This window comes from Mesorhizobium delmotii (genome assembly GCF_900149755.1).
GTDB classification, from domain to species: domain Bacteria; phylum Pseudomonadota; class Alphaproteobacteria; order Rhizobiales; family Rhizobiaceae; genus Mesorhizobium; species Mesorhizobium delmotii.
In genome coordinates, this window is record NZ_FUIG01000013.1 from 1,178,945 (window position 1) to 1,553,389 (window position 374,445).

The 374,445-nt window shown below is 62.7% G+C and carries 350 protein-coding genes, 7 pseudogenes and 1 riboswitch; of the genes and pseudogenes, 184 read left to right on the forward strand and 173 right to left on the reverse strand.

Going from position 1 to position 374,445, the window contains the following annotated elements:
- Nucleotides 1–200 precede the first annotated feature (200 nt).
- The 5 genes from ehuB to BQ8482_RS07115 are packed head-to-tail and all read left to right on the forward strand — an operon-like array spanning nt 201 to nt 4,012.
- A complete protein-coding gene (gene ehuB / locus BQ8482_RS07095) occupies nt 201–1,070 on the forward strand; it encodes an ectoine/hydroxyectoine ABC transporter substrate-binding protein EhuB (protein ID WP_123146814.1) in 870 nt (289 codons plus the stop codon).
- 53 nt (nt 1,071–1,123) lie between these two features.
- Nucleotides 1,124–1,852 carry an ectoine/hydroxyectoine ABC transporter permease subunit EhuC gene (ehuC, locus tag BQ8482_RS07100; RefSeq protein WP_123146815.1) on the forward strand — a complete coding sequence of 243 codons (729 nt, stop codon included), beginning with the start codon at nt 1,124–1,126 and terminating at the stop codon, nt 1,850–1,852.
- Nucleotides 1,849–2,508 carry an ectoine/hydroxyectoine ABC transporter permease subunit EhuD gene (gene ehuD, locus BQ8482_RS07105; protein ID WP_095495147.1) on the forward strand — a complete coding sequence of 220 codons (660 nt, stop codon included), beginning with the start codon at nt 1,849–1,851 and terminating at the stop codon, nt 2,506–2,508. Before ehuC ends, ehuD begins: the two co-directional genes overlap by 4 nt.
- The gene (ehuA, locus tag BQ8482_RS07110) at nt 2,505–3,284 is read left to right on the forward strand and encodes an ectoine/hydroxyectoine ABC transporter ATP-binding protein EhuA (RefSeq protein WP_123146816.1); all 780 of its coding nucleotides are present in this window, start codon (nt 2,505–2,507) and stop codon (nt 3,282–3,284) included. The genes ehuD and ehuA overlap by 4 nt, the downstream gene beginning before the upstream one ends.
- The gene (locus BQ8482_RS07115) at nt 3,281–4,012 is read left to right on the forward strand and encodes a GntR family transcriptional regulator (protein ID WP_123146817.1); all 732 of its coding nucleotides are present in this window, start codon (nt 3,281–3,283) and stop codon (nt 4,010–4,012) included. Before ehuA ends, BQ8482_RS07115 begins: the two co-directional genes overlap by 4 nt.
- Before the next feature lie 120 nt (nt 4,013–4,132).
- On the opposite strand, the gene BQ8482_RS07120 is transcribed toward BQ8482_RS07115, so the two are convergent.
- Nucleotides 4,133–4,438 (reverse strand): hypothetical protein, encoded by a 306-nt coding sequence (locus BQ8482_RS07120; RefSeq protein WP_123146818.1) that lies wholly within the window; start codon nt 4,436–4,438, stop codon nt 4,133–4,135.
- A gap of 6 nt (nt 4,439–4,444) precedes the next feature.
- Nucleotides 4,445–5,214, reverse strand: a pseudogene (locus tag BQ8482_RS07125) (DUF899 domain-containing protein).
- A gap of 136 nt (nt 5,215–5,350) precedes the next feature.
- Between BQ8482_RS07125 and BQ8482_RS07130 the strand changes: the two are divergent.
- Together BQ8482_RS07130 and BQ8482_RS07135 are read left to right on the forward strand one after the other, a co-directional pair.
- Nucleotides 5,351–6,571, forward strand: coding sequence for a helix-turn-helix domain-containing protein (locus tag BQ8482_RS07130; RefSeq protein ID WP_123146819.1), 1,221 nt, complete (start codon nt 5,351–5,353; stop codon nt 6,569–6,571).
- A gap of 9 nt (nt 6,572–6,580) precedes the next feature.
- On the forward strand, nt 6,581–7,231 hold the full coding sequence (locus BQ8482_RS07135) for a Vgb family protein (protein ID WP_123146820.1): 651 nt from the start codon (nt 6,581–6,583) through the stop codon (nt 7,229–7,231).
- A 258-nt stretch (nt 7,232–7,489) separates the two neighbouring features.
- Here BQ8482_RS07135 and BQ8482_RS07140 read toward each other — a convergent pair whose 3' ends face one another.
- Genes BQ8482_RS07140 through BQ8482_RS07150 form a run of 3 tightly spaced genes read right to left on the reverse strand, consistent with a single transcriptional unit; the run spans nt 7,490 to nt 9,360 of the window.
- On the reverse strand, nt 7,490–7,960 hold the full coding sequence (locus BQ8482_RS07140; RefSeq protein WP_123146821.1) for a MaoC/PaaZ C-terminal domain-containing protein: 471 nt from the start codon (nt 7,958–7,960) through the stop codon (nt 7,490–7,492).
- Nucleotide 7,961: 1 nt separating this feature from the next.
- Nucleotides 7,962–9,038: a Gfo/Idh/MocA family protein gene (locus tag BQ8482_RS07145; protein ID WP_123146822.1), complete on the reverse strand. Its 1,077-nt coding sequence runs from the start codon at nt 9,036–9,038 to the stop codon at nt 7,962–7,964.
- Nucleotides 9,031–9,360: an L-rhamnose mutarotase gene (locus BQ8482_RS07150; RefSeq protein WP_123146823.1), complete on the reverse strand. Its 330-nt coding sequence runs from the start codon at nt 9,358–9,360 to the stop codon at nt 9,031–9,033. The genes BQ8482_RS07145 and BQ8482_RS07150 overlap by 8 nt, the downstream gene beginning before the upstream one ends.
- A gap of 152 nt (nt 9,361–9,512) precedes the next feature.
- Between BQ8482_RS07150 and BQ8482_RS07155 the strand changes: the two genes are divergently transcribed.
- Together BQ8482_RS07155 and BQ8482_RS07160 are read left to right on the forward strand one after the other, a co-directional pair.
- Nucleotides 9,513–10,301, forward strand: coding sequence for an IclR family transcriptional regulator (locus BQ8482_RS07155; RefSeq protein ID WP_123146824.1), 789 nt, complete (start codon nt 9,513–9,515; stop codon nt 10,299–10,301).
- 68 nt (nt 10,302–10,369) lie between these two features.
- Entirely contained in the window at nt 10,370–11,206 is an 837-nt protein-coding gene (locus tag BQ8482_RS07160; protein WP_123147444.1) for an amidohydrolase family protein, read from the forward strand.
- A gap of 170 nt (nt 11,207–11,376) precedes the next feature.
- Here BQ8482_RS07160 and BQ8482_RS07165 read toward each other — a convergent pair whose 3' ends face one another.
- The 3 genes and pseudogenes from BQ8482_RS07165 to BQ8482_RS07175 all read right to left on the reverse strand — a co-directional run.
- Entirely contained in the window at nt 11,377–12,537 is a 1,161-nt protein-coding gene (locus tag BQ8482_RS07165) for an extracellular solute-binding protein (RefSeq protein WP_123146825.1), read from the reverse strand.
- Nucleotides 12,534–13,694, reverse strand: coding sequence for a CaiB/BaiF CoA transferase family protein (locus tag BQ8482_RS07170; RefSeq protein WP_123146826.1), 1,161 nt, complete (start codon nt 13,692–13,694; stop codon nt 12,534–12,536). The genes BQ8482_RS07165 and BQ8482_RS07170 overlap by 4 nt, the downstream gene beginning before the upstream one ends.
- Nucleotides 13,695–13,697: 3 nt before the next feature.
- Nucleotides 13,698–13,784: pseudogene (locus tag BQ8482_RS07175) on the reverse strand (amine oxidase); the annotation flags it as partial.
- A 170-nt stretch (nt 13,785–13,954) separates the two neighbouring features.
- Between BQ8482_RS07175 and BQ8482_RS07180 the strand changes: the two are divergent.
- The 3 genes from BQ8482_RS07180 (at nt 13,955) to BQ8482_RS07190 (ending at nt 17,354) form a co-directional block, all read left to right on the forward strand.
- Entirely contained in the window at nt 13,955–15,052 is a 1,098-nt protein-coding gene (locus tag BQ8482_RS07180) for a lactonase family protein (protein WP_123146827.1), read from the forward strand.
- Between the two features lie 102 nt (nt 15,053–15,154).
- Nucleotides 15,155–16,672: a S10 family peptidase gene (locus BQ8482_RS07185; RefSeq protein ID WP_123146828.1), complete on the forward strand. Its 1,518-nt coding sequence runs from the start codon at nt 15,155–15,157 to the stop codon at nt 16,670–16,672.
- A 100-nt stretch (nt 16,673–16,772) separates the two neighbouring features.
- The gene (locus BQ8482_RS07190) at nt 16,773–17,354 is read left to right on the forward strand and encodes a DUF1349 domain-containing protein (RefSeq protein WP_123146829.1); all 582 of its coding nucleotides are present in this window, start codon (nt 16,773–16,775) and stop codon (nt 17,352–17,354) included.
- Between the two features lie 43 nt (nt 17,355–17,397).
- Here BQ8482_RS07190 and BQ8482_RS07195 read toward each other — a convergent pair whose 3' ends face one another.
- The 4 genes from BQ8482_RS07195 to BQ8482_RS07210 form a co-directional block, all read right to left on the reverse strand.
- Nucleotides 17,398–17,805 carry a PIN domain-containing protein gene (locus tag BQ8482_RS07195; protein WP_123146830.1) on the reverse strand — a complete coding sequence of 136 codons (408 nt, stop codon included), beginning with the start codon at nt 17,803–17,805 and terminating at the stop codon, nt 17,398–17,400.
- A complete protein-coding gene (locus tag BQ8482_RS07200; protein ID WP_123146831.1) occupies nt 17,795–18,025 on the reverse strand; it encodes an AbrB/MazE/SpoVT family DNA-binding domain-containing protein in 231 nt (76 codons plus the stop codon). The genes BQ8482_RS07195 and BQ8482_RS07200 overlap by 11 nt, the downstream gene beginning before the upstream one ends.
- A 156-nt stretch (nt 18,026–18,181) precedes the next feature.
- Nucleotides 18,182–18,622 (reverse strand): hypothetical protein, encoded by a 441-nt coding sequence (locus BQ8482_RS38595; RefSeq protein ID WP_208867598.1) that lies wholly within the window; start codon nt 18,620–18,622, stop codon nt 18,182–18,184.
- A 510-nt stretch (nt 18,623–19,132) separates the two neighbouring features.
- On the reverse strand, nt 19,133–19,429 hold the full coding sequence (locus tag BQ8482_RS07210; RefSeq protein WP_133254704.1) for a helix-turn-helix domain-containing protein: 297 nt from the start codon (nt 19,427–19,429) through the stop codon (nt 19,133–19,135).
- Nucleotides 19,430–19,784: 355 nt separating this feature from the next.
- On the opposite strand from BQ8482_RS07210, the pseudogene BQ8482_RS38600 reads away from it, so the two are divergent.
- The 10 genes and pseudogenes from BQ8482_RS38600 to BQ8482_RS07255 all read left to right on the forward strand — a co-directional run.
- Nucleotides 19,785–19,940: pseudogene (locus tag BQ8482_RS38600) on the forward strand (SDR family NAD(P)-dependent oxidoreductase); the annotation flags it as partial.
- Nucleotides 19,941–20,045 (forward strand): annotated as a pseudogene (locus tag BQ8482_RS38605) (DUF1349 domain-containing protein); the annotation flags it as partial.
- Nucleotides 20,038–20,334, forward strand: coding sequence for a TOBE domain-containing protein (locus tag BQ8482_RS07225; RefSeq protein WP_244602647.1), 297 nt, complete (start codon nt 20,038–20,040; stop codon nt 20,332–20,334). The pseudogene BQ8482_RS38605 and the gene BQ8482_RS07225, both read left to right, overlap by 8 nt.
- A 58-nt stretch (nt 20,335–20,392) precedes the next feature.
- Nucleotides 20,393–23,071: an ATP-binding protein gene (locus BQ8482_RS07230; protein ID WP_123146834.1), complete on the forward strand. Its 2,679-nt coding sequence runs from the start codon at nt 20,393–20,395 to the stop codon at nt 23,069–23,071.
- A gap of 147 nt (nt 23,072–23,218) precedes the next feature.
- The gene (locus tag BQ8482_RS07235) at nt 23,219–23,599 is read left to right on the forward strand and encodes a hypothetical protein (RefSeq protein WP_123146835.1); all 381 of its coding nucleotides are present in this window, start codon (nt 23,219–23,221) and stop codon (nt 23,597–23,599) included.
- A 168-nt stretch (nt 23,600–23,767) separates the two neighbouring features.
- The gene (locus BQ8482_RS37615) at nt 23,768–24,178 is read left to right on the forward strand and encodes a hypothetical protein (RefSeq protein ID WP_133254705.1); all 411 of its coding nucleotides are present in this window, start codon (nt 23,768–23,770) and stop codon (nt 24,176–24,178) included.
- Between the two features lie 223 nt (nt 24,179–24,401).
- Nucleotides 24,402–24,563 (forward strand): hypothetical protein, encoded by a 162-nt coding sequence (locus BQ8482_RS38030; protein ID WP_165848448.1) that lies wholly within the window; start codon nt 24,402–24,404, stop codon nt 24,561–24,563.
- Nucleotides 24,564–25,048: 485 nt separating this feature from the next.
- Complete coding sequence (locus tag BQ8482_RS07245) at nt 25,049–25,744, forward strand: SDR family NAD(P)-dependent oxidoreductase (RefSeq protein ID WP_123146836.1); 696 nt, start codon at nt 25,049–25,051, stop codon at nt 25,742–25,744.
- A gap of 212 nt (nt 25,745–25,956) precedes the next feature.
- A complete protein-coding gene (locus BQ8482_RS07250; protein ID WP_123146837.1) occupies nt 25,957–26,976 on the forward strand; it encodes an isopenicillin N synthase family dioxygenase in 1,020 nt (339 codons plus the stop codon).
- Nucleotides 26,977–27,328: 352 nt separating this feature from the next.
- Nucleotides 27,329–27,961 (forward strand): LysE/ArgO family amino acid transporter, encoded by a 633-nt coding sequence (locus tag BQ8482_RS07255; RefSeq protein WP_123146838.1) that lies wholly within the window; start codon nt 27,329–27,331, stop codon nt 27,959–27,961.
- A gap of 60 nt (nt 27,962–28,021) precedes the next feature.
- Here BQ8482_RS07255 and BQ8482_RS07260 read toward each other — a convergent pair whose 3' ends face one another.
- The 16 genes from BQ8482_RS07260 to BQ8482_RS07335 form a co-directional block, all read right to left on the reverse strand.
- Nucleotides 28,022–31,255 carry an AfsR/SARP family transcriptional regulator gene (locus BQ8482_RS07260; RefSeq protein WP_123146839.1) on the reverse strand — a complete coding sequence of 1,078 codons (3,234 nt, stop codon included), beginning with the start codon at nt 31,253–31,255 and terminating at the stop codon, nt 28,022–28,024.
- 570 nt (nt 31,256–31,825) lie between these two features.
- Nucleotides 31,826–32,206: a cupin domain-containing protein gene (locus BQ8482_RS07265; protein WP_123146840.1), complete on the reverse strand. Its 381-nt coding sequence runs from the start codon at nt 32,204–32,206 to the stop codon at nt 31,826–31,828.
- Nucleotides 32,207–32,214: 8 nt separating this feature from the next.
- On the reverse strand, nt 32,215–33,702 hold the full coding sequence (locus tag BQ8482_RS07270) for a 4-hydroxyphenylacetate 3-hydroxylase family protein (protein ID WP_123146841.1): 1,488 nt from the start codon (nt 33,700–33,702) through the stop codon (nt 32,215–32,217).
- Nucleotides 33,703–33,716: 14 nt separating this feature from the next.
- Nucleotides 33,717–34,253 (reverse strand): flavin reductase family protein, encoded by a 537-nt coding sequence (locus BQ8482_RS07275; protein ID WP_123147445.1) that lies wholly within the window; start codon nt 34,251–34,253, stop codon nt 33,717–33,719.
- A 92-nt stretch (nt 34,254–34,345) separates the two neighbouring features.
- Nucleotides 34,346–35,068, reverse strand: coding sequence for a GntR family transcriptional regulator (locus BQ8482_RS07280; protein WP_123146842.1), 723 nt, complete (start codon nt 35,066–35,068; stop codon nt 34,346–34,348).
- Between the two features lie 309 nt (nt 35,069–35,377).
- Nucleotides 35,378–36,085: a phosphoadenylyl-sulfate reductase gene (locus BQ8482_RS07285; protein ID WP_123146843.1), complete on the reverse strand. Its 708-nt coding sequence runs from the start codon at nt 36,083–36,085 to the stop codon at nt 35,378–35,380.
- A 45-nt stretch (nt 36,086–36,130) separates the two neighbouring features.
- Nucleotides 36,131–37,561 (reverse strand): putative sulfate exporter family transporter, encoded by a 1,431-nt coding sequence (locus BQ8482_RS07290; RefSeq protein WP_123146844.1) that lies wholly within the window; start codon nt 37,559–37,561, stop codon nt 36,131–36,133.
- A complete protein-coding gene (locus BQ8482_RS07295) occupies nt 37,558–39,696 on the reverse strand; it encodes a di-heme oxidoredictase family protein (RefSeq protein WP_244602649.1) in 2,139 nt (712 codons plus the stop codon). Before BQ8482_RS07295 ends, BQ8482_RS07290 begins: the two co-directional genes overlap by 4 nt.
- 171 nt (nt 39,697–39,867) lie before the next feature.
- Nucleotides 39,868–41,697 carry an allophanate hydrolase gene (gene atzF, locus BQ8482_RS07300; protein WP_123146845.1) on the reverse strand — a complete coding sequence of 610 codons (1,830 nt, stop codon included), beginning with the start codon at nt 41,695–41,697 and terminating at the stop codon, nt 39,868–39,870.
- Entirely contained in the window at nt 41,694–42,044 is a 351-nt protein-coding gene (locus tag BQ8482_RS07305) for a cupin domain-containing protein (RefSeq protein ID WP_123146846.1), read from the reverse strand. Before BQ8482_RS07305 ends, atzF begins: the two co-directional genes overlap by 4 nt.
- Nucleotides 42,037–42,705: a cysteine hydrolase family protein gene (locus tag BQ8482_RS07310; RefSeq protein WP_123146847.1), complete on the reverse strand. Its 669-nt coding sequence runs from the start codon at nt 42,703–42,705 to the stop codon at nt 42,037–42,039. Before BQ8482_RS07310 ends, BQ8482_RS07305 begins: the two co-directional genes overlap by 8 nt.
- Complete coding sequence (locus tag BQ8482_RS07315; protein ID WP_123146848.1) at nt 42,705–44,234, reverse strand: ABC transporter ATP-binding protein; 1,530 nt, start codon at nt 44,232–44,234, stop codon at nt 42,705–42,707. The genes BQ8482_RS07310 and BQ8482_RS07315 overlap by 1 nt, the downstream gene beginning before the upstream one ends.
- A gap of 10 nt (nt 44,235–44,244) precedes the next feature.
- Nucleotides 44,245–44,946, reverse strand: a complete 702-nt coding sequence (biuH, locus tag BQ8482_RS07320) for a biuret amidohydrolase (RefSeq protein ID WP_123146849.1) — start codon at nt 44,944–44,946, stop codon at nt 44,245–44,247.
- A 25-nt stretch (nt 44,947–44,971) separates the two neighbouring features.
- Nucleotides 44,972–45,898: an ABC transporter permease gene (locus BQ8482_RS07325; protein ID WP_077381542.1), complete on the reverse strand. Its 927-nt coding sequence runs from the start codon at nt 45,896–45,898 to the stop codon at nt 44,972–44,974.
- A complete protein-coding gene (locus tag BQ8482_RS07330) occupies nt 45,898–47,004 on the reverse strand; it encodes an ABC transporter permease (protein WP_244602703.1) in 1,107 nt (368 codons plus the stop codon). Before BQ8482_RS07330 ends, BQ8482_RS07325 begins: the two co-directional genes overlap by 1 nt.
- A 58-nt stretch (nt 47,005–47,062) precedes the next feature.
- Nucleotides 47,063–48,190, reverse strand: coding sequence for a BMP family ABC transporter substrate-binding protein (locus BQ8482_RS07335; protein ID WP_123146851.1), 1,128 nt, complete (start codon nt 48,188–48,190; stop codon nt 47,063–47,065).
- 299 nt (nt 48,191–48,489) lie between these two features.
- Here BQ8482_RS07335 and BQ8482_RS07340 point away from each other — a divergent pair, with 299 nt between their 5' ends.
- Nucleotides 48,490–49,176 (forward strand): GntR family transcriptional regulator, encoded by a 687-nt coding sequence (locus BQ8482_RS07340; RefSeq protein WP_123146852.1) that lies wholly within the window; start codon nt 48,490–48,492, stop codon nt 49,174–49,176.
- Nucleotides 49,177–49,422: 246 nt separating this feature from the next.
- Here BQ8482_RS07340 and BQ8482_RS07345 read toward each other — a convergent pair whose 3' ends face one another.
- The 9 genes from BQ8482_RS07345 to BQ8482_RS07385 form a co-directional block, all read right to left on the reverse strand.
- Entirely contained in the window at nt 49,423–49,740 is a 318-nt protein-coding gene (locus tag BQ8482_RS07345; protein WP_123146853.1) for a 2Fe-2S iron-sulfur cluster-binding protein, read from the reverse strand.
- A 13-nt stretch (nt 49,741–49,753) separates the two neighbouring features.
- Nucleotides 49,754–51,010 carry an NAD(P)/FAD-dependent oxidoreductase gene (locus BQ8482_RS07350; protein ID WP_123146854.1) on the reverse strand — a complete coding sequence of 419 codons (1,257 nt, stop codon included), beginning with the start codon at nt 51,008–51,010 and terminating at the stop codon, nt 49,754–49,756.
- A gap of 71 nt (nt 51,011–51,081) precedes the next feature.
- Nucleotides 51,082–51,639 (reverse strand): cupin domain-containing protein, encoded by a 558-nt coding sequence (locus BQ8482_RS07355; protein WP_123146855.1) that lies wholly within the window; start codon nt 51,637–51,639, stop codon nt 51,082–51,084.
- Nucleotides 51,629–52,303, reverse strand: a complete 675-nt coding sequence (locus BQ8482_RS07360) for a 4-carboxy-4-hydroxy-2-oxoadipate aldolase/oxaloacetate decarboxylase (RefSeq protein WP_123146856.1) — start codon at nt 52,301–52,303, stop codon at nt 51,629–51,631. Before BQ8482_RS07360 ends, BQ8482_RS07355 begins: the two co-directional genes overlap by 11 nt.
- Before the next feature lie 198 nt (nt 52,304–52,501).
- Nucleotides 52,502–53,740: an ABC transporter substrate-binding protein gene (locus BQ8482_RS07365; RefSeq protein ID WP_123146857.1), complete on the reverse strand. Its 1,239-nt coding sequence runs from the start codon at nt 53,738–53,740 to the stop codon at nt 52,502–52,504.
- A 13-nt stretch (nt 53,741–53,753) separates the two neighbouring features.
- Nucleotides 53,754–54,755, reverse strand: coding sequence for a branched-chain amino acid ABC transporter permease (locus BQ8482_RS07370; protein WP_123146858.1), 1,002 nt, complete (start codon nt 54,753–54,755; stop codon nt 53,754–53,756).
- Nucleotides 54,752–55,633: a branched-chain amino acid ABC transporter permease gene (locus BQ8482_RS07375; protein WP_123146859.1), complete on the reverse strand. Its 882-nt coding sequence runs from the start codon at nt 55,631–55,633 to the stop codon at nt 54,752–54,754. Before BQ8482_RS07375 ends, BQ8482_RS07370 begins: the two co-directional genes overlap by 4 nt.
- 2 nt (nt 55,634–55,635) lie before the next feature.
- Nucleotides 55,636–56,346 (reverse strand): ABC transporter ATP-binding protein, encoded by a 711-nt coding sequence (locus BQ8482_RS07380; protein ID WP_123146860.1) that lies wholly within the window; start codon nt 56,344–56,346, stop codon nt 55,636–55,638.
- Nucleotides 56,343–57,134: an ABC transporter ATP-binding protein gene (locus BQ8482_RS07385; RefSeq protein ID WP_123146861.1), complete on the reverse strand. Its 792-nt coding sequence runs from the start codon at nt 57,132–57,134 to the stop codon at nt 56,343–56,345. The genes BQ8482_RS07380 and BQ8482_RS07385 overlap by 4 nt, the downstream gene beginning before the upstream one ends.
- 396 nt (nt 57,135–57,530) lie before the next feature.
- Here BQ8482_RS07385 and BQ8482_RS07390 point away from each other — a divergent pair, with 396 nt between their 5' ends.
- The 3 genes from BQ8482_RS07390 (at nt 57,531) to BQ8482_RS07400 (ending at nt 60,212) form a co-directional block, all read left to right on the forward strand.
- Nucleotides 57,531–58,601: a cytochrome P450 gene (locus tag BQ8482_RS07390; protein WP_244602650.1), complete on the forward strand. Its 1,071-nt coding sequence runs from the start codon at nt 57,531–57,533 to the stop codon at nt 58,599–58,601.
- Nucleotides 58,602–58,659: 58 nt separating this feature from the next.
- On the forward strand, nt 58,660–59,076 hold the full coding sequence (locus BQ8482_RS07395; RefSeq protein ID WP_123146863.1) for a DoxX family protein: 417 nt from the start codon (nt 58,660–58,662) through the stop codon (nt 59,074–59,076).
- A 113-nt stretch (nt 59,077–59,189) separates the two neighbouring features.
- Nucleotides 59,190–60,212 (forward strand): amidohydrolase family protein, encoded by a 1,023-nt coding sequence (locus BQ8482_RS07400; RefSeq protein WP_123146864.1) that lies wholly within the window; start codon nt 59,190–59,192, stop codon nt 60,210–60,212.
- A gap of 174 nt (nt 60,213–60,386) precedes the next feature.
- Here the strand turns inward: BQ8482_RS07400 and BQ8482_RS07405 are convergent, their stop codons facing one another.
- The 3 genes from BQ8482_RS07405 to BQ8482_RS07415 form a co-directional block, all read right to left on the reverse strand.
- A complete protein-coding gene (locus BQ8482_RS07405; protein ID WP_123146865.1) occupies nt 60,387–61,004 on the reverse strand; it encodes a TetR/AcrR family transcriptional regulator in 618 nt (205 codons plus the stop codon).
- A gap of 64 nt (nt 61,005–61,068) precedes the next feature.
- Nucleotides 61,069–61,425 (reverse strand): DoxX family protein, encoded by a 357-nt coding sequence (locus tag BQ8482_RS07410; protein ID WP_123146866.1) that lies wholly within the window; start codon nt 61,423–61,425, stop codon nt 61,069–61,071.
- Between the two features lie 15 nt (nt 61,426–61,440).
- On the reverse strand, nt 61,441–62,370 hold the full coding sequence (locus tag BQ8482_RS07415) for an ABC transporter substrate-binding protein (RefSeq protein WP_123146867.1): 930 nt from the start codon (nt 62,368–62,370) through the stop codon (nt 61,441–61,443).
- A 221-nt stretch (nt 62,371–62,591) separates the two neighbouring features.
- Here BQ8482_RS07415 and BQ8482_RS07420 point away from each other — a divergent pair, with 221 nt between their 5' ends.
- Both BQ8482_RS07420 and BQ8482_RS07425 read left to right on the forward strand, forming a co-directional pair.
- The gene (locus tag BQ8482_RS07420; RefSeq protein ID WP_123146868.1) at nt 62,592–63,701 is read left to right on the forward strand and encodes an alcohol dehydrogenase catalytic domain-containing protein; all 1,110 of its coding nucleotides are present in this window, start codon (nt 62,592–62,594) and stop codon (nt 63,699–63,701) included.
- A 324-nt stretch (nt 63,702–64,025) separates the two neighbouring features.
- Entirely contained in the window at nt 64,026–65,714 is a 1,689-nt protein-coding gene (locus BQ8482_RS07425) for an adenylate/guanylate cyclase domain-containing protein (RefSeq protein WP_123146869.1), read from the forward strand.
- Between the two features lie 6 nt (nt 65,715–65,720).
- Here BQ8482_RS07425 and BQ8482_RS07430 read toward each other — a convergent pair whose 3' ends face one another.
- Nucleotides 65,721–66,029: a DUF3861 domain-containing protein gene (locus BQ8482_RS07430; protein WP_123146870.1), complete on the reverse strand. Its 309-nt coding sequence runs from the start codon at nt 66,027–66,029 to the stop codon at nt 65,721–65,723.
- Between the two features lie 3 nt (nt 66,030–66,032).
- The gene (locus tag BQ8482_RS07435) at nt 66,033–66,716 is read right to left on the reverse strand and encodes a TetR/AcrR family transcriptional regulator (RefSeq protein ID WP_123146871.1); all 684 of its coding nucleotides are present in this window, start codon (nt 66,714–66,716) and stop codon (nt 66,033–66,035) included.
- Nucleotides 66,717–67,330: 614 nt separating this feature from the next.
- Nucleotides 67,331–67,445, forward strand: a riboswitch (guanidine-I (ykkC/yxkD leader).
- Nucleotides 67,446–67,545: 100 nt separating this feature from the next.
- Here BQ8482_RS07435 and BQ8482_RS07440 point away from each other — a divergent pair.
- From BQ8482_RS07440 to BQ8482_RS07455, 4 genes are all read left to right on the forward strand, one after another.
- Nucleotides 67,546–68,610 carry a putative urea ABC transporter substrate-binding protein gene (locus BQ8482_RS07440; protein ID WP_123146872.1) on the forward strand — a complete coding sequence of 355 codons (1,065 nt, stop codon included), beginning with the start codon at nt 67,546–67,548 and terminating at the stop codon, nt 68,608–68,610.
- A gap of 93 nt (nt 68,611–68,703) precedes the next feature.
- Entirely contained in the window at nt 68,704–69,528 is an 825-nt protein-coding gene (locus BQ8482_RS07445) for an ABC transporter permease (protein ID WP_123147447.1), read from the forward strand.
- Nucleotides 69,525–70,334: an ABC transporter ATP-binding protein gene (locus tag BQ8482_RS07450; RefSeq protein WP_123146873.1), complete on the forward strand. Its 810-nt coding sequence runs from the start codon at nt 69,525–69,527 to the stop codon at nt 70,332–70,334. Before BQ8482_RS07445 ends, BQ8482_RS07450 begins: the two co-directional genes overlap by 4 nt.
- Before the next feature lie 12 nt (nt 70,335–70,346).
- Complete coding sequence (locus BQ8482_RS07455) at nt 70,347–71,555, forward strand: agmatinase family protein (protein ID WP_123146874.1); 1,209 nt, start codon at nt 70,347–70,349, stop codon at nt 71,553–71,555.
- Here BQ8482_RS07455 and BQ8482_RS38035 read toward each other — a convergent pair.
- Complete coding sequence (locus tag BQ8482_RS38035; protein WP_165848449.1) at nt 71,552–72,088, reverse strand: hypothetical protein; 537 nt, start codon at nt 72,086–72,088, stop codon at nt 71,552–71,554. The two genes, BQ8482_RS07455 and BQ8482_RS38035, sit on opposite strands and share 4 nt — an antisense overlap.
- A 40-nt stretch (nt 72,089–72,128) precedes the next feature.
- On the opposite strand from BQ8482_RS38035, the gene BQ8482_RS07465 reads away from it, so the two are divergent.
- Complete coding sequence (locus BQ8482_RS07465) at nt 72,129–72,713, forward strand: HupE/UreJ family protein (protein ID WP_165848450.1); 585 nt, start codon at nt 72,129–72,131, stop codon at nt 72,711–72,713.
- Between the two features lie 169 nt (nt 72,714–72,882).
- Here BQ8482_RS07465 and BQ8482_RS07470 read toward each other — a convergent pair whose 3' ends face one another.
- The gene (locus tag BQ8482_RS07470) at nt 72,883–73,596 is read right to left on the reverse strand and encodes a GntR family transcriptional regulator (protein ID WP_123146877.1); all 714 of its coding nucleotides are present in this window, start codon (nt 73,594–73,596) and stop codon (nt 72,883–72,885) included.
- 262 nt (nt 73,597–73,858) lie between these two features.
- Between BQ8482_RS07470 and BQ8482_RS07475 the strand changes: the two genes are divergently transcribed.
- The 6 genes from BQ8482_RS07475 to BQ8482_RS07505 all read left to right on the forward strand — a co-directional run bounded on the left by BQ8482_RS07475 (nt 73,859) and on the right by BQ8482_RS07505 (nt 79,851).
- Nucleotides 73,859–74,947 (forward strand): ABC transporter ATP-binding protein, encoded by a 1,089-nt coding sequence (locus tag BQ8482_RS07475; RefSeq protein ID WP_123146878.1) that lies wholly within the window; start codon nt 73,859–73,861, stop codon nt 74,945–74,947.
- A 34-nt stretch (nt 74,948–74,981) separates the two neighbouring features.
- A complete protein-coding gene (locus tag BQ8482_RS07480) occupies nt 74,982–76,271 on the forward strand; it encodes an ABC transporter substrate-binding protein (protein ID WP_123146879.1) in 1,290 nt (429 codons plus the stop codon).
- Nucleotides 76,272–76,525: 254 nt separating this feature from the next.
- Nucleotides 76,526–77,431, forward strand: a complete 906-nt coding sequence (locus BQ8482_RS07490; protein ID WP_123146881.1) for an ABC transporter permease — start codon at nt 76,526–76,528, stop codon at nt 77,429–77,431.
- Nucleotides 77,432–77,435: 4 nt separating this feature from the next.
- The gene (locus BQ8482_RS07495; protein ID WP_123146882.1) at nt 77,436–78,254 is read left to right on the forward strand and encodes an ABC transporter permease; all 819 of its coding nucleotides are present in this window, start codon (nt 77,436–77,438) and stop codon (nt 78,252–78,254) included.
- Nucleotides 78,255–78,262: 8 nt separating this feature from the next.
- A complete protein-coding gene (locus tag BQ8482_RS07500; RefSeq protein WP_123146883.1) occupies nt 78,263–79,009 on the forward strand; it encodes an aspartate/glutamate racemase family protein in 747 nt (248 codons plus the stop codon).
- A 5-nt stretch (nt 79,010–79,014) separates the two neighbouring features.
- Complete coding sequence (locus BQ8482_RS07505) at nt 79,015–79,851, forward strand: GNAT family N-acetyltransferase (RefSeq protein ID WP_123147448.1); 837 nt, start codon at nt 79,015–79,017, stop codon at nt 79,849–79,851.
- A gap of 17 nt (nt 79,852–79,868) precedes the next feature.
- On the opposite strand, the gene BQ8482_RS07510 is transcribed toward BQ8482_RS07505, so the two are convergent.
- Nucleotides 79,869–80,408 (reverse strand): Lrp/AsnC family transcriptional regulator, encoded by a 540-nt coding sequence (locus BQ8482_RS07510; RefSeq protein ID WP_123146884.1) that lies wholly within the window; start codon nt 80,406–80,408, stop codon nt 79,869–79,871.
- 48 nt (nt 80,409–80,456) lie between these two features.
- Between BQ8482_RS07510 and BQ8482_RS07515 the strand changes: the two genes are divergently transcribed.
- Both BQ8482_RS07515 and BQ8482_RS07520 read left to right on the forward strand, forming a co-directional pair.
- Nucleotides 80,457–81,635, forward strand: coding sequence for an MFS transporter (locus tag BQ8482_RS07515; RefSeq protein ID WP_123146885.1), 1,179 nt, complete (start codon nt 80,457–80,459; stop codon nt 81,633–81,635).
- A 133-nt stretch (nt 81,636–81,768) separates the two neighbouring features.
- Entirely contained in the window at nt 81,769–82,194 is a 426-nt protein-coding gene (locus BQ8482_RS07520) for a GNAT family N-acetyltransferase (protein ID WP_123146886.1), read from the forward strand.
- Here the strand turns inward: BQ8482_RS07520 and BQ8482_RS07525 are convergent, their stop codons facing one another.
- Complete coding sequence (locus BQ8482_RS07525; protein WP_123146887.1) at nt 82,195–83,325, reverse strand: anhydro-N-acetylmuramic acid kinase; 1,131 nt, start codon at nt 83,323–83,325, stop codon at nt 82,195–82,197. It lies immediately after the preceding gene.
- Between the two features lie 161 nt (nt 83,326–83,486).
- A complete protein-coding gene (gene murQ, locus BQ8482_RS07535; RefSeq protein ID WP_123147449.1) occupies nt 83,487–84,410 on the reverse strand; it encodes an N-acetylmuramic acid 6-phosphate etherase in 924 nt (307 codons plus the stop codon).
- Between the two features lie 172 nt (nt 84,411–84,582).
- Here murQ and BQ8482_RS07540 point away from each other — a divergent pair, with 172 nt between their 5' ends.
- Together BQ8482_RS07540 and BQ8482_RS07545 are read left to right on the forward strand one after the other, a co-directional pair.
- Nucleotides 84,583–85,692 (forward strand): carbohydrate kinase, encoded by a 1,110-nt coding sequence (locus BQ8482_RS07540; RefSeq protein ID WP_123146888.1) that lies wholly within the window; start codon nt 84,583–84,585, stop codon nt 85,690–85,692.
- A 31-nt stretch (nt 85,693–85,723) separates the two neighbouring features.
- Nucleotides 85,724–86,653, forward strand: a complete 930-nt coding sequence (locus BQ8482_RS07545) for a pseudouridine-5'-phosphate glycosidase (protein WP_244602651.1) — start codon at nt 85,724–85,726, stop codon at nt 86,651–86,653.
- 35 nt (nt 86,654–86,688) lie between these two features.
- Here the strand turns inward: BQ8482_RS07545 and BQ8482_RS07550 are convergent, their stop codons facing one another.
- Genes BQ8482_RS07550 through BQ8482_RS07575 form a run of 6 tightly spaced genes read right to left on the reverse strand, consistent with a single transcriptional unit; the run spans nt 86,689 to nt 95,512 of the window.
- Nucleotides 86,689–88,080: an FAD-binding oxidoreductase gene (locus BQ8482_RS07550; RefSeq protein WP_123146890.1), complete on the reverse strand. Its 1,392-nt coding sequence runs from the start codon at nt 88,078–88,080 to the stop codon at nt 86,689–86,691.
- Between the two features lie 5 nt (nt 88,081–88,085).
- Entirely contained in the window at nt 88,086–89,327 is a 1,242-nt protein-coding gene (locus tag BQ8482_RS07555; RefSeq protein ID WP_123146891.1) for a VWA domain-containing protein, read from the reverse strand.
- Complete coding sequence (locus BQ8482_RS07560; RefSeq protein ID WP_123146892.1) at nt 89,320–91,578, reverse strand: DUF5682 family protein; 2,259 nt, start codon at nt 91,576–91,578, stop codon at nt 89,320–89,322. Before BQ8482_RS07560 ends, BQ8482_RS07555 begins: the two co-directional genes overlap by 8 nt.
- Nucleotides 91,579–91,584: 6 nt before the next feature.
- Nucleotides 91,585–92,664: an ATP-binding protein gene (locus tag BQ8482_RS07565; protein WP_123146893.1), complete on the reverse strand. Its 1,080-nt coding sequence runs from the start codon at nt 92,662–92,664 to the stop codon at nt 91,585–91,587.
- The gene (locus BQ8482_RS07570) at nt 92,661–94,127 is read right to left on the reverse strand and encodes a DUF5691 domain-containing protein (protein WP_123146894.1); all 1,467 of its coding nucleotides are present in this window, start codon (nt 94,125–94,127) and stop codon (nt 92,661–92,663) included. The genes BQ8482_RS07565 and BQ8482_RS07570 overlap by 4 nt, the downstream gene beginning before the upstream one ends.
- The gene (locus tag BQ8482_RS07575; protein WP_244602652.1) at nt 94,124–95,512 is read right to left on the reverse strand and encodes an SWIM zinc finger family protein; all 1,389 of its coding nucleotides are present in this window, start codon (nt 95,510–95,512) and stop codon (nt 94,124–94,126) included. Before BQ8482_RS07575 ends, BQ8482_RS07570 begins: the two co-directional genes overlap by 4 nt.
- 411 nt (nt 95,513–95,923) lie before the next feature.
- On the opposite strand from BQ8482_RS07575, the gene BQ8482_RS07580 reads away from it, so the two are divergent.
- The 10 genes from BQ8482_RS07580 to BQ8482_RS07625 all read left to right on the forward strand — a co-directional run bounded on the left by BQ8482_RS07580 (nt 95,924) and on the right by BQ8482_RS07625 (nt 107,743).
- Nucleotides 95,924–96,898, forward strand: coding sequence for a sugar-binding transcriptional regulator (locus tag BQ8482_RS07580; protein WP_095495079.1), 975 nt, complete (start codon nt 95,924–95,926; stop codon nt 96,896–96,898).
- Between the two features lie 44 nt (nt 96,899–96,942).
- Complete coding sequence (locus BQ8482_RS07585; RefSeq protein WP_123146896.1) at nt 96,943–98,388, forward strand: ABC transporter substrate-binding protein; 1,446 nt, start codon at nt 96,943–96,945, stop codon at nt 98,386–98,388.
- Nucleotides 98,389–98,595: 207 nt separating this feature from the next.
- Nucleotides 98,596–99,519 (forward strand): carbohydrate ABC transporter permease, encoded by a 924-nt coding sequence (locus BQ8482_RS07590; protein ID WP_123146897.1) that lies wholly within the window; start codon nt 98,596–98,598, stop codon nt 99,517–99,519.
- A gap of 9 nt (nt 99,520–99,528) precedes the next feature.
- On the forward strand, nt 99,529–100,386 hold the full coding sequence (locus tag BQ8482_RS07595; RefSeq protein WP_123146898.1) for a carbohydrate ABC transporter permease: 858 nt from the start codon (nt 99,529–99,531) through the stop codon (nt 100,384–100,386).
- Nucleotides 100,387–100,391: 5 nt separating this feature from the next.
- A complete protein-coding gene (locus BQ8482_RS07600) occupies nt 100,392–101,510 on the forward strand; it encodes an ABC transporter ATP-binding protein (protein ID WP_123146899.1) in 1,119 nt (372 codons plus the stop codon).
- On the forward strand, nt 101,507–102,631 hold the full coding sequence (locus BQ8482_RS07605) for an ABC transporter ATP-binding protein (protein WP_123146900.1): 1,125 nt from the start codon (nt 101,507–101,509) through the stop codon (nt 102,629–102,631). Before BQ8482_RS07600 ends, BQ8482_RS07605 begins: the two co-directional genes overlap by 4 nt.
- Nucleotides 102,631–104,184, forward strand: a complete 1,554-nt coding sequence (locus BQ8482_RS07610; protein WP_123146901.1) for an FGGY-family carbohydrate kinase — start codon at nt 102,631–102,633, stop codon at nt 104,182–104,184. Before BQ8482_RS07605 ends, BQ8482_RS07610 begins: the two co-directional genes overlap by 1 nt.
- A gap of 10 nt (nt 104,185–104,194) precedes the next feature.
- Nucleotides 104,195–105,235: a 2-hydroxyacid dehydrogenase gene (locus tag BQ8482_RS07615; RefSeq protein ID WP_123146902.1), complete on the forward strand. Its 1,041-nt coding sequence runs from the start codon at nt 104,195–104,197 to the stop codon at nt 105,233–105,235.
- A 49-nt stretch (nt 105,236–105,284) separates the two neighbouring features.
- Nucleotides 105,285–106,802 carry a glycerol-3-phosphate dehydrogenase gene (locus BQ8482_RS07620; RefSeq protein ID WP_123146903.1) on the forward strand — a complete coding sequence of 506 codons (1,518 nt, stop codon included), beginning with the start codon at nt 105,285–105,287 and terminating at the stop codon, nt 106,800–106,802.
- Nucleotides 106,802–107,743, forward strand: a complete 942-nt coding sequence (locus BQ8482_RS07625) for a sugar phosphate isomerase/epimerase family protein (protein ID WP_123147450.1) — start codon at nt 106,802–106,804, stop codon at nt 107,741–107,743. Before BQ8482_RS07620 ends, BQ8482_RS07625 begins: the two co-directional genes overlap by 1 nt.
- 210 nt (nt 107,744–107,953) lie before the next feature.
- Here BQ8482_RS07625 and fba read toward each other — a convergent pair whose 3' ends face one another.
- Complete coding sequence (gene fba / locus BQ8482_RS07630) at nt 107,954–109,018, reverse strand: class II fructose-bisphosphate aldolase (RefSeq protein WP_123146904.1); 1,065 nt, start codon at nt 109,016–109,018, stop codon at nt 107,954–107,956.
- Between the two features lie 292 nt (nt 109,019–109,310).
- On the opposite strand from fba, the gene BQ8482_RS07635 reads away from it, so the two are divergent.
- The 3 genes and pseudogenes from BQ8482_RS07635 to derI form a co-directional block, all read left to right on the forward strand.
- Complete coding sequence (locus BQ8482_RS07635; RefSeq protein ID WP_123146905.1) at nt 109,311–110,078, forward strand: DeoR/GlpR family DNA-binding transcription regulator; 768 nt, start codon at nt 109,311–109,313, stop codon at nt 110,076–110,078.
- A gap of 9 nt (nt 110,079–110,087) precedes the next feature.
- The gene (locus BQ8482_RS07640) at nt 110,088–110,846 is read left to right on the forward strand and encodes a triose-phosphate isomerase (RefSeq protein ID WP_123146906.1); all 759 of its coding nucleotides are present in this window, start codon (nt 110,088–110,090) and stop codon (nt 110,844–110,846) included.
- A gap of 28 nt (nt 110,847–110,874) precedes the next feature.
- Nucleotides 110,875–111,303, forward strand: a pseudogene (gene derI / locus BQ8482_RS07645) (D-erythrulose-4-phosphate isomerase); the annotation flags it as partial.
- A gap of 6 nt (nt 111,304–111,309) precedes the next feature.
- Here derI and dhaL read toward each other — a convergent pair.
- From dhaL to oiaX, 8 genes are all read right to left on the reverse strand, one after another.
- Nucleotides 111,310–111,948 carry a dihydroxyacetone kinase subunit DhaL gene (gene dhaL / locus BQ8482_RS07650; RefSeq protein WP_123146907.1) on the reverse strand — a complete coding sequence of 213 codons (639 nt, stop codon included), beginning with the start codon at nt 111,946–111,948 and terminating at the stop codon, nt 111,310–111,312.
- Between the two features lie 11 nt (nt 111,949–111,959).
- Nucleotides 111,960–112,973, reverse strand: coding sequence for a dihydroxyacetone kinase subunit DhaK (locus BQ8482_RS07655; protein ID WP_208867599.1), 1,014 nt, complete (start codon nt 112,971–112,973; stop codon nt 111,960–111,962).
- 180 nt (nt 112,974–113,153) lie between these two features.
- Nucleotides 113,154–115,442 carry a xanthine dehydrogenase family protein molybdopterin-binding subunit gene (locus tag BQ8482_RS07660; RefSeq protein ID WP_123146908.1) on the reverse strand — a complete coding sequence of 763 codons (2,289 nt, stop codon included), beginning with the start codon at nt 115,440–115,442 and terminating at the stop codon, nt 113,154–113,156.
- A 9-nt stretch (nt 115,443–115,451) separates the two neighbouring features.
- Complete coding sequence (locus BQ8482_RS07665) at nt 115,452–116,438, reverse strand: FAD binding domain-containing protein (protein WP_123146909.1); 987 nt, start codon at nt 116,436–116,438, stop codon at nt 115,452–115,454.
- A 3-nt stretch (nt 116,439–116,441) separates the two neighbouring features.
- Entirely contained in the window at nt 116,442–117,101 is a 660-nt protein-coding gene (locus tag BQ8482_RS07670; protein ID WP_123146910.1) for a 2Fe-2S iron-sulfur cluster-binding protein, read from the reverse strand.
- A gap of 90 nt (nt 117,102–117,191) precedes the next feature.
- A complete protein-coding gene (locus BQ8482_RS07675; protein WP_123147452.1) occupies nt 117,192–118,076 on the reverse strand; it encodes a helix-turn-helix domain-containing protein in 885 nt (294 codons plus the stop codon).
- 168 nt (nt 118,077–118,244) lie between these two features.
- On the reverse strand, nt 118,245–119,579 hold the full coding sequence (locus BQ8482_RS07680) for a four-carbon acid sugar kinase family protein (protein ID WP_123146911.1): 1,335 nt from the start codon (nt 119,577–119,579) through the stop codon (nt 118,245–118,247).
- A 13-nt stretch (nt 119,580–119,592) separates the two neighbouring features.
- A complete protein-coding gene (oiaX, locus tag BQ8482_RS07685; protein ID WP_123146912.1) occupies nt 119,593–120,843 on the reverse strand; it encodes a 3-oxo-isoapionate-4-phosphate decarboxylase OiaX in 1,251 nt (416 codons plus the stop codon).
- Nucleotides 120,844–120,983: 140 nt separating this feature from the next.
- On the opposite strand from oiaX, the gene BQ8482_RS07690 reads away from it, so the two are divergent.
- Nucleotides 120,984–121,697, forward strand: coding sequence for a transcriptional regulator NanR (locus tag BQ8482_RS07690; RefSeq protein ID WP_123146913.1), 714 nt, complete (start codon nt 120,984–120,986; stop codon nt 121,695–121,697).
- A 1-nt stretch (nt 121,698) separates the two neighbouring features.
- Here the strand turns inward: BQ8482_RS07690 and apnL are convergent, their stop codons facing one another.
- The 6 genes from apnL to BQ8482_RS07720 all read right to left on the reverse strand — a co-directional run bounded on the left by apnL (nt 121,699) and on the right by BQ8482_RS07720 (nt 128,891).
- On the reverse strand, nt 121,699–123,537 hold the full coding sequence (apnL, locus tag BQ8482_RS07695) for a D-apionate lactonase (RefSeq protein ID WP_123146914.1): 1,839 nt from the start codon (nt 123,535–123,537) through the stop codon (nt 121,699–121,701).
- Nucleotides 123,534–124,571, reverse strand: coding sequence for a Gfo/Idh/MocA family protein (locus BQ8482_RS07700; RefSeq protein ID WP_123146915.1), 1,038 nt, complete (start codon nt 124,569–124,571; stop codon nt 123,534–123,536). Before BQ8482_RS07700 ends, apnL begins: the two co-directional genes overlap by 4 nt.
- Nucleotides 124,571–125,635 carry an ABC transporter permease gene (locus BQ8482_RS07705; RefSeq protein ID WP_123146916.1) on the reverse strand — a complete coding sequence of 355 codons (1,065 nt, stop codon included), beginning with the start codon at nt 125,633–125,635 and terminating at the stop codon, nt 124,571–124,573. The genes BQ8482_RS07700 and BQ8482_RS07705 overlap by 1 nt, the downstream gene beginning before the upstream one ends.
- Nucleotides 125,628–127,184 (reverse strand): sugar ABC transporter ATP-binding protein, encoded by a 1,557-nt coding sequence (locus BQ8482_RS07710; RefSeq protein ID WP_123146917.1) that lies wholly within the window; start codon nt 127,182–127,184, stop codon nt 125,628–125,630. The genes BQ8482_RS07705 and BQ8482_RS07710 overlap by 8 nt, the downstream gene beginning before the upstream one ends.
- Nucleotides 127,181–127,855, reverse strand: a complete 675-nt coding sequence (locus BQ8482_RS07715) for a DUF2291 family protein (protein WP_123146918.1) — start codon at nt 127,853–127,855, stop codon at nt 127,181–127,183. The genes BQ8482_RS07710 and BQ8482_RS07715 overlap by 4 nt, the downstream gene beginning before the upstream one ends.
- Nucleotides 127,856–127,949: 94 nt before the next feature.
- Nucleotides 127,950–128,891, reverse strand: coding sequence for a D-ribose ABC transporter substrate-binding protein (locus BQ8482_RS07720; protein ID WP_123147453.1), 942 nt, complete (start codon nt 128,889–128,891; stop codon nt 127,950–127,952).
- Nucleotides 128,892–129,583: 692 nt separating this feature from the next.
- On the opposite strand from BQ8482_RS07720, the gene BQ8482_RS07725 reads away from it, so the two are divergent.
- Together BQ8482_RS07725 and BQ8482_RS07730 are read left to right on the forward strand one after the other, a co-directional pair.
- Nucleotides 129,584–131,275 carry a polysaccharide biosynthesis/export family protein gene (locus tag BQ8482_RS07725; protein ID WP_165848451.1) on the forward strand — a complete coding sequence of 564 codons (1,692 nt, stop codon included), beginning with the start codon at nt 129,584–129,586 and terminating at the stop codon, nt 131,273–131,275.
- Between the two features lie 63 nt (nt 131,276–131,338).
- Nucleotides 131,339–132,097 carry a hypothetical protein gene (locus BQ8482_RS07730; protein ID WP_123147454.1) on the forward strand — a complete coding sequence of 253 codons (759 nt, stop codon included), beginning with the start codon at nt 131,339–131,341 and terminating at the stop codon, nt 132,095–132,097.
- A gap of 180 nt (nt 132,098–132,277) precedes the next feature.
- Here BQ8482_RS07730 and BQ8482_RS07735 read toward each other — a convergent pair whose 3' ends face one another.
- The 3 genes from BQ8482_RS07735 to mtnK all read right to left on the reverse strand — a co-directional run bounded on the left by BQ8482_RS07735 (nt 132,278) and on the right by mtnK (nt 135,804).
- Nucleotides 132,278–133,105, reverse strand: a complete 828-nt coding sequence (locus BQ8482_RS07735) for a phosphogluconate dehydrogenase C-terminal domain-containing protein (RefSeq protein WP_123146920.1) — start codon at nt 133,103–133,105, stop codon at nt 132,278–132,280.
- Between the two features lie 339 nt (nt 133,106–133,444).
- On the reverse strand, nt 133,445–134,536 hold the full coding sequence (gene mtnA / locus BQ8482_RS07740) for an S-methyl-5-thioribose-1-phosphate isomerase (protein WP_123146921.1): 1,092 nt from the start codon (nt 134,534–134,536) through the stop codon (nt 133,445–133,447).
- Complete coding sequence (gene mtnK, locus BQ8482_RS07745) at nt 134,533–135,804, reverse strand: S-methyl-5-thioribose kinase (RefSeq protein WP_123146922.1); 1,272 nt, start codon at nt 135,802–135,804, stop codon at nt 134,533–134,535. The genes mtnA and mtnK overlap by 4 nt, the downstream gene beginning before the upstream one ends.
- A gap of 136 nt (nt 135,805–135,940) precedes the next feature.
- Between mtnK and BQ8482_RS07750 the strand changes: the two genes are divergently transcribed.
- From BQ8482_RS07750 to BQ8482_RS07760, 3 genes are all read left to right on the forward strand, one after another.
- Nucleotides 135,941–137,482, forward strand: a complete 1,542-nt coding sequence (locus tag BQ8482_RS07750) for a sugar ABC transporter ATP-binding protein (RefSeq protein ID WP_123147455.1) — start codon at nt 135,941–135,943, stop codon at nt 137,480–137,482.
- A 35-nt stretch (nt 137,483–137,517) separates the two neighbouring features.
- Nucleotides 137,518–138,537: an ABC transporter permease gene (locus tag BQ8482_RS07755; protein WP_244602654.1), complete on the forward strand. Its 1,020-nt coding sequence runs from the start codon at nt 137,518–137,520 to the stop codon at nt 138,535–138,537.
- 61 nt (nt 138,538–138,598) lie between these two features.
- Nucleotides 138,599–139,654: a substrate-binding domain-containing protein gene (locus BQ8482_RS07760; protein WP_123146924.1), complete on the forward strand. Its 1,056-nt coding sequence runs from the start codon at nt 138,599–138,601 to the stop codon at nt 139,652–139,654.
- A 70-nt stretch (nt 139,655–139,724) separates the two neighbouring features.
- Here BQ8482_RS07760 and BQ8482_RS07765 read toward each other — a convergent pair whose 3' ends face one another.
- Together BQ8482_RS07765 and BQ8482_RS07770 are read right to left on the reverse strand one after the other, a co-directional pair.
- Nucleotides 139,725–141,779 carry a bifunctional aldolase/short-chain dehydrogenase gene (locus BQ8482_RS07765; protein ID WP_123146925.1) on the reverse strand — a complete coding sequence of 685 codons (2,055 nt, stop codon included), beginning with the start codon at nt 141,777–141,779 and terminating at the stop codon, nt 139,725–139,727.
- A gap of 86 nt (nt 141,780–141,865) precedes the next feature.
- Nucleotides 141,866–142,831 (reverse strand): sugar-binding transcriptional regulator, encoded by a 966-nt coding sequence (locus BQ8482_RS07770; protein WP_123146926.1) that lies wholly within the window; start codon nt 142,829–142,831, stop codon nt 141,866–141,868.
- A 287-nt stretch (nt 142,832–143,118) separates the two neighbouring features.
- Between BQ8482_RS07770 and BQ8482_RS07775 the strand changes: the two genes are divergently transcribed.
- Both BQ8482_RS07775 and BQ8482_RS37620 read left to right on the forward strand, forming a co-directional pair.
- Nucleotides 143,119–144,771, forward strand: a complete 1,653-nt coding sequence (locus tag BQ8482_RS07775; RefSeq protein WP_123147456.1) for an acyl-CoA synthetase — start codon at nt 143,119–143,121, stop codon at nt 144,769–144,771.
- Nucleotides 144,772–144,885: 114 nt separating this feature from the next.
- Complete coding sequence (locus BQ8482_RS37620) at nt 144,886–145,179, forward strand: hypothetical protein (RefSeq protein ID WP_133254706.1); 294 nt, start codon at nt 144,886–144,888, stop codon at nt 145,177–145,179.
- A 240-nt stretch (nt 145,180–145,419) separates the two neighbouring features.
- On the opposite strand, the pseudogene BQ8482_RS39035 reads toward BQ8482_RS37620, so the two are convergent.
- A pseudogene (locus BQ8482_RS39035) lies at nt 145,420–145,530 on the reverse strand (IS110 family transposase); the annotation flags it as partial.
- A gap of 243 nt (nt 145,531–145,773) precedes the next feature.
- Here BQ8482_RS39035 and BQ8482_RS07790 point away from each other — a divergent pair.
- Together BQ8482_RS07790 and BQ8482_RS07795 are read left to right on the forward strand one after the other, a co-directional pair.
- Nucleotides 145,774–146,184: a YybH family protein gene (locus BQ8482_RS07790; RefSeq protein WP_123146928.1), complete on the forward strand. Its 411-nt coding sequence runs from the start codon at nt 145,774–145,776 to the stop codon at nt 146,182–146,184.
- A 64-nt stretch (nt 146,185–146,248) separates the two neighbouring features.
- Nucleotides 146,249–146,767, forward strand: a complete 519-nt coding sequence (locus BQ8482_RS07795) for a DUF417 family protein (RefSeq protein WP_123146929.1) — start codon at nt 146,249–146,251, stop codon at nt 146,765–146,767.
- A gap of 132 nt (nt 146,768–146,899) precedes the next feature.
- On the opposite strand, the gene BQ8482_RS07800 is transcribed toward BQ8482_RS07795, so the two are convergent.
- Both BQ8482_RS07800 and BQ8482_RS07805 read right to left on the reverse strand, forming a co-directional pair.
- Entirely contained in the window at nt 146,900–147,880 is a 981-nt protein-coding gene (locus BQ8482_RS07800) for a PhzF family phenazine biosynthesis protein (protein WP_208867600.1), read from the reverse strand.
- Nucleotides 147,881–147,883: 3 nt separating this feature from the next.
- Nucleotides 147,884–148,237: a VOC family protein gene (locus BQ8482_RS07805; RefSeq protein WP_123146931.1), complete on the reverse strand. Its 354-nt coding sequence runs from the start codon at nt 148,235–148,237 to the stop codon at nt 147,884–147,886.
- Nucleotides 148,238–148,511: 274 nt separating this feature from the next.
- Here BQ8482_RS07805 and BQ8482_RS07810 point away from each other — a divergent pair, with 274 nt between their 5' ends.
- The 4 genes from BQ8482_RS07810 (at nt 148,512) to BQ8482_RS07830 (ending at nt 155,596) form a co-directional block, all read left to right on the forward strand.
- The gene (locus tag BQ8482_RS07810; RefSeq protein WP_123146932.1) at nt 148,512–149,129 is read left to right on the forward strand and encodes a TetR/AcrR family transcriptional regulator; all 618 of its coding nucleotides are present in this window, start codon (nt 148,512–148,514) and stop codon (nt 149,127–149,129) included.
- A gap of 71 nt (nt 149,130–149,200) precedes the next feature.
- A complete protein-coding gene (locus tag BQ8482_RS07815) occupies nt 149,201–150,340 on the forward strand; it encodes an efflux RND transporter periplasmic adaptor subunit (protein ID WP_425294084.1) in 1,140 nt (379 codons plus the stop codon).
- A gap of 249 nt (nt 150,341–150,589) precedes the next feature.
- Nucleotides 150,590–153,730, forward strand: a complete 3,141-nt coding sequence (locus tag BQ8482_RS07820; protein WP_123146934.1) for an efflux RND transporter permease subunit — start codon at nt 150,590–150,592, stop codon at nt 153,728–153,730.
- Nucleotides 153,731–154,102: 372 nt separating this feature from the next.
- The gene (locus BQ8482_RS07830; protein ID WP_123146935.1) at nt 154,103–155,596 is read left to right on the forward strand and encodes an aldehyde dehydrogenase family protein; all 1,494 of its coding nucleotides are present in this window, start codon (nt 154,103–154,105) and stop codon (nt 155,594–155,596) included.
- A gap of 268 nt (nt 155,597–155,864) precedes the next feature.
- Here BQ8482_RS07830 and BQ8482_RS07835 read toward each other — a convergent pair whose 3' ends face one another.
- The 12 genes from BQ8482_RS07835 to BQ8482_RS07900 form a co-directional block, all read right to left on the reverse strand.
- Nucleotides 155,865–157,574: a trimethylamine N-oxide permease gene (locus BQ8482_RS07835; protein ID WP_123146936.1), complete on the reverse strand. Its 1,710-nt coding sequence runs from the start codon at nt 157,572–157,574 to the stop codon at nt 155,865–155,867.
- A 398-nt stretch (nt 157,575–157,972) separates the two neighbouring features.
- Nucleotides 157,973–160,342: a trimethylamine N-oxide demethylase gene (locus tag BQ8482_RS07845; protein ID WP_123146938.1), complete on the reverse strand. Its 2,370-nt coding sequence runs from the start codon at nt 160,340–160,342 to the stop codon at nt 157,973–157,975.
- A 232-nt stretch (nt 160,343–160,574) separates the two neighbouring features.
- On the reverse strand, nt 160,575–161,204 hold the full coding sequence (locus tag BQ8482_RS07850) for a sarcosine oxidase subunit gamma (RefSeq protein WP_123147458.1): 630 nt from the start codon (nt 161,202–161,204) through the stop codon (nt 160,575–160,577).
- A complete protein-coding gene (locus BQ8482_RS07855) occupies nt 161,197–164,175 on the reverse strand; it encodes a sarcosine oxidase subunit alpha (RefSeq protein WP_165848494.1) in 2,979 nt (992 codons plus the stop codon). The genes BQ8482_RS07850 and BQ8482_RS07855 overlap by 8 nt, the downstream gene beginning before the upstream one ends.
- Nucleotides 164,176–164,404: 229 nt before the next feature.
- A complete protein-coding gene (locus BQ8482_RS07865) occupies nt 164,405–164,680 on the reverse strand; it encodes a sarcosine oxidase subunit delta (RefSeq protein ID WP_123146941.1) in 276 nt (91 codons plus the stop codon).
- A 16-nt stretch (nt 164,681–164,696) separates the two neighbouring features.
- Nucleotides 164,697–165,950 carry a sarcosine oxidase subunit beta family protein gene (locus tag BQ8482_RS07870; RefSeq protein WP_123146942.1) on the reverse strand — a complete coding sequence of 418 codons (1,254 nt, stop codon included), beginning with the start codon at nt 165,948–165,950 and terminating at the stop codon, nt 164,697–164,699.
- 92 nt (nt 165,951–166,042) lie between these two features.
- Nucleotides 166,043–167,350 carry a type III glutamate--ammonia ligase gene (glnT, locus tag BQ8482_RS07875; protein ID WP_123146943.1) on the reverse strand — a complete coding sequence of 436 codons (1,308 nt, stop codon included), beginning with the start codon at nt 167,348–167,350 and terminating at the stop codon, nt 166,043–166,045.
- A gap of 37 nt (nt 167,351–167,387) precedes the next feature.
- Nucleotides 167,388–168,716 (reverse strand): FMN-binding glutamate synthase family protein, encoded by a 1,329-nt coding sequence (locus tag BQ8482_RS07880; RefSeq protein WP_123146944.1) that lies wholly within the window; start codon nt 168,714–168,716, stop codon nt 167,388–167,390.
- 6 nt (nt 168,717–168,722) lie between these two features.
- The gene (locus BQ8482_RS07885; protein WP_123146945.1) at nt 168,723–169,454 is read right to left on the reverse strand and encodes a GltB/FmdC/FwdC-like GXGXG domain-containing protein; all 732 of its coding nucleotides are present in this window, start codon (nt 169,452–169,454) and stop codon (nt 168,723–168,725) included.
- 4 nt (nt 169,455–169,458) lie between these two features.
- A complete protein-coding gene (locus tag BQ8482_RS07890; protein WP_029355349.1) occupies nt 169,459–170,355 on the reverse strand; it encodes a class II glutamine amidotransferase in 897 nt (298 codons plus the stop codon).
- A 132-nt stretch (nt 170,356–170,487) separates the two neighbouring features.
- On the reverse strand, nt 170,488–170,676 hold the full coding sequence (locus BQ8482_RS07895) for a hypothetical protein (protein WP_244602655.1): 189 nt from the start codon (nt 170,674–170,676) through the stop codon (nt 170,488–170,490).
- A gap of 53 nt (nt 170,677–170,729) precedes the next feature.
- Nucleotides 170,730–172,127 carry an ammonium transporter gene (locus BQ8482_RS07900; protein WP_123146947.1) on the reverse strand — a complete coding sequence of 466 codons (1,398 nt, stop codon included), beginning with the start codon at nt 172,125–172,127 and terminating at the stop codon, nt 170,730–170,732.
- A gap of 167 nt (nt 172,128–172,294) precedes the next feature.
- Here BQ8482_RS07900 and BQ8482_RS07905 point away from each other — a divergent pair, with 167 nt between their 5' ends.
- The 4 genes from BQ8482_RS07905 to BQ8482_RS07920 are packed head-to-tail and all read left to right on the forward strand — an operon-like array spanning nt 172,295 to nt 176,052.
- A complete protein-coding gene (locus BQ8482_RS07905) occupies nt 172,295–173,428 on the forward strand; it encodes an aminomethyl transferase family protein (protein WP_123146948.1) in 1,134 nt (377 codons plus the stop codon).
- Between the two features lie 14 nt (nt 173,429–173,442).
- Entirely contained in the window at nt 173,443–174,039 is a 597-nt protein-coding gene (locus BQ8482_RS07910) for a dimethylamine monooxygenase subunit DmmA family protein (protein WP_123146949.1), read from the forward strand.
- Nucleotides 174,036–175,001 (forward strand): PDR/VanB family oxidoreductase, encoded by a 966-nt coding sequence (locus tag BQ8482_RS07915; RefSeq protein WP_123146950.1) that lies wholly within the window; start codon nt 174,036–174,038, stop codon nt 174,999–175,001. The genes BQ8482_RS07910 and BQ8482_RS07915 overlap by 4 nt, the downstream gene beginning before the upstream one ends.
- Nucleotides 175,002–175,011: 10 nt before the next feature.
- Nucleotides 175,012–176,052, forward strand: coding sequence for a heme-dependent oxidative N-demethylase family protein (locus BQ8482_RS07920; protein WP_123146951.1), 1,041 nt, complete (start codon nt 175,012–175,014; stop codon nt 176,050–176,052).
- Between the two features lie 174 nt (nt 176,053–176,226).
- Here the strand turns inward: BQ8482_RS07920 and BQ8482_RS07925 are convergent, their stop codons facing one another.
- Entirely contained in the window at nt 176,227–176,934 is a 708-nt protein-coding gene (locus BQ8482_RS07925) for a helix-turn-helix domain-containing protein (protein WP_123146952.1), read from the reverse strand.
- Between the two features lie 257 nt (nt 176,935–177,191).
- On the opposite strand from BQ8482_RS07925, the gene BQ8482_RS07930 reads away from it, so the two are divergent.
- Nucleotides 177,192–178,550, forward strand: a complete 1,359-nt coding sequence (locus BQ8482_RS07930) for an NAD(P)-binding domain-containing protein (protein ID WP_123146953.1) — start codon at nt 177,192–177,194, stop codon at nt 178,548–178,550.
- Between the two features lie 35 nt (nt 178,551–178,585).
- Here BQ8482_RS07930 and BQ8482_RS07935 read toward each other — a convergent pair whose 3' ends face one another.
- The 9 genes from BQ8482_RS07935 to BQ8482_RS07980 form a co-directional block, all read right to left on the reverse strand.
- Complete coding sequence (locus tag BQ8482_RS07935) at nt 178,586–179,611, reverse strand: serine hydrolase domain-containing protein (protein ID WP_123146954.1); 1,026 nt, start codon at nt 179,609–179,611, stop codon at nt 178,586–178,588.
- A gap of 61 nt (nt 179,612–179,672) precedes the next feature.
- Entirely contained in the window at nt 179,673–181,655 is a 1,983-nt protein-coding gene (locus BQ8482_RS07940) for an ABC transporter permease (RefSeq protein WP_123146955.1), read from the reverse strand.
- Nucleotides 181,652–182,725: a quaternary amine ABC transporter ATP-binding protein gene (locus BQ8482_RS07945; RefSeq protein ID WP_123146956.1), complete on the reverse strand. Its 1,074-nt coding sequence runs from the start codon at nt 182,723–182,725 to the stop codon at nt 181,652–181,654. The genes BQ8482_RS07940 and BQ8482_RS07945 overlap by 4 nt, the downstream gene beginning before the upstream one ends.
- 76 nt (nt 182,726–182,801) lie before the next feature.
- The gene (locus tag BQ8482_RS07950; RefSeq protein WP_123146957.1) at nt 182,802–183,776 is read right to left on the reverse strand and encodes an ABC transporter substrate-binding protein; all 975 of its coding nucleotides are present in this window, start codon (nt 183,774–183,776) and stop codon (nt 182,802–182,804) included.
- 439 nt (nt 183,777–184,215) lie between these two features.
- The gene (locus tag BQ8482_RS07960) at nt 184,216–185,001 is read right to left on the reverse strand and encodes an SDR family oxidoreductase (RefSeq protein ID WP_123146959.1); all 786 of its coding nucleotides are present in this window, start codon (nt 184,999–185,001) and stop codon (nt 184,216–184,218) included.
- A gap of 12 nt (nt 185,002–185,013) precedes the next feature.
- Nucleotides 185,014–185,778: an SDR family oxidoreductase gene (locus tag BQ8482_RS07965; protein ID WP_123146960.1), complete on the reverse strand. Its 765-nt coding sequence runs from the start codon at nt 185,776–185,778 to the stop codon at nt 185,014–185,016.
- Between the two features lie 140 nt (nt 185,779–185,918).
- A complete protein-coding gene (locus tag BQ8482_RS07970) occupies nt 185,919–187,427 on the reverse strand; it encodes a sugar ABC transporter ATP-binding protein (RefSeq protein WP_123147459.1) in 1,509 nt (502 codons plus the stop codon).
- A 33-nt stretch (nt 187,428–187,460) separates the two neighbouring features.
- Nucleotides 187,461–188,399, reverse strand: a complete 939-nt coding sequence (locus tag BQ8482_RS07975; protein ID WP_123146961.1) for a sugar ABC transporter substrate-binding protein — start codon at nt 188,397–188,399, stop codon at nt 187,461–187,463.
- Between the two features lie 149 nt (nt 188,400–188,548).
- Nucleotides 188,549–189,559, reverse strand: coding sequence for an ABC transporter permease (locus BQ8482_RS07980; protein WP_123146962.1), 1,011 nt, complete (start codon nt 189,557–189,559; stop codon nt 188,549–188,551).
- A 433-nt stretch (nt 189,560–189,992) separates the two neighbouring features.
- On the opposite strand from BQ8482_RS07980, the gene BQ8482_RS07985 reads away from it, so the two are divergent.
- Complete coding sequence (locus BQ8482_RS07985) at nt 189,993–190,955, forward strand: sugar-binding transcriptional regulator (protein ID WP_123146963.1); 963 nt, start codon at nt 189,993–189,995, stop codon at nt 190,953–190,955.
- A gap of 28 nt (nt 190,956–190,983) precedes the next feature.
- Here the strand turns inward: BQ8482_RS07985 and BQ8482_RS07990 are convergent, their stop codons facing one another.
- The 6 genes from BQ8482_RS07990 to BQ8482_RS08015 all read right to left on the reverse strand — a co-directional run bounded on the left by BQ8482_RS07990 (nt 190,984) and on the right by BQ8482_RS08015 (nt 197,681).
- Nucleotides 190,984–191,529, reverse strand: coding sequence for a hypothetical protein (locus tag BQ8482_RS07990; protein WP_133254707.1), 546 nt, complete (start codon nt 191,527–191,529; stop codon nt 190,984–190,986).
- Between the two features lie 153 nt (nt 191,530–191,682).
- On the reverse strand, nt 191,683–193,176 hold the full coding sequence (locus BQ8482_RS07995; RefSeq protein WP_123146965.1) for a xylulokinase: 1,494 nt from the start codon (nt 193,174–193,176) through the stop codon (nt 191,683–191,685).
- 19 nt (nt 193,177–193,195) lie between these two features.
- Complete coding sequence (locus tag BQ8482_RS08000; RefSeq protein WP_123146966.1) at nt 193,196–194,518, reverse strand: NAD(P)H-dependent oxidoreductase; 1,323 nt, start codon at nt 194,516–194,518, stop codon at nt 193,196–193,198.
- Between the two features lie 362 nt (nt 194,519–194,880).
- Entirely contained in the window at nt 194,881–195,987 is a 1,107-nt protein-coding gene (locus BQ8482_RS08005; protein WP_123146967.1) for a mandelate racemase/muconate lactonizing enzyme family protein, read from the reverse strand.
- A 60-nt stretch (nt 195,988–196,047) separates the two neighbouring features.
- Nucleotides 196,048–196,785: a GntR family transcriptional regulator gene (locus tag BQ8482_RS08010; RefSeq protein ID WP_123146968.1), complete on the reverse strand. Its 738-nt coding sequence runs from the start codon at nt 196,783–196,785 to the stop codon at nt 196,048–196,050.
- A 107-nt stretch (nt 196,786–196,892) separates the two neighbouring features.
- On the reverse strand, nt 196,893–197,681 hold the full coding sequence (locus BQ8482_RS08015) for a HalD/BesD family halogenase (RefSeq protein ID WP_123147460.1): 789 nt from the start codon (nt 197,679–197,681) through the stop codon (nt 196,893–196,895).
- A 102-nt stretch (nt 197,682–197,783) separates the two neighbouring features.
- Between BQ8482_RS08015 and BQ8482_RS08020 the strand changes: the two genes are divergently transcribed.
- On the forward strand, nt 197,784–198,719 hold the full coding sequence (locus tag BQ8482_RS08020) for a LysR substrate-binding domain-containing protein (RefSeq protein ID WP_123147461.1): 936 nt from the start codon (nt 197,784–197,786) through the stop codon (nt 198,717–198,719).
- 10 nt (nt 198,720–198,729) lie between these two features.
- Here BQ8482_RS08020 and BQ8482_RS08025 read toward each other — a convergent pair whose 3' ends face one another.
- The 3 genes from BQ8482_RS08025 to BQ8482_RS08035 are packed head-to-tail and all read right to left on the reverse strand — an operon-like array spanning nt 198,730 to nt 203,331.
- The gene (locus BQ8482_RS08025; RefSeq protein ID WP_123146969.1) at nt 198,730–199,887 is read right to left on the reverse strand and encodes an efflux RND transporter periplasmic adaptor subunit; all 1,158 of its coding nucleotides are present in this window, start codon (nt 199,885–199,887) and stop codon (nt 198,730–198,732) included.
- 16 nt (nt 199,888–199,903) lie between these two features.
- A complete protein-coding gene (locus tag BQ8482_RS08030; protein ID WP_123146970.1) occupies nt 199,904–203,080 on the reverse strand; it encodes an efflux RND transporter permease subunit in 3,177 nt (1,058 codons plus the stop codon).
- Complete coding sequence (locus tag BQ8482_RS08035; RefSeq protein ID WP_123146971.1) at nt 203,074–203,331, reverse strand: hypothetical protein; 258 nt, start codon at nt 203,329–203,331, stop codon at nt 203,074–203,076. Before BQ8482_RS08035 ends, BQ8482_RS08030 begins: the two co-directional genes overlap by 7 nt.
- 260 nt (nt 203,332–203,591) lie before the next feature.
- On the opposite strand from BQ8482_RS08035, the gene BQ8482_RS08040 reads away from it, so the two are divergent.
- On the forward strand, nt 203,592–204,173 hold the full coding sequence (locus BQ8482_RS08040; protein WP_123146972.1) for a TetR/AcrR family transcriptional regulator: 582 nt from the start codon (nt 203,592–203,594) through the stop codon (nt 204,171–204,173).
- A gap of 539 nt (nt 204,174–204,712) precedes the next feature.
- On the opposite strand, the gene BQ8482_RS08050 is transcribed toward BQ8482_RS08040, so the two are convergent.
- From BQ8482_RS08050 to BQ8482_RS08070, 5 genes are all read right to left on the reverse strand, one after another.
- On the reverse strand, nt 204,713–205,735 hold the full coding sequence (locus tag BQ8482_RS08050; protein WP_123147462.1) for a LacI family DNA-binding transcriptional regulator: 1,023 nt from the start codon (nt 205,733–205,735) through the stop codon (nt 204,713–204,715).
- A gap of 69 nt (nt 205,736–205,804) precedes the next feature.
- Nucleotides 205,805–206,599 carry an ATP-binding cassette domain-containing protein gene (locus tag BQ8482_RS08055; RefSeq protein ID WP_123146973.1) on the reverse strand — a complete coding sequence of 265 codons (795 nt, stop codon included), beginning with the start codon at nt 206,597–206,599 and terminating at the stop codon, nt 205,805–205,807.
- A gap of 3 nt (nt 206,600–206,602) precedes the next feature.
- A complete protein-coding gene (locus BQ8482_RS08060) occupies nt 206,603–207,589 on the reverse strand; it encodes an ABC transporter permease (RefSeq protein ID WP_123146974.1) in 987 nt (328 codons plus the stop codon).
- A 118-nt stretch (nt 207,590–207,707) separates the two neighbouring features.
- Entirely contained in the window at nt 207,708–208,640 is a 933-nt protein-coding gene (locus tag BQ8482_RS08065; RefSeq protein WP_095491966.1) for a substrate-binding domain-containing protein, read from the reverse strand.
- 273 nt (nt 208,641–208,913) lie between these two features.
- Nucleotides 208,914–210,071 carry a fumarylacetoacetate hydrolase family protein gene (locus BQ8482_RS08070; RefSeq protein ID WP_123147463.1) on the reverse strand — a complete coding sequence of 386 codons (1,158 nt, stop codon included), beginning with the start codon at nt 210,069–210,071 and terminating at the stop codon, nt 208,914–208,916.
- 264 nt (nt 210,072–210,335) lie between these two features.
- Between BQ8482_RS08070 and BQ8482_RS08075 the strand changes: the two genes are divergently transcribed.
- From BQ8482_RS08075 to BQ8482_RS08105, 7 genes are all read left to right on the forward strand, one after another.
- A complete protein-coding gene (locus BQ8482_RS08075) occupies nt 210,336–211,619 on the forward strand; it encodes an NAD(P)/FAD-dependent oxidoreductase (RefSeq protein WP_123146975.1) in 1,284 nt (427 codons plus the stop codon).
- An 85-nt stretch (nt 211,620–211,704) separates the two neighbouring features.
- Nucleotides 211,705–212,592, forward strand: coding sequence for an ABC transporter permease (locus BQ8482_RS08080; protein ID WP_123146976.1), 888 nt, complete (start codon nt 211,705–211,707; stop codon nt 212,590–212,592).
- Nucleotides 212,589–213,467 (forward strand): ABC transporter permease, encoded by an 879-nt coding sequence (locus BQ8482_RS08085; protein ID WP_123146977.1) that lies wholly within the window; start codon nt 212,589–212,591, stop codon nt 213,465–213,467. Before BQ8482_RS08080 ends, BQ8482_RS08085 begins: the two co-directional genes overlap by 4 nt.
- On the forward strand, nt 213,452–214,522 hold the full coding sequence (locus BQ8482_RS08090) for an ABC transporter substrate-binding protein (RefSeq protein WP_123146978.1): 1,071 nt from the start codon (nt 213,452–213,454) through the stop codon (nt 214,520–214,522). Before BQ8482_RS08085 ends, BQ8482_RS08090 begins: the two co-directional genes overlap by 16 nt.
- Before the next feature lie 205 nt (nt 214,523–214,727).
- Nucleotides 214,728–215,336, forward strand: a complete 609-nt coding sequence (locus BQ8482_RS08095) for a cupin domain-containing protein (RefSeq protein ID WP_123146979.1) — start codon at nt 214,728–214,730, stop codon at nt 215,334–215,336.
- Nucleotides 215,326–216,411, forward strand: a complete 1,086-nt coding sequence (locus BQ8482_RS08100; protein ID WP_123146980.1) for an ABC transporter ATP-binding protein — start codon at nt 215,326–215,328, stop codon at nt 216,409–216,411. The genes BQ8482_RS08095 and BQ8482_RS08100 overlap by 11 nt, the downstream gene beginning before the upstream one ends.
- Before the next feature lie 39 nt (nt 216,412–216,450).
- Nucleotides 216,451–217,878, forward strand: coding sequence for an aldehyde dehydrogenase family protein (locus BQ8482_RS08105; protein WP_123146981.1), 1,428 nt, complete (start codon nt 216,451–216,453; stop codon nt 217,876–217,878).
- A gap of 65 nt (nt 217,879–217,943) precedes the next feature.
- Here the strand turns inward: BQ8482_RS08105 and BQ8482_RS08110 are convergent, their stop codons facing one another.
- The gene (locus BQ8482_RS08110) at nt 217,944–218,636 is read right to left on the reverse strand and encodes a FadR/GntR family transcriptional regulator (protein ID WP_123146982.1); all 693 of its coding nucleotides are present in this window, start codon (nt 218,634–218,636) and stop codon (nt 217,944–217,946) included.
- A gap of 177 nt (nt 218,637–218,813) precedes the next feature.
- On the opposite strand from BQ8482_RS08110, the gene BQ8482_RS08115 reads away from it, so the two are divergent.
- The 7 genes from BQ8482_RS08115 to BQ8482_RS08145 are packed head-to-tail and all read left to right on the forward strand — an operon-like array spanning nt 218,814 to nt 225,431.
- On the forward strand, nt 218,814–219,809 hold the full coding sequence (locus BQ8482_RS08115) for an ABC transporter substrate-binding protein (protein ID WP_123146983.1): 996 nt from the start codon (nt 218,814–218,816) through the stop codon (nt 219,807–219,809).
- A 12-nt stretch (nt 219,810–219,821) separates the two neighbouring features.
- Nucleotides 219,822–220,649 (forward strand): ABC transporter permease, encoded by an 828-nt coding sequence (locus BQ8482_RS08120; protein WP_123146984.1) that lies wholly within the window; start codon nt 219,822–219,824, stop codon nt 220,647–220,649.
- Nucleotide 220,650: 1 nt separating this feature from the next.
- The gene (locus BQ8482_RS08125; RefSeq protein WP_123146985.1) at nt 220,651–221,454 is read left to right on the forward strand and encodes an ABC transporter ATP-binding protein; all 804 of its coding nucleotides are present in this window, start codon (nt 220,651–220,653) and stop codon (nt 221,452–221,454) included.
- A gap of 6 nt (nt 221,455–221,460) precedes the next feature.
- A complete protein-coding gene (locus BQ8482_RS08130) occupies nt 221,461–222,216 on the forward strand; it encodes an ABC transporter permease (protein WP_123146986.1) in 756 nt (251 codons plus the stop codon).
- Between the two features lie 2 nt (nt 222,217–222,218).
- On the forward strand, nt 222,219–222,917 hold the full coding sequence (locus BQ8482_RS08135) for a fumarylacetoacetate hydrolase family protein (protein WP_123146987.1): 699 nt from the start codon (nt 222,219–222,221) through the stop codon (nt 222,915–222,917).
- On the forward strand, nt 222,910–224,445 hold the full coding sequence (locus tag BQ8482_RS08140) for an acyl--CoA ligase (protein WP_123146988.1): 1,536 nt from the start codon (nt 222,910–222,912) through the stop codon (nt 224,443–224,445). The genes BQ8482_RS08135 and BQ8482_RS08140 overlap by 8 nt, the downstream gene beginning before the upstream one ends.
- A 2-nt stretch (nt 224,446–224,447) precedes the next feature.
- Entirely contained in the window at nt 224,448–225,431 is a 984-nt protein-coding gene (locus tag BQ8482_RS08145; RefSeq protein WP_123147464.1) for a 2-dehydropantoate 2-reductase, read from the forward strand.
- A gap of 16 nt (nt 225,432–225,447) precedes the next feature.
- On the opposite strand, the gene BQ8482_RS08150 is transcribed toward BQ8482_RS08145, so the two are convergent.
- The 4 genes from BQ8482_RS08150 to BQ8482_RS08165 form a co-directional block, all read right to left on the reverse strand.
- The gene (locus BQ8482_RS08150) at nt 225,448–225,855 is read right to left on the reverse strand and encodes a type II toxin-antitoxin system VapC family toxin (protein ID WP_123146989.1); all 408 of its coding nucleotides are present in this window, start codon (nt 225,853–225,855) and stop codon (nt 225,448–225,450) included.
- Nucleotides 225,852–226,118 carry an AbrB/MazE/SpoVT family DNA-binding domain-containing protein gene (locus tag BQ8482_RS08155; RefSeq protein ID WP_123146990.1) on the reverse strand — a complete coding sequence of 89 codons (267 nt, stop codon included), beginning with the start codon at nt 226,116–226,118 and terminating at the stop codon, nt 225,852–225,854. Before BQ8482_RS08155 ends, BQ8482_RS08150 begins: the two co-directional genes overlap by 4 nt.
- 209 nt (nt 226,119–226,327) lie before the next feature.
- Entirely contained in the window at nt 226,328–226,813 is a 486-nt protein-coding gene (locus tag BQ8482_RS08160) for an SRPBCC family protein (RefSeq protein WP_123146991.1), read from the reverse strand.
- Nucleotides 226,810–227,175 carry an ArsR/SmtB family transcription factor gene (locus BQ8482_RS08165; RefSeq protein WP_123146992.1) on the reverse strand — a complete coding sequence of 122 codons (366 nt, stop codon included), beginning with the start codon at nt 227,173–227,175 and terminating at the stop codon, nt 226,810–226,812. The genes BQ8482_RS08160 and BQ8482_RS08165 overlap by 4 nt, the downstream gene beginning before the upstream one ends.
- A 166-nt stretch (nt 227,176–227,341) precedes the next feature.
- Here BQ8482_RS08165 and BQ8482_RS08170 point away from each other — a divergent pair, with 166 nt between their 5' ends.
- Nucleotides 227,342–227,698 (forward strand): ArsC family reductase, encoded by a 357-nt coding sequence (locus tag BQ8482_RS08170; protein ID WP_123146993.1) that lies wholly within the window; start codon nt 227,342–227,344, stop codon nt 227,696–227,698.
- A gap of 14 nt (nt 227,699–227,712) precedes the next feature.
- Here BQ8482_RS08170 and BQ8482_RS08175 read toward each other — a convergent pair whose 3' ends face one another.
- Together BQ8482_RS08175 and BQ8482_RS08180 are read right to left on the reverse strand one after the other, a co-directional pair.
- Nucleotides 227,713–229,215, reverse strand: coding sequence for a xylulokinase (locus BQ8482_RS08175; protein ID WP_123146994.1), 1,503 nt, complete (start codon nt 229,213–229,215; stop codon nt 227,713–227,715).
- 39 nt (nt 229,216–229,254) lie between these two features.
- Nucleotides 229,255–230,238, reverse strand: a complete 984-nt coding sequence (locus BQ8482_RS08180) for a sugar-binding transcriptional regulator (protein WP_123146995.1) — start codon at nt 230,236–230,238, stop codon at nt 229,255–229,257.
- A gap of 141 nt (nt 230,239–230,379) precedes the next feature.
- Between BQ8482_RS08180 and BQ8482_RS08185 the strand changes: the two genes are divergently transcribed.
- Together BQ8482_RS08185 and BQ8482_RS08190 are read left to right on the forward strand one after the other, a co-directional pair.
- Nucleotides 230,380–231,708 (forward strand): sn-glycerol-1-phosphate dehydrogenase, encoded by a 1,329-nt coding sequence (locus tag BQ8482_RS08185; RefSeq protein WP_123146996.1) that lies wholly within the window; start codon nt 230,380–230,382, stop codon nt 231,706–231,708.
- Between the two features lie 4 nt (nt 231,709–231,712).
- Nucleotides 231,713–232,522 carry an HAD-IIB family hydrolase gene (locus BQ8482_RS08190; RefSeq protein WP_123146997.1) on the forward strand — a complete coding sequence of 270 codons (810 nt, stop codon included), beginning with the start codon at nt 231,713–231,715 and terminating at the stop codon, nt 232,520–232,522.
- Nucleotides 232,523–232,695: 173 nt separating this feature from the next.
- Here BQ8482_RS08190 and BQ8482_RS08195 read toward each other — a convergent pair whose 3' ends face one another.
- Nucleotides 232,696–233,616, reverse strand: coding sequence for a sugar-binding transcriptional regulator (locus BQ8482_RS08195; RefSeq protein ID WP_165848453.1), 921 nt, complete (start codon nt 233,614–233,616; stop codon nt 232,696–232,698).
- Between the two features lie 155 nt (nt 233,617–233,771).
- Between BQ8482_RS08195 and BQ8482_RS08200 the strand changes: the two genes are divergently transcribed.
- From BQ8482_RS08200 to BQ8482_RS08255, 12 genes are all read left to right on the forward strand, one after another.
- Nucleotides 233,772–234,659 carry a carbohydrate ABC transporter permease gene (locus BQ8482_RS08200; RefSeq protein WP_123146999.1) on the forward strand — a complete coding sequence of 296 codons (888 nt, stop codon included), beginning with the start codon at nt 233,772–233,774 and terminating at the stop codon, nt 234,657–234,659.
- A 1-nt stretch (nt 234,660) separates the two neighbouring features.
- On the forward strand, nt 234,661–235,533 hold the full coding sequence (locus BQ8482_RS08205; protein ID WP_123147000.1) for a carbohydrate ABC transporter permease: 873 nt from the start codon (nt 234,661–234,663) through the stop codon (nt 235,531–235,533).
- Nucleotides 235,534–235,592: 59 nt separating this feature from the next.
- Nucleotides 235,593–237,098: an ABC transporter substrate-binding protein gene (locus BQ8482_RS08210; RefSeq protein WP_123147001.1), complete on the forward strand. Its 1,506-nt coding sequence runs from the start codon at nt 235,593–235,595 to the stop codon at nt 237,096–237,098.
- A gap of 64 nt (nt 237,099–237,162) precedes the next feature.
- Nucleotides 237,163–237,888: an SDR family oxidoreductase gene (locus BQ8482_RS08215; RefSeq protein ID WP_123147002.1), complete on the forward strand. Its 726-nt coding sequence runs from the start codon at nt 237,163–237,165 to the stop codon at nt 237,886–237,888.
- 33 nt (nt 237,889–237,921) lie between these two features.
- The gene (locus BQ8482_RS08220; protein ID WP_123147003.1) at nt 237,922–238,989 is read left to right on the forward strand and encodes an ABC transporter ATP-binding protein; all 1,068 of its coding nucleotides are present in this window, start codon (nt 237,922–237,924) and stop codon (nt 238,987–238,989) included.
- Between the two features lie 211 nt (nt 238,990–239,200).
- Nucleotides 239,201–239,512: a helix-turn-helix domain-containing protein gene (locus BQ8482_RS08225; protein WP_123147004.1), complete on the forward strand. Its 312-nt coding sequence runs from the start codon at nt 239,201–239,203 to the stop codon at nt 239,510–239,512.
- A complete protein-coding gene (hyfB, locus tag BQ8482_RS08230; protein ID WP_165848454.1) occupies nt 239,509–241,527 on the forward strand; it encodes a hydrogenase 4 subunit B in 2,019 nt (672 codons plus the stop codon). The genes BQ8482_RS08225 and hyfB overlap by 4 nt, the downstream gene beginning before the upstream one ends.
- Nucleotides 241,518–242,474, forward strand: a complete 957-nt coding sequence (locus tag BQ8482_RS08235) for a respiratory chain complex I subunit 1 family protein (protein ID WP_123147005.1) — start codon at nt 241,518–241,520, stop codon at nt 242,472–242,474. The genes hyfB and BQ8482_RS08235 overlap by 10 nt, the downstream gene beginning before the upstream one ends.
- Complete coding sequence (locus BQ8482_RS08240; protein ID WP_123147006.1) at nt 242,474–243,136, forward strand: hydrogenase-4 component E; 663 nt, start codon at nt 242,474–242,476, stop codon at nt 243,134–243,136. Before BQ8482_RS08235 ends, BQ8482_RS08240 begins: the two co-directional genes overlap by 1 nt.
- On the forward strand, nt 243,133–244,581 hold the full coding sequence (locus BQ8482_RS08245; protein ID WP_123147007.1) for a hydrogenase 4 subunit F: 1,449 nt from the start codon (nt 243,133–243,135) through the stop codon (nt 244,579–244,581). The genes BQ8482_RS08240 and BQ8482_RS08245 overlap by 4 nt, the downstream gene beginning before the upstream one ends.
- Nucleotides 244,582–244,601: 20 nt before the next feature.
- Entirely contained in the window at nt 244,602–246,170 is a 1,569-nt protein-coding gene (locus tag BQ8482_RS08250) for a hydrogenase large subunit (protein ID WP_123147466.1), read from the forward strand.
- Between the two features lie 11 nt (nt 246,171–246,181).
- Nucleotides 246,182–246,721, forward strand: coding sequence for an NADH-quinone oxidoreductase subunit B family protein (locus BQ8482_RS08255; RefSeq protein WP_123147008.1), 540 nt, complete (start codon nt 246,182–246,184; stop codon nt 246,719–246,721).
- A gap of 52 nt (nt 246,722–246,773) precedes the next feature.
- Here the strand turns inward: BQ8482_RS08255 and BQ8482_RS08260 are convergent, their stop codons facing one another.
- The 3 genes from BQ8482_RS08260 to BQ8482_RS08270 all read right to left on the reverse strand — a co-directional run bounded on the left by BQ8482_RS08260 (nt 246,774) and on the right by BQ8482_RS08270 (nt 249,430).
- Nucleotides 246,774–247,130, reverse strand: a complete 357-nt coding sequence (locus tag BQ8482_RS08260; protein WP_123147009.1) for a DUF488 domain-containing protein — start codon at nt 247,128–247,130, stop codon at nt 246,774–246,776.
- Between the two features lie 45 nt (nt 247,131–247,175).
- Nucleotides 247,176–248,432, reverse strand: a complete 1,257-nt coding sequence (locus BQ8482_RS08265) for an aminopeptidase (protein WP_123147010.1) — start codon at nt 248,430–248,432, stop codon at nt 247,176–247,178.
- Nucleotides 248,433–248,515: 83 nt separating this feature from the next.
- Nucleotides 248,516–249,430 (reverse strand): LysR substrate-binding domain-containing protein, encoded by a 915-nt coding sequence (locus tag BQ8482_RS08270; RefSeq protein ID WP_123147011.1) that lies wholly within the window; start codon nt 249,428–249,430, stop codon nt 248,516–248,518.
- Between the two features lie 98 nt (nt 249,431–249,528).
- Here BQ8482_RS08270 and BQ8482_RS08275 point away from each other — a divergent pair, with 98 nt between their 5' ends.
- The 3 genes from BQ8482_RS08275 (at nt 249,529) to sbmA (ending at nt 252,422) form a co-directional block, all read left to right on the forward strand.
- On the forward strand, nt 249,529–249,741 hold the full coding sequence (locus tag BQ8482_RS08275; protein WP_123147012.1) for a hypothetical protein: 213 nt from the start codon (nt 249,529–249,531) through the stop codon (nt 249,739–249,741).
- 120 nt (nt 249,742–249,861) lie between these two features.
- Nucleotides 249,862–251,022: a YbfB/YjiJ family MFS transporter gene (locus BQ8482_RS08280; RefSeq protein ID WP_123147013.1), complete on the forward strand. Its 1,161-nt coding sequence runs from the start codon at nt 249,862–249,864 to the stop codon at nt 251,020–251,022.
- Nucleotides 251,023–251,144: 122 nt separating this feature from the next.
- Nucleotides 251,145–252,422 (forward strand): peptide antibiotic transporter SbmA, encoded by a 1,278-nt coding sequence (gene sbmA / locus BQ8482_RS08285; RefSeq protein ID WP_123147014.1) that lies wholly within the window; start codon nt 251,145–251,147, stop codon nt 252,420–252,422.
- Between the two features lie 27 nt (nt 252,423–252,449).
- On the opposite strand, the gene BQ8482_RS08290 is transcribed toward sbmA, so the two are convergent.
- Nucleotides 252,450–253,454, reverse strand: coding sequence for a polysaccharide deacetylase family protein (locus BQ8482_RS08290; RefSeq protein WP_123147467.1), 1,005 nt, complete (start codon nt 253,452–253,454; stop codon nt 252,450–252,452).
- Nucleotides 253,455–253,736: 282 nt separating this feature from the next.
- Between BQ8482_RS08290 and BQ8482_RS08295 the strand changes: the two genes are divergently transcribed.
- Together BQ8482_RS08295 and der are read left to right on the forward strand one after the other, a co-directional pair.
- A complete protein-coding gene (locus BQ8482_RS08295; protein WP_123147015.1) occupies nt 253,737–254,402 on the forward strand; it encodes a tetratricopeptide repeat protein in 666 nt (221 codons plus the stop codon).
- A gap of 115 nt (nt 254,403–254,517) precedes the next feature.
- Nucleotides 254,518–255,951 (forward strand): ribosome biogenesis GTPase Der, encoded by a 1,434-nt coding sequence (gene der, locus BQ8482_RS08300; RefSeq protein ID WP_123147016.1) that lies wholly within the window; start codon nt 254,518–254,520, stop codon nt 255,949–255,951.
- A 256-nt stretch (nt 255,952–256,207) separates the two neighbouring features.
- On the opposite strand, the gene BQ8482_RS08305 is transcribed toward der, so the two are convergent.
- Complete coding sequence (locus BQ8482_RS08305; RefSeq protein ID WP_123147017.1) at nt 256,208–256,963, reverse strand: SDR family NAD(P)-dependent oxidoreductase; 756 nt, start codon at nt 256,961–256,963, stop codon at nt 256,208–256,210.
- 188 nt (nt 256,964–257,151) lie between these two features.
- Here BQ8482_RS08305 and BQ8482_RS08310 point away from each other — a divergent pair, with 188 nt between their 5' ends.
- From BQ8482_RS08310 to BQ8482_RS08365, 12 genes are all read left to right on the forward strand, one after another.
- Nucleotides 257,152–257,748 carry a L,D-transpeptidase gene (locus BQ8482_RS08310; RefSeq protein ID WP_123147018.1) on the forward strand — a complete coding sequence of 199 codons (597 nt, stop codon included), beginning with the start codon at nt 257,152–257,154 and terminating at the stop codon, nt 257,746–257,748.
- A gap of 199 nt (nt 257,749–257,947) precedes the next feature.
- Entirely contained in the window at nt 257,948–258,088 is a 141-nt protein-coding gene (locus BQ8482_RS39040) for an ABC transporter (protein WP_082982116.1), read from the forward strand.
- A gap of 142 nt (nt 258,089–258,230) precedes the next feature.
- Nucleotides 258,231–258,830 carry a hypothetical protein gene (locus tag BQ8482_RS08320; protein WP_123147019.1) on the forward strand — a complete coding sequence of 200 codons (600 nt, stop codon included), beginning with the start codon at nt 258,231–258,233 and terminating at the stop codon, nt 258,828–258,830.
- Between the two features lie 159 nt (nt 258,831–258,989).
- Nucleotides 258,990–259,577, forward strand: a complete 588-nt coding sequence (locus BQ8482_RS08325) for a protein-S-isoprenylcysteine O-methyltransferase (RefSeq protein WP_123147468.1) — start codon at nt 258,990–258,992, stop codon at nt 259,575–259,577.
- A gap of 10 nt (nt 259,578–259,587) precedes the next feature.
- Entirely contained in the window at nt 259,588–260,367 is a 780-nt protein-coding gene (locus BQ8482_RS08330) for a hypothetical protein (protein WP_123147020.1), read from the forward strand.
- On the forward strand, nt 260,367–261,254 hold the full coding sequence (locus BQ8482_RS08335) for an SDR family NAD(P)-dependent oxidoreductase (RefSeq protein WP_425294085.1): 888 nt from the start codon (nt 260,367–260,369) through the stop codon (nt 261,252–261,254). The genes BQ8482_RS08330 and BQ8482_RS08335 overlap by 1 nt, the downstream gene beginning before the upstream one ends.
- Before the next feature lie 260 nt (nt 261,255–261,514).
- Complete coding sequence (locus BQ8482_RS08340; RefSeq protein ID WP_123147022.1) at nt 261,515–262,699, forward strand: cell wall hydrolase; 1,185 nt, start codon at nt 261,515–261,517, stop codon at nt 262,697–262,699.
- A gap of 241 nt (nt 262,700–262,940) precedes the next feature.
- The gene (locus BQ8482_RS08345; RefSeq protein ID WP_023799399.1) at nt 262,941–263,339 is read left to right on the forward strand and encodes an AtpZ/AtpI family protein; all 399 of its coding nucleotides are present in this window, start codon (nt 262,941–262,943) and stop codon (nt 263,337–263,339) included.
- A 70-nt stretch (nt 263,340–263,409) separates the two neighbouring features.
- The gene (locus BQ8482_RS08350; RefSeq protein ID WP_123147023.1) at nt 263,410–264,168 is read left to right on the forward strand and encodes a F0F1 ATP synthase subunit A; all 759 of its coding nucleotides are present in this window, start codon (nt 263,410–263,412) and stop codon (nt 264,166–264,168) included.
- Nucleotides 264,169–264,247: 79 nt separating this feature from the next.
- Entirely contained in the window at nt 264,248–264,472 is a 225-nt protein-coding gene (locus BQ8482_RS08355) for a F0F1 ATP synthase subunit C (RefSeq protein WP_023799397.1), read from the forward strand.
- A gap of 60 nt (nt 264,473–264,532) precedes the next feature.
- Nucleotides 264,533–265,132 carry a F0F1 ATP synthase subunit B gene (locus tag BQ8482_RS08360; protein ID WP_123147024.1) on the forward strand — a complete coding sequence of 200 codons (600 nt, stop codon included), beginning with the start codon at nt 264,533–264,535 and terminating at the stop codon, nt 265,130–265,132.
- Between the two features lie 10 nt (nt 265,133–265,142).
- Nucleotides 265,143–265,634, forward strand: coding sequence for a F0F1 ATP synthase subunit B (locus BQ8482_RS08365; protein WP_123147025.1), 492 nt, complete (start codon nt 265,143–265,145; stop codon nt 265,632–265,634).
- A 252-nt stretch (nt 265,635–265,886) separates the two neighbouring features.
- Here BQ8482_RS08365 and BQ8482_RS08370 read toward each other — a convergent pair whose 3' ends face one another.
- Both BQ8482_RS08370 and BQ8482_RS08375 read right to left on the reverse strand, forming a co-directional pair.
- Nucleotides 265,887–266,582: a ribonuclease HII gene (locus BQ8482_RS08370; RefSeq protein WP_123147026.1), complete on the reverse strand. Its 696-nt coding sequence runs from the start codon at nt 266,580–266,582 to the stop codon at nt 265,887–265,889.
- Nucleotides 266,583–266,737: 155 nt separating this feature from the next.
- Nucleotides 266,738–267,892: a PA0069 family radical SAM protein gene (locus BQ8482_RS08375; protein WP_123147027.1), complete on the reverse strand. Its 1,155-nt coding sequence runs from the start codon at nt 267,890–267,892 to the stop codon at nt 266,738–266,740.
- A 150-nt stretch (nt 267,893–268,042) separates the two neighbouring features.
- Here BQ8482_RS08375 and BQ8482_RS08380 point away from each other — a divergent pair, with 150 nt between their 5' ends.
- From BQ8482_RS08380 to BQ8482_RS08395, 4 genes are all read left to right on the forward strand, one after another.
- A complete protein-coding gene (locus BQ8482_RS08380) occupies nt 268,043–268,549 on the forward strand; it encodes a glycosyltransferase (protein WP_095491071.1) in 507 nt (168 codons plus the stop codon).
- Between the two features lie 187 nt (nt 268,550–268,736).
- Nucleotides 268,737–269,672, forward strand: a complete 936-nt coding sequence (locus tag BQ8482_RS08385) for a cyclase family protein (RefSeq protein ID WP_123147028.1) — start codon at nt 268,737–268,739, stop codon at nt 269,670–269,672.
- A 139-nt stretch (nt 269,673–269,811) separates the two neighbouring features.
- Nucleotides 269,812–270,639 (forward strand): MBL fold metallo-hydrolase, encoded by an 828-nt coding sequence (locus BQ8482_RS08390; RefSeq protein ID WP_123147029.1) that lies wholly within the window; start codon nt 269,812–269,814, stop codon nt 270,637–270,639.
- Between the two features lie 259 nt (nt 270,640–270,898).
- A complete protein-coding gene (locus BQ8482_RS08395) occupies nt 270,899–271,873 on the forward strand; it encodes a phytanoyl-CoA dioxygenase family protein (RefSeq protein WP_123147030.1) in 975 nt (324 codons plus the stop codon).
- A gap of 47 nt (nt 271,874–271,920) precedes the next feature.
- Here BQ8482_RS08395 and moaB read toward each other — a convergent pair whose 3' ends face one another.
- From moaB to BQ8482_RS08425, 6 genes are all read right to left on the reverse strand, one after another.
- Nucleotides 271,921–272,478 (reverse strand): molybdenum cofactor biosynthesis protein B, encoded by a 558-nt coding sequence (moaB, locus tag BQ8482_RS08400; RefSeq protein WP_123147031.1) that lies wholly within the window; start codon nt 272,476–272,478, stop codon nt 271,921–271,923.
- Nucleotides 272,465–273,355: a 4-(cytidine 5'-diphospho)-2-C-methyl-D-erythritol kinase gene (locus BQ8482_RS08405; RefSeq protein ID WP_165848498.1), complete on the reverse strand. Its 891-nt coding sequence runs from the start codon at nt 273,353–273,355 to the stop codon at nt 272,465–272,467. Before BQ8482_RS08405 ends, moaB begins: the two co-directional genes overlap by 14 nt.
- A 37-nt stretch (nt 273,356–273,392) precedes the next feature.
- Nucleotides 273,393–273,578, reverse strand: coding sequence for a hypothetical protein (locus BQ8482_RS08410; protein ID WP_095491078.1), 186 nt, complete (start codon nt 273,576–273,578; stop codon nt 273,393–273,395).
- 82 nt (nt 273,579–273,660) lie between these two features.
- Nucleotides 273,661–274,527: a S49 family peptidase gene (locus BQ8482_RS08415; RefSeq protein ID WP_123147469.1), complete on the reverse strand. Its 867-nt coding sequence runs from the start codon at nt 274,525–274,527 to the stop codon at nt 273,661–273,663.
- 84 nt (nt 274,528–274,611) lie between these two features.
- Nucleotides 274,612–275,412: a tRNA1(Val) (adenine(37)-N6)-methyltransferase gene (locus tag BQ8482_RS08420; protein ID WP_123147033.1), complete on the reverse strand. Its 801-nt coding sequence runs from the start codon at nt 275,410–275,412 to the stop codon at nt 274,612–274,614.
- The gene (locus BQ8482_RS08425; RefSeq protein WP_095491081.1) at nt 275,412–275,636 is read right to left on the reverse strand and encodes a putative signal transducing protein; all 225 of its coding nucleotides are present in this window, start codon (nt 275,634–275,636) and stop codon (nt 275,412–275,414) included. The genes BQ8482_RS08420 and BQ8482_RS08425 overlap by 1 nt, the downstream gene beginning before the upstream one ends.
- A gap of 163 nt (nt 275,637–275,799) precedes the next feature.
- On the opposite strand from BQ8482_RS08425, the gene BQ8482_RS08430 reads away from it, so the two are divergent.
- Nucleotides 275,800–276,816 (forward strand): polyprenyl synthetase family protein, encoded by a 1,017-nt coding sequence (locus BQ8482_RS08430; protein WP_123147034.1) that lies wholly within the window; start codon nt 275,800–275,802, stop codon nt 276,814–276,816.
- Nucleotides 276,817–276,857: 41 nt separating this feature from the next.
- Here the strand turns inward: BQ8482_RS08430 and BQ8482_RS08435 are convergent, their stop codons facing one another.
- A complete protein-coding gene (locus BQ8482_RS08435; RefSeq protein ID WP_244602657.1) occupies nt 276,858–278,285 on the reverse strand; it encodes an MFS transporter in 1,428 nt (475 codons plus the stop codon).
- Nucleotides 278,286–278,388: 103 nt separating this feature from the next.
- Here BQ8482_RS08435 and BQ8482_RS08440 point away from each other — a divergent pair, with 103 nt between their 5' ends.
- The gene (locus tag BQ8482_RS08440) at nt 278,389–278,994 is read left to right on the forward strand and encodes a TetR/AcrR family transcriptional regulator (RefSeq protein ID WP_123147470.1); all 606 of its coding nucleotides are present in this window, start codon (nt 278,389–278,391) and stop codon (nt 278,992–278,994) included.
- A 73-nt stretch (nt 278,995–279,067) separates the two neighbouring features.
- Here the strand turns inward: BQ8482_RS08440 and BQ8482_RS08445 are convergent, their stop codons facing one another.
- Nucleotides 279,068–280,216, reverse strand: a complete 1,149-nt coding sequence (locus tag BQ8482_RS08445; RefSeq protein ID WP_244602658.1) for a helix-turn-helix transcriptional regulator — start codon at nt 280,214–280,216, stop codon at nt 279,068–279,070.
- 298 nt (nt 280,217–280,514) lie between these two features.
- Between BQ8482_RS08445 and BQ8482_RS08450 the strand changes: the two genes are divergently transcribed.
- On the forward strand, nt 280,515–282,290 hold the full coding sequence (locus tag BQ8482_RS08450) for a tetratricopeptide repeat protein (RefSeq protein WP_123147036.1): 1,776 nt from the start codon (nt 280,515–280,517) through the stop codon (nt 282,288–282,290).
- 66 nt (nt 282,291–282,356) lie between these two features.
- Here the strand turns inward: BQ8482_RS08450 and BQ8482_RS08455 are convergent, their stop codons facing one another.
- The gene (locus BQ8482_RS08455; RefSeq protein ID WP_165848455.1) at nt 282,357–284,192 is read right to left on the reverse strand and encodes a patatin-like phospholipase family protein; all 1,836 of its coding nucleotides are present in this window, start codon (nt 284,190–284,192) and stop codon (nt 282,357–282,359) included.
- Nucleotides 284,193–284,343: 151 nt separating this feature from the next.
- Nucleotides 284,344–285,267 carry an NmrA/HSCARG family protein gene (locus BQ8482_RS08460; RefSeq protein ID WP_123147472.1) on the reverse strand — a complete coding sequence of 308 codons (924 nt, stop codon included), beginning with the start codon at nt 285,265–285,267 and terminating at the stop codon, nt 284,344–284,346.
- Between BQ8482_RS08460 and BQ8482_RS08465 the strand changes: the two genes are divergently transcribed.
- The 3 genes from BQ8482_RS08465 (at nt 285,244) to BQ8482_RS40020 (ending at nt 289,477) form a co-directional block, all read left to right on the forward strand.
- On the forward strand, nt 285,244–286,311 hold the full coding sequence (locus BQ8482_RS08465) for a glycine--tRNA ligase subunit alpha (RefSeq protein WP_244602659.1): 1,068 nt from the start codon (nt 285,244–285,246) through the stop codon (nt 286,309–286,311). The two genes, BQ8482_RS08460 and BQ8482_RS08465, sit on opposite strands and share 24 nt — an antisense overlap.
- 404 nt (nt 286,312–286,715) lie before the next feature.
- On the forward strand, nt 286,716–289,244 hold the full coding sequence (gene glyS, locus BQ8482_RS08475; protein WP_123147038.1) for a glycine--tRNA ligase subunit beta: 2,529 nt from the start codon (nt 286,716–286,718) through the stop codon (nt 289,242–289,244).
- A gap of 110 nt (nt 289,245–289,354) precedes the next feature.
- A complete protein-coding gene (locus BQ8482_RS40020; RefSeq protein WP_280178801.1) occupies nt 289,355–289,477 on the forward strand; it encodes a hypothetical protein in 123 nt (40 codons plus the stop codon).
- 70 nt (nt 289,478–289,547) lie between these two features.
- Here the strand turns inward: BQ8482_RS40020 and BQ8482_RS08485 are convergent, their stop codons facing one another.
- Nucleotides 289,548–290,000: a hypothetical protein gene (locus BQ8482_RS08485; RefSeq protein WP_123147039.1), complete on the reverse strand. Its 453-nt coding sequence runs from the start codon at nt 289,998–290,000 to the stop codon at nt 289,548–289,550.
- Between the two features lie 176 nt (nt 290,001–290,176).
- Between BQ8482_RS08485 and BQ8482_RS08490 the strand changes: the two genes are divergently transcribed.
- From BQ8482_RS08490 to BQ8482_RS08500, 3 genes are all read left to right on the forward strand, one after another.
- Nucleotides 290,177–291,148: an L-threonylcarbamoyladenylate synthase gene (locus tag BQ8482_RS08490; protein WP_165848456.1), complete on the forward strand. Its 972-nt coding sequence runs from the start codon at nt 290,177–290,179 to the stop codon at nt 291,146–291,148.
- A gap of 9 nt (nt 291,149–291,157) precedes the next feature.
- Nucleotides 291,158–292,588: an FAD-binding oxidoreductase gene (locus BQ8482_RS08495; RefSeq protein ID WP_123147041.1), complete on the forward strand. Its 1,431-nt coding sequence runs from the start codon at nt 291,158–291,160 to the stop codon at nt 292,586–292,588.
- Nucleotides 292,589–292,772: 184 nt separating this feature from the next.
- On the forward strand, nt 292,773–293,339 hold the full coding sequence (locus BQ8482_RS08500; RefSeq protein WP_123147042.1) for a DUF6101 family protein: 567 nt from the start codon (nt 292,773–292,775) through the stop codon (nt 293,337–293,339).
- Here the strand turns inward: BQ8482_RS08500 and ubiA are convergent, their stop codons facing one another.
- Entirely contained in the window at nt 293,340–294,323 is a 984-nt protein-coding gene (gene ubiA, locus BQ8482_RS08505) for a 4-hydroxybenzoate octaprenyltransferase (protein ID WP_123147474.1), read from the reverse strand. It lies immediately after the preceding gene.
- A gap of 206 nt (nt 294,324–294,529) precedes the next feature.
- Here ubiA and purD point away from each other — a divergent pair, with 206 nt between their 5' ends.
- Nucleotides 294,530–295,807, forward strand: a complete 1,278-nt coding sequence (gene purD / locus BQ8482_RS08510; protein WP_123147475.1) for a phosphoribosylamine--glycine ligase — start codon at nt 294,530–294,532, stop codon at nt 295,805–295,807.
- Nucleotides 295,808–295,827: 20 nt separating this feature from the next.
- Here the strand turns inward: purD and BQ8482_RS08515 are convergent, their stop codons facing one another.
- Nucleotides 295,828–296,934: a glycoside hydrolase family 25 protein gene (locus BQ8482_RS08515; protein WP_123147476.1), complete on the reverse strand. Its 1,107-nt coding sequence runs from the start codon at nt 296,932–296,934 to the stop codon at nt 295,828–295,830.
- Between the two features lie 169 nt (nt 296,935–297,103).
- A complete protein-coding gene (locus BQ8482_RS08520) occupies nt 297,104–297,334 on the reverse strand; it encodes a hypothetical protein (RefSeq protein WP_123147043.1) in 231 nt (76 codons plus the stop codon).
- A gap of 211 nt (nt 297,335–297,545) precedes the next feature.
- On the opposite strand from BQ8482_RS08520, the gene BQ8482_RS08525 reads away from it, so the two are divergent.
- Nucleotides 297,546–299,315, forward strand: coding sequence for an acyl-CoA dehydrogenase family protein (locus tag BQ8482_RS08525; RefSeq protein WP_123147044.1), 1,770 nt, complete (start codon nt 297,546–297,548; stop codon nt 299,313–299,315).
- A gap of 56 nt (nt 299,316–299,371) precedes the next feature.
- A complete protein-coding gene (locus BQ8482_RS08530) occupies nt 299,372–300,130 on the forward strand; it encodes a crotonase/enoyl-CoA hydratase family protein (RefSeq protein WP_123147045.1) in 759 nt (252 codons plus the stop codon).
- A gap of 152 nt (nt 300,131–300,282) precedes the next feature.
- On the opposite strand, the gene pdxH is transcribed toward BQ8482_RS08530, so the two are convergent.
- A complete protein-coding gene (gene pdxH / locus BQ8482_RS08535) occupies nt 300,283–300,900 on the reverse strand; it encodes a pyridoxamine 5'-phosphate oxidase (protein ID WP_123147046.1) in 618 nt (205 codons plus the stop codon).
- 40 nt (nt 300,901–300,940) lie between these two features.
- Between pdxH and BQ8482_RS08540 the strand changes: the two genes are divergently transcribed.
- From BQ8482_RS08540 to BQ8482_RS08555, 4 genes are all read left to right on the forward strand, one after another.
- Nucleotides 300,941–301,417, forward strand: a complete 477-nt coding sequence (locus BQ8482_RS08540; protein ID WP_123147047.1) for an RT0821/Lpp0805 family surface protein — start codon at nt 300,941–300,943, stop codon at nt 301,415–301,417.
- A 99-nt stretch (nt 301,418–301,516) separates the two neighbouring features.
- Nucleotides 301,517–302,437 carry a DnaJ C-terminal domain-containing protein gene (locus BQ8482_RS08545; protein WP_123147048.1) on the forward strand — a complete coding sequence of 307 codons (921 nt, stop codon included), beginning with the start codon at nt 301,517–301,519 and terminating at the stop codon, nt 302,435–302,437.
- Nucleotides 302,438–302,577: 140 nt separating this feature from the next.
- Nucleotides 302,578–303,396, forward strand: a complete 819-nt coding sequence (gene fabI, locus BQ8482_RS08550) for an enoyl-ACP reductase FabI (RefSeq protein ID WP_123147049.1) — start codon at nt 302,578–302,580, stop codon at nt 303,394–303,396.
- Between the two features lie 54 nt (nt 303,397–303,450).
- On the forward strand, nt 303,451–304,038 hold the full coding sequence (locus BQ8482_RS08555; RefSeq protein WP_123147050.1) for a histidine phosphatase family protein: 588 nt from the start codon (nt 303,451–303,453) through the stop codon (nt 304,036–304,038).
- A gap of 145 nt (nt 304,039–304,183) precedes the next feature.
- Here BQ8482_RS08555 and BQ8482_RS08560 read toward each other — a convergent pair whose 3' ends face one another.
- Entirely contained in the window at nt 304,184–304,972 is a 789-nt protein-coding gene (locus BQ8482_RS08560; RefSeq protein ID WP_133254708.1) for a DUF1194 domain-containing protein, read from the reverse strand.
- Between the two features lie 472 nt (nt 304,973–305,444).
- Between BQ8482_RS08560 and BQ8482_RS39045 the strand changes: the two genes are divergently transcribed.
- Nucleotides 305,445–305,855 (forward strand): hypothetical protein, encoded by a 411-nt coding sequence (locus BQ8482_RS39045; RefSeq protein ID WP_244602660.1) that lies wholly within the window; start codon nt 305,445–305,447, stop codon nt 305,853–305,855.
- A gap of 597 nt (nt 305,856–306,452) precedes the next feature.
- Here BQ8482_RS39045 and BQ8482_RS08570 read toward each other — a convergent pair.
- Nucleotides 306,453–306,716 (reverse strand): DUF1344 domain-containing protein, encoded by a 264-nt coding sequence (locus BQ8482_RS08570; RefSeq protein WP_095491131.1) that lies wholly within the window; start codon nt 306,714–306,716, stop codon nt 306,453–306,455.
- A 277-nt stretch (nt 306,717–306,993) separates the two neighbouring features.
- On the opposite strand from BQ8482_RS08570, the gene aroC reads away from it, so the two are divergent.
- From aroC to BQ8482_RS08585, 3 genes are all read left to right on the forward strand, one after another.
- Nucleotides 306,994–308,103, forward strand: a complete 1,110-nt coding sequence (gene aroC, locus BQ8482_RS08575; RefSeq protein ID WP_123147052.1) for a chorismate synthase — start codon at nt 306,994–306,996, stop codon at nt 308,101–308,103.
- A gap of 102 nt (nt 308,104–308,205) precedes the next feature.
- The gene (ribB, locus tag BQ8482_RS08580; protein WP_123147053.1) at nt 308,206–309,306 is read left to right on the forward strand and encodes a 3,4-dihydroxy-2-butanone-4-phosphate synthase; all 1,101 of its coding nucleotides are present in this window, start codon (nt 308,206–308,208) and stop codon (nt 309,304–309,306) included.
- 19 nt (nt 309,307–309,325) lie between these two features.
- Nucleotides 309,326–309,760: a hypothetical protein gene (locus BQ8482_RS08585; protein ID WP_133254709.1), complete on the forward strand. Its 435-nt coding sequence runs from the start codon at nt 309,326–309,328 to the stop codon at nt 309,758–309,760.
- A 383-nt stretch (nt 309,761–310,143) separates the two neighbouring features.
- Here the strand turns inward: BQ8482_RS08585 and BQ8482_RS08590 are convergent, their stop codons facing one another.
- Nucleotides 310,144–311,367: an MFS transporter gene (locus BQ8482_RS08590; RefSeq protein ID WP_123147055.1), complete on the reverse strand. Its 1,224-nt coding sequence runs from the start codon at nt 311,365–311,367 to the stop codon at nt 310,144–310,146.
- Between the two features lie 119 nt (nt 311,368–311,486).
- On the opposite strand from BQ8482_RS08590, the gene BQ8482_RS08595 reads away from it, so the two are divergent.
- The 7 genes from BQ8482_RS08595 (at nt 311,487) to BQ8482_RS08630 (ending at nt 319,105) form a co-directional block, all read left to right on the forward strand.
- Complete coding sequence (locus BQ8482_RS08595; protein ID WP_123147056.1) at nt 311,487–312,131, forward strand: TetR/AcrR family transcriptional regulator; 645 nt, start codon at nt 311,487–311,489, stop codon at nt 312,129–312,131.
- Between the two features lie 202 nt (nt 312,132–312,333).
- A complete protein-coding gene (locus BQ8482_RS08600; RefSeq protein WP_123147477.1) occupies nt 312,334–313,260 on the forward strand; it encodes a histone deacetylase family protein in 927 nt (308 codons plus the stop codon).
- A gap of 3 nt (nt 313,261–313,263) precedes the next feature.
- Nucleotides 313,264–313,515 carry an exodeoxyribonuclease VII small subunit gene (locus BQ8482_RS08605; protein ID WP_029355594.1) on the forward strand — a complete coding sequence of 84 codons (252 nt, stop codon included), beginning with the start codon at nt 313,264–313,266 and terminating at the stop codon, nt 313,513–313,515.
- A 109-nt stretch (nt 313,516–313,624) separates the two neighbouring features.
- Nucleotides 313,625–313,891, forward strand: coding sequence for a DUF2277 domain-containing protein (locus tag BQ8482_RS08610; RefSeq protein ID WP_123147057.1), 267 nt, complete (start codon nt 313,625–313,627; stop codon nt 313,889–313,891).
- A gap of 35 nt (nt 313,892–313,926) precedes the next feature.
- Nucleotides 313,927–314,847: a pirin family protein gene (locus BQ8482_RS08615; RefSeq protein WP_123147058.1), complete on the forward strand. Its 921-nt coding sequence runs from the start codon at nt 313,927–313,929 to the stop codon at nt 314,845–314,847.
- Between the two features lie 133 nt (nt 314,848–314,980).
- On the forward strand, nt 314,981–316,894 hold the full coding sequence (dxs, locus tag BQ8482_RS08620; protein ID WP_123147059.1) for a 1-deoxy-D-xylulose-5-phosphate synthase: 1,914 nt from the start codon (nt 314,981–314,983) through the stop codon (nt 316,892–316,894).
- A gap of 615 nt (nt 316,895–317,509) precedes the next feature.
- Nucleotides 317,510–319,105, forward strand: a complete 1,596-nt coding sequence (locus BQ8482_RS08630; protein ID WP_165848457.1) for an ABC transporter substrate-binding protein — start codon at nt 317,510–317,512, stop codon at nt 319,103–319,105.
- Between the two features lie 138 nt (nt 319,106–319,243).
- On the opposite strand, the gene BQ8482_RS08635 is transcribed toward BQ8482_RS08630, so the two are convergent.
- Both BQ8482_RS08635 and BQ8482_RS08640 read right to left on the reverse strand, forming a co-directional pair.
- Nucleotides 319,244–321,433: an adenylate/guanylate cyclase domain-containing protein gene (locus BQ8482_RS08635; protein WP_165848458.1), complete on the reverse strand. Its 2,190-nt coding sequence runs from the start codon at nt 321,431–321,433 to the stop codon at nt 319,244–319,246.
- Between the two features lie 246 nt (nt 321,434–321,679).
- Nucleotides 321,680–322,081 carry a GFA family protein gene (locus BQ8482_RS08640; RefSeq protein ID WP_123147062.1) on the reverse strand — a complete coding sequence of 134 codons (402 nt, stop codon included), beginning with the start codon at nt 322,079–322,081 and terminating at the stop codon, nt 321,680–321,682.
- Between the two features lie 176 nt (nt 322,082–322,257).
- Here BQ8482_RS08640 and BQ8482_RS08645 point away from each other — a divergent pair, with 176 nt between their 5' ends.
- The 4 genes from BQ8482_RS08645 (at nt 322,258) to BQ8482_RS08660 (ending at nt 325,246) form a co-directional block, all read left to right on the forward strand.
- Complete coding sequence (locus BQ8482_RS08645; protein ID WP_123147063.1) at nt 322,258–323,052, forward strand: TlyA family RNA methyltransferase; 795 nt, start codon at nt 322,258–322,260, stop codon at nt 323,050–323,052.
- On the forward strand, nt 323,049–324,290 hold the full coding sequence (locus tag BQ8482_RS08650; RefSeq protein WP_123147064.1) for a class I SAM-dependent RNA methyltransferase: 1,242 nt from the start codon (nt 323,049–323,051) through the stop codon (nt 324,288–324,290). The genes BQ8482_RS08645 and BQ8482_RS08650 overlap by 4 nt, the downstream gene beginning before the upstream one ends.
- Nucleotides 324,291–324,375: 85 nt before the next feature.
- A complete protein-coding gene (locus tag BQ8482_RS08655; protein ID WP_095492412.1) occupies nt 324,376–324,747 on the forward strand; it encodes an antitoxin Xre/MbcA/ParS toxin-binding domain-containing protein in 372 nt (123 codons plus the stop codon).
- The gene (locus BQ8482_RS08660) at nt 324,713–325,246 is read left to right on the forward strand and encodes an RES family NAD+ phosphorylase (protein WP_425294086.1); all 534 of its coding nucleotides are present in this window, start codon (nt 324,713–324,715) and stop codon (nt 325,244–325,246) included. Before BQ8482_RS08655 ends, BQ8482_RS08660 begins: the two co-directional genes overlap by 35 nt.
- 124 nt (nt 325,247–325,370) lie before the next feature.
- Here the strand turns inward: BQ8482_RS08660 and BQ8482_RS08665 are convergent, their stop codons facing one another.
- The 4 genes from BQ8482_RS08665 to BQ8482_RS08680 form a co-directional block, all read right to left on the reverse strand.
- Nucleotides 325,371–325,760: a type II toxin-antitoxin system VapC family toxin gene (locus tag BQ8482_RS08665; RefSeq protein ID WP_123147066.1), complete on the reverse strand. Its 390-nt coding sequence runs from the start codon at nt 325,758–325,760 to the stop codon at nt 325,371–325,373.
- Nucleotides 325,747–326,022, reverse strand: a complete 276-nt coding sequence (locus tag BQ8482_RS08670; protein ID WP_123147067.1) for an AbrB/MazE/SpoVT family DNA-binding domain-containing protein — start codon at nt 326,020–326,022, stop codon at nt 325,747–325,749. The genes BQ8482_RS08665 and BQ8482_RS08670 overlap by 14 nt, the downstream gene beginning before the upstream one ends.
- A 146-nt stretch (nt 326,023–326,168) precedes the next feature.
- A complete protein-coding gene (gene tldD, locus BQ8482_RS08675; RefSeq protein ID WP_123147068.1) occupies nt 326,169–327,581 on the reverse strand; it encodes a metalloprotease TldD in 1,413 nt (470 codons plus the stop codon).
- A gap of 138 nt (nt 327,582–327,719) precedes the next feature.
- Complete coding sequence (locus BQ8482_RS08680; protein WP_123147069.1) at nt 327,720–328,310, reverse strand: invasion associated locus B family protein; 591 nt, start codon at nt 328,308–328,310, stop codon at nt 327,720–327,722.
- A gap of 363 nt (nt 328,311–328,673) precedes the next feature.
- Between BQ8482_RS08680 and coxB the strand changes: the two genes are divergently transcribed.
- From coxB to BQ8482_RS08740, 12 genes are all read left to right on the forward strand, one after another.
- The gene (gene coxB / locus BQ8482_RS08685; RefSeq protein WP_123147070.1) at nt 328,674–329,576 is read left to right on the forward strand and encodes a cytochrome c oxidase subunit II; all 903 of its coding nucleotides are present in this window, start codon (nt 328,674–328,676) and stop codon (nt 329,574–329,576) included.
- A 37-nt stretch (nt 329,577–329,613) separates the two neighbouring features.
- Nucleotides 329,614–331,263: a cytochrome c oxidase subunit I gene (gene ctaD, locus BQ8482_RS08690; protein WP_123147071.1), complete on the forward strand. Its 1,650-nt coding sequence runs from the start codon at nt 329,614–329,616 to the stop codon at nt 331,261–331,263.
- 80 nt (nt 331,264–331,343) lie between these two features.
- Nucleotides 331,344–332,288, forward strand: coding sequence for a heme o synthase (locus tag BQ8482_RS08695; RefSeq protein WP_123147072.1), 945 nt, complete (start codon nt 331,344–331,346; stop codon nt 332,286–332,288).
- Between the two features lie 2 nt (nt 332,289–332,290).
- A complete protein-coding gene (locus tag BQ8482_RS08700; protein ID WP_077381685.1) occupies nt 332,291–332,452 on the forward strand; it encodes a hypothetical protein in 162 nt (53 codons plus the stop codon).
- A gap of 8 nt (nt 332,453–332,460) precedes the next feature.
- Complete coding sequence (locus BQ8482_RS08705; protein ID WP_123147478.1) at nt 332,461–333,102, forward strand: cytochrome c oxidase assembly protein; 642 nt, start codon at nt 332,461–332,463, stop codon at nt 333,100–333,102.
- A 1-nt stretch (nt 333,103) separates the two neighbouring features.
- Nucleotides 333,104–333,985: a cytochrome c oxidase subunit 3 gene (locus tag BQ8482_RS08710; protein WP_123147073.1), complete on the forward strand. Its 882-nt coding sequence runs from the start codon at nt 333,104–333,106 to the stop codon at nt 333,983–333,985.
- A gap of 81 nt (nt 333,986–334,066) precedes the next feature.
- Nucleotides 334,067–334,453 carry a DUF983 domain-containing protein gene (locus tag BQ8482_RS08715; RefSeq protein WP_095492400.1) on the forward strand — a complete coding sequence of 129 codons (387 nt, stop codon included), beginning with the start codon at nt 334,067–334,069 and terminating at the stop codon, nt 334,451–334,453.
- On the forward strand, nt 334,450–335,205 hold the full coding sequence (locus tag BQ8482_RS08720; RefSeq protein ID WP_165848459.1) for an SURF1 family protein: 756 nt from the start codon (nt 334,450–334,452) through the stop codon (nt 335,203–335,205). The genes BQ8482_RS08715 and BQ8482_RS08720 overlap by 4 nt, the downstream gene beginning before the upstream one ends.
- 97 nt (nt 335,206–335,302) lie before the next feature.
- On the forward strand, nt 335,303–336,313 hold the full coding sequence (gene ispH / locus BQ8482_RS08725) for a 4-hydroxy-3-methylbut-2-enyl diphosphate reductase (protein WP_123147074.1): 1,011 nt from the start codon (nt 335,303–335,305) through the stop codon (nt 336,311–336,313).
- Nucleotides 336,314–336,320: 7 nt separating this feature from the next.
- Nucleotides 336,321–337,283 (forward strand): homoserine kinase, encoded by a 963-nt coding sequence (locus tag BQ8482_RS08730; protein ID WP_123147075.1) that lies wholly within the window; start codon nt 336,321–336,323, stop codon nt 337,281–337,283.
- The gene (gene rnhA, locus BQ8482_RS08735; RefSeq protein WP_123147076.1) at nt 337,280–337,807 is read left to right on the forward strand and encodes a ribonuclease HI; all 528 of its coding nucleotides are present in this window, start codon (nt 337,280–337,282) and stop codon (nt 337,805–337,807) included. The genes BQ8482_RS08730 and rnhA overlap by 4 nt, the downstream gene beginning before the upstream one ends.
- A 42-nt stretch (nt 337,808–337,849) precedes the next feature.
- Entirely contained in the window at nt 337,850–338,443 is a 594-nt protein-coding gene (locus tag BQ8482_RS08740) for a histidine phosphatase family protein (protein ID WP_123147077.1), read from the forward strand.
- Between the two features lie 5 nt (nt 338,444–338,448).
- Here the strand turns inward: BQ8482_RS08740 and BQ8482_RS08745 are convergent, their stop codons facing one another.
- The 3 genes from BQ8482_RS08745 to BQ8482_RS08755 form a co-directional block, all read right to left on the reverse strand.
- Entirely contained in the window at nt 338,449–338,928 is a 480-nt protein-coding gene (locus tag BQ8482_RS08745; protein WP_123147480.1) for a DUF2938 domain-containing protein, read from the reverse strand.
- Nucleotides 338,929–339,086: 158 nt separating this feature from the next.
- Entirely contained in the window at nt 339,087–339,569 is a 483-nt protein-coding gene (locus BQ8482_RS08750; protein ID WP_123147481.1) for a peroxiredoxin, read from the reverse strand.
- A 114-nt stretch (nt 339,570–339,683) separates the two neighbouring features.
- Nucleotides 339,684–340,490 carry a protein-disulfide reductase DsbD domain-containing protein gene (locus BQ8482_RS08755; RefSeq protein WP_123147078.1) on the reverse strand — a complete coding sequence of 269 codons (807 nt, stop codon included), beginning with the start codon at nt 340,488–340,490 and terminating at the stop codon, nt 339,684–339,686.
- Nucleotides 340,491–340,728: 238 nt separating this feature from the next.
- On the opposite strand from BQ8482_RS08755, the gene BQ8482_RS08760 reads away from it, so the two are divergent.
- On the forward strand, nt 340,729–341,337 hold the full coding sequence (locus BQ8482_RS08760; protein ID WP_123147079.1) for a YqgE/AlgH family protein: 609 nt from the start codon (nt 340,729–340,731) through the stop codon (nt 341,335–341,337).
- Between the two features lie 129 nt (nt 341,338–341,466).
- On the opposite strand, the gene BQ8482_RS08765 is transcribed toward BQ8482_RS08760, so the two are convergent.
- Both BQ8482_RS08765 and BQ8482_RS08770 read right to left on the reverse strand, forming a co-directional pair.
- Nucleotides 341,467–342,492, reverse strand: a complete 1,026-nt coding sequence (locus BQ8482_RS08765) for a transglycosylase SLT domain-containing protein (protein WP_123147080.1) — start codon at nt 342,490–342,492, stop codon at nt 341,467–341,469.
- 440 nt (nt 342,493–342,932) lie between these two features.
- Entirely contained in the window at nt 342,933–343,742 is an 810-nt protein-coding gene (locus BQ8482_RS08770) for a class I SAM-dependent methyltransferase (protein ID WP_123147081.1), read from the reverse strand.
- Between the two features lie 205 nt (nt 343,743–343,947).
- On the opposite strand from BQ8482_RS08770, the pseudogene BQ8482_RS40510 reads away from it, so the two are divergent.
- Nucleotides 343,948–343,995 (forward strand): annotated as a pseudogene (locus BQ8482_RS40510) (hypothetical protein); the annotation flags it as partial.
- 198 nt (nt 343,996–344,193) lie between these two features.
- Here the strand turns inward: BQ8482_RS40510 and BQ8482_RS08780 are convergent.
- Complete coding sequence (locus BQ8482_RS08780; protein ID WP_165848460.1) at nt 344,194–345,072, reverse strand: LysR family transcriptional regulator; 879 nt, start codon at nt 345,070–345,072, stop codon at nt 344,194–344,196.
- A gap of 151 nt (nt 345,073–345,223) precedes the next feature.
- Here BQ8482_RS08780 and BQ8482_RS08785 point away from each other — a divergent pair, with 151 nt between their 5' ends.
- The gene (locus tag BQ8482_RS08785; RefSeq protein WP_095492388.1) at nt 345,224–345,487 is read left to right on the forward strand and encodes a DUF4242 domain-containing protein; all 264 of its coding nucleotides are present in this window, start codon (nt 345,224–345,226) and stop codon (nt 345,485–345,487) included.
- A 143-nt stretch (nt 345,488–345,630) separates the two neighbouring features.
- Nucleotides 345,631–346,557: an oxygenase MpaB family protein gene (locus tag BQ8482_RS08790; protein WP_123147083.1), complete on the forward strand. Its 927-nt coding sequence runs from the start codon at nt 345,631–345,633 to the stop codon at nt 346,555–346,557.
- 163 nt (nt 346,558–346,720) lie between these two features.
- Here the strand turns inward: BQ8482_RS08790 and BQ8482_RS08795 are convergent, their stop codons facing one another.
- From BQ8482_RS08795 to thrC, 4 genes are read right to left on the reverse strand one after another with little or no spacing between them, the layout of a single operon-like run.
- Complete coding sequence (locus BQ8482_RS08795) at nt 346,721–349,609, reverse strand: EAL domain-containing protein (protein WP_123147084.1); 2,889 nt, start codon at nt 349,607–349,609, stop codon at nt 346,721–346,723.
- Nucleotides 349,610–349,612: 3 nt separating this feature from the next.
- Complete coding sequence (locus BQ8482_RS08800) at nt 349,613–350,209, reverse strand: GNAT family N-acetyltransferase (protein WP_123147085.1); 597 nt, start codon at nt 350,207–350,209, stop codon at nt 349,613–349,615.
- Between the two features lie 15 nt (nt 350,210–350,224).
- Entirely contained in the window at nt 350,225–351,517 is a 1,293-nt protein-coding gene (locus tag BQ8482_RS08805) for a M16 family metallopeptidase (protein WP_123147086.1), read from the reverse strand.
- Between the two features lie 14 nt (nt 351,518–351,531).
- On the reverse strand, nt 351,532–352,929 hold the full coding sequence (thrC, locus tag BQ8482_RS08810; RefSeq protein WP_123147482.1) for a threonine synthase: 1,398 nt from the start codon (nt 352,927–352,929) through the stop codon (nt 351,532–351,534).
- A 126-nt stretch (nt 352,930–353,055) separates the two neighbouring features.
- Between thrC and BQ8482_RS08815 the strand changes: the two genes are divergently transcribed.
- The gene (locus BQ8482_RS08815) at nt 353,056–353,730 is read left to right on the forward strand and encodes a hypothetical protein (protein ID WP_123147087.1); all 675 of its coding nucleotides are present in this window, start codon (nt 353,056–353,058) and stop codon (nt 353,728–353,730) included.
- 39 nt (nt 353,731–353,769) lie between these two features.
- On the opposite strand, the gene BQ8482_RS08820 is transcribed toward BQ8482_RS08815, so the two are convergent.
- Nucleotides 353,770–354,459, reverse strand: coding sequence for an HAD family hydrolase (locus BQ8482_RS08820; RefSeq protein WP_123147088.1), 690 nt, complete (start codon nt 354,457–354,459; stop codon nt 353,770–353,772).
- Between the two features lie 175 nt (nt 354,460–354,634).
- Here BQ8482_RS08820 and BQ8482_RS08825 point away from each other — a divergent pair, with 175 nt between their 5' ends.
- Nucleotides 354,635–355,768, forward strand: coding sequence for a site-specific DNA-methyltransferase (locus BQ8482_RS08825; RefSeq protein ID WP_123147089.1), 1,134 nt, complete (start codon nt 354,635–354,637; stop codon nt 355,766–355,768).
- 6 nt (nt 355,769–355,774) lie between these two features.
- On the opposite strand, the gene BQ8482_RS08830 is transcribed toward BQ8482_RS08825, so the two are convergent.
- From BQ8482_RS08830 to mutY, 3 genes are read right to left on the reverse strand one after another with little or no spacing between them, the layout of a single operon-like run.
- Nucleotides 355,775–356,155 (reverse strand): hypothetical protein, encoded by a 381-nt coding sequence (locus BQ8482_RS08830; protein WP_133254710.1) that lies wholly within the window; start codon nt 356,153–356,155, stop codon nt 355,775–355,777.
- Between the two features lie 11 nt (nt 356,156–356,166).
- The gene (locus BQ8482_RS08835; protein WP_123147091.1) at nt 356,167–356,778 is read right to left on the reverse strand and encodes an HAD family hydrolase; all 612 of its coding nucleotides are present in this window, start codon (nt 356,776–356,778) and stop codon (nt 356,167–356,169) included.
- Nucleotides 356,779–356,824: 46 nt separating this feature from the next.
- Entirely contained in the window at nt 356,825–357,985 is a 1,161-nt protein-coding gene (mutY, locus tag BQ8482_RS08840) for an A/G-specific adenine glycosylase (RefSeq protein ID WP_123147092.1), read from the reverse strand.
- A 55-nt stretch (nt 357,986–358,040) separates the two neighbouring features.
- Between mutY and BQ8482_RS08845 the strand changes: the two genes are divergently transcribed.
- The 4 genes from BQ8482_RS08845 (at nt 358,041) to BQ8482_RS08860 (ending at nt 364,136) form a co-directional block, all read left to right on the forward strand.
- Nucleotides 358,041–358,541 carry a DUF721 domain-containing protein gene (locus BQ8482_RS08845; RefSeq protein ID WP_123147093.1) on the forward strand — a complete coding sequence of 167 codons (501 nt, stop codon included), beginning with the start codon at nt 358,041–358,043 and terminating at the stop codon, nt 358,539–358,541.
- 130 nt (nt 358,542–358,671) lie between these two features.
- Nucleotides 358,672–359,400, forward strand: a complete 729-nt coding sequence (locus BQ8482_RS08850) for a DsbA family protein (protein WP_123147094.1) — start codon at nt 358,672–358,674, stop codon at nt 359,398–359,400.
- 117 nt (nt 359,401–359,517) lie between these two features.
- A complete protein-coding gene (smc, locus tag BQ8482_RS08855; protein WP_123147095.1) occupies nt 359,518–362,976 on the forward strand; it encodes a chromosome segregation protein SMC in 3,459 nt (1,152 codons plus the stop codon).
- A 173-nt stretch (nt 362,977–363,149) separates the two neighbouring features.
- Nucleotides 363,150–364,136 (forward strand): NAD-dependent epimerase/dehydratase family protein, encoded by a 987-nt coding sequence (locus BQ8482_RS08860; RefSeq protein ID WP_208867602.1) that lies wholly within the window; start codon nt 363,150–363,152, stop codon nt 364,134–364,136.
- Between the two features lie 64 nt (nt 364,137–364,200).
- On the opposite strand, the gene BQ8482_RS08865 is transcribed toward BQ8482_RS08860, so the two are convergent.
- The 8 genes from BQ8482_RS08865 to BQ8482_RS08900 all read right to left on the reverse strand — a co-directional run bounded on the left by BQ8482_RS08865 (nt 364,201) and on the right by BQ8482_RS08900 (nt 371,398).
- The gene (locus BQ8482_RS08865; protein WP_123147097.1) at nt 364,201–365,031 is read right to left on the reverse strand and encodes a BtpA/SgcQ family protein; all 831 of its coding nucleotides are present in this window, start codon (nt 365,029–365,031) and stop codon (nt 364,201–364,203) included.
- Nucleotides 365,028–365,936 carry a ribokinase gene (locus tag BQ8482_RS08870; protein ID WP_123147098.1) on the reverse strand — a complete coding sequence of 303 codons (909 nt, stop codon included), beginning with the start codon at nt 365,934–365,936 and terminating at the stop codon, nt 365,028–365,030. Before BQ8482_RS08870 ends, BQ8482_RS08865 begins: the two co-directional genes overlap by 4 nt.
- 3 nt (nt 365,937–365,939) lie before the next feature.
- On the reverse strand, nt 365,940–366,710 hold the full coding sequence (locus BQ8482_RS08875) for a glutamine amidotransferase (RefSeq protein WP_123147099.1): 771 nt from the start codon (nt 366,708–366,710) through the stop codon (nt 365,940–365,942).
- Between the two features lie 40 nt (nt 366,711–366,750).
- The gene (locus BQ8482_RS08880; RefSeq protein WP_123147100.1) at nt 366,751–367,845 is read right to left on the reverse strand and encodes a phosphotriesterase family protein; all 1,095 of its coding nucleotides are present in this window, start codon (nt 367,843–367,845) and stop codon (nt 366,751–366,753) included.
- A 4-nt stretch (nt 367,846–367,849) separates the two neighbouring features.
- On the reverse strand, nt 367,850–368,860 hold the full coding sequence (locus BQ8482_RS08885) for an ABC transporter permease (RefSeq protein WP_123147101.1): 1,011 nt from the start codon (nt 368,858–368,860) through the stop codon (nt 367,850–367,852).
- Entirely contained in the window at nt 368,857–369,654 is a 798-nt protein-coding gene (locus tag BQ8482_RS08890; RefSeq protein ID WP_123147102.1) for an ATP-binding cassette domain-containing protein, read from the reverse strand. Before BQ8482_RS08890 ends, BQ8482_RS08885 begins: the two co-directional genes overlap by 4 nt.
- Before the next feature lie 73 nt (nt 369,655–369,727).
- Nucleotides 369,728–370,666 carry an ABC transporter substrate-binding protein gene (locus tag BQ8482_RS08895; protein WP_123147103.1) on the reverse strand — a complete coding sequence of 313 codons (939 nt, stop codon included), beginning with the start codon at nt 370,664–370,666 and terminating at the stop codon, nt 369,728–369,730.
- Between the two features lie 120 nt (nt 370,667–370,786).
- Complete coding sequence (locus BQ8482_RS08900; RefSeq protein ID WP_123147483.1) at nt 370,787–371,398, reverse strand: cupin domain-containing protein; 612 nt, start codon at nt 371,396–371,398, stop codon at nt 370,787–370,789.
- A gap of 332 nt (nt 371,399–371,730) precedes the next feature.
- Here BQ8482_RS08900 and BQ8482_RS08905 point away from each other — a divergent pair, with 332 nt between their 5' ends.
- The 3 genes from BQ8482_RS08905 to BQ8482_RS08915 form a co-directional block, all read left to right on the forward strand.
- The gene (locus tag BQ8482_RS08905; protein WP_244602661.1) at nt 371,731–372,663 is read left to right on the forward strand and encodes a complex I NDUFA9 subunit family protein; all 933 of its coding nucleotides are present in this window, start codon (nt 371,731–371,733) and stop codon (nt 372,661–372,663) included.
- 112 nt (nt 372,664–372,775) lie between these two features.
- Nucleotides 372,776–373,012: a hypothetical protein gene (locus tag BQ8482_RS08910; protein ID WP_077381301.1), complete on the forward strand. Its 237-nt coding sequence runs from the start codon at nt 372,776–372,778 to the stop codon at nt 373,010–373,012.
- Nucleotides 373,013–373,175: 163 nt separating this feature from the next.
- Nucleotides 373,176–374,445 (forward strand): SLC13 family permease (locus BQ8482_RS08915; RefSeq protein WP_133254735.1); only part of this gene is annotated, 1,270 nt, incomplete at its 3' end.

Sequence of the window (374,445 nt, forward strand, 5' to 3'; positions counted from 1 at the left end):
ACGCTGTTTTTTCTTAAATTGTGCACAACTAGGGCAATAATTCGTGGTTTGACTACGAATTATTACCGACTTTCCGTGGTTTTTATATCTTCGCTTGCACAATGTCTAGGGCAGTTGTATACGTCTTGACAAGCAGGTGTCGACCTCGAAGAAGGCCGCGCCCTGGGAATCATCAGTCAGTTGTTCAATGGGAGAAAAGCATGTTCAAATCATCGATATCGCGCCGGATGATCGTGAAAGCCGCCGCCTGCCTCGCGCTTGCCGCGACATCACTCACGGCGCTGCCCGCTTATGCGGAAACCACCCTCGAACGGGCCAAGAAGGACGGCTACATCCGCGTCGGCTTTGCCAACGAGGCGCCGTTCGGTTACGCCACGCCTGACGGCAAGCTGACCGGCGAAGCGCCGGAAGTTGCCAAGGCGGTGCTCGCCAAGATGGGCATCGCGCAGGTTGACGGCGTGCTGACCGAATTCGGCTCGCTTATTCCGGGTCTCAAGGCCGGCCGCTTCGATATCATCGCCGCCGGCATGTTCATCAATCCGAAGCGCTGCGCCGAGATCAATTTCTCCGAGCCGTCCTACGGCATCGGTCAGGCCATGCTGGTGGCAAAAGGCAATCCGAAAGGCGTGAAGGACTTTTCCAGCTTCAAGGAAAATCCGGATCTCAAGCTCGCCGTGATGGCCGGCGCCGTCGAGGGCGGCTATGCCAAGGACGCTGGCGTCGCCCAAGGGCAGATCGTTGCCTTGCCCGACCAGTCCAGCCTGGTCGCAGCCGTCCAGTCGGGCCGTGCCGACGCTGCTGCGCTGACCGCTCTTTCGATCGCCGACATGGCCAAGAAGGCCGACGGCGTCGAATCGACCAAGCCGTTCGGCGAGGTTGCCGGCAAGTCGGTAAAAGGCCATGGCGGCTTCGGCTTCCGCAAGGAAGACACCGATCTGCTGGAGGCGTTCAACGCCGAGCTGAAGACGTTCCTCGGTTCGCCGGAGCATATCGCGCTGGTCGAGCCGCTCGGCTTCGGCAAGGACTACCTCCCCAACAAGACCACCGCGCAGCTTTGCGCGGGCGAGTAGGTTCCCAACTGCTGGCGGCGCGAAAGCGCCGCCCTTTTTTCTAGGGGAATCGCATGGGAATCCGTACGCTTGTTGCCATGCTGGTCGTCGCGCTTGTCGTGATCGGTGCCTTGGCAACACAGGAATCTTACAAAGTGTTTATGCCGGGGCTGCTGCAAGGCGCGGTCCTGACGATCGAGATCGCTATCCTCGGCAGCCTGCTGGCAATTGTCATGGGCGTGCTGGCGGCGCTGGCAAGGATGTATGGCCCGGCGCCGCTCAGATGGCTGGCCACGGTCTATGTCGAGATCTTCCGCGGCACGTCGGCGCTGGTGCAATTGTTTTGGCTGTTTTTCGTGCTGCCGCAATTCGGTGTCACGCTCAACGCATTTCTGGTTGCTGTCCTGGCGCTCGGCCTGAACGTTGGAGCTTACGGATCGGAAGTCGTGCGCGGCGCGATCCAGTCCGTCGCCCGCGGCCAATGGGAGGCGTGTACCGCATTGAACATGAGCCGCCCCCAGATGTTGCGCCGGATCATCCTGCCGCAGGCTTTCGTCGCCATGATCCCGCCTTGGGGCAATCTGTTCATCGAGCTTTTGAAATCGACAGCGCTGGTCTCGCTGATCACGCTCTCGGACCTCGCCTTCAAGGCGCAGCAAATGAACCAGAACACGTTCAAGACCATTCCGATCTTCACCCTCGTCCTGCTGATGTACCTGGCAATGTCGCTGGTTGTGACCATCGGCATGCGGTTTCTCGAAAGGCGGGCTTCGCTCGGACTGGCGCGGGGGAAGGCAGCATGATCTGGGACTGGGCATTTGCTTTTGAAATCCTGCCGGTGCTCGCCCGCGCTGCCATCGTTTCCATCGAGGCGACGCTGATCGGCTTTGCGCTTGCCGCCTCGCTTGGCCTGGTGCTGGCGGTCGTCCGCATCGCCGTGCCGTGGACCGGCTGGACGATTTCGGTGCTGGTCGAACTGATCCGGTCGACCCCGCTGCTGATCCAGATATTCTTTCTTTATTTCGTCTTTCCGAAATTCGGCGTTGTGCTCGACGCCTTTACCGCCGGGGTGCTCGCCATCGGCATCCACTACGCAGCCTATTGTTCCGAGGTCTATCGCGCCGGTTTCGACAACATCCATCGCGGCCAGTGGGAAGCCTCGGTCGCACTCAATCTGTCAGCCTGGACGACGTTCCGCGACATCATCATTCCGCAGGCGATTCCGCCGATCGTTCCGGCGCTCGGCAACTATCTGGTTGCCTTGTTCAAGGAGACGCCATTGCTTTCCGCAATCGCCGTGCTGGAGCTGATGCAGACCGCCAAGATCATCGGCTCCGAAACCTTCCGCTACACTGAGCCGATGACGCTGGTCGGCCTGTTCTTCCTTGCCATGAGCCTGGTTTCTGCCGCGCTCATCCGCTCCCTCGAAGGCCTGCTCAACCGGAGGACCATGCGATGACGGAACAACCGATGGTCCGCTTCGACAATGTTTCGAAACGCTACGGCTCGCTGACCGTTCTCGACGGGCTCAATCTGGAAATAGCACGCGGCGAGAAGGTCTCCATCATCGGCCCTTCAGGTTCCGGCAAGACCACGGTGCTGCGTATGCTAATGACGCTGGAGACGATCAATGACGGCGTCATCTGGGTCGAAGGCGAGCCGCTCACCCACATGGAGAGGAACGGCAAGCTTGTTCCCGCCGATCTCGCACACATCCGCAAGATCCGCGCCAAGATCGGCATGGTGTTCCAGTCGTTCAACCTGTTCCCGCACATGACGGCGATGCAGAACTGCATCGAGGCCCCGATAACCGTGCTCGGCATGAAGCGCGCCGATGCCGAGGCGCGTGCGGCCGAGCTGCTCGACATGGTCGGCCTGTCGGAGAAGAAGGACCACTATCCCTCGCAGCTTTCCGGCGGCCAGCAGCAGCGTGTCGCCATCGCCCGCGCTTGCGCCATGCGGCCCAAGATCATGCTGTTCGACGAGGTGACCTCGGCACTCGACCCCGAACTCGTCGGCGAAGTGCTTGAAGTCATCCGAAAACTCGGTAGGGAACATGACCTCACCATGCTGATGGTCACCCATCAGATGGGATTTGCCAAGGAATTCTCCGATCGCGTCTGCTTTTTCCATGCCGGCAAGATCTGCGAGCAGGGGCCGCCAAGCGAGTTGTTCGGCGCCCCCAAGAACGAGCGGACGCGGCAGTTCCTGCACGCTGTCCTGGAGGCTGGATGACGCTTGAGACGGATGCCACGCACCTGGCCGCGACCGCCGCGCCGCCGCGCCCGCTCTCGGCGCGGGAGCGGTTCGAGCGTATCTACCGGATACTGCGCGACCGCATCTGCCTGCTCGACTACGCGCCGGGTAGCCATCTCTCCGAGGAAGAGCTTGCCCAGGAATTCCAGATCAGCCGCACGCCGGTTCGCCGTGTCCTGGCACGCCTCGAATCCGAGGGTCTGGTTCAATCCGTCCATGGTGTCGGCACGATCGTCACCGATGTCGACATCGAGGAATTGCAGCAGGTCTATCACTTGCGCCTGGAGCTGGCGCTTCTCGTCGGCAAGCTTTCGCCGATCCCGCGCACGGCGGACGACCTCGACCGGATAAGGGCACTCATCGCGCGCTGCGATTCCGATGTGCTCAATCCCGACCAGCGCGCTTTCCTGCGCCTCAACATGGATTTTTTCTACGAGCTCACCGCGATGACCGGCAACCAGCCGCTGCGCGAGATCAGCGAGCGCCTGTATTTTCAGGTCGCGCGCGTCGTCCTGAAGATGATGCCGCAGTTGGGCCTTGTGGAGGAGTTCACTGCGTTCCGCCGCGAAATGGAAGAGGTGCTTGCCGCCGCCGAGATCGGCGACTGGGAGTCCATCGGGCATATAAGGCGAGCTCATATCTCGATGAGTTTTCGCCGCATGATGCGTCATGCAGGCGAGGCCAGCATGTCGGGCGGAACTCTGTAATTTACGCTCTGAATTTCCTCTTCAGCCGGGAATGATATTTGCACAAAATCGACTGCCATCGCCATGTCGGGGCTACGCCAGGTCGCGCGCCGGTTGCCGTTTGATCCGGTGAGCGCCGGATCACGACCGGCGGACAGCGCTTCGTCGGCTGCCAACCAGCCTCAGCCAAGGCGCCGAATGGAAGGCGCTCATCAGCAAGTACATTACGACCATTCCGCTCAGCGGCGACGCATCTTGCGCCGCCGAGCAGATCATGTCCGCATCACCGGTGCCGACCGTCAGCAGCGCCATCAGTGCGAAGGTTGGCGCGGCTGCCAGGGATAGCCAGTCGGCCGCGCCGCGGGCGGCGACATTGTCGCTTGGGAAATCGGCAGATCCGCTGCCTGCGGGCGGCATCTTTTGCGTGTGGTTGGAGTGCAGTGTCATCGAACGTCAGTTCTGGCCGTACTCGTCGTGGCGGCGCCACCAGACGCCCGTCTCGTTACGCCCTCGGGGCGCGCGGTCGAGCCACTGATACATGCCCCAGAGGCCGTCCAGTCCGCGCGCATAGGTGGAATAGGCGTGGTAGACGACGCCGTCCTCGAGCACGAACGCGCTCATGCCTGGCCTCTCGCGCGTGTACGTGGCCATGTCTGTTCCGCTCATTGCAGCGAACGTCTCGGAGCCGTCGGCAGTCGTGCGCGAGGGTATCTTGGCGAGAGGCGCCTCGCGTACATAGTTGTATTCGATGCCTTCCTCGCGCTGCTGCTCCTCGGTGAACGAAACGTCGAAGTCGAAATTGAAGTCGCTGCCGTGTGAGGAGGCCCAGGGGAACGTCCATCCCATCCGCCCTTGTACGCCTGCAGCTTCGCGAGCGGTGCCCGCGATACCGCCGAAAGCATGACGTCGTGGTTGGCCAGGTGGACGACGAAGCCGTCGAATCCATCCGCGATCGCTGAGCAGGCCGGACAGCCCGCCGTATAATCGGGCCCGAACATGAAGTGGTAGACGAGGAGTTGCGAGCGTCCCCTGAAAAGGTCTGCCAGTGAAGCGCTGCCTTCGTCGGTCTCGAATCGGTAATCCTTGTCGATCCGAACCCAAGGCAATTCCTGCCGCCGCCGCGCCACCTCGTCGCTTTGTCGCGTGAGCTCCTTCTCCGCCTTGAGCAGATCAAGCCGCGCTGCCAGCCACTCCTCACGTGTCCCGGTCCTGTGTGTCGGCATCGTTCTTCTCCTCTATGTTCTGTCCTCTATGTCCTGCCTCGTTGCACCGTTTTCTTACGGCGCGCTGGTTGTTGGTCCTGAGATAGATTAGGACCTGATTTCGAATGGTGAGAGTTACAAGTGTGACGGGATTCCGATGGACTCGCTGATCACCGCTGCGGCGCGCGCCCTCGCAACGGGTGATCCCCTCGGCGCATTGAAACGGGTCGCTCTGCGGGACGATGCGCCTGCGCTTGCGCTGCGCGGCATCGCGATGGCGCAGCTCGGCGATCTCGTTCGAGCAAAGGCTCTCCTCAAAAGTGCTGCGCGCGCCTTCGGTCCGAAAGAGGCCGTGGCCCGCGCGAGGTGCGTCGTCGCCGAAGCCGAGATCGCACTCGTCTCGCGCGACCTGGGCTGGCCGGCGAAGGCACTCGACGCCGCGCGGTCGACGCTTGAAAAGCACGGCGACCACGTCAATGCCGCGCATGCGCGCAATCTCGAGGCTCGGCGCCTGCTCCTGATCGGACGCCTCGATGAGGCCGAGAGCAGGCTCGCCGGGTTCGACCCGACAACGCTCCCACCCGCGTCGAAGGCCGCCCACGAGTTGGTGATTGCGGGGCTCGCGATTCGCCGCCTCCGGACCAAGGCGGCGCGCGTTGCGCTCGCGCGGGCCGAGCACGCCGCGCGCCAGGCGGACATTCCCGCGCTGACGGCCGAGGTTGAAGGCGCATCGCTCGTGATGAACACGCCCGCGGCGCGCCTGATCGCCCGTGGTGAGGAGCGCCCGCTCCTGCTTGAGGAGGTCGAAGCGCTGCTGGCGTCGGGGGCGCTCGTCGTCGATGCCTGCCGCAATGTCGTGCGTGACGCCGGCATGATCGTCTCGCTCGCGACGCGCCCGGTCTTGTTCGCGCTTGCGCGCACGCTGGGCGAAGCCTGGCCCGCAGACGTGCCGAGGAGCACACTCGTCGCCCGCGCCTTCGGCGGCAAGCACGCTGATGAATCGCATCGCGCCCGTTTGCGGGTCGAAGTCGGCCGGCTTCGCGTAGAGCTGCGGCCACTGGCGGATGTGAGCGCGACCAAGCGAGGCTTTGCGCTTAGGCCGCGCCGCCCACGCGATGTCGTGGTGCTGGCGCCGCCCGTCGACGAGCAGCATGCAGCGGTGCTCGCCTTCCTCGCCGACGGCGAGTCGTGGTCGAGCTCGGCGCTCGCAATTGCGCTCGGAGCCAGCTCGCGCACCGTGCAGCGATCGCTCGAGCAGCTTGCGGCAGCAGGCAAGGTGCAGTCGTTCGGTCGCGGGCGAGCGCGTCGTTGGATGACCCCGCCCGTGCCAGGATTCCCGACAATCTTGTTACTCCCCGGCTCGCTGTCGGGCTACTAGGATAGAAGCATGAAGCGATCTGCAGCCGAAGTCCTCCGCGAATATGGACCCTTTCCGGGTGTCGACCAGGTGGCTGGGGTTACGTTCGACGGTCAGCACGTCTGGTTTGCGTCCGGAGACAGGCTGAACGCCTTGGATCCTGCGAGCGGGAAGGTGGTGCGCGCGATCGATGTCGCCGCGCACGCAGGAACGGCCTTCGACGGTCAGCACCTGTTCCAGATCGCCGAAGATCGCATCCAGAAGATTGATCCCGACACCGGCCGCGTGCTCGCCACGATCCCGGCGCCAGGTGGCGGCGGCGACTCCGGGCTCGCCTGGGCCGAAGGGTCACTTTGGGTTGGGCAGAATCGCGGTCGCAAAATCCATCAGATCGATCCCCAGACAGGGGCAGTTCTTCGCACAATCGATTCCAACCGTATCGTCACAGGGGTCACCTGGATCGACGGCGAACTCTGGCACGGCACCTGGGAAGGTGACGAGAGCGACGTCAGGCGGATAGATCCTGAAACGGGAAAGGTCCTGGAGAAGCTCGATATGCCGCCTGGAACAGGCGTGTCGGGGCTCGAGTCCGATGGTAGCGATCGGTTCTTCTGCGGCGGTGGAAACAGCGGCAAGGTGAGAGCCATCCGCCGGCCGAGGCGAGGCTCCACGAGCAAGTAACCGAAGCGGCGCTCGCGGGCGCGCTTTCCCCTGTGACGAACCGATTGGACCGCACGGCAATGAGAAGCAGCGCAAACCTGAAGCGATGGAATTGCAACTTTAGGTAGTTTCAACTTGGACAGGTGAAGCCCGCCGCCAAGGCGGTTTTTTGTCTCGGGGTTTCGGCGCCATCTTTCACAGGCCCGCGAGATCGAGGCTGGCGGCACGAGTTGACCTAACCGTCAGCCACTTGAGGCGTGGCTAAAAAAGCGCGTTTTGTCAAACTGAGTTCGAATCGCTGTTGGGCTTGTCGCGGCGCTCGACGATGTAGATGTGGTCGGCGACCAGGACCACATCGCCATGCTGGTTGATCACCTCGCAGCGTTCGATGACCCGGCCTGAATCCGGCCGCTTGGGGTCGTCTTCCCTGGCCGAGATGGTGGTGCGGGTCTTGATCGTATCGCCGATGAACACCGGCTTGATGAAGCGCAACCTGTCATAGCCGTAGGAAAAGGCGACCGGGTTGATGACGCTTGCCGTCAGCCCGACGCCGATCGAGAAGACTAGCGTGCCATGGGCGATGCGCTGTCCGAACGGCGTCGTCTTCATGAACTCGGCGTCCATGTGGTGAGGAAAAAAATCGCCGGTATGGCCGGCGTGAACGACGAAGTCGGTCTCGGTGATGGTGCGCCCACTGGTCATGCGCGACGAGCCGATCTGGTAGTCTTCGAAATAGACAGTCTGCTCCATGTCAGGGCCTCGCCGCGATCGGTGTTGCCGGCGCCGCGCTCGATTGGTAGGCGGCCTCGACCAGCGCCATGGTGTTCCAGCCGTCCTCGACGGAACTGACAAGCTCGGTGTCCTCGCCTGAGGCATAGCGCTGGACGTTGGCCATGCGGCCGACAAAGGCATCCGGAAACCATTCGCCGACGAGCGGCACCGTAATCCAGTCGGAGCCGCCCTTCGGATAGATTTCAAGGATATCAGGCTCGCCGCGCGGATAGTCGAGATTGAGTCCGAGTTTGAGATAGGCGGCGCCCTCGGTGCCGCAGATGCGGAACTCGCAAGCCTGGTGTTTTCGGCCAAATTTATGATCGTGATTGATCGACAGCGCACAGCGTACCGTGTCGCCATAGTCAAGGATCGCGCTGGTGCGCGTTTGCGCAACCTTGTGGCCGGGATGACCGAGCGTCTTGGCGTGAACGCCTCCGGGATCGCCGAGCAATTGCCGGATCAGGTCGAGATAGTGGATCGAATGCATGGCGATCTCGACGCGCGGCGCCTTCAACAGGAACTCCCAGAGCTGCCAAGGCGTCGCCAGCGCCAGCCATGCGTCGAAATCGACCACGTCGCCGAGCCAGCCCCTGGCGATCGCATCCTTCAGCGCCAGCATCATCGGCGCGAAGCGGAGTTGGAAATTCACCGCCGCCTTCAGGTTTTTGGAGCGGCAGATTTCGAGGATCTCGGTCGCCTCGGTGAGATCGCTGCCCATCGGCTTCTGGATCAGCGCCACCGCACCGTCGGGCAACGCCCTGAGCACGCCGGCATGACGAGCCGGCGGCGTCGCCAGATCGAAGACGGCGTTCTCGATCGCCGCGGCCTCCTCGACCGACCGGTAAGCGGTGACACCCCATTTCTGCGCCAGTCTTTCCGCCTTTGCATGGTCGGGATCGAAAACCCCGGCGACCGGGAAGCCGGCTTTCCCATAGGCCGGGAAATGCGCATCGCCGACGATCGACCCGGCGCCGAAAATCACAATCGGCCTGGGCTTCGACGGCTTCGCCCAGGACTGGCAGAGCGACGCAGGATCGAAAACGCCGTCAGTCATGATGGAAGACTTCGTCCATCGATGCCCACCACTCGCCTTCCCCGCGCGTCGACAGCGGCTCCTGGCAAGGCATGCACAGCGCCCACCATTCCTGCGTCTTGGGATCGGCGGCCATCTTCGCCATGTCGGCGGCATAGTCGGTGCCGTGGTATTCGAAGGTGCTGAACAAAAGGTGCTCCGGCTCCTTGAGGTAGATCGAATAATTTTTGATGTTGCAGGCCGAAATCATCGCAAGGACTTCAGGCCAGACGGCGGCGTGAAGCCGCACATACTCGGCGACCTTTTCCGGCTTGAGGCCGAGCACCATTCCCATCCGCTGCATGTCCGGCTCCCGTTTCGCTGTGGCCGTTGTGCATTCCGCGATGCTTCGCGTTGCACCGGCGGTGATCTTTGCCCACTATTTACATACAAACAAATAATTTACACAATCGCCAAGCCGGTGGTCCTTTCGGATGCTGACCACGAGGAGTGACTATGGCGGAGGACGAGGACGAGGACCGTTATCGCGCCCCGGCGCTCGACAAGGGGCTCGACATCCTCGAGCTTCTGGCCGGCGTCGACGGCGGCCTGACGCAGGCGGAAATCGCCAAGAAGCTCGACCGCAGCCCCAATGAGTTCTACCGTATGCTGGACCGGCTGGTGCGACGCGGCTACGTCACGCGGCCCGACGGTGATCGTTATTCGCTGACCCTCAAGCTGTTTGGCCTGGCGCAGTTGCACGCGCCGGTGCGGCGGCTGGTTTCCTATGCGACGCCGCTGATGCGTGAACTTGCCGAAACCTCGCAGCAGGCAAACCAGCTTGTCGTCTTCGACCGTGGCTCTGCCGTGGTGATCGCCCAGCAGGAAGCTCCGCACTATTGGGGCATTTCGATTCGCGTTGGCGCGCATGTCAGCCTGTTCGACACCGGCTCCGGTCATGTGCTGCTGGCGTTCCGCTCGCTGGAAGAGCGGCAGATGATGATCTCCGAACATCTGCGCAGCACCCACAAGCCGCCTCAATCGCCGGAATTCTTTGCCCGTCTCGAGCAAATCCGGCAACGCGGCTATGAAATGATGGCATCGATGCAGACCGCTGGTGTATTCAACCTGTCGGCGCCTGTGCTTGGCTCGGACGGCAGGGCGATCGCCGCGCTGTCGATCCCCTACATAACTCTGATCAACCCACCCAAGGCGCCCGACATTACGAGGACGATAGAATTGCTGCTGGCAGCAACCGAAAAGCTATCGCAACTGGCGGGAGCCGCGGCCAAACAGGCGAAATAGATTCTTGTCTGAATGACCAATTTCTACGTGAGATGATTTTGAAAACGCCGAAGGAGGAGCGCGTCGTCATGATCTTCGATACCCATCTGCACCTGATCGACCAGTCGACACTGCGCTACCCCTGGCTTTCCGGCGTGCCGGCGCTCAACCGCGATTTTTCCTACGACGAATATGCGATCCAGGCCCAGCGTGCCGGCATAGAGGGCGCATTGCATATGGAAGTCGATGTCGATCCAGCCGACATCGAAACCGAGACCAGCCATGTGAAAGCGCTGTCGCAACAGAAGGACAGTCTGCTGCGCGGGGCGATCGCCTCCTGCCGTCCGGAGGAGCCGGACTTTGCCGCCTATATCGAGCGCCAGCGCGCCGATCCTTTCGTCAAGGGTTTTCGCCGTGTGCTTCACGTCATGCCGGACGAGCTTTCGGAAGGCGCGCTGTTTCGCGAAAACATCAAACGGCTTGCCGGCACGCAATTGACCTTCGATCTTGTCGTCCTGCCGCACCAAATCCCCAAGGCGATTGCACTCGCCGATCTCGCGGCGGACGTGCAGTTCGTGCTAGACCATTGCGGCGTGCCCGACATCAAGGGCAGCAGTGAGCATCCCTGGCGCGAGCATATGGCGGAGATTGCGCGCTGCCCGAACGTCGTCGGCAAAATTTCCGGTGTGGTCGCCTATGCGGACACTGGATCGTGGACTGTCGAAACGCTGCGTTCCTATGTGGAGCACACCATCGAATGCTTCGGCTGGGACCGCGTCGTGTGGGGCAGCGACTGGCCGGTCTGCACGCTTGGCGGCGGGCTTGCGACCTGGGTGGCGGCGACGCACGCGCTGCTTGCCGGTGCAAGCCTCGATGAGCGGCAAAAGCTGCTCTCCGGCAATGCGAAGCGGCTTTGGAGTTTGTAAGCGGCTTCAGATCGTCGCCGACGTGCCTCTCGCGACCATAGAACGACACAAGCAGCACGATCACCAGGCCAAGTGCAGCCTGCACGGTCGACGGCCGGAAGCCGAGGCCGATCAGCAGCGTGGGTTGCCGCGGATCAGACTGTTCATGTTCTCCTTCGTTTAGTTTGGTTTCAGGATTCTCCACCGGCAGCGCCGGGTGCCGGGAAACTCTCCACAAACAGGCGATTGAGATCGGCAACGACGCGGCCGGCATCGTGCTTCTCGGTCAGGCCGAGATTGATGCGATCGGAGGCCGCCTGCTGGAATGTCATGTAGCCATCATGGCGTGGCCTGACCCAGGCACCCTCGAGCGTGGCGCGGGTATCCATGTAGAAATTACCGGTGGCTGCGTTGACGGCTGCATCGTCCCAAGCTGCGGCATGGCCTGGCTGGCCGCCGGCCGACGCATAGGGGCCGCGCTGCACCTCGCCGCTGGCGATCCAGTAGGCAAAGTCGATGGCCGCCTGCTTCGCCTTCGAAAAGGCCGACACGGCAATGCCGGTTCCGCCGAGCGCCGAGCCGACCGGACCGGCATTGCCCTCAGCCGGAATGTCCGCGAAGGCAAGGCGGTTGCTCCGAAAGCCGGCGATGGCATAGGAGACATAGCCATAGATCAGCGGCGCGCAGGCGATCCGTGAGCCGGACCTGGCCATTTGCTCCAGGATGTCGATCGGGTCCATGCCGAGGCAGGCCGGATCGACGAGAGCCGCGACCTCGCGCATCATCTCGAAAACGCGGCTGCCCATGTCAGGATTTACGTGGGCGCCAGGCTCTTCGACGGCGGGCCGGCCGAAATTGCCGGAAAGCGTGTAGAACACCATCAGCGAATGCGGCGGCCTCATCGGCAACAGCACGCGACCTTGCCGCGCCAGGTCGAGCACGTCGGACCAGTTCGCCGGGGCGGCGGAAAGCATGTCCGGCCGCCAGGCCTGCACCTGGCTCGCCGTGTCGATCGGAAACGCCCACTGCCGGCCCTGCCAGTTGTAGCTCGGATAGGACCGGCCGACGCTGCCCGCCGCCAGCGCCGCGCGCTCCGCTTCGCGGCCAACGACATCGAGCGGCGCCAAACAATTCTCGGCGGTGATCTGGCCGACATGCGGGTGATCGATGACGATCAAATCGTAGGCAGGGGCCAGTTCTTCGACCGAAAAGGATTCGAAATCCTGCAGCGAGCGCTTGTCCCATTCTATGGTGACGCCGGTGCGGTGCTTCCACAGCGCCGAACAGGCGACCATCGGATCGTAGCCGCGTGGATGGCTCCAGGTCATGCCTTTGAGCGTCACGTCGCTCACAGTCCGAATTCCTTGCGGATCTTTGCGCTGTGCTCGCCGATGCGCGGCGCGGCCCGCTCGACCTTGGCGCGGACGCCATCGACCCTGAGCGGCGAGCGCGTGGTGAGGATCGAGACGTCATCCTCGCGCGTCACCGTCTGCAGCATGTCGAGCACCTGAAAACCTTCGCTGGCCATCATTTCCGGCCAGGTCAGCACCTTGGCGCACCAGGTGTCGGCGGGCTCGAGGATGGCAAGCCATTCGTCGACGGTTTTCGTCGCGATTTTTTGCCCAATGATCGCCTTGATCTCGTCGCGGGCGGTGAACCAGCTCGACGGCTGACCGCGATAGGGCGCAAGCTGTTCGAGTTCCAAAAGGTCGGCCAGCTTCGCGACCGGCGTCATCGCGATCGCCAGATAGCCGTCCTTCGCCGGATAGACGCCGTAAGGCGCCGACAGATAGGCATGGGCGCTGCGGAACCCCGATCGCCGCGGCAGCCGGCGTCCGTCATTGAGATGCGTGGTCAGCACCTCGAACTGGAAGTCGACCAGCGCTTCGAGCAGGCTGGTCTCGACATGGCTGCCAGTGCCGGTCACGCCGCGCCGCACCAGTGCGGCAAGGATGCCTTGCGCTGCGGCGGAGCCCGCCAGCATGTCGGCAATCGCCAGGCCGAACGGCACTGGCCCCTGGTCCTCGTCGCCGTTCAGCCACATCACGCCGGAGCGGGCTTGCGCCAGCAGATCCTGCCCAGGCCGCTTGACCCAGGGGCCTTCCTCGCCATAGCCGCTGATCGAGGCATAGACCAGGCGCGGATTGATCTTGCGCACCGCCTCAAAGTCGAGGCCCAGGCGCTCGATGACGCCGGGGCGGAAATTCTGGATCAGCACGTCGGCCTTGGCCAGCAGGCCGCGCAGCGCCGCAAGATCGGCCTCGTCCTTGAGGTCGATGGCAAAGCTTTCCTTGGCGCGGTTGATGGCGTGGAAGATTGTAGAGTCGCCGCCGATCTCGGTGTCGCTGAGATAAAGCCGGCGCGACAGGTCACCGCCATCCGGCCGCTCGATCTTGATGACGCGGGCGCCAAGGTCGAGCAACCTCAGCGAGCAGTAGGGCCCGGACAGGAACTGGCTCATGTCGACGACGACGAGCCCGGTCAGCGGCAATTCGGCAATGGCGGCCATTGCCTATTTCTCCGTCTTGCCGGCGAAATCGGCCGGCTTGCGGTACTTCACCGGCTGCAGGTGCTCGCAATAAAGCACGAGCTCTCCTTCGCGATCGCCAGTGCCGACGAACCGTGGAACAGCGAATTGCACGATCTAGCCTCCCGTCAATCTTCTTTTGTGAATGGACTTTTCACATATGGGATTGCGTGGCAAGCGTGAACAGGCGAAATTTCGCGCGAATCCGCAGCAGCCAACGCCGGCGGAACAAGGGAGGATTTATGCGGAATGCCTGTCTGGTCTTTGTCGGCAGTCTCAACCGCGAGGCGCCTTATTTTCAGGGCGCGCGCGGCGTCGGGCTCGGCGTCTACAGCTTCGACGAAGAGACGCTGGAGACGAGGAAACTGACTGAGACGGGTGACATCGACAATCCGACCTTCCTGTCGGTGACGCCGGACGGCTCCCACGTCTATGCCAATTCCGAGGTGCTCACCTGGCGCGAAGGCGTGGTCTCGGCCTACCGCTTTGACAGGCAAACCGCCGCGCTCTCCTACATCAACAAGCAGCCGACGCTCGGCAGCATCACGGCGCACAACACCATCACGCGCGACGGAACGAAGCTGCTGGTCGCCAATTACGGCATCGGCGAAGGCGGTCCCGATCGCTCGGTCGTCGTCTATGGGCTGCGCGAGGACGGTGGTCTGACCGCGCCGTTGTCGAGCGTTACCCATACAGGGACTGGTCCCGACGCAGCTCGTCAGGAACGCCCCCATGCTCACAGCGTCACCGAGACGATTGCCGGCGGCGTGGCGATCGTCGCCGATCTCGGCATCGATCGGCTTGTCTCGTACCGCATCGGGCGTGACGGCAGCCTTACCAGACTGGCGGAGTCGGTGCTTGCGCCCGGCGCCGGCCCACGTCACGTGGCGCTGCACCCAGGCGGGCGCTTCGTATTCGTGATGAACGAACTGGATTCAACGGTGGCGTCGCTTGCGCTCGACGATACGTCAGGAAGGCTCTCGGTCATCGACACGAAGCCGGCGGTCCCGGAGCAGGCGCGCGACGGCAATCATTGCGCCGATATCCAGATCTCGCCCGATGGCCGCTTCCTCTACGGTTCCAACCGCGGCCATGACAGCGTTGCGGTGTTTTCTGTCGACCAGCAGACTGGCACGCTCGCGCTCGTCGACTATGCGCCGTGCGGGGGCGCCACGCCGCGCAATCTGGCACTGACGCCCTCGGGCGGCCATCTCTTCTCGGCCAACCAGAACGCCGACCGCATCTCGATTTTCGCGCGCGACGCGGCCACGGGGCGGCTGGCCGACACCGGGCGATCCATCGATGTCGGAACGCCGATGTGCGTGAGGATCGTGCGTTGAAAGTCACGCTGTCTCCTTCCAGCAGCGAGGGCGTGCACGGTCCTGTGATTTCGGCTGAGCCATCAGCGTGGTAGCTTCCAGTCGTTCCGCTGCGGAGTCGTCATGCGTACCAAGCTGCTAGAAATCACCCTTGCTATGCTGCTGCTGGTTGGCGGTCTTCCAGCCGGCCATGCGGAAGTGGCCGAGCGGCCGTCGCCTTCGGGCGGCGTTCTGTCGCTCCTTCCGCCGCCCCAGGTCTCTGATCAGTCGATCGTCATCGCGGGACGTACGCTCAACTATCAGGCAAGGGCCGGCACGCTGTCGTTGCTAGCGGGCAAGGGCGACGTCACCGCGGAAATCTTTCATGTCGCCTATACGCTGCGTCCCGAGCCAAGCCGGGAACCTGATCCCCAGCGCCCGATCACGTTCGTATTCAACGGTGGTCCCGGAGCAGCTTCCGCCTATCTGCATCTCGGCGCGTTCGGTCCGCGCGTCATGGCGACGGCGGCTAATGGAAGTTTTCTCCCATCGCCGCAGAGGCTTTTGGACAACCCGAACACATGGCTCGACATGACCGACCTGGTCTTTGTCGACCCGGTCGGAACGGGTTACAGCCGCGAAGCACCCGGAACCGAGGCGCGCAGCTTCTGGGGCGTCAACCAGGACGCCGCCGCGATGGGCGCCTTCATCCGGCTCTATCTGGCGCAGGCGGGCCGCACGGCGTCGCCAGTGTTTCTGGCCGGCGAAAGCTATGGTGGGTTTCGGGCGGCACTGCTTGCCAAGACGCTTCAGGATGATATCGGCATCAGTCCTCGCGGCATCGTGCTCATCTCGCCGGCGCTCGAATTCACACTCGTGCGGCCCGACGGGTTCCAGCCGCTCCACTGGGCGCTTGAGCTGCCGTCGCTGGCGGCGGTGCGCCTGCGCAGCGAAGGCGTCACCGGTTCCGAACTGCAGGAGCGGTTGGCCGATGTCGAACGCTATGCACTTGGCGACTATCTCGTCGCGCTTGCCAGCGGGCTCGAACAGGGTGGGCGCCTGGCGAGCCCGCGCGTTGCCGAAATCACCGGCCTGCCGCTCGAACTCGTCAAACGAAACTTTGCACGCATTCCCACCGCCCTCTTCGCCAAGGAGTTTGCGCGGGCAAGGGGCAATGTCCTCAGCGCCTATGACGGCACGATCGAAACCGCAGACATCGCTCCGGAAAGCCCAAGGCCTCGCGGCCCTGATCCGGTGCTCGACCGAAGTGTGCCGGCGCTCACATCCGCCTTTGTCAGCTATGTGCGTGAGGAACTGAAATTCCGCACCGATCTAAGCTACCGGCTTCTCAACCGTGAAGTCAGCGGCAATTGGGATTACGGGACGAGCCCGACGCGACAGGGCTATGTCGGGGTGATGGATGACCTTCAGCAGGCTCGCGTGCTAAATCCCGGCCTCGGCATTTTGATCGTCAACGGCTACACCGACCTGGTGACACCCTATCTGGTGTCACGCTACCTGGTCGGCCAGGTTCCTTCGCTTCCCGGCGCAAAGCCCATCCGCGTCGACCTGCTGGAAGGCGGCCACATGATGTATTTCAGGCCAGACAGCCGGCGCGCGCTGAGAGAGGCCGCGTCCGAGCTTTACCAAGCGCCGAAATGAAACGGTTGAAGCCGGGTACAAATGATCTGGATGAGATCGTAGCCGCCTCTTCGCATGAGCGACGGACAAGGCAAGGCGAACTGGAGAGACGAGCAAGTCGATGACATCTCAGAATGCAGAACTGACCTGGCTCAACCCGCCACCGCATCATGCTTTCGGCGACAGCTCCGTGCATGTGCGGACCGGCAAGGAGACCGATTTCTGGCGCGAGACGTTTTATGGCTTCTGGCGCGACAATGGCCACTTCCTCTACCGGCAGGTCGAGGGCGACTTCAGCGCCGAGGTCACCGTCAAGGGGGACTACAAGGTGCTCTATGATCAGGCCGGTTTGATGGTCCGGCTGAGCGAGACGCACTGGGTCAAGGCCGGCATCGAGTTCACCGACGGGCTGGCATATTTTTCCGTCGTCGTCACCAATGATGCTTCCGACTGGTCGTTGGTCAGCATCCCGGCTGGTCCGGACGGCGTCAGGATCCGGCTGACCCGCCATGCCGGGACCATCCGTGTTCAGTATCTTGATGCCTCCGACCATCACTGGAAGCCGGTGCGGCTCGCCTACTTCCCGCCCTCGAAAACAGTCGATATCGGCATGATGTGCTGTTCGCCGCAACGTGAAGGTTTCGAAGTCACATTCAGCGATTTTTCGGTCGGCCCGGCGATCTCGAGGGAACTCCATGACTGATGCGTCGTGTGCCTATACAGCCAGGGAGGAAATCCGCGAAGGATCAGACATTTGGCCGAAACGGATTGGCGATACGCAGCCCTTCGTCGAGCGCCATCCCATGTTGCATGTCCTCCGACCACAGTGTGTCGCAGTCAGCGTGAAGCGCTGCGGCGGCGATCATGGCATCGTAAATGGAAAAATTGTAACGCTCGGCCAGCGCCAGCCCGGTCTCGTGCGTCTCGATGGTGACGGGATGGACGGTCAGCAGGCCGCGTAGCGTCGCCAGAAACGTGTGGGTCTCCATCCACGACAGCCGCATCTTGCGGCGGGCGACATTGGAGAGCTCGTTGAGAACTTGCACGCTGATCGCGCCGCCAGCGGCGATGGCCATCTCCGCCTGGTCGGCTTTTACGGAATCGCCCGACGCGATATAGACAAGGACATTGGTGTCGAAGAAGCTACCGGGCATTCGCCTCATCCCGATCGAACTTGAAATCGGCGGGAAGGCGACCGCGGAAGGCGCGAAGCCGCTTCAGCAATTCCTCGCGCGCAGGTTTGCGCGCGACGCCGAGTCGTCGGGCTTCAGCGACATGGATCTCAATCTCATCGCCTTCTTTGAGTTCGAGGGCCTCGACCACAACGGCAGGAAGACGGATGGCGAGGCTGTTGCCCCATTTGGCGACTTGCATCACACTCTCCTATGGATATACGTTAAGCGATATGTATATCCATAGGAAGCTGGGATCAAGAGATCGCTCGATGCCGAAGCTATTGCTGCTGGATGCAAAGACCGTTTCATTCCAACAGAGTTCATCGGGCTGAAAGTCCAGATCCAGAAGCATCCGTCAGCGCGAATGCTTGAAGGTTTCGCCAAACCAGTTCCGCCACTTGGGTTCGCCCTCTGCGGCGCGCTGCTCGGCGTCGTCGCCATAAAGATACAGGGCCATGCTGGCATTTGCGCTGCCGTCGGTACCATAGGTTCCGATCAGGGCGATGCCGGGAGCAGGCGCATTCAGGCGCAGCACGACGAATCGCTGCTTGTCGTCCTGCCGCACGCGTTCGACCATGCCGGATAATCTCTCCGGCTGTTGCGGGCCGCTCCGCTCCTCACCGACGTTTGCGCCGGCCAGACCGAGCGTCTCGGTGAGCCGCCTCCAAGTCGAGAGCTGGCCGGCCTGCGTGTTGGCCATGACGCTGAAGCTGGCGGCCTTTTCGCCGGCGAAGTGCGACAGGTAAACGCGCAGCACCTCGAAAAAGCCGGGCCAGCCGCTCTCGAATCCTTCCAACTGATCGTCCCAGTCGTCAGTCGAGGCAAATACGAATGGACCATGCGAACAACGCAACGATCACCCGACCGGCTGGTCACGGTGATCTCCGTTGCGACAGGCGGCGCGCCTTCGCTCCACTCGCGTTCGACATAGCCGAAACGGAACGGCGGCTCCCAGATCGTCACTTCGCCGGTGGAGGCTCCATTGGGACCGAAGTCGAAATGAAGCCTGCCGCCGACATGCTCGTCGATCGTGGTTTTTGTGAACCAGGCGGTGTTGCCGGGACCTGTTGCCATTGCCCGCCACACCTGCTCTGGCGTCCCGGGCGTGATGAACTCCATCTCGACCCAACGCTTTCCGGTTTCGTCTTTCTTGATTGGCATGGGAACTCCTTTCAAGGTTTGGCATCGCCAGGGGCGGGGTACGACGCCACTACTGGCCGACAGGCGGTCGTTGGCGCGTCCCGATCGACCGCTATAGGACCCAGCGCCACCGGTAAGATGACATACGACGATGCAGTTGCGACCATCAGGCGTTCGGATAGACCGACCCATTGGCGTTTCTCCGCCGGCTGGACCAGCTTGCAGTCTTCCAGCGCCGCAAATGATACTTCACTCTTTGCCGCGTGAGGCCGAGCCGACTAGCAAGCGAAGCGGCCGATGCAGGTTCCGCAAGCTCCTGGATCAAGCGGGTTTTCATGGGGTCTAAGGCCAGCGCCGCCGCTGCCGGTATCTTAATGACGTCAAACTCAAGCACATTCTTTTTCTCATTGACAAAATATTTTGTCAAGGCAGGGCTATGGCGCATCGTTGCCTTGTCAAGCAATCTGCGCGCCCGTAATCAAGCCGCGCCTGTCACTGCTCCTAATGTGCGCGCACCAGCGGCAACTTTGCCGTCATGGGGCTGCAAGTCGGCGGAACTCAGGCTTTTGGCCTCTGACACCATCGCGGTGGCAATTTGTTCTGGAAGGCCGCGCCGGGCGTGGAAACATACGTCACGGTCGGGACCCTCGACCGGCCGACAGGCCTTCGTCTCGGCGAACATATTTATGTCGGCTCGAAATCCGACTTTTACGATCTGACCGACGGTCCTGCCTTAGGAATACGAGTGGTAGGACCTGAATCGCCAATCCGCCGCACTAGAATCCGTACCACACCAGAATCCGTAAAGGAGAAGCTCCATGACATCGGACGTGGCAATTATCGCTGGAGCAGGACCGGGGCTGAGCGCCTCGCTTGCACGTCTTCTCGCCAAGGAGGGATTTCGCGTGGTCCTGGCTGCCCGCAACGTCGGCAAGCTGAGTACGCTGGTCGACGAGACCGGAGCGTTGGCGGTCGTCGATATCGGCATGATGTGCTGTTCGCCGCAACGTGAAGGTTTCGAAATCACATTCAGTGATTTTTCGGTCGGCCCGGCGATCTCGAGGGAACTCCATGTCTGATGCGTCGTGGCACCGGATCGGGGCGCCGCTTTCACAGCAGCATCGTTCCGACAGGCGAATAGGCGGCAAGGTGATCGTCTCAATCCGACCGGAATCCTTCCGCTTCAACCGGGACAACGACACCACGCAATCGGCGGTGGGACGGGTCGAGGACGTCATCTTCATCGGCAGCAGGTCTTTCTACACTATCTGCCTGGCCGACGGCGTTCGCGCCGTCGGCAGCCATCCACGATGCGATCGAAGACGAAATAGACGAAAGCCGTCATTCCAATCAATCCGCGTGAAATGACGTTGTTGCACTCGAGGCTTACTGCTGTACCTTCAAGGTTAAGGAGGCGTGAGCTTTTATGCTGCTTGAGCGAGAGGGGCCACTTGGAACTTTGTTGGCCAGCGCCGAGAGAGCTGCGGCCGGACACGGCGGGACCGTGCTGGTGGACGGCGAAGCGGGCGTCGGCAAGACTTCCCTCCTGCGCGAATTCGCGGAAAACGCGGACAGGAATTACCGGATGCTGTGGGGCTGGTGCGAGGCGCTCTTCACACCGCGCCCGCTCGGTCCTCTTCAGGACATGGCGCACCTGCTAGACCCCCGCGTGGCGGAGCTGCTCGAGGAGACCGCGGCGCCGGAGCGGCTTTTTCCGGCGTTGTTGAATGCGCTTCAGCACACCAAGGGCACGACCGTGCTCGTCTTCGAGGACATGCAATGGGCCGACAATGCGACACTTGACCTGGTAAGATACCTCGGTCGCCGCGTCTCCCTGCTTCGCACGATGCTGGTGCTCAGCATGCGCAGAGACGAGATAAGTGCCGATCATCCTCTGACCCATGTGCTCGGCGACCTTCCGTCCGCCTCGGTGAGCCGCGTGACCCTGGAACCGCTGTCTTCCCAGGCGGTGACGGTGCTGGCCGAGCAGGCCGGCCGCTCCGCCGACGGGCTTTATCGCATTACCGAGGGCAATCCCTTCTTCGTCACCGAACTCCTGTCTAGCAGTGAGGTCGAATCGGGGCGCGTGCCCGATTCCATACGCGATGCGGTCTGGTCGCGCTTGTCGCGCCTGACCCCAGGAGAGCGCGAGGTGCTGGAGGTCATGAGCATCATGCCGGGCAGCGTTGAGCCGTGGCTGATCCGGGCACTTCTCGGGGACGAGACCGAAGTTCTCGTGGATCAGTGCGTGGGACGGGGATTGCTGCGGCGGGATGTTCAAGGCGCGCTGACGTTTCGCCACGAGCTTGCCAGGGAAGCGACGCTCGACCGCCTCGCTCCGTCTCTCCAACGGTCGCTGCATGCTAAAGTCGAAGCGGCACTCTCCGAACTTCCGGCGGCGCAGGCAAGCGCTCTACTTTCGCGACGGGTGCACCATGCCGGCGGCGCCGACAACGGCGAACGCGTCCTGGAACTCGCGCCGCAGGCCGCCGAGCAGGCCGCGCGTCTGGGCGCGCATGGAGAGGCGGCTTCACATCTGGCGACCGCACTCCGATACGTTTCAGAGGCTCCGTCGGCGCTGGCTGCCCAGCTTTGTGAAGACTGGGCCTACGAGGCGGGCCTGTCACTGTTCGTCTACGATGAAATCATCGAGGCGCGGCATCGCGCCATTGCGATCTGGCGGGAGCTTGGGCGCATCGACAAGGTCGGGGCCAATCTGCGCTGGCTGTCGCGTCTCCACTGGCGCCGCGGAGAGGGGCAGGAGGCGGAAGACTACGCGGATCAGGCAGTGCGTGAAGTGGAGAACCTGCCGCCTGGGCCGGAACTGGCGATGGCCTACAGCACGCGCTCGCAGCTACACATGCTGCATTATCGCTTCAACGAGGCGATCGAATGGGGCGAGCGCGCGATCAGCCTGGCGGACCGGTTGGGTGAGGTCGAGACACGCGTCCACGCCCTGAACAATGTCGGCACAGCGCTGATGTTCGCCGACCGCCCGGGCGGGCGCGAGCGGTTGGAGGAAAGCCTTACCCTGGCGCTCGATCACGGGTTTCACGACCATGCGTCGCGAGCCTATACGAACTTCGCCGAATGCGCGGTAGTGGCCAAAGACTTCGCCTTGGCCGAACGGCTGCTCGCGGAAGGGATTGCGTATTGCGCCAGGCACGACCTCGATTCGGCGGCGCAATACCTGCTCGGCCGGCAGGCACAGCTTCGTACCGAGCAGGGCCGCTTTCGCGAGGCCGAGACGATTGCCCAAGGCGTCATGAATCTGGAACGCCTGCCGATGGTGATGCACCTGCCGGCTCTGACGGAACTCGGCAGGGCGCGGATCCGGCTGGGTGAGCCCAGTGGCGCGGCCCTGCTGGAGCAGGCGCTCCAGGAGGGTCTGACGACCGGCGAGGCTCAACGCGTCATACCGGTTCGCTTGGCGCTGGCCGAGGCCGCCTGGCTTGCCGAGGAGCCCGGCGCCGGCCACGAGCAGCTGACGGCCCTCACCGAAATGGACCTCGACAATTTCCGTCCCTGGGATATCGGTGAACTGGCAGTCTGGTGGCAGCGCTGCGGAATGGCGGGATCGCTGCCGGTGCCGGCCGGCCGCATTCCTTTGCCGCAAGCATTGGAACTCCGCGGCGACCCGATGGCGGCCTCGGCAGAATGGTCCCGCCTGGGTCTTCCCTATGAGTCAGCGCTCGCCCTCATGCAGGTCCGCGGAACCGATGCCGGCGCGGCGCTGGCTCGCGCCGTGGCTACATTCGAGGGCGTCGAAGCGCGCCCCGCGGCAGCGCTGGCGCGAAAGCTGGCGCAGCGCATCGGAGCTGCCAATCAGCTGCCGAAGCAGCGCCGGGGGCCATACACCGTGGCTAGGCAGCATCCACTGGGCCTGACGAGGCAAGAACAACAGGTACTCACAATGATCGCTCAAGGTTTGGGCAACAAGGAGGCGGCACGGCGTCTGTCGCGCTCGCCGCGGACAATCGAGCACCAGGTTTCCGCCGTGCTCGGCAAATTCAACGCAGCAAACCGGATGGAAATTCTGCTCCGCCTTCGCGGCGAGCCCTGGCTTTTGCCGTCGGCAGACGCGCTGCAAGTCCGTGAAAACTAGGCAAGCCCGTGAAAACTAGGAGATCAGCTGCCGGGAAACTAGGTGACAGTACCGATGTGCGCGAATGCCCCCGCGCATAGGTTGCGCTTGTGAGTTTGGAATAGACTGCGAAGCAGTCCATGAGCTCGCCAATCGGAGAGAATAGCAATGATCAGATATTCTACCGCATTTGCGACGGTCTTGCTCGCCACCACGAGCGTGGCCGCGGCCTCGGAACTTGCGCCGGGGAACGGCCACAGCATCCATTTCGGCCACGTCAAAGGCGTCGTCTACTACACGGTCGAGCAGGACGGCTACCGGGTCGTTGCGACCCTGGCTTCAGGGGCCGATGCGCAGCCGATGCGGTTCGTCTCCACGCTCGGACCGGGGCAACACATGGTGATCTCCTTGCCTCAAGCCGTCGGTCAGCCATCTCTCGATTTCGAGATCATGCGGGACGGCACCACGGTTCTCGTGAGCGAGCCCGCTGCCACTCCGATGGCCGATCCGATGGAACAAGCAGCGATCCAGGACGCTCTCGACCGGTGAGCCGGTAATGGGCCGCCGCTCAGCGCGGTCTCGACGGGTGAAACGATGCAGGCCCGCACCGAGGGCCCGGTTGCGAACGGCCCGGCAGATCAAAGCCTTGGACGCCGAGCCGCCGTACATCGAGTGCTTCCTCGAAGTCCACGAGGTTTCCTATGACCAGGGATCGAAATGGCGCTCCTTGCCTTCACTTCATTCAATGCGGTTACCCGTTCTCAGATGGCAGCAATTGTCCGGGATACGAACGGTGCGACTGCGGTCTCTTATTGGACCTGGAGCCTTTTCGCCGCATCGCATCTTTCCACTGTTGTCGCCTACACCGCTCGTAGCGGTGCGGGACTGGCAGATGGTGACGGCGCTCGCGATCAACGCTGTTTGCTGCATTTCCATCATCCTGCTCGGTTTCATAAGCGCCGTGAGCATCGGAGCCACCGCCGACTGAATGGCGAGACCGCTGCGTACAAAAACGCGTCGTTCCCGACGGGCGCCTATCCGCTGGAACCGCACGAAAATTGGGTAATTCCCGCAAAAGCAAGAACACGCCCGCGAAAACTGGGAAACCGGCCGCCCAAAAATGGGTGATGGCACCGATTTGCGTACCCGCCGGCACGCATAGAGTTGGGCTCGCAGCGTGAAAGACTTTCCCAAGATCATTCACGCCTTCCTGATCCGAAGGAAGAGGGCAGTGGGGTGAGGCACAGGAAGCCGCCGACGGCGTCGAAATCGCGCGCCGTCGGTGGGTGCGCCCACCGATCCTTCAAGTCGGTAGCGCCGCCCCTCTGCGATCCACGCAAAGATCAGGAGGGTGCCGTTCGAATTCGCCCTAATCCCGCAGCAGATCGAACATCAGTTTGAAGAAGCCGTCCGCATCGACCTCGTGCGCGATGCGGACATTGTCCTTTTCGCTACGCAGGGGCCATTCACCACACCTGCGGCTGTGCTGGCGCCGAAACCCTCAATGCCATAACAATCCGACGGGACCACTCGATGGGGCGGATCACGGAGGACCGGATGGCGACTGGACGTTGTCTCTGCGGCGGCGTGCGCTACAAGATTGCAGGCGAGCTTACTCAGCCGATCGCCCTGTCACTGCTCAATGTGCGCGCACCAGCGGCAACTTTGCCGTCATGGCGGGCTGCAAGTCGGCGGACCTCAGGCTTCCGCCCTCTGACACCTTGAATTGGTACCAGTCATCGGAAAGTGTCCAACGCGGCTTCTGCTCACATCGCGGTGGCAATTTGTTCTGGAAGGCCGCGCCGGGCGTGGAAACATACGTCACGGTCGGGACCCTCGACCGGCCGACCGGCCTTCGTCTCGGCGGACATAATTATGACGGCTCGAAATCCGATTTTTACGATCTGACCGACGGTCTACCTCGGAAACACGAGTGGTAGGACCTGAATCGCCGCACTAGAATCCGTACCATACCAGAATCCGTAAGGGAGAAGCTTCATGACATCGGACGTGGCAGTTATCGCGGGAGCAGGGCCGGGGCTGAGCGCTTCGCTTGCACGTCTTCTCGCCAAGGAGGGCTTTCGCGTGGTCCTGGCTGCCCGCGACGTCGGCAAGCTGAGCGCGCTGGTTGACGAGACGGGCGCGCGGTCGGTCGAGACGGACGTTGCCGATGTCGCGTCGGTCGAAAACCTGTTCGACGTCGCCGACAAGGCCGGTCCTCTGTCGCTTGTGGTTTTCAACGCCAGCGGCCGCGCCCGCGGACCGATCGCCGACCTCGAACCCGAAGCGGTCAGACAGGCATTGCTGGTCGGCGCCTATGGCGGGTTCCTGGTCGGCCAGCAGGCCGCGCGCCGGTTGCTTTCCCGCGGCTCCGGCTCGATCCTGTTAACCGGCGCCACCGCCAGCGTCAAAGGGTTTCCGGGTTCGGCCGGCTTTGCCATGCCAAAGTTCGGCCTGCGCGGACTGGCCCAATCCATGGCCCGCGAACTTGCGCCGAAAAACATCCATGTCGCGCATTTCATCATCGACGGTGTGATCGCGCCGAACGAGCCCGGACAGGCCGGCGAACCCGACCGGCAGGATCGCCGGCTGTCTCCGGACGCGATCGCCGAAACCTATCTCGCAATCCACCGGCAGCATCGCAGCGCCTGGACTTGGGAGCTCGAACTCAGGCCGTGGGTCGAAAATTTCTGAGTCTCGGCCGGACTGCAATTTGTACATATGGTTGCCATGATGCCTTCGTGCCATGGAGCAGCCGTTCGGACGTTATTTGCCTGCCGGCCGCCAAACGCAGCGCTGACTTTCTTCCATTGGCGTCGAGATTGGATCGAACGTTGCTTTGATCGCAACGACCTGCGTGTCACCGTAGAGGCCTGATCCAAGCCTGAGGCAGGAGGAGGTTGACCATGGCCAGGATTGTACCCGTGCTCGATCTCAGCCGTCTCGAACAGGGCGCGTCGGAGCGTCGGACCTTTCTGTTCGACCTGCGCACGGCGGCCCGCGATGTCGGCTTCTTCTATCTCAGCGGCCACGGAATTTCGGCTGTGGAGATCAACGAGGTGCTCGACGCCTCGGGCCGGTTCTTTGCCTTGCCGGAAGCCGACAAGCTGGCCATCGAAATGGTCGAGTCCCCGCAATTCCGCGGCTACACGCGCACCGGTGGCGAACTGACCAGGGGCAAGGCCGATTGGCGCGAACAGCTCGACATCGGCGTCGAGCGTCGACCCACACCACAGGGGCCGGGCATTCCTGCCTGGACGCGGCTGCAAGGGCCGAACCAGTGGCCTTCGGCCCTGCCGGAACTCAGGCCGGCGCTGCTGGCATGGCAGACCAAGGCGACGGCGGTGGCGATCCGCCTGCTGAAGGCTTTCGCGCTGTCGCTCGACCAGGTCGAGGACGCTTTCGATCCGATCTATAGCGGTGAGCCCAACCACCGCATGAAGATCGTGCGCTATCCCGGACGCGACGCAACCGGCGGCGACCAGGGCGTCGGCGCGCACAAGGACGGCGGTTTCCTGACGCTCCTGCTTCAGGACGAGAATAAGGGACTGCAGGTCGAATATGACGGAAGCTGGGTGAATGTGGATCCCATCCCCGGAACGCTGGTGGTCAACATCGGCGAGCTCCTCGAACTGGCATCGAACGGTTATCTCAGGGCGACGGTCCACCGTGTCGTCACGCCGCCGGCCGGTGTCGAGCGGATTTCCGTTCCGTTCTTCTTCAGCGCCCGGCTCGATGCGACGATCCCGTTGCTCACCCTGCCTGAAGAACTGGCTGCCGAGGCGCGCGGACCGGCGAGCGATCCGGACAACCCGCTGTTTCGCGACGTCGGAACCAACGTGCTGAAAAGTCGCCTGCGCTCGCATCCTGACGTGGCGCGCCGGCACTATGCAGATCTCCTTGAGACGGGGGCGTCGCCCGTCTGAAGACGTCAGAGCAATAGAACAGGAATTTTCGTTATCCCGCCGGCTTTTGGAATTTGGTTCGTCGCCAACGCGCCCAAACAAGCTCAAACAGGTAAGACCGTTCGACGGTTTCCTCCCATTCCGTTGAACGGCGTTCCCCTCTGAAGGTTGTAACCTTCTTTTGGCCGGGCCGTATTCGAGCCCGGCCATTTTTTTCGTGCGATTTCGGCAAATCAGCTGTGGTCGTCGAACCATGAACTGGGACTGCCGGCTTTGCCGTAAGCGATCCATATGCGCCTGCCTTCCACACTGCGTCGCGTGGGAGGCGGCAGATGCAGAAGGGTGCGGGACCGAAAAAGCCAGGTGGCGTCACATGACAGCCGACGCCCTGTTGTCGCCGGCAGCGTCCGGCTTCGTGTTCGGCGTCGGGCTTATCTTTTCCCTCGGCCCCCAGAACCTCATGCTGATCCAGGCGGGACTGACGCGCAGCCACCCCTTTGCGGTCGCTTCCACCGGTTACGTCTCGGAAATCGCTTTGGTGACCATGGGAATCGGCGGGCTTGGAACGCTGCTGACGCACCATCCCGCAATCTCCGGTGTCCTGCAGGCGGTATGCGCCGTATTCCTCGCCTGGTGGGGCGCGCGCACCTTGCTCAACATCAGCCGCAAACGCAGGACGGCAGCTGCCACAACAGGCGGCAAGTCCCGATCTCGGGCGATCGGGTCGATGCTTGCCGTCACCTGGCTCAATCCTCTGGTTTGGCTCGAGGCGATGTTTCTCGTCGGCGTTCTCTCGTTCAGCTACGGCAGCGAGGAACAGGCGGGGTTCGCAGCCGGGTTCCTAACGGCTTCCGCAATCAAGTTCTATGGCTGGAGCCTGGCCGGGGTGAGCCTGTCGCGCCGCTTCGACCGCCCGATCTACCGCAGGCGGATGGACGCGATCGCCGGTCTCGTTCTGATCCTGGCAGCCCTTCTCTTGGCTGCAAACATCCTGAACGGAGCTTGAGTGATGACCGCCAGACCGACGATAGCCCAGGATTTCGTGAGACAGCGCGGCATATCGACTTCAGCGCGTGTGCCGCACAAGATAGGGATCGACCAAGGCGCGTATTTCCACAGCGGGCGCCGCTTCCCCGGCAGCACGCAGCGCCCGTTCGTAGCGCGCATAATCGTCGACCGCACCTTCGAAATCATGGCGCGACAGCCGCTCCTTGATCAGCGCCTTGCAGACGGGCCCGGCATCCGGATAGAGGTCCAACGTCCTCAGATAAATCGAGCGCGCTTCATGGGCGTTGCCGGTCGTCTCCAGCCGCTGGCCGATCCGCAATGCGAGATCGATCAGATCGCGACGCACTTTTTCAGCGGCGGCGAGCGACCAGAAGCTGGCTCGCTCGTGCAGAAACAGCGGACCGGGGAATGCGAGGAAGAGCGCTTCCGCTTCCGGGCGCAGTCCCGCCGCCCCGCCATTGACGGTCGTGACGGACCTGAGCCGTGCATCCCAGTCGGTGAGGTCGACCCATACCTTGTCCGATGCGAGGCGAAGCTTGCCTTCGCGCTGGACGATGAGGTCGATCCGCCCGAGCAGCTTGCGCAGCCGGTGCAGCGCCTGCTCGCAGGCCGCCCGCGCCTGATCGCCGTCGAGGTCGGGCCACAGCCAGTCCTGAAGGATCTCCAGCGAGCAGGTGTTGTCTTTCGAGATCGCCAGCACCCGCAGTATGTCGAGAGCCTTCGTCGGTGGCTTGGCGCCGAGATTAAGAGGGTTTCTGTCGAGTTCGAGCCGAAAGCCTCCGAGAACGTGTACCTTGAGCGGCCATGGCCAGGCCGCGGGCTGCCGCTGCGGCACGTCCAGCCGGCGTTCCCCGATCAGCGACCGGCAAAGCTTGGGCTCGATGCCGCGCTCAAGCGCGTCCCCAAGCAGTTCGGCGAGCAAGTCCGGAACGTTGAGGAGCACCATTGGCCAGCTGAAGTCGCGCAGCGCCTCCAGGAAGAGCTTCAGCCGGTCGCCATAGTGTGAATCCCCGTCCCACAGGCTCTCCAGCGCTGCCGCTGCCAGAATACATATCTCCGTACGCTTGCGGGCGCCGCCGTCCAGCCGCGGCAGCAGGTCGCTGAGCAGCGCGGCGGCTTCGCGCGGCTTCCTGTCGGCGAGAAGCACCTGGAACTTCGTGATATAGTGCGGCCAGCGCTCGACCATGGGCTCGTTGGCGGCTTCGATCGCCGCCATGAAGCGCTCGCAATCCTCATAGGCGGCCACGAAATCGCCTTGCCTGGCATGAAGCGCGGCATTGCAATCGGCGACTACGGCCACCTGCGTGGTGAAGCGGCTGTCGGCGATCTCTGCCAGGCGAGCGACCACCTGGTGGAATTCGGCAAAATCATTGCGGAACTTCATTTGCATCTGAAGATGATAGAGGCCACCGAACTCCACGCCCTTGAGCGACTCGCGCTCACCGATGGCGATCGCCTCCCGCAAAGCCGCTTCGGCCGAAGGATAGGGAAAGCCCTTTCTCTTGTAAGGGAAATAACGGCCGCTCTTGGCGCCGAAGGCGACCAGCCACATGCCGAGAACCCAAGGCAGCACATCCTTGGCGCCCAAATCCTCAACAACGCTGTCTACGGCCTTCGTGAACAGATCTGCCCGCATGGTCGATACCGAATGCTCGATCAGCGTTTCGCTGGCGAGCAGACGCAATCCGCTTGGGTCGTGCTCGGGGTTCCTGGTCAGCCGCTCCAGCAGTTCCGTTTCCAGCGCTTGCCCGGCCGGACTGTTGCCATAGTAGTCGTCAGCGAAATTCAGCGCCCGCATCATGCCAATGCGCACCAGCATCGCTTCCTCGGGAGGCAGTTCCGGGAGGCCGCGTTCGATCAGCTCGAACGCCCGGCGGGTCCACATGGAAAGACCTTCATAGGTCCGCCAACTGGCCGTCTTGACCAAGATGGCGCGCGACACGGTGAGACACAGACCGCGCAGATCGTCGGCTTGGCCAAAGGCTTGCCATGCTCTCGACAGCCAGCGCTCCGCCGCAGCGTCGTCCGGCATGTTGGCCACGCCCAGCCAATAGAAATGCCAGCCGTTCATGAACGCTTCCGGCAACGGGCCGCACCATTCGATGAAGGTCGCCCGGCCTCCCTGAGCCAGCACGGGCTCCGCCCGGCTCAGCATGAGTCCGCTCGCCCGGTCCCAGTCCTCTGCCTGCAAGGCGAGGTGTATGGCTTCGTCAGGACGACCGGCCTCCGCAAGAACCTTCGCCGCCTTTCGCCTAAGCGATCGCTGCTCTTCCATGACCACGTGCTGTGCGAAGCGCCGGTCAAGAAAGTCCCGCAAGAGGTCGTGCAGGTAAAAGGTGTCGCGGCTGTTTTCCAAGCGCGTGACCAGCAACTGCCGCCTGTAGAGCCTGTCGAGCAGCTTGCCCGCTTCGTCCGACCCGATCATCACGTTCGCCAGTTCGGCACTGATCTCGGGCAGCAGGTTCAGCTTCAGGAGCATTTCCTGGTCGGCGGCAGGGAGGGAAAGGAAAAAATGGCGGCCGAGAACATCCGACAGTGCATTCGGTCCGCCGAAAACCGTGTCGTCAGGTCCGACCGCCGAGCCGTGGTCCGCGAGAAGAACCAGTCCAATCGCCCAGCCGCGCGCTGCTGCGACATCGAATGAGACGGCGGCGTTCCTCGAACGCAGTTGCACGAGATCGCGCGCTTCCTCGGCCGAGAATTCGAGCGCCGATCGGTTGACGACGGCCATCTGGCCCTTGAGAACGAGGTCGCCCAATTCCTCCTGAGGTAGTGTTCTCGAAGCGCAGATGCACCGAACCGTGTCGGGAAGCTCCCGGAACATCACCGAGAGCATCGCCCGGAATTCGGGCGTGTCGGCATCGTGCAAATCGTCGAGGACCAGAATGGTGCCGGGTTTCAGCCGCGCGAAATAGGCTCTGAAGAAGCGCCTGGCAAACTCCTTCGGCTGCTCGGCATATTCCACGCCGAACACCGGCATGTCCGCGGCCGAGGCGAGTGACTGCGCCAGATATTGAAAGAAGCGCGCAATATCCTGGTCGCCCTCGTCGATGCGGAACCACACATGCGGTGCATCGATGCTTTCGAGATAGTCGATGACCGCCGTCGTCTTGCCGTAGCCGGCCGGCGCGGCCACCCAGCATACGCTCGATCGCGATTTCAGGTCGATCGCTTCGAGAACGCGGTTCCGCCTCAATATCCTGGCGCTGCGCGGCGCCGCCAGCTTGGCGAGCCGGCCTGTGCCCGAGTGCGGGCGCTTCGCATCGGCTTCAACGGCGTCTAGGGGGGTCATGGGGGCTCCCGCTCGACCAATCCTCAGACGCCGGTCGTGCCGCCATGACCGTCCCGCCGCCCAGATTGACCTTAGGGTAGCGCAATCATGCGACAATTCGTAGTGGCTTCGCAGATGAAGCGGCAATGGCCGATTGCAAGCGTCGACTGGATGCCTTCGCGAACGCGAAATCAGGCAGCGGACGGGGCCGAATTGCGAGAGGGATTGGGCGACCGGTCGATCCCGCGCTCCGTCTTCGACCAAATGCGGTAGAATATCAGATCATTCCAATTCCCTCCGATTGGCGAGTTCAGGGGCTGCTTGGCAGTCCTTTCCAACTCACGAGCTCATCGTGTGTGCGGCAGCATCCTCGCACATCGGTACGGTCACCTAGTTTCCTGGCAGCTGATCTCCTAGTTTTCGCGAGCTTGCCTAGTTTTCAATCATGCGACCTTCTACGCCTCCCTTCTGGACAGCCATACGACAACCGTGACCCGCAACAGACATTAGGAACGTCAGAGACGCGCTATTACCTACCAGACATTGTACGGCTCGGCGGCGCACGCTTGGGCGGACATCGTTCGAGCAAAGTTAAGTCTCGTAGTAGTGAAGCTCGAGCAACAGGCACCCGGTATGCGACCGGAACGGACCGTGATAGACGCCAGGCGGCCGGCAAGCGTAGGTGTTCGGGGCAAAACTCAGCGACGGCTCTTCGCCTGAAGATCCGCCGACGATGAGATCTCCCGATACGAGATAGACCTCTTCCCAGTATTCATGCACGAACGGCACCGTCGTATAGGCGCCCGGCGCAAACCTTAGCAGCCGCGTGCGGTGCCCGGTCTTGCCCGCGTCGTCAAGCCGGCCGGCAAGAATCTTCTGCTCGATGCCGGGCGGGTAACCAGGCGGCGAATGCCAGCCCTCCCCGGTCATGTCGATCGTGTGAAATTCCTTGTGTTCCTTTCGGATCGGCATGGCAAACCTCAAGCGGCAACCGGAGCGGCACGGTCGACCTCGTCGTCCAGCGAATAGCTGTCAAGCATGTGGTCGACGAGCTGCGTGCAGCGGTCCCAGTCAAAGGTGCGAAAGCTGTGCCCCTTAGTCACGAAGGTGGCGCCGGCATAGAACATCTCGTATTGCGTGTGGCGCGAGGCGAACTCTGAGCTGATCGCATCCCAGGCCAGCTTGAAGAATTTTACCCGGCCCTTCGACGAAGTGACCGGCGATTGCTGTGTCTTTTCAATCAGACTGCACAGCTCCGGATCGGCGAAATCCTGGACGGAAGACGGCAGCATGATCAGTCCGCCGCCCGCCAGGTCGCGCAAGGCGAGGATCACCCCGGCATAGAGTTGCTGTGTCAGCACCTGAGCCGAATAGAGCGTATGCGCGTCGGGTACGAAATAGGCGCCAAGCATGCGGCCCTTCACCTCCATGGCGTGTACTAACGCGTCGACCATGGTGTTCTGCGCTGCAAGCACTCCCAGCGTCTCGCGCACCTGCGGAAAGTTGATGACGCCGTTGGTCTCGGCGATGCGCCGGGCGATGCCAACAAGGAAGCGCATCTTCACCATCAGGCGGATCTGCGCCTGGTAGTTCTGGAAGACATGCGCCGGCGTGGCATGGAACTGCCGTTGGCACATGGCGATGTCCCTGTTGATAAAGACGCGCTCCCAGGGAACTTTCACATTGTCGAAGTAGAGCACGGCATCGTTCTCGTCGAAGCGGCTGGCGAGTGGATTATCGAAGACACTGGCGGCGCTCTCCTCGTAGGATTTGCGCGACAGGATCTTTAGCCCGCCGGCATTCATCGGCACGGCGAAGGACACAGCATAGGGCTCGTCGCCTTCGCGCAGCGGCTGGATGCAGGTGACGAACACCTCGTTTGCCATGATGCCGCCGGTCGCCAGCATCTTGGCGCCGCGGATTGTCAGGCCTGCTGCATCCTGGTCGACAACGCCGGCGGTGAGGAAGCGGTCCTGCTGCTCACCCGCGGACTTCGAGCGGTCGGCCTGTGGATTGATGATGACGTAGGTGAGATAGAGTTCGTTGTCCCGGGCGTAGCGGTAATAATCGGCAAGTGCTGCGGCTCGCGCCTTGTCATAGGCCTCGAAGACCTCGATCCCCATGAACATGCCGGAAATGCAGGAGGCGACATGGTCTGGGGCGCGGCCAAGAAAGCCGTAATGAAGCTCCGTCCAGGTTTCCAGCGCCTTGCGCCGTTCGACGAGCTCGGCATGGCTGCGCGGCAACTGCCAGATGCGATTGGCCCGCTGGCCGCCGCTTTCGGGAACTTCAAAGGTCATCAACGCCCGGTTATCCGGCCGCGCCTGGAAGTCGTAGAGCGTGCCGACCGACCGGATCGTCTGGCGGAAGGCTGGATGCGCGGTGACGTCGCCGGCCATCTGCCCATCGATATAGACTTGCCTGCCATCTCTCAGCATCTCGATATGCTGCGCCCCAGTCTTGATCATCTTACCCTCCGCGATCAGTAGTGGATGTCGAGCGGCCAAAGCGGCGCCGCGAACTCCGTTGGCTGCAGTGATGCGTAGCGCCCCTTGCCGAAAACGAGCGGTTGCCGGTCGGCGAAGGACCGAAAATGCTTCACCCTGGCGATGAACAGCTCGTGGTCGCCGGCTTCGTGCCTAGCCCACGGCTCGCAGTCGAACAGCGCCGCCGCGCCGGGCAGCACCGGGGCGCCAGAGCGGCCTTGCTCGAACCGCATCCCCTCCCACTTGTTGGAAAGCGGCTTGGCGAAGCGGTTGGAAATGTCCTTCTGATTTTCCGAGAGGACGTTGATCGTGTAACTGGCGGCCTTCTGCCAGAGCGGTAAGCCGGCTGAACGACGGTCGATGCTGAACAGGACGAGGGGTGGATCGAGAGAGAGCGAGTTGAACGAACTCATCGTCATGCCGAGCTGCTCGCCATCGGCCACACAGGTGACGACGCAGACGCCGGTCGGAAACTGTCCCAGTGCCTGGCGGAACGCGCGCACGTCGAAAGCCGTTTCCCTGTCGATGATCATGCCCGGCCCTTTCGGCACCGATCTGTTAGATCACGATAATCAATTCACCAATTCCGTTGACCAACTGCCTGGCGAACCCCGCCGCCTTCCTCTTACTGCGCCGCAACCGCCGGACTGCGCTCGGCTGCAACCGAACCCCAGCCTGCCGCGATCGGCAGCCGCAACGCGACCAGCGTCCGCGCCAGATGCTGGGCGACGGCTGCGGCCGCCTGTTCGGGCTGTCCGCGGCGTATGCCCTCGACGATCGCTGCGTGCTCGGCAAGCACGCTGTCGCCGCGTCCGCCGGAGATTGTGATAGCGCGCACGCCCATCCGCAATTGGCGGTCGCGCAGGCTCTCATAGAAGTCGGCGAGCACCGGATTGCCGGCGGCGCGCACGATCGTACGATGAAAGTCCCGGTCACATTCGATGAACGCAACGGTGTCGTGTTGCACCTCCACCTGCCGGGCCATTAGCCTGTCGAGTTCCGCGGCAAGCATGTCGCCGAAGCCGGCCGCCTGCCGTGCGCACCACTCTTCCACCAAGCCGCGTGCCTGCATCACCGCTTCGATCTCCGTCTCGGTGATCGGCGGTACATAGGCGCCCTTTTTCGGCACAATCTGCAGGAGGCCGTCTGCTTCGAGCCTCAACAGCGCCTCGCGCACTGGCGTCCGCGACGTTCCCGTCTCGCGGCAAACCTCAGCCTCGGTAAGGAACGTGCCCTCGCGGCTAGGCAAGGTCAGCACATATTGCTTCAGCCAGCGGTAGACGATGTCCTGCGCAGCATCGGCGCGTTGGCCTATGGCAGGGCGTTGTGATTGATAGGGGTTAGTCATAGACAGAATGTATACATGTTGTCGACTATAAGGTCAAACTAATTTTCGACCTGGCTGCGGCGAGCGGAAATGGCGCTAGCTTCACATTCCGGTGTCAGCTCAGACCGCAAGATTCCATCCGGGGCGCCTGTTGCATCGGGGTAACCAAGTGTCGGCTTTTCACCACTAGTTTCCGGCAGCTGATCTCCTGGTTTTCGCGAGCTTTGCCTAGTTTTCAATCATTACGACAATTCGTAGTGGCTTCGCAGATGAAGCGGCAATGGCCGATTCCCTGGGGGGTGCGGACCTCGATGTCTGCGTAACCGGAAATCAGGAAGCAGACGGGGCCGAATTGCGAGAGGCAATGGGCGACCGGTGAATCCCGCACTCCATCTTCGACAGTCCGCTCCAGCGGCCCGCGCGCGGATTGTCCGCGCTGCCGCACTGGACCGTGCAGGGCGCGCAGCCGATCGAGTGGTAGCCTTTTTCGAGGAGCGGATGCCGCGGAAGATCATAGTAATCGAGATAGGCCTCGATCTGCCGGCGGGTGAAGCGGGCAAGCGGGTCGATCTTCAGACGCCCGTCAGTTTCCTCGAGCGTCGGAACATCCGCGCGAAGCCCGCCATGATATCGCTTGCGGCCGGAAATCCAGGCTTTGAAACCAGTCAGCGCATTTTCGAGCGGCAGAACCTTGCGGATGTGGCAGCATCGGTCCGGATCGCGGCGGTGCAGCGATCCAGCGCCGTCGAGCACCCGCAAGACATCCGCCTGAGGCGTGACGACACGCAGATCGGTGAGGCCGAGCAGAGCCGTCAGCTGCGCGCGATAGGCGATCGTTTCCGAAAACAGCTTTCCGGTATCGAGCGTGATGACAGGAAGCGAACGGTCGATCGAGGCCGCCATATGCAGCAGCACCGCGGATTCCGCGCCGAACGAGGACACCAGCGCTATGTTTCCACAAAACAGGTCGGTGACAAGCGGCGCCAGCGACTCGGGTCCGTCGAGATGGTTCAGCTCTGCGATGACGGCTTCATACATGGCGGTTCGGCCGATCAAAAACGGTGGTGGCGTGATAAAGCCGCATCATAGCTTCGCCACGAAATCGAGGATCGCCTGGCGGTCGGTGTCCTCCAGGTCGAAGAAGCGGTCACGCACGATCTGCGCCGTGCCGCCATGGGCGAAGACGGCATCGCGCAGCGTGGTCGCGCGGCCGTCGTGCAGGTAACGTTGGCGCAGGCGGATGCCGACGAGCGGCGTGGTCCGCCATTCGGCGCCGACGGCATCGCCCTGGACGATCTTGTCGTCGAGCGCCGGCCCCATGTCGTGCAGCAAAAGGTCGGAGTAGAGCCGGACCTCGCCGTTGATGCCCTCCAGCGCCGGCACATGGCATTTGGCGCAACCGACCGAGGCGAAAAGCCGTCCGCCATGGTTGCCGAGCATCGCGCTTTGGCTCGATGAAGGTGATGCGGCCCGGAAGGTCGCCGAGAACGGGATCAATGCGCCATAGGCCAGGGCTGCCGACAGAGCCACCCCGACGAAACCAACGCCGATCAGGCGCCAGGCGCCGCCGGCCTCTCCGAGCCGGCCGACCCGGGTGGTGATGCCGAGCGCGATCATCACCATCAGGAACAGGAACTGGTCGACATCGAGGATGACGCGGCGCAGTTGCGGATTGAGGGTGACCTCCGAATTGAGCATCACCACGCCGATGAACGCGACGATGAACCACGGGAACGGGATCGGCGCTGCCTCTTGCGCCTTGTTGCGGCTGCGAATGACCAGGCTGGCGGCGAGCAGCAGCGGGACGAGCATCAGCACTTTGCTGAGCTTGACCAGTGTGGCGGTGTTCAGCGCGTCGTCGGAAATGGCGAAGGAGGCGCCGTAGACCTGCGCCAGCTCGAAAATACTCGCCCCGACGAACACGCCATAGAGGCGGTCGTCGAGATGCGGCAGCCATCCGCTCAGGAACATGACCGGATAGGCGAGCAACGCCACCGTGCCGCTCAGCGTGATCAGGGCGATGGCGATGCCGGCGCTCTGGTCGCGTGCACGCACGAGCGCGGCCATGGAGAGGATCGCGGCGGCGCCGCAGACGGCGCTGCCGACCGCGACAAGCAGCGCGATCTCGGCGTCGAGCCTGAACAGCTTGCGCGCGATGGCGTAGAGCAACGTCAGCACCAGGACCAGTTCGATGGCCGCCACCGCGAGCGGCATGAACCCCAGATCCAGGAACAGCCGCGTCGTGATGCGGAAGCCGACCAGCACCACGGCGAGCCGAAACAGATAGCGCTTGGTGAAGTCGAGCCCCGGGCGCAAGGCGTCCGGACAGGCGAAGCTGCTGCCGATCAGCAGTCCGAAGAGCATGGCGACCAGGACCGGGTTGCGTGACAGCGGCTCGCCCAGTCCGCCGGCGATCCAGCCGGCGGCAAGGGCGAGTGCCGCAGCAACGATGACGCCAGGCAAGACCGGGCGCATTTTTTCCGGCGCATGGGAGAGCGTCAAGGCGAGGCTCATGGCTTTGCCCCATCAGGCAGGCGGAGCGCTCGCAGATAGGAGGCGACCGCGTCGACCTGCGCGGAATCGTCTTCGATCGGCTGCATACCCGTCTCGTGCCCGGTCGCGCTGGTGACGCCGAGTTCGTTTGCGAAAGCGTTCGCCACCATGTCTTCGAGGGTGGCGATGTCAGCCTTCCAGCCGTATCGGCCGACCCGCGATGCGCCGTGGGCGTCGACGACATGATGCGCGCGGCCTTTGATGCCGTCGCCCTTGCTGACCGCCTGCGCTTCGATGACGCTGTCGGGTATCTCGTCAATCCCAGCGATCCCGTAGAGAGCGAGCGGCATGCGCAGCGAAATCACATTGGCCTGGCTTGGCGTCGCCGCCGGCACGATCCCCATGCCATCGCGCAAGGCATGGCGTCTGGCGACCGGACTGTTGGGATGATCGATCGGACCCGCGCGCCCAGACACCGGATCCATGTGGGCTATCCTGCGCGCAAAGTGGCTTTCATCAATGCTCGCGCCGCCGGGGCCGGGATGGCAGGCCACGCAGGACGCCGCATTGAACAGTGGGCCGAGGCCCGTCTGCGGCGTGTAGTCTGTCTGAAACACCTGTTTTCCGCGCGCCACAAGATTGGTGTCGGCTTGTGTGCCTTGCGTCTTCCGTATCGTCGTCGACGCGCCGTGCTCGCCGAAGGTGGGGATCTCGATGAGCGCACCTTCGCGGCCCGGAAATTCCGGAATGTCGCCGCCTATCGTTATCCAGATCCGCTGCGCGTCCGCCGAGGTCGCGATCGCGCGAAGGCGATCGGGGCCGAGCGGCCCAAGACCGGGAACGTCGATCGTCGCCCGGGCGAGAAGCCGGCCGTTCTGGCTCAAGCGCAGCAGCGAGCCGTCGCCGCGATTGGCGACGAACAGATCGGACCCGCCGGCGAGCGTCGTATGGCTCGAGAACTGCGGATTAGCGATTTCGGGAATGGCGGCGGCGACATCGACCGGGCGGTCGAATTCCGGCAGCGAGATCGTGCGGGTCCTGGCGACCGTGAAATGCCGCCGGTCGTCCTCCAGTTCAAGCAGCACCAGCCGGTCACGGCCCGGATCGGCGATGTAGAGAGCGCGGTCCGGGTTCCACTTGAAGGCGATGCCGATGACGCCGGGATCGTCGCCGATGCCATGGCCGGTGCTTACCGTGCCAGGCCCGGCCAAGCCGTCGACGCCGTCCTGGACATGGATTTGAACCACGCCGCCATCCGCCGTGACGGCGGCGAACACGGCAAAGCCGCTGCCGTCCGGCGACGGACCGAGAAACGCCGTTCCGAGCGCGCCCGTCTGCATTCCGCCCGCTGTAAGCTGGCCGCTTGCCTGATAATTCAGCAGCTTGCCAAGCCAGCCGCTCGGCTGTGCTTTCGGCGTCTGCTCGCGATCGGTATGTCGGCCGGCGAACACGCCGCCGGCCACGCGGCTTGGCGCGTTGGCGAGTGGCGCACCGTTGGGGTCGACGACGGTGACGCTGCCCTCGCCATTGATCCCGCTAGGCGCGTTAGCGATCCAGGGCCTTCCGAAGGCGTTGTTGATCGAAATATATCGCGGTCCGGATGCGGCTGCGAGGCGCGCGGTTCGAGCCCCGGCATTGTAGCGCCGGTTGAGAAACCGTTCGCTCTGCGCCGTGTAGAGCTGAACCCGGTTCTCCCAATTGTCGCTGGCGAGATCTTCCGGAACGACGATGGGGTCGCCCGACTCGGTTCCCTGCGGATCGATGGACAGGATCGCCCCGGCCTCAAGCGCCGGATCGCCCGGTGGTGCGCCGAAATTGCTGCCCACGGCCACCAGAACCCTGAGCGGATCGAGCACCCGCCCTTCGCGCGTCGCCATAAGGAATTCCGGATTTCCCGGTATCGGCCCGCCGACATGAAAGCGGCCCACCTCGCGCACGCCGGCCACGTTGGGCAGCCCGACGGCGACGATTCGAGCGTTCAGGCGCCAATCGGGGGTCTGATCTCCAGCGATCCCCGAAGCCGGCAGCAGGCTGAGAATTATCACCGCTGCCGTCGACAGCGTCCGGCGAGAAGAAAAACCCGACGGCACGGACCATCGCCGGGTCTGATGTGTCCCGACGAAACCTGTTGCGGCCACTGCACTGCCTGTTCGCATCGCGAGGTCTCCGGCGGTGGCAAGCGCTTGGTGACGCCTGCCACTCACGGTGCAACGTTTCGAACACGCCCGCTTACGGATCGCTTACGGCATTCGGCGTGACCGGCTCGCCGAGCATCGCTGCTATGATTTGAGGTCGCGCTGAGGTTGCCGGCGCGAACGGCCGGTCGTTCAATCGGCCGGAACGCTTTCCAGTCGCTCTCCGCCGGCCTTTGCGATGAAGCTACGCCAACCGCCATAGGCCGAAATGTCGATAGCTCGTGACAACCCGGCGGTTTCGACCAGGAAGCCTTTGGCCGATGTCCCCTCGTCGAGCTCGATCGTGCCTATGCCGAGCGGCGGCGGGATCGCGGCCACGAAGCGTCCGAACGCGTCTGGCGAAAGCCGCCAAACCTCGACATCGATCGCCGCCCCTTCGCCATCGGCAACACGCACGAGCCCCGGCTTCGGCACAGATTGGCCGGCGAGCGCGTAAAGCTGGTAGGAGGCGACCGTCTTGGCGGCCCTGCTCATTCGGCCTCCCAGCGCGCAGAGCTGGCCGTTGAGCGGCATTCCCGACAAGTGCGCGCCGACGACCACGATCTCGATCATGTCGTCATCGAAGTCGGAGATTTTGGCGGGGGAAGCAGGCATCGCCCAGCCAGTCGCGCCAAGGCCGAGACCGCTGGCTGCATGGAGCTCGCTGGCCAGCGACGCCGTCAGGGCGTCCCTGCCGGCGGCGGCAAGCAGGGTGACGCTCATCGGCAAGCCATCGTCGCGCTTGCCCGTCGGTATGGCGATGCCGCACATGTCGAGCAGATTGACGAAATTGGTGTAGGTGCCGAGCCGGCTGTTGGTGACGATCGGATCGGCCAAGACGGCGCCGATAGTGTAATGCGTCGGCGCGGTCGGTACGCAGAAAAGGTCGACCGAGGCAATGACAGGCGCCAGCCTGACCTTGTAGGCCTGCAGCGCATAGAGGCCGTTGAACGCGTCTGCCGCGGAGAGCTTTCGCGCCCCGCCGATGATTGTGCGCGTCACCGGATGCATGGCCGCTTCGTTCGCGTCCATGAAATCCGCGATCGCCGCATAGCGCTCGGCCACCCAGGCGCCTTCGTAAAGCAGGTTGGCGGTAGCGTAGAAATCGCCGAAGGGGATTTCGACCAATCGGCAGCCAAGTTTTTCCAGCGTCCGCAGCGCCGCTTCAAATCCCGCCTGCATGGCCGCGTCGCCAAAAAATTCCCGGTCCGTCTTTGCCGGAACGCCGACAGACAGCACCGGTGGACGCGGACCGAGCGGCGGCGCTGCGGTGAAGCGCGAATAGGGATCGGCATCATCCTTTGCCGCCGCGGCCCTGAAGACGCTGTAGGCGTCATCGACGGTGAGCGCAAAGACGGAGACGCAGTCGAGCGTGCGGCAGGCCGGCACCACGCCGACGGCCGACAGCGCGCCGACGGTCGGCTTCAGCCCGACGATATTGTTGAGGCCGGCGGGAATGCGGCCGGAGCCGGCGGTATCGGTGCCGAGTGCGAAAGAAACGATGCCGCGCGCCGTCGCCACAGCCGAGCCGGACGAGGAGCCGCCCGGCACCAGTTTCGGATCGACCGCGTTTCTCGGGATTGGATAAGGTGTGCGCACGCCGACGAGGCCGGTGGCGAATTGGTCGAGATTGGTTTTTCCGACGACCAGCGCGCCGGCCGCCCTCAGACGCGCGACAACGGTGGCGTCTTTTGCCGGCAAGTAGGCATATTCGGCGCAGGCGGCCGTGGTCGGCATGCCGGCAACATCGATGTTGTCCTTGACCGCGAACGGCACGCCCCAGAGCGGCTTTGCCACGGGATCGAATCCGCCGAGTGCCTCGGCTTCGGCGAGCATCTCCGCCTTGCTCGTCAGATGGATGAAGATGCCGGGATCGTCCGCTTCCGCTACGCGCTGGAGCACGGTTTCGATGACGGCCGCAACCGACATGCCGGAGGCATACGCCGCGTGCAGGCTCCCGATATCAAAACGGATGTCGCTCATTTCGCCTCGTCCAGAATGGCCACCGGCAGATTCCACTGGATCAGCACGACGCAACCGTCTTTCGTCCACACCAAATGCTCGGTCCCGACCGGGTTCAGGATCACGCTTCCGGCAGGATAGTCACCGTTCTCGTCGCTCTGCGTGCCTTCCAGTACGACGATGGTTTCGAGCCCGACATGGCGATGGCGCGGCACGCCGGCGCCGGGCCGATAGTTCAGGATGGCGACGGACGGCTCGGCCGGTCCGCCCTTGAGCAGCCAATGCACCGTGATGCCTTCGCGAAAATGCTCGAATGCCAGATCACGCCAGCCCCCATCGATGAGAGCCGGGTATGCAATGTTAGGCATCGGCAATTCCCTTGAGCACCTGGTCCGTCGTCGCCGTCCAGCCGACGATCGCGCCCTGCGCCCTGATCATGGCCAGCGCGGCCGCCTTGAATTCCGGAAAATAGCTCTCCGTCGCATCCTCGGCCAGCAGGCATTCATAGCCGCGGTCGTTGGCCTCGCGCATCGTCGTCTGCACGCAGACTTCCGTCGTGACGCCAGCGAAGACGAGCTGCTGCACGCCGAGCCGCTTCAGGTCCTCGCCGAAGCTGGTAGCGTAGAACGCGCCCTTGCCGGGTTTTTCGATGACGATTTCGCCAGGCAGCGGGGCCACCTCGTCGAGGATCGCCGTTCCCGGCTCGCCGACGATCAGCACGCGGCCCATCGGACCGACATCGCCGATCCGGATCGACGGATTGCCGCGATTGCGCTTGGCCGGCGGCAGGTCCGAAAGGTCGGGTCTGTGGCACTCCTTCGTGTGGATCACCGGCAGGCCGGCGGCGCGGAACCCTTCGATTAGCCTTTTCACCGTCGGCACGATCGCCACCACCCGGCTGACGTCGTTGCCGAGGCTGGCGCCGAAGCCGCCCGGCTCGGCGAAATCGCGCTGCATGTCGATGACGACCAGCGCCATCGCCTCAGGCTTGAAGGGAAACGGAAACGGCAGCGCGTCGATTGCCGCCATCAGTGATGTCCGGCCATATGCTCGCCGATCGTCTGGACGCTCGCCTGCGCGATCGGCGTCTCATAGACCAGCGCGCCGTCGGACATGACGAAGATGCGGTCGGAAAGCTCCAGCAATTCGTCGAGGTCCTCGGACATCAGGAGCACGGCGGCGCCGGCGTTGCGCGCCTTCATGATGCGGGCGCGGATTTCGGCGACGGCGGAGAAGTCGAGGCCGAAGCACGGATTCGAAACAATCAGCAGATCGACCTCGCCGGTCAGTTCGCGGGCGAGCACAGCGCGCTGGACGTTGCCGCCGGAGAGCGACGAAATCGGCGAGGCGAGCGAGGCCGTCTTGACCTTGAACTGCTCGACCAGGCGCGTCGCATAGTCCCTGATGGCGCTCATCCGGATCCAGCTTATCGGCTTGCCGGCCTCGTTCAGGTCGAAGGTCCGGAAAGCCATGTTTTCGGCAACCGTCATCCTCGGCGCGCAGGCATTGCGCAACGGTTCCTCCGGGATGAAGCGCACATTGAGCGTGCGTGCCTCGGCGCGGCTGGCGCCGTAGGGCGATCCCTTCACCAGAACGTCGCCGGCATCACGCGTACGCTGCCCGGCAAGGACTTCGAGAAATTCCTTCTGGCCGTTGCCGGAAATGCCGGCGACACCGACGATCTCTCCAGACTTCACATCGAGCGCGCCGATATTGATGGTCTTCAGGCCGGTGCGGTCGGGCGCCTTCAGCGCCTTCACCGTCAGAACCTGCCTGGCTTCGGCCGGCACTGGAGCGCGCGAGTCAAGCGCGGCAATCGGCTGATCGCCGATCATCATCGCCGCCATCTGCTTATGAGACAGCTCCGAGACTTTCCCCGTTCCCGTCAGTCTGCCCTTGCGCAGCACCGTAATATCATCGGCGAACGCCGTCACCTCGTGGAATTTGTGCGAGATCATCAGCACGGTGAGATCGCCCGCCTTGGTCATGCTGCGCACGAGGCCGAGCACTTCCTGCGCCTCACCGGGGGTCAGCACCGACGTCGGCTCATCCAGCACCAGGAAACTGCGGCCAAGATAAAGCTGCTTGATGATTTCGAGCTTCTGTTTCTCGCCGGCGGCGAGTTCCGCCACCTTGACGTCGAGCGGCAGCTTGAACGGCATCCGCTCCATGAATTGGGCAAGTGCGGCGCGCTCCTTGCGCCAGTCGATAATCCCCGGCACCTTCTCGCGCGAAATGACCAGGTTCTCCGCACCTGTCAGCGACGGGACCAGGGTAAAATGCTGGTAGACCATGCCGAGGCCGAGCGCCGAGGCGTCCTTCGGACTGGCGATCCTGACCTCGCGGCCGTCGACCAGAATGTCGCCGGCGGTCGGGTGATAAAAGCCCATGATGCATTTGACCAGCGTCGACTTGCCCGCGCCGTTTTCGCCAAGCAACGCATGAAACGATCCCGCCGGCACCTTGATTGAGACGTCGTCCAGCGCGATGAAGGCACCGAAGCGCATGCTCATGCCGATCGTCTCGACGCCGACGGCCTTCATGCCACTTTCACGCATCACGACACCCTCATGGCAACTGGGCGACGAAGGACGCCGAATTGGACACCGCGCCGAACACGCCGCCTTGCATCTTGATCATCTTGATCGCGGCGAGATGGTTGCCGTAGTCGGTCGCCCCGCAGCAATCCTCCAGCATCACGCATTCGAAGCCGCGGTCATTGGCTTCGCGCATCGTCGTGTGCACGCAGACGTCGGTGGTGATGCCGGTCAGCACGATGTTTTCGATGCCGCGCTGGTTGAGGATCAGCTCCAGGTCGGTGGCGCAGAACGAGCCCTTTCCCGGCTTGTCGATGATCGGCTCGCCTTCGGCCGGATAAAGGTCGGGGATGATGTCCCAGCCCGGCTCGCCGCGCACCAGGATGCGCCCGCAGGGTCCGGGATCGCCGATGCCGGCATTGATGCGGCGCGAGCGCCAGCGTTTGTTGGCCGGCAGGTCGGCGAGATCGGGCCGGTGGCCCTCTCGCGTATGAATGATGGTGTAGCCCTTCGCCCGCATGGCAGACAGCACCGATCTGATCGGTTCGATCGGCGCCCGCACCAGCGAGAGATCGTAGCCCATATGATCGACATAGCCGCCCGGCCCACAGAAATCGGTCTGCATGTCGATGATGATCAGCGCCGTGTTGTCGGGCCGAAGCTCGCCATTGTAGGGCCACGGATAGGGATCGGCATCGATGTAGCGCTGCGTGACCTCGGCTCTGGCGTTCATTGAGAAAAACTCCAGTCTGGAAACGTCATTTGGTGATCGACAGTTCGCCCGGCGCGCCGGCCAGCGAACGGCTCGGCGACGAGGTGGCGATCATGATGACGAGGGTGAGGATGTAGGGTGCGGCGTAGAACAGATAGTAGCCTTGCGTGACGCCGACCGATTGCAGCGCCGGCCCCAGCGCGCCGGCGCCGCCGAACAGCAGCGCGGCGGCAAAGCAGCCGAGCGGGTTCCAGCGCGCGAAGATGACCAGCGCCACCGCCATCAGCCCCTGTCCCGACGAAATGCCTTCGGTCCAGCTGCCGGGATAGTAGAGCGACAGATAAGCGCCGCCGATGCCGGCCAGCGCGCCGCCGATACCGGTGGCGATGAGGCGCACCGTATTCGGGTTTAGGCCCATGGCGCGCGCGGCGTCGGAACTGTCGCCGACCACGCGCAGGATCAGGCCGGCGCGGGTGTTGCGGAAAGCCCACCACAGGAACACGGCAAGTGCTGCGCCGATCAGGAACAGCACATTGACGTTGAGCGCCGCCTGCACCTGCGGAACGTCGGACCAGCCGCCAAACGGGATGGCCGGCAGGTCGGGCGCCGAGGGCTGGATGAACGGTTTGCCGAAGAAGAAGGCGAGACCCGAGCCGAACAGCATCAGCGCAATGCCGATGGCAATGTCGTTAACCCCACGGAATTTGCAGATCCAGCCGTGGAACAGGCCGAAACAAAGACCGGCGGCGGCGGCGGCCAGCAGACCGAGCCATGGCGAGCCGGTCATCACCGCGACGGCATAGGCGGTCATTGCGCCGAACACCAGCGTGCCTTCGAGACCGAGATTGATGCGCCCCGAACGCTCGGTGATGGCTTCGCCCAGAGACACGAAGATGAAGGGCGTCGACACGCGGATGGCGCCGCCGAGCATGGCGAGCGGAACGCCCCAGAGGCCGATCTCAGTCGCGTCCATCAGGCAGTTCCCTTCAACAGATCGGGCCTCTGCCAGAGGTCGGGATTAAAGGCCTTGAAGCGGCCGTAGAAGGTTTCGCTGAACAGGATGACGACGAAGAGCATGCCTTGCAGCACCAGCACGGTGGCGTCGGGCAGGTCCATGCGGCGCTGGATCAGCCCGCCGGAGGCGTCGATGCCGCCAAGCAGGAAGGCGACCGGGATGATGGCGAGCGGATTGTGGCGGGCAAGGAAGGCGACCAGGATACCGGTATACCCATAGCCGGCGGCGAGCGAGGCGTTGGCGCTGCCTTGCACGGCGGCGACCTCCAGCATGCCGGCAAGGCCGGCGAAGCCGCCGGCCAGCGCGGTGAAACCGACGATCAGCGGTCCGACGGCAAGTCCCTGCACCTGGGCTGCCCTGACATTGCCGCCAGCGATGCGGGCGGCGAACCCCCAGCGGGTCTTTTCGATCAGCAGCCAGGACAGAATGCAGGCGATGACGCCAACGACCAGGCCCCAATGCACGTCCATGCCCGGAATATTGCCGATGCGGTAGGCCTCAGCCAACGGCTCGGTCGACGGTTTGTTGAGCGAGGCGGGATCGCGCAGCGGTCCTTCCACCAGATGGTTCATCAGGGCGATGGCGATATAGGCCATCAAAAGGCTCGATATGGTTTCGTTGACGGCACGGTAGTGGCGTAGCGCGCCGACGGCACCGATCCAGATGCCGCCGGCGGCCAGGCCCGCCACGCCCATGGCAAGAATAACGAAAAAGGCGGGGGCGCCGCTGGCGGCCACGCCCATGGCAGCCGCGGCAACACCGCCAAGCACGATCGCGCCTTCGCCGCCGATGACGACGAGGCCGAGCCGGGCCGGCAGTGCCACGCAGAGCGCCGCAAGCAGCAAGGGTGCGGCCCGCGACAGCGAGTTCTGGATCGAGAACCATGAGCCGAAGCCGCCGCGCCACATCATTTCATAGAGCTGCCCGGGCGACTTGCCGACCAGCGCGATGAACAGGCTGAACAGGGCCATGCCGACGATCAGCGCCACGAGCGGGATGACGAAGGCTTCCGCCCGCCGGGCGATCCATTCGAGCGCCGTCGGATAGCCTCGGGCGCCGAGCATCACTGGCACGCTCGCACTGCTCACGGTGTCTGCCATGGCCCCCGTCTCCGATCCATGCTCAAGCGGTCGAGCCGACGACACCCTCGACGAGATAGTCCATGCTTTCCAGCTCGATCGCGGCTTCGACGAAGGTCTGGCCCTCGGTTGCGACGACGTCGCCCTTGTTGTTCTTCAACGGCCCCTTGATCACCGAAAAGCCGCCCTTCATCATTTCGGCGAGCGTGCCGTCGAACTGCGCGCGCGCCGCCTCGCTGACGGCGGGGCCGAGCGGGCTCATCTTGACGAAGCCGTCGGCCAGTCCGCCGCGCGTGAAATTGGGCAGCGGCTTGCCGGCCACGAGGTCGTCGACGAACATCCTGTAGACCTTCGCCCAGTTCCATTCCGCGCCGGTCAGGTATTTTTCGGGTGCCAGCGGGCTCTGATTGGCATGGTAGCCGCAGGTGAAGGCGCCGCGCCCCGCCGCCGTTTCGACCACCACTTTCGGGCTGTCGACATGGCAGGTGATGACGTCGGCACCCTGATCGACCAGTGCATTGGTGGCTTCCGCCTCCTTGACCGCCAGCGACCATTCGCCGGTGAAGATCACCTGGCAGGTGATGGTCGGGTCGACCGAGCGTGCGCCGAGCAGGAAGGAATTGATGTTGAGCAGGACCTGCGGAATGGGTTTTGCGGCGACGAAGCCGATCTTCTTGGTCTTGGTGGCGTGGCCGGCGGCGACGCCGTTGAGATACTGGCCCATGCCGATATAGCCGAAATAGGAACCGGCATTCATCGGATGCTTGTCCTTGTTCCACATGCCGCCGCAATGGCGGAACTGCACGTCGGGGAATTTCGCGCACATGGCCAGCATGTGCGGATCGAAATAGCCGAAGGAGGTCGGGAAGATCAGCGAGGCGCCGTCGAGGTTGATCATCGATTCCATCGTCTTCTGGACATCGACCGTCTCGGGGACGTTCTCCTCCTCGACCACGGAGATGCCCTCGATGGCCTTCAATGTGGCGGCACCCTCGGCATGCGCCTGGTTGTAGCCGTAGTCGTCCCTCGGTCCGACATAGATGAAGCCGACGGTGACGGCAGCGGCGAACGCCCTGCTGATCGGGAATGACGCCGAGGCCAGACCGAGCGCCGCTCCGGCGGCGGAGGTCTTGAGCAGCTCGCGGCGGCTAACCATGAATCTCTCGGTCATGTGAATGCTCCCTGTTGGACCCTTTCCGGGTCGATTAATTCCCCTTCTCGTAAAAGTGCATGCAATCGCTGTGCCAGTTCAAAAGCCGGAATTTATCCAGTTAAATCAGTTGACGTGCCGATTTGCCGTGCTCAAGCGAAAGGCAATTGCATACACTTTTTGCCTTTCATTTAGCCAGTTTGACATCTAGATTAAAATAAAGGCATAGAGGGCGCGCCCGAGTCGAAACTTCCGGCGAGCCACTTGCCGCACGGCCGCGAAAAAGACTGGACGGAGGAGAATTGTCGGGGAAGCGCAGCTTGATCAGGTCGGGCACGACCGTCGATCAGATGGTGAGGGCGATCGGTGACCGGATCGTCACCGGCTTCCTGCGCCCCGGCGAAAAGCTCGACGAGGCCTCGCTGGCTGCCCGTTTCGATGTGTCGCGCACCCCAGTCAGGGAGGCGCTTGGCCGGCTGAGCGCCATGGGGTTGGTCGAAAGGCGGCCCAACCGCGGCGCCACCGTCGCCGTGGTGACGCAGGAGCATCTTGCCTCGATGTTCGAGAGCATGGCCGAGCTTGAAGCGATCTGCGCGCGGTTCTCGGCCGAGCGCATGACCGCCGGCGAACGCCGCGCGCTCGAAATCGAGCACCAGGCATCGGCGCGCCTTGTGCAGTTGGGTGCGGAGGAGGACTACGAGTATTTCAACACCGAGTTCCACACCCGGCTCTATCGCGGCGCGCACAGCAAGCACATCTATGAACTGACCGTCATGACACGCAGCCGGCTCGCGCCGTTCCGGCGCGCGCAATTCATGCTGCCGGGCCGCCTGGCCAAATCCTGGCAGGAGCATGACGTCATCGTTACCGCGATCATGCGCGGCGACAGCGCTGCCGCAGGGCATGCAGCCAAGGATCACGTTTCCATCGTCAGCGAGGCGAGCGCAGTCTTTGCCGCGGTTGACCCGATGAAACCGGCGGCGGATTCGATCGGAGTGTCTTCCTAGTGGACAAAACCTGACGCGTGGTACCCGAAACGGAATACCGTTTTGACCCAACTGCGACGTTACGTGCGGCGATGCAGTGGTCCGGAATCATCAGATTGCGGACCATCGGCATGCCGACGCTGGTTCGGATGACGGCGTCGGAGCCACTATGCGCGAAATGGGAAACGAGTACGCAGCCATGCTCGTGGAACGCCGCAGGCCGAGGTGCCGCGATGACGGATCTTGCCGTGCTTGGCTCGACAGCAATCAGTCCTCCGGCGCCAAAGTCACGATCATTCCCACGAGTTCCGGCTTGAAGCGAACCTGGCAGGAAAGGCGCGATTGGGCCCTACGGTGATCAGAGCTGTCGAGCAGTTCGTCTTCATCGACCGACAATGGCGGCAGACGGTCATTCACCTCTCCATCGACGTAGATATGACATGTGGCGCAGGAACAGCAGCCGCCGCATAGTGCGAGCAGTTCGTCCAAACCGGCGTCCCGGATATGTTCCATGACCGAGACACCGTCCCGACCCTCGATAGGCATGATCTGGCCCGTCCGGGTAACCACGGTAAACGTAGACATTTTGACCTCCCAGTCACACCTTGCCGCGCACTGCCGAAGCGGCCGCGTCAACGCATCCGTTCATCATCGATTTCAAAGTGATGCTGCTGTCAGCCAGCATGTCCGCGCCAATGCGCGCGCGCCGCTCCACCAGAACGCGTCCTTCGACGTAGTCCTTCGTGGAATTCACGCAGTCGAGCGCGATCACCGCTCCGTCACGAAGATAGACGACGGTGAACTTTCTCTCGGCCGGATTTCCCCGGATGATGGCCTCGTCGTAACCGCTCGACAGACCGACAGTCTGCAGGCGGAGATCGTATTGGTTCGACCAGAACCAGGGCACGGCGCCAAAGGGCGTCGGCTGGCCGCAAAGGGTCTTCGCCACAGCGGTGGCCTGGTCGGTTGCATTCTGAACCGACTCGATCCTGAGCCCATGGCCGACGGTTACGCGTGCGCAGTCCCCGATCGCGAAGACTTCCGGCAGGCTGGTCCGGCAATGATCGTCGACATCCACGCCGTTGCTTCCCGTGGCGCCGGCCGCGATCAGGGGTTCGACGCAGGGCAGGATGCCGATACCCACGATGGCCATGTCCGCGGGCAGGGTCTCGCCATTGGTCAACCGTACCCCGGCGAGGCGACCATCACGCCCAACGAAGCTCTCGACGTTGGTTTCCAGCCGGATGTCGATGCCGTGATCGCCATGCTCTTTTTCATAGAAGCGCGAGAGAGGTTCGGCAGCCACGCGGGCGAGTACCCTGTTCATGGCTTCCAGGACGACGACTGCCTTTCCGAGCTTGCTCAGAACGGCGGCCGCCTCGAGCCCGATATAGCCGCCGCCAATGACGACCACGCGCCGAATGCCGGCAAGTTCGTCCATGATCCCGTCGACATTCTTCCGGCTGCGCACGGAATGGATGCCGCGAAGGTTGTGACCGGCACAGGTCATCTTCCGGGGCCGTCCACCGGCGGACCAGATGAGGTGGCCGTAACCGAACGCCGTTTCGTCCGCGCAAGAGACGCGCTTGTTCCGCACATCGAGCCTGGTCACCTCGTTTCCGAGCAAGAGGTCGATATTGCGGGCGGCCCAGAAGTCAGGCGGCCGGATCATAATCCGCTCAAAAGCTTTGGCGCCGGAGAGATAGTCCTTGGACAGCGGTGGGCGCTCATAAGGTAGATCCGGGTCGTCGCTTACAAGGCCAATCGACCCGGAAAAGCGATGCTGCCGCAGGGCGACGGCTGCCTGTACGCCGCCATGTCCGCTGCCTACGATAAGACAATCGTAATTTCTCATCGCGCTTCTCCCACTCGGCGCAATCTCATGAACATCAGGTCGTCGTTCGGAGTTCGCCGGCGACTCAAGCCTCAGGACCGCGTCGCGCCGACGAGGACAAAGGCCATTGTCACCGGGGTAGTGCTCTTGTTACGCCATGCGTGGCGGGTACCGCACTGGATGGCGACATCGCCCTGCCGAAGATAGATCTCCGCACCGTCGTCGAGTTCCAGCCAGATCTCGCCGTCGAGCACGATGTCGTAGTCGACGGTATCCGTCGTGTGCATGCCCGGAGCGTGCGGCTCGAACAGTTCGGCGAGCCCGGGAAGGTGCTGGCGCTGCTCCGCATCGGCGGCAACCGGATCGAAGGACGCGCTGGCCATGACGGTATCGGGAGGAAAGCGCACGATCATCAGACGCGTTTCGCCCCGGGCGGGGGGAATCATGATCGGCGGCAAGGTGGGGTCCGAGCCATCGAGCGGCAGGCTCAACTGCATCGTCGTTGCCCAACATACGGAGGTCATGAAGCCCGGCACCGACTGGTGCAGATGCGCGTTCGGAACCTCGCCATCGCTCACGAAAACGGACTTGCCGTCCCGGATGCCGGTCACCACGCGGCGTGGCAATCTGGCGCTCAAATCAGTCGACATAGACCAGCCCCTCCTCGAGCAGCTTGTGGCGCATCGCGTTCACGTCGAGGCTGAGTTCCCCGGCCGCATAGCGCTGGCGCTTCTCTTCCTCCATCCGTTCCCGGTGGCGCGCCTTCTCCAACACTTCCGCGGCGGTCTCTGCAGACACCACACAGACACCATCGTCATCGGCGACGATGACATCTCCCGGCCTAACGAGGCATCCGGCGCAAACGATCGGCACCTGCACGTCCGCCAATGTCTCCTTCACGGTTCCTTGCGCGGAAACCGACTTCGACCAGACTGGAAATCCCATCTCGGTAAGTGTGGCGATGTCGCGGACCCCCGCGTCGATGACGAGACCGCGGATGCCGCGGGCGGCCGCCGAGGTCGCCAGCAGATCGCCGAAATAACCGTCGTCGCACGGCGAGGTCGGGGTAACGACGAGAATGTCGCCCAGCCGGGCCTCTGCGAGTGCAACGTGGATCATCCAGTTGTCGCCTGGAGCCACTTCGCAGGTCAGCGCATTGCCGGCAATTTTCGCGGGGCGAAAGATCGGACGCAGATGGGAGCCGAGAAGCCCCTTTCTTCCCTGCGCCTCATGCACGGTGGCGACGCCGATCTCGCCGAGGCCTCGGACGATGTCGTCATCGGTCCGCCTCACGTTTCTCACCACTTTCGCCATGGAAACTCCTCCCTCGTCACCATTCTGTGGCGGCCGCTGCCGACCCTCTCGACGACTCCTCGGACACCATCTTAGATACCAGATAGTATCCAAATTCTATTCGGAATGTCAACAGTGAAATGGCATCTTTGGACTAAGGCGGAACGGAACGGGGCGCATCGCTGCGCCCCGATCACACGTCTTCGATTTCTTGTTCGATCAATGCTTCGGGGTCTTGCCTTCAAAGGAAATGGCTTCGCCGAGCGGCTGATAGGCTGTGCCATCGAACTGGAAGAGTTGGAGCGATTCGATCGGATAAACGTCTTCGCCGCTCTTTGTAGTCAGGGCGATACCTGGCAGCAGCAGATCCAGTTGGACGTGATCGAGGTTGCGAGCGGCCTCCATCACTGCTTCGCGAGTGGGCGCCTTCATGGATTCGAGCACTTTGACCAGCGCGTCGCCGATGGCGTAGCCGGACTGACCGAGCGCATCATCGGTCGAGAACTTTGATTGGGCGGCGGCATGGTCGGCGAGGTAGCGCTGTACGCCCTCATCGTCGCCGGGCGCTGTGGCATTCACCTGTTTCAGAAATTGGCTGGTGATGACGCCCTTGGCGTTTTCAAGGCCCGCCGGCTTCAGCGAAGCGATCGAGGCCGCGATGTTGGAGACGAGCGTCGTCGGTTTCCAGCCGCTTTCGGTTGCGAAGCGCACGGCTTCGGCGCCCTGCTTGGGGCCGGTGATGACGACGAGCGTATCGGCGCCGGACGCCTTCAGGGTGGAGAGCTGCGTCTCGACCGTAGGATCGGCCGAGGTCACCGGTTGGGCCGCCACGATGGAGACATTCGAACCGCTGATCGCGCCTTCCAAGGCCGACTGGAAAGTCTGCCCCGTTTCGGTATTGAGGAAAAGGAGCGCGATCTTCGCTTGCGGCATGTTGTCGAGCAGATACTTCGCAAAAATCGCGGCTTCGGTCGTAAAGGACGGAACGAAGCCCATCTCCCATTCCGGTCCGGCAAGTTCATGAACGCCGGAATACATGAAGAGGTTCGGGACGCCCCGCTGGGTTGTATAGCGGCCGATGGCCTGGTTGTTCGGCGTGCCCGCCGTCGCCACCAGGGCAAAGACTTCTTCTTTCTCGACGAGCTTGCGAGCGTTCGTCAAAGTGCGCTGCGGATCGAGACCATCGTCTTCGACGAGGAGTTCGATCTTGCGCGTCTTGCCGTCGGCCATCTTGATGCCGCCGGCAGAGTTGATCGGATCGATCCGCGTACGTATGCCATCGGCGATCGCGCCAAGAGCGGCCACCGGGCCGGTCAACGGCCCAGATATGCCGATTTTCACCGTATCGTTCGCGATCCCCGGCGACGTATCCTGGGCAAGTGCTGGCGCTGCGGCGAAGGCCGTGACGACGAGCGCCTGCATCGCGAGCGCGATTTTGGGTCGTGTAAGCGATTGCATATCATTCTCCTCCCTATTGTCCGGGCAAGATGCCGGGAACTCGTGATTGACGTCTTTTATTGATCCGGCGACGCAACGCCTTCAGGCCGTCTCCGATCGGAACCCCGGCGATGCCCTTCCGGGCCACTATCATCATGCCGATGAGACAGAGTCCGTAGATCAGGCCGCCAAGGGCGGGGTTGATGTCGGTCGTCCAACCAGGCACGAAGACGATGAAGACCGCGCCGATGAATGCCCCTGCCATGCTGGTGATGCCGCCGACGACGCCCCCGATCAGGATGTCGATCGATTTCATCGGCAGGAAAGACTGCGGGCTGATGAATCCATTCAGGATGCAGAACAAGCCGCCGCCAAGCCCTGCCAGCGCCGAGCTTGCGGCGAAGGCCGCGAGCCGCGCCTTGGTCAGACTGACGCCCAGCGCCTCGGCGATCAGTGGGTTGTCGCGCAGGGCCCGCATAAGGCGGCCCGTATCGCCGCGCAGCAGCCGGCTGAACAGCAAGACCGACACCGCGGCGCAGACAAGCGAGAGACCATACAGCCAGAGTTCCAGGCTGCCGGGGAACCACTGGGGCGCCATCGGCTGATCGGTGGCAAGTCCGGTGACGCCGCCAGTGATCCCGTCTGCCTTCAGGAGCAGTTGCGGAAAGGCGCTCGCCACGCCAAATGTGACGATCGCAAGCTGCAATCCCTGCAGGCGAAGCGCGGGAAGACCGATCAAGACACCGGTCAAGCTGGTGACGATCGCCGCGAAAGGCAGAGTCAGGAGCGGGTCCATTCCGAAGCTCACATTGAGGATGGCGGTCGTATAGGCGCCGATCCCGAACAGCGCTCCCTGGGCGAGGCAGATTTGGCCGCTGAAACCGAGCAGCAGGTTGAGACCGAGGACCGCGATGCCATACGAGACGGCGATACTGAACTCGAACAGCATGAAGTCTGGTGCGAAAATCGGGATTAAAAGGGCCGCGGCAACGACCAACGCCGCAGGCGCAGACCATGATTTCGGGATGTAGCTCATACTTTCACCACCGTGGCCGTGCCGAAGAGACCGGCAGGTCGAACGAGAAGGATCGCCAGCGTGACGGCGATCGGAATGACAACGCGCAGATCCGCGCCGATGAAGGGAAGGAATGTAGCGCCCAGGCTTTCCGCGACCCCGACGAGCAACCCACCGAGCACGGCCCCTAGCGGGCTGTCCCAGCCCCCAAGGGTCGCGGAGGCCAGCGCGTAGAGCAGGATCGACATCATCATTGTCGGGCTCAAGAAAAGTCGTGGGCCAACGAGTACAGCGGCTATGAACCCGATTGTGGCCGCGAAGCCCCAGCCAAGCATGAGCATCTTTTCGACCGGAATGCCGACCAGAAGGCTCTTTTCGCTGCTGTAGGCCGACGCACGCATGGCGAGCCCAAGACGTGTGAGGCGGAAGATCCCGCCGATAGCCGCCGCGAGGCAGCCCAGGACCAGCAGTATCCCGAGAACGCTCGCCGTCACGCGGACCCCAAGGATGTCCCAGCCGTCGCTAGGGAACATTGATGGAAAGGCCCGCTGATCGGCCCCCCACACCCATAGACACAGCGCCTGAAACGATACGAAGAGCCCGAGGGTCACCACGACGATTGCTTCGACCGGAGCTTTCGAGATCGGCCTGACCACCGCGCGGAAGACGAATATTCCGAGCAAGAACGAAGCGGCCCCGACTACCACGAAGGAGAGCGGTATCGGAACGCCCCATTCGCAGAGCTGCCATGCGCAATAGGCGGAGAACGTCGCCATCTCGCCCTGGCCGAAATTCACGATGTGGGTGGCGCGGAATATCAGTACGAGGGCAAGCGCAAGAGACGCATAGATGGCGCCGGAAGCAAGGCCGTCGATGATCAGTTGGAAAAAGAGTTCCACTCTCAAACCCCCAGGTAGGATTGTTGCACGGCCTCGTCGCTCAGGAGATCGCTTGCCTTGCCGTTGAGCGTTATCTCACCGGCTTCCATCACATAGGCGGTGTCCGCAAACTGGAGCGTGAGGTCCGCATTCTGCTCGACGATCAGCAGCGTCATGCCGTGCTCCTGATTGAGCTGCCGGAATATCTCGAAGATTTCCTGGGTTATGGCTGGTGCGAGACCAAGGGATGGCTCGTCGCACAGCAGAAGCTTCGGTCGCGACATGAGCGCGCGCGCCAACGCCAGCATCTGTTGTTCGCCGCCGCTGAGGCTGCCGGCAAGCTGCCGGCGGCGCTCCGCCAGGCGAGGAAAGGCCTCGTACCAGCGCTCCATGTCCTGGGCGATCTGCCGCTTGCTACCCGCGGTATACGCTCCTGCGGCCAGGTTCTCTTCGACGGTGAACTCGGCAAAGGTGCCACGCCCCTGGGGAACATGCGCAAGTCCGAGCTCCACGCGCCGGGCTGCGCTGCACTGACGCAAATCCGTGCCGGCGAATTTAATGACGCCCCGCGACGGGATCAGCCCGGACAAGGCACGCAGCGTCGTTGTCTTGCCGGCTCCATTGGCGCCGAGCAGTGCCACGATCGTTCCCCGCTCGACAGCGAAATCGATGTTGCGCAGAACATCCGCTACGCCATACCCGGCATGAAGCCCCTGGACGGTAAGAATGGTCATCGGGATTTTCCCAGATAGGCGTTGATGACGGCCGGGTTGGCCCTCACTTCCTCTGGTTTCCCGCTCGCGAGATTTTGGCCCAGATGGAAGACCTCGACGCGGTCGCACAATCCCATGACAAGGCCCATATGGTGTTCGATCAGGAGGACAGTCACGCCGTAAGTTTCCCGGACGCGGGCAACCATGTCGCCGAACTCCGCCACCTCACCGTGCGTGAGCCCGCCGGCCGGCTCGTCGAGCAGGAGCAGAGCGGGTCGGGATGCCAGGGCGCGGGCTATCTCTATGCGTTTCTGGGTCGCATAGGGCAGGGACCCGGCGAGCACGTTTGCAACGTCGCCGAGACCTAGATCGGCGAGAACGTCTGCGCACCGCGCCTTAAGCTCCTGCTCGATCCGCCGCGAGCGCCCAGGACGCAACAAAGCGTCAATGAAGCGCCCGCCACTGAAGTGGTGAGCGCCCAGCATGACGTTTTCGAGCACTGTCATGCCTGCGTAGATCCCGAGATTCTGAAACGTCCGGGCGATCCCCATCCGGATGATCTGACGGGGAGGCAGCGGCTCGAGCGCCTGGCCGTTGAGGCGGATGGCGCCCGCCGTCACGGTGTTCAGCCGGGTGATGCAGTTGAAAAGCGTGGTCTTGCCGGCGCCATTGGGGCCGATCAGCCCGCAGATTTCGCCCTCGCGCACATTGAGCGAGACGCCTCGCAGCGCATGAATACCGCCAAACCGGACGTCGACTTTGTCGACGGCAAGCACGGGGCTGTTTTCCTCTGCGGCCTGCACAGCCATCCTCTCCTCCCTCGGCCTGTCGAAGGCCTGCTTCCCGCTACTGTCGCGCTCTCCTCAAACCGCATGTTGACAGCATCGTCTCATCAAGATACCGTATAGTATCTGAAATCCAGATGGTATGTCAACTCCGGCTTTAGCGAATCGGAAAATTGGCAGGCTTCGGAGCCGGGTATTCGGCGGATGCACGGGGCGAGGACTCCCGCCGTGACATCTGAATGGGAGCAGGGCTGGACGGGTGTCGCTTGGCATCCGCGGCCGCGAGGAGGAGGAAAAGAGATGAATGCAGGCCAAAGCGATTTGACGGGTGGGAACCTCTATCGAGATCCTTACCCGGTCTATGCCCGTTTGCGGCGCGAGGCTCCCATATGCCTTTTCGACAGCACGCAGGAGTGGCTGGTGACGCGCTGGGAGGATTGCCAGACGGTTGGAGCCAAGGAGGCCCTTTTCGGCCCTTCCGGCAGCCACGATAGGCCAGAAGCCCGCGTCATGGGCATGCCGAACGTTTTGACCATGTCGGGTGAAGATCATGCCTGCCTGCGGCAGGGGATCGACGCCAACCTCACGATGGAATCGGTGGCCGGCTATGTGGACGGCCTCGCCCGCCCGATCGTGCTGCGTTACATCGATGTCATTCTTTCAAAGGGTTCGGCGAACCTGACGAGCGAACTCTTCGAGCCGATCAGCGTCCGCACGATCGCGACTGTCATCGGCCTGGAAGAAGTCGACGACGACACACTCACCAGGTGGTTCCACTCGCTGAACGGTGGTTTGCAGAACGTTACGAACGATCCCGCCATCTGGGCCGCGTGTGACAATGCGCGTATGGAAATCGACGCGGTCCTGCGGCCGATCGTCGAGCGTGTCACGAGCAACCCTGACAGGACGCTGATCTCCCACGTGGTTCATAGCGGCATGCCGAAAGGCAAAGCCCGCACTTTTGAGGAGATCATGCCGACGATGCGCGTGATCCTGCTCGGAGGATTGCAGGAGCCCGGACACGGCGCGGCGAACGCGGCCTACGGCCTTCTTCTTGACGAGAACCAGGCGCGGGCGGTGGCAGCCGACCCGCATGGTCTCGCACAGCGCGCCTTTGACGAAGGATTGCGGTGGATCGCGCCGATCGGAGTAACGCCGCGGCTGGCCGCCCAGGAATTCGAGCTGGCGGGAACGACCCTACCGAAGGGGGCTTCCGTCGCCATCATTCTCGCTTCAGCCAACCGAGACGAAAAGCGCTACATCGATCCTGAGCTTTTTCAGCTTGATCGCCCTCGAAAGCAGCACGTCGCATTTGGATATCGGCCGCATTTCTGCTCGGGCATCTTCCTGACCAGGGCGATCGGAAAGATCGCCCTGGAGGAAGCCTTCAAGTCTCTTAAAAATTTGCGGCTGAGTACTGAACGAGAAGTCCAGATCAAGGGCTGGCGTTTCCGCGGCGTCATGGATCTTCCCGCGCTGTGGGACGCGTAAACGTAACCATGAGGTCAAGCCAAGACTGGCGACCACAACCTAAGACATTGGAGATGACATGATCGACCTTCGCACGGCGCCTTACGCCATCCTTGCATTGCGCGTGACAGTTGGGCTGCTGTTCCTCGCGCACGGGGCTTTGAAGCTGTTTGTCTTCACGCCCGCGGGCACGGCGCAGTTTTTCGCGAGCCTCGGGCTGCCGCCGGCGCTCGCATATCTGACCATTGCAGTCGAATTGGCTGGAGGCATCGCGCTGGTATTGGGATTCTTCGCGCGCGCCGCCGCCTTGGCGCTTGTTCCGATCCTGCTTGGGGCAATTGCCACGGTCCACGGATCGGCCGGCTTCTTTTTCACCAACCCCAACGGCGGGTGGGAGTTTCTCGCTTTGTGGATCGCAGCACTGTTTACGATTGCGCTGGCCGGCGACGGGGCCTTGGCGCTTCGTCCTACCCTCGCGAACCCCGTCCGCGAATAGCTTCCTGGGATTGGTTGGCTGCGTGCGCACCAGGCGCGCGGGACCCACAATATTCTCGCGGCAGCGAGCTGGCCGGCGGCAGCCACTGTCGCCGCGTCGAAAGGAGATAAGCTATGATCATTGATTGTCACGGCCACTACACGACGGAACCGGAAGCTCACCATACCTTCCGGAAAGCACAGATAGAATATGCGGACAACCGCGCGCGCGGCAAACCGGCCTATTCGAGCATCAGCGATGACGAAATCAAGGAAACGATCATCGGCAACCAGCTTCGGCTGCAGCGAGAACGCGGGGCGGATCTCACCATCTTCTCCCCACGCGCCGCGGGCATGGGGCATCACATCGGGGATGAAGCGATCAGCCTGGAATGGGCGCAGCTTTCCAACGATCTGATCGCGCGCATCACGACCCTCTTCCCCCAAAATTTCGTGGGGGTCTGCCAGTTGCCGCAGTCGCCCGGCGTTTCGATCGCCAACGCCATTGATGAACTCGAGCGTTGCGTCACCGGGCTCGGCTTTGTCGGTTGCAATCTCAATCCCGACCCTTCGGGTGGGCATTGGACAGCCCCGCCGCTGACCGATCGGTCGTGGTATCCGTTCTACGAGAAGCTCGTGGAACTCGACGTGCCCGCCATGATCCATGTCTCCGGGTCATGCAACGCCTGTTTCCACACAACCGGCGCGCACTACATCAATGCCGATACGACAGCGTTCATGCAGCTTCTGCAGGGCGATCTGTTCCGCGATTTTCCTACCCTGCGGCTCGTGATTCCCCATGGCGGCGGTGCGGTGCCTTATCATTGGGGGCGTTATCGCGGACTTGCCGCGATGCTGCAGAAGCCGGAATTGCGCCAACATCTGATGAGCAATGTCTTTTTCGATACCTGCGTTTACCACCAAGCCGGCATCGACCTGCTCTTCAGGGTTACCGACATCGACAATATTCTGTTTGGATCGGAAATGTTCGGGGCCGTGCGCGGCATAGACCCGGAGACGCAGTATTCGTTCGACGACACGAAGCGCTATATCGACACGCTCCCGCTGTCCGACGAGGCGAGGTTTAAGGTCTTCGAGGGCAATGCGCGCCGCGTTTATCCGCGACTGAACACCCTGCTCGGTACAGGTGGTTCTTGATCCTCCGGGTTTGGCCCCGAGCTGGTGCGACTGGCCGAAAACAACTCCTGTAAGTGGTGGCTACCGGCGACTTGACCCTACCAGTCAAGACGCTGCTGATGGCGGTAAAGGGCAGCGGTCGAAGTTTTCCGTGGTCGGCATCCAACTACCCGCAACGCTCACGACGCGCGCGTGCTACAGGTTCTTCGATACCTTTTCTTTCCGATCGACGCCGTAGGCCTCATACATCGAGGTGAGCGCCACATTGACCAGTTCGCCAACCGAAGGGCCGTTCGTGAAACTCGACGCTGCCCCATAAGTCAGCTCGAACACTATTCCGCCAAGCGTCACGGGCTCAGCCGGCGCCTTTCCTTCCGGGAAAAGCCGCAGCAGTATCTTTCCGAGCCCTTCCCACTGCGCGCGGAACAGATTGGAGTGGCGCTCCCCGAAAGTCGCGTCGCGCCGGGCACGCCGGAACAGCTCGAGGGCAAGCATGCCCAGGCTCGGATCCGAAGCCCGTTCGTTTGACCATTCGCTGAGTTCCCTGATCAGCGCGCGTCCGTCGCTGATGCCCCCCAAGAGCTTCTGAAGCTCTACGACGTCCTCCCCAGAATGGGTCTCCAGCAGATACAGGAAGATGTCTTCCTTACCCACAAAGTTGGAATAGAAAGCGCCCTTGCTATAGCCTGCTTCCTCGGCGATGCGCTCGACGGTCGCTCCTTCATATCCATCGCGGGCCACAACCTCGCGCGCGGACGCAAGCAGTCGTGCCCGCGTCTGCGCCTGACTCTGTTCGCGTGTCAGCCGAGCCATTCTTCCTTCTCCCCGCTTGACAACGAATTTGGATACCGAGGCGTATCTTGTAACTTGACCGTCGTTAATCAAGTGTTGAAAGGACGCAGACCGCGGCCCAGAACACCATGAATTCGGGGCCCTGTTTCTGCCACCGCCAATTCCAGCCGTTTATCTTGACGACCGCGTAGCTCGCCCCCAGCAGCACCCAAACCGCCAGCGCCGCGGCCAGCCTGGGGTAAATGTTCAAGACCAGGCCAGCGCCCGCGATCAGCTCGACGATGATCGTGGCTATCACGAACAAGCGAGCAGGATGAAAACCGGCCTTGGCAAAAGTCGCCGAAGCCGGTCCGATATTTCTCATCTTCCCCAAGCAATGCGGGAGAAACCAAACGCCGCAGAGTATTTGAAGGGCAGCCATCGGCTCCAGTAGAAGCTCCATTTGAAGTCGCTCCAGCTAGGCGTTGATGAAGCTGTCGTCGAAGGTGGCCGCCGCCAGATCCCGTTGACTGGCCTTGAGAAGACCAGCCTTGATCATCAAATCCAATGTGGTAGCAAAGGCGCCCTGTGGAATTTCGAGAGACCGGGCGAAGACGGCTTTTCCACGCATATAGTCGAGAGAGCGTTGCGCATAAATTTCGTCCGTCTGCACGACCTCCATGACGATGGGGCGCGCGATGGTCGCATCATTCGAGGCGTCGTACAGCAATTCCGTCGCTTCACGCAGACTTGCGAGCAGCGCCAACACCTCGCTCCTATGGCTCCGGGCCCAGTCGCGATCGCCAATGAGTGCGGTGAAGGCGATGTGCGGAATGTAATCGCTGACTTCGCCAAGGTCGGTATAACCGGCGTCCACGCCGATGAAATTCAGCGGCGCGAGCTGCACGGCGGCATCGATTGTCCCTTCCTGCAGTGCCTTCCACCGGGCCGGGTGTACTCCCACGACCGAGAACTCGTAGTCGCCGGGATAGTTGAGGCCATGGCGCGAAAGCATTTCTCGAGTGTAGATGGCGGTGCCTTCGGTCATGGAGGATGTTCCAAGGCGTTTCCCCCTTAATTCCTCGATGGTCTTGAAGCGCGGATTGGCGATCAGCGTCAGCGGCAGGCGGTTTACATTGCCGGCGAGAATGAAAAGAGAGCCGCCCGCGACCGTGTCGGAAATGGCACCTTCGGGCGGCGTGATGGCCAGGTCTGCCCCGCCTGCTTTCACAGCCGAGGTTGCCTTCTCAACGCTGCCGGTTCTCTTCAGGGAAACCTTTAGGCCGTGCCTGGCAAAGATGCCCTGCCTTTCCGCGACATAGACCGGAAGCCAGTTGAAGCCGAGGGCTCCGCCCGCCAGCACAATTTCCTTCAATGCGGTGTCCTGCCTGGTCTGCTCTTTGATCATTTCAATCCTCCCAATTCCAAGGCGCGCAAGCACCCTGACGCCGCGACGCCGCGGCCTTTAGCGCTGATGTCCTGATCCAGCCTTGCCAGAAACGTGGCCGGTCGAAACTTCCTGGAAATCGCATATTGCAATTTCAGATACCAGTTAGTATCTACAGACCGACACGAACGTCAAGAGGAAACGCAACTCGGCGTGCCGAGTGGAGGAAAGGGAGAGAGAACGTGACCGAATGGATGCGCGCGGCGCGAATGCATGCCGTTGGACAGCCGATGACGATAGACAGGGTGGAGTTGCCGACAGCCCGCGGCACAGACGTCGTCGTCGAGATCAAGGCCTGTGGAATGGTTCCGAACCTCGGCAACGTGCTCGCAAACTGGCCCAGCTGGTGTCCGCACCTGCCGCTCCCCCAGTTGCCCGCAATTTTTGGGCTGGACCCGGCAGGCGTCATTTCGGAGGTAGGCGATCAGGTGATCGGCCTGTCGCCAGGGGACAGGGTCTATGTGAGCCCGGTCCGTTCCTGCGGCGCATGCCCCGCCTGCCATTCAGGCCAAAGAACCAAGTGCGGACACTTCACGTTCAATGGTTATTTCGGATTTCAGGAAAACTCCCAGACTCTCTACGACATGTACCCGCATGGCGGCTTCTGTGAGTATATGCGAGCGCCGCAATATGCGATCGTGAAGATCCCCGACAACATGACCTTCCATCAGGCCACGCGCCTCGGCTACATGGGAACCGCCTATTCCGCGTTAAAAAAATGCGGCGTGGTTTCCGGCAAGTCCATGCTGATCAACGGCTGCTCCGGAACCCTCGGTCTCGGCGCGCTGCTTTTTGCCCTTGCAATGGGAGTGACGCGCATATTCGGCATCGGCCGAAACATGGCTCTGCTCGAGCGCGTCAAGGCGCTGGCGCCCCACCGGATCGAAGTCTTTTCGACCGATAACGGTTCGATCTCCGAGTGGGTCCGGTCCCGGACGAACGGCGAGGGTTGTAATCTGATGCTCGACACGCTGGGCGCGGTCGCTTCGCTGGAAGTCCTGGACGATGCGATGCATGCCGTAAAGCGGGGAGGGCGCATCGTGAACATCGGCGGCACCGTGGGCAAGCTGCCGATTGACGTCAAGTGGCTCATGGACGAGCAGATGGAATTTATCGGTTCCGTCTGGTTCACCACCGCCGAAGGCTACGAGATAGCCGAAATGGTTCGCAGCGGAACCATCGATCTTTCCATACTCGAATACGAGGTCTCGCCTTTGGAAAGGATCAATGAGGCCATTTCCGGCATCTCGAGCGGGCGCGGCGGCTTCACCAGTTATCTGATCGAACCCTGAGGGAACGTGCTTGTCAAAGGCCGCCATATTTCGGCGGCCTTTGACCCTCCGGTAGCATGGACGCCCGGAACGCTCGCCGTGCATGCGCAAGCGGCCGTCCTGCCATTCCACATTTGTTGCGCTGTCGTGGATCCGCTCGGAAACCCAAGCCTGAGCCACGAATGGGCTGTAGATCTGCCGTTTCTCTCCGCCGTCGGGCCATAGATCCTGTCGGCCAAGCGGTCAAGCTGCCGCGCTGAATTGTCGTGCCACTCATTGACAGCAGGCGCGCGACTGGAGTGATGAAAGAATCTGCCGTGCGCGAACAGCCAAGGCACTCCAGAGATGATCGAAAACGCCAGTCCGCATTTGCAAACCTCCAGTGGAAGTTTCGATCTCCTTCTGCGCAGGGCCCGGCTCGCGTCGGGTCTCGTTCTGATGGTTTTCCTGACGATGCACCTGGGCAACCACGCACTCAACCTCATCTCCCTCAAAGCTGCCGAGGAAGCCCGGCCCTTATTTCTGGCCGTCTGGCGCAACCCGCTCGGCACGGCTCTCCTCTACGGCTCGGTCCTGGTTCACGTGGCTCTGACGCTTGCCGCGCTTTACAGGCGGCGTACGCTTGCAATGCCGGCGCGCGAACTGGCGCAAATCCTGTTGGGCCTGACGATTCCGCTACTGATCGTCGAGCATGTCGTCGGCACCCGTGTTCTCGATGAGCTGTTTGAAATCGATCACACCTATGAAGCGGTGGTGCGCGCGCTATGGATCTCGCATCCATTGGCCGGCGCTCGCCAAACAATAGCGCTGTTGGTGATCTGGACGCATGGCTGCCTCGGTCTATTTTTCTGGCTTCGCTACCGCCGTTGGTATCCGCGGGCGGCGCCTTGGCTGCTGATCGCGGCGGTGCTGGTTCCGACGCTCGCTCTGCTCGGCTTCGCCCATGCCGGTCAGGAAGTTTCAGCGATGGAGCGGCCTTCATCCTTCATGGACCCAAACATTGCCGCGGCGACCGCCAACACTCAGGGCCGCATCGACCGCGCCATTTATCTCGGCTTTACGGCGCTCGTCGCGACGGTTCTGGCGGCGCGCGTCGTGCGTGACCGGCTCGAACGACGTAGCCTCATCGAAATCCGCTACGCTGACGGCCACCGCGTGCGGGTGCCGAAAGGTTACAGCGTGCTCGAGGCAAGCCGGCTTGGCGGGATACCCCATTACGCCGTGTGCGGCGGCCGCGGCCGCTGCTCGACCTGCCGGGTCTGCGTGATCGAAGGCCTGTCCGGGCAGACCGCCCCCGGGCCAATCGAAACCGAGACCTTGCGCAGGATCGGCGCGGGCGAGGATGTGCGGCTCGCTTGTCAGTTGCGGCCCGTCCGCGGCCTTGTCGTCTCTCCATTGCTTGCGCCCTCGCGACGGAGCGAAAGACCTCTTTCGATGCCATCCGCCGATCCTGGGCACGAGCAGGTGCTCGCGGTGATGTTCTGCGACATGCGCGGCTTTACCGCCCTTTCCGACCGCCGCCTGCCTTACGACGTCGTATTCCTGCTCAACCGCTATTTCGCGATTATAGGCGAGGCCGTCGAAACCGCCGGCGGGCGGGTCGATAAGTTCATCGGCGACGGGGCGCTCGCCATCTTTGGGCTCGAGAACTCGCCCGACATGGCCTGCAGGCAGGCTCTCGCCGCCGCGCGCGCGATCCTTGCCAATGTGCATCAGCTCGGCGAGGAGCTGTCGGGCGAGTTGCAGGGGCAGCTCAAGGTAGCGATCGGCATCCATGTCGGCCCTGCGATTGTAGGCTCCATGGGCTACGGCGCGGCAATCGGCCTGACTGCCGTCGGCGACACCGTCAACATCGGAAGTCGCCTTGAGAGCGCGGCCAAGGATCTCGATGCCGAGATCGTGATTTCGGAAGCAGCGGCGCGACGCTCAAGGCTCGATTTCTCCGGATTCGAGCTGCGCGAACTGGAGATCCGCGGGCGCGCCAAGCCGTTGCGCGTTCGCGTCCTGCCACCAGGCGCGGTCGTGCCCGCCTGATGTTTCTTACGCGCCCGGCGCGGGCAAATTCTTCAGCTGGACGATGAACTCGCGCATGGCGCCCCGAAGCGGGTCGAATAGCGCATTGGTCTTTTCCCGGAGCATCACTTCGCTGAGCAGCTTCAACCCCACCGCTACCGCCGCTGCGGCGTCGGGTCCAAGGCCGGAACTGGCCCCGATGCGTTCGACGATGGCGATAATGTCGTCATGGTTCACATGCTGGAAACTGAGTTCCGCGGGCTCGCGCGGCGGTAGTCCGTCCCGGCCGCGCAGGAGGTTGAGAGACACTTCATAGGTATAGCCGACTGACGCCATTTATCACGTTCCTCTGACTGGTTTCTGCTTCACGGGGCGGCGATATGCCTTGTCCGCATCGAGCCCCTTCAACACCGCGTCGACATGCGGCTCGATCGCCTCTCGTTCGCCCAGTCGCCTGGTCAAAAGATGGAACCAACTCATGGCCACCAATTGAGCGACGGCGATATCCACGCCAGGACCGTCGCGAAGCTCGCCCCGGGCGACCGCGCGGTCGAACACGAGCCGCACAAACGCGCTCCGGCGGGGTATGAACCTGTTTCGCAACTCATCCAGAGTGGCTGCGTCCAGTTGGGCCTCCGCGATGACACTGCGCAGCGCCTCGCCGGCCCAGCTGTCGTCCCACCACGTCCAGAGCCCGCGAAGCCTCGAGATCAGATCGCCGCGTAGCGAGCCGGTGTCGGTTCCCGCCAGCGCCGCTTCGTTGGCATCTTCATAGACCTCCATGATCAGCGCCGCCTTGTTGCGCCACCAGCGATAGATCGTGGGCTTGCTCGAATTCGCCCGCCTGGCAAGTGCCTCCATGCTGAAGCCGGTATATCCCACCTCATCGAGGATATCGGCTGCGGCGGCGAGAATCGCCCGATGCGTTTCAGGGCTCCGCACCGCGCCGATGGACTTTCGCGCGCGTGGCGGATGCCTGCCTGCGGCTGCGGTGCGGGCTGGCTTTTGAGCGGCATCTTGCATGGATTCACAATCCGGCTGGCGGGCAGACGCGTTCAACGCAGGTGAGCAGAGATGCGTAAGGGAACGCAACAAGAATGCCCGGGGGCGGCAGGCGCCTGACCAACCTCAGCAATCGGATAACCCGCGTTGTAGACAGATAGCGCCATTCCGACTCCATAGACACCAGCAGTGTCGTTTATAAACACCAACGGTTTCGATAGCAATCGTGTTAGCAGCGAGATGAGCCAGATTGTGTGCGTTTTTTTCCCACAAAAAGCGGCGCCACGCTAATGGTGGTTCCCACTTAACGTCAGTTCACGGCTGGGCGAGAGAGGTCCGCAGTAAAGGCGGCAGCGCGACATTCACGGCATCCCAGCTAAATGTCGGCTCATGGCGCACACGCGCCGTCGGAGAGCTGGTGAGTTAGGTCTCCTTCCCACCCTGAGGGGGCTAACGGCCCCGGAAGCAAGCGTCAGATTTTGACCACTAGCAGCAATCAGGCAAAAACTGCCCAATCCGTCGGCGATGCGATGATTTTCGCGTCACTCGTGCGAACGCTCGAAGCCGCGCAGCTCCACAAATGCCGGGCATTTGGCGCAACTCGGCTTTGGCATGCTCCTTGCTTCGTTGATGGCGTGCAGAGCGTCTAGGGTTCCGGCCGCAACACTGCGGTGCTGGTCCAAGAGATGCGACCGCCAGGGATGCACTGAGGCATCCGGCGGAACACGGCGGGCCAAAATCCCGGGAGAACCCTGCACGGGTTTGCTGGCGCGAACCTCTCCCGGATGCGCGCTCCGTAAGCCCCAACATAAAGTCCGGTCGCAATCCGGATCGCGAACAGGGGTACGCAATGCTTCGCAAGCTGGCCGCAATCATCCTAGCCGCATCACTCAGCCTTCCCATCGTTTCCGCCGCCGACGCGGCGCCCAAGAAAGACTTCAAGATATGCTGGTCGATCTATGTCGGCTGGATGCCGTGGGGCTATCTCTCCGACAGCGGCATCATGAAGAAATGGGCTGAAAAAAACGGCATCAATGTCGAGATCACCCGCATCAACGACTATGTCGAAAGCATCAACCAGTATACGGCCGGCGGTTTCGACGGCTGTTCGATGACCAACATGGACGCGCTGTCGATCCCCGCAGGCGGCGGCGTCGACACCACCGCCTTGATCATCGGCGACTTCTCCAACGGCAACGATGCGGTGATCCTCAAGGACAAGGCCGCGCTCGCCGACATTGCCGGCCAGAAGGTCAATCTCGTCGAGCTCTCCGTCTCCCATTACCTGCTGGCGCGGGCACTGGACACGGTCAAGCTCGCCGAGAAGGACATCACCGTCGTCAACACGTCCGACGCCGACATGGTCGCCGCCTACGGCACCAGCGACGTCACCTCGGTCGTTACCTGGAACCCGCTGGTTTCCGAGATCGTCGCCATGCCGGGTGCGCAGAAGGTTTTCGATTCCTCGCAGATTCCCGGTGAGATCATCGACTTGATGGTCGTCAACACCGAGACGCTGAGGGACAATCCGGCGCTGGGTAAGGCGCTTGTCGGCGCGTGGTACGAAGCGATGGACCTGATGACCTCCGACACGCCGGAAGGCAAGGCAGCCAAGGAGGAGATGGCCAAGGCGTCCGGCACCGACCTCGCCGGCTTCGACGCGCAGCTCGCTTCGACGGCAATGTTCTTCGACCCCGCCAAGGCGGTCGAGTTCACCAACGGCACCGAATTGCCGAAGACGATGGATCTGGTCCGCAACTTCCTGTTCAGCCACGGCATTCTCGGCACCAACGCGACGAGTGTCGACATGGTCGGCATGAGCTTTCCCGACGGATCCACGCTGGGCGACGCCAAGAACGTCAAGCTGCGTTTCGATCCAGCCTTCATGGCCGAGGCCGCAACCGCAACGCCCTGACGCGACATGCTGGTCAAGGGAGTGAGTGCCAGGGATGAAGCCTCCGAGACGGCCGGGGAGGGCACCACGCGCCCTTCCCGGCCACGGCCGAAGGTGCGCCTTCGCAGGATCAATGCGAAGGTCTCGCGCGGCGGCGCCTTGTTCCTCGGCGGCTTGCCGTTCCTGTTCGTGGCGATCGCCTATCTCATCGCCTCGGCGCAACGACTGGCCATCAATCCCAGCGACAAACTGCTGCCTTCGCCGGCACAGATGTGGTCTGCCTTTCTTGACCTTGCGACGGTTCCGGACAAGCGCTCGGGCGACCTTATCCTGTGGATCGACACCTATGCCAGTCTCCTCAGGCTGTTCGCGGGCGTGGGTGTGGCCACGTTCGCCGCGCTTTCACTCGGCATCGCCATCGGCTTCATCCCGCGGGTGCGGGCCTTCCTGCTGCCGTTCGTCACCGTCGTTTGCGTTATCCCACCGCTGGCGCTGCTGCCGATCCTGTTCATCGCGCTCGGCCTCGGCGAAACGGCCAAGATCACACTGATCGCCGTCGGCGTCGCGCCGGTGATGGTGCGCGACATCGCCAACCGGGTGATGGAGTTGCCACCAGAGTTGGTGGCCAAGGCGCAAACACTTGGCGGCAACAGCTGGACCATGGTCTTGCGGCTGGTGCTGCCGCAAGTCATGCCGCGCCTCATCACTTGCGTGCGGCTGGCACTCGGGCCGGCCTGGCTTTTCCTGATCGCCGCCGAAGCCATCGCCTCGACCGAAGGGCTGGGTTACCGCATCTTCCTCGTCCGCCGCTATCTCTCGATGGACGTCATCCTGCCCTATGTCGCCTGGATCACGCTGCTTGCCGTCATCACCGACTGGCTGCTGGTGCGGCTTTCCCAAGCGATGTCCCCTTGGGCGCACCCGGTGGAGGCCAGATGAGCCGCATCGTCGTTCACGGGCTGGAGAAGAGTTATGGCGATGCCCGGGTGCTCGAGCGGGTCAACGTCACCGCCGAGGCCGGCGAATTCCTGTCGCTGGTCGGCGCCAGCGGCTGCGGAAAATCGACGTTCCTGCGCATTCTGCTCGGCCAGGAGCAGCAGAGCAGCGGTGTCGTCATCGTCGGCGATGGCCCGATCGTGCCCGAGCCGACGCCGCAGCGCGGCATCGTCTTTCAGCGCTATTCGGTGTTTCCGCATCTGACCGCCATGCAGAACCTGCTGCTGGTCGAAGACTTTCGCTCGGGCGGGCCGTTTGGCCGCGTCTTCGGCGCCAGGCGCAGAAAGGCCAGGCAAGAGGCCGAAGCCATGCTGGCGCGGGTCGGGCTTGCTCATGCGCGCGACCTCTATCCCGCATCGCTCTCCGGCGGCATGCAGCAGCGGCTGGCGATTGCGCAGACCTTGCTCGGCCGTCCGCAGATCCTGCTTCTCGACGAACCGTTCGGGGCGCTCGATCCCGGCATCCGCGTCGAGATGCACGACCTGCTGACCGAGCTCTGGACCGAGCACGGCATGACGGTGGTGATGGTCACCCACGATATCGGCGAGGCCTTCAAGCTCGGCACCCGCGTGCTGGTCTTCGACAAGGTGCGCCACGATCCGCAGTTCCCGTCCGCTTACGGCGCGACGATCACCTACGATCTGAAGCTCGATCGCAAGACCCGGGCTTCCTCTCATCACTTGGCCAAGGTGGCCGCGATGGTCGGGGCGACCCGGCCGGATTCAGCAATGGCGACGACGGCGTCGTAACGGAGAGTTTGAATGTCCAGAAATATCCCCGAACGCAGCCACCGCCGTGCAGGGCTCGTCGCCCGGGCGGCCAGGGAACGCTTTCACCACCCGGATTTCGACGCACGCGGCACGCAGGGCTGGAAATCGATCGAGGCCGAGGGCAAGCTGCCGGAAAGCGGCTGGCGCAAGGAGCAGCAATGGGCGCTCGACATGGGCCTGCCGGGATCGGAGTCGATCGTCGACAAGTCGATCCCGACATTCGCACGCGGCGAGCTGCCGCACTTCGCCGGCATCAACACCTTTCTCAAGGCGCCCTATGTCGAGAATGTCCGCGATGTCGGCAAGTATGATGCTGCCGTCATCGGCATCCCTTTCGACAGCGGCACCACCTACCGGCCCGGAACCCGCTTCGGGCCGCAAGGCATTCGTCGCATCTCGGCGCTCTACACGCCGTACAATTACGAGCTCGGCGTCGATTTGCGCGAGCAGATGACGCTGTGCGACGCCGGCGACGTCTTCACCATTCCCGCCAACCTCGAAAAGAGCTTCGACCAGATCACCAAGGGCGTCAGCCATGTCGCCTCGTCCGGCGCGTTGCCGATCATGCTGGGCGGCGACCATTCGATAGGCTTCCCTTGCGTGCGCGGCATCGCCGACGTGACCTCGAAACGCATCGGCATCATCCATTTCGACCGCCATATCGACATCCAGGAAAAGGATCTCGACGAGCGCATGCACACCACGCCCTGGTACTGGGCGACCAACCTGCCGAACGTCTCGGCGACCAATCTCGTGCAGCTCGGCATCGGCGGCTGGCAGGTTCCCCGCTACGGCGTCGCCGAGGCGAGGAAACGCGGCACCAACGTGCTGACCATTGCCGACATCGAGCAGATGGGCCTCGAGAAGGCGGCGGAAATCGCGCTCGAACTCGCATGGAAAGACACCGACGCCGTCTACATCTCCTTCGACGTCGACAGCCTCGATTGCGGCTTCGTGCCCGGCACGGGCTGGCCTGAGCCAGGCGGCTTCCTGCCGCGCGAGGCGCTCAAGCTTCTGGGATTGGTGACGGCACCCGGCATTTGCGGACTGGAAGTGGTCGAGGTTTCGCCGCCTTACGACACGTCGGACATTACGGCGCTGTTCGGTGTGCGGGTCGTCGTCGAGGCGCTCGGCTCGATGGTCGCCCACGGTAATCTCGGCAAGCACAAATCCATCATCGACAAACCGGCGAGTTTTTAACCATGCACGATGATCACCACCACAGTCACGATCATGGCGATGGCCATCATCATCACGGGCCGAACGGCCATCATGACCATCCGCACGTCCTCGGCCACAACGGGCCCGCGGGCAAGCCGCTGCAATGGCAGACGCCGCATCTGCCGGACCAGGCTCACGAGCCGCCGGCCGATCCAGCGACGGTCGACCTCGACCTTGTTGAAACCGCCTTCCTCGAAGGCTTTGCACGGGCGCCGGACCCATCCAGCTTTCTGCGCCTGGCCGGCATACCCTTTGTCGGCGAGACGGCGGACGGCGTGCGGCTTCATCTCTTGCGCGTCGAAACCGAGGATCTGGTCGACGTCGGCGCGGTCATGCCGCTCGTCGGCGGCACCGGCGTCGCCTATCACCCGCTGCCGGCGCGCCTGACATCGCACCGCCGCCGCCTCGCTTTCATCTATCACGATGGCAATGAGCAAAAGCCGCTCGGCTTCGCCGCGGCGCGCGCCCTTGCAGACCGTTCCGCCGCTTCGCAATTCGCCGTTCCCGGCCACTGAAACCAGAACCCGTCACTCTCATCGAACAGGTACAACCATGAAAACATTTGCAAGACTTGGCATCCTTTCAGCCCTCGCCGCCGTCACACCGTCGCTGGCGTTTGCCCATAGCGGCGGCGCTCACATCCATGGCTTTTTCGCCGGCCTCGAACATCCGCTCCTCGGCATGGACCATCTGCTTGCCATGATCGCGGTCGGCATCATTGGCGCTCGCGCCGGCGGGCGCAGTATTGTCCTTGTCCCCCTGGCCTTTGTCTCGGCCATGGTCGCCGGAGCCTTGCTCGGCATGACCGGCATCGGCCTGCCTTCCCTTGAAGCGGCCATCGCGCTGTCGCTTGTGGTCTTCGGCGCCATGGTCGGTCTTGCCAGGCCGCTGCCGCTGGCCGCCGCGGCGGCATTGACGGCCCTGTTCGGCCTCTTTCACGGCAACGCCCACGGCCTTGAGGTTCCCGAGAGCGCCGGCGGCATCGCCTACGCCGCTGGTTTCATGCTCGGCTCGTCGATGCTGCATGCGATCGGCATTCTGTCCGCTGTCAAGCTGGCTGGTTGGCCGATGACGGTCCGCACCGCGGGGGTCGCCACCTCGCTGGTTGGAATGGCCATGGCGGCCCAAACTTTCTGAGTGTGGCGATCAAGCGCAGGCAGTCGGCAAACAGAACTGGAATGCAGATGAGCCAGAAATTGTCGATGAGGCTGCGGCGCATTCGCGATTTGCTGTACCAGATCCTGAAGATCCGTGCCGAGCGGCTTTGAAGGGCGCGGTTATCGCGTCCCTCCGGTCGAAATGAGCGTCAGAACTCGAGCGCCTGCCTGAGCGCCGGACCGCTCCTGATGCGCAGATCGAGGTCGGCCTCGATATGGTCGATGTGGTGCAGCATCAGTGCGCTGGCGCGTTCGGAATTGCCATTTTCCAGCGCCTCCAGGATATTCATGTGCTCGCTATGGCCGCAGCTCGAGACGCCCGAGCGGCCATAGAGCGCGATCACCAGCGATGAACGCGCGACCAGTTCTTCCATGAAGCGCTGGAGGATGATGTTTCCGGCGACCGACGCCAGCAGCAGGTGAAAATCGCCCGAAGCCTTGATCTCCGATCGTCTTGCGCTCGGTCCGCGTTCGGCAATGAAGCGGCCTTCTTCCTCGAGCTGCGCCTTGAAGGCAACGACATGCGCCGACGTCATCCGCCCGGCCGCGGCGATTGCGATGCCGGGTTCGATGAGCCTGCGCGAAGCAAAGACCTGGCGCGCTTCCTCCGGCGACGGATTGGCGACGAAGGCGCCGCGGTTGCGCTCGGTCCGCACCAATCCCTCAAAGGAAAGCATCTGTAGCGCCGCGCGCGCCACGGTGCGGCTGACATCGAACAAAGTGCCGACCTCGCCTTCCGACAGCTTGGTTCCGGGCGCCAGCCGACGATCGACGATCGCGTCGCGCAATTGGTCGCGGATCGTCTGGGCGCGATCCTCGTTGGCACTGTCGACAGCAGGGAAAGTCTGGTCGGCTATATTCATGATGGTAGTCCCTGCACCCCTTCTACCCTGAATCGGGTCGCGTGCACGAGGGCCAAAGTGAATACGATGTCAGAAAAGATTGCATACGATTTTTGCGAGAATCGCCCGCTATCGCCTATAATTTGTGCATTGCATAAGCATGCTGTTTCGGCAGGCAGCCGGATGCAATCCCGATTTCCCCAAGGTTTCAATCGCTTGCGGCCGATCCAGGGCAATTGGCATGCATGATGCTTTGCTTAAGTTGATTTAGAGAGGAAGCCGGATGTCCAAAGCCGCCGAAATCGACATCGTGTCCGTTTCGAAAATCTATGGCGCAACGACTGCCGTCGAAGACATCAGCTTGAAAATCCCCGCGGGAACCTATTGCTGCCTGCTCGGGCCGTCCGGCTGCGGCAAGACCTCGACGCTGCGCATGATTGCCGGGCACGAGAGCATATCGAGCGGCGACGTGCGTCTCGGCAACACAGTGGTCACCGACCTGCCGCCGGCCAGGCGCGGCACCGCCATGATGTTCCAGTCCTACGCGCTGTTTCCGCATCTCGACCTGGTCGACAATGTTGCGTTCAGCCTCAAGATGAAGGGTGTCGGCAAGGAGGAGCGCCGCGCCAAAGCGCTCGATATGCTGAAGCTGATGCAGATGGAGGGCTATGCCAGCCGCCGCCCGGCGCAGCTTTCGGGCGGACAGCAGCAACGCGTCGCTCTGGCCCGCGCGCTGATCACCGACCCCGAAGCGCTGCTGCTCGACGAGCCGCTATCGGCACTCGATCCATTCCTGAAGATCCGCATGCGGGCGGAACTGAAGAAGCTGCAGACCTCGCTCGGCATCACTTTCGTCCACGTCACCCACAGCCAGGAGGAGGCCATGGCGCTCGCCGACCTGATCGTGGTCATGAATGACGGCCGCATCGAGCAGGCGGCGCATCCGCGCGTCGTCTTCGAGCGGCCGGCCACCGCGTTCGTCGCCCGTTTCATGGGCGATCACAACGTCGTCTCCGGCCGCGTCAGCGGCAGCCGCGACGGCATGGTTGTCTTCGATGTGCCGGGTGGCGCCTCGCTAGCGGCCAGCGGGCAGGGCAGGGCGATCGGCGAGCCGATCGATATCGCCATTCGTACCGACCATGTGCGGATCGGTGATCCGCCGGCCACCGGGCTGGGCTTCACCGGCATCGCCTCCAACGTCGAATACCGCGGCTCGACCGTGAAGCTCTCGGTCAATGGCGCCGGCATCGAGGATTTTACGGTGATCGTCGACGACACCAGCTTCTTCGCCAAGCCGGTCGCCGTCGGCGACGCGGTGCCGATCGCCTGGGACGCCGAGGACGCGATCGTCCTTGGCCGTCTCGATTCCTGAACCAGAACAACCAATCAAAAACAGGGGAACTGACATGACCAACACCACCGACAAGAAGACAGGAATTTCCCGCCGCTCGCTGCTCAAGACCGGTGCTGCCGCCGTCGGTCTTGCCGCCGGTTCGGGTGCCATATCAGGGTTCCCGACGATCTGGGCGCAGAACCCGATCACGCTGCGCCAGTTCGGCACCGGGGTGTCGAACCTCAACGCCATTGCCGACAAGTGCAAGGCTGATCTCGGCATCACGCTGGAGATGACGGCGACCGATTCCGACGCCGCCGCCCAGCGTGCTGTAACCCAGCCGGACAGTTATGACATCGCCGACATCGAATACTGGATCGCCAAGAAAGTGTATCCGTCCGGCGTTATGCAGCCGATGGATGTCAAGAAGCTGAAATATTACGACAAGATCGTACCGCTGTTCATCACCGGCAAGCTGACGCCCGACAGCGTCATCGCCCAGGGCACCGCGCCGCATACGGTCGGCTTCGTCGAGGCGCAGGACGCCAAGACCTTCGCCAAGGAGCCGACGCAGTGGATGACGATGGTTCCGACCATCTACAATGCCGACACGCTCGGCATCCGCCCCGACCTTGTCGGGCGCGAGATCACCACCTGGGCTGACATCATGGATCCGGCCTTCAAGGGCAAGGCCGCCATTCTCAACATCCCGTCGATCGGCATCATGGATGCGGCGATGATCATGGAAGCCATGGGCAACATCAAATATGCCGACAAGGGCAACATGACCAAGGAGGAGATCGACAAGACGATCGACTTCCTGATCAAGGCCAAGCAGGACGGCCAGTTCCGGGCGTTCTGGAAATCGTTCGACGAGAGCGTCAACCTGATGGCTTCAGGCGAAGTGGTCATCCAGTCGATGTGGTCTCCGGCGGTCGCGGCGGTGCGCTCCAAGGGCATCGCCTGCAAGTACCAGCCGCTCAAGGAAGGCTATCGCTCGTGGGGCGGCGGCCTTGGCCTGGCGGCGCATCTCAAGGGCGCCGAGCTCGACGCCGCCTACGAGTATATCAACTGGTACTTGTCCGGCTGGGTCGGCGCCTACCTCAATCGCCAGGGCTACTACTCGGCCGCCATGGATACGGCCAAGCAGTTCATGTCCGAGGACGAATGGGGCTACTGGGTCGACGGCAAGCCGGCCAAGGGCGATATCATGGCGCCGGACGGCAAGGTCATGGAGAAGGCAGGCGCCGTGCGCGACGGCGGCTCCTTCGTCGAGCGCATGGGCAAGGTCGCCTGCTGGAACTCGGTCATGGACGAGGACCGCTACATGGTGAGGCGCTGGAACGAGTTCATCGCTGCGTAGCGCAAGGCAGCAATAGCTGAGATGTTGCATTCCTTCGCGCCCCCCTCTGTCCTGCCGGACATCTCCCCCACTTGGGGGGAGATTGGCAGCTTCGTTGTTGGCTCCTCTTCTTGCAATGTTGGAGATTGGCGAAAGCAGCGGCGACGGCCGATCTCCCCCCAAGTGGGGGAGATGTCCGGCAGGACAGAGGGGGGCGCGAAGGATCACAGCTTGCCAGATTATCGGCCCTCCGCGTCACTCCAGGGCTGTTCCGGATGACCGTGGCTCTCGACCAGCCTGTAGCCGCTACCAAACCCGCCAGACGACGCCTGTCTCTTGCCCACCTCGTCCCCTACCTCCAGGCGACACCGCTGGCGCTGATCCTCGGCGCATTCCTTCTGCTGCCGATCCTGATGATCGCCGTGGTCTCCTTCTGGGACTACGATTTCGCGGCGATGTACCCGGATTTCCTGACCACCAACTACGCCGACACGCTCGGCTCCTGGGTCACCTGGAAAACCTATCTGAACACGCTGAAATACGCCGCCATCGTCTGGGCGCTGACGCTGTTCATCGGCTTCTGGGTCGCCTATTTCCTCGCCTTCCATATCAGGACCACAGCCATGCAGATGGTGCTGTTCCTGGTCTGCACCGTGCCGTTCCTGACCTCCAACATCATCCGCATGATTTCGTGGATTCCGGTGCTTGGCCGCAACGGGCTGGTCAACTCGACGCTGGTTGAGATCGGGCTGATCCCGAAGCCGATCGAATGGCTGCTGTATTCCGAATTCGCGGTGGTGCTCGCCATGGTGCATCTCTACACGCTGTTCATGGTGACGCCGATCTTCAATACGCTGATGCGCATCGACAAGTCGCTGATCGAGGCCGCGCGTGATGCCGGCGCGTCCGGCTGGCAGGTCCTGTGGAACGTCATCATTCCGCTTGCCAAGCCCGGGATGGCGATCGGCACCATCTTTGTCGTCACGCTGGTGATGGCCGACTTTTCGACAGTGCAGGTGATGTCCGGCGGGCAGAGCGCCTCCGTCGCGCTGATGATGAAGAACCAGATGTCGCTGCTGCAATATCCGGCAGCGGCCGCCAACGCGGTCGTGCTTCTGGTGCTGGTGCTGCTGATGGTCGCCGGCATCCTACGCATCGTCGACATTCGCAAGGAGCTGTGAGGCGATGAGCCACGACAAGCGCACCTTCGAATTCTACGTGCTGGCGGCCTTCTTCGCACTTTTCGTGCTGTTTCTCTACGGCCCGCTCTCGGCGATCCTGATCCTCTCCTTCCAGGGCGAGAATGGCGGGCTGACATTCCCATTGAACGGCGTTTCGCTGCACTGGTTTGCCAATCTGTTCGAGCGCCAGGCAGTCGGCGATTTCGGCGGCAGTTTCAAACGCTCCTTCATCCTTGGCCTGATGGTCATGATCGTGACCGTTGTCGTGTCGCTTCTCGCCGGTCTTGCCTTCCGCCAAAAATTTCGCGGCGCCACCGCATTGTTCTATCTGGCCGTCGCAAGCCTGGTCGTGCCGTCGATCATCATCTCGCTCGGCATCGGCGTCGTCTTCCAGCAGATCGGCTTCCGCCCCGCCTGGTACACGTCTGCCTTCGGCGCGCATCTGACATGGACCTTGCCTTTCGGCGTGCTGATCATGTTCGCCGTCTTCAACCGGTTCTCGCCGGCCTATGAGGAGGCCGCGCGGGACTTGGGCGCGACCTCCTGGCAGACCTTCGCGCATGTCGTCCTGCCGATGATCGCGCCCAGCCTGATCGGTGTCGGCCTGTTCGGCTTCACCCTGTCCTATGACGAGTTCGCCCGCACGCTGATGACCTCGGGCACGTTCAACACGCTGCCGCTCGAGATCTACGGCATGACGACGAATGTCACGACGCCGGTGCTCTATGCGCTGGGCACCGTGACATCAGTGTTTTCCTTCCTGGTGATCCTGCTGACGCTCGGCGCAATCGTCTATGTCGGCCGTCGCCGGGCGCGTATTTGAGAACCGCAGTGCAGATCCTCGTTGTCAATCCGAACACCACCGCCAGCATGACCGAAACCATTGCAGCGGCGGCGCGGTTGGTCGCCGGCGCCGGCACGGACATCGTGGCGGTGACCTCGACGATGGGTCCGGTTTCGATCGAAGGCTACTATGACGAGGCGCTTGCCGTGCCGGGCCTGCTGGTCGAGATCGCCGCCGGCGAGCGCTCGGGCGCGCAGGCCGCGATCATCGCTTGTTTCGACGATACCGGCCTCGATGCCGCGCGCGCCATGGCCAACATTCCGGTCATCGGCATCTGCGAGGCAGCGCTCAGCACGGCCTCGTTCATCGCCCAGCGCTTCACCGTCGTCACCACGACCGAGCGCTCGCGCGTGCCGGTCGAAGGGCTGGTGCAGCGCTATGGCATGGCGGGGCGGGCACGCGTGCGCGCCGCCGATATTCCGGTTCTTGCGCTCGAAGACCCAACCTCCGATGCGATCCTGAAGCTGCGCGGCGAGATCGCGTGCGCGCTCGAGCAGGATCGCGCCGAGGCCATCGTGCTTGGCTGTGCCGGCATGGCCGATCTCGTCGCCGAGCTGCAGCGGGAGTTCGGCGTTCCGGTCATCGACGGCGTCGGCGCCGCGGTCAAGCAGGCCGAGGCCTTGATCGCGCTTGGCCTGTCGACCTCCAAGCGTGGCGCCTATGCAAGCCCACTGGCAAAGCCTTATCGTGGCGCATTGAAATTCTTCGCCCCCGGATCTGTTGCCGCCGAGTGACCGCAATGCGCCGAACGATCAGAACGCTCGCACTTGACGAAGTGGAAACCCTTGTCGACTGGGCGGCAGCGGAAGGCTGGAATCCCGGTGTTGGCGATGCCGTGGCGTTCCGGGCAGCGGATCCCGAGGGCTTCATCGGCGCCTTTGTCGATGGCGAGATGGTGGCCGGTATTTCTGCTGTGGCCTATGGCGACGATTTCGGTTTCATCGGCCTCTACATCTGTCGGCCGGACCGGCGCGGTGAGGGCCATGGCAAGGCAGTCTGGGACGCCGGCATGGCGCGGCTCGGCAACCGCACGATCGGCCTCGATGGTGTCGTCGAACAGCAGGCCAACTATCGCAGCATGGGTTTTGCGCCGGTCTACCGAACGATCCGGTTCGTCGGATCGCCGGATGTTCCGGCAACCGCCGACAGTGGTATTCGCGCCATAGACCCGGAACTCATACCCAATGTGCTGGACTACGACAGCCGCTTCTTTCCCGCTCCGAGGCGATCCTTCCTGGAGCACTGGCTGCGCCCGCCGCACATGGCGCTGGCGATCGTTAGGGATGGCGCGATCGAGGGATATGGCGTCGCGCGCCGTTGCCGGGACGGTTGCAAGATCGGGCCGCTTTTTTCCAACAGCCTGGACGCGGCAAGTCGCCTTTTCGCCGCGCTCGCCGGCATCTCCGGACCCGGAAATGTCCATCTCGACGTGCCCGAGACCAGCGGGCAATTTGCAGCTCGGCTGACGTCCGCCGGCCTCGAGCCGGGCTTCGAAACGGCTCGAATGTACAGGGGAAAAGCGCCGCAGTTAGCGCAATCCGGGGTCTTTGCAATAACGACCCTGGAGCTTGGTTGATTGGACGCAGGGTGGCCCTAATATAGCGGCTTGGCCATGTGCCGGGGCGCCGGCCATTCCGTCGTGATCCCGGGCTGCACCGGCCGCTCCAGATAGGTCGACAGAACCACATAGCTTCGCGTCGAGGTGACGCCGGGCGTTTCGTAGAGACGCGACAGCAGGCCTTCGAGCGCCCGAGTATCCTCGGTGCGGACCTTGATCAGCATGCATGTATCGCCGGCCACCGAATGAATCTCCTCGACTTCGGGGTGCTCGGAAATCGCCATCAGTTCGGGGGTCTTTCCCCAGCCCTTGGTGTCGATGTGCACGAAGGCGAGCAACGGCTTGCGCACCGCCTTGGGATCGATGATTGCCGCGGTGTTGCGGATGGCGCCGCTGCGCCGAAGCCGCTTCACCCGTTCGTGCGCTGCCGGCGGCGACAGGCCGACGCGATCACCGAGCTCGGCATAGCTGACGGTGGCGTCGTCGACCAGAACGCCTAATATCTTTCGGTCGGTTGCGTCGACATCGCGGGCAGCAGGCCTGTTCTGCAGAATGCCATCTGTTTCTTCATCCATGGTGAAATTCCTTATTGATACAGAATTTAATACGGCGATTATCGTCATATGACGAACAGTGATCAAGTCGCAACATTGACGGCAAGGCCGCCTATCCCGGCGCTCGCCTATCTGCTCACCGGATGCATCGCCGTGATCGGCTCCAACTCGCTGGTCCTCGGTCCGATAGCACCGGCGGTGGCGGCGTCGTTTGCGACAAGCGTGCCGGCTGTCATGATCGCGTCCGCCGCGTTCGGCCTCGGCACATCGGCAAGCGCCTTGTTCCTGGCCCGCTATATCGATCGGCTTGGCGCTCGCCGCATGCTGCAAGGGGCGTTGCTGCTGCTGGCGATAGCGCTCCTCGCCAGCGCCGCCGCGCCGACGGTAACGACGCTGGTTGCAGCCCAGCTTGTCGCCGGTTTAGCTGCCGGCGTCGCCATGCCGGCAATCTATGCCAGCGCCGCTGCGATCGCGCCGCCTGGCCGCGAAAGCGGGACCATCGGCGTCGTGCTGACCGGATGGACCCTGAGCATGGTCGCCGGCGTCTCACTGTCGGCGGTGCTTGCCGATCTGCTGCACTGGCGCGCTGTTTTCGCGGCGGTCGCAGCGCTTGCGGCGCTTGCATTGACCGGTCTTACGCTGACGTCGCTGAGCGATGTCAGGAAAAGTGGCCCGGCGCCGACGCCGCTCGGCGCCTTGGCCGTTCCCGGCATAGTGCCGCTTCTGGTCGCCTGCGGCGCCTTCATGACCGCCTTTTACGGCGTCTATGGCTATCTTGGCGATCACCTTCACAATGGCTTGGGACGGCCGGTCAGCGCCAACGGCTTGGCCGCGCTCGCCTATGGCGCCGGCTTCGGGATGGCGGCACTTCTTGACGGCGTGATCGATCGGCTTGGCGCGCGACGCGTCATGCCGTTCGCTTATCTCCTCGTCGCGATCGTCTATGTCGCGCTTGCCGCGGCAGGCGGTAGTTTCCATCTGACCATCGCGATGGTCGCGCTCTGGGGCCTTGCCAATCATTTCGGGCTGAACGTCCTGGTGATGCGCCTCTCGGCGCTCGATCCGGCGCGGCGCGGCACGATCATGGGCCTGAACAGCGCAGTGACCTATCTCGCGGTGTTTGTCGGTACCACCGCCTTCGGTCCGCTTTATTCGAGCTTTGGTTTTGCGGCATCTGCAATGGTCGCAGCGCTGCTCATGCTGGTTGCCGCTTCGGCGGCGGCGTGGCGTTCGCCGCGGCCCGTGTAGTCGCGGAGCCACGCGGCGGCAGAGCTTGCGCTCCCCTCCTGTCCTTCGACAAATGCAAATGAAAGTGCGATAGCATCCGGAATGACGCGGCGCTGTATACCGGTATCCGGCTGTGAGCCTGTCTGGACACGCGATGAACATGACGCTTGAAACGACCGCCGACCCTTCGCCGAAAGAGCTCGCTTTTCTCGGGGAGCGACTCAGCGCGTTCAACGACAGCGATGTCGGTACGGCCAACAGGCAGGCGCTCGCCGTGTTCGTGCGCGATGAGCGCCGTGCGGTTGTCGGCGGCATCTCGGGATATACCGCCTGGGGCTGGCTCTATGTGCAATGGCTCTGGGTTGATGAGCGGCTGCGCGGCCGGCACATGGCCGGCAGGATGCTGGACGCAGCCGAACAGGAAGCCGTTGCACGCGGCTGTCATGGCGCCTTGATCGACACGTTCAATCACCAGGCGGCCAAGGTCTATGAGCGTCAGGGATATCGGCCGTTCGGCGTGCTTCCCGATTTTCCCGTCGGCCGCGCCCGCGTCTTCCTGCAGAAGAAATTGCTGGCTTGACTAGCCGGCAAGGCGCCCGCCGCGCATCGGCTGTGGCACCCCGGTGGTGGTCGGGAAGCTGATCGGCAGACCCCTGAGCACGCGAACCGCAAGGAAAGCAAAGCACTCCGCCTCGACCGCGTCACCCTTCCAGCCGAGCGCCTCCGCCGGCACGGCTTCGACGGCGGCGCGGCTGGCAAGCATGGCCATGATCGTCGGGTTATGGCGGCCTCCGCCGCTGACCACCAGCCGCTTCGGCCGGTGCGGCAGGAGGTCGAGCGCCTTGCCGACGGCCGCGGCGGTGAAGGCCGTCAGCAGTGCGGCGCCGTCCTCAGCATTCATCCCATCCGCCATGGCTGCGCCGAAATCGAACCGGTCCAGTGACTTTGGATAGGGCTTGGCCAGGTAGGGATGCTGCAAGAGCTTGGCCAGCCGGGCTTCGTCCACAGTGCCGGCGCGGGCCAGCGCACCGTCGCGATCCATTTCGCCAAGCCCTTTCGACTTGATGAAATCGTTCAACGGCGCATTGGCCGGTCCGGTGTCGAAAGCGACGACATTGTCCTTGCCGTCCCACCAGGTGATGTTGGCGACGCCGCCGAGATTGAGAACCGCCGTGTCGCCGCTGATATCGGCATCGCGCAGCAGCGCGGCGTGATAGGCAGCCGACAGCGGCGCGCCTTGCCCGCCGGCGCGCATGTCGGCCGAGCGGAAATCATAGGCGACCTTGGTGCCCAGTATGGCATGCATCAACGCTCCATCGCCGAGCTGGCGGGTCTGGCCGAGCCGGCCGGGTTGCGGGGCGCGATGCAGCACGGTCTGGCCATGGAAGCCGACGACGCCGATATCGGCCATCGTCAGCCCGTAGCTTTCGACCAGGTCCTTGACGGCCGCCGACTGGGCGCGCGTCAGCGCTTCTTCGGCTTCGCGAAAGATTGCCGGCTCCGGCCCGGTGAAACTCCAGGTCCTGGCCTGGCGCAGCGTCTCCTCCAGCAGGGTCCGGATCGACCTGGGGTAGGGCGCCAGCGTGTAGGTGCCGAAATCCGCGATCCGCTCGCCGTCGGTCTTGATCAGCGCGACATCGATATTGCCGTCCAGCACGGTGCCGGTCATCAGCCCGACGGCCCAGATTGGTTCCCCACTTTTCGCAATCATCACTTGTTAGGCTCCGTTGACGAGATCGCCGACCGATTGGCGAATCTCGATAATCCCGCTGTTGACGTGTCGGATGGATCCGGTTGGTGAGCAAGGTCGATGCCTTGCCTTTGTCGAAGTCGATCCGTCCTGTATACCAGTATCCCGGTATCCAGGCGGCTTCACAGCGTCTTTTCGCCTATCGCCTTTCGCAGAAACCCGCCCGCATTGTCGAGCGCCTTGCGCGCCTCTTCGATGCCCATCCCGGTGATTGTCACCAGTATCGCCAGCTTGACGTCCTTGCCGGTCTGGTCGAGCGCCCGTCGTGCCTGCTGCGCTGTGCAGCCGGTGGTCTGCATCACGATCCCAACCGCCCTCGCGACGAGCTTTTTGTTGCTGGGATTAAGGTCGACCATCAGGTTCTGATAGCTCTTGCCGATCCGGATCATGCTGGCTGTCGTCAGCATGTTGAGAACCAGCTTTTGCGCGGTTCCCGACTTCAGCCGGGTCGAGCCGGCGAGAACCTCGGGGCCGACAAGCGGAGAGATGGCAATGTCGGCAATGCCGGCAATGACTGACCTGGGATTGCAGGAAAGCGCCACGGTCGTTGCTCCCACCTGCCTTGCATAGGTCAAGCCGCCGATGACGTAGGGTGTGCGGCCGCTGACCGCGATGCCGACCACCACATCGTCGGCGGTCAACTTGATGCCCTGCAGTGCCTTCATGCCTTGTTGCGGATCATCCTCGGCGCCTTCCACGGCCCGCACCAGCGCTTTGGGGCCGCCCGCGATCAGGCCGAGCACCATGTCCTCGGGCACGCCAAATGTTGGCGGACACTCCGAGGCGTCGAGAACTCCCAACCGGCCGCTCGTGCCGGCGCCCATATAGACAAGCCGCGCCCCTTTTTGAAACGCACTAACGATCCGGTCTACCGCGGCAGCAATTTCCGGAATGACCTTCTCGACGGCGGCCGGAACGCCGCTGTCCTCGTCATTGATCATGCGCAGGATCTCGATGGTCGGCAGCAGGTCGATATCCATCGTCCTCGGGTTCCGATCCTCGGAAACCAACCGCTCCAGCTCCGACATCAACTCCTGTTCATTCATCCGCTTACTTTCAAACTTCTCGCCATCGGCAACAAGTAATGTGATGCGGCGCCAAGCGTTGACCAGTACCAGCGGCTGGCATTGGCGGACCCTGTTAGTCCAAACAAATGTTGACAACATCATCTGTTGTTGATCAAAGTCCAGCCATGAATTGCGCGGGCCGGGTGAGGCGATGGACGACCTTGGAGCACAGGAACAGGCAGTGCTGGATCTCATCGCGGCGAACCCTTTCGCCGGCCAGCAGGATATAGCGACCGCGCTCGGCATTGCCCGCTCGACCGTCGCGGCCCACATCGTGCAGCTCGTCAACAAGGGCTATGTTCTCGGCCGTGGCTATGTGTTGCCGGCCTCCAAGCGCATGATCTGCATCGGCGGCGCGGTTCTGGACCGCAAGTACCACGCCAAGAAGGATCTGATCTTCGGGACGTCGAACCCGGTCGACGGCTATCGCAGCTTCGGCGGCGTCGCCCGCAACGTCGCCGAGAACCTTGTCCGCCTCGGCGTCGACGTAAGCTTCGTCTCGATCGTCGGCGACGACGAGACCGGCCGCTCGCTGGTGCGGCATCTGCGCGACCTCGGCGCCGACGTCAGCCAGGTCATCACCACAACGGAGCGGCCGACGGCGGAATATGCAGCGATCCTCGACCTCAATAACGATCTCGTGCTCGGCATCGCCGACATGGAGATCTTCGATCTGTTTTCGCCCTCCTATCTCGACCGCTTCTGGCCGCATCTGGCTTCGGCGACTTGGGTGTTCATCGACTGCAACCTGCCGGCCGCGACGATCGCAGCGCTGATGTCACGCAAGCAGGGCGCGCGCTTCAAGCTCGCCGTCGACACGGTCTCGTCGCCGAAATCGGCACGCCTGCCGAAGGACCTGTCCGGCATCGACCTTTTGTTCACCAATCGCGACGAGGCCAACACGATGCTTGGCATCACCGATGTCGACAAGCGGCTGAAGCCGAAGGAGGCTGCTGCGGCGCTGCGCGCGGCCGGCGCCAGCGAGGTGATCGTGACCATGGGCGCTCATGGATTTGCGGTCGCGACCGAGGGCGGCGTGGCGACGATGCGTTCCGTCCCGGCCCGCGCCGTCGACATCACCGGTGCCGGCGACGCGATGATTGCCGGCACCATGTACAAGGTGCTTTCGGGAGATCCCGTTCCTCACGCTGCGCGCACCGGCGCGCTGCTCGCCACGCTGACCACCGAGAGCGAATCCAGCGTTCATCCCGATCTGTCGCCGCGCTTCCTCACCGCCGGCATGTACCGCATTCCCGCCTGAACGCGAGCCGAACCCTGAAAGCGAAATGACGATGAAACCTTCCCTTCTCCACCTGAACGACGAAGTCGCGGCAGCACTTCGTGAAGGCCGCGCGGTGGTGGCGCTGGAATCGACGATCATCACCCATGGCATGCCCTATCCGGCCAATCTGGAGACTGCGCGCGGCGTCGAAACCGTAGTGTGCGAGAACGGTGCGGTGCCCGCCACGATCGCGGTGGTCGCCGGCAAGATCAAAGTCGGGCTCGGTGACCGGGAGCTGGAGCAGCTGGCAGCGGCAAAAGACATGGTCAAGGCCTCCGGGCGTGACCTCGCCGCCATCATGGTGGGCGGCGGATCGGCCGGAACCACGGTTTCGGCGACGATGCGGATCGCCGCACTCGCCGGCATCGGCATTTTCGCGACCGGCGGCGTCGGCGGCGTGCATCGTGGCGCCGAGGCTACTTTCGATATCTCGGCCGACCTGACCGAACTCGGCCAGACCGGCACGACCGTCGTCTGCGCCGGCGTGAAATCGATCCTTGATATTGCAAAAACGCTGGAATATCTGGAGACCCAGCGCGTGCCGGTGATTGCCTATCAGAGCGACGATTTTCCGGCCTTCTATACACGCTCCAGCGGACTGAAAGCCGATCACCGCCTCGATACGGCCGAGGACATTGCGCAGGCCATGCTGCTGCACGAGCAGATCGGCTCGGGCACCGGCATCCTCGTCGCCAATCCAATTCCGGAAGTGGATGCGCTCGATCCGGCCTTCATCGACGGCACGATCACGGCAGCGGTGGCAGAGGCCGAGAAACGCGGCATCGGGCGCAAGGAACTGACGCCGTTCCTGCTCGCCCGCATCAACGAGCTTTCGCAGGGTCGCAGCCTGAAGGCCAACATCGCGCTGGTCCGCAACAACGCCGCGCTCGCCGCTCGCATCGCAGTGGCGCATGCGCGGTTGAAGCGCATGGCCAAATAGGCTCAGCACCCGGCCGGCGCTACCGGCCTTCGATTTCAGGCGGGCCCGAGATCGAAAACCCGCCCGGCATTGAGGATATTGTTCGGATCGAAAGCCGCTTTCAAGCGCCGCATGGCCGCGATCTCGGCATCGCTGCGCACCAGGTGCAACCATTCCTTCTTGTCGAGGCCGATGCCATGCTCGGCCGAGACGCAGCCGCCGGCCGCAGCGACGCCCCGATAGACGATGTCGTATGCGGCCGCCGGATCCACCGTGCGGACCTGATAGTGGAGATTGCCATCGCCGAGATGGCCGAAGACGTAGATGTCGGCGTTGCGGTCAACGGCCTGGACCGCAGCTTCCGTTTCCCGCAGGAAAGTGCCCATCCTCGCCAGCGGGATGCTGACATCGACGCCGACCAGGCCTTTTATCGAAAACAGGAAGCGATTGGCGTCCTCTCGCACCGCCCACAGCGCGCGGAATTCGCGCGGCGACTGCGAGACCACCACGTCGTCGATCACGCCGTCCTCGACCGCCTGCATCAGCACAGCGGCAAAACGTTCGCCGTCGCGGTCGGGCTCGCTGCCCTGTATCTCGGCGAGCACATAGAGGGGCGAGCCGACGGGCAGCGGCGCCGGCGCATCCATGCCGGCGACCATGGCGCCATAGAGCGGCGCGAAATTCACTTCATAGGCCGAGAGCAGGGGTCCAAGTCTCTGTCTGAGCAGACCGAGCAGCGTGATCGCCGCGTCGAGCGACGCAAGCGCGCAGAAGGCGTTGACCTCGGTGGCCGGCTTCGGGTGCAGCCGCAGGCAGGCGCGCGTGACGACGCCCAGCGTTCCTTCGCTGCCAATGAATAGCTGGTTGAGATCATAGCCGGAATTGTCCTTGGACAAGCCCTTGAGCGACGTCAGGATGCTGCCGTCGGCAAGTACTGCTTCCAGGCCGAGCACTTGCGCCCGGTACATGCCGTAGCGCAGCACGCGGATACCGCCGGCATTGGTGGCGACATTGCCGCCGACCGTGGCCGTGCCGCGCGCGCCGATGTCGACGCCGAACAGCAAGCCGGCCGTATCGGCCGCGTCCTGCACCATCTGCAGTGGTGCGCCGGCCTCGGCGACGATCGTTGCCGCCTCGCGGTCGGGGGTCTCGATCGCCGTCATGCGCTCCAGCGACAGCACCGCTTCGCCGGGCTGGATGCGAGCCGCACCGGCAAGCCCGGTTCGGCCACCCTGGACAACAAGCCTTTGCCCCGCCTCGTTGCACAGGCGCAGTATGTCCGACACCTCGCCGGCCGTGCGCGGACGCAAGACGAACTCCGGCAGTGCGCCGGTCTTGCCGTCGGGATCTTCCCTGTAACGCGGTCCGGCCTCGTCGGCCGAAACGATCACTGATCTGTCCAGCCGTTTTTCCAGCCGCGACAGGAGCTCGGCAACCTTCTGTGACATGGGGCTCACTCGTTCGCCCTAGGCGCCTCGGCCTCGGCGCGAACCAACTTGATGTCGGCGCCCGCCGCCCAGGCGCCAATATCTTCCCGGCGCAATGCCGCCGCCATCATGTCCGGAAACAAATCCGGCGTGCAGGCGAAGACCGGAATGCCAAGTGCGGCGACCGAACCTGCCATTGCCGGATCGTAGCCGGGCCGGCCTTGGTCGGTCAGTGCCAGAAGCACGACGACATTGACGCCGGATCGAACCAGCGCCGCCAGCCGCCGCAGCAACTCCTGTCCATTGCCGCCTTCGTAGAGGTCGGTGATCAGCACCAGATGCGACTTGGTTGGCCGCTCGATACGGTCGGCGCAATAGGCGACGGCCTGGTTGATATCGGTGCCGCCGCCAAGCTGCACGCCGAACAGCACTTCGACGGGATCGCTGAGTTCTTCGGTAAGGTCGACGATGGCCGTGTCGAAACAGACGAGCTTGGTGCGCACGACCGGCAGCGAGGCCATCACCGCCGCGAAGATCGAGGCGTAGACGACCGAGCTTGCCATCGAGCCGGACTGGTCGACGCAGAGAACGACTTCGTCAAGATCGACCAGCCGGCGCTGCTTGCGCATGAAACCAACCAGCTTCTCCGGCACGATAGTTTTGTGCTCGGGCTGGTAGTGGCGAAGGTTCGCCGAGATGGTGCGCTGCCAGTCGATATCGCGGGCACGCGGACGGTTGGTGCGCTTCGATCGGTCGAGCGCGCCGCGTATCGCCTCGGCGGTCTTCTGCTCCAGCTTCTGCATCAGCTTGGCGACGATGTCGGCGATGATCGTGCGGGCGATGTCCTTGGTCTTGGCCGGCATGACCGAGCGGAGCGAAATCAGGTCGGCGACCAGGTTGACGTCCGCCTCGATCGCCTTGAGGAACTCCGGCTCCATCAGCATCTGCTTCAGGTCCAGCCGTTCGAAAGCGTCCTTCTGGACAATCTGAACGACCTGCGCGGGAAAGAAGGAGCGAATGTCGCCCATCCATTGCGCAACGCGCGGTGCCGAGCGGCCAAGCCCGCCACGCCGCTTGCGCGGGTCACTGGCCGCCGCGCTGGCACCATCGCCGTAGAGAGCATCGAGTGCCGCCGAAAGTCGTTTGTCGTCGCTGGAAAGTGCCGCCGACGCCTCGTCATCGGCGCCGATCGCCAGGCGCCAGCGGCGCTCCCCTCCGGCATCTGCAGTGAGTGGGCCGGGCTCGTTCATTTCGCCTTCGTCATCCATTGCCGTTTCCTCCCATGAGCAATGGTCCAAGCTGTTCCAGGTGTCGGCGCCATGCCTCGCCGCCATCCGGCGTCGGCGTCAGGCCAGCCGGCAAGCGCGCGGCGCGGCCGAGAACCGCTTCGATCAGCCGCCGGCGCTCCATGCTGTCCAGATTGGAAAAGACGCGGCGCAGCAACGGCAGGTGCGCGATGAAAGCATCTTCGTCGAGAGATTTGAGCCAGGAATCGACCGCGCCGCGCAGACCTTCGTCATAGATCAGCCGTTGACCGGCTGTGCTGAAGAAGCCCTCGAAGAACCCTGCCGCCTCGGCGACCGGCGTGCCCGGCGACAGGCGTCGCCCGAGCAGTCCGGCTGCGGCTTCGGCGGACAGGCGGCCGGCCTCGTAGAGCAGGTGCGCGGCGCATCCGGCCAGCAGCGCCGTCGCCCGCGACCCCTCCAGCACGGCAGCCAGCCCGTTGCGCCATCCGTTCAGCACGTCTTCCCCGGGCTCGACCAGCCTGATCGCCTCATCGGCCTTGCGCATCGCGCTAGCCAATGTCGCGGCGGCCTGCTCATCCAGGTCGCGTGCAGCGTAGGGAAGCGCGATCGCACCTTCGACGATCAGCCGCTCCATGAGGCCGGAAAGCCGGTTCGTCTCCGTTTTCCGGGCCTCGCCATAGCGGATGATGTCGGCGAGCGGCGGCACCGAGGCCAGAATCTCCAGGCATTCGCTGCTGCGCGCCGCGCGCGCCTCCAGGGCCGCGAGACCGGCCGTCGATGCTTCCGACAGGCCTGCCGTGATGGCCCCCTGGACCAGTGCCGCAAGAGTATCGAGGGTTGCTGCGGCTTCGATCATCTGGATCAGGCGGCCGTTGGCAGCCTTTTCGATGGTCGGCCCGTAGATCAGGTTCTCCACCAGGCGAACGGCATATTCCGGCTCCCAGGCCAGGGTCCACCGCTCGCGGAAGGTGCCACGGCTGCGACCGGCATCCGTCAACTTGCCCCAATGCACACCAAGCACGTTCAGCCGATGCAGCAATGTCGAACGAAACAGCCCGCTGTCGCTTCGCAGGTCGACGGATAGTTCCCGCTCCAGCGCTTCAGGTTTCAGCCGCGCCGCCTTCTGGTTGCGCTGCAGATCCTCGATCAACGGCGCCAATGGCGTGTCGGGTGGAATTTCGCCGACGTCCGCACCCAGAAGCAGCTCGGCCTCGACCAGGGCCCACAGCAACGCTTCGCCATTGAACAGAGCCGCAATTGCGGCGTCGCGCAATTCCTCAAAGCCGGGTTTCGGCCGCTCGCGAATTACGGCGAGCGTGCGGGCGAGCCGCTCCGCTTCGATCAGCGAAGCGGTCGAGACCAGGTGACCCTTCACCCGCAGCACCGCTGCAATCATTGCAAGCCACAACGTTGCTGCATCGCGCCGGCCGCGGGTGCGCCAGAGATGCTTGCACCAGCCGGGTGCGACGACGCCCGCGCCATAGCCGTATCCCAGCGCCAGACGCGGCCCGGTCCATGGCGCCCATGTCATCGTGCTCTTGCGCCGGGCAATTCCCTTGATCAGCGCCTGATCGTTTTTCTGCTTGTGTGTCGCCTGCAGTGCCGGCACATGCCACGCCCCGCAGACGACGGCGATAGGTCCGTCGAATTCCTTGCGCGCCGCAGCGATTTCGAGCCGCATATGCGCTTCGCGCTGGGCCTCGAACTGCGCGATCGAGCCTTCACCATCCCTCAGCGTCATCATCGCGTCGGAGATGGCGGCGAATATGGGGCCTGGTTCCGGATTCTGCTCGATGATGTCCGACCACCAGCTTTCGCCATCCTCATAGCCGGCGGCGCGGGCCAGCGTGCCTATCGGATCACGCCGATGCGGAGCCACATCATCACGCTCGATTGATTGCTTCGCTTCGTCAGAATCGACTTTTTCCGCGCCGTCGACCGCTGCTTCCGAGAAGCGCGCCGACGACGGCAGGTCGATGAAGCGCAACGCCGCCTTGTTGTCCACGGCCCAAAGGACCGCCTGATATTCCGGCGAGAACTCGGCGAATGGCCAGAAGCTTGTCGAAGCCGGATCCTCCTCCGGATAGCAAAGCAGTGCTACCGGCGGCTGCATTTCCGGGCGGGCCAGCAAGGGCAGCAGCGCGGAGGCATCGATCGGCCCCTCGATCAGCACGGCGACCGGCTGCAAATCCTGCAATGCCTGCACAAGGCTGTCCGCGGAACCCGGCCCGTGATGGCGTATGCCGAAATAGGCGACGTCGCTGTGCCCCATGGCGCGTCAGATCGCTGCGTTCAAGGCCGCATAGTAGCCGGCATAGTCGGGCCGCTTCTTGAGCACTGTTTCCAGATATTCCTCAAGCACTGCCTTGTCCTGTACCGGGTCTTTCACGATCGCGCCGACAAGGCTGGCGGCGAGACCTTCGGCGCCGAGCTTGCCGCTGTCGAACCACGCCGCCTGGCTCAGCCCGCCAACCATCGTGGCGATCGCCTCGGCGGTCGACAGCGAGCCCGAGGGCGTCTTCAGCGTCACCTTGCCGTCGGCGGTCGCACCGGCACGCAATTCACGGAAGATGGTCAATACCCGGGCTATCTCATCGCCGACATTTTTCGGCACCGGCAGGTCGAGCCCGCCGGCCATCTCATCGACCCGCTTGGAGACGATCGCCACCTCTTCAGCCATGTCTTCCGGCAATGGCAGCACCACGACATTGAAGCGACGCTTGAGTGCCGAGGAGAGTTCATTCACACCCTTGTCCCGGCTGTTTGCCGTGGCGATGATGTTGAAGCCGCGCTGGGCGTAGATCGATGTGTTCAATTCCGGGATCGGCATCATCTTTTCGGAAAGTACGGTGATCAGCGTGTCCTGCACATCCGAGCCCATGCGCGTCAGTTCCTCGAGCCGGCAGAGCTTGCCGGTCTGCATGGCGCGGTAGAGCGGCGTCGGCACCAATGCTTCCTGGCTCGGGCCCTTTGCCAGAAGTTGTGCATAGTTCCAGCCGTAGCGGATCTGGTTCTCGTCGGTGCCGGCCGTGCACTGCACGATCAGCGTCGAGTCGCCCATGATGGCGGCGGCCAGATGTTCCGATACCCAGGACTTGGCCGTTCCGGGAACGCCGAGCAGCAACAGTGCGCGGTCGGTGGCGAGCGTTGCCACCGCAGTCTCCATCAACCGGCGGCGACCGACATATTTTGGCGTTACCGGCGTGCCGTCACCGGCCTTCCCGCCCAGCAGATAAGTCAGCACAGCCTGTGGCGAGAGGCTCCAGCCGGCAGGCTTTTGCCTGTCGTCACCGCTCGCCAGCGCCTGCAATTCAGAGGCATAGGCCTGCTCGACCGGGAGACGGATGGCAGCGTTCATATGAATTCTCCGGATTGATCATGTGTCGGTTTAGACTGATGTTCGGCCAGCGCTGCATTGAGACGCAGGACACCGAGTGATGAGGCTGCGGGCGGCATGCCGGCTGCGACGACCTCGTCGATCAATTTTGCTGCTGTGGTCGCCGTGGCAAGGAAGCCGATCGTTTCCAGTATATCGTCGGCGCCCCGGCGCATGGCGTCGTCGTTTCCCGCAACGGCGGAACGCAGCGCCGCAAGAGCCGACCCATTCGAAAGATCGTCCCATTCCAGCCAGCCAGCATCAATGCCTTCCGCCAGATTGATCGCGTTGAGGTAATTCGCTTGCTTGAGGATCAGCCGGACGAGGGCTCGTTTCCTGCGACTGTCCAGGCGCGGCGTGAGGTGCAGCACGAACAGCGCTGGTTTGCCGCCATCGGCGACAAGTGCGTCCGCCATATGCGTCACCGCGGCGTCGCTCCCCGAAGCGGCGACCATTCGTGCGATCAGGATGTCGGCGTTGTTGTCGGCGCCGAATTGCCAGGCTCCTATGAACTCAGGTTCGGTAGCACTGAACCGCGCGGCCAGGTCGACCAAATTGCAGGTCTCGAACAATTCGGCGCGACGCTTTTCCTGCGCCGGCGATTTCAACTTCGCGGGCGTGTAGATGCTGCGGCGGCGGATGAAGCCGGATTTGCCTTCGCTGATGAAAGCGGCGAGTTCAGCTGCGGGATCATCCGGTCCGCCATCGTTTGAACGGCCGTGCTCCCCCAGCCTTGCCAGCAGCCGGCCAGCCAGTTCACGCACCTTGCCGGACCTGTCGGCGGAGAGGCTTTTAAGGAACGGCGCGTCCTCAGGATTCAGGCCGAAGCGCATGAGCTCAATGAGCGCAAGCCTGACCTCGGCGGGCTCGCCCGATGCCTTGGCCTCGACCAGCAGTCGAGCCGAAGCCGGTTCACTGCGGCGCATGTCTGCCAGCGCGATGCGTCGCGCGGCGGGATAGAACTCATCCCAATTTTCCGCCGTCAGTTTCTCTTGCGGGGCATGTCTCTCCCCGTCCACGCTTGCTTGCCAGTCGATCCAGGGAGCGTAGACGTCCGGACTGTTCTGATCCGACGCGACGGGCATCCAGTCCATCGGATGAAGCACAAAGCCGCGGCTGGCGACAAGCGTCACCACGCGCGTCTTGCGTCTCGCGTCGACGGCGTGTTTCAGAGCGGCTCGCAACAGCGGCCGCAACCGCTCCGGCAGCATAGGGAGCGCAAGCCTGGGCAGCGGCGGCCGACGCTTGAGCGTCTTCGGCGCCGCCGGCCGCAGGGCGACGTCAAGCGCCTGTGCTGCGATTGCCAGGAGCCGGCGCTCCTGCTCGTCGGGACTTGCACCGCCGGCGATTGTCTTCCAGGCGGTCGGAGCCAGATCGAAGGTGGCTCCGCCGGTGATCCAGCAATCGCGCATTGTCGCCAGGCCTGTTTGCTCGCTCTCGTTCACGACAGGTCAAGCCTCCCGAACCCGCTTTGCGCCGCCAGGAGGTCAAGCCTGGCGCCATCCCAGAGCGCTGCCGTGGCCGCAAGGTCGAGGCCGAGCAATGTTTGATTGACAGCGCCGGCGATCGGCAAGGCTATCCCTCGCGGATCGTCCGTGGCCTGCCACCAGCCTGTGCCGCGGTCGTCGACCAGGATCGCACCAGGCGGCAGCATGAGAGGACAATCGGTAATCCAAGGCGCAGCATCCTGATAGGAAGCATGTGTGGCGAGTGGGTCCTTTGCAGCGCCAAAGCTGAAATCAGGCCACGCGCCGGACATCACTTCACCCATGCGTTCCGCCACCAGTGCGCGAAGCGGCCTGCGTGATGGATAGAAGACCAGCCGGGCATCGAAACGATCGCCCGGTGCAAAAGCGTTGGACCGGCGTCCGGCGGAAGCCGGAAAATAATCGAGCAGCACGGCAAATTGCGGGGTAGCGCTCTTCAGATCAAGCAGCCAGGTCGAATGGCTGACGAGACCGTCACGGCGGCTCTCGATCTTCTCGCCCAGAACCTCCCAGAAGCTTTCGACCTGTCTTGCATCCGGATTGGCCAGGACCTGTTCGCGGGTTTCAGAGGTCGATACGAGGCGCTTCAGCTCTGGGTCGTCGGGCGCCGACCGCCACGCCTTGGCCAGCAGCACAAGCTTGCCGAGCTCGCGGATCGCCGCATCCGGTTTTTCCTCGCCGCGCAGCGCCATCAGCCGTGATGGGATCTCGTCGATGCGACCGGCAAGCGCGGTTGCCTTCATGTCGACCAGCCGCGCGGCAATCCGGCGGCAACGGTCGCTGCTGCCGTCGACAAACCCGGAAAGACCAAGCCGCAACTGATCGGCGATCCATTGATCGAGTTCGTCGAGCGCCGCCGACACTGCTTGCCGTGTGTCTTCAGCCCGCTTGCGCTGCGCTGCCTCACGACGCTCCACCGCCGCAACGTCTTCGACGGCGGCGCTCTCGTCCGTCCGTGCAGCCTCATCAATGCTTTTGGCTGCCGCACCGGCTATCGGTTGCGCTGGCGGTGGCGTCGTCTTCCTGCGCCTGCCAAGCCAGTCATTCACCCATTCCGGCGAGGATTCGGCTGCAGCAAAACTGGCTGGCGCGGTGGCGGCAATCCACATCAGGGCCAGCGTGTGCTTGCACGGGAATTTTCGCGACGGGCAGGTGCATTTGTAGCCGTGATCGCCCGTGTCGACCACCACCCGATATGGATTGGAGCCGGAGCCCTGGCATTCACCCCAGATGAGCGCCTGCTGCTCATTCTTTTCGAGCCGCGGCCAGTTCGATCGTTTGGTCAGCTTGGAGGCGGCGCTCAGCGACGCTTGATCAGGAGCAAGCGCCTCAATGGTCTTCAAATCGAATTCCAAGCCGCGCCCCTCGTGACTCGAACCAAACGCCTGTCGCCAGGATAGATAGCCGTTTGTGAAGAATTATTGTAGCTCTCGCAATGTGAAGATTCTCGCTCTGTCCTTATGTGCCCGAAACCGCCTGATCCGCAAACGAGGACCACCGCCATTCGGCGGGCAGAGCATTTTCAGCAAAACGGCGCTTGGCGGCCCATGCAACTGGTTCGCCTGCAGCGAGCCGTTCAGCCTTTGCCCTTCAGGTCGACAGGCATGGCATTTCAAACTGGCACCGCCCTGTATGATGGCTCTCCAGCGGGCTAGTTTTTGGCCCTTAGCGTGATTTGAACCACGCGGCGCTTGACTCCGGCGGCGGCTTGTGAAAAATTTTGCATCAATTGATAAAAATATCTTAGGGCGGAAATGGTTGGTTTTGGAAACGGCCTGCTGCGCGACGATGAAACCAGTATGGCGACGCGTGCCGCCTGGCTTCATTATGCTGGCGGGCTGACCCAGTCGGAGGTCGCCAAGCGGCTTGGCCTGACCAGCCTCAAGGCGCATCGTCTCATCACCAAGGCCAATCAGGAAGGGTTGGTCAAAGTCTATATCGACGGCGAAGTGTCGGAATGCGTCGCGCTTGAAGACGATTTGTCCAGCCGCTACGGCCTCGACTATTGCGAGGTCGTTCCCGACTTTGACGGGGAAGACCTGCCGCTCAAGGCGCTCGGCATCGCCGGCGCGCAGTTCCTCAAGCGTGAGATCGAGCGCGGCGAGGATACGCTGATCGGCGTCGGTCATGGCCGCACGCTCGCCGCCTGCGTGGAGTATCTGCCGCGCATATCGGCCGAAAAGATCCGCTTCGTTTCCCTGCTTGGCGGCCTGACGCGCAAGTTCTCGGCCAATCCGCACGACGTCATTCACCGTCTGGCCGAACGGACCGGCGCGGAAGCCTATGTGATGCCGGTGCCGATGTTCGCCAACACGGTCGAGGATCGAACTGTGCTGCTTGGGCAGAAGGGCATCAGCGAGGTCTTCGATCTTGGCAAAGCCGCCGACCTGCTCATCGCCGGTATCGGCACCGCCGAGCGCGAGGCGTCGCTGGTCGCCACCGGCATGATCGAGAAGGGCGAAATGGAGGAGATCCGTCGCAAGGGGGGCGTCGGCGAACTGCTCGGCCATTTCTTCGACGATGCTGGAAAGGCGGTCGAGACGACCCTTTCCAACCGGGCGCTGGCGCTGGCGCGAGAAGATATCAGCAATCGCAGGATCGTCGCCGTTGCCGGCGGCAAGGTGAAGGTTCGTGCCATCAAATCGGTGTTGGAGGGTCGCTATCTCAAGGGCTTGGTCACCGATGAGCGGACGGCGCGATCACTCGTGGAGCAGACGCCGGTCGGGTAGCCGGCAACCATTCGATTGAAACTACCCTGTGGAGGAGAAGACAAATGCATGAGAAAGAGAAAGACCTGATCGATGCGTTCCTGCGCGGACAAGTCGATCGTCGTGGGCTGATCAAAGGCCTTGGCGCGATGGGCCTTGCCGCCGGCACGGCCGGCACGCTGCTCAATCTGGGGCAGACCCGCGCGCTGGCGGCGGACTTCGACTGGCAGGCGCACAAGGGCAAGACCATCAAGCTCTTGCTCAACAAGCATCCTTACGCCGATGCGATGATCGCCAACCTTGAAAACTTCAAAAAGTTGACCGGCATGGAAGTCGTCTATGACGTGTTTCCGGAAGACGTCTATTTCGACAAGGTCACCGCTGCGCTGTCGGCCAGCTCGCCTGAATACGATGCCTTCATGACCGGCGCCTACATGACCTGGACCTATGGCCCGGCCGGCTGGATCACCGACCTTAACGAGTGGATCAAGGATCCGACCAAGACCAACGTGAACTATGCCTGGGACGACTTCCTGCCCGGCGTCAGGAAGTCCTGCGCCTGGAACGGTCAGCCTGGCGGCGTGCTCGGTTCCGACGACGCCAAGCAGTGGTGCATTCCGTGGGGCTTCGAACAGAACAACATCACCTACAACAAGGGTATGTTCGACAAGGTCGGCGTCAGCGTTCCCGGCAATATGGACGAGATGGTCGCTACGGCGGCCAAGCTCACCAAGGATGTTGGTGGTGGCGTCTACGGCATCGGCGTGCGCGGTTCACGCTCCTGGGCGACGATCCATCCCGGCTTCCTGTCGGCCTACGCCAACTTTGACCAGAAGGACCTGAACGTCTCGGCTGACGGCAAATTGTCAGCCGCGATGAACACCGCCGAATCCAAGGCCTTCCACAAGCAATGGGTCCAGATGATCCAGGAGAGCGGCCCCAAGGACTGGTCGACCTACACTTGGTATCAGGTCGGCACCGATCTCGGCGCCGGCGCCTCGGCAATGATTTTCGACGCCGACATCCTCGGCTACTTCATGAATGGCGGCGACAACAAGATGGCCGGCAAGCTCGCCTTCTCCGCCTTCAAGGCCAATCCCGCCGCCAAGGCTCCGACGCCCAACATCTGGATCTGGTCGCTGTCGATGTCCAATTTCTCGAAGGACAAGGACGCCACCTGGTACTTCATGCAATGGGCATCCGGGCCCGAGCATGCACTGTTCGGTGCGACCGAGATGGACTTCGTCAATCCGGTCCGTCAGTCGGTCTGGAACGACCAGATGTTCCGCGAGAAGCTGAACAAGAGCTATCCGGGCTATGTCGAGATGTTCGACGTTTCAGCGCCCGGCGCCAGCATCAAGTTCACCCCGCAGCCGCTGTTCTTCGATCTCACCACCGAATGGGCGGCGACGCTGCAGAAGATGGTGGCCAAGGAAGTGCCGATCGACGAAGGCCTCGACATGCTGGCCACCAGCGTCGACGGCCAGCTCAAGGAAGCCGGGCTCGGCTAAAGTCCTGGCGAACGGCTGGCCCGCTTCTGCGGGCCAGCCGGCCATTCCACTGCGAAGCGGCGCCTGGAGCATCGAACCCAAAAGTGGAAACCGGTTTTGGGGAAATCCGATGCTCAAACACTGGCGGTGCCGCCACTCGCCCAACCGGCCGCCTAGCTCCCTGGGCGGCCGGCAGGGCGAAGCAACAGAGATGACGGGTGAGCCACGATGACTGCGGCGACAATGCAAAGAAACAGGCCTTCCGGCTTCAGGATCAGCAAGAAGGTGCTGCCCTATGTACTCAGCCTGCCGGCCTTGCTCGTCTGCATCGGCATCCTGATCCCGTTCTTCACATCGGTGGTCTATTCATTGCAGCGCTACCGGCTGAGCCAGCCCTGGGCGCGGCAGTTCAACTGGGGCGACAATTACATCTCCTTTTTCACTGACCCGAGGTTCTGGAACACGCTGGAGATATCGCTGCTCTATGCCGGCATCACCGTCCTGCTCGAACTGCTTCTCGGTCTCGGCATCGCCATGCTGCTGCAGAAGCGCTCGACGCTGAACAATTTCATCTCGATCATGCTGTTGATGCCGCTGATGACGGCGCCGGCGCTTGCCGCGCTGATGTGGAAGCTGATGACCAATCCCGGCTTTGGCGTGCTGAGCTATCTCGCCAGCCTGATCGGACTGCAGGATTTCCGCTGGGCCTCGTCGCCGTCGACCGCACTTTTCACCGTGGTTCTTGTCGACATCTGGGTCTACACGCCCTTCATCATGATCCTGCTGCTTGCCGGCCTGCGCAGCTTGCCGACGCAGCCCTTCGAGGCGGCTGCACTTGACGGCGTGCCGAGGAGTTTCGTGTTCTTCCGCATCACCTTGCCGATGCTGACACCCTACATCCTGACGGCGACGCTGTTCCGCCTGCTTGATTCCATCCAGCAGTTCGACATCATCTATGCCATGACCCAGGGCGGTCCGGGCGATACGCTGACCGTCTTCCAGGTCGAGGCCTACCTCAACTTCTTCCAGTCGACCAATGTCGGCCGCTCGGCGGCGCTAATGATCATCCTGTGGGCGATCACCTACTTCCTCTCGAACATCTTCATCAAGAACTGGCTGCGCCTGCGCGAACGCGCCCGCGGCCAGGCATAGGAGGCTGAGATGGAACACACCTCGCTTCTCGAACGCATCCTGCGCGGCGCAGCACTGACGCTGGTCGTGATCTTCTTCATGTTCCCGATCGTCTGGATCTTCATGATGTCGTTCCAGACCAACGAGACCATCCTGCGGATTCCGCCGCAACTCGTCTTCAAGCCGACGCTGGCCAACTACACCGCGCTGATCACCGGAAAGCTGACGACGGCGGCCGGCACGCTCGACATCGCCTTCATGCGCAACCTCTGGAATTCGGTGTTCCTGTCGGTCACCTCGGTCGCCGTCGCGCTGCTGCTCGGTGTTCCGGCAGCCTACGCCTTTGCACGGCATAAGTTTCGCGGCTCGGAGGACATCGCCTTCACGCTGCTGTCGTTCCGGTTTGCGCCGGCGCTGCTGGTGCTCCTGCCGCTGACCCTCTATTTCCAGAAGCTTGGATTGGCCAACACCTATATCGGGCTGATCTGGGTCTATCAGCTGATCTGCCTGCCTCTGATCCTGTGGATCGTGCGCGGCTATTTCGAGGACATCCCGGCCGACATCGAATACGCCTATCGCATCGCCGGTCATTCCTGGTTCGCCACCTTCCGCAAGATCGCGCTGCCGCTCGCCGGCCCGGGCATTGCGGCTGCCGGCCTGCTCGCTTTCATCTTCGCCTGGAACAATTTCGTCTTCGCCCTCGTGCTCGCCTCGGCCGACAAGCAGCCGGTGACGGTCGGCGCGCTCGCCTTCATCACCTCCTCCGGCATCCAGTACGGCCAGATCTCGGCGGCGATCGTGCTTTCGATCACGCCGACGCTGGCACTTGCCCTCTATGCGCAGCGCTATCTCGTCGAAGGCCTGTCGCTCGGCGCGGTAAAGGGATAGTTCTCATGGCCAGCCTCGAACTGCGAAATGTCGTCAAGCGCTACAAGAGCCAGACTGTTCTCGACAATCTGTCGCTGACCGTCGCCGACGGCGAAACCCTGGTCCTGTTCGGACCGTCCGGCGCCGGCAAGACGGTGCTGCTGCGGCTCGTCGCCGGCGTCATCGATCCCGATGAAGGAAAGATATTTATCGGCGGCGAGGACATGACCGACCTCGACGCCGAGTTCCGCGGCGTCGGCATGGCGTTCCAGAACTTTGCGCTGTTTCCGCATATGACCGCCTTCGACAACATTGCGACACCGCTTCAGGCAAACCGCTCGTCGCAAAGTGCGATCAAGGTAGGCGTCCAGAGCGTCGCCAAGCTGCTCAAGATCGGCCATGTGCTCAGCCACAAACCACGGGCGCTGTCCAACGGCCAAAAGCAGCGCACCGCGCTTGCCCGCGCTCTGGTCGGCTCACCGCCGGTGCTCCTGCTTGACGACCCGCTGCGCAACGTCGATGCCAAACTGCGCTTCGAAATGCGGCTCGAACTGCCGAGGCTGCTGGCCGACCGTGGCGCGACCGTCGTTTACGTCACCCAGGATTATAAGGAGGCCATGGCGCTCGGCGATCGCATTGCGGTGATGTCGCAAGGTGTCATCAAGCAGCTCGGCACACCCGAGCAGATCTATCGTGAGCCGGCGAACATCGAGATCGCGCGGCTGTTCGGCGACCCGACAATCAACCTGCTCGACGTCAAGCCGTCGCGCGATGCCAAGGGCATTTATGTCGGCCTGTCGAATGTCCAGGTCCATCTGGCAGGCGCTTACGAGACGGCGGTCGGCCGCGACTGCGTGATCGGCCTACGGCCTGAAGCGCTGAGCTTCGTCGACGAAGGCACGCCGGCCGCCATTCCGGTGACGATCGAGGCGGAGACGCCGCTCAACGAAAAGATCGTCACGCTGGTGCGCACCGTGCGCGGCCGCGAAATCCTGGTCTCCCGTCCGGCCGGGACACCGGGTCAAACCGAGGGCAGGGCCCATATCGGCGTCGACAGCAAAAGCGCCCTTCTGTTCGATCGTGCCAGCGGCGACCGCATCGGCTCGAGGAACGTCGTCAATTTGCGCAGCGGAGAAGCGGCATGAGCCAGAGCGCACTCGCCATTTCAGGCGTCGACAAGTTCTATGGTCCGATCGATAGGGGCGTGCATGCTGTCCAGAATCTGACGATCGAAATCGACAAGGGCGACATCGTCGCACTGCTCGGCTCGTCCGGTTGCGGCAAGACCTCGACATTGCGCATGATCGCCGGCTTCGAAGAGGTCTCGCGCGGCACCATCTCGGTTGCCGGCCGCAGGGTGCACACGCTGCCGCCGGTCAAGCGCAATGTGGCGATGGCGTTCGAGGGCTACTCGCTCTATCCGCCGCTGACCGTGCGCGAGAACATGGCGTTTGCGCTGAAGGCGGCCAAGCTGCCGAAAAGCGAGGTTGACGCGAAGGTTGCCAGCATCGCCAAGCTGCTCGAGATCGAGGACATTCTGGAGCGTTATCCGAGCTCCATCTCCGGCGGCCAACAGCAGCGCGCCAGCCTCGGCCGGGCGCTGATCCGCCAGGCCGATCTTCATCTGCTGGACGAACCGATGGGCCAGCTCGAGCCGCAGCTTCGCGCCGTCCTGCGCGGCCGCATCAAACACTTCATCAAGGAGCGCGGCCTGACCGCGATCCTGGTCACCCACGACCAGACCGAAGCCAATGCGCTTGCCGACCGGATCGCGGTGATGGAAGGCGGCGTCCTGCAGCAGTTCGACACGCCCGACATGCTCAAGCAGCGGCCGGCCAACCTGTTCACCGGCACCTTCGTCGGCGAGCCGCCGATGAATGTCTTCGAGGCCTATGTCGGCACGGCTGCCGACAAGATCAATCTGCGGCTGCCCGACGGACTTTCGCTCGATTATGACAAGGACGCGTTCAGCGGCTCGGTTCGCGACGAATTGCTCAAACGGGAGCGGGTCGTCATCGGCATCAGGCCCTATGCGGTTCGCCGCTCGAAGGACGGCGTGCCGGCCACAGTTTCGGCCAACCAGTGGCTCGGCGACCAGACGCATATCGCGGCGGATTTCGCCGGCGGTTCGCTGGTCCTGGTCGAACACGACCGGACCCGGCTGGAGCTTGGCGCGCCGATCAATATCAGCATCGATCCGAAGAACCTGCACATCTTCGATCAGTCCAGCGGCATGGCCATTTCGCACGGCATGGAGCTTGCCTGATGCGGGATGTGCTGATCGGCATCGACGCCGGCACGTCTGTCATCAAATCCGTCGCCTTCGATACGGCGGGCCGGCAGCTCGCGGCTGCGGCGATGCCGAACCGGTATGAGACCTTGCCGGGCGGCGGTGCCGAGCAGGATCTGGCGCGCACCTGGGCCGATACCGCGACCACCCTGCGCGAACTTGCCGACAAGGTTCCGAACCTCGCCAGCCGCACCATCGCGATCGCCGTGACCGGACAGGGCGATGGCACCTGGCTGATCGACAAGGACGGTGAACCGGTCGCCAAAGGCTGGCTGTGGCTCGACGCGCGCGCCGCAGGGGTCGTCGAGGAGATACGGGCGCGACCGGAGGATCGGCTGCGCTTCGAAAAGACCGGCAGCGGTCTGGCCGCCTGCCAGCAGGGATCGCAGTTCGCCTTCATGAAGCGCCACATGCCCGAAATGCTTGGCAAGGCGGCGACGGCGTTCCACTGCAAGGACTGGCTCTATTTCAGGCTGACCGGGGAACGCGCCACCGATCCGTCGGAGGGGACCTTCACCTTCGGCGACTTCCGCACCCGTGGCTATTGCGACGATGTGCTTGAGGTGCTCGGCGTTACCGATCTCAGGCATCTGCTGCCGCCAATCGTCGACGGCACCAGACATAGCGCCGGCCTGTCGGCGGCTGCTGCCGAAGCGACCGGGCTGCTTTCCGGTACGCCGGTCGTGCTGGCCTATGTCGACGTGGCCTGCACCGCGCTCGGCGCCGGCCTGCTCGACCGCGAGCGCAAGCCAGGCTGCTCCATCATCGGTTCCACCGGCATGCATATGCGGCTTGCGCAGACGCCGGACGAGGTGCTGCTCAACGAGGCGGCGACCGGCTACACCATGACGATGCCGGTGCCCGGCGTCTTTGCGCAGATGCAGTCGAACATGGCGGCGACGCTCAACATCGATTGGGTCCTTAGCCTCGCCTCCGGCATTCTCGCTTCGCAAGGCATTACGCGCACCAATGGCGAGATGATCGCGCTGGTCGATGAATGGATATCGTCATCGGAGCCGGCCTCGCTGCTCTATCAGCCCTATGTGTCGGAGGCCGGCGAGCGCGGGCCGTTCGTCGATGCCAATGCCAGGGCCGGCTTCGTCGGCATTTCGTCGCGGCACGGTTATGCCGACATGGTCCGCGCCGTTTTCGAGGGACTGGCCTTCGCGTCGCGCGATTGCTATGCCGCCATGGGGCCGCTGCCGAGCGAAATCCGGCTGACCGGCGGTGCGGCCAGAAGTCCGGCTCTGCGCAAGATCCTGGGTGCTGTCGTCGGCGCCGCCATTCGCACCAGCGAACGCGAGGAAGCCGGTGCGGCGGGCGCCGCGATGATCGCTGCGGTCTGCGTCGGCCAATACAAGTCGATGGACGAATGCGTCGGCGAATGGGTCACGCCGCTGCTTGGTGCGGCGGAACCGAGCGACCGAAAACTTGCCGCGATCTACGAGCGGACGGTTCCGTCCTACACACTGGCGCATGAGGCGCTGCGGCCGGTCTGGCGGTCGATGGCCGCATCCAGGGCAAACTGAGAAGTCGAGGATGCGTAAGAAGATTGCAATCATTGGCGACCGCTTCATGCTTCCCGAGGTGTTTCGCGAGAAAATCGAGAAGGCCTGCGGCGGCAATCTCGACATCCGTACGCTTGAGGCTGCCTGGCCCGACAAGCCGATGGAATTCGGCAATGCGGCGCTCGGCCTCGACAAGGTGAAGGAGTATTTTGGCGATCCGGACGAGGTGGTCAATTTCATTGGCGACGCCGAGATTTTCGTCACCCAGCTTGCGCCGCTCTCCGAGACCATGATGCAGCGCTTGCCCACACTCAAACTGGTTGCGGTCTCGCGCGGCGGCCCGATCAACATCGATATGGCTGCCGCCAAGGCCCATGGCATCACCGTCGTCAATGTGCCCGGCCGCAATGCAAGTGCTGTGGCCGAGTTCACCATCGGTGCCATCCTTGCCGAGACGCGGCTGATCCGGGTCGGGCACGAAGCCTTGCGCAAGGGGGAATGGCGCGGCGATCTCTACCGGGCCGACCGTACCGGCCGCGAGCTCAACGAAATGACTGTCGGCGTCATCGGCTACGGCAACATCGGCACCAAGGTCGTCCGCCTGTTGCGCGCTTTCGGCTGCCGCATCCTGGTCACCGATCCCTATGTGCAGCTGAGCGCCGAAGACCGCAATGCCGGCGTCGAACTGGTCGCGCTGGACGAGCTTCTGTCCCGCTCCGACGTGATCACGCTTCATCCTCGCGTGACCGAGGAGACCCGCGGCCTGATCAACAAGGACACCATCGCCCGGATGAAGCCGGGGGTGATTTTCATCAACACCGCGCGCGGGCCGCTGGTCGACTACGACGCGCTCTACAATGCGCTCGTCTCGGGCCATATCGGCAGCGCCATGCTGGAGACGTTCGCGGTCGAGCCGGTGCCTGCGGACTGGCCGCTGCTGCAGCTTCCGAACGTCACGCTGACGCCGCATATCGCCGGCGCTTCTGTGCGCACGGTGACTTTTGCCGCCGAGCAGGCGGCCGAAGAGGTGCGCCGCTTCATCGCCGGGCTCCCACCGGTCAACCCATGCTGAAGGTCGCGGCAGCCATGAAGCACAATCGAGGCACTGAGGACCCGGCGAGATGAATGGCGCCACTGAAATCGTCGACCTCTTCGTCATCGGCGGTGGCGTCAACGGCGCCGGCATCGCGCGCGACGCGGCTGGCCGCGGGCTTTCCGTCATTCTGTGCGAGAAGGACGATCTGGCCGAAGGCACCAGTTCGCGATCGGGAAAGCTCGTCCATGGCGGCCTGCGCTATCTCGAATATTACGAGTTCCGGCTGGTGCGCGAGGCACTGATCGAGCGCGAAGTGCTGCTTGAATCGGCTCCGCACATCATCTGGCCGATGCGCTTCGTGCTGCCGCACAGCCCGGACGACCGGCCTGCCTGGCTGGTCCGGCTCGGCCTGTTCCTCTACGACCATCTCGGCGGCCGCAAGCGGCTGCCGGCCACCCGCACGCTTAACCTGCGCACCGCGCCCGAAGGCGCCCCGATCAAGGATGCGTTCAAGCGCGGTTTCGAATATTCCGATTGCTGGGTCGACGACGCCCGTCTCGTCATCATCAATGCGCTCGACGCTGCGGAACGGGGAGCCAAGGTCTTTACCCGGACCGCCTGCACCGCCGCCCGCCGTGAAAACGACCTGTGGTCGGTCGAAATGCGCGACAGCCGAACCGGCGTCAGGACGACGGTTCGGGCACGGGCACTGATCAACGCCGCCGGCCCCTGGGTCAATGACATCATCAACCGCGTGGCCGGCCAGAACTCCAAACGAAACGTCCGCCTGGTCAAGGGCAGCCACATCGTCGTGCCGAAATTCTGGGAAGGGCGGCAGGCCTATCTCGTCCAGAACAGCGACAAGCGCGTGATCTTCATCAATCCCTACCAGAACGATCTGGCCCTGATCGGAACTACCGACATTCCCTATGACGGGCGGCCGGAAGATGTGAAGGCTGATACCAGCGAGGTCGACTATCTGATCAGGATCGTCAATCGGTACTTCAAGCGCGAACTTGCCCATAGCGATGTCATCTACTCGTTTTCCGGCGTCCGGCCGCTCTATGACGACAACGCCGACAATCCGAGCGCGGTGACGCGCGACTATATTTTCGAGCTCGACGCCTCCGTCGGGCAGGCGCCGCTGCTCTCCGTCTTCGGCGGCAAGATCACCACCTTCCGCAAATTGGCCGAGCACGCGCTGGACCGGATCGCCCCGTTCTTTCCGAAAATGGGCAAGCCGTGGACGTCGAAAGGCTACCTGCCGGGTGGCGATATCGCCAATGCGGATTTCGAGCAGTTTCTCGGCGATCTCGGCCGCGAATATCCCTGGATGCCGGCATCGCTGGTCAAGCACTATGGCCGGCTCTACGGCACCAGGACGCGCGTTCTGGTCGGGGCGGCCAGGTCGCCCACCGATCTGGGGCGGGGCTTCGGCAAGGATTTTTTCGAACGCGAAGCCAATTATTTGTTCGAGCACGAATGGGCGCTGACCGCTGCCGATATTCTCGAACGGCGCACCAAGCACGGCCTGCATCTGTCCGCCGCAGAAAGAGCCGCCTTCGAGGACTGGTGTGCGAGCCGGCTGATGAAAGCAAGCTGATGGCCTTTACGCTTTCCCTCAACACCAATCCGCTGGTCAACCGTTTCGCCGAACCGGACGATCTGATCGATGCGATCGCCTACGACATCGGCATCCGGGACGTGCAGCTCACGCATGAATTCGTCAATCCCGGCTGGCCGGCGACGACGATCTCGAAATTCATCCGCCTATTCCGCACCGCGCTCGACCGCACCGGTGTGCGCGTGACATCCGGCATGACCGGCCCCTACGGGCGGCTCAACCATTTTGGCCATCCCGACGCCGACGTGCGCCGCTACTACGTCGATTGGTTCAAGACCTTTGCCGACATTTCGGCCGAGCTCGGCGCCAGCGGCATGGGCACCCAGTTCGCGATCTTCACGCACAGGGATTTCGACGATCCCGAGCGTCGTGAGCCGCTTTTCGACATCGCGCTGGAATGCTGGCGCGAGGTCGCCGAGCACGCCAAGACAGCCGGATTAACCTATCTGTTTTGGGAGCCGATGTCGGTCGGCCGCGAATTCGGCCATACGATCGAGAGTTGCTGGGCACTGCACAACCAGATCGAAGCAGCCGGCATGGCCATTCCGTTGAAGATGATGGTCGATATTGACCATGGCGACGTGACCTCGAACAACCCGGTCGACATCGATCCCTATGCCTGGGCCGAAGCCTTTCCCAGGGTATCGCCGATCATCCACATCAAACAGTCGTCGATGAACAAAGGCGGCCATTGGCCGTTCATCGCCGCCTACAACAAGGACGGCCGCATCACGCCGGAAAAGCTTCTGGAGACGGTTCGCCGCGGCGGCGGCGTCGACAACGAGATCTGCCTCGAACTGTCGTTTCGCGAACGCGAGCCGGTCGACCACCAAGTCGTCGCCATGATCCGCGAGTCGGTCGACTACTGGGCGCCGTTTATCGAGACCGGCAGGGCGGCGATTTTACCGCGAACCGAGTAGAACCGGCGGGGCATTTGGACGAATCCCCCTCACCCGGATTGCCAACCGAATTGCGAAGGGCAATTCGGGGCAATCCGACCTCTCCCCGAGGGGAGAGGAGATCGCCAGCGTTGGCGCTAAGCCTCTTCTCCCCAGCGGGGAGAAGGTGGCCGCGAAGCGGCCGGATGAGGGGGAGCCTCACATGCGAAAGCGGGAGTGCTTGGTCAGAACTCAGCCGAATTTCGGGTCGAGACTGCCCGACTTGTAGCGCTTGGCCATTTCCGAGACCGGCAGCGGCTTGATCTTCGACGCATTGCCGGCGGTGCCGAACTGCTCGAAGCGCTCCTTGCACAGCTTCCTCATGGCGGCCATTGCCGGCGTCAGATATTTGCGCGGGTCGAATTCGCTCGGGTTCTCGGTCAGCACCTTGCGGATCGCACCGGTCAGCGCCATGCGGTTGTCGGTATCGATGTTGATCTTGCGCACGCCGTGCTTGATGCCGCGCTGGATCTCCTCGACCGGCACACCCCATGTCGGCTTCATCTGGCCGCCATATTTGTTGATGATCTCCTGCAGCTCTTCCGGCACCGAGGACGAGCCGTGCATGACGAGGTGCATGTTCGGCAGGCGGCGATGGATCTCCTCGATCACATTCATGGCCAGAACCGCGCCGTCCGGCTTGCGCGAAAACTTGTAGGCGCCGTGGCTGGTGCCCATGGCGACGGCCAGCGCGTCGACATGCGTGTCCTTGACGAATTGCACCGCCTGCTCCGGATCGGTCAGCAACTGGTCGTGGCTGACGGCGCCTTCGACGCCGTGGCCGTCTTCCTGTTCGCCGCCGCCCATCTCCAGGGAGCCGAGAACGCCGATCTCGCCTTCCACCGACACGCCGCCCCAATGCGCCATATCGACGACGCGCCGCGTGATACCGGAATTATAATCGTAGTCGGCCGGCGTCTTGCCGTCTTCCTTCAGCGATCCGTCCATCATCACCGAGGTGAAGCCATACTGGATCGCGGTCACGCATGTGGCTTCGTTGTTGCCGTGGTCGAGATGCATGCAGACCGGGATATCGGGGTGGATTTCCACCAGTGCGTCGATCAGCTTGGCCAGCACGACGTCGTTGGCATAGGCGCGGGCGCCGCGGCTCGCCTGCAGGATAACAGGCGATTTGGTCTCCTCGGCGGCCTCCATGATGGCGAGGCCCTGTTCCATATTGTTCATGTTGAACGCAGGCACGCCATAGCCGTGTTCGGCGGCATGGTCGAGCAATTGTCTCAATGTGATGCGAGCCACCCAATGGTCTCCCGTATTTGGTTTCAAGCCTATGGTTGCGAGCCGTTCGTTCGTCGTTCAGCCCACTGATGCTTCTGGCCGGATTTCCGGAGAACCGCAACCTTTGGCCAAGGCGCCGGGAGCAATTCTTGTTACAAGACAGCAATCAAAAGCGAATAATATACCAAAGAAATGTAACATGATCACAAAAATTTAGATACCTATGCGATTTCCTCTGTTATAATGGCTTTGGCTCGCCGTTTCCGCCACCGCGGATTCGCAGCGGACCGGAATTCAGGAAACAGGCTGGGCAATGAAGAGCGACGGCCGGCGGCAAGGCATCATGGATTTTCTGATGGACACTGGCACGGCCAGTGTCGATGAGCTTGCCACGCGCTTCGGCGTGTCGAAGATGACCGTGCATCGCGATCTCGACGAGCTTGAGGAAAGCGGCTTCCTGCGCAAGGTGCGCGGCGGTGCTTCGATCCAGCCGAGCGGCCTTTTCGAGAGCGATTTCCGCTACCGTCAGAAGCAGGCCGGTGAGGAGAAGCAGCGTTTGGCCGCTGCTGCCGTGGCGATGATCGAACCGGGCCAGACGGTGATCATCGACGACGGCTCGACGGCCGGCGGCATTGCGCGCCACCTTGCGGATCTCCGCCCGCTTACCGTGATCTCCAACAATCTGGCCGTCATCCAGGATCTGGCCGGCGTTGGAGGGATCACCCTGATCGCGCTCGGTGGCCAGTACAGCAAGAAGTTCCACGGTTTCTTCGGCCTGCTTGCCGAGGACACGTTGAGATCGTTGCGCGCCGATGTGGCCTTCCTGTCGTCGTCGGCCATCCACGGCGCTTCCGCCTTCCACCAGGACCAGGAAGTGGTCCACACCAAGCGGCTGATGATGGCCGCCGCCGCCCGCAAATATCTGCTGGTCGATCACGGCAAGTTCGGCCGCACGGCCCTGCATTTCCTGACCGATCTCAAGGCGTTCGACGCCGTCTTCACCGGTCGCGAACTGGGACCGCAGATGCGCGAGGCGTTGGATGCCGCCGGTGTTTCGCTAACGGTCGTCGAGAAGGATTGAGGAGGACGCGTGGTTTACTGGGTCGGCACAAGCTGGAAAATGAACAAGACGCTTGCAGAGGCGACTGACTTCGCCAAGGCGCTGGCGGGATTCGTTCCCGGTCTCGACGACCGCATCCAGCCCTTCGTTATCCCGCCCTTCACGGCGGTCCGCGAGGTCAAGAAAGCGTTAGCGACGACGCGGGTCAAGGTTGGCGCCCAGAACATGCACTGGGCCGACGCCGGAGCCTGGACCGGCGAGATCTCGCCGGTGATGTTGAAAGACTGCGGGCTCGACCTCGTCGAGCTCGGCCATAGCGAACGGCGCGAGCATTTCGGCGAGACCGACCATGCGGTCGGCCTCAAGACCGCCGCGGCGGTGAAGCACGGGCTTGTGCCGCTCATCTGCGTCGGCGAGACATTGGCGCAACGCAACAGCGGCCAGGCCGACGCGGTGTTGGCCATGCAGGTGCATGGCGCGCTGCAATACCTCGAAGGCCAGGCAAAGGCGGCGACGATCGTGTTTGCTTACGAACCGGTCTGGGCGATTGGCGACAAGGGCATTCCGGCAAGTGCGGACTATGCCGATAGGCAGCAGGGGCTGATCAAGAAGATCGCCGGCGATCTTCTGCCGGCCATACCGCCGGTGCTTTATGGCGGCAGCGTCAATCCGCAAAATGCCGCCGAGTTGATCGGCCAGCCTCATATCGACGGGCTGTTCATTGGCCGCTCCGCCTGGCAGGCGGATGGTTACATCGACATCCTTCAACGCGCCTCGGCGGCGATCTGAATCAATCGAATAGGAAAGGACAGAAAAAATGAAAATAGCCATTGGAGCCGACAGTGCCGGCAGACCGCTGCTCGACGTCATTGCCGCGCATCTCGCCACCAAACCCGGCCTCGCCGTCAGCGACCTCAGCCAGGCGGGCTACTATGCCGACCTGTCGCAGAAGCTCGCCCAGACCATCCTCGACGGCGAGAACGATCGCGGCATTCTGTTTTGCGGCACCGGCATCGGCGTTTCCATCTCGGCCAACAAGGTGCCCGGCATTCGCGCAGCACTCACCCATGACACCTATTCGGCGGAGCGCGCGGCCAAATCCAACAATGCCCAGATCATCACCATGGGCGCCCGCGTCATCGGCCCGGAACTGGCCAAGTCGATCGTCGACGCCTGGCTCGCATCGGAGTTCGACGAAAAGGGACCGTCGGCCGGCAATGTCCAGGCGATCGACAGGCTCGATGCAGCTGGGCTAAGCCAAGCTTTTCCGCATTGCGCCGATGACGGTGACTGCCGACGCGGCGCCAGGGTCCACGTGCCCGAGTGACCGCTCGCCGAGCCGCGACGAGCGGCCCTTCGCGGCGATCATATCCTTGGTCGCCTCGGCGCCCCGTTCGGCTGCTTCGAGGGCTGCTGCCAGGCTTTCGGACAGGGTCTTGCCGGCGGCATGCGCGGCGGTGGCGGCTTGCGCCGCCGGCAGCCAGGCGTCGACCATCGTCTTTTCGCCGATCTCCGCCTTGCCGCGATCCTGGATGCCTTGCGCCATCGCCTGGAACAGGGCGATGAAATCGGCACCCGCCAAGGTCGCCCTGCCCTTGACGGCGGCCGCGCCGCGCATGAAGGCGGTCGCATAGAGCGGGCCTGACGAAGCGCCGACGGCGTTGAGGAACGATTTCGCCGCGGTGTTGAGGAGAGCTGTCGGCTCGGTCGCCGAAAGGTCCAGCGGCGCCAGCGCATCGCGCACCGCACCGAAGCCGAGCGCCATGGCGATGCCGTGATCGGCGTCGCCGATGACGCCGTCGAGCTGGCAGAGCCGGTCCTTGTCGACTTCGATCGCCACAGCGATCGCATCGAACATTGTTTTCAAGCCGGCCGTATCGATGGATGTCATGGATGCTACTTTCATCCGGCGCGGAACATGGCGCAGTCGCAAGGATGGTCGAGCATCGTCTGCAATTCGCCGTCGACATGCATCAGCGTCACCGAGGCGCCGGCCATTTCGAGCGAGGTGCAATAATTCCCGACCCAGGTTGCATGAACTGACACACCGATGTCATCGAGCCTCTGCTTGGCGCGCCGATTCATGATGTAGAGCTCCATCAGCGGCGTCGAGCCGAGCGAATTGACGAGCACGGCGACCTTGTCGCTACGCGCCGGCGCCATCTCGTCGAGGATCTTGTCCAGCATCTCATCGGTGATCTCGTCGGCCGTTTTCAGCTTTCCGCGCGCGATGCCCGGCTCGCCATGGATGCCCATGCCGATCTCCATCTCGTCGGGCCCGATTTCGAAATTCGGCCGGCGGGTCTGCGGCAGCGAACAGGGCGACAGCGCCACGCCCATGGTGAAGGTGTGATCGTTGGCCTTCCTGGCGATACGCTGGCATTCGTCGAATGACAGCATCCGGTCGCAGGCGGCACCCGCAGCCTTGAAGATGAAGAAATTGCCGGCAACACCACGGCGCTTTTGCCTCTGGTCACGCGGCGCCGATGCGACGTCGTCAGTGGTCAGCACCGTGCGCACCTCGATGTCGTCCATCGCCGCCATCTCTGCGGCCATATCGAAATTCATCACGTCGCCGGCATAGTTGCCGTACATGAACAGCACGCCGGCGCCGCCGCTGGCCGCCTTGGCGCATTCGAGGATCGGGTCCGGCGGCGGCGACGCAAAGACGTTGCCTATTGCCGCCGCGTCGGCCAGCCCCTTGCCGACGAAGCCGAGGAATGTCGGCTCGTGGCCGGAGCCGCCGCCGATGACGAGGCCGACCTTGCCCTGGCGAGGTCCATCGCGGGCGATGATCGAGCGTGGGCTGCCCTCCGCGCTTTTGAGATGGCGGGGATGCGCGGCCAGGATGCCTTCCAGCATCTCGTCGACAGTGCGGTTGCCGTCGTTGACGATCTTCTTGGTCTGCACCTGCATCCTCCCGATTTCGATATTTTCGCAGATAGTACAGAGTGTTACCGGGATTTCCACCCGGGCATGGACATTTCACGCGGCAATGCGTCCCGCGCGCCAGGATCTGCACGCAGGCATTGCTGCCTCTTTTGCCCCTGAAGTGCCCGAAGAAGAAGCGGTGGGAAGAGCTGATAACTTGCCCCGTCAAATGGCGATCACCGGCAAGGCAGGCAGCAGCTTGTCCAAGGTGATGGGAAATTCACGCACTCGCACGCCGGTTGCGTTGTAAATGGCGTTGGCGACTGCAGCCCCTGCACCGCAGACGCCGAGCTCGCCGAGTCCCTTCGCGCCAAGTGGATTGGCCTTGTCGTCATGCTCCTCGAGGAAGACGACCTCCATCTCAGGGACGTCGCCGTTGATCGGGACGTGATACTCGGCAAGATCGTGATTGACGAAGTGGCCATAGCGCCGGTCGAGCACCGTCTGTTCCATCAGCGCCGCACCGATCCCCCAGGTCATGCCGCCGATGATTTGCGAGCGCGCAGTCTTGGCGTTGAGGATACGGCCCGTGCCCATCACCGCCAGCATCCGGCGCATGCGGATCTCACCGGTATCGCAATCGACTGCGACCTCGGCGAAATGCGCGCCATAGGAATGCTGCGAGTAAGCCTTGTATGACTGGGTGGTAGCGCCTGCGGCTATCGAGCCTTCGGCCTCGAACCCGTCGGGAGCGACCCGCCGGATGAGATCGGCCAGACTTGCCGACCTCTGGCCGACCCTCACCTCGCTGTTAGCAAAGCTTGCCTCGGTGGCGTTCGCACCACGCAACGGTGAGGCCTCGCTCGACTGCGCCGCCTTCAGGATCCGTTCCTTGAGGGCGGTGCAGGCGTTGTGCAGCGCCGACCCCGCGCTCGCGGCGCCCCAGGACCCGCCGGAGCCGGCGGTCCGCGGGAAGCGGCTGTCGCCAAGCTCCACTTTGATGGACGAGATCGGCAGGCCGAGGCTGTCCGCAGCGATCTGGGTCAGGATCGTATAAGTGCCGGTCCCGATATCGGTCATGTCGAGCCGCGCCGTCACCCGGCCGTCCCGGTCGATCGCAACCCGCGCCGTCGCCGCGCCGATGTAGTTCGGACGGATCGCCGCCGCCATGCCGTAGCCGATGAGCTTGCGGCCCTCTCGGGTGCTGCCCGGCGTCGGGTTTCTCCGCTGCCAACCGAAACGGCGGGCGCCTTCCTCCATGCAGGCGACGAGGTTGCGGGTGGAGAACGGCACGCCGCGCTCGGGATCCTGTGCCGGTTCGTTACGGATCCTGAGTTCGATCGGGTCCAGGCCGAGCCGCTCGGCGAGCTCATCCATGGCGCATTCGAAAGCCAGCATGCCGGGCGCTTCGCCGGGCGAACGCATCCATTCGCCGCGGTTGATATCCAGCGGAACCAGGCGATGGCGGGTGACCCGGTTCGGCGCCGCATAGAGCGAGCGGGCAAAAACTGCCGTTTGCTCGCAGTACTCCTCGAAGCTGGACGTTGCCGACCAGACGTCGTGCGCGATCCCGGTGAGCCGGCCGTCGGTGTCCGTGCTGAGACGCACCTGTTGGATCATCTCTGCGCGATGACCGGCATTGGCGAACATCTGTTGTCGCGTCAGCGCGATCTTGACGGGACGCTGCAGGACCTGCGCTGCAAGCGCGGCCAGGATCGTATCGGCATGGGCAATCAGCTTGGAGCCGAAGCCGCCGCCGATGAACGGGCTCACGATGCGCACGCGCTCGGGCGGGATGCGAAGCGTGCTGGCGACCCCCGCCCGGAAATTCGCCAGGGTCTGCGCCGATGTATGGATCGTCAGCTCGTTGCCTGACCAGGCGGCGAGCGTCGCATGGGGCTCCATCGGATTGTGATGTTCGAAGGGCGTCCGGTAAGTAACATCGACCTTGACCGGAGCCGCGGCAAAGGCGCTCTCGAAGTCGCCGACCACGCTGTCGGTCTCGAAGCCGGCATTGGTCCGTTTTGGTGCGTAGGCGTCGGCCACATGCGCCGGCAAATCGTAGAGGCCCGGCTCCTCGTCGTAGCGCACTTTGATGAGGCCGGCGGCAGCACGTGCCGCCTCGAACGTCTCCGCAACGACCAGCGCGACGGGCTCGTCGTAATAGCGCACCCGCTCGCTGTTGAGCGCGGGCCGGGCGCGCGTGAAGACCTCCGGCACCGTCGGCGTGACCGCCGGGCCGAAATCCGGCTGGGCCGGCGCATTCCGGTGCGTCATGACCAGCAGAACTGCCGGCGCCCGTTCGGCTTCGGCCGTGTCGATCTCGGCGATGCGCCCCTTGGCGACGGCGGCGCCGAGAATATAGCCATAGGCTGTGCCATCCAGTGCATTCTCGTAGGCGTAGGTGGCACCGCCTGTCACTTTGAGCGGACCGTCGATGCGGTCGATCGGGCGCCCGATGACGCCGCTGCGTGTTTCGGAAGGACGGTTCTCGCTGGTCCTCGTCTCTGTCATCGTGTTACCTCACGCACTTTCGACGGCAGCAGCGAGCGTGTGCCGCATCGTCCGTTTCGCCAGCGGGATCTTGAAATCATTGCCGCCATGCCCGACGGCTCCGGCGAGCGCGGCTTCGGCCGCATCGGTAAAGGCGCCGTCGGACGCCGCGGCTCCTGCGAGCATGCGCTCCGCCTCCGTTGCGCGCCATGGCTTCGCTGCCACGCCGCCCATGGCGATCCGAGCGCTTCGGATACGATCGCCGCTTTTCTCGACGATTGCCGCCACCGACAGCAGCGCGAAGGCGTAGGAAGCACGGTCGCGCACCTTGCGGTAAACCTGCCGGCCGGGCGGCGGCGGCGGCAGGGTGACCGCGGCGATCATCTCGCCGTGGCCGAGCGCGGTCTCCACATGCGGCGTCGCCTCGGGCAATCGATGGAGATCGCCGATCGGGATCGTGCGGGTCTCGCCGCCGGGCGATATGGTCTCAATCCTGGCGTCGAGCCCGGCCATGGCGACGGCCATGTCGGAGGGATGGACCGCGATGCAGGCTTCGCTCGCGCCGAGTACGGCGTGCATGCGATTGAAGCCCTGCAGCGCCGCGCAGCCCGAACCTTGCTCGCGCTTGTTGCAAGGCATGTTGCGGTCGTAGAAATAGGGGCAGCGCGTGCGCTGCAGGAGATTGCCGCTGGTCGAGGCCTTGTTGCGTATCTGGCCGGATGCTCCCGCCAGCAGCGCTTGAGTGAGCATCGGATAGCGCGATCTCACCCGCGGATCGGCGGCAAGATCACTGTTGCGGACCTGGGCGCCGACCCGAAGCCCGCCTGCCGCCGTTTCCTCGATTCGATCGAGCGGCAGCCGGCTGATGTCGACGAGATGCGCTGGGCGCTCGATCTCGAGCTTCATCAGGTCGAGCAGATTGGTGCCGCCGCTGATGAACTTGGCGTCCGGCCGGGCCGCGACCGCGGCAGCTGCCTGCTCAGCACTTGCCGCACGTTCATAAGTGAAGGACTGCATTGCTCACGCCCCCTCTGCCGCGTCGCGGATTGCAGCGACAATGTTCGGATAAGCGGCACAACGGCAGATGTTGCCGCTCATCCGCTCGCGGATCTCGGCATCGGTGAGGGCGACGGAAGTCGCCGCCACGTCGGCGCTCGCATGGCTCGGCCAGCCGGCCCTGGCCTCGCCCAGCATACCGACGGCGGAGCAGATCTGGCCCGGCGTGCAGTAGCCGCACTGGAAACCATCGCGGGTGACGAAGGCGGCCTGCACCGGATGCAGCCGGTCGCCCTCGGCAAGGCCCTCGACCGTGGTGATCTCGTCGCCTTCATGCATTGCGGCAAGCGTCAGGCAGGAATTGATCCGGCGGCCATCGACGAGCACCGTGCATGCGCCGCACTGGCCGTGGTCGCAGCCTTTTTTCGAGCCGGTGAGGCTGAGATGATTGCGCAGCGCGTCGAGCAGCGTCGTCCGCGGGTCGAGCTCGACGGCAATATCCTTCGCGTTGATCCGCAGGGACATCGGCATCGTCGGTGCCGGCGTGGGCGATGCTGCCGCCGTGATGGTGTCGACCGGCTCGGCGTCAACCGGTATACCGGTTGCCAGGAGCACGCCGGTCGCCACCCCGCCCTCCAGCACCGTTCGACGCGTCGGCCCGCTCCTTCTGTCTGTTTTGGCCATGCATGATCTCCCAGTCGCAGTTCTGTCACTCATCGACACTGGAGGTGGGGACCCGCGCGGCGGCTTTCTTTCAAGAAACCGGCGGCAATATCAGGATTCCGGAGAAGAATTCACCCGATAGGCCCGAGGCGTCATGCCCCTGAGACGCCGGAAGGTCGTGGTGAAGTGGCTCTGGCTTGAAAAGCCGAGCCGAAAGGCAATGCTGCCGATCGACAAACCCGTTTCGCGCAGCAGCATCTCCGCTCGTCGCACCCGTTCCTCGATCACATAGGCATAGGGTGCAAGGCCGGTCGTCGCCTTGAATCGGCGTGCAAAACTGTCGACGGCCATGTCCGCGACAGCCGCCAACTCGCTTAGCGAAACGTCGGAATTCATATGGGCATCGATGTAAGCCCGAACTCGACCAAGCGCGCGACGGCTGAGACAGCCGTTACGGATAGACGGGGGTTGCTCCCGGTTCAGGTTGGCCACGCGGAGACTGACGAGGGCGACCAGATGCTCGACATAGGCGGTGTCCGGCTTGTGACCGAGTGCCATCTCGTCGCGAAGCGAACTCAGCAGCGTGGCGATCACCACGTCTTTCCTGTTCACTAGGATGGGCAGGTCTCTCAGGCGTTCGCAGCCAGGAAGCTTGATATCGGGATCGATCCACAAGGCTGAATAGGAGAGGTTTACATCGCGATAGAAGCCCTGCCGCTCCGCGCCTGCGGGGACGAAGGTGAGGGCTCCGGGCCGGTCCATGCCGTCGTACAGGGATCTAGCTTCGTGCCGGATAGACGTGTGGGAGGTTCCGCCTTCTTCGGTCAGCACGATCAGATGATGAGGGGCTGTCCAGCGGAGCTCCGCCTCCCGGCACGCCCATCGCCGATTGTCGAAAACGATCGAGGAACTGCCCCATGACGCGGTTTGCAGGGGCTCCGACTTCTCCTCCTGGCTCCGAACCCGTCCGTCACCAAGCAACGGTCTGAATGACATCGCGGTATCCCGCTGGTTCACTCGCGGAGCCGTGGCCAGCCCCGGCTTGAGCGTTGTGCGCCGCCCCGCCGCTACGCATACGGCGCCTTATGTGGGGCAGGCATCGTGCGTTGGTAACCGCGCCGTGTTCAAGAAGTCGTGAGATCAGGCAGATCCGGGTGCCTTCTGTCAGCCGCCGAGCCCATCGCGGATGGCGCAGAAATAGCGATCGGTTCCGACCTGGCCACCCTTGAGGGCAACCTCCAATCCGTCGATCGCCTTGACGCGCGAGTGGGCGACGCAGAGCGGCGAGCCCGGCGACGCGGGCAGCGGCATTCGCACCGTCAGCGCATCGACACCCATCTGGCCGAGTGCATGGCTCGACGTGTCGCCGCCGGCGATGACCACGCGCTGCAATTTCTGCTCGATCGTCAGCTCGCGAAGAAGTTCGCCGAGGCCGCGGCCAAGCTTGTGGCGGGCGCCTTCCTGCCGGTCGATTTCGGCGCTCCGGTCGGCTGCTGGTCCAAGCGCCGTGTAGAGGACGACACTGCGCCCGGCTTCCAGGCTGGCGCGGCCGGCGGAAACCGCGCGCGTAATCGCCTTGTCGGAACCTTCCGAGACCAGTTCGACAGGATCCACCTCGATCCCGTCGAATCCGTCCGTCAGCGCGTGCCGGATCTGTCGTTCCGTTGTCGGCGAGCAGCTACCCGAGACCACCGCGATCCGGTCGGCTGCACCCGGCGGCGAAAAGCTGGGCTCGGCACGGACGGTCCGGTTGGCGGCCCATTCGGCCAGCAGCGCATATTCGATGCCCGAAGAGCCGACGACGAAAGTGCCGCCCGGCCCGCGAACGCGCCATATCTCCTTGCCGGCAAGCGCCTGAGTTTCCAGGCTGGCGATATCCAAAAGCACGATGTTGGTGCCATCGGCGAGCAAGCGATCGAACGCTTCCGAGCGGGACGCCGACTGCAGCGTCGCGAGATCGATCAGCCCTGAGGCGAGATCCGTCTGCCGCGACAGATGGATCAGCAAATCGGATTCATCCATCGGCGTGGTCGGGTGGCGGCTCATCACGGGATGGCGATCAATGCGGTAATATCTTTCGCGGTAAGCCGCAAACAGATGGCCGAAGGCGGTATAGCGCTTGAGCTGCGGCGCGCCGACCACCAGCGGCACGCTGTCCTGGCTGAACACCGAGCGGCCGATCTCGATGGCCCGGCCGATGCTGCCGATCGCCGGGCCGGAATCGAAGGTCGAGCAGACCTTGTAGTGGCAGATCTCGGCGTTCAGGGTCTTCAGCCAGGCGAAGGCGCCGCGCAGATGCGTGTCCATCCATTGCGGCGTCTCGCTTCGGCTGGTGCCGGCCAGGCCGATGGCACGGCAATGCCTGAACTGCGAAAGCAGAGCCTCGTCCGGCTGACGCATGAACAGCACGGTCGGCACGCCGCCGAGCTCGAGCGCCTCCATGACGTCGGTCGAGCCGGTGAGATCATCGCCATAATAGCTCAGGAGCAGGTTTCGCATTGCGTCGCTTTGCTCAGGACGCTTTGCCGTCGCCGAATTTCTCGATCGACCGCGCCAGTTCGGGTTGGCTCAGGGCGAAGTCCGCCAACGGTATGCCGTCGACGGCCGCCTGCCAGGCTTGCTGCACGGCGCGCACGCCGGCGCCCGGTCCGTCAGGGTGGCTGACGATGCCGCCGCCGCAGAGATAGAGAAGATCGATCGTTCGGCCGGTTCGCCGGTAGGTTTCGGGGGCTTGTCCACCCCACTGGCCGGAGCCGGCGACCGGCAGCGCGCAATCATCAGGCGAAAAGATCGGCGTGGTCACCGCCTCGAAGGAACTGATGAAGGACCAGTCCGGCTCCCAGTATTTCGAAGCGATGCCGTTGATCTGGAACTGATCGACGCCGAGCAGCCGCCAGAACTGCTGCCAGACCTTGAAATCCATGCCGAGGCCGGGGTGACGGGTGAGAATGTCCCAGCCGTTGCGGTGGGCGTGCAGCACCAGGCTGGAGCGCTTTCTGAGGAAGGCCATGCCGCCGAAGCCGATGGAATTGATGTTGACCACGGCGCAATTGCCGCCGGCCTTCGCCACCAGATCATGGTTTCGCATCATCTCGTCAGGGTCGGCATGCGAGATGCCGAAGGCATACATGACCTTTTTACCGGTCTTCTGCTCATGGTCGAGGACGAGCGGCATGATCGCTTTCACCCGTTTCGACAGAGGCGAATAGGCCGGGCTCATCAGCTTCTCGTCATCCTTGATGAAATCGACGCCGGCGGCGATCAGCTCACCGACCATCTCCGCCGTCTCGGGCGGGCGCAGCCCCAGCGCCGGCTTGACGATCGTCCCGATAATCGGGCGGCCCTCGACGCCGGTCAGCCGGCGGCTGCCGGCGACGCCGAATTGCGGGCCCGGATGCGCTTCCCGGTATTCGTCCGGCAACTTCAAGTCGACGACGCGGATGCCGGACAGGCCCTTGATCGAAAAGGCGCCACCGATGGCGATGGTCATCAGCGCCGAAAGGTCGGTGCCGATGGCATCGAGCGGAAACGCGATATCGACATCCGCGCGCTTGAAAGGCCCGTCGCCGGCTTCGGGAAGGGACGGGCGATCGGCGTCCGGCAGATGCCTAATCGCAAGAACACGCGCCGCTACCCGCGCCTTGAGCTCCTCGGTCTCGCCGGCCAGCGCGACGAAGGTTCCCGTCGACTGGTCGCTGGCGATCTTGGCCGCCAGCGCCTCGATGCTGCCTGAGGTTTCGATGCGGTAGGTGAGGGTGATCATAGTTCGAAAAAAATTCCCTGATCCTGGAAATCTGGTATAATGAGTACATAAGTATTGCAAGCGATATCCTGCTCGGCAGGCATTCCGGGATTCGTGATGGCAATGCTAAACGAGACCGGTCAAGGGAGTGATTCGCGACGATGAACCGTTCGGAGCCGATCGTCCGGCGCAAACTTTCCGACGAAGTATTTTTGAGACTGAAGCGCTTGATCACCAGCGGCGAATTGCAGCCGGGCGATGACATGCCGTCGGAGCGCGAGCTGATGGAACGCTTCGAGGTCGGCAGGCCGGCGATCCGCGAAGCGATGCAGGCGTTGAGCAATATGGGTCTCGTCGCGATCTCGCATGGCGAGCGGGCGAAAGTGCTCCAGCTGACCGCCAAGTCGATCATCAAACAGGTCGACGGCGCGGCCAAGATCATCCTGTCGTCGTCGAAGGACACGCTGGAGCACCTCAAGAATGCCCGTATCTTCTTCGAGCGCGGCATGGTCAGGGAAGCCGCCGAAAAGGCCACAGCAGAGGACGTTCAGCGGCTGCGGGCAACCGTTGCCGAACAGCGGAGCTTCCGCGGCGATTCCGAGGCCTTCATATCCGCTGACATGAAGTTTCATACCCAGATCGCGGCAATATCCGGCAACCCGATTTATGTCGCGGTCAGCGAAGCGATGCTTGGCTGGCTGAAGGAATATCACACCGAGATGCTGATCTGGACCGGCAAGGAAAAGTTCACGCTGACCGAGCATGAAGAGATCATCGGGCGCATCGAGCAGAAGGATGCGGACGGCGCCGAAAAGGCGATGATCAAGCACCTCGAGCGCTCACGCGCGCTCTATGTGATGAATTCCGGCAGCTGATTCACCCGATCCGGGTGATCGCGTAAGGCGTCATCACAAGGTGGCGTCGTTCGAACCCGGAAATATCAACCGTCACTTCGCTCGCCGTCAGATTCGCTAGCCACATGACGGTCTTGCCCGCGGGAGAACGGGCGGCCAGCGTGAGCACCCGCGTCTCATCGCTCGTCCTCGCCGCCACGTGCCTGAAGCCGGCCAGTTCGCAAAGCCCCTGCACGGCCCGGAAGATCGGCCTGGCGTCACCTTCGCCGACGGGTTCCCCGGATGCCGCCAGCACGCCGAAGGATCCGGTAAAACTGGACAGCGTGAGCATCTCCAGTCCGGCCGGCGCGACGCGCGCGGCGTAGCCGATCGTCCATGCTGCCGCGAACAGGCCGGCGTGGCGGGGATCCCGGTCGGCCATGGCGATGCGCTGACTATGCGGATTAGCCTTGGTCGCGCCGCCATAGGGGTTCTGCCGCATGGCGATGGTCGACGGGCCGATCCGGTAGGGTTTTGCCCCGAAGATCGCCCGCACCGAGGCGACGATAAAAGGCAGCGCCTCCAGCGATTGCATGACGCTGAGATCGTCGGCGGCGTGCACGATCGGACAGGTGCAGTGGGTGACGAAATCGAGCAGGTCGGCGGGAACACGCTTGCGGTTGAGTTCGGTGAAATAGCTGAACATGCCGCCGCCGAGGCGGATGTCGGGGAAGGCCCGCCGCGCCGCGGCATAGACGTCTTCGAGCGGCGGGCATTCAGGCCATGCGCTGCCCGGCGGCGTCGACTGCCGGTCGACCGAGGGCGAAACGGCGATGGCCGAGAGCTTCAGCCCGGCCTGTCGCACCGCGTCGGCGACGCCTGAAAGCTCGGCATCGAGGTCACCCTCACAGGAAACGACGCATTCGAGCGTCGTATTGGCCGGGCAGGCTGCGGCGAGCCGGGCATAGGACTGCAAGGCGTCGAGGCCGTGTCCGCGCGTCGGATCATAGTGGAACATCAGCTGTTGCGGGCCAAGCGCGGACAGTGCCGGCAGGTTCGCAAGCGCGGCATCGACGTCGCCCGGGTAGATGATGACGCCGACGTCCGGCAGTAGCGGTCCGGCTTCGCCGAGCACGACGCGGACAGGTTCGTCGGTTGCTGCGGCAGCCGGCACTTTCCCGTCGCCGGTCACACGCAGACTGATCGTCTGGCGCACGGTCTCGCCAGCACGCAGTACATGGGGCCATGGCAGCGCGAGCGGCCGGACATAGGTCTTGTAGGAGGCATCCGACCAGTTGCGCTGGTCCTCCATCTCGAACGAGTCGCCTTCCATTCGGCATTCGGCGGTAACGCCGGGCCGAACCTCATGGGTGATGGCGCGCAGATCCTTGAAAGGCTGCCAGGGGTCGATCAGCAGCGGAAGCTTTGTTTCCGCTACGCTGCCGTCGGTGTGCTCGACCGTGACCGGGCTGCCGGCCAGGCCGGCGATCGGATGCAGGATGCAGAAACCGCAGCGATTGGTTTCGAAATCGCTTTCGGGAAGCGCGCTAACGTCGAAGACCAGACGGCCGTCGGCAGAACCATTAATTGTCGCGCGAAAGTCGAGTCGGCTTCGCCGCGGTCCGACACAACTTGCCGAATAGCAGACGGAGAAATTGTCGGCACCCTGGTCGATGGTCAGGTCCGTGAGCGCTGGCTCGTAGGTGCCCCAGTCGCGATCCCTGACGATGTAGGCGATGGCGCGCAGCACTTCGATGCCGCCATGGCGGATGGTGCGCAGATTGCCGTTGACGAAGTCGGCGCTGAGCGCGCCGGCGCGGAGCCTGACCGGCTCGGCTTTGACCGCGGGCGTGCCATAGAGGAGGAAGGCGTCGGCGATCATCTCAGCAAAGCGTCGAGCTGCACCGGTTTCCGGCTCGCAGCACCCGCATAGGCGGCCTCGACCAGCGCCAAAGTCCTAAGATTGTCCGCTCCCGAGGTTGCCGGCTCGGTCCCGTTCGCCAGGCAGTCGACCCAGTGCTTTTGAATGGCGACGACGCTTTCCTGGATGTTATGCCATGGGCGCGATGCCCAGGGCAGCAGCGGCGGCGAGACGTCGCTGACCGCCGTTCCGTTCCTGCCAGTGACGGTGAGCCGGTAATTCTGCTCGAGCCGGATCGTGCCGTCGCTGCCATCGATCTCGACCAGCGTCTGCGGAAACGGCTCGGTCGCGAGCTTCGTCGCATAGCTGCAATCGACCACGGACATTGCGCCGCTCTTGTGGTCCATCAGCATGGTAGCGACGTCCTCGCCGGCAATGTTGGGATTAATGCGAGCGGTTCGTGTCGTGATCGTCGAAACGTCGCCCAACAGAAAGCGGGCGATGTCGAGACTATGAATGCCGAGGTCCTCGATAATGAAGCGCTTTCCCGTCGCCAGATAGGGCTGGCCGGAAAACACGTCATAGGCCGAGCGGAACGAGATCCGTCCGAAGAAGGGCGTGCCAATGTCGCCGCTGTCGAGCATGGCACGCACCGCCTGGATCGGCGACTGCCAGCGAAAATTTTCATGCACCATCAACGGCACGCCGGCATCGGTGCATGCCTTCACCATGGCCTTGGCGTCGGCAAGCGATGGCGCGAATGGCTTTTGGCAGATCGCCGGAACGCCGTGCCGTGCCGCCATCTCGACGAGCGAGCGATGGCTCGGCGCGGTGGTTGCGATATCGACGAAATCCAGGCTTTCGCCGACAAAAAGTGCTGCCGCGTCGGTGTAGCGTCGCGCAATACCGAACTGGTTGCCGACAACCGTGAGCCGTTCCGGGTCACGGTCGCAGACGGCGACGATCGAGACATCGGCGATGTCGCGCCAGGCGTGCATCTGGTTGACGGCAAAGAAGCCGCAGCCGATCAGCGCTCCACGCAGTTCCGCCGCCATCAGCCCGCCTTTGCCATCTGCATCAGTGTCACGCGGCTCTGCAGCCGGCGCTGCGCCTGGTCGACGACGACGGCGACGATGATGACCAGGCCCTTGATCACCATCTGCCAGAACGAGCTCACCCCCATCATCACCAGCCCGTCGGAAAGGATGCCGATGACGAAGGCGCCGACGATGGTGCCGCCGATCGTGCCGCGGCCGCCCGACATCGAGGTGCCGCCGAGCACCGCCGCGGCGATGGCGTTGAGTTCGAAGCTTTCGCCGGTCGCCGGATGCGAGGCCATCAGTTCGGACGAGATGATCAGGCCGACGATTGCCGCGCAGAAGCCGGAGAACATGTAGACGAACATCTTCACCATATTGACCCTGACGCCCGAAATCCGCGCCGCCCGTTCGTTGCCGCCGACGGCGAAGATGTGGCGGCCGAGCGGGGTGTATTTGGCGAGATAGGCCGCCCCAACTGCTACGACGACAAGAATCCATATCGAGACCGGCAGGCCGAGCAGCCGGCCGGCGCCGAGGAAGCCGAACCCAGTCGTACCCAGATCGGGCTTGCCGACAAGGTTCGGGAAGGTGCGGCCATCGGATGACAGCAGCGCCAGGCCGCGCGCGACATAGAGCACGCCGAGCGTGGCGATGAACGGCGCGACATTCAGCCTGGTGATCAGCAATCCATTGACGGCGCCGATCAGTATGCCGACCGCAAGTGTGATCAGTGCGATCTCGAAGACGTTGAAATAGATCGTGTAGCCGACCTGCAGGTCGATGCCGTTGAGCACGAGATAGCCGGCCACCATGCCGCACAGGCCGACGATCGAACCAACCGACAGGTCAATGCCTCCGGTGATGATGACGAAGGTCATGCCCATGGCCAGGAATGCGTTCAGCGCCACATGCTTCGACATCAGGATCAGGTTGGCGGCCGACAGGAAATTGGGTGCTGCGATCGAGAAGAAGATCAGGACGGCGATCAGTGCGATGAACGTCCTCGCCTTCATCAGCGTCAGCAGCACGGAGCCGCTCGAGGCGGAGGCAACTGAAGCCTTGGCCGGGATGTCAGTCATGGGCGTGGCTCTCCGTGTGCGGGACCGGCCCGTGGCCAAGCGCCGATGCGGCGACAAGTGCCGCCTCCGTCGCCTCGGCGCGATCGAACATGCCGGTCAGTTTTCCATTGCTCATCACCGCGATCCGGTCGGACAGCGCCATCACCTCGTCGAGATCGGAGGTGGCGAACAGAATGCCCAGCCCGTCGCGAGACAGTTTGCGCATGGTGCGGAAGACGTCGGCCTTGGCGCCGACATCGATGCCGCGGCTCGGTTCGTCCATCAACAGCACCTTCGGTCCGGTGAGCAGCGCCTTGCCGATGACCACCTTCTGCTGGTTGCCGCCCGACAGCGACGAGACCTCCTGTGCCGGGTCGGCGACCTTGATCGCCAGTTCCCGCACCATCTGCGCCACGGCCTGGTTTTCCTTGGCACCGCTGATATGGAACAGGCGGACAAACCGCGACAGGCTGGCCAGCGTCAGATTGCTGGCGACCGAGAGGATCGACACCAGCCCTTCGCGCTGGCGGTCCTCGGGGATCAGCGCCAGCCCGCGCCGGATCCGCCGCGTCGTGTCGCGCTCTCTGACCTTCTTGCCGGCGATGAAGATCGCTCCAGTCGCATGGCCGTGGCGTCCCATGATGCAGTCGAACAGCTCGCTGCGTCCGGCACCCATCAGGCCGTAGATGCCGAGGATCTCGCCGGCACGCAGCGACAGCGAGACATGATCGACCGCCAGCCCGCCGGTCACGCGCGGCAGGCAGATGTCCTCGGCGCGGAAGATCTCTTCGCCCGGAACATGGCCGTCGGCCTTGGCGAAGTCCTTGGCGTCAGAGCCGATCATCTGCCGCACGATCCATTGCGTGTCGACGTTTTTCATCTTCTCCTGGCCGGTGATGCGGCCGTCGCGCAGCACGGTGATGTAGTCGCCGATGCGGATCAGCTCCTCGAGCCGGTGCGAGATGTAGACGATCGCCACGCCGCGGGCCTTGAGGTCGGCGATCACCTTGAACAGGATCTCGACTTCCGCCGCACTCAGCGCCGAGGTCGGTTCGTCCATGATCAGGATCCGCGCATCGAGCGAAACCGCCTTGGCGATCTCGACCAGCTGCTGCTGGCCGATGCGCAGATCCTCGACCAGCATATCGGGCCGGATGCCGGCTTCCAGGCGCTCGAGAAATTCCGCCGCGCGGCGCTCCTGTTCGCGGCTGTCGATCTTGCGGAACCGGTTGGTGATCTCGCGCGTGGCGAAAATATTCTCGGCGACCGTGAGATTGCCGAACAGGTTCAGCTCCTGGAACACCATGCCGATGCCGCGGCTCACCGCGTCCCCCGACGATGAGAAGGAAACCTCCTCGCCCTCCAGGAGAATGCGGCCGAGCGTCGGCTGTTCGACGCCGGCGATGATCTTCATCAGCGTCGATTTGCCGGCACCGTTCTCGCCGACCAGCACGTTGACCGCGCTCTTGCGCACCTCGAAATTCGCGCGCTTGACCGCGACGGTGCCCGAGTAAACCTTCGAGACGTCTTCCAGTTTCAGGATGACATCGTGATCGATGGCGGCATTCATGGCTTCGGCCCGATCTCTGCCTCCGCCGGCGTCACCAGCGGCAGGTCCTGGCCGCTGCCCATGGCATAGGCGCCGACAACCCTAACGCTCCGGCCCTCCAGCGCTTCGCGCGGCAGCTTGGAAAGCACTGTCCTGTCGGCATAGATGTTGAACGCCTTGCCGAACTGGGCGAAGTCGATCTGGTTGGTGAAATCGTTGAACTGGATGAAGTCGAGACTGTCGCGCAGCGCGGTGCCACGCATCGCCGGTCCGATCTGCACCCGCGCATCCGCCTTGCCGTCGCCGTCGGCATCGACGTCCATGGTCGCCGCGCGTGACTGTGTATTCGCCGTGACCACCTTGCCTTCGAGGTGAACCGCAAAGGTCCATGGCGAGTTCGCCTGCTTCTTCGGATTGCCATACTTGGCGCCGGCAGCCGCTGGATCGGCTTTCGCCAGGGCATGAACCTCGGGAAACAGTCCGGCCTTCTGCTGGAGATAGGGCACCACCTTGGCAGCCCAGATATCCCCGACCATCTTGTCCGCATTGAAGGCCGGCGCTTTGCCGTCGTTCTCTCCGGATGGTGTCGGCAGGATCTTGCAGGCGGTCAGGCTGATGCCGACGGTAACGGCAAGCATCGGCGCGGCGAGGATCGGCCAGGCAACGGTCGGCCAAGTCTGCTTGTTCAACATGTCGGCTTGTTCGGCATGGCGGTCAGGGCACCCAGGAAAATGGAAGCAAGGGACGAGCCGGAAGCTCGTCCCTTGCGATTGATGTTACGCCGGCTCAGTTGGTCAGCGCGAAGGTTTCCAGCTTGGCGGCATTGTCGCCATTGATCAGGACGCAGTCCATCAGCTGCTTTTCCTCGGCCGGAGACTTCTTGTTCTTGATGAAGTCGTTGGCCTGCTCGACTGCCATCTGCGCCTGCGCATAGGCCGGTTGCAGGACTGTGGCCTTGATGCCGCCAGAGGCGATCGAGTCGCGCACGTCGTTCGATCCGTCGAAGCCGACGACAATGACGTCCTTGCGGCCAGCGGCGGCAAGCGCTGCATAGGCGCCCATCGCCATCGTATCGTTGCCGGAAATCACGCCCTTGATGTCCGGGTTGGCCTGGAGGATCGATTCCATCTTGGAATAGGCCTCGGTCTGGCTCCAGTTGGCCGACTGTTGCGCCACCATCTTCAGGTCCGGATAGTCGTCGATGACATCGTGGTAACCCTTCGAGCGGATGCCGGCATTGGTGTCGGATTCCTTGCCGACCAGCTCGACGAAATTGCCCTTCTCGCCCATCAGCTTGACGAACTCCTGCGCGCCGAGCTGGGCGCCCTGGTAGTTGTTGGAGACGATTTGCGCGACGGCGACGCCGGTGGCGTTGATCTCGCGATCGATCAGGAACGAGGGAACACCCGCATCCTTGGCTTTCTGCACGGCGGCGACGGTGGCGTCGGCGCCGGCATTGTCGAGGATGATCGCCTTTGCGCCGCGGCCGATCGCGGTGTCGATCAGCTCGGACTGCTCGTTGGCGTCGTCGTCATGGACAAGCACCAGTGCTTCGTAGCCGAGTTCCTTGGCCTTGGCTTCCGCGCCGACGGCTTCGGCCTTGAAGAATGGATTGTCGTGCGAAGGCGTGATGATGGCAATGAGATCCGCCGCGTAGGCGGGTGCGGCGGTGCCAAGCGCCAGCATGCCGGCGAAAGCCGCAAGTGTCATTCTGCGAGTGAGTTTCATGATTTCCTCCCGTTTGAAAAAGCCTGTGCCTCCGCGGCCCAGGCTAAAATGCATCCAGTTCGCCAGGCGGATCGCGTCCGTGTCGCGGATCGGTCATTTGCCGGCTCACCTGGGCGGATCATCCTGTTCGATTCCGTCCCCAGGCTGCCCTCCATCTGCCATCTACCCAATTTTCAGCCCGGCCTCGGCTTGCCAAAGCCATTCCAACAGCTAAGCCAACTGGTATAATGAGTCAACCACAAATTCAGATGATATGTATCTGATGAGCAGCGAGCGGCTCCTGCATCAGCCACCGGCCATCGGAGAGTCATCCACCAAGAGCGATACTTCGTTCCCTACGATGCGCCGGCAGCTGGCCAAGCCGGATAACCACCACCGTAAGGGGTATGATACGCGGGGTGAGAGCGTAATAAGTAAGTAAAGAGGAGACACTCCTAAGCCTTATTCGGTGCTCAGCGGTACGCGCGGGCTTTGCTAGTATCGCGCTTTGGTTGTGGAATTTCTCCGCGGCCCCAGCCTGCGCGCGGGTTTCCGTATGAATCCGTTCGCGGCAAGGATCGCGTTGCCGGTGAGGTTCAGCTATGAATTTTGTGCAGAGTTCCAGGCCGTCATCCTGCAGTCCCGCGCTAAGCTTTGCTGACCGACGGCATTTGGCTTCATTTCGTGGCATCTGCGGCAGGAGCTGCAGCGCCATGTTGTGCCTCATTTCGTTCTGTATCATCCTGCTGCTGGAATCCACTGCACACGGTCGGCCGAAGGCTGACGACAGACTTGCCCCGCGAGACACGATCGAACTGCACGTTTGGCGATGGACTGCCTTGCGCGATGGCGTTTTGGAGGCGTTGCAGCTCAACCATACTTTCACCATCGACTCGGCTGGCACGCTTGACCTTCCAGTGATCGGGAACATTGCCGCCGCAGGTCTGCGTGAGGAGGAGCTGGCAGAGCTGATTTCCGATCGCTTGCAAGTCAGAAGCGGCCGTCAAGAACGGGCGGATACAACCGTCAAACTGATACAAAATCCGCCCTCGGACATCACAGGTTCGGTGGAACACCCGGGCAAACAAAAAGCGCCCGAACCGCCGGCAGACGCAGCCGACGACAGCTCTTCGGCCGTGGCTTCGGAACGCGCCAGTGTCGAGAAGGGCCAGGCCGGGGCGCAACCGAGCGTGCGCGGTTCCCACACACGTTGGGAGCCTGCAGCGGAGCAGCAGCAAGCTCTGGAAGGGGAACGGTTGAAAATGAATGAATTGCTGAATGAGCTGTCGGCCGCTCGTATGGAAGTCGCGGCAGCTCGCGGGGAAGCACTTGCGGCTCGCCAGACTGCTCGCAACGATGCCGTCCGAGACAATCAGAACCTTGCGACGGCGCGTCAACGGGCTGCCGCCTTGGTGCAGGAACTCGATGCGGTGCGGACTGACCGCGGCGCACTGGAACAGAAGCTCCTTGCGGCGCTGAGGGAAGTCGACGCGCTCAGGAAGAGCGTGCAGCCGGCCCGCGGTGATCATGAGGGCCGCGAATTGGCGGCGGCGCGAGCGGAACTGGGCGCGATGCAGCGCGGCGCACGCGACGCCAGCGCGCAGGCACGTGCGGTAGCCGACATGATGGCTGAACAAGGACAAGCCCTAAAACAGCAGCGGCGAAGAGCCGAAGAGCTCGCGCTCGATCTGGAAGTGGCGCAACGCGAAGTCAACGGCTTAAAGGCCAAAGCCATTCTCGCGGATCACGAGAAGGCCGCCATGCTTGAAGCGCGTCACTCTATGGAGGCCTCTCTGGCTGAGGCGCAGCGAGCGCTTGATGAGGAGAGGCACAAGGCTGAGCGCTTCGAACGCGAACTCACCGCGGCGCGCCAAACTATCGACGCTCTTAAGACAAGCGCAAATCTGGCTGTGGTCGCGCAGACCAACGCCATCAAGGACCGACAGGTGGCCGAGGCGGCTTTAAAGCGAGCTGGCGACGCACTCGAACTGGAACGCGAACGGGCAGATTCAGCCGCACGTGATCTCGACAGGGCTCGCCGGGAACGCGACGCGGCAAAGCAGGAAGCGAGCCGAGTCTCGATGGAGCTGAGCGTCGCGTTGGAGCAGGAGCGCAACAAGGCCATCGGTCTAGCCCGCGACCTCAGCGCCGTGCGAAAGGCGATTGACATTGAAAAGGCCCAGGGTGAGCGTCGCACTGAGCGTATGAACCGCGCTCCGAAAGCACGTGCCACCGCAACTTCACGTGCAGATGTGTCTGCGCGCTCGCGACCAGCCCGTCAACCGGGGTTGCGGGAAAACCGCAAAGTGAAGGTCAAAAGGCCATCGCGACCTGTTCTAGTGGCGACCATCGCGCTTCCCGACGCATTGCTCCCGACGCGACCGCCGAAGCTCGGCTCTCGCTAGCGAGGGCTGATGGCGGAGGGCATCTCCGTGGGCCGAAATACATGCCGCAGGAGGAATATGGTAATGAATAAATACGTCGCAGCCGCATTGACAATCGCGATCGCAATTGGCCCTGCCTCGGCTCTTGACGCGGGGCTTGGCGGTAAACTTGGCGGTGTCGGGGTCAGTGCTGGTGTGAGCGTCGGCTCGAAAGGCGCCTCTGTGGCGGGCGGCGCGAGCGTCGACGGAGTAGGGGGAGCAAGCCTTGGCGGATCGGTCAGCGCGGGCAACGGATCACTCGGCGCTGGGCTTGGCATTGGCGGCAATCTCGGCGGCGCAAGCGGCGGCCTATCTACAGGTGTGGGCGCCCATTCGTCCGGATCGGGCACCGCTCCAGGAGGTACGCCAGGCGACCCGGCCGCGGGCTCTGGGCCAGTCGCGAGCGGCAGTGCCGGCATCACGCCTGCCACCGCCAAGGCCAAGGCCGCGAGACAATTCGCCGTACTGCCGCGCGCGCTCAGGCCTTCCGGAACTGGTCGCGACGCGTTGGCGCCGATCACCAATGGCTATCCGTTGGGATTTGTGGCGCCACTGAAAGCGAAACCCGGTATCCCACAAGCTGTGGTGCGCGCCTGCCGCACGGCGATCGCGTCGGCTGCGGCGCCCCTTGGTGCCGTGCGTGTTCACGCGGTAAGCGCAGGTCCGTTGCAGCAACGTCGGGGCGCACTCACGGCGCGGATCGAGGTGCGCATACACTACGCAAGACAAGGCGGCATCGAGGTTCGGCAGGCGCGAGTCGGCTGTCGCCTCGATGCGGCGGGCAGGGTCACCGCGGTGACATAGGACGCGCCTCTCACGCAAAGGGTAGCACGAGAAATACAGTCAGGATTGGCCAGCGTTGCATGAGATTGCCCCTCCTCGATGCCGGGCCACAACCGCATTGTTGAGGGAGCAAATCAATCAATGAAAAGCCGCCCGGGCGGACGGCTCAAAATGCTTCCATGATTTTCAGGTACTTCCGCCTCAGGTGATGCGCTGGATGCTGGCCGCGATCTCCTCAGGCTCGAAGACCCGCTTCCAGTCGTCGCGCATCAGCACTGGCTTGCCGAACTCGATGGCCTTGTTGCAGGCGTCGGAGAACACGCCCTTGGTCTCGCCGAAGATGACGGCGCCGAGCACGTTCATGTGGCCAAGCAGGAAGTCGAGCGCGGCCTGCTGGTCGACGCCGCGGGCGACGACCTCGTCGACCGCTTCCTTCATGACGACGAGCAGGGAGGCGCAGACGGTCTCCGAAAGGCCCGGCTCGAGCAGCGCCATCTGGTCGACGGTGACGCGATGCGACCGCATCACTGGAGCCCATATGATCTTGGCGATCGCTTCGCCCTTGGCGAAATCTTGCTCCGGTCCCTGCATCAGCGCGCTGACCATATGCTGCTTGGCCTTGACGCCGCCGAAATAGTCCTTCTTGGCCGCCATGTCGGTCTCGTCGTTGAAGATCGGCGGATGACAGGGATGGGTGACGAAATAGGTCAGGTCCGGCCGCTTCGGCAAATGGCCGGCGAAAGGTGCTGCGGCGTCGAGCACGACGACCATGGTGCCGGAAGCAAGCTTGCCTTCGATGCTGGCCGCAACCTTGCCGATATGGGTGTCGGGAACCGCGAGGATCACCACCTCGGCGCCATTGAGGGCCTCGTCGGCGCTGACCGCGTCGATGCCCAGCCCCGTCTTCAGCCGCTCGCGGCCGGCGTCGCTGACCTCGACATGGCGTATGGTGTAGGGAGAGCCGCGAAAATTGGTCGACAGGCGGTAACCCATTTTGCCGCCGGCACCAAACAGCGCGATCGTTGTCATCTAGCCGTACTCCTGATCTCGAACGATGGCCCTGCCGATCGTCACCTTAGTAACTGGTATAATCACACTACCATGGATTGGCAATCCGATTTGGGACGAACGAGTTCAAGAGAGCCAATTCCATTGGCGCAGTCCCGCGCCGTGGCTGCGCCACTTGGTGGCGGCCTTCTCGGGATCATGAGGTGGATCGACATCGGAATGCCCGAGTCTTGTAGACGCAGATCTTTTGCATTGCCCGCGAGGGCGGGTCTTTTCAGGGTCCGGCGAGACCGGCAGTCTTGACGTTTAGGCGGTGGTCCGCTGCCAACCGTTTCAGCAGTATTCGTGGGTGCAGGATCATCAGCGTCCGGGAAACATCGCCTTCAAACCTTCGCGCGAGGCCTTGGCGACGCCGCGTTCCGTGATCAACCCGGTGACCAGCCGTGCCGGCGTCACGTCGAAGGCCGGGTTCGCCGCGGGCGTCGTCTCCGGCGAGATGCGGACCTGCGCGATCTCGCCATTCGCGGTCTTACCCCAAACCAGCGAGACCTCGTCGCTGGAGCGCTGTTCGATCGGGATTTCGGCAAGCCCGTCACCCACCGTCCAATCGATCGTTGGCGAGGGCAGCGCGACATAGAACGGCACGTCGTTGTCGGCGGCGGCCAGCGCCTTCAGATAGGTGCCGATCTTGTTGCAGACATCACCGTCGGCGGTGGTGCGGTCGGTGCCGACGATGACCATGTCGATCTGGCCGCGCTGCATCAGATGGCCGCCGGCATTGTCGACGACCAGCGTATGCGGCACGCCGTGGCCGGCCATCTCCCATGCGGTCAGCTGGGCGCCCTGGTTGCGCGGGCGCGTTTCGTCGACATAGACGTGAACGGGAATGCCGGCTTCCGTAGCCAGATAGATCGGCGCCGTGGCGGTGCCGTAGTCGACGGTGGCCAGCCAGCCGGCATTGCAGTGGGTCAGGATGTTGACCGGTTCGCCCGGCTGCTTGCGCGCCGCGATGTCCTTGATGATTTCAAGCCCATTGACGCCGATGGCGCGGTTGAGGCCGACATCCTCGTCGGCGATTTCACCGGCGCGCCGGTAAGCCGCCTGGGCGCGTTGTTCAGATGGAAGCGGCCGCAGGAAACCTCGCATCTCATCGAGCGCCCAGCGCAGATTGATCGCGGTCGGGCGTGTTTCGTGCAAGACCTCCCAGACGCCGTCGAGTGCCGCATCCGAAGGATCGTCGGCCATTTGCATGGCGACGCCATAGGCTGATGTGACGCCGATCAGCGGCGCGCCGCGCACCCACATGTCGCGGATCGCCGTGGCGATGCCGGCAACGGTGCCGACTTTTTCCACGCGGAAATCATGCGGCAGCCAGCGCTGGTCGATGATCTCCACAGAACGCCCGTCGTCGCTCAGCCAGATGGTGCGATAATGGCGGTCGCCGACGTTCAAATTCTGTTCTCCTGTTCGATCAGCGCGGCCAATTTGTTGACCTCGTCGATGCTGTGGATCTGGCGCCGGTTGACGGCGATGTGACGGCCGAATTTCAGCGCCTTTGCCTCACATGTGGCGCGCAGATCCTCGTCGGCAATGGTCTCGAAATCGGCGTTGTGCGCGAGGCCAAGAATGCGCCGGTGCACCTCGACGCCGGCAAAGCCCAGCATGTCGGTCCAGACCTGATGCAGCATGTGGTCGAGCGCCTGTTCGGCGCCAAGCCTGTCGCCCTGATCCTCGAACAGGCTCTTCTGGTAGAGCATGCCCGTGCGCTCGGTTCGCCACAGATGCGAGAACTCGGTGCGGAACACCGACCATGTGTCGACCGTCACATCGAGCAGATATGCGCGCATGGTATCGCGCTTTCCATCCTGCTCGTGGCCACGCTGCGAGAAGAACGCCATCCAGAAATTGGCGAGCAGCATGCCGACGTCGAAGGCGATCGGGCCGTAGAAGGCGAATTCGGGATCGATCATCCGCGTTTCTGTCGCGGTGACCATGATCGAGCCGGAATGCAGGTCGCCATGCAGCAGCGTCTCCGCATTGGCCGCAAAAATGTGCTTCAGCCGCTGCGCCTCGACTTTGAGATCGCGGTCCGCCCGCAACTCTGCGACGATGCTGTCGAGCTGCGGGCTCGTATGCCGGTTCATCTTGGCGTCGAAATACGGGTCCGAGAACACCAGGTTCTCGGTGATGTCGCAGAGCTCGACATTGTCGGCGAACAGCGCCAGATCGGCTTTACGGTCCTTGGTCGCCATATGCAGGTCGGAGCCGCGAAACAGGGTGCGGGCCATGAACAGGCCGATGTCTCTCGCGATGTTCGGCAGCTGCCGGCCCTCGATCAGCGCGCGCCGCAGGATGATGTGCGGCGACAGATATTCCATGATGATCAGCGCCTGGCTCTCATCGAAGTGATAGATCGCAGGCACCGAACCTGGCGCTCTCGCCTCCTGCCGCGTCAGCGCGTGATACTCGAAGAAGGAGCGCTTCAACGGCAGCGGCCAGCTGTCGCCGACCAGGCGGACATAGGGTAGGGCCTGCTTGACGACGGCCGCACCCGTGGCGCCCTCGACGATGAAGACCAGGTTCAGATTGCCGTCGCCGACCTCGCGGACCTTCCAGCGGCTTGTATCTTTGCCGATATGCGAACACAGGGCATCGTTGGCGCCGAGGCGTGCTGCCAGGGTGTCGACCGATAGTGCTTCGAACGGCAATTTCCCAGTCATCCTCACCCTCCCGCTGATGTGCTCCCATCATAGTGGAGCCATGGCGGTTGATCCAAGCTAGGAAGCTCTCTGGCAATTGTCAATCGTGTTGACAATTGCCGGAACAGCCCCTAGCGTCGTGGTCAGGGAGGAACGAATGGGCAATAATGCCGTGTTCCGCGTGCACGGCCTGAGGAAGTCCTTTGGCCATATCGAGGTGCTTGGCGGCGTCTCGCTCGATTTGCACGCCGGTGAAGTGACCGTGCTGATGGGCGCCAACGGCGCCGGCAAATCCACCCTGGTCAAGATCATAAGCGGCGTCTACGAGCGTGGCGGCGGCACGATGAGCCTTGCCGGCCACGACTTCGCGCCCCAGGACTTTGCGCTCCAGGATTTCGCGCCGAATACGCCGGCGGAGGCGATACGCGCCGGTGTCGTCACTGTTCATCAAAACATCAATGATGGTGTCGTAGCCGACCTCGACGTCGCCACCAATTTGACGCTCGACAGGCTGAGCGGCAGCGGCGCGCCGACCCTGTTCAATCCGGGCCGGGTGCGTCGCGAGGCAAAGGCGGTTGCCGACCGCATGGGGCTGGCCATCGACCTGAGAGCCCGGATCAGCGATCTCTCGCTGGCCGACCGCCAGATGGTGGCGATAGCCCGCGCCATGGCACATCAGCCGAAAGTGCTGATCCTCGATGAGCCGACGTCCTCTCTGTCCAGCGCCGAGGCCGACCGGCTTTTCGCGCTGCTCGACAGGCTTCGCGAGCACGGCGTCGCAATCCTCTACATCTCGCATCGCATGTCGGACATCAGGCGGCTTGCCGACCGGATCGTCTCGATGCGCGACGGCGTCATCTCAGGCGTTTTCGACCGCAAGCCGCTCGACTATGAAGGCGCGGTCAACGCCATGCTCGGCCGCAAGATCCACCTCGACCGGATCGTCGCCAGGAATTCGGCCAGGCTTGTCCTGACGATCGACGGGTTGCGCATTGCGCAAGGCGCCAGGCCGATCGCGCTGACGCTCGGCGACGGCGAAGTCGTTGCCATCACCGGCCTCGTCGGCGTCGGCAAGACCGCGCTCGCCGAGACGCTGTTTGGCGTGCGCAAGCCGCTGTCCGGCACCATGATGCTGAACGGCAAACCCTATGCTCCGGGTTCGACAGGCGAGGCGATCGCCGCCGGCGTATTTCTCGTCGCCAAGGACCGGGGCGAAAACGGGATCGTTGGCGACTTCAACATCCAGGAAAATATCAGCCTGCCGTTCCACAGGCGGATGTCGCGTCTGGGCGTTCTCAAGCGCCGCATCGAGCGCGCCACCGCCCGCCGGCAGATTCGGGAACTGGGCATCGTCTGCCGCTCGGAGAAGGACGAAATGTCGGCGCTTTCCGGCGGCAACCAGCAGAAGGTGATGGTCGCGCGCTGGATGTCGCAGGCCGCAAAACTGTTCATCCTAGACGAGCCGTTTCAGGGCGTCGACATTTCCGCCAGGCGCGATATCGCGGCCAAGCTGCGGGCGAGCGCGAACGGCCGTGCGACGCTGCTGTTCGTCACCGAACTCGACGAGGCGCTGGAGACCGCCGACCGCATCCTGGTGATGTCGGAGCAGACGATCGTTGGCGAACATCGCAACGTCGACGTCGACCTCGAGCGTCTGCTGGCCGAAGTGGCGGGCGGGCCGCTGCACAGCGCAGCGTGAGGCGGGCAGATAATGGGACGTGGAATGGAGAGGGCATGAGTTCGGGTTGGGTAAGGATGGCAGCGGCGCGCGACCATGCCATTCGCTATGGCTTCATCGTTCTGCTGTTCGGGTTGATCGCCTATTTCGCCGTCGCCGCCGATGGCTTCGTCTCGCCGCAGAGCGCCGTCTTCATCTTTCAGTCCGTCGCTATCACCGGCGTGCTGGCGCTCGGCGTCACCGCCACCCTGGTCGTCGGCGGCTTCGACCTGTCGATCGGCTCCGTCGCCACCAGCGCCATGATGGCGGCCGCCTATGTCATGGTGGTGCTGGAGCAGAACGCTGTCGTCGCGGTTGTCGCCTGTCTCGCGATCGGCGTCATCGTCGGGCTCATCAATGGCTGGCTGATCGTCTATATGCGTGTACCGGACCTCCTGGCGACGCTCGGCACGATGTTCCTGCTCGTCGGTTTGCAGCGCATCCCGACCGAGGGCCGCTCGATCGCCACCGGTATGACGATGCCCGACGGCTCGGTCGCCAACGGCACGTTCGGCGCTGGCTTCCTGGCACTTGGCCGCCACCGCTTCGATTTCTTCATCCCGAACCTAATCCCGGTTTCGGTGGTCGTCCTGCTCGTGCTTGCGGTGCTGATCTGGTTTTTTCTCGAATACACCCGTTTCGGCCGCATGATGTATGCGGTCGGCAGCAACGAACGGGCCGCCGAGCTCGCCGGCGCGCCTGTCAAGGCATACAAAATCTGGGCCTACGTTATATCAGGAGTTTTTGCCTCGATCGGCGGCATTTTGCTCGCTGCCCGGCTTGGACGCGGCGACATCGCCTCGGGTAATAATCTCCTGCTCGATGCTGTAGCGGCGGCGCTCATCGGCTACGCGGTCCTCGGCGCCGCCAAGCCGAACGCCTTCGGCACGGCCGTCGGTGCGGTGTTTGTCGGCGTGCTGCTGCAGGGCCTGACGATGATGAACGCGCCCTACTACACGCAGGATTTCATCAAGGGATTGGTTCTGGTGGTTGCCCTTGTCTTCACCTTTGCCCTTTCCGGCAGGGGCAAGAGATAGGATTTCGACAGATAGGATTTCGACCGGCTGAAATTTGAGTTCAACAAGTGGAGGAAACAACATGAAGATCACAAGAAGACTTTTGGGGAAGGCAGCACTCGGGCTTGCCGGCGCCGCGCTGCTGATGCAGGTCCCGGCGATGGCGCAGGACAAGCCGGCGCCGTTCGACAAACCCGGCGCCGTCAAGATCGCGCTGGTCCGCTATCTCTCGACCGGTGACTTCTTCCAGGCCTACCTTTCCGGCGTCGAAGCGCAGGCCAAGGCGCTTGGCGTCGATCTGCGCGTCCTCGACAGCCGTCAGGATGCAGCCCTTCAGGCAGACATGGTCGACCAGGCCATCGCGCTCGGCGTCCAGGGCATCATCATCCAGCACGGCTTGACGGAATCGATGAAGGAAGCCGCCCAGCGCGCGGTCGACGCCGGCATCAAGGTCGTCGCCTTCGACGTCAATGTCGAAAACCCCAAGATACCGCAGATCGAGCAGTCCGACCGCGACCTCGCGCGCCTCGCGCTCGAACAGGCGGTCAAGGACAATGGCGAGAGCTGGAAGGCCGGCTACGTCTACGTCGCCGGCATCGCGCCGCTCGACCGCCGCAACGAGACCTGGGTCGACTTCAAGAAAAAATATGCGGGAATCAACGAGGCGGCGATGTTCGGCACGCTCGACAATCCGATCGCCAATTCCGTCGCCAACCAGGCCCGCTCGGTGCTGTCGGCCAACCCCGACATCAAGGTGATGTTCGCGCCCTATGATGAATTCGCCAAGGGCGTGAAGATCGCCGTCGACGAGGCCGGTCTGTCCCAGGACATCAAGATCTATTCGGCCGACATCTCGACCTCCGACATCGCCGCAATGCGCGAGCCCGACAGCGCCTGGGCGGCAACAGCCGCCACCAATCCGGCTGTCGTCGGCCAGGTTTCGGTGCGCGCCCTGGCTCAGCTTTTGGCCGGCGAAGACCCCGGCCATAACGTCATCGTGCCGCCGACGCTGATCACCCAGAAGGACCTGATCGACAAGGACATCAAGAACATGGAAGACCTCTCGGCCAAGCTGCCGCAGTTCGCTCATGCCGATGTCGCGATGCCGGCCTGGATGCCGAACCCCAACGCCAAATAGCTTTTTACGGCAGGCAAAAGAAAGGAGCGGCTTTCGGGCCGCTCTTTTTGCGTCTGGACTGTTCTTGAGCCTACCGCAGCGCCGCCGCAATGTTGCCGCCATCTACCGTCGTCACATCGGCGGTGGTCCGCTCGGCCAGCGCCTGATGCAGGAAGGCCTGGGCCACGTCTTCGGCCGTCACTTCCTGCCCGAGCAGGTTGCCCGCCATGTATTCCTTCTCCGACACGCCGCGCGCGCCCGAGCGGCTGGCGATCATGGCGTCGGTAAGCAATCCGGAACGGATGCGATCGGCGTTGACGGCATTCGAGCGGATGCCATGGGCGCCGTAGTCGAGGGCATACTGCCTGGACAGGAACAGCGTCGCCGCCTTCGGGATGCCGTAGGCGCCGAACTTCGGACCCGGATTGATTGCCTGCTTGGAGGTGTTGAACAGAAGCACGCCGCCGGTGCCCTGTTCGAGCATGATCCGCACCGCGTTCTGCGCCGCCGACTGGTGGGCGAAGAAATTGAGCTCGAAGCTCTTGCGCAAAGTGGCGTCGTCGAGCTCACCGATCCTGCCCTCCCAGGCCGCACCGGCATTCGAGACGAGAATGTCGAGGCCGCCATAGACGGCGACCGCCTTGTCGAACGCAGCGCGCATCTGCGCCGGATCGGTGATGTCGGCGCCGATGCCGATCGAACTGTTGCCGGCCCTCTTCGCCGCGTCCGCCGCCCTTGCTGCGTCGAGATCGACGACGACGGCATGGGCGCCGTTGTCGGCGAACAGCTTTGCGGTGGCGGCACCAATTGCGCCGGCGCCGCCGGTGACCAGCACAACCTGGCCGGTCAGCGGCTTCGGCTTATTGGAGGCGAGCTTGGCCTGTTCCAGCGACCAGTATTCGAGCGGAAACAGGTCGGCTTTGGACAGTGGATGGAAATCGCCGATCGCTTCGGCGCCGCGCACCGCCTCGATCCACATTTCGCCGACGTCGGAGGCGATCTTCGCGTCCTTCAGTGTGCGGCCATGGCCGAACATGCCGAGTCCCGGCACCAGCGTCAGCCGCGGCATCTGGTCGAGCATCGTGCGCTTGACATCGTCGAGCGCGTCGTTGGTTTCGAAGTAGGCGCGATAGTCCTTGGCGAATTTTTCGACATACTGGCGGATGACGGATTTGTAGTCGCCGATCTTGTCCGCGTCGGGCGCCGGCAGCGCCATCGGTCCGGTCTTGATGCGGATCGACAGGTCGGGTGTCGACACGCCGCGCCCGGCATAGTCGGCAATCCTTGCCGAATTGATGAAATCGACGATCGCGTCCGACGTGCGGAAATCGCTGATCATGCGGTCGAAGCGGCCTTCGCCGCGTGCCACCGCCACTGCGCCGCGCAGGATCGGCGCAATTTCTGCAGGCTTCGCCAGCCTGGCCGGCAAGGCGGCTTTTTCGGTGCGCGGCTTGCCGTGGCTGGTGATGAAATCCTCGGCGACGTTCACATAATGGATCATCCGGTCGTAAGCCTGTTTGGCATCGTCGCCGAAGGTGAAAATGCCATGCTTGTCGAGGATCAGGCCTTCGACCGTCGGGTCGGCATCGAAGACATCGGCAGCCGCCTTCGCCAGGTCAAAGCCCGGCATTATATAAGGCACGAACCCCATCTTGTTGCCGAAGACCTTCCTGCTCAGCGCCTCGCTGTCGTCCTGGTCGACGATGGCCAGGACAGCGGTCGAGTGCGTATGGTCGACGAACTTATGCGGCAGGAAGGCGTGCAGCAGCGTCTCGACCGAAGGGTTCGGCGAAGACGGATCGATGAGGTTTACCCGCTGCAGGGCGACCATATCTTCGTCGGAGAGTTTTTTGAGCGACCGCGCCTTGAGCAGCGCGCCGAGCTTGACCGCCGGCAGGCCCTGCGGCTCGATGACGCCCATGTCCCAGCCGCTGCCCTTGACGCAAAGCACGTCCCATTCGTCGCCGACCAGATCGGTCGCTTTTGTCTTGCAGGATGTGTTGCCGCCGCCATGCAGGACAAGCCGCGGTTCGCCGCCCAGAAGCCTGGTCGTATAGACGCGCAGCGCCAGGTCGCGGGCCACACCCTTTGTTGCATAGTCGGCAACCAACTTCTCCGCGTCGCCGTCATTCCACAGGTTCTTCATGTTCGCTTCGTCCGATTTGCTCTCGTTGTGAAACAGGAATGCCGCGACGCCTTGATGACAATGCGTCCGCGGCGGAGTTTGCGTGTCTAGGCGACCTTTTCCGCCGCCGGTCCGGCATGGTCGAGCAGCCGTCGCGCCATCCGAGCGCCGACCACCAGATGCGTGCACAGCCCACCTGCGATCGCCGCCACCAGCGGTCCGAACTTGCTGTCCTCCTGCACCACCACGAGGCGCTTTTCGATCTTGCGCAGCGATGACAGCTCCGCCGAAATGATCCGCCGGTTGTAGCTGCAGTCGAGCGCCTTGCCTTGCGCGTCGATGATCTGCCCGGCGATGACGCCGGCAGCCCCGGCACGGCGCAGCACCTCCATTTCGCTAGCCGTCAGCGCGCCGCATTTGACGACGTGGCTATCGGCGTCGACGGTGCCGACCGAGTACAACGCCAGGTTGCATTCACTAATGCCCGATAGCTGCTCGCGGATCACCGGCTCGGCGCGCAGGCCGCGCGCCAGTTCTTCCGTCGTCAGCACCAGCGGCGCATAGAAATTGAGCCCCTTGGCGTTGAGCCGGCGTGCGATTTCCATGGTGCATTGGTCGGGCCGGTAGGAATAGGGGGCCCCGAGATTTCCGCAGAGCTGCACCACCGTCACATCCTGCAGATCGGCATAGGACATGATGTCTGCGATCGTATAGATGGTCCGTCCCCAGGCGACGCCGATGCGGTCGCCCTTCTTGATCAGTTCGAGAAAGACGCTTGCCGCCAGCACCGCGATGTCGGTCGACGGATCGGCGATATGGCCGTTTTCCGGCGCGATCCAGACGGCGTCGAGCTTCAGCGCGTCTTCGAGCTGGCGCGCGAGGACATCGTCGGTGAAAAGCTGGGTCGAGGTCGAGATGTTGACGATGCCGGTCTCGCGCGCCTTGCGCAGATACATGGCGACCGAGGCTCGGGAAATCTTGAGCTGGCTGGCCACCTGGTCCTGGCGCAAGCCATGGGCATAGTAGAGCCAGGCGGCCTTGTGGATAAGCTGTTCTGCCGGTCGGATCGCCATGCCATCTCCTCGCTGACATTATTCATGGCTCTCGACAAAAGTCAAACCGAGCGAGGGTAAACGATGCCCATTCGCTCGCTTTATCTAGATCTTCATTGTGCCAAATGCGCCCTATCGTGGCATCGTTGGTGGTGACGGGCCGGAAGCCTGTGGGGTAGAAGGGCTCGATCAGATATTACAGCGCCGCGCGTCCTTTCGGACGCGCAAAGGACGCTGTAACACTTTGATCTTGCGCATGCCCCGAAAATCGATTCCGATTTTGGGGACATGCGCCAGGGGAGGACGGGATGGGCAATCCCTACGAACAGAATCTCGACAGGAATCCAGCCAACCACCAGCCGCTGACGCCGCTCAGCTATCTGGAGCGGGCGGCAAAGACCTTTCCCGACCATGTCGCTATCATCCATGGTCGCCAGCGCACGACCTATCGTGATTTCTGGCGGCGGTCGCTGAAGCTGGCCTCGGCGCTGCAGAGGCGCGGCATCGGCAAGGGCGACACCGTCACCGTGATGTTGTCCAACACGCCGCCGATGCTGGAAGCGCATTTCGGCGTGCCGATGACCAAGGCGGTGCTGCATTCGCTCAACACCCGCCTCGATGCCGCGGTCATCGCCTTCCAGCTCGACCATGCCGAAACCAAGGTGCTTGTCGTCGATCGCGAATTCGCAAATGTCGTCAGCGAGGCGCTGGCGCTGGCTAAGGTAAAACCGCTGGTCATCGACTATGACGATCCCGAATACGCCACTGATGCCCCTTATCCCAAGGGCGAGCGGATCGGCGCGCTTGACTACGAGACCTTCCTCGCGGGTGGCGACGAGGATTTCGCCTGGTCGATGCCCGACGACGAATGGGATGCGATCTCGCTCAACTACACTTCCGGCACGACAGGCAATCCCAAGGGCGTCGTCTATCATCATCGCGGTGCGGCACTGATGGCCTACGCCAACACCATCCATGCCAGTATGGGTAAGCATGCGGTGTATCTGTGGACGCTGCCGATGTTCCACTGCAATGGCTGGTGCTTTCCGTGGACGCTGGCCGTGCAGGCCGGCACCCATGTCTGCCTGCGCTGGGTGCGGGCGAAGCCGATCTACGACGCCATTGCCGATCATGGCGTCACCCATTTGTGCGGCGCGCCGATCGTGATGTCGGTGCTGATCAACGCCAGGGACGAGGACAAGCGGCAATTTCCGCAGACGGTCACGTTCAGCACCGCCGCGGCACCGCCGCCGGAAGCAGTGCTGTCGGGCATGGCCGATGCAGGCTTTGCGGTCACTCACCTCTATGGCCTTACCGAGACCTATGGCCCGGCCGTCGTCAACGAATGGCATGGCGAGTGGGACGGGCTCGACAAGGGTCTCAGGGTGGCGAGGAAGGCCAGGCAAGGCGTGCGCTATGCCGCGCTCGAGGATCTGACGGTGATGGACCCCGAGACGATGGCGGAAACGCCGGCCGACGGCGAGACGATCGGCGAGGTCATGTTCCGCGGCAACATCGTCATGAAGGGCTATCTGAAGAACCGCAAGGCGAGCGGCGAGGCCTTCGCCGGCGGCTGGTTCCACTCGGGCGACCTCGGCGTCAGGCATCCCGACGGCTATATCCAGCTCAAGGACCGCTCCAAGGACATCATCATTTCCGGCGGCGAGAACATCTCCTCGATCGAGGTCGAGGAGGCGCTCTACAAGCATCCTGCCGTCGCCTTCTGCGGCGTCGTCGCCAGGCCCGACGACAAATGGGGCGAGGTGCCGGTCGCCTATGTCGAGCTGAAGCCGGGCGGGACGGCGACCGAAGCCGAGATCATCGATCACTGCCGCGCGCTGCTCGCCCGCTTCAAGGTGCCGAAAGCAGTTCTCTTCGCCGAAATTCCGAAGACCTCAACCGGCAAGATCCAGAAGTTCAGGCTGAGGGAGATGGCGAAGGCCAGTGCGCCGCAGCTTTGAGCCAGTGGGCGCTGGCATCCAGCATGAATGAACCTTTCAGTCGTGCCCGACGACATAGCTGTGTTCCGATTACTCCGCAGTCGCGGAGGTAATCCAAAATCGGGGATAGAACACATGAAGAGCTTACTCTTGCTTGCCGGGACAGCCGCCCTCGGCCTTGTTATCGTCTCTGGATCGATTGCACCCGCTGAAGCCGCCGGATGCTATTATCGGTTGTACCACGACGGTCATGGCGTCGTGACCGGAAAACTCGCAATACAGGGATACGCCTCCGCCGCCAAACTGGACAACGCCTGCGATCGCGCGCGTCGCGAATGCAATCGCCGCTTCGAGCGCGCGCGCAAAAAGGGAAATATCCCTCGTAGCGGCCCGCGTGATGTGCGCTGCATTCGCACAGCGGCGGGATAAAACGTGTCGCTCTAATGCATGTCGCGCAAAAGTGTGCAGCGGTTTTGCGATAACGACGTGCATAAAACAATAACCTAAAGCGCGTCGCATGTGCCCGGTCAAACGTGACGCGCTTTAGGGTGCCGGCCGGCCATCGCCAAGACGCGAAGGTCGGCTGTTGCTTTCGAGTGTCGAAGGCGGGCACGGACATTGACCTCGACACGGCTCGGGCGCCAATTAATTGCAACCTCGCAAGCTCACAACCAGGCTCGGTCCCGACGGGCATTTACCGCGCCAGATCCGCTTGCGATCGCGCCGCACAGAAAGTGCCGCCTCTTTCAACGGCATGTCGAGCCCGATATACTCGCTCATGGTTGTTCTCCGTTCGATGCTTGGGCCCGGCGTCCAGTCGTGAGCCCGTATCTCCATCTTATCGGGGAACAACCACCCGCTCTTCAATGCCGTGACCTTCCGGCCTTGGCGGATCGCTCCCGCGATTGCCTCGCAGCGGCTGGATCGGCTGAACGGAGCAAACAAGATCACTCAGTGTCGGATCGAGCGCCTCCCGATCGTCCTCGATACAGAACCAAGAAGATTAGCAGGAGGAGCATTCCAATGGAGAACACGGCGCGCGACGCCGAGGCACACATCCAGGCGCTCATCGAGCGTTGGGCGAATGCCGTGCAGCAGCAAGACCTGGAGACAATCATTGCGGATCACGCGACGGACCTTGTGATGTTCGATGTCCCACCCCCGAACGAACTCAGGGGAATTGAGGCCTACCGCGATAGCTGGGGCCCGTTCTTCGAGCACTTCAAGCAGGGCGGCGTTTTCGCGATCGAGCGGCTGGATGTCACGGCGGGCGACCGGGTTGCTTTTGCTACCGCATTGCTGCGGTGCGGCACCAGGGAAGAGCTTGAAAAGGACCCGGCAACCCGCCTCCGGCTCACCGTCGGATTACGGAAGGAAGGTGACCTTTGGATCATCGCTCACGAGCATCACTCGTATCCTTACAAGCCGGACTGAGCAGCGCATCGGGGTCAAGCGATCGTGACAGCGCGAGTGGTGCAATTGGCGGAGGAGGAAACTCATGCCGGTTCTCAGAACATCAGAGCCTGAAGGTCAAGACGAGATCCTTCCTCGGCCATGGGCGCGAAAAGCCGCCGCGGTCAGGAAAGCCGGGCGGATCGTCGCCCTGACCGGGGTCATACTGCCGCTTCTCATGATCGGCGGGATGAAGTTCACGGCTGTTGAGATCGAGGCGTTGAGGCCGCTGATCGGCGGCACGCCTTGGCTCGCCTGGATGTATCCGGCATTTGGTGAAGCCGGTGCCTCTTATGTGCTTGGCGTCGTCGAGATCGCGACCGCGCTTCTCCTGATTGCCTCCCCCTGGTCGACGCGCGCCGGTGTCGCCGGCGGGGCATTGGCCGCCCTGATTTTCCTGGTCACCTGTTCGATTATGGTTGCCCTGCCGATCTGGGAGCCTACGCTGGGCTTTCCCGCGCTCGGTCCCGCCGGTCAGTTCCTGATCAAGGACATTGCGCTGCTCGGCATCGCGCTTGTCATACTGGGCGAAAGCCTGAACAGATTAAACAAATCGGCTACCTAAGCGAATCCAGGCCGAAGGCGAGTGGCAGACCACGCCATCCGCACAGCCGCGCCAAATGGCGGGGCGCCACCTGCTGCGACATTGTGGGACAGGCACAGGCTGCCTGCGCGCCCACCCGGACTACACCTTCGACTAGATCGAAAACGCCCCGCTCGCCACCACGATGCCGCGTCCAGAGACGCTCACTGAGCCGGCATCTACATCTACCTCGATGATGCTGGTACGTCCGAGCGCCGTGCCTTGCTCGATCTTGATTACGCCGGGCTGTGCAAGACCGTGTGCAACGAGATGTGCGGCGAGCGGACCAGCCGCCGTACCGGTTGCCGGATCCTCGGAAATGCCAACAGTCGGGTTGAAAAAGCGTGCATACGCCGTGGTTTCGGGCAGCCGTGGATCGAGTGAGAAGACGTAGCAGCCTTCCCCGCCGATCTGGTTGAGCAGGTCGAAAAGCTGTTTGGCATCCGGCGAAATCCGGTCGACGGCTTCGCGATCGCGGATCGGCACCAGGAGATGGGCAGCACCGGTCGAGACCACCTGGCAAGGCACGACCTCAGCCGCTATTTCTTCAGTATTAAGGCCGAGTGCCGTGGCAAGAGCGCCAAGGTTTGAGAGCTGCCGGCCGGCCGCTGGGGCTTCTTGCTGCATAATGATCTTTTCGAGTTTCCCTTGGCTTTGCCAGATAGCCAATGGATACACCAAGTCGCCGATCTGTTGGTGAAACCATGTTGGCCCATCGCCCAGATCGAGCCGCCCCGCTGCAGCGAGCCACCACCAAGCCCCTAGCGTGTTGTGGCCGCCAGCACCGAAAACCTCTACGCCTTTCGGCGTGAAAGAGCGCAACTTCCAGTCGGCGTCCTCCCGGGTCGCCGGTAGCACAAAGGTTGTCTCGGACTGGTTGAACTCACGTGCAATGTTCTGCATGAGCTCGAGCGCCAACTCGCCACCGCCGTCGACCACCGCAAGTGAATTGCCCGTCAGCGGCTCTACCGCGAAGACATCGACGAAATGAAATGGAATTGTTCTGCTCATGGTTTCCTCCGATGACCTGCGGGCCCGTTTCAGTCGTTCGGCTGAATGTTTGGACGGTTGCCAATGTCCTGCATTGCAGAACAATCTCTAGCGAAGATGCGAGAGCACGTTGAGCAGTTTGCCGGTCGGGTCGGCAATGAAGAAACGTCTTACGCCCCACGGTTCGTCGGTCAAATCATAGACCAGTCTGCAACCGATCTCGTTTGCGCGAAGATAAACCGCGTCGACATTGTCGACCTCGATCGACAGATCGGGCACCGGCGCGCCTGAGCCGCCCTCGCTGGCGATGCTGATCTGGGGGATGGTGGTTTCGCTGGACGCCAGCGTGACGAGCCACCCGTGATCCATGACGGCATCGAGCCCGAACAAGTCGGTATAGAACTTCCGAACATCCGGAATGCTGTCTGTGGCGATATTCGAGACGATGCGCAGCACGGTCATCCCAACTCTCCTTTCCGCGGCTTGGATGATAACGCATTGCTGCGCGCCGCGGAGCACGTCTTGAATAAAATAAGGCGCCCGATCACCTGAGCCTGGCGGGTGGCCCGTGCACGGCCCGCAGCAGGCTTCATTAACGCTGTTCACGCCCAAGTTGTGTCAACAGATGTCACCAGTCGCCCAAGACGGATAATGTCGCAGTTGACAGGCGGGCGATTTCGAATTACGAGTGACGAAATTCAAAATTCGTCACTCGTAATTGAGCTAATGAAACACGATGAATGATACCCTTGATACCCTCGATACGGCGGCCGACGTGGTCCGGCAGGAGAATGTCGCGCGCATCCTCGATTGCGCAGAGCGGCTGTTCCGCCACTACGGCTATGGCAAGACCAACGTCGCCGACATAGCGCGTGAACTCGGCATGTCGACGGCCAACATCTACCGTTTCTTCGCCTCCAAGGTCGAAATCCACCAGGCCGTTTGCGGCCGCATGCTCGCTACCTGCTACCAACTGACCTACGACGCCTGCCATGGTCCCGGAACAGCCAGCGAAAAGCTTCGCCGCTACGTTCAAACTCATTATCAGTGGACCCGCGACACCATGCTCGACCAGGAGAAGGTGCACGAAATGGTCGTCGTTGCCATCGAACGCGATTGGCATGTCATCGAGAAGCATATCGACAGGATCCGCGGCTTGGTGGCGGAGGTGATCAGCGACGGTATCGCAACCGGCGAGTTTGCCGATCAGGACCCGGAAGTCGCTTCGCGGTGTTTCAGCGCCGCTATCATCACCCTCTGTCATCCGCAGATGGTCGCCCAGTGCCTTGCCAAAAAGAATCGGGCGATGCCGGACGAGCTTATCGAGTTTGCGATCAGGGCCTTGAAGAAATGACCGGCGTCCGCCGGTCGTCGACAATCCATATCCAGTTCGGGAGTACGCAAGTGCCTTTGTCCAAATCCATCATGAACAGGCTGCCGGCCATTGGTCCGGCTCTGGTCGTCGTCGCGGCGCTTGGGCTCGCCGGCTGCTCGCAAGAAAAAGTGGAAGTCAAGGACATCGTCCGGCCGGTCAAGGTCGTCGAGATCGCCAAGGCGAACGATACCCGAGAGCTTTCCTACTCCGGATCGGTGCGCGCCCGCACCGAGATGAACCTTGGCTTCCGCATCAACGGCAAGATCACCGAGCGCTTGGTCGACATCGGCCAGCGCGTGAAGCCGGGCGATGTTCTTGCCCGCATCGATCCCGCCGACTACGACCTTTCAGTCAACAGCGCCGAGGCCAGCCTCGAGGCGGCCGAGCGGCAGGTCGAGACGACAGGCCTTGCCCGCCGTCGTGCCGAACAGTTGTTTGCCAAGAACTTTGCATCGAAATCGCAGCTCGAACAGGCGACGCTCAGCTATGATCAGGCGGTCGCCACCCGAAATTCCGCCCGCTCAGCGCTAGACCAGGCGAAAAACCAGGTCCTCTACACCGACCTCAAGGCGGACAGGAGCGGCATCGTCACATCAGTCGCCGCCGATGTCGGTCAGGTGGTCGGCTCCGGCACGCCGGTTGTGACGGTTGCCGTTGATGGCGAAAAGGAAGTGCTGATCGCCGTTCCGGAAATGGATATCGCCCAGTTCAAGCCGGGCAAGAATGTCAAGGCAAGCTTCTGGTCCGACGATGCGTTGACGCTCGACGGCAAGGTCCGTGAAGTCGCCGGCAGCGCCGATCAGCAGTCGCGTACCTTTGCCGTTCGCGTCAGCCTGCCTAACGATCCGCGCGTGCTTCTCGGCATGACCGCGAACATCGAGGCTTCGGCGGCCAACAGCAGCCCGCAAAGCGTATCGATCCCGTTGAGCGCACTGGCGCAAAAAGATGGCCAGCAGATCGTCTGGACCGTGGACCGCAACGGCGAGACCGTCCATGCGCGTCCGATCAAGGTCGCCGAGTTCACCGCCGACGGCGTGCATGTTGCCGAAGGATTGAAACCCGGCGACGTCGTCGTTGCGGCGGGCACGCAATTCATGGCCGAAAATCTCAAGGTCAAGCTGCCCGGCGATGCGGTGCAACAGTCCGCATCGGCGGACGATGATGGCGACGTCGCCAAGCGCGTGCGCTGACGGCCAAGAATAAAACGGCTTTTCCTCGCATCGGCGCAAGCCGCGAGGTCAAGCGGTTCATGGTTTCCGGGCGGCAGGGTGCCCGATTGTCGAGACGTCAGGTCGATGTAACCCCCCACATCGATCCTTGCGTCCCACCGCGATGAGTGTCTCTCCGCTCGGAAAGCCTCGCCGCCCGGAAGCCAGCATTAGAAGCTCCGTGGGCATGCCGTGTGCGTGCGCTGACGATCAGACAAATGGACTGGCGCTATGACCACCGACACCAATGAAAAGCGGCCCTTCAATCTTTCGCGCTGGGCAATCGGGCACCCGAGCATTGCGCGGTTCCTGTTCGGCTTGATCATCGTTGCCGGTGCGCTCGGCCTGATGCGCATGGGCCAGAAGGAAGACCCGGACTTCACCTTCCGCGTCATGGTCGTCCAGGCTGTCTGGCCGGGGGCCTCGATCCAGGAGATGGAGGACCAGGTCGTCAACAAAATCGAGCGCAAGCTGCAGGAAACCCCGCATCTCGATTTCGTCCGTTCCTACACGCGCGCCGGCAGCGCCATCATCACCTTGCAGGTGGAAGGCGACACCAATCCCACGCAAGTCGCGGATGCCTTTTACCAGGTGCGCAAGAAGGTCGGCGACATCGCCAATGAGCTGCCTCAGGGGCTGCTCGGGCCCTACTTCAACGATGAGTTCGGCGACACTTTCATCACCTTGCATTCGATCAGCGGCGACGGCTACAGCTATCCCGAGCTGAAGAAATTAGCCATCCAGGCGCGTGACATGCTGCTGACGACGCCCGGCGTCGAAAAGGCCGTGATCATCGGCGACCAGCCGGAAAAACTCTACATCGACGTTTCGTCCAAGGTGCTTGCCGAGCGTGGCCTGACGCTCACCGATCTGCAGAACGCGATCAAGGGCCAGAACAATGTCGATCCGGCAGGCTCGGTCGACACCGGCCAGCGTTCGGTGCGCATCTCGGTCGAAGGCAACGTGACGGAGGCGGCCGACATTCGCGAACTTCGCCTGCGCGCCGGCAACCAGGTGACGCGCCTCGGCGACATCGCCACCGTGACCACAGGCCTCGAAGACCCCTATCAGCGCAAATACCGCTTCAACGGCCACGACAGTGTCCAGGTCGGTGTCGTCATGGCCAAGGGCTTCAACGTCACCGATGTCGGCAAGGACGTTGAGGCGACCTATCACCGCTTCGAAGAGGCGTTGCCTTACGGCGTTTCGGTCGATCAGATCGCCGACCAGCCGGAAGTCGTCAGGGAAGCGGTGACCGAGTTCATGGAAGCGCTTGGCGAGGCGCTGTTGATCGTGCTTGTCGTCTCGTTCCTGACGATCGGCTGGCGTTCGGGCCTGGTGATCGCGATCACCATTCCGCTCGTTCTGGCCGCCACCTTCGCCATCATGTACGAGATCGGCATCGATCTGCAGCGCATTTCGCTCGGCGCGCTGATCATCGCGCTCGGCCTGCTCGTCGACGACGCGATGATCGTCGTCGAAATGATGGAGCGCAAGCTCGAGGAAGGACTGGTCAAGGTCGAGGCGGCGAGCTTCGCCTATACCTCGACGGCCTTCCCGATGCTGTCCGGCACGCTGATCACCACGGCCGGCTTCATTCCGGTCGGCTTCGCCGCCTCGACGGCCGGTGAATACGTACGTACGCTGTTCTACGTCGTCGGCATCGCGCTGGTCGTCTCCTGGTTCGTGGCGGTCTACTTCACGCCGTGGCTTGGTCATATGATCCTCAAGCAGCGAAAACACGCCGGCAGCCATCACGATGTTTTCGATACGCCCTTTTACCGCCGGCTTCGCGCCACCGTCGGCTGGTCCGTGCGCCACCGCATCATCGTGCTGGTCATGACACTGGTGACCTTCGCAACCAGCCTGTGGGCGTTCCAGTTCATCCCGCAGAATTTCTTCCCGCAGTCATCGCGTCCGGAAATCCTTGTCGACCTCTGGCTGCCGGAGGGCACCAGCATCAAGGAAGTCGAGACGCAGGCCAAGGCGCTCGAAACCAGGATGATGGACGACAAGGACAAGCGCTTCATCGCCACCTATATCGGTGAGGGCGCGCCGCGCTTCTTCCTGCCGCTCGACCAGCAGCTTCGCAATCCGAACTTCGCCCAGCTTCTGGTGATGGCCAATGACGAACCGGCCCGCGAACGGCTGATCGTCAAGCTGCGCACCATTCTGGCCGAGGATTTCCCGTCGGTCCGGGCCAAGGTCGACCGCCTGTTCCTCGGGCCACCCACGGGCTGGCCGGTGCAGATGCGCGTCATGGGCCCGGATCGCCAGGAGGTGCGCCGCATCGCCGACGAGGTGAAGGCGAAGTTCCAGGCAAATCCGCTGCTCGGCGCCGTTCACGACGACTGGCTGGAGCCGGTGCCGGAGATGAAGCTGGTGATCGACCAGGATCGCGCCCGGGCGCTCGGCGTCACCTCGCAGCGCATCCGCCAGATGCTGCAGGCAAGCATGTCGGGGGCGCCGCTCGATGATTTCCGCGACGGCGAGGAGACCGTTTCGATCGTCGCCCGGGAACCAGCGGCGAGCCGCCACCTGCTGTCGGCGGTCGACTCGGTCTCTGTCCCGACGGATTTCGGTGGCTTCGTGCCGCTGTCGCAGATCGCCAAGGTCGTCCCGGTGCTGGAGCAAGGCGTCGAATGGCGGCGCGACCGCCTGCCGACCATCAGCGTGCGTGCCACGCTGCCGGATGGCGTGCAGTCGAACGATGTCGTGATGAAGATGTACAGCGAGATGCAAGGCCTGCGCGACGGTCTGGCACCCGGCTACAACATCGAGATCCAGGGCGGCGCCGAGGATTCGGCCGAAAGTCAGGCCTCCATTGCTGCGAAAGCTCCAATCATGCTGGCCGTCATCGTCGTGCTGCTGATGATCCAGCTGCAGCACTTCGGCAAGGCGATGCTGGTGCTGGCGACCGGTCCGCTCGGCATCATCGGCGCGGCGGCGGCACTTTTGATCAGTGGCGCACCGTTCGGCTTCGTCGCGATCCTCGGCGTGATCGCCCTGCTCGGCATCATCATGCGCAACTCGATCATCCTGGTCGACCAGATCGACCAGGATATCGCGGCCGGCATGGAACGCTCGGAGGCCATCATCGGCTCGGCGGTCCGCCGTTTCCGGCCGATCATGCTGACGGCGTTGACGGCGGTCCTGGCGCTGATCCCGATTTCGCGCGGCGTCTTCTGGGGTCCGCTCGCCTATGCCATGATGGGCGGCATCCTCGTCGCCACCGTGCTCACCATCCTCGTCCTTCCGGCAGGCTATGCCTTGTTCTTCGGCAGGGAGCGCAAGAAGGCCGAAGATGCGGAGCAGGCGGCCGAGGCGGCAGAAGCAAGCGAAAGGCCGCAACTGGCCCTGGCAGCCGAATAACGGTCGAGGCAATCGCGCACGTTGGCGCCGCCCCTCATCTGCCTGCCGGCATCTTCTCCCCGTATAGTGACTGTATAGTGACGGGGAGAAGGGGCTGGCCGCACCCCTCGGCGCGCTTCTTTGAAGCGCTGGATATTGGCGAAATCCTTTGCGAAGGCGTCCTTCTCCCCGTCACTATACGGGGAGAAGTGCCCGGCAGGGCGATGAGGGGCGGCGCAGAGATCGATGATTAATCTCAAGTGATTGTTGCTTGGCGCGACACTGATCTCGCCTCTTGGTCGTCGCACAAATTCGTTACAGATCACCCACGGAGTCGATACAACGATACCGCTAATGTGAACTGAGAGTGACTACCGCGCCGAGGAGGACGTCATGACCGTAGCTCAGACACCGGTGGCGCTGTGCCAGCCGATCGACGGACGCCACCGCAAGATGTTCGTCGATGGCGCCTGGGTCGACGCCAGCTCGGGCCGCACCTTGGAAACCCGCAATCCAGCCACCGGCGCGGTCATTGCCACGGTGCCGCGCGGCGATCGCCAGGACGTCGAGCTAGCGGTGGCCGCGGCGCGCAGGGCCTTCGACGGGCCGTGGAGCCGGTTCAAGCCCTATGAGCGGCAGGTGCTGCTGCTCAGGATCGCCGACCTCTTCGAAAAACACTGGGAGGAGATCAGCCGGTCGGACACGACCGACATGGGCATGCCGATCGTGCGCACCCGCGCCAACCGCAACCGCATCATCGGTATGCTGCGCTACTATGCCGGCATGGCGACGTCCCTGCATGGCGAGACGATCGAGAACTCGCTGCCGGGCGAAATCGTCTCCTTCACGCGCAAGGAGCCGGTCGGCGTCGTCGGCGCCATCATCCCGTGGAACGCACCGACGGCCGCTTCGATCTGGAAGATCGCGCCGGCGCTGGCGACCGGATGCACGGTGGTGCTGAAACCTTCGGAAGAGGCGCCGCTGACGCCGCTTTTGATCGCCGACATCATGAACGAGGCCGGCGTCCCGCCAGGCGTCGTCAACATCGTGACCGGCACCGGCGCCGAGGCAGGTGCCGCACTTGCCGAGCATATGGGTGTCGACAAGATCGTCTTCACCGGCTCGACGGCGACCGGCCAGTCGATCGTCCTGGCCTCGGCCGGCAACCTCAAGCGCGTCTCGCTGGAGCTCGGCGGCAAGTCGCCGGTCATCGTCTGCGCCGACGCCAATCTCGACAAAGCGGTGCCGGTGGCGGCGATGTCGGTGTTCGCCAATTCCGGCCAGATCTGCATCGCCGGCTCGCGCCTGTTCGTCGAACGCTCCATCCATGACGAGTTCGTCGCGCGGCTGGCGGCCTATGCCGAGGGTCTCAGGGTCGGCGACGGCATCGATCCGGCAACCGAGATCGGCCCGCTCGTCTCCGAAAAGCAGCTGCAACGGGTCGCCTCGTATCTCCAGGCCGGCACGGCGGAGGGCGCGACCCTCGTTACCGGCGGCACACGCCTTGTGGAGGGTGCGCTGGCCGCCGGCAATTTCGTCGCGCCGACCGTCTTTGCCGGCGTTTCGGACGACATGAAGATCGCGCGCGAGGAGATCTTCGGGCCGGTCATTTCGGCATTGCCGTTCGATACACTGGATGAAGCGGTCGAGCGGGCCAACGACACGCCTTATGGTCTTGCAGCGGGGGTCTTCACCCGCAATGTCGCCACCGCGCACCAGCTATCTCGAAAAATCCGCGCCGGCTCGGTCTGGGTGAACACCTATCACGCCATAGATCCGGCCGTGCCTTTCGGCGGCTACAAGATGAGCGGCTACGGCCGCGAGGGCGGTGCCGAGCACCTCGACGAGTATCTCAACACCAAGGGCGTGTTCATCAAGATCGATTGAGCGATCCGCCGAATAATGCATGTCGCGCAAAAGTGTGCAGCGGTTTTGCAATAACGACATGCATAAAAAAACAACCTAAAGCGCGTCGCATGAGGCCGGTCAAACGCGACGCGCTTTAGGCCTGAAACGAAAAACCCGCCTCGGCGGCGGGTCATCGGTGTCAATCGGCACTACAACTGAATCACTAGCATAACTGCCGGCACAAAGCAAGAACAAAGCATGCAGGGATCAGGCGCGCGTCGCGCGCTTGATCCCCTTGAGGCTGGTATCAGATGACGAACAGCCAGTTGGCGAGCAGCATCAACACGACGCCGGCGATCAGCGTCAGGTAGGGCAGGATTCCCGCCTTTCTGACGGCGAGATCGGACGAATTCATGCCGAGATCAGCCAGCATGTGGTCGGGGAATTTGCCCTTGTCCTGGATGTAATGCCGGAAGCAGAACACCGGGATGATGAGGGCAGCCGTGATCAGCCCTGCCCACAGCGCCATCGGGTTCCAGACCTTGGCGCCGGCGCCCATGAAGATCATGTTGACGTAGGAAAAGATGGCGCCGAGGCCGAGCAGCCAGCTCGGCGCGCGCCATGGCCGTACGATATGGCCGTTGTCGATGCGGTGGATCCAGCCGGCGTTGAGGTTGAGGAAGTTGAAGATGATGTAGCCGCAGTTCGACACGGCGAGGATGAAGAAGAAGCTGGTTGCATCTGCCGAAGCGATGGCCAGCACGAATAGATTGAAGATCAGGTCGGTCCACATGGCGCGGGTCGGGGCGCCATGCTCGTTGACGTGGCTGAGATAGCGCGGCAGCCAGCCATCGACCGAGCCCTGGTAGAGGGTGCGCGAGGAGCCCGCCATCGCCGTCATGATGCACAGCACCAGGGCCAGGATCATCAGCATCACCAGAAGGCTATGGATCAGCTGGCCGCCGCCGACCATGCTGGCCAGTGCATCGGCAACGCCGGAGCCGTCGACGATCGGGGTCGCCAGCATGCCGTTCAAGCCGAGCACGCCCTGGAAGGTGAACGGCACCAGGATGAACAGCAGCATGCACAGCAAGCCGGAATAGAAGATCGCCTTGAAGGTGTCGGTGCCGGGAGTCTTGAACTCGGAGGTGTAACAGACGGCGGTCTCGAAACCGTAGGTCGACCAGGCGGCGATGAACATGCCGCCGAGAACAAGCGTCCAGCCGGCAATGTTCCACGCCCCGGGCTCGGGCGCATAGGCGGCCGCGAGCGGCACCAGCGGCGAGAAATTCGCCCAGTCGATCTGGCCGGTGACGATCGGCACGACGCCGACGATCAGCATCGGAATGATGACGAACAGGCCGATATATTTCTGCACATTTGCGGTGCCCAGGATGCCGCGATGCTGGATGGAGAAGATGATCAGCATCAGCACCGCACCGATGAAGAAAGTGGCGTTGAAGGTGAAGGAGACCGGGCCCAGCGTGTGGCCGTAGAGCGTCCAGTTGCGGATCGCTGGTGTGGCGGCCGCGCTCACCGCCGTGATGGCGTCGGCGGCACTGGTCCCCGTATTAGCGGCGATATAGGCGGCGACTTCCGGTGAGGTGTCGGTAAACAGCGGCACCGGCGCCAGCGCGTTGAGGATGTAGGCCGCGGCGATCGAGCAGCCGAGCGACAGCACCGGCGACCAGGCGAACCAGTTGCACCACACCGACAGCGGCGCGATGAACTTGGAATAGCGCAGCCAGGCGGTGGCGCCATAGATCGAAGCGCCGCCGGACTTGTTCGGGAACAGGCCGGCGATTTCCGCATAGGTGAAGGATTGCAGGAAGCCCATGATCATCGACACGGTCCAGATCAGGAAGGCCAGCTTACCGGTCGTGCCGGCAATGCCGCCGATCGAAAACAGGACAAGGGCGGGAACGCCGCTTGCCACCCAGAAGGCGCCGCGCCAATCGATGTTGCGGTGCAGCTTCCCTTCGGCAGGCGGCACTAAGGCAGAGACTATCGTGCTCATTTACGTGAATTCCCCATTTCTGATGTTCCCCATCGGCGACAGTCGCAACCGCGCGAGGCGTCACCGACGCACGCGTTGAACGACCTCAGGTGTTTTCCGCTCAGTAGTATTTTTTTCTTGACAGTGAACATCGACGCGTCACGCTTTCACGTCAAGCGTTTTTGTGAAGCTATGCACATCGCAGATGTGGAACATGCTCTTACCTTCTCCCCTTGTGGAGAAGGTGGCCTCGCCCACGGGTCTTGCCTCCGGCAAGCCCGAGGACAGGCTCCGCGAGGTCGGATGAGGGGTGATCCAGCTTGGCACCGACAGCACTCCGTCCAACACCCGTCTTCCGTCTCGGCGCTGCGCGCCGATCCACCTTCTCCCACAGGGGGAGAAGGCAAGGGATGCTGCCGTCAGGAGCGCGGCTTGGTCTTTTGCGGATCGTAGTGGGCGAAGGCGACGACGCGCGCCGGCAGCCGCTTGCTGTGGCCGTCGAGCTTGCCGATCTCGACCTCGGTGCCGATCGCGGAATGGGTGACGTCGAGCCTGGCCAGCGCGATGGTCTTGTTCAGCAGCGGCGAGCGTATGCTCGAAGTGATCTCGCCGATCTGGGCGCGGCCGACATGGACGCAATCGCCATGGCCGACCGCGACATTGGCGTCGATGTCGAGGCCGACCAGTTTCTTCTGCGGGTTTTCCTTGCGCCGGATCAGCGCCTCGCGGCCGATGAAATCGTCGGTCTTGCTCTTCAGCGGCACGGTGAAGCCGATGCCGGCCTCGAACGGATCAGTCTGGTCGGAAAACTCATAGCCGGCAAAGATCAGTCCGGCCTCGATGCGCACCATGTCGAGCGCCTGCAGCCCCATCGGCTTCAAGCCATGCGGCTGGCCGGCCTCCCAGATGGCGTCGAACACCTTTTCGGCATCGCGCGGATGGCACCAGATCTCGTAGCCGAGCTCGCCGGTATAGCCGGTGCGCGAAACGACGACGGGAATGCCGTTGCCGCCACCGATGCGGGCGACGGCGAAACGGAACCACTCGAGTTCCTCGATCGACGGCTGCAACGGCGAGGTCCAGATGATCTCTTTGAGGATGTCGCGGCTCTTCGGTCCTTGTACGGCGACATTGTGCATCTGGTCGGTCGACGAGCGCACCAGCACGTTGAGGCCGAGTTTCGTCGCGGTGTCGCGCAGCCATTCGCCGGAAAGATCGTCGCCGCCGACCCAGCGGAAATTGTCCTTGCCGAGCCTGAGCAGCGTGCCGTCGTCGATCATGCCGCCATGCTCGTAGCACATGGCGGAATAGACCACCTGGCCGACCCCGAGTTTTTTCACGTCGCGGGTCAGCGTGTATTGCAGCAGCGCTTCCGAATCCGGGCCGGTGACCTCGAACTTGCGCAGCGGCGACAGGTCCATGATCACGGCAGCCCGCCGGCAGGCCCAGTATTCGTCGATCTGGCCTTGCCTGGCGAAGGAATTGGCCAGCCAATAGCCCCTGTACTCGACGAAGTTGCGGGTGTGCTTGGCAAAGCTCGAATGAAAAGCGGTCTCGCGGGTCATTTTCGGTTCCGAATCGGGCGTCATGCGTCTGGCGATCGCTCGCGAGAATTTGTGCTGGCCGGAATAGGTCCGCACATGGATGTCGGTCAGATTCCAGCCATTGGCCGGCGTCGTGTCGTCGGGACAGGCCGACGAAACGCAAACGATGTCGGTCAAGGCGCGCAGCAGCACATAGTCGCCCGGCCGCGACCACGGCTCGTCGGACACCATGACGCCATGCGCGTCGATCGCCGTGTTGAAGAAGAAGTTGATCGCCATCCAGCCGGCGCGCGGGGTGACGCCCTTGTCGGCGAGCGCGCGGTTGAAATTCTCCGAGCAGTTGGGGTGACCGGGATAGCCGATGTCGTCGTAATATTTGGCGGCGCAAGCGAGCGCGAATGCATCGTGCCGGCCGCATGTGTCCTGCACCACCTCGACCAGCGGCTCCATGTCCTGATCGTAGTATTTCGAGTGCAGGCCTGGCATCGGATAGCTCGAGCCCATCAGCGTGCGGGTCGTCGTCACGTCGAGCGGATGATCGCTGCCCTTGTCGAGCTTGCGCGCCGAAAAGCACTGGAAGTCGGTGCATTGGCGCCCGTCGACATCGATGATCTGCAGATAGTCGCCTGCCTTGACGAAGTAGGCTTCCGCGGTCGCCGAATGGACACGCAGGTCGAGCACCGGGTCGGCTAGGGGATCGCCCAATTGCGACTTCGCCACCGGACGGATCGTGGCGCGGCGGACGATGACGTTGAGCGGTGTCGCCGTGTCGTGGCCGTCGACCAGCATCGGCCCGCCCGGGGCAGCGATCAGCATCGACCCATTACGGGCGACGGTAAAACCCTGTTCGGTGCCGGCCGGGGTGGCGCCGCCGAAGACGCGAACCGCCTTTGCCTGATCAAGCTGCACCTGGCGTCGCTCGAGCCCTCGGCGCAAGGAAGCGAGGCTGTCGTCGCCATCGGCCAGCAGCGCCTTGATGCCGGCGGCGTTGCTGTGCGATTTCTCGCCTAAAATGCTGGGGTCGGTAGCGCCGCTCGTGTCCCAAGCCAGCAGTTCGCAAGCCTGGCCGCCCTCTACGTTGCGTACGCTGATGGTATCGCCGGCCTCGACATCGATGAGCACCGCGCCATTGCCGTGAACGAAATAGCGCTCCATGCCAGCCGGCAGCGCCATTTGGCCGGGCCGCAGGATGAGGCTCGGCCGGGGCGGTCCGGCGGCGACGGCGGGGTAGGGCGACTGGCTCATCTCAACCCTATGTCTTGAGAAACAAGTTTGCCTGTACGTGAAATTATTTTAGCAGCAAGAATAGGCTCGGAAGGCTGGACTTGGCAAGGCGAAGGTGGCGAGCGGAGCTCGGTCGGATGAGGGGTGTGCTCCAGCTTGGCATCGGCCGCACTCCGTCCAACACCCCTCAACCGTCTTGGCGCTACGCGCCAATCCACCTTCTCCCACAAGGGGAGAAGAGAAGAAGCAAATGCTACCCCAACTCCTCGGAATGCCCGATATCAACGCCGTATTCGGCGGCAGCGTCGAGCATCGTGCGCCACAGGCTTTCGGCGAAGGTTGCAAACACCAGAAGATTGAACACCGCCTGCCCATCCGGCCGGTCATTTCCACGCCAGAGATTGACACTGGTATGATCGATCGATGTCGCGGCAGCGGCGCCGATAGGGAATGACGCCGGGTGCAGGTCGAGCGACGACAGCTTGGCCAGCATGGCGCGCGCCTTCGTTCCCGAGACGCTGATCAGGGCGCGCGCATGCGACTGGTCCGACAGCGAGGCGGGTTGCGAAAACGCCTGGCTCAAAATGTCGATCGCATGCTTGCCGCCCTTCGACAGGACGAGGAACTGATCCGGCCCCGACCAGATGAGCATCACGTCCGAAGCGCTGACGGCCTTCGGCACCTCCGGAGCCGCCATGCCGAAACGGGCCTTGGCAGCGTTTGCCAGTTCCGCCCCTTTGCCGCGCCGCGCCATGATCTGGATCAGGTCGAAATTGCGAATCTCGGTGAGCGAAATGCCCGGTTCGACGTCGCGCGCGCCATAGGCGCCCACGACAAGGACATGCTCCAGCGGACTGCGAGAAATCCACGAAATTTCAGCCACGCTGGCGCCCTCCATCCGGATCGTAGAAGACGGGATTGCACAGCTCGACGTCATAGTCTTCGCCGCGCAGCGGGTCATGCGCATGGACGATCTCGCCGATGCGCTCGCGGCCGCGCTCGACAAGCGCGAGCCCGATCCACTGGTCAAGCGTCGGCGAGAAACAGACCGACGTGACATAGCCCTGATCGTTGGCGGAACCCGGTATCTCGCCCTTCGGGATGACATGTGCGCCGGAGCGCAGGCGGCGCGTCTTGTCGGTCGGCTTGATGCCGACCACGACCTGCCGATCCGGTGCGACCAGCGCCTCGCGCCCGGCCATGACGCGGCCAATAAAATCCTTCCTGGTCGACATCATCCTGCCAAGCCCGAGATCGGCGGCGGTCGTCGTGCCGTTCAGTTCCGGCCCGGCGACATGGCCCTTTTCGATGCGCATGACGCCGAGCGCCTCGGTGCCGTAGGGCGTCACGCCGAATTGTTTGCCGGCTAGCGTCAGATTGCGCACCAGCGCGTCGCCGTAGCGGGCCGGAACGGAAATCTCGAACGCCATCTCGCCGGAGAACGAAATGCGGAACAGCCGCGCCCCGATGCCGCCGCGAAGCGCTACTTCCCGCGCTCCCATGAATGGAAACCCCTCGTTCGAGAGGTCCTCGGATTCATCAACGACCTGTTTCAGCAACTCCCGCGCGCTCGGCCCGGCGATCGAGAATTGCGCCCACTGGTCGGAGACTGACGTGAGTTGCACGTCGAGTTCTGGGAACAGCACCTGCCGGCAGAATTCGAGGTGCTGCATCACCGGCCCGGCCTTCGCGGTGGTGGTGGTCAGGAAATAGTGGTCCTCGGCCAGACGCGACGTGGTGCCGTCGTCATAGACGATGCCGTCCTCGCGCAGCATCAGCCCGTAGCGCGCTTTCCCCACAGCAAGATTGGAGAAGGTGTTGATGTAGACGCGGTCGAGGAACGCGCCGGCATCCGGTCCGTGCACGTCGATTTTGCCGAGCGTCGAGACGTCGCAAAAGCCGACGCCGCCGCGCACCGCCTTGACCTCGCGGGTGACCGATTCCAGCCAGTCCTTCTCGCCGGCGCGCGGATACCATTGCGCGCGCTTCCACAGGCCGGTGTCGACGAACATCGCGCCCTGTTCGGCCGCCCAGTGATGCGACGGCGTCAGCCGCGTCGCATGGAAATTCTCGTCGCGATGATGACCGGCGAAGGCGCCGATGGCGACCGGCACATAGGGCGGGCGATAGATCGTCGTGCCGGTCTCGGGGATGGGTTTGCCTGATACCGCCGCCATAATGGCGAGGCCGGCGACGTTCGAGGTCTTGCCCTGGTCGGTGGCCATGCCGAGCGTCGTGTAGCGTTTCAGATGCTCGACGGATTCAAAACCTTCGCGCTGCGCCAGTTCGATGTCCGCAGCGGTGACGTCGTGCTGGTAGTCGACAAAGGCTTTCCCTTTGCCGGCAACATGCCAGAGCGGGGTCAGCGAAAAAGCCTCGTCGTCAGCGACTGGCGGAGCGCCGGCATTGCCGCTGTGTCCGGCACTCTGCGCTGCCGCCGCACCGGCGGCGAATCCCTGTCGCAGGCAGGCGCCGAGCCCAAAAGCGCCGTTGGCGGCACCGGCGGCCACCATGCCCGGAGGGGCGCCGTCCGGCACGAAGGCTGATATATCATCCTGCCATTTCGGCCGGCCGCGATGGTAGGAGGTCAGCCCGACCGCCGGGTTCCAGCCGCCGGAAACGGCAAGCCCGTCGGCTTCGACTTCGGCGCGTGCGCAGCCGGTCAGCGATATCGAGATTTTCCTGACACCGTCCTTGCCGCCTTCGACACCGACGACGGAGCCGTTCAAAACGGCAAAGCCGGTTTTGGCGGCAAGCGCGCGATGCGCGGCAGACACATCCGGCCGTGCGTCGACGACGGCGGCGATCTGCAATCCGGCGCCAAGCGCCGTCTCTACCGTGCGCCAGCCATCCTCATTGTTGGTGAACAGCGCGATCCGCTTTGCAGGCGTTGCCGAATAGCGCGCGACATAAGTCCGCATCGCCGAAGCCATCATCACGCCGGGCGTGTCGTTGCCGGCAAAGACGATCGGCCGTTCGATGGCACCGGCGGCAACAACTGAGCGCTTTGCTATTATCCGCCACAGTCGCTGGCGCACCTGATGCTCCGGCGGGGAGGGCAGGTGATCGTTGACCCGTTCGATGGCGCCATAGGTGCCGCCGTCATAGACGCCGAACAGCGTCGTGCGGTTCATGATGCGGACGCCGGGCAGCGAGGCGAGCTCGGCCAGCGTGCGGGAGATCCATTCGGCCGCCGGCATACGGTCGATCGTGCCGCCGTCGGAAAGCAGGCGGCCGCCAAGCGCAAAATCTTCCTCGCACAGGATAACGCGGGCGCCAGATCGGCCGGCGGCGAGCGCTGCGGCCAGCCCGGCAGGACCGGAGCCGGCGATCAGTACGTCGCAATGCGCCCAAGCCTTGTCGTAATGATCGGGGTCAGCAACGCCCGCCGCCCGGCCGAGACCGGCGGCGCGGCGGATCGCCGGCTCGTAGATCGCCTCCCAGAATTTTGCCGGCCACATGAAGGTCTTGTAGTAGAAGCCGGCGACGAAGATCGGCGAAAACAGCTGGTTCACGGCCATCAGATCGTGGCGCAGCGACGGCCAGCGGTTCTGGCTGGCGGCTTCCAGACCGTCATAAAGTTCGGCGGTGGTCGCCTTGGTGTTGGGCTCACGGCGCGCCCCCGTGCGCAGCTCGACCAGCGCGTTGGGTTCTTCCGAGCCTGATGTCAGGATGCCGCGCGGCCGATGGTATTTGAACGAGCGGCCGACCAGCCTGACGCCATTGGCAATCAGCGCCGAGGCGAGCGTGTCGCCCTGGAAGCCGGCAAAGGTTTTGCCGTCGAAGCGAAAATTCAGCGGCGCCGAGCGGTCGATGAGACCGCCGGATGGCAGACGATTGGGTTGGCTGGAAATCACGATGCCCGGCCCCCATGCAAGAGCGTCGCGCTGCCCCTCATCGCCCTGCCGGGCACTTCTCCCCGTATAGTGACGGGGAGAAGGACGCCTTCACTGAGGGTTTCGCCAATCTCCAGCGTAGCAGGAAGGGCGCCGAGGTTGCGGCCATCTCCCTTCTCCCCGTCACTATACGGGGAGAAGGTGCCGGCAGGCGGATGAGGGGCGGCGCTGAGTTGGCTAAGAATACTCATTTTGCCACCTGCCTTGCCCCGACTCCCGCCGCCGGCTCGACCGAGGAAATCTCGTGTGTCAGCGTGTTGCGGGCGATCTTCAGCCAGGCCCGGCAGCCGCCGCCATGGTACCAATGTTCGCTGGTCTCGCCGGCAATGTTGTCGCGCAGATAGACGTAGTCGAACACCTCGTCTTCCGAGCCACCGGCTGCCGGCCGCAGCGGCTTGGCGTCGCCCAGATAGGTGAATTCACCGAGTTCGCGTTCGCCGCAGAAGGGACAGACAATACGCATGCTTTTTGGACCGTCCTCAGTGCAGGTTCGGTTGGGCGCCGACGCCCTTTTCATCGATCATCGCGCCCCGCCGGAATCGGTCGAGGCGGAATCTGGCGGCCTCCCTATGCGGTTCGTCGCGGGCCAGAAGATGGGCAAACACAAGGCCCGAGCCGGGCGTTGCCTTGAAGCCGCCATAACACCAGCCGGCATTGAGATAGAGCCCGTCCACCGGGGTCTTGTCGATGATCGGCGAGCCGTCCATCGACATGTCCATGATGCCGCCCCACTGGCGCAAGAGGCGCACGCGACCGATCATCGGCATAAGCGCCATGCCGCCCTCGCAGACGTCTTCCATCACAGGCATGTTGCCGCGCTGGGCATAGGAATTGTAGCCGTCTATGTCGCCGCCGAAGACCAGTCCGCCCTTGTCGGACTGGCTGACGTAGAAATGGCCGGCGCCGAAAGTCATGACGTTGGGGATCAGCGGCTTGATCGCCTCGGAAACGAAGGCCTGCAGCACGTGGCTCTCGATCGGCAGCCGCAGTCCCGCCATCGCCGCGACCCGCGAGGAACTGCCGGCAACGGCCATGCCGACCTTGCCAGCGCCGATTGTGCCGCGCGAAGTCTCGACGCCGGTCACCTTGCCGTTGGCGTCGCGCGAAAAACCTGTCACCTCGCAATTCTGGATGATGTCGACGCCGAGCCCGCTCGCCGCATGGGCATAGCCCCAGACCACCGCGTCGTGGCGCGCCGTGCCGCCGCGCCGCTGCAGCAGGCCGCCTTGCACGGGAAAGCGCGCATTGTCGAAGTTCAGGAACGGCATCATCTTCTTGACCGCGGCAAGGTCCAAGAGTTCGGCATCGATGCCGTTGATGCGCATGGTGTTGCCGCGCCGCGCATAGGCGTCGCGCTGCGCATCGGAATGGTAGAGATTGATGACGCCGCGCTGGCTGACCATAGTGTTGTAGTTGAGATCCTGCTCCATGCGCTCCCACAGCTTCATCGACAGCTCGTAGAAGCCGGTATTGCCGGGCAGCCCGTAATTGGAGCGGATGATGGTGGTGTTGCGGCCGGCATTGCCGGAACCGATCCAGCCCTTTTCGACCACGGCGACATTCCTGATGCCGTACTCACTGGCGAGGAACCATGCCGTCGCCAGGCCGTGACCGCCGCCGCCGATGATCACCACGTCGTAGTGATCCTTCGGGCTAGCGTCGCGCCAGGTGCGCTGCCAGGTCTTGTGGCCGGAAAATGCGGCGCGGGCGAGGGAGAAGATCGAGTATTTCATAAATCTATTCCGAGGTCGCTCGCGCCACGCAGGACCTTTCTTGACGCATCGGAATCATCCGAAAATCGCCTCACGCTTTTCGTTCCGATGCTCTAGATATCCAGCGTGTGGTCACGCTCCCACTGGGTGAAGTGGGAAGCATAGGAATTCCATTCCTGGTGCTTGAGCTTTAGATAAGCCGACGAGAATTCCTCACCCAGCGCCGCCTTGAGCGATTTGTCGTTGTCGAACTCGCGCAATGCATCGAGCAGGTTGAGCGGCAGCTTCGGCGCGCCCTCCACCGTATGCCCGAACTGGTACATGTCGATGTCGTAGCGCCTGCCGGGATCGGCCTTCGAGCGGATGCCGTCGAGGCCGGCGGCGATGATGACGGCCTGCAGCAGATAAGGGTTTGCCGCGCCGTCGGGCAGGCGCAGCTCGAAGCGTCCGGGGCCGGGCACGCGCACCATGTGGGTGCGGTTGTTGCCGGTCCATGTCACCGAGTTCGGCGCCCAGGTGGCGCCCGAAATAGTCCGCGGCGCATTGATACGCTTGTAGGAATTGACGGTCGGGTTGGTGATCGCGGCAAGTGCTGAGGCATGCTTCATGATGCCGCCTAGAAAATTCTTACCCTTCGCCGACAGGCCAAGCTCCATGGCGTTGTCGGCAAAGACATTGGTCTTGCCGTCCTTGTCCCACACCGAGATGTGGGCGTGGCAGCCATTGCCGGTCAGGCCGGGGAATGGTTTTGGCATGAAGGTGGCGCGCAGGCCGTGCTTTTCCGCAACGGATTTGACCATGAACTTGAAGAAGGAATGCTTGTCGGCGGTCGCCAGCGCATCGTCGAAGGCCCAGTTCATCTCGAACTGGCCGTTGGCGTCCTCATGATCGTTCTGGTAGGGGCCCCAGCCGAGCGCCAGCATGTGGTCGCAGATCTCGGCGATGACATCGTAGCGCCGCATCACCGCCTGCTGGTCGTAGCAGGGCTTTGACGCCGTGTCGTATTCGTCGGAAATCGTCTTGCCGTCCGGCGAGATCAGGAAGAACTCGGCCTCGACGCCGGTCTTGACATGCATACCGTCGCCCGCCGCCTCGTCAATCAGCCGCCTCAGCGTGTTGCGCGGCGCCTGCTCGACCGATTTTTCGTCCATCATGCAATTGGCAGCAATCCAGGCGACTTCCGGCTTCCACGGCAGCTGGATGACCGAATCCGGATCCGGCACCGCCAGCATGTCTGGATGCGCCGGCGTCAGGTCGAGCCAGGTGGCAAAGCCGGCAAAGCCGGCACCGTCCTTCTGCATCTCGGCGATGGCTTGCGCCGGTACCAGCTTGGCGCGCTGCCCACCGAACAGGTCGGTGTAGGAAATCATGAAATATTTGACGCCGTTCCCTTTGGCGAAGGCGGCGAGATCGTTCCCCATTATAGTTCCTCGCTTATTGGTATTTGGTAGTTTGATATCAGAAGCCGTTCTTCCCCGGTATCCAGTTGGTCCCGGCCAGCGGCACGCCGGCCATGGCGGCGGCTTCGATCGTGAGCGCGACGAGATCCTCGGGCTCGAGATTATGCAGGCTGTTCTTGCCGCAGGCGCGGGCAATCGTTTGAGCCTCCAGCGTCATCACCTTGAGATAATTCGCCAGCCGTCGGCCGGCCGCTATCGGATCGACCCGTTTCATTAGTTCGGGGTCCTGCGTGGTGATGCCGGCCGGATCGCGGCCCTCGTGCCAATCATCATAGGCGCCGGCGGTGGTGCCGAGCTCGTTGTATTCCGCCTCCCAGCGCGGATCGTTGTCGCCGAGCGCGACAAGTGCGGCGGTGCCGATCGACACCGCGTCGACGCCGAGCGCCAGCGCCTTGGCCACATCGGCGCCGTTGCGGATGCCGCCCGAGATGATCAGCTGCACCTTGCGATGCATGCCGAGATCCTGCAGCGCCTGCACCGCCGGCCGGATGCAGGCAAGCGTCGGCTGGCCGACATTCTCGATGAACACTTCCTGGGTTGCGGCGGTGCCGCCCTGCATCCCGTCGATCACGACGACATCTGCACCTGATTTCACCGCAAGTGCTGTATCGTAATAGGGCCGCGCGCCGCCGACCTTGACGTAGATCGGCTTTTCCCAGTCGGTGATTTCGCGCAGTTCCAGGATCTTGATCTCGAGATCGTCGGGCCCGGTCCAGTCGGGATGGCGCGAGGCCGAGCGCTGGTCGATACCCTTGGGCAGCGTGCGCATTTCGGCGACGCGGTCGGAGATCTTCTGGCCAAGCAGCATGCCGCCGCCACCGGGCTTGGCGCCCTGGCCGACGACGATCTCGATCGCATCTGCCCGGCGCAAGTCGCGCGGGTTCATGCCGTAGCGCGACGGCAGGTACTGATAGACCAGCGTCTTGGAATGGCCGCGCTCTTCCTCGGTCATGCCGCCGTCGCCGGTGGTCGTCGAGGTGCCGGACAGCGTCGCACCGCGGCCGAGCGCTTCCTTGGCTGGACCGGACAGCGAGCCAAAACTCATGCCGGCGATGGTGATCGGGATTTTCAGCTCGATCGGCTTTTTCGCATGGCGCGAACCCAGCACGACGCTGGTGTCGCAGCGCTCGCGATAGCCTTCCAGCGGATAGCGCGAGATCGAAGCGCCGAGCACCAGCAGGTCGTCGAAATGCGGCAGCTTGCGCTTGGCGCCGGCGCCGCGAATATCATAGATGCCGGTCGCCGCGGCGCGGCGGATCTCGGAGAGTGTGTAGTCGTCGAAGGTCGCGGATTTGCGCGGCGTCGTCGGCGGGTTGCGATAGGTCATTGAGCCTCAATACGCTTCGGCGTTGTCGATGTTGAAGTTGTAGAGCGTGCGCGCCGAGCCGTAACGCTTGAACTCCGCCGCTTTGACGCCGGTCACCCCGGCGCGGTCGAGCAGGCCTTGCAGCAACTCCAAATGCTCGGGCCGCATCTCCTTGGCAATGCAGTCGGCGCCGAGGCTGCCGACCTTGCCGCGCACGAACAGCCGCGCCTCGTAGATGGAATCGCCGAGCGCATCGCCGGCGTCGCCCAGCACCACCAAATTGCCGGACTGCGCCATGAAGGCCGACATGTGGCCGATATTGCCATTTACGACGATGTCGATGCCCTTCATCGAAATACCGCAGCGCGACGACGCGTTACCCTCAATGACCAGCAGCCCGCCCCTGCCGGTGGCGCCGGCATATTGGCTGGCATCGCCTTTGACCGTTATCGAACCTGACATCATGTTTTCGCCGACGCCGGGTCCGGCCGAGCCATGCACGGTGATGGCGCTGCCGTCGTTCATGCCGCCGCAATAATAGCCGACACTGCCGCGGACATCGATGGTGACCGGCTGGTCGACGCCGACGGCGACCGAATGGCTGCCTTTCGGATTGAGCACTTCCCAGGCGGTCTCGTTCGAACCGAGGGTCAAATTATGAAGCGCCTGGTTGAGCTCGCGCAGCGGCATCTCAGCCAGGTCGAAGACCCGTGACGCATGGCCCTGGTCGAGTGCCTTGGAGACGTTGATTGCCGGCATGAACTCAATGCTCCCAGAAATAGACGGTTGCGGGCTCGGGTTCCCAGACCCTCGCATTATCTATGCCGGGCAGTTTGGTGAGCGCGCGATATTCCGAGCCGAAGGCGACATACTGGTCGGTCTCGGCCATGACGGCAGGCTTGCAGGCGATCGGATCGCGCACCACGCCGAAGCCGTTCTTGGTGCCGACGACGAAGGTGAAGAAGCCGTCGAGGTCGCTCAGCGTGCCTTCCAGCGCCTCGCCGAGATTCTTGCCATGTGCCATCTGCGAGGAGAGATAGGCGGCCGCGACTTCCGTGTCATTCTCGGTTTCGAATTTCATGCCTTCGCGGATCAGCTCGCGACGGACATTGTTGTGATTGGACAGCGAGCCGTTGTGCACCAGGCACTGGTCGGCGCCGGTCGAGAACGGATGCGCGCCCATCGTCGTCACTGCCGATTCCGTCGCCATGCGGGTATGGCCGATGCCGTGCGTGCCGGTCATGCTGCGCACGTCGAACCGGTCGACGACCGCTTCCGGCAAGCCTACTTCCTTGTAGATTTCGACGACGTCGCCGGCGCCCATGATGCGGATATCGGGGCGCAGCGCCTGGATCGCCTCGCGCACTTCATCGATCTTGTCGGGCGTCGTCCTGACGACCGCATGCGTCGATTTCACCGCGATGTTCACCGGCGTTCCGATCGCCCTGGCGAGTTCGGCATCCAGGTTGCGGAAATCGTGCTCCGGCTTTGCCGACTGGATGGTGATCTTGGCCTCGTTGCCGGATGGCGCTCCATAGATGGCGATGCCGGCGCTGTCGGGACCGCGATCGCTGAGCGAGATCAGCATCTCCGAAAGCATCGAGCCAAGCCGGGGCTCGAGCGACTTGTCCTTCAAAAACAGTCCGACGATTCCGCACATGTCAGGCTCCCGAGCTGAAGTATGATTTAGGTGCTACCAGCTTCATCAAGCGAATTCAACTCGTATGAAAGTTTTTTTCATCTTGGACAAGTCGCCTGGTGCAAATGACGCGCCAGGGCGACCGGTGGCGACTTAATGGCGATCGATCGCCTTTCTGGTTTCCTCTCCGGTGCGATCCGCAGCCATGTCGGCTTCGATTTCAGCGTTCTCGTGGCGCGTCTGGAGGACGTGCCACCCGATCCAGAAGACGAGGCCGATGATGACCATCACGACTTCAGAACCCTGAAACGGGTAGATCGCGCCGATGTCCTTGAGGTCCACGGCCCAACTTTCCATTCCATTGGTAGACATTGCGGTTTCTCCTTGCCCGTTGACTATTTGATCATGGCCTTTTCGGCGGTTCCCACTTCGCGGACAGAGGCGTCGAACGCATGGTTGAGGGCGAAGTCGACGCCCTCGAGTTCGACCTTCGCCGGTACGCGCAGCAGGTTCATGCTGTTGAGGATCTTGCAGACGACAAAGGTGGGGACGAAGCCGAGCACGAACATCAGCACCGCGCCAGCGAAATTGCCGAGCGGGTTGATGTGCACGAAGCCTTCATAGGGCGAGGACGGCTGTCCCCACAGCATGAAGCCCGCGACCACGACGCCGAGGAAGCCGCCATAGCCGTGCACTGCAACGGCGCCGACCGCATCATCGATCTTGAAGCGACGTTCGACGAAATAATGCAGCTTGTAGCAGATGGTCGGGACGATCGCACCGATCAGCATCGCCTGGATCGGGTGATAGAGGTCGTTGCCGGCCGAGGCCGAGATGATGCCGCAAAGCCCCATCGAGAACGTCCAGAACGGGTCGCCTTTCGAGACGATGTAGCCGGCGAGCATGCCGCCCGACAGCGACATCAGAAAGTTGAAGGTGATCGCCGAGAGCGTGGTCGGCGCGAGATAGATGTTGGTCGCCGTCCAGGTCTCGCCGGTGATCTGGCCGGCAATCGTGGCCGGGCTGATCAGTGGAATGTTGCACGCGGCATAAAAGCCCCAGAAACCGGTGAAGATCAGGAACAGGCCGATCGTGACCAGCCAGACATTGTGGGGCGGGATGTCGCGCGCCGTGCCGTCGGGCCTGAACTTGCCGATGCGCGGACCCAGCACGATGAGAAAGGCGAGCGCCGCTCCGCCCGCGATCGCGTGCACGACGCCCGACGCATAGGCGTCATGATAGCCCCACAGCTTCACCATCCAGCCTTGCGGATGCCAGCCCCAGGATGCGTCGAGGATCCACAGGACCGAGCCGACAAGCACCGCGACGATCCAGAACGCACCCGAGCGCGCGCGCTCGATGATCGAACCCGAGACGATCGACGCCGTCGTGATGGAAAACAGCAGGAAGGCGCCCCAGAACACGCCGTTGAGGCGATGCCACAGCGCGGCATCGGTAGGCGTGACCCCCGTCTCGCCTGGATTGACACCGGAGAGGTGGGTGCCCATCAGCGGATTCCACGATTCGGCGAATGGTGCGGTGACAAGCCCGCCGGCGATGCCCGGCCCGTTGGGGAAACCGAAATAGATCCACCAGCCGAAAAAATAGAAGGTGATCGTTACGAGCGGGATCGCCATCGCATTCTTCATAAGCGTTTTCAGATGATTGCGCCGACGCGACACGCCCACCTCGTACATGCAGAACCCGACATGGATCAGGAACATCATGACGATGGTCACCCAGTAATAGAATTCCGTGAAAATGGTCGTTAGCGCGTTGAGATTCCCTTCCATTGCATGTCCCCTCCGTTCAGTTGCGTTCCTTGCCTCTCAGTAAAACTTTTTGCATGTTAGTATTGCGCGCTTTTGGAGTTTTGAGTCAATATGGCGCGGACCGCCGCCGGGCCTCAGTGCCCTGAAGCGGCGAAACGTCGGCAATCGTGTTGAGGAGAAACAAGTCCATGACCGCATCCTGGAGATTTTCGACCTTGGCGGATCGCCATCGTGCGCTCGGTTCGAAGCTCGAAGACTGGAGCGGGATGGGCACCGCCTGGACCTACGACAAGGACGCCGACGAGGAGTATATCGCCATCCGCACCAAGGCCGGGCTGATGGACGTGTCGGGCCTGAAGAAGGTCCACATCACCGGGCCGCATGCCTCGCACCTGATCGACCTGGCGACGACGCGCGACGTGGAAAAGATCTATCCCGGCAAGTCGGCCTATGCCTGCATGCTCAACGAGGCCGGCAAGTTCACCGACGATTGCATCCTCTACCGCACCGGCCCGAATGCCTGGATGGTCGTGCACGGTTCGGGCACCGGCCATGAGGAGTTGCAGCGCGCCGCCATGGGCCGCGATGTCTCGCTTCGTTTCGACGACAATCTGCACGACCTTTCGCTGCAGGGGCCGACATCAGTCGATTATTTGGCAAAGCATGTGCCGGGCATTCGCGACCTCAACTATTTCCACCACATGCAGACCCAACTGTTCGGTTATCCGGTGATGATCTCGCGCACCGGCTACACCGGCGAACGCGGCTACGAGATCTTCTGCCGTGGCCAGGATGCCGGCACGATCTGGGACACCATCCTCGATGAGGGCAAGAGCGCCGGCATCATCCCGTGCCGGTTCACCACGCTCGATATGCTGCGTGTCGAGAGCTACCTCTTGTTCTACCCCTACGACAATTCGCAGAAATATCCGTTCGAGAACGAAGGCCCCGGCGACACGCTGTGGGAACTCGGCCTCGACTTCACCGTCAGCCCCGGCAAGACAGGCTTTCGCGGTGCCGAGGAGCACTACCGCCTCAAGGGCAAGGAGCGGTTCAAGATCTTCGGCGTGCTGCTTGAAGGCAAGGAGCCGGCCGACGAGGGCGCGCCGGTCTATCGCGACGGCAAAAAGGTCGGCGTGGTGACCTGCGCCATGTATTCGCCGCTGGTCCAGAAATCGATGGGCATTGCCCGGCTCGATGTCGACTGTGCCGTCCAGGGCACCAGGCTCGAGATCCGCAACCAGAGCGGCGCCATCAGCGCGACGGCTGAGCCGCTTCCGTTCGATGATCCGAAGAAGACCAAGCGCACGGCGAAAGGCTGAGGCATACTGGGAGGATGGCAGCGAAAAGCATCATCAGCCGGCCGGTCTACGGAACCCTGTCGCCGCAGCCTGGCAAGCACCATCTCTTCGTGGCGGATGCAGAAGGAGCGCTGGCGATATCAGACTTGGCCACCAAGGCGCCGGCGGGCTTCTTTGCCGATGCCCACATCATCTTCATCCCCGGCAATGACGGCCATCACGTCGCCGCGCTCGAAGCGCTGAGGCCGGCGCAGTTCTATCAGGGGCCTTCCTTCGCCAGTGCCTTGCCGCGGCTGAAGCAGACCTTGGCCAACGCGCATATGGGCCTGCGCCTCTATCTCGCCGGCACCGAGGGGCTGATCGGCCAGGCCATGCAGGTGGCGCTCGAAGCCGGCATCGACCACACCTCGATCCAGACCGAGCATCGCGGCTCGCTGGCGCGCCGCATCCAGTGCGTCCATTGCAAGGGCATCACCGAGAACGTGACGACGCAGCCGGCGACCTGTTCGCATTGCGGCCTGCTTCTCCTGGTACGCGATCACTATTCTAGGCGCCTCGCGGCGTTCCAGGGCGTCTGCATCAATGCGGAAGACCGCAGCGAAATTCCTCCGACGGAGGAGATCTTTCGATGAGCACCGGCACCACCAAGCTTGACGTCGTGGTGAGCGACGTCGTTCCGGTCAACGAATTGGTCACGCGCTTCCATTTCCGCCGGCGCGACGGGCAGCTTTTGCCGACATTTTCCGGCGGCGCTCATGTTGTGGTGGAGATGCGCGACGGCGAGCGGACCAGGCTCAACCCCTATTCGCTGATGGGCTCGCCGCTCGATACGCGCGAATACACGATCTCGGTGCGCCGCGACGATGTCGGCCGCGGTGGTTCGCTGTTCATGCACAGCAACGTCAGGCCGGGCATGGAGATGGTGATCAGCTATCCGGTCAATCTGTTCTCGCTCGATTTGCGCGCCAGAAAACACCTGATGCTGGCGGGAGGCATCGGCATCACGCCGTTCATGGCGCAGACCGCGCAGCTGGCGGCGCAAGGCGGCAATTTCGAGCTGCACTACACCTGCCGCACCGCATCGCTCGGCACCTATGCCGATGTGCTGAGAGAGCGCTACGACCGCCGGGTCAGGCTCTATCACGACGATCGCGACGAGCGCATCGAGCTCGACCGGCTGCTGTCGTCGCAGCCGCTCGGCACGCATCTCTATGTCTGCGGCCCGTCCGGCATGATCGGCTGGGTGTGCGATCGTGCCGCTGCGCTGGGCTGGCCGGCGGAAACTGTGCATTTCGAGCATTTCGCCGCACCGCAGCCCGGCGCGTCGTTCGACGTGACGCTGGCGGTCAGCGGCAAGACGATCCGCGTTGGCGAGCAGCAGAGCCTGCTCGAGGCCATCGAGGCCGCCGGCGTCGATCCGCCCTATCTCTGCCGCGGCGGCGTCTGCGGCCAGTGCGAAACAAATGTCACCGCGCATGACGGCAAATTCATCCACAACGACCACTGGCTGAGCGAGGAAGAGCACCGATCCTGCAAGAAGATCATGCCTTGCGTGTCGCGCTTCGAGGGCAGGTCGCTGGTGCTGGAAAGATAGGAGGCGGAGCTTGGGCATCACCTTTCGTAACGAAACGTTCCGTAACGATTTTACCTTCAGGAACAGCCCGGAGCACATCAGGCGGTTTCCGTTCCCGTTCCACGAAGACAGCTACATGTATGCGGTCAACATCGAGCCGCATGTTCTGGGGCCGAAGGGCAGCGTGCTCGAAAACCTGATCGACGTTGACGAGCACTATGTCGCCGAAATGCAGGACCGCGCTTTGGTGCTGGCGGAGGACCCGCTGCGCTGCCAGTCGCTGCCGCACATGACGCTGGCCGGCTGGGACCTGCTCGAACTTCTGATGGAACAGCAGGCGCTGGGATATCCCGAGCATTTCACGCTGACGCGCGATGGCGACAGATGGCGCTGGATAAACCGGCCGCTCGGCATCGACGACACCTTCACCTTCGGTGACGTGTCGACGCTGCCCTATGGGCCGATGGAATACATCACGCGGCAATCACAAGGCGATTTCTGCATCCTCGACCAGCGCGACGGCAATCTGTGGATGGACGCCGGCATGGTCACCACCCAGGCCGACTGGTCGCTCGACTTCGACATCGGCATGAATTTCTTCGAGTGGCACGCGCCGGTGCCGCTGGCGCATGAGAGGGGCATATTCGTCCGGGCGCTGAAATTCCTCACCAACATCCAGCAAGGCAAGCCGGCGCGGCGGCTGAACTGGACGATGACCATCAATCCGCGCCTCGACACCAGCCCGGAAAACTATCACAAATGGGGTCCGGACCGGGCGACGGTGACGCCCGAAAACGTCGGTGACAAGGTCCATCTGCGCGTCGAATTGCAGAGCTTCTGGCGGCTGCCGCGCTCGAACGGCATCGTCTTCCCGATCCGCTGCTATCTGATCAAGATGGACGAACTGGTGACGCAGCCGAAATGGGCGCGGCGCCTGCACCGCGTCATCCGTGACCTTCCCGAAGAACTCGCCAATTACAAGGGCTTGACGCGCTATCGGCCGACGCTGGTCGAGTGGCTGTCGAAGCTCGACGACGGCAGCCCGACAAGCCCAGGATTTGGGCCGGACTAAAGCAAGGTCCCCCTCATCCGGCCGCTTCGCGGCCACCTTCTCCCCGCTGGGGAGAAGAGAGGTAGGCGCCGGCGCTGCCGGTCTCCTCTCCCCTCGGGGAGAGGTCGGATTGCCCCGAATTGCCCTTCGCAATTCGGTTGGTAATCCGGGTGAGGGGGTCTGCTTGCGTCCCGCTCACCCCGCGCTACTCTGCGGATAGCAGATGATCGAGAGATAACGCATCGGCAGGACGGTCAGCACCTCCGGCCCGTGCGGCGCATCGGCGTCGAAGAACAGGCTGTCGCCGGGCTTCATCGGATAGAGGTTGTTGCCGTGGCGGTAGGTAACCTCGCCTTCAAGCATGTAGAGGAACTCCATGCCTTCGTGCTGGAAGGTCGGGAACACATCGGAATCCTCGGTCAGCGTGATCAGATAGGGCTCGACGATGACGCCGCTGGTGTTGGAGCCGATATGGCCGAGCAGATTGTACTGGTGGCCGGCACGCGTGCCGCGCCGCTCGACGTCGAGGCCTTCGCCGGCCTTGACGAAGACGGCGCTACGCTCTTCCTCGAAACGGCGGAAGAAGGCGGTGACCGGAACGCCGAGCGCCCGCGACAACGCCTGCAAAGTGGTCAGCGACGGCGAGGTGATGCCGTTTTCGATCTTCGACAGCATGCCAAGCGAAATGTCGGTGGCGGCCGCAAGATCGGCGACGGTGATGCCGAGTTTTTTGCGAAACGCCCGCACCTCGCGGCCGATCGCCACCTCCAGGACTTTTTCGCGGGTGTCGCGAACAGCGTGCGGGTCCTGGGTCAGTGGCGTCCGGATCATTGCCACGCCCTTCGGCGATGGCTTGGCCTTGGCGGCTGCCCCATTCCTGAAATTGGAAGCTTTCTTCGCCATGTCGCCACCCCGTTCTGCAGATTTATTTCACTCACGGTGAACATATTCAGTGCGGATACAGAGCGCAACTGCGACAGCAAGCCACTTTATATGTCGAATGGCGTGCTCTCCGGATTTCCGCCACCAGCGGTTTTGCTGAAAATCCGATCTGCTGAAACGTGGTTTCAGCAGAAGGCCTGTTGACAGCATCGAACGGGCAATTACTGTCCTGTCAGTGAAATTTGTTTCGTTAGAGAAATGAGACCGGGAGGCCCGCAATGAAAAGTCGTGTTGCCGTCATCGGAGCCGGACCTTCCGGCATGGCCCAGCTTCGAGCATTAAAGTCGGCGGCCGACAAGGGTGCGGACATTCCGGAAATCGTCTGCTTCGAAAAGCAGTCCGACTGGGGCGGCCTGTGGAATTACACCTGGCGCACCGGCCTCGACGAGCATGGCGACCCGGTGCATGGCTCGATGTACCGCTACCTTTGGTCGAACGGACCGAAGGAATGCCTCGAATTCGCCGACTACACGTTTGAGGAGCACTTTGGCCGTCCGATCGGCTCCTACCCGCCGCGCGCGGTGCTGTGGGACTATATCAAGGGCCGCGTCGAAAAATCCGACGTGCGCAAATGGGTGCGCTTCAACAGCCCGGTGCGCATGGTGACCTTCTCAGACGCGACGAAAAAGTTCACCGTCACCGCGCATGACCGCACCAACGACGTCACCTATTCCGAAGAGTTTGACAACGTCGTTGTTGCCTCGGGGCATTTTTCCGTACCCAATGTTCCCTATTTCGAGGGCTTTTCGAGCTTCAATGGCCGCATCCTGCACAGCCATGATTTCCGCGACGCCATGGAATTCAAGGACAAGGACATCCTGATCATCGGCCGCTCCTATTCGGCCGAGGACATCGGCTCGCAATGCTACAAATACGGCGCCAAATCGATCACCTCCAGCTACCGCTCGAAGCCGATGGGCTTCAAATGGCCTGACAACTGGAAGGAAGTGCCGCTGCTGCAGAAGGTCGTCGGCAAGACCGCGCATTTCAAGGACGGCAGCACCAGGGATGTCGACGCTATCATCCTGTGCACGGGCTACCTCCACTCCTTCCCGTTCCTCACCGAGGATCTGAAGCTCAAGACTGCCAACCGCATGTGGCCGGACGGGCTCTATGAGGGCGTCGTCTGGGAGAAGAACCCACAGCTGTCCTATATCGGCATGCAGGATCAGTTCTACACCTTCAACATGTTCGACGCGCAGGCCTGGTTCGCGCGCGACGTCATCATGGGCCGCATCGAACTGCCCTCGGCAGAAGTGATGGCGGAACATGGCAGGAGATGGCGCGCGCGCGAGGAAACGCTGGAAGACGCCGAGCAGATGATCTGGTTCCAGGGCGACTACACCAAGGAGCTGATGGAGCAGACCGATTATCCGGGATTCGACGTCGAGGCGACAAATCAGACCTTCATGGAATGGGAGCACCACAAGGCGCAAGACATCATGAGCTTCCGCGACCACGCCTACCGCTCGCTGATGACCGGAACGATGGCGCCGTTGCACCATACGCCGTGGCTGCAGGCGATGGATGATTCAATGGAATCCTATCTGGAAGTGAAAGGGGTCGCGGCGGAATAGCAGCTTCCTCGCCACACACTTTTGCGCGACATGCATTATTTGCTGCGAGCCTCGCGCACGTCTTTCGTCGCCTCGATGATCCGCTCGAGCAGGGCATGGAGATCGTCGCGGTGGCCGCTGCGGCCGGCGGGGCCGTTTTCTTCGGATGTCATGACCACGGTCAACGCGCGCCCGGGCACAACATAGACCATCTGCCCGCCATACCCCCACCCGTAGAAGACCGCTTCGCCCGCGATCTGACGCATGAACCAACCATAACCATAACCGTCACCGGTGAAACGGGAGGCGGTGCGTGGCTGCCAGGAGAGCTTGATCCAATCGGCCGGCACGAGCTGCCGTCCGCCGCGGCTCATCCCGCCGCTGCGGTAGAGCTCGCCAAAGGCGAGCAGCGAACGCGGACTCATGGCCATCTGGTTGCCGCCGAGATAGATGCCCTGTGGGTCGCGGTCCCAGGCGGCGATGGAAAAGCCCTCCTGCGGCCCCAGCCATTCGCGCGCCAGTTCCAGCGTTGAGCGGCCGGTCCGGCGCGTCAGGATCGCCGAAAGGAGATGGGTCGAGCCGGTGGAATAGAGCATGGTACCGCCCGGTTCGTCGTCGAAGGGCATGGCGAACGCTGCCCGCACCCAGTTGTCGCTTGCCACCCAGCGCCCGTAGTTTGGGCCGGAGGTCCGACCGAGCCCCGCCTGCATGGAAAGCAGATGACCGATCGTAACCTGCTGGAGCCGCGGATCCCCGTCGGCGGGCAGGTCGCCCTGAAGAAGCGGAGCGATCTTCTGGTCAGGGCCTTGGAGCAAGCCCTTGTCGATGGCGATGCCGACGAGCGCCGAGATGATCGACTTGGAGGCGGATTTTATGTTGGCGGGACGTGCCGGAGAGTGGCCGCGATAGCCGCGCTCTGCCACCACCGCGCCATCATGCGCGATGGCAACCGTGCGCAGCGGCGCCAGGCGCTCGGCCTCATCAAAGAGCTTTTGAAGCCGCTCCTCCAGGCCGTCCGCAGCGTGAGCAGCGACGGAAAGGATGAGGAGAAAGGCTAGAATCACGGTGGGACGCTTCAGCATGAAGCCAGCTTGGGATGCATTTTGGGCAAGACGAAGGTGGGGCGCGATCCTCGATTTCCGGCTATCCCAGCCTTGCCCGTGCCTTCGCCGTCCAGGCGTTGAACAGCCGGTCGGCGACGATGCCGATGAAGGCGATGGCCAGTCCGGCGACGATGCCGCGGCCGGAATCGGCCTTGGACAGCGCAATGAACACCTCCTGGCCGAGATCGCGAGTGCCGACCATGGCGCAGATGATGATCATCGCCAGCGCCATCAGGATCGTCTGGTTGACGCCAAGCATGATCTCGGGCAGCGCCAGCGGCAGCTGCACGCGCAGGAATGTCTGGCGCTTGGTGCAGCCCGACACCTTTGCCGCCTCGATCAGCGCCGGCGGCACCTGCCTGAGGCCGTGATTGGTGTAGCGGATGGCCGGCACCACGGCGAAGGCGACGGTCGCGATCATCGCCGTCACGTCGCCGACGCGGAACAGCATCACCACCGGGATGATGAAGCAGAACGACGGCAGCACCTGCAGCGTGTCGATGACCGGCGTGACGACCTTCTCGACACGGTCGCTGCGCGATGCCATCAGCCCGATCGGAATGCCGATCAGGCAAGCGATGAAGGCCGAGATGCCGCAGAGATAGACCGTCGCCATGGTCTTTTCCCAGAGGCCGGTCACCGCGCAGAAGATGGTCAGCGCCGCGACCAGGGCGGCGAGGCGCAGGCCGCCGAGCTGGTAGCCGGCAAGGCCAAGCAGGAACACCGCGCCCAGCCACGGGAAGCCTTCGCAGAAGGCGCGCACGGGGTTCAGCACATTGAGGATCAACGCCACGCGGAATGCCTCGATCGTGTCGAAGAAGTTGATCGTGATCCAGCTAACAGCTGTCTTCCACATCGGTGCAGTGGTGAAGGTGATCGCCTTCGGCACTGCGGCGAACGCCGGCACGAACAAGCCAAGCAGCGTCGTGGCTGCAAGGATGGCGATGGCCAGCGTCAGGTTGGGGTAGCGGCGCCAGAAGCTCGGGCTCACCTCCTGATAGACATGACCTTGCGCGTGATTGCGCGCGATCGCCTGGCTCAGCCGGTCGAGCGCGATTGCCAGCGCGACGATGGCAAGGCCGGCTTCCATCGCTTCGCCGACCTTCAGCGCCCTGAGCGCCAAAAGCACGTCGTAGCCGAGGCCGCCGGCGCCGATCATCGAAGCGATAATCACCATATTGAGCGCCAGCATGATGACCTGGTTGACGCCTACCATCAGCGTTGGACGCGCCGACGGCAACAGCACCCGCCACAGTTTCTGGCGCGCCGTGCAGCCGGCCATCTCGCTGAAATCGTCGATTTCGGACGGCACCCGCGACAGTCCCAGCATCGTCGCGCGCACCATCGGCGGCGTCGCGAAAATGGCCGTCGCGATCATCGCCGAAACCGGGCTGTTGCCGAACAGCAGAAGCATCGGGATCAGATAGGCGAAGGTCGGGATGGTCTGCATCAGATCGAGGGCAGGGGAGATCAAAAGCCTCTCCGCCCATGGCTTGCGCCACGCCCAGATGCCGACGAACAATCCGGTGACGATGCAGAACGGCACGGCGATGGAAATCAGCCCGAGCGTCAGCATGGCGCTGGTCCACTGGCCGAACAGCGCGATGTAGAGAAAACAGCCGCCGACCAGTGCGCCGAGCTTCCAGCCACCGGCGGCGCGGCCGGCCAGGAATGCAACGATGCAGACGCCAACCCAGGACAGGCGCGGCAAGATGATCAAGTCCGCGCCACGGCCGATCTTGAAATTCTTGGCAAGCAGATTGAGCGCGAAATCGAGCGGCACGCTGAGCGCCGCGGTGATCGACCGCGTCAGCCAGGAGAAGTTCGATTTTATCAGGTTCATCAGAGCGCTGACCCAGTCGGCGACGGGAACGATTGCGTTGGCCGGATAGTTGACCGCCCAGGGCAGCCTGTCCTGCAGCAGGAACACGGCAAGCACGGCGGCAAGGGCGCAGGCCCAGGCCACCAGCCAGATCTGAACCGGCCGCGATCTCGCCTCGCTGGTGCTTGCCGTCACCGTCATGCGCCGGCCCCGGGACGTTCGATGCCGGCCAGAAGATCGATCACGGCTTGCGGCGTGACTTCGCCGATCGGTTTGCCGCTGCCGTTGACGACGGCGAACGGCTTGCCGACTGAGACGATGCTTGCCGAAAAAGTTGATATCTTGGCATCCGGCGCGACCACGCCGCCATGCTCGGTGCCGTCGCAGGCGCGCATCAGGCTTCGCGCCGAGATCACCTTGGCACGGTCGACGTCGCGGGTGAATTCAGCGACATAGTCGGTCGCCGGATTGACCACCAGCTCTTCAGGCGTACCGATCTGGATGACCTCGCCGTCCTTCATGATGGCGATACGGTCCGCCAGCCGGATGGCTTCGTCGAAATCATGGGTGATGAAGACGATGGTCTTGTGCAGCATGGTCTGCAGCCGCATCAGCTCGTCCTGCATCTCGCGGCGGATCAGCGGATCGAGCGCTGAGAACGGCTCGTCGAGAAACCAGATCTCCGGCTTGGTGGCGAGGCTGCGGGCGATGCCGACACGCTGCTGCTGGCCGCCGGAAAGCTCGCGCGGATAGAAATGCTCGCGGCCGCGCAGGCCGACGAGCTCGATCACTTCCCGCGCGCGCTTCTCGCGCGTCGGCCGGTCCTGTCCCTGGATGCCCAAGGGAAAGGCGATGTTCTCGAGCACGTTCAGATGCGGCAGCAGGGCGAAATTCTGGAACACCATGCCCATGCGGTGGCGCCGCAACTCGATCAGCGCGGCATCGGAGACCTTGAGCAGATCCTTGCCCTCGAACTCGACCTTGCCATGCGTCGGCTCGACCAGCCGTGACATGCAGCGCACCAGCGTCGATTTGCCGGAGCCGGACAGGCCCATGATGATGAAGATCTCACCCTGTCGGATTTCGAGGTCGACGGCGCGCACCGCGCCGACCAGCCCGGCCGCGGCGACCTCCGCCATGCTGGCCTTGCCGTCGCGCTGGCGGATGAAATTGGCCGCGTTCGCGCCGAACAGCTTCCAGACGTTGCGGCAGGCGAGCTTTATCGGGCGGGCATCTGCCGCTTGCGGCACCTGTTCAGTCGTATCGGCCATGCAATCGTCCTTCTGGAATATGGGATAGAGACCCAGCCACAAGGGGCCGGGTCTCGCAGTTTTCCAGTTGGAACGATCACTCGGCCCAGGCTTTCCAGTCGGCTTCGTGGGCGGCGATCCAGGCGGCGGCGACGTCTTCCGGCGTCTTGCCTTCGAGATCGATCTCGCCGCTCATCTTGTTGAGCTCGTCGGTGTCGACCGTGTAGTTTTTCGCGACCTTGTAGGCGACCGGCCATTTGTCCTTCATGCCGGCCCAGGAATATTTCCAGATATCGCCATGCGGCTTGCCGCAGTCATATTTCGCTTCAGGGTTCACGCCCCCTTTCGGATCGTTGTAGCATTCCGGCGTATAGTCGGGGAATTCGACCCATTCGCCCTTGTATTTGGCCGGCGCCCAATGCGGCGAATAGACCCACAACATGATCGGCGCCTTGCGCTGATAGGCCGAATCCAGTTCGGCGAACATCGCCGCGTCGGTACCGGCGTGGATGACGGTGAAGGGCAGCTTCAGCGCCGCGGCACGCTCGTCGTCAAAACCTTCCCACGTCACGGGGCCGCCGAGATAGCGGCCGTTCGGCGCCGTTTCCGCCGTCGAGAAGGCTTCGGCGCATTTCGGGTCCTTCAGCGCCTCCCAGTTCGGCAGGCCCGGGCATTTCTCCTTCATGTATTCGGGATACCACCATTCTTCCTTGGCCTTGGGCCCGAGCGCACCGAGGCGTTCGGTCTGCCCGGTCGCATCCGAGGCCTTCATGGCTTCGCCGGCAGTCGTGTCCCAGAATTCCAGCGCGACAGTGAGATCGCCATTGGTAAGTCCGGTGGTCAGGCTGGAGAGATAGTCGGCGGTCGGGTACTCGACCGTGTATCCGAGCTTTTCCAGAATGCCGCCGAGGATCTTTGCGTTCAGATTGACGCTGGTCCAGTCGAACAGCGCGATCTTGATCGGGTCGTTGGATTCTGGCGCCGCAGCCTGAGCCGAAGGCGTCAGCACACTTGCCGCGGCAAGCGCAAAAGCTCCCATTGATAATCTGAATATCATACTCCGAAGTGACATGCCTGTTCTCCTGTCAAGCTCTGGTGGAAGTTATCGTTCGTTCCCTTCTTGCGTCTTTTTTGATTGTGTTGGAAAAGCTGATCGTTGCGCAAGTCCATTGGCACCAAATTGCTGTCGGCGCTGAAGTAGGCGCAGACGCAATGATGCCCAATTCGATCAAGATGTCGTGCGGGACGGGACCGCGTCATGGCTGCCGTGCTGCCGAAGCAGTGATCTGCGGATCGATCGCCGGTCTTGCGGCGCCCTCAAGCTTGCGAGCCATCAAGTTCCCATGATGTCGGCTGCCGGCAGTCGCCGAAGCCATTTTCATGGGATGAAATTATATATACCAACGTTCATGTCGCGCAACGACTAACGCGGCGCGAATCGCGCAATTCGGCTGCAGTTTCGCCGCCTGCCGATTATATCAGCAGATTGACGCGTGAACCTGCCCCGTTGCTCACGACATGATCAGCCCGCCATCGACATTGATGGTCTGACCGGTGATGTAGGCGGCGTCGCTGCTGGCCAGAAAGCTGACCAGGCCGGAAACGTCCTCGCCGCTGCCGGCGCGGCCCATCGGGATGTTCTTCACCCATTCGGCCATCAACTCGCCGGGCTTGTAATCGCCCATCAGCTTGCCCCATGCCGCGTCGTTATAGGCCCACATGTCGGTGTCGATGATGCCGGGACAGATCGCGTTGACGGTGATCTTCTCCTTAGCAACCTCCTTGGCGAGGCTCTGAGTGATGCCGACGACGCCGAATTTCGAGGCGGCATAGTGCGGCGTGTAGATGAAGCCCTGTCGCGCCTGGCCGGATGCGGTGTTGATCAGCCTGCCGCCGTCGCCATGTTTGCGGATGCGCGCGATCGCCTCCTGGCAGCACAGGAACACGCCCTTGGTGTTGACCGCCATTACCGTGTCCCATTCGGCCTCGGTCATCGCCTCGATCCTGGCGATGGTGATGACGCCGGCATTCTGTACGGAGATGTCGACGCGGCCGAACTGCTGTTCGGCCAGATCGTAGAGGGCGGCGACCTCGTCCTTCTTGGTCACGTCCATGCGCAGCGATGCGACATTGGCGCCTTCCGCCTTCAGTCCGGCGGCGATCTCGTCGACGCGCGCGTCGATGGCGCTGACGACGACAGCCGCGCCCTCAGCCGCGAAGCGCCTGGCCATGGCCGCGCCAATGCCGCCGCTGGCGCCGGTGATGACCGCCGTCTTTCCCTCGAACCGCTTCTGCACTTTCCTGTTCTCCTACCAGCAGACGAAGCCGCCATCGACGATCAGGTCGATGCCGGTGACGAAACTCGAAGCGCGACTGGCCAGGAACACGGTCGGGCCGACCATCTCTTCCGGCGCCGCCATGCGCCCCATCGGCGTGTCGCGCTCGAAGATCCTGACCTGGTCGGCGACCTCCGGCCGCTTGTTCATCGGCGTCAGCGTATAGCCAGGGCTGACGACGTTGACGCGCAGGCCGCGATCGGCCCATTCCATGGCGAGGCTCTTCGACATGTGGATGACGGCGGCCTTGGATGAATTGTAATGCGCCTGGGTCAGGCCGCGATTGACGATCGAGCCCGACATCGAGGCGATGTTGACGATCGAGCCCTTGCGTCGCGTCAGCATCGTGCGCGCTTCGGCTTGGCACGACAGGAACACGCCGTTGACATTGACGTCGTAAAGCTTCTGCCATTTCTCCAGCGAAAGCGTCTCGGCCGGCTCGGCCGCGGCAACGCCGGCATTGTTGACGGCGATGGTCAGCGCGCCGAGTTCGGTTTCAGCGCGCTCGATCGCCGCCGCAAGATCGGCCTCTGAAGTCACCGTGCCGGTCAGCACCAGTGCCTTGCGGCCAAGAGCCGAGATCCTGTGCGCGGTTTCGTCCAGCCCGCCTTTCGAGGCATGGCCGAAACAGGCGATGTCGGCGCCGGCCTCGGCCAGGCCGATGGCGATTGCTTGCCCGATGCCGCTGCCGGCGCCGGTAACGAGGGCAACGTCCCCATAAAGATCGAATAGTTTCATCGAAATGTTTCCTGTTGAGCCGCCGGTGCTGCCCTGGGAAGGAAGGGGCGCCAGTCCTAGCTGGCGCCCCGCGCGGTCCGGTGCTTGGGAGGGTATCACCTGCTGCGCTTTATTCCGATTCCCCAATCGCTGGTCACGTCCTAGCTTGTGGCGAGCTCCATGACGGCGACGTTGTTCGCTTCGCTGCGGTCGAGAATGCCGCGCTGGCGGCCACGGCTCAGCACCAGCACGCGATGCGACAGGCCGAGCACTTCCTCGAGGTCGGAGCTCACCACCACCACCGCCATGCCGGAGCGGGCGAGGTCGGCGATGACGTCGTAGATCGCGGCGCGGGCGCCGACATCGATGCCGCGTGTCGGCTCGTCCAGGATGAACACCTTGGGCGGCCGTGAAATCCATTTGGCGATGATCACCTTCTGCTGATTGCCGCCGGAAAGCTTGCTGATCGCCTGGTCAGGCCGGCCCTTGACGCCAAGCCGGCCGATGCCGGCCTCGGCGAATTTCTGTACTGCCTTCGGAAATACCCAGCCGTTCGGCGCGACATGGTCGAAATTGCCGATCGCCAAATTCTCGCCGATCGTCTGGTCGAGCACCACGCCTTGCGCCTTGCGGTCTTCCGGCACCAGCACGACCCCGGCCTTGATCGCCGCCGCTGGGTCATTGAGGTGCACCGGTTTGCCGGCGACACGCACCGAGCCGGACGAAATCGGATCGGCGCCGGCAATCGCCCGCACCAGCTCCGTGCGGCCGGCGCCGATCAGTCCGGCGATGCCGAGGATTTCACCGGCCCGCACCGAAAAGCTGACATTCTGGAAGCTGCGTTCCGGCGAGGACAGGTTCTCGACTTCGAGCAGCGCCTTATCGCCTGGCACCGACAGCGGCGGGAACATCCGCTCGACGCTGCGGCCGACCATCTGCTCGACCACGGTGCGCACCGGAATGTCGGCGCGCTCGTGCCGGGCGACGATGCGCCCGTCGCGCATCACCACCACGCGGTCGGCGATCTCAGCGATCTCGTCCAGCCGGTGGCTGATATAGATGAAGGACATGCCTTCCGCCTTGAGCTTGCGGATCTGCTTGAACAGCAGTTCCGTTTCCTCGCTGCCAAGCGCTGCTGTCGGTTCGTCGAAGATCAGAAGCTCGGCATTGAGCGTCAACGCCTTGGCAATCTCGACCTGCTGCTGGGCGGCGATGCGCAGCGTCCGCACCTTGCGTTCCGGCGAGACATCGAGGCCGAGCCGCTTCAACTGCGCCGATGCCCGTGCATTCATTGCCGCGCGATCGATGCGGCCGCCGCGCATCGGCAGGCGCCCGACATAGACGTTCTCGGCGACCGACAGATCCGGCAGCAGCTTCAGTTCCTGGTGGATCATTCCGACGCCGGCGTCGATCGCGGCGGCGGGAGAGGCGGGGGAATAGGGCTTCCCCCGCCATGTGATGCTGCCGGCATCGGATTTGGTCGACCCGGCGATGATGTTCGAAACGGTGGACTTGCCTGCGCCATTTTCGCCAAGCAGCGCCACGACCTCGCCCGGCCGCACCTCGAAGCTCGCATCGGCCAGGACCTGGACCGGTCCGTAGCTCTTGCAGAGGCCGCTGACGAAGAGCCCCAGATGCGGGGTCTGCGTATGGCTGGGATCCAGGGACATCGTTCCGCTCATCAACTGCCGGACTCTTTGGGATCAGGGATGCTTGGCGATGAACTGATCGACATTGTCCTTGGTGGTCAGCGTCGCGTCCTGAAGCTGTTCTGCGGGAACGGTTTCGCCGGCCACCAGCTTGATCGCCGCATCGACGGAAAGCCGGCCCATGCCTTGTGTCTGCTGCGTCGCGGTTACGTCGAAAACGCCGCCCTTCAGAGCCTTGAGCGCCGCCACGTCGCCGTCGAAGCCGGCAACCCAGACCTTGTGGCCGGGATTGGCGACCTTGACCGCCTGCGCAGCACCGAGCGCCAGCGCGTCGGCCTGGCCGATGACGATCGATACGTCGGGATGGGACTGCAGCAGGTCCTGCGTCAGCTTGAAACCTTCGTCCTGATGCCAGCCTTCGCTCCACAGCTCGCCGACCACCTTGATGTCGGGATAGGCGCTCAGCGCTTCGCCGCAGCCCTTCGACCGGTCGACCTCGGGCGTCGTGCCTTTCTGGCCATGGATGATGATCAGCTCGCCCTTGCCGCCGGCCTGCTTGGCGATGTAGTCGCACACCGCCTTGGCGGACGCCACGCTGTTGGTGGCGATGAAAGTGTCGCCGGGTGCGCCTTCAGCGTTGCGGTCGACATTGATGACCGGGATGCCGGCCGCCTTGGCCGTCTTGGTCGGCACGGTGGCGGCGGTGGCGCCGGCCGGGATGTAGATCAGCGCATCGATGTTCTGCGTGATCAGATCCTGCACCTGGCTGACCTGGGTCGCCGAATCGCCCTTGGCATCGACGGTGACGATTTCGATGCCCTTTTCCTTGCCATAGGCTTCGACAGACTGCTTGATCTGGTTGAAGAAGTCGGCCTGCAGATTGGCGACGGCAAGGCCAAGCTTCTTGGCCTCCTTGGCCGACGCCATGTCGGACAATCCGAGCAGCGGAATGACGGCCGCGGCAGCAAGCAGCAATGAACGTTTGGTCAGCATGTGTTTCCTCCGTTGATGTTCAATCTGTCCCGCCGGCGCATCATGGCGCCCCCTTGGCCGAACAACTCCCAGTTTCGGATCACCGATCCGTTTTCGCCCGGACCTCCCAGGCGAATCTCATTGCGCGCCGCTCTTCAATGCGCCCCGCTTCATTGTGCTCTGCGCCGCCATGTATCCGTGGCCACCGCCAGCGCGATCACGACGCCGATCACCACTTGCTGGATGAAGGGCGACACGCCGAGCAGGTTCAGCCCGTTGCGCAGCACGCCGATGATCAGCACGCCGATCGCGGTGCCGCCGATCGAGCCGATGCCGCCCGACAGGCTGGCGCCGCCGATCACCACCGCGGCGATCGTGTCCAGTTCGTAGCCGAAGCCGGAGCTCGGCTGGACGGAATCGAGCCGTGCCGCGAGCACGATGCCGGCGAGCCCGGCCAGCACACCGCAGATTGCGTAGACCCAGTTGGTCAGCGACTTGACCGGTATGCCGGACAGCCGCGCGACTTCGGCGCTGCCGCCGATCGCGTAGAGGCTGCGGCCGGTCGCGCGGTAGTTCAGGAAGATCGCGAAGATGATGGCCAGCACGATCATCAAGCCGACGGTGACCGACAGGAAGCCGAAGTGGCGGATAATCGACAGGCTGGTGAACCAGTCGGGAAAGCCGATGATCTGCGAGCCGTCGGTGATCATGTTGGCGAGACCGCGCGCTACCGACATCATGGCCAGCGTGGCGATGAAGGGCGGCAGCTTGGTGACGGTCACCAGCAGGCCTGAAACCAGCCCGCAAAGTCCTGCAACGACAAGCGCTGTGACGATGCCGGCGGGCATGCCGAGATTGAGATGGTCGGGATGGGCGACGAACCCCATCACCATCGCGGCGAGCGCCAGCACGGAGCCGACGGAAAGATCGATGCCGCCGATCAGGATGACCAACGTCATGCCAATCGCCATGATGCCGAGCACGGTGACCTGGTCGAGCACGTTGAGGATGTTGCGGACAGTCAGGAACGTGTCGGTGGTCAGCGACAGCGCAAGGCACAGCAGCACCAGCCCGATCAGCGGTCCCAAGGTTCCGGCGAACAGGGCCGAAAGCTTCGCACCCGCCGCGGCCTGCGTACCTGGGCCGGCCTTCAACTCGCTTGCACCGTTGCTCACAGCCATTTGGCTCCTCCACCAGCAGTCCGGCGATGCGTCGCCGGCTCAGCCTTGCTCACCAGGCACCTCCCTGTGAACAATTTATCTTTAGTATGCAATTTTGTTCAGCTAAACTGTTCGTCGGAAAATTGTCAAGGCCCGCCGCACCATTCCACGCCGGTTTGCGCCGCTGGGCGGTTTGTCTTACGGAAGGGCACGAAATGCCGCGTTTCGGTTCCGGTCTCATCCTGCGAATTCATCTCGGCTGCTGGACCAAGGCAGGACGGCCAAGACGAAGTAGTTGTTGACCATTTTGGGTTTCATCTGGCGTTGTGGACGATATCCTGTCGAATGTCTTAAATCCTGAACCCTAGGCACACGGAACGATTTCGTGCCGCTCGGTCGGATACGCCATTTGAATGGCATTTAAGGATTCGGACGACCGCGTGAGGGCAAAAAGATGGCGATGATAGAGAATGACAAGGCCTCGCGCTTCCCGGATGCCGAGCTGAAGGCCCGTGCCGCATGGCACTATTATGTCGAGGGGCTGACGCAGGAGAGGATTTCGGAGATCCTCGGCATCGGCCGCATCAAGGTGCATCGCATCCTCTCCGCCGCGCGCGAGGAGGGCGTCGTCCAATTCCGCATCCGCGACAGCGTCGTCGAATGCTTGGTGCTGGAAGAGGCCTTGAAGCAGCGTTTCGGGCTCAGCCAGGCCATTGTGGTGCCGTCGGCCGCTGACCGAAGCAATGCGCCGCTGATGATCGGCCATGCCGCGGGCGCCTATCTGGCCGACAATGTGAATGCCGGCGATGTCATCGCACTGGGCTGGGGGCGGACGCTGAAATTCGCCATCAATGAATTGCCGCGGCGGCCGATCGCCAGGACCACGGTGGTCTCCATGCTGGGCGGCCTCACCCATGCCCAGCCGCTCAACCCGACCGAGAGCGCCTGGGAATTCGCCGAAAAGATCGGCGCCGAGTGCTTCCTACTGCCGGTACCGGTCTATGCCGACAGGCCGGAGCAGCGCGAAGCCTTCATGAGCCAGCGCAGCGTTCAGGACGTCGTCTTCCGCGCGCGCCGGGCAAACATCGCCGTGCTCAGCGTCGGATCATTTTCCAATGACAGTCCGATCGCCAATTACGGCTTCATCAAGCCCAGCGAACTCGAGGAGCTGCAGACGGCCGGCGCTGTTGGCGATATTTTGTGCCATTTCGTTGACGCCGAGGGCAGGCTCGTCGACCATGAGGTCAATCGTCGGGTCTGCGCCTATCCACTGCAGGACCTGTCGGACATCCCGGCCATCATCCTGGTTTCGGGAGGGCAGGAAAAAATTGCCATCATGCGTGCGGCGCTCGCCAACACCAAGGTATCGGTTCTGATCACCGACGAGGATGCCGCCAAGGGCCTGCTCAACCGCTGAGTTTTGTGCGCTTCGGACGGAGGGCGCCTCAAAATTCGCAGGGCCTGGGGCGGCCCTCATACGACCAGTCGGCGAGAGCCACCGGCTTGAATTCTCCTTTGATCGGTTGGCCGTCATCCAGCCCCTGCGAGGCGACGCCCTTGCCGGTGAGAAAGTTGATGTCGCAGCTCCCCAGGGTGGTCTCGACGTCGCCATCGGACGTCTGGACGTTCCAGTCCCAGTACCGGCTATAGCCGGCGACCCGCAATTTGCCGCGGCGATGGACGATCGTGAGCGTCTCAGCCCATGATTTGTTGGCTCCGCAGCCGAAACAGGAGGTGACGCTCAGCGATCCCTTGCCCTTGCTTTCGAGCTCAAGAACTCGGCCCTCCGTAAGCGCCTTCTTGATGAAGGCCGGCTTGCGCGAAGGATCGAGCTTCTCATCGCCGGCAGCCAGATAGATGTAAAGGTCCGCTTGCCCACTGTCGGGATCCTGCACCATTACGGCCCGATCCATCTGCCCATCATCATCGATGTCGAGCGCAACCTCGAGCGGCGCCTCGGCCGCGGGCCCGTTCTCCGCGAGCGAGGACATTGGAATTGCCGCAACGGCGACAATCCAAGACAAGGCCGCATGATGAAACGCCGTCTTCATGAGCAATCCAATGCCCCCGGAATCGAGCATTGGAATCTAACATTGGCTGGACAAGACGCAAAATCAAAGACGCCAGACGTCTAGGTCGTGAATTCACGCCGTCGTGTTGCCGAGCCGCACGTGGATAGCGCGCGTCGCCTGATAGAGGTCGCGGTAGATCGCCTTGCGCGTGCGGTAACCGGAGACCAGATCGCCGACGGGGTCGACGTGCCTGGTCGGCGGCACGGCCATAGCCTCGGCCGCCGTTTCGGGCGAGGCAAACCATCCGACGGCCGAAGCCGCCAGCATGGCGGCGCCGAGTGCTGCGGCTTCGTTGACCGGCGAGACGGAGAGCGGCCGCTCGAGTACGCTTGCCATGATCCGCATCAGCAGGTCGCAGTTGGTGCCGCCGCCGGCAGCTATCATCGCCGCCGGTTTGCCGCCGGCTTGAGTTTCCATTGCCTCGCTGGCGATCGCCTGCTCGAAGGCGATGCCTTCCAGGACCGCTCGAAAAAGGTGCTTCGGCTCATGGTCCAACGACAGGCCGACAATGGCGCCGCGCGCCGCGCCGTCCCAATAGGGGCTCATGACGCCGGCCCAATACGGCATGACAAGCAGTCCCTCGCTGCCGGCGGCAACGTCCACCGCCGCCTTCTCCAGCGCTGCGGCCGACGGCGAGCCGGTGGTGCGAACGATCCAGTCGACCAGTTGCATGCCGGAGCGCAGCACGGTCTCCAGCATGAACCCCGAGCCGGTGGGCGAGACCAGCGTTCGAAACGCGTCCGACGTCGCCATCCCATGGGAATAACAGCCGCTGACGACGCCTGAACCGAGCGAAAGATAGCTTTTGCCTTCGCCATAGACGCCCATGCCGAGTCCCATCGCCTGGCCGTCGCCGGCGCCGGCGACAACAGGCGTGCCGGGCTTCAGGCCGGTCAGCCTGGCCACGCTTTGACTAAGCCTACCGCAGATCGCGCCGGGCGCGACCAGTTGCGGCAACTGGTCCGGCCGCAGTCCTGCGGCCTCGACGAGCTCAGGGTGCCAAGTGCCATTCTTGATGTCGAGCAGCCCGAGCGGATCCGCACTTGCCGTGCTGGTGACCAGACTTCCGGTCAGCCGGTGGACGAAGAAGCCGTGCACGTCGACAAGTGCGGCTGCGTCGTCGAGCGCTTGCGGCTGGTGTTCGGCAAGCCAGGCGATCGCATAGAGCGCGGGCGTCGGGTCCGGCGGCTTGCCGCTCCAGTCGCGGATCGCCTCGCGGCCAAGTTCGGCCGACAGCCTGGTAACTTGCGGACGGGCGCGCTCGTCCAGCCACAGGATCGCCGGAATGAGCGGCTTGCCGGCATGATCGATCAGCGTAAAAGTCTCGCGCTGGTGGGCGATGGAGATCGCCGCCACCCGCGCAGCGCCAACCGCCTCAGTGACCTGCTTCAAGGCGCCGAGCAGTGCGGTCCACCAATGTTCGGCGTCCTGCTCGAAATGGCCGGGCTGGGGATTTGAAAGCGGATAGGCTTCGCGCGCCTGGAACAGCTCCTTGCCATCGCGCGTGAAGGCAATCGCTTTCACGGCCGTGGTCGAGGCGTCGATCCCGATTACGACATCGTCCATCAGGCGGAAATCCAGCGATTTAGGCGGCGTTCGTAACGAACCGTCCGTCCGACTGGTCGAGACGACGGCGGATCTGGGTTATCACCATCGAATCGTCGGGTACACAATTTTCATAGGTGAGGAAGTCGCCTGTCTTGACCGGTTTGACCACCTTGGCGCGTTCGGCGAGGCCGAGCGGCAGGGCGCCACGGGCGCGTGCGTCTTCCCAGGTCATGGCGAAGCCGCGATAGTCGTTCTCGCCGATCATGCCCAGCGACTGGCCAAGGCCAAGGTCGCTCTTGGCAACCGCCACCGCCTCGGCGACTGGATGGTCGAGCGGCTCCATGTCGGCGCGCTTGTAGACCACGGCGCGCGCCGCCGACAGCGGCACTTCCAGGCTGGTCAGGTGGTAGGGGCGGAAGATCGTGAAATAGGGGCCCTTGCCGACTTTGAGGTCGATCATACGCTCCAGCACGCGCGGATGCCGGGTCTCGATGATGCAGAACACGCCGGGCGCCACGCCCTTGCCGATCGAATAATCGACCACGCCCTTGCGATGCAGCACGCCGCCATCCTCGCGCGGGCAGAGCACGCTGGCGAGCTCCTCTAGCGTCGCGGTCGGGCCGTGCATGCCCGGCACGTCGGGCACCAGGCCGGTAGCATTGGCGATCGCCACCATCTCGATCGCCGTCTTCGAACCGTCGACGAATTCGACCAGCATGCGCGCATTCATGTTGCGCTCGGCCGCCTCCTTCTCGTAGTCGGCCGGCATGGCGTCGATCTTCAGCGGATTGTTCTTGCCCTTGCCGGCGGCGATGATGTTGAAGCCGAGGCTCCTGGCAAAGCCGATGATCTCCAGCGTGCAGGCCGGTTCGTCGCCGGCCGCACCCGTATAGACCACGCCGGCCTTGCGCGCCTCTTCCTTGAGGAAGCGGCCAATGGTGATGTCGGCCTCGACGTTGAGCATGACGATGTGCTTGCCGTTCTTCATCACTTCGAGTGCAAACAGCGTGCCGATGTTGGGATTGCCTGTCGCGTCGATGATGACGTCGATGCGGCCTGCCGCCGCCAGCGCGTGCAAATCTTCGGTCACCGCGATCTTGCCGGCCTCGATGGCGCGGTCGATCGCCGCTGCATTGCCGGCTTGCACGATGTCCGAGCGGTCGTGGCCGGCGAGCAGCGCCGCATCGATCGCCGCCTGCGGCCTGACCTCGGAGATGGCGCCGATCCGCATGCCCGGCATCAGCGCCACCTGGACGACGATGTCGGTGCCCATCTGCCCGGCGCCGGCAAGCCCGATGGTGATCGGTCCCTGCTGTTCAGCGCGCTGCAAAAGTTCCGCTGCAAATTGCGGATGGGCCATTTCGCTTCCTCCAGTTCCTGACGCGCCGCAGCGTCGAAGTCATCATTTTGAACATTCCTATTTCCAAATGAAAAATATTTCAACCTGCAATTCGGCAGCCGTCCCCCAACATTCTGTGATTTCAATTTGTGCGCCCTTGGCATGCGGCTTGGCTGCACAGCAAGCTAAGGAGCGGAGAAAAAGGCGTGATCTTTAGTCTAGAATGCATACGGCGATGACCGAGACATCGCTTCTCGCAAGCGAGCAAGTGCGGCGATAGGTTGTTCCATGGCCGTTCAGCTGCCGGAGCGCCCAACGCTAACGAGGAGGCCGCGCAACAGACCAGCGCCAGGCGGCATGGTCGATCGGCGCACGCCAGTATCTCAGCTGCCGACCTCGAAGAAGGGCGCGCCAAGCAGGTCGGGAACAACGTCGATGCCGAGGCCCGGCCCGTCCGGAATGCCCATTCGGCTTCCCGAAACCGGCGGCTTGTTCGATGCGGTGCGCACCGTCACCCATTCGTGGAAGGCAATGGCGTGCAGCCGGCGCTCCTCCGGCGTCGACAGCGACAGATGCGCCATGGCTGATGTGTCGATCTCGGCGCCGCCGGTGTCCTCGACAGTGATCATGAAGCCCAAATCGACGGCGAGGTCGCGGATCTGCCGCGTCTTGGTCACGCCGCCGAGCCGCGAGATTTTCAGCGTCAGCCCGTCGGCCGCGCCCTTGCGGTGGATATCGAGCATGTTGTCCAGCGAGGCGACGGATTCGTCGAGCACCATCGGCTTGTCGAGCGAGCGGCGCACCGACATGCATTCGTCGATCGTGGTGCAGGGCTGCTCGAACGTGTAGTCGATGGCGCGCGTCGCGTCAGTGAACTGGCGCGCCTGATAGGGCGTCCAGCCGGCATTGGCGTCGCAGAAGATCACCGTGCCCTTCGGCACCGAAGCGGCGACTGCGGTGACGCGCTCGATGTCGTCATGGACGTTGCCGCCGACCTTGACCTGCAGCCGGTGGAACCCGTCCTTGACGATCCGCTTGGCCAGTGCAGCCATCGCGTCGACCGTGCCATGGGTGACGACCTTGTAGAGCTCCGCCGTCTCGCTCTCGCGCCCGCCGAGCAGCGTGACCAGCGGCACGTCGGCGGCGCGTGCCGCGAGATCCGAGCATGCCATGTCCAGCGCCGACTTGATGTAGGGATGGCCCTTGAACACCGTGTCCATCAGCCTGCCGATACTGGCCAACGCGCGAGGATCGTGCCCGAGCAGATGCGGTGCAATTTCGATGACGCCGGCGCGAACGCCGGCCGCGAATGCCGGCGAGTAGAAATTGCCAAGCGGCGCCATCTCGCCCCAGCCGGTCAGCCCGCTGTTGGAGGTGATGGCGACGATCACCGCGTCGAACGCGTCGGCGACACGCCCTTTCGACATACGGTAGGGCCCGTCCACGAAGGGCTGCACGACATGATAGGCCTTGATGGTTTTGATCTGCACGTTCTCTGTCCGTTGTCTGTGATGTCGCGGCGAAACTGGCAATTGGCGGCTTCTGTCGGCTCAGCTGCCGTCTGGTCGGTTGCGCGTCGGGCCAGCGCGATCGGCCTTGGCGCCCTTGGAGTCGCGCTGTTCGAGGCTGCGCGCATAGGCGAGCAGTTCTTCGAAATCGAGGTCGATATGCTCGCGGGCGTGGCGCTGGGCTGCGCCCATGTCGGCGCCCTTCAGCAGTTGCACATAGGTCTCGTGGATGTCTTCGGCAGGCACCGGCTCTTTGCGCGCCCGCTGGTGGAGGGCAAAATACATCTGCAGCCGGCTGGTCAGCCGCTGCCAGGTCTCGAGCAGAACCGAATTGTCGGCCCACTCATGGATCAGCCCATGCAGTTGCAGAGCCGTTTCGATCTGCCTTGTGGTGTCGCGGTCGCGCGTCGCCTGCTTTACCGCCTCGTGGCGCCGGTCGAGCTCGTCGAAGAAGCGCTGGTCGCGCAACGGCCAGGTCAGTTCGATGGCGAACTCATCCAGCACCTTGTTAAGCGAATAGGCGTCATCGATGTCCTTGGCGGTTACGTCGATGACAAAAGTTCCGGCGTAGGGAATGCTGGTCAGGATGCCTTCCTGCACCAGTTCGCGCATCGCCTCGCGCAGCGGCGCGCGGCTCACCCGCATCTGCTCGGCAATCCTGAGTTCGTTGAGCTTCTGCCCGGGTTCCAGCTGGCCGGTCAGGATCGCGCACCTGAGCAGCGCCACGATCTCGGCGCGTCTTGTCGTATCTGCGATCGGAGCGAAATCCAGCTTCCCCATTCGGTCACTCCAGAAGGAACCGAAATCAAGACAAGCAGATTGTCGACAATCTAACAAGGCCCTATTTGTGAACTCGCGATTCCAGCAGAGTGTCGGCGCCTTCGGCCTCAGGCGGCCCGGCCGTAGAAGCCGATGCGCTCCTCGTCGCTGAACATCACGCCTAACTTCTCGTAGTAGGAGAACACCGCGATCATGCGCTCGTATTCGCCTTCGACAGTGGTCACGCGATGCGCGGTGTTCTTGCCGCGGAAGACGTTCAGCGTACCCGGCATCATGCGCAGTATCCTTGCCTCGGGGTCGCGTCCTTCGAGCAGCCTGGCGACGCCGTCGTAGTTGGGATTGTCGTCCGAGCGGAGATCGGTGCGGTATTCGAGATCGCCGCCGCGTTGCGCTGCCTGCAACAACAGGGTCGTGGTGAATTCCGAGCGATCGAAATGCCAGTTCAGCGCCTCGCCGGCGCGATAGGCCATCACATTGGTGCGCGCCAGCGGGTCCTGCATGACATGCAGTCGCGTCTTGCCCATCGCCGCCGCCAGGAAGCGCAGCAGCGGTTCGTATTCGTAAATGGCGAGCACGAGGCTGTCAGGAATTTGGTCGGCGCAGACCGTATGGCTGATGGTCTCGACCTTGCGCAGCGCGGGATGGTCCGGAGCGAGCTCCGGGATATCAGGCTTGAAGTAGATGTTGTGCATCCGCTTGTGCACGTGCGAGCGCGTCGCCATGACGGGCTGGATTTCCTGCACCGCCCGTTCGGCTACGCCGGGCCGCAAAAAACCTTCGAGATTGAACATGCCGTCGGCCTCCAGCGCCGCAATCGAGGTCTTCACGAGGCGCTTCCACTCGGCGCTGCCTTCACGGTCGAGCGGGTACCGGTCCAGATCGAGAATATCTTTCATCGTCTCATGCTCCAAGGTTTGGACACAGAAGACGGCAAAAAAATCTTTCTCTCAACGGCGAAAATTATTAGTCTTCCGCAGGAAAAACTTATGGAAGACTCGATGGAACGGCTCCCCCCGCTGAACGCGATCAAGGCCTTCGAGGTCGCGGCGCGCACCGGCAGCTTCACCTTGGCCGCCACCGAACTCGGCGTCTCCTCGGCGGCGGTCAGCCAGCAGATCCGCAATCTCGAGACCTGGTTCGGCAAGCAGTTGTTCGTGCGCAGCGGCAACCGCATCGCGCTGACCGACGCCGGTCATGCGATCTATCCGCAGACGGCGCGCGCCCTGGGCGACATCGCGGCGATCGGGCGGCGCATGCTGGATGGCAGCCTAAAAACCCGTCTCGCCGTCAGCGTGCCGTTCTCGCTGGCCGAATTGTGGCTGGCGCCGAGGCTGGCCGTGCTTCTCGACGCTTTCCCGCAAATGGCGATCGACGTTAGGGTCGAAGACGATCCCGTCGACCTGGTGCGCCAGAACATCGATCTTCGCATCAGCTATGGCGACTATCACTATCCCGGCCTGCGGCTCGTCCGTCTCGTCCATGACGATGTCCTGCCGGTCTGCGCGCCGGACTTTTGGCAGAGAAACGGCGACGGTGCCTCCAGCCTGGCGGATGTGCACGAGAGCATGTTCATCCATACCAACTGGGGTCCGAACTATGCCTCGCATCCGACATGGGCGGACTGGTTTTCGGCGTCAGGCGGCAGCCGCTCGCCTGACCCGTCGCATGGGCGGCGCGTCGGACTGTCCAGCCTGGCGATCACCTCGGCACGGCTGGGTCTCGGAATAGCCCTTGGCCAGAGGATCATGGCCCGCGCCGATCTGGAAGCGGGCCGGCTGATCGCGCTGTCGTCGGTCTCGGTCCGGCTCGGCCATCCCTATTGCGCCTTCATACCGCCGGCCAAGGCCGATCGCGCCGATGTCGCCGGCCTTGTCGAACTGCTCAGCAAAACGGCGCCCCCGGCTATGCCGAGGGCGCCGCTGGACCCGGCCTGATGGGGGGGTATCAGGTGGCCGGTTTCTGTGGCAGCGGCGAGACAGGCATTCCTGGGCCGATCTTCTGCAGATTGCCTGTTATCACCTGGTCGCCTTCCGCTACGCCGCTCGAGATGGCCACCAGATCACCATTGGTCGGCCCAAGCGAAACGATGCGCTGGTCGACGGTATTGTCCTTGCCGACGACGTAGAGGTACTTGCCGAGCTGGCTCGATCCCAACGCCGTCTGCGGCACCATCAGTGCATCGGGCTGTTGCTTGATGTGCAGTCTCACACGAACATATTGGCCCGGCAGCAGCGTGAACTTGGCGTTGCCGATCGTCGCCCGTGCGGTGATGGTGCCGGTCGAACGATCGACCGTGTTGTCGATGAAGGTGAGCTGACCTTTGTGGCGCGGTTCGGTATCGCCGGGAAGCAGGACGTCGACATCGATGGGCCCCACCGCGCGGGCTTCCTCGATCTGCGCCAGATCCGTTTCACTTGGATTGAAGGTGACATAGATCGGGTCGAGCTGCACCAGTGTGTTGAGCACCGTACCGGCGACGCTGACCAGCGTTCCGACCGAGGCCTGGTTGCGGCCGACGCGCCCGGCGAACGGCGCCTTGATTTCCGAATAGCTCAGATTGAGCTCGGCGGTCCGCACAGCCGCCTGGTTGACGGCGAGCGAGGCCTGGGCCTCACGCAAGCTGCTGGTGCGCTGGTCGAACGCATCCTTGGCGATGTATCCGCTCTTGGCGAGTTCGGTGCCGCGACCGAGGTTGGAACGGGCATAGTCGAGCGTTGCTTCGTCGCGCTGGACCTGAGCCTTCGCCTGTTCAAGGGCAGCCTGGAAATCCTCTGGAGCGATCTTGTAGAGAAGGTCGCCCTTCTTGACGTCGCTGCCGTCGGGCGCGACCTGCTCCTGCAGATACCCCGGCACGCGCGCCTGCAGCGTGATGCTGCGGATCGGCTCGGTGCGGGCGGCATAGTCGAGATAGATCGGGATCGTTTTCTTGACGACGCTCACCACCGGCACCGGCATGACAAACGCCGCCGCGGGTTCAGGTGTTGCCGCCCCTGCCGTACCGGCATTAAGGCCGAAATCGCCCATGTCGAGCAAGTGAACGCTCGCCACCGAGATCGCCCCAACGGCGACGGCTGCTCCCAACGCAATTTTCCATTTACGCATGATCAATTCTCCAATCCTATTCGGCCGCTTCGGCCAATCGCTCGAAAGCGGGTTCGGCAGTCGGTTCAGTCGGTTCGGCAACGGGTTCGCTCTTGCTGCCACGCTCGCGCAGCTGCTCGATAACCGCATAGAAGACCGGCACGAACACCAGCGACAGGATCGTCGCTGCGACCATGCCGCCAAAGACGGTGGTGCCGATGGACTGGCGGCTCGCTGCACCAGCACCTGTGGAGAACATCAGCGGCAGCACACCGAGGATGAACGCGAAAGCGGTCATCAGGATGGGCCGCAACCGCAGGCGCGCCGCTTCCATTGCGGCGTCGACGATGCTGAGGCCTTCCTCGCGCCGGCGCCGGGCAAACTCCACGATCAGAATGGCGTTCTTCGCCGCCAGCCCGATCAGCATGACGAAGCCGATCTGCGAATAGACGTCGATCTGCATGCCGCGCATCAACAGGGCGACAAACGCACCGAACAGCGCAAGCGGCACCGCGAGCAGGACCATGAAAGGCATGGCCCAGCTCTCATATTGCGCGGCGAGGATCAGGAAGACGAAGACCATCGCGAGACCGAAGACAATCGAGGCGATCGATCCGGCCTTGAGCTCCTGATAGGTGATCCCCGTCCATTCGTAGCCGAAATCCTTCGGCAGTGCCGTGGCGGCGGCACGTTCCATCGCGGCGACCGCCTGGCCTGAGGAGAAGCCGGATGCGGCACCGCCGTTGATCAGGGCCGACGCATTGTTGTTGTAATGCGGGACGGTTTCCGGGCCGACGATAGGCACCAGCTTGCCGAGCGTGCTCAACGGCACCATGCCGCCGGAGGCATTGCGCACATAGAGCCGCGAAATGTCGGCAGCACCCGCACGCGCATCCTTGTCGGCCTGGATCGTCACCCGGAAGGTGCGGCCGAACAGGTTGAAATCGTTCACATAGAGCGAGCCGAGATAGATCTGCAGCGTGTTGAACACGTCAGGCAGGCTGAGGCCGAGCAGCTTCGCCTTATTGCGGTCGAGGTCGTAGTTGAACTGCGGCGTCGAGGTCGAGAACGACGAGAACAATTGCTGCGGGTTAAGCTCGGGCTGTTTACGCGCTTCGGCCAGCACGGCTTGCGTCGCGTCGTTGAGCGCAGCGCTGCCGCGACCGGTCAGGTCCTCCACCTGGAATTCAAAACCGCCGGTCGTGCCGATGCCCGGGATCGAAGGCGGGTCGAAGCTCAGCGCGAACGCTTCCGGAAGTTCCATGAGCTTCGAGCGCACGTCGGCGACGAGCTTCGAGGCGCTCTGGTCAGGGCCGCGTTCGTCCCATGGTTTCAGGATGGCGAATTCCACCGCCGAGTTCGACTGGGCGGCACTTGTGAGGAAGTTCAAGCCGCTGATCGAGCCGACGATGTCGACACCGGGAGTGTTCTGCAGGATATCGCGTGCCTTCCGCGCCACCGCGTCGGTGCGTTCCAGCGATGCCCCATCCGGCAACTGGATGACCACGAAGAAATAGCCCTGGTCCTCGACCGGAAGGAAGGTCGAGGGCAGGCGCTGCCAGACGAAATAGGTGGCGACAAGCCCGGCCGCGAATATGCCGAGCATGATCCAGCGTAGGCGGATGAGGAAGCGCACACCATGGGCATAGGCATGCGACAGCCGATCGAAGCCCGTGTTGAACCAGCGGAACAGCACGAACTGCGTTGCCGGGCGGTGGCGCAGGAAGGCGGCGCTGAGCGCCGGGGTGAGCGTCAGCGAGACGAAGGCGGAGATGCCGAAGGAGATCGCCACCGTCAGCGCAAACTGGTTGTAGAGCCGGCCGGAAACGCCGGGTATGAAGGCGACCGGCACGAACACGGCCATCAGCACGGCGGTCGTGGCGATGATCGGGCCGGTGACCTCGGCCATCGCCGCGCGCGTGGCAGCCAGCGGTTTGAGGCCGGCCTCCAGCTGGCGCTCGACATTCTCGACGACGACGATCGCGTCATCGACGACGAGGCCGATCGCCAGCACCATGCCGAGCAGGCTGAGCATGTTCAGCGAGAAGCCGAACATGTACATGACGACGAGCGTGGCCACCAGCGACACGGGAATCGCGATCGTCGGGATGATCGTGGTGCGCCAGCTCTGCAGGAAGATGAACACCACCGCGACGACCAGGACCAGCGCTTCGCCGAGCGTGACCAGCACGTCGTGCATCGACGCCGAAACGAAACGTGTCGTATCGTAATGCATGGCGTAGCTGACGCCCTTCGGGAAACGGGCCGACAGTTCCTGCATCTTGTCCTTGACGCGCTGCTGCAGATCGAGCGCGTTCGAACCCGGCATCTGGTAGACCGCGAGCACCACGGTCGGGTCCTCGCCGAAGAACGCCGACGACGAATATTGCAGGGCGCCGAGTTCGATGCGCGCAACGTCGCGCAACCGCACCAGCGAACCGTTCGCGGCATCGGCGCGCACGATGATGTCGCCGAATTCCTTGGGATCGCTCAGTCGGCCGACCGCGTTCACCTGCATTTCGAAAGCGGTGCCGGCCGGCGCCGGCGACTGCCCGATCTTGCCGGCCGCGACCTGGACATTCTGCTCGGCGATGGCGTTTTGGACATCGACGGCGGTGATGCCGAGATTGGCGAGCTTGTCGGGATCGAGCCATACGCGCATCGAATAGCGCCGCTCGCCGAAGATCTGCACGTCGCCGACGCCGGGCAGGCGCTTCAGCGGGTCGACCACTTGCAAGTAGGCGAGGTTGCTGAGCGCGACCGGATCGACGGAGCCGTCGGGCGAGGTGAGATTGACGATCAGGACGAAGTTCGGGTTCTGCTTCTTGATCGTCACGCCGCCCTGGTTGACGATGGCCGGCAGCGAGGACGCCGCCTGTGAGACGCGGTTCTGGACATCGACGGCGGCGGTGCTCAGGGGATAGCCGACCTCGAAGGTAACGGTGATCGTCGATGAGCCGTCATTGGAGCTCGACGACGACATATAGGTCATGCCTTGAACGCCGTTGATCTGCTGTTCAAGCGGCGTCGTGACGGTGTCAGCCACGACTTGCGCACTGGCGCCCGGGTAGTTGGCGCTGACCACGACCTGAGGCGGCGTGATGTCGGGAAACTGCGAGACAGGCAGCAGGAAATAGCAGATCGCCCCGGCGAGCACCATGATGATGGCGATCGACGATGCGAAGATCGGGCGGTGGATGAAGAAGTTTACCATGACACGTACGCCTCGCCCGTTGCTCTCGCCTGGCCAAAGGCCTTGGCCACTCTGGACAGCCGCCGGCTGCGGCTGTGCCCGGAATCCTCCAGGAAACGAGGCGGCGCCTTGCGGCTGCGGCCTTGCGCATCCGCAAGGGTACGCAGCATCGTCTCGAAAGAGCGTGGGTCGACACGGTCGGCCTGCATCAGCATCCGGATCATCGGATCCTTCACAACTTCATCGATCGTCAAATCTTTGCGCTGCGACATCGTAGCGGCTCCTGGCTTGGCGATCTGCGACGTACGCCGCAGATCGGGTGGTCTTCCTGTTCGCGGCCAAAGTCGCCTGGGGCGCAGTTTCATGCCTGGGCCGATTCGGCGGAGGCTGTTCACAGGCGCCTGCGAGATTGACACGAGGCAATGGGGGTGTTACCAGTAAGTAACATCTAGAAGTTACAGACCGGTAACACCCTAGTCAAGAGGTGTACCGAGGGATTTTTCGGAAAATCCCGGAAACCAAGGAGGTTTTGATGGAAGACGGCACTGCGGAACGCATCCGCCCCCGGGATCGCATCCTGGAGACGGCACGGGATATGTTCCACAAGCATGGCATCAAGGGCGTCGGCGTCGACGCGATCACTGAGGCCGCAGGTACCAACAAGATGACGCTCTACCGTCATTTCGAGTCCAAGGACGATCTGGTCATCGAGTGCCTGCGGGCGACCGCATGCAGCGCCAACGCGATGTGGCAAAAGTTCGAGGCCGAGCACCCGGGCGACAAGCTTGCGCAACTGCACGCCTGGGTTCGGATGGCAGCCGACTGCCTGATGATGGACGGCCGCGGTTGCGACATGGCGAACGCCGCCATCGAATTGAGCGAGACCGACCATCCGGCCCGTCGGGTGATCAAGGAACTCAAGCAGGCCCAGCGCGACCGTCTGGTCGGCCTGTGCCGGGATGCCGGCATCGGCCAGCCGGAGCTGCTCGCCGATACATTGTCGCTGCTGCTTGAAGGCGCCCGGGTCAGCCTTCAAAGCGTCGGAGCCGAAGGCCCCAGCGCGCAATTTGTCCGCATGGCGGAAGGTTTGATCAGCTCTTTCAGGGCCAGATAGTCTCGCCAGCGGCGAAACGATCGGTAGCGTGTTCATTGCGAGCCGCGCCGCCGAATGCTCTTTTGTCCGTTCGGACGTGCCGTCATCGCGCTTCTCCTTTGCGGTCCGTCGCCGCACCATTCTGCTACCTGTTGCTTGTTGGTGAGGCAGGATAGGACCGACAACGAACTGGTGAGAGTGACAAGTGTGACGGGATTCCGACGGATCAGCTGATCGCGGCTGCAACATGCCCTACCGCTCGCACCTTTGCGGGCGAATGTGCTGTCGGCATCAACCCTGGTGACGGCCCCGGCGCTCATCCGGAGCCGGAACAAAAAAAGCCCGCTGCCGGGAGGAGGTGGCAGCGGGCTTGATGTCGAATACGGCACGGGAGGAGGGTGCGCCGCACTCAGCGTCGGCATCGCATCTGGGAGGAGTAGATGGCCGACACGCAACATATATGGGTTGCTTAATGATTCGGCAACCACAAAAGTTGCATAGCTGGTGTGCAGATTTGCGGCGTCGTCTCAAAATTCGCGATGTCGGTCTGGAGCACGGCGTCACTGCACCGGGACGTTTTCCTTGAAGATCAGGCGCGGTTCGATGAATTTCCGCGTCAGATAGGGCGCCGAGGAAGCAATCGAGCCGAGCAGGCGAATGACCGATTGCTCGGCGATCAGCCGTGCATTCTGGTCGATCACGACGTCGAGCAGATCGTCGACGAGATAGCCGCGTGTCGCCCTTGTCAAGTCGTGACAAATGAACACCGGCTTCCTTTGCGGCTTGGCTTCCAGCAGCGCTTTCGCCACGCCAGAACGTCCGGCGCCGACGCAATAGATGCCGAGCAGCTCCGGCTCATTGTGCAGCGCCTTCATCGTTGCCGTATAGCTGATATCAGGCTCGTCGTTGATCTCGACGGCGCTGGTCACGGTCAAATTGGGGAACTCCTCGCTGAGCACGGAGCGAAAGCCCATTTCGCGTTCCTCATGCCCGCGATAAGAGCGTGAGCCGACGATCATTGCCAGATGGCCCGGACGCCCGCCCAGGAAACGTCCCATCAAAAGGGCTGCGGTGCGCCCGGCGACACGGTTGTCGATGCCGACATAGGCCGATCGCGGTGCGCCCGGAACGTCCGACACCAGCGTGACCAGGCGGATGCCGGCCTCGACGATCTCGCGCAGGATGTTGCGCGTTCTCGGATGATCGATCGCGATGGCGCCGACGCCGTTTGCCTTGAGCGAGAGGTTTTCGACGGCCGCCTGCAACGCGTTCGGCGAGATCCCGGCGAGCTTGTGGATGCGGCAGGAGGCGACAAGCGGCAGGCGTGCCGCATAATCCTCGATATGATTTGCCAGATCCATCATGAAGGCATTGGAGCCGATCGGCAGGAAGAACTCGAGATGCGCCGGCCGCGAGGGCAACACGACCTGATCCACGACCGGCAAATAGCCAAGCTGCTTGGCCGCCTCCATCACCCGGTGCCGGTTGGCGGCGCTGGCGCCTGGCCGGTTGTTCAACACCCGGTCGACCGTTGCGGTCGACAGCCCGCAGCTTCTGGCGATGTCCGCAACGGTGGCTTTCATTGTCGCAGTCATAGGAGCGGATGTGATCCTGTACCAGAGATACGGCCAACCCGGCTTCCAACTGGCCACTCAGCCCTGCGATTGCTTCCCCTGGACGATGGCGTCGCGGATCTCCTCGTCGGACATGCCGGTGATAATCCGTTCGACCTCAGTGACGCTGGTGTTCTTCGGATCGATGTCATCGGCGACCACCTTGCCGCGGCGCATGACGACGATGCGGTCGACCACCTGGAAGACGTGATGGATATTGTGGGCGATGAAGATGCAGGAATGGCCCGAATCGCGGGCGCTGCGCACGAAGCTCAGCACACCTTGCGTCTCGGCGACGCCGAGATTGTTGGTCGGCTCGTCGAGGATGATGAGGTCGCTGTCGAAATGCATGGCGCGCGCGATCGCCACCGCCTGCCGCTCGCCGCCGGAGAGCGAGCCGATCGGCGTGGTTGGCGGAATGTTCTTCGAGATTCCGACCTGCTTGAGCAGATCGCGGGCGACCACGTTCATCGCCTCCTGGTCCATACGGTTGAGGAAACGCGGCGGCTTGATCGGCTCGCGCCCGAGGAACAGGTTGCGCGCGATCGACAATTGCGTGACCAGTGCCGAGTCCTGGTAGATCGTCTCGATGCCGTGGGCGATGGCGTCGCTGGTGCTGCGGAAGTCTACCTTCTTGCCGCGGATGAAGATGTCGCCGCTGGTCAGCGGAACCGCACCCGACAGCACCTTGATCAGCGTCGACTTGCCGGCGCCATTGTCGCCGAGCAGACCGACGATCTCCCTTTCGTTGACATGGAAATTGGCGTCTACCAGCGCCTGCACGCGCCCGTAGGACTTGCGGATGTTTTCCATGCGGACAAGCGGTTCGGCCATGGTTCAAGTCCCCGCCTGATGCCGGCGCTCCAGCCATGAGTGGAGCGCCATCATGCCGAGGATGATCGCGCCGATGAAGATGTTGTAGGCAAGGCCCGGCACGCCGATCAGCACGATGCCGTTGCGCATCACGCGCAGGATCAGGATGCCAAGCACGGTTCCGATGATGGTGCCGCGTCCGCCGGTCAGCGCCGTGCCGCCGATCACCACCATGGCGATGACTTCGAGCTCGTAGCCGGTGCCGCTGTTCGGGTTGGCCGCCGAGGTGCGCAGCGAACTGATGACGCCGGCAAGCGAAGCCATGATCGACGACAGGATGAACAGGCCGATCTTGACGCCGCTGACATTGACGCCGCGCGCCCTTGCCGCATTGGGGTTGCCGCCGGCCGCCTGGATCCAGTTGCCGGTCCGGCTCTGTGTCAGCACGTAACCGAGTGCGATCGCGGCTGCGATGAACCAGAACAGCGACATGTAGATGCGGAACGGCCCGATGAAGAAATCACCGACCAGCGCCTCGGCGAGCCAGCTGCCTTCGGCGCTCCAGGTGCGTTGCGGAAATCCGCTGGTGACGAACAGAGCGGTGCCGCGCACCACCAGCAGCATGCCGAGCGTCACCAGGAAGGATGGAATCTTGAGTTGCGTCACGAACCAGCCATTGACCAGCCCGATGAAGGCGGCAACCAGCAAGGCCACGATAAAGCCGGCTTCCAGAGAGGTGAGGCCGCTGTTGAAGAGCGTCCACATCAAGACGGGCGAGAAACCGAACAGCGATCCGACCGAGAGGTCGAATTCGCCTGAAGTCATCAACAGCGTCATCGCCAGTGCGATCAGCCCGAGCTCGACCGTGAAGGCGAGTATGTTGCTGATGTTCTGCGGCGACAGGAAGTCGTGGTTGAACCCCCAGAACACCGCGAGCTCGACGACAAGCAGAACGAAGGGCCCGAATTCCGGCCTGGCGATCGAGCGTTGGATGATGGAGCTGTTTTCCACGTTGGACCCGCGACATGGTTGGAACTGGCCAAGCCCGGCGCCGCATGCGGCGGTTCGAGGCTCGGCGGAATGATAGGGATGACCGCGGCAGCGTGCCGCGACCATCCCGATCGCAGTTTTATTTTCCGGACAGGATGTCGTCGTAGACCTGTGCGGTGTCCTTTTCGTAGAGTGCGCCGGTGATCACGTCGAAGCCGGGCGGAATGCCGCTGGCAGCCATGTTGGCGATCGAAAGCGCCACATAGCTGGTCGCCTGCGGATCCTGCCATTGTGCGGCATTGACGTAGCCGGTCAGCACCTCCTGGGTGGTGTCGAGCGAGTTGCCCCAGCCGACGACCGGGATTTCGCCCGGCTTGATGCCGGCTTGGTCGAACACCCGCTTGATCGAGCCGGTCACCAGGTCGCCGAGACCGATGATCGCCTTGACCTTGGCCCTGTTGGCGGTGAGGTAGTCGACCATGCGGTTGATCGCTTCGGCCTGATCGAGCGTGGCTTCGGTGATTTCATAAGTGATGCCGAGTGGCTCGAAGACGCTCTTGATGCCTTCTTCTTCCTGGACGCCATAGGTGGCGCCCGGGATTTCGACCGGCATCCAGACGAAATCGCCCTTCTTCACCAGGCCCTTGTCGACCAGATACTGCGCCCAGTTCTTGCCGAAGGTGACGTTGTCGCCGCCAACATAGGCGTTGAAGTCCGCCTTCGGATCGGGGGTGTTGAAATTGATGATCGGGATGTTTGCCGCCCGTGCTTCCTTAGCGAGCTCGATAAGGCTGCCCGGGTCGGGGCTGGTGGTGGTGATGCCGTCCGCTTTGGCGGCGATGGCCGCGCGAACAGCCTCCTGCTGGGACGACACGTCGCCATTGTGGAACGAGGTGTTGACGGTGTTGCCGGTGTCCGTCGCCCATTGCTTGGCGCCGGCGAGGAAGTAGGTCCAGACCGGATCGGCCGGGCCGCCATGCGAAATCCAGTAGAAGGTCTTGGCCTGTGCCGCCGCTGGGATGGCCAGCGCCACGATCAAGCCGAATACAAATAGTCGTAGCCTTGTCAGCATTTGATTTCCTCCCATTTTGAAAACGTCCTCCACCTCCGACGACGATCACGGCAAACCCTGATCGTATTTCTTGCCAGCGCCGATCTGGATGCATCAGAGCATCCGCTTTTTCGACATATGGCAAGCCTCCATTTGCCAGTGGTAGTTGGCGCGCGAGAAGGCGCCATCAGCAGTCCCATCAGATTGCATCAGTTTGGCTGATATTTTCCAGGCAGGCGGATCCTCAATTCGAGCACCAGGCCGGGACATCTCCGTCGCAGTCGGGGCGGGAACCTAGATAAGATCGGCCCTGGCGAGGTCGCGCATCAGATGGCTGGCACCGTAGGTCCAGTGGGGACAGTCGGGTGACAGCCGCACCCGGTTGACCAAGGCGCCGAATTTCTCCGATGAGATGGTGACGATGTCGCCGACCTTGTGCGTGAAGCCCTTGCCCTTTTCGCCGCGATCCTTCGACGGCACGAACATGGTGCCGAGATAGAGCGCCAGCCCGTCCGGATATTGGTGATGCGGACCCATGGCGGCCGCGACCAGCTCTTCCGGCGAGCGGCTGATCTCGGCCATCGAGCTGGCGCCCTCCAGCGAGAAACCGTCCTCGCCCTCGACCTTCAGGCGCACGATGGCCTGCTTCACGTCATCGATGGAAAAGTTATCGTCGAACAGCCGGATGAACGGGCCGAGCGCGGCCGAGGCATTGTTGTCCTTGGCCTTGCCGAGCAACAGCGCCGAGCGCCCTTCGACGTCGCGCAGATTGACGTCGTTGCCGAGCGTCGCGCCGACGATCTTGCCGCTGCTGGCGGCGATCATCGTGATTTCCGGCTCCGGATTGTTCCAGGTGGAAACCGGATGCAGGCCGACATCAGCGCCGAAGCCGACCGACGCCATCGGCTGGCATTTGGTGAAGATCTCGGCATCGGGGCCGATGCCCACTTCCAGATATTGCGACCAGGCGCCGCGCTGGATGAGCTTGGCCTTGATCTCCATCGCCTCCGGCGAGCCGGGCTTGAGCTTCGACAGATCGTGACCGATCAGCCCGGCAATGTCGGCGCGAATGGCGTCCGCCTTTTCGGCGGAGCCACGCGCCTGCTCCTCGATGACCCGTTCGAGCAGGCTGACGACGAAGGTGACGCCCGACGCCTTGACCGCCTGCAGGTCGACCGGAGAAAGCAGGTACGGTTTTTGCGGATCGCGCGCGGCCTGGAAACTGTTGGCGGCGATCGCATCAAGTGATCCGATCGGTTCGCCACCGGCCGCGTGGACGTACCCTGCTGGGTCTGGCATCTCGCAGACGTCGCGCACGGTTGGTGCCATGCTCGACGTGATGTCGAACACCGTGCCGTCGCGCACCGTGACCACCAGCGGATGGGGCGTATCGCTTGTCCGGGCGCGGCCGATGAAGAGGCCCTCGTTGGGTAGGAGAGTGGTGTTCGTCATGGCTTGCGGTCCTCTGCTGTCTTGTTCTGCTGCGACGGTCATCGCTGCCGGACCAGGTTCACAAACAGCCTGGCCAGCGGCGGCGGCACTTTCAACAAATTCCCGCCAAAGGTCTATCCCGTTCCTCGCGGTCGAGCCCTGCGCTGCATTTCGCATCGGCGGACGCCATCCTCTTAAATCCGCTGATGCCGAGATCAAACGCTCTTTCAAAATCATGAAATCCTCACTAGGATTTTCATTTGACGAATTGCATTCAGGTGCCCCTTGCCCCTACCGTTTTCCGATCCGATCTGGCACAAGCCGCCGGCGGCCCCTGCGTTCCGGTCGCTTTTTCCCGGCGGCCAGCGTGCCGATGTCGTCATTGTTGGTGGCGGGATTCTCGGTCTGTCGACAGCCTTGCATGCAGCCCGGTTCGGCCTTGCCGTGCAGGTGCTGGAAGCCGGCGAAATCGGCCAAGGCGCATCGGGCCTGAATGGCGGTCAGGTCATCCCCGGCCTGAAATATGATCCGGAATGGCTGCTGGAGCATTTTGGCTCCGAACGCGGCGAGGTCCTCGTCAATTTTGCCGCCTCGACGGCGGACGCCGTCTTCGAATTGATCCGCGACGAGAAACTGGCGGTGCCGTTCGTCCGTAACGGCTGGATCCAGGCAGCGCATACCGAGACGGCGCTGAAGGCGGTGGCGAACAGGGACCGGCAGTGGCGGAACCGTGGCGCCGATGTCCGGATTCTGAGCCAGACCGAGATCGCCGCGTTGACTGGCGCGCAGGGCTATCTCGGCGGCTGGCTCGACCGCCGCGCCGGCGTGATTGATCCGCTTGCCTACACGTCGGAACTGGCACGGATCGCCTCGGCCGCGGGCGTGAAGATCGCCGAACACCAGAAGGTGGTGCGCCTCGATAAGAACGCCGGCCTTTGGCGCATCTCGACGGAGAAGGGCGCCGAATTGCAGGCGAAGGCGGTCATTCTGGCGACGAACGCCTATACCGGCGACCTGCTCGCCGGACTCGCCGAGACGATCCTTCCGCTGCACTCCTTCCAGATCGCGACAGCACCGCTGCCGCCCGATCTGGCGGCCGGGATTCTACCGGAAGGGCAAGCAGTATCGGACTCACGCCGCATCCTCGTTTATTACCGCAAGAGTGCCGACGGGCGGCTGGTGCTCGGCGGGCGCGGCCGGATGGCGCTGCCGACCAGCGAAAGTGATTGGGCGCATCTCGAGCGCGCGCTGCTCCGGCTCTATCCCGCACTATCCGGCGTCGCCGTTGAAAAGCGCTGGTTTGGCCGGGTGGCGATGACGCCGGATCACCTCCCGCATATCCACGAGCCCGAGCAGGGCCTGATGGCCGCGGTCGGCTGCCAGGGCCGTGGTGTCGGCCTGATGACCGCGCTTGGCGAGCGCATTGCCGGCTATCTGGCGAGCGGCGACGCCAGGCAAATGCCGTTCCCGGTCTCGCCGATCCGGCCGATCCCATTCCACGTCTTTCGGCAGGTCGGCGTCGCCGCGACGATCGCCTGGTATCGTATGCTGGATGCATTCGAGCGCTGATTTTATGCCGATGCAGGAATCAGCTTGACAGTTTCATGATTCTGAAAAATTCTTGAGTGATTTCAAATTTCGATGGGCAACCCTGATGTCGACCATCGTTGCAAGGCAGCCGCTGCCGGAGTCCAGGTCCTCGACGGGTTTCCGGTTGGCCATGCTGCTGCCGGGCGGGCTGGTCACCTTCTTCCTGATCCTGTTTGCCCTCGGCCTCGTGGTTTTCCTCGCCCTTCGCGGCAATGACGGTTCGCTGCTGGGCGCCGGTTTCACTTTTGCGAATTTCATCACCGTGGCATCCGACCCGCTGTACTGGACGGTAACGCTGCGCTCGCTGGCCATTGCCGGCCTGGTGACGCTGGCCACGGTCGTCACCGCCTATCCCGTCGCCTACTACCTGGCCTTCCATGCCGGAAGGCGGCGCGGGCTGCTGCTGTTTCTGGTGACGCTGCCGTTCTGGACCAGCTATCTCTTGCGCGTCTTCGCTTGGAAGATCGTGCTTGCCTACAATGGCGTGCTGAACTCGGCGCTCATCGAAAGCGGCATCTGGTCCGAACCGACACTGGCGTTTCTCAACACGCCGGCCGCCGTCATCGTCACGCTGGCTCACGCCTATGCGCCGTTCGCCATCCTGCCCATCTATGTGGCGCTGGACACGATCCCGAAATCGCTGCTCGAAGCCGCATCCGATCTCGGCGCCAGACCGTTCACCAGCTTCCGCCGCGTCGTGCTGCCGAACTCGATGCCGGGCGTGCTGGCGGCGGCTCTCGTCGTCTTCGTGCCGACGGTCGGCGACTATGTAACCCCCGCGCTGGTCGGCGGCCCTGCCAGCACCATGATCGGCTCGCTGATCCAGGCCCAGTTCGGCAAGGCAAATGACTGGCCGTTCGGCGCAGCACTCGCCGTTGCCGTCATGCTGGTCATCCTTGCCGTGGTGCTGGTCGTGCGTTCCGCCGACCGCAGATTTGGCAGCCGGACATGAGCGCGGCGCGGAAAGACGCTAAGAAAGGTGGGAGTTGGCTCGGCGCCTACGTCCTTGTCTACCTGGTATTTCTGTATTTGCCGGTATTGCTGATCCCGCTGTTTTCCTTCAACGATTCGATCCAGGCGGCGTTTCCGCTGCAAGGCTTCACGTTTGAATGGTACAAGACGCTGTCCGGCAATTCGGCGCTGTCCGGCGCCCTTGCCAACAGCCTCGTCATCGGTGCAATTGCCGCCACCGGTGCCACGCTCTGCGGCATCACCGTGTCCTACATGGATCTCTTCGGCCGCTCGCCGCTTGCCGCCACGATCAGCGCCATCGCGCGGCTGCCGATCCTGATTCCCGGCGTCATCGTCGGCATCTCGCTGTTGATCCTGGTCAACCTCATTGGCTTCGGTCCATCGCGCACCGCCATCGTGCTCGGCCACATATTGGTGGCGCTGCCTACGACGGTGGTGATCATGAAAAGCCGCTTCGCCGCTATCCCCAAGACCATCCGTGAGGCGGCGCTCGATCTCGGCGCGTCCGACTGGACGACATTCAGGCGGGTCATGCTGCCGCTCAGCCTGCCCGCCATTGTATCAGCGTTCATGCTGGCCTTCCTGTCCTCCTTCGACGAGTTCATCGTCGCCTTCTTCCTCGCCGGCACCGAGCCGACGCTGCCGCTTTACATCTGGAGCCAACTGCGATTCCCGAAATCGCTGCCGACCGTCATGGCGCTGGGCACGGCCATCCTGGCCGTGTCCTTCGTCATCGCGGCAATTGCCGAAATCCTGCGCCATCGCGGGCTTACCGCCGCCCAGCGGCCGCTGCCCGCCAACCTGTCCAAACCAGAAGAAACCGAAAGAGGAGAACTGCAATGGCATTCGACCTGAAATCGATTAATCGCAAGACAGTCCAAGCCGGATTGGCAGCCTTCGCGCTGGCGCTTTCGTCGACCGTCGCGCTTGCGGCCGACAAGCTGCAATATTTCACCTGGTCGGGCTACGAACTGCCCGACTTCAACAAGAGCTTCCTCGCCGCACACCCCGATGGCGTCGAGGCCTCGATGTTCGGCGACGACGATGACGCCTTCACCAAGGTCAAGGCCGGTTTCCGCCCGGATGTCGCGCATCCCTGCTACGACAAGGTGGCGCGCTGGAACAAGGAAGGCCTGCTGCAGCCGATCGATACCAAGCGCATCAAGAACTGGGATTCGATCTTTCCGGTCTTCAAGAACCTGCCCGACCTGCAGGCCGGCGAGGGCAAGGTCTGGATGGTGCCGTGGGACTGGGGCAACACCTCGATCCTTTACCGCACCGATCTGGTGAAGAACCCGGAACCGAGTTGGAACCTGCTGTGGGACAAACAATATGCCGGGCGCATGGCGACGATCGACGCCGTCCACGATACGCCGGTGGTGGCGGCGCTTCTCGCCGGCGTCAATCCGTTCGACATGACGCCGGAACAGATGGAAAAGGTGGCTGAAAAACTGCGCGAGCAGCGCCCGCTGCTCTCCAACTACACCACCGACATGACCTCGGTCGAACAGGCGCTGGCGAGTGGCCAGTTGGTCGCCGCCATGACCTGGAACGCGTCGGCCACCTCGCTGAAGAAGCAGGGTGTACCCGTCGAGTTCATGAAGCCTAAGGAAGGCATGCTGACCTGGGCGTGCGGCTTCGTCATGCTCAAGGACGCCAAGAATGTCGACCTCGCCTATGATTTCATCAACAGCCGGCTGGAGACGGATTCGGGAAAATACCTGATTCAGGCCTATGGTTACGGCAGCTCAGACAGCTCGGCCTTCGCCGCGGTGCCGAAGGAGGAACTGGAAAAGCTGCAACTGCCGTCCGATCCGGAAGTGATGCTGAAGACCACCGTCTTCACCGGGCCGATGAAACAGAATGACGAACTCGCTAAGATGTTCGAGAAGGTCAAGGCAGGCGGCTGAACCTGGCTTTTCCTTCTCCCCTTGTGGGAGAAGGTGGCCGAGCGGAGCTCGGTCGGAGGAGGGGTGTTCCAGCTTGGCACCAACCGCACTCCGGCCAGCACCTCTCAACCGTCTCGGCCTGCGCGCCGATCTCCCTTCTCCCCCGGGGAGAAGGGAGAACCGCGCGGCGCCACTCCAGGATACCGAAAACGAGGTCGGGAAACAGATGGATATACTGGACCAAGCGGCTGAAAAGCCGAAAGACGACGCCGATGTGCGGGTCGGCCGGCGCGTGCGCGCGCTTAGGCTGGAACGCAGTCTTTCGCTGGCCGAGCTTGCCGCCAAGGCCGGCGTTTCGATCGGTGCTCTCAGCCAGATCGAGCGCGGCCTGTCCTCGCTTCGCGTCAAGGTGATCTGGCCGCTCGCCGCCGCTCTCGACATCGAGCCGTCGGCGCTGATTGCTGACGGCAACGATGCCGTCAGCGATCTCTATTGCGTGCGCGCCAACAGTCGGCGCCAGATCCCGGTGAAGTCGGAAGGCATTGCCAAGGCGCTGCTGTCGCCGCCGGCCGCTACGCTCAACGGCATGCTGGTGACGGTGGAAGCCGGCGGCGGCACCGTCGAAGCCTACGCCCATCCCGGCCACGAATTCGGTTTCGTCCTGTCGGGCGAAGTCGAACTCGTGATCGATTCAACCGCCTATGGGCTGAAGACCGGCGACAGCTTCGCCTTCAAGAGCACCTTGCTGCATGCTTTCCGCAATCCGGGCGCCGAGCGCTGCCAAATCCTCTGGGTCAACACGACCAAGCCGTCCGAGGTTCGCGATGGCGCCTGAACCTCTCGTCCGGCTGGATGCAGTGTCGAAGATTTTTCCTGGCGGCGGCGTCGGGCTGGACGCCGTCGATCTCGACATCGCCCGCGGCGAGTTCCTGACCTTGCTCGGCCCATCCGGCTGCGGCAAAACCACCAGCCTGCGGGTGATCGCTGGTTTCGAAAGCCCGTCGAGCGGACGGGTGCTGCTCGACGGCCGTGACGTTACTTCGCTGCGGCCGTTCGACCGTCCCGTCAACACCGTGTTCCAGGACTATGCGCTGTTTCCGCACATGGACGTCGCCGAAAACGTCGGCTTCGGCCTGTCGCTGCGCAAGCTTTCCGGGGCAGAACAGGCAAAGCGCGTCGGCGAAGCGCTCGACATGGTTGGCCTTGCCGAGAAGCTCGGCGCCCGCGTGTCCGAATTGTCGGGCGGCCAGCGCCAGCGCGTCGCGCTTGCCCGTGCGATTGTCTGCGAACCGCGTGTGCTGCTGCTCGACGAGCCGCTGTCGGCGCTCGACGCGCATCTGCGCGAACAGATGCAGGTCGAATTGAAGCGGCTGCAGTCGCGGCTCGGCACTACCTTCGTCCTGGTCACCCACGACCAAACCGAGGCGCTGTCGATCTCCGATCGTATCGTCGTCATGAACAGGGGCCGCATCGAGCAGATTGCGCCGCCGGCCACGCTCTACGACCGGCCCGCCACCAAATTCGTCGCCAGTTTCATCGGCACGATGAACCTGCTGCAGTCGCGCTTTGTCGGCCGTGACGGCGATCGGTTGCGTTTCGCCGCCGGCGCCTTGCCGCTCGAAGCCACATCGGAAACCGGCGAAGCGCCGGGAGAAGGCTCGATGCGAACCATCGGTGTGCGTCCGGAGGATCTTTTAGCGACGACCGAAGCAGCGACCGGCACCGCGCCGGTGCGGGTGAGCAGCATCATCTTTCACGGTCGCACCTTGCGCCTGCACGCCGAATTGGGGCAGGGGATACCAGTGGTGATCGATGCGCCACGCCGGGCGGAAGGTTTTCAATTCAGCGTCGGCGATGTGGCGCATATCAGCCTGCGCCGCGGCGCTAACTGCCCTATGCTACCCGGCTAATCTGATCCCCGTCCTTTCCAGAAAACCGGAGCACTACCCATGAGCAATCACCTGAACTTCTTTATCGACGGAAAATGGGTCGCGCCCGTGGTGCCGGCAACGCTGGATGTGATCGACCCGTCAACCGAAGAGGCCTATACGAAAATCTCGGTCGGCTCGAAGGCCGATGTGGATCGCGCCGCGGCAGCGGCGAAGGCAGCCTTTCCGGCCTTCTCGCAGACCAGCAAGGCCGAGCGCCTGCAGCTGCTGAAGCGCATCCTCGAAGTCTACAACGAGCGCTACGAGGACATCGCGCAGGCCGTCAGCCAGGAAATGGGCGCGCCGATCACCTGGGCGCGCGAGGCGCAGGCCTGGGCGGGCAGGGCGCATATGGAAGCCACTATTCATGCGCTGGAGGATTACGAATTCAGCGAGAAGCGCGGCACCACCATGGTGGTCAAGGAGCCGATCGGCGTCTGCGCGCTGATCACGCCGTGGAACTGGCCGCTCAACCAGATTGTCTGCAAGGTGGCGCCGGCGATCGCCGCCGGCTGCACCGTCGTGCTGAAGCCTTCCGAGATCGCGCCGATCAGCGGCATCGTCTTTTCGGAAGTGATGGAAGCGGCCGGCACGCCGAAGGGGGTCTATAACATGGTCAACGGCACCGGTCCCGATGTCGGCCAGGTCATGGCCGGCCATCCGGATGTCGACATGGTCTCGTTCACCGGCTCGACCCGGGCCGGCATCATCGTCGCCAAGACGGCGGCCGAGACGGTCAAGCGCGTGGCGCAGGAACTCGGCGGCAAATCGCCCAACATCGTGCTTGCCGATGCCGACTTCGAGAAGGCCGTGCGCAAGGGCGTCAACGCCTGTTTCGGCAATAGCGGCCAGTCCTGCGATGCGCCGACGCGCATGCTGGTGCCGGCCGCCCGCCACGATGAGGCGCTGGTGATCGCCAAGAAGGCGGCAGAGGCGCACAAGGTCGGCGATCCGCGCTCGGAAGAGACCAAGCTCGGGCCGGTGGTCAGCAACATCCAGTTCGACAAGATCCAGCGGCTGATCGAGGCCGGCATCGCCGAGGGTGCTACGCTGGTCACCGGCGGTCCCGGCCGGCCGGAGCATCTTAATCGCGGTTATTACGTGCGACCGACCGTCTTCGGCCACGTCAAGCCGGGCATGACCATCGAGAAGGAGGAGATTTTTGGGCCGGTGCTTTCGGTCATCTCCTATGATGACGATGACGACGCGGTGAAGATCGCCAACGACACGGTCTACGGCCTCGCCGCCTATGTGCAGTCCGGCGATATCGACCACGCGCGAAAGATCGCCGGCCGCCTGCGCGCCGGACAGGTCTCGATCAACTATCCGGAGTGGGACACCTTCGCGCCGTTCGGCGGCTACAAGCAATCGGGCAACGGCCGCGAATATGCCGACTGGGCAATCCACGATTTCCTCGAGATCAAGGGCATCATCGGCTACGGCGCTTAGGGCTTAACCCGAACAGCGCCGCGCATCCAAGAAGGACGCGCGGCGCTGTAGCGGGTCAATCCGAGCTATTCAGCGGCTTCGCGAACAGGGATCAGGCGCCGCTCGACCTGTTGGAGATGCAGCCGCATCGCTGCCGCCGCGCCGCCGAGGTCACGCTCGGCGATCGCTTCGACGATCCGTTCATGGTCGGCGAAGCTGTGATGGTCTGCCGGAGGGCGGGCGCCTTCTGAGCGAAGACGTCCCCAGACTACGGTTCGGCGCACGGCGTTCAGGACGTCGAACAGGCCGAGCAGCACATTATTGCGGCTCGCCTGCGCAATCTGCCGGTGGAGCAGATTGTCGATATTTTCGTATTGCCGCCATGTGACGGCTTCCCGCGTCTGCACCAGCGATTGCCGCATCGCCGCAATATCGGAAAGCGTGGCGTGCAGCGCCGCTTCGCGCGCAATCTCGGGCTCGATGATGAGGCGCGCGCGCATCACGTCGGCCGGATTGGTGCGCCCTGCGATTTCCGAAATCCCGATCGTCTCCTCGACCGGTCCACTGCCGACGAAGGTACCCCTGCCGACGTGACGCCAGATGCGGCCGTCCTTCTCGAGCACCGCCAGCGCCTTGCGCAGATCGCCGCGCGATACGCCGAGGCTCTCGGACAGTTCCCGCTCGGCGGGCAGCCGAGTCTCACCGGCATGGTCCATCTGGGCAAGATAGGCCTGAAGCTGAACCAGGGCAGCGTGGCCGCCATTACCGGGATCGTCCATCAATCTAACCAATTCGCGTATGATTTCCGTTTATCGGTGTTAAAACGATTAGCTCAAACCGTCAACTGCCGAGTTTTCCAGGCCCGCATGTCCGACATGCGCAGTTTCTCCTTGACCAATCCTCTCCGTAGCCTTAACCAATTAAGGTAATGGTTACAAAAAACGGGAGGAATGACAATGGCCAGCATGACCAGACGTACCATCCTTGCCACCGCTTTCGCCGCGGCTCTGGCATGGTCACTGCCCCTGTCGGCCGCAAATGCGGGCGACATGCGCATCGCATTCGGCGACCTTCCCGGGATCGAATCCATCCAGACGCTCGCCGCGATAGAGCGCGCCAAGGAACGCGGCGTGAATGTCGAGCTCATTGTTCTCAATGACGAGGATCTGGCTGCCCAGGCGATTGTCGGCGGTCAGGCCGATGTCGGCATCGGCGCGCCCTATACTTTGATCCAGAAGGTTGGCGTGCCGATCCGGATTTTCGCGCAGATATCGACGCTGCGCTTCTTCCCTGTCGTCAACAGCGAATTCTACAAGGAATGGAAGGATCTCGACGGGCAGGAGGTCGCCGTTCAGGCGCGCGGCTCCGGCACCGAGGCGGTCATGCTCTTGATGGCGAAAAACCACGGCATCAAACTCGGCAACATCAGCTATGTCCCGGGTTCCGAGGTTCGCCGCAATGCGCTGCTGCAGGGAACCATCAAGGCGTCGATCGTCGATGCCGCCAACCGGCGCGCGCTCGAGGCCGAAGCCCCCGGCAAGTTCATCGTTCTGCCGGTCGAGGATCTCGGCGCCTCGGATGAAGCGCTTTTCGCGACCGCAGACTATCTGAAGAGCAACGCCGCTGACGTCGACATCCTGGTCGAGGAACTGATGAAGACCGCGCGGGAAATAACCGCGAACCCGGCGGTGGCGGTCGAGCTTCGCAACAAATACAAACTGCTGCCGGATCTCGGCGCTGAAGCCGACAGCGAAATCACCGAATACTACAAGGAAACCGCGGAAGCCGGCAGCCTTGCGCTGAATGGCGGCGGAGCGGATGCGGCCAAAGACGACTTTGCCTTCTTCAGCCTTGCCGGCCAGATCGAAGGCGACCCAGCGAGCCTCAAGGTCGAGGACTTCTGGGATGTCTCTGCGATCGACCGCGCCGTCGCCAAGCTCGGCAAGAAATAGGCGGCCTGCCGGATGGCCGTAAGCATCAGAACCGACGGCGAGCCTGCCGGCCTCGCTCCTCTTTCCAATCGCAGTGCGACGGGCGCATCGTGGGACCAACCGGTCCTGCTCAGGCTCGTGTCGATCGCCCTGTTCGCGGGAATCTGGGAGGTGGCCGGGCGCATTCCCGTCAGCTTCGCCTTTCCGACTTTTTCCGACACCATCGTCGCGTTTTTCGGGCTGCTCGCCGACGGCAGCTTGGCAACCGCATACCTCTCGACACTGCAGCCGCTGGTGCTCGGTGTTGTCCTGTCGGCGTTCCTGGGTGTCGGCCTCGGCACGATCTGTGGCCTGTGGCGCACCGGCGAATGGCTGGTGATCCCTGTGTTCATCGTGCTTCAGGCAGCGCCCGTCGCCGCCTTCATTCCGATGGTCACCTTCGTCTACGGAATAGGCATGACCGCCAAGACGCTCGCCGTCATGATCCTGGCGCTGCCGGTCATCGTGCTCAACACCTACAAGGCCGTGCGCAACGTCAACGAGTCGCTGCTGGTCATGTGCCGATCGTTCCTGGGCACACGCTGGCAGACCGTCGTCAAGATCATTCTTCCGGACGCCAGCCCGGTGATTTTTGCCGGCTTGCGCCTCGGCGTCGCTGCCGGGTTCGTCGGCGTGGTGCTCGCCGAATTGCTGATTACCCCGACCGGCATCGGCGACCTCATCACCTTCCACCGCTCGCGCGCAGACTACGCCGAGATGTACGCAACAATTGCCTCGATCATCGCGCTTTCCACCCTGACGCTCGTCTTTCTGCAGTGGGTGGAAGTCCGAGTTTTCAGGCCCGAGAGTAGAGGTGCTTAAGATGGGCGCGACCGCATTGCGAAATGGACCGTCGCCGGTTCCCGCCCCGATCGATTCGATCGTGGAAGTGAGGGGAATTTCCAAGACCTACGGCAATGTCGAGGCGCTGCGCGGCATCGACCTCGATTTTCCCAGGGGCAAGCTGACCAGCCTGCTCGGACCCAGCGGTTGCGGAAAAACGACGCTGTTGAAGATCATAGCTGGCCTGATACGGGCCGATGGCGGCACCGTCGCGATCAACGGCAAGCGCGTCGGCGCACCCGGCCCCGAACGCGCTTTCGTGTTCCAGGACTTTGCGCTGATGCCGTGGGCGACCGTGACACGCAACGTCGCCTTCGGACTGGAATTGCGCGGCACCAACAAGGCCGAGCGCGAGGAGATCGCGCGCCGCTACATCGCCGAGGTGGGTCTCGCCGGCTTCGAGGACAAATACCCGCACGAACTGTCGGGCGGCATGCGCCAGCGAGTCGGCTTGGCGCGGGCCTTGTCGGTCGATGCCGACGTCCTGCTCCTCGATGAACCGTTTTCGGCGGTCGACGAGCAGAACCGGCGGAAGTTCCAGGAAGACCTGATCCGGCTGCGCACCAGCCAGAACAAGACCTTCATCTTCGTGACGCACTCGATCGAGGAGGCGGTCTACATTTCCGACCGCATCGTCTTGCTGTCACCGAGACCCGGCCGCGTTTCGCAGATCATTGAACCGGAAATCGACCGCTCCGGCGACCCCGAGCGCATTCATCGCGACAGGCACTATCTCGATACGGTCGAGGAGATATGGCAGGGGCTGAAGCAGTATGTGGAGTGACCGGCCATGACCTTGTTGGGCTACCGAGTACCAATGATGGCGTCCTTGCTCGTCTGGTGCGTCGTATGGGAAATCGTCGGCCGGCTCGACCTTGTCTTTCTGCTGCCGCCGTTTAGCGACGTGCTGGTTGCAGCGGTCGGTCTCGTGCAGACGCCGTCCTGGCAGAGTGCGACGGTCACGACCCTTCGTGCCTTCGCCATGGGCATGGCCCTGTCGATCGTTATCGGCGTGCCATTGGGCATCCTGATGGGACGCATCAAGATCGCCGACGACCTGCTCGGCATGTGGGTCAACATCTTTTCAAGCGCACCGCTCTCGGCGATCGTCCCCGTACTGATGATCCTGTTCGGCTTCGGCGAGAAGACGATCGTTGCGGCAGTGTTCCTGTTTGCGATCTGGATCATCGTTCTCGACACCCGCGCCGGGGTCCGCCACATCTCGCCGTCGCTTATCGAAATGGCGCGTTCCTATGGCGCATCGCGCCCGGCGCTTTATAGCAAGATCATCCTGTGGGCGGCTCTTCCGGAGATCCTTGCCGGCATCCGTCTCGGCCTCATCCGCGGCGTCAAGGGCGTCGTCATCGGCCAGTTGCTCGTCGCCATCGTCGGTTACGGCGCGCTGTTCGAGACCTTCTCGCGAAATTTCCGCATGGCCGAATTCTGGGCCTTGACCATCATCCTTTTTGCCTTCGCCCTGCTGATCGCCGAACTGATCGAAAGGGCCGAAGCCAAAGTCGAATACTATGCAGGAGCAAGACAGTGAACATGCACGGCACCACCTCAAGCTATGTCATCGAACCGATCGCAATCCCCAGCATCCCGGTGGCGGCAACCGACAAAATGTTTCCGGTGCACCGGGTCTATTGCGTCGGACGGAACTATGCCGCGCATGCAGTCGAGATGGGACACGACCCCAACAAGGAGCCGCCGTTCTTCTTCCAGAAGAACCCCGACAACCTCGATACGACAGGGGACTTTCCGTATCCTCCGGCTTCCAACGATGTCCATCACGAGATCGAAATGGTCGTGGCGCTGAAAAGCGGCGGTACGAATATCCCGGTCGAAAAGGCTCTGGACTGCGTGTTCGGTTACGGCGTAGGTCTCGACATGACGCGGCGCGACCTGCAAGGTAAGGCGAAGGACATGGGCCGTCCATGGGAGGTCGGCAAGGCCTTCGAGGCATCAGCGCCATGTACGCCATTGGTTCCGGCAAGCTCGATCGGCCATCCAACCCAGGGAGCGATTTGGCTGGACGTCAATGGCCAGCGAAAACAGACCGGCGACCTCAACCAGATGATTTGGAAAGTTCCGGAAATGATCAGCTATCTCTCAGGTCTCTTCACGCTGATGCCGGGAGACGTCATTCTTTCCGGCACACCGGCGGGCGTCGGGGCGGTGGTTCGCGGTGATGTTCTTCGCGGTCATATCGATGGCGTCGGCGACCTAGAGGTTCGCGTTGTCTGAAGCGGCGTCGATCATTGAACGACTTGCTGCCGGTGCGGATGATGCGCCGGCGATTTCGGCGCCCGACAGGATCACGCTCACGCATGGCGGACTGCGCCGCCTGATCTCCGAGACGGCGGCGCAACTGCATGCGCTGGGCCTCGGCCGTGGCGACCGGGTGGCCATCGTGCTGCCGAACGGGCCGGAGATGGCGACGGCCTTTGTCGCGGTGGCGGCGGCGGCGTCGACGGCGCCACTCAATCCGGCCTACCGGGCCGACGAGCTCGATTTTTATCTCTCCGACATCGGCGCCAACGCAATCCTGGTCGCCGAGGACGAGAGTGGTCCGGCGGTCGCGGTTGCCGAGCGCCTGGGTATAGCTGTGCTCAGGCTCATAGCACTCCGTGACGCGCCAGCCGGAAGCTTTGGGATCGAGGGTGAACCGATCGGCCCGCCGGCTGCGCCCGAATTGGCTGAGGACGGCGACATCGCGCTGTTGCTGCACACGTCTGGCACCACGTCACGACCCAAGCTGGTGCCGCTCAGCCATGCCAATCTCGCCGCCTCGGCCGCACATATCGGCGCTACGCTCGGCCTGACAGCCGGCGATCGCTGCCTCAACATCATGCCGCTGTTCCACATCCATGGGCTGATCGCGGCGGTGCTGTCCTCGCTCGCGGCCGGCGGCGGCGTCTTCTGCACACCGGGCTTCAACGCGCTGCGCTTCTTCCATTGGCTTAGCGAGGCGCGGCCGAGCTGGTACACGGCCGTGCCGACCATGCATCAGGCGATCCTGCCGCGGGCGGCGCGCAATGCCGATGCATTGGCCGCCGCGCCTCTTCGCTTCATCCGCTCGTCCTCGGCATCGCTCCCGCCGCAAGTGATGGCGGAGCTTGAGGCGACCTTCGGCTGTCCGGTGATCGAATCCTACGGCATGACCGAGGCCGCGCACCAGATGGCCTCGAACCGGTTGCCGCCGGGCCTGCGCAAGCCGGGCAGCGTCGGCGCCGCCGCCGGACCGGAAGTGGCGGTGATGGCGCTGGACGGGCAATTGCTGCAGCCCGGTGAGACCGGCGAGATCGTCATTCGCGGGCCCAATGTCACCGCTGGCTACGAGAACAATCTGGACGCCAATGCCGCCGCCTTCGCGCATGGCTGGTTTCATACCGGCGACCAGGGCATGCTCGACGACGACGGTTATCTGCGTGTCACCGGCCGGCTCAAGGAGATCATCAATCGTGGCGGCGAGAAGATCTCGCCGCTCGAGGTCGACGACGTGCTGATGGATCATCCGGCGGTGGCCCAGGTCGTCACCTTCGCCACGCCACACGACAAGCTCGGCGAGGAGGTCGCGGCTGCGATCGTGCTGCGCGAGGGCATGGCCGCCACCGAAGGCGACATCCGCAGCTTTGCCGCGCTCCGGCTTGCCGACTTCAAGGTGCCGCGCATTGTCCTGATCCTGGACGAAATCCCGAAGGGCGCGACGGGCAAGCTGCAGCGCATCGGTCTCGCGACCAAACTCGGTCTTGCCAAACCCGGGCTGGGATAATGATGCGAATCACCATTTTTGGCGCCGGCGCGATCGGCGGCTATCTCGCGGCCAAACTTGCCATGGCCGGCCGCGTCGATCTATCGATCGTGGCGCGGGGCGCTCATCTCGAAGCGATCAGGACGGCCGGGCTTCGCCTGATCGAAGACGGTCATGAATCCGTCGCCTCTGTCAGGGCCGCCGCGCAGGCGCAAGAGCTAGGTGTCCAGGACTATGTCGTGCTGGCGCTCAAGGCCCATTCGCTTGCGCCAGCGCTCGACCAGATCACGCCGCTGCTGGGCGAGGGGACGGCCGTCGTCACCATGCAGAATGGCGTGCCGTGGTGGTATTTCCACAAGATGGGCGGATCGCTCGAAGGTACGCGGCTGCAAGCGGTGGATCCAGGTGGGGTGATCTGGGATCGGCTCGGGCCGGATCGCGTCATCGGCTCGGTCGTTTATCCCGCGGCTGAGGTGGATGCGCCCGGCCTGGTCCGCCACATCGAGGGAAAACGCTTCTCGCTTGGTGAGCCCTCGGGCGAGAAGAGCGAACGTGTCACGCGGCTTGCCGAGGAGATGGTTGCGGCGGGGCTGCAGGTGCCGGTTCGCGACGACATCCGAAGCGAAATCTGGGTGAAGCTGTGGGGCAATCTCTCCTTCAACCCGATTTCCGCGCTGACTGGCAGCACGCTTGCGGCAATCGCTGCCGACGAGGCAACCCGCACGCTTGCCCGCATCATGATGCTGGAAGCGCAGGCGATCGGCGAAAGGCTCGGCGTCCGTTTCCCGATCTCGGTCGACCGCCGCATCAAGGGAGCCGGCGACGTCGGCGAGCACAAGACGTCGATGCTGCAGGATCTGGAGCGCGGCCGACCGATGGAGATCGACGCACTGGTGACGGCGGTCCAGGAGCTTGGCCGGCTAACCGGCCAGCCGACGCCCACCATCGACAGCGTGCTGGCGCTGGTGCGCCGCCTCGCCATCGAGCGCGGCTGCTATCTGATATGAGACTATGAGACACGTTTCAGGCGCTCGCCTTAAGGAGGTGGGTGGAACGCCCTTGTGAAGAAAGAAGCTTCACAACCTTTTTGTCAAAGGAAACGAAGACTTCCCCGCCCAGCCAGCTACCATCATAGGCAATCACACCATCAGCAAAATCACCGCCAGCATCAAGGACCGATAGACCAGCTTCAACTGCGGGCCGATTGACCACGACATTCTCCGTATTCAGCAGGGCACGGATCGCGGCGGAAATGTCCTCACAGGCGGTCTTATATTGGCGGGCCAAGACCCACGTGAATTCGCAGAGGGATTGTAAGCTTACAGCCACGATATCCGCGGTTGCCAGCAACTCGACAGCGGCACTCGCCTGCTTGGCATCGTCAGCCACATAGGCGCGGAGCAGAACATTCGTATCAGCCGTGATCTTCATTCCTTGCCGGCCCCGGCGGCCGCACCAGCCTCGGCAATTGCGTCATTGATTTCCTCAATAGTGAGAGCTTGGCCATTCGTCTTCCCTTTCAGGAAACCATGAAGGTCCCGAAACGATCCCTTCGGCTGCGATGCCTTTAGCTCTGCCCGGCCACCCGGTAGCAAATCCAGTTCGATTTTTTCTCCCGGCTTAATGCCGAGGTGTTGGAGCACTTCTTTCCGAAAAGTGACCTGCCCCCGTGCCGTTACGGTCAGTGTCGTCATCGCGGAATCTCCTGATTGGTAACCTGAAATATAATGCAAAAGTGCATTACGTTCAAGCGCCGGCCTTCCCCGACCATCAGGCGGCAGCCGTTTCGGGCGGAACGCCTACATCTCATCCGGCAGGCCTCTATAAAGAGCTCGGACGCTGGTATCTAAACGGCCACGACGATTTTTTGCCGGCTATGTAAGCGCAAAGCGAGGCCGCAGCCTCAAATCGTCCTGACATACGCCGCAAGCTGGTCGGCCACTGTTCCCCAGCCGTCGAAAAAGCCCATCTCCTCGTGGTTCTTGCGTGTCGCTTCATCCCGGTGGATGGCTGTCGCGGTGTAGCGCGTCGCCTTGCCTTCCGGCTGCAATGATATGACCGCTGTGATGAACGGGTCCCCTGACGGCCGATAGCCGGGCAGCAACGCATCGGTCCACACCAGCCGCTCGTTGGGCACGATGTCGAGGTAGCAGCAATGCCGGTCGTTGACCTCCTTGCCATCAGGCGACTGCATGCGGGTCCTGAACAGGCCGCCGGGCCTGAGGTCGATCTCGCAATCGGTGACGATCCACGGCTTCGGTGTGAACCATTGCCGAACATGTTCGGGCGTCGTCCAGGCTGTCCACAAAAGCTCGCGCGGCGCGTCGATGACGCGTTCGAGAACGAGGTCGAGTTTTGGGTCGGGTTTGAGCAGCAGGGTCGAACTCATTTGTCTTTCTCCTTGAGTTTTAGGACGTAGTCGTCGAATTGATCGAGACGGCGTTCCCACAGCGCGCGTTGCCCGGCCAGCCAGTTTTCCGCGAGTTTCAGCGGCTCAGGCGCGAGTTGGTAGGTCCTGATCCGGCCAGTCTTTTGCGAGTGCACCAGCCCGCAACCTTCTAAAACCCTGAGATGTTCAATGAAGGAGGGCAGGGCCATGTCGAATGGCTGCGCGAGCTCGCTGACGGAGGCGGGGCTTCTGTTCAGCCGCTCGACAACACGGCGGCGCGTCGGATCGGAAAGTGCCCGGAAGATGCCGTCGATCGGCGGGATGTTCGGACTTGCGGTCTGCAGGGTTGTTGCGGCGGTCATGTCGTCCTCGCGTCACAGCACATAATTTTTGTTACTTAGGTAAAAACCTTAGTATTGGCAAGAGCAAAAAATTCTGAGGATGCCTGCGGGGTCGCCGCTGGCAATGTCTGAAGGGTGGTTTACGGTGCGCCAGATTCGATGAGCGATCAGTCCGAGGGCCAAAATTTTGACGATCACCATGTACGGCATCACCAATTGCGACACGATCAAGAAGGCGCGTGTCTGGCTGGAGAGCCACGATGTCGCCTATCGGTTCCACGATTACAGGGTCGAGGGGCTGGGGGCGGACCGGCTGGACGGCTGGTCCGGCAACGTCGGCTGGGAAATCCTGCTCAACAAGGCGAGCACGACATTTCGCGAACTGTCGGACACGGACAGGCTGAGCCTCGACGAGAACAAGGCCAAGGCGCTGATGCTGGCCAAGCCGACGATGATCAAGCGGCCGGTCCTCGATCTTGGTGATCGTATCCTCGTCGGCTTCAAGCCTGATGTCTATCAGCAGGCGGTGGGCGGGTTGAAGTAGCCGGACGGATGCTTTCACGCTCCAGTTCGCCAGGCGAATTGGGTCGCGGGGAAGACCTTGGCCTGCCTGGCCGAGAGCGCGTCCCATGCTGCGCGGCAGCTGGGGTCCGGTTCGATTGTCTCGGCGATGCTGGTCATGGCATCCGCCGCCTCAGAAAAACTTTCGAACCATCCGACGCCGACCGCGGCGCTGATCGCGGCGCCGAGCGATGAGGCTTCGGCATTGTGACCCTTATGGATCGAGATCCCGGTCGCATCCGCGATCATCTTTGTCCAAAGCTTGCTGTTGGCGCCGCCGCCGATCGCCACCATTTGCGCCGGCGAAAGACCATGGCTGCGCATCTCTTCGAGAGCCCGGGCGGTTTGCAGCGTCATCGCCTCTATCCCTGCACGATAAAAATGACCGAGCGTGTGCGAGGGGTGCATGCCGATGAAGCTCGCGCGTGCGCTCGGATCCCAATGCGGATCCATGCAACCGACCAGGGTGGTTCCAGCGAGAAGTCCGTCCGAGCCGATCGGGACGGCCGCCGCTTCCCTTTCCAGGCGGTCGAAGATCGCCGGATCGGAGCGGCCGCCGGCAAACATGTCGACGAACCAGTTGACGAAATAGACACCCGCCCGTTGCACGGCTTCGAGGAAATAGCCATCGCCTGTCGGCGAGGTCATGGTGCGCCAGAAGGCGCCGACCACCGGTTCCCGCGACCAGATTCCCGCGATGATGGCAGTCCCGAGATTGAGATAGACGACGCCGTCGCGCATGGCATTGACGCCGAGCCCGGCGCATTGCCCATCGCCGCCGGCGGCAATCACCGGCGTACCTTCGGAAAGGCCCGTTGCGGCGGCGGCCGCGGCATGAACGGTCCCGACGCGCGTGCCGGACCGCACCGCATCGGGAAGTTGCGACGGCTTGATGCCGAGATGATCGAGGAGCGGCTGCGACCATGCCTTACGCGAGATATCGAAGAGACCGAACGGATCGGCGCTCGTCCAACTCGCACTTGGTGTTCCCGTCAGTTTCAGCGTCAGATAGCCGTGCACGTCGAGGATTTTCTTCGCATTGTCCAACCGTTCCGGCTCGTTCTCGCACAGCCATTTCAGGCGGTAGACGACCGGCGTCACATCGATCGGTTTGCCGGTGATCGCGTGCAGCCGCTCACGGCCGATCTCCGCCGCGAAACGGTCGACCAGCCCGGCGGCACGTTCGTCGAGCCAGAGGCTCGCGGGTCCGATCGGCTCGCCGGCGCCGTCGATGAGGGCAACGGTCTCGCGCTGGTTGGAGATCGCGATGCCGGCGATGCGTTTCGGGTCGACCGCGCCGACAAGCTGTCGCAGCGCCACTGTTGCGGCCCGCCACCAGTCGGTGACCTCCTGCTCGACATAGTCCGGCCTCGGCTTCATCAGATCGAGCGGCGCGCGGCCTTCCGCCACGGCTCGTCCGTCCCGGCTCCAGGCAATCGCCTTGCATGATTGCGTGGAACTGTCGAGGCCGACGACAAGAGGTCCGTCGCTGCTGCCCATGATTGTCCTCCCGAGACGATGAGTTCCATCGAGTGCCGGTTATTCCAAGAGAATGTTTGCGGTGGCCATGTCGGTGACAAAATGTGTCGCATATCCACCGCCGAGCCCGGCCCTGATCGCCCCCATCTTGCGGGCGCCACCGGCAGCGCAGATGCGGACGGGCACCGCTTTCAATTCATCGAGCGTGATGCCGACGGTGCGTCCGTCGAGCGGTGTTGCGAAAGGGGCTCCTTGGGCGTCGATGAACCGCCCGATGATGACGCCGAGCGCTCCCTGCTCGATCATGCCGGCAAGTGCCGCGGCATCCGATATCCCGGCTCGGGCATAGGTGCTCTCCGGCCCGATATCGCCTATCCCGAAGATGACTTTGCCGGCGGCACGGATCATGCGGAACTGGTTGACGAGCATCGGCTCCTGCATGAGTTGGTCGTGCAGTTCTTCGGTGGAGACGATCGCCGGGGCAAGCAGGTTTATGCAGCGGGCGCCGAGCCGATTGGCCATCAGAGAGGTGCAGAATTCCGGCGAGAAATCGCTGGTGCCGATCGAGCTTCCCGAGAGCTGGACGACGGTGAGGTTCCGATCATGCCGTAGTCGTGGGATCGAGCGGGCGGCAGCGAGCACCGTTTTCCCCCAGGCAACGCCGATCGTGTCCCCCGGATCGACCATCGACGCCAGCAACCGTCCTGCCGCTTCGCCGATGCGGCGGTCGGCATCGTTGGGATCGAGCTCGGGGATAACCGCCGCGCCGCGAAGCCCGTATTTTTCCATGAGACGCCGCGAGGTCAAGGTGCGGGCAAAAGCGTCGTGGTCGACCTGCACGGCGACAAGTCCGCTTTCGCGCGCCTCCTGCAGATAGTGTACCACGCTCGCCCTGGAGACGTTCATGACCTTGGCCACATCGCTCTGGTTGAGCTGGTCGACATAGTAGAGCCAGGCGGCCCACGCCACCGCGCTGTCGAATTCGGGCGGCAGTGCCGAGAGCCCAGATGGTCGGACCACGTCGATGTCGGCGTTGGCATTCATGTCCCTTTTTCCGCAGGTTTGCGGAACGAAGTCAAGCGTCGCGGGCGAATGCTTGACAAAAGACAGAGATAGATGACTATTGTTCAATGACGCAACGCTCCTCCGCCTCGATTAGAGGGTTGCCCCCAGAATGAGGACGCCATGACGAATCCGGCAGCCGGATCCTGGACGACATTAATCAACGACATTTTGGACGGGCGCTGGACCAACCCGGAGACCGGGAAAAAGGCCGTGGTCCCGTATGAGCGGATCCTCATCGAAGAAAGCCTCGAAGGGCGGGCGGCCGATCTCGTTTCTGAGCTCGACCTGGGTGAGCGGTTCACGGTCGTCGCGGATGCCGCGACCTATGATGCGCTTGGCGAGCGCGTTGCGCGCGAACTGAAGACGCTCGGCCCTGTCGATGTCGTGATCTTGGATCACCCGCATGCCGACATGGCCAACGTCGAAAGCCTGGCCGTCAAACTCGCGGATGCGGAGGCCGTGGTCGCAGTCGGTTCCGGCACGATCAACGATCTCTGCAAGTTCGTCACCGGAAGGAATGGACGGCGCTACTGCGTGTTCGGGACGGTCGGTTCGATGAACGGCTACACATCGACGACTGCGTCCATCACACTTGAAAGCGGCCTGAAGGTATCGCTCCCTTCCCACGCCCCATCAGGCTTTTTCGTCGATCTTGGCGTCTCCGCTGCCGCCCCGACCTATCTGTCGGCGGCGGGGTTCGGTGACTGCCTTTGCCGCTCGGTTGCCCAGATCGACTGGTGGATGTCGCACCGCCTGCTTGGCACTGCTTACCACCAGGTCCCGTTTCTCATCCAGGAAAAGGATGAGGCGGCGCTCAACGAGCGTGCGGCAAAGCTTGCCGAACACGACGTCGAGGCCAATGGCTATCTCTATCGCGTGCTGACGCTCTGCGGCCTCGGCATTTCCTTCACCGGCGTCTCCAATCACGGTTCCATGGGCGAGCATCAAATATCGCACTACATCGACTGCTTCGCCGGTGAGCGTCACCCCGGGACGCTCCACGGCACCCAGGTCGGTGTCGCTTCACTCACCATGGCGCGATTGCAGCAAGCAATGCTTGCAAGCGACCAGCCGCCGGTGGTGAAGGCGACGAGGATCGATCCTGACGACATGGTCCGCCGCATGGGGCCGGCTGTCGCCGCACAATGTCTCGACGAACTGAAGAAGAAGGCCTTCGACGAGAATGCCGCCGCCGCGTTCAACGAGCGGCTGCAGGAGGTCTGGCCGACACTCAGGCAGGAGCTCAAGCAATTCATGGTGCCTGTCGACGAGATGCAGCGCCTGCTGAAATCTACCGGCGGCCCGATTTCAGCCGCCGAACTGGGCACGCCGGCCGATTTCTATCGCGAGGCCGTCGTTCATTGCCGGGAGATGCGCAATCGCTTCTCCTTCCTCGACATTGCTGCGGATGCAGGAATGCTGGAGGATTTTGCGCGCGGGGAAGCCTGACCGGATGCGCGACCTCGCCGAATTCGCACCCGAAACTGCGTCGCGCATTCGCGGCGTCTTCTGCGATATCGACGACACGTTGACGACCGAGGGTCGTCTTCCGGCTGATGCCTACCATGCGCTCGAACGCCTGCACGAGGCGGGCCTCGTCGTTGCTCCCATTACCGGGAGACCCGCAGGCTGGTGCGACATGATTGCCCGGTTCTGGCCGGTGACCGGCGTGGTCGGCGAAAATGGCGCTTTTTACTTCGCTTATGATCAGGCAACGCGAAAGATGATCCGGGTTTTCGCGGCGAGCGCTGAGGAACGCCGGGAAAACAGGCGCAGGCTCACCGAACTGGAAAAGCGCATTGTCCAGGAAGTGCTGGGTTCGGCCGTATCCGCCGACCAGCGATATCGCGAAGCCGATCTGGCCATCGACTTTTGCGAGGATGTTCCGGCGCTGCCGCTGTCCGATGCCAGGCGCATCAAGCAGCTTTTCGAGCAGGCCGGTGCTGTCGCCAAGATTTCGTCGATCCATGTGAACGGCTGGTTTGGCCAATACGACAAGCTGTCGATGACGCGCCGCTTTGCGAGCGACAGGCTGGGAACCGATCTCGATGCTGAAAGGCAGGCCTATGCATTCGTCGGAGACAGCCCGAACGACGCCCCGATGTTCGGGTTCTTTCCGAACTCGTTCGGGGTCGCGAATGTGGTGGATTTCCAGGGACAGATCGACGCCGAACCCGCTTACGTCGCCAGGTCGCGAGGTGGCCGCGGCTTCGTCGAGATTGCCGATGTGATCCTGGCAAACCGGAGGTCGGGGGTGGTCTGATCGGCCGGCGCGAAATATGCCGCCCGCAAAGACGCAAAGGATGTTCTGCAGGCGCAACAGAACCAGGGACGGAAGATTCGATGCCAGTCTGCTTTCAGATGAAAGCGAGCGCAACGCTCCAGGCAAAACCGCACAGCACCTTCGGCTGCCAGCGCGATGCCGGCCGGGGGATGTCACAGCGAGCTGCCCGTCTCCTGGTCGGTGATGAGGCCGGTGAAGAACCCTTTTTCCAGGAGCTTGGTCATGATGCCGACCTTGTTCTTTCCGCCGGAAACGAGGATGCGTTTGGGAATGTTGAGCGTGTCGAGAGGATAAACCCCGACGATGCGTTCGTTGACGGGATGGTCGACGAGTTCGGCGTTGCGGTCGAAGAAGTAGCCGAGAAAGTTCCCGATCGGCTTCAGTCTCAGGACGTCATCGAATTCCTCGTCGGTCATATAGCCGACGCTCCGAAGCGTCGAGCTGGTTGTGCCGCCGACGCTCATCAGCGCAAGATCGGCGTTCAGCGCCTTCTGGATAACCTCGCGCGCGCTCGGTTGCTGCAGGATCGTCTCGCGGCTTTCGCGGCTGTCGCAGATGATGGGTCCAGGGAGATAGTAGGATTCGGCCTGGGTGCGCTGGGCAAAGACGGCGGCGGCGTCGTATTTGTCGATCGACGACCGGCGCGACAGAGAGCCGAGAAGCGGCACGACGGTAACGTTCCTGAGCGCCACCGGTTCGATGTTGGAGGCGAGCCATCTCATGGTACGGCCCCACGCCATTGCGACCGTCATGTCGTCCCTGAGCAGCGTCTCGACGGTCTGCGCGGCATAGATGCCGATCACTTCGGAGAGCCCGAGCTCCGACCCGGTGTCATCAGGCGTGATGCTGCATATGTCGAGCCGGTACTTCCGCCTGAGCTGTTCTTCCATTTCGAGCGCCTGGGACGTCCCGGCGTTGATGCGTATCGAGACGATGCCGCGCTCCTTCGCCTCGGCCAGCAGCCTATGGATCTTGGTGCGGTTGATCTGCAGCCGCTCGGCGATAGTCTGCTGCGTTTCGCCCAGCACGAAATATTGATGGGCAACCCGTGCCAGGAGACCGATCGACGTCATGAGGCTCCTCCGCTGCAGGTGGCGCACCCGTCCGAATGCCGCTGTCGCGGGCCAACAAGTGCTTGCCACAGACATGGTGACGATATAGCATTTGAACAAATGCACAAGATATGAACATTTGTGCATCGCAAAACGAAGCGGTTCGGGAGGAACGCGTGCGGGTTGCCCAAGCCAGACGCTTCGTCATTTCGGACCACCCGCTGCCCTGGCTGCTGCCGCTGGTGGCAATCCTGCTTGTCTTCACCGTCTATCCCCTAATCTACAACATCTGGCTGAGCTTCCACGAGTTCGTCCCGCGCCGGCGGGCGCTCGAATTCGTCGGAACGGAAAACTGGGTGCAGCTCTGGAACGACACGCGGTTCTGGCAGTCGCTCGTCATCACCTTCACCTATTTCGCCATCGCGCTGGTCTTTGAGTTGGTGCTCGGCATGGCGATCGCGCTGCTCCTCGACAGCGACGGCTTCGGTTTCGGATTCCTGCGCGGCGTGCTGACGATGACGCTCGTCATCCCACCGGCCATCGTCGGCATGATGTATCTGCTGATGGAGGATCCGCAGTTCGGGGTGATCAGCTACGTCCTGCAGTCGATCGGGCTGCTCAATCCAAACAACCCCATTCTCGCCACGGCGTCGACCGCGCTTGCCGGCGTACTCGTCGCGGAAATCTGGCAGTGGACGCCGTTCATGGTCCTCATCTTCCTTGCCGGTCTCAGGGCGCTGCCGCCGGAGCCTTACGAGGCCGCGATGATCGACGGCGCGTCGTCGTTCCAGATTTTCCGGCGCATCACCCTGCCGATGATGTCGAAGGTGATCGCGATCGCCGTGCTGGTCCGCGGCATCGATCTCTTCCGGGTCTTCGACTACGTCTTCGTCATGACCTCCGGCGGGCCGGGAGCGTCGACCTATTCGCTTTCCCTCTATGCATGGCAGCAGACGTTCAGCTTCGTAAAATGGGGCTATGGAGCCACGCTCAGCCTCGTCACCCTGGTGATCATCCTGGTTATTGCAAACCTCTTCATCCGTATCGCGAAGGTGAGATGGTAGAATGAACGGCACCTTCTCGACGCGCATGCTTCGCACCATCGCCGCCTGGGTTGTGGTCGCAATCTTCTTCTTTCCGATCTACTACTGGACGTCGGTGGCGTTCAAACACGGCAATGACATCTTCAACCGGCCGCCGAAACTGTTCGCCTTCACGCCGACCTTCGACAACTTCCAGAAGGTGTTCGGGATTTCGCTGGGCAGCGGCGGCATCACCGTGACGCCGGGCGGCGGCAATTTCTACATGGCGCCGCGCGTCTGGGATTCGATCGTGATCGCGACGCTGTCGACCGTGCTCGCTGTCGCCATCGCCACGCTTGCCGCCTATGCCCTGTCGCGCATGAACTTCCGCGGCCGGCACAGTTTCGTCGGCTGGGTGTTGTCGACGCGTATGATGCCGCCCGTCGCGGTCGCGGTCCCGATGTTCTTCATCTACAAGAATTTCGGGCTCATCGACACCTATACCGGCATGGTGCTGATCCACGCGCTGATGAACCTGCCGCTCGCCGTCCTCCTGATGAAAAGCTTTTTCGACGACATTCCGTCGGAGATTGACGAAAGCGCGATCGTCGATGGCGCCAGCCGCTTCATGATCTTCCGGCGGATTGTGCTGCCGATGGCCAAGGGCGGCATCGCCGCCACGGCGGTGCTCTGCTTCATCTTCAGCTGGACCGAATTCCTCTTTGCGCTGACCCTGACCACCACGTCGCTCAAGACCGTGCCTGTCGTGTCATCGACCTTCGTCACCTCGATCGGCACCGCCTGGGGCAACATGGCCGCGCTTGGCGCCGCATCCATTATTCCCGCTTTCATCTTCATTCTGTTGGTTCAAAAGCACCTCGTGCGCGGTCTCACGATGGGGTCGTTGAAACAATAGATGGGAGGCTCGAATTCGCAGCCTTGTGAAAATCGCGAATTAAACCGGAGGAGTAGACAATGAAAGACAGCATCAGAAAGGCGCATCTTGCCTCTGTCACCGACCGCTTCGTTCGCGGACAGATGGACCGGCGCTCGTTTCTTCGCGCAGCAAGCATTCTCGGCCTCGGCGCCGGCGCGCTCGGCTTGGGCTTGGGACGACGTCCGTTCTACGGCATCAGCCAGGCATCGGCTCAGGAACAGGAACTAAAGCCCAGCGCCGAAGTCACCAAGTGGCTCTCGGACGTCGGCAAGCCCTTTGCCGGAACGACGCTTCGTCTCGCCACCGAATCGACGCCGCCGTCGAATGCCATCGCCACGCAGCTCAAGCAGTATTTCGAGGAGGCTACCGGCATCAAGGTCGAGATCGAAGTGCTGCCGCTCGAGCAGGTGCTGCAGAAGCTGACGCTCGACGTGGCGTCGAGCCTTGGCACCTACGACCTCTACTATATCGACCAGAGCTGGGCAGCGAGCTTCAGCCAGGACGTCTTCGATCCGCGCGAGCAGCTCAAGAACGCCGACCTGGCAATGCCGAACTACAACATCGACGACTTCCTGAAGCCGCTCGTCGACGGTATCGCCATGTACGAGGACCGCATGGTCGGCGTGCCCTACGACATCCCGATCTTCATCATGCAGTACCGCAAGGACGTCTGGGACGAGCTCAAGCTGCCGCCTCCGGCCACGCTGGACGATTTGCTGAAGGCGTCTGCCGCGATCACCGACGCCAAGGGCCCGAACATGTACGGCACCAGCGGCCAGATGAAATCGGGCCATTACAGCCTCGAATGCGATTGGACGGCGTGGCTTTGGGGCCATGGCGGTTCGATTTTCGGCCCCGACGGCAAGTTCACCGGCAATGACGAAGCCGGCTTGGCCGCCATGGCCTACTGGGACAAGCTCAAGGCGACGATGCCGCCCGGCGTCGACGGCTGGACATGGGATGGCGAGGGCCAGTCGGTCGGCCAGGGCGTCGCCGCCTCGATGCTGTCCTGGGGCGAATTCTTCCCGTTCTTCGACGATCCCAAGGCCTCCAAGGTCTCCGGTCTGATGGAAGCGATGGTTCCGCCGAAACCTGCCGCCACGCTGCGCACCGTCGAGCAGACCGGATTCGGCGAAATTCCGGGCGTTGGTCACCAGGGCGGTTCTTCGCTCGCGGTGTCGAAATACTCGAAGAGCCCGGACGCCGCCTGGATTTTCATGCAGTGGGCGACCTCAGCCGATACCCAGGCGCTGATAACCGTTCTGGGCGGCGGTACGGGGCCAACGCGCACCAGCGTCTATGACGATCCGCGCGTGCTGGCCAATGCGCGTGTCGGCGCCGGCACGACCCGCCATTTGCCGGCCGTGCGCGACACCATCGCCAACTACATGGGATCCGAGCCCGACCTGCCGGCATGGGCAGAACTCTCGAGCGACATGATCCCGGTTGCGCTGGGCAAATACTTCGCCGGCCAGTCGGGCTCGGCCAAGGAGTCGCTCGACGCCCTGAAAACCCAGGTCGACGATCTCGTCGCCAAGGGCTGAATGTTCCGGGGTGGCGGCCTTAGGCCGCCACCCCGGGTATCGATAATTCCCAAGAGGAAAAGCAATGGCTGGAAAACAGCTCGTAGCAGTGACAGGAGCGAGTTCTGGTATCGGCGAGGCGGTCGCCAGGGTGTTTTCGCGCGCCGGCCATCCTGTTCTGATGATGGCCCGCCGCCTGGAGCGCATGGAGGCGCTGAACCTGCCCGACAGCATGGCCCGGCAGGTCGATGTCCGCGACCGCGCGGCAATCGCGGCTGCAGTGAAGGAGGCGGAAGCCGAATACGGACCGGTCGACATGCTCTTTGCCAACGCCGGCATCGCGCGTCTTGCCGACATAGGCCGCCAGCCGCCCGAGGAATGGGACGAGATGATCGACATCAACACGAAAGGCGTGCTGAATTCGGTCCACGCCGTGATGTCGGGCATGATGGGGCGCCGTCATGGGACCTTGTTCATGATGAGTTCGATCGCTGGCCGGAAGGTCTATCCGGATCATACCGTTTACTGCGGGACGAAATTCTTCGTTCACGCCGTCTCGGAATCGCTGCGCGACTATCTTTCCGATTACGATGTCCGCGTGGTCGTGCTTTCGCCCGGGGTGATCGAAACCGAAGTTCTGAGCGGCGTCCTCGATCCGCAGACGCTCGCCAACTACAAGGCCAATAAGCTCAAGATCGGCGGCGGCATCGGACCGGAGCACGTCGCTGACCTCATGCTGCACACCTACCAGATGCCGCAGAACGCTCTCGTGCAGGAAATCGTCATCACGCCGACCAGGCAGAAATACTGACGACCCGAATCCGGGCTTCTGGAGAGAGAGAGAATGGCTACAGTAGAATATAAGAACATCGCCAAGAGTTTCGGGCATGTCGAGGTGATGAAGGACATCTCCTTCGGCATTGCTGACCGCGAATTCGTCGTCCTTCTTGGGCCGTCTGGCTGCGGAAAGACCACGCTCCTGCGCATGACAGCCGGGCTCGAGCGAGTGACCAACGGCGATCTGTTGATTGGCGACAGGCGGGTCAATGACGTTCACCCGCGCGATCGCGACATCGCGATGGTGTTCCAGAACTACGCGCTCTATCCGACGATGAAGGTGTTCGACAATATCGGCTTCAGTCTCGAAGTGGCGAAAGTGCCAAAGGCCGAGATCAGGAAGAAGGTCGAATGGGCGGCGGAAATCCTGAATCTCACGCCCTACCTCGGCCGCTATCCCAAGGAACTGTCGGGCGGCCAGCGCCAGCGCGTCGCCATGGGCCGCGCCATGGTGCGGAATGCCGCCGTCTTCCTTTTCGACGAGCCGCTCTCCAACCTCGACGCGAAGCTGCGCACGCATATGCGCGTGGAAATCCGCCAACTCCACAACCGTCTCGGCACGACCACGATCTACGTCACCCATGACCAGATCGAGGCGATGACGATGGCTGACAAGATCGTGCTGATGCACGCCGGCAGGATCATGCAGATCGGCACGCCCGACGAGGTCTACGAGCGCCCGAACTCGAAATACGTCGCTGATTTCATCGGCTCGCCGTCGATGAACTTCATCGCCGGCGCTGTCGAGACCGCGGGCGGCAGTCCTCGCTTCGTCGCCGAAGGCGTGTCCATCGGCCTGTCACCGCAGATCAAGGCGAAGCCGGGCCAAAAGGTTATCATGGGCGTGCGTCCGCACGATCTCGGTATTTCGGATGCGGGTGAGATCAAGGGCGAGGTCGTGCTGTCCGAAACGACCGGCGCGGACGTCCAGATTCATTTGCGTGTGGCGGGATACGACGCCGTCGCCGTGGTGCCGCGTGACGAGCGCCGCAACGCCGGCGCCGCGATCAACCTTTCGGTACTGCCGGGCAAGGTGCACCTCTTCGATGCGGCCACGGAACTGCGTGTCGCCTGAGGGGATTCGCGACCGGATGATCATGAAATCATAGCCCGGCCATCGTGGTTTTAATTGCCGGGACCGCCGGATGTTCGACCGTCATCCCCGCGTGGTTCAGGGGTCGCCATCAAAATCGATGCCTCACACATCAGTAATTGACGATAGAACATTTCAATGTATGCTGCAACGCTGAGACATCATATCTCAAAGCTGAGCCGAAGGGTCTCTGGTGATAACTGCACCACAATTGCGCGCCGCCAGGGCGCTGCTCGGTATCGACCAGCGCAGGCTTGCCGAGTTGTCCGGCCTTTCGGTCCCGACAATTCAGCGCATGGAAGCCAGCGAGGCGATGATCCGGGGCAATGTCGATTCCCTGATGAAATTGATTGCAGCACTTGAGGCTGCCGGCATCGAGTTGATCGGGGAAGGCGCGACCAGCCAGGCTGGCGGACGGGGCGTGCGGCTGAAGGCGGGGCTCAATCCAGCCAGGATTTCAGGCGCCGACGAAGCGGAAGCCGAGGTCGGCGGGGGCCTGCCGTGACGTCGATTGTTGCCCTTCTTTTGTGGGGTGTCGCCGCGTTTTTGGGAACCGCCGTACTGGCTGTCGCCGTCAGTCGGCGCGGCTCGGCGACGCATCTGGTCTATGGCGCAACCCTTGGCATCTCGGCCGTCATGTTCGCGATCGCCGCAGCAGAGCTGACAGGCGATCCTGCCGGCGTGTCCACTGTTACGCTGCCGCTCGGACTGCCGTGGATCGGCGCTCATTTCCGTCTCGACGCGCTGTCGGCATTCTTTCTGGTCGTCGTCAATCTGGGCGGCGCTGCGGCCAGCCTCTATGGGCTTGGCTACGGCCATCACGAATCTGCGCAACACCGGGTGCTGCCGTTTTTCCCGGCCTTTCTTGCCGGCATGACTCTTGTCGTGCTGGCCGACGACGCCTTCACCTTCCTGCTGTCCTGGGAGTTCATGTCGCTCGCCTCGTGGGCGCTCGTCATGGCGCACCATCGCGAACAGGACAATACCCGGGCAGGCTACATCTATCTGGTGATGGCGAGCTTCGGCACATTGGCGCTGCTGCTCGCTTTCGGCCTGCTGGCCGGACCGGACGGAACCTACACATTCGACGCGATGCGTGCCGCCGAGCCAAGCCGGTTCGTTGCCGCCGCCGCCCTGGTTCTCATGCTGCTCGGCGCCGGCTCCAAGGCCGGCCTTGTCCCGCTCCACGTCTGGCTGCCGCTCGCTCATCCGGCGGCGCCAAGCCATGTCTCGGCCCTGATGAGCGGCGTCATGACGAAAGTCGCCGTCTATGGCTTCATACGCGTCATTTTCGACCTGCTCGGTGAGCCGGCATGGTGGTCTGGCGTCGTCGTGCTTTTCCTCGGCGGCCTGACGGCGGTGCTCGGCATCCTCTACGCCTTGATGGAAAAGGACCTCAAGCGGCTCCTTGCCTACAGCACCATCGAAAACATCGGCGTCATCTTCGTTAGCCTTGGCCTTGCGCTCGCCTTCAAGGCCAATGCGATGCCGTCGGCCGCCGCACTGGCGCTCACCGCAGCACTGTTCCACGTTCTCAACCATTCCTTTTTCAAAAGCCTGCTGTTTTTCGGCGCGGGCGCCGTGCTCACAGTGAGCGGCGAGCGCAACATGGAGAAGCTTGGCGGTCTTATCCATCGCATGCCGCTGACCAGTTTTGTCTTTCTCGTCGGCTGCGTTTCGATCTCAGCACTTCCGCCCTTCAACGGCTTCGTCTCCGAATGGCTGGCCTTCCAGGCCATCCTGCAGAGCCCCGATCTGCCGCAATGGGGCCTGAAGGTCATGGTGCCCGCTGTCGGTGGCCTGCTGGCATTGTCGGCGGCGCTGGCCGCCGCCTGTTTCGTAAAAGCGTTCGGCATCACATTTCTCGGCCGGCCACGCTCCGCGGCGGTGGAGCAGGCGCAGGAGGTCGACCGCTACTCACTGGCGGCGATGTTCGTTCTCGCGGCCCTTTGTCTGCTTGCCGGCATTCTGCCGGGCCTGATCATAGACGGTCTGTCACCGGTGACGCTTTCGCTGATCGGCAGCCGCATGCCGGTGCAGATGGCGCAGCCCTGGCTGTCGATCGTGCCGATCGCCGAGAGCCGCAGCTCCTACAACGGCCTGCTGGTGTTTGTGTTCATTGCAATCTCCGCATCGCTTGCGGCGTTCGTCATTCACCGCTTCGCCTCGCATGCGCTGCGTCGCGGCCCTGCATGGGGTTGCGGCTTTCCCGACGTCACGCCGGCCGCGCAATATACGGCCGTCAGTTTCGCGCAGCCCATTCGCCGCGTCTTCGGCACATTCGCATTCCGTGCCCGGGAAAAGGTGGAAATGCCACCACCGGGCGCCACCGGGCCGGCACGCCTCACTGTGGAAATCCACGATGTGATCTGGGAGACATTTTACCAGCCGATCGCTGGCGCTGTCGGCTATGCGACCGAGAAGCTGAACCATCTGCAGTTCCTGACCATCCGGCGCTATCTGACCCTGGTCTTCCTCTACCTCGTCACCTTGCTTCTGGTGCTCGCGCTATGGCCCTGATCCTTGAACTGGCCGTCCAGGGCGCGCAGATGGTGCTGGTGCTTTTGCTGGCACCGCTGCTGACCGGCTTCGTGCGCAAGGTGAAGGCGAGACTGCAGCGCCGCCGGGGACCTTCGCTGTTCCAGCCCTACCGCGATCTCCTGCGGCTGATGCGCAAGGAGGTCGTCCTGGCGGACAACGCATCCTGGCTGTTTCGCGTCATACCCTACCTGATCTTTGCCGCCACCTGGGTCGCCGCCGCGCTCATCCCGACATTCGCAACCGGCCTCACCTTCAGTTGGACCGCCGATCTCATCGCCATTGTCGCGCTGCTCGGCAGCGCGCGGTTCTTCCTGGCATTGGCGGGCATGGATGTCGGCACGAGCTTTGGCGGCATCGGCGCGAGCCGCGAGGTGATGATCGCTTCATTGGCCGAGCCCGCCATGCTTTTGATCGTGTTCAGCCTGGCGCTCGTCGCCGGCGCGACGCAACTCTCCACCGTCGCCGCCGTCATGGCTTCGCCGGATGTCGGCCTGCGGGTCTCGCTTGGCATGTCGCTGATCGCTCTCGTCATGGTGGCGCTCGCCGAAAACGCCCGCATACCGGTCGACAATCCATCCACCCACCTGGAACTCACCATGGTTCACGAGGCGATGATCCTGGAATATTCCGGCCGCCATCTGGCGATGATCGAGTTCGCCGCCTTCCTCAAGCTGCTGCTCTATGTGTCGCTGATTTGCTGCGTCTTTATTCCGTGGGGGCTGGTGACCGCTCGGGCCGGACCAGGGTCCTATGCTCTGGGCGTCGTTGTCTACATCGGCAAACTTGCCGCCTGCGGCATTCTGCTTGCCGTGTTCGAGACCGCCATCGCCAAGATGCGCGTCTTCCGCGTCCCGGACTTCCTCGGTGCCGCCCTCATGCTGGCGCTGCTCGGCACGCTCTTGCTGTTCGTCTCACGGAGCCTTTGATGAACGGTCTCACCTTCGACATCGCTCATCTGCTCGCCGGTGGGCTGGTGCTGGTCAGTTTCATGATGCTGTATCAGGATCGCCTGTTTGCGCTGATCAACGTCTTTGCGCTTCATGCGATCGTGCTCGCTTCGTCCGTGGCCTGGCAGGCCTACGTCCAGGACGCCCATCACCTTTATGTCACCGCGGCGATCGCCCTCATTTTCAAGGCGATCGTCATTCCCGTCGGGCTTCATCGCATCATCCAGCGGCTCGGCATCCATCGCGACATCGAGACCGCCGTCGGCATCGGTCCGACCATGCTTGCCGGCATCGGTCTGGTGGCTCTGTCGATGGTGCTGATGCTGCGGGTCACGCCCGAAGCCGACCCGCTCGCCCGCGAAGACCTGGCCTTCGCGCTGTCGATAATATTGCTGGGGCTGCTGGTGATGGTCACCCGCCGCAACGCCGTCAGCCAGGTTGTCGGCTTCATGTCGCTCGAGAACGGCCTGGTGCTGGCCGCCACCGGCGCCAAGGGCATGCCGCTGGTCGTCGAGATCAGCGTCGCCTTCTCGATCCTGATCGCCTTCATCGTCATCGGTGTCTTCCTGTTCCGCATCCGCGAGCGGTTCGACTCGGTGGATGTCGGCGCGCTCGACGACTACAGGGGAGAACGCCGTTGACCGCTCCCTTCGACGCGGTGGCCGCCATCCTGCTGATACCCGTCGGCGCGGCCGCACTTCTGGCGGCGCTGCCGAATTACCGGATGTCGGCAGGCCTGAATGTCGCCGCGAGCTTCCTGACCTTGCTCGCCGCGCTGTCGCTGTTCGTCACCGATCGGCCGCAGCCAGGCCAATACCTGCTCGTCGACGATCTCAACATCGTTTTCATCGTGCTCAACACATTCGTCGGCTTCACCACCAGCGTGTTCAGCGCGTCCTACATTGCGCACGAACTGGAGACCGGCCGGCTGACCGCGCCGAACCTGCGATTTTATCACGCGATGTACCAGGTCATGATGTTCGGCATGAACCTCGCCTTCGTGTCGAACAATATCGGTTTGATGTGGGTGGCGGTGGAGCTTGCGACGCTGACCACCGTGCTCATGGTCGGCATCTATCGCACGCATGAAGCGCTGGAGGCCGCCTGGAAATATTTCATCCTGGGAAGCGTCGGCATCGCACTTGCGCTGTTCGGCACCATCCTCGTCTACATGGCCGCACAGCCGGTCGTCGGCGAGGGCACCAACGCCATGGTCTGGACGGTGCTTATCGAACAGGCGGCGCATTTCGACCCGGCTTTGCTCAACGTCGCCTTCGTCTTTCTGCTGCTCGGCTACGGCACCAAGGTCGGCCTTGCTCCCTTGCATGCCTGGCTGCCCGACGCGCATGCCGAAGGCCCGACGCCGATCTCGGCGGTGCTCTCGGGCTTGCTGCTGAACGTCGCACTCTATGCCGTGCTGCGCTTCAAGCTGTTGCTCGCGGCAAGCCCGGAGGCGATAGCCCCGGGACCATTGATGGTCGCAATGGGGCTCACCTCGCTCATCTTCGCGGCCTTCATGCTTTACCGCCGCCGCGACATCAAACGCCTGTTCGCCTACTCCTCGATCGAGCACATGGGCATCATTGTGTTCGCGTTCGGCATGGGCGGCCCGCTCGCGAACTTTGCCGGCCTGCTGCACATGGTCATGCACAGCCTGACCAAGTCGGCGATCTTCTTCGCCGTCGGGCACATCGCGCAGGTCAAGGGAACACAAAAAATCGCCGACATCAGAGGGCTGACGGAAACGCATCCCGGACTCGGTTGGGGGCTCGTCATCGGCGTCGTTGCCATTGCCGGCCTGCCTCCGCTCGGCATCTTCATGAGCGAATTCCTGGTCGTCAGCTCGACCTTTGCGAGGCAGCCGCTTCTGGCGATCCCACTGGTGTTCGGGCTTCTCATCGCCTTCGGCGCCCTGCTGCTGCGGCTGACTGGCGTCGCCTTCGGCGAGCCGCGCGGCGGCACCGCGCCCGTCGAGGCATCCTACGTGCCGATGTATTCCCACCTGGCCCTGGTGTTTGGCGCCGGCATCTACCTGCCGGCGCCTCTGGTCACCTGGTTCCAGCACGTCGCGACCATCCTGGGATGAAACGGATGAGCAAAAGAAAGATGCCCGCGCTGACCGACCTCATCGAGGCGGGCCGTCCTGTCGAACAGCACGCTCCCTGGCGACGCGCCGTGGTTGCTCCGAAAATCTGGAACCTTGCCGTCGAGCAGCTTGCCGCGGGCCACTGGAGCCTGCTCGGTCTTTGGGCCGAACCGGACACCGTCCACATGGCGCTTCTCGACGCGGTTCGAGACATCGGTGTCATCAGCCTGAAATGCGCCGGCGGCCGCTACCCATCGGTCGGCCAGCGGCATCCGCCGGCACTGCGCCTCGAGCGCGCCGCCGCGGACCTGTTCGGGCTTCTGCCGCAAGGACTTCCGGATACACGACGCTGGCTCGATCACGGCCAATGGGGCGTCAGTCATCCCCTGGCAGCGGGGGCATTGGCGGCGGAAGCATCAGCAGCGCCGGCTCATGCGCCAGCCATGGCCTCTTACCGCTTCCTTCCCGCGGAAGGCGAAAGCCTGCACCAGATTCCGGTCGGGCCCGTGCATGCCGGCATCATCGAGCCGGGGCATTTTCGCTTCACGGCAAGCGGCGAAATAGTTGTCCGGCTGGAAGAGCGTCTCGGCTACGTGCACAAGGGCATAGAAGGCCTGATGGCAGGTTCGCCTGTCGAGCGCGCGGCCAAACTGGCGGGGAGGACGTCCGGCGACAGCACCGTGGCGTATTCGCTGGCCTTTGCTCGCGCGGTCGAAGCGGCGCTCGGCGTCGAAGTGCCCTTGCGTGCCGTCTGGCTGCGGGCGCTGATGGCGGAACTCGAGCGTCTTGCCAACCATCTCGGCGATATCGGCGCCATCTGCAATGACGCCGCCTTCGTGCTCATGCATGCCCATTGCGGCGTGCTGCGCGAACGCGTCTTGCGTGCCAGCGATGCGGCCTTCGGCCATCGCCTGATGCGCGACCGCATCGTGCCTGGCGGGGTGGCAAGCGACCTGAGCGAAGAGGGGACGGCCGCGGTCCGGTCTGTGGTCACGGAGATCAGGCAGCGGTTTCCTCATTTGGTCGAACTCTACGACAACACGGCGTCGCTGCAGGACCGGACCGTCGCGACCGGTCGGCTCAAGCCGGCCCTTGCCCGGGAATACGCAGCGGGCGGTTATGTCGGCCGCGCCTCCGGCCGAGAGTTCGATGCGCGGCGTAGTCCAGGCTACCCGCCTTATGACGAACTCGCCTTCGACGTCCCTCTCCTTCAGGAGGGCGACGTGAATGCGCGCGTCTGGATCCGCATCCGCGAGGTCGAGCAGAGCTTATCGCTGACCGAGCAGATCCTTCAAAGGCTGCCTGGCGGCCCGATCCGCGTCGATGTCGCCGAGGCGAGCGTTGCCCAGACAGGCGTCACCAAGACAGGCGGGCCGCGTGAAGGCATGGCGCTGGTCGAGGGGTTCCGGGGCGACATTCTGGCCTGGCTGCGCATTGGCGAAGGCGGTATGGTCGAGCGCTGTCACCTGCGTGACCCGTCATGGTTTCAATGGCCGCTGCTTGAAGCGGCCGTTGAGGGCAACATCGTCGCCGACTTTCCGCTCTGCAACAAATCGTTCAACTGTTCCTACTCCGGTCACGATCTCTAAGGCATTCCGCCATGCGCAAGCACCTCTTTGAAGGCCTGACACGGCCCCCACTCACAGAGCGTCCGCCCAAGGCGAGCCAGACGGCGATCGACGAACTCTCGCGCGCGCTAGACGGCGCTGCCCGCAAGCGACTGGGCCGCAGCCTGTCGATCCGGGCGGTCGACGCTGGTTCCTGTAACGGCTGCGAACTCGAAATGCATGCGCTCAACAACGCCTTCTATGACGTCGAACGCTTCGGAATCCGGTTCGTCGCGTCGCCGCGCCATGCCGATGTGCTGCTTGTCACAGGGCCGGTCACCAAAAACATGCGCGAGGCACTGAAATGGACTTATGACGCAACTCCCAATCCCAAATGGGTGGTCGCGCTTGGCGACTGCGGCATGAACGGTGGCTGTTTCGCCGGGAGTTATGCAGTCGTGGGCGGCGTGTCGGAGGTACTGCCTGTCGATCTGCACATTCCGGGCTGCCCGCCATCGCCAATCGAAATTCTAAAGGGATTACTAGCGTTGCTTGAGAGGGTGAACGCAAAGACTGCTGCCCCCCGAGGTTGATATCGAAAAAGCACCGCTATACCGGCGAACGGCCGGCAGCGTGCGCGCTGCCTCAGCCCCTTAGACGCAGATAGTCAGCCAAAGCCACTGCGTTGTTGTGCAGCTCGTCCTGGGCGCCGTAGAGCAGCGTCACCCGGCCGTTGTCGAGCAGGGCGCGCAACTGGCCGACCGCATCGCTGTTCCTGTCGAGCTCGCCGCGATAGCGCTGCTGGAATTCCATCCAGCGCGTCGGCTCGTGGCCGAACCATTTGCGCAATTCATCGCTTGGCGCGAGGTTCTTCAGCCATAGCGTCAGCGCGGCGTCTTCTTTGCGGACGCCGCGCGGCCATACGCGGTCTATGAGCACCCGCTGCCCATCGCCAGGCGAGGGCGGCTCGTAGATGCGCTTGACCTTGACATCGAGTTTCATCGTCAACTCCGGGGTTGACCGCCAAGACGGCTTGCTGGCGGCTCCTTACGCCCACTCGCCCTTACGCATGACCGGTACGCGGCTGCCGTCCTTGCCGACGCCGTCGATGTCGATCTTGTCCGAACCGATCATCCAATCGATATGGATAAAGCTCTTGTTGCCGCCACGCGCCGCGATCTCGTCCTGGCTGAGCGAGGCACCGTCGACGAAGCACTTCGAATAGCACTGGCCGAGCGCGATATGGCAGGCGGCATTCTCGTCGAACAGCGTGTTGAAGAACAGCAGACCGCTCTTCGAGATCGGTGAGGAATGCGGCACCAGCGCGACCTCACCGAGCCGGCGTGAGCCTTCATCGGTATCGAGCACCTTTTTCAGCACATCCTCGCCGCGGCTAGCCTTCGCCTCGACGATGCGGCCGCATTCAAAACGCACCGCAATGCCGTCGATCAGCGTGCCTTGGTAGGACAGCGGCTTGGTGCTCGTAACATGGCCTTCGACGCGCCTTGCATGCGGCGTGGTGAAAACCTCCTCGGTCGGGATGTTGGGATTGCAGGTGATGCCGTTCCTGGCGGTCGAGGCGCCGCCCATCCATTCATGGCCGTCGGCCAGACCGACGGTCAGATCGGTGCCGGGTCCGGTGAAATGCAGCGCATGGAAATTATGGCCGTTCAGCCATTCGGTGCGGCTGCGCAGAGCCGCATTGTGCGCCTTCCAGTTGCCGATCGGGTCGTCCACATCAACCCGTGAGGCGGCAAAGATGGCGTCGGCGAGCTTCGCCACGGCGACGTCGTCGGTATCGCCTGGAAACACCTGCCTGGCCCAGGCCAGGTCGGGGTAGGCAACGATGTTCCAGTTGATGTCGAAGCCGGTGATCTTCTCCAGCGCCGGTTGATAGGCGATCGAGTTCGCCTTGTTGGCGCGCGCCACTTTCGCCGGATCCTGTGCCGACAGCAGCGACGGATCCTCGCCGCGCACGGCCAGCCGCGCCGCATTGTTGGCGAAGGCCTTCGCCATGCCCTCATAGAGCCAGCCGGCGGCGTGATCGAAGCCGGCATCGGCGCCATAGCGGAAGCGCGCCAGCGTCATCTCGTCGTCGTTGAAGATCGGCGTCACCAGGCCGGCGCCGGCTCTATAGGCATGCTCGACGATCCGTCGCGTCAAAGGCAGTGCTGCGATCGACGATGTCAGCACCAGGTCCTGCCCTGGCTGCAATTGCAGCCCGACCTTGATGGCGACTTCCGCCAGCCTGTCGAGCTTCACCGGGTCGATCGTTGCGGAAACGCCGCGCGAATGTGTGGTCATGGTCCTGCCTGCCGTGATGTGGGGGTCTGGTTCTTACATAGACCCGCACTGCTCTCCTTTCCACCGCGATTGCACGCGGGGGTTCAGTTCGCGCTGGCGAGCGACCCGAAATACGCCATGGTCGCCGCTATCTCTTCGCGGATCCAGACCTTGAAATCCCTGACCTTACGGCTTTCGGTCTTGGTGGCGGAGGTCACCAGCCAATAGCCGAGCCCGCTCTCGGCGCGGACGCCAAAGGGGGCGACAAGGCGGCCGTCGGCCAGCGCGTCGGCAGCCAGCAATTGCCAGCCGAGCATGACGCCGTGGCCGGCGATCGCCGATTCCAGGCACAGCATCGGGTCGGTGAAGCGCGCGCCTTTGAGGAAGGTGATCGGCTTAACCCCGGCGGCCTCGAACCAGCTTTCCCAACTGATCATCGCCCGTTCGTCGGTGATCGCGCAGGTCAGGGCAAGATCTTCGATCGATTTCAGTTTGTCGGCGATCACCGGGGCGCAGACCGGGAAGACCTCCTGTGCTAGCAGCAATTCCGCCCGCGCACCCGGCCACGTCCCGTCGCCAAGCCGGATGGCGATGTCGATGTCCGAGCGGTCGAGATCGGCAATCCGCACCGAGGCGTCGATGCGCAAAAGCACATTCGGATGCCGGGCGAAGTGACGTGACAGCCTCGGCAGCAGCCACTTCGACGCGAAAGCCGGCGCCACCGAAACCACCAGCGTGCATTCGGAGGCCTCGTCGGCGAGCGCCACGGCTTGGGCGAGCTCGCGGAACCCAGCTCCGAGCCGCGCGGTGAAGACGGTGCCGAATTCGGTCAGCAAGAGACCACTCGTCGTTCGTTCGAACAGCGCCTGGCCGAGTTGCTCTTCCGTTCGCTTGACCTGCTGGCTGACGGCGCTGGCGGACACGTTGAGTTCGCTCGCCGCAGCCGAAAGCGATCCCAGGCGGGCGACGGTTTCCACGGCGCGCAGGCCGTTGAGGTGGACGCGGTTCAGCATAACCATACAGTTTTTCTAAACCGGGACGGTTGAAATCTCAATTGAAACATAGGGCCGGATGGCAGATCTTTAAGGAAGTAAGCAGATCTATCGAGGAAAATCCGATGAAGATTTTATCACTGCTCAGGGGCTTTTCCGCTGTCGGCACAGAGCAAAGCCGGCCGTATGAAAGCGAGACCACCCGATGGGCGATTGATCCGCTGTCGCATCCTGTGCTCGACACCATGTCGGAGCGCGAACTCGCCGACATGCCGTTCAGGCTGACGGCCCGGCGCACTGCCTACGAGACGGGCACCTCGCAGGTCGGCTGCGGCTGATGAAACAGATTTAGCGGGCCGGCCCTCTGCGGTGGACTCTGGCCAACAGCCATTGCGAGCCGTTCTGGCCCAACAAGAAGCGGATTGTTTGACAGGCTCGTGCACCTATTGTGCACCGCAATGAAAGCCGCTTCGCCGTCCCCTTTGCGTCTCGCCTTCGCCGGCATGATTGCCCTGGCCGTCGCCATGGGCATCGGCCGCTTCGTCTACACGCCGATCCTGCCCGGCATGATGGAGGAACTTGGCCTGTCGCCGGCCGATGCCGGCTGGATCGCATCCGCCAACTATCTCGGCTATCTCATCGGTGCGCTTGCGGCCGTCGGCGGCTGGGCGAACGGCCGCGAGCGCCTGCTGATGCTGGCCGGTCTTGCCGCCACCGCAGTCCTCACCGGGCTGATGGGCCTGGCCGACACGATGGCGGCCTTTCTCATCATCCGCTTTCTGGCCGGTCTGGCCAGCGCCTTTGTCTTGGTCTTCATGTCCAGCATCGTTTTCGGCCATCTGGCCGCGGCCGGGCGAAACGACCTGCAGGCGCTGCATTTTGGCGGCGTCGGCCTCGGCATTGCGGCGTCCTCGGCGCTGATGGCTGTCCTCGTCACCGGGCATGCCGGCTGGACGGCGGGCTGGTTCTGGTCCGCCGCGATCTCAGCCTGCGCCTTTGCCCTCGTGGCGCTGCTGCTCGGCAGCACTGCGACCGCCAACGGCGCCGATGGTCGCGAACCGGCGCTGCCGAAGGACCGCTCGCTGATGAAGATCATCGTCGCTTACGGCCTGTTCGGCTTCGGCTACATTGTGACAGCGACGTTTCTGGTCGCCATCGTCCGGCAAGGCGGCGGCGGCCGCGTCTTCGAAGCCGTGGTCTGGATGGTCACCGGCCTTGCCGGGATTCCCTCGGTCTGGCTTTGGCAGAAGATCGCAGGAAAGATCGGGCTCTACCAGGCTTATTCCTTGGGGTGTCTTGTCGAGGTGGTCGGCGTCACCGCGAGCGTGGCCGTCGGTGGACACATTGGGCCGCTGCTTGGCGGATTTCTGCTTGGCGGGACCTTCATCGCCATCACCGCGCTCGGCCTGCAGACCGGAAGGCAGCTTGCCCCGCAAGCACCACGCCGGGTCCTGGCGTTGATGACGGCTTCCTTTGGCCTCGGTCAGATCATCGGTCCGATCGTCGCCGGGCTGCTTGCCGAAGCCTCGGGCGACTTCTTCCTCGCATCGATTGTGGCCGCCGCCGTCCTGCTTGTCTCCGGCGCGGTCATCTGGTCGGCTGCGCCAAAATCGCCATGATTGTGGTCTTGCTCGGTGCCGGGCATCACGCACCGGCCATTTTAATTCCGATCGATGTGTGACCTTATGCCCGCTGAACAGCAACGCCGCTGATTTGCGCATCGAACGAGGATTTCCCCACAGTGTTCGTATCCTTCTTCCCGCAGCCGAAGTTGTTCTTCACTTCGGCGGTCGTATGGAGCCTTGCCGCGATCTTCTACTGGTTTTTTGGTGGCGAGCATTTAGGCGCTGTGTTCGGGCTGCCGCCGGCCGCGGCGGACGCGCCGCCCATAGTCGGTATTGCAGCGCTCTGGTCGAAGCCGTTTCTGTGGTTCTACGTCTATTACATTTTCTGCGTTGGGGCCTTCTACGCGTTCTGGCGCCTCTACGCGCCGCACCCGTGGCAGAATTGGTCCATCCTCGTAGCGGCCTTTATCCTGTTCCTCATCTATTTCAATGTGCAGATCAGCGTCGCCGTGAACAACTGGTACGGTCCGTTCTTCGACTACATCCAGGGGCTGATTTCCAAAACAATAGAATCGACCAATGCCGAGTTTTACGCCCAGCTGGCCACATTCGCCTGGTTGGCGCTGGTCGGTATGAATGTCAGCGTGATCAATGCCTTTATCGTCAGCCATTGGATTTTCCGCTGGCGTACGGCGATGAATGATTACTTCATGGCGAGCTGGGGCAAATTGCGCCACATAGAGGGCGCCTCTCAGCGCGTTCAGGAAGACACGATGCGTTTCGCTCAAATTATGGAGGATCTTGGCACCAGCTTCGTTCAGTCGATCATGACTTTGATCGCGTTCCTTCCGGTGTTGATCAAACTTCAGGTCCACATCAGCGAACTGCCTGTGGTCGGGGCTATTCCGCAGCCCCTTGTAGTCGCCGCGATCGGATGGTGCTTGTTCGGAACCATTTCGGTAATGATCGCCGGTCTGAAATTGCCGGGCCTTCAGTTCCGCAATCAGCGCGTAGAGGCCGCTTATCGGAAGGAGCTGGTCTATGGAGAGGATCACGCTGATCGCGCTCAACCTGCTGCGGCAGCAGAACTGTTCAATAATGTTCGCAGAAATTACTTCAGGCTTTATTTCCATTACATATATTTCAACGTAGTTCGTTACACTTACTTGCAGGCCGACAATATCTTCTCATTTCTTATCATGGGGCCTTCTATCGTGGCGCACAGGATATCGCTCGGCGTCCTGAATCAGATACCGAATGCATTCGGAAAGGTGACGAATTCGCTACAGTTCCTGTTAAATTCCTGGTCGACCATCGTCGAGCTTCAGTCCGTGCATAAACGCCTGCGCGCCTTCGAGGCGACGCTGCAAGGCGAGCCGCTACCTGAAATCGACCAGCACTATTTGGAACGCGAGCGAGCCGGCTTGCGCCCTGAGGACCAGCCGGTAAGTTGAGGAGTGGCGGGCGGCGAGCGCTTCTAGTCAGCCGCCCACCGACGCCTGCTTTTCGCCGCCATCGCGCCGCGAAACATAGTCGCGATAGCTGATGCACTCGACGTCGGGCCTGGTGCAGACCTCGCCGGCAAAGCGCTCGAGCGCATTCCAGTAGGCGCCGTCATTCATCAGTGTGAAATGGAAGCCGAGTTCCAGCGGAATGCGTTTGCCCTGGTATTGAGCGTCGAAGGCTGCGCGAAAGGCGTCATAGGTCCGGTTGGCGAATTCGTCCGCCTTGCTTGGCCGCTCGAAGCCGCCGGAATGCCTGACATAGAGATTGTAGTCCATCGCGATCACCCGCCTTGTGTCAGGACCTTCCGGAATCTGCGGCAGCGAAAAGCGTGTGATGCCGTTGCTGGTCGGTGGCCGGGCAGGGCCGCGTGACACACCGCTCGCATCGAACAAATAGCCCGCCTTTGGCAGCGCCTCGTAGAGCGCCTTGTTTGCCGACAGATAGGGCGCGCGAAAGCCGACCGCCTTGCGCGCGATTTCGCGCCAACCCGCGGGTTCAGCGGTAATAGCGTTTATCGAATAGGCGTTCTCGAGAATATGCTTGAACGAACCGAACTCGCTCAGCCAGTCGGCCTTGCTCCAGTCCTTGCCGTCGAAATGGCCGCAAGCGTGGCTGCCGATATCGTGGCCTTCTGAGACGGCAAGGTTTATCTGCTCGAGCCGGTCGGCGACGTCCTGTTTCGAGGCGGCAAAGCCGATGTTGGATTTGCCCGATGTCTTGCCGGGCGCCATGTACGCCTTGCGCGTTTCCGGCGAGAGCAGGAAGACGCAGGACACGAAGTAAGTGAAATGGGCGCCGGTGCGCGTGGCCAGCGCCCGGCTGCGCTTCCACTGCGAAATATCGCTTGCGCTGTCGAACGAGATGATGACCGCCTGCTTCGGGCTTGCCGGCGGTGGCGCCGCGGGCGGATCGGCGACAGCGGCGCCCGCTGCAGCGAGCGACGCGATGGAGAATGCAACAACGCGGGACGAACGAGGCATTAGCATCTGATCTGGATTGGAGGAGGGTTCGAGCACCGGCTATCGGCGAAATGTGGCGCGGGTGCGGTTGCCTCGGGCGGCCACGTGTCGGCGATTAGCCGATTTTCCTGTCCAACCCCTTCCATGCCGGCAAAATTTCGCTAAAACGCGGGCTACCGCATCGGCCTGAAAAGCAGAATTGATTTTCAGGAAGCACGATGCGCAAATTCAAAGTGTTAGAGCGTACTTTCCATGGACGCACGTCGCTCTAAACCGCCCTGGGGCGGGCAGGATGGTTTTGAGATGTCGGACGACAGTTTTATCCGCGAAGTCAACGAAGAGATGCGTCGCGATCAGGCGCATGCGCTATGGGACCGTTTTGGTCCTGCCTTGCTTGCGCTTGCGATACTGGTGGTGGTCGGCACCGCGGCCTTCGTCGGCTATCGCTATTGGGACGAGACTCGCGCCAATCGCTCGGGCGACGCCTTCTCGCAGGCGCTGAAGCTTGCCAATGAGGGCAAGAGCGACGAAGCGCTGACTGCCCTCGCTGCGTTGGAAAAGGATGGCTACGGCGCCTATCCGCTGCTCGCCCGCATGCGCGCGGCAACCGTCAAGGCGGATAAGGGCAATGTCGCCGCCGCCGTCAAGGACTTCGACGAGGTCGCCGCCGACACGGACATTCCATCAGGCCTTCGCGACATGGCGCGCATCAGGGCAGCGCTGCTGCTCGTCGACCACGGTTCGTTCGCCGATGTCTCCAGCCGCGTCGAGACGCTCACCGCCGACACCAATCCGCTGCGCCATACCGCGCGCGAGGCGCTCGGCCTTGCCGCCTGGAAGGAAGGCAAGGCGACGGACGCACTGAAACTGTTCGACCAGATCGCCTCGGATGACGGCGCCCCGCGCAACGCGCGCGAGCGGGCGACGTTGATGTCCGAGCTGATCCGTGGGTCGGGCAGCGTGTCGTAATGCATGTCGCCCAAAAGTGTGTAGCGGTTTTGGGACAACGACATGCATGGCAGATGCATGTCGCCCAAAAGTGTGTAGCGGTTTTGGGACGACGTGCTGGCAGATGTAGGGCCGCATGACGTTCAAAGTCGCCATCATCGGCCGGCCTAACGTCGGCAAATCAACCCTTTTCAATCGTCTGGTGGGAAGGAAGCTGGCGCTTGTCGACGACACGCCGGGCGTCACCCGCGACCGTCGCGTCCATGCCGCCAAGCTCTATGATCTGCATTTTGATGTCATCGACACCGCCGGCTTCGAGGATGCTGCTGCTTCGACGCTGCCGGGTCGCATGCGCGCCCAGACCGAGATCGCCATCCGCGAAGCCGACCTGATCTTTTTCACGATCGACGCCAAGTCCGGGCTGATGCCTGACGACAAGACCTTCGCCGAGATCGTGCGCAAGTCCGGCAAGCCGGTTGTCGTCGTCGCCAACAAGGCCGAGGCGCGCGGCGCCCAGGGCGGCATGCTGGAGGCCTGGGAACTCGGCCTTGGCGAGCCGATCCCGGTCTCGGCCGAACACGGCCAGGGTCTGCCCGATTTGCGCGATGCGGTGATATCAGCACTGGGCGAGGCGCGCGCCTTCGGCGAAGAAGAAGAGGATGCCGACGACGGGGCCGCCGCCAGCGAGGTGCTGATCGGCGAGGACATCACCGATCCGGATGCCGAGCCGAGCTATGACGATACCAAACCGATGCGCATCGCCGTCGTCGGTCGTCCGAACGCCGGCAAGTCGACGCTGATCAATGCACTGATCGGCGAGGAGCGGCTCTTGACCGGGCCGGAAGCCGGCATCACCCGCGATTCCATCTCCGTCGACTGGGACTGGCATGGCCGCCGTCTGAAACTGTTCGACACCGCCGGCATGCGCCGCAAGGCCAGGATTCACGAAAAGCTGGAAGTCATGTCGGTGCAGGACGGCTTGCGCGCCATCCGCTTTGCCGAGATCGTCATCATCGTGCTCGACGCCACCATTCCCTTCGAGAAGCAGGATCTGCAGATCGCCGACCTGATCATCCGCGAGGGCCGCGCGCCGGTGATCGCCTTCAACAAATGGGATATGATCGACCATCCCCAGGAACTCCTGGCGGAACTGCGCGAGAAGACCGAGCGGCTGTTGCCGCAGGCGCGCGGCATGCAGGCGGTGCCGGTCTCGGCCGAGACCGGGCGCGGCCTCGACAAGCTGATGGATGCCGTCATCAAGACGCACAGGGTGTGGAACAGCCGCGTCTCGACCGGCAAGCTCAACCGCTGGCTGGAAGGCATACTGGCGCATCATCCGCCGCCCGCCGTCGCCGGGCGCCGGCTGAAGATCAAATATGTCACCCAGGCCAAGACGCGACCGCCCGGCTTCGTCGTGTCCTGCTCACGGCCGGACGCGATGCCGCAATCCTATGTCCGCTATCTCTCCAACAGCCTGCGCGAAGCCTTCGACATGCCCGGCGTGCCGATTCGCATCGCCTTGCGCACCTCGGAAAATCCGTTCGCCGGCAAGGCGAAGAAACGCCGCTGAGCGCTGCGTCTTCCGGGCGCCAGCATCAGGCTACGCTTCGCAGGCGGCTCGCGGGCAGCGCCTGCACATTTTCGGGCAGGCGATTCCACCGCCACCTGCAGCAGGATGTCGGCAAGTCGCGCCGCCACCGGGTCTGGCTCGGCCTCCCTCGCGACGCGGGAACAGCGCCATCTCAGGCAGTGCAGTGCGGCAGCCCAGCGATCTGCGGCGTCATCACCCTGACAGTAGCCAGCACGAGTGGGGACAGCCAGTGCACCTAATGGGCGGTGTAGGCTCCGTCCACCAGATGGTAGCTCCCAGTGATAAAGCTGGCCTGATCGGACAACAGGAAGCACACAAGAGCCGCTACCTCCTCCGGTTTGCCGCGTCTGCCCATCGGCTGAAGGGCTGCCATGCGCCGCGTGGCTAATGCCTCCACTTGCTCCGATAGAAGAGGCGTTTCGATCCAGCCGGGGCCGACGACATTGATCCGGATGCCCATCCTCGCATATTCAATCGCCGCAACCTTGGTGAGTCCAACGACCCCGTGTTTAGCTGCCGTGTATGCGGACGCAGTCGGCAAGCCGACGGAACCGAGAATCGAGGACATGTTCACGATGGCGCCTCCGCCTCGATCCAGCATGGCGGCGATTTCGTACTTCATGCTGTAGAAGACGCCATTCAGATTGACGTTTATAAGCTTGTGCCAGTTGTCGAGCGGATAGTCTGCCGTTGCTTTTCGAACGCCGTCGATACCTGCATTGTTTACCGCCATATCCAGTCCGCCGCATTTCTGGATAGTGAACTCGATCAGCTTTTCGACGGCTGCCGCATCCGTGACATCGACCGCAAAGTCGTAGGCCCTGCCTCCTAGCGAGTTTATTTCGGCGGCTTTGCAGTGCGCGGCCTCGGCATCAAGGTCGGCGACAACAACCTCGGCTCCTTCTTGCGCGAGTTGCCGTGACACAGCCGCTCCTATTCCGGAGCCTGCACCAGTCACAATCGCGACTTTCCCATGGAAGTCAGCCTTCATCGTCTCTGTCCTATGCCCATTGTGACATAACCGAGCAGAGGCAGACGCTTATCGCAAGAAGTTTCGCTCCAATTCGCTTGTCAATCCTGTGAATTCATTTTGCCACCACACAGCGAGACTTGGCCCGCAGGCCTTGGAATGGTAGAGACGAGGGCGGGGTAGATTGACCAGTTTCCTAGCAGGTAGAAATGGAAGAACACCACATTGCGCGCCGGGGGCTCGTGCTGGGTAGTCTGGCTCTGATGCTTTCCGGATGTACGTCGACGTTACGACAGGTGGCGGAGCCGATTTCATCCGCGTTCGGACCAAGGAATGGCCTCAATCCTCGTTTCCGACGGCGGCATGTGCGGTACGACGGAAACGAGCCGCCTGGAACGATCGTCGTCGATACTTCGCAACGTTTTCTCTATGCCGTCGAGACCGACGGGTGGGCGACGCGCTACGGCGTCGGCGTCGGCGAGCAGGGACTTTCGTTCAAGGGTACAGCGACCGTCGCCCGCAAGGCGGACTGGCCGTCGTGGACACCCACCGCCAATATGATGAGGCGCAAGCCGCGCCTGGTGAAGTATGCAGGGGGGGTCCCTGGCGGACCAAACAACCCGCTTGGTGCGCGTGCCCTTTATCTCTATCGCGACGGGCGCGACACGCACTTCCGGATACATGGTACAAACGAGCCATGGACGATAGGCACAGCGGTATCGAACGGGTGCATCCGTTTGATAAATGACGACATCATTGACCTCTACGAACGTACTCCTTTGGGCACGACGGTGGTGGTTGTTTGATGGTGGGCAGGCCTGATCTCCGTTGGATGGTGAGCCCTGCCGGCACGTCACCGCAAAGCTGCCGTCTGCAACCGGGTGCCAACTGTGTCATTTCTGCACTAGGCGTTGGTGTAGATCGCAGCTAACTTGGTGGGGCTGCATATCTTTTTATTTGTGGCGATTCTATTGGCTGTTCCGCCCCTGGGGAAAGGATTGCTTGATGAGCAGGATGTTGATTGTAATGGTTGCTACCCTCGCCGTTGCCAGCCTGAGCGGCTGCGCGAACGGCTGGATCGGTAAAGGAAAGGGGAAGGCTCCTCCGCCGGAACCCGCTGCCGTAGAAGAGCCCGTGATTAAATAAGCACCGGCTTTCGGAGATTTGGGGAAGGGCCGCCAGGCCCTTCCCCATCGATATGCAGGGGCCAAGGCCGGATTCGCAGCCTACCTGAGGTTGGCGGGCATAGGCTGGCACTAGGTCTACGGTCCTCGGAGTTCTGGATGAGATGACGCTTGTAAGTGGCCGTTCAACAATTGTGGCCCTGCTCGCGCTTGTCGCAGCGTCATGTCAGTCGCAGGACAACAAGCCCCAGCCGACTTTCGTGTCCGATGATCGGGCACTGAGATCCGCGGCGATGACGGCGCCCGCGGCGGCATCAACTCAAGCCCAACGGCATTTCATCGAGTTCCGCTCCCGGTACGCCCTTACCTACGGCCATTCCTTCGTGATTTTTGGACGATTGAACCAGGCGGGACGGATGGTCAACCCCGAAGTCGCGGGGCTCGCTCCGAAGTCCAATGATCCCAATGTCTATGTTCTCGGCCATTTGGCGCCCGTGCCAGCCTCGACCGGGTGGACGGACGGCGACTTGGAAGATGCCTACCGGTCGGCAAGCTGGCGAGTTTTGCTTACTGAAGCCGAATATAGGAAAGTCGTCGCGAGCATACGAAAGCTGCAGGCCAGCTCTCCGCTTTGGCACGCCTCGCTCTACAACTGCAACGCATTCGTAGCGGACATCGCCAGATCGATGGGGTATAAGACCCCCGGTACCTGGCTCCGGCCGCAACAATTCATAACCAAGCTTCGGGAGATGAACGGGGGTTGAAATGCGATTGGCAAAACCCGCTTTCGCGTCATTCGCCCGGTTAAGTCCGAAAGGAACGCGCTCTGAATGTCTATCGGTCGACAATTCGGACGCTGACATCGTTGCGACGGCTAATCGCGGTCCCAGATCGAGAAAAGGCTCCGGTGACCTGAAGTGACCATTGCTGTAGCTTCACTTGGCGAGATCATATGGGTGATCGGCATCGTTGCTTGGTACGTGATCCGGTATCCGTTCGAGCGCCGGGCAAGGCGCGTGCGAATTGTAGCTGGCGGCCGCTCAAGTTCCGACACCGTCGGGCTTGCATCGGCTCTCCTTGGCCTCGCGATCCTGCCTGGCTTCTATGTCGCCACCGGCATCCCCGCAGCGGCTGACCATCCGGCCAGCCTGTGGTCGGTGGCGCTCGGAACCATCATCTTCTGCTCCGCGCTGTGGATTTTTCGCATGTCCCACAAGGAACTTGGCCGTAACTGGTCGATCACGCTCGAGATTCGCGAGCGGCATGAACTGGTCAGCGCCGGGCCATACGCCTTGGTCCGTCACCCGATGTACACCTCGTTTCTGCTTATGGGGCTCGGCCAGCTCTTTCTGCTGCCGAACTGGGCTGCGGGCATATCTGGTTTGATCGGTTTCGCAGTGCTTTTCCTGCTGAGAGTGGATAAGGAAGAGCGTATGATGCTGGAGAATTTAGGCCCGCAATACCGCGCCTATATGGAAAGGACCAAGCGAATATTCCCTTATCTTTATTAGAGGTCGTTTGATGCGAGGCCGAGCCCTCAAGCTTTCGGCGCCCCGGCGCCTTGTTGGCGATCTGATGAGGTTTTCGATCGGCGTGCCACGGGTCGCGGTGCAGCGTCAGATGAACCTTGGCCCGCTCCTAAGGGCTAGAATGGCGCAGCAGACCAGGCCCTCGTGGACTGCGATCTTCCTGAAAGGATATGCGCTTCTCGCCCTGGAGATGCCGGAGCTGCGGCGCGCCTATGTCAAGTTGCCCTGGCCGCAGCTTTACGAGTATCCGGCAAGCGTAGCCTCGATTGCCCACGAGCGCGAATATGATGGCGAGCCGGCCGTTCTGCTGAGCTGCATCAAGTGCCCGGAGCGCTACTCTATCACGCAACTTGAGGAATCCATCCACGCGGCTCGATCACGGCCGATCCTCGAGGTCCCGGAGTTCCGGCGTGCCTTGCGGATGGCAGGTGCGCCCGCGCCAGTCAGGTGGCTGCTTATGTGGCTAGGGTTGAACATCGGCCGGCAAAGGGCAAATTACTTCGGTACCTTCCAACTGTCCGTCTATTCTGGTCTCGGTGCGGAATCACTCAACCCGCTGACACCATTGACCACGCTTCTAAACTACGGTCCGATCGAAAAAGACGGATCGGTGAATGTCCGCATCCACTACGATCACCGGGTCATGGATGGAGCGAACGTCGCACGAGCACTGGAGCGATTCGAAAAGATCCTGAACGGCACTGTCGCCAATGAAGTGGTGCTGCTCGGTCAAGGTGCTTCCGCTCCTGCAAGACGGAGGAACGCGACGTGATTTCGCACTATGAATTCCGGCCAGCCGTCGTCGTGATTGGCGGCTCGGGTGGAATTGGCCGGGCGATTGCGGGCGTCGCTGCACTGGAGCGCGGTGCGGTTGTGCTGGTTGCCCGCTCGCCCGAGGGTTTGGCCGCCGCGGCGTCTGAGGTTCGGGAGGCGGGTGGCGAGGCATTCACGCTCGAGCTGGATCTCGTGGCCGGCGATGCGCCAACGCGCCTGGAGGGCTTTCTGTCCGCACACGGCCTGGTCTGTGATGTCCTGGTCAACAGCGCCGGCTATGGCCTGCGGGGCGCGGCGACGGCGCTGCCCATTGATGGTCAACTCGGCATCATCGATCTCAACATACATTCCCTCACAGAACTGACCCTCCATTTTCTGCCGGGCATGGTGGCGCGCCGACGGGGCGGGGTGCTCAATCTCAGTTCCGTGGCCGGGTTCCTTCCTGGGCCTTATATGGCTCTGTACTTCGCTAGCAAAGGTTTCGTGCGCGTCTTCTCAGAGGCGCTTCACCAGGAATTGCGCCGAACCGGTGTGACGGTCACATGCGTGGCGCCAGGCCCGGTGTCGACGGAGTTTCTCGCAAGGTCAGGCGCCAATCAGACGGTGCTCTTCAACATCTTGCCCAAGGTGGGTCCGGAGTATGTGGCCGAACGGGCGTGGCGAGGGTTCAAATCCGGTCGTCGCCTCGTCGTGCCGGGAATCTCGGCCAAGTTGGCTGCCCTTGCGGCATCGCTCCTGCCTTCCGCAGCGCTGCTGCCCTTGGTCGGCCGGCTGCAACGCGGCGGCAATGATCAATGTCCTTGCGGTTCAGGTATGAAGTTCAAGAAATGCTGCGGTACCCGCCAGATCCAGCTGCGCCGGGGCCCTCGGGGAATTATCCCCTAACCGGACCAGCACGCCACCGAAAAAACCTCATTGAAGCAAGAGACCGCTCACCGATGACGGGCCGTTAAGCATGTTCGTGGCATAGAGAGGATCCTCCATCTCTTAACAGCGCTCTGCGGAGTGCTTATTGGGGCCGCTGGAGCCGTTTCCAACAAAGCCATTGAAATGATTGGCGCTGGTCGAACTCCGTTAACGCCCCATCAAGGTTAATGCATCATCGTGCCTCTCCAGTGGGGTCCGTTGCGTTTCTGGAGAGTTCCGTGCATCGACGTGTTTTGAAGCGGCTTGTCGCTTTCGCCGGTGAGAAAAGACGTTCCTTTCTGTCTCCTCTGGTCATCGGACTTGGCATCTGGGTCGGCTTTCCCAATGCCATTGCCTACCAGGACATGACGAGCCTGGTTTCGGGCCTCAAGGCGCCGAACGCCCGCTGGAACGCCTATGTCGAGAAATCCGTCGCCGGCTCGGTCCATGCCGCCGAGATGCCTTTCCTCGATTCCGACACCACCGGTTCGATCTCGGGTTCCGGCGTCCGGTTGCCCGGCATCGGCGCCGTGTCGTTTCGCGGCAAGGGCAGCGTGGCCAGCACGACACCCGACGAGGACCGCATCATGCGCGCCGACAAGAAGGGCCGCATTATCATCGTCTCGCCGGTCGCGCCCCCGAAGAACTTCAATGCCGGCTCGGTTTTCGAGCGCACCTCCTCGCTGCTTCGCCCGAGCATGGACAGCGGCCTGAAATTGGCTTTCGCCAAGCCCGAGATCAAAGGCAAGGAGATCCAGATTGCCGCCGCGTTTCATAGGCGCGTCGACAAGAAGCCGGATCCCGGCGTGCCGGCCATGCTGGCCGCACTGGTCAACAACGACCGCCCCGACGTCCTGGCGACGGCCTACGCAGCGGCCGCGCCCGACTATGCCCAGGCTTCGCCCTTCGAGGCCTTGCTTCAGGACGAGAAGCCGAATGATGGCCGCTTCATTCCGCCGGTGGCCAAGGGCGATCATTCGTGGATGCAAACTCCGCTGCCGGCGAGCGTATTCTCCAAAGCGGAACAGACTTGCCTCGCCAACGGCATCTATTTCGAGGCGCGGGGTGAAACGGTGCGCGGCCAGGCCGCCGTCGCCCAGGTCATCCTCAATCGCGTTCGCAATCCGGCCTATCCGAACTCAATCTGCGGCGTCGTCTATCAGAACGACAAATGGTTCAACCGTTGCCAGTTTTCCTTCGCTTGCGACGGCAGGAAGAAGCGCATCCAGAGTCCCGCCCACTACAAGACCGCGCAGGACATCGCCATGGCAGTCACTGCCGGCAAGATCTTCATCCCGGAAGTCGGATCGTCGACCCATTACTACGCCAACTACGTCAACCCAGGTTGGGCGCGGACGATGAAAAAAATGACCAAGATCGGCCTGCACATCTTCTACCGCACCTATGGCGGCGGCTGGAGCTGAGCGCTCCGGCAGGGCCTGGGCGCGGTCGATCGAAGACCCCTCGGCGCAGGGATTCGGCCGCGGCACGCCAGCGGCGGTAGCGGGCACGATGTCGCACCCTGGCAAGCCATTGATATGAATGGAGAAAATACTTAAGGCGGAAGTCCCGCCCGTGGCTTGACGGGCGCGGACCCTCTAACTATGTTGCCGGCGACTTAAGAGCGGACGGACGGTGACGATCTGAACGGGCAAGGGGGTTGCGATGGCCGACAAGAATGGGCCAGACGGAACCGGAGAAACCGGCCGCGGCAAACAGCGTCAAGCCGACATCCGCGACGACGATCTTGAGCGCCGCCGGCGCGATCTTGAAGCATCGCTTGCGACAAGGCGGCCGGACCGGCTCGAGGGGAAAGACGACGCGAAAGCGGGCAGTGCGGCCGGATATGGCCAGGCGCTTAAGCTATCCAGCGAGTTCATCGCCGGGATAGTGGTTGGTGCTGGTCTTGGCTGGATCATCGACCGTGTGGCGGGGACATCGCCATGGGGTCTGATCGTTTTTTTGCTGCTCGGTTTTGGCGCCGGCGTGCTCAATGTCCTGCGCTCCGCGGGACTTATGGCGGAATTCGGACAGGGCGACAAAGCCCGCGATCCGAAAGAATGACTTGAGGCGCCGCTTGCCGGCGCAGTGAACAGGACACTAAAGCCGCGCGCGGCTTTGATGGGGATTTAAAGTGGCTGCTGACAAGGTCGATCCGATCCACCAGTTCCATATCAACAAGCTGATTCCGATCGAGATCGGCGGCTACGACCTGTCGTTCACCAATTCTGCACTCTTCATGGTCGCGACCGTCGCCGTTGCCTCGGCGTTTCTCTATCTCAGCACCTCGAGCCGCAGCCTCGTTCCTAGCCGTCTTCAGTCGGTCTCGGAAATGGCCTACGAATTCGTCGGCAACATGCTGAGGGACGCAGCCGGAACCCAAGGCATGAAGTTCTTTCCCTTGGTATTTTCGCTGTTCATGTTCGTGCTCGTTGCCAATCTGCTCGGTCTTTTCCCGTATTTTTTCACCGTCACCAGCCACATCATCGTTACCTTCGGCCTTGCCGCGCTGGTGATCGGAACCGTCGTCGTCTATGGCTTCATGAAGCACGGCCTCGGTTTCCTGAAACTGTTCGTCCCGCACGGCGTGCCGATTTACCTGCTGCCGCTGGTGGTGCTGATCGAGGTGATTTCCTTCGTTTCGCGCCCGGTCAGCCTCTCGGTTCGTCTGTTTGCCAATATGCTGGCCGGCCACATCACGCTGAAGGTGTTCTCCGGCTTCGTGGTGAGCTTGAGCGCGCTTGGCACGCTCGGTATTGCCGGATCGGTCCTGCCGCTGGCGATGGCCGTGGCACTGACGGCGCTGGAATTGCTGGTCGCCTTCCTGCAGGCCTACGTCTTTGCCGTGCTGACCTGCATGTATCTGAACGACGCCCTGCATCCCGGGCACTGACCCAGGTTGACCCAAGAGTTTCCGGCATTGCTGCCGGATGGAATTGCAACGGAATTTTAGATCCAAAGGAGTTGAACACATGGAAGCAGAAGCAGCAAAGTTCATCGGCGCCGGCATCGCATGCCTCGGCATGGGTGGCGCCGGTATTGGCCTTGGCAACATCTTCGGCAGCTATCTGGCGGGCGCATTGCGTAACCCGTCGGCCGCGGATGGCCAGTTCGGCCGCCTGATCTTCGGCTTCGCCGTGACCGAAGCGCTGGGCATCTTCTCCCTTCTCATCGCGCTTCTGGCCCTGTTCGGCTAACATTGGGAATTGGACGGGCCGGCCGCAATCAGCGGCAGGCCTGATATCAGGGGATAGTCCATGTTCGTGACATCTGCCTTTGCGCAAGAGTCCGCGCCCGCCGCCGAAGGCGGCCATGCCGGCACGGAAGGCGATACGCATTCCGGCACCGGCGTGCCTGCCGAGGCGCACGGCGTGTTCCCGCCATTCGATCCGGCGACATTCCCGTCGCAGCTTCTGTGGCTGGCGATCACCTTCGGGCTGTTCTACCTGTTCCTGAAGAAGGTGGTGATGCCGCGTGTTGGCGGCATCATCGATGTCCGCAACGACCGCATCACGCAGGATCTCGACCATGCCGCCAGGCTGAAGGGCGAGGCCGATGCAGCCGTTGCCGCCTATGAGCAGGAATTGGCGGAGGCCAAGACCAAGGCCAATGCGATCGGCCAGCAGGCCAACGATGCCGCCAAGGCGGAAGCCGAGGCCGCCCGCAAGAAGGTTGAGGCTGCGCTTGACCAGAAGCTTGGCGAAGCCGAGGCTCGCATTTCATCCATCAAGGCCAATGCCATGAAGGAAGTCGGCACGATCGCCGAGGACACCGCTTCTGCTATCGTTGAGGCGCTTGTCGGCGGCAAGGCCAGCAAGGCCGAGATCGCGGCAGCCGTCAAATCCGTGGCCCGGTGAGGAGCGCATCATGGACGCCACATCACTCGCGACGCTTTGGGCCACCGCTGCCCTCGTCATTTTCGTGGCCATTGCCGTCTACGTCAAGGTGCCTAAGCTGATCGCCAAGGCGCTTGACGCCCGCGCCGACAAGATCAGCAACGAGCTTGAAGAAGCGCGCCGGCTGCGCGAGGAGGCCCAGCAATTGCTCGGCCAATACCAGCGCAAGCGCAAGGAAGCCGAGCAGGAGGCCGCCGCCATCGTCGCCGCCGCCAAGCGCGAGGCCGACATGCTGGCTGCCGAGGCGCACAAGAAGACCGAGGACTATGTCGCCCGGCGCACCGCACTTGCCGAACAGAAGATCGGTCAGGCCGAGCGCGAGGCGATCAGCGAAGTGCGCGCAAGCGCCGTCGATATCGCCGTCGAAGCCGCACGCACGCTGCTCGCCGGCAAGATTGACGCAAAGGCGGGCGCCGACCTGTTCAAGGCCTCGCTTCAGGACGTGAAGTCGAAGCTGAACTAAGCGACTTCATCAGGAAGTCATCGAAGCCGCTTGGGTAACCTGGCGGCTTTTTGTTATGGCGGGGATAATCTCCCCCCTTGAGGGGGAGATGTCGCCGAAGGCGACAGAGGGGGTCGCCTCGGCTGGCGCGACGCCATATCGGATAATACGTCGAATGAAAGAGGAGGTTGGCGCTTCACGCGCGGCTACCCCCTCTGGCCTGCCGGCCATCTCCCCCTCAATGGGGGAGAAAGCGCGACGATGGACCATCGCTTAATCCAGACCCGAAAAACTCTCTTCGTCGAGCACTTCGGTTCCGCCAAACCGGAACGGTGCGAAGGACGCGCGGTGCAGCCGCGCCACCGGTCCATGCAGCTCGATCGCGGCACGGTGGCGGACTGTGGCGTAGCCCATATGGAGTTCGAAACCATAATGCGCGTGATGGCTGCCGCAGCCGCACATCATGCGGTCGCGCATCACCTTGGCGACGATCGAGGCGGCGGCGATCGACTGCGAGCGCTGGTCGCCCTTGATCAGCGCTCTGCCTTCGCATGGCAGTCCGGGCGGCACGTCGCGCCCGTCGGCCAAGGCTAATTTCGGCTGCACTGACAAGCCGACCAATGCGCGGCGCATCGCCTCGAGACTGGCCTTGAGAATATTGCTGCCATCGATGCCTTCGGCGCTGACCGAAGCCATCGACACGCCAAGAGCGGAGCCTAGGATTTTCAGGAACAGCGCCTCGCGCTGCAGATGGCTGAGGCGCTTGGAATCGTCGAGGCCGTCGGGAATGTTGGCGGGATCGAGCACCACCGCTGCCGCCACGACCGGCCCGGCGAGCGGGCCACGACCTGCCTCGTCCATTCCCGCCACCGGCCATAGTCCTTCGGCCATCGCCTTCGTCTCGAAGGAGAAATCGGGTCTCTCAACGATTTCGAAGAGAAGCGGAGAATCAGAACGCGCGCGAGCCATGTTGCGGCGAGGTTCGCATCGGCTCCGATTCTCCGCAAGCCCCTCCGGGTCGGGTGAGGCACCGGACCCGGAGGGCACCGTCTGCAAGCCCGGGGACAAGGACAGGCCGGACGGGATTTTTCATGTGCCGCCGGCAGCGGCGGCACACGATGTCTTCACAGCAGCATCAGTTGCTCGGTTGCCTTGGCCGCGACGACGAACTGGTCGGTCCTGAGGGACCGCCGTTCGGCGTTGAGGCCAAGCCGTTTGGCGGCGATCTCGAAGCGCCGGCCGATCTGCCAGGCATAGGGGCCGGAGCCTTTCATGCGCTTGCCCCAATCCGAATCGTAATCCTTGCCGTCGCGCATCGAGCGGATCAGCGACATGACGTGACGGTAGCGGTCCGGATAATGGCGCAGCAGCCAATCCTTGAAGATCGGCGCGACCTCCAGCGGCAGGCGCAGCACGACATAGCCGGCCTCGCGCGCTCCTGCCGCACGTGCCGAATCGAGGATGCGTTCCATCTCCTGATCGGTCAGGCCGGGGATGATCGGAGCGACCATGACCGAGGCCGGAATGCCGGCGTCCGAAAGCTGCCTGATCGCCTCCAGCCGCTTGGTCGGCGTCGACGCGCGTGGCTCCATCGTTCTGGCCAGCATCCGGTCGAGCGTCGTCACCGACAGCGCCACCTTGGCCAGACCGCGTTCGGCCATGCGCGACAGAATGTCGATGTCGCGCGTCACCAGCGCGGATTTGGTGACGATGCCGACCGGATGGCCGCGCGCCTCCAGCACTTCGAGGATCTCGCGCATGATCCGGTACTGCTTCTCGATCGGCTGATAGGGATCGGTGTTGGTGCCGATGGCGATGGTGCGCGGCTGGTAGCCGTCCTTCGACAGTTCCTTGTCGAGTAGCCGCGCCGCATCCGGCTTGGCGAACAGCCTCGATTCGAAATCCAGCCCGGGCGACAGGCCCATGAAGCTGTGCGTCGGCCGCGCGAAGCAATAGACGCAGCCATGCTCGCAGCCGCGATAGGGGTTGATCGAGCGGTCGAAGGAAATGTCGGGCGATTCGTTACGGGTGATGATGGTGCGCGGCTTTTCGACCTGCACCTCGGTCTTGAAGGGCGGCAGCTCCTCCAGCGAGTTCCAGCCATCATCGAACACATGCCGGCTGACCGGTTCGAACCGGCCGGACGGGTTGATGCCGGCGGACCGGCCGCGATTGCGGTCTGGACGGATTCGGACGCCACTCTGCTCGATCATTGCATTGGCCATCTCGGCCCTTCCAGCCCCGAAGGCGGCAATGTTGGCACGTACGATCTGTTCCATTTTTGCCCTCTCCCAAGGACTGTCGGCTGGCTGTCGAATCGCTCTGTTCATGAAAATAATCCTATTTTTTCCAGCAGAACAAATCAAGAACATTTTGCGATGCGACGCAAAAACTGGCACTGCGCCCCGCATTCCGCTATTCGGCTAACGATGCTTAGCGTTCTCATCCAGACCCTGAATGACGAAGAGAGACTTGCCCGCACACTTGCCTCGCTGATTGGCGGCGCGGTCGAGGGCGTGGTGCGCGATGTCATCGTCTGCGACACCGGCTCGACCGACCAGACGCACCGCGTTGCCGAACATGCCGGCTGCCTTTATGTGGCGAGCGGCGGCATTGCTGCCGGCATCAGGCAGGCCAAGGGCGACTGGCTGCTGCTGCTGGAGCCGGGGGCGCGGTTGGCGGAAGGCTGGATCGACGAAGTCGTCGCCCACACGGCCCGGCAAACCATGCCGGCGCGGTTTTCGCGGGCGCGCGGCAGTCGCGTGCCGTTCCTGTCGCGGGTATTTTCGGGAAACCGGGCACTGGCCGAAGGGCTGGTGATCAGCAAGCGTCAGGCCGCGGCCTTATCGAAAAACGCCCGCAGCGCCGAAGCCATCGCGCGCGGCCTTGCGACCAAGAGGCTCGACGCCGAGATCTGGGTGGCGCCGGCGAAGTGACGGTCGTCACTCTCCCCATAGCGGGCGAGGGAACGTCGCGTCCTTCGTTAGGATGAGGCGGCGCGCAAGCCGTGGGCGGAAAGCGGCATGATGGAATCCGCTTTGGCGCGATACTCTTGGAGGAATGCATATGCTTGTCGTCCTGCGGGAAACTCGCGATACTCAGCAATATTCGGGGAGATTGCAGATGAATGTATCTAAATTCGTTCGTATCGCCTCGCTGGCAGCCGCTTGGTCAGTGCCGGCGATCGCGGTGGCGCAGGAATCGTCGCTTTGGTCGGTTTATGAGAACACGCTCAAATCGGCCAAGTACATCGATCTGACCCACGCCTTCGAGCCGGTGCAGCCTGTATGGCCGGGCTTCGCCAATGCCAAGTTCAAACCGACTGTCGCCGGTCGGGATATCGAGGGCTACGTCAAGGCCGGCGAAGAGTTCACCTACGACAAGCATGGATTCGTTGCGACCGCCTACGAGTTGACGACGGACCAATATGGCACGCAGCTCGATCCACCCTCCCATTGGAATCCACTCGGTGCAACGATCAGCGACCTGCCGGCCACTTATGCCGTGCGGCCGCTCGTCGTGATCGACATCAGCGGCAAGGTGCAGAGCGACGAAGGCTATCACCTCCAGGTCGCCGACATCGAAGAATGGGAAAAGGAGCACGGCCGCATACCGGAGGGTTCGGTCGTCTTCGTGCGTTCGGATTGGTACAAGAAATGGTCCGATGCCGCCCGCTTCAACCAGAAGCCGTTTCCAGGCGTCAGTTTGGACGCGCTGAAGTTCCTGCATCTGGAGCGGAAGATTCTGTTTCACGGTCATGAGCCGCTCGACACCGACACCACGCCCAATCTCGAGGGCGAACATTGGCTGCTTCACAACGATTTCACCCAGGCAGAAGGCGTTGCAAACCTCGACAAGGTGCCTGAGGCCGGGGCGTTGGTTACAATCGGCTTTGCCAAGCCGCTTGGCGGGTCAGGCGGATATGCGCGTTACATCGCTATTGCACCCGCCGATTGGACGGAGGGCGTTTCGGTCACCGAAGCGCCTGGTGCCCCGCTTTCGCGGCAGAAGGCGCCGCTCAAGCGCGACGAGAACGGCGTCTTCCGTCCGACGCCCTGATCACTGGCGATGTCAGCCGGGCGCCGGGCAGACGTTCAGCTCCTCCGGCGCTCGCGAAAACGTGACTGTCCCGACGATAGCCATCATAGTTGCTGGCGCTATCGTGGCATGAGCGCCAGTCCTGCCACGGGAGGCAGCCATGCTCCGCCTATCTGCCGCCGTTCTGCTGATACTGGCTTTCTGGCCGCTCGCCGCTTCGGCCCAGGCAGAGCCGCCGCCGTCGAGATGCGTTGCGATCGCCGAAGCGCTGCCGTCGGCCACCTATGCCAGCTTCACAGCGCCAAAGGCGCAGACGCCTCCGCTGGCCGAGGCTTTCGTCGACGGCGACGTTACGATCACCTATGCCGGCCATTCGACCTACATCATCGAGACGCCCGCCGGCGTCAGGATCGCCACCGACTTTTCCGGCGTTTACGGCGCTGACCCGCTGCCGCGCGTGGTGACCATGAACAAGGCGCACCGCACCCATTATTCGGACCATCCGGATCCCGCCATTGAGTATGTGCTGCGCGGCTGGAATCCGGACGGCGGTCCGGCGCGGCACGCCCTTGTCGTGGACGATGTCTACATCCGCAACGTGCCGACGGATATCCGCAATGGCGGCGATCTCGGCAAGGACGGCAATTCCATCTTCATTTTCGAAGTGGCGGGGCTCTGCATCGGCCATCTCGGCCATCTGCACCACCGGCTGGAAGACGCGCATTACGGCGCCATCGGCCGGCTCGACATCCTTATGGTGCCTATCGACGGCGGCATGACGCTGTCGCTCGACCGGATGACCGAAATCACCGCGCGGCTCTATTCCTCGATGATCCTGCCGATGCATCGCCATGCGACTCCGATCAGCGAATTCACAGGTAGGATGGGCGACGATTTCGCAGTGGAATTCCTGTCCAGCCAGTCGCTGACGGTTTCGCTGAAGACCCTGCCAGACCGGCCGACGATCGTCATTCTCGACGGGGTTTGAATCGCTTCGTCGCGATCTTCTCCACCGTGCGCAACCTCTTCGTTCCACCTCGCTCAAAACACTCGCTGTTGCGAAATCAACGAGCCCTTAACGCTCCGTCAAGCTTGCTGGAAAGTTTGCGACAGCTCCTTTCATTGTGCATTGCACAAAATCTAACCGGGGCTTACCATTCCTTTGATGCGGGCGGATGGGTTTGGGTAACGCCTGAGCGGTGAGCGGCCGACGCTTCGTCGACGCGCCCTTATAGCTGAGGATCCTGATGACCCTTTCAAGTCCTGACCAATCCGGTGCTGCAAGCCTCGAGTCGATCGCCCGAAACGGCAGCCTGCTGCGCCGCATTGCGGTGCGGATTCCGACCTATCTGTCGGACCTTCGCGAAAATCCGGCATGGCTGCCGATGTTCATGCTGGCGCGCACCATGCCGGCGCGGCGGTTGCATTGGCGTGGCGCAAAACCGGTTCGACCCACACAAAAAGACCAGGAGACGATGTTCGCCGGCGTCGATCGTGACGCGGTGGTCGGCGCGCTCCGCTCGGACGGCCTCTTTTCCGGGCTTGCCCTGCCGTCGTCGATCCACGAGGAAATCGCCAGCTTTGCGCAGCGCACGCCTTGCTTCGGCAATTTCGACCGTCGCCTGGAGTTCCTGCCGGCCGAACATGCCGAGGCCGAGAAGCACTTCGGCCGTCCCTTGCTCAGCGGCCATTTTTTCGAGCGGGTTCTCGACTGCAACGCTGCGCTTACCGTACAGCGCGACCCGCTGCTTCTCGACATCGCAGCCCATTATCTCGGCAGCCAGGCGAAGCTGATCACCACGCGCGTCTGGTGGAGCTTTCCGACGAGCTCTGTCTCCGACGCCGAGAAGAACCTGGCGTCGCTTGGCAAATACCACTTCGATCTCGACGATTGGCGGATGCTGAAATTCTTCTTCTATCTCAATCCGGTCGATGCCGAGACCGGTCCGCATGTCTATGTTCGCGGCAGCCATAATCGCCGCATCCTCAAGCATCAGATGACGCTTCTTGTCGGCCACCCCGCGGAAGAGGTTCTGAATGTCTACGGCGCGCAGAGCCCGATTATGCTGACCGGCGAGGCAGGTTTGGGCTTTGTCGAGGATCCCTTCGGCTTCCACATGGGCACCGTGCCGACGCGCAAACCGCGGCTGATGATGGAAGTCGGCTTCGGCGTTTCGCCGCCCTCGCGCCGGCGGTTCCACGGCGAGCCGGTTATTCGCTGATTTTTGGCGCTGATTTTTGGCCCGAAACAGCCTTTTGGGAACCTGGCCTAACTTGTCTTGGTGCCGCCGCGCCTCAGATGTTCGTCCAGGCGCGGCATGATCTCGACGAAGTTGCAGGGCATGTGCCGGTAGTCGAGCTGCGGCTTCAGAATGCCGTCCCAGGCGTCCTTGCAGGCGCCGGGCGAACCCGGCAGCACGAAAACGAAGGTCGCGTTGACGACGCCGCCGGTCGCCCGGCTCTGGATCGTCGAAGTGCCGATCTTGTCATAGGAAATGCGGTGGAACACTTCGGAAAAGCCGTCCATGCGCTTTTCGAAGATCGGCTCCAGCGCCTCCGGCGTCACATCGCGGCCGGTAAAGCCGGTGCCGCCGGCGGTGATGACGACATCGATCGCGTCGTCCCTCGACCAGCCCAGAACCTTGTCTCGGATTTTTTCGCGGTCGTCGGTGACGATGTCGCGGGCGGCCAGGATATGGCCGGCCTCCACGATGCGGTCGGCCAGCGTTTCGCCGGATTTGTCGTCGGCGAGGCTGCGCGTATCGGAAACGGTCAGCACCGCGATGCGCACGGGAATGAAGGAGCGGCTCTCGTCAATCCTGGCCATGCATGTCAGCCTCCGATGTCATGCTTCGCGTCGCGGCGACGAACCAGTCGGGATGGCGGCTGCGGATATCGACGGCCGCGCGCTTGGCGACATTGCCGGTCTCGAACAGCCCGAAGCAGGTCGCGCCGGAACCGGACATCCGGGCGAACCCCGCTCCGGCCTTGTCGAGCACCGACAGCGCCTTGCCGACGGCGGGTTGGATCGCCCGCGCCGCGGGCTCGAGATCGTTGCGGGTGATCTCCAGCCAGTTGCGGATACTGTGGAAGTCGAGGCTGCGCGGCAGCGGCGGCAGTCCCTCATTGTTACGATCGGAAAGCGCATTGAACACGTCGGCCGTAGAGATGGCAGTGCCGGGATTGACGAGAACCAGCCCGAGTGCGGGAAAGCCCGGCACGGCCGACAGTTCGTCGCCAACGCCACGCGCGATCAATGGCTTTGCCGCGAGGCACATGGGAACGTCGGCGCCAAGCGAGAGGCCGATCCGCGCCAGGTCGGCGTCGTCGAGGTCCAGTCTCCATGTCTCAGCCAGCCCGCGCAGCACCGTTGCGGCGTCGCTCGACCCGCCGCCGACGCCCGACGCGACCGGCAGGTTCTTTTCGAGCCTGATGGCGACCGGCGGCATATGCCGCTGACCGGCCTGCTCTCGCAACGCGTTGCGCGCTTTCACGACCAGATTGCCGTCGTCGAGCGGGACCGCGGAGGCGTATCGGCCCGACACGGAAAACCCGTCGCTGTCGGCAATCTCGATCTCGACCCTGTCGCCGAAGCGCGTGAACACCGCCAGGCTCTCGATCATGTGATAGCCGTCGGCGCGCCTGGCGGTGACGTGCAGCGCGAGATTTATCTTGGCATGTGCATGCAATGCCCGAACGGTGATGCCGGAATCCGCTGTGTCAGTCGCGAGAGAGATGATGTCAGTCCTTGGCCAGACGGTATTCGCCGGTCTTCGGGTCCTTGACCAGCGTGCCCATTGTGCCGTTGGTAGCCTGTTTTTCGGTGCGCCGTATCTTGGCCGTCACGCGCTCGGCTTCCCTGATGAAGGAGCGATAGCCGAAATAGGCGAGCAGGCCGACTGCGATGAAGAAAATGATCTGTGGCATGTCAAACTCCTTCCTCGCAAGGCCGGCTGCGGTGGCCGGTCGGGTCGGTCAAGCTCTTAAGTTAGACGCTTTTGCCGGTTTTTCAAAGCCCGAAGCGCGCCCACAGCGCGCGCTCTTCCGCCGCATCGATCACGCCGCTTGCGGCAGCAGCGGCGATATCGGGCGCCGAAAAGCCCCACTTGCTTGAGCCGAACCAGCCGAAGCGGCCGAACAGGCCGCGCGGCGCCGTGATCAGTTTGAGCTGGGTTTTGGGCCCGAAACGGGTCTTCAGCACGCTGCGCATATCGCCGAGCGCATCGACAAGGCCGAGCTCCAGCCCCTTCTTGCCGGTCCAGAACAAGCCGGTGAATAGGTCCGAGTCGTCCTTGAGCTTGGGACCGCGCCGGTCCTTGACGAGGTCGATGAACGTCTCGTGGACATCGAGCTGCAGCGCCTTCAACCGCTCGATATCTTCCTTTTTCTCGGGCTTGAACGGATCGAGCACCGCCTTGTTCTGGCCGGCAGTATGGACGCGGCGCTCGACGCCGATCTTCTTCAACAGCTCGGGAAAGCCGAACGAGGCCGACACCACGCCGATCGAACCGACGATGGAGGACGGATCGGCAAAGATCTCGTCGCCGGCGATCGCGATCATGTAGCCGCCCGAAGCCGCCACGTCCTCGACGAAGACCAGTACCTTTTTGTTCTTCTCGGTCGCCAGGTCGCGGATGCGTCTGAAGATCAGCCGCGACTGCACCGGCGAGCCGCCCGGCGAATTGATCGAGATGGCGACCACGGGCGCATCGAAGGAAAACGCCTTCTCGATAGGGCCGGCAGTGGATGCGAGCGACAGGCTGGGCCGGAACTGGCCGCCGCCGGGCATGATCGTGCCGTGCAGCCGGATGACGGGAATGACGACGATGTCGGAACGCCAGGATTTCGGCAGTAGGCGGTTCAGGAAGCGTTTCACGGGGTCTCCGCTCGATTGGCTTGAAGGCATGTAGGGATTCGCCGGCCAACGGCAATGCCGCGCCGCCGGCCGGTAGAAAAAGGCTCAGTCGCCGAACAGCGAAGCCAGCCCGTTGTTGATCATCTCGGTCCGCTCGGTTGGGCCGTCGCCTGATTGTGCATGCAGCATCAGCGGCGGGCGGATCGACAGTTTTCCGCGTGCGCCGAGTATTGCCCTGACGACAATGCGGATCGCCGCTGCCTCGGGGCGAGGGTGGACGGCCAGCATCTCGGCGTCGCCGAAGCGGCCTGATATCGCATCGAGGATGGCGCCGAGCTGATCCGGCCGGGCAATCACGGCAAGACCACCGCGCGGCCTGACCACGGCAGCCGCACTTCGGATCCAGCTGTCGAACAGCCCGTCCTCCATGACATGCGCCGCCTTTCTGAGCGGGTCGGGAGTGGCGCGATCCTCGGCGGCATTGAAGGGCGGGTTCATGATGACGAAATCGAAGGAATTGTCGGCAAGCCCGGCGGCTGTTCGCGCTTGGCCCGACAGCGCGACGTCGGCGGCGAGCACCGAGGCGCGGTCGTTGAGATGCGCATTGCCGGGGTGGGCAAGCGTCGTTGCGGCGAAGGCAGCCATCTCCGGAGACCGTTCGATGAGCACGGCCTCGGCATCAGGACAGCGCGACAGCACGGCCAGGCCTGCGGCACCGGCACCCGCGCCGAAATCGGCAAGGCGCCCGGCGAAGGCGGACGGCACGGAGGCCGCCAGCATCATGGCGTCCATGCCGGCGCGATGGCCGGCCTGTTTCGGCTGCACAAGCCAGAACCGCCCGCGATGGAAGGCATCGACCGTATGGGCCGGCGTGTCCTGGGCAAGGGTGGCGCGCGCCGCGGACATTAGGTCTGGCGCATCTCGTTGGCGATGCCGGCATCGGTCAGGATGCGCCGCGCCGCATCGGCCTGGTCGGCGTCGACCATGATGCGCCGGGGCAGGATGCCGATCGAACCGTCGAGCACGCTCATGTTCTGGTCGGCGACGAAACAGCCGATGCCGGCATCGCGCATCAGTGATTCGACAAATGAGATGATCACGGCATCGTTGGTGCGGATAAGCTCTATCATCGGACGAAACTCGCAGGTTGCAGCGTCTATGTAAACGTGGGTGGCTCCCGTCGCCACCTCGACCGCGCCAAATCGCCTCTTGCCGTGCCTGTGGGTACCGCCCTAGAGTCTGCAGCGGTATCGGGGTGCCGTCGTGCGCGTGACTTAAGACGGGAGTTTTGTCGTGGGTGTCGTTCTCAACATTGAAAACGGGAAGCGGGAAGCCGCATCCATCAAGGATCTCATCGACCTGACTTCGGCCGATATGGGGCGCGTCAACAAATTGATCCTGTCGAAGGCCGGTTCCGACGTCGAGATGATCCCGGAGATTGCCAACCACCTGATCTCTTCGGGTGGCAAGCGGCTGAGGCCTATGCTGACGCTCGCCTCAGCCCAGATGTTCGGCTATTCCGGCGAGGGCCATGTCAAGCTCGCCACATCAGTCGAGTTCATGCACACCGCCACGCTCCTCCACGACGATGTCGTCGACGAGAGCGGCATGCGGCGCGGCAAGAAGACCGCCCGCATGATCTGGGGCAACCAGGCGAGCGTGCTGGTCGGCGATTTCCTGCTCGGCCAGGCTTTCCGCATGATGGTCGATGTCGGTTCGCTGGAAGCGCTCGACATCCTGTCCAGCGCCGCCTCGATCATTGCCGAGGGCGAGGTGATGCAACTCGCCGCCGCCAAGAACCTCGAAACCACGGAGGATGAGCATTTCGCGGTGATCAAGGCCAAGACCGCGGCCCTCTTCTCGGCTGCCGCCGAAGTCGGTCCAGTTATCGCCCAGGCGACGCGAAACGATCGTGCGGCGCTGCGCTCCTATGGCATGAATCTCGGCCTTGCCTTCCAGCTGATCGACGATGCGCTGGATTATGGCGGCACCAGCAAGGATCTGGGCAAGAATGTCGGCGACGACTTCCGCGAAGGCAAAGTGACGCTGCCGGTGATTCTCGCCTACCGGCGCGGCACCAAGGCCGAGCGCACCTTCTGGAAGCGCGCCATCGAGGACAATTTCACCGACGACGCCGGGCTGGAAAAGGCGATCGGATTGATGACTCGCCACGGCGCGATCGCTGACACTATCGGGCGCGCCGGCCATTTCGGCGAGATCGCGCGCGACGCGCTGGCGCCGCTTGAAGCGACGCCGCAGAAATCGGCGCTGATCGACGTCATCGATTTCTGCATCAGCCGGGTGAACTGAAAGGCATCGCCGACATTTGGCCGGCACGGCGCCCCGCCCCCTCATCTTGGTTTCCCCGGAAGAACCATTGCGGCGAGCAGGCTGAAAATGATGCCTGCCGCAGCGAGCCAGAAGGCGACCTGAATGCCGTCGGCGACGGCGATCTTCAAGGCACCGCCCGTCAATCCGCCGACATGGCGGTTGGCAATCGCGATCAACACCGCCATGCCGATCGCATTGCCGACATTGAGCATGGTGGAAGCCATCCCCGATGCGACACCTTGCTCGTCATGGGAAACACCCGAGGCGGCGGCGATCCACATGGCAGTCCAGACGATGCCTTGTCCAATGCCGGAGATGATCAAGCCGGGTACGAGGGACAGATAGCTGCTGTCGGCGTCGGCACCAGATACCATCAGGGCCGTCCCGATCGCCCCGACGACCATGCCGCCGACCAGCGTGGCGCGCGTCGAAAAACGCGTTGCCAGACGTTCGCCGACCTGGGTGCCGGCCGCGATGGCGATGGATGGCACCAGGAACGCCAAGCCGGTCTGCAAGGCGGTGAAGCCATGCACGTTCTGCAGCAGCACGGTGAGAAAGTAGGGCAGGGCCCCGAAGGTCCCCATGTAGAGGAAGGTGATCGTCATGCCGGCGACGAGGCTGCGGTTGTGGAACAGGCGCAGCGGCATCAGCGGGTCGGCGCTCTTGGCCTCTATCACCGCGAAGGTGGTCAGGAAAATTACCGCCAGCAAGGCGCTGGCCATGATCGCGGTCGACCACCAGCCATATTCGGGCCCTTGAACCAGCGTGAAGACGAGCAAGGTCGCGCCGGTGGTGACGGCCAGCGCGCCCGGCAGATCGAAGCTGCGGTATTCGTGCCGCTTGCTGTCACGCGGAATGATGGCGAAAGCCGCGACGATCGCGACCCCCGCCAAAAGCACGTTGACATAGAAGACAGAGGGCCAGCCGAAGGCGCTGGTGAGAAGCCCTCCCGCCAGCGAGCCGAGCGTCAGGCCGCTCGCTCCGGCGCCGCCCCAGACCGCAAGTGCCCGGTTGCGCTCCGGCCCCTCGGCAAACAGGCGGTTGATCAGCGACAGCGTGGCCGGGAACAGGAAGGCGGCGCCGATGCCTTGCACCGCACGGGCCGTGATGATGACTTCCGGCGACCAGGCAAGGCCGCCGACCAGGGACGAAAGCGCATAGAGCCAAAGCGCAAAGATGAAAACGCGGCGCTGGCCGATCAGGTCAGCGGCCCGACCGCCGAACAGCAGGAAGCCACCGGTGAACACGGTGTAGGCGCTGACCACCCATTGCAGGGTCTGGCCCGAAAAGCCCAGCCCGTCACCGATTTCCGGCAACGCCACGAAGACGATGTTGAGGTCGAGTGCGATGATGAGCTGCGCGAAAGCGAGCAATGCCAGCGTGGCGCCGCGCTTCGCGCCGACCCCTGTTGCCCCGGCGAACGGCGCGCCCTGATCGAGTGAACTCATGTCAATCTCCATGTCGACGATTCTTTATCGATCGACAAAGAATTGAGTTTGCAATCCGAAGTCAAGCGGATTATTTGTTGATCGATAAAAAATGGAGATCGCAATGGCGGGAAGGCCAAGGGAGTTCGATCGCGACCAGGCGCTGGAGAAGGCCCGCGACGCCTTCTGGACACGCGGCTATGAGGGCACCTCGATGGCCGATCTCGTGTCGGCGCTCGGTCTGGCTTCGCCGCGCATCTATGCCGCTTTCGGCTCGAAGGAGGACCTGTTTCGCGAGGCGGTGGCGCTTTACGAGGCCAATGAAGGCGGCTTCGCCACTCGCGCGCTGGCGGAGGAACCGACCGCCCGGCGGGTCATCGAGCGAATGTTGCGAGAAGCCGTCGAGACCTACACCAGGCCGGGGCGGCCGCAGGGCTGCATGGTGGTGTCGGCCGCGACCAACTGCGCCGTTGAAAACGACAGTGTGCTCCACTGGCTGGCGGAGCATCGCCTGGCCCGCACCGCATCGATCGTCGAGCGACTGAAGCAGGGCGTTCGAGACGGAGAGCTGAAGCCGGATACGGATGCCGAAACGTTGGGCGATTACTACGCGACGCTGATGCACGGTCTCTCGGTGCAGGCGCGCGACGGCGTGCCGAAAGAGCGGCTGCACGCTCTGATCACCGTGGCAATGCAGTCGCTGGACGCAAGACTCATCCAGGGGGCCTGAGCTTCATCGACCGGCGCCGGAAATCTGCACGGAATTCCCGGCAGATCAGCAGATACTCATGGGCATGTCGAGATCACGAAAACGACCACGTGCTCTTCAGCAGCGCCACGAGCTGGCTCTGACGGCTAGTTTCGGTCTTCCGGAAGATCCGCTCGAGATAGGTGCGGGCCGATTTGACGGCGATGCCGATTTCCATGGCCGCCTCCTGCACCGAAAGGCCCGAGGCAAGCTCGACGGCGAGCCGGGCTTCTGCCGGCGTCAGGTCGAACAGGCCTGAAAGGATACTGGGCGATGGAACAGTCGCGCCGATGCCGACCACGGTTGCGGCAACGAGAATGTCCGCGCCCGAAAAAATATCATGCGCGGCGCGGCGCAGCGGCAACAGGTGAACGACCAGCGCGGACCGCCCCTTGATGGCAGCGACGGGGACGGACCGCACGACGCGGTTATCCCGGTTCTGCGCGATCGCCTGCTGGAACAGCGCGTTTGCAGTTTGATCGGCAATCGCGATGCCGCCATGGGCTGTGGGAAGGAAGACGTCGGCCATGTCTTCGAAAAGCGGATTGGCCGTCAGCACACGGCCCGATCCACTCATGCCCGATCCATTCATGATTGCGGCCGGCAGCCCGATTTCCCGGAGAATGGATACGGCGGTCCTGGCCCGTTCCAGGCCCAGGCGCCCGGCGACAAGGCCGGCCCGTGCGAGGTGCGGACGCAGTCCGTTCAACAGTCCGATTGCGGCCTGGTCATAACTCCCGTCCTTCAGCCAGCGCTGGAAGACAAAAAGGACAAGCTCGCGGCCAGGCATGGGGATGGCTGTGCACAGATGCGGCCCGATGCCAAACGCGGTGGCACTTTTGCGAACGGGATCGCACTCGATCTCCTCGCAGATGATGAAATTATCGACCCGCACAAAGGTTGCCGGCTGCGCGGCGCACATGCGCTTCACGCTCTCGGAGAACCGCCAAGTATCCCCCTTCATGAACGCGTCGAGCAAGGGCTGGACATGCGTTTCGGTGATGGCGCGGACCGGCGAATGATCGCTGACTACAAAGATCGCGCCGTTTGCCGAGCGGGAGATCGCGCTTGCCGCCGCCAGTACCTCCGGCCACAGCTCGGCCGCGAACGCCGCTTCGTAGATTCGATCGACAATGGCGAAGGCCTGCTGGTCCTGCGGCATTTCCAGCATCGGCATCTTCCTGGGCGAAGCAACGGCATCCATCTGCACAGTTCCACGCATCATTCCGCTGCGTAAACTTTCGCCGCCCGCCGCTTACGGATCGCTTACGGCATCGCGGCGCCGGTGCTGCAGCAGGACAGGCCGGCGGCGCGTCAGGCCGGCAAAGCGCGGTCGACGGTCGCAGTTGGGCGCATTTTCGCGTGGTTTTTGATAGCATTACCCGATTGTGAATTCGGGCCGGGTTGAAGCGTCACCGCAAAAAGGCCATGCTTTGCCTGGAAAAGATCGAGTCTACGGCGATCCCGCTGACGCGGGCATGGCTTTGACTGAAAGGGGTACGATGCGGCAAGGATGTGCGCGCTGGCTGACAGGGCTGGCAATTGTGACGGGCATGGCGGTCTCCGGTCTGCCCGCCTATGCCAAAGAGACCACCGAGCCGGTCAATATCACGTCGTTCTCGGGGGCCTATCTTGCCGCGCGGGTCGCCGAAGGCGACAATGATCTCGACAGCGCCATCGCCTACTACAAGCAGGCGCTCGCCTTCGCTCCCGGTGACACCTCGTTGCAGCAAAGCCTGATGCTGTCGCTGATCGCGCAGGGGCGCTTCGAAGAATCCCTGGTCTATGCCGACAAGCTCAAGACGGTTCCCGACGTCGAGCGGTTCTCGCGCCTGGCGCTGGCCGTCGGCTCCTTTCACAAGAAGGACTTTTCCAAGGCCGAATACTGGCTCAAGCTTTCGCTCGAATCCGATCTCGACCGGCTGATCTCCGGCGTCATGACCGGCTGGGCCAAGCAGGGCGCCGGCGACCCCGGCGAGGCCATGGCCTCGATCGACAGACTGCAGGGCCCGGACTGGTTCGGCCTCTTCAAATCCTTCCATCGCGCGCTTATCGCCGATGCCTCGGGCCTGCCCGAAAAGGCGGATGCGATTTACGCCGCGACCTTGCAGGACACCGCGACCGGCGCCGCCGCGCCCGAAACCTGGATGCGCAATGCGCAGGCCTATGCCTCCTTCCTTGCCCGCAAGGGCGACAATGACAAGGCGCTGTCCGTGCTCGATCAGGCCGAGGCATTTGCCCCCGGCAAGGTCGAGATATCAGCGCTTCGCGACAAGATCACCAAGGGCGAGAAGGTCGAACCCTTCGTTGTAGGCGCGTCCGACGGCGCCTCGGAAATTCTGCTCGATCTCGCCACCGCGCTCAATCGCGGTGGCGGCGAGCCGTTCGTTCGCCTCTATCTGCAATATGCCCTGGCACTGAGGCCCGACAGCGACGCGGCCCTTGTCCAACTCGCCGCCGTTTCCGAGCAGTTGAAGGACGGCGAGGGCGCCATCGCCTTCTATCGCCGCATCCCGGCCAGTTCGCCACTGAAGGCGCTTTCGGAACTGCAGCTCGGCCTCAACCTTGCCGATCTCGACCGCTATGACGAGGCCATCGCCCATCTGAAGGCCCTCGTCCAAGCGCATCCCGACGACATGCGTGCCTATCAGGCGCTCGGTGGCGTCTATGCCTCAAAGGAGGATTTCCGCTCCGCGGCCGGTCTCTATGACAATGCGGTAGCGATGCTGAAGACCCCGACCCGCGCTGACTGGAATATTTTCTACCAGCGCGGCATCGCCTATGAGCGGCTGAAGGAGTGGCCCAAGGCCGAGCCGAATTTTCGCAAGGCGCTGGAATTGTTCCCCGACCAGCCGCAGGTTCTGAACTATCTCGGCTATTCCTGGGTGGACATGAACGTCAACCTCGAGGAAGGCCTTCAGATGATCCAGAAGGCCGTCGACCTCAGGCCGAGCGACGGCTACATCGTCGATTCGCTGGGCTGGGCCTATTTCCGCATGGGCAGGTTTGAAGACGCTGTGCGCGAAATGGAGCGCGCCGTGTCGCTGAAGCCGGAAGATCCGGTGCTGAACGATCACCTCGGCGATGCCTATTGGCGCGTCGGCCGCAGGCTGGAAGCCACGTTCCAGTGGAACCAGGCCCGCGACCTGAAGCCGGATCCCGACGTGCTCGCCGCCTTGCAGCAGAAACTGCTAAAGGGCCTGCCGCCGATCGAATCCAACACAGCGCAGGAAACCCCGAAGGTCAAGCCCGAGCCGGCGCCCGCGCCGAAGGGCTGAATACTTCTGAATTCGATTATGCGGGGCTCGTCGCCGCTGTCGCTAGGGTCTGGACTATAAGCCATTCTAATCGTGCTCGTTGCCGAGCACCGCTCGGAGCCCTGAGTCGTTCTGGCGGAGATGTTCCTCGATCCATCGGGTCGTGCGGTCGTAGGCATCCAAAAACAACCCGGAATGCCGACTCCAATCCATGAAGCTGATCGTGTTGGAAACCTCCGGACAGACCAAGATATCCTCTTCGCCGACGGCAATGTCCTGCGGCCGGTGTGCCAGCATGCTCGAGGCAATGACCTGAAGCATGCTGGGAACCCGAGGCAAACGGGCACGACCGAAAGGGTTCAGCAAGGCCAATGCCAGTTCGGAAGCTCCGGGGATGCGGTCATAGTCTATGTCGTATTTCTGCGGTGCACTCGTCCCGAAGGTAACGATGACATTGGGTCCGGTCTTGAGCTCCTTCATCTGCTCCAGCGGCAAATTGTTCATGATAGCGCCGTCCACCAGCATATCGCCGTCATCTGTAAAGAACGGCGGCAGGACACCCGGGATGGAGCCGGACGCCCGAACGGCGTGCCAGAGCTTTCCACGACGGTGGACATGGGGCTGACGGCTGCTCAGATTGGTCGAAAGCGCAAAGAACGGAAGCCAAAGATCCTCGATCAGAACGTCGCCGTATTCCAGCCGAAGGGCCCGATCAAACGCTTTGTGATCCAGAAGCGCGAAATGCGGCAAGGTGGGACGGCGAAACGCCCGGCTCTTGATAAATATGTTGTGGGCACCTCGGTCGATCTGCTCGGCATCCAAGCCTCTTGCGAAGCCGGCCATCATCGCCGCTCCGGAACTTGTCCCGCCGAGATAGTCGAAGCAAGCGCCCGCCTCGACGAAAGCCTTGTAGACGCCTAAATGAGCGCTGCCGAGGGACCCACCCCCTGCCGCCACGAAGCCCAGTGCCTTGCCCGAAATAAATCGGACCAGGCGCTGGAAATCAGACCCGTCGTCCAGCGCAACATGATGATGCTGGTCAACATAGGGTCGCTCATCGAGCCATGCAGAGGTACCGGAGACCGCAGCCGAGCGACGGTCGTGAATTAGGACAAGCCGACTGGTCGATGGCGGATGGACCGATAGCGTCAGTTCCTCAGACGGGTTCAGGCGAGGCGAGCAGGACGCGTTGGCCAGCAACAGGACGGTATCGGCCTGGCGAATGCAGATTTGGGTCCATTCATTAGGTTCCTCATCGGCAACATAGACGATGAATTGGGCTTCCGCCTCCAGTTCGTTCAACCAGTTAAGGATCGGCTGGTCGTCGATCGGAAGACCTGGGAACTTCGCTTGGATCTCAAGCCGGGAAACGAACCGAGCGCGCGTGGCCGCGCCGAACGCTTGCCGCAGGTGCTGGATGAGCACCGGTGAGATGCGACTTCCGCCGGCTGCAATGATCGCAAGCGTTCGGATCTTGGCAGGTTCCTTGAGACGCGACGAACTCGGAGATTGGGTGGCAAACCGGCGCGCCAGAAATACCGTGACCGCCTCTCTCAGGCTCGGCAATGTCTCGGCCGCCTTCTCGAAATGATTGCGACCGATTTCAAGGACGATCGAATCGCGCGCTGCAAGGACAGTGGCCGTGCGGGGTAGTCCTGCGAAGAAACCGATTTCACCGATGAGTTCGCCCTGTGCGATCTCGGCGACCGAGCCAGTCGAATCTCCTTTGTGTACCGTAAAGCGTCCAGACAGCACGATGAAAAACCTGTCCGACGCATCGCCTTCGCGAACCAGAACCTCACCGCGTCTCAGGACCCGACGGTCGGATTCGGCAGCTAAAGCCTCGAGCGCCAGCAACGACGCCCGATCGAACATCAATGTCGCCGACAATAAACTCGCTGCAAGAGAATCGACGGAGGACATCTGAGCCATCCCTTGGGAATCCATGACTTTTGTCTCCTCGAGGGTGCTGGACGCCCTGCCGAATGACACCATACCACACATGAGAGCCGCCGAACGGCTGAGGCGCGGGACTGACCGCTGGGCGCTCTCTGGCTCCCAGCAAGGGCCACGATCAGGCCGCCACGCCGCTCTCGGCGTCCGTCTTTTGGGCCGGGAAATTCACTTGAGCCCACATCGCGAACCTGCTCGCTTGCCTGCCTGCTATTTTGTTTACGAGCGCAATCTCGTCGTGCGGACCCGGGCCAAGGTAAGTGTGAACCTGGAAGTAGCTAAAAGTCCCTGCCACCTCGGCGGCCCCAGGAAAAGAGGTAGCAAAAACGTCCGTTGGGACTTGTTTGAATGAAATCTTATGTCCCTGCCGTTTCAGCGTGTCGACGATTTCATTGAAGCTCATGAAATCACCGACCAAAGGCAGATGCTCGCCGTTTCCTGGCTCATCCGGGTGTCCGAATGCGCCGGCCACGAGGTCGCCGAGTTCGGTGATGTCGCCCATGTGAATGCAACGTACGTCCGGATCAAGGGGAAGAGCCCAGCCCAGGTTTCCATCTTCCTGCTTTTGCGGAGCAAGTGCGCCCACAAAGTTCTGGTAGAAAAATGGCGCGATAACGAACGTATGATGCGCAAAGCTAGCCTTCTTCACGATCCAATCAATTTTGGCTTTGCCGGTGAAGTGGGGAACGTGGGGCTTGCCGCCGCTGATTGCTTCTACATTGGGCAACGTTGACCAGACAAAATGCTGGACGCCGGCCTCTTTGGCGGCGCGCACCGCTGCTGTTGCTTGCTTGAACTCGTCGGTACCTTCTTCCCAAAAATTGGTGACCAGAAAGACGCCGTATGCCCCTTCAAATGCAGCTTTGAGGCTTTCCGGGCGGTCCAGATCTGCTTCGACGACTTCCTCGGCGAGTTCGCGGTTTTTGCTGGGACACGCCTCTGCGGCCGGCCCCTTGCCTTGACGCTTGCCGGTGGGCGCTCTAGGGAGGGCCGCATCCCCGCCTTTCCCGTCGAGGCCGCCGTGACTGTTGATATCCCAGCCCATATGCATCCCAGCCGCTCGTTCCAGGAGCTGATCCTGACCTTGCATAACTACTGGGCTGACTATGGCTGCGTCGTTCTCCAGCCCTACGACATGGAAGTTGGCGCCGGCACGTTCCATCCGGCGACGACGCTGCGCGCGCTCGGGCCAAAGCGCTGGAACGCGGCCTATGTGCAGCCTTCGCGCCGGCCCAAGGACGGGCGCTACGGCGAGAACCCGAACCGGCTTCAGCACTATTACCAGTACCAAGTGATCCTGAAGCCGAACCCGGCTAATCTGCAGGAGCTTTACCTCGGCTCGCTGTCGGCCATTGGCGTCGATCCACTTCTGCATGACATCCGCTTCGTCGAGGACGACTGGGAAAGCCCGACGCTCGGCGCCTGGGGGCTGGGCTGGGAGTGCTGGTGCGACGGCATGGAAGTGTCGCAGTTCACTTATTTCCAGCAGGTCTGCGGCATCGAATGCGCGCCGGTGGCGGGCGAGCTCACCTACGGGCTGGAGCGGCTGGCCATGTATGTGCAGGGCGTCGACAATGTCTACGACCTCAACTTCAACGGCCGCGAGGGCGCCGACAAGGTGACCTATGGCGACGTCTTCCTGCAGGCCGAGCAGGAATATTCGCGCCACAATTTCGAATTCGCCAACACGGCGATGCTGCTTCGGCATTTCGAGGACGCCGAAGCCGAGTGCAAGGCGCTGCTCGATGCCGGCGCGCCCTTCTCCCCCCTCGAGGGGGAGATGCCCGCGAAGCGGGCAGAGGGGGGTGCCTCAGAAGGCACCGCAAGTAGGACGTCGAGCACTGCCCGAGCGACCTCTCCCGGCCAGGCTTCGTCTGGCCACCCTCCCCCCAAAGGGGAGGGGAACCACCGCCTGGTATTCCCCGCCTACGACCAGTGCATCAAGGCCAGCCACGTCTTCAACCTGCTCGACGCGCGCGGCGTGATTTCCGTCACCGAGCGGCAGAGCTACATCTTGCGGGTACGCAATCTGGCGAAAGCCTGCGGCGAGGCGTTTTTGCTGACGCAGGCTGGCGGGCTGGCGGCTTAGCTCCAGAGGCTATTTGCGATTTCGACTGAAGCGCTGATTGGCAATACGCCTTGGCCGCTGGAGCCAGCCATCGTCCGCAGCGCTTGTCTAACGCCAGGCATCGCGAACGTCCCATGAGCCTGCGCTGCGAAACAGGCGCTGAGCGCGAGGATCTGTAGGAATGTCGATGCCGTCTTCATGGTCGTTCAGCCAATAGTTCCCTGCCTGAGCGTTGGTCGCTTCAGCGCTGCGTTCGGTTCATGGAAATCTTTGACCCAAGGACGGATAGCCCCGCTTCGACCCGACAGGCAGCGGAAATTTTTTGGAAATCGTCGGTAGACACGCCGATTGCATGGGGAAGGGTGACAGCGGCCAGCCGAGTTGCTATGCCCCGCCCGGACCATTTTGCCGCGTGAGCACAATCAATGCCCGACCTGCTTTTAGAACTCCGTTCGGAAGAGATTCCCGCGCGCATGCAGCGCAAGGCGGCGGGCGACTTGAAGAAGATGATGACGGACGGTTTGGTCGAGGCCGGGCTGACCTATGAGGCGGCGCGCGAATATTGGACGCCGCGGCGGTTGGCGCTCGACATTCGCGGCGTGACCGCGCGCTCGAAGGGCATAAGCGAGGAGATCAAGGGACCCTCGACCAAGGCGCCCGAACAGGCGGTGCAAGGTTTTCTGCGCAAGGCCGGCCTTTCCTCGATCGCCGAGGCGCATGTCCATGCCGATCCGAAGAAGGGCGACTTCTATGTCGCCCATATTGCGAAGCCGGGCCGGGCGGCGGAAAAAATCATCGCCGAACTGGTGCCGGGCATCATCCGCGGCTTTCCATGGCCGAAATCGATGCGCTGGGGGCCGGCCTCGGCGAAACCCGGATCGTTGCGCTGGGTACGGCCGCTGCAATCCATCCTTTGCACCTTCGGCCCGGAGACCGAGGAGCCGGTGGTCGTCGACTTCGAGATCGACGGCATCCGCTCGGGCAATGTCACCTACGGCCACCGTTTTCATGCGCCGGGCGCGATCACCGTGCGCCGCTTCGACGACTATGCCGCCAAGCTGGAGGCGGCGAAGGTCGTGCTCGACGCCGACCGGCGCAAGGAGATCATCCTTTCCGACGCCAGGAATCTCGCTTTCGCCAACGGGCTCGATCTGGTCGAGGACGAGGGGCTGCTCGAGGAAGTGTCAGGCCTGGTCGAATGGCCTGTCGTGCTGATGGGCGAGTTCGAGCAGGACTTTCTCGCCATTCCGGCCGAGGTGATCCGGCTGACCATCCGCGCCAACCAGAAGTGCTTCGTGACGCGGCCACCGGGTGTCGGTGAAGCGCTTTCCAACCGCTTCATCCTGACCGCCAACATCGAAGCAAGCGACGGTGGCAAGGAGATCGCCCACGGCAACGGCAAGGTGGTGCGCGCCCGCCTGTCCGACGCGCTCTATTTCTGGAAGACCGACCAGGGCGACCTGCCTGATCTCGACCAGTTGCAGGCATCGGCGGAAAAGTTCGGGCTTGATCTCAAAAAGCCGCTCGACCAGCGCATGGCCCGTCTCGACCATCTCGGCGTCACCTTCCACGCCAAGCTCGGGACGCAGGGTGAGCGGGTTGAGCGGATCAAGAGGCTGGCTGGCGAGATCGCTGACACGTTGTCGAAGCAGCCGAATTTCTTCGATGGCAAGCTTCTGTCCGCCGACGATCTGAACGTCGAGCAGAAATATCTCCGCGAGCGCGCCGAGCGTGCTGCCGTCCTGGCCAAGGCCGACCTCACCACCGAGGTAGTCGGCGAGTTTCCGGAATTGCAGGGCGCCATGGGCCGCAAATATGCGCTGCTGCAGGGAGAGCATCCCTCGGTCGCCGCCGCGATTGAGGAACATTATAAGCCGCAGGGCCCGTCCGACCGTGTTCCGACCGACCCGGTATCGGTGGCCGTAGCGCTCGCGGACAAGCTCGACACGCTGGTCGGCTTCTGGGCGATTGACGAAAAGCCGACGGGGTCAAAGGATCCCTATGCGCTGAGAAGAGCAGCGCTAGGGGTGATCAGGGTCTTGGTCGAGAATGGCGTGAGGCTACCGGTCCAGCGCCAGTTTCTTTACGCACTGTTCGGACTTACCTACAATGGCGGTAATCGTTTTTCGGTGGTCTGGCGAGCGGATGACGGGGGTGATTTCACTACTGGCGTTGGATCGGCCGATGATCTGCTCAGTGAGCGAGCAGGTTTGTTGTCCTCGGAGGTACGTGGCGTAGAACCCCCAGACCATTCTGCGGCTGAAATAATTGCCGACCTCCTCTCCTTCTTGCACGATCGCCTAAAAGTCTATTTGCGCGACCAGGGTGCGCGGCATGATTTGATCGATGCTGTGTTGGCGGCGGGTTCGCGCCCAATCTCCCCCCTTGTGGGGGATCTGTCGGCGAAGCCGACAGAGGGGGGCGCTGTCCCGCTGGCGTCTCAAAATTCTGCCGGGGAAGGGCGCTCTACGTTGCCCCTCTCTGCCCTGCCGGGCATCTCCCCCACAGGGGGGGAGATCGGCCAATCGCCGAACGACGACCTGCTCCAAATCGTCCGCCGCGTCCAAGCACTTGGCACGTTCCTCGACACCGAGGACGGCAAGAACCTGCTTGCCGGCACCAAGCGTGCGGCCAATATCCTGGCTGCCGAGGAGAAGAAGAAAACGACCATCGCCGAACGTGTTGAGCCGGCTCTATTCCGGGAAGATGCCGAGAAAGCGCTGTTTGCCGCGGTGAATCAGGCCGAGAGAGAAGCCGGCCAAGCGATTCACAATGAAGACTTTTCCGCCGCCATGCTGGCGCTTAGCGCGTTGCGTGAACCGGTTGATTCATTCTTTGAACGCGTTCTCGTGAATGATGAGGACCTGGCCGTGCGCGCCAATCGTCTGGCACTGCTGGCACGCATCCGGGCAGCGACCGACAAGGTTGCGGATTTCTCGAAAATCGCCGGCTGAGGCTTGGGAAAATATTTCTTTCCCAATAGCCGGTCGAGCCGGCTTACAGTCATATGACGATCATCTCTGCTGGCACAAGGAACATGTTCGCCAACCCCGCGGAGGCTTTCATGAATTCCGCTCGCGACATCGAAGTGACAGAAGAAACTCCCGCCGAGACGGTTGCGTCCGCTTCCGAAACGACCCTCGACGAGGTCGCCGCTGCCGACGCGGACAAAGAAGTCGCGGCCTGAGGTTTTTCAGGCGACGGAATTTTACTCAATGAACCAGGCGGCGCGCGAGCGTCGTCCTGGCCTCGAACGGCTATCTGGCCTGGTCGATCTCGGGAATGGGCGTCGGTTGCGGCGTTGCGGGCTCAGGCGGGCTGTTCGTTGCACTTATCTTTTTGTCGGATCTGGTGGCCGCCCCAGGTGCTGCGACAGCGGTTGTCGCGGCAGGTGCGACGCTGGGGGCCGGCTTTGCGAAGGCGTCGCCGACGATGCCGCCGCGAATGATCATCGGGCTTTGCATGAAGTCATGCTTGGGTTGGCTCGGGATCGCAGCAACTTTTTCATAGGTGACGTCGGGCACTGGTTCGCCGAGCGCCACGATCGATGGCGTCGAGGAGCTCCCAGCCATCTTCACCGCTTCAGGCGCGCCGAGCCTGACGACGGATGGCATCGAGGATGGTGCACCGAGAACAACGAATGACGAAGCCTGTGCTCCGCCCGCCGCCAGAGTGAGACCGAGCGCTGCCAGGATACGCACCCAGACCATGATAGTTCCCCTTGCCCAACAAGTCGGCACCATATCGTCCGGGAATTGATGCGGGCTTGCGAGGAAAGCTAGCATTTTAGCGATTTGATAATTCGCTAACGTCCGGACTTGCCCCGTAAACGTCACCGTATTACGCACCCACATCTGTGAGGTCCCGCATCTGTAAGGTGATGAGAGTGGCTGAGATACTTGCCGCCGGCGAGGCGATGGAGCGGGCGCTGGCGCTGCTCGAAGTCGGCGATATCGTCGCCATTCCGACGGAAACCGTCTACGGGCTGGCCGCCGACGCCACCAATGGCGTTGGCGTGGCGCGCATCTTCGAGGTCAAGGGCCGGCCGCGCTTCAACCCGCTGATCGCCCATGTCGCCGATCTGGCGATGGCCGAGCGCCTCGCGCTGTTCGATCCGCTGTCGAAAAGACTGGCGCAGTCATTCTGGCCGGGACCGCTGACGCTGGTGCTGCCGCAGCGGCCCGGCAACGGCATTCATCCGCTGGTCACCGCCGGGCTCGATACGATTGCGCTGCGCATGCCGAAGGGCTTTGGCGGCGAACTGATCGCCAGGCTCGGACGCCCGCTTGCCGCGCCCAGCGCCAATTCCTCAGGCAAGATCAGTGCAACGACGGCCGAGGCCGTGGCGGCGGATCTTGGTGCAAAAATCAAGCTGGTGGTCGATGGCGGCGCGACGTCGGTCGGGCTCGAATCGACAATCGTGAAGATCGAGGGGGGAAAGCTGCGGCTGCTGCGACCGGGAGGCATTGCCGCCGGGGAGATCGAAGCGGCCGCCGGCGTGAAGCTGTCGCGCGGTGCGGCGGGCATCGAGGCGCCGGGCATGCTCGCCTCGCATTACGCGCCTGGTGCTGCGGTGCGGGTCAACGCCGCAAAAGTCGCAATGGGCGAAGCCTTGCTGGCGTTCGGGCCCCGCCGTGCCGAAGGCTGGCAAGGCGCTGCCGCCTTGCGCAACCTGTCGGAGACCGGCGATCTGCGCGAGGCCGCGGCCAACCTCTTTGCCCATATGCAGGATCTCGATCGCAGCGGCGCCAAGACAATCGCCGTCGAGCCGATTCCCCTCGACGGGCTGGGCGAGGCGATCAACGACCGGCTTTCGCGCGCCGCCGCCCCTCGTGACAAGATCGACGTAGGGCCATAGTTTCCAGCTATGAACGACATATCCCGGGATATCGACCCCGCCATCATCGACCGCTTTGCGGCCATCGTCGGCGACAAATATGCGCTTCGCGACCAGCAGGACATCGCGCCCTACCTCACCGAAAGGCGCGGCCTGTGGCATGGCCGAACGGCGCTGGTGCTGAGGCCCGGCAGCGTCGACGAGGTCAGCCGCATTATGCGGCTGGCGACCGAGACGGGAACGCCGGTGGTGCCGCAAAGCGGCAACACCGGGCTGGTCGGCGCGCAGGTGCCGGATATGTCCGGCCGCGAGATCGTGCTGTCGCTGTCGCGGCTGAACCGCATCCGCGAGATCGACATCCTGTCCAACACGGTCACCGTCGAGGCCGGCGTCATCCTGCAGACGCTGCAGGAAGCGGCCGATGCCGCCGACCGGCTGTTTCCGCTGTCGCTTGCTGCGCAGGGCTCCTGCCAGATCGGCGGCAATCTCTCTTCCAACGCCGGCGGTACCGGTGTGCTTGCCTATGGCAATGCGCGTGAGCTCTGTCTCGGCGTCGAAGTGGTGCTGCCGACTGGCGAGGTCTTCGATGATCTGCGCAAGCTGAAGAAGGACAACACCGGCTACGATCTGAAGAACCTGTTTGTCGGCGCGGAGGGCACGCTCGGCATCATCACCGCCGCCGTGCTCAAGCTTTTCCCCAAGCCCAAGGGGCGCGAGGTGGCCTTTGCCGGCCTGTCGTCACCTGAGGCGGCACTGTCTCTGTTCAGCCTGGCGATGGACCGCGCCGGTGCCGCGCTCACCGCGTTCGAACTGATCGGCCAGAGGCCCTACGACTTTACGCTTCTGCACGCGCCAGGCGTCGTGCGGCCGCTGTCCGGGGATTGGCCGTGGTATGTGCTGATGCAGATCTCTTCGGGCCTCTCGGCGGAGGATGCGAGGGCCCTGATCGAAGAGGTGCTCTCAGCCGGCCTCGAACAGGAGATCGTCGGCGATGCGGTGATTGCGGCGAGCATCACGCAGGGCGATGCCTTCTGGAATTTCCGCGAGGTGCTGCCCGAGGCGCAGAAGCCCGAAGGCGCCTCGATCAAGCACGACATCTCGGTGCCGGTGGCGGCCATCCCGCAATTCATCGAAAAAGCGGCCGGCGCCGTGCAATCGGTCAGCCCGGGCGCGCGCGAGGTCTGTTTCGGCCACATGGGCGACGGCAATCTCCACTACAATATCTCCCGGCCGATCGGCGGCGATGACGAAGCGTTTCTCGGGCTCTATCACGCCATGAACAAGGCCGTGCATGATGTCGTGCGCAGCTTCCACGGCTCGATTTCGGCCGAGCACGGCATTGGCCAGCTGAAGCGCGATGAATTGATCGCGACGGCGCCGCCGATGGCGATCGAATTGATGCGAAGGGTGAAGACGGCCTTCGACCCGGCCGGCATCATGAATCCCGGTAAGGTTATCTGATCCTTTCGATGTCTTGTGAATGGTCGCATTCCGATAACCATCCCCTTGAGATCAGCAAAATTTAACCGACTTTCTTAAGCGCTGCGATAAGAAGCCCGCGCTAACGTTTCCCCACAACGAGGCTGGAAAAACCGGCCCGGAGAACCGGAAGACCGGCTCTCAGGAGAGACAGGAAGGGCACAATATGAACACTGGACTGAAGCCAGTCTGGGCCGGGCGCAACATGCGCCTCGACCCATTCCGCCTGCCGCAGGTGGTGAGCTACGGCACGCGCGACGATTATGGCGACGTTACCTTCACCATCGACCACCGTGGCGCCGTCATTCGCCGCATGCTGGAGATGAGCGGCGTGCCGGCGTTCGTCGCTCTGCCTGCCAACGCGTTTCGTGGCGTGGCCGCCCGCGCGATGGAGGATCCGGATGGCAATGTCACGGTGACGCTGGAGCTTCTGCACAATGATCCGATGCTGTCGGTGCCGCTGCTGGTGGCCGACGATCTCGAGGATGTCGCCGCCGACTGGCGCGCCTGGGCCGCTGCCTACCGCCTGCCGATGCTTCTGATCGAATCGGACGGCATCGCCCGCACGCTGGAGGAATCGCTTGGCGCCGCCATCAAGACATTGCCGGCGCAGAACCGCCGCAAGGGTCGGGTTTCGACCACGCGTCGTCCGCGCTTCCTCGCCCGTCGCAGGGCCGGCGATCTCGGCCTCAGGCTGGTGATTGGCGGCCAGGAAATTGTCTCGCGGGAATAACTACACCAGCGGCTTTAGCGCCACCCACAGCGCGCCACCGATCAGGCCGAGAAAGATCAGCCAGCCGACCTGGTTGTTCGACCTGAACAAAAGCATGCACTGGTCCGGATCGTCGATGTCCAGCCTTGCTATCTGCTGCGCCATATGGGCGCCGGCGGCGATAAGCCCGGCTAGCGCCGGCACCGGCGCCTGCGCCGACGCAAAGGCGATGGCGAAGCTGACCAGCGCCCCGCCATAAAGCCCAACGAGCCAGGTCTTGGTGTTGTCGCCGAATAGGCGTGCGGTCGAACGCACGCCGACGATGGCGTCGTCCTCCTTGTCCTGATGCGCATAGATCGTGTCGTAACCGATCACCCACAGGATCGAGCCGATATAGAGCATGACGGGCGGGCCATCGAGATCGCCGAATTCGACCGCCCATCCCATCAGCGCACCCCAGGAAAAGGCAAGGCCGAGAACCAGTTGCGGCCAGTTGGTGAATCGCTTCATGAATGGGTAGATGGCGACGACGGCGAGCGAGCAGATGCCGAGTAGGATGGCAAAGCTGTTGAACTGCAGAAGCACAGCGAGTCCAATCAATGCCTGGATAACGAGAAACGCCCAGGCCTGCCGGCGCGTGACCTTTCCCGCCGGCAGCGGCCGCGAGCGCGTGCGTTCCACCTGGTTGTCGATGTCCTGGTCGACCAGATCGTTGTAGGTGCAGCCGGCGCCGCGCATGGCGATGGCGCCGATCAGGAACAGCACGAGATACCATGGCGCCGGCAGCAGCGAGAGCAGTGGATCAGTAGGGCGTGGATAGGCACTTGCGGCAAGGGCTGCCGACCACCAGCACGGCCACAGCAGCAACTGCCAACCGATCGGCCGATCCCACCGGGCAAGCTGCGCATAGGACCACAGCCAGCGCGGCAGAATGCGGTAGACCCAGTGGCCGCTCGGCGCATCGGCGACGCGGCCCTGGGCAGCTTTCGATTGGATGGGTTCCATCGTGCTGAAGTGGCAGCAGAGGCGAACGCCGTCAAGCATCAAGCCAAATGGTCATGCCGTAAAATATGGTAGGCGGCGAACCAGCCTTTCCCCGCTGATGCCCGACGTTCCCGTGCGCAATTGGTCCCAAACCATCCAAATGTCTTGACCCATCGTCCGGGGCGCAATAGCGCAGTCCTGATCGTGGAATGGCAAGGGATCTGGGCATGCGTGTTTTGTTGATCGGCTCCGGCGGCCGCGAACATGCGCTGGCCTGGAAGATCGCGGCCTCGCCGCTGCTGACGAAGCTTTACGCGGCGCCGGGCAACCCAGGCATCGGCCAAGAAGCCGAACTGGTGACGTTGGACATTGCCGATCATGCGGCGGTGGCCCGGTTCTGCGCGGAGAAAAAGATCGACCTCGTCGTGGTCGGGCCGGAAGGGCCGCTGGTCGCCGGCATTGCAGACGACCTCCGCGCTGAAAACATTCGCGTCTTCGGCCCGTCCAAGGCGGCGGCGCGGCTGGAAGGCTCGAAGGGTTTCACCAAGGATCTTTGCGCGAAATACGACATCCCGACCGCCGCCTATGGCCGTTTCGGCGACCTTGCGTCGGCCAGGGCCTATGTCGAAAAGATGGGCGCGCCGATCGTCATCAAGGCCGACGGCCTCGCCGCCGGCAAGGGCGTCACCGTCGCCATGAATTTGGCCGATGCGCTGGCAGCACTCGATGCCTGTTTCGACGGATCCTTCGGACAGGCCGGCGCCGAGGTCGTGGTCGAGGAGTTTCTCACCGGCGAGGAGGCGAGTTTCTTTTGCCTGTGCGACGGCGCCACCGCGCTGCCGTTCGGCACCGCACAGGACCACAAGCGCGTCGGCGACGGCGACATCGGCCCGAACACCGGCGGCATGGGCGCCTATTCGCCGGCCCCGGTGATGACGCCGGAGATGATCGAGCGCACCATGCGCGAGATCGTCGAGCCGACCATGCGCGGCATGGCCGAACTTGGCGCGCCGTTTTCCGGCGTGCTGTTTGCCGGGCTGATGATATCAGGCGAGGGGCCGAAGCTGATCGAATACAACACCCGTTTCGGCGACCCGGAATGCCAGGTGCTGATGATGCGGCTGAAGGACGACCTCCTGGTCCTGCTCAACGCTTCTGCCGACGGCCAGCTTGCGCATACCTCAGTGCGCTGGCGCGACGAGGCGGCGCTCACCGTGGTGATGGCGGCAAGGGGTTACCCCGGCACGCCGGAAAAGGGCTCGATGATCCGCGGCGTCGAAGAGGCCGCGGGCGATGGTGTCGAGATCTTTCATGCCGGCACCGCCATCAACAGCGGCGCGCTGGTCGCCAATGGCGGCCGTGTGCTCGACGTCACGGCCGTCGGCGGCACAGTCGGCGAGGCGCAGAGACGAGCCTATGCGGCGCTCGACCGGATCGATTGGCCGCAAGGCTTCTGCCGCCGCGACATCGGCTGGCAGGCCGTCGCGCGCGAGCAGGCGCGCTGACGCCGAACGGCTTTCAGCTTTTAGCGCAGGCCACGGTCGAACTCGGTTGATGCGGTGCTGACCGGATCGCTGGCGGCGGGCGCGGCTTCAACGGCTGATGCGGAAGGCTTTTCTTTCCGCGTCCAGGCCACATATTCGGCAATCCCTCGCGGAAGGCGCAGCAACGTCTTCACAGCAGGCATTTGAAAGCTGCTGCGGAACTTGGCCCAGCGGGCGCTGAACATGGCGATCATTTCGGAGAAGGTCGGTGATGCCACCACGGTGGCGTAGGTGATGGCATTGCCCGCAAGGCCGGCCTCGCGCGAGAGAGGCACCGGTATCGAGGCAAGGTAATCCGGCTGCGCATCGATCAGGCCGCCGAAGGGCCATTGCGCGCGCAATGTGGCGGCATCCATCGGTGCGACATTGACGTCGATATCGTTGGGCGTGCCGGCCACCCGGTAAGGACAGCGGAACCGTCCGCAATTGGCTTTTGCCGAAAACTGCCAGAGTGCGTAGCCTTGCCAGTTGCCCATCGGAAAATGCACGCCGATGTCCGGCTTGTAGCGCGCATACCAGAGCGGCAGCCGCGACAGGAGCCGGTATTTGTACTTATTGTCGGCGATGTGCCTGGCGGTCTTGCCGTTGGTGTAGAGCACCGGAAAGCGGCCCAGTCGCCGATGCACATGGCGCACGAACTCCTCTGCATCCTCGAGCGACATCCATTTCGTGGGGTCGTCATCCTCGATGTCGAGGGCAAGCAGGTCTTCCGGACCAGGTTTCGCGAAATTGATGAAATTATTGGCCTGTCCCACAGGGTTGCCGGGGCGGGCGAGATGATAGGCGCCCCATTTCAGGCCGAGCGCCTTGGCCACTACCTTGCGCGTCTGGAACAGTTCCTGTGCCACCGCATGGCGCTTCCACAGCGTCTTGCAGAGCCGCGTCTCGGTCTCGTCGCCGAAACAGAAATAGACTGGCGGCATCCCGTCGGACGCCTTGTTGATGAAGCCGACGATCCGCTTGTCGGTCGCAAGTTCAGCCCAATCAATGGGATTGTATTCGTAGGCGTCGATCACCAGCGCCCGGTCGGCATCCTTCCACGGCGCGGAGAAATCCGAGGCTTGTGTCGGCCCCAACACCATTGTCATCGCGGTCGCGACGACGAGGAGTCCTAGGCGGCGAAGAGGGTGCGCCGGCGGCTTCAAACAGCAGATCCTTGCTGGCCAAAACCTGATTCTGAACCGCCATGGTTAAGGAAATACTTTCGGCGGCCCGCGGCGAATGCCGCAATTCTGCCGGTGGTGGCTTTACTGGCCATCAACGGAGGGAGAGCGGCTGGAACGGGTCGGGCGCCGGCGCTTGCGGCAGCGTTCCCTCAGCCTGGCGTTTGCGGTGATGGGCCAGCGAGCATTGAGGCGAACACAGAATGCCGCGATCCGACCAATAGGCGGCGCCGTCCTCGATCTTGCCCCGATGGTACCAAAAACCTGCCGCTCGATAGGGCAGGCCGCATTCGATGCAGCGAAAGGCGTCAGGTCTGGCGAGCACGGGCGGTCCGATCCAGTATTCTTGAATCTGTCGCCGGTCGACTTGTCCGGCTTTTTGCCGATTTTAGCGTGAACAGCTCCAATTGCAAAATCCGCGTGACAAAATTTGACGTTTACGTAAAAAGAAGGCGGGAGAGGCGACCCAAAAGCGAATGGTTTTGTGTCCGCACGGATATTAAGTTTCCCTGCCGGACAGAGGAGGAGCGAGCGGCATGTATCTGGCACCGGTCGAGGAGATCGCCTTCACGCTGAAGCATGTGGCCGGCCTGAAGCCGGCGCTCGACGCCGGCACCTTTGGCGAGCTTGGCGAAGACCTCGTCGCCGCCATTCTGGCGGAAGCCGGCCGCTTCGCCACAGAAGAGGTCGCGCCGCTCTACAAGATCGGCGATGAACAAGGCGCGGTGCTGAGCGGCGCTGCCGTCACCATGCCGCCTGGCTGGAAGGCGCTCTATCGCCGCTGGATCGACGGCGGCTGGAACGCGCTGTCCGCACCGGAGGAATTCGGCGGCCAGGCGCTGCCGACCATGCTGGGCGTCGCCGCGCTCGAAATGTGGAACTCCGCCGCCATGGCCTTTGGCATCGGCCCGACGCTCACCATGGGCGCGGTCGAAGCACTCGACAAGCACGCCTCACAGGCGCTGAAGGCCAAATACTTGGAAAAGCTCGTCTCCGGCGAATGGATGGGCACGATGAACTTGACCGAGCCGCAGGCGGGCTCAGATCTGAACGCCTTGCGCGCCAGCGCCGAGCCAGCCGGCGACGGCACCTACCGCATCTTCGGCCAGAAGATTTTTATCACCTATGGCGAGCACGATTTCACCGACAACATCATCCATCTGGTGCTGGCGCGGCTGCCGGACGCGCCGGCCGGCACGCGTGGCCTTTCGCTGTTCCTGGTGCCGAAATTCCTTGTCGGCGACGACGGCGCGCTGGGCGCACGCAACGACGTCTTCTGCTCCGGGCTGGAGCACAAATTGGGCATCCACGCCTCGCCGACCTGCACCATGATCTATGGCGACGGTTTCGAAGGGACCACCCCCGGCGCGATCGGCTGGCTGATCGGCGAGGAAAACAAGGGGCTCGCCTGCATGTTCACCATGATGAACAATGCGCGGCTCGCCGTCGGCATGCAGGGCGTGGCGGTTGCCGAAACGGCCACGCAGAAGGCGCTCGCCTACGCCAATGACCGCCGGCAAGGCAAGGCTGCAAGCTATGACGGCAACGGCATGGCGCCGATCGTCCATCACCCGGACGTGCAGCGCAATCTCCTGACCATGAAGGCGCTGACCCAGATTGCGCGCGCCATCAGCTATTCCTGTGCGCATGCCATTGACCACGCGCGCGTATCTGTCGGCGATGAAGCCACCCACTGGCAGGAACGTGCCAATCTGTTGACGCCGCTGGCCAAGGCCTTTTCCACCGATGTCGGCGTCGAGGTCGCCTCGCTTGGGCTGCAGGTGCATGGTGGCATGGGTTTCATCGAGGAGACCGGTGCGGCAGCACTTTATCGTGACGCGCGCATCGCGCCGATCTACGAAGGCACCAACGGTATCCAGGCGATCGACCTGGTGGCGCGCAAGCTGCCGCTTGGCGGTGGCGAGCATGTGCATGGTTACATCGCCGAACTGAAAGCGGTCGCCAATCAAGTGCGGACCTCAAATCTTCAAGGTTTTGGCCGCACCGCCGATGCTCTCGACCAGGCGCTCGACGACCTCGGCCAGGCGACGCGTTTCCTGCAAGGGCTGCTTGCCGACGGGCGCTCGGACGAGGCGTTGGCCGGTGCGACGCCGTATCTGCGGCTGATCTCGCTTGCGGCGGGCGGCGCCTATCTGGCACGCGGCGCGCTTGCCGACCAAAGCCGCACCGCCCTTTGCCGTTTCTTTGCCGAAAACCTGCTTGGCGAGGCGGGTGCGCTGAAGGAGCGCGTCATTGGCGGCGCCGAAAGCCTTGCCGCTGCCGGCAAGACACTGATTTCTGCCTGACATCCACAAGGTCGACGTTTTACAAAAGCCCGGCGTCTCACAAAGGACCACCACCCGTGACAGACCATATCCTCGTCGAGCGCCAGGGCGCCATCCAGATCATCCGAATGAACCGTCCGGACAAGAAGAACGCCTTGACGCGCGCCATGTATGCGAAACTGTCCAAAACCCTTGCCGAGGGCGACGCGGATCCGGCGATCCGTGTTCACGTCTTCCTCGGTGTTTCAGGCGCTTTCTCGTCCGGCAACGACCTTGCCGATTTCATGGTCGTCGCCACCGGCGGCGAGGGCGGCACCGAGGTCTGGGATTTCCTGATGGCGCTGGCCAGGGCGGAAAAGCCCATGGTTTCCGGCGTCGACGGCATCGCGGTCGGTATCGGCACCACGCTCAACCTGCATTGCGACCTGACCTTCGCCACGCCGCGCACGATGTTCCGCACGCCCTTCGTCGATCTCGGCCTGGTCCCCGAGGCGGGGTCGAGCCTGCTCGCGCCGCAGATTCTCGGCCGGCAAGGCGCCTTCGCGCTGCTTGGCCTCGGCGAAGGCTTTTCGGCCGAGCGGGCGAAAGCGGCCGGACTGATCTACGCGGTGGTCGAGGAGAACGAGCTCGAATCCGCCGTGCTTGCCGCCGCCGGGCAGATCGCGGCCAAGCCGCCCCAAGCGCTGAAGATCGCGCGTGACCTGATGCGCGGCTCGCGTGAAGAGCTCGTTGCCCGCATCGGCCAGGAAAGCGAGCATTTCCGCGAGCGGCTCAAATCCGACGAGGCCCGCGCGGCCTTGATGGCCTTCATGACCAGGAAGAAGGTAGGTGTTTAGTCCGGCATTTGATAGGTGGGATCGAGCCGGAACCGTTGGGGCTCTTTTGCCCAGATTTTGCCGGCGCCGTTAGTGCTCCACCGTATATTGGCGATGCCATATTGCCGCGCGTCCAGTTCTCCCCGGTGAAGCCGCTTAAGGGACCACCCCTCTCAGGGGTAAAGCCTTGTCTTGTCCCAGCCGCCCTTGGCATTGCGGGAAAAGACGACGCGGTCGTGCAGCCGGAAAGGCCGGTCGTGCCAGAACTCGATCGTCTGCGGCACGATACGGAAGCCCGACCAGTGTTTCGGCCGTGGGATCTCGCCGATCGCGTGGCGCGCCGTGTATTCGGCGACGGCTTTTTCCAGTGCGAAGCGGCTCTCCAGCGGCCGCGATTGTTTCGAGGCCCAAGCGCCGATTCGGCTGCCGCGCGGACGCGTCGCGTAATAGGCGTCCGCTTCCGCCTCGGTAACGATCTCCACCGGCCCGCGCGCGCGCACCTGCCGGCGCAGCGATTTCCAGTGAAAGCACATCGCCGCCTTCATGCTGCCAAGAATCTCGCGGCCTTTGGCGCTCTCGAAATTCGTATAGAACACAAATCCGCTTTCATCGAACCCCTTGAGCAGCACCATCCGCACATTCGGCATGCCCTCGGCATCGACGGTCGCCAGCGCTACGCTGTTGGGATCGTTGATCTCACTCTTCGTCGCGTCGTCGAGCCATGCGGCAAAGAGGCGGAATGGCTCGGCAGCCTCGGTAAAGTCACCGCTTGTTAACTCAGTTTCGCTCATAGTTTTTCCAAATTCTATTGCCGGCCGGGGAGATTGCCGATTGTCGCGCATCGCGCAACCTTTTGACAGCAGGCAATGGAGCCTTATTGCTTCGGCCAGCGCCCAGGCTGCGGTCAAGGCCGCCGCGATCGTGCTGGTCGTCTTGCCGCTTGCCGCCTGCGGTGCCGGCGGCTTCAGTTTGGAGCAGGCGGAGGTCGACCGTACGATCCTGACCAGCAGCACGCCTGCTGTTGCCTCACCGATCGATCAGGATCGCGCCTCGGACCAGGCGACGATCCGCAACGCGGTGTCTTCCGCCGATATTCAGGAGCTTGGCGGGCAGGCCGTTCCCTGGGCGAATTCCGATACCGGTTCGCGGGGCTCGATCATCGAACTGGCGGAGTCTAGGGACAACGGTCAGCTTTGCCGCCGCTTCACCGCGTCGCGCGAAAGCTTCGACGGCGTCGCCCTGTTCAAGGGCGAGGTTTGCCTGGCCGGCGCCGGCGCGTGGCGGATGCAGGACTTCAAAGCGCTCTGATTTTCCGCCATCATATGACCGCGCGCCACTGGAATTTCTTCCTATGCGAGCGCATATAGGTGGCAATCGTGGACTCACTTCTTCTCCAGGGCAGGAAGCATGCGCGACCCCTATGAGGTGCTGGGCGTTGCCAAGAACGCATCGGCCAAGGATATAAAATCGGCGTACCGCAAACTCGCCAAGGAGTATCATCCGGACCAGAATCCGGATCCCAAGGCGAAGGAGCGGTTTGCCGCAGCCAACCAGGCTTACGAGATCGTCGGCGACGAGAAGAACCGTGCGGCTTTCGATCGCGGCGAGATTGACGCCGAGGGCAAGCCGCGTTTTCAAGGCTTCGAGGGTGCCGCCGGCGGCGCCGATCCGTTCGCCGGCTTTCGTCGGCAGCAAGGACCGGGCGGCTCGCGCTTCGAGTTTCGCTCAGGCCGTCCGGGCGGCGATCCGTTCGACGGCAACAGCGACATCTTCAGCCAGATTTTCGGCGAGACCTTCTCTCGCGGTGCCGGGACGGGCGCCGGCCGGCAGGCGCCGTCCGGCGCCGACCTGAACGTGACGCTCGACGTCACCATCGAGGAAGCGGCGACCGCGGAAAAGGTAACGGCGATGTTCCCCGACGGGCGCAAGGTCGCTGTCAAACTGCCAGCCTATGTCGAGGACGGCCAGACGATCCGGCTGAAAGGCCAGGGCGAGCAAGGGCCGGGGCAGCCGGGCGACGCGCTGGTCAAGATCCGCTTCCGGCGGCACCCGCGCTATCGTGTCGAAGGCCGCGACCTCCACGCCGACCTGCCGGTTGCACTGGCGGATGCGGTGCTGGGTGCTAAGGTGGCGGTCGAAACGCCGACCGGCAGGCTTGCGGTAAATGTTCCCGCCTGGTCGAGCTCGGACAAGGTCCTGCGGCTGAAGGGCAGGGGCCTGCCGGAAAAAGTTGGCGGTCACGGTGATCTCTACGCGCACGTGCGGTTGATGCTGCCTGAAGGTGGCGACAGCGATCTCGAAGCGCTGATGCGCAACCGAAAGCGCTAGTTTTGCGCGTCCAAAAGGACGCGCGGCGCTGTAGAGCGATGCTTTTGTCCCCTGAACTGTCCGTGTTGAGCGCTTGAAGGGGCTCTGTGCCTGTGCGATAGCCACTCCACAAAGCAGAAGATCTTGCGGAGAGCGCTCACATGACGGGTGGACAAGGCATTATGGCCGGCAAGCGCGGGCTTGTCCTGGGCGTCGCGAACAATCGGTCGATCGCCTATGGCATAGCCAAGGCCTGCGTCGACAACGGCGCCGAGATTGCGCTGACCTACCAGGGCGAGGCGTTCAAGAAACGCGTCGAGCCGCTGGCGGCTGAACTCAACGCCCGTGTCGTCGGTCATTGCGATGTGACCGATCCGGCAACGCTCGATGCGGTCTTCGACGACATCGCCAGGCATTGGGGCAAGCTCGATTTCCTCGTCCACGCCATCGCCTTTTCCGACAAGGACGAGCTGACAGGCCGCTATGTCGAGACGACGCGCGACAATTTCCTGCGCACCATGGACATCTCGGTATTTTCCTTCACCACCATCGCCAAGCGCGCCGAGGCGCTGATGACCGATGGCGGTTCGCTGCTGACGCTGACCTATTACGGTGCGGAAAAAGTGATGCCGCATTACAACGTAATGGGTGTCGCCAAGGCGGCGCTCGAAGCCAGCGTGCGCTATCTGGCCGTCGACCTCGGCGCCAAGAAAATCCGCGTCAACGCCATCTCCGCCGGCCCGATCAAGACGCTGGCCGCCTCCGGCATCGGCGATTTTCGCTACATATTGAAGTGGAACGAATACAATTCACCGCTGAAGCAGACGGTAACGCAAGAGGAAGTCGGCGATTCAGCCGTCTATTTCCTGTCCAATCTTTCGCGCGGCGTCACCGGCGAGATCCACCATGTCGATTCCGGTTACCATGTCGTCGGCATGAAGGCGGTCGACGCGCCTGATATTTCGACCGTCAAGGAATAACCCCTCGAACTCTCCCGCCTCCAGCCTGCTCTCGACCGCTCTCCGGATGACCTGATGTATCCGCTCGTCTACATCGCGCGCCATGGCCAGACGGTGTGGAACGCCGAGTCCCGGCTGCAAGGACAGGCCGACACCGATCTCAACCCGCTTGGCTGCGAGCAGGCGACCCGCAACGGCCATCGGCTTGCCGAATTCGTTCATAACCCCGAGGATTTCGACTTTGTCGCCAGTCCGATGCGGCGGACGCGCCAGACCATGGAGCGCATTCGCGCTGCAATGAGGCTCGATCCGCGGGCCTACCGCACCGATCCCCGCCTTGTCGAAATGAGTTTCGGCGATTGGCAGGGTTTCACCTTTCCCGAACTCGAGGCCCGGCATCTGGGCTCGGGCAGGGAGAGGCGCCTCGACAAATGGAATTTCCTGCCGCCCGGCGAGGGCGCTGAAAGCTATCAAATGCTGCTTGAGCGGATAAAGCCGTGGTTCGACGCGCTGGACCGCCCGACGGTCTGCGTGACCCATGGCGGCGTCGTGCGCGCCCTGTTTCGCATGGTGCTGGGAATGCCCGAGACGGAAGCCGCAAACCTGGATGTGCCGCAGGATCGCTTGCTCAGGCTGGAGGGACGAACCCTGGAGTGGCTCTGAAGGACGCGAGTTCAGCCCTTCTCAGACATTGATTCAGAAATTGATGCCAAGTCGGGACGACGTAGAGAAGCGGGCGGAGGTTGGCGGCCAGTCCCCGTACGGCCTCTCCCAGGCGGATGCGGTCCTGCTCTGCTATCTTTTCGAATCAAGGCCGCCAGGCAAGCTCCACTTCCTGCACATGCTCAAGCGGATTGTCGGATAAACCGGCAATCTCCGTGACGATTTTGCGGCGGAGGACAGGAAAATAATCCTCCAATGTGCGAGCTGTGGTCGCGAAACTGTTGGGACCGCCGGTAACGTGGGTGTAGAGATAATCGGTTGGGTGCTGCCACGCTCCTTCGTATGGGTCGAGGCTGAGGGCTAAGTCCTTAGGTGGTAGCACCGGCGCGGGGATGGCAAGCGCATTGATGATGTGGCCCATGGCCAAGGCGTGGTCCCGCGCAGTCTCTGGGGCAGGACCATCATTGTTGGGTCCATTCGCTGAGATGTCGATAACCGCGCGGTCGGGTGTGGCGGGGCACTGGGCCAGGCTCTGGGACGCGTAGGAAATGGCCCAGCTGAGGCTAGTGAGGCCGAGGCGGTCTTGACCGGTACGGTGGCCCATATCTCGAATAACGTCAGCTGCCTCTCGCGCGCCGCGCGCATTTTCTATGATGCGCCAAGGCAATATGGTGTGGGCGGTATGATGGCTGGACCATTCGACGTAGGTCACGGCGATCCGCCCAGTGCGGGTCAGGGCTATGGCGGACACGATGTCAGGGTGGCTCAACGCCTGGGCGTGACCCTCACGCTGCATATGGGCTGTGTCATTGGCGATGCTGGCCGAGATATCAGCGGCCAGGACGAGGCACACGTCAACCGCAGCGTCGGCCTTCTGCGCGCGGACGGATGCAGCTGGAATAAGGCAGCTTGTGCAGATGATGAGGGTAGGCATGAGGGCGCCCCGGTGTTTCGGTGCGACTGCGGGGGTCGCCGTAAGAGCGTGGAGAGTTCCGTTGGTAGGGGCGATGTCGCCATTGATTTGGACGGTGCGTGCGCCGTGCGTTGCAATTTTAGCCACCGATCCCCCATTCACAAAAGACGCCTACGGCCCGCTTTACGCTCGCGCCGAGACAACTGAACGCGCAAGGATGCGTCGTTCGTTTTTGACCCCGTGACCTCGCCGGTTCCCGAAGGCTGTTTTATAGAAATTCAAATCTTGCGCATGCCCCAACTGGGTCAGACCAAGTGTACTAGCCCTACTCGTCAGGCTCCCTCGGCCGCGGACGGCTGGAAGTTTCGAGTTCGCTAATATAAACTCGGACTGCTTCTCGTTGCGGGACGGAGAGGGGCGCAGCTTTTGACCTCAATGCAGTGGGCCTGCCATAGCCGAAGCGGCGGCCGACCCGGCGCTTTGGGATGCTGCAATGGATGTGGCTGCGGACGCTACTGGAAGCTTTGGCGCAATGCTATTCGACGCGAAAGGGCATCTCCCCGGCATACCGAAAGGTCGCCGAATGGGTCCGTCGCTCGAGACATACGTCAAGGATGGCTGGATCGACCGGGACGAGCGATGCAACCTGTTGCCTCTGTTGATCCGGAGAGGCGCCGTCAGCGAGCTTGACGTACTGACGCCCGAGGAAATCGCCAGGCATCCCTACTATCAGGAATTTCTCGCGCCATTCGGCCTGCGGTGGTTTGCGGGTGTGAAGGTTGCGGCAGGCGATGCCTCTGGTGCCTGTCGATCCAGCAAGGCCCTTTTTCGCCATCCGAGCTGCAGAGCCTTGCCGACTTCTCAAGACAGTTGGGTTCTGCGGTTGCGCTCGCGAGAATGCTGAGCTTCGCGCGTGCCGAAGGCGCGATGGGTGCATTCAGCGCTAGCGGCACGCTTGCAGTGATGCTTGACCGGAACGCCGCCGTGATCCTGGTGAACGAACCCGCAGAGAGACTGTTCGGTCGAGACCTTTGGGTGACCGGCCGCCATTTGGCTTGTGCCGACAAGAACGCCACTGATGCCCTTAGGCGCGCATTTCACGTGCTGCTGCGAAATCCGACCCCGCCAGCGATGCTGAATCCCGTCCCGCTGCCCCGCCTCGGAGGCAGACCTCTGCTAGCTTATCCGACGCGCCTGCCAAGAATTACCACGAAAGCCCATCCTGTCAGATAGTTGTCTGCTTTGTCGATCCGGACATTCATCCTCAACCGTCGGAGGTCGCCTTGCGGACTTGCTTCGGGCTGACCCCTGCCGAGGCGAGACTGGCTCGCCTGGTTTCATCGGGCGCAGAGTTGAAGGCCGTCGCGGACGACTTGGGAGTCACTTACGAAACCGCCAGGAATCAGCTGAAAGCCGTCTTCGCCAAAACCGAGACCCATCGCCAGCCCGAACTGGTAGCGTTGCTCGCGAGAATAGCCAGCACCGCCCAAACTGAATGACTCTATTCGGTTGAATCGCTGTCCGGCAATTGCATGTCGGTGATGACGTTCTCGCCGTTAGTCTCGTCATAGGCGATCACGATATCCATGCCGGGTTTCAGCGCATCGAGATCGGTTTCGGCATTGAGCTTGTAGGATTTGCCGTCGTCTAGTGTCAGCGTCAACGTGTCCTTGTCGACCTCTTTGATCAGGCCTTCGGTTTGGCCGGCGAATGCGGCAGTGGAAAACAGCAACATGGCGGCAACGGCGCCGATCAGGATACGCATCATCGTCCTCTTATCATTGCGCCGGCTCGGTGGCGGCGGGTGTTCAACAGACGGATCGAGGGAAGCAGAAACCAACCGAATGTGTCAAAACTAAATCCGCCAGATCACAGTTTGACCACTGCGGAAAACGCCAATAGAACGCAGACTGCAGCGGCGCGCGTCCCTGTTGGACGGGCGCAGGACGCTGTAGCACTTTGATTTTGCGCATGACCCCAAAAATCGCTCCGATTTTCGGGTCATGTGCTAAGCCGGCTCCGATGCCGGCAGGGCTGGTTTCATGTCTCACAATACGTTTGGCCACCTTTTCCGCGTCACCACCTGGGGCGAAAGCCATGGCCCAGCGCTCGGCTGCGTGGTCGACGGCTGTCCGCCCGGCATCCGCTTCACGCGCGCTGAGATCCAGGCCGACCTCGACAAGCGCCGCCCGGGTCAATCGCGTTTTGTGACGCAGCGTCGCGAACCCGACGAGGTCAAGATCCTGTCCGGCTTCATTCTGGATGAGGACGGCGAGACCATGATCACCACCGGCACGCCGGTGTCGATGCTGATCGAGAATGTCGACCAGCGCTCCAAGGACTATGGCGAGATCGCCCGCCAGTACCGGCCTGGTCATGCCGATTACACCTACGATGCCAAATACGGCCTGCGCGACTATCGCGGTGGCGGCCGGTCTTCGGCCCGCGAGACAGCGGCGCGGGTGGCGGCCGGAGCCTTGGCCCGCAAAGTCGTGCCCGGCATGACCGTGCGCGGTGCGCTGGTATCGATGGGGGAGAAATCGATCGACCGCGCCAACTGGAACTGGAATTTCGTTGGCGACGCCGAAAATCCGTTCTTCACGCCCGACCCGGCATCGGTCGCCGTCTTTACCGCGTATCTTGACGGCATCCGCAAGGCTGGTTCCTCGGTCGGCGCGGTGATCGAGATCGTCGCCGACGGCGTTCCGGCAGGCCTCGGCGCCCCGATCTATGCCAAGCTCGACCAGGACATTGCCTCGGGCCTGATGTCGATCAATGCCGTAAAGGGTGTCGAGATCGGTAACGGCTTCGAGGCCGCCCACATCACCGGCGAAGAGAATGCCGACGAGATGCGCATGGGCAATGACGGCAAGCCGGTCTTCCTCTCCAATAATGCGGGCGGCATCCTCGGCGGCATCTCGACCGGCCAGGCGATCGTCGCGCGCTTCGCCGTCAAGCCGACCTCGTCGATCCTGACCCCGCGAAAGTCGATCGACAAGGACGGCAACGACGTCGAGATCATGACCAAGGGCCGGCATGACCCGTGCGTCGGCATCCGCGCCGTGCCGATCGGCGAGGCGATGGTTGCCTGCGCGATCGCCGATCACTATCTGCGTCATCGGGGACAGACAGGGAGGGGAGTAGGGGAGTAAGGCAGTAGGGGAGTATGTTACGCAGCTCCCGCGACCGTATTTTCCTTTTTCCTACTCCCTTACTGCCCTACTCCCCTACTCCCGCGAGCAAAGCGAGCACTTATGCCTTACGACCAGAAGAAAATCGTCGAAGCCCTGCGCGCCTTCGAACGCGGTGAGATCGTCGTCGTCATGGACGATGACGGGCGCGAGAACGAGGGCGACCTGATCGTCGCCGCCGTCCATTGCACGCCGGAAAAGATGGCGTTCATCGTCCGCAACACCTCCGGCATCGTCTGCACGCCGATGCCGCGCGAGGAAGCCAAGCGGCTGAATCTTTCGCCGATGGTCGCCGACAATGACTCGGCCCACACCACCGCCTTCACCGTCAGCGTCGATTTCAAGCACGGCACGACGACGGGCATCTCGGCCGACGACCGCACATTGACCGTGCGCAACCTTGCCAACGGCAATGTCGGGGCGTCCGATTTCGTCCGCCCCGGCCACATCTTTCCGCTGATCGCGCGCGAAGGCGGCGTGCTGATGCGTTCGGGCCATACCGAAGCAGCGGTCGATTTGTGCAAGCTTGCCGGCCTGCCGCCGGTCGGTGTCATTTCCGAGCTGGTCAATGATGACGGCACTGTGATGCGCGGCCCGCAGGTACAGGCCTTCGCCGAAAAGAACGGTTTGAAGCAGATTTCGGTCGCCGACCTCATCGCCTACCGCCAGCGCAAGGAAACCTTGGTCGAGCGTGTCGCCTGTTCGGACATCGAAACGCCTGGCGGCAAGGCGCAGGTCTTCACCTACACGCTGCCCTGGGACTCGATGCACCATGTGGCGATCGTCTTCGGCGACATCCGCGATGGCGAGGAGGTGCCGGTGCGGCTGCATTCAGAGGATGTGGTGACGGACGTCTTCGGCACCAGCCACAGGCTGGACGCCATCATGAAATCGATGGGCGAGCGCCGGCGCGGCGTCATCGTCTATCTGCGCGAAGGCTCCGTCGGCGTCGCCCATCAGGAGCGCAACCGGCCGGCTGCCGGCGATCGCGAGGACCATGAAGAGGCGCGCCGCCGCGAAAGCGAATGGCGCGAGATCGGTCTTGGCGCGCAAATCTTGAAGGATCTTGGCATTTCCTCGATCAACCTGATCGCCTCGCGCGAACGCCACTATGTCGGGTTGGAAGGCTTCGGCATCCATATCGCCAAGACCGAGATTCTTTAGTCTGTTGGAGACAATGGAGATGAGCTTCGAGGCATATCTCAGTTGTTTTGAAAACGGCGAACAGAGCTATTTTACAACATCGATCGTGAACGACGCCTTCGCACCGTTCATCACCAGCCGCGATCCTGAATTCTCATGCTGGTTGGTCACCTATCAGGACTCTCCGTCGGCATTGGATCAAACCGACCTTTATCTAAATCTCGATCCGGACGACGCGTCGCGGTGTTCGGGGTTCACGGTGGCGCGCCCCACTTCCAACATTCGCCTATTCGATTCGCTCCTGAGAATTCTCCAGGCAACCAACTCGACCATCTATTGTCCCGGCGAGTGTCCACCAATGGTGGGGCGTGCCGAAGCAATTGCCCATTTGAGCCCCGAATTGGTCGAGGCACTGGGAACCCCGGTCGTCGTCCTGAACGGAAATGAGATCAGGGATCGGTTGGAAAGATCGTAGAACTCCAGATCCGGCCAGCGGCATTCGTCGCCCATTCTTATCCTCCTTCTCAACCTGATCGCCTGAAAGGCGGCGTCAAGGCGTATGCCGAGACGCGATTCGATGCGTCTTGCTTAGTGCGGATTGCGACGTCCCGAGCCTGGCCACAGCGCGTGAGACTCGGCTCCGCCAGAAAGGCATTCAGGTCGGCACGCTCCATACGCCGCGCCTTTCTGATGGTCGCGTCTGCCTGACGGCCAGGTCCGCCTGGTGGATAGTGACTCGCGCGCCAGCATTCATGACTCTCATGCAAAAGAGCATGCGAAGTTAAGCCCCTAATCGCAAGCGTATACGCCTTCGAAAAGGAGGACGTCCGGCCCCGCTTGGGACCGGACGCATAGAGACTATTCAGCAGGAACCGCGACTGCGTCGCATGCGGAGGTGTCGCAATCGGCCGTGGCAAGGCTGCGCTGGCCGGCGAGCACGATGACCAGCGCGATTGCGCCCGCCGCCACCGACACCAGGAACCCGCTCTGTGCGCCGAAGGCGTCCACCACCCATCCGGCGGCGAAGGAGCCGAGCGCCATGCCGATGCCTATGCCGGTCATGACCCAGGTGACGCCCTCGGTCAGCACGGCCTCCGGCACGCGCCGCTCGATCAGGCCGAATGCCGTGATGAAGGTCGGCGAGATCGCCACGCCGCTAACGAAGACGGCCAGTGCCAGAAGAGGTACCGTGTCGGCGACGAGCAGCGGCAGCGTGGTGAGCGCGATGATGGCGATCGCGATGGCAAGCTGAATTTGCAGCGGTGTTTTCAGGTTCAGGGCGCCGATGATGATGCCGACGACAAACGATCCGAGGGCGTAGACGCCGATGACGAGGCTGGCGGCGCCGGGCTGGCCGAGCTCCTTGGTGATCGCCACGGTGCTCACCTCCGTGGTTGCGAAGGTCGCGCCGATGAAGATCAGGGCCAAGGTGATGATTTGGACCGGCCGCAGGCGGATTGCCGAGCTGCGCGAACCAATTTCCACCGGTCGCACTCGCGGCTCGGTCGAGCGCTGCAGGATGAAGGCTGTCGAGCCGAAGGCGAGGAACAATGTGCTCGCCAACATTCCCGCTTCCGGGAAAAGGGCGACGCTCAGTCCCACCGATAGCGAAGCCCCGGCGATGTAGACCAGCTCGTCCGCCGCCGACTCGAAGGCGAACGCGGTGTTCATCTCGGGGCGATCTCGGAAGAGCTCTGTCCAGCGCGCGCGCACCATTGCGGGGATGCTGGGCATTGCGGCGGCCAGCAGCGCTGACACGAACAGTGTCCATATCGGCCAGTCCTGATTGGCCGCCGCAATCAGCACTACGAAAGCGAGCGCGGAAATGACAGTGGTGGGCACCACAATCCGCGCTTGGCCGAGGCGGTCCACCAGCCGCGATATCTGCGGCGCGACGAAAGCATTGGCCAGCGCATATGTCGCGGAGACGGCGCCAGCCAGCCAGTATTCGCCGTGCGTCTGCGACAGCATCGCGACGATCCCGATCGGAGCCATGGCCATCGGCATCCTGGCAACGAAGCCGGCTGCGGCGAAGCCCTTGGCTCCCCTTGCCTTGAAGATTTCGCGATAGGGATTGGGCATGAGAACACTCCTGGATTTTTGAGGCCGAGCCACTTATATACGTGGCGTATGCAAATCAAATAATGACATACGACGCGTATGTCAATTAATATACGAGACGTATGTGAAGGAATGAGCGAATGGGGCACAAACCACGCAAGGAGATGATCGCGGAGACCCGCGCCAAATTGGTCGCGGCGGCGCGCCATGCCTTTGGCACTGTCGGCTATGCCGAGGCGTCGATGGACGACTTCACCGCATCGGCCGGGCTGACGCGTGGCGCGCTTTATCATCACTTCGGCGACAAGAAGGGCCTTCTCCAGGCGGTCATCGCCGAGATCGACGGGGAAATGTTGGCCCGGCTGAAGATCGTTTCGGCCAGGGCGGACACTCTCTGGCAGGGCTTTGTCGACGAATGCACCGCTTATATCGAGATGGCGCTGGAGCCGGAGATCCAGCGTATTGTCCTTCGCGATGGACCGGCGGTGCTCGGCGATCCTTCGCAATGGCCGAGCCAGAACGAATGCATCCGCTCGATGAGCGAGAACCTTCAAAGGCTGAGGGACGAGGGAACCATCGTTGCCGTTGATCCCGAAGCCGCAGCAAGGTTGGTCAGCGGCGCCTCGCTACATGCCGCGCAGTGGATCGCAAATTCGGAGGATCCCGAAGCGACGTCGAAAAAGGCGGTGAAGGCGTTCAACGTGCTTTTGGAGGGGCTGCTCAAACAAGGCCGCGGGATTGCCCGTCCACAAGCACCGGCTGAGATTGACAAATCGCTGGCCTGAGTCTGTGTCGAGACCGTCGAAGGCCAGGTGCCCGACCCGAATGGGACCGGCCGAGGTGCTCTCGAACCTCACGCAACTCAAGGAGAGGGCGCTGGCCTCGCTCGGCCGTTCGCGCTGGCCCCAACTGCTAAACCCTGTTGAACGTCCGGCTTTGGTGGCGCGAAAACATGGTCAAAGCCGCCATGTGCGCCTATATCGGGGCATGGTCACAAGGCTTTATACCCACCCGATCTTTCTCGAGCACATAACGCCGCCCGGTCATCCGGAGCGGCCCGACCGCCTGCGCGCCATCGAACGCGTGCTCGACGACGAAGCCTTTGCCGCCCTTGATCGTGCCGAGGCGCCGGAAGGCGACGAGGCCACCATCCTCTACGCACATCCGCAGGAATTCGTCGAACGGGTCCGCGCTACGATACCGGACACCGGTATCGCTCGCGTCGACGCCGACACCACCGCCAGCCCGAAAAGCTGGCAGGCGGCCGTGACGGCGATCGGCGCTGCCAACGCCGCCGTCGACGATGTCTTTCGGGGCAACGTCGCCAATGTCTTTGTCGCCGCCCGCCCGCCCGGCCACCACGCCGAAAAGACGACGTCCATGGGCTTCTGTCTGTTCAACACCGCGGCGATCGCGGCGCGCTACGCGCAAAGGCAGCACCAGGCCGAGCGCGTTGCCATCGTCGACTGGGACGTGCATCACGGCAATGGCACGCAGGATATTTTCTGGGACGATCCGTCGGTGCTCTATTGCTCGACGCACCAGATGCCGCTTTATCCCGGAACCGGCGCCGTGAGCGAAACCGGCGCCGGCAACATCGTTAACGCGCCGTTGGCGCCGCAGACCGGCAGCGAGGCTTTCCGCGACGCTTTCCTGTCGCGCATCTTGCCGGCGCTCGACAATTTCGCACCCGACCTCATCATAATTTCCGCCGGCTTTGACGCGCACCACCGCGATCCGCTGGCCGAGATCAACCTGACCGAGGACGATTTCGACTGGGCGACCGGCCAGTTGATGCAGCGTGCCGGTCGCCACAGCGACAACCGCCTCGTCAGCCTGCTCGAGGGCGGCTACGATCTGCAGGGATTGGCATTTTCGGTCGCCGCCCATGTCGGGCGACTGATGAAAGGATAGACGATGGCTGGTGAGACCAATGAAGACGTCAAGGCAATGAGCTTCGAGCAGGCGCTCGACGCGCTGGAAAAAATCGTCGATGATCTGGAGCGCGGCGACGTGCCGCTCGATCAGTCGATCCGCATTTATGAGCGCGGTGAGGCACTGAAGGTACATTGCGATCGGCTGCTCAAGGCGGCCGAGGACAAGGTCGAGAAGATCAGGCTTTCGCGCGACGGCAAGCCGGTGGGGACAGAGCCGCTGGATGCTGAGTAAAGTATGATCCCGAACCGAAGGTCCGCGTTGGCGCAAAGCGGAAACCGGTTTTCGGACAAGATCATGCTCAAACTAGGATAAAAGCGAGACGCGGAGGTCCAGAAAAGCGATGTGCAGAAACATCAAGACCCTGTTCAATTTTGATCCGCCGGCGACGAACGAGGAAATTCGCGACGCGGCGCTTCAGTTCGTCCGCAAGCTGAGCGGATCGACACGACCCTCGAAGCGGAATCAGGACGCCTTCGATCATGCCGTCGATGCTATCGCTGCGTCGGCTCGCGAGCTTCTCGATTCTCTCGAAACCACGCACCATCCGCGCAGTCGCGAGGAAGTCGCGGCCAAGGCGCGCGCAAAAGCGGCAATCCGTTTCGCCTGATTTGATGGCAACCGTGCATCTGACAAGGAGGTTTCGTGAGCTTCTTCCCCGGAAACGACCCCCTGCCCGGTGACGCCTTCGCCAGCGACCAGATCGAACTGATGGTTATTCCGAACGCCAAGGACATTGGCGGCTTTCAGGTTCGCCGTGCCTTGCCGACCGCCAGGCGTCGGCTGGTCGGTCCCTTCATCTTCTTCGATCGCATGGGCCCGGCGATTTTGCGGGCCGGCCAGGCGCTCGACGTCCGTCCGCATCCGCATATCGGCCTGTCGACGGTGACTTACCTGTTCGACGGCAAGATCAGGCATCGCGATTCGCTCGGCACCGAAATGGTAATCCAGCCCGGCGACGTGAATTTGATGACCGCCGGCCGCGGTATCGTCCATTCCGAGCGTACGCCACAGGAGCTGCGCGGCGCGCCGATGTCGGTTTCCGGCCTGCAGACATGGCTGGCGCTGCCCGACGATAAGGAGGAGGTCGACCCGATCTTCGAGAGTACGGCGGCGATGCGTCTGCCCGAGATCGACGCCGAAGGCGTCAGCGGGCGCGTCGTCATCGGCGCCTTTTCCGGGCTGCGGTCTCCGGTCGTGACCGCTTCTGACACGCTCTATGCAGACCTCAGCCTGGCGCCCGGCGCCAGCGTGAAAATCCCTGCCAATGCCGAGGAGCGCGCCATCTATACGTTGGAGGGAGAGGTCTCGGTCTCCGGCGACCGCTTTCCGGCAGAGCGGCTGCTGGTGTTTCGGCCCGGCGACGAGATTGTCGTATCCTCGGAGGGTGGAGCGCATTTTATGCTGTTCGGCGGCGCCTCACTCGGCTCGAAGCGCTACATCTGGTGGAATTTCGTGTCATCGTCGAAGGAACGCATCGAACAGGCGAAAGAAGAGTGGAAGACAGGCCGCTTCGATATCGTTCCTGGGGATGAAGAAGAGTTCATTCCTCTGCCGGACAATTAGAGCGCCGCGCGCGGTTTTGGACACGCAAAGGAAACCTTAACACTTTGAATCTGAGCCGCGTCACTCACACGCATTTACATTCGCCGGCCAGCGGCCTATTTCGCACGTGAATAAAAAGCAGGCCCTACCACCAGTGAACGCAAAGCTCCATACGCCCCTTCTCGACAAGGTCCGCATACCGGCCGACCTCAGGACGCTTGACGAACGTGATCTGCCGCAGTTGGCATTGGAGCTTCGCACCGAGTTGATCGACGCCGTGTCCCACACCGGCGGACATCTCGGTGCTGGCCTTGGCGTGGTCGAACTGACGGTCGCATTGCACTATGTCTTCAACACGCCAGACGACCGGCTGATCTGGGATGTCGGTCACCAGGCCTATCCACACAAGATCCTGACCGGCCGCCGCGACCGTATCCGCACGCTGCGGCAAGAGGGCGGCCTGTCCGGCTTCACCCAGCGCGCCGAGAGCGAATACGATCCGTTCGGCGCCGCCCACTCGTCGACCTCCATTTCCGCCGGCCTCGGCATGGCAATGGCACGCGATCTCTCCGGTGGCCGCAACAATGTCATTGCCGTTATCGGCGACGGCGCCATGTCGGCCGGCATGGCCTATGAGGCGATGAACAATGCCGGCGCGCTCGATGCCCGTCTGATCGTCATCCTCAACGACAACGACATGTCGATCGCTCCGCCGACCGGCGCAATGAGCGCCTATCTGGCCCGCCTTGCGTCGGGCAAGGCCTATCTGGGCTTGCGCGATTTCGGCAAGAAGCTGACTTCTTATCTGGGCGAGCGCGCCGATCGCGCCATCAAGCGGGCGGTCGAACATGCGCGCGGCTACGTCACTGGCGGCACGCTGTTCGAGGAAATGGGTTTCTATCACATCGGCCCGATCGACGGTCACAATCTCGAGCACCTGATCCCGGTGCTGAAGAACGTCCGCGACAATGCCGACGGCCCGGTGCTGATCCACGTCGTGACCCAGAAGGGCAAGGGCTATGGACCGGCCGAGGCGGCCGCCGACAAATATCACGGCGTCAACAAGTTCGACGTCATCACCGGCGCCCAGGCCAAGGCGCCGGCCAACGCGCCGAGCTACACGAAGGTCTTTGCCGAAAGCCTGGTCCAGGAGGCCCGAGAGGACGACCGCATCGTCGCCATCACCGCCGCCATGCCGAACGGCACCGGCCTCGACCTCTTCGGCGAGGCGTTCCCGTCGAGGACCTTCGATGTGGGTATCGCCGAGCAACATGCGGTGACTTTTGCCGCCGGCCTTGCCACGGAAGGCTTCAAACCTTTCGCTGCGATCTATTCGACCTTCCTGCAGCGCGCCTACGACCAGGTCGTCCACGACGTGGCGATCCAGAAACTGCCGGTGCGCTTTCCGATCGATCGCGCCGGCTTCGTCGGGGCCGACGGGGCTACCCATTGCGGCGCCTTCGACACGACTTTTTTGGCGACGCTGCCCGGTTTCGTCGTCATGGCCGCGGCGGACGAGGCGGAACTGCGACACATGGTGCGCACGGCGGCAAGCTACGATGAAGGCCCCATCGCCTTCCGCTACCCGCGCGGCAACGGCGTCGGCGTCGACTTGCCGGAGCGTGGCTCGGTTCTCGAAATCGGCAAGGGCCGTATCGTCAAGGAGGGCACCAAGGTTGCGCTGCTTTCCTTCGGCACGCGGCTGCAGGATTGCCTGGCTGCGGCCGAGGAACTCGGCGCGGCAGGGCTTTCCACCACGGTCGCCGATGCTCGTTTCGCCAAGCCGCTCGACGAGGACCTGATCCGGCGGCTGGCGCGCTCGCATGAGGTGCTGGTAACAGTGGAAGAGGGCGCGGTCGGTGGCTTCGCCAGCCATGTGCTGCAATTCCTGGCCCATGAAGGGCTGCTGGAAAACGGCCTGAAGGTACGCCCGCTTGTGTTGCCCGACACTTTTGTCGATCACGCCAAGCCCGAAAAGATGTACGCCGACGCCGGGCTTGATGCCGCCGGTATCGTGCGCACCGTCTTCGTGGCGCTGGGACACACCGCCAGCGCGCAAAGCGCCTGAATCAAAATCTCAACGGCTTGAATAAGCTTCCCGACGCGCGGTCGTAACTGACTGTTTGCGTTGTCATTTGGCATTCGCCTACGGTGTCTCTTGGCGCCGGTCTCGCGGCCAATCTTCTAGAAGCAGAGTGAAATCCTGATGCTTGCTACCGCGTGTGAAGAGCAGAAATGGGTGGTTTCGTGCCGTTCGATTGTCGACTGGAAATGAGCGACCAGCGCCAGAAACGGACATGAGCGAAAGCGATTCCATGGCAGCTTTGGAAGAGCTGACATTCGACATCCTCATATCAATTCATCAGCTTCGGCTCCGAGAATACCCATGTGCGATCTAAAATTTGCGTGCGCGGGTGATAGAGGCGGACCCAGTAACTCCAGCCTGGTGTAATCGAAATACAGTTGGCAATCTTTCCGTCGCAGCCAACGAACTGGATATCGACCGATCCATCCGCCCCGGGCGAGGCCCAAGTCCGCGCGGGAGCAAGCGAGAGGACACGAGTCCGACCGTGCGCTGCCGGAGGTCCTCGTTAGCTCGGGAATGCCTGTTGTGCTATCGTCCTAAAGTCTCTCGGGCCGCCGAGGGTCTCGCATGATCTTCCGTTCGAGGGAGAGAGCATCTGTGACGGAATTTGAAACGAAACTGAAGTCGGCCGCCAAGCTTGCCGCGAAAGGCAGGGTTTCGCGTCGTGACTTTGTTCAGCTGGCGCTCGCCGCCGGCCTTACCGCCACGGCCGCCAATGCGATGTTCGCCCAGGCGGTGCGCGCCGAACCCAAGAAGGGCGGCACCTTGAAGATCGGCATCAGCGAAGCCGCCGCCACCGATTCACTGGACCCGGGTCTCTACCTCAACCCGTTCACCGGCACCGCGCTAGGGGGAACCTTGTCGAACAGCCTGACCGAGATCGATTCCAAGGGCAACGTGGTCCCCGACCTCGCCGAGAGCTTTGAGCCGTCAGACGGCGCCAAGAAGTGGGTATTCAAGCTGAGGAAAGGCGCCACCTTTCACAATGGCAAGACAGTTACCGCCGATGATGTCGTGGCCTCGGTCAGGCATCACACCATCGAGGGCACGAAATCGACGATGAAATCGCTCTTGGCTTCGGTCAGGAATGTCGTCGCCGACGGTGCCTTGACGGTGGTGTTCGAACTCGACGGCGGCAATGCCGACTTCCCCTACATCATGTCGGACATCCCGGTCATGCCGGCGAAAGAGGGCGGCGTCGACTGGGAGTCGGGCACCCGCACCGGCCCCTATATGCTCGAAAAGTTCGAGCCGGGCGTCATCGCCACCTTCAACAAGAACCCGAACTACTTCAAATCCGACAAGGGCTGGTTCGACCGTGTCGAATACCTGGCGATCAATGATGTAACGGCGCGCACCAACGCGCTCAACACCGGCGAAGTCCATTACATGGATCGCTGCGATCTGAAGACGCTCGACATTCTGAAGCAGAACCCCGATCTCGTGATCTCAGAGACGACGGGCTACGGCCACTACGTCTATGTCATGAACGTCCAGAAGGCGCCCTTCGACAATCCCGATGTGCGCAATGCGTTGAAGTACTCGCTCAATCGCGACGAGATCGTGCGGAAGGTGTTTCTTGGCCACGGCGCCATCGGCAACGACAATCCGATCGCACCGACCGTCAAGTTCGCGATCGATCCGCAGCCGAAGCACGTCTACGACCCCGACATGGTCAAGAGCCTGCTCAAGAAGGCGGGGGCCGAGAACACCCAGTTCGACCTGTCGGTCGCGGATGCCGGGTTCACGGGTGCTACCGACTCGGCTTTACTCTGGCAGGAGCATGCCCGCGCCGCCGGCCTCAACCTGAATGTGATCCGGGAGCCCAATGAAGGCTACTGGAACAATGTCTGGCTCCAGAAGCCGTTCTACGCCTCTTACTGGGCCGGCCGGCCGACGTGCGACTGGATGTTCACCACCGCCTATGCGGCGGAAGCGCTGTGGAACGAAACGTTCTGGAAAAATCCGCGCTTTAATGAGCTGCTCGTCGCCGCCCGCTCGGAGACCGACGATACCAAGCGCGCCGGCATGTATGCCGAAATGCAGCAATTGCTGCATGACGACGGCGGGCTCATCAACCTCGTCTTCAACTCCTATGTCGATGCCCACACCAAGGCTCTTGCCCATGGCGAGTTGGCGTCGAACTGGCCGATGGACGGGTCGAAGATCGCCGAACGCTGGTGGTTCGCCTAGGCCGTGTACTCGTCAATTGGGATGGCGGACTGGACGCGTTTGATGTCTCCTTGCCCCCAACAGCGGCTCCGGAGCGGACATCGCAGCAGGCCCGAGTTGGGCCACAAGCGGAAATCCCTGGCGCGCGTCCAGGGTCCATCAATTGCCTCTGATTTTGGACAGCGCGTCCTTTGCGTAAATGCCAACCAGAGCTTCATTCTGGAGTGCGACAAGCGCAGGTATCGCAGCTTGTGCCGGAGGTCCGATCTTTCCCAGCGCCTCGATGGCCGCCCGGCGGAGATACTCAACCTTGAGCGCTTCAACCAGAGCCGGAACGGCTTGTAATGCCGCTGGTCCAAACCAGCCCAGTCGTTTTGCTGCATATAGCTGGGAAAAGGGATCGCCGGCGCCAAGCTCTGCTTCCAGGCTCGTAACGGTGACGTCCAGCGGCAGCGCAGCGATACGGACACCGTCATTCAGGCGCTCCGGGACGCTTGCGTGTTCATAATCCCATTTGAACGAAAGGTGTAAGGTGTCGGCAAGGTTTTCGAGCCCTTTCTGGCCTACACCCGGTCGGAACTTCAGCAGCATTTGTCTCGCTTCTTCGCGGCGACCGAGCTGCGCCAGTACGGAACTGAGAGGTAGAAAGAGCGCAGTTGCGTCTGGGTTTCGCCTTACACCTTCTCCGAACACCTCAGCCGCTTGTTTCAGATCGCCCATTGCAAAAAGCGCCAATCCACGAGCGAGAACATAATGGCTTGGATAGTTCGGGTTGAGCCGCATGGCGGTCGCGACGAAATTCAGCGCCTCGGCGGGTTCGCCTGAGATCGTCAGCGCCCAAGCCGTTGCGATGTGCGCCTCGGGGTCGTTGGGATCCAATGCAATCGCTCGACCGGCATTCCTGCGTGCATCTTCGGCCAGGCCTTGATAAACGTCCCGCAATGCCTCGACCGTATAAGACAGTGACGTTGGATATTTCTTGGCCAGCTCTACGTAATCGTAGGCTCCCCACCAGAAATAGGGTTCGTCCCTACCGAGTTCTTTACCCCAGAGTGACTCAACGACGCGGAAGTAGGCCAGCGCCAGGGCGGCATAAGCTCGCCCATATTCGGGATCAAGTTCCGTTGCTTTTTTCAAGGAAGTGATGGCGGCAGCTGTATCCTTTGCGTTGTAACGGAGATAAAGGCTCCAACCCTCATCGAAAGCTTCCTTGGCTGCAATGTTGTCCGGCTTGGCGCGGGCAATTTCCGTTTTTGTGGTGGTGGTGAGATTGACCTTCAACGCTTCGACGATCTTTGCGACAAAAAGGTCCTGGACCGCAAAAATATCGGCGACGTTTCCATCGAACCTGTCCGCCCACACATGCCCGCCGGTGAGGGCATCGATGAGCTGGGCGTTGACTCGCACCTGCTCGCCGGCTCGCCGTACGCTCCCCTCGAGAACGTAACGCACGCCAAGTTCTTCGGCGACCTGGCTGATTTTTACCGGCTTGCCGCGGTAAACGAATGTCGAGTTTCGCGCGATCACGAAGAGGCCGGAAACCTTGGAAAGGTCGGTGATCAAGTCATCGGTCATGCCGTCGGCGAAGTGCTCCTGGCCGGCGTCGCTCGAGATGTTGGTGAATGGCAATACAGCGACCGATGGCTTGTCAGGTAGCGGGAGCGCCATTCTTTCCCTGGAGGCCACCTCGACCGGCGGTCCTGAACCCTCCCCGACCACCTTCCAAAGCGCTACACCTCCGGCGATCAGGATCAGCGCCGTCGCCGCGACCGCCGGCCGGCGCCATTCGATATGACGCTTGCGTTTTGCTGGATCTGTTCCGGATGCGGCGCGTGCCCGCGGGCCTACCCGATACAGACGAACAGGTTTTTCGATGTTCTTGAGCTTTTGTTCACCCAAGAATTCGAACTCAAAATCCAGCTTTCTCTCGACCTGATCGAATGCCGTTCCTGAAATAAGGACGCCCCCGGGTTCGGCCAATCCTTCCAGTCTCGCTGCGACATTCACGCCGTCGCCATAGATATCCTGCCCTTCGACAATCACATCGCCAAGGTTTACGCCAATGCGGAATTCGAGTTGTTTTTCCTTCGGCAGTTCGGCGTTGCACTCCGCCATCGTCCGCTGGATTTCGACGGCGCAACCGACCGCGTCGACCACGCTGGAGAATTCTATCAGCGCGCCGTCGCCCATGAGCTTCACGATGCGCCCCTTATGAGCGGCGATCTTCGGATCGATCAGGTTCTCGCGGGTGCTCTTCAGGCGCGCGAGGGTATCCGCCTCATCGGCTTCCATAAGGCGGCTGTAGCCAACGATGTCAGCGGCCAGTATCGCCGCAAGCCTGCGCTCCATGGAGGGTTTCCGGCGCTGGGCAACTGTTTCCATGATAATAGAGTATCGCCTCGGAGCCTAGTCCTGCTCTGGTCGGCTTTGGGTCAGGAACGCTGGTTGGGGTGAACGTCGGCCATCGGGCAGCGAAATGGGCTGATGAAGGTCACCGATGGGTCATAGGCGTGAATTCGGCCGGTCGCGAACGAACCACCGCCAAGGGGTCATCTTCCGCCCTTCCGCACCGGTACTGAGTGTCAGATTTTTCCACTAGAACCACATATCGCGCACGCAGCGACCATCGCGCGGCAGGTCCTCGAATGTATGGAGACCATCGAAATGGTCGATTGGCAGGTCGGCGACGGTGTCAGGCGGCGCAAGCCTCACATTGACGGCGATCCGAGTGCGACCGAGGGCACTGGCGCGCAAACCACGCCAGGCCAGCACACAGGCGCATGTCGGACAGAACAGAATCTCAAGCGACGGGGCATCCTTTCCGGCGCGCGTATAAGCACTTGTCGGTCCCGCAAGACAGATGCGTTCGTCAACATAATCGTAAGCCCACAGCGCGCCATAGCGGCGGCAAAGCGTGCAATTGCAGGCTGTGATCGAGCCGGGATCGCCCTCCAACGTCCAGTGGGCCGCGCCACAATGGCAGGTTCCGGTCAGCATCCGTCCTCCTCACGTTCTGGCAGCAACCCGAGCATATCGTTCCCAACATTGTGCCGGACCTGGTGCGATATTCCAACAGATTGTGGCGCGGCCTGATGCGCTCGCCGCTTTCGCAAGATGTTCGTTGTCTTCCCCAATATCCTTGCCTTCGTGACAGGCATTCGCCATGAAGGCCGATGAACTCCCCTTTGCCAGCCAGCACACGCCAGCGGCTCGACGAACTGCTCGTCGCGCGCGGCCTGTTCCTCAGCCGCTCTCGCGCCCGCGACGCGATCGAGCGCGGCACCGTGACGGTTGACGGCGTCATCGCCCGCAAGCCCGGCCAGACCGTCCTGGCTGATTGCCTCATAGCCGTCGATGATCCGGCGCAGGGTTACGTGTCGCGTGCTGCGCTGAAGCTGATCGCCGGGCTCGATCATTTCGGTCTCGATCCAGCCGGCAGCGAAGCGCTCGACGTCGGCGCCTCGACCGGAGGCTTCACTCAGGTCTTGCTCGAACGCGGCGCGGCACATGTCACGGCGATCGATGTCGGGCATGGTCAGATACATCCGGATATCGCTGGCGATCCGCGTGTGACGGTGATCGAGGGATTGAACGCCCGTGATCTTTCCGCCGCCGACCTTGCCGATCGCATTCCGGATTTTATCGTCTCCGATGTCAGCTTCATCTCGTTGAAACTGGCGCTGCCGCCGGCGCTCGCCATTGCCAGGAGCGGCGCCAGAGCAATATTTCTGGTCAAGCCGCAATTCGAGGCGGGCCGCGAGGCGATCGGCAAGGGCGGCTTGCTGAAAGACCCATACGATGCCGCGCGGGTTGCCGGCCTGCTGCAGGATTGGCTCGACGGCGTCCCGGGCTGGCGCTCGCTGGGACTGCATCTGTCGCCGATCGAAGGCGGCGACGGCAACCGCGAGTTCCTGCTCGCCGGGATCAAGGACGCCGGTATCGAGAACAGGGGGATCGGAGGCCGATGAACGCGCGCTTCACGATCACAAGGCTGGGCTCCCAGGCCGACGGCGTCGCCGAGACCGAAACCGGCGAGCTTTTCATTCCGTTCACGCTGCCCGGTGAAACCGTCACCGCCGCGCGGGAAAAGGACCGTGCCACGCTGATGTCGGTGCTGGAGGCTTCGCCGCTTCGCATCGACCCTGCCTGTCGGCATTTCACCGAATGCGGCGGCTGCGCCATCCAGCATCTTGAGGCCGAAGCTTATCATCGGTGGAAGCGCGATAAGGTTGCGCATGCGCTCAACAGCAAGGGTATCACTTGCGACATTGACGCGCTGGTGCCGTGCGCGCCGCAGACGCGTCGGCGCGTCGTGTTCACTGCCCGACGGAGCGAGGCCGGCATGCTGCTCGGCTTCGTTCGCGCGCTGTCGTCCGAAATCATTTCAATCGAGGAATGCCCGATCTCGCTGCCCGAGATCGTCGCAAAGCTCGACCGTCTGACAGCACTCGCCGAGTTGGTTTGCGCAACGACGAAATCGTTCCGCATGACGGTCACGGCGACCGCTTCCGGCCTTGATGTCGCGGTTCACGAGTCCGGCAAGCTTGGCGAAAACCAGCGCCGCGTCGCCTCCAATTTCGTCATCGCTCAGGGGCTGGCAAGGCTTTCGATCGATGGCGAGATCATAATCGAGCCCAAAAAGCCGGTTGTCATGTTCGGCGACATCGCCGTCGCGGTGCCGCCGGGCGCCTTCCTGCAGGCCACCGAAGCCGCCGAGCAGGCGATGGCCGACATCGTCGGCCGGCACCTCGCGCGAGCCAAGAAGGTCGCCGATCTCTTCGCCGGCTGCGGCAGCTTTGCGCTACGTCTCGCCGCCAAGTCGGAAGTCCATGCGGTGGAGGGTGACGCGGCAACGCTTTCGGCGCTCGACCGGGCGTTCCGTTTCGCCAGCGGTCTGAAGCGGGTGACCAGCGAACGCCGCGACCTGTTCCGGCGGCCGCTCACTTTCAAGGAGCTGAATGCCTTCGATGGGGTTGTCTTCGATCCGCCTCGCGCCGGCGCCGAGGACCAGTCGAAGCAGATCGCCCGTTCCGACGTGCCGCTGGTCGCTGCGGTTTCCTGCAATCCGGTGACGCTGGCGCGCGACCTGCGCATCCTCATCGACGGCGGCTATGCCCTGAAAAACGTGACGCCGATCGACCAGTTCTTGTGGTCGCCGCATGTCGAGGCCGTCGCGCTATTGGAGAAGCCGAGGAGGAGGCGGTAAGAGGTATCCATTTGTTGAGCTTGAATTTCGCGTAAAATGAGCATACTTTGATCGTATTCTGTTCAAAATGTGCTAGGAACCTGTTATGAATACCGCAGCCCTCGACATTCGAGCATCGCGCTTTGGCGAGGAACGGACGCCATTTCTTTCGGCAAGACGGGTGGCTGAACTGCTGGGTGTCAATCTGACCGAACTGGCGGGCCTGATCGGCGTCGCGCGCAACACGCTTGCCGCCAAGACGGGCGCGCGCAAAGTCGACGCAGCATTGAGTCCGATCGTCCGTATCCTGGCGATGGCAGGCGAGATGGCCGGCGATGAGCAGCGTGCGGCGATCTGGTTCAAGCATCAGCCGATCCCCGGCTGGGCGGGAAAGACCGCCTACGATCTCGTTCGAGAGGGCAAAACGGACAAGGTGCTTGCCTATCTGGAGGCAGTCCGCTCCGGCATCTATGCCTGAAACCAGGCTGAGCCTATGGCGTGCCTTCGTGCCGCGTTGGGCGCATCTGCCGCTTTCCGGCGAAGGAGCGGCCCGCTTTGGCGGTCGCTGGAATCCGGTGGGCACCCCGACGATCTATGCCGCGCGCGAATTGTCCACTGCTTGGGCGGAGTACAATCAGGGCTTTGTTCAGCATCCGGCGCTGATTGCGCAGCTCGAACTTTCAGGCCCGCGCCTAGCCAACCTGACGGACGCTGACGTGCTGACCAAGCTCGGCGTGACGGCAGACATTCACCGATGTGAATGGCGCGACATCATGGATCAAGGCCTGATGCCTGAGACGCACACGCTGAGAGATCGCCTGATTGCCGATGGGCAGCATGGCGTGATCTACCCCTCCTTCATGTCGCCCGGCGGCACATGCGTCGCCCTCTGGCGATGGAACGAGAGCAACGCACCCCGTCTGAAGGTCATCGATCCCGACCATCGCCTGCCGAAAACGCCGGCTTCATGGCTTTAATGCATGTCGCGCAAAAGTGTGCAGCGGTTTTGCGATAACGACAAAACAACAACCTAAAGCGCGTCGCATGAGCCCGGTCAAATGCGACGCGCTTTAGGGCAGTTCGAACCTGGTCGGGAGACGGCTAGGCTTCTTGCACGCCCTCATATCCGGCCGCCCTTGCGGCCTTGACGAACTTACGGTCAAAAGTCGCGAGGCCGGCGCAGTGAGCGGACTTGCCCAGATGCAGCGCATCAGCGAAATCTAATCCCCTTTCCGAGAGGTCGAGCGCGGACGACACGACCGCTCCGTCTTCCACCTCCACCGTGGGGAGCCCACTAAACGCCCGTAGCGTACGGGCGATTTCGAGCGGCGCAAAACCATAGGTGCTGCGCAACACCCACTCGACCTCCAGGATCACTGTAATGGCGACAAAGACCGGCTGGCTATCGATCAGCGCCCCGGCGCGGGGAGACTGTGTGGGGTGATCGCCTGTCAGGTAGCGGACGATAAGATTGGTATCAATCGCGAGCATGGCGCCGCCGCGCTTCGGCCAGCACACCCGCATCCATTTCTTCCAACGTCTTCGGCCTGCCTCTATGGGGCAGGGATCCGAACACGTCTTCTGGCCGTGTCTCGGCGAAGACTGGCGCAGGCTTCAGTAGCACGCCCTCCGGAGTGTCTTCGACCAGAAGACGCGTGCCGGCGTCCCATTCCCTCCGTTTCCGGATTGCGCTGGGCAAAATGACCTGTCCCTTGGTCGAGACGGTGGTTATGAGCTTTTCCGTAGCAGCCACGGCACGTACGCCCCTAGATGTAAGACAAACGTAAGATAATAGGAGGTCGCGCCAAATTCAAGGCGCAAGCTACGCATTTGACGAGATGGAGCAGCAGTGGCGGCCGGGATGGTATTCGTGACCACAAAACCAGCCGGCAGCTTCTATCAAACCCGCGTTCCGCCGACCGTCATCTGGTTCATCCTGAGATGCGGCTGGCCGACGCCGACCGGCACGCCCTGGCCGGCCTTGCCGCACATGCCGATGCCGGTGTCGAGCTTCATGTCGTTGCCGATCATCGAAACGCGGTGCATGGCGTCAGGCCCATTGCCGATCAGCATGGCGCCCTTGATCGGCTGCGTCACCTTGCCATTTTCAATCATGTAGGCCTCGGTGCAGCCGAACACGAACTTGCCCGAGGTGATGTCGACCTGGCCGCCGCCGAAGGAGACGGCATAGATGCCGTTCTTGACCGACGCGATGATTTCGTCCGGCTCCATGTCGCCTGAGGTCATGTAGGTGTTGGTCATGCGCGGCATTGGCTGGTGTGCATAGCCTTCGCGCCGCCCGTTGCCGGTGGCCTTCATGCCCATCAGCCGGGCGTTCTGGCGATCCTGCATATAGCCGACAAGCTTGCCGCCTTCGATCAGCACGTTGCGGGCCGAAGGTGTTCCTTCATCATCGACGGTCAGCGAGCCGCGCCGCTCGGGCATGGTGCCGTCGTCGACGACGGTGACACCCTTCGCGGCCACCTGCTGGCCCATCAGCCCGGCGAAAGCCGATGTTTTCTTGCGGTTGAAGTCGCCTTCCAGCCCGTGGCCGACGGCCTCGTGCAGCATGACGCCCGGCCAACCGCTGGACAGGACGATGTCGAAGGTGCCGGCGGGCGCGGGGATCGCTTCGAGATTGACCAGCGCTTGCCGCAGCGCCTCCTTGGCCGCGTGCTTCCAACTCTCCTCGACCAGAAATTCGCCAAACGCCTTGCGCCCGCCCATGCCGTAGGAGCCGCTCTCCTGGCGGTCGCCATTGCCGACCACCACCGACACGTTGATCCTCACCAGCGGGCGGATGTCGCGCACCACCTGGCCGTCGGCGCGCACGATCTCGACATGTTGCCAGGAGGCGGCGAGCGAAGCCGTCACCTGTCGCACGCGCGGATCCTCGGCTCGCAGCCAGGCATCGATTTCCTGAAGGAGCTTGGCCTTGGCCTCGAAGGAGGGCGAGGGGATCGGGTTCTCGTCGCCATAGAGATGGCGGTTGGTGCGGGCAGGAGCCGCGGCAAACGTGCCGGAATAGCCGCTCTTGACCGTCGAGACGGCGTCGGCCGCGCGCAGCAGCGATGCTTCGGAAAGATCGCTGGAATGCGCGTAGCCACTCGCTTCGCCGGCGACGGCGCGCAGGCCAAAGCCTTGGTCTGTGTTGAAATTGGCGGTCTTCAGCCGGCCATTGTCGAACATCAGCGCTTCGCTCTCGCTGTATTCGAGGAACAACTCGCCGTCATCGGCGCCGTTGATGGTCTCGGCGACAATCTGCTTGATGCGATCGTCGGAAATGTCGAATTGGCCGATCAGGCTGTTCATGGCAGGTCCGTCCGTGGAAAGAGATTGTCCTCACGATGTAGGCGCGCAGGTGCGTCCAGACAATCGGCAATGACCATTGTCATCGCCAAAGGCCAGTCACAATCTCTTTTCGTTGGTAAGGACTTTGGGATTTTGGTCTCAAGGCAGGGCGGCGAAACCGTCGGCGAAACCCTTGAGCTCGACCGGAATGCCGATGCCTTCCTCCGGCGTCTGGAAGACGATGAAGGTGGCCGACGTTCCGGTTTTCAGCGTGTCGAGCAGCGGCTTTTCGAGAATGACCTCGGCATAGCAGCCGTCCTGGAAGCAGCGCACGAAATAGGCCCGGCCGATGTCCTTGCCGTCGACATTGAGACCGAGTCCGTTGGGCAGCAGCACTCCGAGCGGCGCCAGCACGCGCAGGATTTCGGCCTTGTTGTCGGCGGTGCGCAGCACGACGACGGAAAGCCCCATCTCGGGACGGTCCTCGGCGACGACGTTCTGCATCATCACGCATTGTTCTGATGTGGCGCCGGCCGGAGTGTCGCAGATGATCGACCATGCGCCATGCGTCGATCGCACCTTGCCGCTTGGCTGCGCGGCATTGGCCTGGCCGATGACAGACAGGCCAACGCCAGACAGGCCAACGCCAGACACGGCAGCAAGAAGGATGACCTTCGCCAAGCTTCTCGAAAGCCCCAATCGCGAAACCCGAAGTCTCGAAAGCCCAAGTCCCCAAAGCCAAGAGTTCATGACGGCTCCATTGCGAATCACGGCACTTTAAGCCGCGCCAAGGGCAAGTAAAGGATGAGACCACTGCCGGCCTGCCTCGACCAAGGCAATTGTGCGCTTTTCCGTGCCAAATTCGCCCGAATTGCGACCGCCCGGCGCATTTTGCCAGGACACCTCCGCGGCTCGGGCTTCCGCGATCCGCCACCGCCAAAATGCGCAGCCGCGCTTGCGCGCAAAAATGCCGCACGGTTTCCTCCGCTCCTTTCTTGCAGAGGCAAATAGAGTATGGTTTGAACCAGCCTCGGGACTGTCCGGGATTCCCGTCCCGGCGTTGTTCGATATTCTTGCGGTCCGATCGCGAGGAACTGGGAGATAATGACGGCAATGAGAAATTTCCAGGCAGGCGCCAAACTCCTAGCAAGCGCCAAATTCCCAGCAAGCGTTTGGGCTGCCGCCACACTGTTCACCGGTGCATCCGCCCATGCGGCCCAGCCTGCACCGTGGGAGGTGACATTCCAGCCCGCCGCCACCGACATGATGCGGCAGATCGCCCGGTTCGAGCACTATACGCTGTGGTTCATCGTGCCGATCACCCTCTTCGTGCTCTTTCTTCTCGCCTATTGCATCTTGAAGTTCCGCGCGAGCGTCAACCCGGTCCCGTCGCGCACCAGCCACAACACGCTGATCGAGGTGATCTGGACGGTTGGGCCGGTCGTCGTCCTGCTCATGCTCGCCATCCCCTCGTTCCAGCTTTTGACCGCGCAATACACACCGCCGGAGGAAGCCAAGTTGACCGTCAAGGCGACGGGAAACCAGTGGAACTGGGACTACGAATACCAGACCGAAAACACGCTTTCCTTCAACTCAGCGATTCTGGCGGATTCTGACCGCGCGGCGGCCGGTAAGGAGGACCGCGGCGCTTATCCGCGCCTGCTCGCCGTCGACAACGAGATGGTGGTGCCGGTCAACACCATGACCCGGGTGCTGGTGACGGCGGCGGACGTGATTCACGCCTTTGCCATGCCGTCCTTCGGCATCAAGACCGACGCGGTTCCAGGCCGCATCAACGAGGTCTGGTTCAAGGCGGAAAAGGAAGGCCTCTATTACGGCCAGTGTTCGGAGCTCTGCGGCAAGGACCACGCCTTCATGCCGATCGCGATCCGCGTCGTCTCCGACGCCCAGTACAAGACCTGGCTGGCGGCAGCCGGCACCGACCTTCCCGGCGCCAACAAGGCGCTGATGGCCGAGGTCGACGGCAAAGACAAGGTAGCGGCCGCCGGCAACTGATGCCGCGACCAGAAAAGATCAGGGAACGGAGCCGAACATGGCAGACGCTGCAGCTCACGACCACGACCACAAGCCGTATCATGGCTGGGTCCGGTGGGTGTATTCGACCAACCACAAGGATATCGGTACGCTCTATCTGATCTTCGCGATCATGGCGGGCTGCGTCGGCGGTGCCCTTTCGGTCGTCATGCGCATGGAACTGCAGGAGCCGGGGATTCAGATTTTCACCGGCCTGGCGCAGATGGTCTACGGCTTGAACGCCGACGCCGCGCTCGACGGCGGCAAGAGCATGTACAACGCCTTCACCACCGCGCATGCGCTGATCATGATCTTTTTCATGGTCATGCCGGCGCTGATCGGCGGCTTCGCCAACTGGATGGTGCCGATCATGATCGGCGCGCCCGACATGGCTTTCCCGCGCATGAACAACGTCTCGTTCTGGTTGCTGCCACCGGCTTTCATCCTGCTGATCATCTCGGCCTTTATGCCGAGCGCGCCTGGCGCCTACGGCGTCGGCGGCGGCTGGACGATCTATCCGCCGCTATCGACATCGGGCCAGCCGGGACCGGCGATGGATCTTGCGATCCTGTCGCTGCACATCGCCGGCGCTTCGTCGATCCTCGGCGCCATCAATTTCATCACCACCATCTTCAACATGCGCGCGCCTGGCATGACGCTGCACAAGATGCCGCTGTTCGCCTGGTCGGTGCTGATCACCGCTTTCCTGCTGCTGTTGTCGCTTCCGGTTCTGGCCGGCGGCATCACCATGCTTTTGACCGATCGCAACTTCGGCACGACCTTCTTCGCGCCGGACGGCGGCGGCGACCCGATCCTGTTCCAGCACCTGTTCTGGTTCTTCGGGCATCCGGAAGTCTACATCCTGATCCTGCCGGGCTTCGGCATCGTCAGCCACATCGTCTCGACCTTCTCAAGGAAGCCCATCTTCGGCTATCTCGGCATGGCCTATGCCATGGTCGCGATCGGTGCGGTCGGCTTCATCGTCTGGGCGCACCACATGTACACGACCGGCCTGTCGCTCGACACGCAGCGCTATTTCGTCTTCGCCACGATGGTTATCGCGGTGCCGACGGGCGTGAAGATATTCTCGTGGATCGCTACTATGTGGGGCGGGTCGATTTCGCTCAAAACCCCGATGCTGTGGGCGATTGGCTTCATCTTCCTGTTCACCGTCGGCGGCGTTACCGGCGTCCAGCTTGCCAATGCCGGTCTCGACCGCCCGCTGCACGACACCTACTACGTGGTCGCGCATTTCCATTATGTGCTGTCGCTGGGCGCGGTCTTTGCCATCTTCGCCGGCTGGTACTACTGGTTCCCGAAGATGACCGGCTACATGTATTCGCCTGTCATCGCCAACACCCACTTCTGGGTCACCTTCGTCGGCGTCAACCTCGTCTTCTTCCCGCAGCATTTCCTCGGCCTCTCCGGCATGCCGCGCCGCTACATCGACTATCCGGATGCGTTTGCCGGCTGGAACATGGTGTCGTCCTACGGCTCGTATATTTCGGCCGTCGGCGTGGTCATCTTCCTCTATGGCGTGTTCGAGGCGTTCCAGAAGAAGCGGGTTGCCGGCGCCAACCCATGGGGCGAGGGTGCAACGACGCTCGAATGGCAGCTGCCTTCGCCGCCGCCCTTCCACCAGTGGGAACAGCTGCCGAAGATCAAATAGGCTTCTGCCTGGGCGGCGAATACGGAACCGCCGGTTCGCCCGGCGGTCTTGGCCAACGGAATGATGGACTTTAAGTACGCATGGCCCTTGTCGACGACACCTTGACTGACGAACCGGGCTTTCGCATGTCGGAAGCGACGGCGGGCGATTTCTTCGCCCTGTTGAAGCCGCGCGTCATGTCGCTGGTGGTGTTCACCGCCTTTGTCGGCCTGGTCGCGGCACCTGTGACCATCAATCCGCTTCTGGCGGTGATCGCGATCCTGGCTATTGCCATTGGTGCAGGCGCGTCCGGCGCGCTGAACATGTGGTATGACGCCGATATCGATGCGGTGATGACCAGGACCGCCGGCCGTCCGGTGCCGGCCGGCCGCATCCGGCCCGGCGAGGCACTGAGTTTCGGCCTGGTGCTGTCGGTGCTGTCGGTGATGACGCTCGGCGTTCTGGTCAACTGGCTGTCGGCGACGCTGCTGGCCTTCACCATCTTCTTCTATGCGGTCGTCTACACGATGTGGCTGAAGCGCTGGACGCCGCAGAACATCGTCATCGGCGGTGCTGCCGGCGCCATTCCGCCGGTGATCGGCTGGGCCGCGGTGACCGGAACAGTTAGCCTGGAAAGCGTCGTCCTGTTCCTGATCATCTTCCTGTGGACGCCGCCGCATTTCTGGGCGCTCGCTCTCTTCAAGTCCGAGGACTATGCCAGAGCCGGCATCCCGATGATGCCCAATGTCGCCGGCCAGGCTTCGACCCGACGCCAGATCTTCGCCTATGCGCTGATCCTTGCGCCGGTTGGCGTGCTGCCATGGGCGCTCGGCTTCACCACACTCATCTATGGTGTTCTTGCGGTGCTGCTTGGCGCCGGCTTCGTCTGGTATGCGTGGAAGGTGCTGCAGATGGCGGACGACGACCATGTGATGAAGCCGGCCAAGGCATTGTTCGGCTACTCGCTGCTCTACCTCTTCGCCATCTTCGCCATCTACCTTGCCGACTGCGTTGTCGGGCGCGCGCTGGCCACGGGCGGAGCATAACCATGGCCGACAAGAAGCTTGAACTCGTCACGCTGACGGAGCGCCAGCAGAAGGCCCGGCGCAACCGCTCGGTAGCCATCGGCCTGGCGCTGGCGGTGCTTGTCGTCATCTTCTACATCGCGACCGTCGTGAAATTCGGTCACAACCTCACCGGAACGATGTGAGGCTCAAGATGAACCGCCAAACAGTGACCAATCCTCAAAAGAAGAACACCAACCGCATCGTCGCCGGCGTCTGCATCGCCTTTTTCGGCGGCATGATCGGGATGGCCTATGCCGCGGTGCCGCTCTACGCGATGTTCTGCCAGGCGACCGGTTACGGCGGCACTGTGAAACGCGCAACGCAGCAATATGCCGACCGCGTGCTCGACCGCGATATCACCATCCGTTTCGATGCCAACACGGCCGGCGTGCCCTGGCAGTTCGAGCCGGTCGCCCGCTCCGTCACCATCAAGATAGGCGAGACGGCCCAGGCGCATTATAGCGCGACCAACAAATTCGTCCGCGCCACCACCGGCCGCGCGACCTTCAACGTGCAGCCGGAACTGGCGGGATCTTACTTCAACAAGGTCGAGTGTTTCTGCTTCACCGACACGACGCTGAAGCCTGGCGAGACGCTGGACATGCCGGTCGTGTTCTATGTAGATCCCGACATCGTCAACGCGCCGGAGCTGAAGGACTTGAAGACGATTACCCTGTCCTACACGATGTTCCCGGTCGAGAAGAACGAGAAGAACAAGCCGGTGGCGTCATCAGTGCCGGCCGAAGGCACAAGCAACAAAGTTTCACACACCGAAAGAAGCCTCGGGGGTTGATATGGCAGACGCGCACGCAAAACCACAACATGACTACCATCTCGTCGACCCGAGCCCGTGGCCGTTCCTAGGCTCGGTCGGCGCGCTGGTCACCGCGATCGGCGGCGTCTGTTACATGCAGTACCTCAAGGGCGGCGATTTCCCCATTTTCGGCTTCAACATCGCCAATCCGTGGCTGTTCTTCATCGGCCTCTTGATCGTCCTCTACACTATGTACGCCTGGTGGTCGGACACCATCAAGGAAGCGCATGAAGGCCACCACACGCGTGTCGTGTCGCTGCATCTGCGCTACGGCATGATCATGTTCATCGCTTCCGAGGTGATGTTCTTCGTCGCCTGGTTCTGGGCTTTCTTCGACGCCAGCCTGTTTCCCGGCGAAGCACAGCAATACGCCCGCGCCGCCTTCACCGGCGGTGTCTGGCCGCCGAAGGGCCTCGAGGTCCTCGACCCCTTCCACCTGCCGCTCTACAACACCGTCATCCTGCTTCTGTCGGGCACCACGGTGACCTGGGCGCACCACGCGCTGCTTCATGGCGATCGCAAGGGGCTGATCAACGGCCTGGTGCTGACGGTCGGTCTCGGCATGCTGTTCACCATGGTGCAGGCTTACGAATATATGCACGCGCCGTTCGGCTTCAGGGATTCGATTTACGGCGCCACCTTCTTCATGGCGACCGGCTTCCACGGCTTCCATGTCATCATCGGCACCATCTTCCTGCTGGTCTGCCTGGTCCGCGCGATGAAGGGCGATTTCACGCCCAAGCACCATTTCGGCTTCGAGGCGGCCGCCTGGTACTGGCACTTCGTCGACGTGGTCTGGCTGTTCCTGTTCGCGTCGATCTATGTCTGGGCCTCGAGCGGCGCGGTGATCGAAGGTCACTGAAATCTTCTTGAGGAATTGCGTGGGCGGCTGCGGCGACGTGGCCGCCTTATCTTTTGGGGCGAAGGGCACTAAGGTATCGCAATGAGCGACGACAAGGCGATCTGGCCACCAATCGATCCGATCTCGGCCGGCCTGCACGGCCGCTGCCCGCGTTGCGGCGAGGGACAGCTGTTTTCCGGCTTCCTCACCGTCGGCAAACGCTGCGCCAATTGCGGCCTCGACTATTCCTACGCCGATGCCGGCGACGGTCCGGCGGTGTTCGTCATCCTGATCATCGGCTTCATCGTCGTCGGGCTGGCGCTGTGGATGGAGGTGACGCTGAATCCGCCGCTCTGGCTGCATTTCCTGCTGTGGATACCGCTGACGCTGGTGCTTTGCCTGGGCGCGCTCAGGCTGATCAAGGGTGTGCTCCTGACGCTGCAATACCGCAACAAGGCGGCGGAGGGCAGGCTGGACCTCGGCGAATGAGCACGACATCCGCCTCGATCGCAGGCCGTTCGCGGCCGAAGACGGCATTGCTGCTTGGCCTCGGCCTCGTGCTGTTCTTCATCCTGCTGGCGCTCGGCACCTGGCAGGTCCAGCGCCTGTACTGGAAAGAGGGTCTTCTCCAGACCATCGGCCAGCGCACGCATTCCGCACCTGTGCCATTGGCCGAGGTCGAAAAGCGGTTCGCCGCAACCGGCGATGTGGATTACACGCCGGTGACGGCATCAGGCACTTTCCTGCATCAGGGCGAGCGACATTTCTTCGCGACCTGGGAGGGCCAGTCCGGTTTCGATGTCTTCACGCCCTTGCATCTGGAGGATGGCCGCTTCGTCCTGATCAATCGCGGCTTCGTGCCCTACGATCTCAAGGACGCGGCCAAGCGCCCGCAAAGCCAGGGTGCGGGCCAGGTGATGGTGACGGGGCTCGCCCGCAACCCGCTGCCGGCGAAACCCTCGATGATGCTTCCCGACAATGATCCGCAGAAGAATATCTTCTACTGGAAGGATCGCGATGCGATGGCGGCGAGCGCCGATCTGCCGGCCGGCGCTCGGCTGGTGCCATTCTTCATCGACGCGGACGCCACGCCGAACCCGGCTGGGCTGCCGGTCGGCGGCGTTACCGTCATCGACCTGCCGAACAGCCATTTGCAATACGCCGTAACCTGGTACGGCCTGGCCGCTGCCCTTGCCGGCGTCCTCATCTTCAGGCTTCGCCGCCCGGCGAAAGAAGAATGATCGGCACCGGCGCCCTTGACAGGGCAGGGGTGCGCACCTCATTTCGCGCTTTGAGTTCAAGACTTGAGCTCACGTTACGACCAACCGGCCGGGAATCATGCTTCACACGACCACAAAGCCACCGCTGACCGTCAGGCTCTGCCAACCGCGGGGCTTCTGCGCCGGCGTCGATCGCGCCATCCAGATCGTCGTGCTGGCGCTGAAGAAATACGGCGCGCCGGTCTATGTCCGCCACGAGATCGTACACAATCGCTACGTCGTCGAGGGGTTGCAAAGCCTCGGTGCGGTGTTCATCGAGGAGCTCTCCGAGATACCGGCGGAACATCGCCGGAGCCCGGTCGTCTTTTCGGCGCATGGCGTGCCGAAGTCGGTGCCGGCTGACGCCCAGGCGCGCAACCTCTTCTATCTCGACGCCACCTGCCCGCTGGTGTCGAAGGTTCACAAGCAAGCGATGCGCCATCAGCGGCTCGGCCGCCATGTGCTTCTGATCGGCCATGCCGGCCACCCGGAAGTGATTGGCACGATGGGGCAATTGCCGGACGGGGCCGTCACCTTGATAGAGACCGAAGCCGACGCGGCGAATTTGGTGCCCGCCGACCCGCAGGCGCTCGGTTTCGTCACCCAGACGACGCTGTCGGTCGAGGATACCGCCGGCATCATTCGGGTGCTTAAGGATCGTTTTCCCGATTTGCATGCGGCGGCAGCGGAATCGATCTGCTACGCCACCACCAACCGTCAGGAAGCGGTCAAGGAGACCGCCGCGGGCTCCGATCTCTTCCTGATCGTCGGCGCCCCCAACTCGTCCAATTCGCGGCGTCTTGTCGAAGTGGCCGAACGCGCCGGCGCCTCGATGTCGCTTCTCGTACAGCGCGCCTCCGAAATTCCGTGGACCTACATTGCCGGAATCTCGACGCTCGGTCTGTCGGCCGGCGCGTCGGCGCCGGAAATCATCGTCGACGAGATCATCGATGCCTTCCGGCAGCGCTTCGACGTGACGATCGAGCTGGCGGTGACGGCGACGGAAACGGAGGATTTTCCGGTGATGCGGGTCCTGCGCGACGTCGAACTGACGGCGGCCGACATGGCCTTCGTCAACGGAGCCGCGTGAAGAGCCCATGGCGGTCTACACCGACGTCAACGAAGGCGAGCTCGGCGCGTTCCTGGAGGCCTATCCGGTCGGCGATCTCCTATCCTACAAGGGCATCGCCGAAGGCACCGAGAACTCGAATTTCCTGCTGCACACGACCAGCGGCTCCTACATCCTGACGCTCTACGAAAAGCGCGTTGACAAGGCCGACCTGCCGTTCTTCCTCGGCCTCATGGGTCACCTTGCCAGGAAGGGCATTTCCTGCCCGCTTCCGGTGACGGCGCATGATGGCGACGTCATCGGAACGCTTGCCGGCCGGCCGGCGGTCATCATCACTTTCCTCGAAGGCCTTTCGCTGCGGCGGCCGACATCAGCGCATTGCGGCGAGGTCGGCAAGGCGCTGGCGGCACTGCATCTTGCCGGCGCCGATTTTCCGATGACCCGTCCGAATGCTCTTGCCATCGATGGCTGGCGCAAGCTGTGGAGCGCCGCTCGCCCTCGCGCCGACGAGGTCGAGCCGGGACTGGCGGCCGAGGTCGATGCCGACTTCGCCGATTTCGAGCGGAACTGGCCCAAAGACCTGCCGGAAGGCATTATCCACGCCGATCTTTTCCCCGACAATGTCTTCTTCCTCGGTGAGAAACTGTCCGGGCTGATCGACTTCTATTTCGCCTGCAACGATCTCTACGCCTATGATGTCGCTACCTGCCTCAACGCCTGGTGCTTCGAGAAGGATTTTTCCTTCAACCTGACCAAGGGCACGGCGCTGCTTGCCGGCTACCAAAGCGTGCGGCCCTTGAGCGGCGAGGAGAAAGCTGCGCTGCCGATACTGGCGCGCGGCTCGGCGTTGCGCTTCATGCTGACCCGGCTTTACGACTGGCTGACCGTTGCCAACGGCGGGCTGGTCATAAAACGCGACCCGACCGAATACATCCGCAGGATGCGTTTCCACCGAGCGATCAAATCTCCTTCCGAGTATGGACTGACATGACCAAGCGCGTTGAAATCTTCACCGATGGTGCCTGTTCGGGCAATCCGGGGCCTGGCGGCTGGGGGGCGGTCCTGCGCTTCAACGGCGTCACGAAAGAACTGTCGGGCGGCGAGGCTGCTACCACCAACAACCGCATGGAACTTTTGGCCGCCATCTCGGCGCTCAATGCGCTGAAAGAACCCTGCGCCGTCGATCTTTATACCGACAGCAACTACGTCAAGGACGGTATTTTCAGCTGGATCGACGGCTGGAAGCGCAACGGCTGGAAGACCGCCGCCAGACAACCGGTGAAGAATGCCGAGCTGTGGCAGGCCCTCGACGAGGCGCGCAACCGTCATCAGGTGATCTGGCGTTGGGTCAAGGGCCACGCCGGCCATCCGGAGAACGAGCGTGCCGACGAGCTGGCGCGGCTCGGCATGGCGCCGTTCAAGAAAGGCCCCGTCAAGACCGCGGCGCCGAAGCCAGGCCCGCAGTCGAAGCAGCCGGCGGTCGCAAAGCCACGGCGCTCGACCCAGAGTTATTGAATTCCGGCTGCGGGTCCGCTCTCTGGCAGGAAGACCTCTATCATGCCGATCGCATACTATATCACGCATCCCCAGGTTCGGATCGATGCCAATGTTCCAGTGCCAGAGTGGGGGCTATCCGACATCGGGCGAGCGAGAACGGCTGCAATGCTCGATCAGCCGTGGGTTCGGTCGATCCGGCGTGTCGTGTCATCGGGTGAACGCAAGGCGATAGAAACCGCCGAGATACTCGGAAGGCATCTCCGCCTTGAGGTCGAGGTGAGGGAACGGATGCATGAGAATGACCGATCGGCAACCGGTTTCCTACCGCCTGCGGAGTTCGAAGCGGTCGCGGACCAATTCTTCTCCAATCCATACAGCAGCATTCGCGGATGGGAGCGGGCTATCGATGCTCAGCATCGTATTCTGAGCGAGGTAGACACTGTGCTCGGCACAGATGACGCCGCCGACGTTGCTTTCGTGGGCCACGGAGGTGTCGGAACGCTTCTGCTGCTTTCTCTCGGCGGGCGGGAGATCAGCCGCGAGGCGGATCAGCCAGCGGGCGGCGGGAACTATTTCGCGTACGATATCCGCGCGCGTCGCGTTGTCCACGGATGGCGGCCGATCGACAGGCTGGCGCAGCACCGCGACGATTAATTTGGCTAACGGATCAGCAGCGCCGTGCCGAAAAGCCCGAGCGCGAACACCGTATGTGAGACGAGATTGAGGGCGCGGATCTGCATGGGGTTGGAGCGCTTTGATGCGGCCCAGCCAGCGCCCATGCCGGGCGCCAGTAGGAACCAGCCGGCGCCCACGGTGACGATGCCGAGGATGAAGGCCGGCGGGAAGGTCGGCGCGGCCAGCCACGCCGCTCCCGCCAAAACGACCAGAATGATGCCGTAGACGATGCCGACAAAATAGTGGAAGGCCCAGCCCAGCGCCGATTCATGCGCGTAGGGTGCTGCCCCGCCGATGTCGTCGTGGAAGACCTTGCCGCGCCTTAGATGCCAGACCCAGCGACCGACCAGTCCCCAGTTCGGCCGGGGCTGAGCAAACACGGTGTTCAGGAAAATCGCCCAGAGGTCCATGAGCGCCGTGGCGCCGATGCCGATCGCCACAGCGCGCCAGAAGATGTCAAACATCATTGAGGTCCCCCAAAGCAAACAATCCCTAATGCATGTCGCCCAAAAGCTTGCCCTCGGGCTTGACCTGGGCTTGCCCCGAGGGTGCGCAACGGTTTTGGGATAACGAAAAACAAAGACTTAAAAGCGCGACGCGCTTTAAGAGCCCAAGCCGAAATCTAAAGCTGTCCGAGAATATGAGCCGCCCCGGATTCGTCGACGCCGGGCTTTGTCTCGACATTGAGCGCGGTGACCTTGCCGTCGTCGACGATCATCGAAAACCGCTTCGAGCGCAGCCCCATGCCGCCGCTGGAAAGATCGGCGTCAAGGCCGATCGACTTGACGAAATCGCCATTGCCGTCGGCAAGATAAAGGAGCTTGCCTTCACCGCCGCTGAAGCGGGCCCAGGCGCCCATCACATGAACATCGTTGACGGCGACGACGGCGATGGTGTCGACGCCGCGCGCCAGGATGGCGTCGTAATTGTCCAGATAGCCGGGCAGATGATTGTTGGAGCAGGTCGGCGTGAAAGCGCCGGGAACGGCGAACAGCACCACCTTCTTTCCCGAGAAAATCTCGGCCGTCGTGATCGCTTTTGCGCCGTCGGCAGTCATCGTCTTGAAGGTCGCATCGGGCAGTTTTTCGCCAACGGCAATCGTCATCATGGTCCTCACTTGAGAGATGGAATGGAAGTGTTCTTGCGATAGCGAACTCAGGTGTTTCCCGCAACATCGGGGAACAAAAGGACGTTCGACCTGAACATCCTTTGCTCGGGATCAAGGGAACGGCAGCAGGCCTTCGACCGCGCCGGCCGCAGTTGTCAGCGTGTAGTAAAGTCCGCCATCCGTCGGCGTCGTCGTCGGTCTGTCGACGATAGGCACGGTAAACACCAGCTTGCCTTCCTTTTCGCTGCGGGCCGGCACGCCGAACATGTAATCCCGCTCACCGGCGACGAAGAAATCCACTGCTTCGGGATTGCCCGGAAAGCTCGCCTCGACAATCAGTGTCTCGCGGTCGCCCGGCAGGATATTGATGCCGAAATCGGGTCTTGCGGGAGCAGGCAGCGTTGCAAGGGCCGCCTTCACCAACGCGGCATCTTCGACATTGTCCGGATCGGAGCCCGGATCGATGGTCAGCTTCGTCTGCACCGGGATGCAGATCGTCTCGCAAATGCCGAGAAAGATATTGGCATCGATGACGGCCGGCTCGTTCGGCGCCGACAGAGTGAAGGTCACCGGCAGCGAAACCGGATGGTCATAGCCAGCCCATTTGCCGTAGCCGTCGTCGTGGCGCTGGGGCGGCGGAAACGAAAACGTCGCGTTGGCAATGTTGGTGCTGGCCGAGATATCGATTTGCGGCGGCACGCCCGCGTCGCCCGGATCGCGCCAGTAGGTTTTCCAGCCAGGCTTGAGCGCAACTTCGAGGACGCCATGGATGCGCCCGGCTTCGTCGGGCTTGCCGCTGGTCACAAGCCGCACTTTGCCGCCTTCGCTATTGTACCAGATCGATGAGGAGGCTGCGGCAGGGAGGCCGGTTCCACATCCAATAGCGGCGCTGAGCAGCAGGACTTTCAAGCTTTGCATGGCGGTGATTTGAGCGTCCGTTCATGGCTGCGCAATGACTTCATGGCGTCGCTGTTATCATATTTGCGTGACCTCGGGCACAGCTTTTGCGTGACCTCGGGCACAGCTTTTACGTGACCTCGGGCACAGCTCTGCGTGACCTCGGGCACAGCTCTGCGTGACCTTAGATGCACATCTGCGACCAAATCGCGCGCGTCGCATCTTTTCGGCGCTTCAGAAACGCGTTACGCTCCTCCTTATGGACTTGTTGCGCCACAAGAAGATGGCTGCGGGACGCGGCTTTCTCGACGACCAGTTCCTGATTGCCATGCCCGGCATGAAGGACGACCGCTTCACGCGCTCCGTCATCTACATTTGTGCGCACAGCGACGAAGGCGCGATGGGCCTTGTCATCAACCAGACGCAGCAGATGCTGTTTCCAGACCTGCTCGTGCAACTCGGCATCATGAACGAACAGGAGGCGATCCGCTTGCCCGCCCAGGCCCGCGACTTCGTCGTGCGCAACGGCGGACCCGTGGATCGCAGCCGCGGCTTTGTCCTGCATTCGGGCGACTACCGGGTGGAATCGTCGCTGGCCGTCTCCGACGACATTTGCCTGACCGCGACCGTCGACATATTGCGCGCCATTTCGTCGGGCCGTGGGCCCCGGCACGCGCTGATGGCGCTCGGCTATTCGGGCTGGGGCGCCGGTCAGCTGGAAAGCGAAATCGCCGAGAACGGTTGGCTGACCTGCCCGGCAAATTCGGAGCTTCTGTTCGATACCGACATCGAGCGCAAATACGACCGGATTCTCGCTTCGATCGGCATCGATCTCGCGCATCTCAGCCTGGCGGCCGGGCACGCCTAATGCATGTCGCGCAAAAGTGTGCAGCGGTTTTGCGATAACGACATGCATAAAACAACAAACTAAAGCGCGTCACGTGAGGCCGATCAAACGCGACGCGCTTTAGTGGTGAAACCCCCGATACCTGCCTGGTTACCGTCGCATTGCCATCGCCAGCCGTTTGCCCAAATCGTAGACGAGATTCTCGAAACCCGCTGTCCAGGACAGGTCAGCCGCTTTCACGCGCGTTTCGACATCGCTGTATTTGCCGATGCGGGCTTCTAAGAAGGAGCGCAGGCGCTGGTGAAACTGGCCGACGGTGAGCTGATTTCCCTCGGCCTTGAAGATGGCAGTATTGAACCGCGCCGCCTTGGGGAAGATTTTGCTGGCCGTGGCATTGGGCTTCTCTTCGGCATTCGACAGGAGTGTTGCTGCCCCGTTTGTGCCAAGGAAATGGGGGAGGTAAAGATCCCTTTCGTCCATGGCCTTCTCGAGACGGGCTTCGATGCGTTCCTTGGCCGCGAGAAGGTTCTTGGCCGCAAGTGCTGCCGACAGATAGGGATCGCGCCTGAATTCAAGGATGCGCTCTTCTTCGGCCCTGTCGTCGACGAAATGGTGTTCGCGTTTGCCCTCGGGGCGGGTCCGGATCAGTTCCGCTTCGTCGCCCAGGCCGAACTCTGCACCGTAGTTCTTCACGGCCTCGAGCCATGTCTGGTCGAGGAACTGCATAAGACCAAGTGCCGACCCTTTGGGCGGGCGGTTGTTGATGTTGAAGGAGGACTCCTTCTCGGCGATCGCGAAAAGGGTGTCGGCAGGAAATTGGGTGTCCTTGGCGGCACGCAGAATCTCGCTGGCAATGTACTGCGACACCTTGTATTCGCCGAACTCGTGCACCGACCTGCCGATGACGATCTGTTCCGCGCTTTCGGAAAGGATGGAGACGGTGCCCTTCAACGCGTCGGCCAGTGTGCCTTCTCCCTTGCGTCGGGAGGTCGATATGGTGCCCGGATCGATGATGTCGAACTCGGGCACGGCCGAGGGGAAACTCAGAGCGGAGTACGGAACAGCAGTGGCAACCGCGGCTTCTGTCACTCCGTTGGCCAAGACTCCCGAATAGACCGGCCATGGCATGGCTGCCACTGTCGCCGCCAGGCCAAGCCCCGCGATTCTTTTCGACAAAGTCCGTCCGCCCGAAAGGAGGACGCCTCCGCAAGCAAAGAATTCAAATGTCCTTTGGAGTGACGCCAGGTCCCCCTCCGTTCCTTGTCTAGCCGCCCAGATACTTTGGGGCAGATCTATTTCCAACGTTGAGCCGTCAACGTCGAAAAAGACAAGAAGAACGGTCAGTGCTTCATTTAGCTAGTCATGGATAATGGCGGCACAATGGCCACAGTGCGGCAAAATAATTCGAAATGTAAAACAAGCGGATTTTAATCGAGGGCTGCGTAGCCGATGCGTTGCTTGTGAAGCATTTCGATTGCGGGCAGAAATTTCCCTGAGGTGGTCCGCCCTCGACCGCAGCGGGGCAATCCCCTCGGTTCTCGAACGGAAGATTGTGCATGAGCAGCCATTCTCGGCACGATACTCGATCGAACGAGTTCTCCGTTGGTGGGAGTCATTTAGCCTTTGGCTGTCGCCAGATTGGTGCTGAGCTCGAAGGCCAGTCCCGACCCAATGGTGTATGGCTGCAGCACGGGCGCACTCTCGCTCACGATCGCCTCCACGACGCGCTTGCGTTCCTGATCACCCATTTCCTTGGCTAAGGAACTCATCCCGACCAGCGCCATCGTATTCAAATGCAGGAAAGGTACGCCTTCCCCGAAATGGATGGTGCGCGAAATTATCCTCGCTCGGACCTCGTGGAAGCCGGCGTCTCGCAGCAGCGCCTCAAGTGGAGCCGCTTCCCCGAAGCTGTACCGTTGATCGGCGATGGCGCCCAGATGGCGCTCCGCGACGCGGCGCAGTTCGCGAAACAACGGGATTTCGTCGTCCGGGCGCCACGTGGCGATCGCCAGCCTGCCACCCTTCGCCAGCGCGCGACGCATCTGCGCCGCCGCCGCGGGTTTGTCAGGAAAGAACTGCAGTCCTTGCTGGCAGACGACCACGTCGAACATCTCACCGTTACGCAGAGGCAGCTCGCCGGCATTGCCCTGACGCCAGTCGATGGCTGGTTCTACAGCCCGCGCCACGGCAAGCATGTCGGGGCTGATGTCGACGCCGACGATATATCCGGCTTCACCGAGCCGCTCTCTTGCAACGCGCGCCACTATGCCTGTTCCGCAAGCGATATCGAGCACGCGATCGCCCGAAGACAATTCCAGCTCGTCAAGAGCCATCTCGGCCCATGGACGGAAGAGAGGGCCGACGAGCCACCGCTCGTACATCTCCGGGAAACTTGGCTGGTTCATTGCGTAGCTGGGCAAGGTCATGATTGTCCTCCCTCAAATTTCCATCCGGCCATTGTGAGCCTTCACCCGCGCTCCTTGGGCGAGCGCGATTCCAACGAAGCAAGAAAGTTGCAGTCGTTCCGAAGAAAAAGAAAATGCTAATATTTCATCGCGCCGCTGTCATCGGGAAAGGGCGAATCCATGCAGATGCACGAAATCCGCTACTTCCTGGCAGCGTCGCTGCTGCGTGACCCAGCCGGCGCTGACCCGGGCTATCCAGAAGTTTGAGGCAGAGCTTGGAGGGCATCTCTTGCACCGCGAACATAGCCATGTCCATCTCACCGACTTTAGGCGTCTCATACAGCCACATCGCCCAAAATGCGCAACGATTGACTGTCGGCAGGTCCTGAATAGGGTCGGTACCGGCCGAAGGAACACCAGGGCGGCAGAAGGCATCTCAATCAGCAGTAGCTCAAGCCTCAGCAATAAACGCCTAGCCTGGCCAATCGAACGTCTGGGCAGCTCGGACCATTGCCGCCGTCGCCGGGCTATAGGGCCGGCCCGGAACGCTAGCCAGGGACACCGTGCGTGCCACCGCGGGTTCGATCAGCGGACGCTGCAAAAGTTCAGGCGATGTCACCGAATATTCAGGCATGAAGGCGAAGCCGATCCGCGCCAGCACCATTGATTGGATCCAATCCTCGCGCTCGGAACGAAAGCGGGCATAAAGGCTGACGTTTCTTTCCCGGCACACACCCATTACCAGGTCCCGCATTTCGCAGGACAGACGATCGACATAGGGTTCTTGAGAGAGATCGACCAACTTGATTGCATTGAGGCTCGCAAGCCGGTGATCTGGCGCGAATACGACGACGTAACGCTCACTGTAGAGATCATGGACGCGGAACGCCGTTCCCAATCCCTCCAGCGGATTGAGAACGGCAAGATCGAGATCGCCTTGCTCAAGCCTGTTTTTCAGTTCCTGAACGCTCGCCTCGCTGACTTCAAGCTCGACGCCATGATAGTCGCGCTGGAACTTTGCGAGGAACCGGGCGAGCTTCACATGGCCGATGGTCGACATGACGCCGAGGCGGATCGGCACCTGGTTGAGCAGCCTGAAATTGTCGGCAAGCGTTCTGGTTGCGTGGGCCTCCTGCATGATCTGCTGAAGATGCGGCAGAATGGAGCGCCCGAACTCACTCAGGAGGACGCGCTTTCCCTCGCGGTGGAACAAGGGCGCGCCAAGCTCATCCTCGAGCGTCTTGACCGCTTTGGTGAGCGCCGGCTGAGACACATTGCAATCGGTGGCGGCCTTGGTGAAGTTCAGCATCTTCGCGGCGGCAAGCACGTAGCGGACCTGAAACATCTCCATGGCGAGCCCTCCCGAGGCGGTTCCACGAAACGACATTGTAACCCTTTCATCGATAACTGTCGGCTATCGATCGATAGAAAAAATGTCGTTCTCTTTCGCCCGCCGCTGCATTCAACTCCTGTGGTCACTGTTCACAGGAGGAGATCTGGAAATGACTGTCTACATGGTGGAACGCGACCTCAAGGGCATCAGCATGGAAGCTCTGGGAGGTGCGCAGAAGGCGGCGATCAGCAAAGCCGCCGAGATGACCTCCAATGGCACCGACATCAGCTACCTGCGCTCGACCTTCGCACCGGAGGACGGCCGCTGCATGTGCCTGTTTGACGCTGCCTCCGATATCGACGTGAAGCGTCTAAACGACGATGCGGGGCTGCCCTATCACAGGATCGTACCAGCGCTCGATCTTACGCCATAAGGCCAGCGCGACCGGGCTCGCGATGGCTATCCGGGCCCGGTGTTCTTGCGGAGTTGCAGCACGCCAGTTTGATCTTTGGAACGACGGAAGGACCAGGACGTTCTGCATCCGCCAGCCACACGCGTTGCCAGGAGAGTCGGAGCATGTTTGGCAATTCGGGCACCCTTCCTCTGCCTCGCCTGCTTGAGCGTCGTGTGGACACCCTTGCGCAGTCGTTCATGCGCCAGCGGCTCGGATCTCAGATGGACTTCTCGACCCCGCAGGGCGAGCCGGCGCTGTTACCGCCCAACGCGGTGTCCTGGAGTATTTTCAAGAACCCGGTTGCGATGTTCATCGGCGGGGTTACTGCGGTGCTGCTCGAACTGGCAGAGCCGCGGGTTCGCGACGCCATTTGGCAGCACAGCACATTCCGCTCGCACGCGCTCCGACGATTACAGCGCACTGGCCTCGCCGCCTTGGTCACGGTCTACGGTCCTCGGACCAAGGCCAAGGCCATGATTGAAGGTGTGGTCAGGATGCATGGGCGCGTTTCAGGCCGAACCAGCGAAGGTGAGCCATACCACGCCACCGACCCGGAGTTGCTGGACTGGGTGCAAGCGACGGCCGGGTTTGGTTTCATGGAGGCCTATCACGTCTATGTGCATCGTCTGCATTTTTTCGAACGGGATGCGATGTTCGCCGAGGCTCGCCCCGTCGCGCTTCTCTATGGTGCGGCCGGCGCCCCCACGTCGCAGGCCGAGCTTTACGCGCTGTTCGACGTGATGCGGCAAAGACTCGTCCCGTCGCCGATCGTCTTGGAATTCCTGCAGATCATGGAAGACGTTCCCGCCTTGCCGGCAGTGGCTCAACCGCTTCAGCGGCCATTTCTGAAGGCGGCAGTCGAGATCCTACCCCGCTGGGTTCGCACGCGCTTGGCACTCGGCGACCGCTGGACGTTGAAGCCGTGGGAGCGTGCTTTTGTGAAGACGACGGCTGCAATCTGCGAGAGCATCGTGCTCCCTTCATCCCCGGCCGTTCAATCGTGCCGTCGCCTCGGCCTTCCCGAGAACTATCTCTATCGCCGCCGTTAATTCAGGCTTTCCAACATTGATGGAGCCGCGCCGCGGGTAGCAAATTAGTTTTCGATACCGCGTGACCAAAACGGGTTACTCGCAACCTCCGAGCGCCCGGAGGCGGACCCCTGGCATGTCACCCAAAGTGCGCAGCAATTTTGGGACAACGACTTGCACGAAATCAAGCCCTAGCCAGCGGATACTGTTCCTTCAGCGTCTTCAGCACCTGATCGCCGGGCATCGGCGCGCCGAACATGAAGCTCTGCACATATTCGCAGCCCATCTGGCGCAGTTCGAGCGCATCGCTTTCGTCCGAAATGCCCTCCGCCACGACTGAAAGGCCGAGTTCATGCGCCATGTTGACCATGGATTTGAGCAGCACCGCGCGTTTCGGTGTCGCGTCGTCGACGAAGCTCTTGTCGATCTTGATCGTATCGAAGGGGAAGCGCGTCAGATAGGCCAGCGATGAGTAGCCGGTGCCGAAATCGTCGAGCGACAGGCCGATACCAAGCTTCTTCAGCTTGTTCAGCACATGGGCCGACTGCTCGGGATTGTCCATCACCAGCGATTCGGTGAGTTCGAGCCGGAAGCAGCGCGGCTTCAGATTGGCCCGCGCGATTACCGAGCGGACGTCGCTGACCAGATCGCGGCGGATGAGCTGGCGGCTGGACAGGTTGACCGAAACCGACAGCGGCGCGTCGCCGATCTGCTTTTGCCATCCGGCCAGATCTTCGGCGGCCTGTTGCATGGCGAACAGGCCAAGCTGCACGATCAGGCCGCAGCTCTCGGCTACCGGGATGAAATCGCCTGGCGGGATCATGCCGCGGCGCGGATGGTCCCAGCGCAAAAGCGCCTCGAAGCCGGCAACGCTGCCGTCTTCGAGCCGCACGATGGGCTGGTAAGCGAGTGTGAATTCGCGCCGTTCGATGGCGCGGCGCAGGTCGGACTCGAACTGCAGCCGGTCGGTGCCGACGGTCCGGAAGGCGGGGCGGAACGGCTCGATCCTGTCGCCGCCGAAACGCTTGGCCTGGTGCATGGCAAGCTCGGCGTCCTTGACCATATCCTCGGCCGAACTCTGTGCCGAGGTCCAGGTGACCAGCCCGATCGAGGCGGTCAGCACGATCTCGCGCTTGGCAAAGGTGATCGGATTGTTGATCGCATGCTTGATGGCGTCGGCAACTGCTGCGATGCGGGCCGGGTCCTGTTCGGAAAGCAGCATCAGTGCGAACTGGTCGCCGGCAAAGCGTGACAGCGAATCCTTCGGCTTGAGCAGCCGGTGCAGCCGGCGCGCAATGGTCAGCAGGATGGTATCGCCGGCCGAGATGCCGAGCCCGTCATTAACCTGCTTGAACCGGTCGATGTCGATGACGAAGACGGTCGGACGCACCTTCTCTTCGGTGCGCGCAATCGAGATGATCGCCTCCAGCCGGTTCATCAGCAATTCCCGGTTCGGCAGGCCGGTCAGATTGTCGTGCACGGCATCGTGCAGCAGCCTCTCCTCGGACTTCTTCTGCTCCGTCACGTCGACCATGGTGCCAACGCAGCGGATGACCTCGCCGTCCGATCCGATCACCGGCCGGGCGCGCAGCGAAAACCAGTGATAGTGCCCATCGGCACCGCGCAGGCGGAAATTCTGCGACACACGGCCGCGCCGGTGTTCGAGCACCACGTCGAGCGTTGTGCGGAACGTGTCGCGATCATCGGCATGCAGCACCGGCAGCCAGTTGCGGGCGGCGCCGCCCAGGCTGTCGGGCGCAAGGCCAAGCTGGATGCTGACATCCGGCTTGGTGACGACGCGGTCGCGCATCACGTCCCAGTCCCAAACCGTGTCGCCCGATCCGGCGACGGCCAGCGCCTGCCGTTCGAGATCGGAGAACAGGCCCTGATGCAGCGCGCCGCCGGCAAAGGCGTGCTGCATGACGGTGAAGCCGATCAGTAGGATGATGAGGATCAGCCCGCCGCCCAATGCCGGCTGGGCGATGTCATTGTCGAGCATGCCGGTGATCGCCATCCACGACCCGCATAGCCACAACAGGACCATGACCCAACTGGGCACCAGCATGATGGCACGGTCGTAGCCGCGTATGCCGAGGAAAATGATCAGGCCGAGGCCGGTCAGCGCGGTGGCGGCGAAGGACAGCCTGGCGATGCCGGCGGCGACCGCCGGATCGACGATTGCAACGCCTGCTATCAGTACCAGCCCCAGAATCCAGACCAGCGCGCCGTAGCTGAAATGGCCGTGCCATCGGTTGAGGTTGAGATAGGCGAACAGGAACACCACGAAGGTCGCCGCAAGCGCCACCTCCGTTCCGGCTCGCCACATCTGCTCGTTGCCGGGCGATATTTCCAAAACCTTGTTGAGAAAGCCGAAATCAATGCAGATATAGGCGAGCACCGCCCAGGCGAGTGCTGCGGTTGCCGGGAACATCGAGGTCCCCTTGACGACGAAAAGGATGGTCAGGAACAGCGCCAGGAGGCCGGCGATGCCGATGACGATACCGCGAAACAGCGTGTAGGAGTTGACCGAGTCCTTGTAGGATTCCGGATCCCATAGATAGACCTGCGGCAGTTTGGGCGAGGCAAGTTCGGCAATGAAGGTGATCACCGTTCCGGGGTTCAGCGTCACCCGAAACACATCGGCGTCGGGGCTGGTCTGGCGGTCGAGCGCGAAGCCCTCGCTGGGTGTGATCGCGGCAATGCGGGTCGAGCCGAGATCCGGCCAGAAGATGCCGGAATTCACCAGCCGGAAATGCGGTGCGACGATCAGCCTGTCGAGCTGCTGGTCGGTGGTGTTGGCAAGTGCGAACACCGCCCAGTCGCCGGTCGAGCGCGCATCATTGGCCTCGACCTCGATGCGCCGCACGATGCCGTCCGGTCCCGGCGCGGTCGACACCTGGAAGTTCTCGCCCTGGTCGCGGTAGATTTCGACGGCGCCCGAAAGATCGAGCGCCACGTCGTCGCGGGCGATCTTGATCGGCTCGACGGCGAAGGCCGAGGACGTCGCGCAGAGCACGACGATTGCCGTCAGCACAAAGGCGAACAACGACCCGATTCGCAGGAAATTCGTCAAAAATCAGTCCTTCGTTCCCGCGCCCGGCGGATCGTCTTCGATCCGGGCGTAGAGGTAGTGGTCCTGCCAGATGCCGTTGATCCTGAGATAGGATCGCAGAAGTCCTTCGCGCCGGAATCCGGCTTTTTCAAGCACGCGGATCGACCGGGCGTTGTCGGGAATACAGGCCGCTTCGATCCGGTGCAACCTCAGCGTATCGAAGGCGAAGCGCGTCACCACCTTGACCGCGTCGGTCATCAGGCCACGGCCGCTGTAGCGCTCGCCGATCCAGTAGCCGATATGACCGCTTTGTGCGACACCGTGGCGGATGTTGCCGAGGGTGATTCCACCGACAAGCTTGCCGTTGCCTTTCTCGAAGATGAAGAAGGCTATGGCCGTTCCCTGCGCATAGTCTTCGCGATAGCGGCTGAGGCGATGCCGCCAGGCCGTGCGGTCGAGCTCGTCGGGGTTCCACCGCGGCTCCCACGGCTCCAGGAAGGCGCGGCTTTCCCCGCGCAGCACCGACCATTCACGATAGTCATTGGTCAGCGGCACGCGCAGCGTGACCCGGTCACCCTTCAGTGCCGGCAGGTCACGGCGAAAGAAAGGGAGCGCGAACATGACGCTTTGATGGACTTAGCCGGCGAGCTTTCGGGCCGTGGTCTGCGTGCCCGATAGCGATTCGAGGACCGCCTCATAGGGAGCGAGCGTACCCACCGGTCCGACGGCAGTCAGCGTCGGCTTGGTCGAAAACAGCCGTGACGACAGGTCCGTCAGCCGCTCGACCGTCAGCGCCGACAGCCGTTCCATCAGCTCTTCCTTGGCGATCGGCCGGCCGAACAGAAGCATTTGCCGGGCGATCTGCGAGGCACGGCTGGCCGGGCTTTCGGCGGACATGATCAGGCCGGCGCGGTACTGGGCGCGTGCCCGGTCGAGTTCCTCCTGCAGGATGTTCTCGCCGGCCTTCTGCAACTCGTCGATAACCACCGGCACCAGTTCGGCGATGTCGCTCTGCCCGGTCGCGGCATGGACGCCGAATATGCCGGTGTCGGAAAAGCCCCAGTGGAAGGCATAGACCGAATAGCACAGCCCGCGCTTTTCGCGGACCTCCTGGAAAAGACGTGACGACATGCCGCCGCCAAGGATCATCGACAGGACCTGCGAGGCGTAGAAGTCGCGTACATGATAGGCGCGGCCCTCGAACCCCAGCACGATCTGCGCGTCCATCAGGTCGCGGTCCTCGCGGAAATCGCCGCCGACATATTGCGCAAACTGCGGCATCGTGTTGTCGGACTTGCTACGGAAACCGCCGAGATGCTTCTCGACCTCGCGTACGAAATTGTCGTGCTTGATGTCGCCGGCGGCGACGACCACCATGCGCTCGGCGCCATATTGCCGTTCGATGAATTTGTGCAATTGCTTCGAGGTGAAGGATTTGACGGTTTCCGGCGTGCCGAGGATGGAGCGGCCGATCGTCTGGTGGCGGAAAGCCGTCTCGGTGAAGCGGTCGAAGACGATGTCGTCGGGCGTATCGTGAGCGGCGCCGATCTCCTGCAGGATCACATGCTGCTCGCGCTCCAGCTCCTGCGGGTCGAACTCGGATTCCTGCAGGATGTCGGAGAGGATATCGACGGCCAGGGGCACGTCGTCGCTCAGCACCCTGGCATAATAGGAGGTGGTCTCGACACTGGTGGCGGCATTGATCTCGCCGCCGACATCCTCGATTTCCGAGGCGATCTCGAAGGCGCTGCGCCTTCTGGTTCCCTTGAACGCCATATGTTCAAGCAAGTGGGCCATTCCGTGCTCTTCGCTACGCTCGTTGCGGGCGCCTGATTTGACCCAGGCACCAAGAGCGACGGATTCGAGGCTTGGAAGGGTTTCGGTGGCGACTGTCAGGCCGTTCGACAGACGGCTTACCTCAACACCCATAAAGCAAATACTCCCTAACTTGCCGCCCGCGTGTGGCGGCTAACATAATCTTCCACCATTTTCAGGTCGGATGGAAGTACCGTGTATTTTTCCTCCGATGACATCAACCCGCCTAGCCATGCGGGCAGGGCAGGCGACACGCCGCTGGCGGCTTCGACGGCGGCCGGGAACTTTGCCGGATGGGCGGTGCCCAGCACCACCATCGGGACGGCACTGGTGGCCTTCGCAACCGCAACATGCATGGCCGCGGCCGTGTGCGGGTCGAGCAGATACTCGCTGGCTGCGAGCGTCGAGCGGATCGTAGCGGCGACTTCGTCCATGGTCGAACGGCCGGCATCGAATTCGGAGCGGATCCTGGCAATCTCGCCGGCTTCGATGATGAAGGCTCCGGACTGCTTGAGACCGTTCATGTAGCGCCGCACGGTCGAGGCGTCGCGGCCGGCCGCCTCGAACAGCAAGCGCTCGAAATTCGAAGAAACCTGGATGTCCATCGACGGCGACGTGGTCGAAAAGACGCCTTTCGTGCGGTATTCGCCGCTCGACAGCGTGCGCGCCAGAATGTCGTTGTCGTTGGTCGCGATGACCAGCCGCTCGATCGGCAGCCCCATCTTCTTGGCGGCGTAGCCGGCGAAGATGTCGCCGAAATTGCCGGTCGGCACCGTGAAGGAGACCGGCCGGTCGGGCGCGCCGAGCGACAGCGCCGATGAAAAATAATAGACGATCTGGGCCATGATGCGGGCCCAGTTGATCGAATTGACCCCGGACAGCGACACCCGGTCGCGAAAACCGTGATCGTTGAACATGTCCTTCACCAGCCCCTGGCAATCGTCGAAATTGCCTTCGACCGCCAGTGCATGGACATTTGCGGCGATGGACGTCGTCATTTGCCGCTGCTGCACCGGCGAGACCCGGCCGTTCGGGAAAAGGACGAAGATGTCGGTGCGATTGCGCCCGGCGAAGGCATCGATGGCGGCCCCGCCGGTATCGCCGGACGTGGCGCCGACAATGGTGGCGCGCTGGCCGCGTTCGGCAAGCACATGGTCCATCAGCCGGGCGAGAAGCTGCATGGCCACGTCCTTGAAGGCAAGCGTCGGGCCATGGAAGAGTTCCAGAACGAACATGTTCGAGCCGGTCTGAACCAGCGGGCAGACCGCCTCGTGACGGAACGTCGCATAAGCTTCGCGCACCAGGCGTTCGAACACCGGCATCGCGATCTCGCCGCCGAGAAACGGCGACAGCACGCGGATGGCGAGGTCGGGATAGGCAAGGCCGCGCATCGCGCGGATCTCTGCCGCCGAAAACTGCGGCCAGATATCAGGCACATAAAGACCGCCATCGCGCGCCAAGCCCGCCAGCACCGCGTCGGAAAATCCAAGCACAGGCGCTTCCCCGCGGGTACTCACATATTGCATCGTCATGTTCCATTGCTGCCGGGCGGTCCGTCCGCGGCAAAGTGGTTAATTTCCGTAGTTGCTCAGTCGCATTTTTGCCGCGCGGTTGATATACGTCACCCGCTTTGCGAGAGGGAAGTGCAGTTGATGGCGTTTCATTCATCCAACGGTCGTTTTGTCGCGGGTCTGGCCCTCACCGGCTTTATGCTTACCGCCGCCGGCTGCCAATCAGGCGGCAGTAGCATGCTGGGCTTCGGAAAGAAGGACACGACACCGCCACCACCGCCGGACCCCAAGGTTCTCGCCAGCCAGTTGCTGGCCTATTGTCCGAAAGTGACGCTGCGCGACGGCACCGCCTTCTTCAACACCTATGCCAAAGGCAACCAAAAGCCTAAGAAAAAAGCCGCCGCTCAGGACGCCGAAGCTGCTGCGCTTGAAGTGAGCAGCGACCAGCAGGACGATTCCGCGAAGATCATCTACCAGGCTTCGATCACCGATGTGACCCGCGACTGCAACCGTGCCAACGGCTCGCTGACGATGAAGATCGCCGTGGCCGGCAAGGTCGTTCCGGGACCGATGTTCAGCCCGGGCACCATCACCATGCCGATCCGTATCGCTGTGATGCACGGCACCGAGGTCCTTTACTCGCAGCTTCACCAACATCAGGTCCAGGTAACCAATCCCACGAGTGCCACCCAGTTCGTCTTCACCGATTCGAACGTTGTCGTTCCCGAGCCGACCGCGAAGGATTATCAGGCGTTCGCCGGCTATGACGAAGGCCCGCTGAAGAAGACCGACAAGAAGATTGCCGCGGCCGAATAGCCGCGGCTTTGGAGCTGCGCGTCCATTTGGACGCCTGCTTCACGCATCCGCCGACCATTCTGACAGGGCGGCGATCACGCTTTTCAGTTCCGCCCAGCGGCGGATGACCGTTTCGGCGCCGGCCTCGGTCAGCGCGTCGGCATGCCCGGGATAGCTGTGCGCCGCTCCGGTGAAGCCGATCACACGCATGCCGGCTGTCCTGGCGCCGGTCACGCCATGCACGGAATCCTCGATGACGAAGATGTTCGCCGGATCGGCCTGGAGCTTTGCCGCGGCAAAGAGAAATACGTCGGGCGCCGGCTTGGATTTTCCGCTCGGCGTTTCCAGCGAGGAAAAAATGTGCCCGGCGAAAAACGGCAGCAGACGCACCTTCTCCAGCATGAACTCGATCCGCTCGGAGCGCGAATTCGAGCAGACGCAGCGCGGCGTGGTCACCGCGGCGACCGCCTCGTGCACCCCGTCGACGGCGCGCACGTCGCTGCGCAGCCGGCGGTCGACCAGGTCTTCGGCACGATCGATCAGCGAGGCCTGGAACGGGACGCGGGATTTTTCCTCGACCCGCATCATGATGTCCTTGAAGGTCAGCCCGGCATAGGTTTCGGAAAGCTCCTCGGCCGATATCTCGTAACCGGCCGACGTCAAAAGCTCGGCTTCGATGCGCGCGGCGATGATTTCGGAATCGACGAGCACGCCGTCGCAATCGAAGATGACAAGGTCTGGCTGGGGCATAGCGATCCGGAAAGCGGGAGGGAGGCGGCTGGGACGGTTCTGGCGGCGCGGCATACACCAACAGGCCGATCTTCGCAAATTACCCGGAGTCCGCACCCCAGGCCTTCACCGAAAATTTACGCTGATCGGTAACCATAACAGGGAGTAAACAGTAACGCGTGCTTTGGGTGTAACAATGTCTGCCGTGCGTCTTCTCGACGAGCTTTCCCACGCTCCCCAGCAATCTGAATGGCTGGATACGATCCTGAAGGGCGATTGTGTCGCCGCGCTCGACCGGCTGCCGGAAAAATCCATCGACGTGATCTTTGCCGATCCGCCCTACAATCTGCAGCTCGACGGCGATCTACACCGGCCCGACCAGTCCAAGGTCGATGCCGTCGACGACGACTGGGACCAGTTCGCGAGTTTTGAGGTCTACGACGCCTTCACGCGGGCCTGGCTGCTGGCGGCGCGCCGCGTGCTGAAGCCCAACGGCACCATCTGGGTCATCGGCTCCTACCACAACATTTTCAGGGTCGGCGCCAAGATGCAGGATCTGGGGTTCTGGATCCTCAACGATGTCGTCTGGCGCAAGACCAATCCGATGCCGAATTTCCGCGGCCGCCGCTTCCAGAATGCCCATGAGACGATGATCTGGGCCTCGCGCGACCAGAAGGGCAAGGGCTACACCTTCAACTACGAAGCGCTGAAGGCGTCGAACGACGACATCCAGATGCGTTCCGACTGGCTGTTTCCGATCTGCACCGGCAGCGAGCGCCTGAAGAACGAAAATGGTGACAAGCTGCATCCGACGCAGAAGCCCGAAGCGCTGCTCGCCCGCATCATGATGGCCTCGACCAAGCCCGGAGATATCGTGCTCGATCCCTTCTTCGGCTCCGGTACCACCGGCGCCGTGGCCAAGCGCCTCGGCCGCCATTTCGTCGGCATCGAGCGCGAGCAGGCCTATATCGACGCCGCCAACGAGCGCATCGATGCAGTTCGGCCGCTGGACGGCGCTGCTCTTACCGTGCTTACCGGCAAGCGCGCCGAGCCGCGCGTTGCTTTCGTCAGCCTCATCGACACCGGGCTGATGCTGCCGGGCGCCACGCTCTACGACGCCAAGAAGCGCTGGGCGGCCAGGGTGCGCGCCGACGGCACTGTGGCGGTTGGCGACAGCGCCGGATCGATCCACAAGATTGGCGCGGAAGTGCAGGGGCTGGATGCCTGCAACGGCTGGACCTTCTGGCACTATGAGCGCAGCGGCGGCCTGACCCCGATCGACGAGCTTCGCCGCATCGCCCGCCTCGGCATGGAGCGGGCAGGGGCCTGATAACAGTCAGCCCTTTTCTTCCAGAACAATTTCGTTCAAATCGCCTTCGGCCATCAAGGTGAGCTGATTGTGAAAACGGGACAGTCCCGAATAGTCGGTGCGAAGCTGAATACGCGCAAATTCGACTGCGTCGGCGTCTTCAGCGACCTCGATTCGAACTGCCAGATGACCAACGCCATCCGTTGGGAAAACAGAGATGTTTAACAGGCCTGGCGACTTCAGCGAAAGCATCGCTCGCTCAAGGGGGTATGCTTTCAGCGACGTCATGAATTCGCTTACTTCGTTGATTGTGAAATATACGACGCCATGGCCACGAAAGTTACCCTGCACGATATCAATATCGAGCATCGGCCAGTACGGGTCGTAGGTTAATACAATCCTGCCCATAACCGTATCGGTCAGAACGCGATGTCGTAACGCTTAAGGTCAGCCTCGAGCGTCTTTGCGTCAGTGAACAGCACCGACTGCCAGCCGGCCGCCTTGGCGCCGTCGACATTCTTCTGGCTGTCGTCGATGAACAGCGTGGCCGCGGGCTCGAGGCCGAACGCGGCGACGTGATGGTCGTAAATGCTGCGCTCCGGCTTGATCATGCCGATCTCGCCCGAAATGGTCACACCGCGCGGTCGGTTGAGAAAATCGAAACGCTGCCGGGCTTCGGCAAGCGTGTCGGCGGCGAAATTGGTCAGCATGGTGACGTCATGGCCGCTCTCGATCAGCTTGTCCATGATCTGGACGCTGTCGTCATAGGCATGCGGCACCATCTCGTGCCAGAGGCGGCGGAAGTTGCGGATGTTTTCGGCGTGGTCCGGGTGTTCGGCGATCAGCAGCGCCTCGGCCTCTTCCCAGGTCCGGCCGCGGTCCTGCTCGATGTTCCAGTCATGCGTGCAGACATTGTCGAAGAACCATTTCCGCTCTTCGGCGTCGGGGATCAATCGGCTGAAAGGCAAGTTCGGATCGTAGTGAATCAGCACTCTGCCGATGTCGAAAACGATGTGGCGGATTTCGGTCATTCTTGTCCTCGTCAACCCAAATTCAATGTGAGGCGATGTGGGCGATTCAATGTGCGCGCTGCTTCTTCGTCGCGCCCGGTATCGCCGCTTCGATTACCTTTTTCATGACAGTGGGCAGCGCTTCGCCGGAAATTTCATGGGCCAGCGACCAGAAATGCCCCGCAGGGGCGGCGCCATCGGTCATCGTTTTGAAGACGTCGAGTTCGAGCGCGAAATGGGTGAAGACATGACCGATCCGGCCGGCTGGCCGCCAGTTGCCGGGGAAGGGCGCCGCCGCGTCCGTGGTGGCGCCGTCGATCCGCGCGGTCCAGCCGGTCGTCGGTACTTCGGTCATGCCGCCGAGCAGGCCTTTATCCGCACGTTTGCGCAAAAGAACGGCGCCGTCATCACGTACGGCAACGAAGGCAGCCCCGCGCCGCAATGGTTTCTCACCCTTCGGCAGACGGACAGGGAAGCGCTCGGGATCGCTTGAAACAGTGGCGCTGCAATCCTCCCGCAGCGGGCACAGCATGCAACGCGGTCGTCGTGGCGTGCAGATCGTCGCGCCGAGATCCATCATTGCCTGGGCGAAATCGCCAGGTCTGATCGCTGGAACCATGCGCTCGACATAGGTGCGTATGTCCCCTTTGGCTTCGCTCAGCGGCGTGAGGATCGAAAACAGCCGAGAAACGACCCGCTCGACGTTGCCGTCGACGACCGCGGCGGGCTGGTCGAAGGCGATCGCCGCGATCGCAGCCGCCGTGTAGGCGCCGATGCCGGGCAGTTCTCTCAAGCCAGCTTGCGTATCCGGAAACCTGCCACCTTGCCGCGCGACGAGATCGGCGCAGGCCTTGAGATTGCGCGCGCGGGAATAATAGCCGAGCCCGGCCCAGGCCTTCATCACATCTTCGGTCGGTGAGGCGGCCAAAGCCTCGACATCAGGCCATTTCTCGACAAAGGCCCGGAAATAGGTTTTTACCGCTTCGACCGTGGTCTGCTGCAGCATGACTTCGGAAAGCCAGACGCGGTAGGGATCGGGCCGTATGCCGCGTGCCGATTCGCGCGGCGCAATGCGCCACGGCAAGTCGCGGTGATGCGCGTCGTACCAGCCAAGCAGGCGGGACGCGATGTGGTCGCTGTCTCCAGACGCGGCTCTGCCGTTGTCCCAAGATGCAGCTTTGCTGTTGTCTCCGGATGCGGTCTTGCGGGTCTGGTCGTGCAGTGCCATTGATCGAGGACTGGCCTAACCGATGCGTGGTGAAGGTCGTGACTGGAGAACGCACATGGCAGGGAAAAGGCCCTTCGGCAATCCCGTTCCGGTGAGTGATCTCGCAACCCAGATTCTCGATCCGGTGTTGCGCAAGCGGGCCGGCATGTCGATCGGGCTCGTCCAGTCATGGGAGGAGATTGCCGGGCCGCGGCTTGCCAGCCGCTCGCGCCCTGAAAAGATCCAGTGGCCGCGCCGCATGCATGAAGATGATCCGTTCGAGCCGGCGGTGCTGGTCATCGCCTCCGAAGGCATGGCCGCCCTCCATCTGCAGCACGAGACCGGCGAGATCATCAACAGGGTCAACGCCTTCCTCGGCTTCAACGCTATCGGCCGGATCAGAATCGTGCAAAAGCCGGTGACGGCGGACAAAGGGCGGCCTAAACCAAGCTTTCGGCCGCTGACCGCGGCCGAGAAGGTGAAGTTGTCAGGCACTGTCGGAATGATCGAGGATGACGGGCTGCGCGCTTCGCTGGAGCGGCTCGGCGCCACCATTCTCGGTCAAAAGAAAGTATAATCTCGCGCTTTCGTGATCGCGTACACAAGATTTGGCGATTGGAATGGGGACGGCGATGCCTTAATTCGCGCCAACTCTCGCCTTTTCTAGCCTTTGCATTGCAAAATCCAACCATTGTCAGGTGATTCGAATGACCCGTCTTTTGTCCCGCAGAAACCTCCTGTCGTCGCTGGCCGCCATTCCGGCGGTGGCTCTGCTCGCCGCCTGCAGCGACTCGGGTGAGAAAGCCGTGGCGGAGGATGTGAAACCTGCGGCCCCCGCCGATCCGATGAAGCCGGCCACTCCAGCGGCGGCCAAGGCGCCTGAGGCCCAGGGCACGGTGGACATGGCGGCCTTGCTAAAACCCGGCGCACTGCCCGACGAGCAACTGGGCAAGGACGACGCGAAGGTCACCATCGTCGAATATGCCTCGATGACCTGCCCGCACTGCGCGCATTTCCACGAAACCACCCTCCCGGAGCTGAAGACGAAATATATCGATACCGGCAAGGCCCGCCTTATCCTGCGCGAATTTCCGTTCGACCCGAGCGCCGAGGCTGGTTTCATGCTGGCGCGCTGCTCCAAAGACAATTATTTCCCGATGGTGGACGTTCTGTTCAGGCAGCAGGAGAACTGGGCAGGTGTCGCCAATACCAAGGACGCCCTGCTGCAAATCTCCAAGATGGCCGGTTTTACACAGGAGTCCTTCGAGGCCTGCTTGACGGACCAGAAACTTCTGGACGATGTGAGATCGGTCCAAAAGCGCGGCGCCGATGAATTCAAGGTCGACTCGACGCCGACCTTCTTTATCAACGGAAAGACCTACAAGGGGGCGCTGTCGATTGAGGAAATCTCGGCCATTATCGACCCTCTGCTCTGACGTTTCGGCAGCGCCGAAGCGGCTGCGCTTCGGCGCGCGCGACTCTTTGTTGTGCCGCGGGTTCTGTTCGCAACACCGCGGAACACTTTTGCGGAACCCGCTTATGGGGCGGCGCGAATGAAGTTTTCGCGCCTCCGCCTGCTCGGTTTCAAGTCCTTCGTCGAACCCGGTGAGTTCGTCATCGAACGCGGCCTGACCGGCATCGTCGGGCCGAACGGCTGCGGCAAGTCGAACCTTGTCGAGGCGCTGCGCTGGGTGATGGGCGAAAGCTCGTACAAGAACATGCGCGCGTCCGGCATGGACGACGTCATCTTTTCGGGTTCTGGAACGCGTCCGGCCCGCAACACCGCTGAAGTCACGCTTTTCCTCGACAACAGCGACCGTAGCGCGCCCTCGGCCTTCAACGACGCGGACGAACTGCAGGTTTCGCGCCGCATCGAGCGCGAGGCGGGTTCGCTCTACCGTATCAACGGCAAGGAAGCCCGCGCCAAGGACGTACAGCTGCTTTTCGCAGACCAATCCACCGGCGCGCGCTCGCCCTCGATGGTCGGGCAGGGCCGCATCGGCGAGCTGATCCAGGCCAAGCCGCAAGCGCGCCGCGCCCTGCTGGAAGAGGCGGCCGGAATTTCGGGCCTGCACACACGCCGCCACGAGGCCGAACTGCGTCTGAAGGCGGCCGAACAAAATCTGGAACGGCTGGACGACGTCGTCGGCGAGCTGGAAAGCCAGATCGAAAGCCTGAAGCGCCAGGCCCGCCAGGCCTCGCGCTTCAAGAACCTGTCGGCCGATATTCGCAAGGCCGAAGCGACGCTGCTGCATCTGCGCTGGACGCTGGCCAAGACACAGGAAGGCGAGGCGCGCTCGGCGCTGGCGATTGCCACCGCACTTGTCGGCGATCGCGCCGCCGCCCAGATGGCTGCCGCCAGGGAGCAAGGGATCGGCGCCCACCGGTTGCCGGAGCTGCGCGACGCGGAAGCCGCCGCCGCTGCCGCCTTCCAGCGCCTGTCGATCGCCAAGACGCAGATCGAGGAAGAAGCGGGCCGCATCCGCGCCCGCCAACTGGAACTCGACCGCCGGCTCCAGCAGCTCGACGGTGACATCGTCCGCGAGGAGCGGATGGTCCGCGACAATGCGGATATTCTTGAACGCCTCGCCGCCGAAGAAGCCGCGCTCAACACCGAGAACGCCGGCGCCGCCGAGCGCGAGGCCAGCACCCGCGCGGCGGTTGAACAGGCGGCGTCGACGCTTGCCGCCAGTGAAGCCAAACTCGCCGGGCTGACCGCCGAACGGGCGGAGGCCGCCGCCTCCCGCAACCAGATCGAACGAACGCTGCGCGACACCGCGGAGCGCCGCGACCGTTTCGCCCGCCAGCTCGCCGATGTCGACCGGGAATTGTCCGACATCGCCTCCAGGGTCGCCGGCCTGCCCGATCCCGCCGAGAAGCAGCTTCTGGTCGAACAGGCCGTGGCGCTGCTCGAGGAGACCGAAGCCGCGGCGATCGCCGCCGAACAGGCAGTCGCCGAGGCGCGCACGGCGGAAAGTGCCGCCCGCCCGCCGGTTCAGGATGCAAAGGCCGAGCTGGCGCGGATCGAGACCGAGGCTCGCACGCTGGCCAAGATCCTGAATGCCGCGAGTGGCGACCTCTTCTCCTCCGTCCTGGAGCAGATCAGCGTCGAACGCGGCTATGAGACGGCGCTGGGCGCAGCCCTTGGCGAGGATCTCGATGTGCCGCTCGACCGCAGCGCGCCGGTGCATTGGGGCCAAAGCGAGGTTCAGCCCGGCGACGCCGCTTTGCCCGAAGGCATCAAGAGCCTTTCCAGTGTGGTCCGCGCGCCGGCGCAACTGGCCCGCCGATTGGCGCAGATCGGCATCGTCGACGCTGCTGACGGAAGACGGCTGCAGTCGCAGCTTTCACCCGGGCAGCGGCTGGTCAGCCGCGAAGGGGCGCTGTGGCGCTGGGACGGATTCACCGCCAGCGCCGACGCGCCGACCGCGGCCGCGCAGCGGCTGGCGCAGAAAAACCGGCTGGCCGAGCTCGATGCCGAGGCGGTCCACGCGACCCGCATTCTGCGCCAGGCCGAAGAAGCCCTTGCCCATGCCGAGCAGGCGCTTGCCCAGGCGAGCGAGGCCGAGCGCAACGCTCGTCAAGCCGGGCGTGATGCCCAACATGGCTTGGACGCCGCCCGCAACGTGCTGGCGGAGGCCGAGAAGGCCGGCGGCGAGCTGTCGAGCCGACGCGCCGCACTTGACGAAGCCCGCACGCGCATCGTCGACAGCCATGAAGAGACGGCCGCGGCTTTACTCGAGGCGGAGATGCTGCTGCAAAGCGCTCCCGATCTCGGTGATCTGCAGTTACAGCTCGAACAGTCGGCCGCCAACGTCGCTCGCGACCGCGCCACCCTTGCCGATGCCCGCGCCGTCCATGAAGGCTTGAGGCGGGAAGCCGAGGCGCGAACGCGCCGCCTCGACGCCATCGGCGCGGAACGCCGCAACTGGCTGGAGCGCGCCGAAAACGCCTCGACGCAGATCGCAGCGCTCGGCGAACGCAAGGCCGAGGCCGAGGCCGAACGCGAGAGGCTGGCCGACGCACCCGACGAGATCGACGCCAAGCGGCGCGCCTTGCTGTCGCAGCTTGCCGAGGCCGAAAGCCTGCGCCAGGCGGCGGGCGACCGGTTGCAGGAAGCGGAGAACAAGCAGTCCGAACTGGATAAGGCCGCGACATCAGCGATCCAGTCGCTGGCCGAGGCGCGCGAAACCCGCGTCCGCGCCGAAGAGCGGCTGACCGCTGCCGACGAAAGACGGCTGGAGGTCGAGGCGCGCATCCAGGAAACGCTGAACACCCCGCCGCATCTGGTCATCCGCCACACCGGCCTGGAGGCCGACAGCCCGATGCCGGAGATGACCGAGATCGAGCGTCAGCTCGACCGGCTGAAGATCGAACGCGAGCGGCTTGGCGCCGTCAATCTGCGCGCCGAGGAAGAGCAGAAGGAGCTGTCGGACCGGCTGGAGACCATCGTTTCCGAACGCGAGGACATCATCGAGGCCATCCGCAAGCTGCGGCAGGCGATCCAGAGCCTGAACCGCGAAGGCCGCGAACGGCTTCTGGCTGCCTTCGACGTGGTCAATGGCCATTTCCAGCGGCTGTTTTCGCATCTGTTCGGTGGCGGCACGGCGGAACTGCAACTGATCGAGTCCGACGATCCGCTCGAGGCTGGCCTCGAAATCCTTGCGCGGCCGCCCGGCAAGAAGCCGCAGACGATGACGCTGCTTTCCGGCGGCGAGCAGGCGTTGACGGCGATGTCGCTGATCTTCGCCGTGTTCCTGACCAATCCCGCGCCGATCTGCGTGCTCGATGAGGTCGACGCACCGCTCGATGATCACAATGTCGAGCGTTTCTGCAATCTGATGGACGAAATGGCCGCCACCACCGAGACGCGCTTCGTCATCATCACGCACAACCCGATCACCATGGCCCGCATGAACCGGCTGTTCGGGGTGACCATGGCCGAGCAGGGCGTCAGCCAACTGGTGTCGGTCGACCTGCAGGCGGCCGAGGCCTTGCGCGAGGCGAGCTGAAGCTTCGACAGTATGGCTTGTTGGTAGCACCTGTTGTGGCTTTCGGCTATAGACTGAATTGGACTAGGTCGGTGCCGTCCATCCGCATGTAGCGTTTAGATATTCCGCATGATCCTTTCCGAAATCGATCTCGATTTCACGGTCGTGTGCCAGCATATGCATGGAGAACCTTGTTGCCTGTACTTGTCACCGGAGCCGCCGGATTCATTGGCAGCCATGTTTGCCACCACCTCTTGAACAGGGGGGAAGCAGTCGTCGGTGTCGACAATATGAACGACTATTACGACCTGGCGCTTAAAAAGGGGCGTCTCGCCCGCCTTCAGCCCCACAAGGACTTTTCATTTCATCAGATCGAGATCGCCGAAGAGGGGGCGCTCGCTAACGCTTTGGCCGGCCAAGGCATAACCAGGATTGTCCATCTCGCCGCTCAGGCGGGTGTGCGCCATTCACTCGACAATCCGAGGCTCTATGTCCGTTCCAATGTTGTCGGCCATCTCGAGATGCTCGAATTCTGTCGCGCGCAGTCCGCATTCGAACATCTGGTCTATGCCTCGTCGAGCTCGGTCTATGGCGGCAACCGCAAGGTTCCGTTCAGCGAGACCGATCAGGTCGACCGGCCCGTCTCTCTCTACGCCGCCACCAAGAAGTCAGATGAATTGATGAGCCATACCTACGCCCATCTCTTCGGGGTGCCGCAGACCGGCTTGCGATTTTTCACCGTCTACGGTCCCTGGGGCCGGCCCGACATGGCCTATTGGATATTCACCAAGGCGATGCTCGAAGGCAAGCCGATCCGGGTGTTCAACAATGGCGAGATGTGGCGGGATTTCACTTATGTCGACGATGTGGTGAGGGCAGTCGTTGCCGTGCTCGACAAGCCGCCATCGGCTGAAGTTCCGCCGAGCAGGCTCTACAATGTCGGCAACAACCGGCCGGTGCGGCTGGGCGATTTCATCGACACTCTGGAAAGACTGCTCGGTGTAAAGGCGATCCGCCACAGCGAGCCGATGCAGAGCAGCGACGTCGAGCGGACCTATGCCGACATGACCGCGCTGGAGCGCGATTTCGGTTTCAGGCCGAGCGTTTCGATCGAAGATGGGCTGAAGAAATTCGTCGACTGGTACCGGTCCGAATGGGCTAAGAGATCGCCGACAACGTGACTGCGGCCTGCGGGTCTCCGCGTTTGCGGCCCAAGGCCGCAGCTTCGCTCCAGTCGCCGCTCGATCATCGCCTCAGCCCGGCCATGAACGTCTTTACGCGGGCGGGATCGACCTTGTTCCACCAGACGCCGTCGTGCTTCAGTGCGCTGGCAATGATGACGCCATCGACGATGCCAAGAATATCGTTTGCATTATCGGACGTCACGCCGCTGCCGACCAGCGTCGGTAGGCCGGCAGCCTCTTTGATCATGCGGATATAGCTCAGATCCGCAGCGTGCCCGGTGCGCTGACCGGTCGCAATGATGGCGTCGGCGTCGAAGAACACCAGATCCTTGACCAGTTCCTCCACCGGGCGGTCGGCAACGATCGCGTGCGCGCCGTGCTTGACATGAGCATCGGCGAAAATGCGGATGCCGTTGGCGCGCAGCCTGGCGCGATACCGTGCCGCGCGACCCGACTCCCCCTCGACAAAACCCTCGTTGGCGACATAGGCATTCGCCCATTGATTGACGCGGATAAAGCCCGCGCCAGCGGCACTGGCGATCGCAAGGGCAGGGATCGCGGCGTTAGCGAGCACATTGATGCCGATCGGCTTGCCGAGTTCGCGGCGGATACGGTCGGAAACGACCGCCATATAGGCCGCTGTCTCCGGTCCGATATCGTCAGGTTTGGCAAAGGGGATGTCGCCATGGTTCTCGACGATCACGCCGTCGCATCCGCCATCGAGATAGGATCTCGCATCATCCAGACCCCGCTGATAGATCGCCTCGACCGCCTCGCCGTCATAGCGCGGCGCGCCGGGAAGCGGCGCAAGGTGGACGACGCCGATCACCACCTTGGTGCGGCCGAAAAGTTCTACGAGCGCGTCGCCGCCTGATTGGCCGAGTTGGGTCATGAGAGCTCCGTTTCATCGATGAGCGCCGCCATTTCAGAGGCGGAAGGACAGGATATCAGTGTGCCGTGCCGTGTCACCGCAATCGCCGCGGCGGCGAGCGCGAATTTCAGTGCTGAGGTAACCGACATACCCTGGGCAAGCCCGCCGGCCAGACAGCCGCAAAACACATCGCCGGCACCGCTGGTGTCTAGCGCCTCGACATGGGGCGCCGGCAAACGAAGCGGTGCTCCCTGGTCCGGGTCAAGCACGAGACAACCTTCCGCGCCAAGCGTGATCACGACTGTCCCGGCGCCTTTGGCCGCGAGCGCGCCGGCCGCGGCTGCCATATCGCCCTGGCCGGTCAGTGCTTTCGCCTCGGATTGATTCACCACCAACACCTGCGCCAGACCGAAGTCAGGCAGAGCCGCCGCATCGATAGGGCTGACGTTCAGGACCGTGCGTGCGCCATTTTCCTGTGCTGCCCGCAGGCAGGCATCTATCGCGGCGCCCCACAGGTTTCCTTGGCAGACAAGGATGTCGCCAAACGCGATCCGGCGCGAAAGTGCAGTTTGCGCGATCGGATCGAACGCCTCGCTGCAGGCGACACCGCTGACGATGAAGTTCTCGCCGCCGGGATCAACGACGATGGTCGAGCGGTCGCTTGGCAGGTCCAATTCAATCGCCTCGAGGTCAGACAACTCCCTGTCGAGGCGGCTCCTGATCCATGCGCCTGTCCGGTCCTTGCCGAGCGCCGTCCAAAACGTCACCGAAGCACCCGTGCGCGCGGCAGCAACCGCCTGGTTTGCACCCTTGCCGCCGAGGCCGTCGGCGTAGCTGCTGGCGTTCAAAGTCTCGCCGGCGGCAGGGAAGCGGCCGACGCGAAAAATCGTGTCGACGCAGGCATTGCCGACGACATGGACATGCATCGCTCAGCTCTCGCCGGTCGCCCAGCTCAGCATCTGTTCGAACAGGGTTTTGTAGCCTTTCCAGGCGATGAACTCCGGTGGCAGCCAATGCGGCCCGACGTCGGATGTCCAGGCCACGGTGCGGCCCTTGCCATAGTGGCCGGTGACGAGCAGTGGCAGCGAGCCATAATCCGACGACACGGTTGCCAGAACTTCCGCCCTGTCTTTCGGCGTCACCTCGTTGAAGCCGAGCAGGACTGGCCAATCCGAACCGAGACCCTTCAGGATCGGATGGTCCGAGGAGCCCTTCAGGACAGGCGCAAACCCTTCCGGCACCTCGACGCGGTCGTCGAACGCGAGGCAGTTCACCGGCAGCACCTCCTCGACCGGCGTCTTGCGGTAGCGCGCGCCGCCATTGATGCCCTGGAAGCTATAGTAGCCGCCGAACATCAAAAGCCCGCCGCCGTCGCGCACATAATCGCGCAGCAGACGCAGACGGTTCGGCGTCGGCTTGGAGTGGACCCAGGTGTCGGGATGCAGAAGCAGCGTGTTGGCGCCGATGTCGGAAAGCACCACCGCGTCATAGGCCGAAAGCGCCTCCATAGTTTGCGGAAAGCTGCGCTGTGCCTCATGCGCCGGCATGAAGGTCACGTCGAAGTCGGTCGCCTTCAGCGCGTTTAGCAATTCGTCCGCGCCGGTGTGATAGGTGACCGTCGGAAACTGGTCGAAACCCTTGATATGGGTGGCGGTCGACACCCAGGATTCACCGGCAAGCAGGATCTTTTTCTTGGACATTTGAACTCCGTCGTAAGTCTGAGCCGTAAGTTCGGGCCGCTTAGTTCTGCCGCGCGAACACGGCCTTGGGATTGGCGATCAGCATGCGGTCGATGGCTGGCTGCTCGACGCCATGCCGTTTCAGGCGCGGTATGAAATGCTTGAGGATATAGCCGTAGCCGAAACCGCCGAAGCGGGTCAGCATGATCTTGAGGAACACATCCTGCGACAGCAGCAGGCGGTCGCCGAAGCCGGCCTCGATAAGTGCCGCGATTGCCCGTGCATTCTCCTCGTCGGAGGGCGATTGCGCGTCCTGATCGGCATAATAATAATCCATGCCGATCATATCGTATTCCAAGAAAGCGCCGCGCCGGGCGAGGCTTGTCTGGTAGTCGAGATCATTGTGGCTGGGGTTCATGTGGCAGAGCACAGTGTGGCGAAGATCGGCGCCCTCGGCCTCCACGACATCGAGCACGTCGTGCGCCAGCCGCTCCCAGCCGGGCAGATGGATCGACAGCGGCACGCCGGTGATGCGCGAGGCCCGCGCCGAAGCTCGCAGCGACTTGTGCTCCTCGGCGGTGAAATCCTTGCTGACGCCGACCTCGCCGATCAAGCCGGCCATGATCGGCGGCTGCGTCTCGCCGCCGCCGACGTCGTTGACGATGAACTCGGTCACTGCGTCTACATCCATCGTCTTCAGCCATTCGGGATGTGTGTGCTCCAGATAGAAGCCGGTGCCCATGACTATCTTCAGGCCGGACATGCGGCTGATGCGGGCGAGCTTTTCCGGCTCGCGGCCGATGCCGATATTAGTCGCGTCGACGACGGTGTGGCCGCCCAGCGCGCGATAGCGTTGCAGCTCTGACAGCGCCAGGTCACTGTCGTCGAGCGAAACATTGTCGCGGTTGACGTAAGGGTTCATGCGCAATTCGCCGATGATCTCGACATTCACCGGCTGCTCGGCGAGCGCCATGTCGTCGGGATGACAGGGACATTTCCAGCTGCGCGCGCCGTCGAGCAAGATGTGCTCGTGCATCAGCGTAATGCCCATTTCTTCGACCGGAACGGGGCCGAGCACGGTCATCACATGGCCGGTATCGACCCCGATCGCCATCCGCTGCCTGGGAGCTGCGTCATCGAAGAGATCATCACTCATAGGCTCAACGGCTCCGTACGGCGCCGCGGAACAGGCGGAAGTTCAGCCAGATGGCGATCAGGATGATCGTTCCGGTGACGATCGGCGTCAGGAAAGGCGACAGATGCGCCAGGATCAGGCCGTTGCCGATGACGGCCACGGTAAGCGCGCCGAGCACCGTGCCGACGATCGTTCCGCGGCCGCCGAACAGACTGGTGCCGCCAAGCACGACGGCAGCGATCACTTCGAGCTCAAACCCTTGCCCGGCATTCGACGATCCGGATCCGAGCCGGGCCGCAATGATGATCCCCGCAAGTGCTGCCGCGGCGGCGGAAATCACGTAGACGAAAAGCGTCGTCAGCCGCGTGTTGACGCCGGCGCGCCTGACCGCTTCGGCGTTGGCGCCGATGCCGGTCACGTAGCGGCCGAACGGCGTCTCGTTGAAGGCGATATAGGCGATCGCGAGGATCGCCAGCGCGATCAGCGCCGGCGCCGGCACGCCAAGCAACCAGGCGCGGCCCAGCACCGTGAAAGGGCTTCCCGGCTCGATGGGGATCGAGTAGCCGCCGGTGATCAGCAGCGCCACGCCACGGATCACCGAAAGCCCGGCAAGCGTGACGATGAAGGCCGGGATGCCCTCATAAGCGACGAAGTAACCCTGAACCGCGCCAAGCAAGGCGCCCAGCGCAAGCATGGCGAGGATGACCACCGGCCATGGCAGGCCCAGCTGCAGCAATGTCGCCGACAAGGTTGCCACCAGTGCCAGCACGGAGCCGACCGAAAGGTCGATGCCGCCGGTGGTGATGACGAACGTCATCGCCGCGGCGACGATCAGCAGCGGTGCCGACTGACGCAGGATGTTCAGCAGGTTGGGCGACGTCAGAAAGGCGTCCGTCGCCACCGAAAAGATGACGCTAACGATAAGAAAGAACAGCGCGATCGACACGACACTGCCATTGGCAAGCACCGCATCTCGCCAGGTGCCTGCGCGGACCCTTTGAGACTGAGCGGAGTGGGTCGAAGTCACGTCGCTCATGCTGGCGCTCCATCGCGATAGGCGTTGGTGGCCGAACGAGCGTTGAATTTGCGGCCCACGATCAGGTTGACGACATCTTCGATATTGGTTTCGCCGATCAGCCGCTCGGCGACGTTGCGTCCTTCGTACATGACCTGGATGCGGTCGCATACGAGGAACAGATCCTGAAGGCGGTGGGTGATCAGAATGACGCTGACGCCGCGCGCGCTCACGGCGCGGATCAGGTCCAGCACAGCCTCTACCTCGGCGACGGCAAGCGCTGCCGTCGGCTCATCCATAATCAGCACGGACGGCTCGAACGAGGCGGCGCGGCCGATCGCGATCGACTGCCGCTGTCCGCCGGACAGATTTTCGACCTTGAGCCGCGTGTCGGCGATAACGATGCCGAGTCGGTCGAGCATCTGACGCGTTTGCTCGTGCATGCGCTTCTTGTCGAGAAAGGAAATGCCGGCGATGCGGCGGCGCGGCTCCCGGCCGAGAAAGAGATTGCCGGCGACATCGACCGTGTCGCAGAGCGAAAGATCCTGATAGACCATTTCGACGCGCGCCGCACGCGCGTCCGCCGGCGAAGTGAAGGTCACCGGCATCCCATCGATCTCGATCGTGCCGGCATCGGGAACCACCGCCCCCGACAGTACCTTGCTCAATGTCGACTTTCCCGCGCCATTGTCGCCGACCAGCCCCAGGACTTCGCCCGGCTTCAGCACCAGCGACACGTCATCAAGCGTCTGAATGGCGTTGTAGCGCTTTGAGATGCCGCTCATCCGCACCCGATAGGTCTCGCTACTGCTCATCTTCGATCCACGGGCTTTGCCAAGCGTCCGCGGCGTAGCCTCAGGCGGCGCCGCGGACCGAAATCGACGCAGTTTACTGGAACATCGCGCGATATTTGTCGACGTTGTCCTTGGTCACGATCGTCACCGGAATATTGATGATCGGCTCGACCGTTTCGCCCTTCTTGAGCTTGACCAATGCTTCGACAGCGGCCTTGCCTTCGCCGGCCGGATCCTGCTGGACGACTGCCACCACCCAACCATCGTCAATGCCTTGAATGACCTGCTTGGTCAGGTCCCAGCCGAACACCTTGACGTCGCCGGTGCGGCCTTGGCTGGTTACGGCCGAAACAGCGCCGAGCAGAGCCGGCTCGCCGGTCGCGTATAGCGTCGTCATGTCCGGATTGGCGGTCATCAAATTCTCCGAAGCGCTCATCGCGGTCTCCTGGACATTCTGGCCGTCGACCGTGTCGAGGAAGGTGATCGCCAGGCCGCTGTCAGTGACCGCCTTCTTGAAGCCGTCGAGCCGCTGGTTCTGAATGAAAGAATTGAGCGCGCCGACAATACCGATCTTGGCAGTGCCGCCCATCTCCGACTTCACATAGTCGGCGTAGAATTTGCCGATATCCTCGCCGGCCTTGGCGTTGTCGACGCCAATGAACGCAACGTTGTCGCCGTCGGGAATCTGCGCGTCGATGGCGATCACGGGGATGCCGGCCGCCTTCGCGGCGGTGATTGCAGGCTTGACGCCGTTTACGTCGATGGCGACCAGAATGATGCCGTCGACCTTCTGTGTGATGTAGTTCTCGATCGCGTCATTTTGCGCGCTCGGCACGTTGTTGGCATTGAAGATGACCAGCTTGGCGCCTGCGGCGTCGGCTGCCTTCTGCGCGCCCTCATTGATCTGGTTGAAGAACAGGGCCTGCTGGTTGATGTTGACGAGAGCGAACGTATCGGCGAACGCCGATCCCATCGCTGTCGAGCAAATGGCGATGAGGGCGGCGCAACGGAAGAGAAGTGTGAACGGACGCATTTACGGTTCCCCTTGCTTGCGGGCCAAACCTGTTCGGCTGGACCCATTGGTGCTACAGGCACGAGGCAAACATTCAAGAGACTTGAATATTTGTCAACGAATTTGATCTCTGAGCGCCTGTCAGAAGGTCGCCGGCGTGTTGACCCAGAAAATGCTGGCTCTCTCCTTGCCGATGTTGCGGTAATGGTGCGGTAGCTCCGACCTGAACACGAACGCATCTCCGGTGGCGAGATCATGGCTCTTGCCATCGACGATCAGCTTGATCCGGCCGGCGAGCACATAGCCGACTTCCTCGCCGACATGCTGGATGGGACCTTCGCTCTCGCCGTCCGCCTCGATATGATGGATATTGCACTGCAGCAGGTGACCGGGCGAATACGGAATAATGCGCTCAAGCGAAATGCCTTCGCCGCGCCTCAGCGCGTCGAGCGAGATCAGTGGCCGCGCGCCTGCGCGGAACACGATCGCCTCGTCGTCGTCGACTTGTTCGAACATCCAGCCGATATTGGTCTCCAGAACTTCGACCAGGCGGTGAAGCATGGGCAGGGATGGCGAAGCCTTGCCGTTCTCGATCTTGGACAAAAGGCTTTCAGAGCAGTTCGCAGCTGTCGCCAGCGCCTTCAGCGTCATGCCCCGTGTCTGCCGGGCGAGGCGCAACCGCGTTCCAAGCCGCGCGGCATTTACGGTGGCGTCCACTTCGGACTCCGGCCGTCGCCGATCGATTTTGTTCATCCGTTCGCCAACCATTCAACAGTCATGGACAACTGTCGCGCGAGCAAAAGACAGCGGCGACCGATTTGCAAGTGATGATTTGTCAATTTCGACGCTGCAGTGCCTCGACCAGTTTTTGATAGCACGGATAAAGCACCTCAGCGTCAAACACTCGCCCTCTATAGCGACGTCGGCCGTCCCCCGATCAACCCGGCGCTGACTGGAACAAAAAGCGTTCCTGCGTTGTTCTCCAACCGTCCCGATGTTCGAAGGGGCTGGTTCATACGCCGGCCAGGGGCAATCCTCGCGGAAGGCGCTCGGCCGGCACGCGAAGACAAGGGATGGCGAGGCAAATGGATCCTGACGATCTCAACGCAGAACGGATCGTCACTGTGTTCGGCGGGACAGGCTTTCTCGGGCGCCGGATCGTGAAGCGGCTCCTTGAAAAGGGTTTCACGGTCCGCGCCGCATCCCGCCACCCGGCTCGTGTGGGCCCGGTCTTTTCTTCGACTGCAAGGATGCCCGAAGCCGTCGAGGCGGATATATTGGATGCGTCCTCGATCGGCTCGGCCATTGCCGGATCACAGGCCATCGTGAATGCTGTCAGTCTCTATGTCGAGCAGGGCGCCCAGACGTTTGAGCGCGTACACGTGGAAGCCGCAACTGATCTTGCCGTCGCGTCGCGCACTGGCGAAGTCGACCGGTTCGTCCAGATTTCGGGGATCGGCTCCGATCCTCAATCGGATTCGAATTATATTAGGGCACGTGGGCGCGGAGAAGAGGCGGTGGCGAGCGCATTTCCCGGCGCTTTCATTGTGCGTCCCGCCGTCATGACAGGACCTGACGACGTTTTCCTCACGACGGTTGTGAGGCTGATACGCCTCCTGCCGGTCTATCCGCTGTTCGGCGATGGCGGCACACGGCTTCAGCCGGTCTATGTGGAAGACGTCGCAGACGCAGTCAGCCGGCTGATCGACGGGCGAGACCACAAGGGCTCATCCATATTCGAATTCGGTGGCCCGCGCATCTACACCTATAAGGAACTGCTGCGGGAGGTCGCCCGACAACTCGGTACCCACATCAGGCTGATGCCGGTGCCGTTTGCGGCATGGGACGCCTTGGCTGGCGTCGCGGAACTCCTTCCGGCCGCCCCCCTAACGCGCAACCAGGTCGATCTTATGCGGCACGACAATGTGGCAGCAATCGGCGCACCGGGCCTGAAGGAACTCGACATCGACCCGCGGGGCATCGAGGAGGTGATCCGCTTGATCGAACGGCGCGCGTGACGCCGGCTCGCGCTCGTCTCCTGCTTAGCAAGACTCTACGATCCTGACGGGAACCTATCGCCATGCGGCGGGTTGGTCGAGCTTGAACCAATGAAGAAGAAGGAAAAGAACTATGGCCAGATGCGATCAATGCGGGAATGACTACGACAAGGCTTTCGAAGTGAAGCTAGCTGAGGAAACCTATACGTTCGACAGCTTCGAATGCGCAATCCAGAAACTTGCGCCGCTCTGTCCGCATTGCGGATGCCGGATCATCGGACATGGCGTCGAACAAGATGACATCATCTACTGCTGCGCACATTGCGCCGCAGAGGAAGGTGCAAGCGCACTGACCGATCGCGCACCTTGATGCAACGCTATCAGGATCATGGCCCCATGAGCCAGGAACATCGCTCGACACGGGCTTATTGGCAAGCACGGAACCGTGCTAGCAAAGCCGTGACCAGCGAAAGCAACAAAAGGTCGGTTTGGCCGTTCTGATCAGCCGCATTTGCGGCGGGGCATTCGAAGACATGACTACGCCGCAAATCCTGTCGTTCGCCGTCATCTTCGTGATGATGGCGGCGCTCGTGTGGGGCCGGTATCGATATGATCTGGTCGCAACCGCGGCACTGTTGCTTGCACTCGCGGTTGGCATCGTGCCTTTTGACGAAGCCTTCAGCGGGTTCAGCGACGATATCGTGATCATTGTCGGCAGTGCCCTGCTGGTGAGCGCCGGCATAGCGCGCTCGGGCATCATGGAAGTTGCCATCAAGCGCTTTGTTCCGAACCTATCGGGTGTTCGGTCGCAACTGGCGCTGCTGGTGATCGTGGTCACGATCCTGTCTGCCTTTGTAAAGAATATCGGTGCGCTCGCTATCATGATTCCGATCGCCTTCCAGTTCGCGCGTCGGTCGAGCGTTTCACCCTCGATATTCCTGATGCCTATGGCGTTCGGATCACTGCTCGGCGGGCTCATGACGCAGGTGGGAACATCTCCCAATGTCGTTGTGTCCCGTGTGCGGGAGGAACTGACCGGCACCGCCTTCACAATGTTCGACTTTACACCTGTTGGAGCCGCCCTGGCCGCCGCCGGAACGATCTTCCTGGTGCTTTTCTATTGGCTGTTACCGGTGCGCGAAAAGCTGGGCGGGTCGGTGAATGAAGCCATCAACATCAAGAATTACCTGACAGAGGCCCGAATTGTCCGCGATTCGACGGTGCTTGGGAAAACCGTCGCAGACCTCATGAAGCTTTCCGGCGGCGATGCTGTCGTGACGTCAATCCTGCGCAACCGGACTATGCGGATGACGCCACTGCCCGACGTTGTCCTCAAAGTGAACGACATTCTGCTGCTCGAGGGCGACCCAGGGGCGCTGCATCGCCTTGTCTCCCAGGGCAAACTCAGCGTTACGGGCAACAGGGCCCGCGGGGACGATACGACCAGCGAGCTGGTCGCTATCGAAGCCGTCATCGGTGAAAGCTCCCCTTTGATCGGCTGGACAGCCCAGCGCCTTGCCCTCTACCACCGCTTCAATGTCAACCTCCTGGCTGTCAGCCGTCACGGCGAGCGCCTCGACCGCAGGCTGGCCGAAGTCCAGCTAAGGCTCGGCGACGTCGTCGTGCTGCAGGGCAATGCAGCGACGATACCCGAGATACTGCGCGAACTCGGCTGCCTGCCGCTGGCAGAAAGGGCCATCCTGCTTGGTAGCGTCCGTAAGGGTGTCGTGCCGGTAACCATCCTTGCTCTCGCTATGGTGGCGACTGCGTTTGGGCTGCTACCGGTCTCCGTCGCTTTCTTTG

Bases quoted from the DNA above. Each gene is read 5' to 3' on its own strand.
- BQ8482_RS07360 (WP_123146856.1), bottom strand. From the start codon at position 52,303: ATGGCGAAAGTGGTGAGAAACGTGAGGCGGACCGATGACGACATCGTC.
- fabI (WP_123147049.1), top strand. From the start codon at position 302,578: ATGACGGGTGGACAAGGCATTATGGCCGGCAAGCGCGGGCTTGTCCTG.
- purD (WP_123147475.1), top strand. From the start codon at position 294,530: ATGCGTGTTTTGTTGATCGGCTCCGGCGGCCGCGAACATGCGCTGGCC.
- BQ8482_RS07710 (WP_123146917.1), bottom strand. From the start codon at position 127,184: ATGAATGCCGCCATCGATCACGATGTCATCCTGAAACTGGAAGACGTC.
- BQ8482_RS08605 (WP_029355594.1), top strand. From the start codon at position 313,264: ATGGCTGGTGAGACCAATGAAGACGTCAAGGCAATGAGCTTCGAGCAG.
- BQ8482_RS07980 (WP_123146962.1), bottom strand. From the start codon at position 189,559: ATGGCTGTGAGCAACGGTGCAAGCGAGTTGAAGGCCGGCCCAGGTACG.
- BQ8482_RS07230 (WP_123146834.1), top strand. From the start codon at position 20,393: ATGCTGCTTGAGCGAGAGGGGCCACTTGGAACTTTGTTGGCCAGCGCC.
- BQ8482_RS08635 (WP_165848458.1), bottom strand. From the start codon at position 321,433: ATGGAGCGCAGGCTTGCGGCGATACTGGCCGCTGACATCGTTGGCTAC.
- BQ8482_RS07285 (WP_123146843.1), bottom strand. From the start codon at position 36,085: ATGTATGAAGCCGTCATCGCAGAGCTGAACCATCTCGACGGACCCGAG.
- BQ8482_RS07815 (WP_425294084.1), top strand. From the start codon at position 149,201: ATGAACAGGCTGCCGGCCATTGGTCCGGCTCTGGTCGTCGTCGCGGCG.
- BQ8482_RS08830 (WP_133254710.1), bottom strand. From the start codon at position 356,155: ATGGGCAGGATTGTATTAACCTACGACCCGTACTGGCCGATGCTCGAT.
- BQ8482_RS08780 (WP_165848460.1), bottom strand. From the start codon at position 345,072: ATGGAGATGTTTCAGGTCCGCTACGTGCTTGCCGCCGCGAAGATGCTG.
- BQ8482_RS07970 (WP_123147459.1), bottom strand. From the start codon at position 187,427: ATGTCCCTGGATCCCAGCCATACGCAGACCCCGCATCTGGGGCTCTTC.
- BQ8482_RS08410 (WP_095491078.1), bottom strand. From the start codon at position 273,578: ATGCCACAGATCATTTTCTTCATCGCAGTCGGCCTGCTCGCCTATTTC.
- BQ8482_RS08100 (WP_123146980.1), top strand. From the start codon at position 215,326: ATGGCGCCTGAACCTCTCGTCCGGCTGGATGCAGTGTCGAAGATTTTT.
- BQ8482_RS07765 (WP_123146925.1), bottom strand. From the start codon at position 141,779: ATGAAGAACCTGTGGAATGACGGCGACGCGGAGAAGTTGGTTGCCGAC.
- ispH (WP_123147074.1), top strand. From the start codon at position 335,303: ATGCTTCACACGACCACAAAGCCACCGCTGACCGTCAGGCTCTGCCAA.
- BQ8482_RS08800 (WP_123147085.1), bottom strand. From the start codon at position 350,209: ATGTTCGCGCTCCCTTTCTTTCGCCGTGACCTGCCGGCACTGAAGGGT.
- BQ8482_RS07705 (WP_123146916.1), bottom strand. From the start codon at position 125,635: ATGACTGACATCCCGGCCAAGGCTTCAGTTGCCTCCGCCTCGAGCGGC.
- BQ8482_RS08025 (WP_123146969.1), bottom strand. From the start codon at position 199,887: ATGCGTAAATGGAAAATTGCGTTGGGAGCAGCCGTCGCCGTTGGGGCG.
- thrC (WP_123147482.1), bottom strand. From the start codon at position 352,929: ATGCAATATGTGAGTACCCGCGGGGAAGCGCCTGTGCTTGGATTTTCC.
- BQ8482_RS08125 (WP_123146985.1), top strand. From the start codon at position 220,651: ATGGGCGCGACCGCATTGCGAAATGGACCGTCGCCGGTTCCCGCCCCG.
- ctaD (WP_123147071.1), top strand. From the start codon at position 329,614: ATGGCAGACGCTGCAGCTCACGACCACGACCACAAGCCGTATCATGGC.
- BQ8482_RS08750 (WP_123147481.1), bottom strand. From the start codon at position 339,569: ATGACGATTGCCGTTGGCGAAAAACTGCCCGATGCGACCTTCAAGACG.
- BQ8482_RS07715 (WP_123146918.1), bottom strand. From the start codon at position 127,855: ATGTTGAACAAGCAGACTTGGCCGACCGTTGCCTGGCCGATCCTCGCC.
- BQ8482_RS07735 (WP_123146920.1), bottom strand. From the start codon at position 133,105: ATGACAACGATCGCGCTGTTTGGTGCCGGCGGCAAAATGGGTTACCGC.
- BQ8482_RS07845 (WP_123146938.1), bottom strand. From the start codon at position 160,342: ATGAGCCAGTCGCCCTACCCCGCCGTCGCCGCCGGACCGCCCCGGCCG.
- BQ8482_RS08730 (WP_123147075.1), top strand. From the start codon at position 336,321: ATGGCGGTCTACACCGACGTCAACGAAGGCGAGCTCGGCGCGTTCCTG.
- BQ8482_RS07345 (WP_123146853.1), bottom strand. From the start codon at position 49,740: ATGTCTACGTTTACCGTGGTTACCCGGACGGGCCAGATCATGCCTATC.
- mutY (WP_123147092.1), bottom strand. From the start codon at position 357,985: ATGGCACTGCACGACCAGACCCGCAAGACCGCATCCGGAGACAACAGC.
- BQ8482_RS08050 (WP_123147462.1), bottom strand. From the start codon at position 205,735: ATGAAAGCCACCGTTGCGGACATCGCCAGAAGCTGCGGGCTGTCGACC.
- BQ8482_RS08265 (WP_123147010.1), bottom strand. From the start codon at position 248,432: ATGACCACACATTCGCGCGGCGTTTCCGCAACGATCGACCCGGTGAAG.
- ehuA (WP_123146816.1), top strand. From the start codon at position 2,505: ATGACGGAACAACCGATGGTCCGCTTCGACAATGTTTCGAAACGCTAC.
- BQ8482_RS08770 (WP_123147081.1), bottom strand. From the start codon at position 343,742: ATGACCTTGCCCAGCTACGCAATGAACCAGCCAAGTTTCCCGGAGATG.
- BQ8482_RS08055 (WP_123146973.1), bottom strand. From the start codon at position 206,599: ATGGCCGAACCGCTTGTCCGCATGGAAAACATCCGCAAGTCCTACGGG.
- BQ8482_RS07470 (WP_123146877.1), bottom strand. From the start codon at position 73,596: ATGAATATAGCCGACCAGACTTTCCCTGCTGTCGACAGTGCCAACGAG.
- BQ8482_RS08365 (WP_123147025.1), top strand. From the start codon at position 265,143: ATGGACGCCACATCACTCGCGACGCTTTGGGCCACCGCTGCCCTCGTC.
- BQ8482_RS08865 (WP_123147097.1), bottom strand. From the start codon at position 365,031: ATGACCCAACTCGGCCAATCAGGCGGCGACGCGCTCGTAGAACTTTTC.
- BQ8482_RS07425 (WP_123146869.1), top strand. From the start codon at position 64,026: ATGATCGAAAACGCCAGTCCGCATTTGCAAACCTCCAGTGGAAGTTTC.
- BQ8482_RS08240 (WP_123147006.1), top strand. From the start codon at position 242,474: ATGAACGGTCTCACCTTCGACATCGCTCATCTGCTCGCCGGTGGGCTG.
- BQ8482_RS08195 (WP_165848453.1), bottom strand. From the start codon at position 233,616: ATGACGTCGATCGGTCTCCTGGCACGGGTTGCCCATCAATATTTCGTG.
- BQ8482_RS07725 (WP_165848451.1), top strand. From the start codon at position 129,584: ATGTTGTGCCTCATTTCGTTCTGTATCATCCTGCTGCTGGAATCCACT.
- BQ8482_RS07130 (WP_123146819.1), top strand. From the start codon at position 5,351: ATGGACTCGCTGATCACCGCTGCGGCGCGCGCCCTCGCAACGGGTGAT.
- BQ8482_RS08880 (WP_123147100.1), bottom strand. From the start codon at position 367,845: ATGAGTGATGATCTCTTCGATGACGCAGCTCCCAGGCAGCGGATGGCG.
- BQ8482_RS07190 (WP_123146829.1), top strand. From the start codon at position 16,773: ATGACATCTCAGAATGCAGAACTGACCTGGCTCAACCCGCCACCGCAT.
- BQ8482_RS08875 (WP_123147099.1), bottom strand. From the start codon at position 366,710: ATGTCCAAGAAAAAGATCCTGCTTGCCGGTGAATCCTGGGTGTCGACC.
- BQ8482_RS07985 (WP_123146963.1), top strand. From the start codon at position 189,993: ATGGCGATGATAGAGAATGACAAGGCCTCGCGCTTCCCGGATGCCGAG.
- BQ8482_RS07615 (WP_123146902.1), top strand. From the start codon at position 104,195: ATGCGTAAGAAGATTGCAATCATTGGCGACCGCTTCATGCTTCCCGAG.
- ehuD (WP_095495147.1), top strand. From the start codon at position 1,849: ATGATCTGGGACTGGGCATTTGCTTTTGAAATCCTGCCGGTGCTCGCC.
- BQ8482_RS39040 (WP_082982116.1), top strand. From the start codon at position 257,948: ATGAGCAGGATGTTGATTGTAATGGTTGCTACCCTCGCCGTTGCCAGC.
- BQ8482_RS07450 (WP_123146873.1), top strand. From the start codon at position 69,525: ATGAGCCGCATCGTCGTTCACGGGCTGGAGAAGAGTTATGGCGATGCC.
- BQ8482_RS08260 (WP_123147009.1), bottom strand. From the start codon at position 247,130: ATGAAACTCGATGTCAAGGTCAAGCGCATCTACGAGCCGCCCTCGCCT.
- BQ8482_RS08375 (WP_123147027.1), bottom strand. From the start codon at position 267,892: ATGGAACAGATCGTACGTGCCAACATTGCCGCCTTCGGGGCTGGAAGG.
- apnL (WP_123146914.1), bottom strand. From the start codon at position 123,537: ATGATCGCCGACGCCTTCCTCCTCTATGGCACGCCCGCGGTCAAAGCC.
- BQ8482_RS08130 (WP_123146986.1), top strand. From the start codon at position 221,461: ATGACCTTGTTGGGCTACCGAGTACCAATGATGGCGTCCTTGCTCGTC.
- BQ8482_RS07140 (WP_123146821.1), bottom strand. From the start codon at position 7,960: ATGGAGCAGACTGTCTATTTCGAAGACTACCAGATCGGCTCGTCGCGC.
- BQ8482_RS08845 (WP_123147093.1), top strand. From the start codon at position 358,041: ATGGCAGGGAAAAGGCCCTTCGGCAATCCCGTTCCGGTGAGTGATCTC.
- BQ8482_RS07540 (WP_123146888.1), top strand. From the start codon at position 84,583: ATGGACGACCTTGGAGCACAGGAACAGGCAGTGCTGGATCTCATCGCG.
- coxB (WP_123147070.1), top strand. From the start codon at position 328,674: ATGAGAAATTTCCAGGCAGGCGCCAAACTCCTAGCAAGCGCCAAATTC.
- BQ8482_RS07465 (WP_165848450.1), top strand. From the start codon at position 72,129: ATGAAAACATTTGCAAGACTTGGCATCCTTTCAGCCCTCGCCGCCGTC.
- BQ8482_RS07935 (WP_123146954.1), bottom strand. From the start codon at position 179,611: ATGCTGAAGCGTCCCACCGTGATTCTAGCCTTTCTCCTCATCCTTTCC.
- glyS (WP_123147038.1), top strand. From the start codon at position 286,716: ATGCCCGACCTGCTTTTAGAACTCCGTTCGGAAGAGATTCCCGCGCGC.
- BQ8482_RS08090 (WP_123146978.1), top strand. From the start codon at position 213,452: ATGGCATTCGACCTGAAATCGATTAATCGCAAGACAGTCCAAGCCGGA.
- BQ8482_RS07525 (WP_123146887.1), bottom strand. From the start codon at position 83,325: ATGATTGCGAAAAGTGGGGAACCAATCTGGGCCGTCGGGCTGATGACC.
- BQ8482_RS07940 (WP_123146955.1), bottom strand. From the start codon at position 181,655: ATGACGGTGACGGCAAGCACCAGCGAGGCGAGATCGCGGCCGGTTCAG.
- BQ8482_RS07900 (WP_123146947.1), bottom strand. From the start codon at position 172,127: ATGGAAGGGAATCTCAACGCGCTAACGACCATTTTCACGGAATTCTAT.
- BQ8482_RS07625 (WP_123147450.1), top strand. From the start codon at position 106,802: ATGGCCTTTACGCTTTCCCTCAACACCAATCCGCTGGTCAACCGTTTC.
- BQ8482_RS08310 (WP_123147018.1), top strand. From the start codon at position 257,152: ATGGAAGAACACCACATTGCGCGCCGGGGGCTCGTGCTGGGTAGTCTG.
- BQ8482_RS08085 (WP_123146977.1), top strand. From the start codon at position 212,589: ATGAGCGCGGCGCGGAAAGACGCTAAGAAAGGTGGGAGTTGGCTCGGC.
- BQ8482_RS08390 (WP_123147029.1), top strand. From the start codon at position 269,812: ATGCTCCGCCTATCTGCCGCCGTTCTGCTGATACTGGCTTTCTGGCCG.
- ribB (WP_123147053.1), top strand. From the start codon at position 308,206: ATGCCTTACGACCAGAAGAAAATCGTCGAAGCCCTGCGCGCCTTCGAA.
- BQ8482_RS07770 (WP_123146926.1), bottom strand. From the start codon at position 142,831: ATGGCGATCCGACCGGCAGAACAGCTTATCCACAAGGCCGCCTGGCTC.
- BQ8482_RS07270 (WP_123146841.1), bottom strand. From the start codon at position 33,702: ATGATCAAGACTGGGGCGCAGCATATCGAGATGCTGAGAGATGGCAGG.
- BQ8482_RS07550 (WP_123146890.1), bottom strand. From the start codon at position 88,080: ATGTCACAGAAGGTTGCCGAGCTCCTGTCGCGGCTGGAAAAACGGCTG.
- BQ8482_RS07870 (WP_123146942.1), bottom strand. From the start codon at position 165,950: ATGAAATACTCGATCTTCTCCCTCGCCCGCGCCGCATTTTCCGGCCAC.
- atzF (WP_123146845.1), bottom strand. From the start codon at position 41,697: ATGAGCGACATCCGTTTTGATATCGGGAGCCTGCACGCGGCGTATGCC.
- BQ8482_RS08720 (WP_165848459.1), top strand. From the start codon at position 334,450: ATGAGCACGACATCCGCCTCGATCGCAGGCCGTTCGCGGCCGAAGACG.
- BQ8482_RS07290 (WP_123146844.1), bottom strand. From the start codon at position 37,561: ATGAGCCTCGCCTTGACGCTCTCCCATGCGCCGGAAAAAATGCGCCCG.
- BQ8482_RS07200 (WP_123146831.1), bottom strand. From the start codon at position 18,025: ATGCAAGTCGCCAAATGGGGCAACAGCCTCGCCATCCGTCTTCCTGCC.
- BQ8482_RS08740 (WP_123147077.1), top strand. From the start codon at position 337,850: ATGCCGATCGCATACTATATCACGCATCCCCAGGTTCGGATCGATGCC.
- BQ8482_RS07395 (WP_123146863.1), top strand. From the start codon at position 58,660: ATGATCGACCTTCGCACGGCGCCTTACGCCATCCTTGCATTGCGCGTG.
- BQ8482_RS08905 (WP_244602661.1), top strand. From the start codon at position 371,731: ATGGATCCTGACGATCTCAACGCAGAACGGATCGTCACTGTGTTCGGC.
- BQ8482_RS08820 (WP_123147088.1), bottom strand. From the start codon at position 354,459: ATGCCCCAGCCAGACCTTGTCATCTTCGATTGCGACGGCGTGCTCGTC.
- BQ8482_RS08095 (WP_123146979.1), top strand. From the start codon at position 214,728: ATGGATATACTGGACCAAGCGGCTGAAAAGCCGAAAGACGACGCCGAT.
- BQ8482_RS08425 (WP_095491081.1), bottom strand. From the start codon at position 275,636: ATGATAGAGCTTATCCGCACCAACGATGCCGTGATCATCTCATTTGTC.
- BQ8482_RS07805 (WP_123146931.1), bottom strand. From the start codon at position 148,237: ATGACCGTGCTGCGCATCGTCTCGAATATCGCCACAGACAGCATTCCG.
- BQ8482_RS08610 (WP_123147057.1), top strand. From the start codon at position 313,625: ATGTGCAGAAACATCAAGACCCTGTTCAATTTTGATCCGCCGGCGACG.
- BQ8482_RS07295 (WP_244602649.1), bottom strand. From the start codon at position 39,696: ATGCGAACAGGCAGTGCAGTGGCCGCAACAGGTTTCGTCGGGACACAT.
- BQ8482_RS07490 (WP_123146881.1), top strand. From the start codon at position 76,526: ATGACCGTGGCTCTCGACCAGCCTGTAGCCGCTACCAAACCCGCCAGA.
- BQ8482_RS07975 (WP_123146961.1), bottom strand. From the start codon at position 188,399: ATGCTGACCAAACGTTCATTGCTGCTTGCTGCCGCGGCCGTCATTCCG.
- BQ8482_RS07995 (WP_123146965.1), bottom strand. From the start codon at position 193,176: ATGGACGATGTCGTAATCGGGATCGACGCCTCGACCACGGCCGTGAAA.
- BQ8482_RS08785 (WP_095492388.1), top strand. From the start codon at position 345,224: ATGACTGTCTACATGGTGGAACGCGACCTCAAGGGCATCAGCATGGAA.
- BQ8482_RS07385 (WP_123146861.1), bottom strand. From the start codon at position 57,134: ATGGCTGTGCAGGCCGCAGAGGAAAACAGCCCCGTGCTTGCCGTCGAC.
- pdxH (WP_123147046.1), bottom strand. From the start codon at position 300,900: ATGAGCGAAACTGAGTTAACAAGCGGTGACTTTACCGAGGCTGCCGAG.
- BQ8482_RS07760 (WP_123146924.1), top strand. From the start codon at position 138,599: ATGAAGATCACAAGAAGACTTTTGGGGAAGGCAGCACTCGGGCTTGCC.
- BQ8482_RS07905 (WP_123146948.1), top strand. From the start codon at position 172,295: ATGACCGCATCCTGGAGATTTTCGACCTTGGCGGATCGCCATCGTGCG.
- BQ8482_RS08645 (WP_123147063.1), top strand. From the start codon at position 322,258: ATGAACTCCCCTTTGCCAGCCAGCACACGCCAGCGGCTCGACGAACTG.
- BQ8482_RS40020 (WP_280178801.1), top strand. From the start codon at position 289,355: ATGAATTCCGCTCGCGACATCGAAGTGACAGAAGAAACTCCCGCCGAG.
- BQ8482_RS08650 (WP_123147064.1), top strand. From the start codon at position 323,049: ATGAACGCGCGCTTCACGATCACAAGGCTGGGCTCCCAGGCCGACGGC.
- BQ8482_RS07415 (WP_123146867.1), bottom strand. From the start codon at position 62,370: ATGATCAAAGAGCAGACCAGGCAGGACACCGCATTGAAGGAAATTGTG.
- BQ8482_RS07590 (WP_123146897.1), top strand. From the start codon at position 98,596: ATGACTGCGGCGACAATGCAAAGAAACAGGCCTTCCGGCTTCAGGATC.
- BQ8482_RS07435 (WP_123146871.1), bottom strand. From the start codon at position 66,716: ATGCAAGATGCCGCTCAAAAGCCAGCCCGCACCGCAGCCGCAGGCAGG.
- BQ8482_RS07965 (WP_123146960.1), bottom strand. From the start codon at position 185,778: ATGAAACTATTCGATCTTTATGGGGACGTTGCCCTCGTTACCGGCGCC.
- BQ8482_RS07665 (WP_123146909.1), bottom strand. From the start codon at position 116,438: ATGCAGTCCTTCACTTATGAACGTGCGGCAAGTGCTGAGCAGGCAGCT.
- BQ8482_RS08250 (WP_123147466.1), top strand. From the start codon at position 244,602: ATGCCCGCGCTGACCGACCTCATCGAGGCGGGCCGTCCTGTCGAACAG.
- BQ8482_RS08210 (WP_123147001.1), top strand. From the start codon at position 235,593: ATGAAAGACAGCATCAGAAAGGCGCATCTTGCCTCTGTCACCGACCGC.
- BQ8482_RS08295 (WP_123147015.1), top strand. From the start codon at position 253,737: ATGTCGGACGACAGTTTTATCCGCGAAGTCAACGAAGAGATGCGTCGC.
- BQ8482_RS08030 (WP_123146970.1), bottom strand. From the start codon at position 203,080: ATGGTAAACTTCTTCATCCACCGCCCGATCTTCGCATCGTCGATCGCC.
- BQ8482_RS08600 (WP_123147477.1), top strand. From the start codon at position 312,334: ATGGTCACAAGGCTTTATACCCACCCGATCTTTCTCGAGCACATAACG.
- BQ8482_RS08330 (WP_123147020.1), top strand. From the start codon at position 259,588: ATGCGAGGCCGAGCCCTCAAGCTTTCGGCGCCCCGGCGCCTTGTTGGC.
- BQ8482_RS08700 (WP_077381685.1), top strand. From the start codon at position 332,291: ATGGCCGACAAGAAGCTTGAACTCGTCACGCTGACGGAGCGCCAGCAG.
- BQ8482_RS08305 (WP_123147017.1), bottom strand. From the start codon at position 256,963: ATGAAGGCTGACTTCCATGGGAAAGTCGCGATTGTGACTGGTGCAGGC.
- BQ8482_RS07350 (WP_123146854.1), bottom strand. From the start codon at position 51,010: ATGAGAAATTACGATTGTCTTATCGTAGGCAGCGGACATGGCGGCGTA.
- BQ8482_RS07520 (WP_123146886.1), top strand. From the start codon at position 81,769: ATGAACATGACGCTTGAAACGACCGCCGACCCTTCGCCGAAAGAGCTC.
- BQ8482_RS07440 (WP_123146872.1), top strand. From the start codon at position 67,546: ATGCTTCGCAAGCTGGCCGCAATCATCCTAGCCGCATCACTCAGCCTT.
- ubiA (WP_123147474.1), bottom strand. From the start codon at position 294,323: ATGGAACCCATCCAATCGAAAGCTGCCCAGGGCCGCGTCGCCGATGCG.
- BQ8482_RS08460 (WP_123147472.1), bottom strand. From the start codon at position 285,267: ATGGGCTGGGATATCAACAGTCACGGCGGCCTCGACGGGAAAGGCGGG.
- BQ8482_RS08110 (WP_123146982.1), bottom strand. From the start codon at position 218,636: ATGGACGATCCCGGTAATGGCGGCCACGCTGCCCTGGTTCAGCTTCAG.
- BQ8482_RS07310 (WP_123146847.1), bottom strand. From the start codon at position 42,705: ATGGCGGCAATCGACGCGCTGCCGTTTCCGTTTCCCTTCAAGCCTGAG.
- BQ8482_RS07670 (WP_123146910.1), bottom strand. From the start codon at position 117,101: ATGGCCAAAACAGACAGAAGGAGCGGGCCGACGCGTCGAACGGTGCTG.
- BQ8482_RS07700 (WP_123146915.1), bottom strand. From the start codon at position 124,571: ATGGCGGCGGAACTGCGTGGAGCGCTGATCGGCTGCGGCTTCTTTGCC.
- BQ8482_RS07865 (WP_123146941.1), bottom strand. From the start codon at position 164,680: ATGCGTATTGTCTGTCCCTTCTGCGGCGAACGCGAACTCGGTGAATTC.
- BQ8482_RS07930 (WP_123146953.1), top strand. From the start codon at position 177,192: ATGAAAAGTCGTGTTGCCGTCATCGGAGCCGGACCTTCCGGCATGGCC.
- BQ8482_RS08755 (WP_123147078.1), bottom strand. From the start codon at position 340,490: ATGCAAAGCTTGAAAGTCCTGCTGCTCAGCGCCGCTATTGGATGTGGA.
- BQ8482_RS08145 (WP_123147464.1), top strand. From the start codon at position 224,448: ATGCGAATCACCATTTTTGGCGCCGGCGCGATCGGCGGCTATCTCGCG.
- BQ8482_RS08105 (WP_123146981.1), top strand. From the start codon at position 216,451: ATGAGCAATCACCTGAACTTCTTTATCGACGGAAAATGGGTCGCGCCC.
- BQ8482_RS08655 (WP_095492412.1), top strand. From the start codon at position 324,376: ATGAATACCGCAGCCCTCGACATTCGAGCATCGCGCTTTGGCGAGGAA.
- BQ8482_RS07620 (WP_123146903.1), top strand. From the start codon at position 105,285: ATGAATGGCGCCACTGAAATCGTCGACCTCTTCGTCATCGGCGGTGGC.
- BQ8482_RS08705 (WP_123147478.1), top strand. From the start codon at position 332,461: ATGAACCGCCAAACAGTGACCAATCCTCAAAAGAAGAACACCAACCGC.
- BQ8482_RS07660 (WP_123146908.1), bottom strand. From the start codon at position 115,442: ATGACAGAGACGAGGACCAGCGAGAACCGTCCTTCCGAAACACGCAGC.
- BQ8482_RS08180 (WP_123146995.1), bottom strand. From the start codon at position 230,238: ATGAATGCCAACGCCGACATCGACGTGGTCCGACCATCTGGGCTCTCG.
- BQ8482_RS08255 (WP_123147008.1), top strand. From the start codon at position 246,182: ATGCGCAAGCACCTCTTTGAAGGCCTGACACGGCCCCCACTCACAGAG.
- BQ8482_RS08385 (WP_123147028.1), top strand. From the start codon at position 268,737: ATGAATGTATCTAAATTCGTTCGTATCGCCTCGCTGGCAGCCGCTTGG.
- BQ8482_RS07195 (WP_123146830.1), bottom strand. From the start codon at position 17,805: ATGCCCGGTAGCTTCTTCGACACCAATGTCCTTGTCTATATCGCGTCG.
- BQ8482_RS07245 (WP_123146836.1), top strand. From the start codon at position 25,049: ATGACATCGGACGTGGCAGTTATCGCGGGAGCAGGGCCGGGGCTGAGC.
- BQ8482_RS08695 (WP_123147072.1), top strand. From the start codon at position 331,344: ATGGCCCTTGTCGACGACACCTTGACTGACGAACCGGGCTTTCGCATG.
- BQ8482_RS08850 (WP_123147094.1), top strand. From the start codon at position 358,672: ATGACCCGTCTTTTGTCCCGCAGAAACCTCCTGTCGTCGCTGGCCGCC.
- BQ8482_RS08155 (WP_123146990.1), bottom strand. From the start codon at position 226,118: ATGACGACACTGACCGTAACGGCACGGGGGCAGGTCACTTTTCGGAAA.
- BQ8482_RS08555 (WP_123147050.1), top strand. From the start codon at position 303,451: ATGTATCCGCTCGTCTACATCGCGCGCCATGGCCAGACGGTGTGGAAC.
- BQ8482_RS08745 (WP_123147480.1), bottom strand. From the start codon at position 338,928: ATGTTTGACATCTTCTGGCGCGCTGTGGCGATCGGCATCGGCGCCACG.
- BQ8482_RS07515 (WP_123146885.1), top strand. From the start codon at position 80,457: ATGACGAACAGTGATCAAGTCGCAACATTGACGGCAAGGCCGCCTATC.
- ehuC (WP_123146815.1), top strand. From the start codon at position 1,124: ATGGGAATCCGTACGCTTGTTGCCATGCTGGTCGTCGCGCTTGTCGTG.
- BQ8482_RS08135 (WP_123146987.1), top strand. From the start codon at position 222,219: ATGCACGGCACCACCTCAAGCTATGTCATCGAACCGATCGCAATCCCC.
- BQ8482_RS07145 (WP_123146822.1), bottom strand. From the start codon at position 9,038: ATGACTGACGGCGTTTTCGATCCTGCGTCGCTCTGCCAGTCCTGGGCG.
- BQ8482_RS08665 (WP_123147066.1), bottom strand. From the start codon at position 325,760: ATGCTCGCGATTGATACCAATCTTATCGTCCGCTACCTGACAGGCGAT.
- BQ8482_RS08595 (WP_123147056.1), top strand. From the start codon at position 311,487: ATGGGGCACAAACCACGCAAGGAGATGATCGCGGAGACCCGCGCCAAA.
- BQ8482_RS08395 (WP_123147030.1), top strand. From the start codon at position 270,899: ATGACCCTTTCAAGTCCTGACCAATCCGGTGCTGCAAGCCTCGAGTCG.
- BQ8482_RS07545 (WP_244602651.1), top strand. From the start codon at position 85,724: ATGAAACCTTCCCTTCTCCACCTGAACGACGAAGTCGCGGCAGCACTT.
- mtnK (WP_123146922.1), bottom strand. From the start codon at position 135,804: ATGACTGGGAAATTGCCGTTCGAAGCACTATCGGTCGACACCCTGGCA.
- BQ8482_RS07510 (WP_123146884.1), bottom strand. From the start codon at position 80,408: ATGGATGAAGAAACAGATGGCATTCTGCAGAACAGGCCTGCTGCCCGC.
- BQ8482_RS08345 (WP_023799399.1), top strand. From the start codon at position 262,941: ATGGCCGACAAGAATGGGCCAGACGGAACCGGAGAAACCGGCCGCGGC.
- tldD (WP_123147068.1), bottom strand. From the start codon at position 327,581: ATGAACAGCCTGATCGGCCAATTCGACATTTCCGACGATCGCATCAAG.
- BQ8482_RS07455 (WP_123146874.1), top strand. From the start codon at position 70,347: ATGTCCAGAAATATCCCCGAACGCAGCCACCGCCGTGCAGGGCTCGTC.
- BQ8482_RS08895 (WP_123147103.1), bottom strand. From the start codon at position 370,666: ATGCGTCCGTTCACACTTCTCTTCCGTTGCGCCGCCCTCATCGCCATT.
- BQ8482_RS07185 (WP_123146828.1), top strand. From the start codon at position 15,155: ATGCGTACCAAGCTGCTAGAAATCACCCTTGCTATGCTGCTGCTGGTT.
- BQ8482_RS07605 (WP_123146900.1), top strand. From the start codon at position 101,507: ATGAGCCAGAGCGCACTCGCCATTTCAGGCGTCGACAAGTTCTATGGT.
- BQ8482_RS08870 (WP_123147098.1), bottom strand. From the start codon at position 365,936: ATGCATGTCCATGTCGTCGGCAATGCCTGCGTCGACACGATTTTTCGC.
- BQ8482_RS07275 (WP_123147445.1), bottom strand. From the start codon at position 34,253: ATGATCATCGACAGGGAAACGGCTTTCGACGTGCGCGCGTTCCGCCAG.
- BQ8482_RS08190 (WP_123146997.1), top strand. From the start codon at position 231,713: ATGCGCGACCTCGCCGAATTCGCACCCGAAACTGCGTCGCGCATTCGC.
- BQ8482_RS08370 (WP_123147026.1), bottom strand. From the start codon at position 266,582: ATGGCTCGCGCGCGTTCTGATTCTCCGCTTCTCTTCGAAATCGTTGAG.
- BQ8482_RS07910 (WP_123146949.1), top strand. From the start codon at position 173,443: ATGGCAGCGAAAAGCATCATCAGCCGGCCGGTCTACGGAACCCTGTCG.
- BQ8482_RS07280 (WP_123146842.1), bottom strand. From the start codon at position 35,068: ATGACTAACCCCTATCAATCACAACGCCCTGCCATAGGCCAACGCGCC.
- BQ8482_RS07675 (WP_123147452.1), bottom strand. From the start codon at position 118,076: ATGTCATTCAGACCGTTGCTTGGTGACGGACGGGTTCGGAGCCAGGAG.
- BQ8482_RS08910 (WP_077381301.1), top strand. From the start codon at position 372,776: ATGGCCAGATGCGATCAATGCGGGAATGACTACGACAAGGCTTTCGAA.
- BQ8482_RS08380 (WP_095491071.1), top strand. From the start codon at position 268,043: ATGCTTAGCGTTCTCATCCAGACCCTGAATGACGAAGAGAGACTTGCC.
- BQ8482_RS08760 (WP_123147079.1), top strand. From the start codon at position 340,729: ATGGACTTGTTGCGCCACAAGAAGATGGCTGCGGGACGCGGCTTTCTC.
- BQ8482_RS08815 (WP_123147087.1), top strand. From the start codon at position 353,056: ATGGCGTTTCATTCATCCAACGGTCGTTTTGTCGCGGGTCTGGCCCTC.
- BQ8482_RS08435 (WP_244602657.1), bottom strand. From the start codon at position 278,285: ATGAGTTCACTCGATCAGGGCGCGCCGTTCGCCGGGGCAACAGGGGTC.
- BQ8482_RS07680 (WP_123146911.1), bottom strand. From the start codon at position 119,579: ATGCGAAACCTGCTCCTGAGCTATTATGGCGATGATCTCACCGGCTCG.
- smc (WP_123147095.1), top strand. From the start codon at position 359,518: ATGAAGTTTTCGCGCCTCCGCCTGCTCGGTTTCAAGTCCTTCGTCGAA.
- BQ8482_RS07600 (WP_123146899.1), top strand. From the start codon at position 100,392: ATGGCCAGCCTCGAACTGCGAAATGTCGTCAAGCGCTACAAGAGCCAG.
- BQ8482_RS08640 (WP_123147062.1), bottom strand. From the start codon at position 322,081: ATGCTGACCGGAACCTGCCATTGTGGCGCGGCCCACTGGACGTTGGAG.
- BQ8482_RS07250 (WP_123146837.1), top strand. From the start codon at position 25,957: ATGGCCAGGATTGTACCCGTGCTCGATCTCAGCCGTCTCGAACAGGGC.
- BQ8482_RS08885 (WP_123147101.1), bottom strand. From the start codon at position 368,860: ATGAGCGACGTGACTTCGACCCACTCCGCTCAGTCTCAAAGGGTCCGC.
- dhaL (WP_123146907.1), bottom strand. From the start codon at position 111,948: ATGACATCCATCGATACGGCCGGCTTGAAAACAATGTTCGATGCGATC.
- BQ8482_RS08825 (WP_123147089.1), top strand. From the start codon at position 354,635: ATGTCTGCCGTGCGTCTTCTCGACGAGCTTTCCCACGCTCCCCAGCAA.
- BQ8482_RS07880 (WP_123146944.1), bottom strand. From the start codon at position 168,716: ATGACCTATCGCAACCCGCCGACGACGCCGCGCAAATCCGCGACCTTC.
- oiaX (WP_123146912.1), bottom strand. From the start codon at position 120,843: ATGATCACCCTCACCTACCGCATCGAAACCTCAGGCAGCATCGAGGCG.
- BQ8482_RS08560 (WP_133254708.1), bottom strand. From the start codon at position 304,972: ATGCCTACCCTCATCATCTGCACAAGCTGCCTTATTCCAGCTGCATCC.
- BQ8482_RS08890 (WP_123147102.1), bottom strand. From the start codon at position 369,654: ATGAGCAGTAGCGAGACCTATCGGGTGCGGATGAGCGGCATCTCAAAG.
- BQ8482_RS07235 (WP_123146835.1), top strand. From the start codon at position 23,219: ATGATCAGATATTCTACCGCATTTGCGACGGTCTTGCTCGCCACCACG.
- BQ8482_RS07430 (WP_123146870.1), bottom strand. From the start codon at position 66,029: ATGGCGTCAGTCGGCTATACCTATGAAGTGTCTCTCAACCTCCTGCGC.
- BQ8482_RS08360 (WP_123147024.1), top strand. From the start codon at position 264,533: ATGTTCGTGACATCTGCCTTTGCGCAAGAGTCCGCGCCCGCCGCCGAA.
- BQ8482_RS07325 (WP_077381542.1), bottom strand. From the start codon at position 45,898: ATGGACGCGACTGAGATCGGCCTCTGGGGCGTTCCGCTCGCCATGCTC.
- BQ8482_RS08220 (WP_123147003.1), top strand. From the start codon at position 237,922: ATGGCTACAGTAGAATATAAGAACATCGCCAAGAGTTTCGGGCATGTC.
- BQ8482_RS07365 (WP_123146857.1), bottom strand. From the start codon at position 53,740: ATGCAATCGCTTACACGACCCAAAATCGCGCTCGCGATGCAGGCGCTC.
- BQ8482_RS07255 (WP_123146838.1), top strand. From the start codon at position 27,329: ATGACAGCCGACGCCCTGTTGTCGCCGGCAGCGTCCGGCTTCGTGTTC.
- BQ8482_RS07830 (WP_123146935.1), top strand. From the start codon at position 154,103: ATGACCGTAGCTCAGACACCGGTGGCGCTGTGCCAGCCGATCGACGGA.
- BQ8482_RS07335 (WP_123146851.1), bottom strand. From the start codon at position 48,190: ATGACCGAGAGATTCATGGTTAGCCGCCGCGAGCTGCTCAAGACCTCC.
- BQ8482_RS08020 (WP_123147461.1), top strand. From the start codon at position 197,784: ATGGAACGGCTCCCCCCGCTGAACGCGATCAAGGCCTTCGAGGTCGCG.
- BQ8482_RS08835 (WP_123147091.1), bottom strand. From the start codon at position 356,778: ATGACCGAAATCCGCCACATCGTTTTCGACATCGGCAGAGTGCTGATT.
- BQ8482_RS08270 (WP_123147011.1), bottom strand. From the start codon at position 249,430: ATGGTTATGCTGAACCGCGTCCACCTCAACGGCCTGCGCGCCGTGGAA.
- BQ8482_RS07950 (WP_123146957.1), bottom strand. From the start codon at position 183,776: ATGTCACTTCGGAGTATGATATTCAGATTATCAATGGGAGCTTTTGCG.
- aroC (WP_123147052.1), top strand. From the start codon at position 306,994: ATGTCTCACAATACGTTTGGCCACCTTTTCCGCGTCACCACCTGGGGC.
- murQ (WP_123147449.1), bottom strand. From the start codon at position 84,410: ATGAATGAACAGGAGTTGATGTCGGAGCTGGAGCGGTTGGTTTCCGAG.
- BQ8482_RS07170 (WP_123146826.1), bottom strand. From the start codon at position 13,694: ATGGCCGCCATTGCCGAATTGCCGCTGACCGGGCTCGTCGTCGTCGAC.
- BQ8482_RS08175 (WP_123146994.1), bottom strand. From the start codon at position 229,215: ATGGGCAGCAGCGACGGACCTCTTGTCGTCGGCCTCGACAGTTCCACG.
- BQ8482_RS08570 (WP_095491131.1), bottom strand. From the start codon at position 306,716: ATGCGTATCCTGATCGGCGCCGTTGCCGCCATGTTGCTGTTTTCCACT.
- BQ8482_RS07135 (WP_123146820.1), top strand. From the start codon at position 6,581: ATGAAGCGATCTGCAGCCGAAGTCCTCCGCGAATATGGACCCTTTCCG.
- BQ8482_RS08185 (WP_123146996.1), top strand. From the start codon at position 230,380: ATGACGAATCCGGCAGCCGGATCCTGGACGACATTAATCAACGACATT.
- BQ8482_RS08290 (WP_123147467.1), bottom strand. From the start codon at position 253,454: ATGCCTCGTTCGTCCCGCGTTGTTGCATTCTCCATCGCGTCGCTCGCT.
- BQ8482_RS07495 (WP_123146882.1), top strand. From the start codon at position 77,436: ATGAGCCACGACAAGCGCACCTTCGAATTCTACGTGCTGGCGGCCTTC.
- BQ8482_RS07560 (WP_123146892.1), bottom strand. From the start codon at position 91,578: ATGGGGCACAGCGACGTCGCCTATTTCGGCATACGCCATCACGGGCCG.
- BQ8482_RS07115 (WP_123146817.1), top strand. From the start codon at position 3,281: ATGACGCTTGAGACGGATGCCACGCACCTGGCCGCGACCGCCGCGCCG.
- BQ8482_RS08790 (WP_123147083.1), top strand. From the start codon at position 345,631: ATGTTTGGCAATTCGGGCACCCTTCCTCTGCCTCGCCTGCTTGAGCGT.
- BQ8482_RS07565 (WP_123146893.1), bottom strand. From the start codon at position 92,664: ATGAACGCTGCCATCCGTCTCCCGGTCGAGCAGGCCTATGCCTCTGAA.
- glnT (WP_123146943.1), bottom strand. From the start codon at position 167,350: ATGGGGAACGATCTCGCCGCCTTCGCCAAAGGGAACGGCGTCAAATAT.
- BQ8482_RS07380 (WP_123146860.1), bottom strand. From the start codon at position 56,346: ATGACCATTCTTACCGTCCAGGGGCTTCATGCCGGGTATGGCGTAGCG.
- BQ8482_RS07820 (WP_123146934.1), top strand. From the start codon at position 150,590: ATGACCACCGACACCAATGAAAAGCGGCCCTTCAATCTTTCGCGCTGG.
- BQ8482_RS07635 (WP_123146905.1), top strand. From the start codon at position 109,311: ATGAAGAGCGACGGCCGGCGGCAAGGCATCATGGATTTTCTGATGGAC.
- BQ8482_RS37615 (WP_133254705.1), top strand. From the start codon at position 23,768: ATGGCGCTCCTTGCCTTCACTTCATTCAATGCGGTTACCCGTTCTCAG.
- BQ8482_RS08680 (WP_123147069.1), bottom strand. From the start codon at position 328,310: ATGAACTCTTGGCTTTGGGGACTTGGGCTTTCGAGACTTCGGGTTTCG.
- moaB (WP_123147031.1), bottom strand. From the start codon at position 272,478: ATGGCCAGGATTGACGAGAGCCGCTCCTTCATTCCCGTGCGCATCGCG.
- BQ8482_RS07120 (WP_123146818.1), bottom strand. From the start codon at position 4,438: ATGACACTGCACTCCAACCACACGCAAAAGATGCCGCCCGCAGGCAGC.
- BQ8482_RS07990 (WP_133254707.1), bottom strand. From the start codon at position 191,529: ATGTCCTCGCTCGCGGAGAACGGGCCCGCGGCCGAGGCGCCGCTCGAG.
- BQ8482_RS07400 (WP_123146864.1), top strand. From the start codon at position 59,190: ATGATCATTGATTGTCACGGCCACTACACGACGGAACCGGAAGCTCAC.
- BQ8482_RS08275 (WP_123147012.1), top strand. From the start codon at position 249,529: ATGAAGATTTTATCACTGCTCAGGGGCTTTTCCGCTGTCGGCACAGAG.
- BQ8482_RS08215 (WP_123147002.1), top strand. From the start codon at position 237,163: ATGGCTGGAAAACAGCTCGTAGCAGTGACAGGAGCGAGTTCTGGTATC.
- BQ8482_RS07355 (WP_123146855.1), bottom strand. From the start codon at position 51,639: ATGTCGACTGATTTGAGCGCCAGATTGCCACGCCGCGTGGTGACCGGC.
- BQ8482_RS07315 (WP_123146848.1), bottom strand. From the start codon at position 44,234: ATGCGTGAAAGTGGCATGAAGGCCGTCGGCGTCGAGACGATCGGCATG.
- BQ8482_RS07690 (WP_123146913.1), top strand. From the start codon at position 120,984: ATGAACCGTTCGGAGCCGATCGTCCGGCGCAAACTTTCCGACGAAGTA.
- BQ8482_RS37620 (WP_133254706.1), top strand. From the start codon at position 144,886: ATGAAGAGCTTACTCTTGCTTGCCGGGACAGCCGCCCTCGGCCTTGTT.
- BQ8482_RS07585 (WP_123146896.1), top strand. From the start codon at position 96,943: ATGCATGAGAAAGAGAAAGACCTGATCGATGCGTTCCTGCGCGGACAA.
- BQ8482_RS07160 (WP_123147444.1), top strand. From the start codon at position 10,370: ATGATCTTCGATACCCATCTGCACCTGATCGACCAGTCGACACTGCGC.
- BQ8482_RS07610 (WP_123146901.1), top strand. From the start codon at position 102,631: ATGCGGGATGTGCTGATCGGCATCGACGCCGGCACGTCTGTCATCAAA.
- BQ8482_RS07885 (WP_123146945.1), bottom strand. From the start codon at position 169,454: ATGCCGGCAATCAACGTCTCCAAGGCACTCGACCAGGGCCATGCGTCA.
- BQ8482_RS08495 (WP_123147041.1), top strand. From the start codon at position 291,158: ATGAACGACATATCCCGGGATATCGACCCCGCCATCATCGACCGCTTT.
- BQ8482_RS08235 (WP_123147005.1), top strand. From the start codon at position 241,518: ATGGCCCTGATCCTTGAACTGGCCGTCCAGGGCGCGCAGATGGTGCTG.
- BQ8482_RS07750 (WP_123147455.1), top strand. From the start codon at position 135,941: ATGGGCAATAATGCCGTGTTCCGCGTGCACGGCCTGAGGAAGTCCTTT.
- BQ8482_RS08280 (WP_123147013.1), top strand. From the start codon at position 249,862: ATGAAAGCCGCTTCGCCGTCCCCTTTGCGTCTCGCCTTCGCCGGCATG.
- BQ8482_RS07480 (WP_123146879.1), top strand. From the start codon at position 74,982: ATGACCAACACCACCGACAAGAAGACAGGAATTTCCCGCCGCTCGCTG.
- BQ8482_RS08420 (WP_123147033.1), bottom strand. From the start codon at position 275,412: ATGTCCGCGGCGCGCGCCACCCTTGCCCAGGACACGCCGGCCCATACG.
- BQ8482_RS39045 (WP_244602660.1), top strand. From the start codon at position 305,445: ATGGATGTGGCTGCGGACGCTACTGGAAGCTTTGGCGCAATGCTATTC.
- BQ8482_RS07835 (WP_123146936.1), bottom strand. From the start codon at position 157,574: ATGAGCACGATAGTCTCTGCCTTAGTGCCGCCTGCCGAAGGGAAGCTG.
- BQ8482_RS08115 (WP_123146983.1), top strand. From the start codon at position 218,814: ATGGCCAGCATGACCAGACGTACCATCCTTGCCACCGCTTTCGCCGCG.
- BQ8482_RS08000 (WP_123146966.1), bottom strand. From the start codon at position 194,518: ATGGCCCATCCGCAATTTGCAGCGGAACTTTTGCAGCGCGCTGAACAG.
- BQ8482_RS07225 (WP_244602647.1), top strand. From the start codon at position 20,038: ATGTCTGATGCGTCGTGGCACCGGATCGGGGCGCCGCTTTCACAGCAG.
- BQ8482_RS08150 (WP_123146989.1), bottom strand. From the start codon at position 225,855: ATGAAGATCACGGCTGATACGAATGTTCTGCTCCGCGCCTATGTGGCT.
- BQ8482_RS07410 (WP_123146866.1), bottom strand. From the start codon at position 61,425: ATGGAGCTTCTACTGGAGCCGATGGCTGCCCTTCAAATACTCTGCGGC.
- rnhA (WP_123147076.1), top strand. From the start codon at position 337,280: ATGACCAAGCGCGTTGAAATCTTCACCGATGGTGCCTGTTCGGGCAAT.
- BQ8482_RS08445 (WP_244602658.1), bottom strand. From the start codon at position 280,216: ATGGATGCCGTTGCTTCGCCCAGGAAGATGCCGATGCTGGAAATGCCG.
- BQ8482_RS08450 (WP_123147036.1), top strand. From the start codon at position 280,515: ATGCGGCAAGGATGTGCGCGCTGGCTGACAGGGCTGGCAATTGTGACG.
- BQ8482_RS07265 (WP_123146840.1), bottom strand. From the start codon at position 32,206: ATGCCGATCCGAAAGGAACACAAGGAATTTCACACGATCGACATGACC.
- BQ8482_RS07505 (WP_123147448.1), top strand. From the start codon at position 79,015: ATGCGCCGAACGATCAGAACGCTCGCACTTGACGAAGTGGAAACCCTT.
- biuH (WP_123146849.1), bottom strand. From the start codon at position 44,946: ATGAACGCCAGAGCCGAGGTCACGCAGCGCTACATCGATGCCGATCCC.
- BQ8482_RS08455 (WP_165848455.1), bottom strand. From the start codon at position 284,192: ATGTCCTCCGTCGATTCTCTTGCAGCGAGTTTATTGTCGGCGACATTG.
- BQ8482_RS07730 (WP_123147454.1), top strand. From the start codon at position 131,339: ATGAATAAATACGTCGCAGCCGCATTGACAATCGCGATCGCAATTGGC.
- BQ8482_RS07305 (WP_123146846.1), bottom strand. From the start codon at position 42,044: ATGCCTAACATTGCATACCCGGCTCTCATCGATGGGGGCTGGCGTGAT.
- BQ8482_RS08355 (WP_023799397.1), top strand. From the start codon at position 264,248: ATGGAAGCAGAAGCAGCAAAGTTCATCGGCGCCGGCATCGCATGCCTC.
- BQ8482_RS08070 (WP_123147463.1), bottom strand. From the start codon at position 210,071: ATGACGAACACCACTCTCCTACCCAACGAGGGCCTCTTCATCGGCCGC.
- BQ8482_RS07595 (WP_123146898.1), top strand. From the start codon at position 99,529: ATGGAACACACCTCGCTTCTCGAACGCATCCTGCGCGGCGCAGCACTG.
- BQ8482_RS08440 (WP_123147470.1), top strand. From the start codon at position 278,389: ATGGCGGGAAGGCCAAGGGAGTTCGATCGCGACCAGGCGCTGGAGAAG.
- BQ8482_RS07945 (WP_123146956.1), bottom strand. From the start codon at position 182,725: ATGGCCGATACGACTGAACAGGTGCCGCAAGCGGCAGATGCCCGCCCG.
- BQ8482_RS07180 (WP_123146827.1), top strand. From the start codon at position 13,955: ATGCGGAATGCCTGTCTGGTCTTTGTCGGCAGTCTCAACCGCGAGGCG.
- BQ8482_RS07915 (WP_123146950.1), top strand. From the start codon at position 174,036: ATGAGCACCGGCACCACCAAGCTTGACGTCGTGGTGAGCGACGTCGTT.
- BQ8482_RS07925 (WP_123146952.1), bottom strand. From the start codon at position 176,934: ATGGCGAAGAAAGCTTCCAATTTCAGGAATGGGGCAGCCGCCAAGGCC.
- BQ8482_RS07790 (WP_123146928.1), top strand. From the start codon at position 145,774: ATGGAGAACACGGCGCGCGACGCCGAGGCACACATCCAGGCGCTCATC.
- BQ8482_RS08035 (WP_123146971.1), bottom strand. From the start codon at position 203,331: ATGTCGCAGCGCAAAGATTTGACGATCGATGAAGTTGTGAAGGATCCG.
- BQ8482_RS07475 (WP_123146878.1), top strand. From the start codon at position 73,859: ATGTCCAAAGCCGCCGAAATCGACATCGTGTCCGTTTCGAAAATCTAT.
- der (WP_123147016.1), top strand. From the start codon at position 254,518: ATGACGTTCAAAGTCGCCATCATCGGCCGGCCTAACGTCGGCAAATCA.
- BQ8482_RS08160 (WP_123146991.1), bottom strand. From the start codon at position 226,813: ATGAGTTCGACCCTGCTGCTCAAACCCGACCCAAAACTCGACCTCGTT.
- BQ8482_RS07555 (WP_123146891.1), bottom strand. From the start codon at position 89,327: ATGGATGACGAAGGCGAAATGAACGAGCCCGGCCCACTCACTGCAGAT.
- BQ8482_RS08015 (WP_123147460.1), bottom strand. From the start codon at position 197,681: ATGAAAGATATTCTCGATCTGGACCGGTACCCGCTCGACCGTGAAGGC.
- BQ8482_RS08010 (WP_123146968.1), bottom strand. From the start codon at position 196,785: ATGGGGAAGCTGGATTTCGCTCCGATCGCAGATACGACAAGACGCGCC.
- BQ8482_RS08525 (WP_123147044.1), top strand. From the start codon at position 297,546: ATGTATCTGGCACCGGTCGAGGAGATCGCCTTCACGCTGAAGCATGTG.
- BQ8482_RS08545 (WP_123147048.1), top strand. From the start codon at position 301,517: ATGCGCGACCCCTATGAGGTGCTGGGCGTTGCCAAGAACGCATCGGCC.
- BQ8482_RS07795 (WP_123146929.1), top strand. From the start codon at position 146,249: ATGCCGGTTCTCAGAACATCAGAGCCTGAAGGTCAAGACGAGATCCTT.
- BQ8482_RS07890 (WP_029355349.1), bottom strand. From the start codon at position 170,355: ATGTGCGGAATCGTCGGACTGTTTTTGAAGGACAAGTCGCTCGAGCCC.
- BQ8482_RS07775 (WP_123147456.1), top strand. From the start codon at position 143,119: ATGGGCAATCCCTACGAACAGAATCTCGACAGGAATCCAGCCAACCAC.
- BQ8482_RS08320 (WP_123147019.1), top strand. From the start codon at position 258,231: ATGACGCTTGTAAGTGGCCGTTCAACAATTGTGGCCCTGCTCGCGCTT.
- BQ8482_RS08590 (WP_123147055.1), bottom strand. From the start codon at position 311,367: ATGCCCAATCCCTATCGCGAAATCTTCAAGGCAAGGGGAGCCAAGGGC.
- BQ8482_RS08805 (WP_123147086.1), bottom strand. From the start codon at position 351,517: ATGGGTGTTGAGGTAAGCCGTCTGTCGAACGGCCTGACAGTCGCCACC.
- BQ8482_RS08710 (WP_123147073.1), top strand. From the start codon at position 333,104: ATGGCAGACGCGCACGCAAAACCACAACATGACTACCATCTCGTCGAC.
- BQ8482_RS08120 (WP_123146984.1), top strand. From the start codon at position 219,822: ATGGCCGTAAGCATCAGAACCGACGGCGAGCCTGCCGGCCTCGCTCCT.
- BQ8482_RS08500 (WP_123147042.1), top strand. From the start codon at position 292,773: ATGAACACTGGACTGAAGCCAGTCTGGGCCGGGCGCAACATGCGCCTC.
- BQ8482_RS07370 (WP_123146858.1), bottom strand. From the start codon at position 54,755: ATGAGCTACATCCCGAAATCATGGTCTGCGCCTGCGGCGTTGGTCGTT.
- BQ8482_RS07755 (WP_244602654.1), top strand. From the start codon at position 137,518: ATGAGTTCGGGTTGGGTAAGGATGGCAGCGGCGCGCGACCATGCCATT.
- ehuB (WP_123146814.1), top strand. From the start codon at position 201: ATGTTCAAATCATCGATATCGCGCCGGATGATCGTGAAAGCCGCCGCC.
- BQ8482_RS08900 (WP_123147483.1), bottom strand. From the start codon at position 371,398: ATGAACAAAATCGATCGGCGACGGCCGGAGTCCGAAGTGGACGCCACC.
- BQ8482_RS07155 (WP_123146824.1), top strand. From the start codon at position 9,513: ATGGCGGAGGACGAGGACGAGGACCGTTATCGCGCCCCGGCGCTCGAC.
- BQ8482_RS08040 (WP_123146972.1), top strand. From the start codon at position 203,592: ATGGAAGACGGCACTGCGGAACGCATCCGCCCCCGGGATCGCATCCTG.
- BQ8482_RS08585 (WP_133254709.1), top strand. From the start codon at position 309,326: ATGAGCTTCGAGGCATATCTCAGTTGTTTTGAAAACGGCGAACAGAGC.
- BQ8482_RS07580 (WP_095495079.1), top strand. From the start codon at position 95,924: ATGGTTGGTTTTGGAAACGGCCTGCTGCGCGACGATGAAACCAGTATG.
- BQ8482_RS08485 (WP_123147039.1), bottom strand. From the start codon at position 290,000: ATGGTCTGGGTGCGTATCCTGGCAGCGCTCGGTCTCACTCTGGCGGCG.
- BQ8482_RS08715 (WP_095492400.1), top strand. From the start codon at position 334,067: ATGAGCGACGACAAGGCGATCTGGCCACCAATCGATCCGATCTCGGCC.
- BQ8482_RS08165 (WP_123146992.1), bottom strand. From the start codon at position 227,175: ATGACCGCCGCAACAACCCTGCAGACCGCAAGTCCGAACATCCCGCCG.
- BQ8482_RS08065 (WP_095491966.1), bottom strand. From the start codon at position 208,640: ATGCTGACAAGGCTACGACTATTTGTATTCGGCTTGATCGTGGCGCTG.
- BQ8482_RS07150 (WP_123146823.1), bottom strand. From the start codon at position 9,360: ATGCAGCGGATGGGAATGGTGCTCGGCCTCAAGCCGGAAAAGGTCGCC.
- BQ8482_RS07260 (WP_123146839.1), bottom strand. From the start codon at position 31,255: ATGACCCCCCTAGACGCCGTTGAAGCCGATGCGAAGCGCCCGCACTCG.
- BQ8482_RS07720 (WP_123147453.1), bottom strand. From the start codon at position 128,891: ATGAAACTCACTCGCAGAATGACACTTGCGGCTTTCGCCGGCATGCTG.
- BQ8482_RS07405 (WP_123146865.1), bottom strand. From the start codon at position 61,004: ATGGCTCGGCTGACACGCGAACAGAGTCAGGCGCAGACGCGGGCACGA.
- BQ8482_RS08080 (WP_123146976.1), top strand. From the start codon at position 211,705: ATGTCGACCATCGTTGCAAGGCAGCCGCTGCCGGAGTCCAGGTCCTCG.
- BQ8482_RS07655 (WP_208867599.1), bottom strand. From the start codon at position 112,973: ATGCAGGTGCAGACCAAGAAGATCGTCAACGACGGCAACCGCACTGTC.
- BQ8482_RS07810 (WP_123146932.1), top strand. From the start codon at position 148,512: ATGAATGATACCCTTGATACCCTCGATACGGCGGCCGACGTGGTCCGG.
- BQ8482_RS07330 (WP_244602703.1), bottom strand. From the start codon at position 47,004: ATGCTCGGCGCCCGAGGCTATCCGACGGCGCTCGAATGGATCGCCCGG.
- BQ8482_RS08205 (WP_123147000.1), top strand. From the start codon at position 234,661: ATGAACGGCACCTTCTCGACGCGCATGCTTCGCACCATCGCCGCCTGG.
- BQ8482_RS08515 (WP_123147476.1), bottom strand. From the start codon at position 296,934: ATGACAATGGTGTTGGGGCCGACACAAGCCTCGGATTTCTCCGCGCCG.